Genomic DNA, 451,861 nt, shown 5'->3' with positions numbered 1-451,861 from the left:
GTGCTGTGCTCACTGGTGATCGGCTCGGTGTGGGGCATGTGGGCCGGGTATCACGGCGGTTGGCGCGAGAACGTGTCGCTGCGGGTGGCCGACGTGATCCTCAGCTTCCCCTCCCTGCTGCTGGCCGTGGTGGTGCTGTACGTGTTCTCGCCGAGTGCGGCGAGCATCGTGCTGGTGCTGGCCGTCGCCCGGATCCCCGTGTATCTGCGCACGGCCCGGGCCGAGGCGGCGGAGCTGCGCAGCCGGCTGTTCGTGGACGCGGCCCGTACGTTCGGCACGGGCAGCTGGGCGACCATCCGCCGGCATGTCGCGCCGAGTGTCCTGCCGACGCTGCTCACCGTCGCCGCGCTCGACTTCTGCTTCGTGATGCTGGCCGAGTCGTCGCTGAGCTTCCTGGGCATCGGCATCCAGCCGCCGGACGTCAGCTGGGGGTTGATGGTGGCCCAGGGGCGGCAGGAGTTGCAGAGTTCGTGGTGGATCGCACTTTTCCCGGGGCTCGCGATCGTCCTCACGACCGTCTCGGCGACCGTGCTCGCCTCCTGGGCCCGGATGACGACGGACCCGGGGCAGCGGTGGCGGGAGGGCGTACGGCGGAGTGGGCGGCGTGCCCGGTGGTCGCGCGCGGCTAACGCGGGCCCGGCAACTCGTGGCCCTGCCGTCGCCGCACCGGACACGACCGCCGCTCCCGTCGGCAGCCGTCCCGCCGGCACCGAACGGTCCACGGCGGCCGACGTCCTGGTCGTTGACGGCCTGTCCGTCGACGTCCACACCCCGGCCGGACCCGTCCACGTCGTCCGCCGCGTCGGCTTCTCCGTGCGGTCGGGAGAGACGCTGGCGCTGCTGGGCGAGTCGGGCTGCGGCAAGAGCATGACCGCGCACGCCGTCGCCGGCCTGCTCGACCCGGTCGCGCAGGTGGTGGGCGGGCAGGTGCGCCTCGACGGCGAGGACCTGCTCGGGCTCGGGGCACGGGCCCGACGCCGGCTGGCCGGCCCCGGTGTGGCCATGGTCTTCCAGGACGCGCTGAGCGCGCTCAACCCCGTCCTCACGGTCGGCACCCAGCTCGCCGAACCGTTCCGCATCCACGAGGGCGCGTCCCGGCGCGCGGCCAAGGCCAGGGCGGTGGAACTGATGGAACGCGTGGGCATCCCCGAGGCCCGGTCCCGGGCGGACGCCTATCCGCACCAGTTCTCGGGAGGGATGCGTCAGCGCCTGCTGATCGCGACGGCGGTCGCCCTGCGGCCGAAGGTCCTGATCGCCGACGAGCCCACGACGGCACTGGACGTCACCGTGCAGGCGCAGATCATGGACCTCCTCGGCGAGTTGCGCGGCGAACAGCGGACGGCTCTCGTCCTCATCACGCACGACCTCGGGCTCGCCGCCGAACACGCGGACCGGGTCGCCGTCATGTACGCGGGGACGGTGGTGGAGACCGGGCCGGTCACCGAGGTGTTCGGCAAGCCCCACCACCCTTACACACAGGGCCTGTTGGCGTCAGTACCGGCCGAGCAGCACCGGGGCTCACGCCTGAGTTCCATCCCGGGGAGCCCGCCGGACCCGGGTGCGGTGCCGGCCGGCTGTGCCTTCCGTACGCGCTGTCCCATGGCCCGGGAGCGTTGTGCCACCCACCGTCCGGCGCTGACCGGTACCGGGGCCGGCCGGGCGGCCGCCTGCCACTTCGGGAAGGAACTGGCCGATGCCTGAGCACGGGGCACTGCTGGAGGCCACCGGTCTGGCCAAGAGCTTCGCGGTCCGGCGGACCGTGCGAGGCGGGACCCGGCTGCGGGCACTGGACGGGGTGGACCTGACCCTGGGGCGCGGGGAGACCCTCGGTCTCGTCGGCGAATCCGGGTGCGGCAAGTCCACGCTGGCCAGGGTCCTCCTGCGGCTGGAGCGGCCGGACGCGGGCACCGTGCGGTACGAGGGAGTCGATCCATTCGCCTTGTCGGGTGCGGAACTGCTCGCCTGGCGCCGAAAGGTGCAGATGGTCTTCCAGGACCCGTTCGGTTCGCTCAACCCCCGTCTGTGCGCGGCGGATCTGATCGGCGAGCCCTGGCTGACCCACCGCGGTCTCGTACCCGCGTCGAAGCGGGCGGCCAGGGTGGCCGAGCTGCTGGAGATGGTCGGCCTGCGCCCGTCGGACGCGAGCCGTCATCCCCACGAGTTCTCCGGGGGACAGCGGCAGCGCATCGGCATCGCCCGCGCCCTCGCGCTGGAGCCGGAGGTCATCGTCTGCGACGAACCCGTCTCCGCGCTGGACCTGTCGGTGCAGGCGCAGGTGCTCAACCTCCTGTGCGACCTGCGCGACGAGCTGGGGCTGTCGTACGTGTTCATCTCGCACGACCTGTCCGTGGTGCGGCACCTCGCCGACCGGGTCGCCGTGATGTACCTCGGCAAGATCGTCGAGACGGGCCCGACGGAGGAGGTCTACGAGCGGCCGCGCCACCCGTACACGGAGGCGCTGCTGTCGGCGGCCCCCTCCCCCGCGGCCGGTGGCGGACGCGAACGGCAGCGCATCGTGCTCACCGGGGAGATCCCCTCACCGGCCGACCCTCCGTCCGGATGCCGGTTCCGGACCCGGTGCCGGCGGGCGCGGGACCTGTGCGCCGAGGAGCTCCCCGCGCCTCCGCCCCCGGGGCCCGTCCACGGGGCGGCATGCCACTTCCCTCTGGAGGAGACACCGCCGGTGACTGTCTGACGGGACAGCCGTAATTCGTTTGACCGGGCCTCTGGTCAACGCTGCACTGTGGCGGGACATCACGAGTCGTGGTGCCGGTATCCCGAGGAGGCAGCGGCAGCAATGGAGATCCGTTCCACGACCGACAAGGATGTCGACGTCTTCGTCGACACGGTCCATGCCGCGTTCGGCCGCTTCCCGGAAACTCCGGTCGAGGGCGGCGGGCTCTGGTGGTCGGCGCTCGAAATGGACCGCTGCCTGCTCGCCCTGACGGCGGACGGGCGGCCCGTCGGCACCGCCGCCGCGCACCTTTTCGAACTCACACTGCCCGGTGAGGCCATCGTCCCGGCCTCAGGGGTGACCGCCGTCGGCGTCCTGCCCTCCCACCGGCGCCGAGGGGTGCTCAGCACGATGATGCGGCACCAGCTCACCGAGTTGCGGGCCCGAGGAGAATTCCTCTCCGTGCTGCTGGCCTCCGAGGCACCGATCTACGGCCGGTTCGGCTACGGACCGGCGACCTATACGCAGCGGCTGACGGTGCCGCGCCACCGGGCCGCCCTCGCCGATCCCCGGGTCCGCACCGTGGCGGGCGCCCCAGCGGCCGGCGGCTCGGACGACGAGTCGGTCGAGGTACTGCGGCGTGCCGAGTGCGGCGAGATCCTGGAAGAGGTGTACGACCGGTATCGCCGCGCCCAGCCCGGCGCGCTGTCCCGGCCGCACCGCTGGTGGGCCCTGCGCGCGGGGCAGCCCCCGATCTCGCCGGCGCCGCGCTACGTCGCCGTCCACCGGGACGCCGACGGCGTCCCGGACGGGTACGCCAGCTACTCGATCGACGACACCAACACCTTGACGGTCGACGAGACCATCGCCACCGACGACGCCGTCTTCACGGCCCTGGCCCGGTTCGTACTCGGACACGACCTGGTCACTCAGGTCGTGTTCAAGCACGTCCCGCCCGAGCACCCGCTGCGCTGGCGGCTCGCGGACTTCCGCGCCGGCCAGGTGAGCGACGACATGGACTGGCTCTGGGTGCGGCTCCTTGACATCCCGCAGGCGCTGACCGCACGTGGCTGGTTCACGGACGGCGAACTCGTCCTCGACGTCGACGACCCGTTCCTCGGCGAACACGGCCGCTACCTGCTGACCGTCCGGGAAGGCAAGGCCGACTGCCTCCCGACGGACCGGGAGCCCGACCTGTCCCTGGACGTGCGCGACCTGGGCTCGATCTACCTCGGCGGCACCGCCCCGAGCACGCTCGTACGTGCCGGACACGTCCTGGCCCACCGCCCGGACGCGGCCACCCTCGCCGACGCCCTCTTCCGCGCCGACCGTCCCCCGCACTGCCTGCACTGGTTCTGACCGCAGCGGCCGGGCTGGAACAGGGTGGGGTGGATCGTCGTGTACGGCGTCGTCCTTCAGTGGCAGCACCCGTCGGCCGACTGAGCCTGAGCACCGGGCGGCGCGGTTTCCAGGCGGCAGAAGCACGACGCCTGGATCGGGACGTCGGCCAGCGCGGTCGCCATCTTGAGCTGCTGGGCCACCAGGGCCGCTTCGGCGGTCTTGCCCGTCCGGAGCAGGCACTCGTGGAAGCCGTGCAGGGACCAGACATTGCCGGGGTGCTGGAGGGGGCGGGGCAGGGTGTCGTCGAGGCCGAGGTCCGCGCGGTAGACCGCCTCGGCCTCCGCCACCCGGCCCTGTTCCAGCAGCAGGGCGCCGTAGGCGTGGCGGGTGGGCTGCATCCAGCCCCAGGGCTCGTCGTAGGGGAGGCCGTCGTCCAGTTCGATGGACCGCTCCAGGGCCGCGAAGGCGAGGTCGTGGTTGCCCCTGCGGTATTCGAGCTCTCCGTCCAGCATGGCCGCCGCGACGGCGAGGATGTCGCGGCAGGTGTTGTTGAACAGCGTCCGCGTCTCGGGCACCCGGCCCACCGCCGCGCGGAACAGCTCGCGTTCGGCCTCCGCCCGGGCGGTTTCGCCGGTGGCGGAGAGGGCGACGCCGCGAGCGTAGTGGCGCATGGCGGTGGTCACCGCGTAGAGCTCCGGGTCGGCGGGAGCGGGCAGGCCGAGGATGTCGTCCCAGCGGCCGAAGCGGATCAGTACGTGGACGCGCATGGCGAGGAAGCCCTCCAGCCAGTCGGCCATCGGGGGGCTCTGCACGCGCAGCAGGTCTTCGGGGATGGCGGCTTCCAGCTGGGCGGCGGTGTCGAGGGCGACCTGTGCCTGGCCGAGGAACATGGCCCCGTAGATCTTGAAGTGGTAGTTGTGCGCCCGGTAGAGGGTGTAGAAGTTCATCGCGCCGACCCGCCGGTGGAACTTCTCGTCGGCGGCGATCGCGTCGCTGTTGGCCGCGACGACCCGGCGGTAGTCGCCGCACAGGACGTCGAGGTGCGAGGGCATGTGGTGCAGGTGCCCGGCGTCGGGCACGATGCCGCGCAGCCGGTCGGCGACGGTGAGAGCCTGTTCCGGTGCCGGGGACATCTCCATCAGGTGGATGTAGAGGTGCAGGACGCCAGGGTGCCGCGTACCGGCATCGGTCCCGAGCGCGCCGTCCAGCACGGCTTTTGCCTCCAGGGTCCGTGCGCCCTCGGCGGGCTGCCCGGTCACCAGGTCCCACAACTGCCAGGGGGTGAGGTTCATCAGGGCGTCGGCGTACAGGGTGGCGATGTCCGGGTCGTCGGGCGCCAGTTCGTACACCGCGCGCATGGCGTCCGCGTACGGCTCGTTCCACACGGAGCAGTCCTCGACGGCCTCCGGCTGCGGGTAGCGGGCCCGCAGCGCGCCGATGAGGGCCTGTTCCACCCGTGTGGCGTGCACGGCTTTGACGTGGGCCCTTTCGACCGCGTCATGCGTTCGTTCGACGGTCCGCACCAGCTCGTCGTCGTCGAAGAACTCCCAGGGCTTGTTGTAGTTCGGGCCGAGCGCGTAGGCGATGCCCCAGTACGCCATGGCACACTCCGGGTCCGCCGCGGCGGCCTTTTCGAAGCAGGCGACGGCTTCCTCGTGATGGAAGGCGTACGTCCACACCAGGCCTCGGTCGAACCAGAGTTGGGCTTCGGCGGAGGAGGTGGTGACGGGACGGCTGTGCGGGCCGAGGTCGTAGTAGTCGCCCATGGGTCTCTCCTGGAAAAGCGGCCTGGAGCCGCGAGAATATGCGTGCACGGCCCCGACGATCCGCCCGACGCGCACTCCGCCACCGATCCAGGTGGTTTCCCCGGGCCCGGTCAGACGCTGGTCAGGACCTGCGGTGCGAGGATCTTGATCTGGGTGTTGGTCCAGCGGAGCTGCCGGAGCGTCTGCGGGTGGCAGTCGGTGACCAGGGCCAGCAGCCGCTCGTCCCGGGTGGCCTGCGCCGCCTGGGCGAGCATCTCCCAGTGCAGGGAGTTGCGCGCGGCCGCCAGGTGCAGGTCGCGCAGGTCGTGAAGGAGGAGCAGGCCGGTCGCGGGGCGCCGGCCGAGTGCTTCCGACGCCTTCTCCCGGAGCGCGGCGAGCGCCCCGGGCGACGGGTTGCCGCGCGGTCCCGACAGGTCGAGGCCGTGGTCGCGGCCCGCGTCCGCGAGGCGGGCGGCGTGCTCGCGTGACCAGCGGGCGACGTCGAGGGCGACATGGTGGAACTCGTGGTCGGTGTGGTGCCGTGCGGCGGCGGCCAGCAGGTCCTGCTCCAGGTCGCGTTCGCCGTCGTGGAGGAGGCGGAGGGTGGATTCGATGCCGGTCATGTGCTGCTCCCCGCCGTCTCGGTCCGGGCGCCGGTGTCGATCGCGCGCCGTGCGACGAGAGTGACACGGGCCGCGCCGGTCTTGAACAGTGGCTGTTTGGAGACCGGGTCCCAGTCGGTGACGGTGGTCTCGTTCGCGGCGCGGCCCGGGCCGTCGCCGGGCGGGCGGTGGCCGGCCGGGGTGTCCCAGTAGCCGTAGTGGAAGGGCAGGAACACCATGCCGTCGCGGATCGCGGTGGTGCGCAGCCGGGCCCGTACCGCTCCGCGTGGGGTCGTGACCTGTACCAGGTCGCCGTCTGCGAGCCCCTGGGCCGACGCCTCGGCGGGCGAGATCTCGGCCCAGACGTCCGGCGCGGCGGCGTTCAGCTCGGGTGCGCGGGCGGTCTTGGTCCGGGTGTGGAAGTGGTACACGGTCCGGCCGGTGATCAGCTGGAGGGGGTAGTCGGCGGAGGTGTCCTCGTGGGGCGGCACGTACTCGGCGGCCTTGATGACCGCCTTGCCGTCCGGGTTGAGGGACCGGTACTCCACGGGCTCCACGCTCGCCCCGGTGACCATGTCCCTGCCGTAGCTCTCGCAGGTGTCGGGGTGGGCGTAGGCGATGCCGTCGGTGTAGAGGCGCGCGGTGCCGTCGGGGGCCTGTTCGGTGCAGGGCCACTGGATGCCGCTGCCCCCGCGCAGCCGGTCGTAGCTCAGGCCCGTGTAGTCGCAGGGGCGGCCGGCGCTGCACCGCTGCCAGGCCGCGAACGCCGACTCGGGGTCGTGCCAGGTGATCAGCGGTCCGTCGTCCTTGTCGCGGAAGTCCATGCGGGCGGCGAAGTCGAGGAAGATGTCCAGGTCGGCCCTGGCCTCGCCGGGTGGTTCGACGGCCTTCTCCGACAGGTGCACGGTGCGGTCGGCGTTGGTGAGGGTGCCGGTCTTCTCGCCCCAGGTCGCCGCGGGCAGCACCACGTCGGCGAGCTGCGCGGTCTCGGTGAGGAACAGATCCTGCGCGACCACGAACAGCCGTTCCTGGGCGAGGATCGACCGGATGCGGGACAGCTCGGGCAGGGACACGGCCGGGTTGGTGCCGGTGATCCACAGCATCCGGACCGAGCCCTGCTCGGCGTACCGGAAGATCTGCATCGCGTGCGTGGGCGGCGCGTAGTGCGGGATCGTCTCGGGGTTCACGTTCCACACGGCGGCCAGTTCGGCCACGTGCAGGTCGTTCTGCCAGTTGCGGAAGCCCGGCAGGTCGCCGTCCGCGCCGCATTCGCGGGTGTTCTCGGCGCTGGGCTGCCCGTTCATCTGGAGCAGTCCGCGGCCGGGGCTGCCCAGCATGCCGCGGATCAGGTGCAGGTTGTTGACCTGGACGGCGGCCGCGGTGGCCTGGTGGGACTGGTAGACGCCCTGGAGGACCGTGGACAGCAGCCGCTCGGCGGTGCCGAGGATCTCCGCGGCCCGCTCGATCTGCGCGGCCGGCACGTCACAGATCCCGGCCGCCCACCTGGGGGTGCACTCCTCGACCACGGCCTCGAGCTCCTCGAAGCCGACGGTGTGCGCGTCGACGTAGGCCCGGTCGACGCGGCCGGTACGGATGATCTCGTGCAGCAGCGCGTTGAGGAGGGCGACGTTCGTGCCGGCTCGCGGGGCCACGTGGACGTCGGCGCGCCGGGCGACCTGCGTGTACCGCGGGTCCACGCACACGAGGCGGGGCGGGTCGCTCCCCTCCAGGCGGTCCAGGAGCCGCATCCACAGGACGGTCTGCGTCTCCGCCATGTTGTGCCCGAACAGGGCGACGGTGTCGGCGTGGTCGATGTCCTCGTAGGAGCCGGGCTGCCCGTCGCAGCCGAAGGTCTCCTTGAGCGCCTCGGCGGCGGTCGCCGTGCACAGCCGGGTGTTGCCGTCCAGGTGGTTGGTGCCGATGCCGGCGCGGGCGAGGACGGCCAGGGTGTAGTACTCCTCCAGGAACAGCTGCCCGGTCGTGTAGAAGCCGATCGAGCCCGGTCCCTCGTGGTCCAGGAGGTGCCGGGTCCGGGCGGTGATCCGGTTCATGGCGGTGTCCCAGTCGGACTCCACCAGCCGGCCGTTCTCACGGACCAGGGGCCTGGTGAGCCGGTCCGGAGAGGCGTTTGCCTGCCAGCCGTAGAGGTCCTTGGGGCCCAGGCGCCCACGGTTCACCCGGTCCTCGGCCCGGCCCCGCACTCCCACGATGCGGCCCTCGCGCACCGCGATGTCCATCGCGTCGCCGTTGGAGTGCAGCAGCGAGGCGGACTGCACCCACCGCTCCACGTCCTGCTCTGCGATCCCGGCCCGCAGGTGCGTGTCCGTCCGGGACGGCCAGGGCGCGCCGGGGGCGTAGGGGGTGCGCGCACCCCAGGGATCCGCGATCCGGTCGGCCGAGGTGTCCATGGTCCCACCTCCCACAGGAGAACGTCCCGTGGCGGGTACCCCGCCGGTGGCCTCAGAAGTCCGGTGACGCTGAGTGCACAAGCTGGCCACAGAGGGCACACGCCGTCGCGGGAGGCGATCATCCGGTCGTTCGATCGTGGGCACCTTCGCCACTGGGCTGGCAGCGGCCAACTCCCCCTCCCTAGGATGTACTTCCTGTCCAGCCAGTCCGTTGGCGCGGCACCACGCAGGGGGAACGATGCACTCCGAGAAGCAGTTGTCCACCGAGATCGACGCGAACGTGCCGACGGCAGCGCGCATGTACGACTACTACCTGGGCGGCAAGGACAACTACGCGGCCGACCGTGCCGCGTGCGAGGAGCTCGACAAGGTCGTGCCCAGCACGCGCCGCCTGGCCCTGAACAACCGGCGCTTCCTCCAGCGTGTCGTGCGGACCCTGTCCGAGGAGCACGGCATCCGGCAGTACCTCGACCACGGATCCGGCCTGCCGACGCAGGACAACGTGCACCAGGTCGCCCAGCGCATCGACCCCACGACCCACGTGGTGTACGTGGACAACGACCCGATGGTGCTGGTCCACGGCCGTGCGCTGCTGGAGCAGGACGAGCGCACGAGCGTCATCCACGCGGACATGCGCGAGACCGACCTGATCTTCGACCACCCCGACACCATTCGGCTGATCGACTTCTCCGAGCCGGTGTGCGTGCTGTTCAACTCGGTGTTCCACTGCATCCCGGACAGTGACACCGACGGGCCGCTCGCGGTGGCCCGCCGCGTGCGGGAGCGGCTCGCGCCCGGCAGCTTCATGGTGATGTGCCAGCTGGTCAGCGAGGACCCCGAGGTCCGCGCCTTCGTCACGGACTTCATGGACCAGGCGACCCAGGGGCACTGGGGCCGCGTGCGCGAGGAGAAGGACGTCGCCGCGTACTTCGAGGGCCTGGAGATCCTGGAGCCGGGGCTGGTGGAGGTGTCCACGTGGCGCCCGGACACCGAGGTGGCGCCCCGCCAGCTCACGCACGAGTGGATCGAGTTCGGCGGTGTGGGGCGGATTCCCCTGGAGAAGTGACGCTTGTTCCGGTGGAGAAGCGACACCGGTGAAGTGACGCGGGTGCCTCGCGCGGGACGCGCCTCGTCCCGCGCGGGGCACTCACGCGTCAGGCGTAGCGCTGCTCCATCGTCGTGCGCAGCAGTTCCAGGGAGTCACGGGGCTTGAGCGCCTCGTCCGCGAGGCGGTCCAGCGCGATCCGGTACTCCTCCGTCTCGTCGAGGTCCTCCAGGAAGTTCGCGCTCTTGATGTGCTCCAGGTAGACCACGTCGGGCAGGTCGAGGCCACCGAAGCGCAGGTACGTGACCGGGATGGCGGGTGCCGAGGCGTTCGTGACGTTCAGCGGGACGATCTGCAAGGTCACGTTGGGGCGTTCGGCCATCTCCACGAGGTGTGCGAGCTGCTCCCGCATCACCTCGGTGCTGCCCAGGACGCGCAGCAGCACGGACTCGTCGATGACCGCCCACAGCTGCGGTGCGTCCGGCCGGAGCAGCAACCGTGCCCGGTGCCGGCGGAGTTCGACGCGCCGCTCCACCTCACCGGACGGCGCGTTCGGCAGGCCCCGCTCCACCACGGCCCTGGTGTAGGCGGGTGTCTGCAACAGGCCGGGCACGTACTGGATCTCGAAGGTGCGGATCGTGGCGGCGGCCTCCTGGAGTCCGACCAGCCGGTCGAACCACTCGGGCATCAGCCGCTTGTCGTACCGCTGCCACCAGCCCGGCTCGCCGGCGCGCTGCAACAGCTTGAGCAGCACCGAGGCCTCGTAGTCGTCGGTGCCGTACAGACGGAGCAGCGCGCGGACGTCGTTCTCCGTCGGCGGGCGGCGGCCCTTGCCGGACTCGATGCGGGACAGCTTCGCGGCACTGAAGCCGACAGCGCGGGCCGCCTGGTCCTGGGCGAGCCCGGCGTCCTCACGGAAGCCCGCCAGCTGCACACCGACCAGCATCTTCAGCAGAGTCGGCGCCGGCTCGGGCCTGTCCAGATAGGGTTCCAGACGGGAGATGCGATGCGACGCGGCGGACATCCTGACTCCCAGCAGACCGGCACAAGGGCGATTTACACTATCGCACCCCGCCGGGCGTGCTCGCATCCCCCGGAGCAGCCCCATGGAAGTGGTGAGTTGAGCTCCACTTCACCCCGCGGGCTTCACAGCAGGTGGTCGAACTCGCCGTCCTTCGCCCCGGCCAGGAACGCCGCCACTTCCGAAGCCGTGTAGACGAGTGCGGGCCCGTCGGGGTCACGGGAGTTGCGCATCGCGATGCCGCCGTCGACGAGAGGGGCGACTTCGACGCAGTTGCCCTCGGCGTTGCTGTGCCGGCTCTTGATCCAGCAGGCGTCCAACGAGCTTGCCTGCACTCCGTTCTGCACTGGTGGCACCGCGGTCTCCTTGCTGTTCTCGTTCACGTCCCGGCTTGCGTACCCAACACGGCTTGATTCTCACGCAATTTCGCGTGCAATTGCACGCGAGCGCCGTCAGCGTGGATAATAGCCGCGGCGTCAACCCCTTTGTCGGCGCCGCGTTCTGACCTCGCATCGGGGAGATGCCGTGTCATCAGCTGCGCATCACGTGCTCCGGCCGCCCAGTGGTGGGGCTGCGGCGCACGCAGGCGCACCCGCCACGAGCACCGCATTCCCGCCCGGCTCGCGGACGCTGACGTCGCGCGAGGCGGCGCCGTACGGGACCCCGCCCCCGATGCCGGAGACGATGCCGCAGCCCCCCGGTGCCCTGTCCGCCTCGGCCGCACTGCTCGTCGAGTGCAGCAGGGAGGGCTTCGCGCGCGCCCGGTCCTTCACCCGCGACACGCTGCACGTCTGGTCGCTCGACCACCGCTGCGACGACACGACCCTCGTCATCACCGAGCTCGCCGCCAACGCCGCGACGCACGCGGCGCCGGGGACGGCGGGTACGACCGGTGCGCCGGGCGTTCCGGAGATCCGGCTCGGATTCCTCCTGGACCCCACGCACCTGCTGGTCACCGTCTCCGACCCGGACGACCACCCGCCCGTGTACGCCCCGGCCGGCTCCGCCCTGGAGGAGCACGGCAGGGGGCTGTGCATCGTCGACGCCCTGTCCGAGGAGTGGGGCTGGACCCCCTGCCCTCCGGCGGGCAAGACGGTCTGGGCCAGGTTGTCGACCCGTCCACCCATCTGACACGACTGCCGCGGAAAGGCCCCTCGCCATGCGCAGCGCTTCGACGGAACACCCGAGCAGCGAGCGCCCACAGCGCCCCGAAGCCCCGTCCGGGGTCGCCCGGACCACGCCGCTCACGGCCCTGGACCGCGTGCCCTGGGGCGACATCCAGGACTCCACCGGTTCGGCGGCGGCCATTCCCCTCCTGCTCAACGGCATCGCCTGGGGTGACGCGGACACCGCCCGCTCCGCACTCGACGACCTGCGGAAGCGCATCTGTCAGTTCGGCTTCGTCGTGGAGCAGGCGACGGCCGCCACGGTTCCCTTCCTGTGGGAGCTGGCGAAGCTGCCCCAGGTGACCTGCCGCGCCCAGATCATCCAGCTGCTCAAGAACATCGCCGACGCCCGGCAGTGGGAGAGCACCGCCGCCGTCTATCCGAAGCTGCTGAACCGCCGGGAGAACCCGGTGGTGTGGGAGCGCGCGGCGCGTCAGGCGGTCCGGGCCCGGCGCGGTGAGCTCGGCCGGCTGATGGCGGACGAGGACACGGAGATCGCCCGGGCCACGACCGAGCTCGCCCGTTCCCTGGGCGCCTGACGGTATGCGGGTACCGGGCGCCGGGAGTCGTGACGCCCCGAAGCCGGTTACATCTCACAATCTCTCACAACCGCGCCGTCTCGCCGCCGTGGAAGCCGTCCCACACCGCAGCCGCCGAACGCAGATCCTCGACATCCGGGTGGACGTACTTCCTCTTCGTGAAGCCCGCATTCGTGTGTCCGGCCCACGTCGCCAGGATGTGATCCAGCACCCCTTGTTCGCGAGGTAGGTCAGGCACGAGTGCCGGGCCTCGTACAGACGCACCTTGCGTGGACCCAGGTCGGCCATTAACCGGTAGGCGTGCTGCTCACGCAACTGCCGGGTATTGACCGGCACGCGAGCTCGTCCACGACGACGAGACCGCTGTCCGTATAGGCCTCGCCAGCCGCCAACTCCTCGGCAGCCTGCCGGGCCTTGAACTTCCGCAGCGCTTCCCACACCCCCTGAGGAAGCGGCAGTGCGCGCTCACCAGCTTCCGTTTTGGCGTCCTTCTCCACCACGACCATGTTGGAGACCATCGTGCGAGTGATGGCCGTCTCAAGGGTGCCGAGCGTGAGGTCGACGTCAGTCCACCGCAAGCCGCAGACCTCGGCCGGCCGCAAACCCATCAGGCTCATCAGCAGCGGGGCGTGCAGCCGATCGTCCTGAATGCCCTTGATGAACAGCTGCACCTCAACCACGGTCCACGGCTTCTCACGCCGCCGCTCCCGCTTGTCCGCCTTACGGTCGACGAGGGAGACCCGCACGAACTTCGCGGGGTTCTCCGGGATCACCTTCCGCGTGACCGCCCCACGACACCCCGTCGTGACACCTGGCGGTGACGGCCGCCGCCCGCACCAGGCCCCGAGACAACGCCCCGCTCACCACCCTCGAGCGGGGCGCTCGTGCGTGCACCAGTCGTACGACACCGATCTCAGCTAAAGATCCTCGCCGGGGCAGCGATCAATCCGACTCCCGGCCCGGCGTCCGCTGGAACATTCGCGCCACCATCGGCCCCCAGCCGCAGATCACCATCAGCACTGACAAGAGCCCGTACCAAGGACTCAATTGCCACCCGAAGTAGAGGAAGAACACGGTCGCGGCGATGCACACCAAGAAGATTGCCGCCGTCACGACGATCATCAGCACCATCAACAGAACGACCCACATACGCGCCCCCGGTGGTGGTGTCACCCTGAGGACGCAGTCGCAGCGCGGCCGGTTCCAGCCTGCGATTGGGCTGGGTGAGCGACAGCCGAGGACCGCGTTCAGTCCTCCCACACGTCCGGCCCACCCCCACGCCACTCGATCAGCCCGGACCGGACCACGTCCGTGGGCCATCGGGAGCCACGGCGCCTCATCAGAAGATCAAACCATGCTGTGCGACAAGTGCCATGGTCGCTTCCATGTCCGCCTGTACACCATACGGACCGATCTTCCGTTCCAATTCTTCGGGGCTCACTTCGCCGTTCAGTTGATCAAACCAGCGGAACAGTTCCTCCAGCCCTCCTGGGCTGATCACCTCCAGCAACCGAGCAGGGGTGTCCCCTGCGTTCCAGAACGTGTGCCACTCGTCGCGCGGCTTGAAGACAAGGTCACCAGGCCCGGCGACAACCTCTTCGTCTCCGAATCTCGCACCGACCGATCCGTCGAGGACGAAACTGAACTCGTCCTCTTCGGTGTGCTTATGCACGGGTGCCGCAAGCACGCTCGGGGGCAGACGGTGCTCGACAAGCGTGAAGCGACCGCCCCAGTCGGGACTGTTGACCAGAAAACGGTCACCGCGCGCCCGCTCCGGCTGATAGAGCTCACCGTCCTCAGGACCCAGAATCCGACGCTCGACCATTGCACCCACTCCCTACTGAAAGGGGTCTTTGGGTTGATCTACTTCCACCATACGCACACGCCCGGATCGCGCCTTCCACGCATACGCGCCGGCCCCCGACTTCGGTAGGCGGGTAGATCACAACGGGCTGCGTGCCGGCCATGGCACCAGGCTGCGGTCCATCCCCGCTGCGGGCCCGCTCACCTGAGGCAGTCGGCGACCGCGATGGCCGCGCCGCCGGGGTGTTACACCGACAAAGGCACCGAGTGGATCTCGTCAGGCACGTTGCCGCCGGAGCGTTCGTGGAGTTGCTGGACCACTTCGGTTGACGCGGCCTCGGTGAGGCAGTAGACCGTGCCGGACTCCGGGTCCGCCCAGGCGTGCTCAAAGTGCGCGCCTACCTCTCTTTCAACCGCGAGGGCGGCCTGGCGGCCCTGCTGCAGTTGCTCAGCGGTGATGCCCTGCATTCCGTGGTGGACGTCCATGAATCGAGTCACGGGTCGGCCTCCTTCCCCGTCCGCTGGCCTGCTCCTTCTCTTCCATGGTGCGCCCCTACCGAGCGTGCGGGCCAGCTGTGACGGCCTTAAAACTCCTAACGAAATGATCTTCGAGGTGGTTGGATCGCTCTGAGGCTGCTGATCTGGGGGTGCGGGTGTCTCGGCCGAAGCCGTGGGAAGTCGACGACGAACTGTGGGCGGTGATCGCGCCGCTGCTGCCGAAGGTCGAGCGTCGGATCCGGCATCCGGGTCGCAAGCGGCATCCGGACCGGCTGGTGTTCCAGGGCATCCTGTTCGTCCTGCACACCGGGATCTCCTGGGAACACCTGCCGCAGGAACTTGGCTTCGGCTCAGGCATGACCTGCTGGCGCCGCCTGGCCGAGTGGACCGAGGCCGGCGTATGGCCCCGGTTGCACGAGGTCCTGCTCGCCGAACTCCGAGGCGCGACCTGATCACCGACGCCACGGGTATTCCGCTCGCCGCGACTCTGACCGGCGGCAACCGCAACGACGTCACCCAGCTGATCCCGCTCCTCCAGGCCGTACCGCCTGTGCGGGGCAAGCGCGGCCGGCCCCGGCGCCGCCCTGATGTGGTGCTGGCCGACCGCGGCTACGACCACGACAAGTACCGCCGCCTGGTCTGGGACCTCGGCGTGAAGCCGCAGATCGCCCGCCGCGGGACCGAGCACGGCTCCGGCCTGGGCACCCAACGCTGGGTCGTCGAGCGAGCGTTCGCCCACCTGCACTGGTTCCGCCGCCTGCGCATCCGCTGGGAGATACGCGATGACTTCCACGAAGCCTTCCTCAGCCTCGCTTGCAGCCTCATCTGCTGGCGACGGCTGAACAAGCTCCGGCCGCGTTAACGTTCGTTGTCCTGGGCGGCCCTGAAGCCGCGATCTTGGATCACCGGGAAGACTTGCTGTGTGGTGGTGATCCAGGCGTCGATGTCGGCATGGGACGACCTGATGGCGCTGATCAGCGCCTCGATCACGTCCAGCTTCGGCCTACCGACGTTCAGGCTGAGCTCGTCCATCGACACCTCTTGGTACGACATGACCAGCTGCCACCAGAACCGCATGAGGAAGCGGCATTCCTGCGGGTCACGGTCGTCTGCGAGGCGATCATGAACGACCCTCTGGACGCGCCGCCGCTGCTCATCGTCACGAAAGCCGTCGTTGAGGTCGGTCAGGGTCACGTCCGGACAGTAGCAACCGCGTTCGTTCACGACGCCTGAGTTAGCTCTCAAGTCCTCGCAGAGCATTCCGTTAGGGGTTCTTAGCCTCGTGCTGCTCGGGGCTATCGCGGAGGTACCTCATGCCCCCGAACCGTGTGGTCAGGCGCGATCTCGTTCGGCCTAGTTACTTCTCTGAACCAAGCCCATGCCCCCCGCCCCGGCATGGTAGCCGCAAGCCTCTACCCGGGACGGGTCCGCCCGTCTCGTCGATGTCCCGGAAGACGCCGGCGAGACGGGCTCCACGGGCCCCGCCCATCCGCCCCCCATAGTGGCGGATGGGCGGGGCCTCCCTCATGCTCCGAACGGCCGCCGTCTCACACACATCTCACACGCGAGGCGTGAGACGGCTGCCCGATGCCGCCAAACGGGTGGCGCTATCGGCAGACCCGGCACTCGTTGCCACACTTGCCGACCGCTAGAGTCGGCACATGGTCCGACTCTTGGGTCGATCCGGGACTCGATCGCCCCTGCGGCCCGGCACTGCGCCGGCCTCCCGGCAGCGGCGGGAGGCGGGCCCGTCGCGGTGGCAACCGGTGGCGGGGGTGCGGTCGGTGCTGGGCGGACGCAGTGTCGCCGGACAGGTGTTCCTGCTCGTCGTGGTGATCGTGCTGCTGCTGGTGGTGGCGGCCGTCGTGGCGCTGGTCCTGCAAGTGCGGCACGACACGACCCAGGAGGCCCGCAACCGTTCCCTCGCCGTCGCGGAGACCTTCGCCAACGCGCCGGGCACGGTCGAGGCACTGGACAGTCCCGACCCCACGGCGGTGCTCCAGCCACATGCCGAGGCCGCCCGTGAGGAGTCGAAGGTCGACTTCATCGTCGTCATGAACACCGACGGGATCCGCTACACGCATCCCAAGCCGGACCGCATCGGGAAGAAGTTCGTCGGGACGATCGCGCCGGCGCTGGCCGGAGAGGCGGTGACCGAGGAGGTCGAGGGCACCATCGGCCACCTCGTCCAGGCCGTGGTGCCGGTGAAGGACGCCGACGGGCAGGTCGTGGGGCTGGTGTCCGCGGGGGTGACGACCAAGAACATCGGCGGGACCGCCGACCGTCAGCTGCCGCTCGTGCTCTCCGCCGCCGCGGCGGCGCTCGTCCTGGCGACGGCGGGTGCCGCGCTGGTGAGCCGGCGGCTGCTGCGCCAGACGCACGGGCTCGGGCCGCACGAGATGACCCGGATGTACGAGCACCACGACGCCGTGCTGCACGCCGTCCGCGAAGGTGTGCTCATCGTCGACGACGGGGGCACCCTGCTGCTCGCCAACGACGAGGCGCACCGGCTGCTGGGACTGCCCGCCGACGCCGAGGGCCGGCACGTGCTCAGCCTGGGGCTCGACCCCGGCACCGCCGAGCTGCTGGCCTCCGGGCGCGTCGCCACGGACGAGGTGCATCTCGTCGGGGACCGGCTCCTCGCCGTGAACCAGCGCACCACGGACCGTGCGGGCGTCCCGCCCGGCAGTGTCGCCACGCTCCGCGACTCCACCGAGCTGCGTGCCCTGTCCGGCCGGGCCGAGACCGCACGGGAGCGGCTCAACATGCTGTACGACGCCGGGGTGGGCATCGGGACCAGCCTGGACGTGACCCGTACGGCCGAGGAGCTGACCGAGCTGGCCGTGCCCCGGTTCGCCGACTTCGCCACCGTGGACCTGTTCGACGCGGTGCTGGGCGGCGGGCAGCCGGACGCGGCGGCCACGCTCAGCCGTGCGGCGCTCAGCGGGATCCGCAAGGACGCCCCGCTCTATCCCGTCGGCGAGCGGATCAGGTTCGTCGAGTCCTCTCCGCAGGGCCGCAGCCTCGACACCGGCCGGCCCGTCCTGGAACCCCGGCTGAGCGAGGCCCCCGGCTGGCAGGCACAGGACCTCGAGCGCTCCGCGCAGATCGTGGAGTACGGCATCCACTCCCTGATCACCGTGCCGCTGCGGGCCGGCTCCCTGCTGCTCGGCGTGGTCAGCTTCTGGCGCTGCGAGAAGCCGGAGCCCTTCGACACGGACGAGCTGGCCCTGGCGGAGGAGCTGGTCGCGCGGGCCGCCGTCTCCATCGACAACGCGCGCCGCTACACCCGCGAGCACAGCATGGCGGTGACGCTCCAGCGCAGCCTGCTCCCCCGGAACCTGCCCGAGCAGGACGCCCTGGAGATCGCCTACCGCTATCTGCCCGCGCAGGCCGGGGTGGGCGGCGACTGGTTCGACGTGCTGCCGCTGTCGGGGGCCCGGGTCGCGCTCGTGGTCGGGGACGTCGTCGGGCACGGGCTGCACGCCGCGGCGACCATGGGGCGGCTGCGCACCGCCGTGCACAACTTCTCCGCCCTCGACCTCCCGCCCGACGAACTCATCGCCCTGCTGGACGAGCTGGTCGGCCGCATCGACCAGGACGAGACGGAGGAGGAGGGCAGCGCCCCGGTCACCGGCGCGACCTGTCTGTACGCCGTGTACGACCCGGTCTCCCGGCGCTGCACCGTCGCACGGGCCGGGCATCCCCCGCCGGCGCTCATCCGCCCCGACGGCAGTGTCGAGTTCCCCGACGTGCCCGCCGGTCCCCCGCTCGGTCTCGGCGGCCTGCCGTTCGAGACGGCGGAGCTGGAGCTGGCGGAGGGCAGCCGGCTCGTCCTCTACACCGACGGGCTGGTCGAGGACCGGGAGCGGGACATCGACGTCGGGCTGGACATGCTGCGCGAGGCGCTGGGCCGGGCCGGCCAGTCCCCGGAGGACACCTGCCGGACCGTCCTCGACTCGCAGCTCACCGCCCGCTCCAGCGACGACATCGCCCTGATCGTCGCGCGCACCCGGGCGCTCGCCCCCGACCAGGTGGCCGAGTGGCCGGTGCCGGCCGACCCGGCGGCCGTGGGCGAGGTGCGGGCGGCGGTGACCCGGCAACTGGCGGAGTGGGGACTGGACGAGCTGACGTTCACCACGGAGCTGATCCTGAGCGAGCTGGTCACCAACGCGCTCCGGTACGGCGGTGGCCCCATCCACGTCCGGGTGCTGCGCGACCGCAATCTGATCTGCGAGGTGTCCGACAGCAGCAGCACCTCGCCGCGTCTGCGGTACGCGACGATGACGGACGAGGGCGGGCGCGGGCTGTTCCTGGTCGCGCAGCTCGCCGAGCGCTGGGGGACGCGCTATCTGCCCGCCGGGAAGGTGATCTGGGCGGAGCAGCCGCTGCCGTGAGCGGTCATAAGGCCGCCTACGGCAAGTCATAAAGTTGGCTTATGAGCTCATAGACCGGACCCGCGTACCAACTTAGGCATGCCTCAGTTTAGGCTTCACGGCGAGATCACTTGTCGCCGCTCGAAGGGAACCTGACCATGCCCCGCCCCCTGCGGGTAGCCATCGTCGGATCCGGCCCCGCCGGGATCTACGCCGCCGACGCCCTGCTCAAGTCCCAGGTGGCCGCCGAACCCGGCGTGTCCATCGACATCTTCGAGCGCATGCCGGCGCCGTTCGGACTGATCCGTTACGGCGTTGCCCCCGACCACCCGCGGATCAAGGGCATCATCACCGCCCTGCACCAGGTGCTCGACAAGCCGCAGATCCGGCTCTTCGGCAACGTGGACTACGGCACCGACATCAGCCTGGACGACCTGCGTGCGTTCTACGACGGCGTGATCTTCGCCACCGGCGCGATGGCCGACCGGGCGCTGTCCCTCCCGGGCATCGACCTCGACGGCTCGTACGGCGCCGCGGACTTCGTGTCCTGGTACGACGGCCACCCGGACGTGCCGCGCACCTGGCCGCTGGAGGCGGAGAAGGTCGCCGTGCTCGGCGTCGGCAACGTGGCGCTCGACATCGCCCGTGTCCTGGCCAAGACGGCGGACGAGCTGCTCCCGACGGAGATCCCGCCGAACGTCTACGAGGGTCTGAAGGCCAACCGCGCCAAGGAGATCCACGTGTTCGGCCGCCGCGGCCCGGCGCAGGCGAAGTTCAGCCCGATGGAGCTGCGGGAGCTGGACCACTCCCCCAACATCGAGGTCATCGTCGACCCCGAGGACATCGACTACGACGAGGGCTCGATCGCGACCCGGCGCGGCAACAAGCAGGCCGACATGGTCGCCAAGACCTTGGAGAACTGGGCCATCCGCGACGTCGGCGACCGCCCCCACAAGCTCTTCCTGCACTTCTTCGAGTCGCCGGTGGAGGTCCTGGGCGAGGACGGCAAGGTCGTCGGCCTGCGCACCGAGCGCACGGAACTCGACGGCACCGGCAACGTCAAGGGCGCCGGCACGTTCAAGACCTGGGACGTCGGCGCGGTTTACCGTGCTGTCGGCTACCTGTCCGACAAACTCCCCAAGCTGCCCTGGGACCTCGACTCCGGCACCGTCCCCGACGAGGGCGGCCGGGTCATGCAGGAGAGCGGCGAGCACCTGCAGTCCACGTACGTCACCGGCTGGATCCGGCGCGGGCCGGTGGGCCTCATCGGCCACACCAAGGGCGACGCGAACGAGACGGTGGCCAACCTGCTGGACGACTACGCGAACGGCCGGCTGCACACTCCCGCCGCCCCCGGCCCCGAGGCCGTGGACGCGTTCCTCGCCGAGCGGAACGTCCGCTTCACCACCTGGGACGGCTGGTACCGGCTGGACGCCGCGGAGAAGGCGCTGGGCGAGCCGGAAGGACGCGAGCGCGTGAAGATCGTCGAGCGCGAGGACATGCTGCGGGCCAGCGGCGCCTGACCTCACACACACCCCGCGGGCGGGTCCGGTGGCAATGTCACCGGACCCGCCCTTATGCGTGCTTGAACCGTGTACGATCCGGATGCTTCACCGAACCATCACATTGCCTTCACTAGAGGGCCATGCAGGGGGGACGAACGTCCATGCGTATACGCCTTGTCGCGGCCACGGCCGTCGCTGCCGGAACACTGACCGCTCTGACGGCGGTTCCGGCCCAGGCCGCCGAGTACGACTCCGCGCTGAAGATCCGCGGTATCCAGTACGACGCTCCCGGAAGGGACTCCAACCGCTGCTCGACGGGGAACACCGACGAGGAGTACCTGACCATCAAGAACTACTCGCGGTCGACGACGGTGAACCTCAAGGGGTACGTCGTGAAGGACGCCGCGGGGAACAAGTTCACCTTCACCGCGAGCCACACCCTCCAGCCGGGTGACTACGTGAAGCTGCGCGGCGGCAACGGGACCGACTCCGACGCGAACAACGTCGTGTACCGCGACAACTGCAACTTCATGTGGAACAACGACAAGGACACGATCTACGTGTACAAGCCGTCCGGCAGCCGCGCCGACGTGCACTCGTACACCAAGAGCGGCTCCGACCCGGACGGCAACGGGTACATCACGTACCACGGCTGAGCCGTTTGCCGAATCGGCAACAGGCTTCGTGTGCGGCGCGGCGGGCGCTGCATGATCGATGGACCGAGCGCCCCTTTTCCGGAACGCGGGAGGATCCATGCCGCAGACGTCCGCCGTCGACCACACCCATCGCCTGGTGCCTGTACCGGTCGGCCGCCTTCACCTCGTCGAGCAGGGTGACGGGCCGCTGGTCCTGCTCCTGCACGGATTCCCCGAGTCCTGGTACGCGTGGCGCCACCAGCTGTCGGCTCTGGCCGCCGCGGGCTACCGCGCGGTGGCCGTCGACGTGCGCGGCTACGGGCGCTCGTCCCGGCCCGCTGAGGTGGACGCCTACCGGATGCTCGAGCTGGTGGCCGACAACGTGGCCGTCGTGGAGGCGCTGGGCGAGCGGTCCGCGGTCCTGGTCGGGCACGACTGGGGCGCGACCATCGCCGCGACGTCCGCGCTGGTCCGGCCGGACGTGTTCCGCGCGGTCGCGATGCTGAGCGTGCCCTACACGCCACCCGGCGGGCCCAGGCCCAGCGAGGTCTTCGCGCGGATGGGCGGCGAGGAGGAGTTCTACGTCTCGTACTTCCAGGAACCCGGCCGGGCCGAGGCGGAGATCGAGCCCGACGTGCGCGGCTGGCTCGCGGGCTTCTACGCGGCCCTGTCGGCGGACACGATGCCCGAAGCCGACCCGCATTTCGTGGCGCGCGGGGGCCGGTTGCGGGACCGCTTCCCCGTGGGCCGGCTGCCGCACTGGCTGAGCGAGGGCGATCTCGACGTCTACGCCGGGGAGTTCGAACGCACGGGCATGACCGGCGCCCTGAACCGCTACCGGAACATGGACCGGGACTGGCAGGACCTGGCCGGCTTCGCCGGCGCCCCCGTCACCCAGCCGTCGCTGTTCATCGGCGGTGGCCTTGACGCGTCCACGACCTGGCTGGCCGACGCGATCGCGGCGTACCCGACCACGCTGCCCGCACTGACGGCTTCTCACATCCTCGACGGCTGCGGACATTTCCTCCAGCAGGAGCGTCCCGCCGAGACCAATCGGCTGCTGGTCGAGTGGCTGAAGGGTCTCTCCGGCTAGGTTCTCGGGCCGGGCAGCCAGCGATCGAGGTAGGTGTGCAGGCCTGTCAGGTCGGTGCCTCCAGCCACGTAACCCACGTACCCGTCGGGCCGTACGAGGGCATGGGTGGCGCCGGACCAGGGGCTTTCCGTGCCGAGGCGGTGGACGCCGACCAGGTCGTGCAGCGACGGAATCTCGGGCCAGGAGCCGGCGAGCAGGAGGTCGTAGCCCGGGCCGGCGGTCCGTTGCTGGAGGCCGCGTGGGACGTCGGGGAGCCGGTCTCCCGCCCGCGGGCCACGCCCCGGCGGGGTCGGTCCGGTGGTGGAGAGGGGGCCGCGGCGGTAGTGGATGCCGAGTTCGGAGACCGTGCGGAAGAGGCGTGCGCGGGGGCCGGTCGCGCGCAGGAACAGCGGAGCGAAGCGCGGGGCGAGGCGTCTCCGGGCCAGCCGCAGGGCCGGGTGGCTGCTCGTGCCGACGGTGAACGCCCGGTCGGTGAGGCGCCGTACGCGGTGGCCGACCGGGGCCCGCTCCGCCTGGTAGGTCTCCAGCAGCTCCTCCGGTGCTGCCCCGCGGCAGACGTGCGCGAGTTTCCAGCCCAGGTTGAGGGCGTCCTGGATGCCGGTGTTCATGCCCTGTCCCCCGGCCGGGCTGTGGATGTGGGCGGCGTCTCCGGCGAGGAAGAACGGACCCTTCCGGTAGTGGGTGGCCCCGCGGTTGTGGATGCGGAAGGAAGTCATCCAGACGGCGTCCCGCAGGGTCAGCCGGTCGGCCGTCCAGTCGTCGGCGATCTGCTGGAGGAGGTCCAGCGTCACCTCGTCGGGCGGGGCTCCCGGCGGGTACATGGCGATCATCCGCCAGGTGGCCGGGGTGCCGAGCGGGAAGAAGAACAGCAGGCCGGAGGCGGTCATGAAGGTGTGCGCGGCACCCGTCTCCAGTCCGTCGACCTCCAGGTCGGCCAGCAGGAACGTCTGGGGATAGGCATGTCCCTCGAAGGCGATGCCGGCTTGATCGCGCACGGTGCTGTGGGCGCCGTCGCAACCGACGACGTAGCGGGCCCGCACCGTCTCCTCGCTGCCCTCCCCGGTGCGCAGGCGGCAGGTGACGTACTCGCCCTCCGGCTCGGCGCTCACCAGCTCCGTGCCCCGCTCGACGGTGACGTCCCGTGCGGCGAGACCGGCCGTGAGGACCGCCTCCGTCTCCGACTGCGGGAGGAAGAGCAGGAAGGGATACGGCGTGTCGACGCAGCCGACGTCGAATACCGGCACGTGCAGCACCCGTCCGGGAAAGTGCAGGTGCAGCCGGACCGACGCGTTCCCCCGGTCGACCAGTTCGTCCGTCACGCCGAACCCGGCCAGCATCTCCAGGGTGCGGGGCTGGATGGCCGGGGCGCGTGACTCCCTGACGCGGTCCAGGGAGCGGTCCACGACCCGGAACGGGGTTGCGTAGGCGCGCAGCTGCGTCGCGAGTGCGAGTCCGGTCGGGCCCGCGCCCACCACGAGCACATCCAGGGGTGCCGTCATGGGACCAACCGTAGGTGCCGCCGTCCGGCCTGCCGGGGCCCTCCGCGACGTGTCCGTGGCGGAGGGCTCCCGTCCGGTGGTGCCGGCTCAGACCTCCAGGTCGTTTTCGATCCGGCGGAGCTGGTGGCGGGCCATCGCCAGGTTCGCGCGGCTCGCGTCGAGCACGAGGTACAGGAACAGTCCGCTGCCGCCGCGTCCCTTGAGCAGGCGGATGAGGTGGTACTGGGAGTTCAGGGTGATCAGGATGTCCTCGATCTCCTCCTTCAGGCCCAGGAGTTCCATGGTGCGCAGCTTGGCCCGTACGACGTCGGTGTTGCCTGCGGCGGCGACTTCCAGGTTGAAGTCCTTGCTGCCGCCGAGGGTGCCGAGCGCCATGCCGCTGGTGTAGTCGACGAGCGCCACGGCCGTCGCTCCGTCGATGGAGCTCAGGCATTCCTTCAGCGCGGTCTCCGTGTTGGCCATGCGGGCGGTTCCTTTCGTTCGGTGTTTCTTCGGTGAGTCGGGTGGTTCGGTGGTCCCGGTGGTCCCGGTGGTCCCGGTGGTTCCGGTGGTTCCGGTGGTTCCGGTGGTTCCGGTGGTTCCGGTGGCTCAGATGCCGGTCTGCGGGCGCGGCTGGTGGGTGGGCCGCTGCGGGGTGCGTACCGGGAGGGTGCCGATGGGGCGGGCCGTGGCCGGGGGCGCCGCCGCGAGGTGTTCGGCGGGCGCGGGCCGGTCGGCGTGGCGGCCGGTGCCCGGGCCGACGTGCGTGGCCACCAGGTCCGCGATCCGGGCGCCGCCGCGCCGGCCCTCGAGATGGAGGCGGCCGACGTTGACGCGGTCCTCGGCGAGGAGGGTGAGAACGGCGGTCGCCCCGGCCGCGTAGGTGGCGACATAGCCTGTGGAACCGCGCACCAGCAGTTCACGGAAGTCGCCGCGGGCCGCGGCGTCGGTCATGCGGTGGGCGACGCCGAGGGCGGCGGCGGTGAGCGCCGCGAGCCCCTCCGGTTCGGTGTCCGGGACGTCGTGGGCGAGGACCAGTCCGTCGACGGTGGCCGCGAGCGAACCGGTCAGGCGGGGTATGCGGGTGCGGAGCCGACGCAGTTCGTCGAGGACGTCGGTCTCGACGGCCATGAGCAGTCTCCTTTCGGCACGCTGTCGTCGCGCGCGGATCACAGTGCCTCCAAGGCGTGCAGGAGCCGTCGCAGCAGTGCGGTGTCGGGCTCGTCCGGTGCCGTAGGACGAGGGGCGGGGCCCGGCTCGGCGGACACGGGTTCGGGGGCAGGGGCAGGGGTGGGGGCAGAGGCTGGAGCAGGGGCGGGGACTTTGGGCACGACGAGCCCTGCGGCGGCCAGGCGGCGGAGTTCGACGAGGGTGTGGAAGGTGCGGCAGGCGAGGACGGTGGCGATCTGGGCGGCCGTGCGGACACCGTCGACCTGGGCGAGCGTGCGGCTGCGGCGGGCCGGCAGCTCCGCCGGGCTGGTGCCGGGCACGCGGGCGAGCGGAGCCAGGTCGATGGCGGGTTCGGGCCATATGCGGTGCAGCAGTTCGCGGCGGCGTCTCGACTCGCGCAGGACGGTGTCCACCGGCACGGCACGGACCGCGCCGAGCCAGTGCGCGGCTCCGGGGCGGAAGCGGAGGGCCGGTCCGTCGTGGGCGAGGACGAAGTACGCCGCGTCGAAGAGGGCGCCCAGGTGGCACAGTTCGAGCGCGCCTACGGCGAGGCGGCCGCTGTCCACCAGCTGACGGCCGACACGGCAACGGCGACCGGCCTGGTCGATCGCTTCCCACCAGCCGTCCGGGGCGAGCGCGCCGCTGTGTGTGAGCAGATCGCCGATGTCGGGGGTGAGGGCGGATTCGACATGCACGACGTGTCCCGCGGCCAGGTAGACGATCCCCGCCTCGGTGGACAGGGCGCCGCTCGCGCCCTGTGCGGCCAGGGTGCCGAGCAGGGCCGAGGCCGGTTCGTCCGTGCGTGATATCCGGGTCGGCGTGATCATCCGAGCACCAGTCTGTCCGCCATCTCGGCCAGCCGGATGCGGGCCAGGGCGAGGTTGCCCTCACCACGGTCGAGCCATAAGTGCAGGAACACGGTGCTGTCGAAGGTCGTGGTGACGAACCTGAGCAGGTGGTACGAGTCGCTGTTCGTGATGATCAGGTCCTGCACGGGCGGTTCCTTGCCGGACGCTCCGCCCGCGTCGCCGTCGGCCGGGGCGAGCACGCCACTCTCCGTGGCGAGACGGGCGAGTTCGGCGGTCTCCGCGGCCGCCGCCTCCAGATCGCCGCCCGGCGCGTCACCCACCGCGCCCAGGGCGAGACCGCTGATCCAGTCGACCACCGCCGCCCCTCGCGCACCGGGCAGCCGCATGGCCTCCAGCAGACTCTCGTCGATTCCGGGCACGCCGGATCCCCCTCCCCTGCACGGCCGTTCCCGCGAACGTGAGCACGACACTACGGAAAGTACTCGGCCCAGGTGAAGGCTTTGGCATTTTCCAGATGAATGTGCAGGGAAGTAGGCGGGGGTTGAACGGGATTGACCGGAAGCGGGCAGGATGCATCGCAGGGCGCCGCGGGACAGTTGGCCACACATGATGCTGACCACTTGCTGACTTTACTGACGAGTCATCAGATCGCGTCGGAGCCCTCGACCGCGCCGTCCCGCATCCGCCCCAGCGATGTCGGCCGGCCCTGTCCCGCCAGCAACCCTGAGGCGAGAACCTCTTATTCGGGAACCTCCACCAGCAAGCGCGGCTTGATGGGCTCCGGATAGGTGACCGGACCCCTGCCGGGAATCAGGCCGCGACGAGCTCCTGCTCGCGGTCCGGGGTTTTGACCTTGGGCTTCTTGTTCGGCAGTGAGAGCCGGAAGACCTTGCGCCACGCGGAGAACACCTGCTTGGGCAGCGGCCCGGTGACATACTCCAGCTCGTACTTCTCGAACAGCGCGCGCACCTTCACCGCGACCTCGGCGTACCGGTTGCTCGGCAGGTCCGGGAACAGGTGGTGCTCGATCTGGTGTGACAGGTTGCCGGTCATGAAGTGCATGGCCTTGCTGCCGCTGATGTTCGCCGAGCCCATCATCTGGCGCAGGTACCACTGGCCGCGCGTCTCGCCCTTGATCGACCGGCGCTCGAAGACCTGTACGCCCTCGGGGAAGTGCCCGCACATGATCACCGAGTGGGTCCAGAGATTGCGGACCAGGTTCGCGGTGAACGTGGCGGCGAGCGTGGGGAGGAACGACGGTCCCGACAGGAGCGGGTGGATCACGTAGTCCTTGAGCACCTGCTTGCGGATCTTGCGGCCCACGGCCTTGGCCCGCGCGCGGAACTCGGGGTTCTTGCGGCGGCGTTTGTGCAGGTTCTTGCCGAGCTCCAAGTCGTACGCCGCGATGCCGTACTCGAAGAAGCAGGCGTTGATGAAGTTCCACAGCGGCTGGCCCAGGTGGAACGGGTGCCACTTCTGGTCCTCGTCGACGCGCATGATGCCGTAGCCGAGGTCGTTGTCCTTGCCGATCACGTTGGTGTACGTGTGGTGCAGCTCGTTGTGCGAGTGCTTCCACTGGTCGGCCGGCGAGACGTGATCCCATTCCCAGGTGGTGGAGTGGATCTTCGGGTCCCGCATCCAGTCCCACTGGCCGTGCAGGATGTTGTGGCCGATCTCCATGTTGTCCATGATCTTCGCCACGGACAGACCGGCGGTGCCGATCAGCCACGCGGGCGGGAAGATCGAGAACAGCAGTACGCCCCTGCTGACCAGCTCGAGCTTGCGCTGCGCCGAGATGACCTTGCGGATGTAGGCGGCATCTTTCTCGCCGCGGCCGGCGATCACCTCGTCGCGGATCGCGTCCAGCTCGCGGCCGAGCTCCTCGATCTGCTCCGCGGTCAGGTGGGCGGTGGGGTCGATGGCGGTCAAGCTGTTCCTACCGTTCGATGTCGCAGGGGCCCGCGGCGGCGGACACGCAGGTCTGGATGAGGACGCCCGGTTCGGCCTCGGTGATCTCGCCGGTGCGCAGGTCGCGGACGGCGCCCGCCTTGAGGGGCGTGACGCAGCCGAAGCAGATGCCCATGCGGCACCCGGAGGGCATGAGCACGCCGGCCTCCTCGCCGACGTCCAGCAACGGCGTGCCGCCGTCCGCGTCGACGGTCTTGCCGGTGGTGCTGAACGTGACCTCGCCGCCGTCGCCGGCGGCGACGATGCTGGGGCGGAAGCGTTCGGTGTGCAGGCGCTCTCGGACGCCGTGCTCGCTCCAGTGCTCTTCGGCGGCGTCGAGCAGGCCCGCGGGCCCGCAAGCCCAGGTCTCGCGCTCGGCCCAGTCGGGCACGAGCTCGTCGAGACGGGCGACGTCGAGCATGCCGTCCGTGGCGGTGTGCACCTCGGTGAGCCGCAGCTTCTTGTCCGCGACCAGGTCATGCAGTTCGTTGCGGAAGATCACGTCGTGCGGCTGTGGCGCGGAGTGGATCATGACGACGTCGTCGAATTCGGTGTCGCGCAGCATGCCCATCACGGGCGTGATGCCGCTGCCGGCCGTCAGGTAGAGCACCTTGGCGGGCTTGGCCTGCGGCAGCACGAAGTCACCGGTCGCCTGGTCGAGGTGGATCAGCGTGCCCGGTTTCGCCCTGCGGACCAGGTGGTTGCTGACCTTGCCGTCCGGGATCGCCTTCACGGTGATCGTGACGCGGCCGTCCAAGCGGTTTGTCGGCGAGGTGAGCGAGTAGGCACGCCACAGGCGCACCCCGTCGACGTCGACCCCGATCCGCACGTACTGACCAGCTGTGTGGCCGCGCCAGCCCCGTCCCGGCCTGATCACGATGGTCGCGGCGTCACGCGTCTCGGGGTGCACGGCCTCGATGCGCCCACGCAGGTCGGCGCCCGCACGCAGCGGGCTGACCAGGTCGAGGTAGTCCGACGGCAGCAGCGGCGTCGTGACCATCTCCAGCAGTTTCCACGCCCTGCTGCGGAGGGCTGCACTCGTCATGACTCCAGCTTGATGCGCCTCAGGGCGTAAAGTCCTGTCCCTAAGATGTGAATCTAGTCGGCTGGATTGTTCGCAGGGAACAAACTATGAGCCATGTACAGCAGAGGGCCACCGAACTGGCCCTTGATGAGACGACGGTCACCGTACTGCGGGCCGCGCTGAAGACCACCGCCGACGAGGTCGTCCAGGCGATCATCGACGAGGTCCCTCCCTACGCCAACGCCCTTTCGGGCAGCATGGGCGGCACCATCCGCCGAGCCGTCCGCACTGCCCTGGGCCACTACCTGGACGTGGCGAGCGGGAACGCCACGGGCGGCGACGCCGGTGACGCAGCCTACGAGCTGGGCCGCGGCGAGGTGCGCGACGGCCGTTCGATGGACGCCCTGCTCAGCGCCTACCGCGTCGGCGCCCGCGTGGCCTGGCGTTGCCTGGCCGCGGGTGCCGTACCCGCAGGTCTGCCCGCCGCCGAGGTCGCCAAGTTCGCCGAGCTGACCTTCGCCTACATCGACGAGCTATCCGCCGCGAGCGCCGCGGGCCACGCCGACGAACTGGCCGCCCGGGGCCGGGTTCATGAGCGCCACCTGGAACAACTGGTCCGCGACCTCCTCACCGGCGCGAGCCCGGACGCGCTGCTGGCCTCTGCTCAACGGGCAGGGTGGCAGCCTCCGGTTTCGCTGACCGCGGTCCTGCTGCCCGCCGCCCAGGCCCGGCCTGCCTACCGCGCGCTCGACCCGAACACCCTCGTCCTCGACGATCTGCCGGACGCATTGGGCGTGCTGCTCGTCCCCGATGCCGACCGATCACATCTCTTGAGGCAGCTGGCCGACCGCACCGCCGTGGTCGGCCCGGCCCGGCCATGGACGCGTGCGTCCGCCTCATACGAACGAGCCGTACGGGCGCGGTCCCTCTCCTGCGATATCCGCGACACCGAGGACCACCTGCCCGAGCTGGTACTGAGCGCCGACGCGGACGCGTATGCAGACCTGCGAGCCCGAGCCCTCGCACCGTTGCAGACCTTGCCTGTCGCGACGGCGCGGCGGCTGGAAGAGACGTTGCGGGCGTGGCTGTTGCACCAGGGCAGGCGGGAGGAGGTGGCAGCGGAGTTGTTCATCCATCCCCAGACCGTCCGGTACCGGATGTCCCAGCTGCGGGAGCTGTTTCCGGATCTCGGGTCACCGCATCGGGTCCTTGAACTGACTCTGGCGGTCGGTCTTCGGGTCAGCTGACGCGTTCTTCGATCGTCCACGTCCGCCTCCGCGAGCGGTCCAGGAATCGTGCCTCGTTTGACTCAGGCGTCGTCCGACAAGGTGCTGCCTATATGACCGCCCGCTGCGATGGACCTGTCGCCGGCTGCGGTCACCGTCCCGGACGCCGGAGGCGGGGTGGGGGCCGCGGACGGTGTCGGCGAGGATGCGGGCGCGGCGCCATGCCTGCCGCGGCGGCGCCGACGCTGCCTCCGGCCGCAATGGACCGTTCTCCGTCGGCGCTGGCCTGGCTCACCTGTCGCGCCCGGCCACGGCCGGACCGCTGTCAGACTCGAGTGAGGCCGGCGGCGCCGAACGACACGTCGAAACGGTCGCACCAGATGCTCACGCTGCCGTAGTTCGACGGATCCACGTCGGGGGGCAGGGCGTAGTTCTGACTTCCCTTGTTGCCCTTCAGCTTGCCGAGGCTGACGTACTTCCCGTCGTCGAAGACATGCCACCCGGCCTTCCCCTGCTTCACCGGCGCGTCGGTCAGCCAGACACGCAGGTCCGGCCCGTTACTGGTGTCGAGGTTCTCCAGCCGGACGACGTGGGAGCCGTCGGCCAGCCGTACGAGCTTCACCGTGCCCGACGTCGCGTGCTCGTGGCTGATCAGCTCACCGCTGGCCAGCGTCTGCGGACCGGCGGCCGGGGAGGACGGCGCGGAAGGCTCGTCGGATGGCGCCGCGGCAGGAGGGACGGAGGCCTCCGCGACCCCAGGAAGGGCCTCTCGGACGGTCTCGTCCTGCCACAGCTTCCACGGCTGGAACCAGTACAGCCCGAAGCCGCCTCCGACGACCGCCACCACCAACACCGCGATGACCAACGGCCCGGTCAATGCCTTTCGCACGCGCCTCATCCCCGCTCGCTTCCTGAGAGTTCCCGCTGCTCCCTGCCCATTCAACGGGCGACTGGCGGCCGGGCAGCACCCCGCGGCTGATGACGGAATCCTTACGTCGCGCCGTCGGTCACGAAGACGGTCACGAAGACGGGGACGGGGACGGGGACGGGGAACAGGGGGCCGAGAGCAGTGGGCTCCCGGTCCGGCTCAGCGGTGCTCCGGGTTGTCCGCCCCGGGCCGGCAGCCCGCGTCCCACTCCGTGCGCTGGTTGCCGTGGGCCGGGATCCCTCCGGCGCGTTTGAGCAGGGCCGCCAAGTGCATCAGGTTCCAGGTCATGAAGGCGGTGTTGCGGTTGGTGAAGTCGTTCTCCGGGCCGCCCGAGCCGGGGTCCAGGTACGAGGGTCCGGGGCCCGCGGCGCCGATCCAGCCTGCGTCCGCCTGCGGCGGGACGGTGTAGCCGAGGTGCTGAAGGCTGTAGAGGACGTTCATGGCGCAGTGCTTGACCCCGTCCTCGTTGCCGGTGATCAGGCACCCTCCGACCCGTCCGTAGTAGGCGTACTGTCCCTGGGGGTTGAGCAGGCTGGAGCAGCTGTACAGACGCTCGATGACCTGCTTGGTGACGGAGCTGTTGTCGCCCAGCCAGATGGGCCCGGCCAGGACCAGGATGTCCGCTGCCATCACCTGCTCGTACAGCGCGGGCCAGGCGTCGGTGGCGAAACCGTGTTCGGTCATGTCCGGGTAGACGCCCGGCGCGATGTCCTGGTCGACCGCGCGGACGAGCTCCGTGGTCACCCCTTGCGCGTCCATGATCGCCCGGCTCTTGTCGATGAGCCCCTGGGTGTGGCTGAGCTGGGGCGACGGCTTGAGCGTGCAGTTGATGAAGAGAGCGCGCAGGTCGTCGAAGCGGTATCCGTCCTCCGTGGACGGGACCGGCGGTGCTGCCATGGCGGACTCCGGAGGGACAGCGGACTGGGGCGAGGCGGGTGCCAGAGGCAGCGTCTCGCGGAAATCGCGCGCTGTCCGGTTACGACGCACCTGCGACGCCAAGGCTGACGGAGGAGTCCTCAGCTCACTCGGGCGGGCTTCATCCGAAAGGCCGGGCCGGGAACGCTCTCGATGTCCTTCGCTTCCACCGGGTGGCCTTGTTCGCTTGCGGACACCCCCTCGGGACGTGGTGCGTCAGACGCGCCGCCCGGCGTCCACCAGGGCGAGGGCGTTGTCGATCCCCTGCTCGAGGAGCTCATCGGCGAGTTGCCTGTCGGTCAAGGCGCGGGAAAGCTGCAGTGTCCCTGCCATCAGGCCGAGGAGGCTGAGCGCCTTCACGCGGGCGGAGGACGGGGCCTCGGGCGCCATGCGGGCGGCAATGCCGTCGATCAGGACCAGCACGCCGTCGGTGTACGCCTGCCTGGTCGCGTCGGTACAGCGCCCGATCTCGTCGAGCAGAGCGGCGTTGGGGCAGCCGTCGCCGAGGCTGTCGCGGTGCTGGGGCGACAGGTACCCCCGCACGATCTGCTCGAGTCCGGCACGGCCCGGCGCGGCCCGCGCGACGACGCTCTCGGCCTGCACCTTCACCTGGTCGGCGATTGCCGTGGCGACGAGGTCGTCCTTGGATTCGAAGTGAGCGTAGAAGGCACCATTGGTCAGCCCCGCGTCCTTCATGAGCGTCGAGACACCGGAGCCGTCGATACCGTCCTGCTTGAACCGGCGGCCGGCCGTCTCGATGATCCGCCGCCTCGTCTCCGCCTTGTGCTCTTTTCCGTACCGCACCAAGGCATACGCTCCTTCGCCGCCCGGAAGGGCCCGTCTGCCCTTCGTCAGCTTCGCAATTCTATGGGATTGCGAACGTAATCCAAAGAGTCGGCCGTCTGCGGAGTCACACCTGACGGGCGGGCACCGGGAAGAGCATGCAGCTGCTGGTCGCGTGGGCGAGGAGACGGTCCTTCGTGTCGACCAATCGGGCCTGGGCGAGGGCGGTCTGGCGGCCCTTGTTCACGACCGTGCCGATGGCGCGCACCGGGCCCGTGTCCACGGTGATCGGCCGCAGGAACTTCACCGTCAGGTCGAGCGAGGTGTACGCCATGCCCTGCGGGAGCAGGGACTGGACGGCGCAGCCCGCCGCCGAGTCGAGCAGGGTGGCGAAGACGCCGCCGTGGACGCTGCCGATCGGGTTGTAGTGCTCCTCCCCCGGCGTCAGAGAGAAGACCGCCCTGCCGGGCTCCACCTCGTCCAGGGCGAAGTCGACGGTGCTGCTGATCGGCGCCCTCGGCAGCCGCCCCGCCTGCACCTCGCGCAGGAAGTCGATGCCGGCCATCTGCCCGGCGGCCTCCGCCGAGATCGCGGGATCGTCCCAGTGATACGTACGCGTTCGCCCCACGGTCCAGCGCCCTTCCCTCTGCCTGTCAGCTGACTTTTTCAAGTGAAGCTAGGCTTTTGTTCACCTGACTGTCAATGGTGAAGTCAGCTCGCTTACGATGGTGGGATGGAGTGGCTTGAGGCGAGCACGGAGAACTGCCCCGTCCAGCGCACGCTCGATGTGATCGGGGAGAAGTGGACGCTGCTGATCCTGCGTGATGCCGTCAACGGCGTCCGCCGCTTCGACGACTTCCACCGCCACATCGGCCTGTCGGAGGCCGTCCTCAGCGACCGCCTCCGCAAGCTGACCTCGTCCGGCATCCTGAAGACCGTCCCCTACCGGGAGCCCGGCAGCCGCTCCCGCAACGAATACCGCCTGACTCGCAAGGGCTGGGACCTGTGGCCCGTCCTGATGGCGCTGAGCCAGTGGGGCGAGGCATACGCCCTCGGTTCCGAGGGCCCCGTACTGGACGTCCGCCACACCGAGTGTGACGCCCCGGTCCGCGTCGTCGTCGAGTGCTCTGCGGAGCACTCGACCCTCACTCCCCGGGAAGTCACCGCCCGGCTGGGAACGGGCGCCCGCCTCCGTTCGTGAGCCGACGACCTCACGGTCGCGGGCCGGGCCGGCCGTGGGTACGAAGCACACCTTGTGGCTGTGCCTTCTGAAGTCCCGCGATCAGCCGTGGGAATCCAGGCCGTTGCGCTCGAGTGCTGCCCGGATCCGGCTGAGCCACTCCCCGGCCAGGCGGCGCCCGTCGGGGAGTTGGTCGTCTCGGTCCCAGCGCCACGTAGTGATCATTGCCAGCACGAGGATCCGGCATTCGCGCAGCAGGTCCTCATCGACACCGGGATAGTGCTCGCCTACTTCTTCGGGCGCATGAGCGAGGTCGAATTCGACGGGCCCACGGCAACACGTCTCCAGGTCGATGAACAGCAGTCCGTTCCGCGTGGCGAGCAGGTTGCCCGGGTGCGGTTCGCCGTGGAGCAGTTGCTCGGCGCCGCCGCGCTCGTCGATCACTCGCCTCAGGCTCCGCAGGGTGTCGCCTAGCAACTCCCGGTCCGCGTCGGCGAGCGCCGGGGTGCGGTCGCGGTTCGCCACGAGTCGCTGAGCCTGCTCGACTCGATCCGTGAAGTGCGGCGTCGGGACATCGACCTTGCGCATGCCGGCATGCAGCAGGTTGAGCGCGGTGGCGTAGTCGGCTGGTGAGACCTCCCGAGGTGTCACGGGTTCGTAGTACGTCCACAGCGTGACCGCGAAGCCGTCACGCTCATGGACGCGTGGTTCCACTCGAGGCTCGAGAACAGCCACCGGGCATCCGGATGCGGCGAGCCGCTGGGCGAGCTCGACTTCGAACTGTGCGACCTGCTGCGCTACGGGCGCCACCCGGGCCAGGACGTCGCACGGCAGCAGACGCAGAGTGAGCTTGTTCGAGTCCTGAAGAACGATCGCGTCGTCGGCCGTCAGGCCAAGTGAACAGGCGGTCGAGATGGCCGCGGCCACCGCACGCCGGACCTCGGACGTCTGCATCGTCGCCTGGCCCCTCTCCCCCGAGGACTAGATCCGCGGGCTGGTGTGCAGAACGGCGAAGACCCCGCGGGTACGGGTGCCGTCCGGGAGCTCCCAGGAGCCGGTGACCTGGCCGGTCGCTCCCTGGGAGGGCGGGAGCGGACCGTCCGGGGCAGGTCGCAGGATCCGGTGCAGGTGGAGGGTCGTGCCGTGCGGCGTGGTCAGTCGGGTGCCGTCCTCGCCGTCGGCGGCGACGAAGTCCGTGGGGAGGGAGCCTTCGCCGGTGCGCGAGGCGACGACCTCCCGGTCGGGGACATCGCTGATGTTCTGGTCCTGGGCCTGCACCCGGCCCTCGATCAAGGCGACCAACTGGGCGACCAGAACAGGGTCGTGGCAACCGTCGTAGGCCCAGCGCCGCCCGAGCACGCCGTGCTCCATGGTGCCCACGAGGGCGTGCTCCGCCCCGTCGAGCGCGGCGCCGCGATAGGTGAGCGGCACCAGGTAGGTGACGGCGTGCGGGCCGGAGGTGTCGGTGACGACGATGAACTCGATCCCGACCTCGCCCTGCGGGTCGTCCAGCCGGAACCCGCCGGCCTTGGCCAGCCGCGGTCCGGCCGCGCCACCGCGGTACCACGGACGGGACGGCAGCCAGGAAGTGAGCAGTTCCAGCTTGGTCGGTTCGACCGTGGTGCGGTGGATGACGGCCATGCCGAGGGTTTCCTTCCGTCCGTTGTGCCGACCCGAGGGCCCAGACGGCCCACGCGCGCATTAGATCAGCCGCCGTACGGGCTTGACCACGCGATTACTGGAGGGGGCGCGGCAGCGCCCAGTCCGCGCCGCTTCTCATTCGCGCCGTCAAGGGGTGTCCGTGAGCCCAATGTTACCGGTAACATCGCCATCGCCCGCCCTCGCTGCGAGCCGAACGCGACATGTCCTCCGCCCGCCCCACCCGGCAGGCCCTCCCCCGGAGCCCGCGTGACCGACCAGCCCACCGCGCACCGCGCGGTCACCCTCTCCACCGCTCCGTCGGTCCCGGTGTTCAGCAGGGCCGCCGCGGTCGCCTCCTGTGCGGGCTTCGTGCTCATGGGTGCGTTACAGGCCCTGTACGGGCCCGCGATCCCCGGCCTCCGTGCCGAGTTCGGGCTCTCGCCGTCCGCTGCCGGGCTGGGGCTCAGCGCCCACTTCGTCGGTGGCGTGGCCGGTGTGCTGCTGTTCGACCGGCTCTACGGGCGGGTCGGCAACCGGTACATCCTCGGCAGCTCCTACCTGCTGATGGCGGCCGGCGCGACGGGTTTCGCGCTGGCGCCCGGCTGGCCCACCGCCCTGGCGGCGGCCCTGCTCGCCGGGCTCGGTTTCGGCGGCATCGACTACGGGCTCAACCAGCTGTTCGCCGTGGGCTTCGGCCACCGTTCGACCGCGATGCTGAACATCCTCCACGCCCACTTCGGCATCGGCGCCATCCTCAGCCCCGCCGTGATCGGTCTGGTCGGCTCCGAGCACTACCCGGCCGTCTTTCTCGGTTTGGCCCTCGCCAACCTGCCCTTGCTGCTGTGTCTGAAGGGAGTACGGAACGACGCGCCCGTCCCGGCCGGTGACGGCGCCGGCGGTGGCGCGGTCCTCCGGCGGAGCCTCGCCTCGGTGCTCGCCGTCTTCGTCGCGCTCTACGTCCTTCATGTCGGCATCGAGGCCGGTGTCGGCGGCTGGGAACCCACGCATCTGGAGACCGTCGGCTACGGCGCGGGCGTCGCCGCCACCGCCACCTCCGTGTACTGGCTGATGATGACCGTGGGCCGCTTCCTGGTCGCGCCGCTCGCGCTGCGTTTCTCCGCCCAGACGATCATCGTCGTCTCGTGCGCGGGCATGACGGTGTGTCTGCTGGCCGCGTCCGTGCCGGCGCTGGCGCCGTACGCGTACGCCGGTGTCGGTCTGTTCATCGCGCCGATCTTCCCGACCGGGCTGCCCTGGCTGAACCGGGCCGCCCCGCGGGCCCGGAGAGCCGGTGCCCTGGTCATCGCGGCCTCCATGATCGGCGGTGTCGCCGCCGGGCCGGCGCTGGGCAAGGCCATCGAGTGGTCGGGGGTCCGCGCGGTGCCGCTGCTGCTGTGCGGCGTCTCCGCGCTGTGCCTGGGCGCCACCCTCTGGCTGATCCGCGCCACCCGCTCTCACTGACAGCTCCCATCGACTCCCACCCACTTCCGCCCGTACCCCGAAGGGAAGCTTCCGCATGCCCGCCCTGACGACGACGTCCGACGGATTCCTGCTGCACGGCGAGCCGTTCCGGATCATCTCCGGTGCGCTGCACTACTTCCGTGTCCACCCGGGCCTGTGGTCCGACCGGCTGCGCAAGGCCCGGCTGATGGGCCTCAACACGGTGGAGACGTACATTCCGTGGAACCACCACCAGCCCGATCCCGACGGGCCTCTCGTGCTCGACGGCCTCCTCGACCTGCCCAGGTTCCTCGAACTCGCCCGGGGCGAGGGGCTGCACGTGCTGCTGCGTCCCGGCCCGTTCATCTGCGCCGAGTGGGACGGCGGCGGCCTGCCCGACTGGCTGACCTCGGACCCGGACATCCGGCTGCGGTCCAGCGATCCGCGTTTCACCGGGGCCGTCGACCGCTACCTGGACCTGCTGCTGCCCGCGCTCCGGCCGCACCTGGCGGCGTCGGGTGGTCCCGTCATCGCCGTGCAGGTGGAGAACGAGTACGGGGCCTACGGCGACGACGGCGCGTACCTCAAGCACCTGGCCGACGCGTTCCGTTCCCGGGGCGTCGAGGAACTGCTGTTCACCTGCGACCAGGCCGACCCCGAACACCTGGCCGCCGGGAGCCTGCCGGGCGTGCTGTCCGCCGCCACCTTCGGCAGCCGGGTCGAGCAGTGCCTCGGGCGGCTGCGCGAATACCAGAGTGAAGGCCCGCTCTTCTGCGCGGAGTTCTGGATCGGCTGGTTCGACCACTGGGGCGGGCCGCACCACGTCCGGGACGCTGCCGACGCCGCCGCCGATCTGGACGGGCTGCTGTCCGCCGGGGCGTCCGTCAACATCTACATGTTCCACGGCGGCACCAACTTCGGCTTCACCAACGGCGCCAACCACAAGCACGCCTACGAGCCCACCGTCACGTCGTACGACTACGACGCCGCGCTCACCGAGTGCGGCGACCCGGGCCCGAAGTACCACGCCTTCCGCGAGGTCATCGCCCGCCATGCCGGCGTCCCCGACGAGCCCGTCCCGGCGCCCGGCCCCAAACTGCCGCCGACCGGGGTCGAGTTGGACGGCCGGGCACCTCTGCTTCCCCTCGCCGACGTGCTCACCGCTCCCGTCCGCACCGACGGCCCGGTGACCATGGGCGAACTCGGGCTGCACAACGGCTACGCGCTCTACCGCACCGTCCTGCCCGCCTCCGGTGACGGCCTGCTGCACTTCGCCGGCGGTGTCGGCGACCGTGCCCAGGTCTTCGTCGACGGCGCACCCGTCGGTGTGCTGGAGCGTGAACGCCACGACGAGACGCTGCCGGTGCGTGTCCCGCGCCCGGGCGCGACGCTCGACGTGCTCGTGGAGAACATGGGCGGCGTCAACTACGGGCCCCGCATCGGCGCCCCGAAGGGCCTGCTCGGGCCGGTCTCCTTCAACGGCACCGTCCTGGGCGGCTGGGACTGCCACGCGCTGTCGCTGGACGACCTGGAAGCGGTGCCGTTCACCCCGGGCGACGGGGCGGCGGTCACCGTGCCGGCCTTCCATCGCGGCACCTTCGAGGTGGACGCGCCCGCCGACTCCTTCCTCTCGCTGCCCGGCTGGACGAAGGGGCAGGCCTGGGTCAACGGCTTCCACCTGGGCCGCTACTGGAACCGCGGCCCGCAGCACACGCTCTACGTCCCCGGGCCGGTGCTGCGGCCGGGGTCCAACGAGCTGGTCCTGCTGGAACTGCACGGCACCGCCGCCACCCGCGCGCAGCTCACCGACACGCCCGACCTCGGCCCGGAGAACACCTGGTGACCCCGCACCGGCTGCGCGTTCCCGCGCCCTCCGCTCCCCCGCTGACCGGCCACCTGCCCTTCACGGACGCGCCTGGCGTGCCCGGCCCGATCGAGGTCACCGGCCGCTGGCTCACCCGTGGCGGCCGCCCCTGGTTCCCGGTCTCGGGCGAGTTCCACTACTCCCGCTACCCGGCCCGGGAGTGGGAGGAGGAGCTGCTGAAGCTGAAGGCGGGCGGGGTGAGTGCCGTCGCCTCCTACGTCATCTGGATCCACCACGAGGAGATCGAGGGGCGGATCCGCTTCGACGGCGACCGCGACCTGCGCCGCTTCGCCGAGCTGTGCGCCCGCCACGGCCTGGACTTCATCCCGCGGATCGGCCCGTGGTGTCACGCGGAGGTGCGCAACGGCGGCCTGCCCGACTGGCTGCTCGCCCGCGCCGGCATGCCGCGCACCGACGATCCGGCCTATCTGGAGCCCGTACGCAACTGGTTCACGGAGATCGCCGGGCAGTTGCGCGGCCTGGACCGGGCGCACGGGGGTCCGATCGTCGCGATCCAGATCGAGAACGAGCTCTACGACCAGCCCGGCCATCTGCGGACCCTGAAGCGCCTGGCCCAGGAGGCCGGACTCGGCGCGCCGCTGTGGACGTCGACCGCCTGGGGCGGGGTCCAGCTCCCGGGCGACGAACTGCTGCCGCTGTACGGCGGCTACCCGGAGGCGTTCTGGACGGAGGCGGACGGCGGCTGGCCCGACACCTGCCGCAAGCACTTCTTCTTCACCCACGAGCGCGACGACGAGGGCATCGGCGCCGACCTGCGGCCCACGACGGTACGTGGCACCGACCCGGTCCCGGCGGACCGATTTCCCTGGGCCACCTGCGAGTTGGGCGGCGGCATGGCGGTGGCCTACCACCGGCGGCCCCGGGTGGAGGCCGCCGACGTGGGCGCGCTGGGGCTCACCAAGATCGGCTGCGGTTCGGTCTGGCAGGGCTACTACATGTTCCACGGCGGCACGAACCCGCGCGGCGAGCTGACGACCCTTCAGGAGTCGCACGCCACCGGCTACCCCAACGACCTGCCGGTCCTGACGTACGACTTCCAGGCCCCGCTCGGCGAGTACGGCCAGGTGCGGCCCTCGTACCACGAACTGCGGCTCCAGCACCTGCTGCTGGAGTGCTTCGGGCACCGGATCGCTCCCATGGAGTCCGTGCTGCCCGAGCGGCTGCCGACCGGGCAGCACGACCGGGACACGCTGCGCTGGGCCGTTCGTACCGACGGCACGTCGGGCTTCCTGTTCGTGACCAACCACCAGCCGCACGAGCCGCTGCCCGGCCACCCGGACACGGCCTTCACGGTCGACTTCCCGGACGCACCCGCGCTGACGCTGCCGAGCGTACCCGTCACGGTGCCCTCCGGCGCCTGCTTCTGCTGGCCGCTGCGGCTGGACGTGGCCGGGGTGCGGCTGGAGTGGGCGACCGCGCAGCCGGTGTGCACCGTCGAGGCCGACGGGCGTACGGTCCTGGTGCTGGCGGCGACCGACGGCATCGTGCCCGAACTCGCCCTGGACGCCGACACGGTGACGTCCGTCGCCACACCGTCCGGGGAGGCCACGCCGGTCGCCAGCCGGGTCCTGGTCACCGGAGTGCGGCCCGGCACCGACGCGCTGGTCGAGGTGGACGCGGCCGACGGTTCACGCGTCGGGCTGCTGGTCCTGGACGCGGCGACGGCCCGTACCGTCTACCGGGGTGACGCGTGGGGAGCGGAGCGGCTGGTGCTGTCCGGGGACGCCGTCGTCTTCGACGGTGCCGAGGTACGGCTGCACAGCCCTGCCGCCGAGCCGTCCTTCGCGGTGCTGCCCGCGCCGGATTCCGCCCCGGTGGTGGCGGGGACACGGGTGCGGGAGGCGGCGGACGGCGTGCTCACCCGCTACACGATCGAGGCCCCGCCCCTCGCGGACAGCGCGGTGCCCGTCACCCTGGTCAGGCCCGCCGGTCCGGCGCCCGAGCCGGTGACCGGTGTGCAGGGCCGGGCGAGTGTGCCGGCGGACAAGTACGTGGAGACGGTGGCCGCCGAGTACCGCGTCGACGTACCGGAGGACCTGCTGCGGGCGCCCGCCGGTGTCCTGCTGCGGCTGCACTGGACGGGTGACCTGGCCCGGGCCTTCGTGGGGGACGTCCTGGTCGCCGACCAGTTCTACTCGGGCCGGGTCTGGGACATCGGCCTGGACCGGCTGCCGGTCGAGGCGCTGGGAACGGAGGGCCTGCGGCTGAAGGTGCTGCCGTTGGCAGCGGATGCCCGGGTTCATGTGCCCGGACAGGTGGGCGAAGCGTGGCGTGCGGCGGGTGTGCAGCACGCCGAGTGGGTGGTCTCGCGCTCGTGGCGGGTGCGGGCCGGCTGAGAATCCCCGCGGGCCCCGCCCGGCCTATGCTGTGCTCCTGCCGGGCGGGGTCAGGACCGCCGTAACCGACGTCGAGGAAACACCCGCCATGACACCGAGCGCCACCGACAGCCCCGTGCCCAGGGGCCGCAGCAGGCGCAACTTCGCTGGGGCACGGCCGGTGATGGCCGACGTGGCCCGGCTGGCCGACGTCTCCAAGCAGACCGTCTCCCGGGTGCTCAACGACCATCCGGCCGTCCGCCCGGAGACGCGCGAGGCGGTCCTGGACGCCATGCGCACGCTCGGCTACCGGCCGAGCCGCAGCGCGCGGTCGCTGGCCAGCGGCCGGACCCGGATGCTCGGGGTCATCTCCTTCGACGCCGCCCGGTACGGGCCCGCCTCCATACTGACCGCCATCAACACCGCGGCCCAGGAGGCCGGTTACCTGGTGAGCTCGATCGCGCTCGACACGGCCGACCACGACACCGTCGTCGAGGCCGTGAACCGGCTGTCGGCCGAGGGCGCGGACGGCGTCATCGCGATCGCCCCGCAGCAGTGGGTCGGCCGGACCCTGGCGCAGACCGACCTCGGAACTCCCCTGGTGGTGCTGGAGAGCGCCCTCGACGACAGCACACCGCCGGTCACCGGCGACTCCCGCACCGGTGCCCGCAAGGCCACCGAGCACCTGCTCGCCCTCGGGCACGCCACCGTCTGGCACATCGCGGGCCCGGTCGGCTGGACCTCCGCCGACCACCGGCTGGCGAGCTGGCAGGCGACGCTCCAGGCGGCCGGTGCCGATGTCCCGGCCCCCCTCGTCGGGGACTGGAGCGCCGGCTCCGGTTACGACCTGGGCCGCCGGCTGGCCCGGCGTAGGGAGGTGACGGCGGTGTTCGCCTCGAACGACCAGATGGCCCTGGGCCTGCTGCACGCCCTGCACGAGTCCGGGCGCTCGGTCCCCGGGGACGTCAGCGTCGTCGGCTACGACGACATCCCCGAGGCCGCCCATCTCCTGCCGCCCCTGACCACCGTCCGCACCGACTTCGCCGAGATCGGCACCCGTTCCCTGCGGCTCCTCCTGGACCGCATCGACGGCCCCGGGGAACGGCCTCGCGTCGACACGCTCGTCCCCGTGGATCTCGTGGTGCGGGCCAGCACCGGGCCGCCGCCGGTGGCCTGACGGCGTTCGTCAGTCGCTTCCCTCGGCAGCGGCCCGCTGCCAGGCCGTCTCCCGCAGCAGACGCAGACCGTTCAGGCCGACCAGGACCGTGGACCCCTCGTGGCCCGCGACGCCAAGCGGCAGCGGCAGGTTCCCGGCCAGGTCCCAGACGACCAGGCCGGTGATGAACACCCCGGCGATGACGAGGTTCTGCACGACCAGCCTGCGCGCGCGGCGCGAGAGGGCGACGGTGGTGGGGACCGCCGCGAGTTCGTCGCGCACGATCACGGCGTCGGCGGTCTCCAGCGCGAGGTCGGAGCCCGCCCGGCCCATGGCGATCCCGGTGTGGGCGGCGGCCAGGGCGGGTGCGTCGTTGACGCCGTCCCCGACGACCAGCACCTTGCGGCCCGCGCGCTCCATCTCCTGAACCGCCGTCAGCTTGTCCTGGGGCAGCAGCCCGGCGCGCACGTCGTCGATGCCGGCCTCGGCGGCGAGGTGTGCGGCGGCCCGGGGGTTGTCGCCGGTGAGGAGTGCCGGCGCGGTGCCGGTGAGGGTGGTGAGCGCGGCGACGGTGGCGGCGGCGTCCGGGCGCAGCCGGTCGGCGATGCCGAGCAGTCCGGCGGGGGCGCCGTCGACGAGGACCAGGACGGCGGTACGGCCGGACTCCTCCAGTTCCCCGGCGACGGCGGCGACCGTGCTGCCGGTGCCGTCCAGGAGACGGGCCGGGGCGCCGACGGCGACCGTACGGCCCTGCACGACGGCGGTCACTCCCACGCCGGGCGCGGAGGTGAAGTCCTCCGCGTCGGGAAGGCCGAGACCGCGCTCACGGGCCGCGTCCACGACCGCCCGGGCCAGCGGATGCTCACTGGGCCGCTCGGCGGCTGCCGCCAGCGTCAGCAACTCCCCTTCGTCCAGGCCGGATCCGGGCAGCGGCCGGACATCGGTGACGCGCGGGCTGCCCTCCGTCAGCGTGCCGGTCTTGTCCAGCGCGACCGCGTCGATCTGGCCGAGCCGCTCCATCACCACGGCCGACTTCACCAGCACGCCGTGCCGTCCGGCGTTGGCGATGGCCGACAGCAGGGGCGGCATGGTCGCCAGCACGACCGCGCACGGAGAGGCCACGATCATGAACGTCATGGCGCGCAGCAGTGAGTCGGTGAGCTGGGCGCCGAAGGCGAGGGGCACCAGGAAGACGGCCAGGGTCGCGGCCACCATGCCCAGTGAATAACGCTGTTCGACCTTCTCGATGAACAGTTGCGTGGGCGCCTTGGTCTCGGACGCTTCTTCCACCATCCGGACGATCCGGGCGATCACCGAGTCGGATGCGTCGCGCTCGACGCGGACCCGCAGGGCGCCGGTTCCGTTGAGGGTGCCGGCGAAGACCTCGTCGCCCGGTTCCTTCGCCACGGGGAGCGGCTCGCCGGTGATGGTCGCCTGGTCTACGTCGCTGGCCCCGTCCAGCACGCGGCCGTCGGCGCCGACGCGCTCACCGGGGCGGACGAGGACGGTGTCGCCGACCGCCAGCTCCTCGACGGCCACGGTCTGTTCGCCGCCGTCCGGGGTCAGCCGGGTGGCCGTGGCGGGGGCGAGATCGAGCAGGCCGCGGACGGAGTCGGCGGTGCGGGCGGTGGCCAGTGCCTCCAGCGCGCCGGAGGTGGCGAAGATGACGATGAGCAGGGCGCCGTCCATGACCTGCCCGATCGCCGCCGCGCCCAGTGCGGCGACGACCATGAGCAGGTCGACGTCGAGGGTGCGCTCCTTGAGCGCCTTGAGCCCTTCCCAGCCCGGCTCCCAGCCGCCCGTGACGTACGACAGGGCGTAGAGCGGGCCCCAGGTCCAGGCCGGGGCGCCGGTCAGCTGCAAGGGCAGCGCGAGGAGGAAGAAGACGGTGGCCGCCGCGGCCCAGCGCGCCTCGGGGAGCGCCAGGACACGGGTCCGCCGTCGGGGCACGGTCCCGGTGCGCGCGGGCTCCGCCCGGTCGACCGGCTGCGGAGTGAGGGTGGAGGTCATCAAGGGTCCTTCAGGCGGGGGCGCGTGCCTCTCCACCATACAGGAACACATGAAGACTGATTCATATCTTCATTCCGGCCGGACGCCGCCGGACACCGGCGGACGGCAACCGTGCCGTGGAGGCCCTCTCCTGGGCGTCAGCCGCCGTGGACGCCGACCTCGTAGAGGGAGTAGCCCCGGTCGGTGCCGCGTTCCAGGCCGTGGACGCGTACGTACCTGGCCGGTGTGCCGGCGAATCTCGCGGTGTCCAGGCCGCCGTCACCCGCTGTCGTGGACCAGGCGGTTCGCCAGTTCACACCGTCGGTGGAGAGCTCGACGCGGTACGACTTCGCGTATGCGCGCTCCCAGTCGAGGGTGACCCGCTCGACGAGCCGCGTGGAACCGAGGTCGAGCCGGTACCACTGGTCGTCGCTCCAGTCGCTCGCCCAGCGGGTGCCGCCGTCGCCGTCGACGGCCCGGTCCGGCTTGTAGCTCGTGAACAGGCTCCACTCCGAGGAACTGGCCGACGCGGTGGCGCCCTTCGCGAGATTGCCTGGGGCCTTGTGGTTCTCGGAGGCCCCCCAGGTGCCGAGGTAGGACTCGGCGCCGCGGAAGAGGTCGTCCACCACGTCCTGGCCGCCGACCCGGCGGATGTCCTCGATCCAGTCCGGGACGAGGCCGTAGTGGGCGGCGCCGTCGGTGTTCAGGTCCCAGGTGCGCTCGCCGGTGGTCTGCCGGTCGATGACGGAGCCGCCGTCGACGCTCTTGAAAGGGTAGGTGACCTTGTTCGGGGCGTCCGCGCCACGTGGGGCCGGCCAGCCGCCGACGCCGTTCATGTCGGTGCCGTAGCCGTAGCCCACGCCGTACTTGTCGCGCAGTGACTCCGTGCGCTCGGCCTCCGCGATGAATCCCTCGGAGCCGTGCATGTACTGGGCGATGAAGCCGCCGAGGCCGTAGACCCGTTCGGTCCAGTCCAGGTCCATCCAGCTGTGCGAGGAGAGCACGCCGGGGTAGGACTCGGCCTCGAAGATGTCGAGCACCCGGCCGGTGGCCTTGACGCTCATGTGGTCGATCTCCAGCATCATCCCGCGTTGCATCATGCCGCGGACGGCGTACTCGCCGAGTCCGGTGAGTCCTCGGACGTTGCACTGGGCGTCCGCCTTGTACGAGGGCACCTCCACGCCCGCCGGGAGTTCCTTCTCGGCCGCGGCCGCCGTCGCGTTGCCGATGGGGTTGTCGTGCTGCGGGCCCTTGCACGTCTCCGTCTTCCAGAAGGTGCCCGTCGACAGGAACTGCCCGACGTTGATGGCCGTTCCGAGGGTGCCCGAGTCGAAGCGGACCCCGCACAGGGCGTTGTCGAACTTGTGGCACAGGAACATGCTGCGCACGCCCAGCGCGTACAACTCGTCCAGGCCCTTGTCGATGTCCGCCTTGCCGCACTGCGCGATGTCGAGGACCTGCTTGCAGCCGAAGGGCTCGGAGGTCTCGACGCCGAGGACGACCGCCAGTTTGCCCTGCTCGATCACCTCACGGGCCTGCGCGCTGTCGGTGACGATCCGGAACCAGCCCTTGCCGGGCCCGCCGTACATCTTGTCTACGAAGGACTGCATGTCGTACGTCAGTTTGGCCTGGAGCCGGATGGAGGTCATCTCGTCGCAGCCGCGGTCCTTGAAGAAGTACACGGAGCAGATGACGCCGTTGGTGACGAGGTCGTTGACCAGCACCCGCTGACCGCCGCGCCAGGCCCGCTCCACCCAGGCGTAGTAGTTCTGCTGGTGGGTCAGCGAGTCGTGGGCCGGCCAGTCCTTGAAGGTGGGCCAGCCGACCGGGTCGTGTTTGCCGTCGCCCCCGTTGGTGATGAAGTCGAAGATCGCGAGCGAGCCGTCCGGGTAGTGCTCGGGGCAGTCCTTGAGCGCGTCGGCGACGCCCTGCTCGGAGAACGGCTTGCCGCAGATCAGACGGCCACCGAAGCCCTCGTTGGCGAAGATGTGGTCGTGCGCGTCGACGAAGCCGCGCACTTCACCCTTGGCGTCGGTGCCGGTGAAGGGCTCACCCGTGACGTTGATCCGGGAGTCCGGCGCGGGTCGTGCGGTCGGGTTCCACCAGTCGGTTCCGGCCGCCGAACTCGGCGTCGGGCCCAGCGCGACGGCCAGCACGAGCAGGAGGAGCGACACGACGGTGACGTTCTTGCGTCGGCGGTACGGGCGTCCTGCATTGGTCACGGCCCACGTCCTCGGTCGGCGGGATGGCGGGGTCGACGTCCCGGCCGCCCGAGGCCCCCGAGGGCCGGGGAGCGACGGGCCGGGTTGTCATGACCTCATCCAAGATGCGAACGAGGATGACCAACTGTCACATCACGAGTCAAGAGTCCGTGACTGATGACCTACTGATGGGTCATCAGTTTCTGGTGTCGGAGCCTGGTCAGCGCAGGCGGTCCTTCGCCTTGTAGTACGCGCCTCCGAACGGCAGGAACCAGGGGGTGCCGTTGTAGAAGGGGACGGGGACCTTCGGGAAGCCGAGGCCGCGCAGCGGGTTGGCCTCCGGGCGGCCGTCCATCATCTCGGCGACCGCACGGCCCATGTAGGTGGCCATCTGGACACCGTGGCCGCAGTAACCCATCGAGTAGTACAGGCCGTTCGCCTCGCCGGCGTGCGGGAGGCGGTCCCAGGAGAAACCGACCATGCCGCCCCACACGTAGTCGATCCGTACCCCGGCGAGCTGCGGGAAGATCTCGGTCATCTCCCGCTTCAGGACGTCGCCGCTCTTGACGTCCGAGGCCGGGTTCGAGGGGGCGAAGCGGGCCCGGCCGCCGAAGGCGAGGCGGTGGTCGGGCGTGAGGCGGATGTAGTGGCCGATGTTCTTGGAGTCGACCACCAGGCGGCCGTTCGGGATCAGCGCCTTGGCGCGTGCCTCGCCGAGCGGTTCGGTGACGACGATGAAGCTGCCGACGTTGATGAGCCGCTTGCGGAACCAGGGCATCGACTTGTCGGTGTAGGCGTCGGTCGCCGCCATCACCTGCTTGGCGCGGATCGTGCCGTGCAGGGTCTCGACCACGAAGCCGCCGCCCGGCAGCCGGGTGAGGCCGGTCGCCGCGTTGCGCTCGTGGATCTCCGCACCCGCCCGCTCCGCGGCCTCGGCGAGACCGTGCACGTACTTGCCGACGTGCAGGGCGGCGCTCAGCGGGTCGAGCAGGGCGCCGTGGTAGTAGTCCGAATCCAGCTCGGCCTTGAGTTCACCGCGGGTCAGGAGCCGGGTCTCGTGGCCGAAGTTGTCCGCGAGGTCGCGCTGGGTGGCCCGCATCGACGCGAAGTGCTGCGGCTTGAAGGCGACTCCGAGCCGCCCGGCGCGGTGGAAGTCGCAGTCGATCTCTTCCGTCCGTGTGATCTCCTCGACCACGTCGACCGCTTCGCGGAACGCGTCGTACAACTCGCGTGCCCGCTCCTGCCCGTAGCGCTTGCGGGCCTCGGCGGGGCTGATGGTGAGGCCCTGGGTGCACATGCTGCCGTTGCGCCCGGAGGCGCCCGAGCCGACCTTGTCCTTCTCCACGAGGACCACCCGGGCGCCCTTGCGGGCGGCGTGGTAGGCGGTGGAAAGGCCGGTGAGGCCGCCGCCGATCACCACCACGTCCGCCTCGTCGGGCAGGTCCTTTCCGGAACGATCAGGCAGGGCGGGAGCGGTGTCGAGCCAGTAGGGGATCTGCTTCATGGTGTGCGTCCTCCGTCTTTCGGTGCCGGGTCGCCGTGGGGCCGTCGGTCAGCAGCCGAGGAGCTTCGGCAGGCCCGACAGGTCGGGCAGTTCGTCGTACGGCTGGTAGTCGGCGCTGCCCGGGCGGCCGAAGCGGTTGATCCACACGCGGCGCTTGAGGCCGAGGTCGCGGGTCGGGATGTGGTCGTACTCCCAGCCCTGGGCGGTGTGGATGACCTGGGACGGCTCGACGCCCATCGTCGTGAAGGCGTGCTCGAAGGTCTGCCGGTCCGGCTTGTAGGCGCCGGCCTGCTGGGCGGTGATGACGTGGTCGAACTCCACGCCGATGTTCTCGACGTTCCGCGCGATCAGGTTGTCGTCGGTGTTGGAGATGATGGCGATCTCGTACCTGGTCTTCAGGGCGCGCAGGGCGTCCGGGACCTCCGGGAACGGCCCGAAGGTGGGCACGGCCTCGACGAGGGCGTCGCCGTCGGAGGTGCGGTACTCCAGGCCGTGCAGGCGCATGGCGTTGCGCAGGCTGGAGTGCAGGATCTCGTGGTAGGGGCGGTAGGCCTCCAGGACGGCCTGGAAGCGCATGACGCGGAAGTCGTCGAGGAACTCGTCGACGTCCAGGTTGTCCAGGTCGAGCCGGTCGGACAGGACCTTCAGGGTGGTCGGCCCGAGCTGGAAGTCGACCAGGGTGCCGTAGGCGTCGAAGGTGACGATCTCTCGCATGGTGTTCAGCCTCGCTTCAAGAACTGTGACAGGGGGTCAGACGACCCGTTCACCGGGGGTGACGATCGCGTCCAGGGCGGCCAGGTCGGCCGTGTCGGGGATCCAGTCGGCCGCCGCCGCGTTGGCGGTGACCTGCGCGGGCGTCATGGCGCCGCAGATGACCGAGCCGACCGCGGGCAGTGCGGCCAGCCCGCCGACGGCGACCTGGAGGAGGGTCAGGCCGCGCTCGGCGCCGTACGCGGTGAGCGACTCGACGCGGTCCAGGGCGGCGTCGGTGAGCCAGCCCTGCCGCCACGACAGCCGGCTGCCGGGCGGGGGCTGCTCGCCGCGCCGGTACTTGCCGCTGAGCAGACCGTTGGCCAGCGGGTAGTACGGCAGGAGACCCAGGCCGTGGCGCAGACAGGCCGGGATCAGGTCGTTCTCCACGCCGCGGTCGAGCAGGTGGTAGCGGGCCTGCGTCGACACGAAGGCGTCGGTGAGCTGCTCGGGCGGGAGGCCGGAGCAGCCGAGGTAGCGGATCTTGCCCTCGGTCACGAGTTCCCGCAGGGCGGCGACCGTCTCCGCCAGGGGGGTGACGCCGTCCGGCTCGTGGTACTGGTACAGGTCGATGCGGTCGGTGCCGAGCCGGCGCAGGGAGGCCTCGACGGCGTACCGGATGTACGCGCGGGCGCCCCGCCGGCCGTACCTGTCGGCCTCCGGGCCCATCTCCATGCCGAATTTCGTGGCCAGGACGATGTCGTCGCGGTGCCCCTTCAGTGCGGCGCCCAGCAGTCGTTCGCCGTCGCCGCGCGCCCCGCCCTGCCCGCCGAACCCGCCGTACATGTCGGCGGTGTCGAACAGGGTGATCCCCGCGTCCAGGGCCGTGTGGACGACCGCCTTCGTGCCTTCCTCGTCCAGGCGGGAGCCGAAGTTGTTGCCGCCGACGCCGACGACGGAGACGGTGGGGCCGCGTTCGCCCAGCGTGCGATACCTCATGACCGGCTCCCGAACCCGATGCAGACGTTCTTGGTCTGCGTGTAGCTCGCCAGCGCTTCGAGGCCTTTCTCGCGGCCCCAACCGCTGTGCTTGTAGCCGCCGAAGGGCAGCTCGATGCCCGTGCCGGCGCTGGTGACGTTGACATAGACCTGTCCGGCCCGGATGCCTTCGGCCAGGCGCATCGCCTTGTCGATGTCGCGGGTCCAGACGTAGGAGGACAGGCCGTACGGGCTGTCGTTGGCGAGCCGGAGGGCTTCGTCGGCGTCGTCGAACTCGATGACGGTGACCACGGGCCCGAAGATCTCCTCGCGGGCGCAGCGGGCGTCGTTGGTCAGGCCGGTGAGGACGGTCGGCTCGATGTAGTAGCCGTCGGCCAGTGCGGGGTCGGACGGTGCTCCTCCCCCGACGCGTGCCACGGCGCCTTCCTGCCGGGCGAGTTCCAGGTATCCGAGGACCCGGTCGCGCTGCCGGGCGGCGACCAGCGGGCCGATGTCCGGGTCCGTGAGGCCGGGACCGACGCGCAGGGCGGCGATCTTCTCGGTCAGCCGGTCCAGGAACTCCTCGGCGCCGCGCTGGAGCAGCAGGCGTGTGCCCGCCGAGCACATCTGCCCGGCGTTGCTGAATGACCATCCCAGGATCGCGGTCAGCGCCAGGTCGAAGTCGGCGTCGGCGAAGACGACGAACGGCGACTTGCCGCCCAGCTCCGTGACGGAGGGCACCACGTTGGCGGCGGCGGCCTGGGCGACCTTGATGCCGGTCGGCACCGAGCCGGTGAAGGTGACCTGGTCGATGCCGGGGTGCCCGGCGAGTGCCGCGCCGGTCTCGCCGTCGCCGGGTACGACGTTCAGCACGCCCGGCGGCAGTCCGCACTCCAGCGCGATACGGCCGATCTCCAGCGGGGTGAGCGGCGCCTCCGGGGAGGGCTTGAGCACGATCGTGCACCCTGCGGCGAGTGCCGGGGCGGAACCCCTCGCGGTGTTCTGGAGCGGGTAGTTGAAGGGGATGATCTGGCCGGAGACGCCGATCGGCTCGCGCAGGGTGTAGTCGATCAGGCCGGGGCCGAGCGGGACCGTGGAGCCGCCGAGCTTGTCGGCGATGCCGGCGTAGAATTCGAAGTAGCGGGCGGCGGACTCGACATCGGCCTTGGCCTGGCGGAGCGGCTTTCCGACGTCCTGGCTCTCCAGGCGTGCCAGCGATGCGCCCTCGCGGCGGATCGCGTCCGCGATGCGGTGCAGCAGCCGACCCCGGTCGGCGGGGCGCATCCGGGCCCACTCGGGTGCGGTGAGGGCCGCGCGGGCCGCCGCCACCGCCTGGTCCACGTCCACCGGTCCGGCCAGCGCCACCTCGGTGATGGCTGTCCCGTCAGCCGGGTCGAGGACGGTGAAGGTGCGGCTGTCAGCGGCGGGCACCTGCTTGCCGTCGACGAGGAGCAACCGGGTTTCGCCGCTCACGGCTGGATCTCCCCCTGCACCTCACCGAAGATGACCACCTCGTCGCCCGGCCGCACGGTGCGGATCCGGCGCACCCAGAGCACGATGCCGTCCTGCGGGGCGCGGACCTCCTCCAGCGTGTTGCCGTAGTGGTCGGTGATCTGGGCGATCAGGTCGCCTTCCTTGCAGGTCTCGCCGGGCTCCGCGTGACCGAGGAAGAAGCCGCCGGCAGCGGACCGGGCGAAGGTGCCGGAGACGGTCGTGTAGTTGTCGCGCAGTTCCGCCTCGCCGTCGATCATGCCGAGCTGTCGCATGATGTTGCGGATCGAGTGGACGTGCAGGGCGACGTTCTGCTCGCGGTAGGTGCCGCCGCCCGCCTCGATGGTGACGGCGGGCTTGCCGGCGGCGAGGGTGGGGTGGCGGACCGTGCCGCCCCACTTGCCGCCCTTCCAGACCAGCTCGTGCCCGGCCGCGAGGGCGAGGTCGGTCGCCAGGTCCTCGTAGCCGCCCTGGAGGATGACGAGCGGGGCGATCTCACCGAACGTGCCGCCCGTGTGCAGGTCGACCAGGGCGTCGATGGCGGGGACGACCTGCTCGACGAAGGTGGCGGCCAGGCGCAGCGAGTACGAGCCGTCCGCGTCACCCGGGAAGATCCGGTTGAGGTTCAGGTGGTCCAGGCCGCTGGTGCGGGCCGCCGCCTCGAAGGCGGGGGTGTTCATGCAGGGGATGCCGACGAGGGTGCCGCGCAGGCCGGCCGGGTCGATCGAGGCGAGGACGCGGCGGATGGCCTCCTGGCCGTCGTACTCGTCGCCGTGGACACCGGCGTCCACGCACAGGACCGGGCCGTCCTCGGTGCCGTTGACGACGATCAGCGGGATGCCGAGCTCCACGCCGTACGTGCTGGTGCCGACCGGGATCAGACCCTGGGCGCGCTCACCGGGGGCGACGGTCAGGGGGCCGATGGAGTACATGTCGTTCCTTTCGAAAAGGTGGATCAAAGGCGGGCGGAGGCCTCGTCGAGGGTGTCCGCGATGATGTCGGCGATACGGTCGAGGAGCCCGCGGTCGCTGATCAGCGGGGGCGCGATCTGCACCAGCGGGGCGGCACGGTTGTAGACGCGGGCGAGCAGCCCGGCCTCGCGCAGCCGGCGCGGGATCAGGTCGGCGACGAGCGCGGCGCGCGCGGTGTCGCCGAAGCCGCCGCCGTCGAGGTCGCCGACGAGTTCGAGGGCGTAGAAGAATCCGGCGCCGCGGACGTCACCCACGATCGGCAGCTCGCCCAGGGACGCCATGCGCCGGGCGAGGTGGCCCTGGTGGCCGCGGACGTTCTCCAGGATCCGGTCCCGCTCCATGATGTCCAGGCTGCGCAGGGCGATGGCCGCGCTCAGCGGGTGGCCGCTGAAGGTGTAGCCGTGGTTGAGGACCTCGCCGGGCTGATTGATCGCCTCGGCGACGCGGTCCGAGACCAGGGTCGCGCCCATGGGGGCATAGCCGGCGGTAATGCCCTTTGCGACGGTGACAATGTCCGGGCGAGCCCCGTAGCACTCGCCGCCGAACCACTCCCCCAGCCGGCCGAAGGCGGTGATGACCTCGTCGGCGACCAGCAGGAAGCCGTAGCGGTCGGCCAGTCGGCGCAGGCCCTGCCAGTAGCCCTCCGGCGGGGTGATGCAGCCGCCCCGGTTCTGCACCGGCTCGGCGATGAGCATGGCGACGCTCTCCGGTCCGGCCGCGAGGACCGTGGCCTCCACGTCGGCGAGCAGGTACTCGGTGAAGGCCGCCTCGTCGAGGGGCTGTTGCAGGGCGGCCCGGTTGGTGTTGGCGACGAAGTGGGTCTCCACGGCGGGCGGCCCGTACGGCTCGGTGAGGCCGGGGTCGTCGGTGAAGGACAGCGCCCCGAGGGTGAGGCCGTGGTAGGCGCCGCGCCTGGCGATGGCCTTGGTCCGGCCCGCTTCGCCGCGCAGGGTGTGGTACCTGCGGGCGATCTTCCAGGCGGTCTCGACGGCTTCGGCGCCGCCGCCGCTGAAGAAGACGTGCTCGATGCCGTCGGGGGCCAGGGCGGCGAGGCGCTCCGCGAGAGCCAGGCCGGTGGGGTGCGCGGAATCCGACCACAGGGGGCTGTAGCAGAGTTCGCGCAGTTGCTTCTGGGCCGCTTCGGCGATCTCGTCGGCGTAGGAGTAGCCGATCTGGCAGCAGTAGAGCCCGGACAGGCCGTCGATGTAGCGGTTGCCGGCCGCGTCGTCGACGTAGGGGCCCTCACCGTGGCGCACGACGAAGAGGTCCTTGCCGGGCTTCGCGAGCGATCCGTTGGCGGTCATGTTCAGCAGCAGGTGCCGCTGAGCGGTGGTGGTCATACGGGCTCACCTCCGGGCGTGGCGATCCCTGTCGCGGTCTCGACCGACAGCAGGGAGTCCTGCCGTCCCGAGCCGAGCCAGCGCACCAGGGCCACGAGGGCGAGGGCGAGGAACGCGCCCGCGATGAGGATCGCGCTGATCGCCGTGACGCTGGGGTCGATGTCGAAGGTCAGGGAGTTGTAGATCTGCACCGGCAGGGTGACGGTGTCGACGGAGGACAGGAACTGGGAGATGTAGAACTCGTCGAAGCTGGTGATGAAGGAGAAGATCGCTGCCGCGATCATGCCGGGGGCGGCCAGGGGGAAGGTGATGCGCCGGGCGATGGTCAGCCGGCCGGCGCCCATGCTGGCCGCGGCGTCCTCCAGCCGTTCGTCGATGCCGCGCAGGGTCGCGATCAGGATCAGCACCGCGATCGGTGAGGCCAGCACGGTGTGGCCGAGGGCGATCGCGATCGGGCTGCCCAGCATCGAGGCGGGTTCGAAGAGCAGGAACAGGCCTAGGGCGGTGACGATCTGGGGGATGAGCAGGGGGCCGAGGACCAGGGCGTAGACGGCGGAGCGCAGCGGGAGTTCGCTGCGGGTCAGCGCAGTCGCCGCGGTCACACCGATGACCAGCGAGAACACGGTGCTCAGGCAGGCCACCAGCGCACTCATCGACATCGCGGCCAGCCATTTACTGCCGTCGGCGAACAGCGACTTGTACCAGCCCAGCGTCCACGCTTCCGGCGGGAACGAGCCGAAGGCGTTCTTGCTGAACGAAGTGACGAGGATGACCACGATCGGCAGCGCCAGGAACAGCAGGATCACGGTGGCGACCGCCGTCAGGGCGATCCGCCCGGCGAGGGTCTTGCGCAGCTCCATCATGACGCGCTCCTCTTCTTACGGCTGGCGCCGAGGGAGGTGACGAGCTTGACCAACAGCAGTCCGGCGAAGGTCATCAGCAGCAGGACGACGCCCTCGGCGGCCGCCCCGTTCCACTGGTTCTGCTTCATCACCTGCTGGTTGATCAGGGAGGCGATCATCGTCTGGTCGGGGCCGCCCATCAGGGCCGGGGTGATGTAGTAGCCCAGCGACAGGATGAAGCTGAGCAGTCCGGCACTGGCCAGACCGGGGGCGACCAGGGGCAGGTAGATCCGGCGGAAGATGGTCACGCGTCCCGCGCCCATGCTGGCCGCGGCAGCCAGCAGCCTGCGGTCCACGCCGCGCATCACGCCGTACAGCAGCAGCACGGTGTAGGGCAGCATCACCGAGGTGGTGCCGATGACCACGCCGATCTCGTTGTAGAGCAGCTGGTACGGCGCCCCGGGGACCCACAGGTTGGCCATGGCCTCGTTCACCAGGCCCTTGTCACCGAGCAGGATGATCCAGCCGTAGGTGCGCACCAGGGCGCTGATGAAGTGCGGGACGACCACGATCAGCATGGCCAGTCCGGCCCACAGGGGCCTCAGCCGGGAGATCGCGTTCGCCAGGACGAACCCGAAGACGAGGCTGAACAGCGCCGTCTCCGCGGAGATCCGCACCGTGGTGAACAGCACGGAGAGGTTGATCCCCGTGAGTGCGTCGACGTACCAGTGCAGCGTCAGTGATCCGTCGGGGTTCTTCAGGCTCAGGAAGAGCGTGCTGAGGATCGGGTAGACGAACAGCACGAGCAGGTAGACGACGACGGGCAGCGCGTAGAGGATGCCGATCCGCGTTCTGCGGGAGGCCAGGAGCTTGCGAGGGCGCGCCGGGGCGCCCGCGAGGGTGGCGGCCATGGCTCACCCGCCCTGTTCGGAGAGGAAGAGGTTGACGTCCTCGGGGTCGGCGGTGATGCCGACCCGCTCGCCGGTGACGGGCCCGCGGCCGGCGGGTACCTCCAGACGAAGCAGGGGCGCGTCCCCGCCGTCGACCCGCACCCCGGCGCGGACCAAGGTGCCCACATAGGTGGCGGTCTCGACCGTGCCGGTACAGAAACCGTCGTTCGGTGCGCCGGCGCGCAGCCGGCCCGGCTGGACGGCGGCCTTGACCGGGGTTCCGGGGGCCAGGGCGTGTCGCCTGGCCGTCAGCAGACCGCCGCTGTGGTCGAGGCGGACCACGGTGTGGTCGTCGGTGTTCTGTTCCACGCGGCCGGGCAGGAAGTTCGCCGCGCCGAGGAAGTCCGCGACGAAGGGCGTCTTCGGCCGTTCGAACAGTTCCCTGGGTGTGTCGAACTGCTCGATCAGGCCGTTGCGCATCACGGCGATGCGGTCCGAGAGGACCAGCGCCTCTTCCTGATCGTGTGTCACGTAGATGACGGTCAGGCCGAGTTCCTGCTGGATGGCCTTGATCTCGACCTGGAGCTGGTCACGGAGCTTTTTGTCCAGGGCGCCCAGCGGCTCGTCCATGAGGATGACCGGCGGGCGGTAGACCAGCGCCCGGCACAGGGCGACGCGCTGCTGCTGACCGCCGGACAGTTCGCGCGGCTTGCGGCCGCCGAAGCCGGACAGGCCCGCGATCTCCAGGGTCTCCCCGACCCGCCTGCGGATCTCGTCCTTCGGCACTCCGCGGAGCGTGAGCGGGAAGGCGACGTTCTCACTGACCGTCATGTGCGGGAAGAGCAGGTACTGCTGGAAGACGAAGCCGAGGTTGCGTTTCTGCGGGGCGAGCCGGGTGACGTCGCGGCCTCCGACGGTGATGGTGCCGGAGTCGGGTTCGCAGAACCCGGCGATCATCATGAGGGTCGTGGTCTTGCCCGACCCGGAGGCGCCGAGGAAGGTGACGAACTCCCCGGCGGCGATCTCCATGGACGCCTCGTCGACGGCGACGACGTCCCCATATGTCTTGCGCAGGGCCACCACCGACAGCGCTTTGCCGGTCGCGGTGGGCAGCTTGCCGCCGGCCACCTTCACGGACGGTGTGACCACACCGAATTCAGCCACGAGCCCACTCCAACCAGCGCTTGGTGACGGCGGTTTCGTTCTTGAGCCACCAGTTGATGTCCGCGTCGAAGCCCTTGTCGTAGTACTGCGGCGCACCGGCGAGTGCGTTGCGCTGGTCCTCGGTGAGCTTCTCGTAGGCCACCGGAGAAGACGGGTTCGACGGGAACGCCTTGGCCAGGGCGGCCTGAATCTCGGGCCGTAGCGCGAAGTCCATGAGCTGGTAGGCGCCGTCCACGTGGGCCGCGCCCTTGGCGATGGCGTAGCCCTGGAACTGGCGGCGCATGCCGTTCAGTTGCCGGGCGACCGGGACGCCCTGCTTCTGCAGGTCCGCGATCCGGCCGTCCCAGACGGTGGACATCGTCACTTCCTGGCGGCTGAGGAGCACACCGGGGAGCGGGCCGCTGTCCCAGAACTTCTTGATGTCGGACCGGAGCCGGGTCAGCACCTTGAAGGCGCGGTCCAGGTCGAGCGGGTACAGCTTGTCCATCGGGACGCCGTCGGCCAGCAGCGCGAACTCCAGCTCGGGCAGGTCGGCGTCCGGGTTGCACATCGAGCGGCTGCCCTTGAACGCCCTGGTGTCCCAGAAGTCCGCCCAGGACTCGGGCTTGCGGCCGCCGAAGGCGTCGGTGCGGTACGCCATGCACTGGCCGTAGAAGCTGTTGCCGATGGCATGGTCGGTGATCTGGTTCGCCGGGATCCTGGCACTCTTCAGGCTCTTGAGCCGGTCCCTGTCCAGTGTCTCCAGGGCGTCCTGGGACCCGAACTTGATGTGGTCCATCATCGAGTTGTTGATGAGGTCGAACTGGGGGCGGCCCTGCTTGATCTGGGCCAGCATCTGGGTGCCCTCGAGGTTGACGACCTGGACGTTGATGCCGGTCTCCTGGGTGAACGGCGTGTAGATCGCCTTCTGGAGGGCTTCGCCGTAGGAGCCGCCGCTGTCGCGGACGACCACCGTCTTGCCGCCACTCTTGCCGCCGCCGGACGAGGCGCGGCTGGTGCCGGTGCCGCAGGCCGAGAGGGAGGGCAGGGCGGCGAGGGCGGCCAGGCCGCCGGCTCCGCGCAGGAGCGCTCTGCGACCGATCTGGGGATCACTCATGACAAATCTCCTGAAGTTGGCGCGTGGGGACCAGCTGTTCGGGGTGAGTGGTGGTTCGGGGACCTGTGGTGGTGCCGGTCAGTCGTGCGGCACCGCGATGGCGGCGAGTTCCGCGCCGGGGCCGACGGTGAGCCCGTTCATGCCGTAGAGGATCTGTCCGGTGGCGGTGGCGGTGACCTTGTGTTCGCTGCCGTCGGCCGGGTCGATGACGCGGCCGATGGTCTGACCCATGGTCACCTCGTCGCCGGTGGCCGCGTCCGGGTACCACAGGCCGGTGGCCGGGGAGACGACGGAGCCGGTCCAGACCCAGTCACGCGGCCGCACGGTCACGGGTGCGACGCGCTGCGGTGCCTCGATGACGCCGAGGTGGTGCAGGAGCCGGTACAGGCCGTCGAGCAGGGCCCGTGTCTGGGCGGGGTCGCGTTCGCCGAGCTGGCCGGTCTCGATGAGGATGGCCGGGATGCCCTGCCGGGCCGCCGCGGCGTGGCTGTTGCCGCCTTCGGCGTTGCGGCCGAAGAGGACGCGTTCGTAGCCGACGGAGTGGGCCATGGCCCGGGTCTTCGCGTCCAGTTCCGCGTCGGAGGTCAGGCGGTAGCCGACGAAGTCGAGCAGGGTCTCGTCGATGCCGCCGCTGTGCAGATCCGCGTAGGCGTCGGCGCCGGAGACGACGTTCTCGAAGAGCCAGGCCGCCAGCCGCTCGGTCGGTCCTCCGGCGGGATCGCCGGGGAAGACGCGGTTGATGTTGACGTCGTCCAGCGGGGACTTGCCCAGGCGGCCGTCGTACACGGCCGGCGGGTTGGCCACGGGGCAGATCACCACCTGGCCGGTGACGTCGTCCGGCTCCAGGAAGCCGCTGAGGCGGGTCGCCGCGTCGATGCCGACGAACTCGCCACCGTGGACGCCGCCGGTGATGACGACCCTGGGTCCGGGACGGGAGCCGTTGACGAGGACCAGGGGGATCTCGACGGTCGTGCGTCCGAGGTCCACGGGGACCGCCCCACGGACCTTGCGGCCCGGCTCGGCCCGCAGCGGGCCTACGGTGAGTGTCATGTCGTACCTCATTCAGGCGGTGGTGCGGCCGAGCGTGGAGATGAAGTCGATCGGCTGGGCGGTGCGGCCCTCCAGGGCGAGGTCCGCGGCGATGTCGCCCGGGGCGGGCGAGGGGTTGCGAAGCCCGTGGGCTGGTGGTCAGGGCCGGTTCAGGCCGTGGTGCGGCCGATGGTCGAGACGAAGTCGATGGGCTGGGATGAGGTGCCGTCCAGCGCCAGGTCGGCGGCGATGTCGCCGAAGGCGGGCGAGAGCTTGAAGCCGTGGCCGGAGAAGCCGGCGAGCAGTACGACGTCGTCGGCGCCGGGCAGCGGGCCGATCAGCGGGCGGCTGCTCTCGGTGTAGCCCTCCATGTAGACGGCCAGGCGGGTCGGGTCCGGGTGCAGGTCCGGCAGGTGGCGGCGGATCTGCTCGGTGAAGATGTCCAGTTCCTCCGGCTGGACGGTGCGGTCCAGCGCGTTGGGGTCGCCCACGGGCTTGTGCAGGGTGCGGGACAGGCCGAGCTTGACGGAGACGCCGTCCGGGGAGGGCAGTCCGTAACAGTGCGTGGGGGCGGTGCGGATGAAGGCCGGGCGTTCCTCACCGAACCAGGCGTCCGTGGTGGGCACGTACCAGGCGCTGATGAGGCGGCGGATCTCCACGTCCCACGGCAGGTCGGGCAGGAGGTCGTTCACCCAGGGGCCGACGGTGACGACGACGGTGTCGAAGTGCTCGCTGCCGGCGTCGGTGCGGATCTCGACGCCGTTCGCGACGGGGACGATCTCGCGGACCGGGGTGTAGCGGTGGATACGGGCACCCAGCTGTTCGGCGCGGCGGGCGGCGGTCTGGACGGTCAGCTCGGGGCGGATGAAGCCGGCGCGGCGGTCCAGCACGGCCACGTCACCGTCCTCCAGCCGGTACTGCGGGAAGCGCTTGGCCAGCGTCTCGGCGTCGAGCACCTCATGGTCGAGCCCGTGCTCGGCGATGGACTCGACCACGGTGGCCATCTGCTGGTGCTCGGTGGGCCCCATCAGCAGGCATCCGGTCAGGCGGCGCAGCTCGCGGCCGGTCTCCTGCTGGAGCTGCTCCCACAGGATGTCGGCGTGCTTGAGCAGCGGGACGTACCGGGAGTCCTCGAAGTGCGCGCTGCGGAAGATACGGGTTTCGCCACCGGCGGCGCTGCGGTCGTGGCCGGGGGCGAAGCGGTCGTAGGCGACGACTTCCGCGCCACGGGCCGCGAGGCGCCAGGCGGCCTGGCTGCCCATGGTTCCCACGCCGACGACGGCGACTCGCTTCCTGGCAGCTGACACGGGGCTTTCCTTTCGTATCGCAGCGGCGCAAGCTGAGCCCCTGCGTGAGGCTGTTCGATTCGAGGTGGTTTGGGCGGAGGGGGCGGGTCCTTCGGAGGACCTCGGCTCACGAACGCCCTGTCTCGGACTTCCGGCTGCGCCCTCGGGACCTTCCGTGGAGCCGTGCCACATTGTGGTACGCTGTGCTAGTATCTGGCACAGAGAATGGCAGTGGGTCCCAGGGGAGTCAAGGGGTGTTCGCCAGGGATCCCGAGGATTAACAGGGGGAAACCGGATGGAAATGAAGAGCGTCACCAGGTCGCTGCGCATCCTGGAGGCGGTCGCCCAGCATCAGCCGGTCACCGTCGGGGAATTGACGAAGCTCTTCGGCCTTCCGAAGTCGACCGTGCAGCGCACCCTGGTCACGTTGGCCGAGGCCGGCTGGCTGCGGGCCAACCGCAAGGACACCACCCGCTGGGAGATCGGCGCCCGGGTCCTGGCCGTACGACCCGCCGCCCTCCAGGGGTCCAGCCTGTTCGCCGCAGCGCGCGAGCCCATGGTCCGCCTGAGGGACACGGTGAACGAGACGATCCACCTGTCGGTGCCGGACGCCCTGCAGTGCATGGTCGTGGTGGACCGCGTGGACTGCTCTCACGCCGTACGGACGTTCCACACCGTCGGCGACACCTCGCCCCTGCACGCCACCGCGACCGGGCGTGCCGTCCTGGCCCATCTGCCGAAGCAGGACGTCGAGGAGCTCGTCACACAGGGGCTGGAGCGCTACAGCGACGCGACGCCCACCGACCCGGACGAACTGCGGGCCGAGCTGGACCGGATCCGCGTCGACGGCTACGCGGTCAACCGCAACCAGTACCGGCCGGACGTCTGCGCGATCGCCGCACCCGTCCTCGACGAGGAGGGCACGCCACTGGCCACCGTGGCCATCTCCATGCCCGACTCGCGCTACGACGCGGACCGGCTGCCCGAGTGGGGCCGCCTGGTCGCCGACGCCGCCGCGGAGATCACGGGGCGCCGCCTGGGCGCCTGAACGAGAGTCCGACATCGGCAAAGGGCCGTCCCTCACGCGCCAGCGTGGGGGACGGCCCTTTCTCACGTTCGGATCACCGTGCACAGATCCTCGCGCCGGGCGTGTCGGCCGCATGCCCCGTGCCCGGCCGGGGGGAGGGGGAGGCCGGGCACGGGGTGACCCGCGTGCGGCCGGGGGGATCGCACGCGGGGGCTGTCCGCGCGATGCGCGATGGGGCGGGTCTCAGGGCAGGAACGCGGTCATCGCACAGGCACTGCGACGTACTGGTACTCCAGGAACTCCTCGATCCCGACCCGGCCGCCCTCGCGGCCGAGGCCCGACTGCTTGACCCCGCCGAACGGCGCGGCCGGATTGGAGACGAGGCCGGTGTTCAGGCCCACCATGCCCACCTCCAGACCCTCGCTGACACGCAGCCCGCGGTCCAGACCCTGGGTGAAGACGTAACCGACCAGACCCCAGGGCGTGTCATTGGCGCGGCGCAGGACCTCGTCCTCGTCGTCGAAGGTGAGGATCGCCGCGACGGGGCCGAAGATCTCCGTGTCCATCAGGCGGCTCTCGGGGGATACATCGGTGAGCACGGTCGGCGGGTAGAAGCAGCCCGGCCCTTCGGGCGTCCGGCCGCCGACGAGGACCCGGGCGCCGCGCTCCACCGCGTCGGCGACGAGTTCCTCGACCTTGCCGCGTCCGTTCCTGTCGATCAGCGGGCCGACATCGACTCCGTGGCGCGTACCGGGGCCCACCACGAGCGCACCCATCCGCTCGGCGAGCCGCCGGGCGAACTCGTCGGCCACCGACCGGTGCACGAAGAAGCGGTTCGCGGCGGTGCACGCCTCGCCCATGTTGCGCATCTTGGCGACCATCGCGCCGTCCACGGCCACGTCCAGGTCGGCGTCGTCGAAGACGATGAACGGGGCGTTGCCGCCCAGCTCCATCGACGTCCGTACGACGGTGTCGGCGCACTGGGCGAGCAGGATGCGGCCCACGCCCGTGGAGCCGGTGAAGGACAGCTTGCGGATCCGGCCGCCGCGCAGGAGGGGTTCGCAGACCTCGCCGGCGCGGGAGGTGGTGACGACGTTCAGCACACCGTCCGGCAGCCCGGCCTCCTTGAGGATCCCGGCCAGGGCGAGGCTGGAGAGCGGGGTCTGCGGGGCCGGCTTGAGGATCATCGTGCAGCCCGCCGCGATGGCCGGGCCGATCTTGCGGGTGCCCATGGCCAGCGGGAAGTTCCACGGCGTGATCAGCAGGCAGGGCCCGACCGGGCGCCGGGAGAGCAGCATGCGGTTGCGCCCGTCGGGCAGGGTGCCGCAGCCGCCGTCGATGCGGACGGCTTCCTCGGAGAACCAGCGGAAGAACTCGGCGGCGTACGCCACCTCTCCCCTGGCCTCGGCGAGCGGCTTGCCCATCTCGGACGTCATCAGGTGGGCGAGTTCGTCCGTGCGCTCGAGGATGAGCTCGTAGGCGCGGCGCAGGATTTCGCTGCGGGCGCGGGGCGCGGTGCGTGCCCAGTCCTGCTGGGCCTGAACGGCCGCTTCCTCAGCGAGTTTGGCGTCCTTGAGACCGGCGTCGGCGACGTGGCAGAGGATCTCGCCGGTCGCGGGGTCGTCGACGGGCATGGTGGCGCCGTCCGCCGCGTCCACCCAGGCACCGCCGATGAACAACTGGTGCAGTACGTCGGTCATGATGTCTCTCCTGTTTGATCGGCGGCGGGGTCGAGGAGTTCAGCGAGGTGCAGGGCGCGGACGTCCCGGCCGTCGGCGAGGTGGTCGATCTGGGTGGCGCAGCTGAAGCCGTCGGCGACGACGGTGCGTCCGTCGAGCTGGTCGATGCGGGGTTTGAGGGCGAGGTCGGCGACGGCCATCGAGGTTTCGTAGTGCTCTGCCTCGAAGCCGAAGTTCCCTGCGAGTCCGCAGCAGCCCTCGGCCTCGTCGACGCCGCGTACGCCGAGCCGGCGCAGCAGGTCGGCGGGGCGGCGGCCCTTGAAGGTGGCGTACTCGTGGCAGTGGGTCTGCAGGACGACGTTCTCGGGCAGCGGCGGCGGGCTCCAGTCCCGATCGGCGAGATCGGTGAGGGCCCCGGTGAAGGTCTGGACACGGCTCGCCACGCGCTGGGCGGCCTCGGTGCCGAGCAGTTCGGGGACGTCCCGTTTCAACGCTGCCGCACAGCTCGGCTCGGCCACGATGATCGGCCGGTCGTCACCGTCGTCGAGCGCGGCGACCGTGCGGGCCATGATCTTGCGGGCGACGTTCAGCTGTCCGGTGCTGACCCAGGTCAGTCCACAGCACAGTCCCTCCTGCGGCGCGCAGGGGATACCGGCGTCGGCCAGCACCCGGCTCGCGGCTCCCGCGACTTCGGGACGGAAGGCGCGGGTGAAGCTGTCGACGAAGAGCACGGCCTTCGCCGGCTCTGCGGTTCCGGCCGCGCGCAGGATCTTGCGCAGGGCGCGGCGGGAGGCGAAGGCAGGGATCCTCCGCTTGGTCGTGACGCCGCCGAGACGGGCGAGGAGCTGGCCGACCGGCCCGCGCAGCAGTGCGTTGACCGGCCGGGCGGCGTAACCGGCCAGGGCGGAGGTCCTGGGCAGCCAGCCGAGCGAGTAGTGGGAACGGGGGCGCAGGCGGCCCTTGTAGTGCTGGTGGAGGAACTCCGCCTTGTACGTGGCCATGTCGACGCCGACCGGACAGTCACTGGAGCAGGCCTTGCACGACAGACACAGATCGAGGGCGTCCTTGACCTCGGTCGAGCGCCAGCCGTCCCGCACGGCCTCACCGCGGACCATCTCCTGGAGCATGCGGGCCCGGCCGCGGGTGGAGTCGTTCTCCTCGCCCGTGGCCCGGTAGCTCGGGCACATCACCCCGCCCGCGTCACTGCGGCAACGACCGACACCGACGCAGCGGCGCACGGCGCCCCCGAAACCGTCCTCGTCGTGGGGGAAGCCGAAGGTCGTGTCCAGCAGCGGGAGTTCCCGCAGCGCGAGGTCGGCGTCCAAGGGAGCCGGGTCGACGATCACGCCGGGGTTGAGCAGCCCGTCGGGGTCGAAGGTCTTCTTGAACGCGGCGAACGCGGCGATCATGCGGTGGCTGTACATGACCTCCAGCAGTTCGCTGCGGGCGCGTCCGTCGCCGTGCTCTCCCGACAGCGTGCCGCCGTGCCCGACGACCAGTGCGGCCGCCTCGGTGACGAAGCGCCGCATGACCGTCCGGCCGGCCTCGGTCGCCGGGTCGAAGTCGATGCGCACGTGGACGCATCCCGCGCCGAAGTGCCCGTACAGCACGCCCGTCAGCTGGTGCGCGGTCAGCAGCTTGCGGAAGTCGCGCAGGTAGGCGGCCAGGTTCTCCGGGGCGACGGCCGCGTCCTCCCAGCCGGGCCAGGACTCGCCGCCGTCCACGAGCCGGGCGGCCAGCCCCGCCCCGTCCTCGCGCACCCGCCACAGCGAACGCCGCTCGGCCGGGCTCTCCACGACCCGGCCGCCGGTCATCCGCCCCCGGGCCTTGAGAGCGTCGAGGAGCTCTGCGGCGCGGGCGTTCACCGCGTCCTGGTCGTCGCCTTCGAGTTCGACGTACAGCCAGGCCCGCCCCTCGGGCAGGCCGGTGACGGAGTCCGGGCCGCGGCGGGCACGCATGGTGGCGACGATCGCCTCGTCCATGCCCTCCACCGCACTGGGCGACCAGCGCAGGATCTCCGGCACGTCCTCGGCCGCCTCGACCACGTCCTCGTAGCCGAGCGTCAGCAGTGTGGATGCCTGTGCGGTCGCCACCAGGCGGACCGTCGCGGCGGTGACGACCGCACAGGTGCCTTCGGTGCCCACGAGCGCGCGGGCCATGTCGAAGCCGTTCTCGGGCAGCAGGTGCTGCAGCTGGAAGCCGGAGACCTGACGCGGGATCCGGCCCAGCTCGGTGCGGATCAGCGCCAGGTTGTCCTCGACCAGCCGCCTGAGGTCGGATTCGAGCCGGGCGACGCGCCGTACGGCCTCCGCGTCGCCCGGCTCTGCGGCACGCAGCCCGGAGTGGTCGGCGACGGCCCGCACGCCGTCGGCTGTCACGATCTCCAGGGCCTCGACGTGGCCGCTGGTGCGCCCGTCGCGCACCGACCGGTTGCCGCACGCGTCGTTGCCGATCATGCCGCCGAGGGTGCAGCGGCTGTGCGAGGACGGATCCGGCCCGAAGTCGAGCCCGTGCGGGGCGGTCGCGCCGCGCAGCGCGTCGAGGACGACACCGGCCTCGACCCGCGCGGTGCGCGCCTCCTCGTCGATGTCCAGGATCCGGTTCATGTACCGGGAGAAGTCCAGGACGACTCCCAGCCCGACCGCGTTGCCGGCCATGCTGGTGCCGCCGCCCCGGGCGGTGACCGGGACGCCCGCCTCACGGCAGGCCCGCAGCACCGCGACCACGTCGTCGGCGGTGCGCGGGAAGGCCACGGCTCTCGGCAGCACGCGGTAGTTGGAGGCGTCGTAGGCGTAGGGGCCCGTCGCTCCCGGGCCGGTCTCCACCCGCAGACCGGGCGCGATCTCGGCGATCCGGGCCGTCAGACCCGCCAGGTCGCGGGTGGCGGTGGTCATCGGTCCGCCGCTCCCGCGGTGCCGGCCTCGACGGCGTTCGCCCAGGCCTGGAGACCCTCGTCCACGCCCGCCTCGTCGATGACGAGCGCCGGGATCATGCGGACCACCTGGTTCCAGGCGCCGCACAGCAGCAGGAGCAGGCCCTCGTCGATGGCGGCGCGCTGCACGCGGGCGGCGGTCTCCGGGTCGGGGCTGCCGTCCTCGGTGACGAACTCGGTGGCGAGCATGAGGCCGAGGCCGCGGACGTCGCCGATGCCCGGGGTCCGGTCGGCCACCGCCTCCAGGCCGTGGCGCAGCCGCTCGCCCATCGCCTCGGCGTTCTCGACGAGCTTCTCGTCGCGGACGACGTCGAGGGTCGCGCAGGCCGCGGCGCAGGCGACGGCGTTGGCGCCGTACGTGCCGCCCTGCGAGCCGGGCCACGCCTTGGCCATCAGCTCCTCGGAGGCGGCGATGCCGGAGAGCGGGAAGCCGCTGGCCAGGCCCTTGGCGGTGACGAGGATGTCCGGGGTGACGCCGAAGTGGTCGTGTCCCCAGAAGCGTCCGGTGCGGCCGACGCCGGTCTGCACCTCGTCGAAGATCAGCAGGAAGCCGTGCCGGTCCGCCCGCTCGCGCAGCCCCTCGATGAAGGCGCGGTTCGCGGGCACGTAGCCGCCCTCACCGAGCACCGGCTCGACGATGATCGCGGCCGTGTCGGCGGGCGACGAGATCGTCTGGAGGGTGTAGTCGAGCTCCTTGAGGGCGAAGCGCGTGGCGGTCTCCTCGTCCCAGCCGTACCGGAAGGGCGTTGGGAACGGGGTGACGACCACACCGCTCATCAGCGGGGAGAAGCCGGACCGGAAGCGGATGCCGGAGGTGGTCATGGAGGCGGCGGCGACGGTACGGCCGTGGAAACCGCCGTGGCAGACGATGACGTTGGGCCGGCCGGTGGCCTGGCGGGCCAGCCGCAGTGCCGCCTCGACGGCCTCGCTGCCGGAGTTGGTGAAGAACAGGCTGTCGAGGCCGGCCGGCAGGACTTCGCCCAGCTTGTCGACGAGGCGGCGCAGCGGCTCGTGCATGACGGTGGTGTACTGGCCGTGGATCAGCGTGCCCACCTGCTCCTGCGCCGCCGCCACGACCTTGGGGTGACAGTGCCCGGTGCTGGTGACGCCGATGCCGGCGGTGAAGTCGAGGTAGCGGCGGCCGTCCTCACCATAGAGGTGGACGCCCTCGCCCCGGGCCGCCACCACGGGCGTGGCCTGGCGAAGGTGCGGTGACAGTGCGGTCATGATGTCTCCCGGCCGTACGTCGAGGTGTGGATGCTTGGCTCAGTTCCGGTAACCGAGCATCCAAGCCACCGCGAGGGGCGACAACGCGTGATCTGTCCAGCCGGAACGCGTTGTTCGGACGTTGTGTCAACCTCCGGACCCCTCGGGTCCCGCCCGCCCCTGCCGTGGACAGCTCTTGCGCAGGTCAGTGCCGCTTGTCAGAGTGACCGGGCGAGCAGGGAGTCACCGTGAACGAGAACGACCCGAAGGCCCCGGCCGGTCGCGCGCCGACCGTCGCCGACGTGCTGGCCCTGCCCGTCCTGGCCGCCGGACAGCCCCAGGTCGTCACCGGGCTGGCGTCTCTGGACCGGCCGGTGCGCTGGGTGCACATCACCGAGCTGACGGATCCGGCGTCCTTCCTCAAGGGCGGGGAGCTGGTCCTGACGACGGGCATGCCGCTGCCCGAGGACGCCGCGGGGGTCCGCCGGTACGTCGACGAACTGACCGAGGTGGGAGCGGCCGCCCTGGTCATCGAGCTGGTACGGCGCTACCACCGTCCGCCCGACGCCCTTGTCCAGGCCTGCCGCGCCCGGGGCCTCCCGCTGGTCACTCTCGCCCGGGACGTCAACTTCCTGGAGGTCACCCAGGTCGTCCACGCGCTCATCCTCGGAAACCAGGCCGAGGCGATGCGCCGGACCCAGCGGATCCACGAGGCGTTCACCGGGCTGACGCTGCGCGGCGCGGGGCCGGAGGACGTGGTGCGCGCGGCGGCGGAGATGAGCGGCCGCACGGTCGTCCTGGAGAACCTGGCGCACCAGGCGCTGATCTGCGAGCCGTCGGGGAGCACGGTGCAGGAGGCGCTCACCGGCTGGGAACAGCGCTCCCGGGCCACCGAGCCCGGCGACCACACACAGGTGGGCGGCCCGGAGGGCTGGCTCACCGCGCCGGTCTCCTACCAGGGCGAACGCTGGGGCCGTCTGGCCATGCTCCGGGCTGCCGACGACGGGCCGGCCTTCGGGGCGGAGCACGTCACCGTCCTGGAGAGGACGGCGATGGCGCTGACCGTCGCCCGCCTCATCCACGCCACTCCGTGGGAACACACGGCCCACCGCAACGCCCTGCGCGAACTGGCGGAACAGCGCCACCACTCCCCCGCGGACGCCCGTGCCCGCTGCGCCGCACTGGGCCTGCCCACCGAGGACAGCCGATACGTGGCGCTCCTCGTCGACCTGGGCCCTGGTGCGTCGGGCACCGAACCGGAGTCCCGACTGCACCGGGAGCTCAGGTCGGCGGGGATCCCGGCCCTCGTCGGGGAGCTCTTCCCCGGCCGCCTCGGTGTCCTGCCGGCCCTGCGCGCCGCCCAGCCCTGGCGTCCGGTGGCCGAGCGCCTGAGCCGCGCCGCGCTGGGGCTGTCCCCGCAGGCGCTCGTGAGTGCCGGCTCGGAGGTGGCGGACCTCGCCGACATCCCCCGTTCCTTCCGGGAGGCGGCCCGCGTCATAGAGGCCACCCCGCCCGGCCAGCCCCTTCCCCCGGACCGCTCCTTCCACGAGCTGCCGGACATCGACCTGCGCCGCCTGCTGTACGCCCTGCGCGAGGACACCCGCGTCCAGGACTACACCGAACGGCGGCTCGGCCGGCTCATCGACCACGACACCCGGCACGGCACCGACCTGCTGACGACGCTGGGCCACTACCTCGACGCCGCCGGCAACAAGACCACCGCGGCCCGCCGCGGCGGCCTGTCCAGGGAGACCATGTACCAGCGTCTGCGCACCATCGAACGCCTCCTCGACACCGACCTCGAATCCGGTGAACGGCGCACCGAACTCCACGTGGCGCTCACGGCGTTGCGCGTGCTGCGCGCCGAGTGAGCGTGACCCAGGCTCAGGTGTCGAAGTCCACCGTCAGCGCGTCGGAGACCGGGAACGACTGGCAGGTGAGGACGTAGCCCGCGTCGACCTCCGCCGGTTCGAGGGCGAAGTTGCGGCGCATGTCGGCCTTGCCGTCGGTGACCAGGGCGCGGCAGGTGCCGCAGACCCCGCCCTTGCAGGCGAACGGCAGGTCGGGGCGGGTCTGCTGGGCGCCTTCGAGGATGGTCCGTTCGCGGGGCAGGGCGGAGGTGGTGGAGCGGCCGTCGAGAGTGACGGTGACCTGGCTGACCGGTCCGGAGGGGCCTGCCTCGGCGTGGTGGACCTCGCGTACGGGTTCGTCGTCGGCGTAGAACAGCTCCTGGTGGACGCGGTCGCCGGGGACGCCGAGGCCGGCCAGCACCTCTTGGGCGGCACGGACCATGCCGTGCGGGCCGCACAGCCACCAGTGGTCGGCGGACTCCACGTCGACCAGCGCGTCGACGAGTGCCGACAGCCGCTCGGCGTCGAGACGGCCGGAGAGCACCTCGGCCTCGCGGGGCTCACGGGAGAGGACGTGGGCGAGCTGGAAGCGCGTCGGGTAGAGGTCCTTCAGGTCGGCCAGGTCGTCGGCGAACATCACCGTGCCGGTGCGGCGGTTGCCGTAGAGGAGAGTGACGGTCGAGCGGGAGTCGGCGGCCAGGACGGACTCGGCGATGGAGACCATGGGCGTGATGCCGGAACCGGCCGCGATCAGGACGTGGTGGCCGGGGGTGGTGAGGTCGGGTGTGAAGGCGCCGGTGGGGGCCATCACCTCGACGGTGTCGCCGGGACGTACCTCGTGCACCAGCCACGAGGAGAACAGCCCGCCGGGTACGACCCGGACACCGATGCGCGGTGCCGTGCCGGCGGGTGAGCAGATCGAGTAGGAGCGGCGCTCGTCCCGGCCGTCGACCTCGCGCCGCAGGGTGAGCGACTGACCGGGCGCGAAGGCGAACTCCTCGGCCAGCTCGGCCGGGATGTCGAAACTGACGGCCACCGCGTCCTCGCACAGCGGCTGCACGGCGGCGACCCGCAGGGGGTGGAAGACCGGACGTCGGCGGGCTCGCGCGCGCGGCCCCGGGGCGGGGGCCGGCTGCATCAGGTCCTCCATCAGATCTCCTTGACGTACTCGAACGGCTCGCGGCAGGCGAGGCAGCGCCACAGCGCCTTGCAGGACGTGGCGGCGAAGCGGGAGGTCTCTTCGGTGTCCGCGCTGCCGCAGCGGGGGCAGGGCACCGAGCGGCGGGTCGGCGACAGCACGAGCGGGACCGCTCCGGCGGCGCGCGCGGGCGCGGCCCCGGGCGGGGCGATGCCGTGCTCGGCGAGCTTGCGACGGCCGTCCGGCGTGATCCAGTCGCTGGTCCACGGCGGGTCGAGGACGGTGCGGATCGCCACGCGCGGGTAGCCGGCGTCCTTGAGCCGGGCGGCCACGCCGGCGCGCATCTCGGCCATGGCCGGGCAGCCCGAGTAGGTCGGGGTCAGGCTCGCGACCACCGTCCCGTCCTCGGTCAGGGACACCTCGCGCAGCACCCCGAGGTCGGCCAGCGTGAGCATGGGCAGTTCGGGGTCGGGCACCTGCTCGGCGATGCGCCGGGCCCGTCGCGCGTCCAGGGCCGTCGTCACCATGTCGCCTCCGGGTGGGCGCGGGCCACGCCCTGCAACTCGGCCAGCAGCGGGGCGAGGTGCCCGGTGTGCTCGCCGGCGCGGCCCGAGCCTGGCAGCGGCCGGTAGACGGGCATGGGCAGCCCGGCCGCCTCGGTGACCTGGCGCAGGACCGCGACGACCTCGTCCCGTACGTCGAACGCCGTGAACAGCTCGCCCAGGTAGGGCGCCACCTGCTCCAACGCCCTGCGCGTCCGGCGGTGGGACTCCTCCGTGCCGTCGCCCAGCCGCACCACCCACTCGGCCGCGTACTGCCGGTGGTAGGCCAGTTCCTTCACGCCCTTGGCGGCGATCGCCGCGAGCACCGGGTCACGGTGGGCGGTGAGCCGCTCGAAGTGCGCGAGGCGCCAGCTCGCGAACATCAGCAGCCGCACGACCGAGAACGCGAAGTCGCCGCCCGGGAGTTCGGCCAGGCGTACGTTGCGGAACTCGCCGGCGTCGCGGAAGTAGGCGTACGCGTCCTCGCCGCGCCCGGTCCCGTCGACCTGGCCCGCGCGGGAGTACAGCAGGCGGGCCTGGCCGAGCAGATCTAGCCCGATGTTGGCCAGCGCCACCTCCTCCTCCAGCTCGGGCGCCCGGGTGGTCCACTCGGCCAGCCGCTGGGCCGAGACCAGGGCGTCGTCGGCCAGGGTGACGCAGAGGGCGGCCAGTGCCCCGGCGTCCACGCCCTCGGGGACAGCGGTGTCCACGCCGTGCAGGGGGTCCTCGAAGCCGGTGCCGTAGGCCCAGCGGGTGTCGTCCTCGTGCCCCTCGGCGAGGGTCATGTAGACGTGGTCGTCGCTCATGCCCTCTCCTCAGATGTGCGGGACGTCGTCGGGGATGTCGTAGAAGGTCGGATGCCGGTAGACCTTGTCCGCGCTGGGCTCGAAGAACGGGTCCTTCTCGTCGCGGGTCGAGGCGGCGATGTGCTCGGAGCGCACCACCCAGATGCTCACGCCCTCGTTGCGCCGCGTGTACAGATCGCGGGCGTGCGTGAGCGCCATGCGGTCGTCGGCGGCGTGCAGCGAGCCCACGTGGACGTGGTTCAGTCCGCGCTTGCCCCGCACGAACACCTCGTACAGCGGCCAGTTCTGCTTCCCGTCGGTCATGCCACCGCTCCCTTCTGCGCGCGGGCGGCCTGCTTGGCCGCGTGCGCGGTGGCCGCCTCACGCACCCAGGCGCCCTCCTCGTGGGCCGTCCGGCGCCGCTCCATCCGCTGGGCGTTGCACGGGCCGTCGCCCTTGATGACCCGCATCAGCTCGTCCCAGTCGGGCGTGCCGAAGTCGTGGCGCCCGCGCTCCTCGTTCCAGCGCAGCTCCGGGTCGGGCAGCGTCACGCCGAGCTTCTCGGCCTGCGGGACGGTCATGTCGACGAACCGCTGACGCAGCTCGTCGTTGCTGTGCCGCTTGATCTTCCAGGCCATCGACTGCGCCGAGTTGGGCGAGGCGTCGTCCGGCGGGCCGAACATCATCAGCGACGGCCACCACCAGCGGTCCACCGCGTCCTGCACCATCTCCCGCTGCTCGTCGGTGCCGCGCATCATCGTCATCAGCAGCTCGTATCCCTGCCGCTGGTGGAACGACTCCTCCTTGCAGATCCGCACCATCGCCCGCGCGTACGGCCCGTACGACGACCGGCACAGCGGCACCTGGTTGCAGATCGCCGCCCCGTCCACGAACCAGCCGATCACCCCCACGTCCGCGAAGGACAGCGTGGGGTAGTTGAAGATCGACGAGTACTTCTGGCGGCCCTCGATCAGCCGCTCGGTCAGATCCGCGCGGTCGGCGCCCAGCGTCTCCGCCGCCGAGTACAGATACAGCCCGTGCCCGGCCTCGTCCTGGACCTTCGCGAACAGAATGGCCTTGCGACGCAGCGACGGCGCGCGCGTGATCCACTCACCCTCCGGCTGCATGCCGATGATCTCCGAGTGCGCGTGCTGCGCGATCTGCCGGACGAGTGTCTTGCGGTAGCCCTCCGGCATCCAGTCGCGCGGCTCGATCCGCTGGTCCCGCGCGATCGTCGCGTCGAAGTGCTCCTGGAGAACCGGCTCGGTGCCGCCCGCCCCCGCGGGGCTGGAGTGTGTCGTGTCCATCCGTCCCACTTCCCAACCGACCATTCGTTCGGTCCATCATAGAACGACCCCTCGCGCCTTGGTAAGACCCCGACTCTTGACAGGCCCCGAGGCGGCTGGATTACTTGGCAACGCCGAAGCTAACCGAATGGTCGGTCGGGTGACAAGATGATGGGCCGCAGCCGCAGCATCCGGAGCACGACGTCGAAGGAGTCGGGATGACCAGCGAGACGACCGCCACGACGACCTCGGCGGCGGCTGGGCAGCGGCGGGGCGATCCCCTCCCCCACGGCCTGCTGGACGACGGCGAGCGCCTGACGCGCGAAGAGCTGGGCGCGCTCCAGATCGACCGGCTGCGCCGGAGCCTGCGCCACGCCTACGACAACGTGGAGACCTACCGGAAGAAGTTCGACGAGGCCGGTGTCGGACCCGACGACTGCCGGACCTTGGCGGACCTGTCGCGCTTCCCCTTCACGACCAAGGCGGATCTGCGCGACACCTACCCGTTCGGCATGTTCGCCGTCCCCATGGACCAGGTCCGCCGCGTCCACGCCTCCAGCGGCACCACCGGCCGCCCCACGGTCGTCGGCTACACGGAGAACGACCTGTCCATGTGGGCCGACCTGGTCGCCCGCTCGATCCGCGCCGCCGGCGGGCGCCCCGGGCACAAGGTGCACATCTCCTACGGCTACGGCCTGTTCACCGGCGGCCTCGGAGCGCACTACGGGGCCGAGCGGGCCGGGTGCACCGTCATCCCCGCCTCAGGAGGCATGACCGCACGCCAGGTGCAGATCATCCAGGACTTCCAGCCCGAGATCATCATGGTCACCCCGTCCTACATGCTCACCCTCCTCGACGAGTTCGAGCGTCAGGGCGTCGATCCCCGCTCCACCTCACTGAAAGTAGGGATTTTCGGCGCCGAGCCGTGGACGGAGGAGATGCGCCGCGAGATCGAGGAGCGGATGGACATCCACGCCGTCGACATATACGGCCTGTCCGAGGTCATCGGCCCCGGCGTGGCCCAGGAGTGCGTGGAGACCAAGGACGGCCTGCACGTGTGGGAGGACCACTTCTACCCCGAGGTCGTCGACCCGCTCACGGGCGAGGTGCTGCCCGACGGCGAGGAGGGCGAACTGGTCTTCACCTCCCTCACCAAGGAGGCCCTGCCGGTCGTCCGCTACCGCACCCGCGACCTGACCCGGCTGCTGCCCGGCACGGCCCGGCCCGCCTTCCGCCGCATCGAGAAGATCACCGGCCGTTGCGACGACATGATCATCCTGCGTGGGGTGAACGTCTTCCCCAGCCAGATCGAGGAGATCGTGCTGCGCACGCCCGGCGTCGCTCCGCACTTCCAGATCGAGCTGTCCCGGCGCGGACGGATGGACCACATGACCGTCCGCGTCGAGACCCGCCCCGGCACGCCCGCCGGCCTGCGCGACGCCGCCGCCCGCACGATCGCGAAGGGCGTCAAGGACGGAGTCGGCGTGAGCGTCGACGTGTCGATCGTCGAACCGGAGACCCTGGAGCGCTCCCTCGGCAAGCTCCGCCGGGTCAAGGACCTGCGCGGCGAGCGGTAGTCCTGCCCTCACAGGCAGCTCCGCGCCTCGGAAGCGGTCATCTTCTCCGGCGTGCCGGTTTCGGACGCGGCCGGCTTGCGGATCAGGAGCAGGGCCGCGTCGTCGTGCAGCCGGCCGCCCACATGGTCCAGCAGCTCGTCGTGGAGCGCGCCGAGGGTGCGGGACGGCTCGTGGGAGACGTGCCGCTCCAGTCCTTCGGCGAGCTGATAGAAGGCCCGCCCGTGGTCCCGGGCTTCGGTGACCCCGTCGGTGTAGAGCAGCAGCTGGTCACCGTCGGCGAAGGGGAGCTCATGGAGGCTGGGGCCGTGACCGGCCAGGGCGCGCAGCCCGAGGGGCGGGGACGGATGAGCGGGCTCCACCGGCGTGACGCTCCCGCAGGAGCGCACATGCAGCGGTGGCGCGTGCCCGCAGTTCACCACCTCCAGGTGCCCGTCCCGCGGGTATCCGGCGACCACGGCGGTGACGAAGTCGTCGTGACCGAGGTTGCGCGCCAGGCTCCGCTCGATCCTGTCGACCACCGCGAGGAGGTCGGGCTCGTCGTGGGCGGCCTCGCGGAAGACACCGAGCACCAGCGCGGCCGTCCCCACGGCGGGCAGCCCCTTGCCGCGCACATCGCCGACGATCAGCCGCACCCCGTGCGGCGTGGGTATCAGGGCGTAGAGATCCCCGCCGATACGGGCCTCGGCCGCCGCGGCGCTGTAGCGGACGGCCGCCTGGAACGGTCCGACGGTCGACGGCACGGGCTTGAGCAGGGCGTGCTGGGCGGTCTCCGCGACGGAGCGGACAGCCGCGAGCACTCGCTCGCGGCGCACCCGCAGCACACCGGCCAGGCCGCTCGCGAGAGTGACGGCTGTCAGGCCCGACAGCACGGCGGCCAGTTCCCCGCCCGGCATACCGTCGTGGAGGCCGAGCGTCAGGCCGGACGCGATGGCGAGCAGGCCCACCCAGAGGACTCCGCGCGGGCCGTTGGTCGTGGCGGCGAGGGCGGGACCGGCCGCCAGCAGGGGCAGCCAGATCATCCCGGCTCCGCCGACGAGGTCGACGAGCACGATGACGGTGACGATCAGTACCGGCAGGACGGGCGTACCGGCGGCCAGCTGCGCGACGAGACGTCTGCGCGCCGGGTTCCCGGCACCGGCCACTCGGTTGCTGAACGGCCGCACGGCCCAGTGGTCGTCACCAAGGTCTCGCGGGTGGCTCATGTGGGTATCCGTGGTCCTCACCTGTGAGCGGGGCGCGGACTGGGGCCGCACCTCGGAAATGTCTGTTTCATCCAGAAAACGGGGTGGGCTGAGGCACCGGCAAGGAGCGGATTTTCAGATAGTGAGCGAGAGGCTCCGCGTCACGCGGTTCGCGGTCGGAAGCAGCCGCGAGCTGATCTCCGGCAGCCGGGAGAGCCGGTTCGCCGGCAGTGAGACGCCGAGGGAGCCGAGTGTGTCCCCGCTGTAGACCGGGACGGCGACGCAGACCGTGCCGAGGGCGTACTCCTCCAGGTCCGTGACGGCCGGGGCCAGGGGTGAGGTGGCCAGCCGCCGGAGCAGTTCCGGCGGGCTGGTGATCGTCCGCGGGGTGAGGTCGGCGAGGTGGTGGCGGGAGAGATAGTCCTTGCGGGCCTCCTCGTCCAGTTCCCTGAGCACGGACTTGCCCAGGGCGGTCGCGTGTGCCGCGTCCTCGAAGCCCACCCACAGATCGACGCGGGGCGTCCCGGGGCCGTCGACGATCTCGGCGACCCGGATCTCACCCTCCTCGTAGAAGGTGAGATAGGCGGGGGTCGCGAGCTCGTCCCGCAGCGCGGCGAGCGTGGGCCGGACGCGGCTGAGCAGCGCCTGCGCACGGCCCGTGGTCCGGAGGTTCTGCAGCTTGTCGCCGAGGATGAACCCGCCGTCGTCCAGCTTCCGCACGTAGCCGTCGTGCACCAGGGTCCGCAGCAGGTGATAGGCGGTGGCCAGAGGCAGCCCGGTCTCACGCGCCAGCTGCTTGGCCGGCGCGCCGTTCTGGTGAGCGCTCACCGCCTCCAGCAGCCGCATGGCCCGCTGGACCGAGGTGATGAGCGTAGGGCCGTCTTGCGCACCCATAGGACCAGAGTACGGCGAGGGCAGGGCGGGGACGAGACGGCCGCCGCCCCGACTGACCGCGGCTGCCGCCCGGCGGCTACCGGAGCGGCGCGGGCGCGGTCGAGGCGCGGACCACGAGTTCGACCGGGGGGTCGTTCGCCGGTGGCAGCTGCACGTCCGGCTTCTCGATGGCCTGCACCAGGAGCCGGAGTCCCTCTCGCGCCACGGCGTCGAACGGCTGGCGCACCGTGGTCAGCGGTGGGGTCACGTACGCGGCGACGGGGATGTCGTCGAAGCCGACCACGCTGACGTCGTCCGGTACGCGCCGCCCGGCCTCCGTGAGGGCGCGGATCACGCCGATGGCCATGTCGTCGTTGGCGGCGAACACGGCGGTGACGTCATCGTCGGCGGCGAGCGCGCGGCCCGCCTCGTGGCCCGACGCGGCCGACCAGTCGCCGACGAGCACGGCCGGCTGCTGAGCGCCTCGCGCGGTGAGGGCGCTGCGCCAGCCCTCCAGGCGGTCCCGGGCGGCGAACCACCGTTCGGGGCCCGCGACGTGGTGGACCGTTCTGTGGCCGAGGTCCAGCAGGTGCTCGGTGGCCGTGCGCGCGAGGAGTTCGGCGCCGACGCCCGTGGCGACGGTCCGGGTGCCGCCGAACATCGCCGGCGCTCCGAGGACGAGGACCGGCACGTCGACGCTGAGGGAGACCGTTCCCTCGTCGATGGGCTCGGAGACCACGATGCCGTCCACGCCCTGCTCCAGCAGAGACTCCACGGCGCCGACGACACCCCTCGGGTCGCCTTCCACGGTGTTGACCACCCGCAACGCGTATCCCGCGTCCCGCGCGGCCCGCTCGACGCCGATCAGCAGCGACGCGGGCCCGTAGAGGGCGGTCCCGAGCGTGACCACGCCGATGGCGCGGGTCCGCCCGGAGGCCAGTGCCCTGGCCGCGCTGTTCAGCCGGTAGCCGAGTTCCCCGGCCGCTTCCAGCACCCGCCGGCGCACCTCGTCCGAGACGTACCGCTCCCCGTTGAGGACCCTCGACACCGTCTTCTGCGAGACGCCGGCCAGCCGGGCCACGTCCACGCTGCGCGGCGCGGTGCCGCCGGCCCGTACTTCTCCTCGCGTCATGCGTCTCTCCCTGGGTCCTGATGTCCTGCCGGACTGCGCAGTCATGCGTACGCAGTGAAACGGGCCGCGTCAAGAAGCGGGGCGTGCGCTCGGTCCGTCACCGGAGCCTCGGCTGTCGGCCAGGGCGCGGTCGAGGAGGGGGAGCAGGCGGTCCCAGTGGCGTTGCAGGCCGACGGGATGGCGAGCACGGCGGCCACGTGACCGGGGTGCGCAGCGGCGGTGCGCGTCGCGAGGAGGCCGCTTATGCAGTAGCCGGTCACCGCGACCGGTCCGGCGCCGACCTCGGGCCGGGTGGTGAGGAACCAGATGCTGCGGATTCCCACCACGGACGGGCCGGGCCGACGCCTTCGCCGCCTTCCCCGACCACGGCGGGGTGGCACCCAGGGGTGCTGATGTACGCGGACGGCTTCGGTATCCGCCCCGTGCTGCGGGAGATGGCCCGCGAACCGGCCGGGCACGGGTACTACGTGCTCGTCCCCACCAGAGGTCAGGCTGTCCTGAGCGACGCCGACGCCTGTCTGAGGGACACGACGGAGTCGGAGCCCGCGCAGCGGCACCTGATCCTCGGTCGAACAGCGGGCCCGCACCGGCCCGTACGGCGCTCAGAGGAGCACCGGGTCACCGGAAGCCTGCCCGGGCGTCGAGAACGGACAGCGGGCGATCCGGATGGAGCAAGGGGCCCGGGAAGACCGGCGAAACGCCGCCGTGGTCCTTCTCGGGCCTCCCCTGACCGGCGACCATGCGATGTCATGGACATCTTGCTCGTCGCCAGCGCGTTCAACAGCCTGTCCCAGCGCGTGTACGCGGAACTGTCGGACCACGGGCACCGCGTGGACGTCGTCCTCGCCTCCCACGGGCCCGACGCCGTCCGGGCCGCCGTGCGCGAGGTGCGCCCGGAACTGATCGTCGCCCCGATGCTCAAGTCGGCCCTGCCGGAGGACGTGTGGCAGGAGCACACCTGCCTGGTCGTACACCCGGGGCCGCCCGGCGACCGGGGCCCGTCGTCGCTGGACTGGGCGATCGCCGAGGAGGCGTCCGAGTGGGGCGTGACGGTACTCCAGGCCGAGGCGGCGATGGACGCCGGGGACATCTGGGCGGACGGGTCCTTCCCGGTGCCGCCGGCCGGCAAGGGCGACGTGTACCGGGGCGAGGCTTCCGACGCCGCCGCGGCCGCCGTACTGCAGGCCGTTCGGCGGTACGCCGACGGATCGTTCAAGCCACGGCCGCAGAGCGATCCCGGAACCCGTGTGGTGTGGCGGGACTTCTTCCGTCAGGAGCAGCGGCGGATCGACTGGGACAACGACGACACGGCGACGGTGCTGCGCAAGCTCCGCGGAGCCGACTCGCAGCCTGGTGTCCTGGACGAACTCTGCGGCCGGGAGGTGTTCCTGCACGGCGGGCATCCCGAGGACCGGCTGCGCGGACAGCCGGGCGAGCTGCTCGCGACCCGTTCCGGCGCTCTGTGCCGGGCCACCCGGGACGGCGCGGTGTGGATCCCGGAACTGCGCCCCCGCAAGAACTCCGGCGACCCGGCTCCCTTCCGCCGCCCGGCGGCCTCGGTCCTCGCCTCCTTCCCGGCTCCGCCCGGCAGCGGTCCGGGCATGCCGGGTTCGAACGACCGCCCGTACTGGCTGCCGGAGATCGCCGTCCCGCTCGAACTGCCCCCGAACCGCACCACGTGGTCCGACATCCGCTACCGGCAGCGGGACGACATCGGCTTCCTGCACTTCTCGTTCCCGAGCGGGGCGATGAGCACCAACCACTGCCGCAGGCTGCTCGCCGCCTACCGGTACGCGCTCACCCGCTCCACCTCGGTGCTGGTGCTCGGCGGCGCCCGCGACTTCTTCTCCAACGGCATCCACCTCAACGTCATCGAGGCGTCGAGCGACCCGGCGGGCGAGTCCTGGACCAACCTCGTCGCCATGAACGACCTGGTCGAGGCCGTGCTGCGCACCACCGACCGGCTGGTGGTGGCGGCGCTCGGCGGCAACGCGGCGGCCGGCGGTGTCATGCTGGCGCTGGCCGCCGACGAGGTCTGGTGCCGCACGGGCAGCGTCCTCAACCCGCACTACCGGAACATGGGCCTGTACGGATCGGAGTACTGGACGTACTCGCTGCCGCGCCGCGTGGGCGCCGAGACGGCCGAGCGGCTGACGAGCGAGGCCTTGCCGGTGAGCGCGGCGACGGCCGAGCGGATCGGGCTGGTGGATCGTCTGGTGCCGGTTCCTTCCCAGCAGTTCACCGGGGAGGTCGAGCGCCTGGCTGCCGAGGTGGCCGGCGACCCGGATCTCGCACGCCGGATCACCGCCAAGGCCACGGCACTGCACGCGGACGAGCTCCAGCGTCCCCTCGCCGAATACCGGCGGAGCGAACTCGCCCGCATGCGCGCCGTCTTCTTCGATCCGCAGGCCCCGTACCACGAGCTGCGGTCCGCCTTCGTCCGCAAGAACCCGACCGGCTCCGCCCGGCCGCTGGCGGCCCGCGGGGGCGCGGGATGAGTGCGCGGCTGCTCGTGGCGGGCGTCGGCAACATCTTCCTCGCGGACGACGCCTTCGGCCCCGAGGTGGTCCGCGCCCTGGAGCAGCGTCCGCTGCCGCCCGAGGTGCGGGTACGGGACTTCGGCATCCGCGGCCTGGACCTGGCGTACGCGCTGCTCGACGGCTACGACACGGCCGTCCTGGTCGACGCGGCCGTACGGGGACACGAGCCGGGCACCCTGTCGCTGATCGAGCCGGACCTGCCCGACCGCGCCACGGCCGGCGCTCCGCCCGAGGCGCACGGCATGGACCCGGCGAAGGTCCTCGCCCTCGCCGCCCACCTGGGCGACGAACCGCTCCCGCGCGTCCTCGTCCTGGCCTGCGAGCCGGAGCTGCGTGCACCCGCCGACGAGGACATCGCCCCGGGTGTCAGCGCGACGGTACGCGCAGCGGTGGGGCGGGCCGTCGCGGCCCTGCACGCCATGGTTCCGGTGCTGCTGGCGGACCCCGCGGCCACGCCCCCGTTGAGCCGCCCGGACGAATCCCCCGCCCTGTCCCCGCCGGGCTGCCGGGCACCGTGAGGGACGGCGCCGAGGATCGGGAGCGGACGAGTTTCCCCACCGACCGCGAGGAGCGGCGCCCATGTGCGATTCCGTGGACGAGGTCACTCAGGCCGTGCTGGCGAAGAACGACGGTCTGGCCGCGGGCCTGCGCGACGAGCTGGCCCGGCGCGGAGTGAGCGTGGTCAATCTGCTGTCCAGCCCGGGCAGCGGCAAGACGGAGCTGCTCGGGCGGGTGCTCGCCAGGGCGGTGGAACGAGGCCTTCCGGTGGCCGCGCTCACCGCCGACCTGGCGACCGAGAACGACGCCGACCGGCTGGCCCGTTCGGGAGCCCCGGTGAAGCAGCTGCTGACGGACGGGCTGTGCCATCTGGAGGCGCGGCAGTTGCGCGGGCACGTGGAGAGCTGGCTGCCCGAGGACGTCTCGCTGCTGTTCGTGGAGAACGTCGGCAACCTCGTCTGCCCCGCGGCCTACGACCTCGGTGAGAGCCTGCGGATCGTGCTGATGGCGGTGACGGAGGGCGAGGACAAGCCGCTGAAGTACCCGACGGCGTTCGGGTCCGCCCATCTGGTGGTGCTGACCAAGACCGACCTGGCCGGACCCGCCGGGTTCGACGAGACCGCCTTCGACACCCATGTCCAGCGGGTCAATCCCGGGGTGGAGGTGTTGCGGTCCTGCGCCCGCACCGGCGCCGGCGTCGACGCGCTTCTGGGGCGGGTGCTCGCCGTACGGGACGGGGCCCCGGCGCACCGGCCTCCGCTGGCGCCCCGCCCGCACACCCACACCCATGACGACGCCGAAGCCGGCCTCGCCTCGTGACAGCGCCCGCCACACAGGCGGTGCGCCGCCGCGTCACCGTGCGCGGCACCGTGCAGGGCGTGGGGTTCCGCCCCTTCGTGCACCGACTGGCCACCGGTCTGTCGCTCGCGGGGTTCGTGAGCAACACGGCGAACGGGGTCCTCATCGAGGTGGAGGGCCCGCCGGACCGTGTCGCCGACTTCTGCGACCGGCTGGCGACCGAGCCTCCCCCGTTGGCCGCCGTCACCGGTGTCGGGTGCGAGGACCTGTCCGTCACCGGCGTCGACGACGGCTTCACCATCCGTGCCACCGACGACTCCCCCGGCCGCACCCATCTCCCGCCCGACACGGCGACCTGCGCGGACTGTCTGCGGGACCTGGCCGATCCGGCCGACCGCCGGCACCGGCACCCGTTCGTCACCTGCACCCACTGCGGGCCCCGCTTCACCATCGCCACGGGCATGCCGTACGACCGGGCGGTCACCACCATGACCGGCTTCCCGATGTGCTCCGACTGCGCCCGGGAGTACGGCGATCCCCTCGACCGCCGCTTCCACGCCCAGCCCGTGGCCTGCCCCGGCTGCGGTCCCCGGCTGCGCTTGGTGCCCGCCGCCGGCAGCGATCTCCGCCCGGCGCGGGACGCCGACGCCCTGGTGACGGCCCGGGCGCTGCTGGCCGCCGGGCGGATCGTCGCGGTCAAGGGCCTCGGCGGCTACCACCTGGCGTGCGACGCGACCGACGCGCGGGCCGTCGAGACGCTGCGCAGCCGCAAGGCACGCGGCGGCAAGCCGTTCGCGGTGATGTGCGCGGACCCGGACACCGTACGGCGGATCGCCGTGCTCTCCGCGCGCGAACTGGCCGCCCTCACCAGCCCCCGGCGCCCCATCGTCCTGCTGCGCCGACGGGCGGGTCGTGCGGGCCTCGCGCCCGGCGTGTGCCCCGGCAGCCCCCACCTCGGCGTCATGCTGCCGTACACGCCCCTGCACACCCTGCTGTTCGGCCTGCCCGGCGATCCGCCGGGACCGCGCGTGCTGGTCATGACCAGCGGCAACCGTTCCGGCGAACCGATCGTCACGGACGACGACGAGGCACTGGTCCGGCTCGCCGGGCTGGCCGACGCGTGGCTCGCCCACGACCGGCCCATCGCCTCGCCCTGTGACGACTCCCTGCTGCGGGTGCGCCCCGACGGCACCGAGCAGGTGCTGCGCCGGTCGCGGGGATATGTGCCACGCCCGTTGCGGCTGCCGGTACCGGTGCGGCCCGCGCTCGCCGTGGGCGGCGATCTGAAGAACGCCCTGTGCCTCGGCGAGGGCGACCACGCCTGGTTCGGCCCGCACATCGGCGACATGGGCGACCTGAGCAGTCTGGAGGCGGCCCGGCGGGCGGAGGCGCACATGCGGTGCCTGACCGGCGTCGCCCCCGGAGTCGTCGCCGCGGACCGGCACCCCGGATACCACTCGGCGAGGTGGGCCGCCCGACTGGCCGGGACCGCCCCCGTGCTGGTCCAGCACCACCACGCGCACATCGCCTCCGCGATGGCCGGGCACGGCCTCGACGGCACCGCACCCGTGATCGGCGTCGCCTTCGACGGCACGGGCTACGGCGACGACGGCACCGTCTGGGGCGGCGAGATCCTGCTCGCCGACTACCGCGGCTTCCGGCGCTACGCCCACCTGGCCCCCGCCCCGCTGCCCGGCGGCGACGCGGGCGTGGCCAATCCGTGCCGCCTGGCGCTGGCCCGGCTGTGGGCGGCGGGCCTGCCGTGGGACGCGGGCCTGTCCTGCGTCGAGGCCTGCACACCCGATGAACTGACGCTGCTCCACCGGCAGTTGGAGCGCGGCCTGGCCTGTGTGGCGACCTCCAGCATGGGCCGGCTCTTCGACGCCGTGTCGTCGCTCGTCGGCGTGTGCCATCGCGCGGGGTACGAGGCACAGGCCGCCCTGGAACTGGAGGCGGCGGCCGCTTCGGCCTGGGACGCCGACGCCTCGGCATACGCCTTCGCCGACGATCTCGACCCGGCGCCCGTGCTCAGCGCACTGGTCACCGATCTGCGGCGGGGCACCCCTGCCCCCGTGCTCGCCGCCCGCTTCCACCGCGGTGTGGCGCGGGCCGTCGCGGAGGTCTGCCGGCGGGCGCGCCGGGACACCGGCCTGGCCACCGTCGCCCTCAGCGGCGGGGTCTTCGCCAACGCGCTGCTGGAGGAGGAGTGCACGCGACTCCTGACCGGCGACGGATTCGCCGTGCTCCGCCACGGCGAAGTCCCCCCGAACGACGGCGGATTGGCCCTCGGCCAGCTGGTGGTCGCGGCGCACCTACGACAGGAGGAGTGACCCATGTGTTTGGCAGTGCCCGGCAAGGTCGTGGCCATCGACGACGGCGCGGATCCGCTCACCGGACTGATCGACTTCGGCGGAGTGCAGAAACAGGCGTGTCTGGAGTACGTGCCCGAGGTGCGGGTGGGCGAGTACGTCATCGTGCACGTCGGTTTCGCGCTCCAGCGCCTGGACGAGGAGTCGGCCCTGGCCTCGCTGAAGCTGTTCGAGGAACTGGGGCTGCTGGAGGAGGAGTTCGGCGACGCCTGGGAGCAGGCGGCGAAGGAGGCGGGAACGGCATGAAGTACATCGACGAGTTCAACGACCCGGATCTGGCCCGGCGGCTGCTGGACGAGATCCGGGCGACCGCGACCCGGCCGTGGGCCCTGATGGAGGTGTGCGGCGGGCAGACGCACTCGATCATCCGGCACGGCATCGACCAACTGCTTCCCGAGCAGGTCGAGTTGATCCACGGACCCGGCTGCCCCGTCTGCGTCACACCGCTGGAGGTCATCGACAAGGCGCTGGAGATCGCCTCACGGCCCGGGGTGATCTTCTGTTCCTTCGGCGACATGCTCCGGGTGCCGGGCACCGGCCGCGACCTGTTCCGGGTCAAGGGCGAGGGCGGCGACGTCCGCGTGGTCTACTCGCCGCTCGACGCCCTGGAGCTGGCCCGCCGCCACCCCGACCGGGAGGTGGTGTTCTTCGCGATCGGCTTCGAGACCACGGCCCCGGCCAACGCGATGGCCGTGCACCAGGCGCGCCGTCTGGGCCTGACCAACTTCAGCCTGCTGGTGTCGCATGTGCGGGTGCCCCCGGCCATCGAGGCGATCATGACGGCCCCGGCCTGCCGGGTGCAGGGCTTCCTGGCCGCCGGGCACGTGTGCAGCGTGATGGGCACGGCGGAGTACCCGGAGCTGGCCGAGCGGTTCGGCGTTCCGATGGTGGTGACGGGCTTCGAGCCGCTGGACATCCTGGAGGGCATCCGCCGTGCGGTCCGCCAGCTGGAGCGCGGTGAGCACCGGGTGGAGAACGCCTACCCGCGGGCCGTGCGCGAGGACGGCAACCCTGCCGCCGTGCGCATGATCGAGGAGGTGTTCGAGGTCACCGACCGCAACTGGCGCGGGATCGGGCGCATTCCGGCGAGCGGCTGGCGGCTGACCGACGCCTTCCGCGCGTACGACGCCGAGCACCGCTTCGACGTCACCGGGATCCGGACCGAGGAGCCCGCCGAGTGCCGCAGCGGCGAGGTGCTCCAGGGCCTGATCAAGCCCACCGAGTGCGCCGCCTTCGGCACGACCTGCACCCCGCGCACCCCGCTCGGCGCCACCATGGTCTCCAGCGAGGGCGCCTGCGCGGCCTACTACCTGTACCGCCGGATGAACGCCCCGACGCCGCAGGCGGGCCGGGCCACGCAGGAGGGGGTGGCTCCCGTTGCCTGAGCAACTCGCCGAAGTGGTCGACCCGGCCAACTGGACCTGCCCCGCCCCGCTGCGCGACCAGGGTGTCGTGGTGATGGGCCACGGCGGCGGCGGAGCCCTGTCGGCGGAGCTGATGGAGCAGGTCTTCACCCCCGCCTACGGCAACGCCACCCTCGCCGGTCTCGCCGACTCCGCCGTCCTCGAACTGGGCGGCGCGCGACTGGCCTTCTCCACCGACTCCTACGTGGTCCGGCCGCTGTTCTTCCCCGGCGGCTGCCTGGGCGAGCTCGCGGTCAACGGCACCGTCAACGACCTGGCGATGAGCGGTGCGCGGCCCGCGTACCTCTCCGCCGCGTTCGTCCTGGAAGAGGGCGTGCAGCTGACGGTCGTCGAGCGGATCGCACGCGCCATGGGGGCGGCGGCCGAGACGGCCGGGGTCACCATCGCCACGGGTGACACCAAGGTGGTGGAGTCCGGGCACGGCGACGGTGTGTACGTCACCACCGCCGGTGTCGGACTCGTCCCGGACGGGGTGGACATCCGGCCCCAGCGTGCGCGACCCGGGGACGCCGTGATCGTCAGCGGGCCGATCGGCCTGCACGGGGTGGCGATCATGAGCGTGCGGGAGGGGCTGGAGTTCGGGGTGGAGGTCGCCAGCGACACCGCGCCCCTCACGGATCTCGTGGCGGCGATGCTGGCCGTCACCTCCGACATCCATGTGCTGCGCGACCCCACCAGGGGCGGCCTGGCTGCGTCCCTCAACGAGATCGCCCGTGCCTCGGGGACCGGGGTCCGGCTTCAGGAGCGCGCTGTTCCGGTACCGGACGCGGTGGCGAACGCCTGCGGGTTCCTCGGGCTCGACCCCCTCTACGTCGCCAACGAGGGCCGGCTGGTCGCCTTCGTGCCCCCCTCGGCGGCGGACGAGGTCCTCGCGGCGATGCGCGACCACCCGCAGGGTGCCGGGGCCACGCTGATCGGCGAGTGCGTCGCCGATCATCCCGGCATGGTCGTGGCCGCCACCGGCCTCGGCGGCACGCGGGTGGTGGATCTGCCGCTCGGCGAGCAGTTGCCGCGCATCTGCTGATCCGGTCCGGACGCGAACGGGCCCCGCCGAACTTGTCGGCGGGGCCCGTTCGCGCTATGCCGGGGCCGGTGACGGCTCGATCCCGGCGATCTCCAGCTCCCGGCCGCTGCGCAGGTCGTTGGAGGGCTGGTCGCAGCGCGGGCACCAGAAGAACGGCGGCATGCCCACCGGGAACTCCTCGGCGCACGGACCGCACCAGGCCTGCGCGGGGACCTGCTCGACCACGAGCCGGGCCCCGGCGAGGGCGGTGCCGTCGCGGGCCACCTCGAAGGCGAAGTCCAGGGCGTCGGGGACGACGCCCGCCAGCTCGCCGACCCGGACGGTCACCGCCGAGACGGCTTCCGTCCCGTCCGCCCGGGCCAGCTCTCCGGCCCGCTCGATGATCGCGGTCGCGACCGACAGTTCGTGCACTGCCGGCTCACGGGTAGCGGTGACCGGCGCGGAACCCGCCAGCCATCCGCCAGAGCCGCATCTCCCGCCTCAGGCTGGGAATCTCCCAGCACAACAGTGCCAGGGCCACACCGCCCACCAGGGCGGCCTCGGCCTTCAGCACCCGCTGTCCGCTCATCCCGCCTCGCCTGCGCATGACGGGTCTGCGTGCTCGTCGGACCTTCATTGCGGCAACTCCCTGCTCTCTCATCACGGCTCTCATCCCGGCGAGATGTTCGGCATGGTCTCGGCGAGGGCGTCATGCCGCTTCCAGTGGATCCCCGTGGAGCGGCGCGCGTCCGCGGTGCCGTCCTCGTGGTGTCCCTTCTGCTCGTCGTACCGTCCCTTGTTGCCCTGGTGCATGCCGGCGACGTGTCCGGGCGTATCGGGCTTCGCCTGGGCACGACCCACTCTGATGCTGCCCATGGGTGCTCTCCTTCCTCGCCTCCGACCTGCGGAGTGCGTGTTCATGGCCGCTCGGTCAGCTCCTCGAAGAACCGCTCGACGGCCGGCCAGACCTGGCCTCCGCCGGACAGGCCGCGCCACTCCCGGCGCACGAGGGCGACCATCCGGTAGCAGTCGTCGACCGGCACGATCCAGTGGTGGTCGAGGCCGTGGACGGTGTTCACCAGCAGGGCCTCCACGTCGGGTTCCACGCCGGCGAGCTGCGGACACGTCCCGGCCAGCTCCTGCCAGGCCGCCGCGTCCACCTCCCACCGCATGGCCCCCGCCGGGCTCGGGCCCTGCGCCGTGACCGTGCCGTCCGTCCGGGGCACGAAGAAGACCAGGCCGACGGGTACGCCCAGCACGGCCGTGTCGAGGTGGGGCAGCCGGACCCGGCGCCGGGGCACGAGCCGGTAGTGCCCGTCGCCCGCCCCGGCACCGGCGAACAGCACCGAGCAGGGGCCGCAGACGCAGCGCACCTCCTCCTGCCCGGTGTCGTAGAGGTGGGCGTGCTCGTCGGCGACGGGCGCGGCGCACAGGTCGCACACCTCCGCCTCGGCCGCCGTCGGGCGGTCGGCCGAGGAGCGGATCAGGCGGGCCAGTGCCCCGTCGGTGGTCACCGTGCGCCTCGGTGCGTCAGTGTGGTCAGGGGCACGAACGCGGGAGCCGGTGTGCTCGGCAGGGGCTCCACCGCCGTCAGCTCGGGAGCGACGGCGAGCACCGCCTCCCGGACCGCGTCGGTGACGTCGGAGCCTCCACCGCCGCAGCCGGAGCCGCAGCCGCCGCCCGTCTTCAGACGCACCCGGCCGATCTCGCCTTCCACACCGGCCCACTCCACGTCCCCGCCCCGTTCCCGTACGGCGGGCCGCAGCCGCTCGACCGCGCGGGCCGCCCGGCGCTCGGGGGGCTCGGGGTGGATGTCGTGCAGCACCAGCAGGTGGCCCAGCAGCTCGTCTTCGGCCAGGCGTTCCGCCAGCTGCTCGTCCGCCCGGTCCAGGACGCGGGCCAGGGCCTCGCCGTAGATCTCGGTCAGCAGCCGGACCGCCTCCGTGGCCGCGCCGGGCAGGGGCTCGAGGTTTTCCAGCACCTCGTCGAGCCGGGCGAGCCGGGCCTCGACGTCCGGGTCGGCCAGCCTGGTGCCCACGGCCTCAGCCATGGTTCGCCCCGTACGTCGGCGAGTGCAGAGTGGTCAGGGTCTTGCCCTTGCCGACGTACATGTGCACACCGCACGGCAGGCAGGGGTCGAAGCTGCGGACCGTGCGCATGATGTCGACGCCCTTGAAGTCGTCCGGCCCGTTCTCCTCGAAGATGGGCTGGCCTTGTACGGCGTCCTCGTACGGGCCCGGGGTGCCGTACATGTCGCGGGGGCTGGCGTTCCACGGGGTGGGCGGGTACGGGTGGTAGTTGGCGATCTTCTTGTCCTTGATGACCAGGTGGTGGGAGAGGACACCGCGCACCGCCTCGTGGAAGCCGCAGCCGATCGCCTCGTCGGGCACCTCGTAGTTCTCGAACACCTTGGTCTCGCCCGCGCGCACCATCCCCATGGCCTCTTCGAGGAACTGCAGGGCCATGGCGGCGGCGTAGGCGACGAAGTACGGCCGGGCGCGGTCGCGTTCGATGGTGTTGCTCCACCGCGGGATGCGCCACTCCAGGGTGGTCTCCGGCAGGGACTCGCCCTTGGGCAGGGAGATGCGCACGCTGTGACCGGTGGACTTGACGTACGGGGTGTCGACCAGGCCGCTCAGCGCGGTCGTCCACAGGCGGGCCAGCGGGCCGCCGCCGGTGTCCAGGGCGAGGTGGTCGCCGGTGCGCTGGTCGTACCAGCGGGGGCTCATCACCCAGCTGTACTTGTCGTCGAAGTCGCGCTTCTGCGGCACCGGGACGGTGGTCTGGTTCCAGGGGTGGCGCATGTCGACGGGGTTGCCGAGCGGGTCGTGCGTGACGAAGGGATCCTCGTTCACCCAGTCCTCGTAGTACGAGCTGCCGAGCATGATCCGCAGGCCGAGGTTGATGTCGACGAGGTTGTTGGTGACCAGCTCACCGTCGACGACGATGCCCGGGGTGACGTACATCGCCTTGCCCCAGGTGTTCATCGACTCGTAGCGGTAGTCGACGACCTTGGGGTCCTGGAAGGCGCCCCAGCAGCCCAGCAGGGTGCGGCGGCGGCCGACCTCCTCGTAGCCGGGCAGTGCCTCGTAGAAGAAGTCGAAGACGTCGTCGTTCATGGCGACGGCCTTCTTCACGAAGTCGATGACCCGCATGAGCCGGCTGAGGTAGTCGGTGAAGGCGGTCGGTTGCGGCATCGTGCCGACGCCGCCCGGGTACAGCGTGGACGGGTGGACGTGCCGCCCCTCCATCAGGCAGAACATCTCGCGGGTGACCCGGCTGACCTTCAGGGCCTCCTTGTAGACCTCGCCCTCGAAGGGGTTGAAGGCCTTCATGATGTCGGCGATCGTGCGGTAGCCGTGGATGTCGCCGCGGGGCGCCTCGGTGCGTTCGGCGCGGGCCAGCACCCCGGGGTTGGTGGCCTTGACCATCGCCTCGCAGAAGTCCACGAAGACCAGGTTGTCCTGGAAGATCGTGTGGTCGAACATGTACTCGGCGGCCTCGCCGAGGTTGACGATGTGCTCGGCCAGCGGGGGCGGCTTGACGCCGTAGGCCATCTGCTGGGCGTAGTCGGAGCAGGTGGTGTGGTTGTCGCCGCAGATGCCGCAGATCCGGGACGTGATGAAGCCCGCGTCGCGCGGGTCCTTGCCCTTCATGAACACCGAGTAGCCGCGGAAGAGCGACGAGGTGCTGTGGCATTCCACGACTTCCCGGTTGGCGAAGTCGATCTTCGTGTAGATGCCCAGGTTCCCGATGATCCGGGTGATGGGATCCCAGGACATGTCCACGAGCTGGGGTGGTTTGCGCTCGGTGGGCCGGGCCTCGGTGGTGGTCATCTGCGGTACTGCCCCTCGCTGTCGGTGGTGTGGGGGTGGGTGGTGGAGGGCTTCTCGCCCGGCATCAGGGGCGCCAGCGCGGGTCGTAGCCGCTGGTCAGCTTGCGCTTGTTGTGGCGCCACCTGGGCTCGTGGTTGACCAGCTCGTTGGTCATGCCGCGCAGGCGGCGGATGACGGCTCCGTACGGCTTGATGGCCAGGGACGACAGGGTTCCGCCGGGGGGTTCGTCCATGAACGGCATGAACGCGTCGGGGAAGCCGGGCATCGTGCAGCCGATGCAGATGCCGCCGACGTTCGGGCAGCCGCCGAGGCCGGCCATCCAGCCGCGCTTGGGCACGTTGCAGTTGACGACCGGACCCCAGCAGCCCGTCTTGACCAGGCACTTGGGCGAGTTGTAGTCCTTGGCGAAGCTGGCCTGCTCGTAGTACGAGCCGCGGTCACAGCCCTCGTGGACCGTCTTCCCGAACAGCCACTGCGGGCGCAGCATGTGGTCCAGGGGCGGCGGGGGCGCGGAGCCGGCCGCGTGGTACAGGACCCAGACCAGGGTCTCCATGAAGTTCTCGGGCTGGATCGGGCAGCCGGGCACGTTGACGATCGGCAGGCCGCCCTGGGAGGTGAAGTCCCAGCCCAGGTAGTCGGCCAGGCCCATGCAGCCGGTCGGGTTGCCGGACATGGCGTGGATGCCGCCGAAGGTGGCGCAGGTGCCGGCGGCGACCACCGCCCAGGCCTTGGGGGCCAGTTGGTCGATCCACCAGTTGAGGGGCTGCGGCTCGCCGGTCTCCGGGTCGTTGCCGAAGGACGTCCAGTAGCCGTCGCCCTCGATGATGTTCTGGTTGGGGACCGAGCCCTCGATGACGAGGATGAACGGGGCGAGTTCGCCGCGTACGGCCGCCCGGTAGGGGGCGAGGAAGTCCTCGCCGCCCAGGCTCGGTGAGAGGACCTTGTTGACGAGGTTCACCTTGGGCAGGCCCGGGATCAGTCCGAGCACCAGGTCCTCGATGGAGGGCTGGTCGGCGGCGGTGAGGGAGACGGTGTCGCCGTCGCAGCTCATGCCCTCGGAGATCCAGAGGATGGTGATCTCGTCGAAGCCCTGCCGGTCCTCGGACCGGTCGGGTTCCTTGCTGACTTCGGTGGTGCTGCTGTGCGTTGTCATGTCACTCGGCCTCCGCTGCGGGGGTCTCGGAGTCGGTCGTGTGCCGCGAGGGGGCTGCGGCGGGAGCCGGTGCCGACGGCTCGTCCGGGGATCCGGCGGGCTCGAGCGGTTCGAGCTCGTCGGGCCGGAAGTAGTGGAAGCGGCCGTACCAGGTGTGCAGTTCGGACGCGGGGTCGTCGTCGAGGGTGACGGCCAGGTGGACGCTGCCGTCCACGTCGTGGAAGACGGCGGCGACCTCGGCGGTGCGACCGGCCAGGAACATGTCCTGGGCGTCGGCGCCGCGCCCCCGGGGGCGAAGCCGGACACGGCTGCCCCCGCCGATCGGAACGCCGTCGACGAGCACGGTGTCGGTGACCGGGCAGAGACCGTCGTCAGCACCCTCCTGCCACCAGGCGGGACGGTCGGTGGGGGCGGGGGGCGCGGCACCCGCGGGCGCCGGGGTCGCGGGCGCGGTCGGTGCCAGGGAGCGGACGGCGCCGTGCAGGCGTTCGAAGATCTCCTGCGGCATCGTGTCGACGCGGTCGAGGATCGCCGCCGCTCGCGGGTCGGTGGCCCGTGCCTCGCGCTTCTCCTCGTCGGTCAGCAGCATCGTGCGCAGCGTGAGGATCTCGTCGATCTCCGCGGCGTCGTGCAGGTCGCCCGGGCTCTCGGGGGCCACCTGGGGGTGGTCGGGCAGGATGATCGGTGCGGAGAGCAGGACGTGGCCGTCGGCGCCGCCGAGAACGGGGAAGGTGAACTCGTTCCGGCACGCGCGGGCGACTGTGCGCAGCTCCGTCGGCGGGTCGGTCAGCGAGACGAACTCCACGCCCTCCCCGCCGATGAGGGTGTGGGTGGCGATGAGGGCGCGGCGCAGCGCCTCGTCACGAGCGGTCCGCGGTGCCGGTGCGGGCCCGGTGTTCGTGGTGCGCACACGGAGCCGGCAGAGGTCGTCCGGGAGTCGCTCGGCGGTGACGGTGATGTCGGCCCGTACCTCGTCACGGTGCCGCACCACCCGCCCGGCGTCACCGGGCAGCGGCTCGACGTCCACGCCGGCCGGCGCCACCACGGGAACGGTGCGTCCGCCCTGAAGGAGCTCGTCGAGCGGGACCTCGACCTCGCGCTCACACGGCACGGCCTCGTCGAAGGTCAGCTGCGCCGTGCCGTCGGCGGTGCGCAGCGACTCGACGGCGTGATGACGGCCGTCCCGCGTCTCCTCCACCTGCTTGCGCTGCATCTGGAGGTGACGGATCCGCACCCGTACGGATGCGCTGCCGGGCCGCCGGATCCGCAGCAGGCACTCGGTCTGCTGGTACCAGGAGTCGGCGGAGCCGGAGACACCGGGGACCACGGGGCCGTCCGCCTCCACCCAGTCCCGCGGGAACAGGACCCCGAACTGCCATCGGACGCGGTTCTTGGCCGAGGACCGGCGGTAGGGGTAGAGGAGGTAGCCCTCGTAGAGGACGGCGTCGGCGACGGCGCTCACCTGCTCGAAGGCGTCCGGGGAACGGTCGGGGAGCGGATCCTCGCCGCCTCTCGTGGCAGCGCACGCCGTGCCGCCCTCGGCCAGTCCCTCCGCCATCGCGTCTCCTCGTCCGGGTGTGCACACGCAGTCAGGGGTGCACGCGCATCCCTTCCACCACGGTCACACCGCTCATCCACGGTCGCCTCCTACGGCGCAGTGTTATTGGGCCGTTCGGGGCTGTCCCGTGGTGTACGACGACGGCCCGTCCGCGATGAGCGCGACGGGCCGGTGTCGGGAGCAATGGGAGTCGAGGGCGTCACCTCCGCACGTGGGAGAGCCGACGTGCCACCAGGGGGATGATCACCGCGGCGGCCACCACATGCGACACGGCGAGGACGATCTGGGTGGACGTGGCCGTGTGCGGGGCGACGGCCGGGCCGGCGAGGGACAGTGCGGTGAGGACGACGGTGGTCACGGTGAACGTGCGGGCGGGCCGCTTCGCCCAGCGGGCGAGCACCACCGCCAGGACGATCCCGGCGACCGACCAGAACAGCACGCCGCCGGCGAAGCCGCCGACGGGGATCTCCGCGGCCTCCGCGGCGCCGGGACTGGCCGCCTCCATCGGGACGCCCGCAGCCCGGGCGACGAGCGCGAACGCCTCCGTGACGACGGCACCGGCGAGCGTCGCCAGGACGCCGACCAGCCATACGGGGCGCGTGGAAAGGAAGCCGGTGGTGTGCCGGGAGTCGGTGCGGGCCTGCGTCTGAGGGGTCGTCACGCTCATGTCGCCATCTCCTGCTCGGTGTTGGGCTCGGTTCGCCTTACGGAGATGTAGACCGGGCGACGCGCCGGAACTCATCGGTGGACCGAGGGACCGGCAGACCGTTCGGCCGAGCGGCGCAAGTCGCCTGCACGAACCGGCGAGTCCAGGGAAGGCGTCACCCCATGGACCAGCCGAAGACCCAGCACCCCCGCACGAACACCAGCCCCGGCGTCACGACCCTGGCCGACCCGCTCGTCAACAAGGGCACCGCCTTCAGCCGGCAGGAGCGCGCCGAGCTCGGCCTCGACGGGCTGCTGCCGCCCGCCGTGGAGACCCTGGACGAGCAGGTCGCCCGCGCCTACGAGGCGTTCCACGGCTACGACAAGCCCCTCAACCGGCACATCTACCTGCGCCAGCTCCAGGACACCAACGAGGTGCTCTTCTACCGTCTGGTCACCGAGTACCTGGAGGAGTTGCTGCCGGTCGTCTACACGCCGACGGTGGGTGAGGCCTGCCAGCGCTTCAGCGAGATCTACCGGCGGCCGCGCGGACTGTTCCTGACGTGGGAGGACCGGCACCGTTTCCGGGACATCCTGCGCAACCGCCCGCACCGCGACAAGGACGTGGACGTCATCGTCGTGACCGACGGTCAGCGCATCCTCGGCCTGGGCGACCAGGGCGTGGGCGGGATGGGCATCCCGATCGGCAAGCTCAGCCTCTACACGGCGATCGGCGGCATCCACCCCGCCCGCACCCTGCCGATCCTGCTGGACGTCGGCACCGACAACGAGGACCTGCTCGGCAACCCGCGCTACCTCGGCCGGCGCGCCCGCAGGCTGACCGGCGCCGACTACGACGAGATGATCGAGGCGTTCGTCTCGGCGGTGGAGGCGGAGCTGCCCGGCACGCTGCTCCAGTGGGAGGACTTCGCCACCGCCCACGCCCATCCCATCCTCTCGCGCTACCGGGACCGGCTGCTCACCTTCAACGACGACATCCAGGGCACGGCGGCCGTCACGCTCGGCGCCCTGTCCACCGCTGCGAACGTGTCCGGCACCGCGCTGTCCGAGCAGCGCCTGGTGATCCTGGGGGCGGGGTCGGCCGCCATCGGTGTCGCCGACATGATCCGGACGGCCATGATCGAGGAGGGCCTGTCCGAGGACGAGGCCACGGCACGGTTCTGGATCCTCGACGTCGACGGCCTGCTGGTGCGGTCGCGCACTGAACTGACGCCGCAGCAGCGGATGTTCGCGCGCGACGACGACGAGGTGACCGACTGGTCCGGCACCGGCCTCGCCGAGGTGGTGCGCCGTGTCGAGCCGACGGCGCTCATCGGGCTGTCGACGGCTCACGGCGCGTTCACCGAGGAGATCGTGCGGCAGATGGGCTCGACCTGCGAACGGCCGGTCATCTTCCCGCTCTCCAACCCCACCTCCCACTCCGAGGCCGAGCCGGCGGACCTCACCCGCTGGACCGACGGCCGGGCGCTGATCGCCACCGGCTCGCCCTTCCCTCCGCTCACGGTGGACGGGCACGAGGTGCCGGTGGCGCAGTCGAACAACGTGTACGTCTTCCCGGCCATGGGCCTCGCGGTGACGGCGAGCCGGGCCACGCGCGTCACCGACCGCATGATGGTGGCCGCCGCCCGGGCCGTCGCCGACTGCGCGGTACGGGCGGCGCACGGCAACAACGGTCCCGTACCGCTGCTGCCGCCCCTGAGCGGGATGCGCGAGTCCGCCCGCGAGATCGCCCTGGCCGCGGCTCTCGCCGCGGTCGAGGACGGGGTCGCTCCGCAGGCGACGGAGGAGGAATTGCGCAAGGCGGTCGCGCAGGCGCAGTGGACACCTCGTTACGAGGGCTGAGCGCCGGCACGTGCGCCGGCTCCGAGGGTCGTACTGTCTGAGGCAAGACGGTCGACCGCGGAGGCATCGGCAACATGGACCAGGGACAGCCCCTCACCGACGGCGCGCTGGACGCGGCCGCGGACGCGTTCGAGCGCCTGCGTCCACGGCTGTTCGGTATCGCCTACCGCGTTCTGGGCAGCGTGTCCGAGGCCGAGGACGTGGTGCAGGACGTGTGGCTGCGCTGGCAGGGTGCCGACCGGAGCGCCGTGCTGGATCACGGGGCGTTCCTCGCGAAGATCACCACACGGCTGGCGATCAACGTGGCCCAGTCGGCGCGGGTCCGTCGTGAGGCGTATGTGGGGCCCTGGCTGCCGGAGCCGGTGGACACGAGTGTGGATCCGCAGGTCGGCGCGGAGCGGGGAGAGGCGCTGGAGCTGGCCGTGCTGCTGGTCCTGGAGCGGCTGAACCCCGTGGAGCGGGCGGCCTATGTGTTGAGGGAGGCGTTCGACTACGCGTACGACGAGATCGCGGGCATGCTCCAGCTGAGCCAGGCCAACACACGGCAGATCGTCAGCCGGGCCCGCAAGCGGCTGTCCGCAGAGCGCCGTGAACCGGTCGACTCGGCACAGCACCGGCGCCTGCTCGAAGCCTTCGTCGCCGCCGCGCGGCAGGGTGACGTGGCGGCGCTGGAGAACGTGCTGTCGGCCGACGTCGTCGCCTACGCGGACGGCAACGGCATGCGCGGCGTGGCACGGCTGGAGATCGTGGGGCCCGAGCGGGTGGCCAGGGTCACCGCCTTCGCCCGCAAGTTCTTCCCCGGGGCCGAGTACGGCATCGTCGAGGCCAACGGACGGCCCAGCCTGCTGCTCGCCCGGGACGGGGCCGCCGTCGCCCTGGTGAGCGCCACCGTGGGGCCTGACGGCATCGACGGGCTGTACTGGGTCCTGACGCCGGACAAGCTGAGGGCGTACGAGCGGTCGGCGCGCAGGCTCACCGACCGCCCATAGGGCCTGTCCGACGACGGACGTCGTCAGTTCTGCGTGACCCACTCCTCGTAGCGGGTGGACGCGAGGTGTGCCGTGCCGTCGCCGGTGAGCACGTCGGGCATGCCCGCGAACAGGCCGGCGGTCTCGTCGGTGACGACGGTGCGGCCGTCCGGCCTCGCCGCCAGGGTGAGCTCACCGAGCCGGTCGAGCCGGTGCACTTCGGGTCCCGCGACGTTCCGGATGCCGTTCGACGGTTCGCCCTGGGCCGCCTCGGCGACGGCCGCCGCGACATCGGCCGAGGCGATCGGGCGCAGTCGCGTGGACGGCAGCCGCACCTGCGTGCCCTCGGTGGACATGTTCATCACCGGGGCGACGAACTCGAAGAACTGGGTGGCGCGCACGATGCTGTAGGGCACACCGCTGCCGCGCACGGCGTTCTCCTGGGCGACCTTGGCCTCGTAGTAGCCGTAGCCGGGCACCTGGTCGACGCCGACGATGGAGAGGCCGACGTGGTGGCGGACGCCGGCCTCCCTCTCGGCGGCGAACAGGTTCCGTGCCGAGCGGGTGAAGAAGTCCAGCGCAGGCTCGGTGTCGAAGGACGGCGAGTTCGACACGTCCACGACCACGTCCGCGCCCTTGAGGGCTTCGTCCAGTCCCTCGCCGGTGAGGGTGTCGACACCCGTGGAGGGAGCGGCGGCCACGGCCTCGTGCCCCTGGTCGCGCAGCAGCGCGACCACCTGCGAGCCGATGAGTCCGGTTCCGCCGACGACCACGATCTTCATCACTGTCTCCGTTTCGCTGAGGGGTTGACTCACCAGAGAGACAGGGCAGGGACCGGGTCTGTGACAGCCGGCCCGCCGGTCAGACCGTCGAGAGGTCGATCGCCCGGTCGACGTCCTGCGGCCGGAGGACGCGCAGGATGCCTTCCAGCAGGTAGTAGTCGGCGTAAGGGAGGGAGATCTCGATGCCGTCCTCGGCCGGGCGGTTGCGGGTGCAGCGGGCCACCACGGCTTCCGCGCGGGCCGAGTTCCTCGTCAGGCACGTCTGCGCCAGTGCGGTGAGCAGCCGGAGCGCCACCTCACGGTAGGCCTGCCTGCCGGTGGCGGCGGACAGGTCGAGGAGCCCGCAGGCGGTGATCGCTCCGGCCGACGCGTCCTTGATGTCGTGGGGCTGCTGCGGCGCGCGGTAGTCCCACACCGGGACGTGGTCCGGGGTGAGGGCTCCGACCGCGTAGTCCGCGAGTGCGCGGGCGGTGGTCAGGAAGTCCCGGTTCCCGGTCCTTCGGTACATGGTGGTGAAGCCGTACAGCCCCCACGCCTGCCCGCGCGACCAGCAGGACGTGGGGCTGTATCCCTGCACGGTGTTCGGTCCGACGGGGGCGCCGCTGTCCGGGTCGAAGTCGTAGACGTGCGGCGTCGATCCGTCCGGGCGGGGGAAGACCCGCCGGGTGGTCTTCGCGTGCTCCACGGCGATGTCCAGGTATGTGTCGTCCCCCGTCTGCCGGCTCGCGAACGCCAGCAGGTCGAGGTTCATCATCGTGTCGATGATGACGCGGCCGGCGTTCTTCGGTTCGTTCAGCGCGCCCCACGCCCTGATGAAGCGCCCGCGCGGGTTGTACCGCTGGATGAGCGAGTCGGCCGCCCGCACGGCGCCCGCCCGCCAGGCTTCGTCGCCGGTCAGCCGCCAGGCGGTGACCCAGGACGGGTAGAAGAGGAAGCCGAGGTCGTGCGTGCCGGTGTCGTACTGGCGCGGCGCCAGCTTCCGCGCCGAGTCCAATGCCTGCGTGCGGAAGGCCTCGTCCTTGCTGTGGAGCCAGGCCATCCACAGCGTGCCCGGCCAGAATCCGCCGACCCAGTCGCCGTTCTGCGAGTAGACCCACTTCTCGAACTTCGTGCCGACGGGGAAGGCGGTCACGTCCGGTGCGACGGCGGCGACCTTCTCGACGGCGTAGTCGGCCGCCGCGCGGAGCGTGCGCAGGGTGGCCGCCGGTGTCCGGCCGGCGATCGTGTCCGCGGCCGCGGCAGCTGCCGGGGAAGCGCATAACGCCGTGGCTCCGGCCGCTGCGGCCAGCGCGGTACGCCGGGAAACACTCATGCTGATCCCTCCAACTCGGTATGCACGCACGGTGAACAGGCTCAGCGGTGGCAGGTGGTGACACCCGCACGCCAGGGACAGGCGATCCCGGCGAAGCCGCCGTTCGCGACCACGTCCACGCCGAACGTGTCGCCGCCGCGCAGTACCTGCCGGTTCCTGACGAGCCCGTCTGCACCGTCCTGGACCGTCTCGACCAGCCACCGTCCCGCCCCGATGGTCAGCGGCACCTCGGCCCTGCGGGCGGGCCCGGCGTACACCCCGCCCAGGAACCAGCGGTCGCCGCTGCGGCGGGCGAGCACGGCTTCCCGGCCTGGCCGGCCGGCGAGCAGCCGGGTGTCGTCCCATGCGGCGGGGACCTGGTCGAAGTAGTCCCGGGCGAGCGGCCGGGCGTCGTACGACTCGGGGGTGCCCGCGAACATCTGCAGGCCCGACTCGTAGGCGACGGTTAGCCCGACCTCTGCTGCATCGGAGTTGGGCCGCATACCGACGCGCTGGAAGGCGCCGGGGGTGAAGTCCATGGAGCCGATGACGTTGCGGGTGAACGGCAGGGTGGTGAGGTGGGCGGCGGTGTTGGTCCGCTTCTCCTCTCCGGCGACGCCCTCCAGGGTCATGACGTGGGGCCAGGTGCGCTGCATGCCCTTGGGGACGGTCGAGCCGTGGAAGTTCACCATGAGGTGGTGGGCGGCCGTCTCCCGGAGGATGGCGTCGTACCACCGGAGCGTGGCCTGCGCCTCGGAGTCCATGAAGTCGATCTTGACTCCCTTGACGCCCCACCGTTCCAGGGTGGGCAGCCACTGTGCGCGTTCCTCGGGCGTGTCGAGGTCGCGGTGGTGGATCCAGACGATGATCCCGACGCCCTTGGCTCGGGCGTGGTCGACGAGTTCCGGCATCCAGCTGTTGCTCTGCCAGTCCGGGTCGGTGACGTCCCACTCGTCGGCCTTGAAGTACCAGCCCGCGTCGACGGCCTCGTAGGGCCAGTTCCGTTCGGCGGCGTAGTCGACGTAGGCCTTCTGGGCGGCGAGGCTCTGCCCGGCCGGGCGGCCGCCCGCGAGCCAGGTCCACAGCACGGTCCCGGGCCTGATCCAGGACGGGTCGGCGACCTTGGAGGCGGGAGCGAGGTCGTCGGTGAAGGTCGAGCGGGTGACGGTGGCCAGGTTGCCGGTGACCATGGCGCGCCAGGGGGTGGTCAGCGGACCGTCGGTCTTCACCCGGTCGTCGGCCAGTTGGACGCGGTAGGTGCCGGTGCCCTTGTCGTGGGCGAGCCGGGCTCCGGAGTAGGCGCCGGTGAGGTCGGACTCGGCGAGCAGGGTGTATCCGCCGTCGGTCGCGAACAGCGCCTGGGGCGAGTACGCGCCGGTGGGTGCCGTGGCGGCGGTGTACTCGGTGAACTGGCCCTCGTTGTCGGGCCGGTAGGTGCCCAGCCAGGCGCCTGCGTCCGGGGGCAGGGTGAAGGCGGAGGTCTCGCCGAGTACGTCGCCGTGTCCGGCGGGCAGGACGTACCGGTAGGCGACGCCGTCGGCGGCGGCGCGGACCAGCAGGTCGAGCCGGGCGCCGGCGGGGGTGGCGAAGGACAGGCGGGTCTCGTTCATGCGGACGCGGCGGTCGAGCCGCTTGCCCGACTTGGTGCGGTAGCGCTCCTCGACCGTCCGCTTCTTGCCGTGCAGGAAGCGCAGGTCCTTGGAGAAGTCGGCCCGTTCGGTGACGAGGCCGACGGGCGACGGCTCGATGACCGTACGGCCGCCACGGGTCACCGACAGGCTCAGTGTGCCGGTGCTGTCGTCCAGGGCGATCCGTGCGCGGGGTGCGTCCGCGGCGACGGTGACCGTCCAGGCGTGCTCCCGCTGCTCGGCCCCGGCGGGAGCGGTCGTGAGGAGTGTGGCCGCCAGTCCGGTGCACAGCGCGGCGACCATGGTTCTGATCGGAACAGCCATGTGAAGCCTCCGAGGTGTGTGGCGGTTACGGCAGTCCCCAGGCCGGACCCGGTTCGCCGACGGCGACGGGCGCGATGACGAGGTCGGGGCGCGGTCCGGAGTGGAGGAGCACCTCGCGGCCCTTGGGCAGGTCGATGGCGAGGGTGCCGCCGCCCAGGTCGCGGCTGCGGGCCGGGGTGCCGTCGTCGAGCAGCACGGTGAGGGTGCCGGTGAGGCCGTGCCGGACTTCGAGCGGCTCGCCGGCCAGGCTCTTGATCCGGATGAACCGGGTGGCCCCCTTCTTGCGGACGGCGCTGACCAGGAAGGCGCCCTGGGTGCGGAAGTCGTGCAGGGTGACGTCCGGCCATGCGGTCGGGACGGCCGGGAAGACGCGGATCACGCCGCCCCAGCTCTGGCAGAACATGTCGTGCAGGGACTGCGAGGCGGACAGCGGCGTCTCGATGACCGGACCGGCCTCGGTGTAGTGGGTGTTGGCCTGGCAGGGGTAGCGGGTGGAGGTGTCGAAGAACTTCCGTAAGTAGCCGATCGCCGTGTCACCGTCGCCGGTCATGGCGTAGATCGAGGCGGCGCCGGTGTAGCTGTAGCCGCGGTGGGCGCCGGTCAGCGCGTGCCAGTGCTCCACCGACTTGGTGATCAGGTCGCGGCTTTCGGGCTGGTCCCAGTTGACGAGGTACAGCGGGTAGACCATCAGCAGGTGCGAGTAGTGCCGGTGGGACCGCTCGTACGGGGTCTCGGCGCCGATCATGAAGCCGTTGTCGTCGACCGGGTACGGCGTCAGCTCGGCCAGCACCTCCCGCCAGCGCGGGGCCAGTTCGTCGTCGATGCCGAGGACTTCGGCGGACTCGATGAGCGTCTGACAGGCCCAGCGGATCAGGGCCAGGTCGTAGTTGGTGTCCTGCGGCGGTACGACGGGGTACTCGGGCGAGAGCGTGCTCGGCAGGTGGAGCTTGCCGTCGCTGCCCGGGGTGAGGAAGTGCAGGTAGTAGTTGACGGCCCGGCGCAGTACCGGGAAGACCGTGTCGCGCAGGAGGATCTTGTCCATGGAGTGCCGGTAGGACAGCCACACGTTGTGCAGCGCCCAGGTGAGGTTGCCGACCTCGGTGCCGCTGCCGGGCCTGCCCACTCCCCGGTTGGCGAACATGTCGGAGCTGCGGCCGACGCCCGAGCTGTCGGCGCGGTAGGCGGTGGGCACGTTCGCGATGAGCTGTTCCTGGTTCTGGCGCAGGGTGGTGGCGAGCGCGTCGAGTTCCAGGTGGTTGGAGCCGTGGATGAGCCAGTACTCCAGCTGGACGTTGAGGTTCCACCAGACCGCGGGCCAGGGGGTGGGCTCCAGCCACGGCCCGGAGGTGGCCATGACGGGGCCGCCGGCCCGGCTGGCGGAGGCGACCTTGTAGAGCTGGATCCAGTGGAAGCTCTGGAGACGCTGGTCGGGGAACGAGACGAAGCTCTTCTTGTAGAAGTCGTGCCACCAGCGGGTGTGCCGTCGCCGGAGGGTGCCGTACGACCCGGCGCGCCGCAGGTTGCGCAGCGAGTCGGCCTCGGCCGCGGTGGTGGAGGGGGCGCTGTGCCCGACGCTGAGCAGCAGTTCGTCGCCGTCGCGCCGGTAGGCGGTGGCGGTCTGGGCGCCGGTGAGGGGCTGGAGCACCTGCTCGGTGCCGTCGGCGGCGGTCTTCGTGGTCCAGGGCGGATTGGGGATGTAGTCGGCGGGCGGGGCCTCCTGGATCTTCCGGGGGCTGATGGCCTCCTCGGGGTGGAAGGTCCAGACGGCGCGCTCGCCGCCGGAGGCCCGCACCCGGACGGCGAGTACCTCGTCGTGGATGAGGGCGGACAGGGTGAGCCGGCCGGCGGTGGTGGTGACGGTGCCGGTGAGTTCGGCGTTCCACAGGCTCAGCCGCCAGTCGACGGCGGTGATGGTGCCGGCCGGTTCGAGCGTGAGGTGCCCCACCGGCAGCCGGCAGGTGCCCCAGCCGCTGCCGAACTCGGGGCGGTGGTCCTGCACCCGGCCGTGCTGGACGGTGAAGCGGACCTGGTCGGCGTCCGGCTCCCGGTAGATCATGCTGCCGAGCAGCCCGTCGCCGAGGAAGGGGCCCTCGTACCAGCGGGTGGGCATCCTGGTCCACAGCAGGTCCTGGCCGCGCAGGAACGTCGACCAGGCGCTGTCGGTGGTCATGGTGTCGCGGAGCTTCCAGGGGCGTCTGCCGCCGCCGGCGTCGGACGGCACCGTCCGGTTGGGTTCCTGGGCTTGGGCCGTGCCGGGCAGGGCCGCCGCCGCGGCGCCGGAGAGGGCGGTGCCGAGTACGGCTCTGCGGGCCACCTTCGAACGTTGCTCCGGCTGTGAGGTCATCGTGTCCTCCAGACCTGACGGATCATCGATACATCGGGTGTATCGGCGAACCTAAGCAGGCCTCATGCACCTGTCAATGGGAGTGAACCAGTCCAAGTAGGCGACCCCTCCGATGTATTGAGGGGATACGGCCTCGTTGCCCGGTCCTGAACAGGACGTCAGTCACGCAGCCACGGCGCGAGCATCCCGCCCCTTTTCACCGTGCCGAGGACCATCGACACATCCACCGACACCGCCTCGCGCAGCCACGGCGAACGCGTGACGAAGTCGTGGAGCGCCGCCTCGTCCGGAAACGCGGTCAGGACCAGCAGCTGGCGTTCGCCGGTGACGAAGCTGACGTACCGGACGTGCGGGGACGCGGCGAGCCCCGACGTCACCGCGTCGACCTCCGACGGCACCGTCCGCACCCAGAGCACCGCCTCCACCGGCAGCCCGAGGAGCACCGGTTCGATCACGGCACGGACGCGGACCCGCCCCGCCCTGCGCAGGGCGCCCAGCCGGCGCCGGGCGGTGGCCTCGGACACGCCCGCCACCCGGGCCAGTTCGTCGAAGGTGCACCGCCCGTCCCCGGCCAGGGCGTTCACCAGCAGCCGGTCGGCGCGCGAGAGTTCACCGGCACCGTCGAGCGGGGGCGACACGTCCGCCGAGGCGGGGACGGCACCGGTCGGCGTGCCGTCGGTCAGTGCGTCGATCTCGGCCTCGGTGAGCAGACCCGCATGCCACTCGCGAATCGTCCGCACGTGCCGCAGTACCGGGAGCGTCAGCGTCCGTACGACCCCCGGCAGACCCGGGAGTTCGTCCATGACGAGACCGGCGAGACGGTCGCGCGGGCACTGCACCTCCGCGACGCAGTCCCATGTCCCGGTCAGGACATGGGCGAAGGCACAGTCGGACCGGCGCGCCAGCGCGGTGGCGACCACCCGGGCCTGGCCGGGTGCGCAGCGCACTCCGATCACCGTGCTGCGCCCGCGCACCGCCATGGCGCCGATCCGTACCAGCCCGGAGTCCAGCAGCCGGGTGCCCCGGCGGACGACGGTCCTCTCCGGTTCGCCGAGGGCCGTCGCGATGGCGTGCCACGAGGCACGGCCGTCGATCTGCAGCGCGCTGATGATGCGCCGGTCCAGCGAATCGGCCACGAAGCCGGTGTGCGGTGCGTCCATCGGCCTGAGCGTATGGCCGATTCCGTCGATTTCCCAGGGAATCTTGTTCCCATCCGTCGGCCTGGCCGACTCTGCCGGGAAGCCGGACCACGCTTTCCCTATCTCCGGAGGTGGCCGACGTGACCGCGACACCCGGAAGTCCCCCTCATCCCCCCACGGCTGTCCCGTCCTCCGACTCCTTCCCCGCCCCCACCACCCGGCGCGGACGCCTGGCCGTCCTCGGGCCGGGGCTGGTCCTGGCAGCCGCCAGCGTCGGCGCCGGCGACATGGTGACGTCGCTGGCGGGCGCCGCCGGCTACGGCATGGCCCTGCTGTGGGCGATCCTCATCGGCGTCGTGCTCAAGTACGCGCTGACCGAGGCGGTGGGACGCCTGTATCTGGCGACCGGGCTGACGGTGATCGCGAGCCTGCGTTCGGCCGCCCGCTGGCTCCCGTACGCCTTCTTCGGATTCGTCCTGGTCATCGGGCTGCTGTACGGGGCGGCCCTGAGCTCGGTGGCGTCGCTCGCGCTGTCGACGCTGTTCCCCGCGCTGCCGGTCAGACCACTGGCCCTGGTGATCGCGCTGGCGTCGGCCGCGATCGTGTACGTGGGCCGGTACACGCTGTTCGAGCGGGTGATGAGCGGGTTCATGCTGGCCAAGTTCGTCGGCATGGTCGTGCTGGCCGCGGTCACGCTGGCCACCATGGACGACCCGTCGGGACTGGTGTCCTCGCTGTGGCCGCGACTGCCGGAGGGCGACGTCATCACCGTGCTGGCGCTGGTCGGCGGGGTGGGCGGCACGGCCGGAGTGGCCTCGTACAGCTACTGGGTGCGGGAGAAGCGCTGGCGGCATGCGAGCTGGCTGCCCGTCATGCGGGCCGACACGGCGATGAGCTACACGGTCACGTTCCTGTTCGTGGTGTGCACCTCGATCGTGGGCACCGGCCTGCTGTACGGCAGCGGCCGGACGATCACCGGCAACGACGGACTCGCCGCGCTGGCCGAACCGCTCGGCGCGGATCTGGGGTCGGCGGCCCGGGTGCTGTTCCTGGGCACCTTCTTCCTCGTCACCCTGAGCGCCCTGGTCGGCGGCTTCAACGCCCTGTGCTACCTGCTGGCCGACTCGCTGCGCACCCTGCGCGGGGTGCCGGACGACGAGGCCGAGCGGCACATGGGCCAGCGCAGCCGTCCGTTCCGCCTGTTCGTGCTCTACTGCGCGGCCACGTCCGTGGCGGTGACCTTCGCCGGGAAGCCGGTCCCCCTGCTGCTCACCTACGCCGCCGTGGGCTCCCTCGTCCTGCCGCTGCTGTCCGGGGCGCTGCTGGTCCTTCTCAACCGGCGCGGCCTCGGGCCGCCGTACCGCAACAAGACCGTTTCGAACGTGCTGCTGTCGGGCTCCTTCGTCCTGTTCGGGGTGCTCGCCGTCGTGCAGCTCAAGGAAACCCTGGGAGGACTGTGAACCCCGCCGACCTGTGCTTCGCCACCGCCACCGAGCTCGCCGCGGCCCTGCGGCGCCGTGAGATCTCCGCCCGCGAGGTCGTCACCGCCCATCTCGAACTCATCGACCGGGTGAACCCGTCGGTGAACGCGATCGTCACCCTCGTCGCCGACCGGGCTCTGGAGGCGGCGGCCGAGGCGGACGAACAGGCCGCGTCCCAGGCGGAGTTGGGGCCGCTGCACGGGCTGCCCGTCGCCCACAAGGACCTCCACGACACCGCGGGCATCCGTACGACGTACGGCTCACCCGTCCTCGCCGACCACGTCCCGGCCCGGGACCACCTGGTCGTCGAGCGCCTCAAGCGGGCCGGGGCCATCACAATCGGCAAGACCAACGTGCCCGAACTCGGCATGGGTTCCCACACCGTCAACCCCGTCTTCGGCGCGACCCGCAACCCCTACGACCTCTCGCGCAGCGCGGGCGGCAGCAGCGGCGGAGCCGGGGCCGCCCTCGCCTGTGGCATGCAGCCGATCGCCGACGGCAGCGACACCGGCGGCTCGCTGCGCAACCCGGCGTCCTTCAACAACGTGGTCGGCCTGCGCCCCTCCCCCGGCCGGGTCCCCTCCTGGCCCGACAAGGCCCCGTGGGGGCAGCTGTCGGTCAAGGGCCCCATGGCGCGCACCGTGCAGGACGTCGCCCTGACCCTGTCGGTGCTGGCCGGACCGGACCCGCGCAGCCCGCTCGCCCTGGAGACGCCGGGTTCCCTCTTCGCCGGCCGGCTCGACGACGATGTGCGCGGCCGGCGGGTCGCGTGGTCGCCCGACCTCGGCGGGAGCGTGCCCGTCGACCCGGAGGTCCGGGACGTGGTGCGCGGCGCGGTGGAGGTGTTCGCCGCGCTGGGCTGCGAGGTCGAGGAGGCCTGCCCCGACCTGTCCGGCGCCGACGAGGCGTTCCTCGTCCAGCGCGCCTGGCAGATGGAGCTCGCCTACGGGCCCCTGCTGGACGAGCACCGGCACCGCATGGCCCCGGACGTCGTCTGGAACATCGAGGAGGGCCGCAAGCTCACCGGCCCGGACCTGGGCCGCGCCCAGCTGCTCCAGGCCGCGCTCTTCCACCGGGTGCGCGAGTTCTTCGGGAGGTACGACGTCCTGCTGCTGCCGGTGAGTCAGGTCGCGCCCTTCGACGTCCGTCTCCCCTACCCGGCGTCGGTGGACGGCATCGCCATGGAGACGTACCTGGACTGGATGCGCTCGGCCAGCCTGATCACGATGACCGGCTGCCCGGCCCTGTCGGTCCCGGCCGGCTTCACCGCGGCCGGGCTGCCGGTCGGGCTCCAGGTGGTCGGGCCGCACCGGGGGGACGCGGCCGTGCTGAGGGCGGGACACGCGTTCGAGCAGGCGACGCGGTTCGGCGAACGGCGACCGGACGTCGCGGTGGGAACGGAAACGGCGGAAGGCGGCCGGTCATGAGCCCGCGCAGTGTCGTGGTGGTGGGTGCGGGCATGGCCGGGCTGGCGACGGCCTGGTTCCTGCAGGAGGCCGGTGTCGAGGTCACCGTGGTCGACCGGCGGGGCGTCGCGGCCGGCGCGTCCTGGGGCAACGCGGGCTGGCTGTCCCCCGCCCTGACCGTGCCCCTGCCCGAACCGGCCGCCCTGAAGCTGGGGTTGCGCACGCTCCTGTCCCCCACCTCCCCGCTCTACATCCCGCCCCGCCCGGATCCGCGGCTGGCCCGCTTCCTGCTGGCATTCACCCGGAACTGCACGCACCAGCGCTGGCAGGTGGGGATGGCGGCACTCGCCGCGCTGAACCGCCGGGCACTGCGGGCGTACGACGAGCTGGCCCGGGGCGGGGTCACCGAGCCGACGCGCTCGGGCGAGGCGTGCCTGCTCGCCTTCACCTCCACGGCCGGCCGTGCCCCGCTCGTGGCGGAACTGGACGCGGTGCGCGCGTCGGGACAGGAAGTCGACTACGACCTGCTCACGGGGGCCGAGGCACACGCGTGGGAACCCGCCCTGTCGTCGCGCGTCGACGCTGCCGTACGACTGCACGGCCAGCGTCACCTCGACCCCGGGGCCTTCGTCGCCGCGCTGGCCGACGCGGTCCGCGACCGGGGCGGAAAGATCGTCACCGGCCTGGAGGTCACCCGGGTACGGGACCTGGGCACCGGGGTGGTCGCCCTCGCCCCGGACGGCACGTCCGTGCGGGCCGATGCGGCCGTCCTCGCCCCCGGGGCGTGGCTCGGCCGACTCGCCGCGCCCTTCGGGGTGCGCGTCCCGGTGCAGTCCGGACGCGGCTACAGCTTCTCGCTGCCTCCGGCGGGGCTGCCCACCCGGCCCACGTACTTCGCCGAGCGGAGGGTGGTCTGCACACCGCTCGGGGACCGGGTGCGGGTGGCGGGAATGATGGAGTTCACGGCACCCGACCGCCCCGCGGATCCCCGCCGCATCGAGGCGATCGTCGACTCGGTCCGCGATCTGCTCCCTTCGGCCGACCTCACCCACCGCACCGACGAGTGGGCCGGCCCGAGGCCGTGCACGGCGGACGGCCTGCCCCTGGTCGGCCCGACCCGCTCCCCCCGGGTCCATGTCTGCGGCGGCCACGGCATGTGGGGCATCGCCCTGGGCCCCCTCAGCGGCAAGCTGCTGGCGGAGTCGATCGTCACGGGCCGTGGGGCCGCCGAGTTGACGGCGCTGCATCCGCTGCGGTGACGCACTGTCAGTGACCGCCTCGGTGTGCGTGTGCTTCGGCGAGGAGGAGGTAGCCGGCGGCGGTCCAGGTGTAGGCGCGGTCGCGCAGCCCCGTGCCCGTGAGGGCGTCGAAGTTCTCGGCGAAGCCGTGGGTCTCGCACAGGGCGCGGAAGCGGGCGCTGATGTCGTCGGCGAGCCGGTCGTGTCCGGCGCGGCGCAGGCCGTCCTCGATGAGGACGGTGGCGGGGGCCCAGACGGGGCCGCGCCAGTAGCCGTCGGAGAGGTAGTGCGGTGAGGTGGGCAGTTCGGTGGCGAGGCCGTACGGGGTCAGATGGGCCTTGATGTGGTCGGCCAGCGCGCTGCCGATCTCGCCGGGCAGGTGCTCGCCCAGCACGATGGGCATCAGGTCGAGGAGGCTGGAGCTGCTCCACGTGTGCCCGGTGGCGGCTCCCCTGGCGACGAACCGTTCGCCGGTCCAGAGCTCGTCCAGCAGCGCCGACTGAGTCTGGTGTGCCGTGCGCGTCCACCGGCTCGCTTCGTCCGGCTTGTCCAAGTCCGTCGCCAGTGCGGCGAGTTCATGGAGCTGGAGGACGAGGAAGGCGGCCAGGTCGGCGGTGACGACCACCCGCTCGGGGTCGAAGGTGGTGGCGTTGTCCCAGCCGCTGTCGTTGCCGTGCTGGTAGTGGGGCAGGGCGGCGCCGGGTGCGCGGCGCCGGGTGAGCCAGAAGTCGGTCCAGCGTGCCAGCCGGTCGTACGTCCCGGCCAGTTCCGCCCGGCCGGGAGGCACCGGCAGCCGACGGCGCAGCAGGCCCGACGCCCAGCCGTGGATGGGTGGTTTGACGAAGTTGTGGAGGACCTCGGAGTGGGTGACGGAGTCGGGCAGGGCTCCGCTGCCGTCCTGGTGGTCGAAGGGCAGGGCGAACTGGTCCACGGCCAGTTCGGGCCGGCCCGGAGCCAGGGCCAGGGCGTTGAAACAGTGGTCCCAGCTCCACACCTTGTCCATCCAGTGCTTGGACATGAGAACGGCGGGCCGGGTGACGAGTCCGGTCGGGCGTACGGTCGCCGACCAGAGGACGTAGGCGGCGAGTTCGGCGGCCGGGGTGGCGGACGAGCGCCAGGGGGCCACCGCGTCGGCGAAGTCAGCGAAGGATCTGCGGGCCGCCGCCGCGATCTCTCCGAAGGCCGCCGAGGACGCGTACGGCGGGCGAGCGGTGTCGAGTTCCTCGACGGCGATCTCCCACCCGCCGTCCGCCGCGGCGGCCAGGGCGAGGCCGCGGTCGCCGCCGCCCAGGGCCTGGGCTCCGTCGGTGTGGGCGATACGGCCGGACAGGACGGTGACGCGGTAGCGGCGTCCCGTCTCGTACGACGTGAACACGTGCGCGTCCGCCGCCGGGTCGTGGAAGAAGTACGTCCCGCTGAACGGCGTCAGGACCTGAGCGGCCGCACGGACGCCGAGGTCCAGTCCGCTCCCCCGCAGGCGTACGGTGTCCGGCGACTCGTAGGCCAGGTCGATGCGCCCGGCCGGGCCGACCCAGCTGAGCAGTCCCGGGGTCGCCTCGACACGGGTGCCGGTGCGCTCGCCCGTCGCCGGGTCCAGCGGGACGAGGCGGAGGACGGCGTGCATGCCGTTCTGGTGCGAGACGAGGTGGAGGTCCTCGGCGTACGTCTTCTCCGCCACCACGGGTGAGATGCCGAACCAGGATCCGAACGTGCTGAACGGGATGTCGTGGACCGAGAAGGCCGGTCCGGACGACGGGGCGGCGGTCATGAAGGCGTGACTCGTTTCTCGAGCAGGGATCGTCGTCGGAGGGGAAGGTCCGCCGGAGGTCAGTCCTTGACGGCACCGGCGGTCACGCCGGCGGCGACGTAGCGCTGGGCCAGGACGAGGATCACCGCGGCGGGCAGCGAGGCCACGACGGCGGTGGCCATGATGGCGTTCCACTCCTGGTTGTTGTTGCCGATGTAGTGGTAGATGCCCAGGGTGATCGGCTCATGGGCGCCGCCGTTGACGAGGGTGCCGGCGAATACGAAGTCGGACCACGACCACAGGAACGCGAACAGCGACACCGTGACGACGGCGTTGCGGCTCATCGGCAGGACGACGGACCGGAAGGTGGTCAACGGCCCGGCGCCGTCCATCGTCGCGGCCTGGAGCAGTTCGCCGGGGATGCCGGACATGAACGCCGTGAAGATGAGCACCGCGAACGGGACGGCCAGCGTGGAGTCCGCGACGATCAGGCCGGGCACGGACCGGAGCAGGCCGAGCTGGAGGTAGATCGCGTAGAAGCCCATCGCCATGATGATGCCGGGGATCATCTGGGCGACCAGGAGGAGGAAGCCGAGCAGACCGCCGCCGCGCGGGCGCAGTTTCGCCAGGGCGTAGCCGGCGGGGGCGGCCAGCGCCACGGTCAGGACGACCGTGCCCAGGCCGATGACCAGGCTGGTCGCGAGGTAGGGCAACTGCTCGTCCAGGACGGTGCGGTAGCCGGCCAGGGTGCCGTGCAGCGGCAGCAGGTCCGGCGGGCTCTTGCGCATGTCCTGGTCACGGGTGAGGGAGACGTTGAGCATCCAGTAGACCGGGAAGAGCATGATCCCGGTCAGCAGCAGGCCGATGGCCGTCTTCCACCACGTGCGGCTGGTGCTTCGGTTCATGACAGCGCCTGCTTTCGCTGGACCCGGATGTAGACGAGGCCGAACACCAGTGCGGCGACGACGAGCAGGTTCCCGACGGCCGCTCCGGGGCCGAAGGCGGGCAGGAGGTTGCCGAAGCCGAGCTGGTAGGACCAGGTGGCGAAGGTGGTGGACGAGTCCGCCGGGCCGCCCTTGGTCATGATCCAGATGATGTCGAAGACCTTGAGTGTGTAGACGAGGCCCAGGAGCAGGGTGATCGCGGACACGGGGCGCAGCAGCGGGAACGTGATGCGCCAGAAGCGGTGCCAGGCGTTCGCCCCGTCCAGTGCCGCGGCCTCGTACAGGCTGGCGGGGATGGACTGGAGGCCGCTGTGGAGCACGACCAGGTTGAAGGGGACGCCGATCCAGATGTTGGCGATGATCACCGAGGTGAGCGACCAGGACGGTGAGGTCAGCCAGTTCACCGGGTCGATTCCGACGGTGCTCAGCAGGGTGTTGACGATGCCGGAGTCGCTGTTGAGCATCCACGACCAGGTGGAGGCCGACACGATCAGCGGGAGCAGCCAGGGCACCAGGAACAGAGCCCGCAGGGTAGCCGACAGCCGGAAGTGCTGGTGAAAGAAGACCGCGAGGGCCAGGCCGATCGCGTACTGGAAGACCAGGCACACGGCGGTGAACACCACGGTGTGGAGCAGGGCCGGGGCGAAGGTCGGGTCGTCGAGGACCTTCCCGTAGTTCTCCAGGCCCGTGAAGGGCGCGTTGCCCTGGACGAAGGAGCGGACCGTGTAGTCGCGCAGGCTCAGGTCGAGGTTGCGGTAGAGGGGATAGGCGTAGAAGAGGACGAGGTAGAGGGTGACGGGGGTGAGGAAGGCCCAGGCGGCCCACTGCTGGGAGGCCGGGCGGCGTCGTGGCGCGCGGCCGGCCGGGAGCGGGGCGGCGGTCGCCGCCCCGCCGTCCCGGTCGAGCGCCGGCCGGCGGGCCGGTGGAAAGGTCGTCTGCTTCATCGGGCCCACGTCACTTGACTGCGGACTGCGCCGAAGTGAGAGCGTCCTTCGGGGACTTCGCCCCGCTGAGCGCGGACTGGACCGCCTTCCACAACTGCTCCGAGATCTTGGGGTACTTGGTGCCGAGGTCGCCGCTGGTGCGTCCCTTGGCCGACTTGACCGCGTCGACCCAGGGCTTCAGCGCGGGGTTCGCCGCCACCTGCTTGTCCTGGACCTCACCGGTGGGGGCCACGTAGGACAGGGTGGTGTCGGTGTCGTACAGGTTCTGGGTGCTGGTCAGGCAGGTCGCCAGCTTCTGCGAAGTGGTGTACCGGCCGGTGTCGTCCTGGACCGGGAGGGTGACGAACTCGCCGCCGGTCGGGGCGGCGGCCTGGCCCCCGCCGGAGCCCGGGATCGGCAGGACGCCGTACTCGAAGCCGGCCTTCTCGGCGCCTGCGAGCTGCCAGGTGCCGTTCTCGGCGAAGGCGTAGTCGCCGCCGGCGAACTCCTGCCAGCTGGTCGTCTGGGTGTTGTTGATGACCGAGTTGGGGGCGTAGCCCTTCTTCAGCCAGTCCTGCCACAGCGACAGCGCGGAGACGGCCCGCGCGGAGTCGAGTCCGGTCAGTTCGGCGCCCGCGCCCCAGAACCAGGGCAGGAACTGGAAGCTGCCCTCCTCGGTGCCGATCGCCGAGAACGTGATGCCCTTCTTGCCCGCCTTCTTGACCTTCTCCAGCGCCGCCGTCAGCGACGTCCAGTCCTTGACCGAGGCGATGTCCACCCCGGCCTCCTTCAGCACCTCCTTGTTGTAGTAGAGGGCGAGGGTGTTGGCGCCGATGGGTGTGCCGTACGTCTTGCCGCCCGACTGGCCGGCCGCGAGCAGGTTGGGGTCCACCTTGGAGGTGTCCAGCTTGTTCTCGTCGGTCGTGGTGAGCACGCCCGCCTCGGCCAGGGTCGAGACGACCGGATTGTCGACGATCAGGACGTCCGGGGAGTTGCCCTGCTGGGCCGCGAGCAGCGTCTTGTTGGCCAGGTCGCTGGTGTCGAAGCCGGTCCGCTGGATCTTCACGCCGGCCTGGGTGCCGCACTTGTCCAGCAGCTTCGTCCAGGCCGAGCCCTTGGCGAACTGCGGGTACGGGTCCCAGATCGTGTAGGTGCCGCTGTCGGCGTCCTTGGCGTCGGTGCTGCCCGTACCGGAGGAACAGGCGGTGCCGCCGACGACGACTGCGGTCGACAGGGCCACGGCGGCGAAGAGCCGTCTGGAGGAGCTGTGCATGGCGGGTCCTTCGTTCTTGGCATACGGGTGCCGTGGGCGGGGTGACGAGGGTGTGCGGGCACGCCGAACGGCGGCGGCGTGCCGGGTGTGGTGAGAAGAGTCCGAGGTGGTTCGAGGGTCAGGCGGGGGTAAGGCGGTGGTCAGGCGGAGGGCGTGGGCGTAGCGCCGGCGGGCCCGGTGCTCGCCCGCAGCGAGATGGGCGGTGCGAGGAGGTGGTGCCGAGGCGGCGCACCGGGGTGGTCGAGCCGTTCGATGAGCAGGTCGACGGCGCGGCGGCCCATCTCCTCGGCCGGTACGTCCGCCGCGGTGAGCTGCGGGGTCACCGTCTCCGCCCACCGGCCGGCGACGACTCCGGTGACGGAGAAGTCACGCGGCACATGGCGGCCCGCCTGGGAGAGTCCTCGGTAGAGGCCGCCCAGGGCGGCCTCGTTCAGCGTGACCAGGGCCGTCGTCGCCGGATCGTCGTGCAGGATCTGTTCCAGGCAGGCCTGGCCGGACGCGGCGTCGTCCCCGCAGCAGTACGTCCGCACCGTCAGCCCGCGCTCGGCCGCCGCCTTGGTGAAGCCGTCCAGTCCCCGGTGCGCGGACTCGTACCCCGCCCGCAGGAGCTGCTCCGGCCGGTTGACGAAGGCGACCCGGCGATGACCGAGGTCCGCGAGGTGGTGGACGCATGCCGCCGCCAGCGCGGTGTGGTCCAGGCCGACCCACCAGCCGCTCTCGGGATGCGCGGTGCGGCCGATGGCGACGGCGGGGAAGTCCAGCGCGGCCAGGTGGTCGGCCCGGTCGTCCTCCAGTCTGATCTCCATCAGGATCGCGCCGTCGACCCGCCGCTCCCCCAGCAGCCGCTGGAACGAGCGGTCGCTGTCCACGCCGCTCGGGGAGAGCAGCACGTCGTAGTCATGGGCCGCGGCGGCCTCGACGACACTGCCGATGAAGTCCAGCTGCATGCCGGTGTAGTGGTTCCCGGCGGGCGGGAAGACCAGGCCGATCGTACTGGTCCGGCCGTTGGCCAGGGCGCGTGCGCTGGCGTTGGGCCGGTAGCCCAGCTCGTCGATGACGTCCTGGATCTTCCGGCGGGTCTCGTCCGACACCGGACGCTTGCCGCTCAGCGCGTACGACACGGTGCTCCGCGAGACACCGGCCCGCCGGGCGATCTCACCGATGTTCACGGGCAACTCCTTGCGTGGGCTGTCGAACCGGCGAGTGTCGAACCGGTTCGCGTGAAGTGAAGCTAAGAACTGCCCGGACGGCTGTCAACACCCCGCACAGCACTTGTTGTCCTGCGACACGGGTATTGCTGGGAGATTTCGCCGGTGCTAGCTTCCTGCGAACCGGTTCGACGAGCGCCCGGCCCTGCGCGCCGCAAGGGACGACGGACGGGTCGCAGCTCGTTTGCCAGCGATCAGTCGAACCGGTTCGACTCCTTCAGTGTCCGATTCAGTGTCCGAAGCAGCGTCCGAAGCAGGACGGAACCCACGGAGACCTCAGTGCGACGAAGCAGAACGACTGTGGCCGGAGCCGTCGCGACGGCCGCCCTCGCCACGCTCCTGGCCGGCCCTTCCGCGGGCACCGCCGGGGCCGCGGAGCGGGAACGGCTCGTCATCGACCTCGCCACCGACACCGGCGCCTTCCACGGCGGTGCCGCCGGCTCGCTGTACGGCGTGTACGGCGACGGCGTGCCGAGCCGCAACCTCATCGAGGGCATGCGTCTGCGCACGGTGTCGACCAAGGCGCAGGACGGTCCGCAGCACCCGGGAGCGGACGCGCTGGAGATGCTGCCGCCGTTCGTGGACTCGGGCGGCAAGGACGTCTACATCTACATGACCGACATCTACCGCGGCTTCCCGTACCAGTGGCCGGGCGCGGACGGCCCGGCGCGGCTCGCCGACTTCAAGCAGAAGATCAAGAAGCAGGTCCAGCAGGTCCTGACCATGGGCGAGTACAAGGACAACGTCGTCTACGTGCCCTTCAACGAGCCCGAAGGGAACATGTTCGGGACCGGCGAGTGGAGCTACAACAAGGTCTCCTGGCTGAAGGACCCCCAGCACTACTTCGCGGCCTGGAAGGAGGTCTACCACCTCATCAAGGGCCTCGACCCGGACGCCCGCATCGCCGGCCCCAACACCAGCGTCCTCTACAGCCAGGTCAAGGACTTCCTCCAGTACGCCAAGGCCAACGACGTGGTGCCGGACGTGATGACCTGGCACGAGCTGTCGTCGCCCGCCGCGGTCCGCACGAACGTGGCGAGGTACCGGCAGATGGAGAAGGACGTCGGGGTCGGCCCGCTGCCGGTCAACGTGAACGAGTACGGGCACAACTACCACCTGTCCGTGCCCGGCCAGGTCGTCCAGTGGGTCTCAGCCATCGAGGAGTCGAAGATCGACGCCGACCTGGCGTACTGGAACATCGACGGCAACCTCAACGACTCGGCCGTGGAGGCCAACAAGGGCAACGGCCAGTGGTGGCTGTTCAACGCCTACGGGCAGATGTCCGGCCACACGGTCGAGGTGACCGCCCCGCACCCCAACCAGCAGTACACCCTCCAGGGCGTGGCGACCCTCGACGAGGACAAGAAGCAGTCCCGCGCCCTCTTCGGCGGCAAGAGCGGCGACGCCGACATCGTCTTCGACCACGTCGACCCGAAGCTGTTCGGGAAGACCGTGCGCGCCACCGTCCAGGAGATCCCCTGGACCGGTCAGGTCGGCGACTCGGCACAGCCGTTGCGGCTCGCGGACCAGGAGCTGCCGGTCGGCGCGGACGGCTCGGTGACGCTGCCGATGACCGGCATGAACGAGATGTCCGCCTACCAGGTCATCCTCTCCCCCGGCGGCAACGGCGCGAAGCCGGCCGCGCCTTCGGTCAGCTGGCGCAAGACGTACGAGGCGGAGAACGCCACCTACACCGGCAAGGGCTACTCCAGGAACGGCCCCGAGGGCACGCCCTCCGACGTCGGCAAGTTCGCCACGTCGGGCGCCTACAACGTGGGCGGTCTGCGCACCGGCTCCGACGGGGTCCTCGCCTTCGACGTCGAGGTCCCGCAGGACGGCACCTACGATCTGAGCGTCTTCGCCAACTCCTACAACCTGTACGACCTGGTGAAGGAGCAGGGCCCGACCAACGTCTTCCTGCGGGTCGACGGCAAAGAGCCACAGGAACTGCGGCTGCCGCTGGGCTACAAGTGGGTGGTCTGGGGTCACACCGACACGACGGTGAAGCTCACCGCGGGCAAGCACCGGATCACGCTGGCCGCTCAGGACCCCGACCTCGGGGTCACCAAGGGTGACGCCATCATCGACAAGATCGACCTGTCCCTGCGCGACGAGAAGGTGACCGCGCCGGCGATCTACGAGGCCGAGTACGCCACCCTCACCGGCACCGAGCCGCGCTACACGTACCGCGGTGCCTCGGGGCCGGGCGCGGTTCCGCTGCCGAAGGGCGCCTCCGCGACCTTCTGGGTCCACTCCCCCGCCGACGGTGAATCGACCGTGTCGGTCGACCACTTGGGCGGCGGACATGCGAGCCTGGCACTCAACGGCGAGCAGCTCGACCTGCCCAAGGCCGGCGGGGCCGGGAAGGGCACGGACACGGTCCGGCTGTTCCTGTCCGGCGGCATCAACAAGATCACCGTCACCGGTACGGCACGCCAGCTGGTCCTCGACCGGCTGCGGGTCGCCCCGTCGGAGGGCACCCTCGTGCCCACCGTCTACCAGGCCGAGAACGGCACGCTCACCGGCGCGGCGAAGGTCACCGATGCCTACCCGTTCGCCGCGAACGGCAAGGCCGTCACGGACATCGGCGACGGCAGGGCCAACGCCCTCACCGTCGACGTGGTGGCCGCCAGGGCCGGACGGCACGCGCTGACCATCCGCTACTCCAACGCCGAGCAGGCACCCGCCACCCACTACAACCCCGACCCGATCGCCCGCCACGCCGACCTCTCCGTCAACGGCGGCCCGGCCCGCCGGGTGCTGTTCCCGACCACCTTCCACTTCAACAACTTCTGGGACCTGACCGTCCCGGTCACCCTGAAGAAGGGCACGAACCGGCTCACCTTCACCGCCGAGGAACTCCCCGACTTCAACGGCGACACCTACAACCAGTACGACCAGCGGTCCCCCTACGCACCGGTGATCGACCGGCTCGCCGTCACGCCGCTGGCGGCGAAGTAGCTCCTGCTGCACGCGAGGCGCCGACCCGGAAACCCGGGACTCCCGGCGCCGGTACGTTGGCACGGTGCGGCGGATCGGGGAGTTCACCGTGGAGCGGCGCCTCGGTGGAGTTCGAAGGTGTCGCCTCGATCGAGGCGGTGCGGCGCGATCTGGAGGGTGCCTACTTCGCCCAGCTCAGGACCAACGGGCGACTCACCGGCCCGGCCGAAGGCGCCCCGGTCCGGCTGCTGTTCGGGCAGACCGGAGGCTCCGCCGAGCAGCGCAACCACACGGTCGGACAGGTGCTCGGGGCCCGGCGTGCCCAGCGGATCGTGGCCACAGCGACCTGGAGGACGGCAGGGCCGTCATGATGCACGCCGCCCTGCTCACCGCGGTGCGGGCGGTGCGGGTGACCCCCGCGGTGCCGGATCCGACGGTCACCGACGTGCATCGGACGCCGGCCCGGCTGCGGCAGGAGGGGCCGCTGCCGGGCGCGAGCGGCTGGATCGACCTCGGCAACGACGGCGCCGCCCAGGACAAGGCGATCCCCGTCCCGCGGATCACCCCGGACGGCCGCACCACCGCCACCACGGTCACTTCGGCCGACGGCACCCCACAGGCCGGGCCGGCCGGGAAGGCGTAGCGGGGTCAGTCGAGCGCGACGCCCGTGTGCCTCTCCAGGGCTCGGACGAGCTGTGCCTGGAACTGTTCGTCCTGCGTGGCGGGGTGTGGTGCCCGGGTCTGCCGGTGGTACCAGTAGCCGCCGGTGCTCGGGGTCACGTCGTCGTGGGTGGCGAGCCATGCCTGGGTCTCGTGCCCGGCGGTCAGATCGTCGGGGGCGCCGCGACCCCCCATACGGGTCGGGACCCACCCGGGGTCGACCGCGTGGCTGGAGGTTCCTTCCCAGCGGGAGGCGAAGGCGAGCGCGAGGGTGGTGACCCACAGTTTGGTGTCGGCGTAGGAAGCGGATCCGACGGCCAGTCGTCGCAGGTCGGTGGAGCCGCTGTGGTGCATGGAGCTGCTGAGGTAGACGAGCCGGGCCGGCTTGTCCATCAGCGCCGTCAGCATGTACGGCGCGACCGTGTTGACGGTGACGTCTTCCGGGCGGTTCATGACGCCGGCGTTGTGGATGACGGCGTCGAAGCGGCCGAACCCGGCGGCCTGCCGGGCGACATCGCGGATCTCGTCCAGGTCGGCCAGGTTCCCGGTGACGACGCCTTTCCACCGGGCGGTGTCGTCCGCGTCGGCGAGGCGGGCCCGGTTGCGGACGTGGACGACCACGTCGTGCCCTTCGTCGGCCAGCGCGTCCGCCGTGTCGCGACCGAGCCCGCCGGCCGCCCCGGTCACCAGAACCAATGCCATGTCGGTCCCCTCTCGTGTCGTCGTCGGGAGCTCGTCAGCGGGTGAGGAGCACCTTGGTGGCGCGCCGTTCGTCAGCTCCTCCGGTCCGGCGCCGACGCGGCGGGGCCGCCCTCCGGACCGGCGCGGAGCATCGCCTTGTAGAGGGCGTCGTGCTCGGGCGGGTCGGGCAGGGGGCCGCGGGCCGGGGCCTCCAACGACTGGATCATCAGGGCGACGACGCGTCGCCAGGCGTCGGGGGCGGCGTCGCCGGTGCCGTTGACGACACCCGCGTTGGCCATGTGGAGCAGTACCAGGTCAGAGGGGTCGAAGTCCTCGCGCAGCCGGCCGGCGGCCTTGGCGCGGTCGATGAGCCGGACCATGGCCTCGTACGCCTCGTCGCGGCGCTGCTCCAGGGCCTTCGCGGTGGGGAAGGTCATGGTCAGCACGTCGGCGAAGCCGTAGTCGGCTGCCTGCATCGCGCAGGCCGCCTCGATGTAACCGACGAATCCGTTCCAGGGATCCGGATCCTCCAGGGCGGCCGCGACCGCGTCGGCGTAGGCGTCCATGCGGTCGGAGAAGACGGCGTCGACCAGCTCCTCCTTGGTGGGGAAGCGGCGGAACATGGTGGCGATCCCCACTCCCGCCTCACGGGCCACGGACGCCATCGAGGCGCTCAGACCGTCGCGCGCGAACACCGTGCGCGCGGCGGCGATGATCCGCTCCCGGTTGCGCTCGGCGTCCTTGCGCAGCGGCTGGGCGGCGGGACCGTCGGAATGCTGGGCGCCAGGACTCATACCGGCCACTGTAGCGATCACACCACCCTGTCCGGTTCCCCTCCTTCACGGCATGGTCAGCGCCTCCGGCAGCGGTGTCCGGCCGGTGAGGTTCTCCGGGCGCAGGATCGTGTCGAGTTGCTCCGTCGTGAGCAGACCCGCCTCCGTGGCCAGCTCCTTGATGCCGCGTCCCGTGGAGTCGCGGTTGGCCCGGGTCTCAGCCGCACCCCGGTGCGCGAGGCGCTCGCCCGGCTCGCGGACATCGGCCTGGTCGAGGCGAAGCCCGGCGTCTACACGCGCGTCACCACCCTCAACCGCCGTGACGTCGAGAAGACCCTCGCCGTGCTGCGCTCCCTCGACCAGCTCGCCGTCGCAACGGCCGTGCCGGCCATGACCGAGCAGGACCTGCAGCTCATGCGGCCGGGCCAATCGGGACAGAAGTTCTCCACCCTCCTCGGCGGCCGCGACACCATCGAACACCACGGCCGGCTCGTCGACGTCTGCGCCAGCGGCGACGCCCGCGCCGCGGCCGGACTCTCAGGACAGCACTGGTCCGAACTCGGCGGCCACATCAACCGGCGCCCTTCAAGGCCGGCCCCGCCAGGGGCAGGCAGCCACTCCCCTGGCCGGCACGGGGACGCCGAGCACCGCGCCGGAGGCGGCGGTCGGGTTCTTCACGCCGTACCGGGCCGTGGTGACGAGGAGGCGGTTGTCGTCGGGGTGCAGGCAGACCGACGTGGGGTGCGGGGCGGGCACGGTCAGGGTGTGGAGCAGGCGGCCGTCGGGGTGGTACCGGCGGACCGCGCCGGCGCCCCACACAGCGACCCAGAGGCAGCCCTCCTCGTCGACGGTCATCCCGTCGGGGCTTCCTTCGTCCTCGCGCAGGCGGGCGAAGGTCTCCGGGCCGCCGATGAGGTCGCCCGAGACGGGATCGACCCGGCAGCGGAGGATCGTGCCGACGGCCGTGTCGGCGAGGTACATGGCCGTGCCGTCGGCGGTGAAGGCCGGGCCGTTGGCGATGGTCAGGCCGTCGAGGACGCGTACGACCGTGCCGTCGGGGTCCGTCCGGTAGAGCGAGCCGGCGCCGCGGGTGCCGTCGTAGGCCATGCTGCCGGCCCAGAATCGGCCGGCGGGGTCCGCGACGCCGTCGTTCATCCGGCTGGGGAGCGGGGTGCGGTCCTCGGGACGGTCGAGCCAGTCCGGTGTGCCGTCGGCCGAGAGCAGTGCGATGCCCGTGCCCGCGGCGGCGATCCAGGTGCCCGGCCGGTCCGCCACCGGCGCGACGGCCCCCAACGGCACGTCCAGGCCGGCGAGTCGGGCCGAACCCGTGCTGTCACGCAGTTCGAAGAGCCGCCCGCTGAGGATGTCGACGTAGACATACCGGCCGTCGACCCAGCGGCCGCCCTCGGCGAGTTCGTACCCGCCGTCCACGAGGACCGTCGCCGGTACTGCTGTTGATGTCATGTCCGGCCTCCTGGCTCAGCGGATGGTCGTGCCGTCGGGCTCGTCGAACAGGCCGAGTTCGTCCCGCGTCGGGAGGCCCTCCCAGTCGCCCCGGGTGGCGACGGCGAAGGCGGCGGTGGTGACGGCCCGGTGCAGACGGGCGGGGATGTCCGCGCCGTCGAGGAGTCCGGACAGGTATCCGGCCACGAAGGCGTCGCCCGCGCCGACCAGATCGACCGCGTCGACCCGCCGGGCGGCGCAGTCGGTCGCCCCGCCGGCGGTGAAGCTCGTCGCGCCGCGTGCGCCCCGCTTGACGACCACCTCGCGGACCCCTGCGGACAGGAGGATGCCGGCGGCCTCCCGCTCCGCCACGTCGGGCCGTTCCAGCACCAGCGGCAGTTCGTCCTCGGAGGCGATGAGCAGGTCGACGTGGGCCAGGATCGGCCGCAGGGCCGTGCGGGCCCGGTCGGCGGACCACAGCCGGGAGCGGTGGTTGACGTCGAGGCACACCGTGATGCCGGACTCGTGCGCTGCGGTGGCGGCGGCCAGGGTGGCCTCGGCCGCCGAGGGGCCGAGCGCCGGGGTGATGCCGGTCAGATGCAGGACGCGGGATCCGGGGGCCAGCGCGGGCAGTACGTCGGCCGGTGAGACGGCCGAACCGGCGGATCCCGCACGGTAGTAGCTGACGCGGGTGAGCGTGCCCAGGCGGGGTTCGGTCAGGAGCAGGCCCGTGGTGCGGCCGGTGTCGTCGGTGACCGCGTGGCCGGTGTCGACGCCCTCGGCGCGGAGCGTGCGCAGGACCAGCGCCCCGAGTTCGTCCGCACCGACCCGGCCGGCCCAGCGCACCCGGTGTCCGAGCCGGGCCAGGCCGATGGCGACGTTGGACTCGGCTCCCGCCACGGACAGGCCGAGACTGCCGCCGAGACGCAGGGCGCCCTGGGCCCGGAGCGCCGCCATCGTCTCGCCGAAGGTCACCACGTCGGGCGGGGCCGGGCGGTCCGATGTCGTCACGGCGTCTCCCCCGCGGCCACCATGCGGAACGCTCCCGCGCGGACTCGGAGTTGGTCCAGGTCGCCGCCGTCGGCCGCGTCCCCGACGAGCGGTGAGCCGACGCCGACGGCGAGGGCTCCCCGATCCAGAAAATCGCGGGCGGCCGTCGCGTCCACTCCGCCCACGGGCACGAACGGCACCTCGGGGAACGGGTCGCGCAGGGCCCGCAGATAGCCGGGGCCGCCGAGGGAACCGGGGAAGAGTTTGATCGCGGCGGCACCCCGGGCCAGGGCGAGTTCGATCTCGGTCGGTGTCAGGGCGCCCATCAGCACGGGTATGCCGTAGGGCTCCAGTCCGTCGACCAGCGCGGGGGTGACGAGGTACGAGGCACCGGCGTCCACGGCGCGCTCGGCGTCGGCGGCCGAGCGGACCGTTCCGGCGCCGAGGAGTGCGTCGGGGCCGAGTTCGGCGCGTGCCTGCCGGATCACGGTCAGGGCGTCCGCGGTGGTCAGCGAGACCTCGACGGCCGCGATGCCCTCCTCGGCGAGGGTGCGTACGGTGCGCAGTGCCGCGGCGGGGTCCTTGCCGCGCACGATCGCCAGCAGGCGGTGGGCGCGCAGCGATTCCACCAGGTTCATGGAAGGGGGCTCTCCTTGGGCGTGGGGTGCGAGGGGGCCGGGCGGGTGCTCACCATTCGGTGAAAGCCCCGTCGGCTCCTCGCCATACGGGGTTGCGCCAGCGGTGTCCGGTCTCGGCGGCACGGCGTACGGCCTTCTCGTCGATGTCGACGCCGAGACCCGGGCGGGACCCGCGGACGGCGTAGCCGCCGTCGAAACGGAAGGGTTCGGGGTCCATCACGTACTCCAGCAGGTCGCACTGCTGGTTGTAGTGGATGCCCATGCTCTGTTCCTGGATGAGGAAGTTCGGCACCGAGAAGGCGATCTGCAGGCTGGCGGCCAGGGCGATCGGGCCGAGCGGGCAGTGGGGTGCCATGGCGACGTCGTACGTTTCGGCCATGGCCGCGATGCGGCGGACCTCGGAGATGCCCCCGGCGTGCGAGAGGTCGGGCTGGGCGACGGCGATGCCGCTGGTCATGACCTCGCGGAAGTCCCAGCGGGAGTAGAGGCGTTCGCCGGTGGCGAGCGGGATGGCGGTGGACTCCACGAGGCTGCGCAGGTGGCCCGAGTGTTCGGGCAGGACGGGCTCTTCGACGAACAGCGGGTGCAGTGGTTCCAGCAGGGGCAGCAGGCGGCGCGACATGGCGGTGGAGACGCGGCCGTGGAAGTCGACGGCGATGTCCCGCTCGTCGCCCAGCACCTCGCGGACGGCCGTGACGCGCTCGACGACCTCGGCGGTGCGGGCCGGGGTGTCGATCGGGGCGAGTTCGGCCGAGGCGTTCATCTTCACGGCGGTGAAGCCCGCCTTCACCTGCTCCCGGGCCAGCTCCGCCACGTCGCTCGGACGGTCTCCGCCGATCCAGGCGTACATCCGGACGCGGTCCCGTACCTGGCCGCCGAGGAGGCGGTGCACCGGGACGCCGTAGGTCTTGCCGGCGATGTCCCACAGGGCCTGGTCGATGCCGGCGACGGCGCTGGAGAGGATGGGGCCGCCGCGGTAGAAGCCGCCCTTGGTGAGCACCTGCCAGTGGTCCTCGATGCGCAGCGGGTCCCGGCCGACGAGGTGATCGGCCAGTTCATGGACCGCGGCGCGCACCGTCTCGGCGCGGCCCTCGATCACGGGCTCGCCCCAGCCGGTGATGCCCTCGTCGGTGGCCACGCGCAGGAACAGCCAGCGCGGAGCCACCAGGAACGTCTCGAGTGCGGTTATCTTCAAGGGACTTCCTTCGGCTGCGTGTCGTGTGCCTCGTCCTGGCCGTCCCGCGCCCGTACGGCCGCCAGGTCGTCGGAGGCCTGGGCCAGCAGTGACTCGACGGCGGCCACGGCGGCCTCCGGGTCGCCCGCCTCGACCGCGTCCAGCAGTTCCTGGTGCACGGGTATGGAGTCGGAGTGGTGCTGGGCGCCGTGCACGATCCGGTCGCGGACGCGCAGACCGGCTTCGATGACGACCTCCATGCGGCTGAGCAGTTCGTTGTGGGCGGCGTCCAGCAGCGCGCGGTGGAAGGCCAGGTCCGCCTCGACCATGGCGTCCGCGTCCGTGCCCGCCGCCGCCATGGCGTCGAGTGCCTGCCGCATCGCGTCCAGGTCGGACGGGGTGCGGCGGGCCGCGGCGAGCCGGGCTCCGGCGGGCTCGACGATCGCGCGGACCTCGGCGAGGTCCTCCAGGAAGGCGTCGGTCGGCGCGCTGCTGCCCTGCCAGCGCAGCAGGTCGCTGTCGAGCAGGTTCCAGTCGGCGCGGGGCCGGATGGTCGTCCCGCGCTTCTGCTTCGATTCGAGCAGGCCCTTGGACGCCAGCACGCGCATCGCCTCGCGGACGACGGTCTTGCTGACGCCGAGCTCCGTCTCGAACTTGACCGGGTCCACCACGGAGCCCGGGGGGTAGTCGCCGCGGATGATGCGCCGGCCCAGCTCCTCCACGGCCTGGCCGTGCAGGCCCTTACCGGGATGGGTCACCACGTTCTCCGTTTCCGCTCCGGTCCTCTTCGCTGCCGCCGCGCACGGTGCGCGCCGCTCACGAGGACTCCTTCATGACGCTCCATCCTCCATCGACCACGAGGCTCGCTCCGGTCACGAAGGAGGCGTCCGCCGATGCCAGGAAGGCGACGGCGGCGGCCACCTCCTCCGGCTGCCCGAACCGCTTGGCCGCCGTGGCCGCCACGCTGCGCGCCCGGTCGGCCTCCGGGATCCCCTCCCAGGCGGCGGTGAGGATGGGGCCGGGCAGCACCGTGTTGACCCGGATGTCCGGACCGTACTCGACGGCCAGTTGTCGCCCCAGCGAGCACAGCGCGCCCTTCGCCGCGGCGTAGGCGGCATGGCCGGGCAGGCCGATGACCGCGTGCACCGAGGAGGTGAGCACCACGGAGCCCCGCGCCTCGCGCAGCAGGGCCGCGAAGGTCTTCATCGCCCGCCAGGCAGGCTTGAGCAACACGGCCATCTGGCCGTCCCACTCGGCCTCGGCCAGTTCGTGGGCGGGCTTGCTGAGCTGGGCGAAGGCGTTGCTGTGCAGCACGTCCAGCCGGCCGTGCCGCTCCTCGACGTGGCGGGCCAGGTTCTCCCAGTCGGCGGCCGAGGTCACGTCGCAGCGCACGTACTCCGCGCGCCCTCCCCGGGCCTCGATGTCCTCCGCGACCGTCTTGCCGGCCGCGTCGTCGACGTCCGTGACCACGACCGTCGCGCCCTCGTCGGCGAGCCTGCGGGCGGTGGCCGCGCCGATTCCGTGCGCGGCACCGGTGATCACCGCCACGCGCCCCGCCATCCTGCGGCATTCCGTCATTCCGCGCCTCTCCCCTCGACTGCCTGCTGCACTCGACGTGCTCCACCCAGCCTAGCTCTTTCAATTAATAATGAATATATCTTGACGGGGCGGTGATGACGCTCCGAGACTGACCGCCATGCGACAGGCAGACTCAAGTGCGATCCACGCCCGGCGGCGCCTGCGCCCGGCCGGGATCGCCTTCGGCGGCGACTACAACCCCGAGCAGTGGCCCGAGGAGGTGTGGGCCGAGGACGTCGCGCTGATGAAGGAGGCGGGCGTCTCCCTGGTGACGGCCGGGATCTTCTCCTGGGCGAAGGTGGAGCCGAGGCCGGGCGAGTACGACTTCGGCTGGTTCGACCGGGTCATGGACCAGCTCGCCGGAGCGGGCGTGGCCGTGTGCCTTGCCACCATGACGGCGTCCCCGCCCCCGTGGCTGTCCCGGCTGCACCCCGAGATCCTCCCCGAGACCGCCGACGGCCGGCGCGTGTGGCCCGGCGGACGCCAGCACTACTGCCCCTCCAGCCGGGTCCACCGCGAACACGCCGCGCGCCTGGTCGAGCGGCTGGCCACCCGGTACGCCGACCACCCGGCGCTGGAGATGTGGCACATCGGCAACGAGTACGGCTGCCACACCCCGATGTGCTGGTGCGACGAGTCGGCCGCCGACTTCCGGCGCTGGCTGGCCGAGCGGTACGGCGACGTCGAGGCGCTCAACGACGCCTGGTCGACGGCCTTCTGGGCACAGCGCTACGACAGTTTCGACGAGGTGCTGCCACCCCGGCTCGCGCCGACCTTCCCCAACCCCGCCCAGCAGCTCGACTTCGCCCGGTTCTCCGACGACGCGCTGCTCCAGTGCTACCTGGCGGAGAAGGAGGTGCTGCGGCGGATCACCCCGGACGTGCCGGTCACGACGAACTTCATCGGCGTGCACAAGCCCGTCGACGCCTTCCGCTGGGCCGCCGAGGAGGACGTCGTGTCGGTCGACGTCTACCAGGACCCGCACGACGACGGCACGCACATCGCGGCCGGGTTCATCTTCGACGTCACCCGCTCCGCGCGCGCCGGGCAGCCGTGGATGCTGATGGAGCAGGCCCCGAGCGCGGTCAACTGGCGTGACCGCAACGGGCCCAAGCCGCCCGGGCGGATGCGGCTGTGGAGCTGGCAGGCGGTCGCCCAGGGCGCGGACGCGGTGCTGTACTTCCAGTGGCGGCAGTCCCGGGGCGGCGCCGAGAAGTACCACTCGGCGATGGTCCCGCACGGCGGCACCGACACCCGCACCTTCCGTGAAGTGAGCGAGCTGGGCCGCGAGTTAGCCGCCGTGCCGCAGATCGCCGGCACCCGGTCCACCGCCGGGGTCGCCCTCGTACTGGACTGGAACAGCTGGTGGGCGCTGGAGCTGGACTCGCACCCGTCGACGGCGCTGAACCAGATGGAGATCGCGCTCGCCCACTACCGGCCGCTGTTCGAAGCCGGTGTCGCCTGCGACGTCGTACCCCCGACCGCGACCTGTCCGGCTACCGCCTCGTGGTCGTGCCCAACCTGTACCTGCTGAAGGAGCCGGACGCCGAACGCCTCACCGAGTTCGTGCGCGGTGGCGGCCATCTGCTGGTGTCGTTCTTCTCCGGCATCGTCGACGACTGCGACCGGGTGCACCTGGGCGGGTACCCCGCGCCCCTGCGCGAGGTACTGGGCCTGCGCGTCGAGGAGTTCTGGCCGCTCGCGGAGAACGAGACGGTGGACGTCCGGCACGCGGACGGCACGGTCAGCCGCGCCGACCTGTGGTCGGAGGTCGTCGTGTCCGAGGGCGCCCAGGCGGTGGCGGACTTCGGTTCCGGGCCGCTGGCCGGGCAACCGGCCGTCACCCGGCACTCCTTCGGCGAGGGAAGCGCGTGGTACGTCGCGACACGTCTCGCACCGGAGGCCATGCGAGCGCTGACGGAGGACGTGTGCCGTGCGGCGTCCGCCGGACCCGTGCTGCCCGGGCTGCCCGAGCACGTCCAGGCGACCGTGCGCGAGGGCGACGGCGGACGGTTCCTCTTCCTGCTGAACCACGGCCGGGACGCGGCCGAGGTCCAGCTCCCCGAGCCGATGACCGATGCCTTGATCCAGGGGTCGACTCCCGCGGACCGCCTCACGCTGCCCGCGGCCGGAGTGGCCGTACTGGTCGAGCCCTAGACGAACCGAGCTCCAGAACAAAGGGACGTACATGAACAGCTCACCACCCTCGCGGAGGTCTGTGCTGCGGTGGGGTGCCGGGGCGGCCGGGGCACTGGCCGCGCCTGCGGCGCTCACCGCCTGCGGCCAGACCGTCGGAGCCGCCCGCACCACCAGACAGGCACCCACCCGCCGCGGTCAGAAGGTCAAGCTCGTCTTCTGGACCTGGGTGCCGATGCAGAAGACCGTCGACCTGTGGAACCGGACCCACCCGGACATCCAGGTCGAGATGCAGACCATCCCGCAGAACGTGACGGGTGGCTACCAGAAGATGCACGCCTCGCTGACGGCCGGGAACCCTCCCGACCTGGCCCAGGTCGAGTACCACGAGCTTCCCGGCTTCATGCTGGTCAACGGCCTGACGAACCTGAGCGAGTACGGTGCCGACGAGCTGCGCGACAGCTATGTGCCGTGGCAGTGGAAGCAGGGCGTCTTCGACGGCCGGGTCTACACCATCCCGCAGGCGTCCGGCCCGATGGGACTCTTCTACCGCCGGGACCTCTTCGCGAAGTGGGGCATCGAAACCCCCGCCACCTGGGCCGAGTTCGAGAAGGCGGCCCGCGCGGTCAAGGCCCGCGGCAACGGGGCCAGGCTGTGCGCGTTCGCACCCAACCAGCCCAGCTGGTTCGCCGCCATGTGCTGGCAGCGCGGCGCACGGTGGGTGCGCACCGAGGGTGACACCTGGGTCGTCGACATGAACGACGATCTCTCCCGCGAGGTCGCGGAGTACTGGGAGCGGATGGTCCGCGACGACCTCGTCTTCGTCGAGCCCGACATGTCCAACGCCTGGTACAAGCATGTCCAGACCGGCCAGATCTCCGCCTGGGTCGGTCCGCAGTGGGGCGACGCCCTGCTGCGCGGCAACGCACCGGGCACCGCGGGGAAGTGGCGGGTCGCCCTGCTGCCCCAGTGGCAGGAAGGACAGAAGGCCTCCGCCAACTGGGGCGGATCGTCCACCGCGATCCTCCAGGGCACCCGGCACCCGCGCGAGGCCCTGCGGTTCGCGCACTGGATCAACACCGACCGCCGGGCCGTCGACCTGAACGTCTCCGTCGGCTACGGCTGGCCCGCTGCAGCCGGCGTCTTCCGCGGATCGGCGCTCGACAAGCCCGACCCGTTCTTCGGCGGGCAGCGCTACAACGACGTGTTCACGGAGTCCGACCGGGCGATCGACACCTCCTGGAAGTGGTCGCCCACCACGGACGCCGACTTCGCCCAGCTCCAGGACGCCTTCGGCGCCGCCATCGACGGAGCAGGCAGCCTCGCCGGTGCGCTGGCCGACGCCCAGAACAGCACCGTGGACAACCTGAAGGCGAAGGGCCTGAAGGCAAGGAGCGCGCGATGAGTACCGCCATCGACCGGACGAAGAAGTCCCCGCCGGCCGGCCGGCGCTCGGCTCGCCCCGACCGGGCGGCATGGGGGTTCCTGCTCCCCTTCGTCGCTCTCTTCCTGTTCACCTTCGTCCTCCCCCTCGGCTACGCGGTCTACCAGAGCCTGCTGACACCGGTGCGTTCCGGCGCTCTGGGCCTGGGCCCGGCCACCCTCGGCTTCGCCGGACCGGACAACTACGCCCTCGCCCTGCAGCAGTCGGCCTTCCTGGAGAGCTTCGCGCGGGTGCTGCTCTTCGGCGTGGTGCAGATCCCGGTGATGCTGCTGCTGGCCACCACGCTGGCACTGGCCCTCGACACGCTCTCCCACCGCTGGGCGGGCATCCTGCGTGCCGCCTACTTCCTGCCGTACGGCGTCCCCGGCGTCATCGCCTCGATCCTGTGGGGCTTCCTGTACGTGCCGGGCGTCAGCCCGATCACCGATCTGCTCGGCAGGATCGGGCTCGCGCCCGACTTCCTCGGCTACGACACCGCACTGTGGTCCATCGCCAACATCGTGATCTGGGAGTTCGCCGGTTACAACATGCTGGTGATCGTCGCCCAGCTCAAGGCGATCCCCCAGGAGCTCTACGAGGCCGCCCGCATCGACGGGGCCGGTGCGTGGCAGACGGCGATCCGGATCAAGCTGCCGCTCGCCCGGCCGGCCCTGGTGCTCACCGGCGTGTTCTCCATCATCGGAACGCTGCAGTTGTTCGCCGAACCGCTGGTCATCAAGCCGCTGACCCCGGCGGTCACCAACTCGTACACACCGAACCTGAGCGCGTACAACGAGGCGTTCGCCAACAACAACATCTACCTCGCCGCGGCCGAGTCGGTGATCCTCGCCCTGGTGGCGAGCGTGCTGTCCTTCGGCTTCCTCAGCCTGGTGAACCGCAGGGAAGGAAGGGATGCACGGTGAGCGTGTCCGCACCCCACACCGAGGAACCGACAGCCGCCTCCGCCCACGGTCCACAGGGGGCCGGGCGAGGCCCCGACAGCGGTCCGCGCCGTCGCGTGCAGCCCTCGCGCATCCTGCTGGTGGCCCTGCTGACCGTCGCGGCGCTCTACTTCCTGCTGCCCGTCTACTGGCTGGTGGTGGCCTCCACCAAGAGCAGCGGCGACCTCTTCGGCACCTTCGGACTGTGGTTCTCCGACCCGCGGTGGCTGGACAACCTGTCGGAGGTCTTCTCCTATGGCGACGGCATCTTCTGGAGCTGGACCTTCAACAGCGTCCTGTACGCGGGGGTGGGCGGGGCGCTGGCCACTCTGCTCGCGGGCGCCGCCGGGTACGCCCTCGCCGTGTACCGCTTCCGCGGCCGGGAGGCGGTCTTCAAGGCCGTACTCGCCGGTGTGCTGCTCCCCAGTACCGCGCTCGCTCTGCCGCTGTACCTGCTGTTCAGCAAGGTGGGCCTGGCCAACACGTACTGGGCGGTGCTGATTCCCAGCATCGTCAGCCCGTTCGGGGTGTATCTGTGCCGGATCTACGCGGAGGCCGCGGTACCGGCCGAGATGCTGGAGGCGGCCCGCGTGGACGGCGCGGGCGAGTGGCGGATCTTCGGCACCCTGGTGCTGCGCACCATGACACCCGCGCTCGTCACCGTGTTCCTCTTCCAGTTCGTCGGCATCTGGAACAACTACTTCCTGCCGCTGGTCATGCTTTCGGACGAACGCAAGTACCCGATCACCCTGGGCCTGACGACCTGGCAGGCGGCGGCCAACCGCATTCCCGAGCTCAACCAGCTCACGGTGGGCGGCGCGTTCCTCTCGGTCCTCCCGCTGGCCGCCGCGATGCTCGTACTGCAGCGCTACTGGCGATCCGGTCTGACCCAGGGCAGCGTCAAGGGCTGAGGGGCGGGGCGCTCGCTCCTGGTCCGGCCGCCTTGCGGAACGCCTCGTGGACCAGCTTGGGCCGCTCCTCGGCGAAGGTGAGCAGGCCCATGACCGAGATGCCGTTGTAGGACTGGTTGTACCCGGCCCGCTGCTTGTAGTCCTTGAGGACCCAGTAGGTGAACCCGGCGACGAACTCGCCGCGTTCGACGACCTGCGTCCAGTGGGCGGTGAAGCGGGCCGCCTGCCACTCCTCCGTACCCTCCGTGGTGTCGGGGCCGTGATTGCGGGCCAGGGACCAGGTGCCGTTCTCGGTGATCAGGATCGGCTTGCCGGGATACTTCGCGTGCACCGCGTCCAGGGTGGGGCCGAGGTCGGCGTCCTTGCCGTAGAAGTAGCCGAAGTACTCGTTGAAGCCGATGACGTCCGCGATGTCGAAGGCGGGGTCGTCGCTGGTGTTCGAAGCCCAGGTCACCGGACGGGCGGTGAGGTCGACCGCCTTCACGGCCGCCTTGAGATCGGCGAGCCAGGCCCGGTAGACCGGCGCGCCGCCGGCGTCGATCTCCGACTCGTTCTGGAGCCCCCAGAGGATCACCGACGGGTGGTTGTGCTGGTTCCACGCCATGGTCAGGGCCAGAGCCCGGGCCAGACCGTAGCGTTCGGTCTGGAGCTTCTCCTGGGCGGTGTTGAGCCACATGGTGTCGATGTCGTCCATGACCATGACGCCGTGCTCGTCCGCCCAGTCGTAGACGTACGGGTGGCGGTTGTAGACGCAGTTGCGGATGAAGTTGGCGCCCAGGTCGGTGATGTGGCCGAGTTCCCGGTCGTACTCGGCGCGCGTCATCGCCCTGCCGTGTGCGGCCGTCTCCTCGTGCCAATTGAGGCCCTTGAGGAAGAGGGGCTTGCCGTTCAGCCGCAACTGCGCGTGCTGGATGGCCAGTTCACGTACGCCGTAGACGGTGGACAGCGTGTCCACCCGCGGCCCCGGGGTCCTGCCGGCGGTCAGGGTGGCGCGGGCGGTGAGCGTATGCGGCGTTGCCGGGCTCCACTTGGGCGCGTCGGGCACGCGGACCGGGACGCGGACGACGCCGGCCGATCGGGCGGGGACCCGGGCCGGTACCGAGGTGGGCCGGCCGCCGCTCCCCCGGCCGGGGTCCAGGGTGAGCCGGCCGTCGAAGTCAACGGCCCCGTGGTTCTCGACGACGGCGTGCGCCTCGACGCGTCCGTTCGCGGCGGCCACGAGCAGTTTGGCGATGGTGACCTGTGGGACCGCCTCGATCCAGGCCGACCGGGTCAGGCCCGCGTAGGGCCAGTAGTCGACGGGCTTGTACGGGATCTCGTGGTCGTCGGTGACCGGCTGCGGAGTCGGGGCCGTGTAGTCGGTGTAGCTCGCGCGGCGGAAGACCCGTACGGCGATCGTCTGGCGCTTACCGGGCCGGAGCGCCCCCGCCACCGGCAGCGCGAAGGGCGAGTTGGCGCCCTCGTGCTTGCCGAGACGCACGCCGTCGAGCCAGACCTCGGCGCTGTAGCCGACGGCCAGGAAGGCGATGCGCACGTGCCGGGCACGCCAGGATCCGGGGACGTCGACGACGGTGCGGTACCAGGCGTAGCCGTCGGCGAACGCCGTGCCCTTGCCGAAGGGGCTGTCCTCCGAGCCGAATCCGGGCGTGTCCAGCAGGTCCCAGGCCGACGGTACGTCGATGAGGCCCCACGACCGGTCGTCGAGGTCCGGGGACTGCCAGCCGTCGCCGAGCCCCTGATTGCCGGGGTCGAAGCGGAAACGCCATTTCCGGTCCAGGGACAGGTACTCGCGGGTGGGTTCCCGGGTGCGCCAGCCGTCGAAGGCGGGGAGCACGGCGCCGTACTGGAAGACGACATGGGTGCCGCCGACCTCGCGCACATGAGTGCCGGAGGGTTCGGTGGCCGGGTGGGTGTCGAGCACCGGGCCGTCCGCGGTTCGTGCCGGGCCGTCCGCGGCTCGTGCCGCGTCCGGCCAGGCCGGCAGAGCTGTGAAGCCGGCCGCGCCGAGTGCCGTGACGACGGTACGCCGGGACAGGTGGAGGGGTTCGGTCATGGCAGAAGCCTGGGGAGCCGCCCCCACCCTGTCAAGGATTATTCATAAATAATGAATTGTGAGCTAGCGTGGCCTCATGACCACGCAGCAGCAAGCGACGACGGGTGAGCCCACGGGCCGGCTCGCCATCACCCTGTGGGACTTCAGCTGGTACACCCAGGCGGGTCCCGGCGAGCCTTTCGCCGACCTCGACCGGGCCTTTGCCGAGACGGTGGAGCGGGGCTTCAACACCGTGCGCGTCTGCGCCATGCCCTTCCTGCTGTTCTCCGGGCGGGTCCAGGCCCCGGAATCGACGCAGGTCCAGGGACTGGGCGGCGAGTTCGGGCAGCGCACCCGCTGGTACAACGTGCGCGGCGGCTATCCGCTGGACGGCCGCAGGCGGCTCGTCGAGCTGTTCGAGGCGGCCGCCCGCCACGACTGCAAGGTGATCGTGTCCTCGTGGGAGTACCAGCAGTCCCCCAGCTTCGCCGACACCGACACCTGGCACCGCGCCCTGGCCGCGGTTCCCGGCCCGGACCGGGCGGAGGTGGTGGCCGAGGCCCTCGCCGACCTGCTGGACTTCCTCACCGAGCGCGGTCTCGCCGACCGCGTCGCCTACGTCGAAGTACACAACGAGGTCGACAACTGCTCCCTGGTACCGGACGACGGCGTCACCCACTACGCCCGGCTGCGCGGCCCCCTCGACCGTGCCGTGAAGCTGCTGCGGTCGCGCCACCCCGCCGTCCCCGTCACCTACTCGCTCGGTGAGCCCTGGCCGGACGAGCTCGACGACCTGCCGGAGCAGGCGCAGATCGCGCACTTCCACTTCTACGTCTACGGCGTGCTCGGCGCGCTGTACCGGGCGGTGGGACTCGGCCACGGCACGGAACCGGCGCCCCGGACGGCCGCGTGGCCCACTCCCGAACTGGCCGGCATGCTGCGCCCCGACGCGCCCGCCTTCGCCGACCACCGGCCCGACGAACCCTGGCGGCTGGCGGCCACCGGAATCCCGCGCGAACTCTTCTACGCGCACGACTGGGTCGACCCCGACCGCTGGGACCTGTGGCTCTACGAGAACTACGCGGCACACCGGCAGGCCATGCGGGAGACCCTGGCCGGGTGGGTCGACTCCGTCGCCGGCTTCGCCCGGCGCCGCGGCATCCCCGCCGTGCTCGGGGAAGGGGTGGTGGGCTACACCCCTCTCCTGACGCGCTTCGAGGAGGACGCCGTCGGCAAGGACATCGCCGAGTTCGTGGTCGACCGCTGCCTCGCGGCGGGTTTCCACGGTGTCGTCCTGACGTCCAACGCCGCACCCCACCACCCCATGTGGCACACCGACGGGGACTGGATGCGGCGGATGAACGCCCGGATCACCGGCGGCCGACCCGGCGCCGCCGTCCAGACGGTCACCGGTGAGGATCAGGCGTAGCGGTTCAGGTCGTGGAAGAAACCCGGGACGGGCGTCACCAGGCCACGGCGGGTCGCCTCGCTGTAGACGTGCGCGCCCACGGCCAGGTCGAGCACGCCGAGTCCGAACGGCGAGAAGACCACCGGGCGGTCGGCGCGGATCTCGGCCTTCTCCTCCAGCACGTCGTAGAGGGTGCCGTCGATGAACGACCGGTCTCCCGTGGCCTGTTCGGCGAGGTGGGGTGAGGTCTGCGCCTTCAGGCAGTGTTCGACGTCGTCCACGATGTTGGTGGCGGACAGGATGATCTCCGGTGAGAGGTCCCGCAGGGAGATGTGAAGCACCGTCGGATTGTGCGCGAACCAGTCCACGTCCTTGATGTGGGGTTCTGCCGCCGTGGTGGCGAAGACGACCAGCTCGGAGGCGCGGACGGCGGTCTCGGCGTCGTCCAGGACGTTCACGGTGCCGCGGTGTCCCGTGCCCGAGACGTAGTCGGCGAAACTGCGGGCGTATTCCGGCGCGTGGTCGTAGATGTTGACGGTGTCGAAGTCCCAGCCGGTGCCGGACAGGTACCGGTGGATATAGCGGGCGATCAGTCCGGTGCCGACGAAGGTGACGCGACGCGGGCGCTCCCGGCCGGCGTGCAGCCGGTCCGCGGCGAGCGCGGCGGACGCCGCGGTGCGCGTGGCGCTGATGATGGAACTCTCCAGGCACGCGAACGGGTAGCCGGTGTCGTGGTCATTGAGGATCAGGACAGCCGATGCACGGGGCAGCCCGGAGGCGATGTTGGCCGGGAAGCTGGAGATCCACTTGATGCCGTCCACTGCGAACTCGGCGCCCAGGGACGCGGGCAGCGCGATGATGCGGGAGTCCGGCCGGTCCGGGAAGCGAAGGAAGTAGCTGGGCGGATTGACGGTCTGCTGCCGGCCGTGGGCCGTGTAGGCCCGGGCGACGAGGTCGACGACCTCCTGCTCACGGCCGACGAGGACGTCGTGCACGGTGGCACCGCTGACGACGGAGAAGGGAGGGACACTGGACACAGCGGTTTGGCTCCTCGAAGAGAACGGAAAACGAACGGGGTGGTCGGGGCGGGGCTCAGTCCCCCGCGGTCGGCTCCTGCTCGGCGGTCTTGGGCGTGCCGTCCTCGGCACGCACCCGGCCCTCCCACACCGCCAGGGCGACGGTTGCTGCCAGCGTGGCGAAGAACAGGCCGCTCTGGTACGGCAGTCGGTGCAGGGCCAGGGCCAGCACGCCGCCCATCAGGCCGGCTGCCACCGCGCGCTTGCTGGTGAAGCAGGAGACGACCAGGCCGATGTACGTGGCATAGATCGCGAAGTCGAGTCCCAGGCCGTCGATGGCTGTGACGTCCTTGCCGAACACGTAGCCGACCAGCGTGCTCGAGAGCCAGCCGGCGTACATCAGGACCGACGCGGCCAGGACGTACCAGTGCTCCTGGCCCCGCCGGTCGTCGGTGGCGTCCTCGTACCGCTTGGCGGCCAGCACGTAGATCGCGTCGATCATGCCGTAGGCCAGTACGGCCCGCCACAGCGTCGGCAGATGCCGGACCTTCGCCGACAGGGCGGCCGAGTAGAACACGTGCCGCATGTTCACGACCAGGCAGGTCGCGACGACGAGGAACCAGGCGGTGCCGGACGCCATGAGGCCCGTGGCGATCATCTGGGCGGAGCCGCCGTTGACGAGGGCGCTCATCAGCATGGTGTCGAGCAGGCTGAGGTCGGCCTGCTGTCCGACAGCGCCGAACAGCAGCCCGAAGGGCAGGGCACCGAGCGCGAGGGGGGTCGCGTCGCGGAGTCCGGTGCGGATCTCCCGCCCGCGGCTCACCGGCCGGGCGGGGGTGGAGGATGTGCTCATGGTGGACTCCGTCACAGCAGGAACTTGGCCAGGGCGAACGCGGCGACGGCGGAGGCGAAGACCAGGAAGAAGTTGTCCTTCTTGAAGACGCCGACTCCGAACCCGGCCAGCGCGCCCACCAGATAGGGCGAGAGCCAGCCGGGGCCGTCGTCCGGGGCCGGGGCGAGGACGACGGACGGCACGATGATCGCCATCAGGACGGCGGGCATCACGTAGGGCAGGGCCCGCTCGACGCCGCCCGGTAGCCGCTCCGGCTTGAGCGGTCCGAAGAAGCAGAAGCGCAGGGCGAATGTCACGACGCCCATGAGCACGATGGTCACGGTGGCCACAGGGTCACATCCCCAGGCCCGCGCGGAGGGCGGCGGCGATCCGCTCGGGGCGGGTCGCGTTGAGGTAGTGGCCGCCGTCGGCGCCGACATCGACGCGTACGGCGTCGCTGAACAGCTCCCAGTTGCGTGCCGTCTCCTCGTGGCCCCGCGCCAGCGGGTCGTCCTCGGCCAGCAGGACGGTGAGCGGGCAGTCGAGACGGCTCGCGGGCAGCGTGGACAGGGCCTGGTGGAAGGCGCGCGTGGCCTGGGCCGTGTCGTACTGGAAGGCGCGGGCCAGGTCCGTGCGCTCCTTGGCCCCGAGGCCCGCGATGTCCTGCAGGCCGGTGTTGTCCACCAGCCAGGCCAGGATCTCCTCCTCCGACATGTCGACCACCTCGTTCGAGGCGTGCGCGGAAGGGTCCACGGACTTCAGGAGCTTGGCGACCACGAACAGTCCTCGCACGTCCACCTGGCGCTCGCGCAGCCGGGGCACGGTGGCGAGGCCGAGCGCGGATCCGGCGCAGTGGCCCAGCAGCAGGACGGGGGTGCCCGCCGAGCGCTGTATCTCCTCGGCGAGTTGTTCCGCGAGCTGTTCCACCGGGACGGGAGCGGCACTGTCGTCGCGGGTGCGTCCGGGCAGTTCCACTCCGAGCACCCGGATCGGAGCCCCTGCCTGGGCGAGTTCCCTGGCGAGGGCGACATAGCTGACCGCGCTGCCTCCCGCGAAGGGCACACACACCACGGTCGCCCGCGGCCGGGCGCCCGCGCCGCCCGCGGCCGCGGTGAGGTCGACCAGGAGGTCGCGCCGGGTGCCGGCCCGCCGCACGAGCCCTCGCGCCAGCTGCCGTGCCGTGGGGCGGGCGAGCAGGTCCCGCAGCGAGACACGGCCCTCGGTGGCCGCCGCGACCTTCATCGCGGCCAGTGAGTGGCCGCCGATCTCGAAGAAGTTGTCGGTGACGCCGACGGTCTCCGGGTCGTGGCCCAGCACCTCGGCGAACAGGTCCCGTACCAGCCGCTCGTCCTCGTCCTCCGGGGGCACCACATCGGTGCGGCCGACGGCGTCCAGATCGTGGCGGGCGAGGGCCTTGCGGTCGACCTTGCCGTTCCCGGTGAGCGGGAACTCCGTCATGCGCACCAGGAGCTCGGGGTGCATGTAGGCAGGCAGCGAAGCCGACAGACCGGCGTGGAACGTTGGCAGGTCGGGTTCTGCCGTACCGCAGTAGAACGCCACGAGCCGCTTCTCGCCGTGCAGTTCCCGGGCCAGGGTGACAGCGCCGTCCACTCCGGTCAGCCGTTCCAGGGCGCTGTCGATCTCGGACAGCTCGATGCGGTGGCCGCGCACCTTGACCTGGTGGTCGACGCGGCCCGCGCAGTCCAGGCTGCCGTCGGGCAGCCAGCGCCCCACGTCGCCGGTGCGGTACATGACCTGCGACCGGTCATCGAGGGTGTTGGCGACGAAGACCGCTGCGGTGCGCTCCTCGTCGTTCACGTAGCCGAGTCCCACACCCGCACCGGTCACACAGATCTCGCCGTAAGCGCCGATGGGACGCGGCGTGTCATCGAAGCCCACGACATGGATGCCGGTGTTGACGACCGGCCGTCCGACGGGGGTCCGGGTGTCCTGCACCGGGTGCTCGATGACGTGGTGTGTGACGTCGTCGGACGCCTCTGTGGGGCCGTAGGCGTTGACGAGCGGGACGTCGTACCGCGCGAACCATCGGCGTGTCAGGGCGGGCGGCAGGGGCTCGCCCGTCACCATGTTGAACCGCAGGTCGGGCAGGCCGACCGGGCGCTGCTCGACCTCGGTGAGCAGCGCGTCCAGGTAGGAGGGCACGACTTCGAGGATGGTGATGCCGTCCTCGCGCAGTGCCGCGAGGAACGTGCCCGCCTCGACGATCTCGTCCTGCCCGTAGATCACGGTGCTGCCGCCGCACATCCAGGCGACGAGCAACTGCCACACCGAGATGTCGAAGCACTGGGTGGCGATCTGCGCCACCCGGTCGGACTCGGCGAGCTTGAGGTCGAGTTCCTTGGCCAGCAGGTGGTTCAGCATGCCCGAGTGGCGGATCATCGCGCCCTTGGGCTCACCGGTGGAACCGGAGGTGAAGATGATGTAGGCGAGGTCGTCCGGCGCCGGCCGGCCGGCGGGTGCGGCCGGAGTGACCGAGGCGGCCTGCTCATAGGCGAGGACCTCGACGCCGTCGAGCCGTTCGTCCAGCGCGCTCTGCAGACGGGCGGCATCCTGGTCGGCCGCGACGACATGGCGGCAGCCACTGCGGCGGAGCACGGAGGCGACGCGTTCGGCGGGATGGGCGCGCTCCTGCGGCAGATACACGGCGCCGCTCTTCAGCAGGGCGAGGACGGTCACCGCCCAGGCCGTGCCACGCGGCAGCATGGTCGTCACCACGTCACCGGCGCGCACACCCCGCCCGGCGAGGAAGGCGCAGAACCGGTCGGACTCCTCGTCCAGCTGGGCGTAGGTCAGGCCCTGCTCGCCATGCCGCACGGCGACGGCGTCGGGGGTGCGCCGGACCGAAGCGGCGAACGCGTCGACGAAGGTGCCATCGGGCAGCTCCGTCCGGGGCCCGCCACCGAACTCCCGCAGCAGGGCCTGCTCCTCCGCGCTCATCAGTGAGGTCGCGCGGAGCGGCTGGCCGGGCTCGTTCGCCAGCAGGGTGAGGGCCTTGGTGTAGTAGCTCGCCATGCGTGCCGTCTGGGCCGCGTCGAGGACGTCCGGGTGGTAGTGGATGCTCAGCAGCACCTCGTCGGAGACCGCGTCCTGGGAGAACTCGGCACGGAAGGGGAATTCCGTCTGGGCATTGACGACGGAGCGGACCAGAGCGAACCCGTCGCGCTCCCCCAGGCTCTTCAGCACGTGGAAGTGGGTGAAGTTGAAGACCGTTTCGAAGAGCATGTCCCGACTGCCGACCGCGCGCTTGATCTCCGCCATGGGGAAGCGGCGGTGCGGCAGCATGTCGCTCTCCGCCTCGTACGCCGAACGCGCCAGGTCGGCCCAGGTGCCGTCGTCGGGCAGACGCAGCCGGAACGGCACGGTGTTGAGGAACAGGCCGGGGACGGTCTCGCCGCCCTCCGTCTCCGGGCGTCCGGAGTGCTCGTAGCCGGTCAGGACGTCGTTCGTGCCGGCGACGAAACCGAGCACCGCGGTGTGCGCGGCGAGCAGCAGCGACTTGACCGGAAGGCGCAGCTGGTGGGCACGCTCGATCAACCGCGCGGACAGCCCCTCGGGGAGGCCGACGTCATGGATGACGACCTCGGGAAGGTCCTCGCCCGGCGGGGTCTGGGCCCGGTGGCGCGGCAGCTGGGTACTCTGTGCGTCCGTCATCAGGTCCAGCCAGAAGGCACGCTGCTCACCGGAGTCCAGTGCCTGTCGCTCCAGAGAGATGAAGTCGCGGTAGGACACGTCGTACGTGGGAGCCTCGGGCTCGCGGCCGTCGAGCAGGGCGAAGTAGGCGGTGAAGAGGTCGCGGTGGATGGTGTTGACGCTCCAGCCGTCGAGGGCGGCGTCGTGGTAGCTGAGTGAGTACTGGAACTCCTCGGGTCCCAGCAGGTGCAGGTGAACGCGGACCAGGTCGGGGGTGCCGTCGCCGAAGCCGGCGCGCAGCTCCTGCCGCGAGAAGTCTTCCAGGGCTGCCCGGCGTTCGGCGGCGGAGAGCGCGCGCAGGTCGTGCACAGTGAGCGGGGGCGGGACCTGGGCGTGCACGACCTGAATCGGCTCGCTGAACCCGTGCAGGTGGAACGAGGTGCGGAACACCGCATGAAGGCCCGCGACATGGGCGACGGCCCGCTCGAACAGGCCGACGTCGACGCTCTCGCCGATGGGGTAGCTGAGGATGTCGTGGTAGAGGCCTTCGGCGTCGCTGCGGGCGGCCTCGTAGATCAGGCCGATCTGCAACTGGGACATCGGGTAGGCGTCGACCGAACCCGGTGGCAGGGCCGCACGGTCCGCCGGGGAGAGCAGCGCGAACGGCTCGACCGGGATCGGGGCCTCGCTTCCGGCCCCGGCGGCTTCACCGGTCTCGGCGACGCCGGCGAGTTCACCCACGGTGGGGTGGGCGAACAGGTCCTGGAAGGAGAACCGCAGACCGGCGGCACGAGCCCGGGCCAGGACACCGATGAACTTGATCGAGTCGCCACCGAGGGCGAAGAAGTTGTCGTGGACGCCGACCGTCTCCAGGCCGAGGACCTCGCTCCAGATGGCGGCGAGCGCCTGCTCGGTGGTGGTGCGCGGCGCCACGACGGGAGCAGCGGCGTCCGAGCCGGTGCCCGTGGCCGTGGGCCGCGGCAGCGCCTTGAGGTCGCGCTTGCCGTTGTGGTTGGTCGGGATGGCGTCGATCTCGACGATGTGCTGCGGAACCATGTACGACGGCAGTTCCGCGGCGAGGTGCCGGCGCAGCGCGTCGGTGTCGAAGCCGACTGCGGCGACCACGTAGGCGGCCAGGGATTTCTCCCCGGAGGTGTCCTCCACAGCGGTGACGGCGCAGGAATTGACGCCGGGGCAGAGGCCCGCGACGTGCTCGATCTCGCCCAGCTCGATGCGGTATCCGCGGATCTTGACCTGGGTGTCGATGCGGCCGAGGTACTCGATCGTCCCGTCGGACAGCCGGCGCGCCAGGTCACCCGTGCGGTAGATACGGCCGGTCGGCTCGAACGGGTGGAGTGGGAAACGCTCCTCGGTCAGCTCCGGTGCGTTGAGGTAGCCGCGCGCCAGACCCACTCCGGCGATGCACAGCTCGCCCGGGGTGCCCAGTGGGGCGTGTGCCCCGTAGCGCGTAAGGACGTAGAGACGGATGTTGTCGATGGGGCGCCCGATGGGGATCGACCGGGTGCTGTCCACCGTGTCGCACGGCTGGTGGGTGACATCGACGGCGGCCTCGGTGGGGCCGTACAGGTTCACCAGCCGGGCATGGGCGCCGATGACCTTCTGGAAGAGTTCGGCGTGCGCGACGGCGAGCGCCTCACCGCTGGCGAAGACCCGGCGCACGCTGCCCAAACGGCCTTCGGTGCCGGTCGCCGAGACGTACTGGAGGAACGCGTTGAGCATGGGCGGCACGAAGTGCAGCGTGGTCACACCGGCCGTGGCGATGCGCTCCACGATCCGCTCCGGGTTCTTCTCCTCGCCGCCCGGCAGGGTGACCACGGAGGCGCCCGCGAGGGACCACCAGAAGATCTCCCAGACGGAGACGTCGAAGGTGAAGGGCGTCTTGTGCAGGACGACGTCGTCGCCGCCCAGCGGATAGGCCCGCTGCATCCACCAGAGGCGGTTCACGATGGCGCGGTGTTCGACCATGACGCCCTTCGGCCTGCCCGTGGAGCCGGACGTGTAGATCACGTACGCCAGGTCGTCGGGCCCGCTGAGGGGTTCGAGATCATCCGCGTCGACGGTGTCGTCGTAGGCGGCCGTCACCTCGACCGTCCCGCGGCCGGTGACGACCTCGCGGGTCTCGTCCGTGGTCACCACCAGGGCGGTTCCGCTGTGGTCGAGGATGTAGTCGACGCGGTTGCGCGGCAGGGTCGGGTCGACCGGCAGATAGGCGCCGCCCGCCTTGAGGATCGCGTAGATCGCGACCAGCATGTTCTTGGAGCGCGGCACGCACACGCCCACGACGGTGCCGGCCTGTACGCCGCGAGAGCGCAGCACACGGGCGAGGCGGTTGGCGGCCGCGTTCAGCTCGCCGTAGGTCGTTCCGTCGTCGGCGACGGCGATCGCCGACGGGTCGCCGCAGGACCGCTCCTCCAGGAAGCTGTGCAGCGTCCGGGTGTCGGGGAACGGCGCGGCGGTGTCGTTGAACTCTCCGGTGATCGCGGCGATTTCGGCCTCGTCGGCCGCGAGCTGTGGCCCGAGAGGGGCGGCGGGGTCGGCGAGCAACACGGCGTACAGCTCGGCGTAGGTGTCGGCGAGCCGCTGGGCGGTGCCGGAGCTGAACAGCCGGGGGTCGGCGTGCACGGCGACCGTGTCGGCCCGCACATCGAACAGGACCGGGCAGCCCGCCTGTTCGGCGTGGTCCGGCGTGAGCTGGGAATCCAGCGTCAGCATCATGTCGCTCGGTTGCTGCTGCTCGTGCCGCAGGAGCGCCTGTACGGGGATGTCGAGGTGCGCGGCCGCCTCCAGGTAGCGCGCCCGCAGCTCGGTGAGCAGGCCGCGGCCGGTCTGATCGGCCGCGACCGGAACCGAGAGCGGGACGGCTGTGTCCGCGACCGGAACGAAGACGGTCACGTCCTGCCGGTCGGTGGCGCGGGCGGCCAGCAGCGCGAGCACCGCGCCGGCCAGCACACGCTGCAGCATCGGGTCGCCGCCGGTGAGCTTGCCGGCGGCCGCGACCGCCGCGGGCGGAATCGCGGCCTGCGCCCGTGGGCCGGCCTCCGGGTGCCGGCACAGATGGTCCCGGACCAGAACGGTCGGTTCGGTCCACGCCTGCCGCTGTGCCCGCCAGTACGCGGCCTGCCCGGGGTGGGCGCGCAGCGCCTGCTGAAGTGCGATGACGTTACTCATGTAGCGGTCCCTAGAAAGCGAAGTCGGTGGCAGGTGCGGTGAGCGCGCCCGTCGGCGGCGCGGCGGGCCCGGACGCCGGCGGGAACACGGAAAGGCCGGGGCGGTGCAGTACCTCGTCGAGGGCGGCCACGACCTGCTCCAGCAGTGACTGAGCCGACTGCCGCGTGAACAGAGCGGTTGAGTACTCGAGTTCGAGGCGCAGCCCCTGCGGGCGCTGGTACGCCTGCAGGTTGAGGTCGAAGCGGCTGGTGCCGGGATGCAACAGCGAGACCGTGACGCGACGCCCGTGCTTGCGGAAGACGTGAAAGTCGATGTTCTGGAGTGCGAAGAAGGCGTCGAAGAGCGCGTTGCGGCTCAGGTCCCGCTGGGGCGCCACCTGTTCGACCAGCCGGTCGAACGGATAGACCTGGTGGGTCAGTCCGCTGCGGTGCTCACGGCCGGCCTGGGCCAGCAGGTCGCCCAGAGTCGCGCCGTCGTCGATCTGCAGGCGCAGCGCAACCGTGTTGACGAACATGCCGATCACACGGTCCAGATCGGGATGCACCCGCCCGCTCATCGGACAACCGACGACAATGTCGCGTTGTCCGCTGAGCCGGGCCAGTACGGCGGCGTAGGCGATCAGCAGGACGGAGAAGTCGGTGACCGAGTGAGCGGCTGCGCACCGACGCACCGCGTCCTGACACTCCGTCCCCAGCTCGTGCCGCACCACGGCACCCCGGGTGCTGCGGATGGCCGGGCGCGGGTGGTCCGTCGGCAGGTCCAGGGGCGGCGGGGCGTCCCGGAACCGCTCCAGCCAGTACGCACCGTCCCGCGCGAACCGTCCGGTCTCCAGCTCCCCGTCCAGCCACCGGCCGACCGCGGCGTAGGTGGTGGCCGGTTCCTCGGGCCGGACGCCGACGTAGAGGTCGAGGAGTTCGTCGACCAGGAGAGCGAGCGACACCCCGTCGAAGACGATGTGGTGAACGTCCAGGTAAAGGCGGTCGTCACCATCCTCGTCCGGCACGAGCAGAGCCCGTAGCAGCGGGCCGTTCCCCAGGTCGAAGGGGCGGACGAACCGGGCGACTACCTCCTCGTCCGTGCGCGCCCGGGAACCGGACAGGACCTCGAGCGGCACGTTCACCGCGTCCTGGACGACCTGCCGCACCTGGGGCCTGCCCTGAGCGTCCACCTCGGTGACGAAGTGCGTCCGCAGAGCGTCATGACGTCCCGCCAGCTGCCGCAGGGCGGTCCGCAGCTGCTCCGGGTCCAGGTGCCCGCTCACGTCCAGACGCGCCGGGACGTTGTACGCGAGCGACTCCTCGTCGACCTGCCACAGGGCGTACAGGCCGCGCTGCTGAGGATGCAGGGGCAGGTCATCGCCGGCCGGTATCTCCGCGATGGGGGCGAAGCCCTGGGGCTCGCCCTCCGCCACGCTGCGGGCCATGCCGCGCAGCGTGCGCGTGGCGAACAGCTCCTGGAAGCTCAGCACCACCCCCAGCTCGCGCCCGATCCTGCCGATGAGGGCTCCGGCGGTGATGGATGTCCCGCCCAGCTCGAAGAAGTCACTGTCCGGGCCGATCAGCTCGGGTTCGCGGTGCAGCACCTGCGCCCAGAGGGCGGCCAGCTTCTCCTCGTCGGGGCTCAGCAGCCCGGAAGGGGGGCGTACGGAGGCAGCCGGAGCGGGCAGCCGGGCGGTGTCCACCTTGCCGTTGGCATTGAGCGGCAACCGGGGGATCCGCACGATCCGCTCCGGGCACATGTACGAGGGCAGACGGCGCCTCAGCTCGCTGAGCACGCCGTCCTCGTCGCCCTCCGTGACGACGTAGCCGATCAGCTTCTTTCCCGTAGCGGAGTCCTGGACGGCGGTGTGCGCGTCGCGTACGCCCGGGACGTCAAGGAGGGCACTGTTGACCTCCTTCACCTCCACCCGGTGGCCGCGGATCTTCACCTGGTCGTCGCTGCGGCCGTGGAACGACAGCACGCCCGTGGAGTCCGCGCTGACCAGGTCGCCGGTGCGGTAGCAGCGCTCGCCGTCGAGCGTGAGGAAAGCTTTCGCCGTCGCCTCGGGGTTGTGCAGGTAGCCGCGCGCCAGCCCCAGGCCTCCGGTGAACAGCTCGCCGATCTGTCCGGTCGGCACCGGACGCAGGTCGCCGTCGAGAACGCGGGTGGTGGTCCCGGCGATCGGGCGGCCGATGGGAATGGCCGACTCGTAGGGGCGCTCGACAGGAAAGACGGTCGTGAAGGTGGTGTTCTCGGTGGGGCCGTAGCCATTGAGCAGCCGCAGGCCCGGGCAGGCCTGGAGCACCCGGTTCACGTGGGGGCAGGAAAGGGCGTCGCCCCCCACCAGGAGGGTGCGGAGGCCCTCGAACAGCGTGACGTCCTCGTCGACGAGCTGGTTGAACAGCGGTGCGGTCAGCCAGAGGACCGTCGCCTGCGCCTGCTTCAGTGCCCGCTTCAGACGCTGCGGGACGACCAGTGTCTCCTGGTCGACGATGTGCAGGACGGCCCCGTTCAGGAGCGCGCCCCAGATCTCGAAGGTCGACGCGTCGAACTCCAGGGCCCCGGTCAGCAGGAAACGCTCGTCCGGTGAGAACGCGAAGTAGTCGGTGTCCTTGACCAGGCGCACCACCCCTCGGTGTTCCACCATGACGCCCTTGGGGCGCCCGGTGCTGCCGGAGGTGTACATCACGTACGCGAGGGCGTCCGCGGGGACGGCCTGCGGCAGTTCGCCGTCCGCCGGCCGGGCGTCGTGGGCGAACAGGTCCGGGAGCGTGCACAGAACGGTGCCCTCCGGGAGGGTTCCGCGCATGACCTCGGCGGCCTCGGGGGCGCACACCACCAGGGGTGGACGCGCATCGCCGAGCACACGCTCGAGCCGCTCGGCGGGGAAGTCCGGGTTCACGGGGAGGTAGGCGCCGCCTGCCAGGACGATCCCGAGCATGCAGACCACAGCGTCCGCGGACCGCGGGAACGCCATGCCGACAAGGGTCTCGGGACCGACCCCGAGCCCCCGCAGGCGAGCTGCCACACGACGTGCCTCCTCGCGCAGCTCCCGGTAGGTCAGCCGGTCGTCGCCGAAGACGACCGCTGTGCTGTCCGGCGACAGCTGTGCCTGCTTCTCGAACAGCCCGATGAGGTTGTGCTGTTCGGCCATCAGATGCCTCCCTGGCCGTCTGTCACCGGTAGCGCCACCTGGCGGCGAGTGATCTGTGCGGTGCCGCCACCCAGATCGAACCGGTCCTTGACCCATTCGTCGTCGTAGATGGAATCCAGGTATCGTTCACCGAGATCCGGGGAAATCGCGACGACCGGCATATCGGCCCGTTCCATGGATAATCGATGCATCATTCCCGCGAGTACGGTTCCCGTGGATCCGCCGAAGAGATAACCGCGCCCCGCCATGGTCCGGCACATGCGGATGGTGTCCACTTCCGGAACCATGATGATCTCGTCGATGACGCTTTCATCGACGATCTCCGGGCGTCGGCCCGTTCCGAGCCCCGGAATATGTCTGGGGCCGGGCGGTCCACCGAACGTCACGGAACCGACGCTGTCGACGGCGATTATCTTGGCCGGATGCCCGACCTGCTTCAGATACCGTGCGCACCCGGTGAGCGTGCCGGTCGTGCCGGCTCCGATGAACACCATCTCCGCGTCGGGGCAGGCCCTCGCGATCGACGGGCCGGTGGTCTTGTAGTGGGCGAGCCAATTGCTGTCGTTGGCGTACTGGTTGAGCCACAGCACGTCCGGTTCGCGGGCGCAGAGGTCGGCGACATACCGCAGGCGGGCCCCGAGCAGGCCTTCGACAGGATCTGGCTCCTCGATGACGACGACATCGGCCCCGTACACCCGCATGAGACGGAGGTTGCGTTCGTTGCAGCGGTTGTCGGTGACACAGGTGAAGTCGTAACCACGATCTGCGGAGATCATGGCGAGTGCCACACCGAGGCTGCCCGAGGACGACTCGACGATGCGGCCACCCGGCTGCAGAAGCGCGGACCGCTCCGCGGCATCAACCATCTCGGCCGCGGCCTTGATCTTCACGGAACCGGTGAGATTGAGACCCTCGCACTTCAGATGCACCCGCCGGCCAAGGGACTGCGAGAGGTCGAGGTAGATACCGTCCGGAATGTATTCCGACGGCGAAGCTATTAATCGAAAATCAGCGGGAATTCGGGCAGTGCGATCCCGCGACACCCCATGAATTGTTCCTGTCATCACTTTCCGATCCAACCGCACCACGGACGCCACGCCGCCCCGCCGAGAGGCCATTGCCACACACGGAACGGAGGGCATTTGTGTGGCAGGGACCAGAGGACTGTAGCCGGGTGATCGCACGAGGTCCGCACCCGAACGGCGTGAAACATTCAGAGGAACCTACGACCGGCTTACCCCCGCGGGCCCCGTGTCAGAAATATTCAGACTGCAGAAACAAATCCGATATGCGGTCGATGTTCCATCACTGAGTGCGATCAGGCGATCACGCCAGGCAGGGAACACCCTTGGAAACAGGGGACTCTTTCGAAAGTGGACAACAACCCGACCCGCGCGCCCTGGGATGGATCCTCGCTGTAGCCCTGCGCGTTCCAGATGCTCCGTCAGCTCGCCATTCTGACCGGTTCTCTGAGGGTAGTCACCATGCAACCCCCAGTAACGCCGCCAGGCCTGCGGCCTCCTCGTCGCGGGGCCTAGGTCTTTGGTGCCCGGTCCACTCGGCCCGAGGGCCGATTCGCCGCTCCCCGGCAGCAGCTAGCGTCCCACCCATGCGCTTAGGACTACTTGGCACCGGCAACGTCGCCCGAGCACTGGCCCACGGCTGGAGCGCCGCGGGGCACGACGTGCTCCTCGGTTCACGCCGACCCGAGGAACGGGCGGACCTCGGTCTCCCCGTAGCGGGCCTGAAGGACACAGCCGCCCACGCGGAGGTACTCGTCAATGCCACCCCGGGGACCGTCTCCGTTGAACTCCTGCACTCCATCGGGGCACCGGCGCTGGCCGGCACCCTGCTGATCGACGTCGGGGTCGGTCTCTCCGACGACTTCGCCGAGCTCTCGCACCCCAACAGCAGCCTGGGAGAGCAGATCCAGGAAGCCTTTCCCCGGACACCCGTCGTGAAGACGCTGTGCACCATGGACTCGACGGTGATGGTCGCCCCGGGCGATCTGGCCGGCCCGAGCACCGTCTTCCTCTCCGGTGACGACGCCGAGGCCAAGCGGACCACCGGCCGGCTGCTCACCGACCTCGGCTGGCCCCCGTCGTCCCAGCTCGACATCGGCGGCATCACCACAGCCCGCGGCCAGGAGCACTTCGCCCTGCTCTTCATGGGCATCGCGGGCGGACTGGGGTCTCACGTGTTCAACATCAACGTTGTGACCCGGCCTGCCGCCTGACAGGCCGTCGACGTGTCGCCTCCCGGGTCAGTCGTCGCCGACGGCGCGCTCCTCGTCCCCGGCCGTCCTGCGGTCGTCTTCCGGCGGCGGGCCCAGCAGGACCTCGATACCCGCGCGCAGGAACCGCTCCAGCGTGGCGTCCGGCACCGAGACGAGTGCGGGTGGGCGTATCTCCGTGCGCATCAGGCTGGTGCCGAGCATCCAGGCCGCGAGGAGTTCCGCCCTCAGGTCGGCGTCGGGGCCGTCGAGACGGGCGGCCAGACGCTGCGAGAACACTTCCGTGAAGTCCGCCCGCAGCCGCGCCACCGCCTCGTCCCGGCCGGACGACCGCAGCACGGAGAGCACCGGGTGAGGGAAGTCGCCTTCCCTCGGCGGTCCCGTGAGCAGCGCGCAGAACCAGTCGGGGATCGACTCGACCGGCTCGTCCAGCAGCGGCTCGAACATCTTGCCCGTACCCGATACGTCGTTGAACAGCGCTTCTTTCGAGCCGAAGTAGCGGTAGACGAGGGCCGCGTCCACACCCACGTCGCCCGCGATGTCGCGCACGCTGGTGCCGTCGTAGCCGTACTTGCCGAAGCGGAAGGCCGCGGCGGCCCGCAACGCGGTGCGCGTCGCCGAGGCCGAGCGTTTATGGGTGGGCCGACGGGCGGCCGCCTCGGCCGCCTCGCCGTTCTGTACTCCGGTCACGTACCGCACCTCCGTGGTCCACGGCCCTCTGGCCATCCGCCCATGTTCCAGTCTGCGGCGACTGTCTCAAAGTCACCGACCTATGTCATCAACCGTTGACTTACGTTCTCGCCGCATGCGATACCTGACTCAGGTCAACGATTGGTGACTTGAGTCCCCGCTGCGCCCGGGCCGTACGACGGAGTCGGCCCTTCCAGGTCCGCCCCTACGACGCGATCGAGCGCGCCCTCGCGCCCTTCGGCCGTCGCACGCGGGCACCCCCACCGACCGGAAAAGGTGATCTTCTGTGTCTGCTCGACGCGTCGCCGTGATCGGAACCGGCTACGTCGGACTGACAACCGGCGCCTGCCTGGCCTCCCTCGGGCACTCCGTGGTGTGCGCGGACGCCGACCCGAACAAGGTCGAGCGGCTGCGCGAGGCCCGTGTGGACATCCTGGAGCCCGGTCTGCCCGAGACCGTCCGGGACGCCCTGGACGCGGCCCGGCTCGACTTCACCGGCGACACCGCGGCCGCCGTCGCCGAGGCCGAGGTCGTGTTCCTGTGCCTGCCCACGCCCATGGGGGCGGGCGGGGCCGCCGATCTGGCCGCCGTGGAGGCCGTCGCCGCCCAGATCCGCGACGTGCTGCCGCCCGGCTGTGTCGTCGTCAACAAGTCGACCGTGCCCGTCGGAACGTGCGAGCGCGTCGCCGCGCTGCTCGGCCGGGACGACGTGGCCGTGGTGAGCAACCCGGAGTTCCTGCGCGAGGGCCGCGCCGTCCAGGACTTCCTGCACCCCGACCGGATCGTCATCGGCGCCGCGGACCGGGACGCCGCCCGGCGCGTGGCCGGCCTGTACGCCGGACTGGACGCGCCGCTGGTGCTCACCGACCCCGCCAGCGCCGAACTGACCAAGTACGCGGCGAACTTCTTCCTCGCGATGAAGCTGTCCTTCGCCAACAACCTCGCCACCGTCTGCGATCGCTTCGGCGCCGACATCAACGATGTCACCGAGGGCATCGGCCGGGACCCGCGCATCGGTTCCGCGTTCCTGCGGCCCGGGCCCGGCTGGGGCGGTTCCTGCCTGCCCAAGGACACCCACGCCCTGCTGACCGTGTGCGAACTGGCCGGCGTGGACTTCCCCCTGCTGCGCGCCACCATCGAGACCAACGTCACCCACCAGCAGCAGCTCGTCGAGCGGGTCGCCGCCGCGTGCGGACGCGGCGGCGACGGCTCGCTGCACGGCGTACGACTCGCCCTGTACGGCCTGACCTTCAAGGCCGGCACCTCCGATCTGCGCGACTCCCCCGCACTCTCCGTCGCCCGGCTGCTGCGCGAGCGCGGCGCCGAACTCACGGCGTACGACCCCGCGTTGCGTCAGGAGCGGCCCGACCTGAGCGATCTGGTCGACCTCGTCGACGATCCGGTGCGGGCGGCGGAGGGTGCGGCGGCCTGTCTCGTCCTCACGGAGTGGCCGGAGCTGCGCGACCTCGACTGGGCGGCGATCGCCGCGCGCATGTCCGGCCAGGAGGTCCACGACTTCCGCAACCTGCTGGACGCGGACCGGCTCGCGCGGGCCGGGCTGCGCTGGCAGGGCATCGGGCGCGCCGAGGCGCCGACACGGGTGGCGTGACACCTCCTCCCCGCTTCGTAGACGAACCCAAGAAGACGAGTCCGAGAAGACGAGTCCGAGAAGATTCCAGAGAGAAAGGCTCATGCCATGCGGGTTCTGTGCACCACGCTCGGCAGTCCCTCCCACGGGCGCGCTCAGCTGCCCTTGCTGCGCGCCCTCGCCAAGGCCGGGCATCAGGTGCTGGTGGTCACCACCGAGGCACTCGTCCCCGTCTTCCGTGCCGACGACGTACAAGTGAACGCCGCTTTACCGGAGTTCGACCCGCTCGCCGCGATGGGCCCGTACCTGGCCGAGCTCGGCGACACCCCCGACCTGACGGAGCCGACGGATGCGCTGGCACGGCTGCTGATGCGCAACGTGGCCGGGCCGGGGGTCAAGCCGCACCTGGACGTCCTGCTCCCCCTCGCCCGGGACTTCCGGCCCGACGTGATCCTGCGGGACGGCATGGACATGGGCGCGGTGCTCACCGCCGAACTCCTCGGCGTGCCGCAGTTGCCGACGCCTTCCGGGTTCAGCAACGTCCTGGACCCCGCCGAGGCTCTGCCGCAGCTGAACGAGCGGCGCGAGGAGCTGGGACTGCCCGTACGGGACGACCCGCTGTCCCTCGTGCCGCACGGCCGCGTCGACTACGTACCGCCCGTCTTCTCGTTCGCCCGGCACCTGCCCCACACCTGGGCGTACCGGCAGACGGTGGACGTCGAGCGCGGCATGGTCCTGCCGGAGTGGGCCGCCGAACTGCCCACGGACCGGCCGCTTGTGTACGCCGCGATCGGTACTGCCCTTCCGAAGATGCGTGCGCGCATGGAGGACGCGGAAACGCCCCTGCCCGTGAAGCTGCCGGACGCCACCGAGAGCCTGCGCGCGATCGTGACAGCGGCGGCCGAGCTGGACGACTGCACGGTGGTCGTGTCGACGTCCGGGCTGGCGGTGGACACCGAGGGGCTGCCCGGACACGTCCACGTCGCCGAGCGGGTGCCTCAGCCGCTGCTGCTGGAGTCGGTCGACCTGTTCATCACCCACGGCGGCTTCAACAGCATCCGCGAGGCCATGCGCACGGGCACGCCGCTGGCGGTCCTGCCGCACTTCGGGGACCAGCCCGCCAACGCGGAACGCGTGGAGGAGCTGGGCCTGGGCCGGCACATCGCGGACCGCAGCGCGGCCGGCATCGCGGACGTGTGCCGCAAGCTCCTCGCCGATCCGGTGCCCCGGGCGCGGGCCCGGTCGGCCCAGCTGGCGATGCTGACGCTGCCGGATGTCGAGCAGGCGGTCGACGACCTGGCCGGCCTCGCCGGCTAGCCGTCCCGGCACCATCGGCCAGACGTCCGGCATCGTCGGCCGCCCCGGCCCCGGCGCGGGCCGCTCCGGAACACCGGGGCGGCCCGCGCCCGCACGCCGTACCCGCCCCCACCTCGAGGACGACACGTGACCTTCTCCGACACCCAAGAACAGGGCGCGGCCGGGGACATGCCCCCGCGGCTCAGTCACCGGCAGATCACCACCGTCATGTCCGGGCTGGTGCTCGGCATGTTCCTGGGGGCGCTGGACCAGACGGTGGTCTCGTCCGCGCTGCGGACCATCGCCGACGACCTGCACGGGCTGACCGCCCAGGCATGGGTGACCACCGCGTACCTCATCACCGCCACCATCGCGACGCCGCTCTACGGCAAGCTCTCCGACATCCACGGCCGCAGGCCCGTCTACCTCGCGGCGATCGCCCTGTTCACCGTCGGCTCGCTGCTGTGCGGATGCGCCACCTCGATCTACGAACTCGCGGCGTTCCGCGCCGTGCAGGGTCTCGGCGGCGGTGGACTGATGTCGCTGGCGATGACGATCGTCGCCGACATCACCACCCCGCGCGAAAGGGGCCGCTACCAGGGCTACTTCATGGCCGTGTTCGGCGGCGCCAGTATTGTCGGCCCGCTGGTGGGCGGAGCGTTCGCGGACCGGGCCGAGCTGCTCGGCATAGCCGGCTGGCGCTGGATCTTCCTGATCAACGTGCCGCTCGCCGCCGGGGCCGCGGTGGCGATCATGCGCGTGCTGCGCTTCCCGCACCGGCGGGTGCGGCACCGTCTCGACCATGCCGGGGCGCTCGCCCTGGCCGTGGGCCTGGTGCCGCTGCTCACCGTCGCCGAGCAGGGCCGCATCTGGGGGTGGGGCTCGCCCTCGGCCCTGCTGATGTACGCGATCGGCGTGGCAGGGCTCGCGGTGTTCGTCGTGGTGGAGCAGCGGTCGGGCGACGCCGCGCTGCTGCCGCCGCGCCTGTTCCGCATCCGGACCTTCCGGCTGGGCGTCGGGCTGCACTTCGTCGTCGGCATCGGCATGTTCGGCGCGATGACGACGCTGCCGCTCTATCTCCAGCTCGTGCGCGGCATGAGCCCCATCGAGGCGGGCCTGGCCACCCTGCCCACGGTTGCCGCGAACCTCGCGGTGACTCTGCTGACGGGCCGGATGATCGCCCGGACCGGCCGGTTCAAGGTCCATCTCGTCGCCGGTGCCGGCTCGTTCACCGCCGCGATGCTCGTGTTCGCCACGCTGCGCGTGGACAGCCCGCTGTGGCACCCGGCGCTCGGCATGGCCCTGATGGGCGCGGGACTCGGCGCGTCGATGCAGACGCTGACCACGCTCGCGCAGAGCGAGGTGCCCCGCACGGACATGGGCGCGGCGACGGCGTCCGTCAACTTCTTCCGCTCCAACGGCGGCACGGTCGGCACTGCGGCGTTTCTGTCGATCCTGTTCACCACGGCGGCCGGCAGCATCGCCGAGCGGCTGGCCGAGGCTCGCCGCGACCCGGCCTTCCGCCACCTCCTGGCCCAGCCCGACAACGCGCACGCGCTGACGGGCGTCCTGCGCTCCGACGGCGGCGTCGACCTGGAGGACTCCGCCTTCCTGCGCGGCCTCGACCCGAGCGCGGCACTGCCGTTCCTGGAGGGCTACGTCACCTCGATGCGCCTGGTCTTCCTCACCGGCGCCGCGGTGTCCCTGGCCGCCTTCGCGCTGGCGGCCTGGCGGGTCCCCGACCTCACGCTCTCCGACGAGTAGCGTCCACCGGAGCGGTGTCCCCGCTGCCGCCGGTGGTTGCCGCCGGGGATCGCCGTATGGGAAGCATCGTGAGGATCGGCTCCGTGGCGAGGAAGTCGAGGATGATCCGGTTGACCTCCCGGGGCTTCTCCATGAGCAGCGCATGCGACGTTCCCGGTACGACGGCCAGTTGGGATCCGGGGATCGCGCGATACAGGGCGATCGTGTGTTCCAGGGTCATCAGGTCGTCGTCCCCGACCAGGACGAGCGTGGGCGCCGTGATACGAGCCAGGTCCTCGGTGCGGATGGTCGGTTCGGTGCGGAACATGGCGGCCAGCTTGCCCACGACGACCGGCCAGTGGGCGGCGCCGTCGGGCGACACGGCTTCGTACGCCTCGCGGAACATGGTCAGGTCGGGTGCGTCGGGCGCCATCTGGTCCAGCATCTCCGGAGCCGCGCCGCACTGTGGGCCCGGCAGGAAGTTGGCCCCGATGGCCACGACCTTCCGGACCAGGTCGGGGCGGGCGATGGCGACGAGCAGGGCGATGACCCCGCCGTCGCTCCACCCGACGAGATGGGCGGGACCGCCGACGACCTCTTCGATGAAGGCGACGGTGTCGTCGGCCATGTCCTGGTAGGAGAGCGGCCCGTCGACGTCGGGAGTGTGCCCGTGCCCGCGACGCTCGGGGAGCAGCACACGGAAGTTCGCCGCGAAGTCGGCTCGCTGGGCCTGCCATGTCTCGTTCGTGCAGAGGCCGCCGTGGAGGAGGAGCAACGGGTCACCGGCGCCATCGGTCTCGTACCACGTCCTGACGCCGGGGAGCTCCACGTAGTCACCCATCGCTCCGGACCTTTCCGGGATGCCGACGTTTGCCTTCAGTCTCCGCCGCCGCCTGGATGGCCTGCAATGCGAGGCCGTCAAGGCCGAGCAGGCACCGTCAGAGGGTGGCGCGCAGATGGCTGACGGTGACGAAGTGGTAGCCGCGGGCGGTCAGGGTGCGCAAGATCTGCGGGACCGCGGCGACCGACGTGGGGTGGATGTCGTGCATCAGTACGACGTCGTTGCGCCGCGCCTTGTCGATGACGCTGCGCGCGACCTTGTCGGCGTCGCGGTACTTCCAGTCCTCGGTGTCCACGTCCCAGAGCACCGGGGAGAGGCGGGTGGCGGCCCGGACCCGGTTATTGACGGCACCGTAGGGCGGGCGGAAGAGGGTGGGGGCCTTGCCGGTGGCGGCCTCGATCGCGGCGCTCGTGCGGTTGAGCTGGGAGACGACCTGTCCGCGGTCGAGTTTGGTGAGATCGGGGTGGTTCCAGGAGTGGTTGCCGATCTCGTTCCCGGCGCGGGCTGCGGCGCGGACCAGGGCGGGGTGGGCGGCGACGTTCTGTCCGACGGTGAAGAAGGTGGCGCGCGCCTTGTACTTCGCCAGATGGGTCAGCAGGGTCGCGGTCTCCGGCACTGCCGGTCCGTCGTCGAAGGTCAGCGCGAGGCACCTGACCTTCTTGCAGTCGGTGTCGTCGTCGCCGGCAGCGGTGTGGGTGGGGACGGCCTGCGGGGGGACGTGCGGCGCGCCCAGGTCGAGGGAGCGGCTGGGCGTCAGCGTCTGCCGCTGGACACGCTTCCCGAACACCGACAGCAAGGGGGTGACCGTCGCCCTGGGGAGAGTCACCGTGACGGCACCGGCGGCCGGTACGGCCACGTCGCCGCGGTCGAAGTCCACCCGCAGTCCGCCGTCGGCGGTGAACGCCACGTCGTCCAGGGCGGCGCCGCGGGAGGCCGGGTCGGAGAACGTGCCGTCGAGGGAGTCGGCGTCCACGCCTTCGCGTCCCTTGAGCCGGTCCTTCAAGGCGCTGAGGAAAGCACTCCGGGAGCTTTCGGCGACGAGTCCGAGGGCCGTACGGTAGGCGCCCGCCTTGCCGTCGTACCAGTACGTCGTCGCCGACTGCCCGGACCCGGCGCTGCTGGGGTCATGTGTGCTGAGCCGGACGCCGAGGACGTCGCCGGAGGCGACCAGGAACTGGTGACTGATGTTGAGCTCGCCGCTGTCCTCGCCGCCCGTGCCGTCCTGGCAGATCGCCGAGTCCGAGCGGAAGTCGGCCAGGCGACGCTCCACATATTTCTTCATCGCGGCCGTCATCGCCTCGGCTCCGGGCACGTCGGGGTAGCTCGTCGCGAAGGGGCACGCCTTGTTCTCGCTGCTGTCGCTGACGATCTCCAGGCCCTTGATCCTGGACGGGTCGACGCTGCGGACGGGTGAGGGGCCGGGGGTGGAGCCGGGCTGCGCGGAGGAAGCGTCGGCGGCCCCGGACGGTCCGCCCGGTCCGGACGAGCAGGCCGCCGTGAAGGACAGCGCGCCGAGCAGCAGAAGGGAGGGGGCCAGAGGGCGAATGCGCATGAGTGAGACCAGAACCTGACTGAGGGGATTCGCGGACACCGACGACGGGACGCCGCGGTCGTTCTGGTCATGGAGCGTGCAGGTCAGAGGCATTTTTCAGCGACCCGGAAGGGCCTCTGAAAAAAATCAGTCCCCACAGACCGGCTCGTAGGGCGCGTCAGGGACATAGGTGCGCCACTGCGCCTCGGTCAGTCCGCCGCCGGTGCGGGCGCAGATGGTCCGGACGGCCTGGTCCGGGGCGACGGGAAGACGCTGGAGCGGCACGTACGGGCCGCTCGCGTACACCGTGCCGCCGTCCTCGGCGAAGGCGAGGGACCGGATCTCGTCGCCGGGCGTGGGCAGGTCCGACCCGAGGAGCTGTTGCCCCTCGGTGTCCCACAGCCGCAGGGTCCCGTTCGCGCCGCCCACGGCCAGCGTGCTGCCGTCGGACGTGAAGGCGAGCGCCTCCACCGCCTCCGGCTCGCCCTCAAAGACCGTGTCGGAGGTGCCCGTCAGCGCACCCGCGCGGTGGCGGAGGTCGCCGTCCCACAGCGTGACGTGTCCGGTGGCGTCGCCTACGGCGAGCCGGGAGCCGTCGGGGCTGAAGGCCAGCGCGGTGATCTCACGGCCGTCGGCGAGCGCCCGCCCGGTGACCTTTCCGGACTCCGGATCGGCGTACTCGTCGTCGGAGCCCACGAGCAGACCTCCGTCCGGCCGCACCGCCAGCGCCGCCCCGGAAGGACCGGGCACGGTCCGCGACCGCCGATGGGTCCGGGTGTCCCAGACCTCCGTCGCGTAGCTGCCGACCGCGTCGCGGACGGCCAGCATCGTGCGGCCGCCGGGCCCCAGGGCGAGGGCCGTGGCCGGGCGGTCCGCCGCGCCGGGCGTGTCGAGGACCGTACGCACCCGGTGCCCGCCCACGTCCCACACGGTGAAGCGCAGCCGCAGTGAGCCGTGCGACGACACGGTTTCGGCGACGGCCAGCGCACGGCCGTCCGGGCTGAACGCCAGCAGCGGGGTTTCCTCGTCGGTCTGGTTCGGCAGCGGGCCGAGTTCCGCGTGGGCGCGGACCGTGCCGGTGCGCGTGGAACGCAACTCGAACCGGTAGCCGCCGCCGGACCGGGTGACGGTGGCCAGGGCGGCGCCGTCCGGGCTGAGCAGGCTTCCGTCGGCCGGCGTGCTCTGCCACCGGGGGGTGAGACGGTCGGTCAGGTCGAGGGTGTTGACCGTGGCGCCGTCGAGGTAGCGCAGGAGGCGACGGCTGCCCGCGTCCCAGGTCAGCCCGCTCATGTCCGCCCCGGACAGCGGCCGGTGGAAAACCTGGGTGCCGCCGGTGGCCAGCCGCCATACGGCGAGCTCGTGGCCGTCCGCCGTGGCCAGGAACGCCCCGTCGGGAGAGAGACCGGCCTGCGTGAAGCCGGCGTCACCACCACTGGTGAAGTCGTCGAGTGTGCGTCCACTGGCGACGTCCCAGACCACGGCCGTCGTGCCGTAGACGGCGGCCAGCCGCTTGCCGTCCTGACTGAACCGCAGTAGGCGTGACCCGCCGTCCGCGCCGGTGCCGGTTCCGCACAAGGTCTTGTCGGCCTTCTCCCACTCTCCCGGCAGTCGCTCGCCACCGGCTGCGTCCCACAGCTGGAGCGGCCCGTCGGCGGGGCAGAGGGCGAGCAGGCGTCCGCCGGGGCCGACGGCTGCCGAGGAGAGGGTGCGCGGGATGCCGGTGCTGAAAAGGACCTTGCCGTCGTTCGCCCGGTGCAGCCGGACCGTGCCCGGGCCGTCCGGCGGCCCAGTGAGGTACGCGCTCCCGTCGGCCGCGCTGTCCTGCAACGACACATCGCCCAGATCGGCGGCGGACCTGCCCCGGGGGAGGTTCCACAGTTTCTCGTCCCCGTCGGGCCCGATGACGTCGAGGAAGCGGGAGCCGGGACCGGCGGCGGCCACTTCCGTACCGCTCGGCAGGTGGTGGGTGGCGATGACCTTGTGGTCTGCCACGTTCCGGACGGTCACCGTGCCGGCGTCGACGCTGAGCAGGGTCCGGCCGCCGTCAGCGAGGAAGCGCCGGACGTCTCTCCCGACCCGGGGGTCGGTGAAGGTGTCACGTTCCGGTTGCGCCAGAGCACCGAGCAGCGCCGAGCGGGACTCGGTCAGCGGGGCCGTCTTCCACGCGGCTGCCCCGAGCAGGGCGGCGGTGCGCGGATCGGTGGAGCGGAGACTGTCGGCCACCGAGGCCAGGCGGCGGGCGGTGGCCTTGGCGGCCTCCTCCTCACTCACCCGGTCGCGCTGCCAGGCGACCAGGCCGGCGGCCAGCGCCAGCACGAGGCCCACGGCCAGGCCGACGACCAGGAACCGAGTCCGCCGCGCGGTACGGCCCTCGGCCTCCTCCTCGGCGTCCCGTGCGGCGACGGAAGCGGTGAGGAAGGCCCGCTCCAGGGGTGTGAGGTCGTCGTCGTCCGGCTGGGTCGGGCGGGTGGGGGCGTCGTGCGGTTCGGAGGGGCGGGTGGGGGTGCCGTCGGACTCAGCCGACAGGGTGGGGGCGTCGCTCGGCTGGGTCGGCCGGGTGGGGGTGTCGTCGGACTCAGCTGACAGGGTGGGGGCGTCGTCTGGCCCAGCCAGCCGGACGGGGCCGTCCTCCAACTCAGCCGACCGGCTGGGGTCGCCGTCCGGCCCAGCCAGCCCGACGGGACCGTCCTCCGACTCAGCCGACCGCGTGCGGTCGCCGTCCGGCCGAACCCGCCGAGTGAGGCCGCCGCGCGACCGAACCGACCAGGTAGCACCGTCAACCGGCTGAACCCCCCGGGTGAGACCGCTGTCCGACTCAGCCGACCGAGCGCGGTCGCCATCCGGCCCAGCCAGCCGGGTAAGGCCGTCGTCCGACCCAGCCGACCGGCTCCGGTCGCCGTCCGGCTGAACCCGCCCAGTCGGGTCGCCGTCCGACCGAACCGACCAGGTAGCACCGTCGTCCGGCTGAACCCCCCGCGTGAGGCCGCCGTCCGACTCAGCCCACCGAGCGCGGTCGCCATCCAGCCCAGCCAGCCGGGTAAGGCCGTCGTCCGACCCAGCCGACCGGCTCCGGTCGCCGTCCGGTCGAACCCGCCGGGTGAGGCCGCCGTCCCGCCGAACCGACCAGGTGGGACCACCGCCCCGCCGAACCACCCCGGTGAAGCCACCGCCCCGCCGAACCACCCCGGTGAAGCCACCGTTCCGCCGAAGCAGCCGGGTGAGGCCGCCGTCCATGCGAACCGACCAGGTAGGGCCGCCTTCCGGCCGGACCCGCCCAGTCGGGTCGCCGTCCGGCTGCCGCGCGAACAGTTCCTCGGCCCGGGCCAGCCGTGCCCCCCGGTACAGCGAGCCCGGGTCGCGTGCCAGTTCCTCCCAGCCGCGAGCCGCCTCGCCGAGGCGGCGTTGTGCGCGCAGACGCTCGCGGCCCTCCTCGATCCAGCCGGCCAGGCGCGGCCACCCGGTGATCAGCGCCTCGTGCGCAAGCTCCACCGTGTCGCCGTCCAGGGTGACCAGACGGGCGACGACGAGGCGTTCCAGCACGTCCCGCGCACCGCTGCCGAGTTCGGTCCGGGAGGCCGGGCGGCGCGTGTCGGCCGTGCCGTCACCCGGCGCGATCAACCGCAGCAGAATCCGCCGGGCGACACGCCCCTGCTCCGCCGACAGCCCGCCGTACACCGCCTCGGCGGTGGCGGCGATCGCGCCGCGTACGCCGCCTGTCTCCTCGTACGCCGCCAGAGTCAGCATCCGGCCGCGTCGCCGGCGCCAGGTCTCCAGCAGGGCGTGCGAGAGCATGGGCAGCGCGCCCGGCTGGTCGACGACTTCGTCGATGATCCGGGCGGTGAGAGCACGCTCCACGTTCAGCCCGGCGGAGGCGGCCGGGCCGGTGATCACCTCGCGCAGTTCGTCCCGGCCCAGCGACCCGACCAGCAGGTTGGCGCGGCGGACGGTCTCGGCCAGCTCACGGTGGTCGGCGCAGTGACCGTAGAAGTCGCCGCGGACCGCGACCACCACCCTCAGTCGGCTCTCCGGCCGCTGGGCAGCCAGCAGCAGGCCGAGGAACCGGTCGCGTTCCTCGCGGTCGTGGCACAGGGTGAACACTTCCTCGAACTGGTCGACGATCACCCAGGTCTCCGCGTCGCCGTCACGCGCGACGAGCGCCTGCTGGTGCGTGCGCGCGGGGCGCTCCCCCGGTGTGAGCACGCGGATCACCGCCGGCCGCTCCGCCCCTGTCGCCTGCCGCAACCGCGGGATCAGCCCCGCCCGCAGCAACGAGGACTTCCCGCTGCCGGACGCTCCGAACACCGCCGCGAACCGGTGCTCGCGCACCAGCTCCCTCAGGTCGGTGACGAGCGCCTCCCGGCCGAAGAACAGATCGCTGTCGTCCGGCTCGAAGCGGGCCAGCCCCCGGTACGGCGGCCTCTCGTCCGGCGCGGGCGCACGGACCTCGGCGTCCGCCTCCCGCCAGCGCACTTCCCACTCGTCCGGGTCTCCGTCCAGCGCCTCGGCGTACGCGCGCACCACGGCCAGGGACGGCAACTGCTCACCGGCCGCCGCCTGGGACACCGCGGTGATCGAGTAGCCGGCCCGCTTGGCGATCTCCCGGTACGGGGGCTTCCCGGCCTTCTCCCGGAGCCCACGCAGATCGTGCGCAAGCCGCTGTATGGGACCGGCGTCGGGGTCGACCGGCTTCTCGCGTCGTCCCACCGGGACACCTTTCACACACGCAGCTCCATGAACAGGCGTTCAAGCTACGTTTTCGACCCATCTCGCGCAATCTCCGCCGGCCTGAGATGCGGCCCAGGGAGCCGCTGGACAGTGCAGTGGGTTCTCGACCAGGACGGCCGGGCCTGCATAACGTACGGGAAAGATCACGATCTGCCCGGGAGTCCCCATGATCGGTACCCGCCGAAGAAGGCCGTCGGACGCCCTTGAGGCGATCGAGCCGCCGGGCAACCTCGAACTGGCCGGCGGAGTGGTCTCGGTGACGGCCCTGGTGGAGATCCTCGGCACCCTGTCCGGGTCCGCGGTGTGGCTCCTCGGCCTCCTGGTCTTCCTGCCGGGTACGGCATCGGCGCTGTGCACCGTCCAGCAGACGAGGTTCGTCGCCGCCTGGACCACGGTCATCGTCACCCTCACCGTGCTGCTGCGCGGCAGCGAGGTGGGGCGCTCGCTCGACCGCGCCCTGCTGGTCCTGCTCACCCTCGCCCTAGGGGTGACCTCCGTCTACGCCTGCCACCGCCGCATCAGGCGCGAGCACGAGATGCTCCGCCTGCGCTCCACCGCCGCCGCCATGCAGCGCCACATCCTGCACCCCCTGCCCCTGGTCACCGACGACGTCCTGGTCAACGGCGTCTACGAACCCGTACAGGAGGACCGGCTCGTCGGCGGTGACATCTACGAGGTCATCGCCTCGCCCTTCGGGACACGGGTGCTGATCGGTGACGTGCAGGGCAAGGGGCTGGCCGCCGTGGGGGCCGCGTTCGCCGTCATCGGCGCCTTCCGCGAGGCGGCCCACCGGGAACCCACGCTCACCACGCTCGTGGACACCCTGGATGCCGCGGTGGTCCGGCACAACTCCTACGCCGAACAGCACGGCGACGACGAGCGGTTCGTCACCGCGCTCGTCATCTCCGTCGACGCCCACACCGAGGCACAGATCGTCAACTGCGGGCACATCCCGCCCCGCTTGATGCACGACGGCGTCGTCGCGGCACCGCCGCTGGAGTCGGGTGTGCCGCTCGGTCTCGCCGAGCTGGCCTCCGAGCCGACGACCGTGGGCTGGTTCGACTTCCCGGCCGGTTCCACACTGCTGCTGACCACCGACGGCCTCACCGAGACCCGTGCCCCGGACGGCACGTTCTACCCGGTCGACGAACGGCTGACGGAACACCTCGCCCTCTCCCCCACCGAACTGCCCCGCGCTCTGTACGAGGACGCCCGCGCCTTCGCCGGGGACGTCAACCAGCACGACGACGTCGCCGTCCTGACCGTCCGGCGCTCTCCGTACCGCTGACCGGCGCCCCCAACCAGGCCCTCTATTCATGTGACCGACATCACACCATGCAAATCCGCGTCCTCAGGTCATCATATGACCTGATCTCCTCCCGGGGAGTCGGAGCCGACCCCTTGGACAACACAGCAAGACGAGGATGGGCATGGACGACGAGAACAAGCCCGCACGACCGCGTGTGGGCGTGGTGGGACTGGGAGCCATGGGCCTCGGGATGGCCCGCAGTCTGCGGAACGCGGGCTACGACGTGGGGGTCCACGACCTGCGGCCCGAAGTGGCCGCAGCCTTCGCCCGCGACGGCGGCACGGCGTTCGCCTCCTGCGGTGAGCTGGCAGGCGCGGTGGACGTCCTGGTCGCCGTGGTGGTCAACGCGGAGCAGGTCGAGTCCGTGCTCTTCGGTGCCGACGGCGCGGTCGGCACCCTCCGCCCGGGCTCCGTCTTCGTCATGTGCTCCACGGTCGACCCGGGCTGGTCCGCGCGGCTCGAAGGCCGCCTGGCCGAGTCGGGTGTGCTCTACCTGGACGCTCCCATCTCCGGTGGCGCCGCCCGTGCGGCGGCCGGTGAGCTCACGATGATGACGTCGGGCTCCGCCGCGGCGTACTCCGTCGCCGACCCGGTGCTGGAAGCCATGAGCAGCACCGTCTACCGCCTGGGCGACCGTGCCGGACTCGGCTCCAAGGTCAAGATCGTGAACCAGCTCCTCGCGGGCGTGCACATCGCCGCCGCGGCCGAGGCGATGGCGCTCGGCATCAAGGCCGGCGTTCCCGCCGAGGCGCTCTACGAGGTGATCACGCACAGCGCCGGCAACTCCTGGATGTTCGAGAACCGCATGGCCCACGTGCTCGCCGGCGATTACACGCCCCTCTCCGCCGTCGACATCTTCGTCAAGGACCTCGGGCTCGTGCTGGACGCCGCCCGCCCGGAACGGTTCCCGCTCCCCCTCGCCGCCACCGCCCACCAGATGTTCCTCCAGGCATCGGCGTCCGGCCTGGGGGCCGAGGACGACAGCGCGGTCATCAAGATCTTCCCGGGGATCGACCTGCCCGAGCCGGTGGAGGCCTGACATGGGAATCCGCCTCGGATGCATCGCCGACGACTTCACCGGCGCCACCGACCTGGCCAACAACCTGGTGCGCGCGGGCATGCGCGTCGTCCAGTTGATCGACGTGCCGCCGGCCGGCGCCGAACCGGCGCTGGACGCGGACGCCGTGGTCATCGCCCTCAAGTCGCGGACCGTGCCGGCCGCCGACGCCGTCGAGTCATCGCTGCGGGCACTCGCCTGGCTGCGGTCCATGGGCGCCGAGCAGATCTACTTCAAGTACTGCTCCACCTTCGACTCGACACCGGCCGGCAACATCGGACCGGTCACCGAGGCGCTGATGGACGCGCTGGGCACCGACTTCACGGTCGCGACGCCCGCGTTCCCCGACAACGGGCGCACGGTCTTCAAGGGCCATCTGTTCGTCGGTGACGTGCTGCTCGGCGACAGCGGCATGCGTCACCACCCGCTCACCCCGATGACCGACTCCAACCTGGTCTCCGTCCTCGGCGCGCAGACCACGCGGGCGGTCGGCCTCATCGACCACGCGGTCGTCGCCGGCGGCGCCGAGGCGATCCGCGCCCGCATCGACGCCCTGCGCGAGGACGGCTTCGGGATCGCCGTCGCCGACGCCGTCTCCAACGACGACCTCCTGCGCCTGGGTGCGGCGGTCCGGGGGCTTGCGCTGGTGACCGCCGGTTCGGGTCTGGCGATCGGACTGCCCGCGAACTGGGGTTTCGAGCCGTCCCGTGCCGCCGCGCAGCTGCCGCCTCCCGGCGGCCACCGCGCCATCGTCTCGGGATCGGTCTCCGCCGCCACCAACGGCCAGGTCCTCCGGTACCTGCGCGGCGGCCGGCCCGCGTTCAGCGTGGATCCGCTGCGCGTGGCGGCCGGTGAGGACGTGGTCGGGCAGGCCCTGGCCTTCGCCGAGTCCCGTCTGGACGACGGACCTGTCCTGGTCTACTCCACCGAGCCGGCCGACACGGTCCGCTCCGTCCAGAGCCGGATCGGTGCCGCCGAGGCCGGTGAGCTCGTGGAGCGGACGCTGGCCCGCGTCGCACAGGGGCTAGTGGAACGGGGCGTCCGCCGGCTCGTCGTCGCGGGCGGCGAGACCTCGGGAGCGGTCGTCCAGGCGCTCGGTGTCACCGGGCTGCGGATCGGACCGCAGATCGACCCCGGTGTGCCCTGGTGCGCGGCCACCCTTCCCGGCGGGAACACGCTCCACATCACGCTCAAGTCCGGCAACTTCGGCGGCCCCGACTTCTTCACCTCCGCCTTCGGCCTCCTGGACGAGGAGGCCGCATGACCCAGCAGCCGGGCACCACCGCCGGGACAGGCCACGACGAGGCCGTCGACGAGGCGCGCAACGAAATCGTCCGGGTGGGCACCAGCCTGTTCGCCCGGGGCTACGTTCATGCCTGCGCCGGCAACATCAGCGCCAAGGCCGGCGACCACCACCTGATCACCCCCACCGACGCCGCCCTGGGGTTCCTCGAACCCGACCGCCTCGCCCTGGTCGACATCCGCGGTGAGCAGATCGCCGGCGACCGCGCCAGCAAGACCCTGACCCTGCACCGCCGCATCTGCTCCGCCGACCCCACGGCCCGGTTCGTCATCCACACCCACTCCACGCACCTGGTCGCGCTCACCCTGGCCGGCGTGTGGAGCGACGCCGACGTGCTTCCGCCCCTCACGCCGTACTACGTGATGAAGGTCGGGCACGTCCCGCTCATCCCCTACCACCGGCCCGGCGACCCGCGCGTGGCCGACCTGGTGACCGCCCGCATCGCCGCACACGCGGCGAGCCGTACGCCCATCAGGGCCGTGCTGCTCGACAGGCTGGGCCCCGTCGTCTGGGGACCCGACGCGGCCACCGCCCTCGCCGTCCTCGAAGAACTCGAGGAGACGGCACGTCTCTGGCTCCTGACCGACCGTCGCCCCGAGCCGCTCCCGTCCCCCGCGCTCGACGAACTGAGGTCCACGTTCGACGCCGCGTGGTGACCCGCTCCGCACCCGTCAGAGAATTCCCCTGAGCCGCACAAGGGATCAGCCATGTCCATGCCCATAACGGCGTCCACATCCGCCGAAGCCGCCCGTGAGAACGCCGTCTTCCGCAAAGTCGTGCGACGCATCGTCCCCTTCCTCGTCCTGTGCTACGTCGTCTCCTACCTGGACCGGGTCAACGTCGGCTTCGCCAAGCTCCAGATGGCCGACGACCTCGGCTTCAGCGAGGCGGCGTACGGCCTCGGTGCCGGACTGTTCTTCATCGGCTACTTCCTCTTCGAGGTGCCGTCGAACCTGATGCTCCAGCGCGTCGGCGCCCGTACCTGGATCGCCCGGATCATGATCAGCTGGGGCCTCGTCTCGGCGGCGTTCATGTTCGTCCACAACGAGGCGATGTTCTACGTGCTGAGGTTCCTCCTCGGAGCCGCGGAGGCGGGTTTCTACCCGGGGGTGATCCTGTACTGCACCTACTGGTTCCCCTCCCACCGCCGGGCCCGGGTGATCGCGCTCTTCATGTCCGCCATCCCGGTGGCCGGCATCTTCGGCAACCCGCTCTCCGGCTGGATCATGGACCGGTTCCAGGGCGTGAACGGCTGGGAGGGCTGGCAGTGGATGTTCCTGCTGGAGGCGATCCCGGCCCTCCTCATCGGTGTGGCCACGCTGTTCTACCTCGACAACAGCGTGCGCGCCGCGAAGTGGCTCACCGACGAGGAGAAGGCCGTCGTCGAGCGGGCGATCGCCGAGGACGCCGCGCACCAGACCGTGCACGGCCGGGTCTGGGACGCCTTCCGTGAGCCCAAGGTGTGGCTGATGTGCCTCATCTACTTCTGCTTCGTGATGGGCCAGTACGCGCTGACCTTCTGGATGCCCACGTTCATCGAGACCACCGGGATCGAGGGCAACCTGGCGATCGGCCTGCTCAGCGCGGTGCCGTTCCTGGCCGCACTCGTCACGATGAATCTGTTCGGGCGTTCGGCGGACAAGCGCCGTGAGCGCCGCTGGCATCTGGTGGTGCCCAGTCTCATGGGTGCGGTCGGCTTCTCGCTGGCGGCGGGCTGGGCCGGGTCGACCGCACTGTCCCTGGCCGCGCTGTCCGTCGCCGCGGCGGGCGTGCTGACCTGCGCGCCGCTGTTCTGGTCCCTGCCCACCGCGTTCCTCGGCGGTACCGCCGCCGCCGTCGGCCTCGCCGCGATCAACTCGGTCGGCAACCTCGCCGGCTTCGTCAGTCCCTACATGATCGGTGCGCTGAAGGACGCCACCGGCTCGACGTCACTCCCGATGTACGTCCTGGCGCTCAGCCTCGTCGTCGGCGCCGCCGCCGTGCTCACCACCGACAAACACGTCGTCAACCGCTGACCGGGCCTCCCGGTCCCCACACAGGAGCCAGCATGCCGAGGTTCGCAGCGAACCTGTCCATGATGTACACCGAGCACGATTTCCCCGACCGCTTCGCCGCGGCCTCGGCGGACGGCTTCACCGCCGTCGAATACCTCTTCCCCTACGCCTACGACGCCGCCGAGCTGCGCCACCGGCTCGACGACCACGGCCTCAAGCAGGTGCTGTTCAACGCGCCTCCCGGAGACTGGGAGTCCGGAGAACGCGGGACGGCGGCGCTGCCCGGCCGGGAGGCGGAGCTCCGTTCCGGGATCGCCCGGGCGCTGGAGTACGCCGCCGCACTGGACTGCCCGCGGCTGCACGTGATGGCCGGGCTCGTACCGCCCGACGCCACGCCGAAGGAACGGGCCGAGCACCGCGACACCTACCTGGCCAACCTCGGCTGGGCCACCGAGCGAGCCGCCGCGGTGGGCGTCGACATCCTCATCGAGCCGATCAACGGCCGCGACATGCCGGGCTACTTCCTGTCCCGGCAGGCGGAGGCGCACGCGATCGTGCAGGAGGTGGGCGCCCCGAACCTCAAGGTGCAACTCGACCTCTACCACTGCCAGATCGTCGAGGGCGACCTCACCACCACCCTGCGCCGCGACCTGCCGACCGGCCGGGTCGGTCATCTGCAGATCGCGGGCGTACCCGACCGCAACGAGCCCGACCAGGGCGAACTCGACGTGAGCCACCTGTTCCGAGTCGTCGACGACCTGGGCTTCGACGGGTGGATCGGCTGCGAGTACAACCCCCGCGCGGGGACGCGCGAAGGCCTCGGCTGGCTGAACGACCACCGATGAACGACCACGGATGAACGACGACCGATGAACGACGACCAAGGAGACACCGCATGAGGATCGTCATCACGGGCGGCTTCGGCTTCCTGGGACGACAGGTCACCGGCGCCCTGCTCAGGACGCGGACCTTCCGCGGTACCCCGATCGACCGGCTGGTGCTCGCCGACCGGATCGTGCCGCCCGGTGCTCCGGAGACGGCCGACCCGCTCGTGGAGACGGTGCGGGGTGACCTGGCCGACCGCCTCGACGACGTGTTCGCCGAGCCGGTGGACGTGCTGATCCACCTCGCCGCCGCCGTCTCGGCCGAGTGCGAGGCCGACTTCGACCTGGGCATGAGCGCCAACCTGGACACCACCCGCGCGCTCCTCGAAGCCGCTCGGGCCCAGTCGTCCGCCGGCGGTCCCGCACCGCTCCTGGTGTTCGCCAGCAGCGTGGCGGTCTACGGCTCCGACCCGGCGCTGCCGCTCCCGCCGGTGGTCAGCGAGTCGACGCTGCCCACGCCCCGGTCGAGCTACGGCATCCAGAAACTCGTGTGCGAACAGCTCGTCGCGGACTACACCCGCCGGGGCTTCCTCGACGGGCGCGTGGCCCGCCTGATGACCGTGTCGGTACGCCCCGGCAAGCCGAACGCGGCCGCCTCCGGCTTCCTGTCCGGCATCATCCGGGAGCCGCTCGCGGGCCTGCCCGCGGTCTGCCCCGTCCGTCCCGACCTGCGGGTGGCCCTGGCGTCGCCCCGGCGCACGGTCGAGGGCATCCTCCGCGTCGCGGAGGCCGAGCGCGGTACCGGAAGGGGCCGGTTCGAGGGCGGGTTGCCGGTCAACCTTCCGGGGCTCACGGTCTCGGTCGCCGAGATGCTGGCCACGCTGCGGCAGCTGGCCGGCGACGCCGTCGCCGACCTGGTGACGATCGCGCCCGACCCCGATGTCGAGGCCATCGTGGGTTCGTGGCCTTCCGTCTTCGACACCACGCGGGCCGCGGCACTCGGGCTCCGGCCCGATCCGGACTTCGCAGCGGTGGTACGGGACTACGTCGCCGACCACCGTGAGGCGGTCCTGGTCGACTCGCCGCTCACAGCGGAGCAGCCGAGCGGGGGTCTATAGACTGAAAACCATGTTTTCCAAGGTGCCCGGCCCCGTCCGGCTCGCCGACCAGGTCGCCGCGACGCTCTCCGAGGAGATCGAGTCGGGGCGGCTCGCCGAGGGCGACCGACTGCCGACAGAGGTGGAGCTGGTCAAGCAGCTGGGCGTCAGCCGCACGGTGGTGCGCGAGGCCCTGTCGAGGCTCCGCAACGCGGGCCTGATCGAACCGCGGCAGGGCATCGGCGTGTTCGTCCTGCCGCGGCGCACCCGCCCGCTCGACCTCGACGCCGCCGACACCAAGGCGAAGGTGCTGCAGATCGTGGAAGTACGCCGGGCCATGGAGGGCGAGGCAGCCAGCCTCGCCGCGACCCGGGCCACACCGCAGGACTTGGCGCGGATGCGCCAGGCACTGGACACCATCGACTCGGCGGTCGCGGCCGGCGGCGACGGCGTGGACGAGGACCTCGCCTTCCACCGGTCCATCGCCGAGTCGACCGGAAACGCCGTGATGGTCTCGACGGTGCGATACCTGGGCGACGTGTCGCGCAGCGGCATCCGCGTCACGCGCGCGAACGAGGCCCGCCGGAACGACTTCATCGAAGCGGTCCGGGACGAGCACCACGCCATCCTCGCCGCCATCGAGGCAGGTGACCCCGAAGCGGCACGCGCCGCCGCACGCCGCCACATGAAACACGCCGCCGGCCGGCTCCAGGACGCCGACGACAGCTTCTGGACGGAGACCGAGGACCTGGCCGTGGATCTGGGCACGACTCCCTGACAGCGAGCGGGCCGGCGTCACGAGCCAAGCCGGGCTACCCCGACAGTGCGCCCTGGACCCAGTCGTGGAATTCGCCGATGTGGTGCTCGCTGGGCACCAGGACGCCGCCCTTGGCGTACAGCCGGGAGCTCATCGCGGGCTGGCAGCGCTCACAGGCGTCGAAGTCCTGCCGGTTGACGCGGTCGAACAGCTCGACCGACCGGCTGACGTCCCGGCCGCTCGCCACCACGCCCTTCAGGTACAGCCAGTCGCACTCCACGATCGTGCGGTCGACCGACACCGGGAACATCCGGTGGAAGATCACGTGGTCGGGGACCAGGTTGATGAACACCTGCGGGCGCACCGTGACCGCGTAGTACCGGCGGTCCTGCTCCTCGGAGACCGTCGGGATGCGGTCCAGGCCCTGCGAGCCGTCCACGGTGAAGCCCTGGACGTCCGAGCCGAACTCGGCGCCGTGCCCCACGTAGAACTGCGCCGCGTAGCCGTCGGCGAACTCCGGGAGGACCTCCGTCAGTTCGGGGTGGATCGTCGCGCAGTGGTAGCACTCCATGAAGTTCTCGATGATGAGCTTCCAGTTGGCCTTGACGTCGTAGACGATCCGCCGGCCGACCTCCAGGCTCTCGACGTCGTACCGCTCGATGGACTCCACGTCGCCCAGGCGGGCGACCACGTCCGCGATCACCGACTGCTCGAACGAGGGCGGGTTCTCGGCCAGGCACACCCACACGTAGCCGAGCCACTCGCGTACCGCCACGCTCGCCAGGCCGTACTCCGTGCGGCCGACGTCCGGCATCTTCGTCAGGTTCGGTGCCGCGACCAGCTTGCCGTTGAGGTCGTACGTCCAGGCGTGGTACGGGCACTGGAAGGCCCGCTTCACTTCGCCGGACTCCTGCGTGCACAGCTTCGCGCCCCGGTGCCGGCACACGTTGAAGAAGGCCCGGACGGAGCCGTCCCGCGACCGGGTCAGCAGGATGCTCTCCCGCCCGACGTCCACGGTGCGGAAGGCACCCGGCTTCGCCAGCTCCGACGCGCGTGCCGCGCAGAACCACATGGATTCGAAGATGTGCTCCTGCTCCAGGCGGAAGATCTCCGGGTCCGTGTAGTGGTCACCGGGGAGGGTCGCGATCAGGCTCTCCGGCAGGCCGGTCGTCGTCATGGTTCACCTCGGAGTGAAGCGCCTCGGGGCGGGCGAGTGGTTGCCTCATGTGCAACGTGCTTCTTGCTACGCAACTCACGGTGCAGTCCGGCCGGAGCGGTGTCAAGCCCTTGACCGCAGGCCGTCACAGCCAGGACCATGTTGCGTATCAGTCAGCTCGTTGCGTAATACGCACTTCCCTCCGGGAGGGCTCCGTGTCTCTTCGACCCACCACCGGCCGCGAGTTCGTCCTCACCTTGTCGTGTCCCGACCGCTCGGGTCTCGTCCACGCCGTCACCGGCTTCCTGGTCCGGCACTCCGGGAACATCCAGGAGAGCCAGCAGTTCGACGACCGGCTGCAGGACCGCTTCTTCATGCGGGTGCACTTCGACGTCTCGGACCCGGGCACCTCGCTGGAGGACCTGAAGTCCGGCTTCGCGCAGGTGGCGGAGGCATACCGGATCTCCTGGCAGCTGTACGAGGCATCGACGCCCACGCGCACGCTGATCATGGTGTCGAAGTTCGGGCACTGCCTGAACGACCTGCTCTTCCGCCGGCGGACCGGCGCGCTGAACATCGAGGTGCCGGCGATCGTCTCCAACCACCGGGACTTCGAACCGCTCGCCGAGAGCTACGGGATCCCCTTCCACCACGTGCCCGTCACCCGGGAGACCAAGCCCCAGGCGGAGGCGCGGCTGCTGGAGCTCGTCGACGAGCTGGACATCGACCTGGTGGTCCTCGCCCGTTACATGCAGATCCTGTCCAACGACCTGTGCAAGCAGCTCGAAGGCCGGGCGATCAACATCCACCACTCGTTCCTGCCGAGCTTCAAGGGCGCCCGCCCCTATGTCCAGGCGTACGAGCGCGGCGTCAAGCTCGTCGGAGCGACGGCCCACTACGTCACTCCGGACCTCGACGAGGGCCCCATCATCGAGCAGGACGTCATCCGCGTGAACCACTCGCAGGGCCCCGACAGCATGGTCGCCCAAGGGCGGGACGTCGAGGCTCAGGTCCTGGCACGGGCGGTGGAATGGCACAGCCAGAGCCGCATCATGGTCAACGGCAACCGCACGGTTGTCTTCCGCTGAGGAATAATGGCCTCCGCCCCCTCACGTCTGTTGACCCTTTCGCTTAGGGTTTCGCCATGAGCAACTACGGCGCTGATTCCGCAGGCGCTCCCAGTGGCGGAGTGCAGTCCGTCGACCGTGCTGTCGCCGTGCTGGAGATCCTCGCCCAGCACGGCGAGGCGGGCGTGAGCGAGGTGGCCGCGGCGATCGACGTCCACAAGTCCACCGCGTTCCGTCTACTCGGCGCGCTCGAAGCGCATGGAATGGTCGAGCAGGAGAGCGAACGCGGTAAGTACCGTCTCGGCTTCGGCGTCGTGCGCCTGGCCGGCGCCGTGACGGGCCGTATCGCCGTCACCAGACACGGGCGCGGGATCTGTGAGCGTCTCGTCGACGACGTGGGCGAGACGATGAACATCGCCGTGCTCGAGGCCCACCACGCGATCAACCTCTACCAGGTGCGCGGCTCGTCGGCCATCGCCGCGCAGAACTGGGTGGGACGGCTGACGCCGCTGCACTGCACGTCGAGCGGCAAGATCCTCCTGGCCCATCTCGCCCGCGAGGAACGCGACGCGCTCCTCGCCGAGGCCGGACTCCCCCGTCTGACACCGCACACGGTGACCTCCAGGAAGAAACTGGAGGCGGACCTGTCCGAAGCCCGTGACCAGGGCTATGCCATCACGCTGGAGGAATACGAGGAGGGCCTCAACGCCCTGTCCGTCCCCGTGCGTTCGGACGGCGGCGAGGTCGTCGCCGCCCTCAGCGCGTCGGGGCCGGCCTTCCGGCTCACGGTGGAGCGGATGCACGAACTCGCGCCCCTGCTGGTCGCGGGAGCGGACGAGCTCGGCCGCCGTCTCGCCCGTGCGGACTGAGGTTCACGACAAGCGCGGAACAGGCCCCCTCACGACAAGCGGGGGTCGGTGATCCGGTGTCCGGACCACCGACCGCCGCTTCACGCTGCCCGCGTCAGCCCGTCCACTCCACCGCCGCGTCCAGCAACCAGTCCGTCAGATAGCCGCCGAAGGACGAACGGACCAGCACCCAGAACCCGGCCCTGGGCTCGTCACGGGCGACCAGGACGACCTGGGCGCGGGCCAGGTTCGTCTGGGCGCAGCGCCCCGGGCCGAAGAGCCGCGGGTGAAGATCGAGCGAGCAGCCGTGGGCCAGCAGGTCCCGGGCCCGGGGGCCGGCGACGAGGAGCGTGGTGCGCTGAGCCGAGACATCGATGACGGACACGGGCTCGTCGCCCGCAGCCTCACGGATCCGGCTCTCCAGGACCTGCCCGCCGCCCGGCGGGCCCACCACGAGCCACTCGTCGGGGCCGAGCCACAGCGCGGTCAGCTCCCCCGCGCGGACCACGGTGCCGGGTTCGACGGGAAGTTGCAGGCCCAGCGCCAGCCCCACGGCGTCCGCCGCCGCTCCCTTGGGGTCGAGACGCACATTGACCTGGGTCAGGAAGGGCAGTTCCGCCAGCCGGATCGCGCCGCCGGAGGCGCGGGTCGCGGCGGCCAGCCGGTCGGCGGCATGCTCCAGGGGGCTGCGGAGCGGAGTGGTAACGGCGGTGTCAGCCATCGCGGCGGGCTCCCTCGGGGTCGTAGAGGACGGGGCTGGCGACGGTCACCGGGACCAGCCGGTCGCCCACGGGGGCGTAGAGGCGCTCACCGATGCGGTCCCGGCCGCCTTTGATCAGCGCGAGGGCGAAGGTCCGGCCGAGGGCCGCGCTGCGGTAGCTGGACGTGACGTGACCGAGCATCGGGACGGGCGGCGCGGGCAGCACACCGCCGGCGACCAGGTGCGTGCCCTCGGGGAGGAACGTGCCCGGGTCCTCGGGAAGCAGCCCGACCAGGTGCTTGCGGTCGGGGCGGGCGGTGTCGGCACGGGCGAAGGAACGCTTGCCGATGAAGTCCTTCTTCTTCTTGGACACCGCCCAGCCCATGCCGAGGTCCTGCGGCGTCACGGTGCCGTCGGTGTCCTGGCCGACGATCGGATAGCCCTTCTCCGCGCGCAGGACGTGCATGGTCTCCGTGCCGTACGGGGTGATGCCGTACGGGGCGCCGGCCTCGTACAGCGCCTCCCACAGGGCGAGGGCCTCCCACGGTGACACGTTGATCTCATAGGCGAGTTCACCGGAGAAGCTGATCCGGCACACGCGCGCCTCGATGCCGGCGACGGTCGTCTCGCGCCACGCCATGAACGGGAAGTCCTCGGCTGCGACGGCGAGTCGGGGCGCGAGCGAGCCGAGGACCTCGCGGGAGCGCGGGCCGACCAGGGCGACGGTGGCCCACTGCTCGGTCACCGACGTGCAGTGGACGCGCAGTTCGGGCCACTCGGTCTGGAGCCACTCCTCCATCCAGTCCAGCACGGCCGCGGCGTTGCCCGTCGTGGTGGTGACCAGGTAGCGGTCCTGGGCGAGGCGGATCACCGTGCCGTCGTCGAAGACCATCCCGTCCGGGCGGCACATCACGCCGTAGCGGATCATGCCGACCTTCAGGGTGCTCATCATGTTGGTGTAGAGCAGGTCGAGGAAGACGCCGGCGTCCGGGCCCTGGACGTCGATCTTGCCGAGGGTGGAGGCGTCCATGAAGGCGACGCCCTCGCGGGCGGCGGCGCACTCGCGCAGTACGGCCGTCTCCATGTCCTCGCCGTCCTGCGGGTAGTACCAGGGCCGCTTCCACTGGCCGACGTTCTCGAACAGGGCGCCGTGCGCGACATGCCAGGCGTGCAGGGCGGTGGTGCGGATCGGGTCGAGCAGGGCACCACGGTCTCGGCCGGCGAGGGCGGCGAAGGAGACGGGGGTGTACGGCGGCCTGAAGGTGGTGGTGCCGAGCGCGGAGATGTCCACGCCGAGCAGTTCGGCGACGACGCCGCTGGCCAGGACGCCGGAGGTTTTGCCCTGGTCGTTCGCCGTGCCGGCCGTGGTGTAGCGCTTGGTGTGCTCCACGGAGCGCAGACCGGCTCCGGTCGCCCGGGCCAGGTCGTCGACGGTGACGTCGCGTTGCAGGTCGACGAAGCGCGGGGCGCCTTCCCGGCCCGGGACGGTGAAGACCCGCATGGGCGGCGTCTGCGGCATGGTGGCCACCCGTGGCAGGTGGACCTCTTCCGGGGTGTAGCCCTCGGCCTCGATCGCGCGGGCGCCGGCGGCGGCCCCTTGTGCGAGAACTCGCGCCAGGTCGAAGACGCCGCTCGCGGCGCCCGCGACCTCGACCGCTTGGCGGCAGGTGTCGGGGACGAAGGTGCCGAGTTCCTCGTCGTGGCGGAGCTTGCCTCCCGCCTGGCTGAACAGGTGCGCGACCGGGTTCCAGCCGCCGGAGACCAGGAGCAGGTCGGCGGCGAACTCCCGTCGTCCTGTTGTCTGTCCGTACGGGGCGACGGTCACGGAAGTGAGCCGGGGGGCGCCTTCCGTGGCGGTGACCGCGTGGCCCGTCAGCACCTCGATGCCGGCCTCGCGGGCCCGTGTCGCCCATTCCCCCGGATCGGTGCGGGTGTCGACGACAGCCTCGATGGGCACGCCCGCCGCCGTGAGGTCCAGTGCTGCCGCGTAGGCGCTGTCGTTGGTGGTGAAGACGACCGCGTGGCGGCCGGGTAGGACGCCGTGGCGGTTGACGTAGGCGCGAGCCGAGGCGGCCAGCATCACGCCGGGGCGGTCGTTGTCCGCGAAGGCCAGCGAGCGTTCGTGCGCGCCGGTGGCGAGGACGACCCGGCGGGCGCGGATGCGCCAGACGCGTTCGCGGGAGACGTGCTCCGGGGCCTGGGCGCCGAGGTGGTTGGTGCGGCGCTCCACGGCGAGGAGGTGGTTGTCGTCGTAGTAGCCGAATACGGTGGTGCGGCGCAGTACGCGTACGTCGGGGGCCGCGTCGAGTCGGGCCGTGTTCTCGTCCACCCAGTCGAGGAGTTCGCCGGTGCCGAGGAGGCTGCCGCCCGGTTCGGGCTGGTCGTCGGCGAGGATGACGCGGGCACCTGAATGGGCGGCGGCTGCCGCTGCGGCGATGCCGGCCGGTCCCGCGCCTACGACCAGGAGGTCGCAGTGGGCGTGTACGGCGTCGTAGCGAGCCGGGTCCGGGTCTGTGGCGAGGCGGCCCTGGCCGGGGAGGCCGGTCGCGACGAGGCCGTCGTAGAGCTCGACGGTGGTGGCGGGGAGCATGGGCTCGGGGAACGGGGCCTCGATCTGGACGACCGCGTTGGGTTCCTCGGCGCCGGCCGAGAAGATGCCGCGGGGGCGGCCGAGCTTGATGCTGGTGCCGGTCTGGATGACGCCGTTGGCGAGGAGGGCGGAGGCGAGGGTGTCGCCCTTGTAGCCCTGGTATTCGGTGCCGTCGAAGGTGAAGGTGATCGGGGTGTCGCGGTGGATGCGGCCGTGGGTGGGGTGGCGGAACGGCTGGGTTTCCTCGCCCCCGCCGCCCCTACCCGTCCCGTCCTGAAGGGGCTCCGCCCCTTCGACCCCGCTGGGGGCTGTGCCCCCAGACCCGCGCGGGGGCTTCGCCCCCTGCACCCCCACCGAGGCTGCCGCCCCGGACCCCCCTTCGGCCTGAACGGCCTCGTCCTCAAGCGCCGGACGGGCTGGTGGTGCCGGACTCGGCTGGAAAGTGGCCGGAGGCGACTCAACAGAGCCCGCACGCGATTCCACCGTTTCCGGGCGCTCCTCCCCCGCCCGGTACACCGTCAGGATCTCGTTCGTGGACGTGTCCCGCACCGCGTTGAACCAGCGGCGGCAGCCTGCCGCGTGGCTCCAGCGCTCGGCGAAGGGGCCCCTGGGGTTGTCGCGGAAGAAGAGGTAGCGGGCCCACTCCTCGTCGGTGAGCGACGCCGGGTCCTGCGGGTACGGCACATGGGCCTGGCCGCCGTAGTGGAACTCGGCCTCGTCGCGGGGCCCGCACCACGGGCAGGGGATGAGCAGCATGGTTCGGCTCCCAAAGGGTCCAGTGGTCCTAGTGGGCCACCGCGGCCGCGCCGTGCTCGTCGACGAGCGCGCCGGTGGTGAAACGGTCGAGCGAGAAGGGGGCGTTCAGCGGATGCGGTGTGTCGTGGGCGATGGTGTGGGCGTAGACCCAGCCGACGCCCGGGGTGGCCTTGAAACCGCCGGTTCCCCAGCCGCAGTTGAGGTAGAGGTTGTCCACCGGGCTGAGGCCGATGATCGGTGAGGCGTCGGGGCTGACGTCGACGATGCCGCCCCAGGTGCGCAGGACGTGGGCGCGGGCGAAGACCGGGAAGAGCTCCAGGGCCGCCGACATCTGCTCTTCGATGATGTGGAAGGCACCGCGCTGGGTGTAGGAGTTGTACGCGTCGATGCCCGCGCCCATCACCAGCTCGCCCTTGTGCGCCTGGCTGACGTACACGTGGACCGCGTTGGACATGACGACCGTCGGGTGTACCGGTTCCAGCAGCTCCGACACCAGCGCCTGCAAGGGGTGGCTCTGGACGGGCAGTTCGATGCCCGCCATGGCCGCCAGGACCGAGGTGTGTCCCGCCGAGCAGAGCGCGACCTTGCCCGCGGCGATCGGACCGCGGGTGGTCTGTACTCCCACCACGCGGTTGCCGACCACGTCGAGGCCGGTCACCTCGCAGTTCTGGATGATGTCGATCCCGGCGGCGTCGGCGGAGCGGGCCAGGCCCCACGCCACGTGGTCGTGCTTGGCGATGCCCGCGCGCGGCTGGTAGGTGGCGCCCAGCACGGGATAGCGCACGTCCTGGGAGATGTTGACGATCGGGCAGACCTCCTTGACGCCGTCCGCGTCGAGCCACTCGGCGTCCACGCCGTTGAGGCGGTTGGCCTCGACGCGGCGCACGCTGTCGCGGACGTCCTGGAGGCTGTGGGCGAGGTTCAGCACGCCACGCTGGGAGAAGAGGATCGGGTAGTCGAGCTCCTCGGCCAGTCCCTCCCACAGCTTGAGCGCGTGCTCGTAGATACCGGCGCTCTCGTCCCAGAGGTAATTGGAGCGGATGATCGTGGTGTTCCGGGCCATGTTGCCGCCCGCCAGCCAGCCCTTCTCCAGCACGGCGACGTTGGTGATGCCGTGGTTCCTGGCCAGGTAGTGGGCGGTGGCCAGGCCGTGCCCGCCGCCGCCCACGACGACGACGTCGTACGAGCGCTTCGGCTCGGGGTTGCGCCACAGCCAGTCGGGGTGTTCGGGGAGCTCGGCGCCGGGGGTGCGGGGGCTCATCGGGCGTCTCCGTCCTCGGACAGGTGGGGGTAGAGCGGGTGCTTGGCGGCCAGGGCCTCCGTGCGGGCGCGCAGGGCGGCCACGTCGGGCTGCGGCTGGAGTGCGAGGGCGATCACGTCCGCGACCTCGGCGAAGTCCTCCTCGGTGAAGCCGCGGGTGGCCAGCGCCGGGGTGCCGATGCGCAGGCCCGAGGTGACCATGGGCGGGCGCGGGTCGAAGGGCACGGCGTTGCGGTTGACGGTGATGCCGATCTCGTGGAGCAGGTCCTCGGCCTGCCGGCCGTCCAGCTCCGAGTCGCGCAGGTCGACCAGGACGAGGTGGACGTCCGTGCCTCCGGTCAGGACCCGTACCCCGGCCGCCGCCGCGTCCGCCCGGGTGAGGCGTTCGGCGAGGATGCGGGAGCCGGCGAGCGTGCGCGCCTGGCGTTCGGCGAACTCGGGTGACGCGGCGACCTTGAACGAGACCGCCTTCGCGGCGATGACGTGCTCCAGGGGGCCGCCCTGCATGCCGGGGAAGACCGCGGAGTTGATCTTCTTGGCGAGGCCGGCCTCGTTGGTGAGGATGACGCCGCCGCGCGGGCCGCCGAGTGTCTTGTGGGTCGTGGTGGTCGTGACGTGGGCGTGCGGTACGGGGTTGGGGTGCAGTCCCGCCGCGACCAGTCCCGCGAAGTGCGCCATGTCGACCATCAGCAGGGCGCCCACCTCGTCGGCGATCCTGCGGAAGGCCGCGAAGTCCAGCTGCCTCGGGTACGCCGACCAGCCCGCGATGATCATCTTGGGGCGGTGTTCCTTGGCGAGGTGCTCGACCTCGTCCATGTCGACGAGGTTGTCCCCCTCGGACACGTGGTACGGCACGACGTTCAGCATCTTGCCGCTGTAGTTGATGCGCATGCCGTGCGTGAGGTGCCCGCCGTGCGCGAGGTCGAGGCCGAGGATGGTGTCGCCGGGCTGGAGCAGGGCGAAGAAGACAGCGGTGTTGGCCTGGGCGCCCGAGTGCGGCTGCACGTTGGCGAAGCCCGCGCCGAAGAGGGACTTGACTCGCTCGATGGCCAGCCGTTCGGTGACGTCGACGTGTTCGCAGCCGCCGTAGTAGCGGCGGCCCGGGTAGCCCTCGGCGTACTTGTTGGTCGCGACCGAGCCCTGGGCCTCCATCACGGCCGAGGGCGCGAAGTTCTCGGAGGCGATCATCTCCAGGGTGGACTGCTGGCGGTGCAGTTCGGCGCGGAGCGCGGCGTGGACCTCGGGGTCCAGCTCCGCCAGGGGGGTGTTCAGCGCGTTCATACGGCGTTCGCGTTCCTTTCGGCGGCCTCGACGACGTTGGCGAGCAGCATGGCCCGGGTCATGGGGCCCACGCCCCCGGGCATCGGCGCCAGCCATCCGGCGACCTGGGCGGTGTCCGGGTGGATGTCACCCACCAGGCCCTGGTCGGTGCGGGTGATGCCGACGTCGAGGACGGCCGCGCCGGGGCGCAGCATGTCCTTGGTGATCAGTCCGGGCGAGCCGGCGGCCGCGACGACGACGTCCGCCTCGCGTACGTGCCAGGCCAGGCCCTTGGTGCCGGTGTGGCACAGGGTCACGGTGGCGTTCTCCGACCTGCGGGTGAGCAGCAGTCCGAGGGGCCGTCCGACGGTGACGCCCCGGCCGATCACGCACACCCGCGCTCCCGCGAGCGGCACGTCGTGGCGGCGGAGCAGTTCGACGATGCCACGCGGGGTGCACGGCAGCGGGGCGTCCGTGCCGAGGACGAGCCGGCCGAGGTTGACGGGGTGCAGTCCGTCGGCGTCCTTGGCCGGGTCCATGCGTTCCAGTACGGCGCCCGCGTCGATGTGGCGCGGCAGCGGGAGCTGGACGATGTAGCCGGTGCAGGCCGGGTCGGCGTTGAGTTCGTCGATCGTCTCCTCGACCTGCTGCGCCGAGGCGCCGGCGGGCAGCTCCCGACGGATGGAGGCGATGCCCACCTGGGCGCAGTCGCGGTGCTTGCCGCCGACGTAGGCGCGACTGCCTGGATCGTCGCCGACCAGCACGGTACCGAGCCCCGGCGCGCGTCCGGTGGTCGCGGTCAACTTGGCCACGCGCTCGGCGAGTTCGAGCCGGACGGCGGCGGCGGTCGCCTTGCCGTCCAGGAGTTGTGCGGTCACCTGGAGTTCCTTCCAACGCCGAGGACTCAGCTGCGAAGACGGGACATCGCCGGATCGAACAGCGGCTCTTCGGCGACGATCGCCTCAACGCTCTGGTCGAAGTAGCCGATGTGCACCACCGTCCCCGGAACGGCAAGCTCAGCCGGCAGCCACGCGTAGGCGATCCCCTTGCCGATCGTGTAGCCGTACGCCGCACTCGTGACGTACCCGACGGCACAGTCACCGTCGTACACCGGCTCCTTGCCCATCACGACCGCCCTGGGGTCGTCGATCGTGAGGCAGGTCAGCTTCCGCCGTACGTCGGCCTTCCGCCGCTCCAGCGCCGCCTTGCCGATGAAGTCGTCCTTGTCGAGCTTGACGGCGAACCCGACCCCGGCCTCGTAGGGGTCGTGCTCGTAGGTCATGTCGGTACCGAAGGAGCGGTAGCCCTTCTCGAGACGCAGGCTGTTGAAGGCGCCGCGGCCGGCGACGATGCCGCCGAGCGGTTCGGCCGCCTGCCAGAGGGTGTCCCACAGCTTCTGGCCCAGATCGGCGGTGGTGTACAGCTCCCAGCCGAGCTCACCGACGTACGACAGACGCATGGCCGTCACCGGGACCGAGCCGATGTGGGCGCGCTTGGCGCGGAAGTACTTGAGACCGTCCTTGGAGAAGTCCGCGTCCGTCAGGGGCTGCAGGACCTCGCGGGCGCGCGGCCCCCACAGGCCGATGCAGCACGTGCCGGGCGTGATGTCACGGACCTGGACCGTGCCGTCGGCGGGGAGGTGACGCGTGAACCAGTCGAGGTCCAGGTTGCCGTTTGCGCCGACCTGGAAGCGGTCGGGGGCCAGCCGGGCGACGGTGATGTCGCTGCGGATGCCGCCGTCGTGGTCGAGCAGCAGCGTGTACGTCACCGAGCCGACGGACTTGGCGACCTTGCCGGTGCACAGCCGCTCCAGGAAGGCGGCGGCGCCGGGGCCGCTCACCTCCAGGCGCTTGAGGGCCGTCATGTCGTACATCGCGACGGTCTCGCGCGTGACCTGGGCCTCGGCGCCGACGATGGGCGACCAGTACCGTGCGGCCCAGTCGTTGGGGGTCGGGACGGAACGGCCTTCGACCAGGCCCGCGTTGGCCTCGTACCACTGGGGGCGCTCCCAGCCGTTGGCCTCCAGGAAGAAGGCGCCGAGCTCCTGCTGGCGGGCGTGGAACGGGCTCGTGCGGATCGGGCGCGGGTCTCCCGACGGCTGGAGGGGGTGGAGGATGTCGTAGACCTCCACGAAGTTCTGGCAGTCGCGGGCCAGCACGTACTCCGGCGAGAGCTGGTGCGGCTCGAAGCGGTTGACGTCGCACTCGTGCAGGTCGAACGAGGAGCAGTGGCCGTCGACCAGCCACTCGGCCATGGCCCGTCCGACGCCCGCCGAGTGGGTGACCCAGACGGCCTCGGCGACCCAGAAGCCCTTGACGTCCGGGGATTCGCCGAGCAGCGGCAGGCCGTCGGTGGTGAAGGAGAACAGGCCGTTGATGCCTTCCTCGACCTTGGCGTCCTTCGTCGCGGGGAGCAGCGACTGGGTCTCGCTCCAGGCCTCCTCGAAGTCCTCCTCGGTGAACTTCAGGACGGACGGCATCTCGTCGGCCTCGTCCACGGAGAGGATGTCGTCGGCGGAGACCGGCATCGGGCGGTGGCCGTAGTAGCCGATGCCCAGGCCGTCGAAGCGGTCGCGGTAGTAGAGGTCGGCGTCCTGGTGGCGCAGGATCGGGCGGACCGCCTCCTGCGTCTGGCCCGCCAGGGCCGGTACCGGGCCCGTCCAGGCGAGCTGGTGGGCGAGCGGCGTGAGCGGGAGGTTCATACCGGCCATGCGGGCGATCCTCGGGCCCCAGATGCCGGCGCAGCACACGACGATGTCGGCGGGGATCTCGCCCTGGTCGGTGAGGACGCCGGTCACCTCGCCGTCGGCCTGCTGGACGTCGAGGACTTCGTGGCGGGCGAGGAAGCGCACGCCGCGCTCGGTGGCCCGGCGGATCTGCGCCTCGACGGCGGGGACCGCCTTCGCGAGGCCGTCCGTGGGCACATGGAGGCCGGCGAGGACCTTGTCCGGGTTGACGAGCGGGTGCTGTGCGACGCACTCCTCGGTGGTCAGCAGCCGGGACTCGATGCCCCAGGAGGTGAGCCAGCCGTGGCGCCGCTGGAGCTCCGTGACGCGCTCCGGGCTGGTCGCCACTTCCAGGCCGCCGACCTGGAGGAAGCAGGGCTCACCGTCGACGTCGAGCGAGCAGAACTTCTCGACGGTGTAGCGGGCCATCTCGGTCATGGTCTTGGAGGGGTTGGTCTGGAAGACCAGGCCCGGGGCGTGTGACGACGATCCCCCGGTGGCGGGCAGCAGGCCCTGGTCGACGACGGTCACATTGGTCCAGCCTCGCGCGGAGATCTCATCGGCGAGCGCTGCCCCCACGACGCCCGCTCCGATGATGACCACCCGGGGTCCCGCCATCGCCGCACCTCCGACATTGAAAGCGATGCAGTTGCTGTGTGCGCAACAGAGTTCAGGTTGCGCAACTCAATGTGCCCGCCGTGGACAGGCGTGTCAAGGGGTCCGCGACGCCGGAAAAACCCCGGAAGCGGCGGGGAGGAATCACCAGAAAACGACGAGGCCCGGCAGGCTGACGTCACAGCCTGCCGGGCCTTTCCGGCGGGGTTCACACGGGTAGTCGTGCGCCCTACTTGATCCAGGCGTCGACCTTGTCGCGGTTGGCCTCGACCCACTTCTTCGCCGCGGCCTCGGGCGCCATCTTGTCCACCGCGATGTACTTGGCGACGGTGTTCTGGTCGTCGTTGGTCCAGCTGAACTTCTTCACCAGGTCATAGGCCGGGCTGCCCGACTTGGCGAACTTGGCGCTGACTATCTTGTCGAGTTTGTACACGGGGTAGTCGCAGGCGACCTTCTCGGCGTCGGCGTCACAGCCCGTCTTGTACTCGGGCAGGCTGACCTTCTTCAAGGGCACCTCGGACATGAACCACTGCGGCTCGTAGAAGTAGCCGATCACCCATTCCTTGTTCTTCTCGGCGTTGCGGTACGCCTGGATGAGCGCGGTCTCGCTGCCCGCGTACACCACCTTGTAGTCCAGCTTCAGGTTCTTCACCAGCGCCTCGTCGTTGGTGACGAACGACGGATCGCCGTCGAGGAGCTGGCCCTTGCCACCCGACTCGGAGGTCTTGAACTTCGACGCGTACTTGTTCAGGTTCTTCCAGTCCAGGATGTCCGGGTGCGCCTTCGCCAGCCACGGCGGCACGTACCAGCCGATGAGGCCCTCGTTGCCGGTCGGGCCCGCCTCGACAGCGGTCTTCTGCTGGGTGATGTACTTCTTCTTCAGATCGTCGTGGCCCCAGTTCTCGACGACGGCGTCGACCTCGCCCGTCCCGAAGCCCTGCCAGGCGATCTCCTCCTTCAGGTTCTTCTGCTCGACCTTGCAGCCGAGGTCGTGCTCGGCGACGTAGGCGAGGACCGCCGCGTTCGCCTCATAGCCCACCCACGGGTTGATCGCGAGGTTGAAGGTGCCGCATTTGCCCGAGCTGCCCGAGCCGCCCGAGCCGCCGGCGCTGTCGTCACCGACCTTCGCGCCGCCGCAGGCCGTGAGGGTGAGGCCGAGGACGGCCAGGCCGGTCGCGCCGGCTCTCCAGTGTCGTGCCATGGTGTGCTGCTCCTTATGCGCCGGCGCGGCGAGCCGCTGCCTGAGTGATCCGGTCGAACATGACTCCGAGCAGGACGATGGCGAGCCCTGCCGCGAGTCCCTTGCCGTACAGCTGGCCCTGTGAGAACCCGGCCACGACGTCGTAGCCGAGTGCGCCCGCACCCACCAGGCCGCCCACCACGACCATCGACAGCACGTAGATCAGGCCCTGGTTGGTCGCGAGGGTCAGGGCACCCCGGGACATGGGCAGTTGGACCTTGGTGATGATCTGCCAGGTGTTGCACCCGGTGGACGTGGCCGCCTCGACGGTGGTCTCGGGCACGGCCCGCACCCCGTCCGCGATGATCTTGATGGCGACCGGCGCCGCGTAGACGACGGCGGCGACGATGGCCGTGAACCGTGTCGCGCCGAACAGCGCGAGGAACGGCACGAGGTAGACGAACGGCGGCATGACCTGGGCCGCGTCCAGGGTGGGCCGCAGCAGCCGGTCCACGAGCGCGCTGCGTCCCATCCACACCCCGAGGACGACGCCGAGCAGCATCACCAGCACCGTCGCCACCGCGGTGGACGCCAGCGTCGTCATGCCGTCCGACCAGACACCGGTACCGACCAGCAGGCCCACGCACACGGCCGTGGTGATCCCGGCGCGCCACCCGCCCAGCACCGTGCCGATGGCGACGAGGGCGGCGCCGACGAGCCACCACGGGGAGTCGGTCAGGACGGTCTGGAACGGGTTGAGCAGGCCGTTGGTGAGGGCGTCGCGGAAGGCGTTGGTCAGGCCCGACAGGTTGTCCTGTGCCCAGGTGGTCACATCGGCCGTCGTCCTGGCGATGCTGCTGCCGATGCCGCCCTCGCCGGGGAACTCGGCCGCCCATACGTACGTGTGCGACAGGTAGGCCAGCACCAGCGCCACCACCGCACCGGCCGCGAGCAGTTGCCGCCGCCACTTGAGGAAGGGGCTGTCCGAGCCCCGGGCCGTCTCCGCCCGCGCGCTCGCCGCGGTGGTGACCCGGTCGAGCACGATGGCCATGACGACGATGGCGAGACCGGCGTTGAAGGCCGTGCCGACGTCCAGTGACTGGAGTGCCTGGACGACGGTCTTGCCGAGGCCGGGAGCGTCGATCAGCGCGGCGATGGTCACCATGGCCAGGGCGGCCATGATGGTCTGGTTGACGCCCATCACCACGGTCCGCTTGGACATCGGCAGCAGGACCTTGAGCAGCGCCTGCCGCCGCGTCGCGCCCATCGAGTCCGCCGCCTCCACCGTGGTCTCCGGTACGGAGCGGATGGCGTGCGCGGTGATGCGGATCGCCGGTGGCGCCGCGTAGATGGCGGTGGCGATCGTGGCCGAGGCGGGACCGATCAGGAAGAACAGCGTCAGCGGCGCCAGATAGACGAAGGTCGGCATCGTCTGCATGAAGTCCAGGAACGGCGTGACGATCCGGTGGAAGCGTTCCGACAGCCCGGCCCACACGCCCAGCGGAATGGCGAACAGCAGCGCGACGAAGACCGCGGAGAGGGTCAGCGCCAGCGTGTCCATGCTCTCCTGCCAGAGCCCTTGCAGGCCGAGGAAGGTGAAGCCGGCCACGGCCAGCAGCGCCACCCGCCAGTTGCCCACAGCCCAGGAGACATAGCCGGCGATGCCGACGACGCCGAGCCAGCCGATCTGCGGAACCGGGCGGTCCGCGGACGGCTGCGAGATCAGCTCCTGGACGAAGGTCACCAGAGTGTCGATGACCAGGCGGATCTCGTTGAAGAAGTAGAGGAAGAGGGGGTTGGAGTTGCGGTCGGCGCCGATCGAGTCGTTGACGTCGTTGAACCACCGGTGCAGATCGGTCAGGTCGGCCGCCGCGAGGGACAGGGTCTGCTTGCCGCGCAGCACGGCGAAGAGCACCAGCCAGAGGAGCAGGATCGCGGCCACCACCACGGCGCGGTTGACCCTACGCACGCGCCGGGCGGGAGCAGGTGGCTCCACGGTCCCGGTCTTCTCCGGTTTCTCCATCGCGACGGTCATCACGCGTCGCCTTCCTGCCCGGCGACCACCGCGAGGATCTCCTCGTCGCCGACGATGCCGAGCAGCTTGCCGTCCTCGACGACCTTCACCGGCTTCTCGGCGGCGAGCACCGCCCTGGTGGCCTCCTTCACCACGACGTCGGGGCCGAGCTCGGGACCGTCCAGGGGGTCGTCGGGCTCCGCCGGGCGCATGATCCACCGCAGGGTCAGTACGTCACCGCGGGGCACGTCCCTGACGAAGTCGCGTACGTAGTCGTCGGCGGGGGCGCCGACCAGTTCGTCGCCGGTGCCGCACTGGACCGTCTTGCCGTCGCGCATGATGAGGATGCGGTCGCCCAGCTTGAGCGCCTCGGACAGGTCGTGGGTGATGAACACCATCGTCTTGCCGACCTCGTGGTGCAGACGGATGACCTCGTTCTGCATGTCGCGGCGGATCAGCGGGTCGAGCGCCGAGAACGGCTCGTCGAAGAGGAGCACGTCCGGGTCGCCGGCCAGTGCGCGGGCGAGACCGACGCGCTGCTGCATACCGCCGGAGAGCTGGTCGGGGTAGGAGCTCTCGTACCCCGAGAGGCCGACGAGCTCGACGACCTCCAGGGCCCGCTTGGTGCGCTCGGCCCGGCCCATGCCGCGTATCTCCAGCCCGAACGCCACGTTGTCGACGACCCGCCGGTGCGGCAGCAGCCCGAAGTGCTGGAAGACCATGGAGAACTTGCTCCGGCGCAGTTCTCGCAGGCGGCCCGCGTCCGCGTCGCGGATGTTCTCGCCCTCGAAGAGGATCTCGCCGGCGGTGGGTTCGATGAGCCGGGTCAGACAGCGCGCCAGGGTGGACTTGCCGGAGCCGGACAGGCCCATGACGACGAACACCTCGCCGGGCGCGACGTCGAAGCTCACGTCGCGCACGGCGGCGGTGCATCCGGTACGGTCCATCAGTTCGCGGCGGGCGAGCCCGCGCAGTTCCTCGGAGCCCGGTACCTGGTCCGCCTTCGGCCCGAACACCTTCCACAGCTCGCGTACGGAGATGACCGGCGTGCCTGCCGCGTCCTGGGGTGTGCCGCGCCGCTGCGGCACCTCGGTCGTTGCTGGGGTCATGTTCGACCTCTTTCGGCGTTCAGCCGCGGAACCAGTGCTGCGGCCTGGGTTGGATGTTCTGCCAGATGTGTTTGGGCTCGCGGTACTCGTCCAGGCCGGTCGGGCCCAGCTCCCGGCCCACGCCGGAGTGCCCGAACCCGCCCCATTCCCCCTGCGGCACATAGGGGTGGTAGTCGTTGATCCACACCGTTCCGTGGCGCAGCCGGCGGGCGACCCGCTGGGCCTTCCCGGCGTCCTGCGTCCAGACGGCGCCGGCGAGTCCGTACTCGGTGTCGTTGGCGATGCGTACGGCGTCGTCCTCGTCGGTGAAGCGCTCCACGGTAAGCACGGGCCCGAAGGACTCCTCGTGCACCACCCGCATGTCCTGACCGCACTCGTCGAGCACGGTGGGCGGGTAGTAGTGGCCACCGGCCAGGGCCGGGTCGTCGGGGCGTTCGCCACCGCAGCGCAGGACGGCGCCCTCGGCGAGGCCGGCCGCGACATACGCCTCGACCTTCGCCAGGTGCTGCGCGGAGATCAGCGGTCCGGTCTCGGCCCGCTGATCGAAGGGGCCGCCGAGCCGGATCCGCCGGGCGCGGCGGACCACCTCGTCGACGAACCGGTCGTGCAGCGAGTCCTCGACGATCAGCCGGGCGCCGGCCGAGCAGACCTGGCCCGAATGCAGGAAGACGGCCGTGAGCGCGAAGTCCACGGCCGTCTCGAAGTCGGCGTCGGCGAAAACGACATTGGGGTTCTTGCCGCCGAGTTCCAGCGCGACCTTCTTCACGGTCGCGGCGGCGGTGGCCATGATCCGTCTGCCGGTGTCCAGGCCGCCGGTGAAGGAGACCATGTCGACGGCCGGGTCCTCGGCGAGGGGTGCGCCCACCTCGGGCCCGGGCCCCAGGACGAGGTTGGCGGCACCGGCCGGAAGTCCTGCCTCCGCCAGCGCCCTCATCAGCAGGACGGACGTCGAGGGGGTGAGCTCACTGGGCTTGAGGACGATCGTATTGCCCGCGAGGAGAGCGGGCGCGACCTTCCAACTCGCCTGCAGCAAGGGATAGTTCCAGGGCGTGATCAGGCCGCACACGCCGATCGGCTCGTACTCGACGCGGCTGACGGCGTCGGCGCGGCCGGTGTCGATCACCCGGCCCGCGTCGGTGCCGCCGAGCCCTCCGTAGTAGCGGAAGCAGGAGACGACGTCGGCGATGTCGTACTCGCTCTCCACCAGCCGTTTGCCGGTGTCCAGCGATTCGGCGCGGGCGAAGGCGTCGGCGTCGCGTTCGAGGAGGTCGGCGGTGCGCAGGAGGAGCGCGCCGCGCTCGCGCTCGGGGGTGCGCGGCCAGGGCCCTTCGTCGAAGGCCCGGCGGGCCGCGGCGATGGCCGCCTCGGCGTCGGGGCGGGTGCCTTCCGATACCGTGACGGAGAGCGAGCCGTCGGCGGGGCAGCGGATCTCCCGGTGGCCGCCGGCCACGGGATCCCGCCATTTTCCGTCCACGTACAGGTCTGCCACGTCGAGGGCCCTTCGAGCGAATCGCGTTGCGCATCGTGCATCGAATTGCTTGTGGTGGAACACTCTGGAGAAGGCTGCAACCCACGTCAAGGGGTTGGTGATGACGGTTTCGCCAAGGAGACAGCCACGAGGACGCAGCACCGACAGGCCCGGAGCGCCTCGCCTCCGGGCCGGTCGGCGGTCTGAAAACTGCTGGTTACGGCAGGGGACTGTGCCGGTAATAGGCGGCGGCGGACGGGGGCAGCGGATCCTTCCCGAGGATGAGGTCGGCCGCCTTCTCCGCGATCATCATCACCGGTGCGTAGATGTTGCCGTTGGTAATGTACGGCATCACCGACGCGTCGACGACACGCAGCCCCTCCACCCCGTGCACCCGCATACTGGCCGGATCCACCACGGCCATCTCGTCTGTGCCCATCTTGCAGGTGCATGACGGATGCAGCGCGGTCTCGCCGTCCTTGGCGACCCAGGCGAGGATCTCCTCGTCGGTCTCGACGGACGGCCCTGGCGAGATTTCCCCGGCATTGTAGGGAGCCATGGCCGGCTGGTTGAGCAGCCTGCGGGCGACCCTGACGGCCTCGACCCACTCGCGGCGGTCCTGCTCGGTGGACAGGTAATTGAAGCGCAGCGCCGGGTGCTCGGCCGGGTCCTTGCTCTTGATCTTGACCGAGCCGACGGCGTCGGAGTACATGGGCCCGACGTGCACCTGATATCCGTGTCCGCCGGCGGGCACGGAGCCGTCGTAGCGGACCGCGACGGGCAGGAAGTGGAACATCAGGTTGGGATAGGCCACGTCCTCGTTGCCGCGGACGAAGCCGCCCGCTTCGAAGTGGTTGGTCGCGGCGGGGCCCGTGCGCAAGAGCCACTGGAGGCCGATGAAGGGGGCGCGCCACTTCGCGAGGTACGGCTGCATGGAGACGGGCTGCTTGCAGGCGTACTGGATGTACACCTCCAAGTGGTCCTGGAGGTTCTCCCCGACGCCCGGCAGATCGTGTACGACGTCGATACCGAGAGCGCGCAGTTCCTCGGCGTTGCCGACGCCCGAGAGCTGGAGCAGTTGCGGAGAGTTGATCGCGCCTCCGCACAGGATGACTTCGCGGGCACGCACCCGCTGAGGTCTGCCACGACCACGCCGGTACTCGACGCCGACGGCCTTCTTGCCTTCGAACAGGACGCGGGTGACCAGGGTGCGCGTCCTGACCGTGAGGTTGGGGCGCTTGCGCACCGGCTTGAGATAGGCCTTCGAGGCCGACAGCCGGCGGCCGCGGTGGACGTTGCGATCGAACCGGGCGAAACCTTCCTGCCGATAGCCGTTCACATCGTCGGTGGGAGCGTGGCCCGCCTCCTCGGTGGCCTTCAGGAAGGCCTCGAAGAGCGGGTTGGTCCCCGGGCCGCGCTCCAGGACGAGGGGGCCGTCGTGACCGCGGAACTCGTCGTCCGGGCCGGCGGCGAGACAGTTCTCCATCCGCCGGAAGTACGGCAGGCAGTGCGCGTAGTCCCAGGTCTCCATGCCCGGGTCGGCCGCCCAGCGTTCGTAGTCCATGGGGTTGCCGCGCTGGAAGATCATGCCGTTGATGCTGCTGGAACCCCCCAGCACCTTGCCTCGCGCGTGGTAGACGCGCCGGCCGCCCATGTGGGGCTCCGGTTCGGACTCGTACTTCCAGTCGTAGAACCGGCTGCCGATGGGGTAGGTCAGCGCCGCGGGCATGTGGATGAAGACGTCCCACGGGTAGTCGGGCCGGCCCGCCTCCAGGACCAGCACCTGGTTGCCCGGGTCCGCGGAGAGCCGGTTGGCCAGGGCACTGCCGGCCGATCCACCACCGACGATGACGAAGTCGTACTGCACGTGAGCCATGGGGCCTCGTCTCGCTCGCGCCGTTGAGAATGCGCGGCATGCTAGTACTCGTACCGCTATGCGCACCAGGTTGCGAACCGCGCAACTTCTCCGAGGTCTGCACAAGGCCTTGACCTGCACCGCTGGCCGCTATGTTTAACGCCCGTATAGTTGCGTTGTGAGCAACTACCATGCAGATGCCGAAACGACAACCGCGCCTACCGGTGGGGTCCAGTCCGTCGACCGCGCCATCACCGTGCTGGAGATCCTGGCCCTGCGCGGTGAAGCCGGAGTCAGCGAGGTGGCCGCCGAGATCGATGTCCACAAGTCCACGGCGTTCCGGCTGCTCGGCGCTCTGGAGGTGCGCGGCCTGGTGGAACAGGCGGGCGAGCGCGGCAAGTACCGCCTCGGCTTCGGCCTCGTCCGCCTCGCCGGCGCGGTCACCGGCCGCATCGACATCACCCAGCAGAGCCGCCCGGTCTGCGAGCGTCTCGCCGAGGAGATCGGCGAGACGGTGAACCTCGCCGTGATGCAGGAGCACTACGCGATCAACCTGTACCAGGTGCGCGGTCCGGGCGCTGTCACGGCGTTCAACTGGGTCGGCCAGCTGACGCCGCTGCACGCCACCTCCAGCGGCAAGATCCTGCTGGCCCACATGCCGCCGAAGGAGCGTGCCGCGCTGCTGTCGGAGACCGGCCTGAAGAAGCTGACCCCCCGCACCCTGACCGCGAAGACGAAGCTCGAGAAGAACCTCGCCGAGGCGCTCGAACGCGGCTACTCCTGGACGCTGGAGGAGTTCGAGGTGGGACTGCACGCCATGGCGGCACCGGTCCGCAACAGGGACGGCGAGGTCATCGCGGCGCTCAGCGCCTCGGGACCCGCGTACCGGCTCACCGAGGACCGGATGCACGAGCTCGCCCCTGTGCTCGTCAAGGGCGCGGACGAGATCAGCCACCGCATGGGCTACCTGGGCTGAGCTACCGCGGCCGCCCCACGCCCAGACGCTCCTGGACGAAGGCGTGGAACTCGCCGATGTGATGCTCGCTGGGTACGAGCACTCCACCCTTGGCGTACAGCCGGGAGCTCATCGCGGGCTGGCAGCGCTCGCACGCGTCGAAGTCCTGACGGTTGACCCGGTCGAAGAGCTCCACCGACCGGCTGACGTCCTTGCCGCTCTCGACGACGTGCTTGAGGTAGAGCCAGTCGCACTCGACGATGGTGCGGTCCACGGCGACCGGGTACATCCGGTGGAAGATCACATGGTCGGGCACCAGGTTGATGAACACCTGCGGCCGGACGGTGATCGCGTAGTACCGGCGGTCCTGGTCCTCGGTGATGCCCGGTATACGGTCGAGGCCTTCCGAGCCGTCGACGGTGAAGCCCTTGACCCCGGAGCCGAACTCCGCGCCGTGGCCCACGTAGTACTGGGCGGCGTACCCGTCGGCGAACTCGGGGAGCACCTCGGTCAGTTCGGGGTGGATCGTCGCGCAGTGATAGCACTCCATGAAGTTCTCGACGATGAGTTTCCAGTTCGCCCGCACGTCGTAGACGATTCGCCGGCCGACTTCGAGGTTGTCGATGTCGTAGTGCTCGATCGACTCCGTGTCGCCCAGGCGCGCGACCACATCCCCCACGACCTCGTCGAAGGGGGGCGGGTTCGCCGCGAGGCACACCCACACATAGCCGAGCCATTCGCGCGTGGCCACTGCCGCGAGGCCGTACTCGGTGCGGCTGACGTCGGGCATCTTGGTGAGGTTGGGCGCCGCGACGAGTTTGCCCGTCAGGTCGTACGTCCAGGCGTGGTAGGGACACTGGAAGGCGCGTTTGACCTCGCCGGTCTCCGCCGTGCAGAGCTTGGCCCCGCGGTGCCGGCAGACGTTGAGGAAGGCACGGACGGAGTTGTCCCGTGCCCGGGTGATCAGGACACTCTCGCGGCCCACCTCGACGGTGCGGAAGGCACCGGGCCCGGCGAGGTCGGCGGAGCGCACGGCGCAGAACCACATCGCCTCGAAGATGTGTTCCTGCTCCTGGGCGAAGATTCCGGGATCCGTGTAGGAGGAGCCGGGGAGGGTGGCGATCAGGCTTTCCGGCAGGCCGGTCGGGGTCACGGTGCACTCCTCGAGGAAGCGTGGTGGATCGCCCCGGTCAGGGCGCCTTGGCCGCGAGTTGTTTGCGCCAGCGCGTGAACAGCTTCGGCTGGTTCATCCCGAGCACGGCGACCGGGTGTCCGGCTCGCCGGTAGACGGCGAGGACGTCGCGGTCGTCCGCGGTGCCTTCCTCGATCGTCACGCTGTCGGCGCGGGCCGCGTTGCCGGCGAACTGGATCTTCACGCCGTACTGGTCGGACCAGAAGTACGGCGGCCGGGGTATGCCCGGTTCGCTCTCGCCCCAGGACAGCAGGGCGGCCACGGCCGCGTCGGGGCGTTCCCGGGCGCCGGTCCAGTGCTCGACGCGGCGGTGGGTGCCTGCGCGCGGGTCGTACCAGGAGGCGCAGTCACCGACCGCGACCACCCCGGCGAGGCTGGTGCGGCCGTCCGCACCGCACTTGACGCCATCGTCGAGTTCGATGCCGGATCCGGCCAGCCAGTCGACGCAGGGACGGGCCCCGACACCCACGACGACGATGTCGGCGGGGAGGCTGCGGCCGTCCTCCATCAGGACGGACTCGACGCGGGTCTCGCCGCTCAGCCCCTTGACGCCCACGCCGCACAACAGGCGTACACCGTGGTCCGCGTGGAGGGCGGAGACGATGCGTCCCATGGCCGCGCCCAGCGGTCCGGCCAGGGGGGTGGGCGCCGCCTCGACGATGGTCACGTCGAGACCGAGAGCGGAGGCGGTGGAGGCGACCTCGGCGCCGATGAAGCCGCCGCCGATCACGACCAGGCGTCCGCCCCGGGCCAGTTCGTCCCGCAGGGCGCGGGCGTCGTCCAGGGTGCGCAGGGTGTGCACACCGGCCAGTCCGTCCATGCCGGGCAGGGTCCGGGCGGCGGCGCCGGTGGCGATGACGATGCCGTCGGCCCGCACCTGGCGGCCGTCGGTGAGCCGCACGGCGCGAGGCGTGGTGTCGAGTCCGGCTGCGCGGGCTCCGAGCAGCCATTCCGCTTGCAGGTCCTCGTCGTCCGGCTCCAGCGCGAGCTCCGCTTCGCCGATGCCGCCGGCCAGGAACTCCTTGGACAGGGGCGGCCTGTCGTAGGGGCGGTGGATTTCCTCGCCGATGACGACCAGCCGTCCGTCGTACCCCTGCTTGCGCAAGGAGCGCGCCGCGGACAGACCGGCCAGCGACGCGCCCACGACGGCCACTGTCCTCACGCGACGCCCCCGGCGAGCCGGGCGGCGATGCAGGGGGGCAGGTTCGGGGCTGCCGTGGACAGCCGGACGTAGATCATGCCGTCCTCGACGAAGACCTCGTGCGTGCGCACCGGGAGCTTGGCCGGCGGGGCGTCGACGGCTCCGGTCTTGAGGTTGAACTTCGAGGCGTGCAGCGGGCATTCGACCTCGCAGCCCTCCAGCCAGCCGTCGGCGAGCGAGGCGTCCTGGTGGGTGCATGTGTCGTCGATGGCGAAGAGCTCGCCGTCGTCGGTGTGGAACACCGAGACCGGCGGGTCGATGTCGAGCCTGTGGGCCTCGCCTCGGGGCAGATCCACGAGACGGCACGCGGCAATCATCATGACACCTCGGTGCGTATAGCGAAACGGATTGCGGTGAACGCAACGCCAGTTTGAGGGCGCCTTCAAACGCTTGTCAAGGAGTTCGTGGGACACCTGACGCCCTCAATTTTTGTTGCGTCATATGAAACGCTCGGCGCGATAGGAAACGCAGGTCAGGCAGGACGGGGCCGGGCGCACGCTGCCGGGGCGGGTCGGCTCGCAGAGCGAGGAAACCCGCGGGCACTCGATCGCCCGGCCGGTTCGGCGGCGTCTGTCACCAGCCGCGGGCGGCCCACTCCTGCAGGTGCGGTGCTTCCGCCTCGACGGTCGTCGTCCCACCGTGTCCGGTGTGGACGACCGTCTCGCCCGGGAGGGTCAGCAGCCGGTCACCGATGGAGCCGATGATCGTGCCGAAGTCGCTGTACGAGCGCCCGGTCGCTCCGGGCCCGCCGGCGAACAGCGTGTCACCGCTGAACAACGCGCCCAGGTCGGGTGCGTACAGACACACGGCACCCGGAGCATGTCCGGGCGTATGGAGGACACGCAGGCCGATGCCCGCCACCGTGAGTACGTCACCGTCGGCGAGCGGCCTGTCGGGCCGCCGGCCGGGGTGCGCCATCTTCCACAGCACCTGGTCGTCAGGGTGCAGGAGGATGGGCGCGCCCGTGGCCAGGGCGACGTCCGGCGCGGCGCGCACATGGTCGTCGTGGGCGTGGGTGCACACGATGGCCGACAGCCGGCGGTCACCGACGGCCGCCAGGACGGCATCGGAATCGTGTGCCGCGTCGACGACGACCACCTCGTCGTCGTCACCGATGATCCAGACGTTGTTGTCGACGTCCCAGGTCCCGCCGTCGAGGCTGAAGGTCCCGCTGGTGACGAGGTGTTCGATGCGCGGCGCGCCGGCCATCACAGCACCACCACCGAGCGCAGCACGTCGCCGCGGTGCATCTTCTCGAACGCCTCCTCCACGTCACCGAGGCCGATGGTCTCGGAGACGAACGCGTCCAGGTCGAAACGGCCCCCCAGATACAGGTCGATGAGGGCCGGGAAGTCGCGCGAGGGCAGGCAGTCGCCGTACCAGCTGGACTTCAGCGAGCCGCCTCGCCCGAAGACGTCGAGGAGGGGCAGCTCCACCTTCATCTCCGGGGTGGGCACACCGACCAGCACGACCGTGCCGGCCAGGTCGCGGGCGTAGAAGGCCTGACGGTACGTCTCGGGGCGGCCGACCGCCTCCACGACGACGTCCGCGCCGAAGCCGCCCGTCAGCTCGCGCACCGCTTCCACGACGTCGCCCTTCGTCCCGTCGACCGTGTGGGTGGCCCCCATGGCCATGGCCCGGTCCAGCTTGCGCCGGTCGATGTCGACGGCGATGACCTTGCTCGCTCCGGCCAGCCTCGCCCCCGCGACGGCGGCCATCCCGACGCCGCCGCAGCCGATGACGGCGACGGAGTCGCCCCGGCCGACGGCACCGGTGTTCACGGCCGCGCCGAAGCCCGCCATGACGCCGCACCCGAGCAGACCGGCCGCCGCCGCGGGGGCCGCCGGGTCCACCTTGGTGCACTGCCCGGCGGCGACCAGCGTCTTCTCCGCGAACGCGCCGATGCCGAGCGCCGGCGAGAGCGGGGTGCCGTCGAGCAGCGTCATCGGCTGTGTCGCGTTGTGGGTGGCGAAGCAGTACCAGGGCCTGCCCCTGCTGCAGGCCCGGCACTGGCCGCACACCGCACGCCAGTTGAGGATGACGAAGTCACCGGGCTCGACGCCCGTGACTCCCTCCCCGACCGCCTCGACGCGCCCTGCCGCCTCGTGCCCCAGCAGGAAGGGGAACTCGTCGTTGATCCCGCCCTCGCGGTAGTGGAGATCGGTATGACAGACGCCGCAGGCCTCGACCTTGACCAGCGCCTCACCCGGACCGGGGTCGGGGACGACGATCGTTTCGACGGAGACCGGTGCGCCCTTCTTACGGGCGACGACGGCACGAACCTCGTGAGCCATGGGCTGCTCCTCAAGCGGGAAAGACTCGCCAGTGCGTTGCCTCATTCGCTACACGCACCGCTATACGCAACCGAGCATCCAGGAGGAGCGGACCGAGGGTCAAGGGCCTGATGCCAACCGGGTCGACTCGGCCATGGCCGGGCGTCCGAGCCGCCGCGCCCGACACGTGTGCGGCCGGTCAGAGATGCAGCCGCACACGGTCGGGCGGTCAGTCGGTCAGGCGGCGACGGGCTGCGGCCGGGCCGCCGGCTCGGCCAGACGGCCAGTGCGGTGCAGACCGTACAGAGCGGCCGCGCACGCGAGGCCGAGAGCGCACAAGCAGATCCACGGCAGCGCGGGTACCCCCGCCTCGCGGGCGGCGTCGAGCGCCGCACCGGTGAGGAGGTTGCCGAGCGCGATGCCGATGCCGCAGATGGTGTTGTAGAGCCCGTAGTGGGTGGCGACGAGCCGGTCACCGGAGAGGCGGACGATGGTGTCCATCTCGAAGGGGTAGGCGATCATCGTGCCGACGGCCAGCAGCAGCGCGGCCAGCATGGGCGGTACCGCGGCCGGCAGCCACAGGCCCACGCCCGAGTCCGCAGCGGGCACCGCGGTGGCCAGCGCCAGAGGGACGAAGGCCAGGCCCATGGCGGCCAGTCCCCGGGTCAGCGCCTGGCCCGGCTCGTAGCGGGCCTTGCACCAGGCGGTCACCCGCGTCTGGCCGACGATCGTGCTCAGTCCGGACACGGCGAAGAGCGCGGCCACCGCTGCCGTGCCGAAATCCCCGTCACCGCCGGCCCGTCGTACCTCCAGCGGCAGCGCGAGATAGACCTGGAAGGACAGGACGTACGAGCCGATCATGGCGCCGGAGAAGAGCAGGAACGGCCGGTTGGCGAGGATGCCGCGCCACTGGGCCAGTACGCCGTCGCGGTGCTCCCCCTCCGTGCCGCCCTTGGAGTCGTCGGCCCGTCGCGCCGGCAGAGCACGGATCTGCACGATGCTGAGCAGCGCGAAGATCCCGGCCGCGACCAGGCAGGTGACGCGGAAGTCCACGCCGGTCAGCACCATGCCCACCACGGGGCCGAGCAGGATCCCGGCCTGGTAGAAGACGTTGAACAGGGCGAACGCCTCGACCCTGCGCTCCCCCGCGTCCGCGGCGAGGTACGCCCGGACGGCCGGGTTGAACAGTGCCCCGGCGAGCCCGGTGGCCGCGGAGGCGGCAATCAGCGCGGCCAGTGAGTCGACCAGCCCGAGCGTCGCGAAGCCGGCCGTGCGCAGCACGCATCCGGCCACGATCATCGGCTTGTAGCCGAACCGGTCGGCGAGCGTCCCGCCGACCAGGAACATGCCCTGCTGGCTGAAGTTGCGCACGCCGAGGACCAGTCCGACGATCCAGCCGGCCAGTCCGAGGGTGCCGGACAGGTGAGCGGCCAGGTACGGCATCAGCATGTAGAAGCCCAGATTAATGGTGAACTGATTGGCCATCAGCAGCTGGACGCTGCGTTCGTGACCGCGTACCTGTGCGAGGGTGCCTTTCACCGGTTCTCCTCCACAGCGTCGGCGTGACCGCGCCCGGCGGCGAGCGGGTCGACCACGGTGGTGCACCGGGTCCAGCGTGCGACCTCCTTCTCGTCCACGCGCCCGATCACCTCCGGTTCCGGAGCAGGAGGGGCGTCGAGGAGGCCGTGCGCGCCGCAGTAGTCGTCGTCGAACACCGACCCGAGGTAACGCTGCGGACCATCCGGGAAGACCGCGGCGATCCGGCTGTCGGCGGGCAGGGTGCGGGCCAGCCATCCGGCGACCAGGGCGACGGCGCCGACGCTCCACCCGCCGGTGGCGTAGTGCGAGCCGGCCAACTGGCGGCAGGTCCACACCGCCTCGGCCGGGGCCACCCAGTGAACCTCGGCGAAGTTGTCGTAGGCGACGTTGCGGGGGTGGATGCTCGACCCGAGGCCCCGCATCAGCCGCGGCCGGGCCGGCTGGCCGAAGATCGTGGAGCCGATGGTGTCGACACCGACCACCTTCAGCTCGGGGTAGAGCTGCTTCAGCATGCGGGAGACGCCGGCGGAGTGCCCGCCCGTGCCGACACTGCACACGAGGACGTCGATGTGGCCCAGCTCGGACGCCAGTTCCAGGGCGAGCGGGGTGTAGGCGGTGGTGTTGTCCGGGTTGTTGTACTGATCCGGGCACCAGGCACCCGGACGCCGCGCCATGAGCTGCTCCACGCGCTCACGGCGAGCCTGCTGCCAGCCGCCGGTGGGGTGCGGCTCGGAGACGACGTTGATCTGGGCGCCGTACGCGGTCAGCAGCCGGGTCATCGACATCTCCAGGCCGGGGTCGGTGACCAGGGTGACCGGGTGGCCGTACACCATTCCGGCCAGGGCGAGGCCCAGTCCGAGCGTGCCGCTGGTGGACTCGATGATCCGGGCGCCGGGGCGCAGGTCGCCCCGGGCGCGGGCCCGTTCCACCATGTGCAGACCCGGCCGGTCCTTGATGCCGCCGGGGTTGAAGCCCTCCAGCTTCGCCCAGAAACCGCGGTCCGGGGGCGTCAGGGGCTGGGACACCCGCAGCAGCGGCGTGTTGCCCACCAGTGCCGACAGAGCGGACCGCTCGGGCATGGCGGCGGTGTTCGTCATGGACTGCATGTCTTTTCGCTCTCGCTCGATGAATACGCGGTGCACGTTCATCTCGCGCGACGGCCGCACGGGGGACGGTCGCGCCGTCCGAGGTCGTGGGGCCTTCGCGCGGCAGCCGGGCGGGGCCGGCTGCGAGCGGGAGGTCTAGATACGCCACCGCGAGGTGCGGACCAGCGCGGTTCTGCCTGTACGTCTTATGCGGGTGCGGACCTGCCGACGCCGGGGCTGCGGCCGTACGAGAGCCTCGGGAAGGCCGGCGGAGGCCGTCGTCCCGGCCTCGGCGGGTGGCTGGTGAGCGGCCTGCGCCGTCGTACGGGCAGCCCCGTCCAGACCGCACTGCTCGGCCTCATGGTGCCGATGCGGCCCATGAGGCACCACATCGCCCGCCACCGCCGGCCGTCCGAAGGCCGTGGCGACGTCGGGTGTGAGCCGCTCCTGCTCTTCGAACTGCCCATGCGGGAGGGCGCACAGCCCGAGCATCACGAGAAGAGCTCCGGACAGCAGAGCGAGAAGCGGGCGCCGCCGACGCGAGGGGGCCGGGGCGCAAAAGGCAGGCGTGGGGGGACGGGATCGTGTCGGCACAGGTTCTCCGTGCGCTCGCCCCTTTCGGCCACGGCGGCAGCCACGGCTGAGAGGAACGGTAGGCAGGGGTGAGAGGAACGGCAGGCAGGGTGGGGGAAGTACGGCGTTCGTTACGCGGAGCCCACGCGCGTTCTCAGGCGCAGGCGGAGCAGCCGTAGGAAGGGGAGGACTGCTGCTTCTAGACCTGCTGAACCACGGACAGTCTCAGTGCGGGCGACGACGCGGCGGACAGCGCCTGCTCGTGCAGGCTCGGCCTGCCCGAGCGGCGCCCGGCGCCGGTCGAGTCGGCGACCGACACTGCGAAGCAGGGCGGTGTCAGCACCGGACCCTGTAGCGGCTGGCCGGAGACGCAGTGCTCACCGGTGTGCGAGGAGCCGTGACCACTGCCCGGCTCATCTATCGCGACGGGCCGCGGCGCGGCCTGCTCGTCCTCGGCTGCGAGGATCTCCTCGTGCAACACGGCCACGGGGGCCGCCGCGCTGGTCACCAGGTGTCCTTCGGTGCTCTCGGCGCTCATTCCATGGGCGGACAAGATGCCGAGCAGCAACACGACCATGGCCAACACGCGCAGCAACGGGCCCGCAGACGCGCGAGCCCGCACCGGGCGCGGGAGTGACCAGGCCGTAATCATGCCGTGATACTAACGGCTCGTGGACCTTGCTCCGTCAACTCCCGCCCCCCAGCGCGTCAACGAGCCACACACATGACCGGTTTGCTTCGGCGCAACGTGGCCACCACCTTGAGGTGATGCAGCCGCCGCAGGTCATCCTCTTCGGCCAAGTCCGTCAGGCGTCGAGCGCGTCGATCAGGGCCTTGGTGACGTCCTCCGTCGTGGCCGTGCCGCCGACGTCGCGGGTGAGGACGCCCGCGGCGGTCGTGGCCTCGATCGCCTTGCGCAGCCGCGCCGCCTGGTCGGGCAGGCCGAAGTGCTCCAGCATCAGGGCGGCGCTGCCGACCGCGCCGATCGGGTTGGCGAGCCCCTGGCCCGCGATGTCCGGGGCGGAGCCGTGGACCGGCTCGAACATGCTGGGGAAGCGGCGCTCGGGGTTGAGGTTGGCGCTGGCAGCGAGGCCCAGGCTGCCGGCCAGGGCGCTGCCGAGGTCGGAGAGGATGTCGGCGTTGAGGTTGGAGGCGACGACGACCGAGAGATCCTCGGGGTGCAGGACGAACTTGGCGGATATCGCGTCCACGAGCACGCTCTCGGTCTCGACGTCCGGGTAGTCGGCGGCGACCCGCTTGAAGACGTCGTCCCACAGGACCATTCCGTACTGCTGGGCGTTGCTCTTCGTCACGGAGGAGACCTTCTTGTGGGCCCGGGTCCGGGCCAGGTCGAAGGCGAAGCGCATGATGCGTTCGCAGCCGACCTCGGTGAACAGGGCCGACTGGACGGCGACTTCACCGCCGGGTCCGCGGCCGGAGAGGTTGCGGCCGCCGAGGCCCGCGTACTCGCCCTCGCTGTTCTCGCGGACGACCACCCAGTCCAGCTCCGTGTCGTCGGCCTTGCGCAGCGGGCTCCGGACACCGGGCAGGAAGTGCACGGGACGGACGTTGGCCCACTGGTCGAAGTTCTGGCAGATCTTCAGGCGCAGGCCCCACAGGCTGACGTGGTCGGGGACGGTCGGCCAGCCCACTGCGCCGAAATAGATCGCGTCGAAGTCCTTGAGCTGCTCCAGACCGTCGTCGTCGATCATCTTGCCGGTGCGCTCGTGGAACTCGCAGCCCCAGGGGAACTCCTCCCAGGCGAAGGCGAAGGGGGCCGGGGAGCCCTTCGACGTCTCGGCCAGGGCGTCCAGGACGGCTCGTCCGGCGGCGACGACCTCTTTGCCCACCCCGTCGGCGGGGATGGCGGCGATGCGGAACGTGCGGGGTGTGGCTGTCATGAGTGCCTCCGGCTCACTGTCGTGCGGTCGGTTCGAGTCAACACACCGGCGTCACCGCGCGTCCAAGACCTGCTTCCGATACGACGTATAGGCGCGGCCGATCGGTCCTGCGTCAGGCGGCGTCGGCTCGCCGCTGCGCCAGCGACCTGGTGAGAGCGAGGAACGCCCGCGCCGCCGGCGTGAGGTGCGCGGGCAGGCTGACCATCGCCACGTGGAGGTGGGCCGTCGGCTCGATGGGTGCGACCACGGCACCGCACCGGCGGGCCAGCCGGGTCCAGGAGGACGGCAGGACCGCGACGCCCACGCCGGTGAGGACGAGCGGCAGGATCGAGGTGCGGTGGTCGACGACCGTCACGATCTGGGTGCCGGTGCCGCCCGCGGTGATGTCGTCGACGATGCTGCGCATCAGGCTGCCGGTGCGGGACGCGATGAGCTTCTGCCCGGCCAGGTCCTCGGGCCGGATCGTGACGTCGTCCTCGATCGCCCCGCCCGGCGCGGCGACGACCACGAACGGCTGGTCCTCGACGTGCAGGACATCGAGCCCGGACGGGTGCAGGGGGGCGGCGCTGCCCAGCAGGCCCAGTTCGCAGGCGCCGCTGCGGACCAGGGACATGACCTCGTCCGGGGTGAAGGCGGCCTGGGTGCTCACCGTCACCGACGGATGCAGCTCGGTGAAGCGGTGGATGATAGTGGTGAGCGGTTCGATGCCGGGCGAGGGCATGGTGGCGACTCGACGGTGCCGCCGTGCAGCCCGGCGAGCGCGGCCGCGGTGTCCCGTACGGCGGTCAGGTCCCGCAGCACGCGCCGGCTCGGCTCCAGCAGTTCCCGGCCGGCTTCGCTCAGTACGACGCCCCGCCCCACCCGGTGGAAGAGGGCCACCCCGAGATCGGCCTCCAGGTTCGCCATCGCCTGGGACAGTGACGGCTGGGCCACGTGGAGGGCGGCGGCGGCCTTGCTGAAACCACCGTGCTCGACGATGGCGAGGAAGTACTCCAGCTGCCGGGCGTCCACGGCGCCTCCCCGCTCTGTGCTGGTACGACAGGCGGAGCGAGCCTACCTGCCGGCTTCCGTTCCTCCGCGTCCGATCCAGCGGTCGGCGAGGGTCCGCCCGCACTGGGCGAGCAGCCGCGCGGACAGGGTGCTGTCCTGCGCGCAGTTCTGGTCGGTCAGGTCCGTCAGGACGAAAACCGTCAGGACGCCACCTCGGCGCTGGGAGTCACGGACGGCCGGCTCTTCGCCGCTTCCGTCTCCGTTCCCGTCTCCGTGGCCGTTCCCGCTTCTGCCTCGGCGGTCACCGGCGGTTCCGCCACCTTGCCCGCCAACACCTCACGTGCCCGCGCCAGATCAAGTGTTTTCTCCCACCGGGCGATGAAAAGGGTCGCGACGGCGTTGCCGGAAAAGTTCACCATGGCCCGGCACTCGGACATGAACTTGTCGATGCCGAAGACGAGCATGATGCCGGCGGCGGGAACGGTGCCGACCGTCGAAAGGGTCGCGGTGAGCGCGATGAAACCGCCGCCCGCTACACCCGCGGCGCCCTTGGAGGTCAGCAACATGACGGCGAGCAGCCCGAGTTGCTGGGTGACGGACAGCGGAGTGTCCGTGGCCTGGGCGATGTAGAGCGTGGCGAGGGAGAGGTAGATCGCCGCGCCGTCGAGGTTGAAGCTGTAGCCCGTGGGCACGACCAGACCGACCGTCGACCTCTCGACCCCCATGTGCTGGAGCTTGCGCATCAGCCCGGGCAGCGCGGGTTCGGCCGTGGACGTGCCCAGGACCAGCAGGTACTCCTCCTTGAAGTAGCGGAAGAGCTGGAAGATGTTCAGCTTCACGTACGCGGCCAGCACACCGCCGAGCACCACCACGACGAACAGGGCGGAGGTGACGTAGAAGAGCAGGATCAGCGAACCCAGGCTGGTCAGGGTGGACAGGCCGAACTTGCCGATCGCGTACGCCATCGCGCCGAAGGCGCCCAGCGGCGCGACCCTCATGATGTACGACAGCACCTTGAAGACGACCTCGGTCAGTCGGTGCACACTCGCGATGACCGGCTCACCCGCCTTCCCCACCGCCTTCAGCGCGACGCCGAAGATCACCGCCAGGAAGATCACCTGCAGGATGTCGCCCTCGACGAAGGGACCGAAGAAACTGTTCGGCACGATGTGGGTGAGGAACTCCCACCACTGCTGGTGCTCGCCCTGCTCTATGTACGTGCCCGCTTCGCCGGAGGTGTCGAGGGTCGACGGGTCGGCGTGTACACCGTCGCCGAGCCGGAAGATGTTGATCGCCACGAGGCCCGCCGCCATGGCGACGATCGTGCCGACCTGAAAGTAGGTCAGCGCCTTGATCCCGGTGAGGCCGACCTTCTTGAGGTCGGCGACGCCCGCTATGCCGCCGATGATGGTCAGGAACACGATCGGGCCGATCAGCATCTTCATCGCGGTGATGAACGTCGTGCCGAGCGGCTCCATGTCGGTGGCGAGATCCGGCCACCGCCAGCCCAGCACGATGCCGATCACGATCGCCACGAGGACCTGGACGTACAACTGCCGGTACCACGGTTTCGCCGCGATGCGTACGGCCTGTGCGGCTCGTTCGTTGTCCGGGGTTTGCGTCATTGCAGCCTCCCTGATCGCGCGACACCGGCCCGATCGGCACGCGCCGGCTTGGCCCACAGTGAACCGGGCCCCAGGTCAGGGGTCCACGACCAAAAATCGATGCCCCGTATAGGCCGGGCCTATCAGTACCGGCACAGGAGCCGAGGATCTCGCGGCCGACTGGCCCGAGCAGCGCCGCGCCTTGTTCGAACTGCTCGGTGTCGACGACTTCGTGGCGTGGAAACCCATGGCCTACGGAAACAATCGAGCCCGCACCGTTGACGCACCGGCCGGGCTGCCCTTCATAATCGGCACTCGATGTCATCGCTGACACAAGTCAACGTTGACACCCCTGGTCGGCTGCGTGACGTCGGCGTCGGCCGGGGTGTCACTTTTCGGTCCGTCCGCGCCGGGGCCGCCAACACCGGTGCGCGGACGGCCCGCGGGACAAGGAGACACCATGAGCTCTGCACGCGTATCCCGGCATGGCCGCATGAGATTGATGGCGGCGGTGGCGACGGTCTGCGCCCTGTCCGCCGCGCCGCTCGCCCCCCGGGCCGTCGCGGCCGACACCCCGCCGTACACCGAGACCTACAGACCCCAGTTCCACTTCACTCCGGAGAAGAACTGGATGAACGACCCCAACGGCCTCGTCTACTACGAGGGCGAGTACCACCTCTTCTACCAGTACAACCCGAACGGCAACTCCTGGGGCGACATGTCCTGGGGGCACGCGGTGAGCAAGGACCTCGTGCACTGGGAGGAGTTGCCGCTCGCCCTGTCGCACGACGACGAGGAGATGGTGTTCTCCGGCAGCGCGGTCGTCGACTGGAACAACACCACCGGGTTCGGCACGAAGGAGAACCCGCCCATGGTGGCGATCTACACCAGCGCGTACAGATACGGCGGCAAGCAGGCCCAGTCGCTCGCGTACAGCACCGACCGCGGCCGTACCTGGACCAAGTACCGGGGCAATCCCGTCATCGACATCGGCTCCACCAACTTCCGCGACCCCAAGGTCCAGTGGTACGCGCCGACCAGGAGCTGGCTGATGACGGTGTCGCTGTCCGCCGAGCACAAGGTGCAGTTCTACTCGTCGAAGAACCTCAAGGACTGGGATCTGCTCAGCGAGTTCGGGCCCGCCGGCGCGACGGGCGGCGTGTGGGAGTGCCCCGACCTGTTTCCCCTCGCCGTCGACGGGGACAAGAAGAAGATCAAGTGGGTCCTGGTCGTCAACATCAACCCCGGGGGCATCGCGGGCGGTTCGGCCGCCCAGTACTTCATCGGTGACTTCGACGGCAAGAAGTTCACCGCGGACGACAAGGGCACGTACACCCCGCCCACCGGCACGGTGATGCAGGACTTCGAGGGCACCGGCTTCGATACGTGGGCGACCACGGGTACCGCGTTCGGCCAGGGTCCGGCAGCCGGGGCGGTGGACGGACAGGGGGCCGTCGAGGGCTTCGACGGCAAGGGCCTCGCCAACAGCTTCCACGGCGGTGACGGCGCCACCGGCGTCCTCACCTCACCCTCCTTCACCGTCGACAGCCCCTACCTGAACTTCAAGATCGGCGGCGGACGCCACCCGCACGAGCCCGGAACCGTCATGGAACAGGGAGCCCCACCCGAGGGCACGGTTCTCGCCGACTTCGAAGGCGGAACCTACGGCGATTGGACGGCGACCGGGGACGCCTTCGGCACCGCACCGGCCACCGGCACCCTCCCCGGCCAGCAACAGGTCTCCGGATTCCTGGGCACTGGCCTGGCCAACACCTTCCTGAACGGTGACGCCACCACCGGCACCCTCACGTCGCCGGAATTCACCATCGACAAGAAGCACGTCAACTTCCTCATCGGCGGCGGCAATCACCCGGCCGGCTCCGGCAACCCGACCGCCGTCGAGCTCCTCGTGGACGGCCAGGTCGTCCGCAGCGCCACCGGTAGGGACGCCGAGGCACTCAACTGGGCCTCCTGGGACGTCAGCGACCTCGCCGGCAAGCAGGCGCGGATCAGGATCGTCGACGACAACACCGGCGGTTGGGGCCATCTCAACGTCGACCACATCATGCTGTCCGACACCCAGGCCCAGCGCGTCTCCCAGGAGACGTCCGTCAACCTGCTCGTGGACGGCAAGGTCGTCCGCAGCGCGACGGGCACCGACAGCGAGACCCTGGACTGGGCCTCCTTCGACATGCGCCCGTACGTCGGCAAGAAGGCGCAGATCCAGGTGGTCGACATGAACACCGGCGGCTGGGGCCACGTCATGGCCGACCGGTTCACCGCCGCCGACAAGCCTGCCAAGTCCGTCGTGCAGCGCGCCGACTGGGCCGACTACGGCAAGGACTACTACGCGGCGGTGTCCTGGGAGAACGCGCCGGGTGGCAAGCGCTACATGATCGGCTGGATGAACAACTGGGACTACGGCCAGTCCGTCCCCACCTCCCCTTGGCGCGGCGCGCAGAGCGTTCCGAGGGAGATGGCCCTGCGCACCGTCGACGGCCGCGTCCGGCTGACCAGCAAGCCGGTGGGCAGCCTGGAGTCCCTCCGGGACAAGCGCCCGGCGACGGCGTCCGGCGTCACCCTCACGAGCGCGTCCAAGCCCTTGGTCAGTCCCACGGCCAAGGGCAGGGCACTCGACATCGAGGCGACCTTCTCCCTCAAGGACGCCGACCGCTTCGGCCTGAAGGTGCGCACCGGAGCAGGCGGCGAGGAGACCGTCATCGGCTACGACACCACGACCCAGGAGCTGTACGTCGACCGCACCCGCTCCGGCGCCGGGGACTTCAACGGCACCTTCCCCGGCGTCCAGACCGCACCCCTGAAGCCCAAGAACGGCAAGGTCAAACTGCGGATCCTCGTCGACTGGTCGTCCGTCGAGGTCTTCGGCGGCAACGGCGAGGCGGTGATCACCGACCAGATCTTCCCCGACCCCTCCAGCACCGGCATCGAGGCCTTCGCCCAAGGCGGCACCGCCACCCTCGACCACATGCAGGCGTGGCAGCTGAAGTCCATCTGGCGGTGACGAGTCGCGGCTTCCGGCGACAACACGTCGTCGGCCGCCATCATCTCGCGCACGTGAGCGGTGAGCGCGAGGGCGGGCGAGCGGTTTCGCCGTCGGTCGCCCCGCGCTCCGGCTCCGTGTCGCCGCCGGTGTTCAGCGCTCGCTACGGATGCGTGGCCAACGGATCGAGGAACGTCAGTACCGAGGCGTCCTCCTCGATCAGCGGGGTGAGGGCGGCATTGAACGGCGCGCCGTACGGGGCGTCCAGGTGCGCCTTGAAGGCGTCCTCGTCACGGTAGACCTCGAAGATCCAGTAGGCGCGCGGGTCGGCCGCCTTGGTGTAGACGTCGAAGGCCAGGTTGCCTTCCTCTTCGCGCACCTTCAGGGCGTACTCCCGGATCAGGCGGGCGACTTCGTCCTCCGCTCCCTCTCGGGCGGTGAACTCGGCGAGCAGGGTCTTCGTCATCGTTTTCCTGTCCTTTCGGTGGGTGGAGCCGGGGGATGGAGTCAGCGGGTGGAGTCGAGGTGACGGACGACGCCGTCGTCCGTCGAGAGCGGCGGCAGCTGGTCCTGCCACGGCGGGTTCGGGCCGGCGACCGAGCAGGTCAGGGCCGCGACCTGGGCGGCGAACTGGCAGGCCGCCTCGACATCGCCGAGACTCAGGTCCGTCAGCCTCCCGCCGAGAAGTCCTCGGGTGCCGAGGTGGTGCAGCAGTCCCGCGGTGAAGGAGTCCCCCGCACCGACCGTGTCGACGACCGGCGTCGCCACCGCGGGCACCCGCACCCGTTCCCCGTCGAGTGAGGCCAGCGCACCGTCGGCGCCGCGCGTGATCACCACGAGCCGTGCCCCCGCCGCGTGCCAGGTGTCGCACGCCTGCTCGGGCGGCGTCCCGGGCAGCAGGAGATCCAGGTCGTCCTCGCTCAGCCGCAGGACGTCCGCCAGGCCGCACCAGTGCGCCAGCCGGGCGCGGTAGACCTCGGGGTGCACCAGGAGGGGGCGGACGTTGGGGTCAATGCTGATCGTCGCCCGGGGCGCGGCCGCTGCCAGGAAGTCCTCCACCACACCTGCCCCGGGATCCTTGACCAGGGCCAGTGACCCGGTGTGGACGCAGGTGGTGCCGGCCAGGTCAATTCCGGCCAGTTCGGCGCTCGTCCACTGCCAGTCCGCGGTGGACTGGGCGTGGAAGGAGAACGCGGCCTGCCCCTGGGCGTCGAGCTCGGCCACGGCCAGCGTGCTGGGCTCGGCGGCCTCGACGGCGTGCGACAGGTCCACGCCGGAGGCCTCCAGGTGGCTCCGGAAGAGGCGGCCGAACACGTCGCCGGACAGCCGTGCGAGGAAGCGGGCCGGGGTGCCCAGCCGGGCCAGGGCCACCGCCGTGTTGGCCGGTCCGCCGCCTGGCAGGACACGCAGGGCGAGTTCGTTCCGGGCCCCTGTGGACTGGGTGAACGCGTCAGCGACGCACTCCCCCAGGACGGTGATCTGACGCGGGCACATGGGCGGCTCTTCTCTTGGGACGCGCCGGAGAAACGGACACATTACGGGCAGTCCCCGGACCGGTTCGGGCGGGTGGCGGCCACGGCGTTGCCGATTTGTGACGGGTGAAAGGCATTGACGTTGCCTGAAGGCGGAGTCCATCATCCTCGCCAAGCAGTGTCAACGCTGACATGAGTCAACGATGACACCTCGGGCGGCATGCGCCCGATGCCGGCCGCTCGTCCGCAATCCCGCAGGAGTCGTTCATGTCACGTATCTCTCGTCTGCCTTCCTCCGTGCTCAGAGCCGCCGCGTGCACGGGCATCGCGGCCCTCACCCTGACCGCATGCGGATCCGGATCCGGATCGGGCACGGCGAACGCCGGGTCGGGCAGCGTCAAGGTCGGTCTGATCACCAAGACCGACACCAACCCGTTCTTCGTGAAGATGAAGGAGGGCGCGGAGAAGGCCGCCAAGGAGAACGGCGTCCAACTCGTCACCGCCGCAGGCAAGTTCGACGGCGACAACGCCGGGCAGGTCACCGCCGTCGAGAACATGGTCGCCTCCGGGGTGAAGGGCATCCTGATCACCCCGAGCGACTCCAAGGCGATCGTGCCGGCGATCGAGAAGGCCAAGGCCAAGGGCGTTCTGGTCATCGCCCTGGACACCCCGACCGAGCCGGAGAGCGCGGTCGACGCCCTCTTCGCCACCGACAACCTCAAGGCGGGCGAGCTGATCGGCGAGTACGCCAAGGCCGCGATGAAGGGCAAGACCGCGAAGATAGCCGCCCTCGACCTCGCGCCGGGTGTGTCCGTCGGCGTTCAGCGGCACAACGGTTTCCTCAAGGGCTTCGGCGCCACCGACAAGGACGTCGCCTGTGCACAGGACACCGGCGGCGACCAGTCCAAGGGCCAGACGGCGATGGAGAACTGTCTCCAGAAGGAACCCGGCATCAACGTCGTCTACACGATCAACGAACCGGCCGCGCTGGGCGCGTACACCGCGCTGAAGGCCAAGGGCCGGGAGAAGGACGTGCTGATCGTCTCCGTCGACGGCGGCTGCACGGGCACCCAGGCCGTCAAGGACGGCAAGATCGCCGCGACTTCGCAGCAGTACCCGTTGAAGATGGCCGCCGAGGGCGTCAAGGCCGTCGCCACGTACGCCAAGGACGGCAAGAAGGCGTCCGGTTACACCGACACAGGCGTCACGCTGATCACCGACAAGGCGCAGGACGGGGTCGCGTCCAAGGACACCGCCTACGGCCTGGAGAACTGCTGGGGCTGAGCCGCCGACCCCCAGCCGCCACCGTTCGACACCCCTCAGCGGGGCGGCCGGCCCCTCCTCCCCGACCGGGTACGGCCGCCCCCTCGTCCTCTTGCCGTCCGACAAGGACTGACCTTCCCGTCCGACAAGGACCGGCAAGGGCTTCTGTCTTCCGACAAGGACCTCGCATGACCGCCACGTCCACGCCACCGTCCACGTCCACGCCGTACGCCGAGCTCAAAGCACCGACGGCGGTCCGCAGGCTGCTCACGCAGCCGACCACCGGACCGCTCGTCGCCCTCCTCCTGGCCTGTGCCTTCTTCTCCATCTCGACCGACCAGTTCCTCACCGGCGGGAACTTCTCGCTGATCGTGCAGCAGGTCATGGTCGTCGGCACCCTCGCCATCGGCCAGACGCTGATCATCCTCACCGCGGGCATCGACCTGTCCTGCGGAGCGGTGATGGCCTTCGGCAGCATCGTGATCGCCAAGATGGCGGCCGAGGGCTCCCTGCCGCCGCTCGCCGCTATCGCGTTGGGCCTGGTCGTCTGCGGCGGCTTCGGCCTGCTCAACGGCGCGCTGGTGCAGAGGATCCCGCTGCCGCCCTTCATCGTCACCCTCGGCATGCTCAACGTGGCGTTCGCGCTGACCCACATCTACTCCGAGGAGCAGACCGTCACGAGCCTGCCCGGCCCGCTGACGGCTCTCGGGCAGACCTTCCCGCTCGGCAGGACCGACATCACCTACGGCTCGCTGGTCACCATCGCCCTGTTCCTCCTCTTCGCGTACGCACTGAGCAGCACCAGCTGGGGCCGGCACGTCTACGCCCTGGGCAACAGCCCGGAGGCGGCGCGGCTGAACGGCATCCGCACCTCGCGGCTGACCATCGGCGTCTACACCGTGGCCGGTCTGATGTACGGCATCGCCGCCCTGCTGCTCATCTCCCGCACCGGAGTCGGTGACCCCCAGGCCGGCCAGACCGACAACCTCGACAGCATCACCGCCGTGGTGCTCGGCGGCACCAGCCTCTTCGGCGGACGCGGCTCGGTCCTGGGCACGTTCATCGGCGTCCTCATCGTCGGCGTCTTCCGCAACGGCCTTCAGCTGATGGGCGTCGCCTCCATCTACCAGACCCTGATCACCGGTGTCCTGGTGATCCTCGCAGTGACCGTCGACCAGATCTCCCGGAAGAAGGCCCGATGACCTCCCCCACCCCTGTCCTTCAGGCCCGCGGTCTGGTCAAGCGCTACGGCCATGTCACCGCCATCGACGGAGCCGACTTCGACCTGATGCCGGGCGAGGTCCTCGCCGTCATCGGTGACAACGGAGCCGGCAAGACCAGCCTCATCAAGGCCCTCACCGGCGCGGTGGTCCCCGACGCGGGCGAGATCCGCCTGAACGGCGAGCCCATCACCTTCTCCGGCCCGCAGAGCGCCCGCGCCCACGGCATCGAGACGGTCTATCAGGACCTCGCCGTGGCCGCCTCCATGGACATCGCCTCCAACATGTTCCTCGGCCGCGAACTGCGCCGCCCCGGTGTTCTCGGCAGCGCCTTCCGCATGCTCGACAAGAAGCGCATGCGCCAGGAGGCCGCCGAGCACATGGCCGACCTGAAGATCGGGCTGCGCTCGCTGACCCAGTCGGTCGAGACGCTCTCCGGCGGACAGCGGCAGGCCGTCGCGGTCGCCCGGGCCGTGGCCTGGGCCCGCAGTGTCGTGGTCATGGACGAGCCCACCGCCGCCCTCGGCGTCAAGGAGTCCGGACAGGTCCTCGACCTCATCCGCCGCGTCCGCGACAAGGGCATGCCGGTCGTCCTGATCAGCCACAACATGCCGCACGTCTTCGAGATCGCGGACCGGATCCACGTCCACCGGCTGGGCCGGCGTGCCGCCGTGATCAAGCCCTCCGACTACTCCATGGCGGAGGTCGTCGCCATCATGACCGGCGCGCTCACCGTGGACGCGGCCGGAGATACTGTCGTAGCGGATTCCGCGGCAGCGAAAGCCGCCGGAGTCCAGGCCACCTGACAGCTCAACCCCGCTCTCGCATGTTCCGGCCGAGGCCGCGGCCGGAACCCGGGAGCACTCAGGAGACGGTTTCCTCCATGGCAGCGAGCCGCCGCCCCACCCTTGCCGATGTCGCACGAGAAGTCGGCGTCAGCGCCAAGACAGTTTCGCGCGTCCTCAACGAGGACGGTCCCGTCTCGGCGCAGACGCGGGAGCAGGTGCTCGCCGCGGTGGCCAAGCTGGGATTCCAGCCGAATCTCATGGCACGCAACATGCGCGTCGGCGGGCCGGACACCACCATCGGACTGGTCATCCCCGACCTCGGCAACCCCTTCTTCGGAGCGGTGGCCCGCGCCATCGAGGACACGGTCCGCGAACGCGGACTGACCCTCCTGATGGGCTCGTCCGCGGACGACCCCGGCCGCGAACGCGCTCTGACGGACAAGTTCCTCGCCCGTCGCGTCAGCATCCTCGTCGTCGTGCCGTCCGTCGGCGCCGACCACTCCCACCTCAAGTCCCACCGCACGGCGGGGCTTCCCATCGTCTTTCTCGACCGCCCGGGAGTCGGCCTGCCCACGGACAGCATCGTCAGCTCCAACCGAGCCGGGGCCCAGGAAGGCGTCGCCCACCTCATCGCCCACGGGCACCGGCGCATCGGATTCGTCGGCGACCTGCCCGTCAAGCTGTACACCCGCCGCGAGCGCCTCGCCGGATACCGCGCGGCCCTGCAAGAAGCCGACATCCCCTACGACCGCGCGCTCGTCGCCAACACCCACGACCAGCCGGGTGCCGAGGCCGCGACCGCTCAACTCCTCGAACTGGCCGATCCCCCGACCGCCCTGTTCGCCGGAAACAACATCATGGCGCTCGGCATCGTCGCCGAACTCGCGCGCAGCAAGCGCAAGGACGTGGCCGTCGTCGCCTTCGACGACGTGGCACTGGCCGAGGCGCTCGAACCGGCCCTGACCGTCGTCGCGCAGGACCCCGAAGAACTCGGCCGCAGCGCCGCGGCCATCGCCCTGGCCCGCCTCGACGGCGACCGTTCCCGGGCTCGCACCATCACCGTTCCCACCCGGCTGATCGTCCGGGGCTCCGGGGAGCAGGCCGCGCCCCATCCCTGAGCGGCACCGGCGCGCGACCCGACGCCGGCCGGGCCCCGGCGGACCCCAGGACTCACTCCACCCGGCAGGCAATCGGAACGCCTTATCCGGTTCCATGGTACGGTGGCACAGCGAACCGGATAGGCCTATCCGTACCGTAAATCTGGATAGGCCTATCCGGATACGGCTTCGCGCGCCACCTTCCCCGAAAGGACTCTGCCGTGACCAGCATCGCCATCGTCGGAGCCGGCCCCCAGCTGGGCCTGGCCATCGCCCGCGCCTTCGGCTCCCAGGGCCTCGACGTCGCCCTGATCTCCCGCAACCGCCGCAAGCTCGACGACCTCGTCGGCAAGCTCACCGCCGAGGGCATCACCGCCGGCGCGTTTCCCGCGGATGTCCTCGACCGCGACGCGCTCACCCAGGCCCTCAAGGACGCCGCCACCCGGTTCGGCGGCATCGACGTCCTGGAGTACTCCCCGGTGGGAACGTTCGGCGTCACCACGCTGACCGCTCCGGCCACCACCACACCGTCCGATGTGGAGTTCGAGATGAACTTCCAGCTCTACGGGGCCATCGCCGCCACCCAGGCGGTGCTGCCCGGGATGCGTGAGGCCGGCGCGGGCACCCTGCTCTACACCACCGGCGCCGGCTCGATCTGGCCCGACCCGCGGGTCGCCAACGTCAACGCCGCCGCCGCGGCGCTGCGCAACTGGGTGATGAACCTGCACAAGGAGCTGGCCGACGCCGGTACCGGCATCCAGGCCGCCCACGTCGGCATCGACTCCTCGATCGGCGTCTCCGTCATCCCCGGCGTGGAGGCGGCCCGGCCCGAGCAGATCACCCCCCTGTACTGGGACCTGCACACCACCAAGCGCGACCAGGCCGAACTCGTCTTCAAGCTCGACGACGACGGCTTCCCCCGCGGCTGACAGCACCGGGCCGTACCCGGCAGCAGGAGTGCTGGGCGCCGGAGTTCATTGGGGCGGTCGGCAGGCGCGAGTCTTCCGCTCGGCGAGGTCGGCGGCGACCCGGACCCCCGGGACGCCGCCCGCCCGTCAGTTCCGCTCGGTCGTTCCGACGGAGAGCGGTTCGCCGGAGCGCAGGTGTTCCCTCAGCCACTGCTCGGTGTTGCTCACGTGGAGCAGCGCGGCGGCCTGACTGAGGGCTGTGTCACGGGTGGACAGCGCGTTGAAGATCGCCTCGTGCTCGGCGAGCGTGCGGCCCGCGGCCCTGTCGTCGACCAGGCCGCGCCAGATGCGGGCGCGCAGGGTGCGGCCGGAGATCCCTTCCAGGAGGGTGAGGAGGCTTTCGTTGCCCGTGGCCGAGACGACGGCGCGATGGAAGGCGGCGTCGTGGGCGTTGAGCTGTTCGACGTCGTCGCGGGCCTCGCGCATGGCGTCCAGGTGCCGCTTCACCTCGGCCAGCTGGGCGTCGGAGATCCGGGTGGCGGCCAGCGCCGTGGCCATCGGTTCGAGGAGCCGCCGTACCTCCATGAGGTCCTGCAGGGCGACCGCGTCACCCTGCAGCAGTTCCACCGCGCCGCCGAGACCCTCCAGCAGCAGCCTCGGGTGGAGGCTGGTCACGTACGTGCCGTCGCCCCGCCTGACTTCCAGGACCCGTGCGACGGCAAGCGCCTTGACCGCTTCGCGGGCGAGGTTGCGGGACAGTCCCAACTGGGCGGCCAGGTCCGGCTCCGGTGGGAGCTTCGAGCCCGGCGGCAGGGCACCGGTCCGGATCAGCTCACGGATCTGCTCGATGGCCTTGTCCGTCAGAGACACCGCTCGCCCCTCCCCCCACCGCGCCCGTGAGCACGTCCGACCTGATCAGCGTGACGTTGATGATACTGGGACGCGGGTGCGGGACGGCGACAGCCCAGACATGAAGCACTGCAAGACATGCTATGTCTGGTGATCGAATTGCACGCCATTCCATGGCAAACCAGTCAACTCGCCTGCATCAATGGCCACTTTCATCCCTGCGCAGTGGTTGACATCCCATGGCTGCATGACCGACCTTCATGCGTGGCCCTGCATTCCCCCTGCCCCTTCCGCATCAGGGATGTGTCCATGTCGAGCTCGATCAACAGACGCCAGTTCGTGGCCTCCGCAACCTGCGTGGCCGCGGCGGCCGTGGCCGGTGATGTGTTCGGTGCCGGTGTCGCCGCGGCGGCGCCCAGCACGTACACGCCCGACTGGGACTCGGTCGACCAACACCCCCCGGCGCCGGAGTGGTTCCAGGACGCGAAGTTCGGGATCTACTTCCACTGGGGCGCCTTCAGCGTCCCCGCCTTCGACAACGAGTGGTACCCGCGCAGCATGTATCAGGCGGGCAGCAACGCCAACAAGCACCACATCGCGACCTACGGCCGGCCCTCGGCATGGCCGTACCACAACTTCATCAACGGAGCGAAGGACCTGGCGGGCAACACCGTGAAGTTCGCGCCGAAGCTGAAGTCGGCCGGCGGGAAGTTCGACCCCGACGAGTGGGTTCAGCTGTTCGTCCACGCCGGCGCCAGATTCGCCGGCCCGGTCGCCGAGCACCATGACGGCTTCTCCATGTGGGACAGCCAGGTCAACGAGTGGAACTCGGTGAACAAGGGCCCTGGCCTGGACCTGCTGCGGCTGTTCTCCACGGCCATCCGCGCCAGGGGCCTCAAACTGCTGGTGGCCATGCACCACGCGTACAACTTCACCGGCTTCTACGAGTACGCCCCCGCCCAGACGGACCCCAGCCTCAAGAAGCTCTACGGACAACTGGGGCCGGCCGCACAGAACCAGCTCTGGTTCGACAAGCTCAAGGAGGTCATCGACCGCGCCCGGCCCGACATCCTGTGGCAGGACTTCAATCTGGACGCCGTCGACGAGAAACAGCGCCTGAACTTCCTGGCGTACTACTACAACCAGGCGAACAGCTGGGGGCGTGAAGTCGTCGCCACCTACAAGGACGGCATGAACGGCAAGGGCGAGGTCTTCGACTACGAACGCGGCGGCCCGGCCGACCTCACCACCCCGTACTGGCTGACCGACGACAGCATCTCCAGCAGCAGTTGGTGCTACACGCAGGGCATCGGCTACTACACCACCCAGCAGATGCTGCACTCCTTCATCGACCGGGTCAGCAAGAACGGCAACGTGCTGCTGAACATCGCGCCGATGGCCGACGGCACCATCCCCCAGGCACAGAAGGACATCCTGCTCGCCATCGGCGACCACCTCAAGCGCTTCGGCGAGTCGGTGTACGCGACCCGCGCCTGGACCGCGTACGGAGAAGGCCCGACGAAGATGGGCGGCGGCTCGTTCACCACCCCGCACGCCGGCACGCCGCAGGACATCCGCTTCACCCGCAACAAGGCGAACGACGTCCTGTACGCCACCGTCCTGGGCTGGCCCGGGAGCTCGCTGACGATCAAGACGCTCAGCTCGGACCGGATCAACCTCTCCTCGCTGACCTCGATGAAGCTCCTCGGCACCACCGCCGGCACGTACATCGACCTGCCCACGCCGACCCAAAGTGCCTCCGGCCTCAGGGTCACCCTGCCGTCCTCGGCGCCGTACGGCGCCAACGCCTATGTCCTGAAGCTCAACTTCTCCGGCACGATCCCCGGCCTGCGGCCGCTCGCCGGCGCCGTCGCCTTCACGGACGTCAACTACACCGGCCGCTCCGCGGTCCTCGCCGTCGGCGACTACACCGCGGCCGACCTGTCCGCGGCCGGACCGGGCCCGCGCACCCTCTCCTCCCTCCGACCCGCCCCCGGATATCAGGTGATCGGCTACTCCGGGGACGACTTCACCGGTACTTCCTGGACCTTCACCGCCGACAACCCCGACCTCAGGGTCACCGGCAACAACGACCAGATCACCTCGCTGAGGGTCCGCTTCGACCCGGCGACGTACTTCCGGATCACCAACGCCACCAACGGACTCGCCCTGGACAGCGGCGGCGACGTGGCCTCCGGCTCCGGCCTCAAGCAGTGGACCTGGGACGGCAGTTCGAACCTGCAGTGGCATGCGGAGGCTGTCGGCGGCGGCTACTACAGGCTGGTCAACCGCACGAACGGCATGGTCGCCGACGGCTGGGGCGCCACCGCCGACGGATCCGCCGCCCGGCAGGCCGCCTGGAACGGCGGCAGCAACCAGCAGTGGACCATCACCCACCGGGGCGGCGACCGCTATTCGATCGCCAACCGCACCACCGGCCTGGTCCTCGACGGCGGCGGCAGCGTCGCCTCGGGCTCCCCCGCCAAGCAGTGGACCTACGGCAGCAGCACCAACCTGCTGTGGACCTTCACCGCGCTGTAGCCGGCGGAGCCCGCAGTCGCCTCCGTACGTACCGGTCGGGGCGCCGTGGAGCAGGAGCCGATCTACGCTGGAAGCTGCGGCTGAAACCAGCCCTGACGGGCCCAGCTGTCCCGACGGAGGCGAGGCGCGTGGACATGGCCGGTGAGCAGGACGCCCGCACTGCCGCGCTCGTGGTGGGACCGGACGGTGTGGTGAGCGGCTGGAGCGAGAGCGGGCGGCTGCTGCTGGGCTGGACGGCGGAGGACGTCGTCGGGCGCCCCGTGACCGACCTGCTGGCCGCTCCCCCGCCCCCCGGCTTCCCCGGGAGCTCCGGCAGCGGCCCCGACCCCCCGGTGCTCATCCCCCTGCGCCACCGCGACGGATCCACGGTGGACGCTCTGGTGTCGGCTCACCCGCTGTTCGGCACCGACGGCCGGGCGCTGGGCCAGACGGTGACCGTCCAGCGCTGGGAACGCCGCCCGGTGATCGCCGACCTGGCCTTCGAGCAGAGCCCCTTCGCTCTGGGCGTATACGACCCTGAGCTGCGATTTCTGTGGATCAACGCCTCCTCTGGCCGGGTGATCGCGCACTCCGAGGAGCAAGTGCTCGGTAAGAAGTACCGCGAGGTGCTTCCCGAATTCGACCGCTCGCTGTTCCCCGAAAGGGACGACAAGCCCTACACCGACCAGCTCGCCGAGGTGGCGAGGACGGGCGAGCCCGCGCGCCTCATCACCGTCTTCCGGCCGCTCGGCAGTAACTACGCCAACGCCTGGGCCACCAGCATCTGGCCCGTCCGGGATGCCGAGGGCAGGGTCCGCGCGGTCGCCAACTGGGGATTCGACATGAGCGCGGAGTACTGGGCCAGACAGCGCCTGCTCATGCTCAACGAGGCCAGCCGCGGCATCGGCCGGACACTCGACGTGATCGGCACCGCACAGGAACTGGCCAGGACCTCCGTGCCGGGGTTCGTCGACGCCGTCACCGTGGATCTCTTCGACGAGGTGCTGCGCGGAGAGGAGCCGCCTCATGCCCCCGCCCCCGCCTCCGGCGAAGCCATCACGCTCAGCCGCGCCGCCCAGCACGGCGCGAAGCATGACACCGACCGGGCTCCCGGGCACCCGATGCCGGTCAGTCACGCTCCCGGTTCGGTCGCCACCCGCTGCATGGCCACCGGCAGGTCCACGGTTCAGCTCGCGGCCGAGCCCGGCCCCGGCGGCGAATGGGCCTTCGGGCCCGGGCTCGCCGCCGACCCGGCCCACTGGCCGCCGGGCAACCCGTTGATCGACGAGTCCCTCGCCGCGGACGGGCTGACCGGCCGGATCACCGTGCCGCTCCGGGCCCGCGGCGCGCTGCTCGGCGTCGTCGCGTTCTCCCGCAGCGACCGGCCCGAGGCCTTCACCGCCGACGACCTGATCCTCGCCGAAGAGCTGACCGCCAAGGCAGCCGTCGCCATCGACAACGCCCGCCGGTACTCGCGCGAACGCACGACCGCGCTGACCCTGCAGCGCAGTCTGCTGCTGCAGCAGCTGCCCAGCCAGGAGGCGGTCGAGGTGGCATCCCGCTACCTGCCCGCCGGGACCGGCTCGGAAGTGGGTGGTGACTGGTTCGACGTCATTCCGCTCTCCGGTGCTCGGGTCGCCCTGGTCGTGGGCGACGTGGTCGGTCACGGCCTGCACGCCTCGGCCAGCATGGGCCGGCTGCGTACGGCGGTCCGCACGCTCGCCGACGTGGACCTGCCACCGGACGAGTTGCTGACCCACCTGGACGACCTGGTCATCCACCTCGCCAGCGACCTCCAGCCCGCCGGCCGCTTCCAGCCGACCGGCGAATTCGGGGCCACTTGCCTCTACACCGTCTACGACCCGGTCTCCCGCCGCTTCACTGTGGCGAGCGCGGGTCATCCGCTGCCGCTGATCATCTCCCCGGACGGCACCAGGACCCCGGCGACCGCCCATCCGGGACCACCGCTCGGCATCGGTGGGCTGCCGTTCGAGGCCACCGAACTCGAGCTGCCCGAGGGCAGCCTGCTCGCCCTCTTCACCGACGGACTGGTGGGGAGCCGTGAGCGCGACGTCGACGAGGGGATCACCGAACTGCTGCGGGTCCTCAACCATGCGGTCCCCTCGCTGGAGGGCCTCTGCGACACGGTGGTGGACGCCATCCTTCCCGAACGCCGCACCGACGACGCCGCCCTGCTGCTCGCTCGCACTCACGCGCTGGATCCCCAGCACGTCGCCGACTGGGACGTCGTACCGGACCCCGCAGAGGTGCCGCGCACCAGGAAGTTCGCCCTCGACCAGCTGGATACCTGGGGCCTGGAGGAGGCGTCGTTCGTCACCGAACTGGTGGTCAGCGAGCTGGTAACCAACGCCATCAGATACGGCGAGCCGCCGATCAGGCTGCGGCTGATTCGCGACTCCTCCCTGATCTGCGAGGTCTCCGACGCCAGCAACACCGCACCGCACCTGCGCCGGGCGCGCGCCTTCGACGAGGGAGGCCGGGGCCTGCTGCTCGTCGCCCAGCTCACCCAGGGGTGGGGCACCCGGCACACCCCCGACGGCAAGACGATCTGGTGCGCGCAGACCCTCGCCGACTCCCAGCCGCTCCCAGGCTTGGGACGTTAAGGAGTCGGCGACGGAGAGGGAGCGAGCACGTGAGCGAGGCGCAGGCCGCGGGCAAGCACGCCGGCAGGAAGTGGACCACGCCGGCGGCCGACTGACCATCCAATTCATCGAAGCGCTTCGACGATGCCATTCACCCCGACGAGGTCAATAGACCAAGCAGTAGCTTGGGTATCACGGTACGACCCCTTGTTCCGCATGAAAATTGTCCGTTACCTTGCGTCTGGCAGCGAAGCGCTTCGACAGCCGCCGAAAGGGCCGGCATGTCAATCGACGAGAGGACCTCTCGGGTGCCCCCTCTGAGCCAGCCGGACGGACGCGTCGCCAACCCCGTGGTCCCCGGCTTCCACCCCGACCCCAGCGTCTGCCGCGTCGGCGACGACTACTACCTGGCCTGCTCCAGCTTCGAGTACTTCCCCGGGGTGCCTCTCTTCCACAGCCGTGACTTGGTGCACTGGACGCAGATCGGCAATGTCCTGGACCGGCCGGAACAACTGCGTCTGCCCGCCTCCATGCCGTCCTCCGGCGGGATCTACGCCCCCACCCTGCGCCACCATGACGGCCGCTTCTGGCTGATCGTCACCAACTGCAGCGAGGGCGGCGGCAACCTGGTCGTCACGGCCACCGACCCCGCCGGACCGTGGTCGGACCCCATCTGGGCGCCGGGTGTCCCCGGCATCGATCCCGACCTGGTCTGGGACGAGGACGGCACCTGCTGGTGCACGGTCGCCGGGGTCTCGCAGGTCCGTCTCGACCCGTCCACCGGGCAGACCCACGGAACACCGCACAAGCTCTGGTCCGGCGCACCCGGCGCCAAGGCCCCGGAGGCGCCGCACCTGTACCGGATCGGCGACCACTGGTACCTGCTCATCGCCGAGGGCGGCACCGAGCGCGGCCACGGCGTGTCGATCGCCCGCAGCCGTACGCCCAACGGCCCGTTCGAGCCGTGCCCGGCCAACCCGATCCTCACCCATCGCGGCACCGACCACCCCGTCCAGAACACCGGGCACGCCGACCTGGTCCAAGGCCCCGACGGCTCCTGGTGGATGGTGCTGCTCGGCGTCCGGCCGGGCGGCGGCACGCCAGGCTGGCACGTGCTGGGCCGCGAAACCTTCCTGGCCCCCGTGACCTGGGTGGACGACTGGCCGGTCATCGGCGGGGTCGCCCTGGACCTGCCCGAACTCCCGTGGCCGCTCTCCCCCGGCCCTGTCGAGGAGCGGCGGGACGACTTCGAGCTCGCCGAACTGCGGCCGTACTGGATCTCCGTGCGCGACCGGCCCGCAGAGCACTGCACCACCAAGGAGCGCCCCGGTTGGCTGACGCTGCGCGCGCGGGGCGGCTCCCTGGACGAGCCCGACGTGGTGTTCACCGGCCGGCGCCAGCAGCATCTGTCCTGCCGGGCGCGCACGCTGGTCGATGCCGCGGAGGGAAGCGGCGGCCTCGCCGTCCGGCTCGACGAGCGGCACCACTACGAGATCGAGGTGTCCGGCACGCGCGTGCGGGTGGTCGCGCGCGTCGGCTCGCTGCGCACGGTCGTGGCCGAAGAGTCCGTGTCCGCCGGGCCGGTGGTCCTCGCCGTCACGATCACGCCACCGCCGTCTCCGCACGGTCCGTGCACCGGACCCGACGTCGTCTCCCTCGGCATCGAGCAGCCCGACGGCACGTTCAGCGAACTCGCGACCCTCGACGGCCGCTACCTGTCGACCGAGGTCGCCGGCGGCTTCACCGGCCGGGTCATCGGCATGTACGCCGCCGAGGGCACCGTCCACTTCGACTGGTTCGACTACGACCCCCTCGACGGCTGAACCAACCCCCTCCCCCACCGCTCGGCCGAAAGGCCAGGGCACCGGCACGGTCTCTCACGCGCGGGTCCACTTCTGGTTGGCCTGGCCGTTGCAGGTCCACAGGACCAGCGGGGTTCCGTTGGTGGTGCCGGCCCGGTCGACGTCGAGGCACAGACCGGCGTGGACGTTGCGGATCGACCCGTCGGAACCGACGGTCCACTTCTGGTTGTCCTGGCCGTTGCAGGGCCAGGTGACGACACGGGTGCCGTTGGCGGTGCCCCGGTTGTAAGCGTCCAGGCACTTGTCGCCGAAGACGCGGATCTCGCCGCCGGCCCAGGTGGTCCACAGCTGGTTGGCCGCCGTGTGGCAGTCCCAGATCAGCACCGTGGCCCCGGCCGCGGTGGAGGCGTTGTCCACGTCCAGGCAGCGACCGGACGCGTTGCCGCGCAGCCGTGAGGTGGTGGCGGCCAGCGGGCTGCCCCCGCTCACCCGGAACACGGCCACGCCGTGCGCGGGGACGCTCGCCGAGATCTGCCCGGACGTGCTCGACGTGGAGCCGGTCCACAGGTCGGTGAGGGTGAACGGCCCGCCGGACAGGCCGACTTGGGCGGCCGTGGTGGTGACCGTCGCCGTGCCGCCTCCCCGGTTGAACAGGCCCACCGCGACCGAGCCGTCGGAAAGGGGTTTGGCGAACACCTCGGTGTTGCCGTCGTCGCGCACCCTGCGCCCGCCCGCGCCCAGCGCATCCTGGTTCACCGCCAGCAGACGCGGGTTGCGCAGGATCGCGCTCACGTCGGCGGACATGGTGCGGATGTCGTTGCCGGCCATGAGCGGTGCGCTCATCAGTGCCCACAGGGCGAAGTGCGAGCGGGACTCGGTCAGCGACAGTCCGGGACGACCGACGACCAGCATGTCGGGGTCGTTCCAGTGCCCCGGCCCCGACTGCGCCGCCAGCGGCGCCGTGACGTCCAAGACGTTGCCGACGCCCATCGGATAGCTGTTGGTGTTGCCGTTCTGCCAGATGTCGAGCAGGTCCTCGGTCGTCCGCCACAGGTCGGCGACCTCGCCCCAGTTGTACGTGGCTCCGGTGATGGCGTGGAAGCTGTTGGGGTTGATGCTGTAGACGATCGGCCGTCCGGTGGCGCGCAGGGCGTCGCGCATGAGCTTGAAACGCGCGACCTGCTCGTCACGGGTACCGCTGGAGGAGCACCAGTCGTACTTGAGGTAGTCGACGCCCCACGAGGCGAAGGTGGCGGCGTCCTGGGCCTCATGCCCCTTGCTGCCCGTCGACCCGGGATAGGCGCCGGTGGTCTGCGCGCAGGTGCGTTCGCCCGGCACCTGGTAGATGCCGAACTTCAGGCCCTTGCTGTGGATGTAGTCCCCGAGCGCCTTCATCCCGCTGGGGAACTTGGTCGGGTTGGCCCGCAGGTTGCCCGACGCGTCGCGTTGCGGGTCGAACCAGCAGTCGTCGACCACCACGTACCGGTAGCCGGCGTCCCGCATGCCCGAGGACACCATCGCATCGGCGGCCTGACGAACCTGAGCCTCGGTGATCCCGCATCCGAAGCTGTTCCAGCTGTTCCAGCCCAATGGCGGGGTGAGCGCCGGGCTGCCGGGCGCTGCCGAGGCGGTGGAGTGAGCGGAGGCCGTCACGGACGCGGTGATCGTCAGCGCGGCGGCCGTGAGGAGACGGAACAGTCGTCTGCCTGATCGTCTGGGCACCGTGGGTTCCTTTCGTCGGCAGGCCGACACGAGACAGGGGATGGATGCTGCAGTGTCGCCGTTCCTTGGCAGGTGCATGACATATTCAGTCATTCGAAATTTCGGCCTGCTTTCGGATCGTCGACGCCACGGATCCTAGGGAGTAAGCGGAGCTTGTCAACTCCACCGACCGTTCGGGATTTCCACTGGCGCCGCCTTCTCAGCCTCCTGCTGGCGAAATATTTCGACTCAAAGAACGAATCATGCGAGACGTATTGACGGGAGCTCTGAACCCCCTAGCATCCAGGATGCTCACCAGTCGATTACCGTCCGTCATCCCGAACACCACAGGGGGAGCGCGACACATGGATATGTCATGCCCTCGTCAATCCATGAGCCGCCGCCGGGCGTTGGCCGCCGGCACCGGCTTGGTCACCGGTGCCCTCGTGCCGCCGGCCGGAGCCTCCCGGGCCGCCGCGGCCGCCCCGGCGTACACGAACCCGGTCATCTGGCAGGACTTCGCTGATATCGACGTGATCCGCGTCGGCGCCACCTACTACGCCTCGGCCTCCACGATGCACTACTCACCGGGCGCCCCTGTCCTGCGTTCGTACGACCTGGTGAACTGGGAGATCGCCGGCCATTCGGTGCCGACCCTCGACTTCGGTGCCAAGTACGACCTGAACGGTGGCCGTGGCTATGTCAGAGGGATCTGGGCGTCGTCGCTGGCCCACCGCCCGAGCAACGGGACCTTCTACTGGCTCGGCCAGATCGACTTCGCCAGGACGTACGTCTACACCGCCACCGCGGTCGAGGGACCGTGGAGCAGACTCACCACGATCGGCACGCCGTACTACGACGCGGGACTTCTCGTCGACACCGACGACACCCTGTACGTGGCGTACGGGAACACCACCATCAGCGTGGCCCAGCTGTCGCGCGACGGCCGCACCCAGGTGCGCACGCAGCAGGTGTTCACCACACCGCCGAGTGTCGGCACCCTCGAAGGTGCCCGCTTCTACAAGATCAACGGGCAGTACTACATCTTCCTGACCCGTCCGGCCAACGGCCAGTACATCCTGAAGTCGTCGAGCGGGCCCTTCGGTCCGTACACGATGCGGCAGGTTTTGCTCGACCTGCGCGGGCCGATCCCCGGCGGTGGCGTCCCGCACCAGGGCGGACTGGTCCAGACGCAGAAGGGCGCCTGGTACTACCTGGCCTTCGTGGACGCGTACCCCGGCGGCCGGGTGCCTGCCCTGGCGCCGGTCACCTGGACTCCGGACGGCTGGCCCGTCGTGCAGCTGGTGAACGGCGCATGGGGCACCTCGTATCCCAGCCCGGACGTGCCAACTCCGCCCCGCCAGGTCACCCCCATGACCGGCGTCGACACCTTCGACGGTACGACCCTCAAGCCGAGGTGGGAGTGGAACCACAACCCGGACAACACCAAGTGGTCGGTCAACAACGGGCTGACCCTGCGGACCGCGACCGTCACCAACGACCTGTACTGGGCCCGCAACACCCTCACGCACCGCATCCAGGGGCCCACCTCCACCGCAACGGCCCTGCTCGACTTCTCGGCGATGCGGGACGGCGACCGGGCCGGACTCGCGCTGCTGCGTGACTCCTCCGCCTGGATCGGTGTCAAGCGCGACGGCGGCGTGACGCGGGTGGTGATGGTCAACGGGCTGACCATGGACGGCAACTGGAACACCACCGGCACCGGCACCGAGGTGGCGAGCGCCGCAATCTCCGGCGGACGGATCTGGCTGCGCGCGAGCGCGGACATCCGCCCCGGCGCGGCACGCCCCGGCACCTTCTCCTACAGCACCGACGGCACCACCTTCACCCGCCTCGGCCCCGCCTTCTCCATGGGCAACGACTGGCGGTTCTTCATGGGCTACCGATTCGCCCTCTTCAACCACGCCACGCAGGCGCTCGGCGGCGCGGTCCGCGTCGCGCGGTTCGAGCTGTCGACGCCCTGACCCGATCCCACCGACCGCACCACCCAACCCCCCGCCAACCGCAGAGGAGAACCATGAACCCGCTGACGCGGCTCGGCCGTCGCCGAGCCTCGGTGTTATCCCTGGTGGCCGTGGCCACCCTGGTGACGCCCGTCGCCGCGACCGCCGCACCCGACGCCGTCCGGGCCTCCACGCTCGGGGCCCAAGCGGCCCAGTCCGGACGGTACTTCGGGACCGCCGTGGCCGCCGGACGGCTCGGCGACGGCACGTACACCGGCATCCTGGGCCGCGAGTTCAACTCGGTCACACCCGAGAACGAGATGAAGTGGGACGCGACCGAGCGGTCCCGCGGACAGTTCACCTTCGGCGCCGCCGACCAGATCGTGAACGGCGCGGCGGCCCGCGGTCAACGCGTGCGGGGCCACACGCTGGTCTGGCACTCCCAGCTGCCCGACTGGGTCAAGGGCATCAGGGACGCGAACACGCTGCGCGGCGTGATGAACAACCACATCACCACGGTGATGAACCGTTACAAGGGCCGGATCCACTCCTGGGACGTGGTCAACGAGGCCTTCGCCGACGGCGGCAGCGGCCAGCTGCGCGGCTCGGTCTTCCGAGACGTCCTGGGCACCGGCTTCCTGGAGCAGGCCTTCCGCACCGCACGGTCGGCCGACCCGGCGGCCAAGCTCTGCTACAACGACTACAACATCGAGAACTGGAGCGACGCCAAGACCCAGGGCGTCTACCGCATGGTCCGCGACTTCAAGGCCCGCGGCGTTCCCATCGACTGCGTCGGCCTCCAAGCGCACTTCGGCGCCGGCGGTCCCCCCGGCAGCTTCCAGACGACGCTGTCGAACTTCGCCGCTCTCGGCGTGGACGTCCAGATCACCGAGCTGGACATCGCCCAGGCCCCGCCGAACGCGTACGCGAACACGGTGCGGGCCTGCATGAACGTGCGGCGCTGCACCGGCATCACCGTCTGGGGCATCCGCGACAGCGACTCCTGGCGCAGCGGCGAGAACCCCCTGCTCTTCGACCGCAACGGCAACAAGAAACCGGCCTACCAGGCAACGCTCAACGCACTGGGCGGATCGGCCGCGGCACAGCGGGCCGACGCCCGTTCGCCCCGGTCCGCCGCCGCACTCCCCTCCTCCTTCCGCTGGAATTCGAGCGGATCCCTGATCTCCCCCAAGTCGGACGCGACCCACAGGGTCGCCGGGATCAAGGACCCGTCGGTCGTCTACCACAACGGCAAGTACCACGTGTTCGCGAGCACCGCGAACTCCTCCGGGTACAACCTGGTGTACCTGAACTTCAGTGACTGGTCGCAGGCGGGTTCGGCCACACACCACTACCTCGACCGCACCGCCATCGGCGCCGGGTACCGGGCCGCGCCGCAGGTCTTCTACTACGCGCCGCAGCGCCTGTGGTACCTCGTCTACCAGACCGGCAACGCCTCGTACTCCACCAACCCCGACATCAGCAACCCCAACGGGTGGAGCGCCCCGCGCAACTTCTACTCGTCGATGCCGGACATCATCAGGCAGAACATCGGCAACGGCCACTGGGTCGACATGTGGGTGATCTGCGACAGCGCCAACTGCTACCTGTTCTCGTCCGACGACAACGGGCACCTGTACCGCTCCCAGACGACCGTCGGCCGGTTCCCGAACGGCTTCACCAACACCGTCATCGCGGCGCGGGACTCCAAGTACGCCATGTTCGAAGCGAGCAACGTCTACAAGGTGCAGGGCAGTAACCAGTACCTGCTGCTCGTCGAGGCCATCGCCTCGGACGGCCGGCGCTACTTCCGCTCCTGGACCTCGAACAGCCTGGCCGGCTCCTGGTCCCCGCTGGCCGCGTCCGAGGGCAACCCGTTCGCCAAGTCGAACAACGTGACGTTCCCCGCCGGTACCTGGACCCGGGACATCAGTCACGGCGAGATGATCCGCGCGAGCAACGACCAGACGCTCACGATCCCGGCCTGCAAGCTGCAGTACCTGTACCAGGGCAAGGATCCCAACGCCAGCGGTGACTACAACAGCCTGCCGTGGCGGCTGGGCCTGCTCACCCAGACCAACTCCACCTGCTGATCCGTTGACGACGTGGGCCCCGCCGCTCGTGCGGGGCCCACGCCGGTGATGGCCGGGCTCGCCGGCATGCCCTTCTCCGCCGGACCGCTTCCAGGACCACGGCTGACTTCCGGAAAGTGCCGTGGTCTGCGAGCCCTGGCAGACGTGATGCCGCCCAGCGGCCGGTCGGTGATGTCGAGGTCGCCTTTCTCGTCAAGGGCGGGGCAGGCCGAAGAGGACGGGGAGGTCGGCGATGTCGGTGATCCGCTCGTAGCCGAGCCAGTGCTCGTCGTGCTCGAAGCCGCGGTCGACGTACACCTTGTTCTTGATGCCCATGGCGGCCGCGGACCGATGGTCGTACATCGGGCTCGCGGAGACGTGCACGAGCTCGTCGGGTGTGACACCGAGCTTGTCGAACAGGTACTCGAAGGCCTGGAGTCGTGGCTTGTAGACGCCCATCTCCTCGGCGCTGATGACGACCTCGAACGGGGCCTTGAGGTTCTCCGCGAGGCGCACGGCGTGAGCGGTGTCGCTGTTCGTGATGATGACCAGCGGGACCTCCTCGGCCAGGCGGTTCAGCGCCTCGGTGACGCCGGGGTACGGACCCCAGGTGGGGATGCGGTCGTACACCGCCCGCGCCTCGTCCTCGCGGTACTCGAGACCGACGCCGCGCGAGGCGCGTTCCATGGAACGCGCGACGACCTGGTGGAACGGCTGGTACGCGCCGGTGCACTCGTCGATCCGGTACGCCTTGCAGATCCGCAGGTACTCATCGGCGACCTCGGCCGGCAGCCGGTCGCCCAGGACCTCACGCATCGCGTCGTTGATGCTGAACTTGATCAGCGTCCCGTTCATGTCGAACGTCACGAACTTCGGCTTGTTCTCGAATCTCACGGTTCCTCCAGTTGACGATCAGCCGGCAGCCGCCCGGTTGGCGATTGCGAGGACCATACCCCCACCCCTGTGAACAGACAACTGTTGACAGTTTTCAAGCGGCCTCTTACCGTCACGTCATCGAACCGCCTCACACAGGCGCCCTGGACGCACAGGAGGACCAGTGGAGACCAACACGCCATCCGGTACGGCCATGGAGCGCCTCGATGCCCTCGGCCACGCGCTTCCCCGTGTCAGCGGTGACGCGGCCTACGTGAACCACCGGCAGGTCGGTTCCAGCATCTACGTGTCGGGGCAGCTGCCGTACAAGGACGGTGCGCTGCTGGGGCAGGGCATCGTCGGCCGGGACGTCGAGTTGGAAGCGGCGCGGGTTCTGGCGCGTCAGGCGGTGTTGAACTGCCTGGCCGTCGCCGCGGAGGCGGTGGGCGGCCTGGACCGGGTCCGGATCGTGCAGATGCTGGTCTTCGTCGCGAGCACGCCGGAGTTCGCAGAGCAGTCACGTGTCGCCAACGCGGCGAGTGACCTGCTCATCGAGGTGCTCGGCGAGAACGGCCGGCACGCCCGCACCGCGATCGGTGTCGCCGGACTTCCGCGCAACAGTCCTGTCGAGATCCAGATGGTTTGCACGACGGCGTCGTGACCCGCGCCACCCCTTCATTCTCCGACCGACAGTCCAAGGAGTGAGAGCAGCGTGCACCGGCTTCAACGAGCACTCGATGCGCTGGTCGAGCGGGTGGACACACCCGCGCCCATCGTGCTGCTGGACGTCATGCAGCGGAACATCGACCGGATGCAGAACTTCGCTGCCCAGCACAGCCTGCAGGTCAGGCCTCACGTCAAGACGCACAAGTGCGTGGAGGTCGGGAGACTTCAGATCGAGGCGGGGGCCGTCGGGATCACCGCGGGCAATGTCGGTGAGGCGGAGGTCTTCGCCGGCGCGGGATTCGACGACATCTTCCTCGCCTATCCGGTCTGGCCCGCGGGAACGAAGGGTGAGCGGATCCGCTCGCTCGCCCGGACCGCCCGACTCCGGGTGGGGGCCGACAACGTCGCGGCCATCGAGGCCCTCGCCGACGCGATGGGCGACGAGCCCGAACGGCTCGAGATCGTGGTCGAGGTCGACTGTGGAGCCGGCCGTTCGGGTGCGCCGCCCGAGGCCGCGGGTGATCTCGCCCTCGCCGCCCGGAAGCGTGGGCTGGTACCCGTGGGCGTCTACACCTACCCGGGGCACGGCAGCTCCGGCCCGGACGTTCGCGAGCTCGCCGCGCGGGACCAGGAGATCGCACTGGCCACAGCGGTACGCGGCTTCGCCGGCGTCGGGGTGAGCGCCGAGGTGGTCAGTGCGGGCTCCACTCCCACGGTCGCGTTCTCCACCAGCAGCCTGATCACCGAGATCCGTCCGGGCGAGTACGTCTTCTGCGACATGGACAACACCCGGCTCGGCGCCTGTGACGAGGAGCAGATCGCGCTGTTCGTCGCGGCCACGGTGGTCAGCGACCGGGTCCCGGGCCAGGTCATCCTCGACGTCGGCACCAAGGCCCTCGGCCGGGACGGCAACCCACAGCGCGGGTACGGCCAGATCGCCGGCATGAAGGCCGTGCTGTCGAAGCTCAACGAGTACCACGGCTTTCTCGCCGTGTCCCCCGAGGAGCCGCGGCCCGCTGTCGGAACCGTTCTCCCGATGGTGCCCAACCACGTGTGCCCGATCGTGAACAACTTCGAAGAACTGATCGTGACCGACTCACAGGGCACGATGCCGCGGTGCTGGCCGGTCGCGGCCCGGGGGCTCCTCAGCTGAGCTGCTTCACAACACTGCCTCCCAACGCCTTGCCCGACCCAGAAGAGAGTGGCTGAACATGAGACTCGACAAGCTCACGGCGCTGGTGACCGGAGCCGGCAGCGGAATCGGGGAGGCGGTGAGTTCCCACTTCCGCCGCGAGGGCGCACGGCTGCTCCTCACCGGCCGCAGGGAGGAGCTGGACACCGCCCGGCCCGACGACGTGTACGTCCCCGGCGACCTCAACGACGAGGCGTTCGTCGCGAGCCTGGCCCAGCGGGCCGCAGAGTCCGTGGGGAGCGTCGACGTCGTCGTCCTCAACCACGGCCTGCAGGTCAGCGGCCCGCTCACCGAGATGGCGTACGAGGACGCGAAGAACGTGCTGCACAGCAACCTGCTCAGCGCGTTCCTGGTGATGAAGCACTTCGCGCCGCTGATGCCGGAGGCGGGCGGCTCGTTCGTCTGCGTCGGCTCGCGGCTCGGCATGGTGGGCAAGCCCGAAGAGGTGCTGTACTCGGCTGCCAAGGGAGGCCTCATCATGCTGGCCAAGGGCGCGGCCATCGAATGGGCTGCGCGGGGCATCCGCGTCAACGTCGTCGCTCCGGGCCTGACGAGCACACCCGTCATCGAGGCGTCGTTCCAGCGCCGGCCCGACCCCGAGGCCTACCGCCGTGAGCGCGAGGCCCAGATACCGCTCCAACGCCTCGCGTCCCCGGAGGAGATAGCGGACGCGGTCCTGTTCCTCGCCTCACCGGAGTCGTCCTACATCACCGGAGCGGTTCTCCCCGTGGACGGCGGCTACACCGCCTTCTGACCGCGCCCTCCGCGACACCGCCCAGTCGTGGAGCAGACGCTGAACGACCTGTTCGCCCGCTTCGGCACTGGCTGAAGCGGGCGTGACGCCCTGTTCGGGCGGGTCGTTCCTATCCCACGGGCGGCGTCTGGTTGTCCTCGCTGTCCCGGCTGGTCAAGGTCGCCACCGCGTCGTCGAAGTGCTTCTTCAGCGCTGCCAGGGCGCCCGCGGCGTCGCCGTCCCGGATCAGCTCGCTGATCTTGCGGTGATTGACTTCACCCGGGCTCTGGACCTTGTGATGGTGCCGAGCCTCCTCAGTGGTGAGGGCCCCCATGCACAGGCGGGTTTCGGAGATCACCGTGCTGAACATTCGCTGGAGTCGCTGGCTGCCGGAGGCGGCGACCAGGATGGTGTGGAACTCCAGGTCGTACTTCTTCGCCGTTTCCCAGTCGCCGGCCTCTTCGGCGGCAGCCTCCGCCCTGACGTTCCTGTCCAGTTCCTTGTAGGTCTCCTCCGACTTGGCGGAAGCGATGATGGACTGGACCGCTGCGGACTCCAGCGCCGTACGAGCCAGGTAGATGTCAGCGATGTCTTCCCTGGTGAGCACCGGGACGGAGACCCTCCGGTGGGGCTCGCCGCGGAGCAGCCCCTCCTGGATCAGCCGCTGGATCGCCTCCCGGATCGGCCCACGGCTCACCCCGAAGCTCGTGGCCAGCTCCACCTCGCTGAGCTGTGTGCCGGCTGCGAGGGTGCCGTTGATGATGTCCTCACGGAGGCGGTCGAGCACCATCGAGGCGAACGTCTCGCGAGGCAGGCGTACGGGCCTTGCAGACTCTTGGCTCACAGGGCTTCCCTCTCGTCGGTCACGGTCCGCGGCGCAGCGCGCTGAACGCTCGCAGCTGTCCCCTCGGTCTTCGAAGGCCGGGGGGCCAGGGGGTGGACTGTGTCTGCGCGCTCGCGTCGGCTCTTCTTCACATCCAGGCCCTGTCCGATCATGGTAATACCGAGGGCGGTGAGAAAGACCGCGGCGGGGGTGGATGCCGGCCCGGCCCCCGAGGTTGTCTTGACCGATCACCATTCCCGGCCTGTTTGACGCCTCGCCTACCGACGCCTCGCCTATTTAACAAGGTCCTTGAACTTGTAGTAGGCACCGGCGAAGGGCAGGAACCACGGCGGGCCGAAGTGGCCGGGTATCCGCGGGAAGGACAGGTCGCGCCAGGGGTTGGCGGCCGTGGTCCCGTTCATGTACTCCGCCATCTGCTTGCCCATGTAGGTGGCCATCTGGACGCCGTGGCCGGAGTAGCCGACCGAGTAGAACAGCCCGTCCTGCTCGCCGGCGTGCACCATCCGGTCCATGCTCATGTCGACCAGGCCGCCCCAGCAGTAGTCGACACGCGCGTTGGTGAGCTGTGGGAAGACCTCGGTCATCGCCTTGTGCAGGATGCGGCCGCTCTTCGCGTCCGACTGCGGGCCGGACATGGCGAACCGGGCGCGGCCACCGAACAGCAACCGGTGGTCCGGGGTGATCCGGAAGTAGTTCAGCAGGTTCATGGACGTCGACGCCATCCGCCGGGTCGGCATGATCTGGTCGCAGAGGTCCTTGCCCAGTGGTTCGGTCACGATGATGAAGCTGCCGACGGGCGCGATCCTGACCTGGAGCCAGCGGAACGGCCGGCCGGTGTAGCCGCTGGTCGCGACGAGGACCTGGTCGGCCCGGACGGTCCCGCGCGGGGTGACCACCTCGTGCTTGGTGCCGCCCAGCCGCCGGACCTGCTCGACCGGTGCCTTCTCGTGGATCTCCGCGCCCGCCCGTGCCGCGGCCTCGCCCAGCCCGCGGGTGTACTTGCCGACGTGCAGTCCGGCGCTCTTGGTGTCGACCATCGCGCCGTAATAGAGGTCGGAGCCGATCTCCGCGTGGAGTTCGCTCCTGGGCACCAGGCGTGTCTTGTCGAGCCCGATCCGGTCGGACAGCTCGTGGGTCTTGCGTAGGCCGTCGAAGTGAGCCGGCTTGGAGGCCAGGATCAGCTTGCCGGAACGGGCGAAGTCGCAGTCGATGCTCTCCTCAGCGACCAGTTTCTCGATGGTGTCGACCGCGTCGTGGTAGGTCTCGAGGTACCGCCTCGCGGTCTCGAAGCCGTAGCGGGCGATCGCGTCGCGGGTGCCGATCGCCAGGCCCGTGGTGGCCATGCCGCCGTTGCGGCCCGACGCGCCGAAGGCCACGGTGTCCTTTTCCAGGACCGCGACCTTCGCTCCCTTGCGGGCGAGATGGAGGGCCGCGGACAGTCCGGTCAGACCTGCGCCGACCACCGCCACGTCCACATCCCCACTCACCTCGGTCCGGGAACGGTCAGGGCCTTGCGGGGCGGTGTCGAGCCAGTAGGGGGTGAACTTCATCGGAGTTTCTCCTGTGGGACGGTCGGGGCGGGCCGGCAGCACCGCTGTGTACACCGCGTGGAAGTCCGCCCCGAACCAGAGACGTTGGCCGGACCGAATCTCACGCCGCTCATCGAAGGTCCCTTCTCGGGGGTTGTTCGACCCGACCGTAGATGGCACTCTGTCGGCTGTCAACAGTTAGCAGAAGGGAGGTTAGGGTGCCCTTTCTTCGGGCCACGTCAGCGGGATGCACCCCTTGACTCGCCCAAGGCGCGGTGCCATTCTCTTGCCACTTTTAGCGCGAAGTTTCATGAAATCGTGCTGAACGCGTCCGAAGTCCCCTCCGGACAGTGATCGCCGTCCTTCAGGGTCGAGGTCACACCAAAGCCGCCGGACGCATCCCTCCGGATCTGCACGGGCGCACCGCCACTCCCGGTGCTGCACAGCCCGCCGCCCTGCGCAGCCGCAGGGCAGACCGGCCCCACCCCACGCAACCGCTGGTCTCCCCCCTCAGCCCCCGCACAGCTGGTCCCACGCGTCCCTAGATGAGGAGTATTGCCATGAGTGATCCCCAGATCGGTCGCAGAGCGCTCCTGCGCGGAGCAGGCGGCCTGGCCGCCCTCGCCGCCGTCCCCTCCCTCGCCGCCTGCGGCACCGGCACCAGCCGGGCCTCGTCCGGCAGCGCCAAGGGCGGCGGCAAGACGGTGATCGTCCGCGACAGCGGCGGCGCCTACGGCCAGGCCCTCCAGAAGGCGATCTACACGCCGTTCACTCAGGAAACCGGCATCAACGTCGAGGTGACCAACATCCAGGGCACCCAGATGCTGGCCCAGATCAAGCAGGGCCGCCCCCAGTTCGACCTCATCAACAACTCGATGAAGGAACTCGTCAAGTACGCGAACCAGGACGGCCTGGAGAAGCTGGACCGCGACCGGATCAAGAGCCTGACGGGCGCGCAGATCCCGGGCAGTCAGATCACCGAGTATGCGGTCGCGCACAGTTTCTACGCCCAGTGCATGGCGTACCGCACCGACGCCTTCGGCGGCCGCAAGCCCAAGTCGTGGGCGGACTTCTGGGACACCAAGGCGTTCAAGGGCAGCCGCTCGCTGTGCAACCCGGACGCCGACCTGCCCGAGCTGGAGTTCGCGCTGCTGGCCGACGGCGTGCCCATGGACAAGCTGTACCCGCTGGATGTGGACCGTGCCTTCAAGGTGCTGAGCCGGCTCCGATCCGACATCAAGAAGTTCTGGGACAGCGGACCGCTCCCCGGTGTGCTACTCAGCCGCCAGGAGGTCACCATGACCACCATCTGGCACGGCCGGCTCGCCGACCTGACTCAGCAGAACGTCCCTGTGGCGGCCCAACTCAACGGTGCCCGCCGTCAGTTCTCGGGCTTCAGTATCCCCAAGGGCGCGGCCCACATGGACACCGCCTACCAGCTCCTCGACTACGCGCTGCGTCCCGAGGTCCAGGCCGCCGTGGCCAAGGTCTATCCCTCGAACCCCTCTTCCCCAGTGGCCTACGACAAGCTCAGCGAAAAGGAGCGTTCCTCACTCGCGGGTGCTCCGCAGTACTACGACAAAGGCTTCGACGCGGACATCAACTGGTGGATCAAGAACGAAGCCGCCGTCAGCAAGCGTTGGTTGGAGTGGGCTCGTGGCTGAATTCGGTGTGGTCACACCGTCCGTGAAGGTGGCCGGCGGCAAGCTGCCCACCTCGACCGGCAAAGCGCTGTCGGTGGTGGCCCTGCGCAAGACATACGGGGACGTCGTAGCTGTCGACGAGGCGTCCATGGAGATCGCGGCCGGGGAGTTCGTCACCTTCCTCGGCGCCTCCGGGTCGGGCAAGACCACCACCCTGATGATGATCGCCGGTTTCTGCGAACCCGACTCCGGCACCATCACCGTCGGAGGCCGCGACGTCACCCGGCTCGCCCCGCAGAAACGCAGCCTCGGCTTCGTCTTCCAGCAGTACCTGCTCTTCCCCCACATGACCGTGCATGAGAACGTCGCCTTCCCCCTCACGCTCCGCGGAGTGCCGAAAGACGAGATCCGCCGGCGGGTCGCAGAGACCCTGGAGATCGCGGGCCTGTCCGGCTTCGGCGGCCGCAAGCCGCGCGAACTGTCCGGCGGCCAGCAGCAGCGCGTCGCCCTGTGCCGGGCGCTGGTCTACCGCCCACCGGTCATCCTCATGGACGAGCCGCTGGGCGCCCTGGACAAAAAGCTCCGCGACCAGCTCCAAGTCGAGATCAAGGCCATCCAGCAGGAACTCGGCCTAACTGTCATCTACGTGACACACGATCAGGAAGAAGCGCTGGTGCTGTCGGACCGCATCGCCGTGATGCGCAACGGCCTGATCGAGCAGTTCGACACACCCAGGGAACTGTTCGAACGGCCCAGGACCCCCTTCGTCGCGGACTTCCTCGGCGCGGCCAACTTCCTGCCCGGCCGCGTGGAACAGAACACCGACGACCACACCGTGATCCGCCTCGACCACAGCGGCGGTCTGTTGAAGGCGCGACGCCATGAGCTGGCCTCCGGTACCTCGGTCAAGGTCGCCGTGCAGCCGGGCCGGCTGCGAGCCTGCGCCCCCGACGACGGTTTCTGCACCGGCACGGTGGAGACCGCCACGTACGTCGGCACCCTGGTCCGCGCGGGCGTACGCACCGACGGCGGGGACGCGCCCCTGCTGCGCCTCGAAGTACCGGCCGGCCGAGGACCCGTCACCGGCGAGCGGGTCGGCATCACCGTCGACCCGGAGGACGTCAACCTCTTCCCCGTCGAACTGGGCGGGTGAGTCATGGCTGCCACTCTCGCGGGGGCTCCTGCCCGTCCTGGCAAGCTCCTGAACTCCCGCCGGACAAGGGTGGGGATCCTCTACGCCCTGCCCGTTGTGATCTATCTGCTGGTGCTGTTCGTCTACCCGATCCTCAGCACGCTCTTCCTCAGCCTGAAGAACCCCGACGGATCACTGACGCTGCACTGGTACGTCGACGCGCTCACGGGCATCAACCTCTCGGTGCTGTTCACCACGCTGCGGATCTCCGCGGAGACGGCGCTGCTCAGCCTCGTCTTCGGATTCCTCCTGGCCCAGGCGATCTCCCGGCTGAAGCCCCTGTGGGCCGCCCTGGCCATGCTGATCGTGGTCGTCCCGCACTTCATCAGCGCCCTCGTCCGGACCTACGGCTGGATCATCCTGCTCGGCGACAAGGGGCTGGTGAACGAGTCGGTGCCGGGCGGGCCGTACCAGCTGCTCTACAACGAGCTGGGCGTGGTCATCGGCACCACCTCCATGATGCTCCCCTACACCGTGCTGCTGCTGTACGGCGTGATGCGCGGCGTGGACCGCAGGCTGCTGGCTGCCGCGGCGAGCATGGGCGCGGGACGCGTGACCATCTTCCGCCGGATCTATCTGCCGTTGGTGACCCCTGGGCTGGCCAGTGCCGGACTGCTCAGCTTCATCCTGTCGCTGGGCTACTACATCACCCCGGCCCTGATGGGCGGCCCGAAGCAGACGATGATCGCCACCCTCATCAACCAGCAGGTGACGAAGGAAAACCAGTGGAACGGGGCGGCTGCTCAGGGAGTCATCCTGCTGCTCCTCACCCTCGCCGGACTGCTGCTGGTCAAGGTCGTCAGCTCCCTCGGCGCCAGCCGTAAGAAGAGGAGCGCGTCATGATGGAGCTGCGCAAGACACTCGCCGGACGGATCGCCCTGACCGCCATCGCCACCGTGATCCTGCTGTTCCTGGCGCTGCCGATCGTCGTCATCCTCATCACCTCCTTCAGCAACAACGCCTTCGCCGCCTTCCCCCCGGACTCCTGGACGCTCGGCTGGTACAAGGCACTGTTCGCCGACGGCAGCAAATGGCCGGCCGCGCTGACGCTCAGCGCGTTCGTCGCCTGCCTGAGCACCGTGTTCTCGCTGGTCATCGGTGTGACCGCGGCGACCGCGCTGACCCGCAGCGAACTCCCGCTGCGCTCCGCGGTCTACGCCCTGGTCCTCGGCCCCCTGCTCATCCCCCAGATCGTCACCGCCCTCGGCCTGTTCCTGCTCTTCGAACCCGCCTCGATGCTGGGCAGCCCGATCGCGATCGCCCTCGGCCACACCGTGCTGGCCTCACCGATCGCGGTGCTGATCCTGATCGCGACCCTGCGCGGCATCGACGAACGGCTGGAGGACGCCGCCGCCAGCATGGGCGCCGGCCGGCTGACCATCGCCCGGCGGATCACCTTCCCCCTGGCCGCCCCCGGCATGATCGCCGCGGCGATCTTCTCCTTCATCACCAGCTTCGACGAGTTCTACATCTCCCAGTTCCTGTCCTCCGTCGACACCGTCACCCTGCCGGTGCAGATCTACAACTCCCTGACCTTCGACATCGACCCCAGCGTCACCGCGATCAGCGCGATCCTCATCGCCTTCGCCATCCTCGCCCTCGCCCTCGTGGCCCTCGTGCGCTGGCTCGGCTCGGGACGGCAGAACTCCCTGCTCTCCGTCGAGACCGCGACAGGCATCGCCGCACCCGGAGGTGAGGCCGTATGACCACCCACGCGATCTGACTGTCGATTCGTTCACCGGTCAGGGCCCCTCGCGCCCCGGGCGTGAGGGGCCTGCCGGTGCGGGAACCGGCATCGGCCCTCAGTTGAAGATGTCCAGGAGGTCCGGCCAGGAACCGTCGTCGGACGGGCGTGCCCTCATCGGGCGCGGCTCCGGGTATGTTGCCGCTGCGGCCCTCGCCCGGACGACTTCCGGCCCGCCGCACGCCTCGACCGCGAAGGCGCCGAAGACCTTGGCGAACGCGGCCGGGTCGCGAAACTCCACGCCGAACGCCCGGCCGTCCCGCAGCGGCACCCACACCACCCGGTCGATCCGTGCCCACTCCGGCACCGGCTGGTCGTCGGCGGTCGACCGTCCGTCCAGCCACAGCCGCGCCACGTGCAGCAGGTTCACCTCTTCCATCGGCAGCCGCTTGCGCCGAACACGCAGTTCACGCGTCGTCAGCGCGACGCGCTGGTCCTTCTTCGGATACCAGACGCCGCCGATCCCGAACGGCACCCACAGCAGGATCCCGATCGGCGGCCAGACCAGAGCGTCGCCCCACGACCGGAACAGCCCGCCGTCCAACAGGTAGAGGGCCCCGAAGACCAGAACCCACTTAGCCGTCATCCGCCAGAACCCGGTGCCCTGCCGGTAAAGGACCCGCCGCTTCCTCGCCATCGTCATGTCCGCACGATATCTGCCGCCCCGCGGTTCCCAACAAGGCCAGCTGTCCGTCGAAGCACTCCCCCACCGGGTCGCCGCCTGTCTGCCTATTGCGTGCAGAAGAGCGAGCGGCCATTATCAGGATTCCTGTTATTTTAAAGTTGTAGCGAAGGGTGGCCGAGGCATGCCATTGAGTCCCAGAATCCAGGCCAGAGGGATCCAACTGCTGCTCGGTCGCATGATGTCGCGGGTCCACAAGGACCTGCGCTTCGCGGACATCCCGAAGCGGACCGAAGCCCTCCTGGTGGAGACCGGCGCCGGCCCGGTGCCCTGCACCGTCTACCGCCCGCCGGCCGACACCGGAACTCCTGCCCCCGTGTACGTCAACTTCCACGGCGGCGGTTTCGTGGTCGCCCGGCCGGAGCAGGACGACCACATCTGCCGTTACATCGCCGCCACGGCCGGCTGTGTCGTGATCAACGTGGACTATGCCGTCGCCCCGCAGCGGCAGTTTCCGGTGCCCGTCACCCAGGCGTACGACGTCACGGCGTGGGTCGCCGAGAACGGTCCCGCCGGCGGCTGGGACGGCTCGCGCCTTGCCGTGGGCGGACACAGCGCCGGGGCCAGCCTGACGGCCGCGGTCTGCCGCCTGGCCCGGGACCGCGGAAGCTTCTCGCCCCGGCTTCAGATCATCGACTCCGCTCCGCTCGATCAGGTCGCCGACCCTGCCACCAAGCAGTCCCCCATCGCCAAGCCGCTGCTCAGTCCTCAGCTCATGCGGGTCTTCACGGCCGCCTACGTCCCCGACCCCGCCCACCGCGCCGATCCCCTTGTCTCACCCGGGCTGGCCGATGATCTCGGCGGGCTCCCTCCCGCCCTGGTCATCACCGCGGAGCACGACCGCCTGCGTGAGGAGGGCGACGCCTACGCCAAGGCTCTGGAGGCCGCCGGAGTTCCGGTCATCCACCGAGTCTTCGAGGGAGTCGATCACTACTTCACCCACACCGGTCCGGTACCGGCGGGGAAGGCGGCCATCGACATGATGGCAACCACCTTGCGCACCGCACTCAGCATGTGATGTCGGCCGGTCAAGCCGGCCGGGCCTCATCGGATGTGCTTCGCCGGCTTGGTGGCGGCGTGGAGCAGATACTCCAGTGGGCCGCGGCGGAAGAAGCGGGACCAGACCGCGGCGAACACGATCGCCCCGAGGACGAACATGAGCAGCGGTGCCCAGGACTGCTGGCTGCTCTTCCCGGTCGGCATGGACAGCATCGACTGTGCGACGAAATGGCCGACGTAGGCCGTCAGGGACATGGTCCCCACGGCGATGACAGGTTTGGCCAGGCGGCGCAGTCGCGGCAGGCGGTCCATCGCCACCGTCGCGCCCACGATCACGAGGATCGCGACTCCGACGCTGCCGATGATGTCGAACGTGGTGCCGCTGTGCGGCCCGGCCGACAGGAGCGACGACGCCGGCATATCGGGGAACGACCCGCTGCCGGGGGGCATCGAACCGGAGCCGCCGGACGACGACCCGTCTTCCGCCGTGCTCCTCAGCGCGTTCTTGCCGGCGAGCAGCAAGGACATGCCGTACGCGGCCACGGTGAGGGAGGCACCGAACGCGGCCAGGCGCCGCCGGACCGTGCTGGACGACAGGTCGAGGCGGCCCAGCGCCATACCTGCGATCACGAACGACATCCAGGTGAGCGCCGGGTAGAAGCCGGTGAGCAGCAGATCGAGCACTCCCACCTCGCTGAGGCGGCGGAGCGGGTCGTAGGCGTTGATGCTCTCCTGGACCGACGGAGTCAGCAGCGAGGTCAGGACGAACGCCAGCTGCGGTGTGACGAGGGCGAACGCGGCCGCGAGGATCGCGAGTGTCTTGGCGCTCAGCCGCACCAGGGGCAGGGCCAGCAGGAAGTAGACCCCGTAGAAGCCGAGGATGATCACTCCCCCGTACTCCATCGCCAGCGCGGTGCCCAGCGCCAGCAGGACCACGGCGCGGATCGCGATCCTGGCCCTCGCCTGCCTGCCCGCCAGGCCGGTCTTCGGCTCGCGGCGGCCGGCGAGCAGCATCAGCGAGAACCCGGCGAGGGTGGCGAACAGGACCGACGAGTGACCGTCCGCCAGGTACCGGACCCAGCTGCCGACACCGGTCGTGGCCGACAGCGGCGGGCCGATGTGCACGACGTACATGCCGAACACCGCCAGCGCGCGGGCGAGGTCCACCCCGACGAGGCGTCCCATCGAAGGACCGGGCGAGGTCGGCACTGCGGACTCGGACGGGGTTCGGGGCTGCGGAGGCGAGATCTCCTGCGGAGCTGATGTCTCCTGCGGCAGTTGCGGTTTTGTCATACAGGGAATCTCGCGCGGCCGTCCGGGGGCGGACCATCCGGCAGTCTTCGGTAACGGCCCCGCCGGTCGGCGGGGGTGGACCCGACAGTTGCCGGGTGGGCGGGCGGCGGCCGGGCTTCCAGGCTGGAGACACGACACACCGTGCGCGGCACAAGAAGACGTGCGCGACCAAGAAGGAAAGGAACGTCGTGAACACCGCAGCCGCCCCGGCGACGGATGAAACGCCCCTGTCCGCCCGAGAGACGGTCAAGGCACTGTGCGCTTATGTCCGGCCGCACCGGTGGGCCGTCGCACTCGGCCTGCTGTGCGCCCTGGTCGGGTCCGCCGGAGGACTGCTGCAGCCGCTGGCCACCAAGGCACTGGTGGACCGGCTCGCGACAGGTGGGACCGTCGCCGGGATCCTGATCGCGCTCACCGCGCTGGTGCTGCTGGGCACGGCGGTCGAGGCGTGCGGCGCGTATGTGCTGGAGCGGACGGCGGAGTCGGTGGTCCTGGCCGCGCGGCGCACCCTTGTGGGGCGGTTGCTGCGGCTGCGGATCGCGGAGTGGGAGCGGATCCCGCCGGGTGATCTGATGTCCCGGGTCACCTCGGACACCACGCTGCTGCGGGCGGTCAGCACCCAGGCGGTCGTCTCGGCGGCCACCGGCGCGGTCGCCTTCGTAGCGGCGATCGTGGTGATGGCGTTCCTGGACGTCGTGCTGCTGGGTGTGACGCTCGGCGTGGTCGTGCTGGTCGGCGGGGCCGCCGCGCTGGTGATGCCGAGGATCGCCCGCGCCACCGAACGCGCGCAGGAGGCGGTCGGGGAGATCTCCGTCGCGCTGGAGCGGGTCTTCGGGGCGTTCCGCACGGTGAAGGCGTCCGGTGCCGAGGAGCGGGAGACCGCCCGGGTGGATGCGGCGGCACGGCGGGCGTGGCGGCACGGCGTGAAGAGCGCGAAGTGGGAGGCGGTGGCAGGCTCGGCGGACGAACTCGCCGTACAGCTGGCGTTCCTGGCGGTGCTCGCGGTCGGCGGGGCGCGGGTGGCGTCCGGGGAGATCCCCGTGTCCACCCTCATCGCCTTCCTGCTGTACCTCTTCTACCTGATCGAGCCGGTGTCCAAGCTGGTCGACGCCGTGTCCCACTATCAGGAGGGGGCGGCCGCGATCTCCCGGATCGCGCAGGTGGAACGCCTGTCGACGGAGCCGAGCGCCCGGCGGAAGGGCGTCCTGCCCAGGCAGCGGGCAGCGGTGCCGGGCCCGGCGTCGGTCCGCTTCGAGGACGTGTCCTTCCGCTACCGTCCGGGTCTGCCGTACATCCATCAGCAGGTGAGTTTCGAGGTGCCGGGCACCGGGATGACGGCCTTCGTCGGCCCCTCCGGTGCGGGCAAGTCGACGGTCTTCGCACTCATCGAGCGGTTCTACGAGGCCACCGGCGGCCGGGTCCTGGTCGACGGCAAGGACGTACAGGACTGGTCCCTGCCCGAGCTGCGGTCTGCCATCGGGTACGTGGAGCAGGACGCTCCTGTGCTGGCCGGCACGTTGCGCGAGAACCTGGTCTTCGCTGCGCCCGGGGCAACGGACGACGACATCCGCGACGTCCTGGCCCGGACGAAGCTCGACACCCTCGTCGAGCGCCTGCCCCACGGCCTGGACACCCCGGTCGGACATCGCGGTTCGCAGCTGTCGGGCGGCGAGCGGCAGCGCATCGCCATCGCCCGCGCCCTGTTGCGGCGGCCCCGGCTGCTGCTGTTGGACGAGGCGACCTCGCAGCTCGACGCGGTCAACGAGCTGGCGCTGCGGGACGTCGTCGCTGAGGTGGCCCGGCAGACCACCGTGCTGGTGGTGGCCCACCGTCTGTCGACGGTGACAGGCGCCGACCGGATCGTCGTCATGGAGGCCGGCCGGGTCCGGTCGGTGGGCACCCATGAGGAACTGTTGGCCCAGGACCGGCTGTACGCGCAGCTGGCCGCCGGCCAGCTCCTGGCGGTCGGTCAGTCCGAGCCGAGCGGAATCCGCAGCCGCACCCGGTAGCCGCCCTCCGCGGTCGGGCCCGCCTCCAGGGTGCCGTGCAGGATGTCGGCCCGTTCCCGCAGACCGACCAGGCCCTGCTGTGAACCGGGCAGGGACAGGGAGGGACGCCTGGGCGGGCTGTTGGTGACGGTCACTCCTACGTCGTCGCCGTCCTGCCACAGCTCGACGCAGGCCGTGGCGCCGGGCGCGTGCTTGCGGACGTTGGTCAGCGCCTCCTGCACCGTGCGGTAGAGGGCCCGTTGCGCGGGTGTGCCCACGGCGGGCGGAAGCTCACCCGTCAGCTCCGTGTGAGTTCCGCTCGACTCCACCAGTTTGCGCAGGTCGGCCAGGGTGGGCTGAGGCGTCAGCTCCGTGGCGTGGCCGCCGGAGGCGCGCAGCAGCGTGACCATGGTGCGCAGTTCGTCGAGCGTGGTGACGCTCAGCGAACGGATCGTGCGGGCGGCCTCCTTGGCGTCCGCGTCCTTGGTGGCGACCTGCAGCGCTCCGGCCCGTACGGCGATCAGGCTGACCTGGTGCGAGACCACGTCGTGCATCTCGCGGGCCAGCTGGGCGCGTTCGCGGGCGAGCACGGCCTGCGCGTGCAGGGCCCGCTCGTGCTCCCTGGCCTCCTCGATCTCGGCCAGCCGCCGCGCCAAGTCCCGTTGCGCCTGGAGGAGCTGGCCGAAGAGGACGGGGGCCGCGGCGGTCGCGAGGCCGTACACGAAGAAGACCAGTGTCATGGTCCGGTCGACCTCGGCCAGGGGCCACGGCGTGCTGCTCGCGAGGGCGGACAGGGCGACGCACACGGCGAGGAGACGGCGGTTGCGGGAGCGTTCGGCCAGAGTGAACAGCGCCACGAGCACAGCGACGGCGACATCCTGCATCAGCGCGGTGGGCAGGGTGAGCAGGAAGACGCCGAGCGGGAACCTGCGCCGGAAGGCCAGCGCGGCGCAGCCGACCGCGGCCAGTCCGACGCCGAGCCGCGTGTGGTCCCACATGTTGAGCCATGCGTCCACCGCCGCCACCGCCACCAGGGCCATGTCGACGACCGGCGCGGGAACCCGCTGCCACTGGAGGCGTGCGCGATTCATCGTCCGGCCTGCGACTGCGGGCGCTCGTCGAGCAGTCCGGCCCGCTGTGCCAGCAGCGCGGCCTGCACCCGGCTGGTCACCCGCAGCTTGGTGAGGATCGCGCTGACGTGGTCCTTGACGGTGCCGGCGCCCAGGTGGATGCGCACCCCGATGTCGGCGTTCGACAACCCCTCGGCCACCAGGACGAGAACGTCGCGCTCGCGGGGGGTGAGCAGCCGCACCCGGGCCGCCTCCTCGTCGACGGCCGTCTGGGTGCCGGGGTGGCTGTGCAGCAGGGTCCGTGACGCCTTGGGGGACAGCACCACACCGCCCGCGGCGAGGGTGCGGACCAGGTGCGCGAGCTGCTCCGGCTCGGTGTCCTTGAGCAGGAAACCGGCCGCGCCGCAGTGCAGCGCGGTCAGGATGTACTCGTCGGCGTCGAACGTGGTCAGCATCGCCACCACCGGGGCGTCCGGCGTCTTCCGCAGCTCGCGCAGGACGGTCAGCCCGTCGACGTCCGGCATCCGGATGTCCAGCAGCACCACGTCCGGCCGCTCCCGGCGGACGGTCTCCACGGCGTCGCCCCCGCTCGCGGTCGCGACGACCTCGATGTCCTGCGAGGCGCCCAGAATGAGTTCGAAGCCCGAGCGGACCAGTGCCTCGTCGTCCACCACCACTACCCGGATCACGCGCGCTCCGCCTCACCTTCATCCATGCCGGCCAACCCATGCCGCCTCGACCCTAAAGCCCCACAGCGCCCCCACGGTCCGGCCGGCGGCGGCTCCAGCCACACGGCGGGGTATCACCCTCCGGTCGGCAGGGACATCGCAGCCTTCTGCCGGATAGTCCATGATCGGCCCGGTCTCCAGCCTGAGGGTCCCTCTTGCCTCCGACGGGACGGCACCGTACGCTCACCGCTCGTACCGACCAGCCGGTATGTCAGACGGAAGGGTCGGTACGCGACGACGGCGGGCCCGCAACGGGCGCTGACCGCCGATCCCACGCGACCGTCGAAGGAGCCGCCGGAGATGAGCAGAACCAACCACCAGGTGCGTCTGGCCGCACGTCCCGTGGGCGAGCCGCGGCCCACCGACTGGGAGCACGTCGAGGAGCCGGCCGGGGAGCCGGGCGACGGGGAATTCCTGGTGCAGGTGCTCTGCCTGTCGATCGACCCGGCGATGCGCGGCTGGATGAACGCGGGCCGGTCCTACATCCGCCCGGTGGAGATCGGCGAGGTGATGCGCGCCGGCGCGGTGGGAAGGGTGATCGCCTCCCGGCATTCCGGGTTCGCGGTCGGCGACCATGTGTCGGGCTCGTTCGGCGTGCAGGAGTACTGCGTGTCGGACGGCCGCGACGTGACCAAGGTCGACCCGGAGGCCGCCCCTTTGCCGACCTATCTCGGCACTCTCGGCATGTCGGGCCTGACGGCCTACTTCGGCCTGATCGACATCGGGCGTCCCGAGCCCGGTCAGACCGTCGTCGTCTCCGGAGCGGCGGGGGCGGTCGGCAGTGTCGTCGGGCAGATCGCCAAGATCCTGGGCTGCCGGGTCATCGGCATCGCCGGCGGTGAGTCCAAGTGCCGGCTGGTGGTCGACGAGTTCGGCTTCGACGCCGCGATCGACTACCAGAAGGAGGACATCCGCAAGGCGCTGCGCGAGCACGCCCCGGGCGGCGTCGACGTGTACTTCGACAACGTCGGCGGTGAGGTTCTGGACGCCGTGCTGCTGCGGCTGGCGCGCGGTGCCCGCATCGTCGTGTGCGGCGCGATCTCCCAGTACAACAGCACGACACCGCAAGGCCCCGGCAACTACCTGTCGCTGCTGGTGAACCGCGCCTCCATGACGGGCATGGTGGTGTTCGACTACGCCGACCGGTACGCCGAGGGGATCGCCCAACTGGCCGCATGGCGGGCAGAGGGCCGGCTGAAGTCCCTGGAGGACGTGGTGTCCGGCGGCGTGGCGGCGTTCCCCGACACCCTGATGCGGCTCTTCCGCGGTGAGAACCACGGCAAGCTCGTACTGAAGATCGCGGACTGACCGGGCGGAGGGAGGGAGGAATCCGGTGAAAGCACTGAGCTACCACGGACGTCACGACATCCGCTACGGGGACGCCCCCGAGCCCGCCGTCACCAACCCCACCGATGCGGTCATCCAGGTCACCACGGCCGGTATCTGCGGCAGCGACCTGCACATCTACCACGGCAACCCGTTCAGCCCGGACCTGGGCTACACACCGGGACACGAGTGCGTCGGCGTGGTGGCCGACACCGGCGACCAGGTCACCCGCTTCAAGCCCGGCGACCGGGTTCTGGTGCCGGCCTCGGTCGGCTGTGCCGAGTGCCGGTCGTGCGCGGCCGGATTCACCGCCCGGTGCGAGCGCGCCAAGTCCAGCACGGAACTCTGCTACGGGGTGAGCCCGCAGCTTCAGGGCAGCCAGGCCCGGGCCCTCGCGGTGCCGTACGCCGATGTCAATCTGGTGCACCTGCCCGAGGACATCTCCGACGAAGCCGCAGTCGTCCTGACGGACAACGCGCCCACGGCCTGGTACGGCTGCCGCCGTGCCCGCATCCAGCCCGGCGAGACGGTCCTGGTCGTCGGCCTCGGCCCGGTCGGTCTCATGGCCGCCCAGGGCGCCTTCGCGATGGGCGCCGCGCGGGTGCTGGGCGCGGACCTGGTCGCGGAACGCCGGGCTTTCGCCGCCACCCTGGGTGTCGAGCCGGTCGAGGGCGAGGACGCGCGGACGGCCATTCGGGAGATGACGGGCGGACGCGGGCCGGACGCCGTGGTGGAGGCCGTGGGCTCGGACGCCACCATCGAACTCGCCCTCAAGGCCGTCCGGCAGGCCGGCCGGGTCAGCGTCATCGGGGTCAGCCAGAGCAAGGCGTTCCCTTTCCACATGGGGCTGGCACAGGTCAAGGAACTGGAGTTCGCCATCGGGCTGTGCTCGGTGCACTACGAACTCCCTCCCCTGATCGCCCTCACCCGTGCCGGCCGGATCAAGCCGGAGGTGGTCGTCTCCCACCGCTTCGCCCTCTCCGAGGGCCCGGCGGCGTATGAGCTGTTCGCCGACCGGGCCGACGGCGTGCGCAAGATCCTCCTCGATCCCACCCGGTGATCCTGCGTGAGAGGGAGGCCATGGCTTCCCTCTCACACAGGGCACTTCCTGGCGCGGGTGACTGCCTGTGCGCGGCTGACGTCGTACGGTCTTGTCACCACGCGTCACGAGGAGACAGGAAGGCTGATGATCTTCATCACCGCCAAGTTCCGAGTCCGCCCCGAGCATGCCGACCGGTGGCCGGACATCACAGCCGACTTCACCGCAGCCACGCGCCGAGAGCCCGGCTGCCTCTGGTTCGACTGGTCGCGAAGCCTGACGGACCCCACGGAGTACGTCCTGGTCGAGGCCTTCCGCGATGACGAAGCAGGCGCTGCTCACGTGCAGTCGGCGCACTTCAGGGCCGCGCAGCAGACCTTGCCGCCCCATCTGGCCGAGACACCCCGCATCGTGAACGCGAACGTTCCGCAGGACGACTGGTCACTGCTGGGCGAGATGGCCGTCGACGAGCAGGGGTAACACGGTTCCTCCGAGTGCGGCCGGCTCAACGCCGAAATGTGACCTACGGCAGGCTTACAGGCATTCCAACCAGTCGGTATGGTGCGCCGCCTGAAGCACCCTTTCCCGTTCACCGCACGGATCCGTGCCGTAGTGGAAGGCCAGGCGATGACCTACGCAGACGAGAACCGTTACCCACCCTCAGCACCCACGGGATGGCCGGAGTCGTACGGGCACGACGCCCCGCGCTACGACGCCTACGGGTGGCAAGCCCCTTGGGACGCCCCCTACGCTCACGAGACCCATCGAGACGACGCCGACCTCGCCGACCTCCGCTCGGCCTATCGTCTGCTCCGCCGGGTCTCCACGCTCACCGCGCTCGGTTCCTTCGTGGTGTACGTCGTGCTGTCCTGCTACGCGCCCGGCCTGATGGGCTCCGAGATCACCGGAGAGTGGAGCCTGGGCATGGCCCTGGGCGTCTTCCAACTCGTCGTCACCTTCGCGGCGGTCTTCTGGTACGGACGCAGCGCACGACGCTCTGTGGATCCGCTGGCCCGCGCCGTCAGGGAGCGGGCGGTTCCCGCCGGCGGGAGCGCGGGGACGGCGAGATGAACGACTTCAGCTCCGGGACACAGGCCCTCGTCCTGGTTCTGTTCACCACGCTGGTCACCGTCACGCTGATGATGTGCGTCATGGCGGGACCGGACCGCGACGACCTGGCGAACTTCTACACCGGCTACCTGTCGCTCACCCCGCTCAAGAACGGCCTGGCGATCGCGGGCGACTACATCTCCGCGGCCACCGTGCTGAGCACCACCGGCATCATCGCGCTCGCCGGATACGACGGCTATGTCCTTGCGGTCAGCACCGCCCTGTCCCTGGTGCTGCTGATGTTCCTGCTGGCCGAACCACTGCGCAACGCCGGCAAGTTCACCATGGGGGACGTCCTCGCCCGCAACATGTCGGGACGGTCCGTGCGTATCGCCGCCTGCCTGGTGACCCTCTCGGCGACCCTGCCCTTCCTGGTCGTCCAGCTCTCCGGAGCCGGATCGCTGCTCACCTTCATCCTGGACATTCCGTACGCCGCGGGCGCCAGGACGGCGTGCATCGTCATCGTCGGCACACTGATGATCATCTATGCGGCGATCGGCGGTATGCGGGGCACCGCACTCATTCAGATGATCAAGATCGTGCTGCTGCTCGGCACCAGCACCGTCGTCGCGGCTCTCGTGCTCAACCGCTTCGGCTGGAACCCCGGCGACGTCCTCAGGGCAGCCCAGCACGGCAGCGGCGCGGGCCCCGCCTACCTTCGGCAGGGCCTGCAGCTCGGCACTTCCACCGGTGGCCTGCTGGACTTCGTCAGTCTCCAGATCACCGTCATTCTCGGCGTGGCCTGCCTGCCGCACATCACGATGCGCCTGTACTCCGCGCAGGACGTACCGGCCGTGCGTCGCTCCATGTCATGGGCGGTCGGCACGGTCACCACGTTCTGCCTGCTCGTGATCATCATGGGTACGGGCGCGGCGGCCCTGGTGGGATCGCAGCACATCATCGCGGCCGACCCGCACGGCAGAACATCGGTGCTCATGCTGCCCCAGGTGCTCGGCGGGGCCCCCGGCTCCGCGGGCGCGACGATCCTGTACTCGGCCGTGGCAGGCATGGTGTTCATCACCCTGCTGTCGTCGGTCGCGGGGATGACCCTGGCCGCGGCTTCGTCACTCGCCCACGACCTGTTCGCCCATGCGGTGCGGCGGGGACAGGCCGAGCCGCGTACCGAGATGACGGTGGCGGCCTGGACGAGCGTGGCCGTGGGGATCGTCGCCATCGGGCTCGCCACCATGGTGCAGAACTGGGACGTCGGCGTGCTGACCACTCTGGCCATCTGCATAGGGGCATCGGCGGTGGCACCCGCGCTCACCTACTCGCTGTTCTGGCGAGGGTTCACACGCACCGGCCTGCTCGCCACCCTCTACGGCGGTGCGGGCTGTGCGTTGCTGCTCATGGTCTTCTCCAGGGCCGTTTCGGGCACGCCGTCCGCCGTCTTCCCGCATGCCGACTTCGACCTGTTCCCCATGCAGTCCACCGGGCTCGTCTCCATCCCGTTCGGCTACCTCGCGGGCTGGCTGGGCAGCCGTCTGGACCACGGTCGCCGTGCCGCCGACAGCCGTGAGCAGCGGCGCCTGTACGAGGAGAGCGAGGCACGGCTGCTCGCCGCGGCCGAATGACCACGGCGGCGCGGGCGGGCCGACTCCGGGCGGCCTCCCGCGCCGCCCGCGGCCCGAGACGGTCAGACCGGCGTGCCGGTCAGCGGTTGCTCGGTCCACACGGTCTTGCCCTCGCGGGTGTAACGGGTACCCCAGCGTTCGGTCATCTGGGCCACCAGGAACAGGCCGCGCCCGCCCTCGTCGGTCGTACGGGCGTGGCGCAGATGGGGTGAGGTGTGGCTGGTGTCGCTGACCTCGCACACCAGACACTGCTCACGGATCAGTCGCAGGGTCGCGGGGCCGCCGGCGTAGCGATAGACGTTGGTGACCAGTTCGCTGGCGATCAACTCGGTGGTGAACGCCAGGTGCTCCAGACCCCACTCGGTCAGCTTGGCCGAGATCAAAGCCCTGGCCCGGCCGGCGCTGGCAGGCTCCGGTGGCAGACGCCAGGAGGCGACACTGTCCGGCGGCAGCATGCGGGTACGGGCGATCAGCAGTACGACGTCATCGCTGGGGCGCGAGGGCACGAGCGCCTCGACCACCGCTTGGCAGGTGCGCTCCAGCGCGCCAGCGGGGCGGGCGAGCGCCGCGCACAGCTTGGTCAGGCCGATGTCGGCATCGATGTGGCGCTCGCCGATGATCCCATTGCTGTACAGGCTCAGCAGGCTTCCCTCGGCCAGTTCGATGTCCCGGGCCTCGAACGGCAGACCGCCCAGGCCGAGCGGTGGGCCGGCGGGCAGGTCGAGCAGAGCCACCTGTCCGTCCGGAGCGGTCACCACTGGCGGCGGATGACCGGCGCGGGCCACGGAGCAGCGTCCGGAGACCGGGTCGTACACGGCGTACAGGCACGTGGCGCCGATGACCTGCTCACCCACGGGCCGCTCGCCGACCGCTTCCTGTTCGGCCGACAGCAGGTTGACCAGGTCGTCGAGGCGGGAGAGGACCTCGTCCGGTTCCAGGTCGAGGCTGGCGAGCGTATGGACGGCGGTGCGCAGCCGGCCCATGGTGGCGGCAGCGTGGATGCCGCGTCCCACCACGTCACCGACGACGAGGGCGACCCGGGCCCCGGACAGGGGGATGACGTCGAACCAGTCGCCGCCCAGGCCCGGGCCCGCGCTGGCCGGAAGGTACCGCAGGGCCACCTCGACGGCCGGCTGGTCCGGAACCGCCCGGGGCAGCAGGCTGCTCTGCAGCGTGAACGCGGTCTGCTGCTGCTGCGTGAAGCGCCGGGCGTTGTCGACGGCGACGGCGGCGCGCGAGGCGAGTTCCTGGGCGAGGGTGAGATCGTCCGTCTCGAAGGCATCGGGCCGGCGTGAGCGCCAGAGGGTCATCACACCGAGCACCAGGCCACGCGCGGCAAGAGGTACCACGATCAGGGAGTGGGCGCCCAGGTCCGGAGCCTGGGCCCCCTGACGGCCTGCCGCCGAGACCCAGCCGGGCGGGAGAACCGGCTCCAGGACGGGCCGGCCCTCGGCGAGGCATCCGGCCTGCGGTGTGTCGGGCCCGAACTCCACGGGCTCGCCCTCGGGGTGGGGCGGGCCGGGTTGCTGGGCACCGATGCTGCAGGTCCCCAGTCGGACCACGGGCCCTGCCACGGCGCGCGTCGGTTCCTCACCTCGCGTCACCGCCTGAAGCAGGTCCACCGACGCATGGTCGGCGAGGTGAGGCACCATCACTTCGGCCAGTTCCCGGGCGGTCTCGGCCACGTCGAGCGTGGTTCCGATGCGGCTGCCCACCTGATCCAGGAGCGCGAGCCGACGCTGTGCCCGATGGCGGTCGGTGATGTCCTCGATCATCTCGGCCACGCCCAGGACGCGGCCCGAGGGATCCTCCATCCGGAAGGACGAGACCAACGCGACCCGCTCTCGTGCCGGATCCTGCTCCAGGCGGACGAACTGCTCGGAGTAGACCAGGGGTCTGCCGGTCTGCATCACCTGGCGCACACGGTCCACAGCCTTGCGCGCGTCGTCGGAGAGGAGGAACCGGCCGGTGGACAGCCCCCGGAAGTCCGCTGCCGGGACGCCGCTGAACCGTTCGATGGCCCGGTTGACCCGGAGAATCCTCTGATCGGGACCGTGCACGACCAAGCCGATCGGGCACTGACGGTACAGTCCGTCGAGAACCGCGCGGTCCCTTTGCCATTCGAGGACGTCATCCGCGGGTGCCCCCGCAAGAAGCCACTCACGGCCCCGGTCGCCGCGTGACAGCTCATGGGCCCTGAGCCCCAGCTCCACGAGCTGCCCGTCGCGGTGGCGCAGTGTGAGTACGCCGAACCAGCCCCCGGTCCTCCTGCACTTCGCCGCGGCCTCGGCGACAGCCGGCAGATCACGAGGATCGACCAGGACCTCGAACGCCGGACGACCGATCACGGCTGTGTCCGGATGGCCGAGCAGCTCCTGGGCCCGCCGGTTCCATCCGACCACTACGCCCCGGTCGTCGAGGACTACCAGGGCGGCGAGGTGCAGGGCGAACGGATCGTCGTGGCTTTCACTGAGCTCCGTCATCGGCTTCTCCACCGCTGGACACCACCGCGTACGCCGATGTTCAGCCTATTGAAACCCGGCGGGGGCCGTGGCCTTGTCCGGCGCGCGGCGTGGCGGGCGAGAGGGGTGACGACGGGCGGGGCCGGTCCCCAGGGGTCGGTGCCTCGACCTCCGGGGACCGGCCCCGCAGGCTCACTTCGCCGGCGGGCCGAACTCCTTGCGGGTGTCCACCGGCTTGCCGAACAGCTGCCACCGCTCGCCCTTGAACCGCATCAGCTGCATCGTCTCGATCGGGAAGGCGTCATCGGGCCCGGTGGAGAGGGTGACACCGGGGAGCAGCATGTCCACCTTGACGTCCTTGAGGTTGCGCACCGCGTCCCGCAGCCCCTCCCTGGTCGGGCACTTCATCGTGTCCAGGGCCTTGTGCAGGCTGGAGGCGGCGGCCCAGCCGTAGGCGTTGAACTGGTTGGCCGGGTCGGATCCGGGCGCGTGCTTGCGCAGCGCTTCCCGGTACGTCTTCATCTCCGCGTCGTCCGCCCACTGCGGGTCGGCCGGGTCCTTGAAGTAGGTCGCCGAGACCACGCCCTGGACGTTCTTGAACCCGACGGGCTTCAGCACGGTGGCGGACGAGGACACGTTGTTCACGATGTGCAGCGGGTTCCACTTGGTGTTCTTGGCATCGGCGGCGAGGGCCTGGCTGCCGAACTTCGGCGTGGTGATGTCGAGCAGCACGTCCGCCTTGGACCGGGCGAGGCTCGTCATCTGCGCCGAGACGGAGGGGTCGGTGACCTCGTAGCTCTCCTCGGCGACCACCTTGACGCCGCTGCCGGCGACCGCCTTTTTGAAGCCGCCCAGCAGGTCCTTGCCGAAGTCGTCGTTCTGGAAGAGGACGGCGACCTCGGCCTTCGGCTTCTCCTCCTTGAGGTACTTGGCGTACACCCGTGCCTCGGCGACGTAGTTGGGCTGCCAGCCGGTGGTCCACGGGTGCTTGTCGTCCGTACCCCAGACAGAGGCGCCGGTGGCTACGAAAGGCTGCGGCACCTTCCGCTTGTGGAGGTAGTCCCACACGGCGGCCGTGGACGGGGTGCCCAGGGTCTGGAAGACGGCGAAGACCTTCTCCTGCTCGACCAGTCTGCGGGCCTCCTCGACCGCCTTGGGCGGCTGGTAGCCGTCGTCGCGGACGATGAACTCGACCGTGCGGCCGTCGATGCCGCCCTTGTCGTTGACGTGCTTGAAGTAGGCGTTCACACCCTTGCTGATCGTGCCGTACGCGGAGGCCGGTCCCGACAGCGGGTAGATGCCGCCCAGCTTGATGCTCTTGTCGGTGATGCCGGTGGTCTGCTGGCCCTGGCACGCGCCGTCGGCGGCGGCCTCCTTGTCGTCCTGCCCGCGCTGGCTGGTGCAGGCGGTGGCGAGGAGCAGGGCGGCGGAGGCGGCCGCGGCCGCCCGCACAGTGGTGTTCTTGCGCATGTGATTCATTCCTTTTCCGTGCGGGGCGGTGCGCCCACGGGTTCGGCGTCGGCAGGGGCGGGATCCGCCGGGGTGGGGGGCGCGGAGGGTTCGGGGTCGGGCGCCTGGTCGGCGTCGCGGGCGGTGCGGGAGGGGCGACGGGCTGCGGCGCTCCGGACTCGTGCCGCCAGACCGGCCAGTCCCGTCGGCGCCACGAACATCACCGCGATGATCAGCAGGCCGAACACCACGCCGGGCGCCGCCTCGCTGATGTCCTGGGCCACGCTCGGCACGTACATCACGAAGGCCGCCCCCAGCAGCGGTCCGTACAGCGAGGCGAGCCCTCCGACCACCAGGCCGGCCAGCAGCGTGATGGACAGGACGAAGCTGAACGAGTCGGGTGAGACGAAGCCGATCACCCAGGTGTAGACGCACCCGGAGACACCCGCGAACAGCGCGCTCCACGCGAAGGCGAGCGTCTTGTGCAGCGACAGCCGTACGCCCATGACCTCCGCGGCGCTCTCGTTGTCCCGCACGGCGAGCAGCGCCCGGCCGATGCGGGACCGCAGCAGGTTGCGGGCGAGCAGCAGGGCCACCGCGGTGACGGCGAGGACGACGAAGTACGTCCACTGGTCCTCGGCCAGCCCGCTCCACGCGGGTGGCTGCAGCTTGTCGACAGTCAGGCCCATGGAACCGCCCGTCACCGGTTCGAGCCGCTTGAGCAACGGCGGCAGGAACACCGCGAACGCGAGCGTGACCAGGGCCAGGTACAGCCCGCGCAGCCGCAGGGCGGGCACCCCGAAGCCGAGGCCCAGCAGGAAACATCCGGCGGCCGCGACCGGCAGCGTGGCCAGGTGGCCGGTGTCGTACCGGTCGAGCATGACCGCCGCCGTGTAGGCGCCGGCCGCGAAGAACGCGCCGTGCCCGAGTGAGATCTGCCCGCCGAATCCGACGAGCAGGTTCAGTCCGGCCAGCGCCACGGCGTACAGCAGCACCATGGTCAGCTGGAAGACCTGGAAGGGGGCGAAGTAGAACGGTGCGCCGACGGCGACGGCCGCCAAGAGCAGCGCGGTGAGCGCGGCCCGCAGACGCCGGGCGCGGTCGGTGCCGAGGGTTGCGACGATCGTGCTCATGCGCGCTCCACCGCCGCCCGTCCGAACAGGCCCTGGGGCCGTACCAGCAGCACCGCCAGGATGATCACCAGAGGGACGCCCACCTTCAGATCGGCACCGACCACGTCCACGTACGCCCCGGCCAGCGTCTCGGCGACGCCCACGCACAGGCCGCCGACGACCGCGCCGACCGGACTGTCGAAGCCTCCGAGGGTGGCCGCGGCGAACGCGTAGATCAGCACCCCGCCCATCATGTTGGGCTCCAGGAACAGCAGCGGGGCGACGAGCACGCCCGACACCGCGCCGACTGTCGCGGCCAGCCCCCAGCCGAGCATCAGCACGCGGCCCACCCTGATGCCCGACAGCCGGGCGGACGCGGGGTTGCAGGCGACCGCCCGCATCACCAGACCGGCGGAGGTGTGCTGGAACAGCAGATACAGCAGCCCCATCACGGCGGCGACGACCGCGATGATCCCGAGTGTCGACCAGTCCACGCGTGCCCCGGCCAGGTCGATCCCGCCGTCGGGGAACGGCTGCGGGAAGTCCTTCACGGTGAATGACCAGATCAGACCGGCCATCGCGTTGACGAAGATGAACAGGCCCACCGTGACGATGACCATCGTCAGTTCGGGCGCGTTCCGCACGGGACGGATGACGATCCGCTCGACCAGCATGCCGCCGGCGAAGGACACCGCCAGGGTGACCGGCAGCGCGAGCCAGAAGGACATCCCGGACGCCACGAGCTGCCAGGCCACGTACGTGGAGATCATGGCGAGCTCGCCCTGCGCGAAGTTGACGATCCCGGTGAACGGGTGGATCAGCACCAGGGCCAGCGCCAGGCTGGCGTAGACCGCGCCGGAGCCGACCCCTTCCACCACTTGCTGGAGCAGTTCGGTCACGGCGCTCCCCCGTCCTTTCCGGAGCGGACGGAGACACCGAGGTACACCTCGGCGACCTGCCCGTCCTCGCGGATCTCCCGGGACGGCCCGGACAGCACCAGGCGGCCGGCCTCCAGTACGTGGGCCCGGTGCGCGACATCGAGTGCGAGCTGGGCGTTCTGTTCGACGACGACCACGGTGGTGCGTTCCTCCTCGTTGACGGCACGGACGATCTCGAACAGCTCCCGCGTGACCAGCGGCGCGAGCCCCAGCGACGGCTCGTCCAGGAGCAGCAGGGCGGGTCGCAGCATCAGCGCCCTGCCGATGGCGAGCATCTGCTGTTCGCCGCCGCTGAGGCTGCCGGCGGCCTGGCGGGACCGCTGGCGCAGCTTGGGGAAGTAGTCGTAGATCCGTTCCAGGTCGGCCGTCACGGCCGACCGTTCGGCGCTGCCCCGTCGCCAGCGCCCGGTGCGCACGTGGGCGCCGATGCGCAGGTTCTCCTCGACGGTCAGGTCGTTGAAGGTGCCCCGGCCCTCGGGTACGTGCGCCACGCCGAGACGGGCGGTCTGCTCGGGCGAGCGGCCCAGCAGCTCCGTGCCGTTCAACGTCACCGAGCCGCGTCCGCGGACCATGCCGCACAGGGCCCGCAGTGTCGTTGTCTTGCCCGCGCCGTTGGGCCCGAGGATCGCGCACACCTCGCCGCGTGCGACGGAGAAGTCGAGCCCCTGGAGCACGCGGGCCTGGCCGTATCCGGCGTGCAGGCCGGCGACCTTCAGGAAGTCCGGCTCCGCGTTCGCCTGCCCGGCTTCGGTGCTGTCGCTGGTGGCTTCAGTCATGCCGCCACCCCCAGGTACGCCTCGATGACCGCCGGGTCGCGCTGGATCTCCTCCGGCGAGCCCTCGGCGATCTTGCGCCCGAAGTCGAGGCAGATCACCTTGTCGCACAGGCCCATCACGAAGCCCATGTGGTGTTCGACCACCACGAGCGTGAGGTCGAACTCCTGACGCACCGACCGGACCAGATCCGCGAATTGGCCGACCTCGCCGTGGCTGAGCCCGTTGACGGGTTCGTCGAGGAGCAGCAACCGGGGGCGTACCGCGAGCGCCCGGGCGAGTTCGACGCGTTTGAGCGTGCCGAACGGCAGCCCGGAGGCGGGGTGGTCGGCGACCTCCGCCAGGCCGAGGCGCCGTAGCAAGTCGTCCGCCTCGTCACGTAGTTCCCTCTCCTCCCGCCGGACGCGGGGCAGCCGGAGCGCCGCGGCGAGGTGTCCCGTGCGCCCCCGGCTGTGGGCGCCGACCATGACGTTCTCCCGGACCGTGAGCAGCGGGAACAGACCCAGGTTCTGGAAGGTGCGGGCGATGCCGCGCCCGGCCACGGAGTGCGGCGGGAGGGCGAGCAGGTCCTCGTCCTCGAACCGCACCGTCCCCGCATCGGGGGTGCAGCGCCTGGTGAGGCAGTTGAACAAGGTGGTCTTGCCGGCCCCGTTCGGTCCGATGAGCCCCACGGCGGTGCCCGGCTCGACGGTGAACGCGACACCGTCCAGTGCCGTGATCCCGCCGAAGCGCACGCTGATACCGTCGACCGCGAGCATGAGTGACGCCCCTTCCGAGGTGCTGGGGGGTGGGCGAGCGTCACAGTAGGTGGGGGCCTTCCGAGCGCACATTGGGCGCGAGCACCCAACTTCGCGGCCACCGACTTGTGCGCCGCGCCCAGCTCCCCCGGTACATCGCCCGCCGAGCCTGTTGACGGGACACGAGAAGGGCAGCGACGATCGGCGCCATGTCTCGCGGACCCGCCCCGAGCGCCCCCGCACTCTCCGACCCGCTCAGCCGGGAGCGGCACCGGATCCTGCACTCCGTCCAGGACCGGCTCGAGGACGTGGCGGATTCCGCCGTCGCGGTGATGCGCACGGAGATCCCGTCGTACGCGCTGCAGGACGAGCGGTTCTTCGACGACGTACGGGACCAGGTCCTCACGCACTACCGGATGCAGCTGGCGGCGCTGGCCGGCGGCCGGGACATCGCCCCCGAGGACCTGGTCTTCAGCCGCGCGGCGGCCATGCGCAGAGCACGCGCGGGGTTCGCCCTGGAGGACTGGATCAGTGCCTTCCGGGTCGGCCGGCAGGTGTTGTGGGACGTGCTGCTGGACTGCGCGGGCACGTCCGCCGAGGCACAGCAGGCCGCGCTGTCCCTCGTCACACCGCTGATGCGGTACGTCGACTTCGCCAGCACGCATGCCGCGCAGGCCTATGTCGAGTACCAGCAGCACGTGGTCGCCGACGCGGACCGGGAGCGCCGGGATCTCCTGGACCAGCTCCTGGCCGGCGCGGCACCGACGCGCGGTCCGCTGCTCGCCGCGGCGCAGGCGTACGGCATCGGGCCGCATTCGCCGATGATGGCGGTCGTGGCGGTGTGCGTAGGCGACACGCGCACCGGCGACCTCACCTCGGCCGAGCACGGTTACGCGACCAGCGCGTCCATCGGCGTCGCCGGGCCCTGGGCCGGCCGGACCCTGGTCGTCGTGCGCCACGGCGAGGTGGTGGCCGTGCCCGTGGTCCGCACCGGCATGGACGCGGAGGACATCTGTGCCCACTTCGAGGCGGTGCAGCGGCGGCTCGCGCGCGAGGGAACCATGCTCTCCATGGGCATCAGCACAGTCGCCGAGGGCGCCGGCGAGCTGCCGCGCGCCTACGAGGAGGCGCGGGCCGCCCTCGACCTCGTGCCGGGCGGGGGCGGGGTGGCGGCACTGCCGCGTCTGTCCCCCTTCGACTACCTGGCGCTGCGCGCCGACGACCTCGCCCGCCAGCTGGTCGATCCCCGGGTGCGTGCGCTGCTGGAGGAGGACCGCAGACGTGGCGACACGCTGGCGGCCACCGTACGGGCCTTCGCGGAGGCCGACCTCAACCTGCGGCTGGCCGCCGACCGGCTGCGGATACACCACAACACGGCGCACTACCGGTTGCGCCGGATCGAGGAACGCACCGGTCGCAATCCGCGCCGGATCGCCGACCTCCTGGAACTGCTGGTCGCCCTCGCCATCCGCGACGGGGCCGGGGAAGGCGGGGATCACCAGTGAGCGGCATCGTGGAGTCCGCGGGGACCGAGGAGGCACCCACCGGCCAGAACGGAACCGTCCGGAGTGCGCTTCTGGACGCCGCGCTGGAGGTGTTCACCGAGCGCGGTTACGCCGACGCCGGTCTCACCGAGATCGCGGCGCGCTCCGGCATCCCGGTGGGCAGCCTCTTCCAGCACTACGGCGGGAAGCGAGGGCTTTACCTCGCTCTCTGGGAGGAGTTCCGGGAGGCACAGGAGCGCCGGACCGCGGCCACGCTGGCCGCCGAGCGCGGCCGTGGCGTGGACGACCCCATCGCCCTTTTCGTGGCGGGAGCCAGGGCGTACCTGGAGGGCGCCTGGGACAACCGGCGGTTCGGCAGACTCCTCGTGGAGGATGACGGCCCCACGGGTTTCGACGCGCTGCGCCGCCAGTGGGACCGCGCGTGGGTACGGCGCAACGCCCGGCTCCTGGAGGTGGACGAGAGGCGACGTGCCGGCCGGGTCCGGGTGAGAGTGCTCACCACCGTGATCGGCGGGGCGGCACGCGAGCTGGGCGACTGCGAGGACGAGACGGAGGCCCAGGAGATCGTGGACGAGGTGTGCGGCATTCTGATCCACCTGTCCGTACCGCCCGGCTGAAACGCCCGGCCTCGATCAGGTTGTCTCCTGCGTGTCCTCGGGGTGCAGGCGTCCCAGTAGCTCGTGGAGACTGCGGCGCCCCTCCTCGTCCAGACGCGCGAAGGCTTCCGAGGTGCCCCGCATGTCGGCGCGGATGAGGCGGACCGCCTCCCGTCCCTCTTCGGTGGCGACCACGTTCTTGATCCGCCGGTCGGCCGCGTCGGCGTGCCTGGCGACCAGTCCACGCGCCTCCAGCCGGTCGACGAGTCCGGTGATGTTGGAGGCGTCGCAGGCCAGCCTCCCCGCGAGGGCGCGCATGGGCAGCGGTTGCCGCCGGAGCAGGATGAGCAACTTGGCCTGCGTCATGGTGAGCCCGTGCAGTGCGGCCGCCGCTGTCAGGTCCCGGTAGTAACCGGCGGCAGCCCGTGCCAGGCGCTCCATGAGTGCGTCGTGGTCAGGGTCGCTGTCCTGCGCAGCGGAGCGTGCGGCGGGCAGGGCGGAGGTGTGGGCCATGCCTCAAGTGTAGGACAAGCTCAAAGTTTGACGTCCTCAACCTTCGAGGTCTACCGTCACTGTCATTGCTTGGCTGCATCAAGCATCTAACCGCCAGCCAGTCCGCCGTCGGGTCCCTCGTTGGCCGGCCTCAAGCAGGGGCAGTCGGCGCCCCGTACGGAACACCCGCCCGCGACGGAGCCGGCCACTGCCACCGCCGCTGCCTGACCGACCGCCGCCCGCCCCACCACCGGCACCCCGCCGGACACACCCCCCAACCACGCGACCCGCGCGCAGTTCGAAGGAGACAGTCATGACCGCAGTTCTGTTCGTCGTCACCGGCGCCGACCACTGGACGCTCGCCGACGGCACCCGCCACGCCACCGGCTACTGGGCCGAGGAACTCGCCACACCGCACCGGCTGCTGCGCGAGGCCGGGTTCGACGTCACCATCGCCACCCCCGGCGGCGTCGCTCCCACCGTCGACGCCGTGAGCCTCGCCGCCGAGTCCACCGGCGGCAAGGAGCAGTCCGATGCCATCGCCGCGTACCTGGCCGCGATCCGCGCCGACCTGGAGAACCCGGTCAAGCTCGAAGAGGTCGACCTCGACGCGTACGCGGCTGTCCTCTACCCCGGTGGCCACGGCCCCATGGAGGACCTCGCCGTGGATGCCGGCTCCGGCCGCCTGCTCACCGAGGCGCTGGACTCCGGCAAGCCGCTCGCGGTGCTGTGCCACGCCCCGGCGGCCCTGCTCGCCGCCCGGCGCGAGGACGGCAGCTGGCCGTTCGCCGGTTACCGCATGACCGGCTTCACCAACGCCGAGGAGACCGCAGCCGGCTTCGCCGACAAGGCCAAGTGGCTGCTCGAGGACCGCCTGGTGGAACTGGGGGCCGACTTCCAAGTCGCGGACCCGTTCAGCGAGCACGTCGTGGCGGACCGCAATCTGCACACCGGTCAGAACCCCGCCTCCTCGGCGCGGCTCGCCCGGAACCTCATCGACGCCCTGAACCGCGGCTGATCCCCCGTCGCCCCCCCCTTCCGCCCTACCGCACCTGTGAGGGAACCATGAACCATCACGCGCCCGAGCAGCCCGCCGAGCTCGTCGCCCGGCTGCGCGCCACCTTCCGCGCCGGCAGGACCAAGCCCGTGGCCTGGCGCACCGAGCAGCTGTCCCGGCTGCGTACCCTGCTCACCGAGCAGGGGGAGACCTTCGCCGCGGCGCTCCACGCCGACTTGGGAAAGAGCTCCACCGAGGCGTACCGCACGGAGATCGACTTCGTCATACGCGAGATCGACCACACCCTGGAGCATCTCGACGGGTGGCTGCGCCCCGAACCGGCCCCCGTGCCGGCGTTCATCGGCGAGGCGAGTGCCTGGACGCAGTACGACCCCCTGGGAGTCGTACTGGTCATCGCCCCCTGGAACTACCCGGCGCAGCTGCTGCTGGCCCCGGTGGCCGGTGCCCTGGCCGCGGGCAACGCGGTGGTCGCCAAGCCCAGCGAACTGGCCCCGGCCACCTCCGCCGCCCTCGCCCGTCTCGTGCCGCAGTACCTCGACACCGACGCGGTCGCCGTGGTCGAAGGCGGGGTCCCGGAGACCACTGCCCTGCTCGAGCAGCGCTTCGACCACATCCTCTACACCGGCAACGGCACGGTCGGCCGCATCGTGATGTCCGCGGCCGCCCGGCACCTCACGCCCGTCACCCTCGAACTGGGCGGAAAATCCCCGGTGTTCGTGGACCGGGACACCGACCTGGACACCGTCGCCGCCCGCCTCGCGGCCGGCAAGTTCCTCAACGCCGGGCAGACCTGCGTCGCGCCCGACTACGTCCTCACCGACCCCGAGACCGGGCGTGCCCTGGAAGCCGCCCTGGCCAAGGCCGTCGAGGGGCTGTACGGGTCCGACCCCGCCGCCTCGCCGGAGTACGGCCGTATCGTCAACGAACGCCACTTCGACCGGCTGACCGCTCTCCTGGACTCCGGCCGTCAGGTCACCGGTGGCGCACACGACCGCGCGACGAAGTACATCGCGCCGACCATCCTGGCCGAGGTGTCACCGGACGCGCCCGTGATGCAGGAGGAGATCTTCGGCCCGATCCTCCCCATCGTCGAGGTGGCCGGTCTCGACGAGGCCATCGACTTCATCAACGACCGCGAAAAGCCGCTGGCCCTGTACGCGTTCACCGACTCCGACACCACCCGGGAGCGGCTCGCCGCCGAAACCTCCTCCGGCGGCCTGGGGTTCGGCCTGCCGCTGGCCCATCTCACCGTCTCCGACCTGCCGTTCGGGGGCGTCGGGGAGAGCGGCATGGGCAGCTACCACGGCCGCTACTCCATCGAGACCTTCAGCCACCGCAAGGCCGTCCTCGCCAAGCCCCTGTGACGAACGGGTGGTCAACGCCGGTCAGGGACGGCTGGCACGGGCGGCGACAGGGACGCTTCCCCGTCGCCGTCCCAGCAGCCGCGCGGTGCCCAGCAGGTGACCGGAACCGGTCCGGACCGATCTCGTCCAAGGCCAGGACCTCTGGCAGACCGGCCATGCCTCGGCTCCTCTCAGCTCACCGCCGTCGCCGCCTCGCGGTACTGCCGCAGTTCCTGCCTGGCGATGGCCCGCTTGTGCACCTCGTCGGGTCCGTCCGCCAGCCGCAGTGTCCGCAGATGCGCGTACATCATCGCCAAGGGGAAGTCGTCGGTCACTCCCGCTCCCCCGTGCACCTGGATCGCGCGGTCGACGATCTTCAACGCGATCTCGGGGGCGGCCACCTTGATGGCCGCGATCTCGGTGCGCGCTTCCTTGTTCCCGACCGTGTCCATGAGGTACGCGGCCTTGAGCGTGAGCAGGCGGATCATCTCGATGTCGATACGCGCTTCCGCGATCCAGTCCTGGATGTTGGACCGTTCCGCGACCGGGCTGCCGAAGGTCACCCGTGACTGTGCGCGCCGGCACATCAGTTCCAGTGCCCGCTCGGCCGCGCCGATGGCCCGCATGCAGTGGTGGATACGACCGGGCCCGAGCCGGGCCTGGCTGATCGCGAAACCCTCGCCCTCACCCTTGAGCACGTCCTTGGCCGGCACCCGCACGTTCTCGAAGACGATCTCCGCATGACCCTCGCGATCGGCGTACCCGAACACCGGGAGGTTGCGGACCACGGTGACTCCGTGGGCGTCGATCGGGACGACCATCATCGACTGCTGGCGATGCGGTGCCGCCGTGGGGTCGGTCTTGCCCATCACGATGAGCACCTTGCAGTTCTTGTGCATCGCGTTCGAGGCGAACCACTTGCGGCCGTTGAGCACGTACGCGTCCCCGTCGCGCTCCATCCGCAGCTCGATGTTGGTCGCGTCGGAGCTGGCGACACGCGGCTCGGTCATCGCGAACGCCGAGGCCATGGTTCCGTCGAGGAGGGGCTTGAGGTACTTCTCCTTGTGCTCGTCGGTGCCGAACAGCGTGAGCACCTCCATGTTGCCGGTGTCGGGCGCGTTGCAGTTGCACGCCTCGGAGGCGATGTGGCTGCGGCCCATGATCTCCGCCAGCGGCGCGTACTCGAGGTTCGTCAGACCGGGGCCCCACTCCGGGTGCGGGTGGAAGAGGTTCCACAGTCCACGCCTGCGCGCCTCCGCCTTGAGTTCCTCAAGGATCGGCGGGTGGAAGTGCGGGTCACCCGACGCGCGCATCTGCTCGTGGTACACCGCCTCGGCGGGGTAGATGTGCTCATCCATGAACTCGAGCAGATCCGCCTGGTACTTCTTGGCGCGGTCCGACATCTCAAACAGGGACATCCGAACTCCTGAAGGGTAGGGAGGGAAAGTCGGGAGCGACAGCGGCATCCACAACGAGCTCGCCCGGCGGCACGCCGGTCACGTCTGCGCCAGCAGGGAGCTCTGGTAGCGGCGCATCCCGCGCAGCCACCGGTCGTAGTCGGAGCCCTTCTGCCGGTACATCTCAAGAACGTCTTCGTGCGGCAGGATGAGGAAGCGCTCGTCCTCGACGGCGGCCAGGACGGCGTCGGCGACTTCGGCCGGCTCCAGGACGTCACCGGCGGAGGTGACGGCCCGCGTCGCTGCTCTTCCCAGCGCGTCCCCGGAGTCCTCCCCGGAGAGCAGCAGCCTGGTGTTCACGCCCATCGGGCACAGACAGCTGACACGGACCCCGCGATCGCCATAGGTGACACTCAGCCATTCGGCGAAGGCGACGGCCGCGTGCTTGGTGACGGCGTACGTGGCGGAGCCGATCTGGGTGAGCAGTCCGGCGGCCGAAGCCGTGCTGACGAAGTAGCCCTCACCGCGCTCGAGCCACCCCGGTACCAGCAGCTTCGCGGCACGGATGTGGGCTCGCAGGTTGACGTCGATCGAGCGGTCCCAGTCCTGCTCGCTCGCTTCGAGGCCGGGCGCCCCGGCGATGCCCGCGTTCGCGAAGTAGAGATCGACCGGGCCGAAGGTGCTTTCCGCCAGGTCGACCAACTGCTGGATCTGCTCCGCGTCCGACACGTCCGCGCCGGCGCTGACGGTGCTTCCCGGACGGTCGGCGTTGACTGCCTCCGACACCGCCCGCGCGCTGTCCGCGTCGAGGTCTGCGATGACGACCCGGGCTCCCCCGCGAGCGAGCCGTGCGGCCAGCGCGCCGCCTATGCCTGCGCCACCACCGGTGACGATGGCGACTCTTCGTGCAACGTCCACAGCGGACCCTCTCCGTTACGGGGCGTGCGATGCGTCCGACCTGTATAATTGAATCCGACGTCAAGTTCAATACCTGACCACATGGACCTACATGGACCACATGGAAAAAGCCGCCCACCCCCAGGGGGATGAGCGGCTACGAGGCAGGCGGATCAGCGGTGGCCGGGAAAGCGGAGGGCGTTCGCCCAGAGCCGGGTCACCGTGGACACGAGCTCCTCGAAATCCACCGGCGGACCTTCCTCCTGCCGTTCGCCGAGCACGAAGGCGTTGTAAGCCATGACGCTGACCATGCCCGACAGCGCACGGGAGGCCATCATCGGATCGACCTCACGGTCCGCGACCCCCCGCGCCTGCAGGTCGGCGATGCCACGGGCATTGCGGCGGATGAACGCGTCGGCGCGCCGGCGCCGGAACTCACGGAACTCCGGCTCCACTTGGGCGACCTGTTCGAGCAGGCCCATCAGCTTCGCGTTCCGCTTGTACGCCTCGAGGTACGCGCGATTGCTCGCCTCGAGTACCGCATGGGGATCGTCGGTGCCCTCCACCCGGGCCATGCCGGGGTGCATCATGTCCTCCTGCGCCTCCAGGAGGACGGCGGCAAGCACCTCTTCCTTGTTGGCGAAGTAGGTGTAGAAGGATCCCGCCGCGCATTGAGCTTCTTTGGTGATGTCGGTCAGGCGCGTGTCGAGGTAGCCGTCCCGTTCGAACACCTTCCGAGCGGCCTTCACCAGAGCGGCCCGGGTCCGCGCTCCGCGCTTCGTCGTGGGGGGCTCACGAAGGTGCGTCAGGGGCGCCATGGGCGGCGCCTGCTCGCCGTCGATCTCCTCGGGCGCAGTACTCTCCATCCCGGGAACTGTACTTGAATCCGACACCACAATCACGAACGCGGAGGGCGGAGGCTCAGTCGCGGCGGGCGCCGGGCGGCCTCGGCGAGCGCCGTGTCGCGGGGCGAGAGCCGTACGGTCGATGGACCGCATGAGGATCTTCCCGGTCGGGCCCTTGGGCAGCGCGTCGACGAACCGGACGAGGCGCCGCGCAGTGCGATGTGGTCGGGGATGGCGGCCGTGTGGCGGCACACGGGATCGAGAGCGCTGGTCATGGGCGGCGCCTTCCAGTGATTCCGAAGCGTTCGGCGAGCTGGCGGCGGGTGTCGGCGGCGCTGGTGTGCAGTACTCCCCCGATTCCGATCCGTGCCGCTCCGTCGAGATTCTGGCGCAGATCGTCGATCATGACCGCCTGCTCGGGGTCGATGCCGAGGCGTTCACAGGCGATCGCGTAGATCCGCCGGGAGGGCTTGCGGATCCCGACCTCGGCGGAGATGACGATCACGTCGGCGAGGGACGCGAGTTCGACGCCGTCATAGGTTCCGGTACCGAACGAGTTGGACACGAGCGCGACGGGACGGCCGGCGGCTCGGAGATCAGCGAGCAGCGCGAGCATGTCCTGGTCGATGGACATGCCCGCCTGCATACGGGCCGTGAGCCCCTCGGCCGCCACGTCGGCACCGTGCGCACGGAGCCGTTCGGCGAAACCCTGCTCGAATGCTTCGGCGTCGATGCGGCCGCACTCGTGGTCGGCCAGGAGGGTGCGAGATGCCTCATCCCGGGCGAGGAGGTCCAGTGGCAGGCGCGGATCGACGCCGAGGGAGGCGCCGAAGTCGGTGAAGGCCCGCAGCACACTGGAGGTGATGACACCGCCGAAGTCCACGAGGACGGCGGTTCGCGCCCTGTCCGTCACGCGCGGCACCTCAGGCAACCTCGAACAGGCCGGCTGCGCCCATGCCGCCCCCGACGCACATCGAGATCACCACATACCGAACACCGCGGCGCTTGCCCTCGATGAGGGCGTGCCCCACCAGCCGGGCACCGGTCATTCCGTAGGGATGACCGACCGAGATGGCGCCGCCGTTGACGTTGAACCGCTCCGGGTCGATGTGCAGTTCGTCCCGGCAGTACAGCGCCTGGGAGGCGAAGGCCTCGTTGAGTTCCCACAGGCCGATGTCGTCGACGGTGAGGTCGTGCTGCTTGAGCAGTTTCGGAATGGCGAACACCGGGCCGATGCCCATCTCGTCCGGCCCGCAACCGGCAACGGTCATACCCCGGTAGACGCCCAGTGGCTGAAGTCCGCGGCGTTCGGCCTCCTTCGACTCCATCAGCACGGACGCCGAAGCCCCGTCCGACAACTGCGAGGAGTTGCCCGCCGTGACGCTGGAACGCGCGCTCACCTCACCGTCGGACAGCACCGGCGCCAGTCCGGCCAGCCCCTCGAGCGTCGTCGACGCGCGGTTGCCCTCGTCGCGAGTCAGGTTCACGGCCTCTTCCCGCACCTGCCCGGACTGCTTGTCCAGAACCTTCTTCACGCTGTCGAGCGCGACGATCTCCTGGTTGAAGCGGCCGGCCTCCTGCGCCGCCGCGGTGCGCTGCTGTGACACCAGCGCGAACTCGTCCTGGCGTTCCCGGCTCACCCCGTAGCGTTCGGCGACGATCTCCGCCGTGTGCAGCATCGGCAGGTAGATGCTCGGCTGGTGCTCGACCAGCCAGGGATCCGCCATGCGGTGGGTGTTCATGTGGTCGTTCTGCACCAGGGAGATCGACTCGACACCGCCTCCGACGGCGACCTGCATGCCGTCCGTGACGATCTGCTTGGCGGCCGTCGCGATGGCCATCAGGCCCGACGAGCACTGCCGGTCGATCGTCATCCCCGACACGACGTCCGGAAGTCCGGCGCGCAGAGCAGCCTGACGCGCGACATTGAAACCCGAGGACCCTTGCTGCACGGCGCAGCCGAAGATCACGTCCTCGACCTCGCCCCCCTCGAGCCCGGCCCGCTGCACCGCGTGCGAAAGGGCATGGGCGGCGAGTTCCTGCGCCTGGGTGTCGTTGAACGCGCCGCGATAGGCCTTTCCGATCGGCGTGCGTGCCGTCGAAACGATGACTGCTTCCCTCATGTCGCCTCACTGCTTCCCGTTGGCCCGGTTCGTCCGGGTGGAGCCGGTGACCGGCCTTCCGCCGGTTATAATTGAATCCGGCGTCAGGTTCAACCATGCCCAGCTCTTGACAGTCCGCCCTCTCGCCTGGAGGGTACCGACCAGTCGGTACGAAGAGGTGGGTCGTGACTCAGCTGAGCATCCGCACGGGTGCGGGCGTGTTCGACGCGATCGCGGCGGGTCCGCCCGAGGGCCGCCCAGCGCTGCTGCGGGTCAACGGGCCGTACCGGTTCGAGACTCTCCAGGGCGTCGGCCACTGGATCCCCGAGGAGGCGTCCGAAACACTGAGCCGCCTGCTGCTCGAACACCTGCAAGCCCACGGCACGTAGTGAATTCCCCTGCGAATGTCCCGCTCGTCCACTCTCCGAAGAGGTGACCCGATGCAGACCGCCCGCGCGGCCTGGCGCCGTCTCGAGCCCGTCCACGGCATGATCTACTTCGTTCCCGAGGCAAGGCGACGGTACGCGGACCTCGGCCTGAGCGGTCGCGCCGGGTACTTCGCTTCCAGGAGCGCCGCATTCGGCCGGGCTTCCGCCGAGCTGGTCATCTCGACCTTCTACAACTTCAACCCCGATGTCGTACGGCAGGCCGTCGACGGGGCCTGGGACGCGGCGACGCCGCAGCAGGTGCTGGACGTGCGGTACGCCGCGGCGGGCGAAGCCCTGCGACGGGCGGGAATCCACGAGTTGCCGGGCGTGGACGAGGTGCTGGCGCTGACCCGCCGGGCTGCCGAGGCGGCCTGCGAGCACGCGCAGGGCCGCCCGCTGTTCGCGGCGCACGCCGCACTGCCGTGGCCGGAGGAGCCGGTGCTGCAGTTGTGGCATGCCCAGACACTGCTCCGGGAGTTCCGGGGCGACGGCCATGTCGCATGCCTGCTGAGCGAGGGTGTCGGAGGCCTGGAGGCGCTGATTCTGCACGCTGCGACCGGTGAGGTCCCCGTCGACTTCCTCAAGGCGAGCCGTGCATGGCCCGAGGAGGAGTGGGCCGGCACCCAGGAGCGCCTGCGCGAGCGAGGTCTCCTGGACGGCGACTCCCTCAGCCCGGAAGGCGTACTCCTGCGCCGGCACATCGAGGACCGCACCGACCGTCTGGCCCTTCCCGCCTACGCCGCCCTCGGTGACGCCGGCTGTGAGCGTCTCGCCGAACTCGCGAGCCCCTTCGGCCGTGCCGTCGTCGAAGCCGGCCTCCTCAAGCTGGGCTGACCGGGCCCTCAGCTCACTGTCTCGCAGGATGAGCACGAGAATCAGCCGCGGAGCGCTCCCGTGCCGCCTTCCGTTTGCTGGTGGCCCGGTCCGGCCGCGTATGCCAGCGGAGGTGCGATTGCTTGCGCATCCGCCCCCTCGCCGACCCACAGGGAGATGAACAGCGCGGCGGTCGCTTCCAGGAGTCCCGCGCGTTCGAGACCGCCGCCGGCCACGGGTTCGCAGCCCACGTCCCGCACCAACTCGCGTACCCGCGCGAGGGCCGCCTCATCGTCCCCGCAGACCGGAACAGCCAGTGGCCGCCCATCGAAGACGGGCGGCCGCATGCGCCACACGTCCTCGTGGCAGAGGTTGAAAGCCTTGACCACGTGGGCGCCCGGTGCCGCCGCGGCAAGGTGCTGCGCGGCTGAGGGGCCTCCTTCCGTCAGCAGCCGGAAGCCCGGCCCGACCGGGTTGGAGCAGTCGAGCAGCACCTTGCCCTCCAGGACCGCGTGCAGCTCCCGCGCCACGTCCGCTCCTGCCCCGAAGGGCAGCGCTGCCAGAACCACCTGACCGTACTCGGCCGCCGCGCGCAGACCGGCAGGCTTCGCGCTGCCTCCGATGCGCGTCGCGAGCCGCTCCGCCTTGAGTGCGTCCCGTCCCCCGATCATCACCTCGTGCCCGCTTCGCACCCAGTGGGTGGCGAGCGCGTCGGCCATGTTGCCCGTGCCCAGTACACCGATTCTCATCATGCCGTCCCTCTCCGCACCTGCTTCGACCGTTCACACCGACGCTAGAGAGCCGTTCAGGCACCATTCGGTACGTGACGACCGACGCATTCCTCGCCGACTGCCGCGCCCGCCTCGCCTTCGACCTGCTCTCCAACACCTGGAACGCCGTGGTGATCTGGGCACTGCGCGACGGCCCCAGGCGGCCGGTCGAATTACGGCAGCGGATCGGGGGCATCAGCTCCAAGGTCCTCACCGAGACACTGCGCCGACTGCAGTTCAACGGACTCGTCGAACGGCAGGCGGACCCCGGCGCACCATCACGGGTCGAGTACCGGCTCACGGCTCTGGGCCGGACCTTGCTGGCGCCCATCGACGCCGTCGGAGCGTGGGCCTTCGAGCACGGCGATGACGTGATGGCCGCCCAGGAAGCAGCCTGCAGACCGTCCTCGCTCTCCACCACGTCGAAACCGCTCAGCCATCCGACCGACCCCGGTGATGAGTTTTCACGCCCGCACCCGTCACACCTACGACGGGGCACGACGAGGCGGAAGGATGACGTGATGAGTGCGGACACACGGCTGGAGGAGCTGGGCGTGAGCGGTCTGGGCGAGGTCGACGAGTCGGCGTTCTCGGGGCTGGCGGAGCGGCACCGGCGGGAGCTGCACGTGCACTGCTACCGGATGCTGGGGTCGTTCGATGACGCCGAGGACACCGTGCAGGAAACGTTCCTCCGTGCCTGGCGGCGGCGGGAGACCTTCGAGGGGCGGTCGACGTTCCGGGCCTGGCTGTACCGGATCGCCACCAACGCCTGCCTGGACCTGCTCGCCAAACGCCGCCCGGAGCCCGCGACCGGCGGCGAGGTGCTGTGGCTGCAGCCCTACCCTGACCGGCTGCTCGACGAGCTGCCCGCGGGCGACGCCGACGAGCCGGAGACCGTCGCCGTCGCGCGGGAGACGATCGAGCTGGCGTACCTGGTCGCAGTCCAGCACCTCGCGCCGCGCCCGCGGGCCGCGCTGATCCTGCGGGACGTGGTCGGCTGGCCGGCGAAGGACGTCGCCGAGCTCCTCGGGGACTCCGTCAACTCCGTGAACAGCGCCCTGCAGCGTGCCCGCGCCGGCATGCGGGAGCACCTGCCCACCGAGCGGCAGGACTGGACCGGCAGCGAAGAGGACGCCGGGACGCGCGAGCTGGTGCGCCGCTACACCGACGCCAGCGTGGCCACGGACATCCCGGCGCTCGCCGCGATGCTGCGGGACGACGTCCGGTGCTCGATGCCGCCCACGCCGGGCCTGTACGTCGGCCGCGACGCGGTGGTGAACGACTGGGTCGAGAGCGGCTTCGAGGGCATGAAGGGCCTGCGCGCCGTCCTCACCTCCGTGAACCGGCAGCCCGCCGTCGCCTTCTACCTCTGGCGGGAGCAGGAGGGCGCGTACCTGCCGCTGACGATCGACGTCCTGCGCGTCACCGGCGGGGCGATCAGCGAGATCGTCACGTTCCACGACGACCAGTTCCCACGGCTCGGGGTGCCGGAGCGCCTGCCGGCGGACGGCACGGAGTAGTCCCGGTGTGGACGCTCGCGCTGCGCGGTGGCGCGCCTGTCGCGGTGGTCGCCAGGGTCGTCGCGGGGCGGGGCGGCCATCGCCACGGCGCCTGGCCCCGCGCTCGTGCGGACGCCGATGCCGGCGGCACGATCAGATCGCGTCAGGTCAGAGGCGTCGGCGCGGCTCCGCCCGGATGTCGACTCCACCGGCCGTGCCTACGGTCCGCTCCCCTTCGGGCGGCGGGCGGCGGGCGGCCGTCGGCCTGCTGCCGTGGCAGCGAGCCGGTGCCGCCGTCAGGGCTTGGCCGGCTTCACCTTCCTGTCGACGCCGTTGCTCCGCACGGTGACCTTCCTGCGGTTGCGCGCCCGGTCGGCCACGATCTTGTAGGACGTCACCTTCCCGTCCCGCCACTCACAGCTGACCTCGTAGCCGCCACGGGCGCGGAGCCCGGTGAAGGAGCCCTCGGCCTTCCAGTCGTCCGGCAGGGCGGGCAGCAGGTGGATGACGCCGTCGTGGCTCTGCAGGAGCATCTCCGCCACGGCGCCCGAGATGCCGAAGTTGCCGTCCATCTGGAAGGGCGGGTGGTTGCAGAACATGTTGGGCAGCGTGTTGTAGGTCAGCAGTCCGCGCAGCATGATCCGGGCGCGCTGCCCGTCACCGAGGCGGGCGAAGAGGGCCGCCCGCCAGGGCCAGGTCCACGAGCGGCGGCTGTCGCCCGACACCGTCGCGGCGGTGAACGGGACGCCTTCCTTCTCGCCGCACCGTGCCTTGAGCGAGACGAGGGCGGCGGCTGCGAAATCGGGGGTCCTGGGGGTGATCTGGCGGCCCGGGTAGACCGCGAAGAGGTGTGAGGTGTGGCGGTGGATGTCCGTCGGGCTGTCGATGTCCTCCTGCCACTCCTGCAGTTGGCCCCACCGGCCGATCTTGTTCGGTGCCAGGCGTGCCTGCATGTCCGCGACCTTGGCGCGGTAACCGGGATCCGCTTCGAGCGCGGCCTCGCAGTCGAGGTAGTTCTGGAACAGGTCCCAGATGATCTGCTGGTCGTACATGACGCCGTCCTCGCGCGGCCCGTGTTCGGGGGACCAGCCGTTCGGCGCGACGAGGAGTCCGTCCTCGCGCTCCTTGAGGTGGTCCTCCCAGAACTCGCAGATCTCCTTGATCATCGGGTAGGCGACGGTGCGGAGGTAGACCAGGTCCTGGGTGAACGCCCAGTGCTCGTACAGGTGTTGTGCGTACCAGGCGCTGGCGACGGTGTTCCACTCCCACGCGTTGCCGCCGAAGATGCTCTGGCTGGTGCGGGCGGTCCAGCCCCGCGTGTCCTTGCCGAAGGCGTTCCGGGTCGCCACGCGGCTGGGCACGGCCACCTGCTCGATGAACCTGACGAGTGCCTCATGGCACTCCGGCAGGTTCGTCGTCTCGGCTCCCCAGTAGTTCATCTGGACATTGATGTTGGTGTGGTAGTCGGATGCCCACGCCGGTTGGTTGCTGTCGTTCCACAGGCCCTGGAGGTTGGCGGGCAGGCCGTTCGGGCGCGAGGAACTGATCAGCAGGTAGCGGCCGTAGTGGAACATCGACTGTTCGAGTGCCGGGTCCTGTCGGCCCGCCGCGTAGCGCGCCAGCCGGGCGTTGGCCGGCAGGGCGAGGACGGAGTCGTCGGAGGTGCCCCAGGCGACCGACACACGGTTCATGAGGGCGCGCGTCTCGGCGGTGTGCGTGTCGCGCAGTTCGTCGTAGGACCGGGTGGCCGCCTTGTCGAGTGTCCTGGCGACGACCGGTTCCGGATCGGCGCCTCGCCATCCGGCGGCGGCGTCGAGCTTGTAGTCGGTGCGGGCGTCCAGGAGCAGGGTCAGGGTCGTGCAGTTGCTGAACCGGAGCACCGATCCGTCGGCGCGGAAGTCGCCGTCGGTGTGCACGGCCTGGACGGTGCACGCGTGCTTGAGGCCGTTGTCCATGACACCGCTGAAGGCGATCCGGCGGGCGTCGGCGTGGACCGTCGTCGGGGCCTTGTCCTGCGCGGACGTCAGCGAGATCGTTCCGGAGAGTCCCCGGGCGTTGTCGGACGTGTACCGGAAGACCATGACGTCCGCGGACCGGCTGGCGAAAGCCTCCCTCAGGACCCGGCTTCCCGGCGCGCCGAAGCGGGTGACGTGAACCCCCTTCATGAAGTCGAGTGTGCGCTGGTAGTCGACGACCACGCGCTGCGTGCGTGTGTCGAAGTCTCTGCCTTCCAGGGCGACTTCGGCGATCTGGAAACCGGTGGACGACTCGCCGGGGCTGAACGTGAGCCGGTAGGCGCGGTAGGCGGTGCTGTTGGTGACCCGGAAGGTCCGGGTCTCGCCGCGGCCGGCGAAGGGGGCCCCGGGGTTCTGGGTGTCGAGGGTGACCCAGGCACTTCCGTCCTGCGACGCCTCCAGTACCCATCGCCGGGGGTCCTTCTGCGGGTGGTCAGGGGCGGCCGTCAGCGTGTACGAGGTGACGACCACCGCGCGGGGCAGGTCGGCCTGCCAGACGACCGCCGGTGCGAGGGCGTCGACCCGCCAGACCGAAGCCGGATCGCGGTCCACCGAAGCGGAGATGTCCGTGGCCCGGGATCCGGCCCCGGCACCGGCCCCCTCGGAGTGCCCGCTCGGCGACGACAGGTACATCGAGCCGGCCGCGCCGAGGTCGACCCCGGACAGACCGATCTCGCTCACCTGGAAGTGGCTGACCCCTGCCTTGGGGACGAAGTCGAACCGGTAGAACCGGTAGGCCGCGGTGTCGGTGCAGGTGAACTCCTTGGTCTGGAAACGGCTTTCGAAGGGCGTCGCCAGAGTGCGGCTGTCCAGCGTGGTCCAGGTGACTCCGTCGGCGGAGCCGGAGAACGTCCACTGCTGCGGGTCGCGCTGCGGCACGTCGTTGGCGCTGGTCAGGCGGTAGGACGCGACTGCGACGGGGGCGGGGAGCTCGACCTGCCACTGCACCTTCGAGCCGGGTCCCACGATGCACCACTTGGTACCCGTGTTGCCGTCGTACGTCTTGTCGACTCCCTCGGACGCGGAGGTGCGGTACGGCCCCCCGGGGTCCGTGACCTTCGCACGGGGAGCGAAGGTGACGACGACGTCACCGAAGTTCCGGTACGAGCCGAAACCGGTCATGCCGGTGTCGAAAGCACTGTCCGGTTTACCCGCGAGGGCGTTGTCGTAGTTGTTGACGCCGCCCCAGAGACTCTGCTCGTTGAACTGGATGCGTTCCTCGTAGGGATCGGCGAAGAGCATGGCGCCGAGGCGGCCGTTGCCGATCGGCAGGGCCTGCGACTGCCAGTCCACGGCGGGGACCGAATACTTCAGCGCCTTGCGCGACACAGTCGGCCACCGGACGGCCGCCGACGCGTCGGTCCCTGCGGCAACGGCCTGTCCGAGGGGAGTTGTGCCGGTCAGCTGAGTGACCACAGGTGCGAAGGCGAGCGCACCGCCGAACTTGAGGACGCTTCGACGCTGAGGTTCGGATTCATGGCTCACAGACAGATCTCCCGACCCATTCATCGGTTCTTTGGCAGAGGGAGTACCAGGGACATCGACGTACTTGGGGGCGCGGTCATACTTCCCGCAAGATAGATCGGATGTCTAGAGGCGTGCGTTCAGGGCTTCCATCGGAGCGCCTGATGAGCACCATGCCGATCCTCGCCGGTAACGGTCTCAACCACTCGACGTCCAGGACCGACTACTGGAACGTTATAGCAACCTCTCCCACCCAACACTTGACACAGCCCCGCGACGGCTGGCGTACTGCTCATTGATGTGTAGAACGTTCTAGTCTCCGGACGTCCGGAGAGAGGAGAGCCGCGATGTACGCACTGGCGGTCTGCGCGGAGATGGTCTTCCGCGACCTGCCGATCGAGGAGCGCTCCCGGCGTCTCCATGAGGCCGGCTTCCAGGTCGAGATCTGGGACTGGACGAAGCACGACCTCGACGCCCTCGCCCGGACTCCCGCCGAGTTCGTCTCCATGACGGGGTACGTGAGCGGCACCCTCACCGACGAGGACGGCGCCGCAGAACTGCTGCGCACGGCCGAGGAGTCGCTCAAGGCCGCCGAGCACCTGGGCTGCACCCGGCTGAACCTCCACGGAACCGGACTGGACGGCCAGGGGCTGCCCGTGGCGCCGGTGCACGCGGAACCCACCGACGCGATGTGGACGGCCGCGCAGCGCACCCTCACACGGATCGCCGAGCTCGGCGAGAACGCCGGGGTCACCTTCACCCTGGAGAACCTCAACACCGCGGTCGACCACCCCGGCGTGCCCTTCGCGAAGGCCGCCGACACCCTCGCGCTGGTCGCCGCCGTGAACCGGCCGGGGCTGCGCATGAACCTGGACCTCTACCACGCCCAGATCGGCGAGGGGAATCTGATCGAACTCGTCCGCAAGGCCCACGGCGCAGGACTCATCGGGGAGATCCAGGTCGCGGACGTACCGGGCCGCTGCGAACCCGGCACGGGAGAGATCAACTACCCGGCGATCGCCCGGACGCTGGCCGACATCGGTTACGAGGGCACCGTCGCCATGGAGGCGTGGGCCTCCGGCGACAGCGAGGCCGCGCTAGAGCGCTTCCGGGCCGCCTTCACTCTCTGACAGCAGCGGCCGCGGGACATCCGTCCGCCTCGCACCCACGCACCATCGCAATCGCCACCACCACAGCCGCGAGATCTGCCGCTGCCGGCCTGCGATCGAGACCGGCCTCCGCCCCGACGAGATCCACCCCGTCGGCGCGCTATCCCCATCGTGGCGCAGCCGAACCGATGGCCCCTGCCCCGCGCTGCCCGAGACCGGGGCGGCGGGGGCTGCAGCCGGTGAGCAGATGCGCTGGGCAGCGATCCGCATCCCTCCGGTGGCCTCGCCGGCCCCGGGCACCACTCCTCCGTCCCAGCGTCGGGCTAGAACGTTTTACAATCGGTGCCCAAGATACGACCCCCGACCAGGGAGGACACAGTGCCGACGACCCCGGCGGCCCCCGACGGCAAGCGGCCGACGCTCGCCGACGTGGCGGCACGGGCAGGGGTGTCCACGGCGCTGGTCTCCATTGTGATGCGCGGGGCGAAGGGCGCCAGCGCCGCCACCCGTGAGCGCGTCCAGGAGGCCGCGCGCGAGATCGGTTACCGCCCGGATGCCCGCGCGCGACTGCTGCGCAGCCACCGTTCGCGACTGCTCGGGGTGCAGTTCGGCATCCAGCATCCGTTCCACACCGACCTGGTGGAGGGCATCTACGCGGCGGCCGAACCGGCCGGGTACCAGATCGCGCTGAGCGCCGTGACCGCCGGGCGCGGCGAGCAGCGCGCCGTCGATACGCTGCTCGCCGATCGCTGCGAGGCGCTGATCCTGCTCGGCCCGCAGGTCCCCGCCGCACGGCTGGCGGAACTCGCCGGGCAGTTGCCGGTCGTCTCCGTGGCCCGCCGGCTGCGACCGGCCGTCCCGGGCCTGGAGGTCGTACGGACCGCCGACGACAAGGGAGCCCGCCAGGCGGTGGACCACCTCGTCGGGCTGGGTCACCGCGACATCGCCCACATCGACGGCGGCCGGGCCCCGGGCGCTGCCGACCGGCGCCGCGGCTACCGCACCGCCATGAACCGCCACGGCCTGGGTGACCACATCCGAGTCCTGCCCGGCGGGCTGACCGAGGAGGAAGGCGCCGCGGCCGCCCGAACCCTGTCGGCGGCCCGGCCTCGCCCCACTGCCGTGCTGGCCTTCAACGACCGCTGTGCGACCGGTGTCCTCGACATCTTGCTCCGCAGCGACATCGCGGTCCCCGGTGACATCTCCGTCGTCGGCTTCGACGACAGCCACCTGGCCCGCCTCGCCCACATCAACCTCACCACCGTCGGCCAGGACATCCCTCGCCTCGCCGCACTCGCCGTCGCCCGGGCCGTCGCGCGCCTGGATGGCGACCGGATCCCTGCCGGAGAACAGATCATCGCCCCCCACCTCGTCGTCCGGGGAACGACCGCACCGCCCCGCTGAACCCTGCCCCGGGCGCGCCCGGTTGGAGTGACGCTGTCGCGTCAGTCGGTCCTCCGTCGTACGGAGGGCTCGCCGCGGACGCCGGTGTTCACAGCCGGCCAGCCCCGACCAGCCCTCTGCACGAGCCCCTGGGGCGAGAAACCTGTCAGGCTCGTTCGCCGTCGTGCGGGACGCCGACGAGGACGAAGGCCATCGTGGTCGGTCGGTCGCCGTGATTGCGCCAGGCGTGGCGGGTCCCGTTCTGGATCACGATGTCCCCTGCCGAGAGCCGGGTCTGGTGGCCGTCGTCGAGTTCGAGGACGATCTCGCCCTGCAGCACGATGCCGTAGTCGACGGTCGGCGTGGTGTGCATGCCGCCGGGCTCGATGAGTTCCGCGATGCCGGGCGAGTCGGCCCGCTGCTCCCGGTCGAAGGCGACGGGGTCGAAGGCCGGGTCGGCCATCGCGGTGTCCGGCGGGAAGGTCAGCACGATGAACCGTGTGCCGCCTGGGGCCGGGAGCAGGCTGGTCACCTTCGGCGTGGGGTCCTCCCCCGACCGGCTGACCGGTTCGCCGGGGTCGGTGGCCCACGGCAGGCGGGACACCCAGCCCGGCAGGCTGGTGAACTCGCGGCTGCGCGGAACAGGGCCGTCGCTGACGACGACCGACCTTCCGTCCTCGTCATGGCCGGTGACGACTCTGCGCATGTGTCTCTCCTCGGTCGGGTCCGCCGGATGCGTCGAACCCGTCGGTCAGTCGGGCCGGTCGGTCAGTCGGGCCGGTCGGTGCCGGGCTCGGTCAGGGTCGTCAGCGCGGTGGTCCACGCGTCCAGCGTGTCCTCCACCGTCGGGGCCGGTGCCCGGAGCAGGGCGGATGCCGCCGTGCGGACGAACCGCCGGTGCCGGTCCTGCGTCAGGTACTCCACCGGGGACTTGCCGTCCACGCGCGCGAGCAGCAGTGCGGGCAACAGGGACGCGGCCCGTGCCTCGATGGCGGGCCGGGGCTCCCAGTCGACGCACCGGACGTATGCCTCGGCCAACGTGCGCGCGGACCGCAGGAGGCCGGCTCGGTGCCCGGGCAGCACCAGGCTCTTCAGGAGCAGATGGTTGACGCAGAAGGCGAGGTCGAAGGCCGGGTCTCCGTACCAGGCGCACTCGGCGTCCAGCAGCACGGGACCCGACGGGCCGACGAGGATGTTCTTGGGGCTGACGTCACCGTGAACCAGGGCCAGGTGGGTGGTGGTCGTGCGCTCGGCGAGGCTGTGCAAGATGTCGCTGAGGGCCGGGTGGGCGGCCGCGGTGGCGAGCAGATACGGCTCGATGCGCAGTGCGTGGAAGTTGTCGTCGGTGGCGAACTCGGCGGCCAGGGACGCGTCGCCCGCGCTCGCCGCGTGCAGCATGCCGAGTGCCTCTCCGACGGCCGCCGCGGTCGCCACGTCCACCTCGCCGCGGAGCAGTTGGGCCTTCCACATCGGGTATCGCTCGGGGGGCAGATACGCCATGGCGAAGAGGCCGGCTCCGGGGTCGTGGGCGAGGAGCTCCGGCACAGTCTCCGGTCGGTGTCGGGACGCGAACCGCATCCACGCCCATTCGTAGGCGTTGCGTGACACCGGTGCCTGCCAGTCGGCGGCCACCTTCAGCCGGGCCAGTGCGCGCTTGACGCAGAGGGAGCGTCCCGGCAGGTCCACCCGCCACAGGTCGGACGAGACACCGCCGGCGAGCGGGGTCCAGCGCGCGCTCTCACCGGGGTCGGCGAGTTCGTGGGCGGTCAGAAAGCCGGACAGCGCGGGGTCCGGACATGCCTGCACGGAGGCGGGACTCATCGCTGCTCACCCGGCCCGGTGGTCAGGCCACGGGGGCTGTTGCAGGCGTGGGCCGGCGGCTCGCCTGCCAGGATCCGTACGACTTCTTCGGCTGCGCGGCGGCGCAGCTCCGTCACCGAGGCGTCGGAGGAGAAGGCGACGTGGGGGGTGATCAGCGCGCCCGGCTGGTCCAGCAGCGCGGCGGGCACGTGCGGTTCGGATTCCAGTACGTCGAACGCGGCTGAGTCGAGGTGCCCGCTGTCGAGCGCCTTGACGACGGCGTCGGTGTCCACCAGAGGGCCCCTGCTGACGTTGACCAGCAGGCCGCCCGGCTTCATGAGCGCCAGTTGCTCGGCGCCGATGATGTGGTGCGTGCCGGGGGTGAGCGGCACGTGGAGGATCACCACGTCGCTGCGGCGCAGCAGTTCCTCCAGGCCCGCCCACTCCACCCCCGGGGCGTCCTTCGGCGGGAAGGGGTCGTGGGCCAGGATGCGGCAACCGAACGCGCCGAGCTTGGCCGCGGTGGACCGTCCGATGCGTCCGAAGCCGACGATGCCGCAGGTCAGCGTGGACAGCCGGCGCAGCCGGGCGCTCGCGGGGTCCCATCGCCCGGCTCTGACCTCGCGGTCGAACACCGCCAGGCCCCGCGTCCAGGCGAGCACCATGCCGACGGCGTGGTCGGAGACCTCCTCGACGCAGTAGTCCGGAACGTTGGTGACCCACGCACCCCGCTCGGTGGCGGCTTCCACGGCGATGTTGTCCAGGCCGACGCCGAGCCTGGCCACGATGCGCAGGTCGGGTGCGGATTCGATCGCGGTGGCGGAGACGGGTGCCCAGCAGGTGAGGATTCCGGCGGGCCGGTGCTCGGCGACCAGTTCCTCGATCGCCTCGGCGGAGGCGGGTACGGCGGGGCCCGTCACCAGGGTGTGGCCCGCCTTCTCGATGACCGATCGCTCGACGGAGTCGTCGGGCCAGGCGTAGTCGGTGAGCAGCACGGTGCCCGAACGGCTCGGTGAAGTCATGGCAGGTCGTCCTCGCAGGAATCGTACGGCAGCGGCGGGTGTCGGGCCCGATCGTGCCCGGTGAGCGATGTGATCGCCGCCCCGCAAGGGGCCGGCAGCCTGTCCGACGGGACTGCCGGCCACCACAGGTGGAGCGGAGAGGGGATGGGTTCGCTGAACTCGGTTCGGTGCCGGCGCTCGCCGACTTGTGGTCGGTCCGGGCGTCGCGGTACGTCCCTGGAACGGGTCACGAGCGGCCGGGGCGCGTCGCATCAATCTGTCATAGCCACGTGATGCTAACGATAGCACCAGGATTCTGCGGCACGTCAAGGTTTCGGCCTGTGCTCCTGGGGCGACATCCTCCCGGCTGGCCTCTGCCACAGCCCGGATTGCCGATACTCCTGGTGAAAGCGACTACCGGCGAAGAAATCCTCTCCCCACATCTTGACGCGCCGGGTGCTTGCCTTCATGGTTTCTGCCAGCGCCGACCGTGTGACCGCCAAGTGTCCGCACGATGTCCGGCTGTCGAAGACGCCATAGCCACGGACGTCCCCGACGGGCGAAGTCGGGCTGAATTCCGCAGACGGTGTCCGACCGCGCGGCAGCCTACCGCCCCCCGATCCGCCGGTTTTTTCGGCAGCATTTCGCCGTCGCCGGCACGAGTCCGTGTTCAGCTCACCGCTTCTCGCCACCTCCCGTACGCGCAACGTACCGGTGGTGGATCCACCGCGGCACGCCGCGACCCATTCCCTCTCAGGAGCCGCTATGACTCACGCAGCGCAAGTCGACACCAGTGCAGGGCACATCGGCGAGGCACAGGAAAGCAGCCGCCCCTCCCTTTCCCGCGTCATGATCGGGGTCGGCTTCCTTCTGGTGGTCCTCTCCTACATGGTCAACGCGATGGACCGCCAGGTCTTTCCCCCGCTGCTGCCCGCCATCCGCGCGGAGTACGGGTTCTCCCTGGAGCAGGGCGGGCTGCTGGCGACGAACTTCACTCTCGGCATGGCCCTGGCAGGCCTGCCCGCCGGCTACCTGCTGGACCGCTTCCGCCGCAAGACCGTGCTGCTGGTCAGCATCGTGATCTACTCCCTGGGCACGATGGCCACACCGCTGGCGACCGGCTTCGCCGACATGACCCTGTACCGGATCGTCTCCGGCTTCGGCGAGGGCATGCAGTCCGCCGCCATCTTCGCGGCGGTCGGCGCCTTCTTCGCTCACCGCCGCGGCCTCGCCTTCGGCATCATCGGCGTGGGCTACTCCCTCGGCGTGTTCATCGCCCCGCTCATCGGCGTCCGCCTGATGAACGCGCACGGCACCTGGCACTCGCCCTTCTATCTGTTCGGCGCGGCCGGACTGCTGATCGCTGCCGCCTCCCTGTTCCTCGTGAAGACCGGCCTGACCGAGCACTCCGTGGAGAAGACGGTCTCGACCAGGACCTTCGAGTACATGCCGACCTCCCCCTACAACCGCAACACCATCGCGCTGGTGATCCACTCGATCGTCAGCGGTGTGGCCATCTACGGGTTCCTCGGCCTCTACCCGACGTACCTCATCACCTCGCTGCACTACACCCCCGAGCAGGCCGCACTGGCCATGAGCCTCCTCGGCTTCGGGGGCATGACGGCCCTCTTCGGCGGCTGGCTCGGCGACCGCGTCAACCAGCGCACCCTGCTGATGGTGAGCCTGCTGGCCGTCTCCGCGGTCAGCGTGTGCATCTACACGACGCAAGCCGGAGTCGGCCTGCAGTGCGTGTTCGCCTTCCTCATGGGCGCCTTCGGACTCGGCTTCATCTATCCGAACACCAACAGCGCGATGCAGCGGGCCGTCCGTCCCGCGCAGATCGGACGCGCCTCCGGCCTCTTCGTCACCAGCTACTACGGAACGGCAGCTTTCTCGGGCCTGTTCTTCGCCGCCCTGGTGGACTCGTTCGGCTGGAGCCGGGCCGGGTTGCTGCAGGTCACAGCCCTGCCGTTGGTGGGCGTCGCCGCCCTGGCCTTCGTCCGCACCTCACTGTTCAACAACGCGGTCCGCTGACGGGCCGGCCCTTGGAGATCCGTCACCTGTGTCGCACCAGCCGATCGGCTGGTGCGACACGGGTTTCCGGTGACAGAGCGGGGGCCCTGCGCCGATATACGTCAGGGCCTGTTCCACCGCCGAGCGGTGGAACAGGCCCTGACGAGCGGTCGCCCGGTGGGCTTCCTCGGTTCAGGCGCCCTCGGCCACGACCGGGCTGCGCAGGACGCCGATGCCCTCGATCTCCACCTCGACCTCGTCCCCGGGGCGGATCGGCCCGACACCGGACGGCGTTCCGGTCATGATCGCGTCTCCGGGCAGCAGCGTCAGATAGCGGCTCAGGTAGGCGACGAGGTCGGGCACGGCGAGCAGCAGGTCGGCCGTGCTCGCCGACTGCGCGACGACGCCGTTCACCCGGGTCGTCAGCGCCAGGTCCGAGGGGTCGAGTCCGGTGGCGATGACCGGTCCGAGAGGAGCGAACGTGTCCTGCCCCTTCCCGATCAGCAGCGTTCCGAACGCGCTTTCCCTGCGCTGGACGATACGGTCGCTGACGTCATTGCCGCATGTGTAGCCGAGGATGTACTCATGGGCCTCGGAAGCCTTCACGTGGCGGGCTTCCTTTCCGATGACGGCCACCAACTCGCCTTCGAAATGAATGAGTTCACCGTCCGCCGGATAGACGATGGCGTCGCCGGATCCGACGACGGCGGTGCTCGGCTTCATGAAACACACGGGAACTTCCGGGATGTCCCGGTCGGTCTCGTCGATGTGTGCGGCGTAGTTGTAGGCGAACCCGAAGATCCGCGGGCTTTCGAGTGGCGGGAGAACGACCACGTCACCGACTTCGTCGACCTGCCCCGTGGGGGACATCCCGGTAAAGGGATCGCCTTCGTATCTCGCGATCCTGGCGTCACCGTCTTCGAATTCTCCGTAGTGACACACACCGTCGACGGCATACCTGACGATCCTCACGGAAACCTCCGCAACTAGGCAGCCGCGGGCGGCTGCAAGGGCCCCTCCAGTAGTGCTAACGTTAGCATAAGCCAGTGATCAACTCCGCTGTCCCGTTTTCCGGTCTCGGAGCGCGATGGGATTGCTATCGTTGGCACGCGGAAAGCAATGGCACCGGACCAGTCGCTCGAGGGAGCCGCTTACGTGATCACGACCAGGGACATCGCCGAACGCCTCGGGGTCTCCGTCTCGACGGTCGGCCGGGCGCTCTCCGACGACCCCCGCATCAGCGAGGAGACCAAGTTCCGGGTCCGCCAGGCCGCGTCCGAGATGGGTTACGTGGGAAACCGTGCGGCGCGGATGATGCGGGGAGCGTCGAGCAACGTGGTCGCGTTGGTGATCCCGGACATCCGCAACAGCTTCTACTCGACCATCGCGCATCAGCTGTCGAAGAACATGCAGGCCGAGGGCTTCCAGCTGATGCTCTCGGAGACCGACGACGACCGGATGGTGGAGCTGCGCCATCTGCGGGAACTGTCCGCCAACCGCGTCGCGGGCGTCATCATCGTGCCCACCGCGCGCCCGCACGGCGACTCCGTCAAGCTTCTGCGCACGCTGCCGCACCTTCAACTACTGCGCCGCCACCCCGCCCTCGGCTCCCAGTGGTTCGGCGTGGACGACCACGAGGCCCTGCGTCAGGCAACCGCCCACCTGGTGGAGCTGGGCCACACCCGCATCGCCTACATGGGCGGGCCCGAGGAACTGCCCACGGGCGCCGAGCGGCTGCGCGGATTCCGCAGCGCCCTGCGCGAAGGCGGCCTGCCGGACGACGCCGGGCGCACCGAGCTGTGGCCCCCCTCGTCCGTGGACCACGGCCGCCGGGCGACGCGCCGACTGCTGGACGGCCCGGACGCGCCCACGGCACTCGTCCTGGGATCGACCCAGCTCACCCTGGGTGTGCTGGAGGAGTTGTCCGAACAGGGCGTAAAGGTGCCCCGGGAGTTGTCCGTGGTGGGGTTCGGGGACGAACCGGGCTTCTCCTGGTGGGGGCCGGGGCTCACCACGACCGGCCTGCCGATCCAGGAGATGGCCACCGGCTGCGCGCTGTGGCTGATGCGCCGCCTCAAGACCACGCCGGACAACGACGGACCGTACACGTCGGTCTCCCTCGGATCGCTGGTCCTGCGCGGCAGCACGGCGCCCCCTGGCGCGGCGACGACCACTTCGCGGCGCGGCTGAGGCACTGCCGGGCCGGGGCCCCGGTCCATGCGGTGGCTGCCCCGCCGCCCCTCGACCCGGGGGGGCGGGGCCCCACCCGGCTCGCCCGGTCCGTGAACCCGCCCCCCACCCGGCTGCTCGGTCAAGCCGGCACGCCGGCACTCACGCGAAGGGCGCCCGGAGCGCTTCGCTCCGGGCGCCCTTCGCGTCGCCGGTCACGTCGGTCACCTCGGTCAAGCCGGTTCACGTCAGTACGCCATCAATGCGTTCCGCCACGCAACCCGCGCATGACGGCGGCGGTACGGGCGAGTTCCTCGAGCACCTGCTCGGCGGCGGTCTCGTGTATCTTGCCGGGCCGGAAGACGCCGTCCGCGACGACTTCGTTGACGAACGGAATGCTCACGGTCGGGCCGATCGGCAGCATCCTGAGGTTCGCCACCACCTGCTTGGCCATCTGCACCGCCCGGGTGCCCGCCGACACCCCGCCATAGCTGACGAACGCGGCCGGCTTGTGCTGCCACTCCACGACGAGGTAGTCCCAAGCGTTTTTCAGCGGGGCCGGGAAGCCGCCGTTGTACTCCGGGGTGACGAAGACGAACGCGTCCGACGCGTCCACGATCCGGCTCCACTCCACGGTATGGCTCTTGGTGTACTGCCGCAGCACCGGCGGGTGCGGCTCGTCGTAGAAGGGCAGAGACAGTTCGCGCAGATCGACGAGGTGCGACTCGAACCCTTCGTGTTCCGCGGCCTTGGCGGTGAACCAGTCCGCGACGGATCTGCCCACGCGTCCAGGACGTGTGCTGGCGACAACCGTGGTGAGGGTCATCGGCCTCGCCGAGGGCTCGGATGCCATAAGGGGCTCGCTTTCGTTGTCGGCAACGGTCCGGTCCGGCGGACCCGCCCCCGCCTGTGCTGTCCGTCCGTCCAGAAGGAGTGCGGGTCCGCCGGAGTATCTGTGCCGGGGCGACAGATTGTGCGAACGATAGCACTCGCCCGAAGGCGCGCCAATGCCGCAAGAGCAATCAGCGGCCCCCACCGAACATGACGCCGCCTGCCCCTTGACAGGACCGTCGGCGCTTCGCAGGATTGCGCTATCGTTAGCATTCATCAGCCGCGATAGTCGGGCAACCCCCGTCATCGCCCTGCGCCCCGGATTCCATCGCCGGCCGCGCCGCGACCTTGAAGACAGCGGTACGGCCCTGCTCCCGTGTCCGGCGTCGTGGTACTGGTCCGGGTGTCGCACCGCGGAGCCCGCCCTCTCCCGCCGCCGGTCGGCAAGGGATCCTCCCTTCGCCTCCTGCCGCAGGTATCCGTCCCGCCCTGAAGGCACGGACGCCGGTACCGGCCCCCCTCATCGCCCCGAACTCCGAAAGGTCGCACTGTCATGACAGACACGCGGATCGCCAAGCTCCACGGTCGCAGGGTGTGGGACTCACGCGGTCGGCCGACCGTCGAGGTCGAGGTCCACCTCGCGGACGGCGCGATCGGGCGGGCCATCGCACCCGCGGGGGCCTCGACGGGGCAGGGCGAGGCGCTCGACCTGCGCGACGGCGGTGACCGCTTCGGCGGACTCGACGTCCGGCGCGCGGTGGCGGCGGTCAACCGCGAGATCGCGCCCGCCCTGCCGGACCTCGACGCGGCCGACCAGGAGGCAGTCGACCGCCTTCTGGTGGACCTGGACGGAACTCCCGACCGCGGCCGTCTCGGCGGCAACGCGATCGTGGCCACGTCCATGGCCGTCCTGCACGCCGCCGCCGCTTCGGCAGGGGTACCGCTGTGGAAGCACCTGGCGGGCGAAAGGCCGGTACGAATCCCGCTGCCCGAGATCCAGATCTTCGGCGGCGGCGCCCACGCGGACCGCCGCGTCGACGTCCAGGACTTCATGGTGGTCTGTCCCGCGGCGCGGAGCTTCTCCGAGGCGCTGGACTGGACGGCGGAGATCTACCGGGCGGCCGGGAGCCTGATGCGCGCCGCCGGCAAGGCCCAGGGAGTCGCCGACGAGGGCGGCTTCTGGCCCGCCTTCGACTCCAACGAGGAAGCGCTGGAGACGCTGAGCCTCGCCATCGAGAGCGCGGGGTTCTCCCCCGCCACCCAGGTCGGCATCTCTCTGGACGTCGCGGCCTCGCAGTTCGGCAGTGCCGGCAAGTACACCCTGGCCCTGGACGACCGGACACTGGACACCGAGGCGCTGATCGACATGCTGGGCGGCTGGATCAGGCAGTACCCGATCCTGTCCGTCGAGGACCCGGTGGGCGAGGACGACCACGACGGAATGCTGGAGTTCACCCGGCGCCACGGCCGCCACTGCCAGGTGATCGGCGACGACTACCTCGTCACGAACGCCAAGCGGGTGGAGGCCGCGGCCACCGGCGGAGCGGTGAACGCCGTCCTCATCAAGCCGAACCAGGCCGGCACGGTCACGGAGGCGTTCCAGGCCCTGCGGGCCGGAAAGGAAGCCGGCTTCGGCACGATCGTCTCTGCCCGTTCCGGGGAGACCGAGGACATCACCATCGCCCATCTGAGCGTCGGCTGGGACGCCGGCCAGCTGAAGGTGGGATCCTTCACCCGCTCCGAGCGCATGGCGAAGTGGAACGAGGTTCTGCGCATCGAGGAGTCACTCGGTGATTCCGCCGAATTCAGCGGCTGGTCCGCGTTCCCGTTCGCCGATCCCGCGTCCATTGCGTCCAGGCCCTGAATCGGCTTCGGAGCATTAAAGTCATTCGAATTCCAAAAGCCGATCCGAGCACGGAGACCAGCATGCTGCCACCCGTCAATCTGCGCCCGAGTTTCAACATCACCCGCTCCAGTCACGTCCGTCTCACGGTCGCCGATCTGGCCGAGAGCCGGAACTTCTACGTGAACGCGCTGGGCCTCGTCGTCAGCGACGAGGACGAACGCACCTGCTACCTCCGCGGCCTGGCCGAGGCGTGCCACCACAGCCTCGTGCTGGAGCTGGACGAGGAGGGGGCCGGATCCTGCAGGCGGGTCGGCTACCGGGTCTTCTTCGACGAGGACCTGGACCTCGCGTACGCCTGGTTCCGCGAGCGGGGGCTGCCCGCCGAGTGGGTCGACGCCCCGTACCAGGGCCGCACCCTGCACGTGAGCGACCCCATCGGCACCCCGCTCGAACTCTGCGCGCACATGGAGACCCGGCCCCGGCTGCACATCGACTTCGCGTCCTACAAGGGCGCCCACGCGCAGCGGCTGGACCACTACCAGATCTTCGCGCCCGACACCTACGAGCTGTGCGCCTTCTACAGCGAGCTCGGCTTCCGCAACTCGGAGTACCTGGAGCACGGCGACAAACTGCTGGGCGCCTTCATGTACCGCAAGGGCACCTGCCTGGACCTGGCGATCGTCGAGAACACCGGGCCCGCCCTGCACCACTTCGCCTACACCGTCTCCGAGAGCCGCGACATCTTCACCGCCTGCGACTGGGCGGGCATCCTCGGCTACGGCGACGGGGTGGAGCGCGGCCCCGGCCGGCACGGGCCGGGCGGAATGCTCTTCGTCTACCTCCGCGACCCCGACGGCCACCGGGTGGAGGTCTTCAACAGCCACTACCAGACGATCGACACCGAGATCGAGCCCGTCCGCTGGGACGCCGCGTCGCTGAGCACCAACGCCCGCTGGGGTCTGCCGGCCCTGGAGAAGTGGTACTTCGAGGCGTCGCCCTTCGTCGGCGCGCCGCTGATCCCGCCGGCCGAGCTGCCGAAGCCGATGTCACTCGAACGTTTCCTGCTGGAGCAGTCAGCCCCCTGACCCGGCCCTTTCACCCTTACGTCACCCGAGGAGACACCATGGCACGAGTGCCCTACCTGAACCGCGAGGACGCGGACCCGGCACAGAAACCCCTGTACGACCGGCTGGAAGCCGAACGCAAGGTACCGACGGCGAACATCTTCCTCGCCCTGGCCAACGCGCCGGCCCAGCTGGACGCCTTCCTGACCTACGCCAACTCGCTGCGAGCCGCCGACCTCAGCCCCCGCTTGCGGGAACTGGCGATCCTGACCGTCGGCTACGCGACCCGGTCCGCCTACGAGGTCGCGCACCACCAGTCGCACGGGCTCAAGGCCGGGCTCACAGAGGAACAGCTCGCGGCGGTACCCGACTTCGAGTCTTCGGGCCTGTTCGACGACACGGAGAAGGCGGTGATGCGCCTCGCCAAGGAGTCCACGCTCCAGGTCGACGTCTCCGAGCAGACCTGGCGTGCCGCCGCCGACCTGCTGACGGACCGGCAGATGGTCGAACTGTCGTTGTCCATCGCCTGGTACAACTCCGGCGTGCGCATCATGGGACTGCTGGACATCGACCTCGAGGAAAACTACCCGAATCCCTTCCCGAATTCTTGAGACTCGGCGCCGTAAAGGCCCCTCGATACATGAGAAGTGACAGCCGAGCCGCCGGTCCGCCGCCTCGGTCGCCGAAAAGTTTCCTCCGCCCCTCGCTCCGTCGGGACGGAGTATTTCCAAGGAGTATTTCAATGGCGAAAATGCTCGCTGCACGACTGCACGCGCTCGGTGAGCCGATGTCGATCGACAGTATCGACGTGCCGACCCCGCGGGCGACCGACGTGCTGGTGCGGGTCAAGGCGTGCGGAATCGTGCCGAACATGGCCAACGTGATCAACAACTGGCCCACCTGGTTCCCGCACCAGCCGCTGCCCAAGTTCCCCGCGATCTTCGGTCTGGACGCCGCGGGTGTGGTCGAGGCGGTCGGCGAGGCGGTGCTGCACACCAAGCCAGGAGACCGGGTGTACGTCAACCCGCTGCGTGGGTGCGGCAGTTGTCAGGTGTGCCGGGGCGGTGAACTGAGCCGCTGCCGCTACTTCACGCTGAACGGTTACTTCAGCACCTCCCGCGACGGCCAGCGGATCTTCGACCTGTATCCGTACGGCGGTTTCTCGCAGTACATGACCGCACCCCAGTCCTCGATCGTCAACCTCCCCGACAACATGACGTTCGAGCAGGCCGGCAAGCTCGGCTACATCGGCACGTCCTACGGCGCCCTCAGGAACGCCGCGGCCGGCCCCGGCCAGGTCGCGCTGATCGACGGGGTCACGGGCACCCTCGGTGTCGCGTCGACCCTGCTCGCGCTCGCCTCCGGCGCCTCCCGGGTCCTCGGGACCGGCCGCAACGAGACACTCCTCAAGCGGGTCCGGGAACTGGACCCGGAGCGGATCGAGGTCATGCGGCTCGGCGACGGCTCGACGGGTGAGTGGGCCAAGTCCCGCACCGGCGGCGAGGGCGCGGACTACGTGATCAGCGCACTGGGCGCCAAGGCCCCGGTGGAGACGATGCTCGACTCCATGCAGGGCGTCCGCCGCGGCGGCAGGGTCGTCAACGTCGGGGGGGTCGCCGACCGGCTGCCCGTGGACGTGAAGTGGCTCATGGACGAACAGGTGCAGCTGATCGGCTCCAACTGGTTCTCCACCGCGCAGGGGCAGGAACTCGCCGCCATGGTGGCCACCGGCGCCCTGGACCTGTCGTACCTGCAGACCAAGCCCTTCCCGCTGGCCAGGGTCAACGAGGCGATCTCGGGGCTCGAGGACCGCGACGGCGGATTCAGCAACTACGTCGTCATTCCCTGAACCGCCACCGGCCACGCTGCCGACGGCCCCTGCCCCTAACTCACCCCGCGGCGATCCTGTTCTGCCCTGACGAGCGCCGCGGGGTGTGCTCACCACAGGCCGTACACACAACCCGTTCTCGCCTCGGAACAGGCCCGACGGGATGGAGGAGCCGATGGAACTGCGCTGGCTGGAATCGTTCGTCATCGTCGCGGAGGAACTGCACTTCGCACGGGCGGCCGACCGTCTGCACCTGGCCCCCTCGGCTCTCAGCGCCCAGGTCAGGGCACTGGAGTCACACCTCGGTGTGCGGCTCATCGACCGCGGACGGCGTACCCGCCCCGCGCTCACCAGCGCCGGGCTGCTGTTCCTCGAAGAGGCGCGGCTGACCCTCGCCCAGGCCGCCCGGGCCGAGGCCATAGGCCGGCGCGCCGGTCGCGGGGAACTGGGTCACGCCCAGATCGCGTACGTCGCCTCGGCCGCGTTCTCCGGGGTGCTGACCGATGTCCTCACCCGGTGCGCCGCTCCCGGCACCGAACTGACGGTACAGGTCCGCGAGCTGGAGACACCCGCCCAACTGGAGGCGCTGGTCTGCGGGGACATCGACGTCGGATTCCTGCGCTTCAGGCCGGAGTACCCGCCCGAGGTCACGGCCACCCGCCTGCTCACCGAGGACGTCGTCCTGGCCCTGCCGGCCGGCGCCCCGCTGGCGGCCTACGAGGCGGTACCGGCGGCACGGTTGCGTGACGAGTGCTTCGTCGCCCCGCACTTCGACGAGGAGTACGGCTGCCGCGACCAGATCCTCGAAGTGGCGGAGCGAGGGGGCTTCAGCCCGCGGTGTGCTCCCCCGGTACGGGACTTCATAGCCGCCCTGACCATGGTCGGCGGAGGTCTCGCGGTCGCCCTGGTCCCCGATTCGCTGCGCCGCGTCCAGATCCCGGGGGTGGCCTACCGTCCGCTGGCCGACGTGGCGCTGACGACCAGTCTGGTCGGCGCCTTCCGCAGGGGCGAGACCTCGCCCGCGGTGCGCGGTGTGATCCGCCGTCTGCGGGAGGCGGCTGCCGCCACTGTCACCGCCGGCTGATACCGCCGGTTCCGCGTCCGGAGTCTGTCCAGAAGGACCTCGGCAGCTCCGTCATGTCTGTCTCGGAGGGCGCCGGCCTCGATGTCCGCGCCCTCCTCCTCGTGCTCGCGCCCCGGCCGACTTACCCTCCCCCTCGTGATCGGCCGACTCCTCCGGACGCGCCGGAGCGACACCGTACCGACGCATGTTTGTGCGCGGAAAACGCATCATCAGCGCAGGTCACAGGGGTGGTCCCCGGCCTACCCTCGACACCGCGGCACAGAGCGTCACGGCGTCGGAAAACCGCCGCCGGACGCGGGAACAGGCGGAGGAGCACATGACATCGATCAAGCACGTGGGCGTCGTCGGCGCCGGGCAGATGGGCCGGGGCATCACCGAGGTCTGCGCCCGGGCCGGGCTGCACGTCACCTTGTGCGACGTCACCGACGACAGGGCCCGTGCCGGGCTGACGGGCGTCGCCGACTCACTGCTCAAGGCGGAGAAGCACGGCGCCATCGGCCCGGAAGACCGCGCCCACGCCCTCGCCGGAATCTCGGTCACCGCCGACCTCTCCCTGCTGTCCGGCGCTGACCTGGTGATCGAAGCCGCCGTCGAGGACGAGCGGGCCAAGACAGAGCTGTTCCAGCAGTTGGACAAGGTGGTCACCAACCCGTCCGCCGTGCTGGCCAGCAACACGTCCTCGATCCCCATCGCCCGGCTCGCGGCCGTGACCGGACGTCCCCAAGCTGTGGTCGGCCTGCACTTCTTCAACCCGGTCCCCGCCATGCCGCTGGTCGAGGTGATCCCCTCAATGCTCACCTCCGAGGCCACGGAACAGCGCGTACGCGCCTTCGCCGCCGAGACCCTGGGCAAGAAGACGATCGTCACTCAGGACCGCGCGGGATTCGTGGTCAACTCCTTGCTGATTCCCTACCTGTTGGCAGCGGTGCGCATGGTCGGTTCCGGCACCGCGACGGCCGAGGACATCGACACGGGCATGACCGCCGGCTGCGCCCACCCCATGGGCCCGCTGCGCCTGGCCGACCTCATCGGCCTGGACACGGTGGCGGCGATAGGCGAAGCCCTGTACGAGGAGTACCGCGAACCGCTGTACGCCCCGCCCCCGCTGCTGCGCCGCATGGTCGAGTCGGGCCTGCTGGGCCGCAAGTCGGGACAGGGGTTCTTCAACTACCAGGCAGCCTGAGGGAACTACCGGGTGCCTGAGGGCACCGGCGACCTGGGCCGGCGTTCCCGTACTACGGCCGTTGGCGCCGTCGTCCGGCCGCGCGCGCAGCCCGGGGGCTCATGCCGTAGGCCGCCTTGAAGGCGTGGCTGAAGTGGGCCGGGTCGGAAAAGCCCCAGCGTCCGCCGATGGCGCCGACCGGGAGGTGGTCCATGGCCGGATCGGCGAGGTCGCGCCGACACCGGTCCAGACGCTGTTCCCGGATCCAGCCCGAGACGGTGTGCCCCTCTGCGGCCAGCAACGTGTACAGGTAGCGGCGGGAGATGCGGTGGGCGGCCGCGATGCCCTCGGGGCTCAGTCCGGGGTCGGCGAGCCGCTCCTCCATGTAGGCGAGGAGGCGCTGGGTGAGCACGCCCGGGCCGTCCTCCTCGGTGCTCCGGTCCGCGCCCGCCTGCTCCGCGAGCAGGGTTCCGATCAGGCCGACGACGTGGTCGGCGAGCCGGGGCGTGCCACGGGACTCCAGGTGTGCCATCTGCCGCGCCAGCCCGTACAGAAGGGGCTGTACGACTTGGCCGAGCCCGTCGCGGCACGGCACCGGTGTCGCCGTCACCCGCGTCAGATCCCGTTCCGTGATGGGCAGCATGGTGCGGGGGAACATCAGGACGAGGCCGGTGTGGGACTGCCGCAGGTCGTAGGTGAAGGGCGAGCGGGTGTCGTAGACGACCAGTTCGCCGGGGCGCACCCGGGCCTGACGATCTTTCTGGGTGAGCACTCCCTGCCCGCTGAGCTGCAGCGTGAGCTGGAGGAGGTCGGGCGCGTCGGAGGCGATGTGCCGTCGGGTGCGCGCGACGCTGTGCGGTTCGGCCGTGATGACCGACATCTGTACCTGGCCCACCTGCGCGGCGTGCAGCGACGCGCGGAAGTCGGCGCACTCGCGCGGCAGGACCGTCATGGGCACGAGACTCCGGCTGACGGCGTCCCGCCAGGATTCCAGTCTCTCGCCGGCCGTGGCATCGCTCGGCGTCGTCATCCGGGGCATGCGGCTCTTCTCCATCCTGTCAGGAGGCCGGAGTCGACCAGCGGGACGTTCCTTCGCCGTGGCCGCCCAGGAGCTGTTCTCAGCTAAGCAAAAACCTGTGCGCCCGCATACAAGCAGGGCTTGTGCTCCGCCCCACATCATTCGGGCAGTGAACGGGACGCGTCGGCGGCCCTTCAGTCACCGGCGGTCGTCTCCGACCGCAGGCAATCACAAGGACACATCATGACGACATTGCTCCAGCCCCCCGCACCCTCCGACCGGACGGCCGACGACAGCGTGCTCGGCCGTGTCCGCGCGCATCTGCCCGAGATAGCGGCGCGGTCGGCCGAGGCCGAGGCGGCCCGGTCGGTTCCCGCGGAGATCATCACGGCCCTGCGTCACGCCGGCGTGTTCCGCATGAGCCTGCCCACGGCGTGGGGCGGCTCACAGCTCGACCTGGTGGAGAGCGAGTGGTCCGGGAGATCTCGCGTGCCGACGGCTCGACCGGGTGGACCGTGCAGGCGGCCTCGATGGCCTGGTTCTTCGTGCGGTCGCTGCCTGGGGAGACGCTCGAGAAGGAGGTCTTCGGCGACGGCGCCGACCTGATGCTCCGTGGGGCGATCGCCCCGAAGGGGACGGCGAAGGCAGTAGCGGGCGGCTACCGGATCAGTGGCCGCTGGCCGCTGGCCAGCGGCTCGTTCACCCCGGACTGGATACTCGCGGGCTTCGTGGTCGAAGGCGCACCGCCGCTGCCCGACGGGCGCCCCGACATGCGGGTCGCGCTGATCCGCCCTGAGCACGTGACCTTCCTCGACACCTGGGACGCGGTGGGCCTGCGTGCCACGCAGAGCACCGACTTCACCATGGACGACGTCTTCGTGCCGGAGCGCTTCACGGGCCCCCTGTCGGGCGGCAACAACATACCCGCTCCCTTCTACGACCTGCCGTACACGGCCACGGGCGCCTCGCACGACGCCGTCATCGTCGGCTGTCTGGAGGGTGCGCTGGGCGATCTAGCCGAACTGGCCGCCACCAAGCGGCCGGCGTTCAACCCGAGGGTGGTCATCGGTGAGGATCCGGTGTTCCAGGAGAAGTTCGCCGAGCTGCACCTGCGTACGACGGCACTCGACGCCCTGCTGGAGCGGACCGGCCGTACGGTCATGGACCGGGCCCTGGCGGGAGACGAGCCCACCCCGGCCGAGTGGTTCGGCTACACCGGCAGCCATCAGCACATCCATCACGAGGGCATCCGGATCCTCAACGAGATCATGACGCTGTCGGGCAGCTCCGGGCTCTACAGCTCCAGCCCCCTGCAGCGTCGCTGGCGCGATGTCCGCTGCGTCTCCCAGCATGTGGCCGGCAACAACGGCTCGATGCGTCGTCTGGGCGCGGTCCTGTCGGGTCAGGAGGTCACCGGATGAGCCCGCTCGTCGCGACACCGACGGATCCCGCCGTGCTGCGCCAGGCGTTCGGCTGTTTCCCGTCCGGGGTGACAGCCCTGTGCGCGCTCGACTCCGGTACGCCGGTGGGCATGGCCGCGAGTACGTTCACCCCGGTCTCCCTCGACCCCCCTCTGGTGTCGGTCTGCGTCCAGGACACCTCGTCGACCTGGCCGAGGTTGCGCAGCCAGAGCCGTCTGGGCCTGAGCGTGCTGGCCGAGGGACAGGACCTGGTCTGCCGCTCACTGGCCGGCAGGGGCGGGGACCGGTTCGCGGAGGTCGACTGGGAGGCCGGCGAGGACGGCAGCGTGTACATCCGCCGTGCCAACCTCTGGTTGGACTGCTCGCTCCACGCCGAGTTCCCCGGAGGGGACCACACCATCGTCGTGCTGGAGATCCACGGTCTGAAGGCCGAACCCGACCGTGCGCCACTGGTCTTCCACGGCAGCCGTTTCCGGCGCCTGGCCGCATGACGACCGGTTGACCGGCCCGCGGGAGCTCCCCGGCCTGTTCGGTGCACGCACCCCGGGTCGAGGAGCCCCCGCTGCCTTCCCGCACTGGCGGCGCCGGGGCAGCCAGGGCTCGTCCGGCGGATCATGGGCCGGGCCAGGGCCGGTCCGAGGCGGGGGCCGGCCAGTCCCTAATCGTGTTGACCGTCTCAGGCATGCAGTGCTGGAGTCGGCACGTGGACAGCATCCCCGCCAACCGGCGGCTCTGGAACCAGATCAGCAGCGCCTACCAGCACAAGCACGACCCGCACATCGGCGCCGCACCCCGGCTGTGGGGCATGTACTCGATCCCCGACGCGCACCTGCGCGCCCTGGGCGACGTCACCGGCAAGCGCGTCCTCGAACTCGGCTGCGGTGCCGGCCAGTGGTCCAGGGCACTCGCCGACGAGGGCGCCACCGTGGTCGGGCTCGACCTGTCCGAAGCCCAACTCGCCGCAGCGGCCCGCGCGATGGGAGCGGCCCGCTACCCGCTGGTGCAAGGCGCCGCCGAACAACTGCCCTTCGCCGCCGACAGCTTCGACCTGGTGTTCTGCGACTTCGGTGGGCTCAGCTGGGCGCCCCCGCACCTGGCCGTGCCGCAGGCCGCACGCGTCTTGAACCGGGGTGGGCGCCTGGTGTTCAACGTCGCCAGCCCATGGTTCGAAGCTTGCTACGACGAAGCCGCCGGCCGCGTGACCACGACGCTGCAGCAGGACTACTTCGGGCTGAACACGATCGCCGAAGGCGACGGCGCGACCAGCTATCAGCTCACCTACGGCGACTGGGTCAGGGTCCTGCGCGGCGCGGGTCTCATCATCGACGACCTCATCGAGCCGCGGCCCGAACGCGGAACACTCAACGGCTACAACGAAACCGACCCGCCCGACTGGGCACACCGCTGGCCGGCGGAACTGCTCTGGGTAACCCACAAACCGTAAGTTCCGCCGCGCCTACGACGGCCTGCCCACGTCAGCCGGCTGTGCGGCGGGCTGCCACTTCCCGCGTGAGCTGGGGCGCCACCGCGAACAGGTCTCCCACCACGCCGTAGTCGGCGAGTCCGAGGATCGGGGCCTCCGGGTCTTTGTTGACGGCGACGATCGTCTTGGAGGTCTGCATCCCGGCGAGGTGCTGGATGGCCCCGGAGATACCCAGGGCGACGTACAGCTGCGGGGAGACGGACTTTCCGGTCTGCCCGACCTGGAACTGGTGCGGGTAGTACCCGGCGTCGACCGCGGCGCGTGAGGCGCCCACCGCACCGCCCAGGGCGTCGGCAAGCTCCTCCACCACCTTGAAGCCGTCCGCTCCCCCGACACCACGGCCGCCGGAGACGACGACGCCCGCCTCGGTGAGCCCCGGCCGGTCGCCCGTGGCTGCGGCGCGCCTGGCAGTGACACGGGCGGACGCGGCGGGGTCGGCCGCCGGCAGGGCGAGCGTCCGCTGCGCGGCCTGCCCCGGATGCTCCTCCGGTTCGAAGGCCCCCGGGCGTACGGTGATCACCGGCACGCCCTCGGTGACCTGCGAGCGCACGGTGTACGACCCGCCGAAGACGATCTGGGTGGCCACCCCGGAGGAGTCCAGGTCGACGGCGTCGATCAGCAGCCCGGCGTCCAGCCGCGCGGCGAGACGCCCGGCCACCTCGTTGCCGTCCGTCGTCGCGGAGACCAGAACGGCGGCGGGAGAGGCTTCCCGGGCCGCGAGCTGCAGGGCATCGACGGCGGGCGTGGCCAGGAACTCGGCCGCGTCGGTGGATTCCGCCGCGTGGACGGTTGTGGCGCCGTACCGGGCCAGGGACTGCGCGAGGCGGTCCGCTGTGCCGGGGGTTCCCACGACGACTGCGGCCGGGTCTCCCAACCGCCGTGCGGCGGCGAGGAGTTCGTACGTGGACTTGTGGACACGTTCCCCGTCGTGGTCGACGAGGACGAGGACATCGGGCATGGGGTGCCTGCTTCTTGTTGCGGAGCGATTCGATCAGAGGAGCTTCTGGGCAATCAGGTGTTCGACGAGCTGCCGGCCGGCCGAGCCGTCGTCCGTGACACGGATCCCCGCGACCCGGGCCGGACGCGGCACGGCCTCCACCACGCGGGTGCGGGTCACTCGGAACCCGGCGTCATCCGCGTCGGGGAACAGGTCGTCGAGGTCGACCGTCTCCACCGGCTTCTTCTTGGCGGCCATGATCCCCTTGAACGAGGGGTAGCGCGGCTCGTTGATCTTCTCGGTGACGCTGACCAGCGCGGGCAGCGATGCCTCCAGCGTCGCCTCGCCGGTGTCGGTCTCGCGTTCGGCTCGCACGCGTCCTCCGTCCACGTCCAGTTCGCGCGCATGTGTCAGCTGCGGCAGACCGAGCAGGTCGGCGACGATGGCGGGGACCGCGCTCGCCTGTCCGTCGGTGGTCGCGTCGCCCGCCAGGACCAGGTCGACCTCCTCCACCGTCCCCACGGCGGCCGCCAGCACCTTGGCGGTGGTCACCACGTCGGCGCCGTGGAGCCGGTCGTCGCAGATGTGGATCGCGCGGTCGGCACCCATCGCGAGTACCTTGCGGATGGCGTCGAGGGCGGAGTCGGGCCCCATGGACACGACGGTGACCTCGGCGTCCGACGACTCCTTCAGCCGCAGGGCCTCTTCCGCGGCGCGTTCATTGATTTCGTCGAGCACCAGGTCGGCACCCTCGCGGTCAAGGGTGTGATCGTCGGCGGACAGGGTGCGTTCGGCTCCGGTGTCCGGTACCTGCTTGACGAGTACGACGATGTTCACGGTCGTCTTCCTTCAGCCGGGGCGGTCAGCGGAACGCCGGGTATCCGGTGATCGCCTGACCGACGACCAGCGTGTGCATCTCGTTGGTGCCCTCGTAGGTCATCACCGACTCCAGGTTGTTGGCGTGGCGCAGCGGCGAGTACTCCAGGGAGATGCCGTTGGCCCCCAGCACGGTGCGGCATTCACGCGCGATGGCGATCGCTTCGCGCACGTTGTTGAGCTTGCCGACGCTGATCTGCTCGGGCCGGATGCGGTGCTGGTCCTTGAGCCGGCCCAGATGGACGGCGAGCAGCGCGGCGTTGCCCAGGGACACACTCATGTCGGTGAGCTTCTTCTGGGTGAGCTGGAAGGCGCTGATCGGCTTGTCGAACTGAACGCGGGAGTCGGCGTACTCGATGGCCGCCTGGAGCGAGTCACGGGCGGCGCCGACCGCGCCGAACAGGATGCCGAAGCGGGCCTCGTTCAGGCAGGACAGCGGTCCGCGCAGGCCCTCCGCCAGCGGCAGGCGCGCCGATTCCGGCAGCCGTACGTTGTCGAAGTACAGCTCGGAGGTGATCGAGGCACGCAGCGACATCTTGTGCTTGATGTCCTGCGTGGTGAAGCCGGGAGTGCCACTCGGCACGAGGAAGCCACGGACGCCGTCCTCGGTCTGTGCCCAGACGGTGGCCACGTCGGCGATGCCGCCGTTGGTGATCCACATCTTGGAGCCGTTGAGGATCCAGTCGTCGCCGTCGCGGACGGCCCGCGTGCGCATCCCGGCGGGGTTGCTGCCGAAGTCGGGTTCGGTCAGGCCGAAGCAGCCGATCGCCTCGCCGGCGGCGAGCCGGGGCAGCCACTGAAGCTTCTGCTCCTCCGAACCCCACTTCCAGATGGAGAACATCGACAGCGAGCCCTGCACCGAGACGAAGCTGCGGAAACCGGAGTCCGCCGCCTCCAGTTCCAGGCAGGCCAGGCCATAGGAGACGGCGTTGGTGCCGGCGCAGCCGTAGCCCTCCAGATGCATGCCGAGTACGCCCAGCTTGCCGAGTTCAGGGGCGAGTTCGCGGGCGAAGTGCGCGTTCTCGAACCACTCGCCGAGGTGCGGGCGCACCCGGTCGGCGAGGAACTTGGCGACGGTGGCCTGGATCTCCCGTTCCTCGTCGGTGAGGGTGGAGGAGAAGTCGAGCAGGTCGAGCGGGTCCTTCAGCGGCTTGCGGCTCATCGTGGGCTCCTTGCGGTGGCGGTGGCGGTGGTGGGTGAGGTCGGGGTGCCGGTGTCGAGGCGGGGAACGGTCACGTGACCGATCCCCCTGGTTCGGTGGCGGAGTCGGAAAGACGGCCGAGGACGTCCGCGGTGTGCTGACCGAGGCGTGGCGGCGGCAGGCGGTACTGCGCGGGTGTGCCCCTCAGCGCGATGGGGCTCGCGACCTGACGGGAGGGCCTGCCCTCCGTTCCGTCGGCGGGTACGGCGGGGACGTCGACGATGCCGGGAAGGCCGAGCTTCGCCGCGAAGGCGAATGCCTCGTCGAGGGTGTTGACCGGTCCGGCGGGCACGCCCGCGGCCAGCAGGACGGCCGACCAGTGGTCGGCGCCGGCGACACCCAGCCGCTCGGTCAGCAGGTCCTTGAGTTCGGCGCGGTGGGCGACGCGGTCGGCGTTGGTGCGGAAGCGCTCGTCCAGCGCGAGACCGGGATCCCCGACGACCTCGGCGAGCGCCGCGAACTGCCGGTCGTTGCCCACCGCGATCGCGAGCGGACGATCGGCGGCCGGGAAGGTCTCGTACGGGGCGATGCTCGGATGCGCGTTGCCCAGGCGGCCCGGCACCACGCCGGCGACGGCGAACGCCGACGCCTGGTTGACCATGGCCGACAGCAGCGAGCCGAGCAGGTTCACCTCGACCAGTTGGCCCTCCCCGGTGGCATCCCGGTGCCGGAGGGCTGCCAGCACGCCCAGCGAGGCGTGCAGGCCGGTGATCACGTCGACGAGGGCCACACCGGCTTTCACCGGCTCCCCGGCCGCGTCTCCGGTCACACTCATCAGACCGCCGACGGCCTGCACGAGCAGGTCGTATCCGGGGATCGCCGCGCCCGCACCGCTGCCGAAGCCACTGATCGAGCAGTAGACCAACCCCGGGTGCCGGGCGCGCAGTTCGCGAGGGCCGAGTCCCAGCCGCTCCATCGTGCCGGGACGGAAGTTCTCCACCAGCACGTCGGACTCGGCGACCAGAGCACGGGCCTGTTCCAGACCGGCCTCGGTCGTGAGGTCCAGGACCACGGACTTCTTGTTCCGGTTCACGCTCAGGAAGTACGTAGAGGTGCCGTCGTGGTCCGCCGGCGGGTGCCAGGCCCTGGTCTCGTCCCCGGCGCCGGGCCTCTCCACCTTCACCACCTCAGCGCCGAGATCGGCGAGGAGCATCGTGGCGTAGGGCCCTGCGAGAACCCGGGAGAAGTCGGCGATGCGCAGCCCTTCCAGCGCACCGCGCCCCGCACCGTCGTGGCCGGTGCCGGCCCGTTCGTCCGGCGCGTCGTGATGGGTGCCCACGCACCCTCCTCTCTCGTCGTACCGGCCTTCGAACACCGCTCCGTCCGAGCCGTCAGCTCTCACCACCAGCGCTCCGAAGAAATCGCCGGGTGGGTGAGCTCGACGACGGGCAGGCCCTGACCCACAGAGGTGTCCGTCCGTACGACCCTCACCCTGGCGCCGATCCCGACCACGACCGGGGACGTCCCCGTGACCTGGCAGAGCAGATTGAAGCCCTCGTCCATCGCGACGAACCACGTGTGATGCGGAGCGTGGCCGGTGCGGCGGACGACGGCTCCGGCGCCCGCGCTGCACTCGCGTCGGAAGGCCGTGGATCCGCAGGCCCGGCAGAACGACCGGCGGTAGGCGGGGGTGCCGCACCAGAGGCACCGCTGGAAGAACAGTTCGTGGCCGGCCGCCGGTGCGGCCGGCACGGCGGGCGCGGTCGTGGTGGCGGCAGCCGCTTCGCGCTCACCGCACTCGGTGGTTTCACGGGTGTCCGTGTGGAGCATCACGACCTCCTGCGCTCAGTTCGATGACCGGAAAAAGGTGGACCGGAGAAGTGGTGTCAGGCATCCGGTCCGGCTCCCTCACCCTGACCCCGCTGAGGAGTGGCGGTCAACGACGAGCTGACGCATCTTTGTGCGCGGAAAACGTTCCGTTCATGGAGGTCAGAGACGGTTTCCCGGCGCTACTCTCGCTGTCGCCGCCGGCCGATGCCGCACAGGTGGGTGGGGACGTCGGCGAGAGCTTTACCGCGTCACGCCGGCCGACCGAGTCGGTGCGGATGCGCCGGGCGAGGGCGCGGGTGCTGGCATAGCAGATCTGGCCGTTGTTGGGCAGCGAGACGTCGGTGATCCGGCAGTGGCGATGTAGGCGTGGCGGACAGCGGGGGCGTGGGCGAGTCATCAGGGCCGGTTGCGGCTTCAGCGACCCCAGCGTCTGCCTAGTGGCTCGGAGCTTGCCCGCACGCTGCCGCGCCCACAAGTCGGGCCTGCGCGCCGGCTCAGCTATGGGGTGGGGACGGGGTGCTCGGCATCGAAATAGCGGCCGGTGTCGCGGAAGAAGCCGTGAAAGAGACGCTTGGTGAGTGGAGTCCCGACGCGGCCGATCGCGCTCGGGGTGATGCCGACGCGCCAGGTGAATCGGCAGCGGTGTGGCCCGTCGGGTTCGACCAGGTAGTCCTCGGCAGCGCTGACGAACAAGGGGAACCTGCCGTGAGTGAAGTAGAAGGAATGGCGGCGGCCTTCTTCCCAGGCGAAGAAGTACGCGTCATTGGCCATGGCACCCATGGCCACCGCCCGGCGAGTGGTGCCGGCACCGAAGGGCCGGGGCGATGTCCATCGGATTTTCAAGCCGCTGCACCAGTGGAGGGGTTCGTCGCTGACCAGTTCCGCCCAGACCGATGCGGCCGGCCGGCTGATGGACCAGGTGTGGACGAATCGCAGCGGTGCGTGGTCGAAGTAGGTCTCGTCGACCGGTTTGAGGGAGAACATCGGCAGGGCCATGACTAGCTCCGTTGAGGTCGTTGGGGCATGAGGCAGTTGAGGGATCGGCGGCGGCACACGCGCGCTCGACCGCGGACGGCGGTCCACCCGGCGAGAACGTCACCGATCTCACCGGCTCGCCGTGTGCCCCGCCTTGTCCGGGGCGGACAGCATCCGGGCGGTCAGGCGGATCAGCAGACCTGACGGGGCGATCCGGCCGAGGATCGTCATGGCTCGGTTGCCCAGGCCGGGGACGACGACGGGGCGGCCGCGGTCGAGCGCGCGCAGGCCGGCGTCGACGACCGGCCCGGGCTCGGCGAGCTTGCGGTAGATCGCGGTTTCGGAGACGTCCGCCTTCAGTGCGTCCGTGAAGCCGGTGCGTGTGGGGCCCGGGCACAGCGCGGTCACGGTGATCCCACTGCCCCGCGTCTCCTCCGCGAGGGCCTGGCTGAACGACAGGACGAATGCCTTCGCGCCGCCGTAGACAGCCTGGTAGGGCGCGGGCTGGAAAGCGATGGTCGAGGCGACGTTGAGGATCCGTCCCCGGCCGCGGGCACGCATGGCAGGCAGCAGCGCGTGCGCCAGCCGCACCACGGCCGTGACATCGACCGCGATCAAGGTGGACTCTCGCCACGCCGGCACCTCGGCGAACCGGCCGTATGTGCCGAAGCCGGCGTTGTTCACCAGTACGTCCACGTCCTTGTTCTTCAGCTGGGTCAGCAGCACCTCCAGGCCGTTTTCGGTGGCGAGGTCGGCCACGACCGTCTCGACCACCGCGCCGGGGGTGTGCCGCTTCACCTCCTCACGCGCGACGTCGAGGCGTGCGGCGTCGCGGCCGGTCAGGACCAGGGGGTGGCCACGCTCGGCCAGCCGTCGAGCGAACAGCGCCCCGAACCCGGACGAAGCCCCGGTGACCACCGCCCAGTCAGTCGATGTGATCGACATGTCACTCCTTCATTCGCGATGTTAATGCCTTTAACATAGAGGTCGATGTTAAAGTCGTCAACATGTCAGCACGCTCTGCATCCGCCGACCGCCCCGGGACCGGGAAATCAGCCCCCTATCACCACGGCGACCTCCGACGGGCGCTGACCGACGCCGCATTGGACCTGATCGGCGAGCGGGGACCGAGGGGCTTCACCCTGACCGAGGTCGCTCGGCGCGCGGGCGTGAGCACAGCCGCGCCCTACCGCCACTTCACCGACAAGGCCGACCTGCTGGCGACCGTGGCCGAGCTCGGCTTCCAGCGTCTGCACGACGCCCTCCGGGCCGCTCCAAACGGCCGCGACGGCCGCGACCACGTCATCGAGCTGGGGCGCGCCTACCTGCGCTGGGCACTCGACCACCCCGACTTCTACCTCGTGATGTTCGGCGCCGAGGTCAAGGGCGCCGACCACCCTGGCCTCGGCCGCGCCGCCGAGGACGCTTTCGACGTCCTGCTCAAGGCGGTCGACGCCGCCCGGGACGCCGGGGCGCTGCGGACCAAGGACAGCCGCGCACTCGCCGGCTCACTGTGGGCGCTGGTGCACGGAGCCGCCTCCCTCGACATCGGCGGCGACTTGCACGCCCACACCGATGTCACCTCCGAGGACCTCGTCGTGGAGACGATCACCGCGCTCACCGCCCCCTGACGCCTCACGAGCGACACGGTTCCTACGAGGCCGACCTTGGCGACCTGGTTGGCCGCCGCGTCGACCTGACGGTAGCTCAGCCGCGTTTCTCCGAGGATCAGGGCCTCGTGGTCGGGGCGGGCGCGTGCGGAGTCCTCGAGCAGGACGGACAGGTTCAGCACGGGGATCAGACCTCCAGCGTTACGTTGGTCAGCGGGTAGGAGACGCAGGAGTGCACGTAGCCGAAGCGTTCGTCGCACAGCCGTGGCCTGGCCTCCTCGGCCCGGTGGACCGTGCCCTCGGCAACCCGGACCCGGCACAGACCGCACTCGCCGGAGCGGCAGGCCACCTCCGGGCGGATGCCGTTGTCCTCCAGTGCGTCCAGGAGCCGGCGGTTACGCGGGGTGGAGAACGAGGCCGTCCCGCACGTGACCGTCACCTGCCCGTAGGGGTCGATGTCGCTCGGGGCCGCAGACATACACCCTGCGACCTCCCAGGGGGCCGAGCAGGGAACTGATCGTCTCAGCGGTGAGGAAGCCGGTCGCACCCTCCCACTCCGATGAGGGGTCGGTGATGACGTGATCGACCAGGATGAGGGGGTATTCGGCCGCCATGGTGTCGAGCTCTTCGCGGAAGATCACGTCGTCCGCGGTCCGCGAGCCGTACAGCAGGTGGAAGCGGAGGTCGAGGCCGCGGTCCACGATCTCGCGGATCATGCTCATCGCGGGCGCCACTCCGGAGCCCCCGGCCAGGAAGACGACGTCGTCGCCGTGGAAGAGGGGGTTGTGGTGGAAGGTGCCCATCGGGCCCGTCGTGGTGAGCTCCTGGCCCACCGCGAGTGAGTCGATGAGCAGGTTGCTCACCCAGCCGGCGGGGACGCGCCGGACAGTGATGTCGTAGTACGACCGTGTCGCGGTGGTCGAGAGATCGCGAACGGGCGGCTGGTCCCGTCGACGAACACGTTGACGTACTGCCCGGCCAGGAAGGGCGGCAGGTCGCCGCCTCGCTCGGTGGCGAGTCGGAACGTCGTGGCGGTGGAAGTTTCCTCGATGACCTCGGCGACGGTGAGACGGAGCCGCTCGGGGTGGTAGGTGTCGATGAGCTCGCGGGTGCGCGCCCAGTGGTCCGCGGTGTCCGGCGCGCGGGCGGCGAGTTCGGCTTCGACCTCGGCCGTCTCGTCGTACAGGGCGGTGAGCGGGCGCTTGTTCACGGTGCTTCCTCGGGAGGGAGGGAGAGTCAGGCGGCCTTGGCCCGCAACAGGCGGCGTGCCACTCGGGCGCCGGCTTCCAGGGACGGCTCGAAGCCGGCCATGCCCGTCCAGGTCCCGGCCACGTGCAGTCCCCGAACCCCGGTGGTGCGTTCGCTGTCCCGGTAGAGCCAGGTCTCGGTGCGGTCCTTGTCGTAGCCGTGGATGGCGCCACCGGGGTGGCCGAGGTAGCGGGCCATCGTGTGCGGCGTGGCGACGTCGACCTCCTCGATGGCGTTTCGGATGCCGGGGGCCATCAGTTGGGCCGTTTCGAGCAGCCTGTCGGCGTGGGCGAACTTCACCCGGTGGTAGTCGCTCGGCGGGACGCTGTCCCAGAGGTCCCTTCGCTGCAGTGTGAGCAGGCTGACGTGGGAGGCGCCGGCGAGGGAAAAGCCGATGGGGGCCACGTCGTAGCAGGTGATGGCGACGCCGAGAGGGTGGTCCAGGGAGTTCCAGTCGGCCAGGAGGTTGTCGTCGTCGAGCTCGCGGCTGATGAAGCCCGTGCTGGTGGTGAACCCCAGCTGCCACGGTGTGGCGTTGAGGCCCATGTGCAGGACGAAGGCCGATGTGCCGATGCGCCGGGTCGCGAGGTCGTCGCGGATGGACGCGGGCGCGTCGTCGAGCATCGCGTACGTCGTGGGAAGCGAGGCGTTGGAGACCACGTCGTTGGTGCCGATCTCGGTGCCGTCGTCGAGGCGGACCGCCGTCGCCCCGTGGGCGTCGGTGAGGATGCGGTCGACCGCGGTGTTGAACCGGACCTGGCCGCCGGCCTTGAGGAACGAGTCGAGGATCGCCGTCGACAGCGCCTGCGAGCCGCCCCCCGATGTGGGCCGCCTTGAATTCCATGTAGCCCCAGAACATCAGCGCGAAGTCCTGGAACGGGACTCGCGACGGGGGCAGCCCCAGACAGGTCCAGTAAGTGCCGAGCGGGCTCTTGAGTCCCGGCTCCTCGAAGTGCTGGTCGAGGACGTCCTTCAGGGTGCGCAGGCCATGGCGGAACAGATCTGGACGCGTTCGAGGCGATGCTCGCCGACGACGTGGTGTTCCGCAGCCCGATCATGACCAAGTGCGTTGGAGAGTACGGCGGCGGCCAGGACGCTGTCCGGGAGCATGCATAGTCAATTTTGCGAGTAGGGGATCGCCTATGCTGGGGCCATGGCGCTCCGCAACGCGATCTTGGCTGTGCTCCTCGATACAGAGGCTTCCGGTTACGACCTCGCCAAGTACTTCGACGCGTCCGTGGCCAACTTCTGGACCTCGACGCCCCAGCAGATCTACCGCGAGCTGGAGAAGATGGAGGCCCAGGGCTTGGTGTCGGCGCGCGTCATCCCACAGGAACGGCGGCCCAACAAACGGCTGTTCTCGCTGACCGAAGCCGGGCGGGCCGAGCTGCACGGCTTCACCGCCCGCCGACCTAAGCCGCTCGCCTACCGCGACGAGCTGCTGGTGCAGGTTCAGTCGCTCGAGGCAGGGGACGCCGAGGCGGTGCGCCGCGCGGTGCGGGACAAACAGGAAGCCGCAGAGACCAAGCTCAAGCGGTACGAACGCCTTCGGGACCGCATCCTCGCCGGGCGGACCGAGGCGGACTTCCTCGCAACGGCCGACCGGGTCGGCCCGTATCTCACCCTCGCGCGCGGCATCGCCTTCGAACAGGAGAATATCCGCTGGTGCGAGTTCGCCCTCGAGGTTTTCGACCGGCGGACCGGCCACGACTGAGCCCGCACTCCGGCCTCCGCAACCTGAGTGGGGCGGCCGACTACGGGGCGGGGTGATCCGCCGGGCCGACCGCGCGTATACAGCGCCCGGTGTGGGTTGACGCATCAACCTTAATCATCTTGCCCATATGGTTGATGCGTCAATGGGTATCAGCTGCATCATGGCCTCACCCGCGGCCCTTCCAGCCTGAACGACGACCCGATATTGGTTGACGCATCATCTTGTGCATGGTCTTCTAGGCCCGACTCCCCTCCCGTCCACAGCCGGCATCGCTTGGAGGTCATAGTGCCGCAGAGCGCCCCTCAGGCACTCAGAGCAGGGCATGTCTTCGACGGCGGCCAGGCCCGTGGGCCGGGCATCGTGCTCGTCGAGGACGGCCTGATACGAGACGTCGACCTGACCGGATCCGTGCCGCCGGAGCATGCCACCGTGACCGACTTCGGGCCGGACGCGTGGCTGCTTCCCGGACTGGTCGACGCGCACGTGCACCTGTGCTGGGACGCCGGTCCGGACGCGGTGGACCACGTCGCGAACGGCGACTCCGGCGCCCTCCTGGACACCGCTCGCGCCGCGGCCACGACCGCACTGCACACAGGCGTCACGACGGTCCGGGACCTGGGCGACCGCGACTACCTCGCCCTCGCGGTGCGCGATCAGATGCCACCCACCCAGCGTCCCGAGATCGTCGCCGCGGGCCCGCCGATCACCACCCGAGGCGGCCACTGCCACTTCCTCGGCGGCGAGGCCGAAGGAGCCGACGCACTGCGCGAGGCAGTACGCCGACGAGCCGAACGCGGCTGTGACGTGGTGAAGGTGATGGCCAGTGGCGGCAACATGACGCCCGGCTCCAGCCCCCTTACACGGCAGTACGGACTGGCCGAACTGCAGCTGATCGTCGAGGAGGCGCGCCGGCATGGGCTCTCCACGGCCGCGCACGTCCACGCGCCCGAGGCGATCGGGGACGTGCTCGACGCCGGCTTCGACACCCTCGAGCACTTCTCCTTCCTCACCGCCGACGGCGCAGGGCTGGAGCACGATCTGCTCGATCAGGTGGTGCGGCGAGGGACCTTCGTCAGTCTGACGTTGGGATACCTGCAGGGAGGGGAGCTTCCGTCGGCCCTGGCCGCCCGCATCGACGCCCTGACAGACGTCATGGCCAAAGTGGTCGCATCAGGCGCGCGGATCGTGGTGGGCACCGACGCGGGCATCGAGCCGGGCAAGCCTCACGACATCTTTCCCCATGCGCTCGCTCAGCTCGCCCAGTTGGGCATGCCGACTGCCAAGGTGTTGCGTTCTGCAACGGCGGAGGCCGCCGAAGCGGTCGGCCTCAAGGGACGCAAGGGCGTGCTGCGGCCCGGCGCGGACGCCGACCTGCTGGTGGTGGGCAGTTCACCCATCGCCGACCTCAGCGCGATCACCGACATCCGCGCGGTGTACCGGGCCGGCCACCGCCTGCCCCGGGACGACCGAGCCTGACCGCGCCTCGCCGCGACCTTCGTGCCCCATGCCGAAGGCACTCCTAGGTCTGCGACACCCATCGGGACATCGCACAGCGGCTCACCAAGACCCCGGCCGACGCAGGCGCCCGGCGCCCGTGCATGGCCGCGGCCGACGATGTTCCACCACATGACGATCTCTTCGCCGAACGGAGTGCCGCCGAGAAGGATCTTGCGCGCCGGACCGTCCGACTCGTCACCAGCGTCAGGGCGTCGACTCAGGACGAGTCTTCATCCAGCTTCGCGACCACACGCTCGGAGATCTGCCCCAACGTCCGCAGCTCAGCGGGAGTGACATGGTCGAGGAACAGCGAACGCACCGCCTCGACATGGAGCGGGGCGGCCGCCTCGATCGCCGCTCGCCCCGCGTCCGTGATCACCACGAACGCGCCGCGAGCGTCCTCGAGACATTCTTCCCGCACCACCAGCCCTCGTCCGGCCATCCGCGCGATGTGATGGGACATCCGGCTCTTCTCCCACTCCAGCGCCTTGGCCAGGTCCTGGTAACGCTGCCGCCCTTCCGGCACATCCGTGAGCTGGACCAACACAGCGAAGTCGGCCTCCGACAGCTTCGACTGCGTTTGCAACAAGCGCCCCAACCGGCCTCCGAGCTTCTCATGCAGACGGACAAAGCTCCGCCACGCGTGCTGCTCCTCCGGCGTCAACCACCGCGCTGTCTGTCCCATACAGAAAGTGTAAGCGTCGTTGATGGGTCACCTAGACGGGCGGCCTCGACCCCCTGTGGCGCGTTGGGCCGGGGTGACCGCCCCGGCCCAACCGTATGCCTGACCGGTCACCGACCGACAAAGCCCATGTGCAGCTCGTTGTAGCGGTCGCCGTGTACGCCGATGCGCGCCGCTGTCGCGTCGAGGTCAGCGACCTCGTCGGCGGTCAAGGCTACCTGGGTCGCGCCGGCGTTCTCCTCCACGCGCTCGACGCGGCGTGTGCCGGGAATCGGGGCGATCCACGGGTGCTGTGCGAGAAGCCAGGCCAGGGCGACCTGTCCGGGGCTGGCGCTCTTGGCCCGGGCCAGAGTGGCGACGTGGTCGACCAGTGCCTGGTTGGCGGCACGGTTCTCTTCCTCGAACCGGGGGATCGAGGCACGGATGTCGCCTTCGGCGAACGAGGTTGTGGTGTCGACGGTACCGGTGAGGAAGCCCTTGCCGAGCGGGCTGAACGGTACGAAGCCGATTCCGAGCTCGGCGAGTGTCGGCAGGACCTCGGGCTCGGGATCGCGGGTCCACAGGGAGTACTCGCTCTGGACCGCGGTCACGGGGTGGACCGCGTGGGCCTTGCGGATGGTCGACGCCGCCGCCTCCGACAGGCCGAAGTGGCGCACCTTGCCCGCCTGCACGAGTTCGGCGACCGCACCGGCGACGTCCTCGATGGGGACATCGGGGTCGACCCGGTGCTGGTAGAAGAGGTCGATCGTCTCGCTGCGCAGTCGGCGCAGGGAGGCGTCGGCGACCCGCTTGATCTGCTCCGGCCGACTGTCCAGCCCGGTGAACTTGCCTCCTTCGATGCGCCAGCCGAACTTCGTCGCGAGAACGACCTGGTCCCGCACGGGGGCGAGCGCTTCGCCCACGAGTTCTTCGTTGACGTAAGGGCCATAGACCTCGGCAGTGTCGAAGAACGTGATGCCGCGGTCGACGGCGGCGCGGATCACCCCGATCATGTCCTGCCGGTCTCCGGGATTCGGCCCGTAGCCCTGGGACATGCCCATGCATCCGAGGCCGATGGCCGAGACCTCCAGACCCTGACCGAGCGTGCGCGTGTGCATCCTGTGTCCTCTCGGAAGTAATGGTGTGGTGACCGGCGTCTTCGCACGTGCCACGCGGGGCGCTTTCGCGGCGTTCTGCGGCAATCAGCACAGAGCCCGGGCGTCCCCGCCTGCTGTCACAACCGATGGAACCGCAGCCCACGAGGATGTGGGAGGGTCGCTTGTTCCGTGTACTGGCAGTACACCCCTCATTGGTGTCCCTTACCACCGGCGCCGTAGCCTCGAAAGCGTGGACCAGAGCAGCGAGATCCGTGAGTTCCTCTGCACCCGGCGGGCGAAGATCACTCCCGAGCAGGCGGGGCTGCCGGCCATGGGCAGGCATCGGCGGGTGCCGGGTCTACGCCGCGAGGAGGTCGCCCTCCTCGCCGGGATCAGCGTCGAGTACTACGCCCGTCTGGAACGCGGCAAGCTCCAGGGCGCCTCCGACGCCGTCCTGGACGCCGTCGCCCGCGCGCTCCGGCTCGACGAGGCCGAACAGGCTCACCTGCGCGATCTGGCCCGCACGGCCCACACCGGCGCCGCCCGCCGCGTACCGCGCCGCGGCCGACCCCAGCCCCTGCGGCCCACCCTCCAGTACCTGCTCGACGCCATGACCGAGGCCCCCGCCTTCATCCGCAACGGCCGCCTGGACATCCTCGCCATCAACCGCCTCGGACGCGCTCTGTACGCCCCAGCCCTCACCGGCAGTGCCCACCCGGCCAACCTCGCCCGGTTCCGTTTCCTCGACCCGGCCGCCGCAGACTTCTACGCCGACCCGGACAACACCGCGCACAGTACCGTCGCCCTTCTGCGCACTGAGGTCGGCCGCGACCCCCACAACGATGACCTGACCGACCTGATCGACGAACTGTCCACCCGCAGTGAGGATTTCCGCACCCTGTGGGCAACCCACGACGTACGCCTGCACCGCACCGGCGCCAAGACCTTCCACCATCCGGCCGTCGGCCCTCTCCGCCTCGCCTACGAGGCCATGCCGCTGCCCACCGACCCGGGCCTGACCCTCACCGCCTACACCGCCGAGCCCGGCACCGCCTCCCACGAGAGCCTGAACCTTCTCGCCAGTTGGGGCGCCGCGCTCGACCTTCCCGATCTGCCCGGCCCCGGGGCGGCACCCACGATGCGGACGCGCACCGCATAGCGGCCCGTGTCGGACGGTGCGGTTCGTGGCACCCGCACTCGTCGTCGCCCATGGGGAGAGAGAAACGCGGGCCGCCGCCTCCGTCGTGACGTGGCCGACGTCCACCACACCCGAGTGGGCATCCGCGGGTGCAACAGGGGAACCGGCGGTTGGTGCGGCAGCCACACCATCGGCGCCGACGAGGGGCCTGGCAGCGCAGACCAGGCCCCGGGTGCAAGCGGGGTGACGCCGGGCCATCGCCTGCAGCCCTGACGGCGTGGGCGCCGCGGGAAGGGTGCCTACTGGACGAGCTCCCAGTCCTGGGAGCCGTCCGTGAGCGCGGTCTGCAGGGTCAGCTGCGCCCCGGCGGTCGCTCCGGTCAGGTACAGGCTCGTGTTCTTGACCGACTGCAGCTTGTAGAACCCGTCGCTGGTCTTGACGAGGTTCCAGCTGCCCGTCTTGCTGTTGTCGACCCACTGGCCGATCTTCTGACCGGCCGTGGCGTTGCCGGTCCAGATGGCCGCCGCGCGGCCGCCGGATTTGTTCAGCAGGCTCACGCCGCCGTTCGGCTCGGTCGTCACGTGCCAGTACTGGGTGGCCGCGTTCGCAGCCGAGCCCGGGGCCTCGAGCCGGACGTCGGGAACGTCCCCGTTGCCGATGTTGGCGTCGTTGGTCTTGTTGCCGGTGCCGATCACCTGGTCGGTCTTGCGGTTCACCAGCTGGTAGTAGGCGCCGTCCGAGTGGCCGAGGTCGACCTCGGCGTAGGCGATCGTGGACGTGCCCTGGTTGTTGAGGATCGCTATGCGGCCGGTGCCGTCGACGTACTGCAGGTTGCGGCTGTAGCCGGCCTGCGAGGTGGTCTGGTACTCCTTCCACGTACCGTCGCTGCGTCCGCTCTCGTTGACCCAGACGTTGCCGCTGCCCGCCGCGTTGTAGACCAGGCGCCCCCCGGGAAGCCTGATGATCACCGGGCTGCCGCCCATCGCGAGTGCGCGCGAACCGGAGTCGAGCGGCAGGGAGTTGACCCCGGTGCCGGTGGGCGAGCCGGTGTAGAACTTCAGCGGGTCGTCGGCGATCCGGTAGCGGGTGTTGGCCCCGCCGCCCCAGTACTCGTAGGTGATCATCCACTTGCCGTCGGTCGTGCGGACGACGTTCGTCATGCCCGGCCGTCCGCCACCGATCTCGGTCTTGCCACCGCCCATGTCCTGGGTCAGGCCGGCGATGTCGACGACGGGAGCGCTCCACTGCGCACTCCGGCCGTCCCACGTCTTGTGGACGAGGATCTGGCCCATCGAGTCCTTGGCGGTGTCGTTGCCGGGGTCCAGGGTCGGGACGCCAGTGGTCGCGTTGAAGCCGATGTAGTCGTTCTCGTCGGAGTAGTAGCAGACGAGCTTGCCCTTGTGGACCATCAGGTACGGCTCCCAGAGGGGGTCCACCTGCTGGTTCGTGTTGGCGTTGGCGAAGGTGCCGAGCGCGCCCGCGCTGCCGCCCTGCCAGCCGCCGGTCGCGACGACGTTGAGGACCTTCCAGGTCGCGCCGTCGTCGGTGCTGGAGTACAGGGCGATCGCCAGGTCCTTGCGGTCGCCGTCGTTGGACGGGACCCAATTGGGGTCGGCGGCCTTGTGCTCCTTGTAGTAGTAGTCGTCGCCCGACACGACGCTGGCGAGGAGGAGTGTGCCCTGCTTCAGGTTCCCGACGTCCTGCGGAAGCACGTAGAGATAGGGGTTGGTCCAGTTGCTCGTGTACTTCGCGTACTGGGGGTCGCTGGAGAGGTAGGCCGGAGCCTTGACCTGCGACAGCGGCTGCCACGTCGTTCCGTGGTCGTCGCTCTTGTAGACCGGCAGGGTCTGCTTGTCGGCGCTTCCCGTCTCCGTCACGACCGTGGACTTCTCGAACGACGCCACCAGACGGCCGCTCGGCAGTTCGGCCGACTTCGGGTAGACCGCGCAGTTGAACCGCCCCTTCAGGCACGGCTCGCTGCCGAGCTGGTACATGGTCCCGCCCGTCGGGTCGTACGCCTGCGCCCCGCTCATCGGTATCGCGAGGATCGCGGATGTCGCCGCGAAGGTTCCGAAAGCTCGTCCAAGCCTTCTTCTCTGCATGGCCCCTCCTCAGGGGATGGATCAGGATTGGTCGGTTGCATCGGGGGCCGGCGCCGGGTCGGCGTCGGTGGAGGCGAGGACGCGTACGTCCCAGGCCCCGAGGTCCAGCGGCGAGCCCGCGAGGATGGAGGTGCCCGTCAGGGCGTCGGAGAGGTTGACCGGTGCGGGGACGCTCACGGGCTCCCAGCTCCAGTTGTGAACGATGTGGACGCGGCGGCCGTCGGGCGAGGTGCCGGTGGTCGCCGTGACGGACGCGGGAAGGTCGCGCCACCCGCTGCGCGCGGCCGGGGCCAGCCACGCCGCCAGGGTCCGGGCGAGATCGCGGCCCGGCACCGTGCCGACGCAGGTGACGCGGCCCTCGCCGTGGCGGCGGGTGGTGACCGCCGGCCAGTGGCCGAAGTGCGGGTGCTCGTAACCCGCGAGAACCTCGGCGTCGACGACCGCGAGGCCCTCGATCCACTGTGTCGCCGTCGCGTCCGCAGGAACCTCCAGCGGGCTGCCGGGCACGGCGCGGACCGGGACCTCGCCCGAGAGGTTGCTGAACTCGTCGTACCGCACGCCCGCGGCGGGGACGAGGCGTCCGGGTGCCGGCTCGTGGCGGGCGCGTGCCTCGTGGTCGGCGTAGGCGGTGCGCGGGCCGAGCACCAGGTGGCCACCCGCCCGGGCGTAGGCCTCCAGCCAGTCGAGCGTGGTGTCGTCGACGATGTACAGGGCCGGGGCGACCAGGACCGGGTGGCGCTCCACGGCCTCTTCCGGCGTCATCCCCTCCCGGTTGCCGCGCGGGTCATGCAGCTGGCGGGCGTGGACGATGCGCACCTGGCGGCCCGCGTCGAAGGCGCCACGGTAGAAGGGGTCGAAGAACCGGTGGTACGCAGCGGCGTCCGGTTCGCCGTCCGCGGTCGCGAGCGGCGGGTACTTCTGCATCAGCCACTTGCTCGGCATCGAGTAGACCATCGTGATGTCGGCGTCCGGCTCCAGCCCGGCGACGAGCGGCCCGGCGGCCTCGAACTCCGCGCCGAGACGGGCGATTTCGGCGTAGGTCCGGCCGGGCTGCCCGCTGTGCGGCAGGACGCCGCCCCAGTAGGTCTCCGCGCCGAAGCGCAGCGTCTGCCACTGCCAGTACTCGATCATCCGCGCCCCGCGCGCGACGTGCGCCCAGGCGGCCTGCCGCCACTGGCCGTCGTAGCCGGGCCGGTTGTCCCACGCGAAACCGATGCTCTGGGCGTTGGTCTCGGTGACCAGGAACGGCTCCTGGCGGGAGGAGAACATCCAGTCGGCGGTCTGGTACATCGACCACACCCCGGTGGTCTTCCACTTCTGCTCGTGGGTATCGGGCGTGGGGTCGGGCAGCAGCAGGCCGTCCTGCATGTCGTAGTACGGATTGCCGGAGGCGATGTCGAGGCGGTCGGTCAGCTCGTCGTCCTCCACCCCTTGGCGGGTGTAGGAGATGCACGTGGTGACGAACTGCTCGGGCCGGGCGTACTCCCGGACGATGTCGGCCTGCCAGCCGATGAACTCCGTTACCTGCCGGGCCTGGAACTCCCGCCATGCGACGTCGTACTGGGGCTGCGCGTTGCCGTCCGGCGTCCACAGGTCGGCCCAGGTCGACAGACGGTGCGACCAGTAGACCAGGCCCCACTCCCGGTTCAGGGTCTCGACGTCGCCGTACTTCTCCCGCAGGTGGTCCACGAAGCGCTGGAAGACACCGCGGTTGTGGAAGAGGTGCAGGCCCGGCTCGTTGTCCACCTGCCAGCCGATGACCGCCGGGTGGTCGGCGTACCGGGCCACCATCTTGCGGATCACCCGCTCGGCGTGGAACCGGAACGCGGGGTGGGTGAAGTCGATCTCCTGGCGGGCGCCCCAGCCGAGGCGCTGCCCGGTGGCGGACTCGGCGGTGATCTCCGGGTACTGGCGGGCCAGCCACGGCGGCGCGGCGTACGTCGGTGTGCCGATGATGACGGAGATGCCGCGCTCGTGGGCGCCGTCGAGTACGGGCTGGAGCCAGTCGAGGTCGAAGCGGCCGCTCGTAGGCTCCCAGGTCGACCAGACCGACTCCCCCACCCGGATCACGGTGAAGTTCGCCTCGGCCATCAGGTCGAGGTCGGTCTTCAGCCGTTCGTCGGGCCGCAGCTCGGGATCATAGGCGGGCGTGTACTCGTGGTAGTACGCGGCGCCGAAGAGGACGCGGGCAGGCAGAGCCGCCATGAAGGGAAACCTCCGAGGAACAGGGGTGGATATGAGGAAGGCGCGGGCTACTGCTTGACGCCGCCGGAAGCCAGGCCGCTCTGCCAGTAACGCTGGAGCAGCAGGAAGGCCACGACGAGCGGGATGATCGAGATCAGGGAGCCGGTCACCACCAGGGCGAGCATGTCGCTGCTGGCACCGGCTCCGCCGTTCTGGGCCTGCGCGGCCCACGAGGAGAGTCCGACGGTGATCGGGTACAGATCGGGGTCGTTGAGCATGATCAGCGGCAGGAAGTAGTTGTTCCAGGTCGCCACGAGAGTGAACAGCAGGACCGTCACCAGACCGGGGCCGAGCAGCCTGAGAACGATCCGGAAGAAGATCCGGACCTCGCCGGCCCCATCGATGCGGGCGGCCTCCAGGATGCTGTCGGGTACGGCGTCCTCGGCGTAGACGCGCATGAGGTAGAGGCCGAACGGATTGACCAGTGAGGGCAGGATGACGGCCCACGGCGTGTTGACCAGGCCCGCCTGCGCGAAGAGCAGGTAGGTGGGGATCGCCAGAGCGGTGGTCGGCACCATGACGGCGCCCACGACGAGGTTGAAGGCAGCCCGGTCGCCGCGGAAGCGGAACTTGGCGAACCCGTACCCGCCGGCCGCCGCGAGCAGCGCGGCCCCGACAGCGCTGACCCCCGCGTACACGGCCGTGTTGAGCAGCCAGTGCACGAAGACCCCGTCGTCCTGGGTGAAGGTCTCCGTGACGTTCGTCAGCAACTGCGGGGCGTGCGAGAACCACAGACCGAAGGTGTTGAACAGGTCCTGGGTGCTCTTGGTCGAGGCGACCAGCAGCCACAGCAGCGGCAGGAGGAAGTAGGCGAGGGCGGCCAGCATGGCGATCGTCAGCGGAGTGCTGCGGCGGGCCCTGCGGCGGCGGTGCCTTCTCGGCGGCACGGTGGGAGCCTGCTCCGAGGTCAACGTGATCGACGCCTTCGGGGACGGGGGCGCTCCCTGTGCAAGCGTGGCCGAGGACTTGGGGGAGGTCGTCACGAAGTCCTCCTGCGGTTCGCGGTGAGCAGGACGGCGTAGGAGGCGATCACGATGACGAGGCCGAGAAGGAAGGACACCGTGGCCGCGTAGTTGACCTGCTGGCCGGTGAAGGCGAGTGAGTAGGCGTAGAGGTTCGCCGTGTAGGAACTGCTGATCACGTCCGGGGCGATGCTCATCAGCAGCTTCGGTTCGTTGAACAGCTGGAAGCTGCCGATCACGGAGAACAGCAGGGTGAGCAGGAGCGTCGGCCGCAGTGCCGGCAGCTTGATGGACCGGGCGACGCGCCAGGCTCCGGCTCCGTCCATCGCGGCCGCCTCGTACAGCTCCTGCGGGATGGTGCGCAGGGCGGCGTACATGATGATCATGTTGTAGCCGACGAACTCCCAGGTCACGATGTTCGCGAGGCTGCCCAGCATCCAGCCGTCGCTGAGGAAGTGCGGAACCGGCAGGTCGAGATTCCGGCTCAGCTGGGCGAACGGGCCGAAGTCCGGGCCGTACAGGTAGCCCCACATCAGCGCGGCGACCACGCTCGGGACGGCGTACGGGATGAAGATGCCCAGCCGGATCACACGTGCGAGCCGCAGCAGGCCGCTGTCGAGCGCGAGAGCGAACAGCAGCGCCAGCAACAACATCACGGGCACCTGGATCACGAAGAACAGCGCGACGCGACCGACACCGTGGATGAGTTGGGGATCGCCGAGGGCCTGGACGTAGTTGTCGAGGCCGACGAACACCGTCCCGCCGATCAGACGCTCCTGGTAGAGGCTGAGATAGGCGGCGTAGCCGAGGGGAGCCAGGAAGAGCAGGAGGAACAGCACCATGAAGGGTGCGACGAACAGGGGCCCTGCCGACCGGCGGTGGCGCCTGCCGCCACGCCGGGGGCGTGTCGGCCCGTCTCGGCGCCGGCCTTTGAGGGAGGCCGCGGTTGTGGCAGTCATCTTCGGGCCTTTCTGACGGGATGGGTTCAAGGTGACGGGACGGGTGGGCCCCACGCCGCCGCGCGGGACCCGACGAACAGGTCACGACGTCGTGACGGTGAAGCCCTGCTTCTTGGCGTACGTCGTGAGCCGCGACTGCCAGGTGCCGAGGGCGCGGACGGTGTCGGTCTTGCCGGCGAGTGACTTGCCGACGGTCTCGGTCCAGTCGGTCGCCGCCTGGTCGAGGAACGGCGGCCACTGGAAACGGGAGTTGACCGTGGAGCTGATGTCGGCGAAGACCTGGTTGACCTTCTGGCCCCCGTAGAAGGACGGCGCGTCGGCCACGAACGCAGGGTCCGAGAGCAGCGCCTTGGTCGCCGGGAAGAAGAACTGCTCGGTGGCGAACATCTTCGCGCTGGCCGGGTCGCCGTTGAGGAACTGGGCGAACATCGCAGCCGCGATCGGGTTCTTGGTGTTCTTGATGACGGCGGTAGTAGAACCGCCCCAGTTGCCCGACGTCGGCTTGGCGGCGTCCCACTGCGGCAGCGGAGCCGCCCGCCACTTGCCCGCGGTGGCCTTGGCCGATCCCGAGAGGAACGCCGGTCCCCACGCGGCGGTGATCCAGGTGGCGTACTTGCCCTTGTTGAGCGCGGCGTACCAGGAGTCGGCGAAGTCGGGCTCGGTGCCGATGACCCCTTCCTTCGCCAGGCCTCCCCAGTACGCGCCGAGCTTCCGGGAGACGGGGGCATCGACGTCGATGGTGATGTCGCCCTTGCCCGAGGTCGCATACGGCTTGGCGCCCGCCTGCCAGAGCAGACCGTGCCAGGCGGCGGCCTCGTTGGCCGCCAGGTTCGTCAGATAGACGTCCGGATCGGCCTTGTGGAGTTGGCGAGCCGCGGCCGCGAACTCGTCCCAGGTCTCGGGCACCTTGATGCCGTGCTTGTCGAAGATGTCCTTCCGGTAGAGCATGCCCATCGGGCCGGTGTCCTGGGGTATCGCCCAGATCTCACCGTTGCTGCCGCTGACCTGCGCCCACGTCCAGTCGACGAACGTGTCCTTGAGCGCCGTGGCACCGTAGGGGCGCAGGTCGAGCAGGCTGTCCGTGATCGTGAACGTCGGGATCGCCTGGTACTCGATCTGCACGGCGTCCGGGGCGCCGCTGCCCGCCTTGAGCGCGGTGCGCAGCTTCGTGTAGTGGGCCACTCCCTGGCCGGAGTTGACGGCCTTGACCTTGATGGCCGGGTACTTCGCCTCGAAGAGCGCGATCTCCTTGTCGATGTTCGGGACCCAGGTCCAGAACGTCAGCTCGGTGGGCGTCTTCATCGCCTTGTCGATGTCGGCCTGGCTGACCGGCTTGGCGGAGGCGCCGCCGCTGGTGTCGTCTCCGCCGCCGCAGGCGGACAGTGTGGTCGCGAGCGTCACGGCTCCGGTCGCGGCGAGGAAGCCGCGGCGGCTCAGGGCGGCCGAGGACGGGGTTGTGAAGTATCTGGGCATGGGAACTCCGCGAAAGGGCGTAGAGGATCGGCGCGCCGGGCGACGGCGTGCTGTGTGGTGCGCCGCGTGGGTACGGGCGTGAGGTGCGGGGCGAGACCGTGCGGTGAAGGTGTCCGCGCGGATTCCGGTCGAGCGCGCCACGCTCCTTGACTGAAAGCGGGGCGCGCCGGTGAAGGCCAAGAGCGGGCGTAGGCCTGGGCGACGGTCGACTCAAGTGGAGGCGTCCGGGCCGCGGCGATGGTTCGTGGATGAGCGACGATCAGGTGCGGGCCGGTCGGCTCGGGCGCTCAACCGCGGGCGTCGAAGCGGGTAGCACGGGTGGACGAGCTGTGGGTGGGCGGACCTCCCATCAGGATCGGGGACTGGGGTCTTGCAGAGTGGGGCCGTGGTCCGCCGGAGTTACGGGGTCGTCCGGTTCGGCGGGGGTGCGGTCGACTCACGGACGACGAGGTTGACAGGCGGCTCGTGTACCGGAATCGGGTCCGCATCAGGGTGCTCGATGGCGTGCACGAGCCGCTTGAGGCCGTCCTGCGCCGTCGCGTCGAACGGTTGCCGCACGGTCGTCAGGGGAGGAGAGACATACGCGGCGACCGGGATGTCGTCGAGACCGACGACACTGACGTCCTCCGGTACGCGCCGGCCGGCTTCCAGCAGCCCGCGGATCAGACCTATGGCCATGTCGTCGTTGGCGGCGAAGACGGCCGTCACGCTGTCGTCGAGGGCCAGTCGGCGGCCGGCCGCGTAGCCGGAGGCGGCCGACCAGTCGCCCGCGATGACAGGCGGTTCGCGTCTGCCGTGCGCGGCCAGCGTCGCCCTCCATCCCTCGAGGCGGTCCCTCGCTGCGTACCAACGTTGGGGCCCGGCGAGGTGGTGGACGGTTGGGTGTCCCAGTTCGAGCAGGTGTTCCGTGACAGCCCGTGCCAGCTGGTGAGAGACGAGCCCAGCGGTCACCACCCGAGGGGCCGCGAACGGCGGTGGCGCGCCAAGGACCAGTACCGGCACGTCGACGCGGACGGAGAGGTCGTCGTCGCCCACCTCGTCGATCGGCTCGGAGATGACGATGCCGTCCACGCCCTGGTCGAGGAGCGAGTCGACGGCACCGGCGATGCCCGCGGCGTCACCCTCCATCGTGTTGACCACGCGGAGCGCGTAACCGGTGTCCCGGACGGCGCGCTCGACGCCCATGAGCAGCGAGGCCGGCCCGTACAGGGCCGTTCCGAGCGTCACCACTCCGATGGACCGGGTCCGCCCGGAGGCCAGCGCCCGGGCCGCATGGTTCAGCCGGTACCCGAGTTCGTCGGCAGCTTCCAGAACGCGTCGGCGCACGCCGTCGGAGACGTACTGCTCACCGTTCATGACCCGAGACACCGTCTTCTGCGAGACGCCCGCCAGATTCGCCACATCGATGCTGCGCGGTGCGGCACCGGCGCTGCGGCCTGCCAGTCCTGCCATGGGTGTCTCCCTGATCTCCGGCAGTTGGCAAAGAGGTCAGTTCTCGTATGACTGCGCTGCCATGACTGCGCTGTCATATCTACGCAGTGAGAGGGGACGCGTCAAGGGTTTGCGCAGCATCTCTCTCATCCCGGGGCCCGGCGCCGGGGCGATCGCGCAAGCAGGGCCGACCACCCACGACATGCGACGTACTGCATGGCGAGACGGCGTCACGTCCATTGACGACGAATCGGCCCTCCCCTATGGTGGGGGCACTTCTCGAAAGGACGGGACCAGCATGAGGACAGTCGCCCTGATCGGCGTTCTGCTCGTGTCGTGCGCTGGCCGCCGGACCTATGACGAGCCGCTCAGCTACTTCCCGCCCAGGGAAGGACTGCGCCCCGGTACGGCCGCCGGCGAGCCTCAGACCCCGTTCTGAGTGTTCCGGGTGCCGTTCGTCGCCGAGCGACGAACGCCCGCCGCACCGAAACCTTCGTCGTCCGTCGGGTCTTCGCCCACGGGCTTTTTCACCGCGTTTTTCGAGGAGCGCATCATCATGACCACCTCTGTCGGCCTTCAGCCGATCTCCGGACCGTCCGCCTGGCGCGGCGACGAGCTGTCGACGTCCACCGAATGGATCTACGCGCTCAGCGATGCCGAGCGCGCCGAGCTTGAGGCACTGGGACGGCGCTTCGTCGCCGAGGACCCCGACCTGCGCACCGTCACCGCCGCCGACTACCCGTTCGACGCCTGTCGCGCCCTCAACGACGAGTGCGCCGCCCAGATGGACGCGGGACGCGGCTTCGTCCTGGTGCGCGGCCTGCGCATCGAGGAGTACGGCGACGCCATGGCCGCGGCCATCTTCTTCATCATGGGCCTGCACCTCGGCCAGCCGATCGGGCAGAACCAGCGAGGGGACCTGCTCGACCACGTGATCGCCACGTCGAACAAGACCCTGTCCGACGAGGGGGCGCTGCCCTCTCGCGTACGGGACCGGCTGCCGTTCCACTCCGACAGCTCCGACGTCGTCGCCCTCATGTGCCTGCGCGGCGCCAAGGAGGGCGGAGCCTCCAGCCTGGTGAGCGGCACCACGATCTACAACGAGATGCTGCGCCTCCGGCCGGACCTCGCCCCCCGGCTCTTCGACACCTACCACTGGGACTGGCGGCGCCAGGACCCCGACTCCCCGGAACTGACGTACACCTCGCCGATCATCAGCTACGTCGACGGCGTCTTCAGCACCTACGCCGGCAGCTCGATGATCTTCAGCGCCCAGGAGTATCCCGGTGTCCCGCAACTGACGCCCGACCAGGTCGCGGCCATCACCCTCTTCGAGGAGATCTCGCAGGAACCCGGCCTGCCGATCGACATGGACTTCCAGCCGGGGGACGTGCAGTGGCTGCTCAACTACGCCGCGCTGCACTCGCGCACCAGCTACGTCGACCACCCGGAGCCGGAGCGTCGTCGGCACCTGCTGCGCCTGTGGCTCAAGCGGGACGTCGGCCGCCCGTTGGCTCCCCGGTTCGGCAAGCACGTCGTCGAAATGGGTGAGCCCACGAAACCGCTGGTGTCCGGCGGCCGGTTCCGCATCGCCGACGCCGTCGCCGTGAACGACGACTGGGGAGTGTGACACCGCCAGTTCGCAGGACTCCCCACCGCCGCAGCCATGCCGACGCATGGCTGCGGCGGCTGTCTGTCCGGGCGAAGAAATCCGCCACGCATGCCGGCGCGGACGCTGGTGCGCAAGGCCGCAACGCGACCCCAGAGCCAGAAACGGAGCCGGCCGCCAGGCCGACGGCGCGCTTGTGGACAGCGCGCCGCCGTACCAGCGGCCGGGGTGCCGACAGCGTCGACGCAGTACTTGTCTCGCAGGCTCAGGAGCCGGTCTCGTACGGGACGAGGACTGCGGCCGCTGTCGTGCGGACGACCTCCTCAGGGGTGACGCCGGGGGCGGTCTCGACGAGGAGCAGACCACCGTCGGTGACGTCAAGGACGGCGAGGTCGGTGATGATCCGGTCCACGCAGCACTTGCCGGTGAGCGGCAGGTCGCACTCCTGGACGATCTTCGGACTGCCGTCCTTCGCGGTGTGCGTCATGGTGACGATCACCCGGCGGGCACCGTGGACGAGGTCCATGGCTCCGCCGATGCCGGTCACCATCCTGCCGGGGATCGCCCAGTTGGCGAGGTCGCCCCGCGCGGAGACCTGCATGGCGCCGAGTACGGCGGTGTCGATGTGGCCGCCGCGGATCATGCCGAAGGACAGTGCCGAGTCGAAGAACGCCGCGCCGGGCAGCACCGTGACGGTCTCCTTGCCCGCGTTGATCAGGTCGGGATCGACCTGATCCTCGTAGGGGAAGGGGCCGGTGCCGAGGACGCCGTTCTCTGACTCCAGTACGACGTGGACGCCCTCGGGCAAGTGGCTGGGGATCAGGGTCGGCAGGCCGATGCCCAGGTTGACGTACTCGCCGTCGCGCAGTTCACGGGCCGCGCGGGCGGCCATCTCGTCGCGTGTCCAGGCCATCAGCCCCGCACCTCCTGGTCTTCCCTGGGGATGACTGTCAGCTTCTCGATCTTCTTGTCGGCGGCCTGCCCGGCGGTGAGGGCCACCACCCGCTGCACGAAGATGCCCGGCAGATGGACCTGGTCCGGGTCGATCTCGCCCGGCTCGACCAGTTCCTCGACCTCGGCGATCGTGATGCGCCCGGCCATGGCCGCCAGTGGGTTGAAGTTGCGGGCGGACTTGCTGAACACCAGGTTGCCGTGCCGGTCCCCCTTCGCCGCCCGCACCAGGGCGAAGCCGGTGGTGATCCCGCGCTCCAGGACGTATTCCTCGCCGTCGAACTCCCGGACTTCCTTGGGCGGGGAGGCGACGGCGATGTCGCCGTCGCCGCCGTACCGCCACGGCAGCCCGCCGTCGGCGACCAGGGTGCCGACGCCCGCCGGCGTGTAGAAGGCGGGGATGCCGCAGCCCCCGGCCCGCAGCCGCTCGGCGAGCGTGCCCTGGGGGATCAGCTCCAGCTCGATCTCGCCGCTCAGGTACTGGCGAGCGAACTCCTTGTTGCCGCCGATGTAGCTGCCGGTGACGCGTGCGATCCGGTCCGCGGCGAGCAGCACGGCGAGGCCGGAGTCCATGGCGCCGCAGTTGTTCGAGACCACGTCCAGTCCTGTCACGCCGGCGTCGTACAGGGCCTGGATCAGGACTGCCGGGACTCCGCTCAGACCGAAGCCGCCGACGGCCAGGGAGGCACCGTCAGGTATGTCCGCTATGGCCTCGGCGGCCGAGGCGACGACTTTGTTCATCCGCCCGTCCACTTCCTTTCAGGACGTCACCGCCCTATGGAGTCTGTTCAGGGGCGAACCTGTTTCCGTTCGCCCGTGGTGGTGATGTCTTGCGGTGCGCGACCGTCTCGGCGTGCTTCGTGCTCCTCCGCCGGCTCGATGTCGGCGACCGCCCGGGCTAGGCCGGCAGTTCGGTCAAGAGCTTGCGGTAGATGCGCGCGTAAGCGGTCAGCTGCGCCAGCGACAGGGCATCGCGGCCTGGTTCGTCGGCGGCAGGCGCGGCCTGCGGGCCGAGGCGCACGGTGTCGACGCCGTGGGCGCGCAGCACGACGCCGTCGGTCGATCCCGTCCAGCCGGTGATCGGCGGCGGCTGCGCACCGAACTCGTCGAGCCAGGCCGCCCGGGCGGCCGTCACCACCGGGGCGTCGGCCGGTGTCGCCGCGGCTGCCGCGACCGGCTCGGCCTCCACATCGACCTCGCAGTCACGCAGCGCCGACTCGGCACACCGCGCCCTCAGCCGGTCGGCCAGCTCGGCCGCCAGCCCGGCCGGCTCGACTTGGTCACCGGCGACGACGTACAGATCGATCCGCAGCCGGGCCGGCAGCAGGTCCGGTTTGTCCGGCCACCCGCCGCTGATCGCGCCGATGCCGCACGCCCGGCCGGTCTGCCCCACCCTCGGGTCGGCGGCCAGGTAGGCCGTGCGCCAGCGGGCCAGTTCCTCCAGGACGACGCCGGCGGAGGCGATGACTCCGCCGGGCGGCGTGGCCGACTCCGCCAACATCGCGGCTCCTGACCGGCCGGTCACCCGGACGGTCAGGTAGAGCGCGCCCGGCTCGTGCCACAGCAGCGTGGGCGGGCCGCACTTGGCCACGATCGCCGACCGCGGCAACGGATACGCCTTGACGTAGGCTTCCAGGCCGGTGATCCCGCCGGCGCGGCGGTGCGTCCCGGAACCGGCGAGCAGCAACCGCCCGGTACCGGCCTCGGCGAAGGCGACCAGCGCGGCGGCGGCCGGCCCGCGGGCGACCCCGAGGCCGAAGCCGGCCACCGCGTCGCCGTCCACGGTAAGCGGACCGGCGGGCGCGCCGTCGCCGGTGATCAGCCGGTTGGCCTCACCACCGTCGTCCAGCGACGTGTCGAGGTGGGAGTACAGCAGAGGCCCGGCCCCGCGGGTGGCGATCAGGCTGCCGCCCGCGGGGCCGTGCTCCAGTACCTGCCACTCGATGTGCGGCCACCGGTCGGCGCACCAGCCGCGCAACCGGTGGGCCGCCGTGCGCTCCTCCCCGCGCGGGGCGGGGGTCACGTCGAACAAGCGCAGGACGTCGAGCAGTTGCTGCCTCAAAAACGTCCCCAGTCGTCGGACGCCGGACGCCACACGTCGATGTTGCGCGGGTCGGCCACCATCTTGCGGGGGCGGTGCGTCTCATGCTCTTCCGGCGTGAACACCCGGTGCGCGTCGCACAGTTCGTAGCGCGGGCCGAAGCGGGTGTCGTGCATGTAGAAGGCGATCGACGTCGACGCCGAGTGGTTGACGATGTCGGAGGCGATCGGCGCGCCCTTGTACAGCGCGCGGGCGCGCATCCGCATGACGTGGTCGAGGCTCTTCATCGCGAAGCACAGGTGCGCGACGTAGTGCTCGGTGTTCTTCTGGATCGCGACGCTGTGGTGGTAGCGGTCCTCGCAGCGGAAGAACGTGGTCGAGCCGACGACGTGGTCCGAGGGCATGAAGTTCAGGACGTTCTGATAGAAGTCCACCATCTCCTCGAACTTCGCGGTGGCGATGAACGGGTGCACCAGGTCGAGCGGCCGGATCTCCAGGTGCGGCGGCTCGGCGTACTCGTGGAACTCGGTGAACAGCTCGACGACGAGGCCGTCGGGATCCTTCACCGCGAAGCCGTTGTCGCACAGCGCCTTCTGCCGCTCCTGCAGCTCCAGTACCTCAAGGCCGGCGTCGAGCACGCTCTTGTGCAGCTGCTCGAGGACCTCCTCGCTCTCCACGCTGTAGCCGACCGCGGTCGTCCAGCCGTCGGTGCGCTCGGGGGCATTGATCAGCTCGATGCAGTGGTGCTCGATGTCGGCGCGCAGGTAGGCGTACTCGTCCGTGCGCTGTTCCAGCTGCAGACCGACGTGGTACTCGAGGAAGTCGATCGTGGCCTGCATGTCCGGGACTTCGATCCGGGCGTACTCCATGCCGTACGGGCCGTGCGGGCGCGTGCTCACTGGCGCTTTCCTTCCTGCGGTGAGCGACGGACGCTCGGCGAACTCGAACGAGGTGATGGCCTGCTGGGCGATGACCGGTCGCCAGCGGGTGCGCACGAAGGTCTCGTGGGACTCGCTGCCGAGGTAGGCGAGCAGGTCGTCCTGACCGTCGAAGTCGACGGCCATGGTGTGGGTGAAGGTCTGGTCGCGGGTGCTGATGTTCTCGCCGAGGACGAAGCCGCGCATGGCCGGATACCGGTCCGGGAAGGTACGCAGCTCGGCCAGCACGGATTCCCGCGTGGCCTCGTCGACTCCATCGGAGAAACGGAAGGACAGGGTGTGTCGGATCATCGGGTCACCTTCCGTCGCCGGTCAGAGGATGAAGCTCAGCCGGGCGCCTGCGGCGAGCGACTCGTGGCCGAGGATCGAGCGCCGCAACCGGAAACGGAGTCCGTCCTCGGTCGGCACCAGCAGATGGTGGTACCACCCGACGTAGGCGTCGAAGTGCCCGTCGCGGGCGCGGTGCACCACGAAGGACGCCGACACCCGGAAGGAGTCCCCGGTGTCCTCGGACAGCCGCACGTTGGACACCAGCCGGTGCGTTCGTGAGTGCGGGTTCTCGGCGTGCGCCTTGCGGGACTTCAGGCGCTTGACCCGGGCGCGGAGCAGGTCCCAGTCGTCGTCGACGAACGATCCGGTCGCGTACGGCGACCAGCCCGGGCGGTAGTCGGTGGTCGGAATCTCGTAGCGGGCGCCGGGCTCGAAGAGTGCCAGCCAGCTGTCGTAGTCCCAGTGGTCGAGGATGTCCGCCTCGGCGTACAGGAAGTCCTCGACCTCCTGGCGGGTGACGATGCGGCCTGCGCAGTGCACGGAATGGGTGTTGGCTGTCGCGGTCATCGCACATCCCTCCCCACCAGGAAGGACGCCGGGCGCTCACCGTGGACTTCGAGGCCGTCGTCGAGCCCGGTGGCCTCGACCCAGTGCCGCCAGAAGCCCCGCATCGCGCCTTCGTCGATCGACCGGCCCTGCACGCCCTTGACCTCGTCGGCCATGCCGCGTGACATGTCGCTGTAGTCAAGCTCGGGCTGGACCGTGCCCGCCGTCGCCTGGATGCCGCGCTGGACCGCCTCGTACGCCTCGATGTCGTCCGGCGTGGCGAGTCCTCCCGGGCCGACGAAGCTGACGACCGTCTTCATGCGCAGGGCGCGTGTGTCCGGGTCCTCGTTGCGCGGGACCAGCTGCCAGGCACGCACGTCGGTCTGGTCGGGCGCCACCGGCTCCAGCTGCCGGATCGACAGGCCCTCGATGTCGAAGAGCAGCAGGTTCGGGAAGACGAAAAGGATGTGGCTCTCGTCGGCCACGTGGTGGGCCCGTCTCTCCCCCAGCCGCTGCGTCATCTCGGCTCGGTGGGCCTCGGTGCGGACCCGCTCGTCCTCGCCGAAGCGCGGTTCCCAGTCCATGCTGATGCGTCCGCCGTGCCCGGTCAGGACCAGTAGCCCGTGGCCGTTGCCGAGGTTGTACGCGTACTGGTCGTCGTCGGTGACGGCGTAGCCGCTCTCCCGCAGATAGCCCACGAACGTGTTGTGCGTCGGAGCGAAGTGGTAGCCGTCCATGGCGTTCTCGACGGCGAGCTTCCAGTTGCCGCGCACGCTGTAGAGCTGGGTGCCGGGCAGTGTGGTCATGCCGCCGACGTGCTGCTGCTCGATCATCGTCATGTAGTCGGCGGCGTCGCCGAGGTACTCGAGCAGCGATGGTACGTCAGGGTCGAAGGAGACGAAGACGAACCCCTCGTGGATCTCCAGGCGCGGCACGCTGCGCAGCCCCATCGACGCGCCGAACGCGTCGCCCGACTCGTACGCGCCGACATCGGGGATCGCGGCGAGCTCACCGTTGTTGCGGAACGTCCAGGCGTGGTAGAAGCACTGGAAGAGCCTGGTGGAGCCCTCGTTCTCGCGGCACAGCACCGTGCCGCGGTGCGGACAGGAGTTCAGGAACGCGTGCACCTCGCCGGCGCTGTCCCGGCAGAAGATCAGCGGTCGGCCGCCGAGGGTGCGGACCTTGAAGTCGTTGGGGTTGGGGATCTCGGTCTCGTGACCCAGGTAGAGCCAGGTGTGCATCCACACCCAGCCGCGTTCCCGGGCAAAGACCTCCGCGTTTCGGTAGGCCTCGCGGTTGACCCGGAAGGTGAGCTGGTCCCAGTCCTCGACGATCATCGGCGCTGGGACGGTCCGGGGATTGCTTCCCATGGGGAGTTTGCCTCTCACAAGTCCCGACCCGAGTGGCGTGCTGTGAGACGCCATCTCGTATGTCGCAGTAGAGTCCCCCAGCGCACTCGAAGGTGTCAAGCATTCGTCCTGCTGTTGACACCCCGGTTCGACGTCGCCATCATCGTGTACCACATTGAAATACACCGTCTCGCATTCTGTGCGACCGTGTGAAGGGCAACAAGCTCGTGCCGTACGTCATCACCAAGGCTTGCCTCGACGTCATGGACAAGTCATGCATGGAGGAGTGCCCGGCCGACTGCATCTACGAGGGCGACCGGATGCTCTACATCCAGCCCGACGAATGCGTCGAGTGCGGACGCTGCGAACCCGTCTGCCCGCAGATCTCGATCTTCCACCACGAGGACCTGCCGGAGGAGAGCAAGCAGTTCGAGCGCATCAACGCCGAGTTCTTCACCCTCGGCACCGAACCGCTCGGCTCGCCCGGCGGGGCGCGCAAGGTCGGCCGGGCCGGCCACGACCACCCCGAGGTGGACGCGTGACCGGCCTCGCGCCCACGGACGCCGGACCGGAGGTGGCCGTCGACCTGCTCATCATCGGCGCGGGCCCGACGGGACTGTACGGCGCGTACTACGCCGGCTTCCGCGGCATGAGCGTCGCGGTCGCCGACGCGCTGCCCGCAGTGGGCGGCCAGATTGCCGCGCTGTACCCGGAGAAGCTCATCTACGACGTGGCCGGCTTCCCCGCCGTCCGAGGTCAGGACCTGGTGGACCGGTTGGCCGAGCAGGCCTGGCGGTGGAACCCCACCTACCTGCTCGGGCACGGGGTCATCCAGCTGGACGACACGGGCGAGGGCATCGTCGCCACCACCGACGCCGGCGCGCGGGTCACCGCGGGCGCGGTGCTCGTCTGCGGCGGGATCGGCAACTTCATCCCCCGCGAGCTCCCGGTCGGCTCCGAGTACCTGGGCCGGGGCCTGCGGTATTTCGTACCGCGCCTGAACGAGCTCGCCGGACAGGACGTCGTGGTGGTCGGCGGCGGGGACTCCGCGCTGGACTGGGCGCTGTCGCTGGAGCCGATCGCCTCATCGGTGACGCTGGTGCACCGGCGTACGCGGTTCCGGGCCCACGAGCGCAGTGTCGAGCAGGTGCACGCGTCCTCGGTGCGGGTCCTGACGCCGTACGAGGTCGAGAAGGTCTCCGGCGACGGGGCGGTGTCGGAGGTCGTGGTCGCGAGCTCCGACGGCGACCGGATCACCCTGCCCGCCCAGTCCGTCGTGGCCGCGCTCGGTTTCATCGCCGATCTCGGCCCGATCGAGCGGTGGGGGCTGGAGCTTCGCCGTCGGCGCATCCTCGTCGACCCCACCATGCGCACCAGCCGGGAGCGTGTCTTCGCGGCCGGCGACATCGCCGACTACGACGGCAAGGTCAGCCTCATCTCGATCGGCTTCGGCGAGGCCGCCCTGGCCGTCAACCACATCGCGGCCCTGCTCGATCCGGCACGTTCGGTCACACCGGGGCACTCCTCGGACGCGTGAGGTCGCCGCATCGGGCTGCGCGGTGAACGGGAGCGTGACGACCGGCGGCCGTCACGCTCCCGTTCACCCCACTGCTCTCGTGGATGCTCGCCCCGGCACTCTTTCATCCACCATGACACGAGCCTTACCATTGCTTTATGCAAGACGGCGTTTCATTTGACGTCTCAATTGACCGGGTTCGGACAGGAGCGAGAAATCCATGGCCACGAAGGCGCAGCACGGCACCGGCGAGCAGGACGGTCCGGACAGGACCGCGCCGACCATCCAGACGGTGCAGCGTGCGGCGCTGATCCTCGGCTCGTTCACAGTCGGCAAACCGCACATGAGTCTCAACGAGATCACCGCACGCCTCGGGGCGAGCAAGGCGACGGCGCACCGGTACACGAAGGCTCTGCGGGCGGCGAACCTGCTCCGGTACGACGAGCGCACCTCGCTGTACTCCCTCGGGCCCCAGGTGCTCACCCTCGCCACGGCGGCGCGGGCCGGCCTGCCGATCGTCGCCGCCGCCGAGCCGTACATGGAGGAGCTGGTCCGGCGCATCGACGAGACGATCGTGCTGTCGGTGTGGGACGGTGAGTCGGCGACCGTGGTGCGCTCGGTGGACAACACCGACCACATGGTGCGCATCAGCGTCCGGGTCGGGTCACGACTGGACCTCACGGCCTCGGCACAGGGACGAGTCTTCCTCGCGTTCCTGCCCCCGGAGCAGGTACCGACGCTGCCGCGCTCGGTGCGCAAGTCGGAGCTCAACGAGGAGCTCGAAGCCATCCGGAAGCACGGTCTGTCGGTCAACTCCCCCACCGTCAACGGGGTCCGCACCGTCGCGGCGCCGATCTTCGAGGGTGACAAGATCAGCGGAACGCTCGCCATCGTCGGCACGACGGCGACCGTGTCCGACGACGTCAAGTCGCCGATGGCCCAGGCGCTGCTGGAGACCGCCCGCGCGCTGTCGCAGCGGCTGGGCACCTCGGAGGACTCGCCCAACGGCGGCTGACCTGGCAGCAACGACAGAGGATGGCCCACCGCGAAAGCGGTGGGCCATCTGTCGTGAAGTGCGCCCGTCCGCCGGTCAGGGAAGAAGGTCGGCCCGCGGCGGGACGAAAAAGTCGATGTTCACGCAGGGTGCCTCCGTCGGCTCCACGTAGTGCTCGCTGCCACGCGGAACCAGCAGGAACGACCCCGCGCGCATGTCGTGCGCGACACCGTCCACGTAGTAGTTCGCCCGTCCCTCGGCGATGTGGACCAGTTGGTCGAAGTCCTCGTGCCGGTGCGGGTTGAGGGTCATGCCGACTTCCAGCTCGTGGTGGCAGATCATCACCTCGTCCGTCGCGTAGACGCGGCGGCGGACCCCCGGCCGCACCTGCGTCACCGGCAACTCGTCCCAGTTGACTACGGTGCTGAACAGCGCTGCGTTGCGTGTGCTCACTGGTTTTCCTTTCCGGCGGCCGCCCGCAGGCCGGCCGCCAACATCTGCAGGTCCGAGCCGACGACCAGGTAGTCGGCGTCGCCGAGGCCCAGTTCCGCCGCGGCGTTCCGGCCCGGCGCCCAGCCGCCGAACGCCACCCGCGCGGAGCGGGCGGCATCGCGCACCCGGTCCACGGCGGCGGCCAGCACCGCCGGGTCCGCCGGCAGGCCCAGGTCGACCGCGAGGTCGGTGCTGCCGACGAAGCACACGTCGAGAGCGGCGACCAGATCCGGCAGCGGATCCGTCCGCACCGTCTCGATCTGGCCCACCAGTACCGGCGGGTCGTCCTGCTCGGCGCGCAGGAACCCGGCCGGCGGGACCGCGCCGAACCGGGCGGCCCTGTTGGCCATGCTCACCGACCGGCGGCCGGCCGGAGCGAACCGGGTCGCCGCGACGAGCGCCTCGGCCTGGTCGACACGGGTGAGCATGGACAACTGGATTCCCGCCGCCCCGGCCTCCAGCAGCCGGTTGACGACGGCGGCGTTCACCTCGGGCACCCGGACCATGGCCGGCAGGCCGCACATGTCCGCGTGGCGCACCAGGTCGACGGCGTCCCGCTCGGTGAGGGTGGAGTGTTCGAGGTCGACGACCACGAACGCGAACCCGGCCGCCTCGGCCAGTTCCACCACGTCGGGCGAGGCCAGCTTGACGAACGTACCGACGGCGGGTCGCCCCGCCGTCAGGGCCGCGCGCAGTCGGCGCCGCAGCAGATGGACGTCACCGACGCTCATGGATTCCTCCCCGGGATGTACGGGCCTGTCAGGCCGGCTTCAGACCTCGCCAGGGCACGATGTCGACCTCGGCGCCGCCGTGCAGCACCACGGTCGGCTCCAGGCGCGGCGCGACGATCGTGTTGCCCGCGGCGTCGGGCAGGGTGACCTCGTCGGTCCAGTCGACGACCGTGACGTCGGCCCGCCCGCCGACCTCCAGGCGCCCGTAGCCCTCGGAGTCGAGCCCGAGCAGCCGGGCCGGGTCGATGGTGGCCCGCCGGACGCACTCCTCCAGCGGCGCGCCGAGCGCGACCAGCTTGGTGATGCTGGTGAGCAGATCGAACACCGGGCCGCGCCAGTTACGGGCGCTGGTGTCGGAGCTGAGGATGTCGGGCAGGAATCCGTCGGCGATCGCCCGGCGCGCCACCTCGAAGCTGAGGTTGCTCTTGCCGTGGGCGGAGTCGAACAGGACGCCGCGCTCACGGGCCGCGTTGACCGCGGGCTGCACCTTGTCGCCGTCGAGGATGCCGTACGGCTTGCCGGTGTAGCAGTGCGCCACGATGTCGCCGGGACGCAGGTAGTCCAGGACGATGGGCAGCGGCTCCGAGGTCTCGCCGATGTGCAGCATCAGCGGCAGGCCGGCCTGTTCGGCGAGCGCCACGGACTTCTTCAGCAGCGACTCCCAGTTCTCGCCGACGACGTCCTCGGACAGGCGGATCTTGAAGCCGCGCACGATGTCGGGGTGGGCCTCGGCGGTCGCGAGGGCGTCCTCGGGGACCAGGGTGTCGGGGTTCAGCAGCTCGCCGAACCGGAAGTCGATCAGCCCGAGCACCGAGACGTTGAGGAAGTTGACGATGCGCAGCGGGTTCGCCTCGACCACCAGCTTGCGGAAGGCGGCGAACGTCGACGCGCCGGCCGTGCCGGCATCCGCCGCCGCGACGACGCCGCGGCGCAGATGGGCCTCCTCGGCCGGGGCGCCGACGGCGGAGACGTACTGGAAGATGTGGGTGTGGCCCTCGACGAGGCCCGGCAGCACGGTGGAGCCGGTGACGTCGATCGTGCGGGCCGCGCTCGCCGCCAGGCCCTCCCCGATCGCGGCGATGCGGTCACCGGTGACCGCCACGTCGAGCCGGGCGTTGGTGCCCGACGCCGGGTCGATGACAGTGCCGCCCGCCAGGACGAGGTCATAGGACGGCAGGGGGGAGTTGGACATCGATGTGTGCTCCAGGGTGGGGAACGGTCAGCTGACCGGTTCGGTCAGCCGGTGGTCGCGCTGTGAGGCGTCGGGGGGACGCACGATGCGGGTGATGAGGGGCAGTACGCCGTCCACCTCGACGCGTACCTCGTCACCGTCGGTGAGGAAGCACGCGCGGTCCTGGCCGGTGCCGGCCGGGGTTCCGGTGAGGACGACGTCGCCGGGTTCGAGCGCGGTGAACCACGACAGCCGGCTGAGGAGATCGGAAACCGGGAAGATCATCCCGGCGCTGGTGTCGTCCTGCACGAGCTCGCCGTTGACCCGGGTCCGTACGCGGATCGCGTGGCGGTCCTCAAGCTCGTCGGGAGTGCGGATCGATGGGCCGAGCGGCGTGAAGCCCGGATAGCTCTTGGCGAGGGCGGGTGTGCCCGTGGTGCGCATGACGTCACGCGCCGTCATGTCGTTCGCCGCGGTGATGCCGGCGATCGCGGGCCAGACCTCGGACTCGGTCGCCTGGTGGAGCCGGCGCCCGACGACTACCGCGATCTCCCCCTCGTAGTCGGGCTCGGTCGCGGTCGGCGGGATCACCACCTGCGCGCCGGGTGCCGACACGCCGGAGGAGGCGGCCAGGTAGAGGATCGGCTGGTCGGGCAGCCCCCGGCCGGTGCGGGCCGCTTTCGACACGTAGTTGAGGCCGACGCCCCACACGGCGCGGGGACGGCCCAGCGGTGCAAGGAGCGTGGACTCGTCGAGCGGGACACGCCGGCGTACCGCGCAGGACGCCAGGCACCGCAGCGAGCCCTCCTGTTGGAGAACCGCGCCGACCTCGGGAAAAGCAGTGTCCAACAGGGCGACAGCCCCGTCCTCGAGCCGGCCCAGACCGGCGTCCGTCGTGACTACTCGCATGGCGAGCATCTTTCAATGCGAGATGGCATCGTGTCAAGCGATACGAGGGGGCGGGGTTCGGAGAGGTCGACACCCCGCCCGGACAGGAGCTGACGGCTTGTCAGCTGCTTGATCGTCGAGCCGATTCAGACCGCTGGACCTCTATATTTGTTGAGTACATGACAATCTTGGCCGCGTGCCGCATCCCGTTCGCGAAGCGGGCGGGCACGGCACGGCAGGGCACGGCACGGCACGGGAGATCGATCAGGTCGCCCCCTCGGACACCTGCTCACCGCGCGGCTCCGGGGCGGGCTGCGGTGCGTTGCGGGAGCGCAGCCACCAGTCACGCATGCCCCACAGGACGAGTGCGCCGTAGATGACGTAGACGAAGCCGGAAACGGCGTAGCCGTTGACGAAGGTCAGCGGGACGCCGACCAGGTCGACCAGCAGCCAGGCAAACCAGAACTCGACCATGCCGCGGGCCTGGGCGTACATCGCGACGACCGTGCCGACGAAGATGTACGCGTCCGGCCAGGGATCCCAGGACAGGGTCGGATAAGCCTTGAACAGCAGGGCCACCGCGACCGTGCCGACGGCGACGGCACCGACCATCGCCGCGCGCTCGCGCCAAGTGGCGAACCGCGGGGCGATCTGGCCGTCCTCGGACCGGCCCTTGTCACGATTCCACCGCCACCAGCCGTACAGGGCCACGGTCATGACGACGGCCTGCTTGCCGGCGCTGCCGGTCAGATGCCCGAAGAAAGCCCCGAAGAGGATGAGGCCGGACAGGAACTGCACCGGCCAGGTCCACAGGGAGCGGCGCCAGCCGAGGGCGAGCGCGGCCAGGCCGAGGATGTTACCGATCATGTCCGACCACAGGATGTGCTGGCCGAACAGGACGAACGCCTCGGAGTTCAGCCCGTTCACCGGGCGGCCGGCCCCGTCTCATACGAGTGGAGTGCGATCCTGCCGCCCCATGGGTCGCCGGACATCAGGTTCAGGAAGTGGTACATGCGCCACAGCTTCGGCCCTGTGTACCCGAATTGTCTAGACTCAAACCTGATAATCCGCGTTCGGCGCGCCGACCGGCCCTGCAGCCCAGAACACCGTCCGGTGCGGTCCGGAGAGCACGCCGAGGACCTCAGGGTCGATCGGCTCCACGGCCTCGGGAACACTGGCCCTCAAGCGCAGCGCGCCCTGCTGGGCCGGCAGGAAGTCCGTGTTGATCTCCCGGACCAGAGCCGCCGACATCATGTCCGCACGAACACAGAACGTGTAGTCCTTACGGTCCCGGCTGATCCTGACGCCGAAAGTACGGAGCGGCAACCGGTCAGGGTCAACACGCTGGTACTGGACATGGAACTGCGGCGGGGCGGCCGCCAGCTCGGGTCGCAGCACGTACAGGTTCGAGTGCGCCAGATGCCGGAAGAACTCGTCCAGCTCCCGCAGCAGCGTGGGGTGCACATGCCCGGCGAGGAGGAGGTGATCACTGCGGATGCCGCCCGGCACAGGGGTCCAGCGGGCTTGCACGAGGCGCGAGTCCGGAAGTGCGTCAGCCACCTGCCAAAACGTTCTGAAGCGTGGCATGCGCCCAAGAGTGCGCCGTGAAGCGCAGTATGTCCAGTGGCGCGCCTACTTCTTCAGGCCTGCCGCCGCGCAGTCGGCCGCGAGTCGGGGCGTGCATATATCGGACAGCCTGTACATGCCGTCCCTGATGACCGTGTTCTTGATGTTGCCCTTCGTCAGGGCGACGACAGGCACGAGACGCGCGGGGATGCCCTTGTCCGTGGGGCTGTCCACTCTGTCAGGTGCGAGGGCGTCGAACTGTATGTCTCTGCCCTGGGCCTTCGCCACAGCCATCTCGGCTGCGTGCTCGGCCTCCTGCGGGTACGGCTTGTACACGCTCATGTACTGCTCGCCGGTGACGATCCGCCGCACCGCCGAGAGCTCGGCGTCCTGCCCGGTGATCGGCGGCAGGTCGGTCGCGCCTGCGGCCTTCAGCGCTTTGATGACGCCGCCCGCCAGACCGTCGTTGGCGGCGTAGACGGCCTTGATGTTGTTCCTGCCGATTTCGTCGATCGCCTCGGTCATGTTCTTCTGGGCGTTCTGCGGCTTCCAGTCCTCGGTGTCGAACGACTTGGCGATCGTCACCTTGCCGTCGAGTGCGGAGAGCGCGCCCGCCTTGAACTGCTGAGCGTTCGGGTCGGTGGGCGAGCCGTTCATCATGACGATCTTGTCGGAGATGCCGGCGTCCTCACCGAGAGCCTCCAACAGGGAGCGGCCCTGCACTCCGCCGACGAGCTCGTTGTCGAAGGTGATGTACGCGTCGATCGGGCCCTCGGCCAGCCTGTCGTAGGCGATGACCGGGATACCGGCCTCCTTGGCCTTCCTCACCTCGCCGGCGATGGCGTGCACGTCGACGGGGTCCAACAGGATCACGTCGACCTGTTCGCTGATCATCCGTTGCAGCTGTCGTGCCTGCTCGGCGGCATCCGCCTCGGCGTTTGCGTACTCGACACGGCCATGGCCGCCGGTGAGGGACTCGACCTTCGCCTTGATGACGGGGTAGTGAAACTGCTCGTACTGGGGATTCGACCTTTCCGGCAGCAGCAGCCCCACGGTGATGTCGTCACCTTTGGCCGGTCTCGCGTCGCTGCCGCTCCCTGTCGCGCTGAGCCCGCCGCAGCCGACGAGCGAGACGGAGATCGTTGCGATGGCTGCGGACATGGCGATACGACGCATGGGGAGCTCACTTCTGGCGCGATCCGGACGTGGGCACCGCGTTGCGGCCCACCTGACTGAGAAGCCGACACGGAGGCGACCCTCGGCGTCGAGCGGGACTACTGTACGAGATGCGAGATGGCGCATTGACATGCGAGATGGTGCGTCCTAGCGTCAGGGCATCCCACGACAAAAGGCAAACCAGATGAGATCCACGTTTCACACGTCCAACTCCGCGAGGGATCACGCCGCCACGCGCCGGCCGGTCACCGGCTACGACCCGCAGGCGTACCGGGACGGACTGTCCTCGATGGTCACGTCTGTCTGTGTAGTCACCACCGAAGTGGACGGGAAGCGGTACGGCTTCACCGCCAACTCGGTGACCAGCGTGTCGATGGACCCGCCGCTGATTTCGGTCTGTCTGGCCGACACCGCCGACGTCCACCCCGCCTTCAGTCAGGCCGAGTCGGTGGCCGTCAACGTCCTGGCGGCGGACCAGAGCGCGGTGGCGATGGCGTTCGCGTCGCCCGGCGTCGACAGGTTCGCTGCGGCGCACTTCAGTCCGGGAGAGCTCGGTCCACCCCTGCTCGACAGCGCCACCGTGTCGCTCGAGGGCGTCGTGCACCAGCGCCTCACCGCCGGCGACCACACGATCATCCTGATCGAGGTGGCCGGCGTGGTGGTCGGCGGAGGGGAGCCGCTCACCTATCAGGGACGCAGGTTCCACACGCTGAACCCGCTGGAGCCGTCCACACCGCGGCCCTGATCGGCTCTCCCGGACAGCCCCCGCCGGCTGTCCTGGCTGACGGTACGCAAGAGCGTGGCCCCGCCGACCGGGATCAGCAGGTCGGCGGGGCCACTCTGCGTGCCCACCGCGGCCCAGCGGTCAGGTCGATACGGACCGCGGCCCGCACCCCCGTGCAGGCAGATCCCGGTCCTGGAGGCACGGACACCCCGTCCGCACAAACAAGGGCGGGCGGGGTGTCACAGGGGCAGCTTCTGCGGGCCAGGGCACCGATTCCGGGTCTCGGCCAGGGCGTCAGGCGAGCTGTCGCTGCACCTCGCCGCTGTCCCAGTAATCCGTGCGGCGCGTGATGAGACCGCCGTCCACGGTGAACAGGAAGACCCCGCGGATCCGCACGGGGCGGTCGCCCGCCGAGCGCATCCGGAACGTCATGACGTACGGCACCGCTGCCGACCCGCCGTCGACGAGGATGCGCTCGGGTGCGTAGTGCAGGTCCCCGAAGTTCTCGAGGAACCCGGTCAATGCGGCGCGGTACGCGGTGCGGCCCCTGCGGCTTCGCCCCATCGACGAGGTGTGTTCGTTGACGAAGTCCTCGGCGACGCAGGCGGCCACGGCGTCGGCGTCGTGCGCGTTCAATGCCGCGAGGTACGCCTCGACCGCGGCGCGGGTGTCGTTCAGGACGAACCCCACTTCTCCCGGACCGTGTCGAAGACCCGCTGGTCGTGGGAGATCTCGACGACGTTGCCGTCGGGGTCCTTCAGAGCGCAGATGTAGCCGATGGGATCGGGCATCTGCCGGGGCTCCCAGTGCAGGCAGCCCAGTTCACGGGCCCTGTCGGCGAGCGCGTCGACGTCCCCGCGCTCCGGCACCTCGATGCCGATGTGCGCGAACGGGTGCAGCAGACCCTGCTGGTTGCCCTTGTCCTTGTTGAACGACACCAGGACGAGCACGAACGGCGTCTCGACCTGCCTGTCGTTGGACAGCCAGACGCTTTCGCCGTCGGCGTCCTTGAACCGCTCGACGACGACCAGGGGCGTCAGCGAGGTGTAGAACTCGATCGCCTTGTCGAGATCGCCGGTCGGCAGCGCGACGTGAGTCCAGCGGGCCGAGGTGAGACCGGTGGCCACGGTTCCTCCATTGAGTGGTGCGATTTTCCTTGAGCCTAGGTCGCGCGCACCCGCAGGTCGATGTGCTGCGGACACAACGTGCAGGCCGCGACCCAGGTGGGACGGACGTCGAGGGGAGCCGATTCTGGTGCGGTATCCCGCTGTTGCTCCGGCTCCCGGACTCCGCCGTCAGGTCGACCCGCGCTCGAAGGGCCGGCCGAGTGCCGCGGGTTCTCGGTGCTGGGTGGTGAACAGCAGCATGGCGAGAAGCGCGAGCAGATACGGAGCCGCGACGAGCAGCTGGGCGTTGAGGGTGACACCGAGCGCGGGGAGCGCCAGGCGCATCGCGTCGGAGAGGCCGAACACCAGGCAACCGAGCAGGGTCCGGCCGAGCCGCCAGGCCCCGAAGATCACCGCGGCGATGACGAGGTAGCCGCGTCCGGCGGTCATGTTCTGGTTGAACGATCCGACCTCGCCGACCGCGAGGTACGCGCCACCGAGACCGGCCAGCGCGCCGCACCACAGCAGGGCCTGGCGGCGCCGCACGTTCACCTTGATGCCGGTGACGTCGGCGGCCTGCGGGTTCTCCCCGACGGCGCGCAGTTCCAGGCCCCAGCGGCTGCGTTCCACCAGCCACCAGGTGAGCGGCACGAGCAGGATCAGGAAGTAGGCGGGCCAGCGTTCGGAGAACAGCGGCTTGCCGATGATCGGGATGTCTTCGAGGAGCGGGATCGACAGCATCCCGACCTGGTGCGAGTCGAACTGCTCCGTCGCGATCAGGTAGCTGGTCAGCCCGAGCACCAGCGCGTTCAGCACCAGGCCGACGACGAAGGTGTTGATCTGGGCCCGGTGGGAGAGGTTGCCGTGCACGAAGCCGATGACGAGGCCGGTCACGACGCCGACCGCGAGGCCGACGGTGGCACTGCCGGTCGCGCCGGCGGTGGCGACCGAGGTGAACGCGGCGCCGAGCATCATCGCCTCGACGGAGATGTTCATCGCGCCGGCGCGCTCGGCCAGGTACTCACCGCAGGCCGCGAAGGCCAGCGGAACGGTCAGCCGTACGCCGCTCGCGAGGATGGTCGTGGTGCTGTCCACAACGCTCATACGGCTGCCTCCGTCTTGGTGGGGACGACGGACACGGCGGGCGCCGCCTGTGGCGTGGCACCGCGGCGCCCGTGGAAGAGGTCGACGAGGACGGGCGGCGCGACGAACGCGAGGACGAGCAACGCCTTGACGATGTCGACGAGGTAGGACGGCACGCCGGTGGCCGAGAGGAAGTCGCCGCCCGCGCGCAGCACGGCGAACACGAACGACACCGGGATCGCGGCCAGGGGCCGGTTGCGCGCGACGAGCGCGACGAGCAGGCCGTCCCAGCCGACGTTGTCCGAGAGCCCGGCCTGGAGCCGGTTGGTGCTGACCGGGCTGGCCAGCAGCAGCCCTCCCGCCAGACCCGCGAAGGCACCCGACAGTGCCAGGGTGAAACCGCCGAGCGCGGCCACCCGGACACCGGCGTGTCTGGCCGTCCGCGGGTTCAGTCCGACCATGCGCACCTTGAAGCCCCACCGGCTGCGGCTGAGGACGAGGGCGACGCCGACCGTGGCGGCGAGCGCCAGGAACAGGCCTGTGTTCAGTTGCAGCGACGGGTACTGCCCGAGGCTCCCGAGCTGGGCGTTCGCCGGCAGGGGGTTGGACTGGGCGTCGGCGATGCCCCCGGCGCCCTGCACGCTCTCCTGGAGGACCGAGGGCGTGCTGACCGCGAACGTCACGAGCTGGATGGCGAGGAACGTCATCAGCAGCGTGCTCACCGGGACGTTGACGCCGCGGAAGCGCAGCATGAGGGCGCTGAGCGCGGCCCAGACGCCACCGCCGATCGCGGCGGCGATCAGCACCACGACGACCAGCATCGGGCCGGGCAGGGCCAGCCGCAGCCCGACCCAGGCTCCGGCCAGGCCGCCGATGAGCACCTGTCCCTCCTGCCCGATGTTGAAGGTGCCGGCGGTCGCGCTGACGCACACCCCGACCGCGACCAGCAGCAGCGGCGCCGTGTTGAGCAGTGTCGTCGTCCATCCCGTGGCGTTGGCCAGGCTCCCGGTCGCTATCGCGTCCAGCGAGGCACTCGGCGAGAAACCGGTGAGGACGAGCAGCAGCGCGGACGTGCCCAGGGCGACGGCGACGAGCGCGACGGTCAGGCCCCCTGTCATCCAGCCGCCGCGTCCGGGCCGCAGCCGGGCGAGGAGGCGCCGGCCGAGGTCGTCCGGGTCCGTCAGCGAGTCAGCGCTCATGCGGCCTCACCGCCGACCAGCATGCCGAGCCGTTCGGGGGTCGCCTCCGAGACGGGGAGTGATCCGGTGATCCGCCCGGAGGAGATCACCGCGATCCAGGTTGCAAGGGCCATGACTTCCTCGAATTCGGTGGAGATGAGCAGCACTCCGACGCCCTCGGCGGCCGCTTTGCGCAGCCGGGCGTACATGTCCTCGATGGCGCCGACGTCGAGCCCGCGGGTGGGCTGCGCGGCCACCAGGACACGGGTGTCACCGGACAGCTCCCGGGCGAGTACGACCCGCTGCTGGTTGCCGCCGGAGAGGCTGCGCACCGGCGCGTCCAGCGACGGCGTGCGGATGTCGAACTCGTCCGCCAGGCGCCGGGCCTCGGCGAGCATCGCGCTCCGCCGCAGCAGGAAGCGGCCGCTGACCTTCTCCAGCGACTTCATCGCCAGGTTCTCGGCGACGCTCATGTCGAGGACGACGCCGCTTTGGTGCCGGTCTTCCGGCACGATGCCCAGACCGGCCCGGGTGAGGGCGCCGGGCAGGGTCACATCCACCCTGCTCCCGGCGACCTCGACCGTGCCGGCGGTCGGCCGGACCAGCCCGGCGAGGACATCGCCGAGCGTCGCCTGGCCGTTGCCCTCGACGCCGTAGAGGGCGACGATCTCGCCCGCGCCCACGGTGAGGTGGACGTCGTCGAGGAGCCTGACCCCGTCCTGCTCGACGGTGACTCCGGCGAGGCTCAGGACGGGCGGCTGCCGGTCGGAGCCCCCGCCCTCGCCCGGGGACGTCTGCCCCGTCGGTACCAGGCCGAGGGCGGCGGCCTCCTCGCCCAGCGACACCTCACGGCCCACCATCTGCTGAGCCAGCAGCTGCGGAGTGGTCTCGGCGGTGACCGCCCGGAAGGCGACGCAGCCCTTGCGCAGGACCGTCACCCGGTCCGTGGCCTGGGCGATCTCGGCGAGCTTGTGGCTGATGAGGATGACGGCGCGTCCCTCCTCCTGCACCACCCGGCCGAGCACGGCGAACAACTCCTCCGACTCGGCCTGGGTCAGGACGGAGGTCGGCTCGTCCAGGATCAGGATCCGAGGGTTGCGCCTCAGGCACTTGACCACCTCGACCCGCTGCCGCTCACCGGCCGAGAGCGCGTCGACGCGTGCGTCGGGGTCGATGGGCAGCCCGTACCGCGCGGAGACCTCGGCGATGTCGGCGCAGACGGCCTGCTTGTTCACCTTGCCGTTGTCGCCGAGCGCCACGTTCTCCCACACGGTCAGCCCGTTGATGAGGCTGAAATGCTGGTGCACCATGCCGATGCCCAGATCGGCCGCTTCCTGCGGGCTGTCCAGCGCGACCTCCTCACCGCGCACCAGGACGGTGCCGGCATCTCGCCGGACCAGCCCGAGCAGGACCTTCATGAGGCTGGACTTGCCCGCCCCGTTCTCACCCAGGAGTCCGTGTATCTCGCCGGCGTCGACCCTGAGGTCCACGCCGCCGCACGCCGTGACGGATCCGTAGGACTTCGTGATGCCGCGCAGCTCGAGAATCGGAACCGCTGAGGTCGTCGGTGTCATCGCTGATCTTCCTCGTCGGTGTCGGCGTGTCAGCCGAGGCGCTTGACCTCGGCCGCCGCATCGATCTCCTTGCTGCCGATCTTCTTCATGAACTGCGCGAGCTTCTGGTTCTCGTCGCCCTTGCCGTTGCAGATCTTGACGGTCGGGTAGGGATCGGCGCCCAGCTGCCACTCGCGCACCGTGCCCATCTTCAGGTTGTCCTTGGCGAACTCCTCCAGCGCGGCGCGGAAGTAGTCACCCGGGTCGAAGATCACGGAGATGGCGAACTTCGGGCTGGTCGAGTCGCACCGGTCGGTGCCCGGGGTGAGGGTCAGCGCGCCGCCTGCTTCGGCCAGTTGCGCCGCGGCGTCGGTCGCGCCGCCGAGGTAGGGGTAGATCACCTTGGCGCCCTGGCTGAGCTGTGCCTGGGTGGCCTCCTTGGCCTTCGCCGAGTCGTTGAAGTCGCCGGTGTAGGTGCTTGTCAGGGTCGCCTTCGGGACGACCTCCCGGATCCCGGCCAGGAAGGCCTTGGCGGCGGCGACACTGAAGTCGGCCTTGGTGCCGGTGATGAACCCGGCCTTGGTGTAGCCGGCTGCCTTCATCTTCAGGCCCGCGGCGTAGCCGGCGGCGAACATACCTTGGTTGGGGTCGTCGGTGGACAGCAGAACCCGCGGGATCGGGGCGGAACCCGCCTGCCCGGGCATGTACCAGGCGGTCTTGCCGCACACCGGGTCCTCGGAGGCGGGGACGGCGGTCTTCAGCTCGCTCGCGGCGAGCGCGACCATGTCGACGTGCTGCTGGCACAGCGCGCGTGCCGCGTTGAGCGCGTCGCTCGCGGGCACATTGCCGCGCTTGATGATCGTCCAGCCCTTCTCCTTGGCGAAGGCGTCAGCCGAGTCGACGAAGCTCTGGTAGTAGCCGTGGTCGTTGATGTCGCCCGGGCTGAGGACACCGATGACGACCTTGCCGTCACCGTTGACGTCGGGCTCCTTGAGGCCGGAGTCGCTGCCGCCGCTCGCCGAGCCGGTCGCCTTCGGTGCCGTCGCCGCGTTGCCGGCACAGCCGGAGAGGGCGAGGGCTCCTGCGAGGGCGAGGCCGGCCGCGGCCCGGCGACGCCAGAGCATGCTTTTCGTGGTCATGTGCGTGGGTCCGTTCACTGGGTGGCACCGCCCTTGGGGGCGGTGGTGACGTCGGAGGGTGGCGGTCAGTCGGCAGGTCTGACGGCCCGGTGGAGTTCGGCGCGGGAGGCCCAGTCCGGTGGGAGGGGCTCCTCACCCGCGGCGACGAGCCACGGGAAGCCTGTCCGCCCTACCGCTCGGGCCCGGGTGGGGCCGAAGCGGAGCGGAGTTGATCAAGTGGTCGGTGGTGACACAGCCGGCCCCTGCGAGCACGCTGTGGACGCCCGGGAAGCAGGTGGTGTGGTCGCCGCGGCCGCTCGCCTCATGCCCGCGGTTCATGTGGTGGAGAGGGCTGTCGGTCCGACGACGACACGCTGGACTCGCCGGTGCGCTCGACGCTGGGCCGGGTCTCCCCGGGTTCCGGGATCGTCCTGCCGCCGGGCTGACGGTGACCGCGGTCAGCGGCGGTTCGCCGCTGAGCCGGGTGGCGGAGCCGTACGGCGCGAGGTTGTCCCTTGCGCGGGGTCGAGCCCGGTGATCAACGCCCGCGCCACCAGTCGTAACAGCAGCTCTTGCTTCTTCGCCGGCGGAAACCCGGGCATGTCTATGGCTGTCAACGGCGGACCTCCTCTACTGGCTTGCCGCCGGCTCCGTGGGCCAGGTGGGGCGGGGTGTGATGCCGGCGCGTCTCAGGAGGGCGGCGGATCGTTCGGTGGCAGCCGAGGCGACGGCCGCGAGGTCGACGCCCGTCGGTCGCCGGTCGCGGACGACCACGCGGCCGTCGACCAGCACGTCGCGAACGGTGCGCGACACGTGGCCCCAGACCAGCTGGCGGGCCAGGTCACCACGGGGCACCCAGGCGGGGTCGCGGGCGTCGAGTACGACGATGTCGGCGGCCTTGCCCACCTCGATCGAGCCGATGCGGTCGCCGAGACCGATCGCCCGGGCGCCGTCGATCGTCGCGAGTGCGAAGGCCTGCTCGGCGCGAATCGGGTCGGGCAGAGCACGGTCGCGTTCGAGGGCGGCGAACAGGTAGGCGGCCAGGAGGACATCCGGACCGTCGCCGGCGTTGTGGGCGTCGCAGCCCAACGCCACCCGGCCGCCCCGCCGCACCAGTTCGGCGTGGCGGGAGGCTCGTGTGTACCCCTGGGCGAGACGCAGGTAGGCCCCCGGGCAGGCGGCGACCGCGGTTCCGGTCTCGAGGATCGCGTCGACCTCCGCGTCGTCGAGCCACACGGCGTGCCCCAGCAGCAGGCGCGGACCGAGTACGCCCAGCTCGCGGAAGTGGACCACGGGCCGGCGGGCGCTACGCAGGGCGTAGGCCTCGACGTCGGCGGGCCCCGGCGAGACGTGCCAGGTCAGTCCGACGTCGAGCCGCTCGGCCAGGCTCGCCGCCCCGGCGAAGAGCTCATCGCTCGCGAGGTCGTGCCCCACGAGCGTCACCCATCCGGTGACCGGCCCGGTGGCGGGCAGGGACCGGACGATGTCCTCCTGCCTGGCGAGCACCTCACCGGCGGGAGCACCGAACGGCACGTCCTTGGCGTCCCAGCCCCAGCCGCCGACCCGCGCGCGGATACCGGCGGCGCCGAGCCCCGCGGCGACCCGTTCCGGGAAGGCGACCGTGCCCGGTTCCAGAACCGTGGTGATGCCCCGGGACAGGCAGTCGACGGCGGTGATGGTCGCGGCCAGTTCGTCGTCGTCACCGTCGGCGTGGGCGTGCAGCGGGACGATCCAGTCGAAGATCGACTCCTGGGAGCCGATGTGGTCGGGGATCATGCTGCGTACGAGGGGGTCGACGGTCGTGTGCTGGTGGGCGTCGACCAGGCCCGGGATCACCACACAGCCCGACGCGTCGATCTCCCGCGCACCGGGGAAGCGGGCGCGCAGGTCCTCGGCCGTGCCGAGCGCGGCGATGCTCGCCCCCGACACGGCGACCGTCGCACGGGTGAGGACGCGCCGGGCGGAGTCCATCGTGACGACGTCGCCACCCACGATCAGCAGGTCGCTCATGGCTCGATCACGACCTTGCCGATCGTCTCGCGGGCGGCGAGCACGTCCCAGGCGCCGGCCAGTTCAGCGAGCGGGAATCGGGCGGCGGTGGGCAGGTGCAGGCCGTCGGAGAAGCAGGCTGACGTGGCGGCGACGAAGTCGGCCGAGCTGTAGCCGCCGGCGCCCAGCAGCTTCAGGCCACGATGGAAGACCTCCTGGAGTGAGAACGACACCTGGTCGCCGCTGGTGTTGCCCAGCAGCACCAGACGCCCGCGGATGCCGAGGCAGTCCAGTGAGGTGCGCCAGGTGGCGGTGCCGACGTGGTCCAGGACCAGGTCCGCTCCCCCGCCGTCGGTGAAGGTCGTCACCGTCTTCACCGCGTCCGGGTCCTCGTTGCCCAGCACCAGGTCCGCGCCGGCCGCGCGGGCCGCGGCCCGCTTCGCCTCGCTGCCCGCGAACGCGACGACCCCGGCACCGGCCCGCTTGGCCAGGGCGATGGCCGCCAGGCTGACCGAGCTCGCGCCCGCGTGCACCACGAAGGTCTCGCCGGCGGCCAGTGCCCCGACGGTGTGCACCGCGTGCCACGCCGTCGCGAAGGCGGTGGGCAGGGTGACGGCCGCGGAGAGCGGCAGCGACTCGGGGACCCGGACGATCGATTCGGCGGACGCCAGAACGTATTCGGCCAGCGCGCCGGAGGCGTTGCCGCCGAGGATGCGGGGGCTGACGCAGTACGCACGGTCGCCCACCGCGCAGCGCGGGCAACTGCCGCAGCCCTGGGCGGGATCGGCGATGACCCGGTCACCGGGGGCGAGCGAGCCGACCGCGGACCCCGCCGCCACCACCGTTCCGGCGAAGTCCATGCCCGGTACGTGCGGAAGGCGGAAGCCGGGGATCAGGCCCGGCCCCTCGCGCTGCAGCAGGTCCAGGCGGTTCAGCCCGCAGTACGCGACCTCCACGACGACGTCGCGCGGTCCGCACACCGGCTCCGGGACATCCTGCAAGGACACGGCCTCGGGTCCGCCGAATTCGGTCTGCACCATGGCTCGCACCGCGCTGCCCTCCTCACCTAAGCGTCTCGCATTGCGAGGCGGTGGAACGTATTGCGAGAACTCTGCCCCCGCCGACCGGTGCTGTCAACGCTCCGGGGGAACATCTTGGTTTCGTCGGTGTTTCGCCTGCTCAGCGGCTGACGGACCGCAACAGCGGCAGGTCGGGTGCGGGCACAAGGCAGGTCAAAAGGTAAAGGCGCAGGAGGTGTCACCGGGCCTCCCGGCAGTGCAGCGCATACCGGCTCAGCGCCGAGGAGACTCCGGCTCGTCGTCGCCGTGCAGCCGCCGGTCGTCGCCGTTCAGCCGCCGGTCGTCGGCGGCGAGCAGGTCCAGGGCCGCGAGGGCCAGATGGAGTTCCGCCGAGGCGGCGGGAAGCAGGGGGTCCGTGCCCAGGAGGTCCTTGATCTGGCGCACCCGGTAACCCACCGAGTTGCGGTGCAGATGGAGCTGTCGGGAGACGCTCTGTCGGCTGCCCCGCTCGGCCAGCCAGGCGCGCAGGGTCACCATCAGTTCCGGACGGTGCCGGATGGGTCCGAGGTGCGCCTCGGCGTACGCCTCCAGCCGCGCGCGCGGGAGGGGCAACAGCGCCTGGACGACCCCGCAGCCTTCGAACGTGAGCAGCGGGACGCGCTGGGCCCGGGCCAGGCCGAGCAGCCTTTCCGCTTCCGTGAAGGAGCCGGCCATACCCACGGGTGAGTCGGGATGGGAGCCACTGGCCGCGACGACCAGGTCAGCGCAGTCGTCGCCGGTCATGAGACGCAGCCGGTTCCGCAGGCGCGCGAGCACCCTCTCGTCCGGCACCACCGTCCACGCCGTGCGCCCCTCCTGCTGCACCGGGTGCTCCAGCCAGGTGAGGGCGGTGGACCAGGCACGCAGGCGGGAGCCGCCGTAGTGCAGTACGGCGCCGGCCGGCTGTCGCTGGAGATCGATCCCCGGTCCCACGGCCGCCGCACGCACCGAGGGGCTCACCGTCCCTGCCCGCAGCGCGGCGATGACCTCGGCCGGCGCGTGCTGCGACGAGGCCTCCGCAGTGCCGTCCCCCGCGCGCACGGTGTCGATGAGCAAAGCGGTGACGGCGGCATCGGCCAGCGCCCGCACGCGTGGATCACCGGGACCGACTGTGAGCAGCACACCGGCCACCCTCGTCCCCGCGCGCACGGGCAGCGCCGTGGCCCGCAGCCCGTCCAGCGTGTCGACGACCACTGCGGTCCCGTCGGCGAGTACGCCGTCCGCCACCGCGGCCGGCACTCCCTCACCGCCGTCGGTGGTCGCCAGCGGCGCACCCTCGACGGACAGCAGCCGCACCTGCCGGCCGGTCGCCCGCCGCAGCGCGTGCAGCACGTCCGAACGCGCGGCGCCGGCGAGTACGGCCTCGGTCAGTTCCCGCTCCAGCACGGCAGTTTCGGCCTCCGGGCCCGGTCCTTCCCGGGCCGAGTCGGACCGCGCCCCGGCGATGGTTCCCATGGTGTCGGTCTCAGCGGGCCAGCAGCCGGATGGCCACGCCCTTCTCCTGGGTGTACTCGCGCAGCGCCGCGTACCCGCCGCCCCGGCTGAAGCCGCTGTCCTTCTGCATGTTGAACGGGAAGCCGATCACGCCCGCGTCGTGGAACTGGTTGACCGCCACCTGCCCGGAGCGGACGTCCTTCGCCAGCCGCAGCGCCCGGGAGACGCCGTTGGTCCATATGCAGGCCAGCAGGCCGAAGTCCGTCGCGTTCATCAGCTCGGTGGCCTCGGCGGCGTCGCGGAACGACTGCACGGCGAGCACCGGGCCGAAGACCTCCTCGCGGGCGACGCGCATGCCCGCGTCCACACGGTCGTACACGGTCGGCCGGACGAACCACCCCTCGCCGGTCGGAGCGCCACCGGTGACCAAGCGCGCCCCCTCGCGAGGCGCCTGTTCGAGGAAGCCGCTGACGCGGGCGAACTGCGCGGCGCTGACCAGCGGCCCCATGTCCAGGTCGGCTTCCCAGGGCCCGGTCTTGACGTCGGCCATGGCAGCGGCGATCCGCTCCACGACCTCGTCGTGCACGGAGGTCTCCACGAGGAGCCGGGAACCGGCGTAGCAGTTCTGCCCCGCGTTCTCGGTGATCGAGGTGACGATCGCCGGGATCGCCGTGTCGAGGTCGGCGTCGGCGAAGAGCACGTTCGGCGACTTGCCGCCGAGTTCGAGCTTCACCGGGACGAGGTTCTGTGCGGCGGCCGCCATGATCGCCCGCCCGGTGGCGGTGGAGCCGACGAAGCTGATGTGGTCGATGTCCGGGTGCGAGGTGAGCGCTACGCCCGCCTCGGGGCCGAGGCCCGCGACGACGTTGATCACGCCAGGCGGAAAGCCTGCGCGGCGGGCGAGTTCGACGAGCGCGAAGGGTGCCAGCGGCGCGATCTCGGACGGCTTGAGGACGACCGTGTTGCCCGCGGCGAGTGCCGGCGCGACGTTCGCCGCGGTGAGCACGGCGGGAACGTTCCACGGGATGACCACGGCGCACACGCCGTACGGCTCGGGAACCGTGTAGCCCAGGTAGTCGGGGCTGCGGGTGGGCAGCGTGACTCCGGTGAGCTTGTCGGCCGCGCCGGCGAAGTAGTCGATGATGCCGTGGGCGATGTAGATGTTCGTGCGGCCCCCGGACAGTGGCTTTCCCACGTCCTGGGCCTCGACGGCCGCGAGGGCCTCGACCTCGGCGATGACGAGGTCGGCCCAGCGCCGGATCAGCGCTCCGCGCTCGCTCGGGTTGGTCGCCGCCCAGTCGGGGAAGGCGCGGCGCGCCGCGGCGACCGCGTCGTCGACATCGGCTCCACCGGCCCGGGCCACCTTGGTGATCACCTGCTGGGTGGCCGGATCGAGGACGTCCAGGGTGCCGCCGTCGCGGGCCGCGACCCACTCGCCGTCGATGAAGTGCTGGGAAGAAGGAAAGTCAACAGCCGCCATGGGGTGAACCTTGACCGACCCTGTCCCGCATGTCAATATGCGGTCTCGCTTTGTGAGGCATAGAGGAGACCGTGTGCGTGCCACCGCCGCTCTGCTGGAGCAACCCGGACAACCATTCGTTCTGACGGAAGTGGACCTGGACGAGCCCCGCCCGGACGAGGTACTCGTTCGCGTCGCCGCTGTCGGCATCTGCGGTACCGACCTCGAGTTCGCCGGCTTCTTCCCCACACCCGCGCTGCTCGGGCACGAAGGGTCGGGCGTCGTCGAGAAAGTCGGCGCGCACGTCACGTCCGTGCGCCCGGGCGACCATGTCGCCATGTCCTTCGCATCGTGCGGCACGTGCGCGCTGTGCCGCACCGGCTCGCCCGCCTACTGCCGCAGCTTCGACGCGGTGAACTTCTCCGGCCGCCGCCCCGACGGCACCACCGCGGTGACCCACGAGGGGCGGGAGGTCAACGCCCACTTCCTCGGCCAGTCGTCGTTCGCCGACCACGTCGTCGCACCGGAGCGGGCGGTCGTGAAGATCGACCCGTCGCTGGACCTGCTGCGGGCCGGGCCCTTCGGGTGCGGCTTCCAGACCGGAGCGGGCGGCGTGCTCAACGTGCTGCAGCCGCGCCCCGGCTCGTCGATCGCGGTCTTCGGGGCGGGGGCGGTCGGTGTGGCCGCCATCATCGCCGCCTCCCTGAGCGGCTGCGAGGTCGTCGCCGCCGTCGACGTGAACCCGGCCAAGCTCGAGGCGGCCCGCGGCTACGGAGCCACGCACACCGTCGACTCCTCGGCCGGGGACACCGCCGGGCAACTTGCCGCCCTCGTACCCGGAGGGCTCGACTTCGTGATCGACACGACCGGACGCGAGGACGTCCTGCGCACCGCGGTGGAGGCTCTCGGCCCGCTCGGTCGTGCCGGTGTCATCGGCATCGGCCCCAGCGAGTCGATGAGCTTCGAGTGGCGCAGCATCCTCAACGGGCGCACCGTCACCGGCATCATCGCCGGCTCCAGCCTGCCGCAGTTGTTCCTGCCGCGGCTGCTCGAACTCAACGCCAAGGGCCGGTTCCCGGTCGAGAAGATGATCACCTACTTCCCGTTCGACCAGATCAACGAGGCCGTCGCGGCGGTCCGGACCGGCTCCGTGGGCAAAGCCGTACTGACCTTCTGAGCGCGGCCACGAGACGTTGTCACGCCTGGCGCAACGCCTTAGGGTGTCGCCGATCAGGCACCCAGACATCCGGTGGCGCGGCCGGACAACACCGCGCACAGGCCACGAGCACGTGGAGCGTGCCCACCATGTCCGCCGACACCGACTTCACACCCGTCGAAACCGACTTCGACCACCACTCCGACGAGGCCAACGCCGATCCGGTCGCCTACTACGCGCGCTTCCGTGAGAGCTGCCCGGTAGGCCGCTCCGCAGCCCACGGCGGCTTCCACTACACGACGCGATACGCCGACGTGGCCCGCATCGCCCGCGACGACGAGACGTTCTCCTCGGCGCGCAGCGACCACGGCGGCCAGGGCGTCGGCATCGTCATCCCCAAGGGGCCGGGGCTGGAGCAGTATCCGATCGAGCTCGACCCGCCGCGTTCGACCGAGTACCGGCAACTGATCAACCCGCTGCTGACCCCGGAGGCGGTCGAGCACCTGGTCCCCATGATCGAGCGCCACGCCGCCCGCGTCGTCGACGACTTCATCGAGCTCGGTTCCTGCGACTTCGTCCGCGACCTGACCAACCCGCTGCCGGCCGCGGTGACCTTGGACTGGCTCGGTTTCCCCGAGGAGGACTGGGCGAAGCTCGCCGGGCCGATCCACGACATCTTCGCCGCGCCGGCCGGCAGCGAGCGCGCCGTCCGCGGGGCCGCCGGACTGGCCTACATGGACCAGCGCATCCGCGAGCTGATCGCCGAGCGCCGGACCGCACCACGGGCCGACGCGGTCAGCACGCTGGTGGCCGGCCGGCGCGCCGACGGCAGCGAGTTCGGCGACGACGAGTTGGTGTCGGTGATCGGCCTGCTCATCGCCGGCGGCGTCGACACCACCACCTCCCTGACCGGATCGACCCTCGTCCACCTCGCCCGCCACCCCGAGCAGCGCCGACGGCTGATCGACTCCCCCGATCTGCTGGACACCGCGACCGAGGAGTTCCTCCGCGCGTTCGCCCCGTCGCAGTCGATGGCGCGCACGGTCACCCGGGACGCCGAGGTCGGCGGCTGCCCGATGCACGCGGGCGACCGGGTGCTGATCCCGTGGGTCGCCGCCAACCACGACCCCGCGGTGTTCCCCGACCCCGAACAGGTACGGCTGGACCGCGACGCGAGCCGGCACCTCAGCTTTGGGATCGGATCGCACCGATGCGCCGGCGCGCACCTCGCCCGGGCCATGTTCCGCGCGATGATGACGCAGGTCCTGACCCGGCTGCCCGACTACCGGGTGATCGAGGAGGGGCTCGTCCCCTACCCGACGCGCGGCAACCAGTCCGGCTGGGACGCGGTCCCGGCGGTCTTCACACCCGGCCCCCGGGCGACCTCGGCGACAGGCTCGATCCGCGCGCTGACCACGCCCACCCCGCTGCGGGTGACCGGGGTCCGCGCCGCGGCCGACGGCGTCCTCGCCGTCGACCTCGCCCTGCCGGACGGAGGCGAACTGCCCGCGTGGCAGCCCGGCGCGCACGTCGAGCTGCGGCTGCCCTCGGGCAGGCTGCGCCAGTACTCGCTGTGCGGCGACCCCGCCGACGCCGCGACGTGGCGCATCGGCGTCCTGCACGAGCCGAAGGGCCGGGGCGGATCGGTCGAACTCCACGAACTCGCCCGCCCCGGAGCCACGTTCGCGGTACGCGGCCCGCGCAACCACTTCCCGCTGGTGCCGGCGCCGTCGTACCTGTTCCTCGCGGGCGGCATCGGCGTCACACCGATCCTCGCCATGGTCCGCGAGGCCGCCGGACGGGGCACGCCCTTCAGCGTCGTCTACGGCGGCCGCACCCGCTCGACGATGGCCTTCGCCGACGAGCTCGCCGCCGTCGCCGGCGACGCACTCACTCTCCTCCCGCAGGACGAGGCCGGACTGCCTGACCTCCCCGGGCTGCTGGGTGAGCTGGACCCGGACGCCGCCGTCTACGCGTGCGGGCCGGCGCCGATGCTGGCGGCCGTCGAGCGCGAGTGCGCACGCCTGGGCATCACCGACCGCCTGCACCTGGAGCGCTTCACCGCCGGCGACGACCTCGAGACGGCGTTCGACGCCACCGAGAACCGGACCTTCGAGGTCCGGCTCGCGCGCACGGGAGCCACGCTCACCGTGCCGGCCGACCGCCGCCTCATCGAAGTCCTGCGGGATGCCGTCAGCGGTCTGTCCTACGACTGCGAGAAGGGATACTGCGGCGCCTGCGAGACCCGTGTCCTCGCCGGAACACCCGAGCACCGGGACTCCGTACTCAGCGACGAGGAACGCCTTGCCGGGCGCACGATGATGATCTGCGTCGGCCGCTGTCAGGGCGACCGGCTCGTCCTCGACCTCTGAGCGGCGGCCAGGCGCCACCACCGCCGCGCGGCACCTCCAGGCACGACGAAGGGCCCCGTCCGAACACCGGACGGGGCCCTTCGTCGATGCGTCCACCCCATCCCCTTCTCCGAGATGGCGTGTTGCATTACGAGACGTTTTACAGCGGGGCCGTCCAGGCGAAACACCACGGCAACAGGGCGTTCCTAACGTCGCGTCATCGCTTACAGAAAAGGTGGGCCATGACCGCGACCGACTCGCCCCTGCTCGACGTTGCCGCGACCGGCTTCCCGATTCTCCAGCCCCATCACGGAGTGATCGCGTCGACGGCCTACATCCAGGCCACACCCGGGAACACCCTGTGGGGTCGCCTTCCGTGCGAGGCGGACTCACCGTGCGCGGTCGTGCGTCCGGGCTCCGTCATCACGGTCGACACGATCAGCCACGAGGGAGTTCTGGAGGACCAGGGCCGCAACCCGCGTGAGTTCTTCGGCCGTTACGGCATCAGCGGTGGCCAAGTGCTCGACGACGCCCAGCAGGTGGCGGACTCAGGGATGCCGCACGACTTCGACGATGACGGGCCGCACCTCGTCACCGGGCCGATCGCCGTGGCCGGCGCCCGGCCGGGCGATCTGCTCGCCGTGACCGTCCTCGACCTCACCCCGCGGGTTCCGTACGGCATGGTCTCCGCACGCCACGGCTTCGGCGCGCTCCCTGGCGAGATGCCGTCGCTGCCCGGCCCCGTGGTCACCTTCGCGACGGCACACGCGGACCGCCACGGTGCGTGGGGCCGGATGGCCGTCGACCCGACGGACCCCTCCCGCGGCTCACTGCGCTTCCCGCTGCGGCCGTTCCTCGGCGTCATGGGCGTCGCGGTGCCCGGCGACGAGCGACCGCACTCGGTCCCGCCCGGGCGCCACGGGGGCAACATCGACGTCTCCATGCTCGGCGAGGGCGCCACCCTGTTCCTGCCGGTACAGGTCGACGACGCGCTGGTCTACTTCGGCGATCCCCACTTCGCGCAGGGCGATGGCGAGGTCGCCCTGACAGCGTTCGAGGCGTCGCTGCGCGCCACCGTGAAGGTCGAGGTGGTACCGGGCGGTGCGGCGTTGCGCCCCGGCCACGGCCGCGTCGCCCCGTTCGCCGAGACGGACGACTACCTCGTGCCGATCGGCCTGGACGAGGACCTGAACGAGGCGATGCGCGACTGCGTACGCTGCGCACTGGACCTGCTCGCCACCGACTACGGCATCGACCGCCATCTGGCGATGGCGTACCTCAGCGCGGCAGGCGACTTCGCGGTCTCCCAGGTCGTCGACGGCGTGAAGGGCGTTCACGGGAAGATCCGCAAGTCCGACTTCCGCGAGGTCGGCCGACCGCATTGACCGGTAGGTTGTGGCGGGTTCAGCCCCACGAGCAGAGCGCTACGGGCCACACGCACGCGGCGAGGATCACCAGCGCCGAGGCCGACCCCGACACGGCGGTCATCGCCGTGGCGAGCAAGGGACCCAGTTTCTGTGCCAGTGGTGACTTCCACAACCGAATCGCGGCCAGCCCCAAGCCATGGTCGCTGTCTTGCACGGTCACGCCGTCACCGGGGGCCTCGAACTCGCGCTGGCCTTCGATGTCGTCGTCGCCGCCGACACCACGCTCATCGGCGACGGCGTACACGCATCCGGCCTCGATCCGCACCGGATACACAGGCACGGGACGTGTCGCAGGCGGCCCGACCGCAGCCCGAACCGAACTCAGCACATGGACCTAGGTCTGCTGTGGGCCAGGTCCGTGGAGCCGGGCTACGGCCGGCTCTGCGACCCACCGGATGTGGACCGAACCCCGGGTCGTGCAACTGTCCGCGCCGGGCGATCTTCGGGACGATGCCGCACTCGCGCAGCCGCGGCAGTACACCTGGTCGCCCCCGGGGATGACGTCCAGGCCGACCGCCGCAGGCATCGGGGGCGTCGCCCACCATGCTCGAACTCGGACCAGTGGCCAGTACGTTGGTTCACAGCCACGCGGGCAGTTTCGGTACGGATCCGCTGCCGGCGGCGTACAGAGGGCCTGGTACGGGCCGCCCGGTCGCATAGGCGGCCAGGCTGGGGAGGTCACCGGTCACCGAGGTCGTCTCCGCTGTGCCGGGCATGCCCAAGAGCCAGGTGCGACCGCCGCCCTCGGCCCGTAGCTCGACGGGAGCGAAGTCCGTGCGAGCCCGGAAGCCGGCTGCCACGTCATCGACCAGTGCCGCGCAGACCTCAGGGGGGACGTCGTCGAAGCTTGTGCCGGTGTCCAGGTCGACGGCGTGAACCCACACCTCTCGGACCCGCATCCAGGGAACCTCCCAGACCGGCACCTCGCGTCCCCTGGCGGTCCGGACAGTCGCCTCCCAGCACGCGTCGGGCAGTGCGGCTAGTTCCCCGGCGAGTCGGCCGTTGGCCTGGAGCAGGTCCACGCGCAGCTCGCCGGCCGGGCGCCGGGCCCCTTCCTCGATCTCACCGGCACGCTGGTCGGGACTGGCGTACATGGGAGTCTCGACACCCGTGCGAGCCCAGTTCAGCAGGTTGAGCAGCGCGTCCGCGTTGCGGGCCACGTGCGCGACGACGTGTGCCCGGCTCCAGCCCGGCAGGCCCGAAGGCCGGATGAGGCTCGAATCAGTGGCCCAGTGCACCTCGGCCTCGAAGGCGGCCGTACCCTTGGCGACCCACTCCAGCATCGCGTCCAGCCGGCCGCTCACCGCAGCTCCCTGCGACAGGTGTTGCGGCACTCGCCGATCCCCTCGATCCGGGTGACGAGCACGGAACCGTCCCGCAGATAGCGAGCCGGCTTGCGGGCGTGCCCGACACCGCCCGGGGTTCCCGTCGCGATCACGTCGCCGGGAGCGAGGGTGACGATCTCGGACACGTACGCGACAAGGGTGGCCGGGTCGAAGACGAGGTCGCCCGTGTCGGCCTTCTGGACCGTGTCGCCGTCGACCTCGCAGGCCAGGCCCAGTCCCCGGGCGGCCACAGCGGGATCGTCGGCCGTCACCAGCCACGGCCCGACGGGTGTCGTGGCTTCGAAGGTCTTGCCCTGGTGCCACTGCGGTGTGCGGAACTGCCAGTCCCGGGCACTGACGTCGTTGAGCACCGTGTATCCGGCGATCGCGGCGCGCGCCTGCTCCGGGTCCGCGTGCCGGACCTCGGTTCCGATCACCACGGCGAGTTCGGCCTCCCAGTCCATCTGGGTGGCCGTGGCGGGCAGGATCACGTCGTCGTACGCGCCGACCAGCGCCCGTGCGTACTTGGAGAACAGCGTGGGGTACGGGGGCAGTTCCCGGCCCATCTCCAGGATGTGGTTGCGGTAGTTGAGGCCGACACAGACGACCTTCTCCGGTGTCACGACCACCGGGGCGTAGTCCAGGGGGCCTTCGTAGCGGTCGCCGTCGGCGTTCGCGGCCCGCGCGGACCAGTCGGGGCGGCGCAGCAAGTGGACCAGGTCGCTGTCGCCCAGGTCCACCGCGGTGTCCTCGTCGATGCGGACGGCGCGGGTAGTGCCGTCGATCCGGATGGTGGCCAGCTTCACTTCTGTTCTCCTCGGGAAGTACGAGCGAGGCCCAGGGCCTCGTAGACGGGTTCGTCGCTGAAGCGGAACAGATCCACCTGGGTGCGCGCGGTGAGAGCGACCTCGCACCAGGACGGGACGGCGAACAGGTCGCCCTTGGCGATGTCGAAGACCCGGTCGCCGACGTTGGCGGTCGCCTCGCCGTCGAAGACCTGCCAGATCGCCGAGCCGACCCTGCGCACCGGAGTGGTCCGCGTCCCCGCCCGCAGTCGGCGCATCTCGGTGCGTATCGTGACCAGGGCGTCCTTGCCGGTGGTGGGGTTGGAGAAACGGACGCCGGCGTGCCCCGGCTCGATCACGCCGGCGGCTCCTTCGGACTCGAGCTCCAGCTGTGCGGTGAGCGCGGCGTCGGTGTGTTCCCAGCGGTAGGCGGCCAACGGGGAGTTGTGCCGGTCGGGCTGACTGACCGGACGCAGGCCCGGGTGGGCCCACAGCCGTTCACCGCGTGAACGCTCCGGCGTGGCGCGGGTGGACAGCTCGTCGGGGCCGAACTCGAAGAAACGGGCGTCCAGTTGGGAGACCAGCGGGATGTCCAGGCCGTCGATCCAGGTCATCGGCTCGTCAGTGACGTTCTGGTGCTCGTGGAAGGCCCAGCTCGGCGTCAGCAGCAGGTCGCCGCGACGCATCGCCACCGCGTCCCCGTCGACGTTCGTCCACACACCCTCGCCGTCCACGACGAACCGGAAGGCCCCCTGACTGTGCCGGTGGGAGGGAGCGACCTCACGCGGCCCCAGGTACTGGATCGCGGCCCAGAGTGTGGAGGTGGCGTACGGCAGCCCGGGCAGTCCCGGGTTGGACAGCGCCATCGCCCGGCGCTCACCACCCCGTCCCACCGGCACCAACTGCCCGGATCGCTCCGCGATCGGCAGCAGCCGCGCCCAGGGCCACAGGTGCGGGACCGCGGCCGGCTGTGGCGACGCCGGCATGAGATCGTCGCGCTGGTTCCACAGGGGTATCAGGCCCGCATCCTCAAAATCTGCATACAGCTCATCGAGCAGCTTGCGCTGGCTCAGTTCGTCGGCTGTGTCGGTCACCGCGACCTCCAGGGCACGCACCACGGCAGCCCGATCAAAGTGTGTACAGTTTGTCGTTCACTGACACTACCGCCGCGTTCCCTTAGCTGGAATCCCATGCGGATATAATTCCTCTATGCAGAATTCACTTCCCTCGTATCCGGTGAGCGCGGCAGGCAACGCCTTGCGTGCTGTCCGACTCCTGCATGAGCACGGTGAGCTGCGCGTCATGGACGTCGCCGACCGGCTCGGCGTCGCACGGTCGACGGCCCACCGGATCCTGGCGATGCTCGTGTTCGAGGGATTCGCGGAACAGGACCGTCACAAGGCCTACCGGCCTGGGCCGGCCTTGCGGGCGATCAGAGGCAGCCAGGCCGCCCCGCCTCCCGACCTGATCACCCTTGCCCGTCCCCACTTGCAGCGCCTGGCGGACACAGTCCGCGAGACCACCCACCTGATGGTGCTGGAGGGCAACGGAACCCGGTTCCTGGACGGAGTGGAAGGTCCGCAGGCGCTGCGCGTGAGCTACCGCACGGGCGCGCTCCTGCCCGCCCACGTGACCTCGGGCGGCAAGGCGTTGCTCGCCGAGCTGCCGCCGGAGCGACTCCGGGCGCTTTACCCCAACGGACTGCCCGGAGGAGCCAAGGCGCCGGACGACATCGAGCGCCTGATGGCTGAGCTGACGTCGATCCGCCGTACCGGCTGGGCCCTCAACCTCCAGGACAGCGAGCGGGGTGTGAACGCGGTCGGTGTGTGTGTCCGCGACCGCACGGGTACGGCCGTGGCCGCCGTCGCCGTGGCGGCGCCGTCCGCCCGCTGTCCAAGAGGCAGGCTGACCGAACTGGCCCAACCGCTGCGGTTGGTGGCGCGGGACATCAGCAAGGAACTGTGACCGGCGGAGAGCGACGGGGCGTCAGGACTGACCGTTGCCCGCGATCCCCAGGGCCGTTCGCGTGGCCGCGGGTTCGTACTCGGGGGCGATGTCCGCCAGTACGCTCAGCGCGGTGCGTGCCAGATGACGGGCGACCACGCGTGCGGCTTCGGCCGGGTCGCTCAGGCGCATCGCCTCCAGGAGCGCTTCGTGCTCCGCGTATGCCTTGCCCCATGAGGCGGGCGCGCCCAGCTGGGCCAGGCGGATGTAGCGCTCGCTGTGCTCTCCGAGCGAGGCGATCATGCGCTGCAGGTGTGGCCCCACCGCCTGGGTGGCGATGCTGTGGAACTGGTGGTGCGCCGCGTGCCACTCGTCCGGCTGGTCGTCGACCGACAGCCCCCGCATCCGCTTCAGGGCATCGCTCATGCGCTCGACGTCATCGGCCGTGAACGACTTGGCCGTCATGCTGACGGCGAGCGTTTCGAGCATGATGCGGGCCCCGTAGACAGCGTCGAGGTCCTCGGGGTCCACCGACCGCACCCGCGCTCGCTGGTCGGGCCGCGCGTCGATGAGCCCCTCTTCCTGGAGCAGCCGGAACGCCTCGCGCATGGGCGTACGACTGACGCCCAGCTTCCGGGCCATCTCGGCCTGGAGCAGGACCGAGCCCGGTGGCAGCTCCCCGTTCAGGATCATGGTGCGCAGGCGCCCGTGGACGTCGAGGGCCAGTCGGCGCCCGCCCGCGGCTGCCGTGGGGCTCTCGCCCGACGGCACGGAGTCGGCCCGCACCTCGCCCCCGTTGCCGGCCGGCCGCTGTTCCTCGCGGGACTCGCTTCTGCTCCTGCTCACGCCGGGGAGTCTACCCAGGGTGTATGCAGCCCATACAGCGTCCCCTTGCAACTGCCCGGCGAGAGTCGTGGCGCCTCTTCCCGAACAGGTTCGGAAGGGGGGTGACTGTATCCACCTGTTGGGCAATCAGCAGCCGGACGGTGGCCCCGGCGACTCATCGTTCGAGAACGAGGGCGAGGCCCTGTCCCACACCGATGCACAGGGTCGCCAGACCGACGCCCGAGCCCGCGGCCGCGAGCTGGTGGGCGACCGCCCCGGCCAGCCGTGCGCCGGACGCGCCCAGAGGGTGGCCCATGGCACAGCGCCCGGTTGACCGCTGCGACGGGCCCGAGTCCGAAGTAGTGGGGCTCGATCGCGGTAACGGCGGAGGCGCTGACCCGGGCCGGCGGCTCACGGCCGAGCGCCCGAAGCCCCCCTCGTCCGCGAGCAGGAGAGCGGCGGCGCCGTCGTCGAGGGGCGAGGCGTTGCCCGCGGTGACCGTGCCCCCCACGGGACGGAAGGGCGGCTTGAGCCCGGCCATCGCCTCCAGGGACGCGTTCTCGCGTACGCATTCATCGCGGGCGCGGAGCACCGGGTCGCCCTTGCGCTGCGGAACCGGCATCGGTGCCACCTCGGCGTCGTACAGGCCGTCCTTCCACGCCCTGGCTGCCTTCTCGTGACTGGCGAGCGCGTAGGCGTCCTGCTTCTCACGGCTGATGCCGTGCTTCTCCGCGATCAGTTCCGCGCTCTCCCCCAGTGGGACGGTCCACTGGGGCGGCATCGCGGGGTTGACCATGCGCCAGCCGAGCGTGGTGGAGTACAGCTCGGTGTGGCCGGCCGGGAAAGGGCGGTCATTCTTGGGCAGGACGTAGGGCGCGCGGGACATCGACTCGACGCCACCCGCCACGGCGACGGACGCGTCGCCGAGCGCGATGGCTCGCGCGGCCTGGACGACGGCTTCCGGCCCGGAGGCGCAGAGCCGTTGACGGTGACACCGGGCACGGTCACCGGCAGACCGGCCAGCAGCGCCGCCATGCGTGCGACGTTGCGGTTCTCCTCGCCTGCGCCGTTGGCGTTGCCGAGGAAGACGTCGTCGATCCGCGCCGGATCGAGGCCGGGAGAACGGTCCAGCAGGGAGCGCACGACGTGGGCGGCCAGATCGTCGGGGCGTACGGCCGCCAGAGCACCGCCGTACTTGCCGGCCGGCGTGCGGACCGCGTCGACGACATACACATCACGCCGGCTCATCGGGCGGCTCCTTGCGCGACATGGATCTTCGGCCCGGTGTGTTCGCGCACCTGGTCGGCAGCGACCCCGGGCGCCGTTTCGACCAGTACGAGGCCGTCGTCGGTCACATCCAGGACGGCCAGGTCGGTGATGATCCGGTTCACGCACCGCCTGCCGGTCAGCGGCAAGGAGCACTCCTCGACGATCTTCGGGCTGCCGTCCTTGGCGGTGTGGGTCATCACGACGATGACGGTGCGGGCCCCGTGGACCAGGTCCATGGCGCCGCCGATGCCGGTGACCAGCTTGCCGGGGACCGCCCAGTTCGCCAGGTCGCCTGCCGCGGAGACCTGCATGGCGCCGAGTACGGCGACGTCGATGTGACCGCCGCGGATCATGCCGAACGACAGCGCCGAATCGAAGAACGAGGCTCCGGGAAGGACCGTCACGGTCTCCTTGCCGGCGTTGATCAGGTCCGGGTCCACTCCGTCGTCGGTGGGATAGGGGCCGGTGCCCAGAATGCCGTTCTCGGACTCCAGGATCACCTCCACGCCGTCGGGCAGGTGGTTGGGGATCAGAGTCGGCAGGCCGATGCCCAGGTTCACGTACTGGCCGTTCCGCAGTTCGCGTGCGGCCCGGGCGGCCATCTCCGCTCGGTTCCAGGCCATCAGCGCTTCACCGCCTGCTGTCCGCCGGGCACCGAAACCGTGCGCTGCTCGATCATCTTGTCCGCGGCCTCCTGGGGAGTGAGGGCAATGACCCGCTGCACGAAGATCCCGGGCAGATGCACCGCGTCCGGGTCGATCTCCCCGGGCTCCACCAGCTCCTCCACCTCGGCGATCGTCACCCGTCCCGCCATCGCCGTGACGGGGTTGAAGTTCCGCGACGACTTGGCGAAGACGAGGTTGCCGTGCCGGTCGCCCTTGGCCGCACGCACGAGCGCGAAATCGGTACGGATCGCGTGCTCCAGTACGTACTCGGTGCCGTCGAACTCCCGAGCCTCCTTCGGCGGTGAGGCCAGCGCGACGCCGCCGGAGCCGTCGTACCGCCATGGCAGTCCGCCCTCGGCCACCTGCGTGCCGACACCGGCGGGTGTGTAGAAGGCGGGAATGCCGCATCCACCGGCGCGCAGCCGCTCGGCGAGTGTGCCCTGGGGGATCAGTTCGACCTCCAGCTCCCCGGCCAGAGACTGATGGGCGAACTCCTTGTTGGCTCCGATGTAGGAACCGGTCACCCGGGCTATGCGCCCCGCGGCGAGCAGCACGGACAGTCCCGCATCCATGGCGCCGCAGTTGTTCGACACGACTCGCAGGCCGAGGGCCCCGTGGTCATGGACCGCCTTGATCAGTACGTTGGGCACCCCGCTCAGACCGAACCCGCCGACGGCGATCGACGCACCGTCGAAGATGTCGGCCACGGCCTCGGCGGCCGGGGCAACCACCTTGTCCATGTCAGACCTGCTTCATTGTCGGCTGACCGGGACCGATCAGGGACGTGAGCGGGCAGGCGGGCTCCGGGTCCGGCGTGAAGCGGCGGCGCAGGTCGGCCACCGCCTCCATACCGCGCAGGGTCACCTCGGGTGGGGTCGACAGGCCGGCGGGCCCGAGGAGGCCGGGGACCGCTGCCCGGGCGGCGGCCTCGGGAAAACCGTGCCGCAGCAGAGCCGCCTCGATGCCGGGTGCGCCGGAGGCCAGCAGTTCCTCGGTGCTCATACGGCAGACCTCGGCATAGGCGCGGGTGTGCCACGCGGTTGCGGTCTCACGCGGAGTGACCACCACGTTGGTGATGAGGTCGGGTGCGACCTGAAGGTGGCCGCCTACGCGCGGGAACCCCTTCTCGCCTGCGAGGACGTCGAACGGCGGGTGCAACGTGGTCCCGTCGACAGCGCCCGTCGGCAGGGCCTGGAACCTCTGCAACGTACCGCCCACCGGGACGAGTTGGCCGTCGGTCACCGGCGAGCCGGCGACGTCGGTGAGCACGGCGCGCAGCACGAACGCGAAGGCGCTGTGCGCGTTGTCGACCGCCCACCGGTCGGTCGGCAGCAGCGCTCCGGGGCGCCGGTGAACAGCGAGTTCGCCCATGCCCTCCGCCCGGACGGCCACCGGGTCGCGCTTCAGCAGCCCACGCAGCAGGTGGTCGGGAGAGGTGTGCATGAGGTCGAAGTCGCCGTCGTTCCAGCCGGTCATCTGCTGGTCGGAGGAGACGACCGGCACGAGGTTCACCTCCAGCCCGGCCTGCTGGAAGTACCCGGAGTCGATGGCGTGGTAGAGATGCACGCCGCCGGCGCCGGGGAAGACACCCACAGTCAGCTGTCGGGTGGGCTCGCCGGGTGGGCGGAGCGCACTCAGCTCGGTAGGCATGCTCCGTTGCATGGGATGAACGCTTCCTTTGAGTCAGAGGACCGGGGCGGGGCCGTCGGCTCCGGCCGTTCCGGCAGTCACTCGATGACGACGGTCAGGCGGGCCTGGCTTCCTGGTTGGTGATGAAGTCGGCCGGCGGCGCCCCGGGGCCCCAGACGGCTTCCGGGCAGTCCCAGTCGTTGGGCTGCCAGTCCTCGGTGATGCAGTCCATGTCGCTGGAGTACTCGATCCAGCTGCCCCAGGGGTCCTGGATGTAGTGGAAGAGGTTCGAGCCGAGGGTGTGGCGGCCCAGGCCCCAGCCCTTCGTGTAGCCCTCCTCGGCCATGTTCCGCGCGCCCTTGGCGATCTGGTCGATGTCGGACACCATCCAGCTGGAGTGGTGCAGGCCGGGGTGCTCCCCCGGGACGAAGCCGAAGACATGGTGGTCGCCGGGACCGGAGTTCATGAAGACGGGGCCGCCGTTGATGATGCGGTCCGACAGACGCAGCCCGAGCGTGCGAGTGTAGAAGGCCTCGGAGGCGCTCACATCGGAGCTGAAGATCAGCATGTGCCCGAGTCGCTGGGGGCGGGTCTCCTCGGTCGCGGTCAGCCAGCGGGCCTGGTCGACGCGGCGGACCCGGTCACCGACGTTGGCGTCCTGGGCGTCCGTGGTGCCGAACTCGCGCCACGGGGCGATCCCCTCGTCCCGGAGGTTGACCAGGTTCCCTTCATGATCGCGGAACCACAGTCCGCCGGGCACCTCGGCCGGCGCGTCCAGCAGCTTCAGGCCCAGGCCCTCCAGGTGCCGCTGCCACTCGGGCAGCGAGTCCGGCTCCACCGCGAACGCCACGTGGTGAAACCGCTTGACCGGTCCCTCCATCAGCACCGTCTGGTCCTGCTCACGGCCGTCGCAGCGGATCACCACCGCGTTGCCGCGCTCCGCGGTCTCCAGCCCGAAGGCGCCGTAGAAGCTCGCCCCGGTGTCCAGTGACGGCACCTGGAGTCCGTAGTGCAGGAGACCTTTGACACGCAACATGTGCACTCCTCATGGTTCTGGTGAACCCGCATCCCGCACGGGCACCGAGCTAAGTGTGTACACCTTTCGGGTCGGACGTCCAGATGCCCGCCAAGGCTTTTCCATTGCGGAACACAGATCATGTCCGCCGCCCACATCCACTGAACCTCGCGGCGACTCACTCTTCCTCTCGCAAAGTGTATGCACTATGGTGCTCGTACTTTGAGAGAGCCGCCTGTCGGAGGAAACATGACACCGCCTGAATGGTCGCTTGTGCAGTACCGGGTCGATGACTCGGAGAAAGTCGCCGTCGGTGCGTACACCGACGGGACCGTGGTGCAGGGGCCGCCCGGGACCGAGGGCCTCACGCTGATGGAGGTGCTGGGCCGCTGGGAGTCGCTCACACCACTGCTGCGCGGCTGGACGCCGGCCGTGTCCGACGCCGTTGCGGGCGCCCGCCTGGCTCCGCCGCTGACGTATCCCCACAAGGTGATCTGCGCGGGCGCCAACTACTGGGACCACATCGCCGAGATGGGCTGCGAGCGCCCCGACGAGCTGGGTGATCCGTACTTCTTCCTCAAGCCGCCGACGACGACCGTGACAGGGCCCGGGGACCCGGTGCCGCTGCCCTCCTACCCCGGCGCGCGCGTCGACTGGGAGGCCGAACTGGCCGTCGTCATCGGCCGCGGCGGCCGCAACCTCCCGCCCGAGCAGGCCATGGCCCATGTGGCCGGTTACATGGCGGCGAACGACGTCTCGGCCCGGGACCGGCTCAAGCTGGCCGCGCCGGTCGCCGAGCCGTTCACCTTCGACTGGGTCGGCCACAAGGGACAGGACGGATTCTGCCCGCTCGGCCCCGGCCTCGTGCCCGCCTGGCAGATCAGCGACCCGCACGACCTCAAGATCCAGCTCAGCATCAACGGGGTGCTGAAGCAGGACTCCTCCACCGCCCAGATGATGGTGAAGATCCCCGAGGTGATCGCGGCGGCCAGCCGTATCGCCCGGCTGGAACACGGGGACGTCATCCTCACCGGCACACCGGCCGGCTGCGGAGTACCGCGCGGGGAGTTCCTGGCTGCCGGGGATGAAATAGTCATCGAGATCGAGCGGATCGGTCGCCTGGAGAACACGGTGGTGGCGTCATGAGCATTACCTCGGTCGCTTCGGAACTCGGCTGGTCGGAAGCGCTGCCGGTTCCCGCAACCATGCGAGCCATGCTGTTCCGCCGGTTCGGACCGCCCGACGTCCTGGAGCAGGCCACGGTCGACACCCCGCGCCCCGGCCCCGGCGAGGTCCTCGTCCAGGTCGCTGCGGTCGGTATCGGCCGGCTGCTCGACCTGACGGCACGCGCGGGCAACCACCCCTACGCCAGGATCGAGCCGCCGCACATCCTGGGCGCGGACCACGCCGGCACGATCGCCGCCCTCGGCGAGGGCGTTAACTCCGTCCAGGTCGGCGACCGCGTGGCCGTCCTGCCCGGCGTCGCCTGCGGCACCTGTGCCTACTGCGCCGACGGCCGCGAGGAAGTCTGCGACGCCCTGACCGTGATAGGCACCCACCGCCCCGGCGCCTACGCGCAGTACTGCGCGGTGCCGGCGGGCAACGTCCACAAGGTCCCGGACGGCATCCCGGCCGCGATGGCCGCCTCGCTCGCACTCCTCGGCCCGGTCGCCGCCAACCAGATGACCCAGGCAGGACTCCGCCCCGGACACTGGGTACTTGTCCAGGGCGCCTCCTCCGCTCTCGGCTCCACGACGGCCGCCTACGCCCAGCACCTGGGCGCGAGGATCATCTCGACCTCCCGCTCGGCTCAGAAGCGCGCGGCCATGGCCGCGGCGGGAGCCGACCTCGTGCTCGACACCAACGCGCCGGACTTCGTGGAGCGGGTCCGGGAGGCGACCGGCGGTCGTGGCGTCGACATCGCCGTCGACAACCTCGGTGACCCGGCCGTCTGGGACGCCACCATCGACTCGCTGGCCCGCGGTGGCGCTGTGGTCACCTCCGGGGCCTTCCTCGGCGGCCAGGTCAAGATCAACCTGCGGCGCGTGTACTCCGACTGCCACCGCATCATCGGGGTACGCACCGGCAACCCGGCCGCGGTGGCGGAACTGTGGACGCAGGTGGAGAACGGCTTCCGTGCCGTCGTCGACCGCACCTTCACCATCGCCCGCGCCGCCGACGCCCACCGCTACATGGAGGACGACAACAGCCTCGGGCGCGTGGCACTCACCCTGCGCGCCGAGGACTGGGACGCATAACAGCACCGGATTCCGGCCTGTCCCCGGCGGAACAACCTCGGGGACGGTACGGAACAGTCGTCCCCTCGGACCGGCCCACCGGGGTTCCACCACGACGAAGGGCGCCTGAACCGGACTTACGCCCGGCAGGCGCCCTGCTGACACATCAGTGAGGCCGATCAGTGGCCGGTCAGTGAGGATCACCCGGAGTACTCGAGCCAGCCAGCCACTTCGCGCCCTCTTGGTAGAGGCGCTGCACGACCTCACCCGTGAGGCCCGGCAGCCCGGTCTTCACCGTGAAGCCGGCCTTCGTCTGGAGGTAGCCGAGATGGCGGTACCCCACGGGGAAGCGGCCCAGCAGGTGCGGGTCCAGGCTCAGCGTCGCGGAGGGATCGACCACGTCGAGACGGTCCTTCTCGTAGATCGGCTGCCGACGGACGATCTTCCACGCGCCCTCGTGGCGGGCGCAGAAGTCGTAGAAGCGCCCCGTGCAGACGACGTCGACCTCCACTCCGTCGACCTCGGCCCGCTGATTGATGGTCATCTTGGTCTGGGCCATGGCGCGGTCGCCCACGACGTCAGAGGTGTGACCGCCGAGGAAGTGGAGAATGCTGACGCCGTTGTCGAAGCCCTCCCGGCTGATCGCGATGAAGTCCGTTGCCGGGCCCTGGAACCACGTGGCCGTCATCCAGCCGTCTACGGGATGCCACACGGTGGCGAACCGCTCCCAGTCGCCGGCGTCGCGCCACAGTGCCCAGTCCTCGACGAGCTGACGCAGCTCGCTCCTGTCCGTCTCGATTGTCGGCATGCAAAACCTCGGTCGGGTGTCGTGTAAGAAATGGAACCAGGTCGGCGAAGACGGCTTGGAACGCGTCGCAGAAGCCTGCCGACGGCCGAGTACGGGACGGCATCGACCTGGCTCTGTCGATACCCGGACGGTAATACCGTACCGGCGATCCGTCGAATAGAAATGCCGCATGCGATACATGGGCGAGGTGAATACCAAGCGTGAGTTTCCCCATTCGATCGACGAGTACCGCGACCGGCCTGCACCGAGTCGACCTCAATCTGCTCCCGCTGCTCGCCGCCCTCCTCGAGCACCGCAGTGTCACCCGCGCCGCCCAGGCGGTCGGACTGACCCAGCCGGCCATGAGCAACGCCCTCCAGCGGCTGCGGCGCACACTCGGCGACGAACTGCTCGTCCGGGTCGGCCGCCACTACGTCCTCACCGAGCGCGCCGGCGCGCTGGTCGGACCGGTCAACCTGATCCTGGAGACCGCCACCCATCACGTACTCACGCCTCCGACGTTCGATCCCGCGACCTCGGACCGCATCTTCCGCATCGCCGCGACCAGCGCCTCGGCCCTGACCGTCCTTCCGGCCCTCAGTGCCGCGCTCGCCGTGTCCGCACCGGGTGTCCGCCTGCACCTGGAACCGCCCGATTCCGCCATGGACCTCACCCGCGGCGACGCGACCGCGGACGTGACGCTACTGCCGGACACCGTGCCGACGACGCTGCCGAGGGAACGGCTCTACCACGAGGACTGGGTCGTCGTCGCCGACGCGGACAACGACCGCATCGGCGCGGCGCTCACCGTCGACGACCTCGCCCGGCTGCCTCACGTGGTGTTCGAGTGGGAAGGAGGGCGGGTCGGCGCGCAGCAAGCCCTGGCCCGGTTGATCCCCGATCTCCACGTGCGGTGCGTCGTCTTCGAGTTCCTCATGATCCCCTCAATGGTGAGCGGCACACCCATGATCGCGTTGCTGCAGCGCCGGCTGGCCCGGCAACTGGCGGCCCAGCACGGGCTCCGGGTCATGGAGGCGCCGATTCCATTGCCGTCGCTCGGTATCGATCTGGTGTGGAATCCGCGCACGGCCGGCGACCCCGGACGGGTGTGGCTGCGAAAGCAGCTGATGCGCGCGGTTCATTGACGGTGTGATTGCACAGCATTTCCAGCATTCATTGGATTCATTCCTCCGCTGTGCTTAGCGTTCCGGTGAGAGTACGCCTTTCGCGCCGCGGTCCGCGCTTTCGGCCGGCCATCGCCGACGGACGGGCAGCGCGCCGACAACCAGACGAGGAGAACTCATGTTCCCGCTGAATGCCTGGTACGCCGCGGCATGGGACACCGAAGTCGGTCGCACCCTGTTGCCACGCACCATCTGCGAGCGCCCGCTCGTGCTGTACCGCACCACTTCCGGGGAGGCGGTGGCGCTCGCCGATGCCTGCTGGCACCGTCTCGTGCCGTTGTCGATGGGCGAGTTGCACGGTGACGACGTGGTCTGCGGCTACCACGGCCTCGCCTACGGCCCCAACGGCCGCTGCACCCGGATGCCCGCGCAGGAGACCCTCAACCCCTCCGCCGCCGTCGCCTCCCACCCGGTCGTGGAACGGCACAGGTTCGTCTGGGTCTGGCTGGGCGACCCCGCGGCAGCCGATCCCGATCTCGTCCCGGACCTGCACTGGAACGAGGATCCGCAGTGGGCCGGGGACGGCGAGAGCATCCTCCTCGACTGCGACTACAGGCTGGTCCTCGACAACCTCATGGACCTGACCCACGAGCAGTTCCTGCACGCCGACAGCCTCGCGAGCGACGAACTCTCCGAAGCCGAACCGGACGTCGCCCACGACGACCATTCGGTCACGCTCACCCGGTGGATGCGGGGGATCGAGGCGCCGCCCTTCCTGGCCATGCAACTGCGCCGCAAGAATCCCGCCCATGACGGCCCCGTCGACCGGTGGCAGGTCATCCGCTTCACCGCTCCCTCGACGATCACCATCGACGTCGGTGTCGCGCCGACCGGAACCGGGGCCCCGGAAGGCGACCGGAGCGCGGGCGTGAACGGCTACGTACTCAACACGGTCACGCCCGCCGCGGCCGGCACCTGCCACTACTTCTGGGCCTTCACCCGCAACTACCACCTCCACGACCAGAGCCTGACCACCCTGCTCCGTAACAGCGTCTCGCGGGTCTTCGGCCAGGACGCCGACATGCTCAACGCGCAGCAGCGGGCGATCGAGGCCAACCCCGGGCACGAGTTCTACAACCTCAACATCGACATCGGCGGGATGTGGGTGCGCCGGATCATCGACGCACAGGTCGCGCGGGAGCAGGGGCGGGACCGCACAGCCCCGGGCCGTCTGGCGGCCGTCGCGGCGACCACGAGGGAGACGGCATGACCAGCACCGCCGACACCGCGGTCCTGGTGACACGCACCGAACTCGTACCCGGCATCGTGGAACTGGTGCTGCGCACGTCCAGAGCCGTCCGAACGGTCCCGCCGGGCAGCCACATCGACATCACCGTTCCCCTGCCGGCCGGGCCGGAGACCCGCTCCTACTCGCTGGTCGACCAGGGCCAGGACGACGGACTGCTCCGCATCGCCGTACGCCTCCAGCAGGACGGACGCGGAGGATCGAGGTGGATGCACGACCTGCGTCCCGGCTCGGAGATCACTTTCGCGGGCCCGATCGACGCGTTCCCGCTCAGCCCGGGGCGCCTGCCGAGCGTGCTCCTCGCAGGCGGCATCGGGATCACACCCATCGTCGGGCTCGCCCGCGCCCTCCGCACGCGAGGGGCCGACTACCGGCTCGTCTACGCCGGCCGGTCCCGCGACCGGATGGCCTTCGCCGACGACCTCGAGCGGGAACACCCCGGCAGGGTCACGGTCGTCGAGGACAGGCCCGGAACCTTCGTCGACCCCGACGAGGTCGTCGCGTCGGTCCCGGAGGGTGGCGTGCTGTACGTCTGCGGTCCGATCGGGCTGCTCACCGCTGTTCGAGCGGCGTGGGAACGGGCTGCCAGGCCACCCGGTGAACTCCGCTTCGAGACGTTCGGCACGAGCGGCGCCGTGGCCGCGGAAGCGTTCCGCGTGGAGGTTCCCACGCGCGGGCTGAGCTTCGAGGTACCCGTCGGCACGAGCCTCCTGGACGCCCTGGAAGCCGCAGGAGTGGAGATGATGTACGACTGCCGCCGCGGCGAGTGCGGCCTGTGCAGAGTGACGATCCTCGACGTGGCGGGCAAGGTCGATCACCGGGACGTGTTCCTGTCGGAACGTCAGCGCCGGCAGGGCCAGGTGATGTGTGCGTGCGTTTCCCGTGCCGCGGGCGCCTCCCTCACCATCGACTGCTGAGCGCACCGAACCGTGCCGCCGCAGGGTGCGCGACCCCTGCGGCGGCACGGGAACTCCTGCCCCCCCACGGCTCAGCCGGCCGCCAGTGCTTCCCGCATGGACAGCTCGGCGTCGTGCCCGTAGATCCACCCGTTGTGGGCGAAGGGGTCCGCGCTCGAGAACGAGGCGTCCCTGGCCTGCTGAGCGGGACCGTCGGGCAGGTGGTTGCTCTCCGCCCTGCCCCGGCTCATCTGCTGCACGCGGGTGGCGCGCGGGCGGCGTATGGCCTCGTACCGGCGCAGCGCGGCACAGGGGTCTTCCGGCCGGTCGGCGAGGCAGCCCGCCAGGACGGCGGCGTCCTCCATCGCCTGTGCCGCTCCCTGGGCGAAGAAGGGGAACATCGGGTGGGCCGCGTCGCCGAGCAACGCGACCGGCCCGTTCGTCCAGCGGGGCAGCGGGTCACGGTCGAGCAGCGCCCACCGTCCAGTGCGCTCGGCGGCCGCGAGGAGTGCTCGCAGGTCGTAGGACCAGTTGGCGAACTCGGCGCGCAGGTCCTCGATCCGCCCCTCGGCCGACCAGGATTCCGTCGTCCAGTCGTACGCCGGCCCGAACGCGACGATGTTGATCTGCTCGCCCGCGGAGATCGGATAGTGGACCAGGTGACGGTCAGGGCCGAGCCACAGTGTCTGGACCGGGCGGCGCGCGAACTCCGGTGCTCTCTCGGCCGGTACGAGGCACCGCCAGGCGCAGATGCCCGAGAAGCGGGGTGAGCCCGCCTCGGTCACGTACTGCCCCACGGTGGTGTGGACGCCGTCGGCACCGACGACCACGTCGGCGAACTCCTGTGCGCCGTCGGTGAACGTCAGCTCCACACCCTCGTCCAGTCGGCACAGGCGGGCGAGCCTGGACCCGAGCCGCAGCGACGCCTCGGGGACCGCTGCCCGCACCGCGGCGAGGAGATCGGCGCGGTGGGCGACGTAACTCTGCTCGCCGAAGCGCCGTTCGCACTCCTCGCCGAGGTTCTGGGAGAACAGCACGCGCCCGTCCTCCCAGCGCCGGAACTCCCATCCGACCTGCAGCGGCACCGCGCGCTCACGGAAGCGGTCCAGTTGGCCGAGGCTGCGCAGCAGCCGCACGGCGTTCGGGGAGACGACGAGGCCCGCGCCGACCTCGGTGAGGGCGGGCGCCTGCTCGTACACGGTCGCCTCCAGCCCGGCCCGGTGCAGGAACGCCGCGGTGGCGAGACCGCCGATTCCGCCACCGACCACGGCGACGCGCGGGGCGGGCGTTCGTCTCTTGTCCTCGCTGATCATTCACCGGCTCCTGTCGCCCGAAGGAAGCCCGCTCCCGCTGCGTCCGCGGGAGCGAGGACGATGTCGAAGCGGACACTCGACCAGGACCGGCCCCCGAGATCGCGGCCGTCGGGAGTGGGTGTGCCCGCGGGGTGCTCCACGAAGTCGTGGACGAGCGAGTCCTTGACACCGAACACGGCGTCACTGTCGAGGAGTTCGTCGCCGCGGACGAATATGTGCGTGATCAGGGTTCGCTTGCCTTCGGCGCGGACGTCGAAGTGCAGGTGCGAGGCGCGCATGGGGGAACGGCCCACCGCGGCGAGCAGCGCGCCGACCGGACCGTCGTGCGGAATCGGGTACGGGGTCGGGGTGATCGCCCAGAACCGGTAGTTGCCCGTCTCGTCGCTGAACAGATGGCCGCGCGCCGCGGTGCGGTCGTCGTCGTACTGCACGTCGTAGAAGCCGTCCTCGTCGGCCTCCCACACCTCCATGCGGGCCCCCGGCACCGGCTTCCCGTCGGTGCCGGTGACCGTGCCCTCGACCCAGCACGGCTGCCCGGCGGCGCCGAAGGACATGTCCCCGCCCAACGGGATCTCGGGTGAGCCCTCGACGAAGAAGGGGCCGAGCACCGTCGCCTCGGTCGCGTTCGCGTACGCCTCGTTGTTGATCGCGATCGTCTGCATGGACGCCCCGAGCACGTCCGACAGCAGGATGAACTCCTGCCGCTTGTCGTCGGTGATGTGCCCGGCTGCGGTGAGGAACCGGATCGCGGCGTCCCACTCCGCCTCGGTCAGGCGCACCTCGCGCAGGAAGGCGTGCAGGTGCCGGGTCAGGGCCTGCATCAGCTGCTTCAGCCGCAGGTCCTCGGCGGTCCTGAACGAGGCCACGACCTTGTCCACCAGGGCCTGCTCACGTGCCTGCTGCTCGGCGGCAACCTGCGCGGCAACCCTGTTCGTCTCACTCCGCATGAGTTCTCCTCGTCATCGAGCCGTGGTCGTCGAGTCGTCGGTCACCCCGGCGGTCATCGTTCGCGGGTCCGCCCCCCGCCACGCCGCACGGAGCAGGCGCTGAACGTCCTCGGCCGTCACCGGACGCGGGTTCCCGTCCGGCACCACGTCCAGGACCGCCTGTACCGCATCGTCGGCCTCGGTCTCCTTCAACCCGTAGTCGCGCAGTGCCTTCGGCGCGTCCACGTCACGCCGGAGCCCTTCCAGCCCATCGATCGCCGAACCGGCACCGAAGGCGGCCGCGATCCGTTGTTCGGCCTGCGGGGCGGCGGGTGCGTTGAACGCCAGCACGTAGGGCAGCACGACCGCGTGGGTCTGGGCGTGCGGCAGGTCGTACATGCCGCCCAGGACATGACAGATCTTGTGATGCAGTCCCGAACCCGCCGACGAGAACGCCACCGCGGACAGATACGTGCCGTACAGCGTCTGCTCGCGGCCCGGAAGGCCGGCCGGGTCGGCGACCACCGCGGGCAGACCCGCGGCCAGCGCACGGATCCCCTCTCCCGCCAGCGCCTGGTCGACCGGATCCACGCGGGGGCCCCACATCGCGTCGACGCAGTGCGCCAGCGCGTTCAGCCCCGACGCGACACTCATCGGCACCGGCAAGGACACCGTCAACGTCGCGTCGTACACGACGCAGCGCGGCAGGACCCGTGCGTCGACTCCGGTGGTCTTGTGTGCCTGCTCGGTCAGGCCCCATACGCTCGTGGCCTCCGAACCCGCGTACGTGGTGGGAACGGCGACGATCGGCAGCCCACAGGTCAGCGCTACCGCCTTCGCCAAACCGGTGGTGGAACCGCCACCGACGCTGAGCAACAGATCCGCCCGGTGTTCCGCCGCCGCGGCGCGAGCCCGCTCGGCCACCTCGACGGGCACGTGCATCACCACCTCGTCCCACAGCAGCACGACCGGCAGATCGGCGGTGACCGTCTGCGCGAGCTCGGCCTCGGCGGGAGCCGCGATCACCATCACCCGCGACGCGCCGAGCCGCTCCACCTCCGCCCGTACCCGCGCCGCCGCCGCACCCGAGGCGAAGCAGACCCGCTGGGCCAGGCTCTCGTGCTCGAAACGCAGCAACGACCCGTTCTGTGACGCGGCTTGCGACTCGGCGCCATGGCCACCGCCGCCTCGCGACGTCCCGGTCATGCGCATACTCGGACTCCCTTCGACTGTCGGACTGGGAGTGAGAGTCAGGGGCAGACCCCACGATGGTCAGTACGATGTCCGTTGAACGGACACCTTCCTGCCCGCCGTCTGCTGCCAACCGGAGAATGACCGAGGCGGAAGGCCCGCCACTACGGCGAAAGGACCCGACACGGCCAACAGCAGTGACCGTGGCCGCACGGTCACCTCCCGGGCCCTGGCGATCCTGGACGCGTTCACACAGGAACGCCCGGAGCTGACCCTCGCCCAGGTCTGCCGCCTCACCGGCCTCCGCCACGCCACCGCGCACCGGCTGGTCGGCGAACTGACGGCATGGGGCGCACTGGAACGCCTGCCGAGCGGCTCCTACGTCATCGGCCTGCGCCTGTGGGAGCTGGGGACGCTCAACCCTCGCGGGCTGCCGCTACGGGTCCGGGCGATGCCCGTCATGGAGGACTTGCACGCCGCCACGCGACAGCACGTGCAACTGGCCGTCCTCGACGGTAGCGAGGCCCTGGTCGTCGAGAAGATCTCCGCGGCGGGAGCGGTCCCGGTGGTGTCCCAAGTCGGGGGTCGGCTGCCCCTGCACGCGTCCGCCGTCGGCCAAGTGCTGCTGGCCCACGCCGGCGAGGACCTGTTCACCGAGGTCGTACGGGACGGCCTGGCCCGCTTCACCCCCAGGACCGTCACTGATCCGGCCACACTGCGTCTGACGCTGGCGGAGTGCCGACGGACCGGCGTCGCGGTCGTACGCGAAGAGATGAGCCGGGACGCCTATTCGGTGGCGGCACCGGTCACCGACGCGAAAGGCCGCGTGGTCGCGGCCCTGTCCGTGGTGGGCGCCGACGCCCGAACCCACCTGCTGGTACCGGCTGTTGTGCTGGCTGGCCGCGGCATTTCCCGGGGGCTTGGCTCCTGAGGAGACGCACCCTGGATGTGCATACACACTAACTCTTCGAGTGATGCACGGCCTGAAGTCGCCCCGGGGCCCCCGAACCGCAATCCCACCGGGACATTCGCCGCATCGCCGCCAGGGCTCCCGTGCTAACCAGCTCAGACATGACTGCCACCGAGCGACACCCCCAGCCCGCCGCCCACGCCGCACACCGGAGGCAGGTTTCCCGTACGCAGCCCTTTACAGCCCCGTAATAGTGTGCACACTTAGCGGTGCAAGACGAGCTGCGGGCGATGCACTCAGGCCATCGCCTCAACGACACTCGCTGATCCAGGCTGCGTGTGCCTGCAGCCTTCGCGTCCATGCCCCGACATGACTCCGGTCGGCCTGCGACTGCCACCGACGAACCTGCGCACGCCGCATTCAACGCGAGAGAGACCCCACCGACAAAGCTCAGTGAGAGGAACTGTCATGCACGAAGAGAGCCGCGGAGGAAGTGGCGGCAAAGCCACCTGGCCTCCGGTGACCTTGCTGGTCCTCGCGATCTGTGGGTTCGCCATCGTCGCCGACGGATACGACGTGGTCATTTACGGCGCTGTCATCCCGTCCCTGCTCCACGAACACGGGTGGGGTCTGACTCCTGCCGGTGCCGGTCTCATCGGTTCCTTCGCTCTGATCGGGATGCTCATAGGAGCCACGACCGTCGGCACGCTCACCGACATACTGGGCCGGCGCAGGATGCTGATCGGCTGTCTGGCCTGGTTCTCGGTGATGACCGGCCTGTGCGCGATCGCCACCTCCCCGGAGGTGTTCGGCATCTTCCGGTTCCTCGCCGACCTCGGCCTCGGTGGTGTACTGCCGACCGCCTCCGCGCTCAGCGGTGAATACTCACACCCCAAGGCACGCAACCTGGTCTTCGCGATCATCTTCAGCGGCTTTCCCGTGGGGGGCATCATCGCCGCCTTCACCGGGATGTTCGTGATACCCCGCTTCGGTTGGCAGGCAATGTTCCTGCTCGGTCTCCTCCCGCTCGTCCTGGTCGTGCCGGTGGCCCTGAAGTTCCTGCCCGAGTCGATCGCCTTCCTCCGGGCGAAGGGCAGGCACGCCGAGGCGGAGAAGACAGCCCGGCGCTGGAACATCCCTCTGGAAGACACTCAGAATGCAGCACCGGCGCCGACCGGAACCGGCTCGGACAGCATGCCGCCGGTGAAGGCCCTGCTCTCGCGCGACTACGTCGTGGCGACTCTGTGCTTCCTGGCCATGTCCTGCCTGTGCCTGTTCATGATCTACGGATACAACACCTGGCTCCCGGAGATCATGCGCCGGGCCGGCTACTCCTCCGGTTCCGCACTCGGCTTCCTGCTCATGTTCAACCTCGGCGCTGTCGTCGGCCAACTCCTCATCTCCCTGGCCGCCGACCGGCTCGGCTCGAAGCCGATCATCGTCACGACCTACCTCCTGGCCGGCGTGGCCGTGATCCTGCTCAGCCTGCGGCTGCCCACGGCGGTGCTGTACGCGGCCGTCGCGCTGGGGGGTGTCGGGGCGATGGGGACGCAGACGTTCCTCCTCGCCTACGTCTCCAAGTACTACCCGGTACGGATGGGCGCCACAGCGCTGGGCTGGACGCTGGGCTTCGGCCGCATCGGCTCCATGCTCGCCCCGCCCCTGCTCGGGCTCATCATCGGAGCCGGTCTGGCACTCCAGTGGAACTTCTACGCCCTCGCCGTCCCCGGCATCCTCGGTGCCGCACTGATCGGACTGGTTCCCCGCACTCCCGGCGACGGAACCCCGGTGGAACAACCGCGCGCAGACGAGACGACGGTCCGCTCCCTGCCTGAGCCGACCTGATCCACGCCCCCAAACCCGCCATCGACTTCTACGGGCACCCGAAATGGGTGCCCCGTAGGGGCACCGCCGGCCGACGCCCTCGGACGCCTTCCGGCAAGCAGGTGGAAGACAGCGAGAACGGCCCGACCGTCTTCCGCCCCGCGGCCACCAACGCTCGCGCGTTTCCGCAGGTCAGCGCACCCTCCCCCGCGGCTTCAAGGGCACCGGCGGCAGCTCCGGTGCCGGCAGCGGGTCCCCGTCGTACCCCTTCACCTCCCCGAACCGCGACCCTTCCATCCAGTCCCGACGCGCCTGCTCGATCTCCTCCTGCGACCGTCCGATCCAGTTCCAGAACATGATCAGCTCCTCCTCGAACGGCTCCCCGCCCAGCAGCATCAGGCCCGCGTCCGACTCCGCCCGCAGCGGCAGTTCGCTGCGGCCGCAGCCGAGGTAGAGCATCGAGCCGGGCAGAACCGGGACGCCGTCCACGTGGGCCTCGCCGGACATGGACAGGACGGCGTACTCGAAGTCCGATTCCAGGGGGAGGCGTACGTCCGTGCCCCGGGTGAGGGCCAGGTCGGCGCCGGTGATCGGGGTGTACGCCGTGCCGGGCGAGGTCGCGCCGTCGAGGTCACCGAGGATGAGCGTCGCCTTGATACCGGGTGCCGTGACGACCGGCAGGTCGGCGTGGTGTTCGAAGCGCGGGTCGGTGTGGCGGTGGCCGTCGGGGAGGGCGACCCACAGTTGCGCGCCGTGCAGGAAACGGGCGTGCGAGCGGGGGCTCTCCTCGGAGTGGCTGATCGCCCGGCCGGAGGTCATCAGGCCCAGTTCGCGCGGCCGGATCGTCTGGAGGCTGCCGGTGGAGTCGCGGTGCAGCACCTCCCCCTCGTGCAGCCAGCTCACCGTCTGGAGGCCCATGTGGGGATGCGGCGGCACTTGCATGCCGGGTTCGTCGGCGATGTCGTCGGGGCCGTAGTGGTCGACGAAGCACCAGGCGCCGACCATACGGCGGCCGAGGTTGGGCAGCAGCCTGCGGACCTCGCTGGATTCGCCCAGCTTGACGTGGCGCGGACTGAGGAGTTCGCGAACCGGCTCGGCTACGACGAAACCGCGGCCACCACACGGGGAGGGAACCGCCTCGCGCTCAAGATTGCTCATGGCGCACAACCTAGTCCGGTGGACGGGCCCGCGTCGCGCGTCATTCGGGCCGCGCCCGGGCTCCCGTGTCGGCCGGCCGCCCTTACCGAGCAGCGGTCGCCTTTAGTGGAATATTAAACCAACCTGTCCGGTTGTCGGCCTCGAAGGAGGCACGAGTGAACACGACCTACGACGCGACGTACTACGCCCATGGGACACCGGCAGAGCGCTGGGAGCGCGCGCAGATGTTCTTCGACGCCAAGGACTACGCCGCCGCCGCGCGGGTCCTGGGCGGGCTGGTCGAGGAGGTGCCCGAGCAGACCGGGCCCCGGCTGCTGCTGGCGCGCTCCTACTACCACTCGGCCCAACTGCGCCGCGCGGAGGCCGAGTTGCGGACGATCGTCGAGCGGGACCCGGTCGAGCACTACGCCCGGCTGATGCTCGGCCGCACGCTCCAGCGGCAGAACCGGCACGAGGAGGCGGAGCCGCACCTGCGGATCGCCTCCGCGCTCGCGGGTGACTTCGAGCAGCGCTGACCGGTACGTACCTGACTGTGCCCGGCTCCCCGCGGGGAGCCGGGCACCTGCCCCGTCGGCCGGTCCGCTACCGCGCCGGCGTTCCTGCTCCGTACGTCCGCCGTCCCCGCCGGTAGGCGATCTCGCCCAGCACGATGTCGACGGCCAGGAAGGCCGCGAGCGGGATGCCGAACAGCGGCAGGAAGTAGCCGAGTACGGCGACCCCCGCCAGCAGCGGGACCAGGATCTGTGGCGGCACCTGCTGCCAGGCGCCGCGTGGGATCGGGCGGCCGAAGGCGGTGCCGCGGCCGCGCTGCCACCACATGCGGTAGCCCCAGACGATCAGCAGGATCAGGCAGAGCGCGAGCAGCATCAGGGCGATCTGGTTGGCCAGGCCGAACAGGATGCCGGTGTGCAGGTCGATGCCCCACCGGGTGAGCTTGGCGAGCACCGGGTAGTCGGCGAACCGCACCACGTCCATGACCTGGCCACTGGCCGGGTCGATCGCGACGGCATCCTGCTTCTCGGGCCAGCTGCGCTGCACCTGCTTGACGACGTACGCCGACTTCGCGTCCGCCGGCGGCACGATCTCCACCGGGTCGCCCAGGCCCTCGGACCGGGCCGCGGCCAGGACCTTGTCCAGGCCCACCCCGTGCGCGGCGTCTCCCGCCTGCCCGGCGGCGGAGCCGTGGCCGGCGTGTTCACCGCCCGCCGACGCCGACACCGACGGCGTGGCCTGCCCCAGCGAGGTCCGCAGCTCGTCGATGGTGGCCCCGGCGTAGGCCGACCAGGTCAGACCGGTCGCCGAGAGGAAGAAGAACCCGGCCGCCGCCCACACGCCGACGCTGCCGTGCAGTCCGAGGGTGCGGCGCCGGCCGTTCGTGCCCCGCACCTTGCGCAGGGCACGGCGGCGGGAGAACCACAGCACCAGTCCCCCGGCCGAGATCACCCACAGCCAGCTGGCCGCCAGTTCGCTGTACAGCCGGCCCGACTCGCCCAGGTGCAGGTCCCGGTGGAACTCGTCGATCCAGGTGCGCAGCGGCAGCGCGCCGGTCGAGCCGTACTGGTCGAGGGAGCCGCGCACCTTCGCGGTGTACGGGTCGACGAACACGGCGAGCGTGTGTCCCTCGTCGACGCCCGGGACACCGGACAGCATCACCCTGGTCGTCGCGTCCGCCTCGGGTGAGGGCCGTACGGCCGAGACCGTGCCCTCGGGGTGGGCCTTGCGGGCGGCGGCCACCTGCTCGCTGATCGGCAGCTTCCGCTCGCCTGCGGGGACGGTCAGTTCATGGTCGTACACGATCTTCTCGGCCTGGAAGGAGGCGGCGTACAGCAGGCCGGTGGTGGCAGCGATCAGGAGGAACGGCGCCACCAGGACCCCGGCGTAGAAGTGCAGGCGGAGGATCAGCGGGCGCAGGGGGGCCCAGGTGTTCTTCGACGGTGCCGGGGTGGCGGGTGGCGGGACCTCGTCCGTGGTGGTCGAGGGAGCGGTGGTCATCGGCAGGTTCTCCCGGGGACGTCTTCGTGGCCGTTGCGGTGCAGTAGTCGGGCTGAAGGGGCGTCCAGTTCCCGGGGAGGGTGTGTGACGTGCGACACATGAGGGCGGGGGGTGGCGTGTCATCCTGACGCGATGGGAACTCCGAGCGATCACGCACCCCTGGCCGAGCGGGTCGAGGAACTCCTCGCCGGTGGCGGCCCGTTGGCCATCGTGGCGGCCGGTGATCCGGTGCTGCGGCGCGGCACCGAGCCGTACGACGGCCAGCTGGGGCCCGCGCTGCTGGCCCGGTTCGTCGAGGCCCTGCGGATCACCATGCGCGCGGCGCCGGGGGTGGGCCTTGCGGCGCCGCAGGTCGGTGTGGAGCTGAGGATCGCCGTGATCGAGGACCCGGCGCCGGTGCCTGAGGAGGTGCGGCTGGCGCGCGGGCGGGTGCCGCAGCCGTTCCGGGTGCTGGTGAACCCCGCCTACGAGCCCGTCGGCGGCGCGCGGGCCGCGTTCTTCGAGGGCTGTCTGAGCGTGCCGGGCTGGCAGGCGGTGGTGGCGCGGCCCGCCGAAGTGCGGCTGACCGGGCAGGACGAACGCGGGCACGCGCTGGACGAGGTGTTCACGGGCTGGCCCGCGCGGATCGTGCAGCACGAGACGGACCATCTCGACGGGGTTCTGTATCTGGACCGCGCCGAGTCCCGTTCGCTGTCGTCCAACCAGGCGGTGACGGAGCGCTGGGCTCAGCCGACGCCGGAGGAGGCCGCGCGGGCACTCGGCTTCGAGCTGCCATGACGCCGACCGCCGCGGAAAATCGGAGGCGCCCGGCAGGCGCCTCCGTTAGCGTGACGTCCATGTCTACGCCCCGAATTTCCTAGCCGAGGACCCGCTTCCACGCCACCCGTGTGTCCTCTTGCTTGTTCGGAGCGTTTTCTCATGATCACCGTTCGTGACGTCGACGTGCGCGTGGGCGCGCGTCTGCTGCTGTCCGGCGTCTCCTTCCACGTCTCCCCCGGCGACCGCATCGGTCTGGTCGGCCGCAACGGCGCGGGAAAGACCACCCTGTTGCACACCCTGGCGGGCACCCTGCGACCCGCCGCCGGGACCGTCACCCGTACCGGGGACGTCGGCCATCTCCCGCAGGACTCGCGCGCGGCCGACCAGTCGGTCACCGTCACCGACCGGATCCTGTCCGCGCGCGGCCTGGACCACGCCGTACGGGCGCTGCGCCGCGCCGAGGCCGCGATGGCCGACGGGACGGAGCGGTCGATGAACGCCTATGTGCGGGCCGAGGCCGAGTTCCAGGCGCGCGGCGGATACGCGGCCGAGGCGGAGGCCGCCCGGGTCGCCGCCGGGGTCGGACTGCCGGCGGGTCTGATGGAACGGCCGCTGCGCGCCCTGTCGGGCGGTCAGCGCCGGCGCGTGGAGCTGGCCCGCATCCTGTTCGCCGGGCACGGCACTCTGCTGCTGGACGAGCCGACGAACCATCTGGACGCGGACTCGGTCGCCTGGCTGCGCGGGTTCCTCAACGGCCACCAGGGCGGGCTCGTGATGATCAGCCACGACACGTCCCTGCTGGCCGGCACCGTGAACCGGGTCTTCCACCTGGACCCGGGGCGTGCCGCACTCGACGTCCACAACACCGGCTGGGACGAGTATCTGGCCCAGCGGGACGCCGACGAGCGGCGCCGGGCCCGCGAGCGGGCGAACGCCGAGCGCAAGGCGGCGGCGTTGCACGCCCAGGCCGACAAGATGCGGGCCCGGGTGGCGACCGCGGTGGCCGCGCGGAACATGGCCCGCCGGGCCGACCGGATGCTCACGGACCTCGAACCGGCCCGGCGCGCCGAGAAGACGGCCAGGATCCGGCTGCCCGAGCCGGCGCCCTGTGGCCGGATCCCGCTCCGCGCCGTCAGCCTGACCAGGTCGTACGGCGGGCAGCACGTGCTGCGGGGCGTCGACCTCGCCGTCGACCGGGGCAGCCGCCTGGTGGTGCTCGGGCCCAACGGCGCCGGAAAGACGACCCTGTTGCGGATCCTCGCCGGGCAGGACACGCCGGACGGCGGCCGGGTGGTCCACGGGCACGGGCTGCGCCTCGGCTACTTCGCCCAGGAACACGACACGCTGGACCCGGAACTGACGGTCCGTGAGCACCTGGCGGGTGCCGCCCCGCACCTCGCCGACGGCGAAGTCCGCCAGGTCCTGGGCGCGTTCCTGTTCTCCGGCGACGACGCCGGCAAGCGCGTCGGTGTCCTCTCCGGCGGCGAGAAGACCCGGCTCGCCCTGGCCGGCCTGGTGCACTCGGGCGCGAACGTGCTGCTCCTCGACGAGCCCACCAACAACCTCGACCCGGCCTCCCGTGCCGAGGTCCTGGCCGCGGTGGGCACGTACCCGGGCGCGATCGTGATGGTCACGCACGACGAGGGCGCCGTCGACGCGCTGCGGCCGGACCGGGTGCTGCTGCTGCCGGAGGCGGAGGAGGACCTGTGGAGCGACGACTACCGGGAGTTGGTGGTGCCCGCGCACGCGTGACCTTGCCGGATCCCGTCCGGCCGCCGGAAAACCGGGGCCGGACGGGCAGGACGGCCGGACGACCCGGAGGTCAGGCGTCGCGGTAGGCCTCCAGCAGCCGCAGCCACACCTCGCTGATCGTCGGGTACGAGGGGACGGCGTGCCACAGGCGGCCGACCGGGACCTGGCCGGCGACGGCGATCGTGGCGGAGTGGATGAGCTCGCCGACGCCGGGGCCGACGAGGGTCACTCCGCGCAGGATCTCGTCCTCCAGGTCCACGACCATGCGGGCGCGGCCCTTGTAGCCGTCGGCGTACAGGCCCGCGCCCGCGACGGTGGACAGATCCACGTCGACGGCCTTCACCCGGTGCCCCGCCTGCTCGGCCTCGGCGAGTGACAGGCCGACGGCCGCCGCCTCCGGGTCGGTGAAGACGACCTGGGGTACGGCGGCGTGGTCGGCGGTCGCGGCGTGCGCGCCCCACGGCTGGGCGAGGAGCGTCTCCCCGGTGGCCCGCGCGGCGATGGCGGCGCCCGCGATGCGGGCCTGGTACTTGCCCTGGTGGGTGAGGAGGGCGCGCTGGTTGACGTCGCCGACCGCGTACAGCCAGTCGTGGCCGGTGACGCGGAGGCTGTCGTCGACGTCGAGCCAGGAGCCCGGTTCCAGGCCGATCGTCTCCAGGCCGAGGTCGTCGGTGCGCGGCGCGCGGCCGGTCGCGAAGAGGATCTCGTCGGCCTCGACACGGTCGCCGGTGTCCGTGACGGCCACGACGGTGCCGTTCTCGCGGGTCACCGATTTCACCGACGTGCCGGTGCGGACGTCGGCGCCGGCCTCGGTGAGCGCCTCGGCGACGAGTTCCCCGGCGAAGGGCTCCATCCGGGGGAGCAGGCCCTTGCCGCGCACCAGCATGGTGACCTTCGAGCCGAGGGCCTGCCAGACGGTGGCCATCTCGGTGGCGACGACGCCGCCGCCGACCACGATCAGGCGACCCGGCACGTCCTTGGAGCTGGTGGCCTCCCGGCTGGTCCACGGCCGGACCTCGTCGAGTCCGGGCAGGCCGGGCAGCGCGGCGCGGCTGCCGGTGCAGACGGCGACGGCGTGCCGGGCGGTCAGGACGCGGTCGCCGCCGTCCGGGCCGGTGACCGTCACCGTGCGCGGGCCGGTGAGGCGGCCGTGGCCGCGGTACAGGTCGGCGCCGATGCTGTCGAGCCATCCGACCTGCCCGTCGTCCTTCCAGTCGGAGGTGTAGTAGTCCCGGTGGGCGAGGACCGCGGACGCGTCGAGGGGGCCCTGCACCGACTGGCTCAGGCCCGGCACGCGGCGGGCGTCCGCGCGCGCGATGACCGGCCGCAGCAGGGCCTTGCTGGGCATGCACGCCCAGTACGAGCATTCGCCGCCGACCAGTTCGCTCTCCACGACCGCGGTGGTCAGACCGGCCGCGCGGGTGCGGTCGGCGACGTTCTCCCCCACGGGCCCGGCCCCGAGCACCACGACGTCGTACGTGTTGGTTTCCGTTTCCGTCATGAGGTCAGTCTGGTGGGTGGTGTGCGCCCTGGCCACACGGGTAGGGGCGCGGAATACGTACCAGGTCGGCCGTGTTGTGCCGACGGCTTGACCCACACCAGGAAGAGGGATTTACGCCATGAGCAGCACCGTGGAGCTCACCAAGGAGAACTTCGACCAGACGGTCACGGACAACGAGTTCGTCCTGATCGACTTCTGGGCGTCCTGGTGCGGGCCGTGCAAGCAGTTCGCGCCGGTCTACGAGAAGGCGGCGGAGGAGAATCCGGACCTCGTGTTCGGCAAGGTGGACACCGAGGCCCAGCCGGAGCTGGCCGCGGCCTTCGGTATCCAGTCGATTCCCACGCTGATGATCGTCCGTGACCAGGTCGCCGTCTTCGCGCAGCCGGGTGCCCTGCCCGAGGCCGCCCTGACGGACGTCATCGGGCAGGCCCGCAACCTCGACATGGACGAGGTCCGCAAGGCGATCGCCGAGCAGCAGGCCCAGGAGGGCCAGCAGGCGCCGCAGGGCTAGGGCCTGTCGTTCGGATCAGGTCGCAGGGAATCGGCGGCACCTCTGCGGCGCCGGTGAGCGGGGTCTGGTGCGTGCAGCTGCAAGGCGGAGGAGGGCGTCGATGCGGAGCATCGGCAACCGACGACAACGCCGCAGATGCGCGTGCCAGACCCCGCGTCTGCGATCTGATCCAAACGGCTGGCCCTAGAACGGATAGGGAGCCACGTCTCCGCGTACCGTCGTCCAGCGCAGTTCGGTGAAGGCCTCCAAGTTGGCCTCGCCGCCGAAGCGGGCGCCGGTGCCGGAGGCGGCGACTCCGCCGAAGGGTGCCACGGCCTCGTCGTTGACGGTCTGGTCGTTGATGTGGACGATGCCGGTCGGTATGCGCTCGGCGAGGTCCAGGCCGCGGGCCGTATCGCGGGTGACGATGCCCAGGGAGAGTCCGTAGTGGCTCTGCGCGGCCAGGGCCGCCGCCTCGTCCGGGGTGGTGAAGGAGCGTACGGGCGCAACGGGCCCGAAGACCTCTTCCGCGTATGCCGGTGTGTGGTCGCCGACGTGGGCGAGGACCGTGGGCCGGTAGAAGAGCCGGTCGTGGGTGCCGCCCGCGGCGAGTTTGGCACCCGAGGCCTTGCTGGACTCGACCAGGCCGCTGATCTTGGCGAGCTGGCCGGAGTCGATGATCGGGCCCAGGTGGACCTGTTCGCGGTACGGGTCGCCGACGGCGAGCGAGTCCGCCTTGGCGGCGAGCCGCTCGACGTACTCGTCGTACAGGGACGCGTGCACCAGGTGGCGGCCGGTCGTCATGCAGATCTGGCCCTGGTGGAAGAACGAGCCCCAGGCGGCGGTGGAGATCACCGCGTCGAGGTCGGCGTCCGCCAGCACGATCATGGCCGAGTTGCCGCCCAGTTCCAGGTGGGCCCGCTTGAGGTGGCGGCCGGCGGCCTCGCCCACGGCCCGCCCGGCGGGGGTGGAGCCGGTGAAGGAGATGACCGGCACACGCGGGTCGGCGACCAGGGCCTGTCCGGCGTCCGGGCCGCCGGGGAGCACGTGCAGCAGGTCCTGCGGCAGGCCCGCGGCGGCGAAGACCGCGGCGAGGGACAGTCCTCCGCAGACGGCGGTGCGCGGGTCCGGCTTGAGGACGACCGCGTTGCCGAGGGCCAGGGCCGGTGCGACGGAGCGGATCGACAGGATCAGCGGGGCGTTGAACGGGGAGATCACCCCCACCACACCGGCGGGGACGCGGCGCGTGTACGACAGGCGCGGCGCCTCGCTGGGCAGGACCTGGCCGGCCGGGCGGGAGGCGAGTGCGGCGGCCTCGTAGCACTCCTGGGCGGCGACGTGCAGTTCGAAGTCGGCCTTGCCGGGGACGGAACCGGATTCGCGGACGAGCCATTCGCGCAGCTCGGCGGCGTGTGCGGTGAACAGGTCGCCGGCCCTGCGGAGCACGGCGGCCCGGGCGAAGTGCGGGGCGCGGGCCCACTCGAGCTGGGCGGCGGCGGCCCTCTCGGCGGCGGCCCCGACGTCCTCGGGGCCGGCGAGGGCGAGGGTGCCGAGGGCTTGGCCGGTGGCGGGCTCGGTGACGGTGTACCCGGGGCCCGTCAGGGTCTGGGGCTGCCAGGTCCTGGTGTCGAGCAACGGCATGACGGCTCTCCGATCGATCGGTCACCGGCTGACGGGGTGAGCGGAACTCCCGTGAGTGCGCGGCCGGTTCGGCGGTCACATGGCGGGACGCGCCGAGCGGACCGCAGCCGTGCGTGCCGCGGCGGCGTCCGTACGCGTCCCCGTTTTGTTGAGCATGCAACATCCTAGTCATGCCACGGGCCGAACGAGGCCGACCGCCCTCCGCGGCGGCCTCGCGATCCGGGTGGCGGCCGCGCGGTCCAGGTGGCGGCCGTTCGATCCGGGTGGCGGCCGTTCGATCCGGGTGGCGGCCGTTCGATCCGGGTGGCCGCGCGGTCCGGGTGGCCGCGCGGTCCGGGTGGCCGCCGTGCGGACCGGGTGGCCGCCGTGCGGACCGGGTGGCCGCGCGGTCCGGGTGGCCGCCGTGCGGACCGGGTGGCCGCCGTGCGGACCGGGTGGCCGCCGTGCGGACCGGGTGGCCGCCGTGCGGACCGGACGGCCACCGTGCGGACCGGACGGCCACCGTGCGGACCGGACGGCCACCGTGCGGACCGGACGGCCACCGTGCGGACCGGACGGCCACCGTGCGGTCTGGAAAGGCGGCCGTGCGGTCCGGAAAGGCGGCCGCGTGAACCGACCGGCTGCGACGCGAAGCCGAGCGGCCCGCACGCGATCCCGTGCGGTGGCCACGCCAACCTACGGGCCGCCACGCGAACCGACCGGCCACCACCGAAACCCGTCCCACTGCCTCACAAAGGCCAGCAACGGCCGTACGGTCCGGACCGATGACCCCGAAGCCCGAGCCGGTACCCGGGCGAACCCACCGGCTCCGACGCGATCCGACCCGGCCACGCGAACCGACCGGCCCACCACCGAAACCCGACCCACTGCGACGCGAAGCCAAGCAGCCGGCACGCGCCCCCGAGCGGTGGCCGCGAACCGACCGGCCGCCACGCCAACCCGACGGCCGCCACGGCAACCCGACCGGCCGCCGTCGAGCCGTACCCGGTCGGGCCGGCTAGCTCGACTCGCGGTGCAGCACCGTGGCGCCCAGCACCTTGTGCGTCTCGGGCTCGGTCGAGGGCTTGCGCACGGCGCGGTCGACCAGTTCGGCGAGTTCACGGCCGGAGGGCAGTTCCAGGCGGACCGTGCTGAGCCGCGGCCGCAGCAGCCGGCCGAGCATCAGATCGTCGGCGCCGACCACGGCCGTCTCCTCGGGGATGCGGATGCCCTCGTCCTTCAGGGCCCGCATGAGCAGCATCGCGTACTCGTCGTTGTAGGTGAACACGGCGTCCAGGCCGAGGCTCCGCCAGCGGGCGGCGAGGTCTGCGGCGGCCTCCTCGTCGTACGCGAGGGGCAGTTCCGTCACGGTGGCGTCGGTGCCCCGCAAAGACTGTCGCACACCGTCGAGCCGGGGCGCGGAGAACGTCTCCAGGCCGGGTTCCTGCGGGACGACGACGCCGATGCGGCGCCTGCCCCGGTCGTAGAGGTGAGCGCCCGCGCTGTGGCCGACCACGTCGTGGTCCATGAGCAGGGCGTGCGCGCCCTCGATGGTCTCGGGGCCGAGGGTGACGACGGCCCGCGCCCCGGAGCGCTTGAGCACCGCCACCCCGCGCGGGCCGAGCCCGGAACCGGGCACGAGCACGGCCACGGGTCGCAACTCGGCCCAGGCGCGGGCGGCTTCGTCGCCGTGCGGGCCGCCGGTACCGTACTGAACCACCGTGTAGTCCAGGTTGCCGAGCGCGCTCTGGAGGTCGGTGAGGAACCGGCTGTAGAGCGGGCCGACGGGGAAGGTCGGCGCGGGGATCAGGACCATGCGGCTGTGCCCGGCGCGCAGGCTGCGGGCCGCCGCGTGCGGGACGTACCCGAGTTCCTGCGCGGCCTCGTGGACCCGGCGGCGGGTGGGCTCGCTGATCCGTACGGCGCTGGTGTTGTTGAGGACGTAGGAGACGGTCGCGCGCGAGACGCCGGCCAGGCGGGCCACATCGGCGCTCGTGGGCACGGAGCGCAACGGTGCGGGCGACGGGGGCGCGGGCGTTTTGGGTATCTGCACCATGACGTACGGCATCTTGGCAGAAGCCTCAATGCGCCCTTGAGGCGGGGGAGTTGTGAGGGAGCCGTGAGCGGTCACGGGCCGCCGTCCGCGCGCTCAGCCGCCCGTGGCCGCACCCGTCACCCGGTCGACCAGGTCGATCCAGGCACCCTCCAGTCGGGCCAGGGGCAGTCCGCACTGCTTGGTGAGGTGGTGTATCAGGGCCGGGTCGAGCTGGCCCATCAGCGTGTGGGAGAGAAGTTCGCAGTCGGCGTCCGGGACCGCCTGCCGCAGCAGCATGGCGACGTGATGGCGCAGCACGCTGCGGGCCGGGTTGGTGAACCGGCGGGGAGCGCACGGCTCGGCGGCCAACTGCAGCTCCAGGTCATCGTGCGAGCGGCGCAGCATCGCGCGGCCGAACGCGCGCAGCCGCTCCACGGGCGGCGCTCCGGGTCCGAGCGGCGGCGGCCCGGTGAGGAACGCGGCCTGGAACTTCTTCTCCGAGTGGTCCAGCAGCGCCGTCAGCAGGCCGGTGCGGTCGCCGAACCGGCGGAAGACCGTGCCCTTGCCCACACAGGCCTCGGCGGCCACCGCCTCCATCGTGACGGCGTCCGCGCCGCGCTCCGCCACCAGCCGCGCGGCGGCCTCCAGCAGCCGGGCCCGGTTGCGCGCGGCGTCGGCCCGCAGGCACGGCTCGTCGGGCTCCAGGGCGGTGCCCAGCTGGAGCAGCTCGGGGTGGCCGACGGACTCCTCGGGCGTCGGGAAGGGGGGCGGGACGGTGGACATGAAGCCAGCGTAAAGCATCGGGAACAAAACTGGACCGCGGTCCGGTTAGGGTGCTACAACATTAAACGGACCTCGGTCCGGATCGTGACGGCAGTGTTTCGGAGCCGTCTTTCACTACCTGGGAGTCAGCATGTCTGTTCGTATCCTCGCCCTCGTCGGCAGCCTTCGCGCCGGTTCGCACAACCGCCAGCTCGCCGAGGCCGCCGTCAAGCTCGCCCCCGAGGGTGCGGAGGTGTCGCTGTTCGAGGGACTGGCGGAGATCCCCTTCTACAACGAGGACATCGACGTCGAGGGCAGCGTTCCGGCCGCCGCCGCGAAGCTGCGCGAGGCCGCCAACGCCGCCGACGGCCTGCTCCTGTTCACGCCCGAGTACAACGGCACCATCCCGGCCGTCCTGAAGAACGCCATCGACTGGCTGTCCCGCCCGTACGGTGCCGGTGCCCTCAGCGGCAAGCCGGTGGCCGTGGTCGGCACCGCGTTCGGCCAGTACGGCGGTGTCTGGGCGCACGACGAGACCCGCAAGTCCGTGGGCGTGGCCGGCGGCAAGGTGCTGGAGGACGTCAAGCTGTCCATCCCCGGCTCGATGACCCGCTTCGCCGAGACGCACCCGGCCGACGACGCCGAGGTCGCCGCGCAGCTGACGGAGGTCATCGCCCGCCTGCACGGCCACGCCACGGAGCCGGCCGCTGCCTGACCCGCTCGCGCGCGGTGCCACGGAGGGGCCGAGGCCGTCGCCGGCCACGGCCCCTCCGGCATGTCGTCGGGTCCGCCGTGTCGCCGGCTCCGGCCTGTCGGCGGTGTGGTCGCCGCTCAGACCGGCTGCGGCAGCGGTCCGGCCGCCCGCTCGTCCCGGTGGATCGGGGTGTCCGCGCCGGTGAGCGGCCGGCCCGTGCCGCCGTGCCGCGTGGCGACGATCTCCGCCGCGATGGACAGGGCGGTCTCCTCCGGCGTACGGGCGCCCAGGTCGAGGCCGATGGGTGACCTGAGCCGGGCCAGCTCGCTCTCGCTCACGCCCGCTTCCCGAAGGCGCCGGTTGCGGTCCTCATGGGTGCGGCGGGAGCCCATGGCGCCGACGTAGGCGACGGGCATCCGCAGGGCTTCGGTCAGCAGGGGGATGTCGAACTTGGCGTCGTGGGTGAGCACGCACAGCACCGTCCGCGCGTCCGTGTCCGTGCTCGCCAGGTAGCGGTGGGGCCAGTCGACGACGATCTCGTCGGCGTCGGGGAAGCGGGTCCTGGTCGCGAAGACCGGGCGGGCGTCGCAGACCGTCACGTGGTAGCCGAGGAACTTGCCCGCGCGTACGAGGGCGGCGGCGAAGTCGATCGCACCGAAGACGATCATGCGGGGCGGTGGGACGGCCGACTCGACGAGCAGGGTGAGCCCGCCCGGGCAGTGCGAGCCGTCCTGGGAGACCTCGACCGTGGCAGTGCGGCCGGCCTCCAGCAGGGCGCGGGCCTGGGCGATCGCCGTGCGGTCCAGGTCGTCGTGGCCGCCGAGGCCTCCTTCGTGGGTGCCGTCGGGGCGTACGAGCACCGCCCGGCCGAGGAGGCCGGCCGGGCCGTGGACCACCCGGGCGAGAGCGACCGGCTCGCCGTGGGCGGCGGCCGGCAGTGCGGCGGTCAGGGCCGCATCGCCGGCGTCGTACGGGGTGACCATGATGTCGATGACCCCGCCGCAGGTCAGTCCGACCGCGAAGGCGTCCTCGTCGCTGTAGCCGAACCGCTCGACCCGGGTCTGCCTGTCCTGGAGGGCCTGGAGGCACAGGTCGTACACCGCGCCCTCCACACAGCCCCCGGAGACCGAGCCGATGGCCGTGCCGTCGGCACAGACGGCCATGGCGGCGCCGGGAGGGCGCGGGGCGCTGCCACCGACCGCCACGACGGTGGCGACGGCGAAGTCCCGGCCCTCCTCGGCCCATTCGTGCAGGTGCCCGGCGAGGTCAAGCATCGCCGTCCGCCATGAGGACGCGGTCGGGGCGTATGGGCAGGTGCCGGTGGCGGACGCCGGTCGCGTGCCACACGGCGTTGGCGACCGCCGCGGCGGCGCCCACGATGCCGATCTCGCCGATGCCCTTGATGCCGACCGGGTCGTCCGGGTCGGGGTCGTCGACCCAGTCGGCCTCGATGTGCGGGACGTCGGCGTGCGCGGCGACGTGGTAGCCCGCGAGGTCGGCGCCGTAGAGGCCGCCGGTGGCCCGGTCCCGGACGGCTTCCTCGTGCAGGGCCATCGAGATGCCCCAGATCATGCCGCCGACCAGCTGGTTGCGGGCGGTGAGGGGGTTGACGATCCGGCCGGCCGCGAAGATGCCCAGCATGCGGCGCACCCGGACCTCACCGGTGGCCGGGTCGACGGCGACCTCGGCGAACTGCGCCCCGAAGGAGTGCCGTTCCTTCTGGGCGAGGGCGCCGATGGCCTCGGCCGTGTTCGACCGCACGGTGATGCCCTCGGGCGGAATGTCGGCGCCCGGCGCGAGGCTCTGCCGCAGTTCCTCGGCGGCGGCCGTGACGGCCCAGGCCCAGGAGCGGGTGCCCGTCGAGCCGCCGGCGATCATCGCCGGACCGAGGTCGCTGTCCCCGATGCGTACCCGGACGCGGTCCGTCGGCACGCCCAGCGCGTCGGCGGCGACCAGGGTGAGCGCGGTCCGGGCCCCGGTGCCGATGTCCGCCGCGTTGATCCCCACCGTGAAGGTGCCGTCCGCCTCCGCGGTGACGGCCGCCGTGGAGGGCATGGCTCCGGCGGGGAAGGAGGCCGCCGCCGTACCGGTGCCGAGCAGCCAGCGGCCGTCGCGGCGCACGCCGGGCCGCGGGTCCCGGTCGGCCCAGCCGAACCTGCGGGCGCCTTCCCGGAAGCAGGCGATCAGGTTGCGGCTGCTGAACGGCAGGCCGGACACCGGGCCGACCGCGGGCTCGTTGCGCAGGCGCAGCTCGATCGGGTCGATGCCGCACCGCTCGGCGAGCTCGTCGAACGCCGACTCCAGCGCGAACGAGCCGGGCGCCTCCCCGGGGGCCCGCATCCAGGTCGGGGTCGGTACGTCGAGCCGCACGATCCGGCTGGCCGTGTGATGCGCGTCGGCGTCGTACATCGCCCGGCTCGCGGCGGCGCTCGGCTCCACGAACTCGTGCACGGACGAGGTCATGTTCAGCGACTGGTGCTCCAGGGCGCGCAGCCGCCCGTCAGCGTCGGCGCCGAGCCTGACCCGCTGGGCCGTAGGGCTGCGGTAGCCGGCGAGCGAGAACATCTGCCGGCGGGTCATGACGACCCTGACCGGGCGTTGCAGCACGGTCGCGGCCATCACGGCGGCCACCTGGTGCGCACGGACACCCTTGCTGCCGAAGCCGCCGCCGACGTGCTCGGAGCGCACCCGCACGGAGGCCGGGTCGAGGGAGAACAGGTTCGCGAGCTCGCCGGCGACCCAGCTGGTGCCCTGGTTGGAGTCGACGACCTCGAGCCGGCCGCCTTCCCACAGGGCCGTCGCGGCGTGCGGCTCCATCGGGTTGTGGTGTTCCTCCGGAGTGGTGTACTCCGCGTCCACCACGACGGCGGAGGAGGCGAGTTGGGCCTCCAGGTCGCCCTTCTCCATCACGCCCGGCGCATGGCCGTCGACCGGATAGCCCTCGGTCTGCCGCCCGGCGGAGAACGCGACGTCGTGCGGCTCCTGGTCGTACGTCACGACGAGGGCCTCGGCGGCCTCCCTGGCCTGCTCGGACGTCTCGGCAACGACCAGCGCCACCGGCCAGCCCATGTGGATCACCCGGTCGTGCTGGAAGAGGGCGACGCTGGGGTCCGGCGGGACGCCCAGCAGGCCGACGTAGTCGTTGTCGACGCGCGGGGCGTTGTGGTGGTGGAGCACGGTGAGCACGCCGGGCATGCGGAGCACGGCCTCGGTGTCCAGGGCGCGGATGCGGCCGCGGGCGACGGTGGACAGGACCAGCCAGCCGTGGGCGAGTTCGGCGAAGGGGATCTCGGCGGCGTAGCGGGCGGCTCCGGTGACCTTGTCGCGGCCTTCGACGCGGGTGTGTGCGGTGCCGACGGAGCCCTTGGCGGCGGTGGTCATCGGGCGGCCTCCTCGGCGAGCTCGCTCAGCACGGCCACGACGAGGTTGCGCATCAGGGTCACCTTGTATCCGTTGTGGGGCAGCGGTTTCGCGTGGGCCAGTTCGGCGTCCGCGGCGGCGGCGAAGTTCTCGGCGTCGGCCGCGGCCCCGATCAGGGCGCGTTCGGCCGCGCCGGCCCGCCAGGGGCGGGAGGCGACCGCCCCGAAGGCCAGGCGTACGTCCCGTACGAGGCCGTCCCTCACGTCGAGGGCGGCGGCGATGGAGCCGATGGCGAAGGCGTACGAGGCGCGCTCGCGCACCTTGCGGTAGCGGGAGTGGGCCGCGACCGGGGCGGGCGGCAGGGTGACGGCGGTGATCAGCGCACCCGGCGGCAGCGCCGTCTCCAGATGCGGAGTCCGTCCCACCGGCAGGTAGAAGTCGGCGAGCGGCAACTCCCCCGGCCCGTCGGCCGTTTCGTAGGACACGACGGCGTCGAAGGCGGCGAGCGCCACTCCCATGTCGGAGGGGTGCGTGGCCACGCAGTGGTCGGAGGCACCCAGGACGGCGTGATTGTGGTGCTCACCGGTGACGGCGGGACAGCCGCTGCCGGGGTTGCGCTTGTTGCAGGCGGAGGTGACGTCGGCGAAGTAGCCGCAGCGGGTGCGCTGGAGCAGGTTCCCGCCGACGGTGGCCATGTTGCGCAGCTGCCCGGAGGCGCCGGCCAGTACCGCCTGCGCCAACGCCGGGTAGCGGAGCCGGACTTCGGGGTGCGCGGCGAGGTCGCTGTTGGTGACGGTCGCACCGATGCGCAGGCCGCCGTCGCCGGTCGGCTCGATGCGGTTCAGGGGCAGTTCCCGGACGTCGACGAGCAGGGCGGGCCGCTCCACGCCGGTCTTCATCAGGTCGACGAGGTTGGTGCCGCCGCCCAGGAAACGGGCTTCCCCGTCGCCGTCGAGCAGCGCCACGGCGCCGGAGACGTCGTAGGCGCGCTGGTAGCCGAACTCCCTCATGCCGCCGCCCCCTTGGCCTCGGCGGCCCGGGCCACGGCCTGGACGATCGACACGTACGCACCGCAGCGGCACAGGTTGCCGCTCATCCGCTCCCGGATCTCCTCAGGGGTCAGCGGTGGCGGTCCCGCGTCGGGGCGTATGTCGTCGGTGGCGGCACTGGGCCAGCCCGCCGCGTGCTCCTCGATCAGGGCGATGGCCGAGCAGATCTGCCCCGGCGTGCAGTAACCGCACTGGAAACCGTCGAGGTCGAGGAACGCCTGCTGCACCGGGTGCAGTTGACCGCCGTCGGCCACGCCCTCGATGGTGGTGATCTCCCGCCCCTCGGCCGCCACCGCCAGTTGAAGGCAGGACACGGCCCGGCGGCCGTCGACCAGGACCGTGCAGGCACCGCACTGGCCCTGGTCACATCCTTTCTTCGTGCCGGTCAGATCCAGGCGCTCGCGCAGGGCGTCCAGGAGGGTGGTGCGGTGGTCGACGGTCAGCGTGTACTTCTCGCCGTTGACGGACAGGGTGAGGTCGCTGGACGTCGATGGGGGCATGGAAGCCTTCTTTCTCACGTCGCAAGGTCAGGCGGCAGGGGTCGTGGGTGGCGGGTCCGGTTCGCAACGGTGCAGGATGCGAGGCGGGCCTGCCGCGTCGCGGCCGTCTCGGGCTGTCCGCGCGGGCGTCCCGCCGATACGATGGAGCAAGCGGACACTTGTCCGTCACCCGGAAACCTAACGGACAACTGTCCGCTTAACAAGGGCCGGGTTTCGGCCAAGGACCGCGAGGAGGGCGAGTGCGGCAGAAGAAGGACGCGCCGTTGCGCTCGGACGCGCAACGCAATCGCGAGCGCATCCTGGAGGTTGCGCTGGTCGAGCTGACGCGCGCGGCGGACGCCCCGCTGAGCGCGATCGCCAAGAAGGCGGGCGTCGGGCAGGGGACCTTCTACCGTCACTTCCCGAGCCGTGAGGCGCTCGTCATGGAGATCTACCGGCACGAGATGCAGCAGGTCGCCGACACCGCGGCACCCCTGCTGGAGTGCCGGGAACCGGACCGGGCGCTGCGCGAGTGGCTGGACCGTTGCGCGCAGTTCGCCATGACGAAGGCCGGTCTGGCCGACGCGATCCGCCAGGCGACCGGTGCGCCGGGAAAGCCGGCGAAGCCGTCCCCCACGCCGCTGACCGAGGCGGCCGAACTCCTCCTGCGCGCCAACGAGAAGGCCGGCACGATCCGCCCGGGCATCACCGCGGACGATCTCTTCCTGGCCGTCGGCGGCCTGTGGACGATCGACCCGCACACCGACTGGCAACCGCGCGCCAACCGCCTGCTGGACCTCGTCATGGACGCGCTGCGGGTGGGGGCGCCCGGGCGGTGACGGGGGTTCGCACATCCCCCGCGCCCCTGGCTTTCGGGACGTCAGGCGACTGCCGTGGGTGCCAGTTCCCGTAGTTCCCGCAGGGCCGCCGCCACTGCCGGGCGGGCGTGGCCGCCGCCGCGTGTGCAGGTCAGGAGCTTGCGGTGGGGGTTGCCTTCGCAGCGCACCCGGGTGATCGGGAGATGCGGGGTCAGATGGGCGAGGCGCGGGACGAGGGCGACGCCGAGCCCGTGGGCGACGAGATGGGCGGCGACGTTCCAGTCCAGGGCGTGGTGGACGACGTCGGGGGTGAAACCGGCCGCGCCGCAGGCGGACAGGACGTGCGGGCGGCAGGGGCTCTCCTCCACCGGCGCGATCCACGCCTCGTGTGCCGCCTCCGCCAGATCGACCCGGGCCCGTCCGGCCAGCCGGTGAGCGTCGGGCACGACCAGGTCGAACGGGTCGTCGAGCAACGGCTGCTGGTCGAACCGCGTGTCGCTCAGCGGCGGGTTGTACGGGGTCGACTCCACGATCGCCAGGTCGATGTCACCCTCGAAGAGGAGGTCGAAGCTCTCCGGGACGCCCGCTTCGGTGATCCGTACGGACAGCCGCGGGTGCCGCTCCCCCAGCCGGGCCGCCATCGGCGCCAGCAGGACCGAGACGGCCACGGGGAAGCCCGTCACACGCAGCACGCCCGACGGCGCCCCGTGGTCCGCCCGCAGATCGAGTTCCGCCTGGTCCCAGCGGGCCTGGATGGCGTCGGCGTGCGCGAGCAGGCTCTCGGCGGCCGGGGTGAGGCGCACCCCGCGCCCTTGCGGCTCCAGCAGGTCGACGCCCAGGTCGCGGGCGAGCTGGCGGATCTGCTGGGAGGCGGCGGACGGGGTGAAGTGCAGGGCTCGGGCGGCCGCGGTGACCGTGCCGTAGTGGGCGACCGCCCTCAGGACATGCAGCCGGCGCAGGTCAATCATGAAGCCCACGCTTCACAATGTCGTCCACAAAGTCAACCTGGACGTGTACGGATTCCTCGACGCACCCTGGCTGTGTCACGACGGTCAACCAGCCACGACGTACGAGGAGTCATCGACATGACCAGCACCACCGGCACCGTCTGCCCGCACTGCGGCTGGCCGGACGGAGGCGAGCCGTTCCGGGTGCTGTCCCGGCACACCACGGCGGCGGGCCGTACGGAGTGGACGCGCTGCGGATGCGGCTCGCTCCAGGTCCGGGTCGTCGACGGCTGCGGCATGCGGGTCGTCTCGCGCAGCAGGCCGCCCGGGTCCGCTCCGGCTCGGTCGGGCACGGCGAGGCACTGAGCGGTCAGACCGAGCTGTGCCGGGCCAGCCGCTCCCCCAGCGGGCTGCGCCGGTAGAGGACATGGCGGCCGTCGCGGGCGCGGGTGACCAGGCCCGTCGCGTGCAGGACGCGCAGGTGCTGGGACACGGCGCTCGGGGTCACGCCGAGGCGCCGGGCCAGCTCCACCGTCGGCAGGGGCTCGGCCAGCAGCCGCAGCAGCGTGCTGCGGGGCGCGCCGAGCAGGGCCGTCAGGGCGGGGGCGTCCGGCTCGGGCTCCGGCTCCCACAGGGTGGCGGCGCCCCGGCCGGGGTAGGCGAGCATCGGCGGTTCGGCGGCGCTGACCGGTGGCGCCGGCTGGTGCGCGAACAGTGACGGCACCAGGCGCAGGCCGCGTCCGGAGCCGTCCACGTGGTGGTGTCCGCGCATCCGGTCGACGTGCAGTACGCCGTCGTCCCAGCGCAGATTGCGGTGCAGGTCGGCGAAGAGCAGCCGGGCGCCGCCGGTGGCCAGCTGCCGTGCCCGGTGGGTGATGTCGGCCTCCAGCACGAGCCGCATCCGGGGCCAGTACGGCAGCAGCGCCGACTCCCAGTACCGCCGCAGGAGTGCGCACAGTTCCTCCAGCAGCTCCGCGACGGGTGCGTCACCGGGCGCGGTGACCGCCGTCAGGGCGGGCGGCAGGGGTCTGGGCGCGTGGGCGGCGAGCAGGTCACGGCGTACGGTCCGTGCGGGTGTGGCCCGTACGACGGTCAGCTGCTCGTCGAGAGTGGGCGCGAAGGACGCCGGCCTCGGGGTCAGGAAGTCGGGCAGGGCCAGGGTGTCGCCCACCAGGGCCGCGAGCAGCCGGGCGTCGGCCGGGTCGAGTTGCTGCAGCACGGCGGCGCGCCACCGCACGTGCAGGGGGTAGAGGGCGGGGGCGCGCAGGGCGCGCAGGCTGCCCATCACCTCGCGCAGGGGCGAGATGGCGAAGCGGGTGTCGGCGAGGTCCGCGGCGCCGAGCCGGAAGCTGATCATTAAGGCCCCCGCTACATCCTTTGGCAACCGCCCTGCCATGGCGTGGACTTCGGTCCATGGCGGATCACGATCACCGGCAGCCTACAGCGCACCCGGGCGCGAGTCCCCGGGTGATCCTCACCCTGGCGGTCGTCTGCGGCGCGGCCGTGGGCAACGTCTACTTCCCGCAGGCCCTCAGCCCGCTGATCGCGTCCGGGCTGCACGTCTCGCCCGACGCGGCCGCCGGCGTCGTCACCGCGACGCAGTTCGGCTACGCCGCCGGCATCTGTCTGCTCGTCCCGCTCGGCGACCGCCTGCCGTACCGCCCGCTGCTGGTCACCCTCCTCACGCTGACCGGCCTCGGGCTGTTCGCGGCGAGCGCCGCGCCGGGGCTGGTACCGCTGGTCGTCGCCAGTGCCTTGGTGGGGGTGACGACGGTGGCGGCCCCGCTCGCCGGGCCGCTGGCGGCCGGTCTGGTGCCGGCGGAGCGGCGTGGCGTCACCGGCGGCACCCTGCTGAGCGGCTCCCTCGCGGGCATGCTGCTGTCGCGCACCGCCGGGGGCGCGCTGGGCGACTGGCTGGGCTGGCGGGCCCCGTACGTCCTGGCCGCCGTGCTGTCCCTGGCGGTGGCCGCGCTGTCGGCGCGCGTGCTTCCGCGGACGTCCCCGTCCTCCTCCCAGGGCTACCCGACGCTCCTGGCCGAGCCGCTGCGGCTGCTGCGCACCGAACCCGGTCTGCGCCGCTCCTGCCTGTACCAGGCCCTGGTGTTCGCCGGTTTCTCCGCGGTGTGGACCGGCGTGGCCCTGCTGCTCACCGGTCCGGTGTACGGCGGCCTGGGCGCGGGGGCCGTGGGGCTGCTCGCCCTGGTCAACGCGGTGACCATGGTGTGCACGCCGGTCGCGGGCCGCCAGGTCGACCGACGGGGGCCGGACGCGGTCAACGGCGTGTGCTTCCTGGTGGTGGGCGCCTCGGCCGCGGTGCTGGCGCTGGGAGGTCTCGGCGGCGCGGCGGGGGTGACGGCCCTGGTCGTGGGCACGCTGCTGCTCGATGTCGGTATGCAGTCCGGGATGGTCGCCAACACCGTGCGGATCCAGGCGCTGCGCGCCGAGGTACGCAGCCGGCTCACCACCGCCTACATGACCTGCGCGTATCTTGGTGGCGCCGTCGGCTCGTGGCTGGGCACGTGTGCCTACGGCCGTTTCGGGTGGCTCGGGGTGTGCGCGCTGGTCGCGGCTCTCACGGCCGTGGCTCTCGCCCGCCACCGGTGCGCCACCCGCCGTCCGGCGGGGAGGTTCCGCCGGACGGCGGCGCCCGGGTCCGGCGCGGCGGGACCGATCATGGCAGCACGAGCCGCCGCGACCTCGCGTGAGGAGACGTCATGACGCATGTTCCGCCCCCGTTCGACCCGGAACTCGCCGGAGCCCTGGAACTGATCAAGGACATGATCAGCCCGGGTCTCACCCTGGACGAGATCGCCGAGGTGCGCCAGAGCCCGGGTATACAGCTGCTGGCCGAACTGGACGTGACGATGGGCGGGACGTTCGAGGTGGAGGACCGGCAGGTGCCCGGGCCGCAGGGCGAGCCCGACATCTCGCTGCTCATCTGCCGGCCGGCCGCTCCGGCGAGCGCCGGGGCGCGGCCCGTCATCTACCACGTGCACGGCGGCGGCATGGTCATCGGGAACAACCGGGTCGGCGTCGACGTCCCGCTGGCGTGGGCGCAGGCTCTGGACGCGGTGGTGGTGTCGGTGGAGTACCGGCTGGCGCCGGAGCATCCGCATCCCGCGCCGATCGAGGACGTGTACGCCGGGCTGCTGTGGACGGCGGACCACGCCGCCGAGCTCGGTGCCGACCCCGAGCGGATCGTCATCGCGGGCGCCAGCGCGGGTGGGGGGCTGTGCGCGGCCCTGGCCCTGCTCACGCGGGACCGCAAGGGGCCGCAGCCGATCGGGCAGGTCCTGATGTGCCCGATGCTCGACGACCGCAACGACACGCCGTCGACGTACCAGATGGCGGGCCTCGGAGTGTGGGACCGCACCGCCAACGAGACCGGCTGGACCGCTCTGCTGGGCTCGCGGCGCGGCGGCCCCGACGTACCGGCGTACGCGGCGCCGGCCCGTGCCGAGGACCTGACCGGGCTGCCCCCGGCGTTTCTCGACGTCGGCTCCGCGGAGACCTTCCGGGACGAGGTCGTCGCCTACGCGTCGCGCATCTGGCAGGCCGGTGGCGTGGCCGAGCTGCACGTCTGGCCCGGCGGCTTCCACGGCTTCGACGGTTTCGCGCCCCAGGCGGCGCTCTCCCAGTCGGCGCGGGCGGCGCATGTGAACTGGCTTCGGAGATTGCTGGGCGCGTGACGGGCGGGGCCCCCGGTGCGTCGGCCGCGGCGGAGTGCTCGGGCAGCCACCGGCGAGCGGGGCCCGTTCGGCCGCCGCATGCCGCACCATGGGGCCTATGAAAGAGCTGGCCGGGCGTCTGACCGCGCTCGATCCGGATGCCGGTGCGGCGGTCCGGGTCATCGCCTACTTCGACCGTCTGGCCGAGACCAGGGCCGGTGTGGAGGCACTCGTTCGCGGTGCCGCCGTACTGTCCGGCTGCCCGGCCCGGCTGGTGGACCCCGAACGCCGCGTGCGCGTACGTGTGGAGCCCGACGGCACCCGCCGGGACACGGATGTGCCACCCGACCCCACCTGGCCGTCCGCCCGGCTGTCCCCGGACGGCATGGCGGCCCTTTGGCTGGAGCGGGGCGGGGCGGCGTCCGGGGTGGTGGACACGGGCCGTGCCGGGCCGGCGTCGCGCGTCGCGGACGCGGACCGCGCCGGGGCGGCGTCCCAGGTGGGCGACGCCGGCCGTGGCGGGCCGGCGTCGGGCGTCGCGAACGCGGACCGCGCCAGGGCGGCCTCCCAGGTGAGCGACACCGGCCGTGGCGGGCCGGCGTCGGGCGTCGCGGACGCGGACCGCGCCAGGGCGGCCTCCCAGGTGGGCGGCACCGGCCGTGGCGGGGCGGCGTCCTACGCCATGGACAGCGACCGAGCCGGGGTGCCGTCCCCGGTGGGCGCACCCGACCGCACCGCGCCGGCATCCGGCGGCGTGGAGACGGACCGTTCCGGGGCGGCGTCCGGCGTGACCGAAACCAGCCGTGCCGGGGCGGCGTCCGGCGTCGTGAACGGGGACCGCACCAGGGCGGCGTCCCAAGCGGTCGGCACCGGCCGTGCCGGGGCGGCGTCCCGGGGCGGCCACGTCGGGCAGGCCCGGGGCGCGTCCAGTGTGGTCGACGCGGTGATTCTCGAGCGGGCCGCCGGTGTGCTGCGGCTCGTTCTCGACCGTACCCGCGGGCGGGTCCCGGCCGACGATCCCGCGCTGGTCGAGACCCTGCTCGACGGCACGGCCCCGGAAGCGGCCCGGCTGCATGCCGCCCGCCGCCTCGGTCTGGACCCCGCCCTTGCGGCCAGGGCTCTCGCCCCGCTGAACGAGCGGCCACGCGTCGTACCCGCCGGGACGGGGACCGACACGGTCGGACGGCTCGGCGTCGGGCCCGCCGTGCCCGTGCTGGAACTCCCCCGGTCCTGGGCCGAGGCCCGTACCGCCCTGCGGTTCACCGCCGAGGGCACCCCGCAGGACCCCGGGCCGCGGGTCGTGCACGCCGAGGAGCTGGGCGGCATCGCCCTCCTCGCCGATCTGGTCGTACCGGGCGCCGAGCCGCCGCCCGACGTCCGTGCCCTGGAGACGGCCGCGGCGACCACGCCCTGGCTGCCGGCGACCCTGCACGCGGTCGCGTACACGGCGAGCTTGCGGGCGGCCGCCTCCGAGATCAACGTCCACCACTCCACGCTCCAGGACCGGCTGGCCCACGCCGAGCACCTGCTCGGCTGGCCGGTGCGCACCCCGCAGGGCCGGCTCCGGCTGCAACTGGCGCTGGCGATGCGGCGTCTGGCCCGGCAGTAGCCGTCGCGCGCCCGCCCGGACCGGCGTGATCCGGATCGCGTCCAGGGGCCCGTGCCGCCGCCGCCCGGCTGGGAGAGACTGTCGGGGCGCCGTCCGGTACGAGGTTCAGGAGCATGAGGCATGAGCGTGCAGCGGTATCCCCTGGCCGGGGTCACGGTGGTCAGCCTGGAGCAGGCCGTGGCCGCGCCCTACGCCACCCGGCAGCTCGCCGACCTCGGCGCCCGTGTCATCAAGGTGGAACGGCCGGGCGGCGGCGACTTCGCCCGCCGGTACGACACGACCGTGCACGGCCACTCCAGCTATTTCGTGTGGCTGAACCGCTCCAAGCAGTCCCTCACCCTGGACCTCAAGGATCCACGGGGCCGCGAGATCCTGCACGAACTCCTCGACGGCGCCGACGTGTTCGTACAGAACCTCGCCCCGGGCGCCGCCGGCCGGCTCGGTCTGGACGCCGCCACCGTCACCGGCCGCCGCCCCGGTCTGATCCCGTGCACGATATCCGGCTGGGGCACGACCGGCCCCTGGGCCGACCGCAAGTCGTACGACCTGCTCGTGCAGTGCCAGACCGGACTGGTGTCCCTGACGGGAACGCCTGAGGGGACCGCCCGGACCGGGATCTCCGTCGCCGACATCGCCGCCGGGATGTACGCCTACAGCGGCGTTCTCACGGCCCTGTACACCCGCGCCGTCACCGGCGAGGCCCACCCGGTGGACGTGTCCCTGTTCGAGGCGCTGGCGGAGTGGATGGGCCAGCCCGCCTACTACACCCGGTACGGAGGCACCCAGCCCCCGCGGCTGGGCACCCAGCACGCCACCATCGCGCCGTACGGGACGTACGAGGCCTCCGACGGCAACGAGGTGCTGTTCTCCATCCAGAACGAGCGGGAGTGGGCGGCCCTGTGCGCGGAGTTCCTCGGCCGGCCGGAGCTGGTCGGCGATCCGCGCTTCGCCACCGCCTCCGACCGGGTCGCCCATCGCGAGGAGCTCAACGCGATCGTCGCCGGCCGCTTCGCCCGCTCCGGTTCCGAGGAGATCCTCAAGGACCTGGAGGCCATCGGCATCGCCTGCGCCGGGGTCAACGACGTCGCCGGGTTCCTGGACCACCCGGTGCTGGCCGCCCGCGGCCGCTGGACCGAGGTCGCCGTGCCGGGCGGCACGGTGGAGGCCCTGCTCCCGCCGGCCGACCTCGCGGGCCTGCCCGCCCGGATGGACCCCGTACCGGCGGTCGGCGAGCACACCGCGGCGATCCTCGCCGAGCTGGGCCGCACCGACGAGGAGGTGTCGGCCCTGCGCGCGGACGGCGTCGTCTGACGCCCCCGACGGGGAGCACCTACCGGGACCCGGTGACCCGCTCCGTCTCCCCGGGCCCGGACTCCTGCTTCTTCGAGGCCCGCAGGCTGGTGAACGTCGTCACGGCCAGGACCAGCACGATGAAAGTCAGCGAGAAGGGGATGCTGATCTCGGGCACGTGGACGCCCGACTCGTGCAAGGCGTGCAGCACCAGCTTCACGCCGATGAAGCCCAGGATGATCGACAGGCCGTAGGAGAGGTGGACCAGCTTCTTCAGCAGGCCGCCGATGAGGAAGTACAGCTGGCGCAGGCCCATCAGGGCGAAGGCGTTCGCGGTGAACACGATGTACGGGTCCTGCGTCAGGCCGTAGATCGCGGGGATGGAGTCGAGGGCGAACAGCACGTCGGTGGAGCCGATGGCGAGCATCACGACCAGCATCGGGGTCATGATCCGCTTGCCGTTCTCGGTGATGAACAGCTTCGTGCCGTGGTAGCGGTCGGCGACGCCGAAGCGCTGCTCGGCCATCTTCAGCAGCTTGTTCTCCTGGTACTCCTCCTCGTGGTCCTGCTTGCGGGCGTCCTGGATCAGCTTCCAGGCGGTCCAGACGAGGAAGGCTCCGAAGATGTAGAACACCCAGGAGAAGGCGGAGATGATCGCCGCGCCGGCCGCGATGAAGACGGCCCGCAGCACCAGGGCCATCAGCACGCCGACCATCAGCACCCGCTGCTGGTACTGCGAGGGCACCGCGAACTTCCCCATGATCAGGACGAACACGAAGAGGTTGTCGACACTCAGCGACTTCTCGGTGATGTAACCGGCGAAGAACTCACCCGTGGGCCCGCTCCCACCGAAGTACCACAGCCCCAGTCCGAACAGCACGGCCAGGACGATCCACACCACCGTCCACGTCCCGGCTTCCTTCACGGAGACGTCGTGGGGCTTGCGGCCCACGAGGAAGTCGACGGCGACGAGCAGACACAGAGCTGCCACGGTCAGCAGCCACACGGACAGCGAGACGTTCACTGGTACTCCTGGTGCAGGTGTGGGGATGGGACATCGTTGTCCGTCGTGGCTGATTTCCGCCACACCTGACAGGTGAACAATTGGTCACAGCTGCGCGTGCAGCGCCTCCAGGACGTCCTGGTCCGTCAGCTGGTCGAAGTTCTCGTACCAGAGGCCCACGGCCATGAACGCGGCCGGCTGGTGCAGGCAGATCACCTCGTCGGCCTCGGCGCGCATCAGCTCGGCCGCCTCCGGGGAGCACACCGGGGCGGCCAGCACCACCCGTTCGGGCGCCTGGCGGCGGACGAATCGCAGCGCGGCCCGGGCCGTGGAACCGGTCGCCAGGCCGTCGTCGACCACGATCACGGTGCGTCCGCGCAGGTCGGGTGCGGGGCGCCCCTGCCGGTACAGCGCCTCGCGGCGGCGCAGTTCCGCGCGCTCCCGCTCGATGACGGGCGCCAGGGCGGCCTCCCGCAGGCCCAGGTGGCGCATGGCCTCCTCGTCTAGGAGCGGCACCTCGTCCCCGGCCATCGCTCCGACGCCGAGCTCCTCCTGGAAGGGCGCCCCGATCTTCCGTACGACGAGCACGTCGAGCGGGGCGTCCAGCGCCCCGGCGACCTCGCGCGCCACGGCGACCCCGCCGCGGGGCAGGGCGAGGACGAGGGGATCGGGCAACGCACCCTCGCTCTGCCGGGTGCGCAGTTTCTCGGCCAGTTCCCCGCCGGCCTGCCGGCGATCATGGAACCGCATGACGGTCACCTCTGCTTCCCGCACGGAGAGGGCCCCCGGCCGGTCCGGCTCCCGCGTACCCCGGACCCACCGGACAATGCGCACCTTCCGGACCTCCGTCACACTCGGAACGCGGGGTGTTTCCGGCCGTGCGGCCCAGGCAACCCGGGACCGTGCGCACGGCACGAACCGTACGCACGGGCACGGACTCTCCGCACCACCGGCGCACCAGGCCACTGAGCAGACTCCGACGCGACGGGAGCACCCGGATGACCACTGCCCCATCTCATCCGCAGCCTGCCCGACCGGGCCCGCGCATCGGCGTGCTCGGTTCCTACGGCGGCTTCAACATCGGCGACGAGTCGATCCTGACCTGTGTCCTGCGCTGTCTGCGCGCCCAGCGGCCCGAGGCCCGACTGGTCGTCTTCAGCCGGAACGCCGAGCACACCCGGGCCCATCACCCGGGCGCCGACGAGGTGGTGGACTGGGAGGGCGTCAGCCGCAACCAGGTCCTGGACGCGCTGGCCTCACTGGATCTGCTGGTCCTGGGTGGCGGCGGGCTCCTCTTCGACGGCGAGGCGCGCCGCTATCTGCGCCTGGTCCGGGCCGCGCAGGAGCGCGGCATCCGCACCTTCGCCTACGCCATCGGCGCCGGCCCGCTGCGCGAGCCCGACGACCGGGAGGCCGTGCGCACGGTGCTGGCGGACATGGACGACGTCGTGGTGCGGGACGAGGAGTCCAAGCTGGTGCTGGAGGAGGTCGGCGTCGAACGCGACGTCGTCGTCACCGCCGACCCGGCGCTGCTGCTGGAGCCGGAGCCGTTCACCGACGAGATGATGCGCCACGAGGGCGTGCCCACCGACGCGCGGCTGGTGGGGATGTCGGTGCGGGAGCCGGGGCGGGCGGCCGAGAAGCTGGACGAGGGCGACTACCACGCGCTGCTCGCCGACGTCGCCGACTTCCTCGTCCGCCGGCTGGACGCGCACGTGGTGTTCCTGCCGATGGAGCGGCACGACGTGCGGCACGCGCACGCCGTGCTGTCCCACATGACCGCTCCCGACAAGGGGCGGATCCTGCACGGTTCGTACAGCCCGGGACAGGTGCTCGGCTTCATGCGCCATCTGGATCTGGCGGTCGGCATGCGCCTGCACTTCGTGATCTTCGCGGCGCTCTCCGGACTGCCGGTGCTGCCGCTCCCCTACTCCGGCAAGGTCTTCGACTTCGCACGCCGGATGGGGGCGCCGGCTCTGGTCGGCGTGGCGCGGGAGCAGGCCGGGCTGCTGCTGGCGGAGGTGGACCGGCTGTGGGACGAGTACCCGGAGCGCCGCGAGGAGCTGCACTCCCGCGTCCGGGAGCTGTCCACACAGGCCCGGGAGACCTGCGCACGCTGCGGACTGCTGCTGGACGAGGTCGACGGCGGGACGCAGGAGGCCGTCGGTACCGCTGCCCTCCTGGACACGCAGGAGGAACCACCGCCCGCGCCCACCGCCGAAACCCGCCCGCTGGGCGTGTGACGCCGCCGCCGAGGCCCCGCCCGCGGGAGGACACCGATGCCGATCCTGCAAGAACCGCGCGAGCCCCGCACCGTCACCCTGCCCGAACGGCCCGCCCGGCACGGCGGCCGGACGGAGGTCCTGGTGGTCGGCGGCGGCCCGGCAGGGTTCGCCGCGGCGGTCGCCGCGGCCGACGCCGGGGCCGAGGTCGTCCTGGTGGAGCGCTACGGCTTCCTCGGCGGCAACGCGACGGCGGCGTTGGTCATGCCGCTGATGTCGTTCCACAACGAGCACAAGCAGGCCACCTTCAGCGAGTCCGGCGAGGACGCCCGCCTGCTGCCCACCGACCACGGCGAGGGCGAACCGGTCGTCCAGGGGGTGCTGTGGCGGCTGCTGGACCGGCTCATGGGGCGCGGCGGCTGCCTGAAGCCCTCCCCGAGGACCGGATACACGGTCCCCTTCGACCCGGAGCTCTTCAAGCTGGTCCTGCTCGACATGGTGGACGAGGCGGGCGTGCGGATGCTGTTCCACGCCTTCGCCTCCACGGCGCTGCGCCTCGACGACGGCTGGCGCGTGGTGTTCGAGACCAAGTCGGGGCCGGTCGTGATCGACGCCGACGTGGTCGTGGACGGCACGGGCGACGGCGACGTCGCGGCGGCCTGCGGGGCGCCGTACGAGATCGGCCGGCCGGAGGACGGGCTGGTGCAGCCGATGACGCTGATGTTCCGCGTCGCGGACTTCGCCCGGCCGGACTTCGCGGAGTACGTGCGGGAGCATCCCGACCAGTGGCGCGGCGTGCACGGCCTGTGGGACCTGGTCGAGGAGGCCCGGGCGGACGGTGATCTGCGGCTGCCGCGCGAGGACATCCTGTTCTTCGCGACCCCGCACCCGCGTGAGGTCAGCGTCAACAGCACCCGCGTGACCAGGGTGCTCGGCACCAGCGTGTGGGACCTGACCCGGGCCGAGTACACCGCCCGGCGCCAGCTCGCGGAGATCGACCGGTTCCTGCGCACCCGCGTGCCCGGTTTCGAGGAGTCGTACGTGGTGCAGAGCGGCACGCACATCGGCGTACGGGAGACCCGGCGCGTCGTCGGCGACTACCACCTCACCGGCCACGACATCCTGGCCGCCCGCCGCTTCCCGGACGTCGTCGCGCACGGCGCCTACCCGGTCGACATCCACAACCCGCGCGGCTCCGGAACGGTCCTGAAGCGGGTGCCCGAGGGCAGCTTCTACGACATCCCGCTGCGCTGTCTCGTGCCGCAGGGCACGGAGCGGCTGCTGGTGGCGGGCCGCTGCATCTCGGGGACGCACGTGGCGCACTCGTCGTACCGGGTCATGCCGATCGCGATGGCGACGGGACAGGCGGCGGGTGTGGCCGCCGCGCTGACCGTACGTCACAAGCACGGGCCGCGGGGTGTGCCGTACCGGCTCGTGCAGCGGGAACTGCTGCGGCAGGGCGCCCGGTTGCGCATCGACCTGCCGGTGGGCGGCTGACGCGGGCCGCCGTCAGCCCGCCGTCGTCCGCAGCTGGTCGTGGCACCACTGCCGGGCCACCTCGGTGACCTGGCCGAGCGCGCCCGGCTCCTCGAACAGGTGCGTCGCGCCGGGCACCACGTGGAGGGTGTGCGGGACGTGCAGCCGCCGGGCCGCTTCCTCGTTGAGCCGCAGCACGTGCTGGTCCCGGCCGCCCACGATCAGCAGTACCGGAGCCCGGACGGCGTCCAGGGCGTCGCCGGCCAGGTCGGGCCGCCCGCCGCGCGAGACGACCGCCGGCACCCGGTCGGGGCGTTCGGCGGCGGCGACCAGGGCCGCGCCCGCGCCGGTGCTGGCGCCGAACAGGACGACGGGCAGGCCCTGGGTGCCGGGAGAGTGTGCCAGCCAGTCGATGGCGGCCACCAGCCGGCGGCCCAGCAGGGGGATGTCGAAGCGGAGTTCGGCGGTGCGGAGGTCCAGCCGTTCCTCCTCCTCGGTGAGCAGGTCGATCAGCAGGGTGCCGAGTCCGGCGGTGCGCAGGCCGGCGGCGACCTCGCGGTTGCGGGGGCTGTGCCGGGAGCTGCCGCTGCCGTGCGCGAACAGCACGACGGCGCGGGCGGCCGGCGGCACGGTCAGATCGCCGGTGAGCGTCGCGCCACCGGCAGGCACGGTGACCGTCTGGGAGTTCATCGGAGGCCTCCTCTCCCCCACGTCCCTCGTCCTGCCGCCCGCCTACCCACACTGGGGCGGCCGTCCCGCCTCGCCTCCGGTATGGCGCGATCCGTGGGATGCGTGTCGTTGACGCCATGCCCCGGGCCGGAGGAGCGTGGAGGGCGTGACTTCCCGCCGTGTCGTCTTCGTCGTCTTCGACGGCTTCCAGCCGCTCGACCTCACCGGTCCGCACGAGGTGTTCCACAGCGCGGGCGACGACTACGTCTGCGAGGTCGTGGCGCCCCGGGCGGGACCGGTCAGGTCGGTCAGCGGGCTGCTCGTGCATGCCGGGCACGGCGTGGCGGACCTCGGCCCGGCCGGGATCGACACACTCGTGGTGGTCGGCGGCCGGGGTGTCGACCAGGCCCGGCAGGACGAGGCGCTGGTCTCCTGGATCGCCGCCGCGGCGGCCGGTGCCCGGCGCGTGGCCTCGGTGTGCAGCGGGGCGTTCCTGCTGGCGGCGGCGGGGCTGCTGGACGGGCGCCGGGTCACCACGCACTGGGCCCGCGAGCAGCAGTTGGCCCGGGAGCATCCCGAGGTGCGGGTGGACTGCGAGCCGATCTTCGTCCGGGACGGGCCGGTGTGGACGTCGGCCGGTGTGACGGCCGGCATGGATCTGGCGCTCGCCCTGGTGGAGGACGATCTGGGCCGGGACGTCGCGCACGCCGTGGCCCGGCAACTGGTGCTGTTCCTGCGGCGGCCGGGCGGCCAGTCGCAGTTCAGCGTGGCGCTGTGGTCGCGGCAGCCGGCGACGGACCCGGTGCGGGCCGCCGTCACCGCGATCCACGCCGATCCGGGCGCCCGGCACGACATCTCCGGTCTCGCCGCGCACGCCGGGCTGAGCCCACGGCACCTCCAGCGCCGTTTCACCGCCGAACTGGGCGTGCCGCCGGCCGCGTACGTCGAGCGGGTGCGTATCGAGGCGGCCCAGCGCGCCCTCACCGAGGGTGACGAACCGGTCGAGGCCATCGCCCGCCGCTACGGCTTCACCACCGCGGAGACCATGCGCCGTACGTTCCACCGCCGGCTCGGCATCGCGCCGTCCGAATACCGCGCCCGCTTCCGCTCCACCGCGGAAGCCGCCGACGCTCTCCACGTCTCGTAGAAACACTCACCACGTCTCACAGAAAAGGGGAACCGGTATGACGACATACGGCCTGCTGGTCTTCGAGGAAGCAGAGGAGCTCGACTTCGTGGGGCCCTGGGAGGTCTTCACCGTCTCCGCCCGGCTCCGCGACGGCGCCGATTCGGCCGTGCTCGTCGCCGAGCACCCCGGGCCGGTGCGCTGCAACAAGGGCCTGCGCGTCCTGCCCGACCACACCCTCGACGACCATCCGCCCCTGGACGTGCTGCACGTGCCCGGGGGCCGGGGCGCGCGCGAGGTGCAGCTGCACAACCCGGTGGTCACGGACTGGATCGGGAAGACTGCGGAGCGGGCCGCGTGGGTGCACGGCGTGTGCACGGGCACGTTCCTGCTGCACGCCGCGGGTCCCGCGCGCGGGCGGCGGGTGGCCACGCACTGGAGCCAGGAGGACACCCTGGAGGCCCGCGGTGACGTGACGGTCGTCCGGGACGTCCGCTACGTCGTGGACGGCAAGCTGGTCACCAGCCAGGGCGTCTCGGCCGGTATCGACAGCGCGCTGTGGCTGGTCGGGCGGCTGCACGGCCGGGACCACGCGCGGGCCGTACGGCGCTACATCCAGTACGACCCGGCGCCGCCGTACCTCGCGGACGAGCCCGTCTGATCCACCGCCGGGCCGGTCGCTGCATGGGTGGGGCAGCCTCGGGCAGTCGATGTTCATGGGCGGTGACAGGGGCGACGACGGACTGGGACGGCAGGCGGGCGAGTGCGGGCACCGGGCGGTGCCGCATCCGGAGCGCATCCGGATCGAGGCGTGGGCGGCGTGCCGGGAACACTGTCTGGCGGAGGCCGTCCTGGCGATGGTGGAGTGCTTCGCGGACGTCTCCGGAGTGCGTCCGACCGCCGTGGACCGGGTGCGGCTGGCCGAGGCCAGCGACGACGACCTGCTCGCCGCGCTGCTGGACGAGATCATCTTCCGGCTGGAGGTGTACGGCCAGGTGCCCGTGGACGTGGAGGCGGACGAGGCCGACGGCGGCCTGGACGTACGGCTGGCGGTCACCGGCCTCGCGGACGTGGAGATCACCGGGGCGGTCCCGACGGCGGTCGCGTGGGACGAGCTGCGGATCGGGCCGGGTCCCTACGGGTGGTCGTGTGCGGTGACGGTCGACGCGTGACCCTGCCGGCCGTGGTGCGCCTACCGTGGAGGTGTGGGCGGCGGCGTCGTGACGCTGTTCCTGTGCGGTGACGTGATGCTCGGGCGCGGCGTCGACCAGATCCTGGCGCACCCCGGTGACCCAGCACTGCGGGAGGCGTACGTCGAGGACGCGCGGTCCTACGTCCGGCTGGCGGAGTCGGCGCACGGCCCGGTGCCGGCGCCCGTCGGTCCGTCCTGGCCGTGGGGCGAGGCGCTGCGGGTGCTGGACGAGGCCGCCCCGGACGCCCGGATCGTGAACCTGGAGACGTCGGTGACGTGCGCGGACACGTTCGCCCCGGACAAGGAGATCCACTACCGGATGCACCCGGCCAACCTGCCGGCCCTGGCCGTGGCCCGGCCCGACGTGACCGTCCTCGCCAACAACCACGTCCTGGACTTCGGCCGCCCGGGCCTGCTGGAGACGCTGGACGCGCTGGCCCGGGCGGGGCTGCGGACGGCGGGTGCGGGACGTGACGCCGAGGAGGCGTACGCACCCGCCGCGGTTCCCCTCCCCGGTGGCCGCCGCCTGCTGGTCTTCGCCCTCGGCGCGCGCTCCAGCGGCATCCCGTCCGGCTGGGCGGCGACCGCTGACCTGCCCGGTGTGGCGTACGTCCCCGAGCTCTCGCCCGCCGCGGCCGACTCCGTGCTGCGGCACGTCCGGCGGGCCCGCCGGGCCGGTGACCTTACCGTCGTGTCGGTGCACTGGGGCACGAACTGGGGGTTCCGCGTGCCCCGGGAGCAGGTCCGCTTCGCGCACGCCCTCGTGGACGGCGGGGTCGACATCGTCCACGGCCACTCCTCACACCACCCCCGCCCGCTGGAGGTGTACCGGAACCGGCTGATCCTCTACGGCTGCGGTGACTTCATCGACGACTACGAGGGCATCACCGGCTACGAGGAGTACCGCGACGACCTGCGGCTCGCGTTCCTCGCCTCGGCCGAGCCGGACAGCGGCCGACTGGCAGCACTGCGCATGGTGCCGCTGCGGGCACGCCGCATGCGACTGGAGCCCGCGTCCCGCGCGGACCGCACATGGCTGCGGACGACGCTCGACCGGATCAGCCGCGGGGTGGGGGTGACACCGACACCGGACGGCTCGCTGGCGTTGACGGGCGGGTGAACGTGAACGGGGGGCTCGGCGGAAGCCGGTCAGGCGGGGCCGCGCGGGATGGGCCGGTGATAGCTCGGGCGGGCCGACCGGACAGCGCCCGTGGGCGGATGCACCGGGGGCGACTCGACCGACCGCCGGGCCGACAGCGCCCACAGCATCAGCGGGGGCGGCTCGGCTGACCGGTCCGGCAGTGCCGCCGGCGGATGGGCCGGTGGCGACTCAACCGGCCACCGGGCCGACAACGCCGTCAGGCAATGGTCGGTGACAGCTCGGTTGGCCGCGTCCGGCGGTGCCGCCGGCCGATGGGCCGGTGGCGACTCAAACGGCCACCGGGCCGACAACGCCGTCAGGCAACGGATCGGTGACGGCTCGGGTGGCCGCGTCCGGGATCACCGCCGGCGGATGAACGGGGCGGCTCGGCTGACCGGTCCGGCAGTGCGGCGGACGGACCTGTGGTCGCTCGCCGCCGGGCAGGCAACGCCGTCCTGGCCGGCCGGACCAGCAATGCCGGCCGCGGATGAACCGGTGGCGTCCCGCAGCGCCGTCGGCGGATGAGTGAGGGGTGGCTCGGCCGGCCGCCCGGTCCTGCGGTGCCGCATGAGGTGGGAGGTCAGCCCGCCCAGGCCATCAGCCGTTCCCGGTTGCCCGGCTCCCGCAGGCGGGCGAGGGACTCCTTCTCCAGCTGGCGTACCCGCTCGCGGGTCAGGCCGACGCGGCGGGCGACCTCGTCCCGGCTGCGGGTGTGGCCGTCGTGCAGGCCGTAGCGGAGGCTGAGGATCATGGCCTCGCGGGGCGCGAGCGTGCCGACGGCCTCGTGCAGTTCCTCGGCGAATGCCTGGTACTCGGCCACCTCCGGGGCCTGGAGCACCTCGGTGTCGGGGATGAGGTCGCCGACGACGGTCTCGCCGGTCTCGTCCACGGGCGTGTCCAGGCTGACGGCCTGGCGGCCGACGCGGCGCAGCCAGCCGATCCGGTCGGCGGCGAGGCCGCTCTCCCTGGCCACTTCCTCGACGCTCGGTTCGCGTCCCAGGTCGAGTTGCAGACGCCGTTCGATCTTGGCGACCTTCTGGAGCTGCTCGACGACGTGCATCGGCAGCCGTACCGTGCGCGCGTGCGCGGCCAGGCCCCGCTCGATCGCCTGGCGGATCCACCAGGTCGCGTAGGTGGAGAACTTGAAGCCCTTCGTGTGGTCGAACTTCTCCACGGCCCGGATCAGCCCCAGGTTGCCCTCCTGGATGACGTCCAGCAGGGGCAGGCCCCGGTGGGCGTGCCGTTTGGCCATCGATACGACGAGCCGGAGGTTGGCGCGGACCATGTGGTCCTTGGCGGCCTGCCCGTCCCGGGCGGCCTCCTCCAGCTCTCCCCGCCGCTCGGGCGCGAGGTCGAGTTCACCCGCGTCGGCCCGTTCCAGTTCCTCCAGCGCCCGCACGCCGGCCTCCAGCCGCCGGGCCAGCCGGACCTCGTCCTCCGCCGTGAGCAGCGGTGTCGCCGCGATCTGCGTGAGGTACTGGCCGAGGAGGTCGGGTTCCTCGTCGGGCTCGGGGATGCGGTTGCGCAGCCGTGCGGTGCGGGCGGGGGCGCGGCGGTCCTCCCCGGGGTGTGCCGCTGCCGTGGAGTCTTCTGCCAGGGGAGACATCTTCGTGATCCTCCGTCCCTGCCTCTTTCCGGCTCGCTGCCTCTTTCGGGCTGGTTCCGGACGGCTCACGGGTACCCGAGGCGGTTCGTCCCGAACCGCATGTCCGGGTCCCGCGGGGGTACCCCGGGGCACATGACCGGCATCGAACTGCGCAGCAACGCGTTCAACGACCACTCCTTCATCGCGCGCCGGTACGCGTACGAGGGACCGAACGTCTCTCCGCCCCTGACCTGGAGCGGCGTACCGGACGACGCGGCCGAACTGGTCCTGCTCTGCGAGGATCCCGACGCCCCGTCGGGCACCTTCGCGCACTGGGTCGTGGTCGGCATCGACCCGCACAGCGACGGCGTCGAGGCCGGGCACTGCCCACCGGGCGGCACGGAACTCGTCAACGGCTACGGGCAGCAGGGCTGGGGCGGCCCGCATCCGCCGCCCGGTGACGACGCACACCACTACTTCTTCCGGCTCTACGCCCTGTCCGAACCGTGCGTCCTGCCCGACGCGCCCCGCGCGGACCAGGTGCACGAGGAGGTCGAGAAGCGCCGCATCGCGGACGGCACGCTGGTGGGTCTGTACCAGCGCTGAGACGGCTCACGGGTGGGACCCCCGTGCACCCGTGACACAACGGTTGGTTGTGCCACGGGTGACGGACGGTTGTTTGCCCGGGCGCCCCGTTGCCCGCTTGGATGGCTGCCGGTCAACACCGGGTTGTCCGCGGGAGCTGGGGGTGTGCGCCGGGTATGGCGGGCAGACGGTCGCTGGGGCGGCGGTTCGGGTGGCTGTGGGGCGCGTACGCGGTCAGCACGGCCGGCACATGGCTCGCGTTCGACGCGTTCGCGCTGCTCGCGGTCCTGGTGCTGGACGCGGGACCGACGCAGGTGTCACTGCTGGCGGCGGTGGGACCGGCGGTCGGCGCGGCCGTGTCGGTGCCGCTCGGACCGTGGGTGGAGGTCCGCCGCAAACGGCCGGTGATGATCGCGGCGGACCTGGTGCGGTGTGCGGTGCTGCTGAGCATCCCCATGGCGTTCGCCCTGGGCCGGCTGGGTTTCGTACAACTGCTGCTGGTGTCGGTGGCGGTCGCGGCGGCCGACATCACCTTCAACGCGGCGGCCGGGGCGTTCCTGAAGGACCTGGTGCCGCGGCGGGACCTGCTCGTCGCGAACGGCCGGTTCGAGGCGACGAGCTGGACGGCCAGCATGGTCGGACCGCCGCTGGGCGGGGCCGCGATCGGACTGTTCGGTCCGGTGACGACCGTGGTGGCCGACGCGGTGTCCTATCTGCTCTCGGCGTCCGGCCTGCGGGCGATGGGCGGCGAGGAGAAACACCCCGTGCGGCCCGCGGCCCCCGAGACCCGGCCCCGGGCGGGTGACCTGCTCGACGGCTGGCGCCACATCCTGGCCGACCCGGCGCTGCGCCCGCTCTTCTTCAACACGGTCCTCGCCAACTCCCTGATCATGGCGGCTTCGCCACCGCTCATGGTCCTCCTGGTCGGTGAGCTGCGGTTCGCCCCGTGGCAGTACGCGCTGGCCTTCGCGGTGCCCTGCACGGGCGGCCTGCTCGGCTCGCGTCTGGCACCACGGCTCGTCGCACGGTGGGGCCGGCATCACGTCATGTTCACGGCGGGGGTGCTGCGGGCGTGCTGGTCGGTCGGGCTGGCCTTCGTCGGCCCCGGTACGGCGGGGCTGGCGCTGGTCATGGTGGTCGAATTCGGGCTGATCACCTGCTGTGCCGTGTTCAACCCGGTGTTCGCCACGTACCGCCTCGACCGGACCCCCGCGGACCGGGTCACCCGTACCCTGGCCGCCTGGTCGGCCACCGGCAAGGCCACCACGGCGGCCGTGACCGCCCTGTGGGGCCTGGTGGCCCATCTGACCGGCCCCCGGACGGCCATAGCCCTGGCCGGCGTCTTCCTCCTCTTCACCCCAGTGCTGCTCCCCCGCCGCGACCAGGCGCCGGACACCGGCCCGGAGCCGGCTCCTCTGGCGCTGAAGGACGGCGCCTGAACGGCCGGACCGGGGCCGGGATCTGCTCGTTCTACGAGGTCCCGACCCCGGCCCGGGCCGGCTCAGATCGCCCCGGGCACGTCCTCCGTGACGCCGTTCAGCGGCGAGGACGGGTCCGCGCCGTACGGGCGGGTGATGATCTCCAGGCCGTGGCCCGCCGGGTCGAGGAAGTACACGCCCCGGCCGCCGTCATTGCGGTTGATCTTGCGCGGGTGGTTGCCGTGCGGGTCGGCCTGGATGGGGATCCGGGCCGCGACGAGCCGGGCGAGGGCCTCGTCGAACTCGTCCTCGGAGACGAGGAACGCGTAGTGCTGCATGGGGATGTCGGCGTCGATGGTGAGGAAGTCCAGCGTGACGCCGTTGGCGGTCGTCACCGGCAGGAACACCCCGGCCGGTGCCCCGACCTCCAGACCCAGGATCTCCGCGAGGAAGCGCGCGGACTTCTCTCTGTCGCGGGACAGGACGATGGTGTGATTGAACTCGACTGACACGGTTGAATGCCTCCACGGGCATCTCCGCGGCACCTCCATGTCTCACCCGGCCGGTGACCGACACGCGATGCCGCGCGGTGGATCGTAGACAGCGGCGGGTGTGGTCGTCGAGCGGTTTTCGGCCGTATCGCACCGCCCCTGTCCGACGGACCAAGTCCCCGGGCCCGCACCACAGTTGCCCCGCACGACCCTGACAATTGTCAGGGACCGCGTCGCCCCTGGTCTCCCTACAGTTCTGAGCGTCGGCCACACCTCAGGGGGAACTCGACATGTCCACTCGCATCTTCGCCAGGGCCGCGCTCGTCGGCGCCGGGGCGCTCGCGCTGCTCGGCTCGCTCACCGCGGGGACCGCCGCCGCGTCCGCCGCCGGCGAGCAGAGCGGCTCTCGCATCATGGCCGCGCCGTACGCGGTCGTGCCCTACGAGACCGTCAACGTCCGCTACGGACCGGGCACTTCCTACGGCATCCTCGCCACCGTTCCGGCGGGGCAGCCGCTCGGCGCCTACTGCTGGACCCGCGGCGAGCGCATCACCGACAACGGCTACTCCAACGACGTCTGGGTGAAGCTCCTCGAGGGCTACGTCAGCGCCGTGTACCTCAAGGGCAACGAGTACGGCGACCTGCCCGCCTCGGCGCGCTGCTGACCCGGACCATGACCACACCCGACCACACCATCGTCCTACGGGGGACAGACACATGAAGCGAATGACCATCCGTACCGCCATGGGCCTCGCCGTGGCCGCGCTCGCCGTCGGCGGCCTCGCCACCACCGCCCAGGCGGCCCCGGCCGCCGCCGCAAACAACGGCGACCCGACCCTGACCGACGTCTACGTCTGGGCCACCGACGTCAACCTGCGCCAGCAGCCGACCTCCGCCTCCCCTCGTCTCGCCGTCCGTTCGCAGTGGTGGGCGGACGCAGTGTGCCAGACGCAGGGCCAGACCGTTCACGACCCGGCCGTCGGCACCAACAACTGGTGGACGGCGGTCCAGGAGTTCGCCGGCAGTGACATCGCCTGGGTGAACAACCTGTACATCCGGGGCGGCCAGAAGATCGCCGGAGTTCCGGACTGCTGACGCGCCATGCGCCACAGGGGGCGGACCGGAGCACCGGCCGCCCCCTGTCGCGGGTGCGGCTCAGTACCAGCCGGTCGCGGTCAGGTCGTGGCCGTCGCACGAGAGCAGGGCGCGCGAGACGCGGCCGTTGAGGTTGTTCCCCATCTGCGTGTAGGCGTAGGTGATGCCGGGGTCGACGGTCTCGGAGACCCAGCCGTCGACACGTCCCACGCCGCTGTCGGAACGCTGGAGTACGGCGGCGCAGCCCGGCCGGGAGTTCTCGATCCGGGCGAAGGAACCGCACTTGTCGGAGTAGAAGTACTTCAGGGCCATGCCTTCGGCGTACTTGGTGGCCCCGATCTGCCGGAACGTGCCCGAGCAGTAGTTCGTGGTGGGGTATTGGCCCTCGTTCCCGTAGGCGCCGTAGTTGCCGCCCGAGTGCGGCGCGGCGTGGGCGGCGGTCGGGAGGAGCGCCATCACCGCTGCGGCGCCCCCGGCGGCCAGCAGTGTCCTGAGCGATCGGCGGCTCATGAGCCCCCTCTTTCATGTGTGTCGGCGGATGTCCTGGTCGTGCGCGGGCGGGCCGGCGATCCGGCCGGCCATCGCTCACTGGGGTGACCGTACGGGCGGTCACCAGGCCGCCGACACCTGACATTTATCAGGGTCGAACCCCCAGGTCGTCCCTTCTCGGAAAGGCAACCATGCGCATGATCCTGCGCGGCGCCGCCGCGCTCGCGACGATCGTCACGGTCGCGTCGCTCACCGGCGGTGCGGCTGCGGTCCCCAGGCCGGGGACGTCCGCCCCGGTGGCACAGGCCGCCCGGATTCCGGACGGCGTCACCGCCGGGGTCGCGGTCTTCGACCGCCGGACGGGCACGTTCACCGAACAGGTCGACGAGAGCGCGCGGTTCCGTTCCGCCTCGGTCGTCAAACTGCTGCTGGCCCTGGACTTCCTGTGGGACCGTGGCCCCGAGTACACGATCCCCGAGGCCGACCGGGCGCTGCTCGAGCCGATGCTGCGCAGCAGCGACGACGATGCCGCGGACCACTACTGGTCGGAGTACGGCGGCTCGGCGATCATCGACCGGATGACCACCCGGCTCGGTCTGCGGGACACCGCGCCGCCACCCGCCGGGTACGAGGGCTACTGGGGCTACACCGCCCTCTCTGCCCGGGACACCGTGGCGATCTACCGCTACATCCTGGACGAGGCGCCCGCCCCCGTACGCGACTTCGTCATGGACAACCTGCGCCGCTCCACACGCTGCGCCTCGGACCGCTTCGACCAGCACTTCGGCATCGCGGGCTCGTTCGACCGCCCCTGGGCGGTGAAGCAGGGCTGGTCCGGGGGGTACGCGAAGGGGACGTGCGGCGCCTCGGTGACGGCGGCCGAGGCGGAACCGGCCGCCGCTCGCGCCACCAGAGCCGCCGCTCCCGGGACCGAGGCCGCGGCCGGCGTGGACCTCACCCGCCCGGCACTGCACACCACCGGCACGGTGGGCGCCGACGACCGCACGATCGTTGCCGTGCTGACGCTGCATCCGGTCGGCACGTCGTACGGGAAGGCGTACACCGACCTCGGCCGGCTGACCCGCTCGCTGAACGTGCCGGGCGGGGTGCGGCCCGCGGGGGCGTGGTTCGGCACCTGGGGCGAGTTCGTGAACGTCCGCAGGGGCCCGGCCACGGGCGAGGCCCGGGTCACGCAACTCCCGGCCGGGGTCGAGGTGCTGGTGGGCTGCCAAGTCCGGGGCCAGGTGGTCAGCGTGCCGCCCTACACCAACGAGTGGTGGGCCTATCTGCCCCAGTACGGGGGCTACATCTCCAACATCTACGTCAGCTCGCCGGACAACCGGCTCCCGGACATCCCGCAGTGCGGCTCATCAGGAGTTCAGCGCTCGTACTCGGCGAGGTAGCCCAGCACCTTGTCCACGTGCGGGCGTACCCGTGCGGGGACGCCGCCCTCCTCGATGACCGTGCGGTCGCTGGTGCGGTAGCCGGCCGCGACCAGCGCGGGCAGGTCCTTCTTCGGCAGTCCCTCCTGTTTGAAGCGCTGGTCGAGCCAGCACACGTACAGGCTCATGGTGGCGATCGCGTCCGGCGGCGACATGTGGTCCTTGTCGCCGTCCCCGTCGCCGTCCACCGCCCAGGCCCGGAACACCGACGGCGTCCACATGGCGATGCCGTACTCCTCGCTCTCCGGGCGGGCGGCGTTCACGTCGAAGCCGCTCTCGGCCTTGAGCAGCGCGGCGAGCAGGGCGGGGGTGATCTCCTCGTCGGTGCAGCGGTGGGCGGCGCGGGCGATGACGGGGCGCAGCGCCTCGGGTACGTCGGAGTCCTCCGGGATCTCGCCGGGCACCGGGCGGTGCGCGCCGGTCACGGTGGCGGGGGCGCCGCGGCCGCGGTCGTCGTCCTGGGTGTCGCCGGCTCCGCCGAGGAGTGCCACCCCGGCGACTGCGGCGGCGGTCAGGACGACGAGCCCGGCCGCCACGGCCGGCATCAGGCGTCGCGGGCGGCGGGGCGGACCGTCGGTGAGGTCCTCGACGCGGGCGGCGACGTCACGGGCCGTGTGCGGGAGCCGGGTGGTGTGGTCGGGCGCCAGGCAGTCGGCGATCAGCCGCCGCAGTCCGTCGCCGAGGCCCGCGTCGAGCCGCAGGGGTGCGGTGCCGCGCGCGTAGGCCTGGGCGGCGAGGGAGCGGGCCCGGGCCGTCGCGCCCGGGAAGGGGTGGAGCCCGCCGGTGAGCACCTGGTGGGCGAGGACGCCGAAGGCCCAGATGTCGGCCGTGGGCCGGACGACGGCGCCCTGGGTGCCGGTGCGCTGGGACCACCACTCGGGCGGCAGGTGGTCGAGGGTGCCGAGCGGCGGCAGATGGGCGTGGGTGCCGTCGAGTTCGGCGGCCAGCCCGAAGTCCGCCAGCCACACCTGTCCGGCCGGGCCCAGCAGGACGTTGGCGGGCTTGAGGTCGCCGTGCACCCAGCCGGCGTCGTGCATGTGGGCGAGTCCGGCGGCGACTCCGCGCAGGACACGGTCGGCGCCGTCGATGGGCCCGCCGGTGGCGGCGGCGTCCAGGACGTCCTTCAAGCTGGCCTCGGCCCGGTCCATGACCAGCGCGAACGCGCCGTCCAGGGTGGGCAGTTCCGGTGCCTCGACGGTGCACACGGCGTGGGTGCGCACGAGGTGGGGGTGATCGGCATCGGCGCTGAACCGGACCTCGCGCTCCACCAGTTCACCGAGCGCTGCCCGCTGCCCGGGCCCCAGGGCACCGGTCGGGAGCACCTTCACGGCCACGGGCGTGCCGTCGGCGACGGTACGGGCCTCGTACACGGTCCCCCAGCCGCCGGAGCCGATGACCGCGCCCACCTCCCAGCCGTCGATCCGGAACCCCTCCGGGAGGCGGGGCGGCCCTGGTATCTCCAGATCGTCCGCCATGTCGTCCGGGACGTCGGGTCTCGTCATGCGCCTGCCTCCTGCGGCGTGAGGCGCCCGGCACCGCGGGACGGCAGCAGGCTGAGGTGTTCTTCGCGCACCAGGCCGAAGCGCAGGGCGACGGAGGCGAGCCGGGAGCGCTTGGCTCCGGTGCGGCCGCCGTCGCCGCCGGTCGCGGTCTCCTCGCCGACGTCCAGGCGCAGTTTGGCGAAGGCCAGGTAGTCGATGTGGTAGTTGACCGCGGAGCGGGTCAGGTCCCGGCAGGACTCCAGCGGCCGCAGCCGCTCGACGATCTGCCCGACCCCGGGCAGCGCCGAATCGGAGGGGTCGCGCAGCCGGGGTTCGCACAGGGCCACCAGCACGAGGAAGTACTTCGACGTCGGGTCCAGGGCGAAGGGGTGGACGGTCTGTTCCCCGCCGCCCGGCGCGGACTGCTCACCGAGGTAGGCGTGCTGGGGCGCGAACACCTTGAAGGTCGCGGTGCCGGACAGGGCGGGGAGCACCACGCGCGAGAACTCGAACGGCACGGGCGCGCCGAGCCGCCCCGGGGCGACGGTCAGGTACTCGCCGGCTCCCTCCAGGTTCTCCACCACGTACGACATGCTGCGGCTGTAGTTGGACAGCCGCCAGTAGTCCCCGGCCGCCTCCAACTGCCCGGCCCGGCGCGAGATCCCGGGATCGGTCAGCACGATGCGCAGCTCCGCGCCGCCGGGCGTGCCGCGGCCGAAGTCGGCGATGTCCCCGGGCCCCAGATGGATCAGGTCGGGCCTGCCTGTCTCGTCCGCGCCCCACTGCGCGGGGCCGGGCAACTGCACGATGATGGTTTCCACGCGGACTCCCCCGCTGCTGACGCCCCCGATTTGGTCGCCAGGATTGTACGGGCGGATTCCGCTTGCGCGGAGGCGGCAGGGCCCGCGTCAGTGGGCTGTTCCCGGCCGCCGTGCGACGAACACGAACTCCCGGCCCGGCCGGTCGGGCGCGTCGCGCACGTCCTCCACCGCGAAGCCCTGCGCGACGAGTTCCGCCTCGGCCTCTTCCCGGTCGCGGAAACGGAGTGTGGAGTCCGACGTCAGCACCTGCCCGTCCGCGGCGAACACATAGGTCCACCGGAACGTCACCAACGGCCCGCTCACGTCGAGCAGATCGACCCAGGACTCGACGGCGCCGACGCCGGGTACGTCCGTCACGGTGTGCGTGGCCTCGCGGTTCCACTCCTCCCAGGCGCGGCGGGCCGGGACCCGGGTCTCGAACACGAAACGGCCGCCGGGCCGCAGGGCGGCACGGGCCCCTCGCAGGGTCCTTTTCCAGTCCTCGGGATCGACGACCGCCTGTGCGGCGTTGCCCGTCATCGTCGCGAGGTCGGCGGCCAGGGGCGGGAGGGTCGTCGCGTCGCCGTGGATCCACCGCACCCGCTCGCCGCCCGGCTTGCCGCGGGCCACGTCCAGGGACGCTCCGGCGGGATCGACGCCGACGACGTCGACGCCGCGTCGCGCCAGCAGCAGCGCGAACACGCCCGTGCCGCAGCCGAGGTCGAGCACCCGGCGCGCCCCGAACTCCTCCGCCATGCGCAAGTACGGTTCGAGATCGGCGCGGTCGGGGTCGAGCGGGTCGTAGACCGCGGCGAGCCGCGGATGCCGGAAGCACTCGTCTGCCATGGCTCCGATGCTACGGACGACTCAGCCCAGGCAGATGACGAGCACGCACAGCTCCTTGGAATCGGAGTCGGAGCCGGAGTTCGCTGGAGGCGTCGCGGCCGGAGTGGGGCTCGCCGTGGACGGGGTCGTCTCGGGGGACGCGGCCTGCTGCGAGTCGTTGCCGGTACCGGCTGCGGGCGGGGTCGTCTGCTGCTCGGTCACCGTCGACGTGGACTTGCCGGTGCTGCCGGTGACGGTGTCGACCGTGTCCGGGACCGTGGTCCTCGGCTGCGTCGTCTTCGGCAGCTTCCGGGGCGCTGCGGCCGCGTCCGTCCGCGGATCCGCCGGTGTGCTGCGGGGAGCGGCGGCCCGGGGCTGCTCGCGCTGCGAGGTACGGCCGGCGTGCGGCGGAGTGGCGGTCGTGGCCGAGGACCGTGCGGGGTCGCTCAGGGTCGACGTCGGTTCGGTGTACGCCGGCGCCTGACCGTCGGCGCCGCCCATGGTCGTGTCCTCCGGCGCCGTGGCCGACTGCACGCCGTGCGTGGAGTCGCCCTTCATGGCGGCGACGGTGAGACCGCCTCCGACGAGCGCGACGGCGGTCGCCACCACGGCCCGGCGCTGGTTCTTCTTCCAGCGGGCCAGCTGGCGACGCCGTGCCGCGCGCCCCTGCTGCGGGGCCTGGTAGCCGTCGGCTCCGGTGGTGGTCTCCGGGGCGTCATGTCCGTGGGACGGATCCGTGTCAGGGGTCTCATGGCCGTCGGACGCGTGGGTGCCGAGGCTCTCGTGGCGGCCGCCGGACGATCCGGTGTACGCGAGGGGGAGCTCACGCGTACCGGCGCGGTTGGTGTCCCACACGCTGCCGTCGTCCCACACGTTCCCGTCGGGCGATGCGCCGGACGCGGCCGGATACTCCCATGCGGCGGGTCCGGTACGGCCGTCGGCGGCGGGGGCGATGTCCGGGGCGTAGGCGCCGCACCCCGGGCAGACCAAGGCGCCGTTGAGGTGCCTACGGCACGAGGAGCAGTAGTCCATGTGTGGTCTTCCCGATCTGGCTGTGTCGGCGGCTCGCCGGCCGCGGCCTGGTCACGATCGCACGTGGGATCGAGCCGTAACGCTAACGAGACTTTGGAAGGGGGATGTGCAGCACGTGTGACACCCCTGAGCAGATCCTCTGGATCTCGCGTGTGCCATGACTGACTCATGAGTAAACGCGGCGGGTCCCGGGCATGCTCGGGCGCCCGCCGAGGCAGGGCCCTCGCCCCCCAACTCACCGAATTTTCCCGCGAACTGACACACAACCCTTTGAGTGTCCGGCGGGTCACACCATGCAGGAGCAACCACTCGAAGAGTTGCAAGGGGGAAATATGCGATTCACCCGTTCCGTCCTGACCGCGTCGGCCTTGGCGGCGCTGACCGTGGGGACCACGACCGCCCTGGCGTCACCCGCCTCCGCCGCGCCCAACACCACTCCGCAGAAGGTCTGCGGCAGCGCCTACAAGACGGTGAACTCGGCGGCCGTCGGTTCCCTGGGCACCGTTTACCTGACGTACAACGCCGCCAACGGGCAGAACTGCGTCACGACCATCCGCAACAACCCGGGTACCGCCGTGGACATGGGCGCGTGGATCTACGTCCCCGACACCGAGGAAAGCCACGAGGACGTCGGGCGCTTCTCGTCCTTCGCCGGACCGACCTACGTCTACGGCAAGGGTCACTGCGTCGACTGGGGCGGCAGCATCAAGAACGTGTACGTGCAGGTGTACGGCTCCAACTGCGGCGCCCTGAAGGAACACCGGGTCACGTTCACGCGCTGACCTACCTCGAACCACCGTGTAACACCCCCTGCCGGGCCATCACGCTCCCGTCGCCGTCGCGCGGGAGCCGTGGTGGCCCGGTGCCCATTCGGCGCGCGCCACCTCGCGGGTGTCCTGCTCACGCCTCGCCGCGTACTTTGAGCACCGCCTTGTTGAGCACCCACAGCCCGATGCCGATGGCCACCAGCACGCCCGCCCGGATGTAGACCTCCGCGGGCCGGTCGGACAACGGGCTGGCCAGGATCAGGGCGGTGATCGCACCGAGCACCGGCAGGGCGGTCGGCGTACGGAAGTGCTGGTGCTCGACGCGGTCGCGGCGCAGGACGAGGACGGCGATGTTGACGACGGCGAAGACGCACAGCAGCAGGAAGGCCGTGGTGTCGCCGAGGCCCTCGATCTCCCCGGTGGAGACCAGGCCGATGGCGAGGAGCGAGACGAAGACGATACCGACGACCGGGGTGCGGCGCCGGGGCAGTACCCGGCCCAGGGCACGCGGCAGGATGCGCTCGTTCGCCATGCCGTAGCAGAGGCGGGACGCCATCATGATGTTGATCAGTGCCGAGTTGGTGACCGCGAACAGCGCGATCAGGGCGAAGAGTTTGGGCGGGAAGTCGAGGCCGCCGGCCTTGACGACCTCCAGAAGCGGGCCGCTGGAGGCCTCCAGCACGCGGTAGTCGACGAGCAGCGAGGAGACCAGGGCGACCAGGACGTAGATGGTGCCGGTGACGGCGACGCCGGTGAAGATGGCGCGCGGGAACGTCCGCACGGGATCCTTGGTCTCCTCGGCCATGTTGACGGAGTCCTCGAAGCCCACGAAGGCGAAGAAGCCGAGGGCCGTCGCCCCCAGCACGCTGGTGAGCAGCGCGTAACCGGTGCCCTCGGCCTGGAACTCACCGAGCCGGGAGGGTTCGCCGTCACCGGTCAGGACGGCCCAGGCGCCGATCGTGAGGACGACGAGCAGGCCGGTCAGTTCGACCACGGTGAGGACCACGTTGGTCTTCACGGATTCCGACACGCCCCGCAGGTTCAGCGCCGCCAGGGCGAGGATGAACAGGATCGCGATGAGCGTGGGCGGGAAGAAGTCCGTGAACTCGGACAGGTAGTCGCCGCTGAAGGCACGGGCGGCCGCGCTCGCCGAGGACAGGCCCGAGCACATGACCATGAAGGCGACGATGAACGTCAGGAACGGGACCTGGAACGCCCTTTGGGTGTAGAGCGCGGCTCCGGCCGCCTTCGGGTACTTGCCGACGAGCTCGACGTACGAGGCGGCCGTCAGGATCGCGACGACGAACCCGATGACGAACGGCAGCCACAGCGCCCCGCCGACCTTGCCGGCGACCTGACCGGTGGTGGCGTAGATGCCGGTGCCGAGGATGTCACCGATCACGAACAGGATCAGCAGTCTGGGGCCGATGGCACGCCGCAGCGGGGTGTCGTCCCCGCTCTCCGACGCGGCGGCTGCATCCCTGTCGGTTGCGGACACGAAAGCTCCCTGAGGCGTTCGACACGGACCGGAACAACGTCTCTCCTGCCCGGAAACGCCTCGACTCAGCCTCGCCGCCGCACGATGAGTTTCGGCGGGGTCGGGAGTCTGTTCCGGTGAGCGTCCGACGACGGCGTACGACGCTGTCCGGCACAAGACACCACGGAGGACACCATGACGACCACTCCGGACGATGCGGCCACCGAGCTGCCCGGCCGCCCGCCCGTCGCCGACCTGGCCACCTGGCAGGCCGCCCGGGACGAGCTCCTGGTCCGCGAGAAGGCCCACACCCGCGAGGGTGACGCGATCGCCGCGGCCCGCCGCCGGCTGCCGATGGTGGAGTTCGACGGGAGGGTCGAGGTCGTGGGACCCGACGGCCCGGTCCCGTTCCTGGGGCTGTTCCAGGGGCGCGACGAGCTCGTGGTCTACAAGCACATGTGGTACGACGGCGCCCCGCACCAGGGGCAGTGCGAAGGCTGCACCACCACGGCCTGGCACCTGAAGGACGCCGTCTGCCTCAACGCCCGCGGCGTCTCGTTCGCCGTCGTGACCACGGGCCCCTGGGACGAGGTGGCCCCTTACGTCGACTTCATGGGCTACACCCAGCCCTGGTACTCGGTGCGCGACGTGGCCGCGCCGGTCGGCGGCGAGATGGGTTACCTCACCTGCTTCCTGCGCGACGGAGACCGCGCGTTCCTCACCTACTCCACGACGGGCCGCGGCAACGAGCGGGTCAACGGGTCCCTCGGCCTGCTCGACATGACGCCCTACGGCCGCGGCGAGGCGTGGGAGGACAACCCCGAGGGCCGGCCCGAGGGGCGCAGCCCCTGCTGGTCCTGGCGCTCGGACGCGGACGGGAACGCCACCTGGGGCCCGACCAGCCGCCCCGTGCCGCAGTGGACCCGCCCCGGCGTGACACCTGTGGAGACCCTCGGCCGGCACGGCCACCACCACTGACGCGCCTTGGCCGACGGCCCCGGCACGGGACGTCAGGTGCCGGGGCGCCTCAGCCGTTCGCCAGCTCTCCGAGCAGCTTCCAGGTGCGGCGCCGGTCGGCCTCACCGCCCAGGTCCGTCATGGTGAACACCACCTCCGTCGCCCCGGCCTCCCGGTACCGTGCCACCTCGGCGGCGACGGCCTCCTCGTCGCCGATCGCGGCCAGGTCGACGGCCCGGGTGCCACCGGACAGTCCGATGACCCGCTGGTAGGAAGGAAACCGCTCGTAGAAGGCGAGCGCCTCGGTCGCCTTCTCCCGCACGGCCTCGGCGTCAGCGGTGACCACGCCGGGGACGAACGCCACGACGCGGGGCGCCGGACGGCCCGCCGTCCCGGCTGTGGCGGTGACGGCCGGGACGATGTGCTCGGCGAGGGCGCGCGGGCCGGCCAGGTACGGCAGGATGCCGTCCGCGAGTTCGCCGGAGACGCGCAGCGCCTGCGGCGCCATGGCGGCGACCAGCAGCGGCACGGGTGGTTCGGCACCCGGCACCGCAGCCGGCAGCGGGGTGGCGGCGGTCAGCAGCTCTCCGCGGAATTCGGCGCTGCCCGTTTCGAGGAGTGGGCGCAGGGCGGTGAGGAACTCCCGGAGCAGTCGGATCGGGCGCTCGTGCGGGATGCCGAAACCGGTCTCCGTCAGGTGCTTGGTGCCGAGCGCGAGCCCGAGGTGGTAGCGGCCGCGGGTCGCCGCCTGGGCGGTCTGGGCCTGGCTGGAGATGAGCAGGGGATGACGGCCGAATATCGGGATCGCGGCCGTCCCGACGTGCAGCCCGGGTACCTCGCGGCCGACGATCGCGGCCAGCGAGGGTGAGTCGTAGGCGAAGGTCTGACCGAACCACGCGGAACGTAATCCGGCCTCGTGGGCTTCCCGCGCCAACTGCACCGTGCCGTCGATGTCATGGTGAAGCGGGAGCGCTACTCCGATAGTCATGACCAGGGCAACTGCACGCCCGCGTACCGGCATTCCCGCGTGCCGGACATCACCGACGGCGACTCATCGCGGGCCGCCCCGGGCCCGGTTGCGGAAAGCTGCCGGGGTCTCCCCGGCGCGCTGCCGGAAGAAACGGGTGAAGGCCGTGGGGCCGGGGAAGCCGATACGTTCGCCGACGGCGGTGGCGGGCAGGTCCGTGTGTACCAGCAGGCGCTTGGCCTCCAGGAGCACCCGGTCGTCGATCAGGCGCTTGGCACCGGACCCGGTCGCGGCCCGGGTCGCGCGGGTGAGGGTGCGCACGCTGTAGCCCAGCTGCCGGGCGTACTCCTCCACCCGGTGGCTGCGGGTGAAGTCACGCTCCACGGCCTGCCGGAAGCGCCGGTACGCCTCGCTGCCCGCCTCGTCGCCGTCCTGGGCGCCGCGCAGGTGGGCCAGGCGCAGCACGAGGACGGCGAGCAGATGCCGGACCACCTCGATGTGGACGTCCAGGGGCAGTTCGGCGAGTCGGCGGTGCTCGCTCTCCAGCAGTTCCAGGACGCGCCGGAGCGCCTGCCGCTGGTCCTCGTCCCGGAGTACGAGCGGCTGCCGCGGGGCCGGCTGGTCGACACGGGCGGCCTCGACCGTGGGGCTGCCGAGGAAGCCGGACGGGAAGAGCACGACGGTGCCCCGTGCTTCGGCGAGGTCGGTGCCGAACTGAAGGATCTGGCCGGGCCGCGCCCAGAGCCAGTCGCCGCCGGACAGCGTGTGGCCGGTGAAGTCCAGCGAGCACCGCAACGTACCGGAGCGCACCGTGATCAGGTGGTGGAAGGCGGGGCGCAGGGGGGCGAAGGCGTCGACTCCGTGGCCGTGCGCCCGGGCCAGCAGCCCGGCGAAGTCCAGCACCTCGACTCCCGGCGGGGCTCCGACGGAGGGCCGGAACGGGAGGTCGGTGACGTCGTCGTGTCCGTTTCTGTTCATAGCCTGTCGCCAGGGTATGCGCTTGAGCCTCGCAGATGCACCTAGCGTGAAGGGGTCCGGAGGTGAGCGGTGACCGAAAATGACAGCTGCGCTGTGGCCACCGTCGTCGAATCGGTGCGAGGGAGCTGACCGCTGTGCGACTGATCGTGGGAATGACGGGCGCGACGGGTGCCGCCTTCGGCGTCCGGCTGCTGGAGAACCTGCGCGAGCTGCCCGGGGTGGAGACCCACCTGGTGCTCTCCCGCTGGGCACGCACCACCATCGAGCTGGAGACCGGGCTCTCCGTCGCCGAGGTGAGCGCACTGGCCGACGTCACGCACCCGCCCGAGGACCAGGGCGCGACCATCTCCTCGGGGTCCTTCACGACCGACGGGATGGTGATCGTCCCCTGCTCGATGAAGACACTGGCCGGGATCCGGGCCGGTTACGCCGAGGGGCTGGTGGGCCGCGCCGCCGACGTGGTCCTCAAGGAGCGCCGGAAGCTGGTCCTCGTCCCGCGGGAGACCCCGCTGAGCGAGATCCATCTGGAGAACATGCTCGCCCTGGCACGGCTCGGCGTGCAGATGGTGCCGCCGATGCCCGCCTTCTACAACCACCCGGCCTCCGTCGACGACATCGTGGACCACATCACCGCCCGCATCCTCGACCAGTTCGAGCTGCCCGCGCCCGCCGCCAGGCGCTGGGAGGGCATGCGCGCCGCCCGCGCCCTCAGGACCGCGGTCTGAACACCACCCCCTCCTCCTCCCGCACCTCCGCAACCCCCACACCGCCGTAGACAAGGACATCTTCGCCATGGCCCATGACGACCTGCGTTCCTTCCTGGCGACCCTCGACAAGGAGGGCCAGCTGCTGCACATCGCCGAGGAAGTGAACCCCGAGCCGGACATCGCCGCCGCCGCCAACGCCGCCCCTCGCCTGGGCGACGCGGCCCCGGCCCTGTACTTCGACAACGTGAGGGGCTTCACCGACGCCCGGATCGCGATGAACGTGCACGGCTCATGGGCCAACCACGCGCTCGCCCTCGACCTGCCCAAGGAGACCGGCACCAAGGAGCAGGTCGAGGAGTTCATCCGCCGCTGGGCGGAGTTCCCCGTCGCCCCCGAACGGCGGGACGACCCGCCATGGGCCCAGAACACCCAGGAGGGCGACGACGTCGACATCTTCCGCGTGCTCCCGCTGATCCGGCTCAACGACGGCGACGGCGGCTTCTACATCGACAAGGCCGCGGTCGTCTCCAAGGACCCCGAGGACCCCGAGCACTCCGGCAAGCAGAACGTCGGCATCTACCGCATCCAGGTCAAGGGCAAGCGCAAGCTCGCTCTGCAGCCGGTCCCCATGCACGACATCGCCCAGCATCTGCGCACGGCCGAGGAGACCGGCGAGGACCTGCCCGTCGCCATCACCATCGGCAACGACCCGGTGATCTCCATCGTGGCGTCGACCCCGATGAAGTACGACGAGAACGAGTACGAGCTGGCCGGTGCCCTGCGCGGCGCCCCGGCGCCGATCGCCGAGGCCCCGCTGACCGGACTGCCCGTGCCGTGGGGGTCGGAGGTCGTCATCGAGGGCGTGATCGAGGGCCGCAAGCGGGAGATCGAAGGCCCCTTCGGCGAATTCACCGGCCACTACTCCGGCGGCCGCAGCATGACCGTCATCCGCATCGACCGGATCTCCTACCGCACTGACCCGATCTTCGAGCACCTCTACCTCGGCATGCCGTGGACCGAGGTCGACCACCTGATCGCCGCGAGCACCTGCGTGCCGCTGTACGAGCAGCTCAAGAAGGACTTTCCCGAGGTCCAGGCCGTCAACGCGATGTACACCCACGGGCTGGTCGCCATCGTCTCGACGAAGAAGCGCTACGGCGGCTTCGCCAAGGCCGTCGGGACACGCGTGCTCACCACCCCGCACGGCCTCGGCTACGCCGCCACCGTCATCGTGGTCGACGAAGACGTCGATCCCTTCAACCTTCCGCAGGTCATGTGGGCGCTGTCCACGAAGATGAACCCGTCCGGCGACCTGATCACCATCCCCAACCTGCCCGTGCTGGAGCTGGCCCCGCAGGCGCAGTCCCCCGGCATCGTCGACAAGCTCGTCATCGACGCGACCACCCCGGTCGAGCCCGACCTTCGCGGCAACTACAGCACCCAGGTCCATGACCTGCCCGAGGCCGCCGAGTGGCTCACCCGGTTGCAGCGGCTCTCCGCCCGCCGCTGACCAACGCCCAGCCCACCCCCGGAAAGGACACCGGCCATGGCCGACCCGACCGCCACCATCTGCCCCCGCTGCGCCCACCAGACCGTCGACCTGGTCTTCAGCTCGCCCGTCCCGGGCGTCTGGGACGTGCTGCAGTGTCCGCAGTGCCTGTACATGTGGCGCACGAGCGAGCCCGCCCGCCGCACCCGGCGCGACGCATACCCCGAGCTGTTCCGGATGACCGCCGAGGACATCCGCAACGCTCCCGAGGTACCCGCCGTCCCGCCGCTGAGGACGCCTTGAGCTAGTTGGTGCGGTCGGACCAGCCCTGCGGGAGGTCTCCGGGGGCCGTGGAGATGACCGTGTCGTCGTCGGGGCCGACGTACTCGAAGAGCGTGATCTTGGCGAATTCCGGGACGACGTGGATCGGATAGGTCGGGCCCTCGTCGCGGTACTTGCGCATCTCGTCGAGGTGGTCGTTCTGGTAGACGACGGTGCGTTCGCCGTGTTCCTCCACCCAGCGCGGGAAGAAGATCACGCCGTGCAGACGGCGCTTGCCGGGCATGACGTTGACGCAGACCGACGTACCGGTGGGCTCGTTCCAGGAGATCTTGTAGTGGTCGTCGTCCAGTTGGACGAGGTCGACCCGCTGGTCCTTGACCCAGCGGCCGCCCACCATGCCGGAGTGGATCCGGTAGTCGATGGTGGTCGGGTTCTTCACGTACATCTCGTACTGCCAGCCGTTGGCGTAGGTGTAGATGAAGCGGTGACCGACGATCCCGGAGAACTCCTGTGCCGGGACAGGGTTCTCGACGGTGGTCACGTGTGCTCCGTTGCCGGCCATGGGGGTACCTCCTTGCTGCCGCGCGTGCCGATGCGGCGCACCGTACGAGTAACCCCCTTCGCATAGGCTCAACATCGTTGCGGCGTGAGGATTCGGGGAAGGCGGAGACATGAGGCGTGACGAGCTGATCCGGCCGGTGCCGGAGCTGTTACGGCGGCACGCCGAGGCGGCTGGGCAACGGGTCGCCTACTCCGACTCCTCGCGCAGCGTCACCTACGCCGAGCTGGAGCGGCGCACCCGCTCGCTGGCCGCGCACCTCACCCGGACGGGGCTGCGGCGCGGCGACCGGGTCGCGATCTGTCTCGGCAACTGCGTGGAGATGGTCGAGAGTTGTCTCGCCGTCCTGCGGGCCGGAATGACCGGCGTCCCGCTCAATCCGCGTTCCTCCGACGCCGAGTTGGCCCACTTCCTCCAGGACAGCGGCGCCGCGTTCGTCATCACCGACACCGCGCACCTCGCACAACTGCGACGCCTGGGACCGCCGTACGACCGCTTGGACGTCCTGGTCACCGGGAGCGGACCGGTCCCGGACGGCGCCCATTCGTTCCGGAGCGCGGCCGGGAGCGGCGGGGACGTGGAGACCGGCGGGGACGTGGCGATCGACACGCTCGGCCTCGACGATCCGGCCTGGATGCTCTACACCTCCGGCACCACGCACCGGCCCAAAGGCGTGCTGTCCACGCAGCGGGCCGCGCTGTGGTCCGTGGCCGCCTGCTACGCCCCGATCTTCGGTCTCTCGCCCGACGACCGGCTGCTCTGGCCGCTTCCGCTGTTCCACAGCTTCAGCCACTCCCTGGCGGTCCTGGGCGTGACGGCCGTGGGCGCGAGCGCCCGGATCGCCGGTGACCTGCTGCCGCCTGGCGGTCTGCGGCAGGAGCTGCTCACCGCCCACGCCGGGCTCGGCGGGCCCTTCACCCTGCTGGCCGGCGTCCCCGCGACCTACCACCGGCTGCTCGACTCGGGCGGCGAGGCCCCGCCGGCGCTGCGGATGTGCCTCGTGGCCGGCGCCCCGAGTGGTCCCGCCCTGCGCGCGGCCGTCGAGGAGACCCTCGGGGCGCCACTGCTGGACGCGTACGGCAGTACCGAGACCTGCGGCATGATCGCGGTGAACCGTCCCGAGGGGCCGAGGGTCGACGGTTCCTGCGGGCCGCCCGTCCCGGGCATGGACGTACGCCTCGTCGATCCGCTCAGCGGCGAGGACGTCCCGGACGGGTCCGAGGGCGAGGTCTGGGTGCGGGGGCCGGGCCTGATGAGCGGGTACCACGAGCAGCCCGAGGCGACGGCCGCCGCGCTGCGGGACGGCTGGTACCGCACGGGCGACCTGGGCCGCCGCGTCGAGCACGGCCATCTCCGGCTCACCGGCCGGGTCAGCGAGCTGATCATCCGCGGCGGCGAGAACATCCACCCGACGGAGATCGAGCAGGCCCTGTCGCAGTGTCCCGGCGTGTCCGAGGCCGTGGTCGTGGGGGTGCCGCACGAGGTGCTCGGCGAGGTGCCGGTCGCCTTCGTCGTACCGGGTCCGGACGGGTTCGACGCCCGGCAGGTGCTCGCCGAGTGCCGGACCCGGCTGGCCGACTACAAGGTGCCGGCCGAGATCCGCGAGATCACCGCCGTCCCGCGCACCGCGTCCGGCAAGATCGCCCGGCACGAGCTGGTCGCCCCCGTTCCGGCCGCCCCGGCCGCTGCCGACACCGCCCCCGCCGCCCTGCGTGAGCGGCTGCTGTCCCTCTCGCGTGACGACCAGGAACGCGCGTTACGCGAAACGGTGCTGACCGAGACGGCCGAGGTCTGCCGGTGCACGCCGGGCGATCCGCCCGACGCGGACAGCCCGTTCACCGATGTCGGCATGACATCCGTCGGCGCCGTCGAGCTGGTGGACCGGCTCGGCGCGCTGACCGGTCTGAGCCTGCCGTCGACGCTGGTCTTCGACCACCCGACGCCGGCCGCGGTGGCCCGGCACCTGCGCGTGGCGCTCTTCGAGGGCGAGCCCGTGGGGCACCCGCAGGCGCACGGCGGACCGGGCCGGCCCCCCGAGGACGATCCCGTCGTGATCGTCGCCATGGGCTGCCGGTATCCAGGTGACGTCGACTCCCCCGAGGACCTTTGGGAGTTGGTGTCGCAGGGGCGGGACGCCGTCTCGGAGTTCCCGGCCGACCGCGGCTGGGACCTGGACGCCCTGTACGACCCCGACCCCGACCGGATCGGCACGTCGTACACGCGACACGGCGGGTTCCTGCACCGGGCCGCGGAGTTCGACGCCGGACTGTTCGGGATCTCGCCGCGCGAAGCGCTCGCGATGGACCCGCAGCAGCGGCTGCTCCTGGAGACGTCCTGGGAGGTGTGGGAGCGGGCCGGGATCGACCCGGCGTCGGTGCGCGAGAGCGACACCGGTGTGTTCGTGGGTGTGATGTACGGCGACTACTCCGCCCGTTTCACCCGCTCCCACGAGCTGGAGGCGCACCTGGGACTGGGCTCGGCGGGCAGTGTGGCCTCCGGGCGGATCTCGTACGTGTACGGTCTGCGCGGTCCCGCGATCACGGTCGACACCGCGTGCTCGTCCTCGCTGGTGGCGCTGGACTGGGCGGCGCGGGCGCTGCGCTCGGGCGAGTGCTCGCTGGCGCTGGCCGGCGGGGTCACGGTGATGGCGACGCCCAAGCCGTTCCTCGCCTTCAGCCGGCAGCGCGGGCTGTCGCCGGACGGGCGCTGCAAGTCGTTCTCGGCGGCGGCCGACGGTACCGCCTGGGGCGAGGGCGTGGGACTCGTCCTGCTGGAGCGGCTGTCGGACGCGCGGCGGCGCGGCCACCCGGTCCTGGCCGTGCTCCGCGGTTCCGCCGTGAACTCCGACGGCGCGTCCAACGGGCTCGCCGCGCCCCACGGCCCGGCACAGCGGCGGCTGATCAGGCGGGCGCTGGCGGACGCGGGGCTGCACGCCGGTGACGTGGACGCGGTGGAGGCCCACGGTACGGGCACCCGGCTGGGCGACCCCATCGAGGCGCAGGCCCTGCTGGCCACATACGGACAGGGCCGCGAGCAGCCTCTGTGGCTCGGGTCGGTCAAGTCCAACCTCGGGCACACGCAGGCGGCCGCCGGAGTCGCCGGCGTCATCAAGATGGTGCAGGCCATGCGGCACGGCGAACTGCCCCGGACCCTGCACGCCGACTCGCCCACACCGCACGTCGACTGGTCCGCCGGCCGCGTGGAGCTGCTGACCGCACCCCGGCCCTGGCCGGCCTCCGAACGGCCGCGGCGTGCGGGCGTGTCGGCCTTCGGGATCGGCGGGACCAACGCGCACGTGATTCTGGAAGAGGCGCCGCAGGAGCAGGCTGCGGCCCCGCGGGAGGCGGCAGCCCCTCCGGAGACGGCGGTCTCCGCTGAGACAGCCGCGGCGCCGCCCGTTCCGTGGCTGCTCTCCGGCGCCGACGAAACCGCTCTGCGTGCCCAGGCCCAGCGGCTCGCGACCGCCGCAGTGGCGAACCGGCCGGCCCTGCCGCCCTTCGACGTCGCCTATTCCCTGGCGGTGTCGCGCGCCGGCCTCCCCCACCGCGCGTTCGTCCCGGCCGGTGACCAGGCCCGGACGCTGGACGCGTTGAACGCGTTCGCGCAGGGCCGGGACGCCCCGGGAGTCGTCCGTGGACTGGCCGACCCGGAGATCCGTACGGCGTTCCTGTTCACGGGGCAAGGCGCCCAGCGCCCTCGGATGGGCGCCGAACTGCGCGCCGCCTTCCCCGTCTTCGCCGACGCCTTCGACGAGGTCTGCCGGTACCTGGACGACGGTCTCCCCCAGCCACTGAGCGCGGTGCTGTCCGCCGAGCCGGGCTCGCCGGAAGCGGCTCTGGTGGACCGTACCGACTTCGCTCAGGCCGGACTGTTCGCCTTCGAGGTGGCGCTGTTCCGGCTGCTGGAGTCGTGGGGCGTGCGCGCCGACCGCCTCGTGGGCCACTCAGTCGGTGAGCTGACGGCCACGCATGTCGCCGGCGTGCTCGATCTGCCCGACGCGGCAGAGCTCGTCGCCGCTCGCGGTCGGCTGATGCAGGCACTGCCCCATGGCGGCGGTGCGATGGTGGCGCTGGACGGGACCGAGGAGGAAGTCGTCACAGCGCTCGCGGAGTCGGGGGCGCAGGTGGCCGTCGCGTCCGTCAACGGGCCCCGCTCGGTGGTGATCTCGGGGGAACGGGACGCGGTGCTCGCGATTGCGGCCGGCTTCGAGGCACGCGGCCGCAGGGCGGTACGGCTGCGGGTGAGTCACGCCTTCCACTCGCCCCTGGTGGAGCCGATGCTCGACGAATTCCTGAGCGTGGCCCGGGCGCTGACCTTCCGGCCGCCGCGCATTCCGATCGTCTCCACCGTGACGGGCCGGCTCGCCGAGCCCGCGGAACTGTGCTCGCCCGAGTACTGGGCGCGGCACGCCCGGCTGCCCGTGCGCTTCGCCGACGCCGTGCGCCGACTCGCCGACGACGGCGTCCGCGCCTACCTGGAACTCGGTCCCGGGCCCGTACTCACCGCGGCGGCCACCGACTGTCTGACCGACGCGCCCACGAACGGCTCCGTTCTCGCCGTGGCCACCCGAGGCGGCGCGTACGAACCGGAGACGCTCCTGTCGGCCGTGGCGCGGCTGCACGTGGCCGGGGCCGCTGTCGACTGGGCGGCGGTGTACGCCGGTTCCGGAGCGCGCCGGGTGGATCTGCCGACGTACGCCTTCCAGCGGCAGCGGTACTGGCTGGACGCGCCGCGCCCGGCGGCGGCCGACGCCGGTGCCCTGCTGGGCCCGGCGTTCCCGGTGCCGGAGACCGAGCGGACGGTGCTGACCGGACTGTTGTCCCTCGCGACTCACCCGTGGCTCGCGGACCATGTCGTCGCCGGGAGGGTCGTCGTGCCGGCGACGGTGTTCGTGGAGCTGGCCCTGCGGGCGGGCGAGGAGGTGGGCTGCGGGGCGGTCGACGAGCTCGTGATGCTGTCACCGCTCGCCCTGTCGGGTTCCGCGGGGGTGCGGGTTCAGGTCGTGGTGGGTGCGCGGGACGACGACTCGGGCCGGCGGCCGGTCGACGTCTACTCCCGGCCGGAGGAGCCGGAGCAGCCGGAGGGGTCCGCCGAGGGCGCCCCGTGGATCCGGAACGTCTCCGGTCGGCTCGGCCCGGGGCGCGCCGCGCAGGACGTGCCGGAACAGTGGCCGCCCGAGGGCGCCGAGGCGCTGGACCTCACCGGCGGGTACGCCGCCCTCGCCGACGCAGGGCTCGCCTACGGGCCTGCCTTCCAGGGGGTCGGCGCGGTCTGGCGGCGCGGCGACGACGTCTTCGCGGAGGTCCGGCTGCCCGCGTCGCACGCCTCGGAAGCGGGGCGCTTCGGACTCCACCCGGCGCTGTTCGACGCCGCGTTGCACGCGCCGCTGCTGGCCGCGTCCGCGGACATGAGCACGGTCCGGGTGCCCTTCGCGTGGGGCGGGGTGGGCCTGCACGCCTCGGGAGCCACGGAGTTGCGGGTCAGGGCGACGTCGATGGGCCCGGACACGGTTTCGCTGACCCTGGCCGACCCGTCCGGCCGGCTCGTGGCGCGGGTGGACTCACTGACCACCAGGGAACTCCCGGCCGGCCATGCCGGCCGGACCGACAGGATGGACGGCCTCGCAGGCAGGGCTCTGCTGCGCCCTGAGTGGGCCGTCCTCGACCTCTCCCCCGGCGGCTCCGGCCAGGCCGATCAGCGCGCGTGGGCCGTTCGCGGGCCCGACGAGCTGCACCTCGCCGATTTCCTGCCCGGCGCAGTGGCTCCCGAAGTCGTCGCCGTCACGGCCATCGCCCGTGCGACCGGCTCCGATCCGCTGTCGGCCACGCACGAGTTGACGGGACAGGTACTCAAGGCGCTCCAGGACTGGCAGGACGACCCGGGCACGGCGGGCGCACGGCTGGTCGTGGTCACGCGGGACGCCACCGGGCCGGTGCCGGACCTGGCGGGTGCGGCGGTCTGGGGACTGGTACGCACGGCACAGGCGGAGCTGCCCGGTCGTGTCGTCCTGGTGGATGTCGACGGTCGGCCCGAGTCCCTGCGGATGCTGCCGTCGGCCGTCGCCACCGGTGAGTCACAACTCCGGGTGCGGGGCGGCCGGGTGACGGTTCCACGACTGGTCCCGGCCGATGACGCCCCAGGCACGGAAGCTGCTGCCTTCGATACGGACGGCACGGTACTGGTCACCGGAGGCACCGGCGCGCTGGGCGCGGAGCTGGCACGTCACCTGGTCGCCGAACACGGCGTACGGCATCTGCTGCTGACCGGACGCCGGGGGCCGCAGGCACCCGGAGCAGAAGAACTGCGCGAGAGCCTGGCGGAACGGGGAGCCCGGGTCGACATCGTCGCCTGTGACGCGGCCGACCGGGCCGCGCTGGCCGAGGTGATCAAGCGCTGCGATCCGCCGCTGACCGCTGTGGTGCACGCCGCCGGGGTTCTCGACGACGGCGTCCTGGACTCGCTGACCCCCGAGCGGATGGCGGCCGTGCTGCGGCCGAAGGCCGACGCGGCCTGGAATCTGCACGAACTGACGCGGGACATGGGCCTTTCGGCGTTCGTCCTGTTCTCTTCCGTCTCCGGTCTGCTGGGCCGGGCGGGCCAGGGCAACTACGCGGCCGCGAACGCGTTCCTCGATGCCCTCGCCCACCGCCGCGCCGCCGAGGGACTTCCGGCGGTGTCGCTGGCGTGGGGCCCGTGGGAGCACACCGGCGGCATGGCGGCGGGGCAGCGCCCACAAGCACGTGAGGTGCTGATGGCGCTGTCCACCCAGCAGGGCCTGGCCCTGTTCGACGCCGCGCTGCGCTCGACGGAGCCGGTGCTGGCGCCGATCCTGCTGGACCGGGCGGCGCTCCGGTCCAGCGGAATCGATGCGGGGCACCTGCCGCCGCCGTTGCGCGGGCTCGTCCGGCAGAACCGGCCGCCCGCCGCGGCGACGGGCTCGGGCTCCCCCGGGTCGCCCGGACAGATGCTGGAGCCGGGAGCCTGGCGGAAGCGGCTGGCCCCGATACCCCCCGGCGAACGGGAGCCGGCGCTCGTGGAGTTGCTGCGGGCCGACGTGGCCGCGGTGCTCGGCTACCCGCACGCCGACGCCCTCCCGGCCGGCAAGTCCCTCGCCGACCTGGGGTTCGACTCCCTCACCGCCGTGCAGATCCGCAACCGGCTGAGCATGGCGCTGAAGCTCCGGTTGTCGGCCGCGGTGGTGTTCGAACACCGCACGGCTCAGGAACTGGCACGCCACCTGCTCGGCCTGCTGGACGGCGAACCGGCCGCCGCAGCCGCCCCCGAAACCACGGGAGCCGCCGACGCCGCCGGGTCCACGGGGCCCGAGCGGCCCGCGTACACCCTCTCCTCCCTGTTCCGGACGGTCAGTGCCGCCGGACAACCCGTGGCGGCGATGCACCTGCTCGTCACCGCGTCCTGGGCGCTGCCCACCTTCACGGCCGCCCAGGGCCGCGAGCACGCGCTGCCCCCGATCCGCCGCTCGCCCGGCCGCTCCGGTTCCGTAAGGCCGACGGTCGTCTACTTCCCGGCCTACCATCCGTCGCTCGCGTCGGACGGCGGGGACTTCCCCCACTTCCACCGCGCCTTCCAGGACGATCTGGAGGTCCTGGAGTTCCCGCACCCCGGAATCGGCGCCGGCGCCGCGGTGCCCCAGGACCGCGGCGCGCTGGCGCGTACGCAGGCCGCGAGCGTGCTGCGGCACGTCGGGGACGGGCCCTTCGTGGTCGTAGGACGCTCGGCGGGCGGCAATGTGGCGCACCTGGTGACCCACGAGCTGGAGAGCATGGGCCGGGCACCGGCCCGCCTGGTGCTGCTGGACACCTACCACATCACGCCGGACAACAGTGGCAAGGACTGGCTGCTGTCCCTGGCCGCCCCACCGCCGCGGGACAGCCCGCGGCAGGACACCGGACAGCCCTTCTTCACCGGTGACGACGACAGCGCCCTGGCCGCGATCGGTGCCTACAACCGGATCTTCCTCGGCTGGGACCCCGAGCCGGTGGCCACGCCCACGCTCCTCGTACGCGCGCTGCGGCCCACGCCCGCCATGGCGGCCTCCGCCGAGGGGGACGACTGGCGGACGACCTGGCCTGCGGCGCACGACGTCGTGGAGGTCCCCGGCAACCATCTGACGATGATGCAGGAACACGCGGAGACAACCGTGTCGGCGATCCGCGCCTGGCTCGACGCACGAACGACCAAGGAGGGACAGTGAGTTCGCCCAAGTCCACGCAGGACTTCGACGTCATCGTGGTCGGCGGCGGCCCGGCCGGGGCCACCGTCTCGACGGCCGTCGCCCTGCGCGGCCATCGCGTCCTCCTCGTCGAGAAGGAGACCTTCCCCCGGTACCAGATCGGGGAGTCCCTGCTGCCCTCCACCGTGCACGGCGTGTGCCGGATCCTCGGCGTCGAGGACGAGATGGCGCGTGCGGGCTTCAAGCCGAAGCGCGGCGGCACGTTCCGCTGGGGCCGCAACCGGGATCCCTGGCAGTTCTCCTTCGCCCTGTCGCCCCGGCTGGCCGACCCGACCTCGTTCGCCTACCAGGTCGAGCGGTCCCGGTTCGACGCGATCCTCCTGGACAACGCCCGCCGGGTCGGCGTCGACGTACGGGAGGGCTGCCGCGTGACCGGCGTGCTCGCCGGCGAAGGCGCGCAGGAGCGGGTCCGCGGGGTGCGCTGGGCCGGGCCCGACGGCGAGGTCCGCGAGGCGGGCGCCCGGTACGTCGTGGACGCCTCCGGCAACGGCAGCAGGATCCACTCGCACGTCGGCGGGAAGCGGATCCACTCCGACTTCTTCCGCAACATCGCGGTGTTCGGCTACTTCGCCGGGGCGCGCGCCTCCCGGCACCGAACGACGGCAACATCTTCTGCGCCGCCTTCGACGAGGGCTGGCTCTGGTACATCCCGCTCCGGGACGACCTGACCAGCGTCGGAGCCGTGGTCGCCCGCGAGAACGCCGAAGCGATCCAGCGGGACCCGGCGACCGCCTGGCGCCGCATGATCGACGCGTGCCCGGAGGTACGCGGCTTCCTCGACGGCGTCCCCCAGGCCACACAGAGGCCCTACGACCAGGTCCGCGTCCGCAAGGACTGGTCGTACTGGAAGTCGCGGTTCTGGCAGCCCGGCATGGCACTGGTCGGGGACGCGGCGTGCTTCGTCGACCCGGTGCTGTCCAGCGGGGTCCACCTCGCGACCTACGGGGGTCTGCTCGCCGCCCGGTCCATCAACGGCTGTCTCGACGGGAACCCGGCCGAGACCCGTCTGTTCGCCGAGTTCGAGGCCCGCTACCGGCACGAGTACGGCCTGTTCCACGAGTTCCTGGTCTCCTTCTACGACCTGCACCAGGACGAGCGGTCCTACTTCTGGAAGGCCCGCAAGGTCACCAACGTCGGCACGACGGAACTCGAGGCGTTCGTCGAGCTGGTGGGCGGCCTGGCATCCGGCGACGCGTCGCTCACCGGGGCCGGACCGGCGGGCGAACGGCTCACCGCGGCCGCCGACGACTTCGAGCGAGCCGTGCGCCGCCTCCCCGACGCCGACGACCTGCGCAATCCCCTCTACGAGTCCGAGACCTTCCGGCAGGTGTTCCAGGAGGGGACCGTCCTCCAGGAACACGGCCTGTTCGGTGGCCCGTTGGAGCCCGAGGCACCACTGCGCCCTGGCGGACTGGTGGCATCGGAGGACGGCCTGAGCTGGGTCGAAGCCGACGCGTAGGCCACGCCGTGCAGTGCTGTCAGTCGCGACTGGGAGGCGTCCCTGAACACCACGGTGTCCTGCTGCGCACGGAGGCCGGACGGGCTCCCGGCGACAGCTACCTGACCAGACTGATCGGTGAACTCGTCACCCGCAGCGAGGAGTTCCGCACTGCCTGGGCCATGCACAACGTGCGCCTGCACCACACCGGCCGCAAGGCCTTCCGCCATCCGGCCATCGGCGAGATCACCCTCGCCTTCGACGCGATGGAGCTGCCCTCGCAGCCGGGCCTGACGCTGACCGCCTATTCCGCCGAGCCCGCCGCCCCGGCCCACGACGCGCTGCAACTGCTGGCCGCGTGGGCGCCCACCGAGGACGCGCCCGCCGGCGACCGTCGCAAGTGAAGTCCCGGCGGCGGCCGACCGTCTGGTCTTGGGGTGATGTAGGTTTCCCGGCGTCGGACGGCCAACGGAATCGTCACTCGGGAGGCGCCCACCCATGAACACGCCGCCATGGCCTCCTGAAGAGGAGCGGACTGACGGATCAGCCGTCCGGATCGGCGCTCTCGTTCCGCTGAGCCGGCCCGGCTGGGTCGAAGCGGGCCGGCACCTGCTCGCTGGGCTCGAGCTGGCCGTGGGTGAGGTCAATGACGAGGGCGGGATCACCGGAAGGCCTCTCGAACTGGTGGTCCGGGACACCGCGGCCGATCCGCAGAGGGCCGCGGCGGCCGTGGACGAGTTGGCCGGCCTGGGCGTGGCCGCGCTGGCTGGGGAGTATCACAGCGTCGTCGCCCGCGCCGCTGCCGCCAGGGCGGACGCGCTCGGGCTGCCGTTCCTCTGCTCGTCGGCGGTTCTCGACGCGCTCACCGAACAGCCGACGCAATGGGTCGCGCGTCTCTCCCCGCCGCAGTCACGCGGCTGGCGGGTCTACGCGGACTTCCTCCTGGCCGCGGGCCACAGCCGCATCGCCGTAGCCACCCAGCCGAGTGTCTACTGGGCGTCCGGAACCCGCATGCTGCGGGACTACCTCACTCCGCGCGGCAGCACCGTCATCGAGCTCGACATGAGCACGCTCACCCCCACGGCCGTCTGCGACGAACTCGTCGGTCATCGCGCGACAGCCCTCCTCCTTCTGGTCGGCCACCCTGAGCCGGCCGTGCCGATCGTCCGCTCCGTCCGTCGCGACCAGCGCCTCGCCGAGGTGACGATCGGTGCCCCGGCCGGGCAACCGGAGTTCGGGGAATGGGCGGCATTGCTGGGCGACGACGGCGCCGCGGTCCCGTTCCTGCGCTACCGGCCCGAGCGTCTCAGCCCCCTCGGTACCCGAGTCGAGACGATCCTCCGCGAACGCCTGGCCGAAGCGCCCTCCTTCGTGGCCTTCGAGGGCTACGACACGATCGCCGTCCTCGCCGACCTGCTGCGTACGCACGGCACGGACCGGGCGCGCACGGCCGCGTCCTGGCCGCGCGTGGACGTGGCAGGCACCCGCGGTCAGATCCGGTTCTCGCGCGTACCGGGCATCAGCGTGTGGCAATGGGCCGTGCCACCGATCCAAGTCGTGGACCGAGACCCGGCGAACACCGATCGCTTCCGGATCCGCCACGCCGGTTGAGCCTCCGCGGGCGGTAGTGTCGACGCCGTGCAGCCCTCACCCACCACGCTCAACCTCTGGCGTCACCAGCTCGGTGAAGTGCCCGCGTCGGTCTGGCGACGAACCGAGCTGGAGGTGCTGATTCTGGCGGACAACGGGCTCACGGATCTGCCCTCCGAGATCGGGCTCCTGCGCCGGCTCACGACCCTGGACCTCGGCCACAACAAGCTCACCTCGGTTCCTGACACTCTCGGCGACCTGACCGGACTCAGTGGCTGCCTCTACCTGCACGACAACCGCCTGTCCCAACTCCCTGACGCTCTGGGGAACCTGACCCGGCTGCGCTATCTCAATGTCGGGGAGAACCCTCTCACCGTCCTGCCCGAAACCATCGGCCGGATGGCGGAGCTGGTCGAACTCCGGGCCCAGCACAGCCTGTTGACCACATTGCCCGCCGGTATCGGGTCGCTCCGCAAGCTGCGCGAACTCTGGCTGAGGGGGAACAGGCTGACCAGTCTGCCTGCCTCGGTCACCGAACTGGGCGAGCTACGGCAACTGGACCTTCGGGAGAACGCGCTCGACGAGGTACCGGAGGCCCTGACACGTCTGCCCCGGCTCCGCCAGCTCGACCTGCGCGGCAACCGCATCGTCCGACTGCCGGATTGGGTCGCCCGGATGCCCGCGCTGGAGAAGCTGGATCTGCGCTGGAACCCCTGCACGCCCTCCCCGGCTGTGCTCGCCGAGCTGGAGCGACGCGACTGCGTGGTCCTGCTGTGAATCGCCTCAGGCCTCGTCCGCCTTGGTCAGGGCTTCAGTGATCATGCGGGTGGCGAAGTCGCCGTCGTCGGTGAGGCGGTTGATGTGCTCCGCGAGCAGGAAGGCGGTGGCTTCCAGGGGATTCATCTCGTCCATGGTCCAGTCTCCGTACTGCTTGCGCCACAGGCTGGGGCTCAGGCCGGTCCCCGCCGCGACGAGCAGGCCGGCCATGGTGGGGATGGCTTCGGGACGGACGCTCCTGGGCATCATGCGCATCGTGGCCACGAGGTTGGGCACCACGCACTCGATGACGTCCTTGCCGTGGTCCTCGTAGGCCATCCGCAGCCACTGCATGAACATGTAGATGAGCGTGCACGCGCCGTCCAGGATGTCGTCGACCCCGCGGGGGCCCAAGGAGGCGGCGAACTGGTCGGTCAGCGCTTGTTGCTCGGCGTCGGTCTGGGACCTGCCGTCGTGGATGGCCTTGAGCCGAGAGTCGATCATCATGAGTGCCGCGCCCACATCTCCGGCGGGAGCGTGTTCGGGGCCGCAGGGCGATGACACAGTTTTCCTCCTGGGTTGACCGAGAGCAGCGCGGCGTGTTCGTACAGTAGCCCGCCGACGGTGGAGGGGTCCGTGTTCGCGAGGAACCAGGAGCCCTCTGCACACCGCGCTTCAGGAGCGCAGCCCGGTCAGGGAGAGGAACTCGGCGCGTGAGCGGGCGTCGTGGCGGAGCGTGCCGAGGAGAGTGGAGGTGAGCGTGCTGGAGCCCGTGGCCTGAACGCCGCGCAGGGTCATGCAGCTGTGCTCGACTTCGATCACGACGCCTACACCCTTGGGTTCGAGATGGGCCTGGAGCCAGTCGGCGACCTGCTTGGTCAGGCGCTCCTGGACCTGGGGGCGGCAAGCGAAGTGCTCGACCACGCGGGCCAGTTTGGACAGGCCGAGGATGCGATGGCCCGGAAGATAGCCGACGTGGGCGGTGCCGGTGAAGGGCAGCAGATGGTGCTCGCACACCGAGCGCACGGGGATGCTGCGGGCCAGCACGAGTTCGTCGTAGCCCTCGTCGTTGGGGAAGGTCGTCAGGTCGAAGGGGCGGGGGCTGAACAGTTCGGCGTAGGCACGGGCCATGCGGCCGGGGGTGCCGCGCAGGCTCTCGGTGCCGGTGTCGATGCCGAGCGCGGCGAGGAAGCGTGCGGCGGCGTGTTCGGCTTCGGCCAGGTCTATGCCGTCGGTGTCGTGCACGACGCGCAAGGGGCTGGGAGTGGGTCCCGGCGTCTGCGGGCGGGGGATGCTCGCGGAGGGGGCGGGCAGGTCGGCGGTGTGCGACGGGTGGGCGTTGATCGATCCGGCGAGATCCATGACGTACCTCTCGGGTGCGGGGAAAAGGGGGATGGCGGGCGGCGAGTGGTGGGTCAGGGACTCGCGGTCGCGGGCGGGGAGGAGGCCGGCTCCAGACGGACACAGCAGTGGCCGGGGCTGGGCGCCAGGCATGCGTGGCGGCTGCTGTCCTCGAGCCCTTCGAGGACGCCCCGGAGCAGGTGGAGGTTCATGCCGCACACCGTCTGGGTGTGTTCGCGGGCGAGCGCGTGGAAGGGGCAGTTGCCGAGCACGATCGCGTCGCCGTCGTAGCGGGGCTCGAAGCCGTACCGCTCCAGCAGCTCGAACACGCCTGGGCCGCCCTGCCCGGCGAGCTGCGCGCCGAGACGGTGGGCCTTTCGGTGCAGGACGGTGCGGACCGGTTCGCCCGTGGCCTCGGATTCCTCCAGGGCCTGGGCTAGGAGCCGTCCGGCCAGCTCGTAGTTCCGCTCGGGCAGGCTGACGGTGACCTGCTTGGCGGAGCGCTTGTAGAGCTTGGCCGGCCTGCCCGCTCCCGGTCCCGTGCGGCCGCTGCGCCGTTCGTAGACGACGTCGAGGAGTGCTTCGTCGGCCAGGCGGTCCAGGTGGAAGGCGGCGGTCTGGCGCGCCAGGCCGAGGGCGGCGGCGGCTTCGTCGCGGCTGACGGGTCCCGGCTGGCGCACGACGTGGTCGTACAGCCGCCTGCGGGTCGGCTCGTCCAGGGCGGCGACGGCGGAGACGTCGGGGTTGGGTGCTTCTTTCGGGTGGTCCACGAACACCAGTGTAAAACCCATGGGCGTTGACTAAAGAAGCAGGCTGCGCTTCTATTGTTAGTGAGAGTTGTCGATAGAAGGAACGGTGCGTCATGACGTCCACAACCCACCCCTCCCCGACCGTCGCGTCCCGGCGGACCGCGCTCGGCGACCCCGGCTACCAGGCGTTCGTCATCCTGCGCGTCGGGTTCACGGTGGCGCCGATCCTCTTCGGGCTGGACAAGTTCGCCAACCTGCTCGTGGACTGGCCCGCCTACCTCGCGCCGTGGATCAACGACATCGTGCCCGGCAGCGCCCAGGCAGCCATGTACGCCGTGGGTGTCATCGAGATCGTCGCCGGTCTCGCCGTCGCTCTCGCCCCGCGCTTCGGGGGCTGGCTGGTGGCCGGCTGGCTGGCCGGCATCATCGTCAACCTGCTGACCATCCCGGACTACTACGACATCGCGCTGCGCGACTTCGGCCTCCTGCTCGGCGCGGTCGCCCTCGCCCGGCTCGCCCAGCGCTACCACGGTGAGCGGCAGCCGCACTGACACGCGGTGCGGATCGACGGGGGAAGGCGGGTGAGCGGCAAGCGGCTCACCCGCCTCACCCGCGTCCGGTCCACCGGCCGGGGTCAGCTGCGGCCGGACGGCTGTCGGGGCCGGCGGCGACGGTGCAGCCGGACCGCGACGGGAGCGGCGGTGAATACGGAGGAGTACGTACCGACCACTAGGCCGATGAGCAGGGCCAGGGCGAAGTCGGTGAGGGAGGACCCGCCGAGCACGGCGAGGGCGGTGAGGATGAACGCGGCGCCCATGCCCGTGTTCACGGTCCGGGGCAGGGTCTGCACGATGGCCTGGTCGGTGATGCCGGGCAGCGAGGCCCCGGGAGTCCTGCGGGCGAGTTCCCTGACGCGGTCGAAGAGGACCACGGAGTCGTTGACCGAGTACCCGATGACGGTGAGCAGGGCCGCCAGGAACACCCCGTCGACGGGCCTGCCGAGCCAGGCGAAGACGCCGACGAGGATCACCACGTCGTGGGCGAGGGCGACGACCGCCGCCGTACCGAACACCCACCTGAAGCGTGCCGCGAGGTAGACGAACTGGGCACCCAGAGCCACGGCGAGCGCGATCAGGGCACCCCGGCGCAGCTCCTCGCCCAGGCTGGGGCCGACCAGTTCGTCGCGGACCTTGTCCGCACGGCCCGCGAGGTCGCGCACTGCACCGGTGACCTCGCTCTCCTCTGCGTCGGTCAGCGGATCGGTGCGCACGGTCAGGCCCGTTCCGCCGGACGACTGGACGACGGCCCGGGGGAATCCGGCGTCGGCGAGGGCGGTGCGGACCCGGTCGGGGTCGACGGGGCCGGTGGTGGCGTACTCGATCAGGCGGCCACCGGTGAACTCCACACCGAGGTCGATGCCGCGCACCGCGATGCCCGAGCCGGCCAGGACCAGCGCGGCGGCCGACACGGCAAGCCAGCGGTGGGGCCGGCGCATCAGCCGGGGGTTGCGGCGGGTGAGGCGGTCGCGGACCGCACCGGTGGTGGCGATGCCGGTGAGCCGGGGGCGGCGGCGCACCCGGGGACGGCTCACGGCGATCTCGGCGAGCACGCGGGTGATCACCAGGGCGCTGAACATGGAGGCGAGCACACCGATGCCCAGGGTGACGCCGAAGCCCCGCACCGGCCCGGAGGCGAGGAAGAACAGCAGGGCGGCCGCGATCAGCGTGGTGATGTTGGAGTCGGCGATCGCGCTGAAGGCGTCGCGGAACCCGGCCGACAGTGCCGATCGCGTACTGGGCCGGCGGCGAGCCGCGTACTCCTCGCGGGCCCGTTCGAAGACCAGCACGTTGGCGTCCACCGCCATGCCGATCGCCAGGACGAAACCGGCCAGACCCGGCAGGGTGAGCGTGGCGCCGAGCGCGGCCAGGGCCGCGTAGGAGACGAGGCCGTAGCAGAGCAGGCCGACAGCTGCCAGCACGCCCATCAGCCGGTAGACGCCGATGATGAACAGTGAGGTCAGCGCGGTGCCGATGGCCGCCGCCCAGGCGCTCGCGGTGATGGCCTGCGCCCCGAGGGTCGGGCCGACGGTGCGCTGCTCCACGGTCTCGACGGGCACGGGCAGGGCACCGCCGTTGACGAGCAGGGAGAGTTCGCGGGCCTCCTCCGGGCCGAAGGAGCCCGTGATCTGTGTGGCGCCCTCGCGGATGCCCGTGCGGCAGGCGACGGACGGGTCGACCTGCGGCGAGGAGATGACCTTGTCGTCGAGGACGATGGCCAACCGCCGCGCCGGGTCGCCCGCCGGGTGACAGGCGGCCTCGCCGGTCAGCCGGGCCCAGCCTGCGCGGCCCTCACCCTTGAAGTCGACGGTGACGTGCCACCCGGCTCCGCCCTGCTGGTCGAACCGGGCGGCGGCCTCCTTGACGTCGTCGCCGGTCAGCGCCGCGGCTCCGAGGCGCAGCGGCGTACCGGCCTCGTCGGGCAGGACCTGTTCCCGGGGCCGCTTCGGCAGCGGCCGGGAGGCCTCGTCGGTGCGGTCGGCAGTGCCGAGCACCGGGTGGAAGGTGAGCTGCGCGGTACGGCCGAGGACGTCGGCCGCCTGCTTCGGGTTCTGCACACCGGGCAGTTCGACGATGATCCGGTTCTCGCCGGAGCGGACGAGGGTGGGTTCGGCGACCCCGAGCCCGTCGATACGGCCGCGCAGCACCTCCAGGGTTCGGTCGGTGGCCTCAGGACCGGCGTCGGTGGCGGGGGTGGAGCGGGTCTCCAGCACGAGCTGCGTACCGCCGCGCAGGTCCAGTCCGAGGCGGACCGGCACGGTGACGGCGATGTACAGGGAGAGGGCGGTCACGGCGAGGGCGAGCAGCGCCCTCACGCGCACGGAACGGTTCAAGGGGGCCTCCGGCAGGCGCGCCACACGCGGGCGTGGCGGGCCCGGGGTAGCTGTCGAGGAGAGGGAAAGTGGGTGTCAGCTGCCGGAGGTACCAGGGGGCGCCCGCCCGCGGTCACGGGGTGCGTGAGGGTCCGAGGAGGGGGTGTGCAGGGCCGGTGCCGGGAGCCGTACGGCACTGTCGGCGGGGGTGACGTCAGGGCCGGGGGCGCGGGTGGCGAGGTGCCCGCGCGGGGCGGGAACCTCGCCGTACGGCTCCTGGCGGGGTGCCGCCCGGACGGCGCAGACGGTGTCGCATGCGTCGTCGGCACGCGGATCGTTGGCGCACTCCGTGCCGCATCCGTCATCGGCACGCGAACTGTTGACGCAGACAGTGCCGCATCCGTCATCGGCACGCGAACCGTTGACCCACTCCGTGCCACATCCGTCATCGGCACACGAACCGTTGACGCACTCCGTGCCGCATCCGTCATCGGCACGCGGACCGTTGGCGCAGACAGTGCCGCACACGTCATCGGCATGCGGACCGCCCGCCCACACCGTGCCGCACTCGTCGCCGACGCACGGCTCATGCGCCCCGTCCCGGACGGCCTCTGCCACCGTGCCGACCACGGGCTCGCCCGTGGTACCGGGCGGCGGGCCGGCGATGCCGAGCGCGGCCAGCAGCACCAGGACGACGGCAGCCAGGATCGGGGCGCTGCCGTTACCGGGGGCGGTGCGCGTCGTGCAGCGGTGCATGCACCGTCCCCCCTTCATACGTGGTGCGCGGGTCGGGCCGCGGCTCAGGCTTCGATCAGGCCAGCGCGGATGGCGTACCGCGTCAGTTCCAGGCGGTCGCGCAGGCCGAGTTTCTGGAGCAGGTTGGCGCGGTGCCGCTGGACGGTCTTGATGCTGATGAACAGCAGGTCGGCGATCTCCTTGGACGAGTGCCCCTCGGCCACCAGCTTGAGGACCTCTTCCTCGCGGGGGGTGAGGATCTGGTCGGGCGTCTCCTCGCCGTGGCGGGCCCGGTCGAGGTAGTTGCGGATCAGGGCGGTGACCGCGCCCGGATACAGGAACGGCTCGTCGCGCATCGCGGCCCGGCAGGCGGCGACCAGGTCCCGGTCGGCGACGGACTTCAGCACGTACCCGTTCGCGCCGGCCTTCAGCGCCTGGAAGAAGTACTGCTCGTTGTCGTGCATCGTCAGCATCATGATCCGCAGGCCCGGCTTGATGGCGGCCAGTTCACGGGCGGCCTGGAGGCCGGTCAGACGCGGCATGGCGATGTCCAGCACGGCCAGGTCGACCTCGCGGGTGCGGGCCATCTCGATGGCCTCGGCGCCGTCCCCGGCCTCGGCGACCACTTCCAGGTCCGGTTCCCGGTCGAGGATGAGCCGCACCCCGCGGCGCACCAGCGCATGGTCGTCGGCGAGCAGGATGCGGATCGTGCTCGTTCCCGTCGCGGTGGTCGTGGTCGCTTCGGACATGGTCAGGGCTGCTTCCTGGATACGGGCGCGGTGAGCTGGACCCGGGTGCCGGTGTCGGGTGCCGGGGTGATCTCGAGGCTGCCGCCGATGAGCAGGGCCCGCTCGCGCATGCCGCGGATGCCGGCGCCTTCCCGGGGGGCCTCGATGCCGCAGCCGTCGTCGGTGACGGCCAGCACCACGTGATCGTCGGTGTGGCGCAGGGCGACGGTGACGTGTGTGGCATCCGCGTGCCGGGCGACGTTGGTCATCGACTCCTGGGCGACGCGGTAGAGGACCAGTTCCGTCTCCGGCTCGAGGACCGGCAGATCGGCATCGAAACGGCGGCTGACCTGCAACCCGGTGTGGGTGGCGAAGTCCTCGGTGAGCGAGATCAGCGCGCTGACCAGCCCCAGGTCGTCCAGCACTCCGGGCCGCAGCCTGCGGGCCAGGCGGCGCACCTCGTCCAGGCTTTCCCGGGTGATCTCCTGCACCTCGTGCAGCTGCCCGCGCAGCGGCTGCGGTGCCTCGTCCGAGGCCCGCTTGAGCTCCAGCAGGATCGCGGTCATGCTCTGGCCGACCTCGTCGTGGAGTTCCTGCGCGATGCGGCGCCGTTCGGCCTCCTGGGCCAGCAGGGCCCGGGCACTGCTGGTGGCCCTTTCGTGCTCCAGCCGCTCCAGCATGGCGTTGAACGTGCGGATCACCTCGGTGATCTCGCCGCCGCCGGAGGCGGGCAGGCGCTGGCCGGGACGCAGCAGGTCCACGGTGGTCATCAGCTTGGTGAGACGGCCCAGTGGGGCCAGGCCGAGCCGGAGCAGCGCGGCGTTGGCGACCAGCATGACGACCAGACCCCCGACGAGGATGATCGCCTCGGTGAGCAGAACGGGCACGGAGACGGTGACCGGGGCCCACAGCAGCAGGGCCGTGGCCGTGCCCAGCACCACGGCGTTGAGGGCGAAGATCCGCCAGAACAGGGACACCGGCCCTCCGTCTCTCTCCACCTGAACGAGCCTCCGGCCAGCCTGCCCGGTCCCGAGTACCCCGTCGATGGGGTCCGGCCCCCATTTCCCCCGGCCGGCACCACCCATGGCACCGCCGTATGGATCCCCCGCCCCGGCGTAAATGGGCCCCGCGCCCGATAGGTATCCGCCGGCGGTCCGGCCAGGGTGGAAGACACCCGAACCACCCAGGCATGTCGCCCATGCCGCCGAGAAAGGGACCGACCATGTCGCTCGATGTCACCCGGGCAGAGCCCCACCTTCACGACGCCCGTCAGCGCCTGGAACACGCCCGCACCTCGCGGCTGGCGCAGTTGCAGGCCCTCGACGAGAGCGGGCCCAGCGCGGACGACGACCACCTGCTGGCCGTCCAGAAGACCGCGATGGAGCGGGTCCTCAAAGAGATCGAGGACGCTTTCGCCCGCATCGAGGACGGCACCTACGGAACCTGCCTGGGCTGCGCCAAACCCGTCCCCGCGGAACGCCTGGAGATCCTCCCCTACACCCGCTACTGCGTCGCCTGCCGGCGCCGCGCCGCCTGACCTCCTGACCGACGCCCGTTTCCGACCTCCTACGCCCTGCCTCAAAAGGGGTGACGTGGTGACCCACCAGACCATCGGCGAGAGCACGACCCACCTGTCGGCCGACGACCTCGCCGCGCTGCGCGAGAACCTGCACGAACAGCGCTCGTTCCGCCAAGAGCAACTGCGTCAGCTCGCCGGACCCGCCACGTCACGCGCCGAGGAACGGCTCCAGCGGCAGGCCGCCGCGCAGGTGGAGGTCCGCATCAAGCTCGCGGCGTCCGCCCGTATGGTCCTCGCCGACGTCGAAGCGGCCCTCACCCGCATGCGGGAGGGCTCTTACGGCACCTGCCACCTGTGCCGGCGCCCCATCGACCGGCAGCGGCTGATGATCGTGCCGCAGGCCCGCTACTGCGCCCGCTGCCAGCAGGTCAAGGAGGCCATCCCATGACGGGCGCACACCATCTGCCCGACGCCGCTGCCCGGCACCGGCCCTGGCCGTTGTGCCGGCGCTGCTGCGGCATCGCCCTGGACATGGGCAGCGCCCGCACCCGGGCCTGGATCGCCGGCAGAGGCGTGGTCCTCGACGTGCCCACCGTGACCTTCCCCGGCACCGGCGCGGCGTACCCCGTCCAACGCGGCGCCATCATCGACACCCCGGGCTGTGCCCGGATGCTGCAGCGCCTGCTCGGCCACCGGCTGCCCCGCCTGCCGCGCCCCATGGTCATCGTCACCGCTCCAGTCCTGGACGGCGTCTCGTACCGCGCCCGTGCGCGCACAGCGGTCGACGTACTGCGGCCGCGCAGCGTCCTGACCGTGCCCAGCGCCCGGGGCATCGCCCTGGCCGCCGGCGCGGACATGTCCCGGCCCCTGATGGTGGTGGACATCGGCGCCCACATCACCGAGGTGGTACTGCTGTGCGACGGAGCCGTCACCGACGCGCGCCGCACCGCCCTGGGCACCGGCGACCTGGGCGAGTCGACCACGCCGGAGCAGATCTGCGAGGCGGTGGCGCGGATGCTGACCGCGATGCTCCGCCAGGACCGCACGTCGCTGACCGTCGACGCCGTGCAGCGCGGCATCCTCCTGGCGGGCGGGGGCGCCCTGCGTCCGGAGATCACGTATCACCTCACCGGCCGGCTGCACGCACCGCTGCGCGTGGTCCCGGCCCCGCACACCGCGGCCGTCCGCGGCGCGGCCAGACTCCTGCAAGCCGCCCACACCCACCCCTCCACCTCCGGCCCGCCCGCCGCGCAGTCCTACTAGGGGTCCGCAAAGTCCCGTCACCCGCCCCGAGGGCGGGCAGTGCGGCCAGGCGTGTATCGGCCTCGGCCTGCCCGTTTCACGAGTCACCCGTGCGGAAGATCCGGTTCAGATGGTGTTCCAGAACCGCGGTGGCGGACTCCGGACTGCGCTGGCCGACGAGGATGCCGGTGCCGAGGCCCGCGGACATGGCAAGCAGGCCGGCCGCCTCCAGCCGCGCGTCCACACCGGGCTCGAGGAGCGCCGACTCCTGCGCCTGCCGGAGGAGTTCGGCCAGGGCGTCTTCGGCGGCATCAGGGTTCTTGATGAAGGGCTGGGCCGCGAGCGCCCGGTCGTTCACGGACAGAACGGCGTATGACGTGTAGAGGTGGTGGAAGGTGCGGCTTTCGTCGTCCGTCGGCAGCGCCGCCATCAGCAGCGCCTCGACCACCGCGCGCGGACCAGGACTGTCCCCGGCGGCCCGCACCCGGGCGGAGACCCGCTCCCCGAACCTCTCCGCCAGATGCTCGAGCCCGAAGAGCAGCAACTTCTCCTTGGTCTGGAAGTAGTACTGCACCAGCCGCAGTGACACGCCGGCCTCCGCTGCCACATCGCGCATCCCGACGGCATGCAGCCCACGTCGTCCGGCGACCCGGACGAGCGCCTCGGCGATCTCGGTGCGCCGTTCTGCGTGGTCCACGCGCTTGGGCATCGGCCGGTTCTCCGCTCGTCGTTCGTGCAGTGGTCCCCGGGCCGCTGCGGCCGGGCTTTTTGATGATACGACCGTACCAAGTTCATGGTACGGTCGTATCACAAAACACCGAGAAGCCGGAGGTGGCCATGCCCGAGACCGCTGCCCGCACCCAGGCCGATGTCGGCCGCTACGTGAGCGACGCCTGGCGGGAGCGCTACTTCGCGGCCTGTGACGCGGTCTACGCACTGGGAGCGGCCACGCTGGCGGAGGAGGACGTGGAGACGTCCTTCGCCACGACGCACGTCTACCGCTACGGCCCCGCGAGCGAGGCGGCCCGGTCCCGCACCCCCGTCGTCCTGGTGCACGGGGCGGGCTCCTGCTCCGCCATGTGGTATCCGAACACCCCGGCCCTCAGCGCGGACCGCCCGGTCTACGCGATCGACACCCCGGGTGATCCCGGCCGCAGCGTGCAGCGCGAGCCGATCCACCACCCCGAACACGCCGCCCAGTGGCTGGACGAGACACTCGCGGGACTCGGCCTCGACCGCGTACACCTCGTGGGCACCTCCTACGGCGGATGGCTCGCCCTGAACATGGCGCACCGCAGGCCCGGCCGCCTCGCCTCGGTCACGCTGCTCGACCCCGGCGGCCTGGAGAAAGTGGGACTGCGCTTCTTCGCCTGGATCTTCGCCGGCTTCTTCGCGACCTTCGCGCCCAAGGCGTTCCGCCCGCGACTGGCGGCCTGGATGGAACAGCCGGTCCTCGTCATGCCGGAGCTGCGCACGATGATCAGGACGGCCGTACGTGCCTACCGCATACGCCGCCCCGCGCCGCTCCCCCTCTCCGAGGAGGAGCTGTCCGCCATCCGGACCCCGCTCTACCTGGTGCTCGGCAAGCGAAGCCTCCTCGTGCACCCGCAGCGGCAGGTGGAGCGCGTACCGCGCCTCATCCCCGGCGCCCGAGCCGAGATCATCTCCAACACGGGCCACGGGCCGCAGATCGACCACGCGGAGGAGATCAACCGCAGGATGCTGAACTTCATGGCTTCCGTCGACTGACCACGCCATCCAGATCTCCCCGGCGCACGACCGGCCGGGGCGTTTTCGCCGGTCACGCCGGGGGACCCGGCGTGTGTGGTCGCGTATGGAGCGGAGCAGCGGGTGGGCGTTCCCGCGCTTCGGGCCCGCTGGCTGAGGCAGACATTCGTCCACTGGGCCTTCCCGCCGGACACGGTCCAGGCGCTGCTGCCCGAGGAACTGGTGGCGGACGAGTACGAGGGGGCGGCCTGGGTCGGGCTCACGCCTTTCGTGATGGCGGATGTGCGTCCTCCCGCGGTGCCCGCCCCGGTGCCCGGGCTCGCGACGTTCGCGGAGACCAACCTGCGGACCTTCGTTCGGCACCGGGACGGGACGGACGGGCTGTGGTTCCTGTCCATCGAGGTGGCCTGCCCGCTGATGTCGGCGGCCCGGGCCGTCGGCGCGCCGTACAACCCGGGCACGCTGAGCGTTTCCCTGGACGGGGACGCCGTTTCGTACGCCGGGTCCAGGTGGGTCGGCGAGGCCTCCTACCGTCTGGTGGTCCGGCCCGGCGAGCCGATCACGCCGACCGAGCGGGACGTGTGGCTGACCTCGCGCTGGCGGGCGTACACCCGTCGGTTCGGCATGCTCTGGGAGACGCCGGTCGAGCACGAGCCCTGGCCGCTGGCGGACGCCGCCGTCGACGTGCTCGAGGAGACACTGACCGCCGCGGCGGGCCTGCCCGCGCCCACCGCCGAGCCCCTGGTGCACTTCTCGGAAGAGGTACGGCACGTGCGGCTCGGGGTGTCGAGGCCCCGTGTCCCGAAACCAAACCGGTCCGGGGAGTAGCACCGTGAGCCGCCCGCGCGGCACCCGCGGAAGGCGCTCGCGGTCGCGCTTCGACGGCTGGATCGCGGGCGTGGGCACCTCCTCCGGGACGCGCGTCGTGGTGGGGCACTGGCAGCGGTCGCCGTTCGGGCCGTTCAGCGACGTGATGATCGAGCGGGCGGACGGGGAACGGCTGCTGCTCGCCCCTTCGCGCCGGACGGCGGACTTCGTCGGTGGCCTCTACGGCTTCGACGAGGTGCGTGTCGTGCCGGTCGACGTGAGCGTCGCGGACGACACCTGGACGGTCACCGCGGGCCCGCTCGAACTGCGCTTCACTGTCGGCCGGCGACGGCCGGCGGGCATCCTCCTGCGGTCCGTACCCGGCGTACTCGCCGCCCGCCCGGCATGGGCCGCCCTGACGAACGGGCCCGCCCACCTGCTGCCGACCCACGTGCGAACCCGCGGCCGTGCCGGCGCGCGACACCGCGAGTGGTACGGCGTACGGGACCTGCGGCCGGTCGGCGCGGTGTCCGCGGTCTTCGAGGGCCTCGGCCTCGGTGCCACGGCACCGGTCGAACCACCCGTGCGCTTCGGGTTCGGTTCGGTGCCCCGGAAACCCTCCCTGATGCGGGTCACGACGACGGTGGAGCTGGACCGCAGTGCGCCTAGTGCCAGTCGCTGATCCGGACGTCGTCGGGTGCCGGCCTGCCGTGCCCGGTCTCCACGAAGTCCTTGAGGCTCATCAGGAAGGTCGCCCACTTCGTGCTGCAGTGGTGCATGAATTCGACCGGCTCACGCCAGCCCTCGTGCTTGAACAGGACGATCGTGTACTCGTCGCGCCGGCTGAGGCTCCAGTCGATCTCGGTCCCGATCCACTCGGCCGGGCCGTCCGTGACGCGCCACCGCACCCGGC

Annotated in this window: 388 protein-coding genes and 10 pseudogenes (2 of these 398 only partly in view); 163 read left to right on the top strand and 235 right to left on the bottom strand. The window is 71.0% G+C overall.

Annotation, left to right across the window (positions count from 1 at the left end):
- From ACH4G3_RS17575 to ACH4G3_RS17565, 3 genes are all read left to right on the top strand, one after another.
- Window positions 1-1,701, top strand: the 3' portion of a protein-coding gene (locus tag ACH4G3_RS17575) for a dipeptide/oligopeptide/nickel ABC transporter permease/ATP-binding protein (RefSeq protein WP_397625308.1). Its footprint begins 309 nt before the window's first position; the window shows 1,701 of its 2,010 coding nt (coding positions 310-2,010); its start codon lies beyond the left edge, outside the window; it ends in the stop codon at window positions 1,699-1,701.
- Window positions 1,694-2,695: an ABC transporter ATP-binding protein gene (locus ACH4G3_RS17570; RefSeq protein ID WP_397625307.1), complete on the top strand. Its 1,002-nt coding sequence runs from the start codon at window positions 1,694-1,696 to the stop codon at window positions 2,693-2,695. Before ACH4G3_RS17575 ends, ACH4G3_RS17570 begins: the two co-directional genes overlap by 8 nt.
- A gap of 102 nt (window positions 2,696-2,797) precedes the next feature.
- A complete protein-coding gene (locus ACH4G3_RS17565; protein ID WP_397625306.1) occupies window positions 2,798-4,033 on the top strand; it encodes a GNAT family N-acetyltransferase in 1,236 nt (411 codons plus the stop codon).
- A 56-nt stretch (window positions 4,034-4,089) separates the two neighbouring features.
- On the opposite strand, the gene ACH4G3_RS17560 is transcribed toward ACH4G3_RS17565, so the two are convergent.
- The 3 genes from ACH4G3_RS17560 to ACH4G3_RS17550 all read right to left on the bottom strand — a co-directional run bounded on the left by ACH4G3_RS17560 (window position 4,090) and on the right by ACH4G3_RS17550 (window position 8,770).
- Entirely contained in the window at window positions 4,090-5,781 is a 1,692-nt protein-coding gene (locus ACH4G3_RS17560; RefSeq protein WP_397625305.1) for a hypothetical protein, read from the bottom strand.
- A gap of 110 nt (window positions 5,782-5,891) precedes the next feature.
- Window positions 5,892-6,383: a hypothetical protein gene (locus tag ACH4G3_RS17555; protein WP_397625304.1), complete on the bottom strand. Its 492-nt coding sequence runs from the start codon at window positions 6,381-6,383 to the stop codon at window positions 5,892-5,894.
- Window positions 6,380-8,770 (bottom strand): molybdopterin oxidoreductase family protein, encoded by a 2,391-nt coding sequence (locus ACH4G3_RS17550; RefSeq protein WP_397625303.1) that lies wholly within the window; start codon window positions 8,768-8,770, stop codon window positions 6,380-6,382. The genes ACH4G3_RS17555 and ACH4G3_RS17550 overlap by 4 nt, the downstream gene beginning before the upstream one ends.
- A gap of 238 nt (window positions 8,771-9,008) precedes the next feature.
- Between ACH4G3_RS17550 and ACH4G3_RS17545 the strand changes: the two genes are divergently transcribed.
- Window positions 9,009-9,836, top strand: coding sequence for an SAM-dependent methyltransferase (locus tag ACH4G3_RS17545; protein ID WP_397625302.1), 828 nt, complete (start codon window positions 9,009-9,011; stop codon window positions 9,834-9,836).
- Window positions 9,837-9,924: 88 nt separating this feature from the next.
- On the opposite strand, the gene ACH4G3_RS17540 is transcribed toward ACH4G3_RS17545, so the two are convergent.
- Window positions 9,925-10,839 (bottom strand): helix-turn-helix domain-containing protein, encoded by a 915-nt coding sequence (locus tag ACH4G3_RS17540; RefSeq protein WP_397625301.1) that lies wholly within the window; start codon window positions 10,837-10,839, stop codon window positions 9,925-9,927.
- Window positions 10,840-10,961: 122 nt separating this feature from the next.
- Window positions 10,962-11,192 carry a DUF397 domain-containing protein gene (locus tag ACH4G3_RS17535; protein ID WP_397625300.1) on the bottom strand — a complete coding sequence of 77 codons (231 nt, stop codon included), beginning with the start codon at window positions 11,190-11,192 and terminating at the stop codon, window positions 10,962-10,964.
- 316 nt (window positions 11,193-11,508) lie between these two features.
- On the opposite strand from ACH4G3_RS17535, the gene ACH4G3_RS17530 reads away from it, so the two are divergent.
- A complete protein-coding gene (locus ACH4G3_RS17530; protein ID WP_397625299.1) occupies window positions 11,509-11,967 on the top strand; it encodes an ATP-binding protein in 459 nt (152 codons plus the stop codon).
- Between the two features lie 28 nt (window positions 11,968-11,995).
- Window positions 11,996-12,541 carry a hypothetical protein gene (locus ACH4G3_RS17525; RefSeq protein ID WP_397625298.1) on the top strand — a complete coding sequence of 182 codons (546 nt, stop codon included), beginning with the start codon at window positions 11,996-11,998 and terminating at the stop codon, window positions 12,539-12,541.
- A gap of 64 nt (window positions 12,542-12,605) precedes the next feature.
- On the opposite strand, the gene ACH4G3_RS17520 is transcribed toward ACH4G3_RS17525, so the two are convergent.
- From ACH4G3_RS17520 to ACH4G3_RS17500, 5 genes are all read right to left on the bottom strand, one after another.
- Window positions 12,606-12,779, bottom strand: a complete 174-nt coding sequence (locus ACH4G3_RS17520) for a hypothetical protein (protein ID WP_397625297.1) — start codon at window positions 12,777-12,779, stop codon at window positions 12,606-12,608.
- A gap of 49 nt (window positions 12,780-12,828) precedes the next feature.
- Window positions 12,829-13,314, bottom strand: coding sequence for a site-specific integrase (locus ACH4G3_RS17515; RefSeq protein ID WP_397625296.1), 486 nt, complete (start codon window positions 13,312-13,314; stop codon window positions 12,829-12,831).
- A gap of 169 nt (window positions 13,315-13,483) precedes the next feature.
- Window positions 13,484-13,690 carry a hypothetical protein gene (locus ACH4G3_RS17510; RefSeq protein ID WP_397625295.1) on the bottom strand — a complete coding sequence of 69 codons (207 nt, stop codon included), beginning with the start codon at window positions 13,688-13,690 and terminating at the stop codon, window positions 13,484-13,486.
- 190 nt (window positions 13,691-13,880) lie between these two features.
- Window positions 13,881-14,366, bottom strand: coding sequence for a cupin domain-containing protein (locus tag ACH4G3_RS17505; protein ID WP_397625294.1), 486 nt, complete (start codon window positions 14,364-14,366; stop codon window positions 13,881-13,883).
- A gap of 224 nt (window positions 14,367-14,590) precedes the next feature.
- Window positions 14,591-14,842, bottom strand: coding sequence for a nickel-binding protein (locus ACH4G3_RS17500; RefSeq protein ID WP_397625293.1), 252 nt, complete (start codon window positions 14,840-14,842; stop codon window positions 14,591-14,593).
- A 191-nt stretch (window positions 14,843-15,033) separates the two neighbouring features.
- Between ACH4G3_RS17500 and ACH4G3_RS17495 the strand changes: the two are divergent.
- A pseudogene (locus ACH4G3_RS17495) lies at window positions 15,034-15,704 on the top strand (IS5 family transposase).
- On the opposite strand, the gene ACH4G3_RS17490 reads toward ACH4G3_RS17495, so the two are convergent.
- A complete protein-coding gene (locus ACH4G3_RS17490; protein ID WP_397625292.1) occupies window positions 15,701-16,036 on the bottom strand; it encodes a hypothetical protein in 336 nt (111 codons plus the stop codon). The pseudogene ACH4G3_RS17495 and the gene ACH4G3_RS17490 sit on opposite strands and share 4 nt — an antisense overlap.
- Window positions 16,037-16,608: 572 nt before the next feature.
- Between ACH4G3_RS17490 and ACH4G3_RS17485 the strand changes: the two genes are divergently transcribed.
- The 4 genes from ACH4G3_RS17485 (at window position 16,609) to ACH4G3_RS17470 (ending at window position 22,451) form a co-directional block, all read left to right on the top strand.
- Window positions 16,609-19,239 (top strand): SpoIIE family protein phosphatase, encoded by a 2,631-nt coding sequence (locus ACH4G3_RS17485; RefSeq protein ID WP_397625291.1) that lies wholly within the window; start codon window positions 16,609-16,611, stop codon window positions 19,237-19,239.
- Between the two features lie 137 nt (window positions 19,240-19,376).
- Window positions 19,377-20,741: an FAD-dependent oxidoreductase gene (locus tag ACH4G3_RS17480; protein WP_397625290.1), complete on the top strand. Its 1,365-nt coding sequence runs from the start codon at window positions 19,377-19,379 to the stop codon at window positions 20,739-20,741.
- Between the two features lie 143 nt (window positions 20,742-20,884).
- Entirely contained in the window at window positions 20,885-21,379 is a 495-nt protein-coding gene (locus ACH4G3_RS17475; RefSeq protein ID WP_397625289.1) for a lamin tail domain-containing protein, read from the top strand.
- 97 nt (window positions 21,380-21,476) lie between these two features.
- Window positions 21,477-22,451, top strand: coding sequence for an alpha/beta fold hydrolase (locus ACH4G3_RS17470; protein ID WP_397625288.1), 975 nt, complete (start codon window positions 21,477-21,479; stop codon window positions 22,449-22,451).
- Here ACH4G3_RS17470 and ACH4G3_RS17465 read toward each other — a convergent pair.
- From ACH4G3_RS17465 to ACH4G3_RS17435, 7 genes are all read right to left on the bottom strand, one after another.
- Entirely contained in the window at window positions 22,448-23,950 is a 1,503-nt protein-coding gene (locus ACH4G3_RS17465) for an FAD-dependent monooxygenase (protein WP_397625287.1), read from the bottom strand. The two genes, ACH4G3_RS17470 and ACH4G3_RS17465, sit on opposite strands and share 4 nt — an antisense overlap.
- Before the next feature lie 87 nt (window positions 23,951-24,037).
- Window positions 24,038-24,412 carry a hypothetical protein gene (locus ACH4G3_RS17460; RefSeq protein WP_397625286.1) on the bottom strand — a complete coding sequence of 125 codons (375 nt, stop codon included), beginning with the start codon at window positions 24,410-24,412 and terminating at the stop codon, window positions 24,038-24,040.
- 126 nt (window positions 24,413-24,538) lie between these two features.
- A complete protein-coding gene (locus tag ACH4G3_RS17455; RefSeq protein ID WP_243381931.1) occupies window positions 24,539-25,060 on the bottom strand; it encodes a roadblock/LC7 domain-containing protein in 522 nt (173 codons plus the stop codon).
- 38 nt (window positions 25,061-25,098) lie between these two features.
- Window positions 25,099-25,926: a hypothetical protein gene (locus tag ACH4G3_RS17450; protein WP_397625285.1), complete on the bottom strand. Its 828-nt coding sequence runs from the start codon at window positions 25,924-25,926 to the stop codon at window positions 25,099-25,101.
- Window positions 25,923-26,327 carry a hypothetical protein gene (locus ACH4G3_RS17445; protein ID WP_354742536.1) on the bottom strand — a complete coding sequence of 135 codons (405 nt, stop codon included), beginning with the start codon at window positions 26,325-26,327 and terminating at the stop codon, window positions 25,923-25,925. The genes ACH4G3_RS17450 and ACH4G3_RS17445 overlap by 4 nt, the downstream gene beginning before the upstream one ends.
- Before the next feature lie 391 nt (window positions 26,328-26,718).
- Window positions 26,719-27,837 (bottom strand): fatty acid desaturase family protein, encoded by a 1,119-nt coding sequence (locus ACH4G3_RS17440; protein ID WP_383838417.1) that lies wholly within the window; start codon window positions 27,835-27,837, stop codon window positions 26,719-26,721.
- 7 nt (window positions 27,838-27,844) lie between these two features.
- Window positions 27,845-28,900: a ferredoxin reductase gene (locus tag ACH4G3_RS17435; RefSeq protein ID WP_397625284.1), complete on the bottom strand. Its 1,056-nt coding sequence runs from the start codon at window positions 28,898-28,900 to the stop codon at window positions 27,845-27,847.
- An 86-nt stretch (window positions 28,901-28,986) separates the two neighbouring features.
- On the opposite strand from ACH4G3_RS17435, the gene ACH4G3_RS17430 reads away from it, so the two are divergent.
- Complete coding sequence (locus tag ACH4G3_RS17430; protein WP_397625283.1) at window positions 28,987-30,126, top strand: PucR family transcriptional regulator; 1,140 nt, start codon at window positions 28,987-28,989, stop codon at window positions 30,124-30,126.
- Between the two features lie 304 nt (window positions 30,127-30,430).
- On the opposite strand, the gene ACH4G3_RS17425 is transcribed toward ACH4G3_RS17430, so the two are convergent.
- From ACH4G3_RS17425 to ACH4G3_RS17410, 4 genes are all read right to left on the bottom strand, one after another.
- Entirely contained in the window at window positions 30,431-31,003 is a 573-nt protein-coding gene (locus ACH4G3_RS17425; protein ID WP_397625282.1) for a DM13 domain-containing protein, read from the bottom strand.
- A 189-nt stretch (window positions 31,004-31,192) separates the two neighbouring features.
- Window positions 31,193-31,930, bottom strand: a complete 738-nt coding sequence (locus tag ACH4G3_RS17420) for a flavodoxin family protein (protein WP_397625281.1) — start codon at window positions 31,928-31,930, stop codon at window positions 31,193-31,195.
- Window positions 31,931-32,164: 234 nt separating this feature from the next.
- Window positions 32,165-32,755, bottom strand: coding sequence for a TetR/AcrR family transcriptional regulator (locus ACH4G3_RS17415; protein WP_397625280.1), 591 nt, complete (start codon window positions 32,753-32,755; stop codon window positions 32,165-32,167).
- Window positions 32,756-32,858: 103 nt separating this feature from the next.
- Entirely contained in the window at window positions 32,859-33,359 is a 501-nt protein-coding gene (locus ACH4G3_RS17410) for a PaaI family thioesterase (protein ID WP_397625279.1), read from the bottom strand.
- A 105-nt stretch (window positions 33,360-33,464) separates the two neighbouring features.
- Between ACH4G3_RS17410 and ACH4G3_RS17405 the strand changes: the two genes are divergently transcribed.
- Window positions 33,465-33,932: a winged helix-turn-helix transcriptional regulator gene (locus tag ACH4G3_RS17405; protein WP_354742589.1), complete on the top strand. Its 468-nt coding sequence runs from the start codon at window positions 33,465-33,467 to the stop codon at window positions 33,930-33,932.
- A gap of 81 nt (window positions 33,933-34,013) precedes the next feature.
- On the opposite strand, the gene ACH4G3_RS17400 is transcribed toward ACH4G3_RS17405, so the two are convergent.
- Window positions 34,014-34,865 carry a phosphotransferase enzyme family protein gene (locus ACH4G3_RS17400; protein WP_397625278.1) on the bottom strand — a complete coding sequence of 284 codons (852 nt, stop codon included), beginning with the start codon at window positions 34,863-34,865 and terminating at the stop codon, window positions 34,014-34,016.
- A gap of 27 nt (window positions 34,866-34,892) precedes the next feature.
- The gene (locus ACH4G3_RS17395; protein ID WP_397625277.1) at window positions 34,893-35,552 is read right to left on the bottom strand and encodes a maltokinase N-terminal cap-like domain-containing protein; all 660 of its coding nucleotides are present in this window, start codon (window positions 35,550-35,552) and stop codon (window positions 34,893-34,895) included.
- 267 nt (window positions 35,553-35,819) lie between these two features.
- Here ACH4G3_RS17395 and ACH4G3_RS17390 point away from each other — a divergent pair, with 267 nt between their 5' ends.
- The 4 genes from ACH4G3_RS17390 to ACH4G3_RS17375 all read left to right on the top strand — a co-directional run bounded on the left by ACH4G3_RS17390 (window position 35,820) and on the right by ACH4G3_RS17375 (window position 42,369).
- The gene (locus ACH4G3_RS17390; protein ID WP_397625276.1) at window positions 35,820-37,013 is read left to right on the top strand and encodes an MFS transporter; all 1,194 of its coding nucleotides are present in this window, start codon (window positions 35,820-35,822) and stop codon (window positions 37,011-37,013) included.
- A gap of 55 nt (window positions 37,014-37,068) precedes the next feature.
- A complete protein-coding gene (locus ACH4G3_RS17385) occupies window positions 37,069-38,835 on the top strand; it encodes a glycoside hydrolase family 35 protein (protein WP_397625275.1) in 1,767 nt (588 codons plus the stop codon).
- Entirely contained in the window at window positions 38,829-41,213 is a 2,385-nt protein-coding gene (locus ACH4G3_RS17380; protein WP_397625511.1) for a beta-galactosidase, read from the top strand. The genes ACH4G3_RS17385 and ACH4G3_RS17380 overlap by 7 nt, the downstream gene beginning before the upstream one ends.
- An 88-nt stretch (window positions 41,214-41,301) precedes the next feature.
- A complete protein-coding gene (locus tag ACH4G3_RS17375) occupies window positions 41,302-42,369 on the top strand; it encodes a LacI family DNA-binding transcriptional regulator (protein WP_397625274.1) in 1,068 nt (355 codons plus the stop codon).
- 9 nt (window positions 42,370-42,378) lie between these two features.
- Here ACH4G3_RS17375 and ACH4G3_RS17370 read toward each other — a convergent pair whose 3' ends face one another.
- The 14 genes from ACH4G3_RS17370 to solA form a co-directional block, all read right to left on the bottom strand.
- Entirely contained in the window at window positions 42,379-44,358 is a 1,980-nt protein-coding gene (locus tag ACH4G3_RS17370; RefSeq protein ID WP_397625273.1) for a heavy metal translocating P-type ATPase, read from the bottom strand.
- A 137-nt stretch (window positions 44,359-44,495) separates the two neighbouring features.
- The gene (locus tag ACH4G3_RS17365) at window positions 44,496-46,559 is read right to left on the bottom strand and encodes a discoidin domain-containing protein (RefSeq protein ID WP_397625272.1); all 2,064 of its coding nucleotides are present in this window, start codon (window positions 46,557-46,559) and stop codon (window positions 44,496-44,498) included.
- A gap of 199 nt (window positions 46,560-46,758) precedes the next feature.
- The gene (locus tag ACH4G3_RS17360) at window positions 46,759-48,042 is read right to left on the bottom strand and encodes an NAD(P)/FAD-dependent oxidoreductase (protein ID WP_397625271.1); all 1,284 of its coding nucleotides are present in this window, start codon (window positions 48,040-48,042) and stop codon (window positions 46,759-46,761) included.
- A 48-nt stretch (window positions 48,043-48,090) separates the two neighbouring features.
- Window positions 48,091-48,756, bottom strand: coding sequence for a haloacid dehalogenase type II (locus tag ACH4G3_RS17355; RefSeq protein ID WP_397625270.1), 666 nt, complete (start codon window positions 48,754-48,756; stop codon window positions 48,091-48,093).
- Window positions 48,757-48,792: 36 nt separating this feature from the next.
- On the bottom strand, window positions 48,793-49,731 hold the full coding sequence (locus tag ACH4G3_RS17350; RefSeq protein WP_397625269.1) for an aldo/keto reductase: 939 nt from the start codon (window positions 49,729-49,731) through the stop codon (window positions 48,793-48,795).
- Window positions 49,728-51,182, bottom strand: a complete 1,455-nt coding sequence (locus ACH4G3_RS17345; protein WP_397625268.1) for an aldehyde dehydrogenase family protein — start codon at window positions 51,180-51,182, stop codon at window positions 49,728-49,730. The genes ACH4G3_RS17350 and ACH4G3_RS17345 overlap by 4 nt, the downstream gene beginning before the upstream one ends.
- Window positions 51,179-52,132 (bottom strand): succinylglutamate desuccinylase/aspartoacylase family protein, encoded by a 954-nt coding sequence (locus tag ACH4G3_RS17340; protein WP_397625267.1) that lies wholly within the window; start codon window positions 52,130-52,132, stop codon window positions 51,179-51,181. The genes ACH4G3_RS17345 and ACH4G3_RS17340 overlap by 4 nt, the downstream gene beginning before the upstream one ends.
- A gap of 23 nt (window positions 52,133-52,155) precedes the next feature.
- A complete protein-coding gene (locus ACH4G3_RS17335; protein ID WP_397625266.1) occupies window positions 52,156-53,511 on the bottom strand; it encodes an aminotransferase class III-fold pyridoxal phosphate-dependent enzyme in 1,356 nt (451 codons plus the stop codon).
- Window positions 53,508-54,374 carry an ABC transporter permease gene (locus tag ACH4G3_RS17330; RefSeq protein WP_397625265.1) on the bottom strand — a complete coding sequence of 289 codons (867 nt, stop codon included), beginning with the start codon at window positions 54,372-54,374 and terminating at the stop codon, window positions 53,508-53,510. Before ACH4G3_RS17330 ends, ACH4G3_RS17335 begins: the two co-directional genes overlap by 4 nt.
- Window positions 54,371-55,264 carry an ABC transporter permease gene (locus tag ACH4G3_RS17325; RefSeq protein WP_397625264.1) on the bottom strand — a complete coding sequence of 298 codons (894 nt, stop codon included), beginning with the start codon at window positions 55,262-55,264 and terminating at the stop codon, window positions 54,371-54,373. The genes ACH4G3_RS17330 and ACH4G3_RS17325 overlap by 4 nt, the downstream gene beginning before the upstream one ends.
- Window positions 55,265-55,267: 3 nt before the next feature.
- Window positions 55,268-56,407: an ABC transporter ATP-binding protein gene (locus tag ACH4G3_RS17320; protein ID WP_397625263.1), complete on the bottom strand. Its 1,140-nt coding sequence runs from the start codon at window positions 56,405-56,407 to the stop codon at window positions 55,268-55,270.
- Window positions 56,400-57,503: an ABC transporter substrate-binding protein gene (locus ACH4G3_RS17315; protein WP_397625262.1), complete on the bottom strand. Its 1,104-nt coding sequence runs from the start codon at window positions 57,501-57,503 to the stop codon at window positions 56,400-56,402. Before ACH4G3_RS17315 ends, ACH4G3_RS17320 begins: the two co-directional genes overlap by 8 nt.
- Before the next feature lie 78 nt (window positions 57,504-57,581).
- The gene (locus ACH4G3_RS17310; protein WP_397625261.1) at window positions 57,582-58,553 is read right to left on the bottom strand and encodes a succinylglutamate desuccinylase/aspartoacylase family protein; all 972 of its coding nucleotides are present in this window, start codon (window positions 58,551-58,553) and stop codon (window positions 57,582-57,584) included.
- Between the two features lie 149 nt (window positions 58,554-58,702).
- Window positions 58,703-59,839, bottom strand: coding sequence for an N-methyl-L-tryptophan oxidase (gene solA / locus ACH4G3_RS17305; protein WP_397625260.1), 1,137 nt, complete (start codon window positions 59,837-59,839; stop codon window positions 58,703-58,705).
- Between the two features lie 280 nt (window positions 59,840-60,119).
- On the opposite strand from solA, the gene ACH4G3_RS17300 reads away from it, so the two are divergent.
- Window positions 60,120-60,866: an IclR family transcriptional regulator gene (locus tag ACH4G3_RS17300; protein WP_397625510.1), complete on the top strand. Its 747-nt coding sequence runs from the start codon at window positions 60,120-60,122 to the stop codon at window positions 60,864-60,866.
- A gap of 239 nt (window positions 60,867-61,105) precedes the next feature.
- Here ACH4G3_RS17300 and ACH4G3_RS17295 read toward each other — a convergent pair whose 3' ends face one another.
- From ACH4G3_RS17295 to ACH4G3_RS17285, 3 genes are read right to left on the bottom strand one after another with little or no spacing between them, the layout of a single operon-like run.
- Entirely contained in the window at window positions 61,106-62,545 is a 1,440-nt protein-coding gene (locus ACH4G3_RS17295) for an NAD-dependent succinate-semialdehyde dehydrogenase (protein WP_397625259.1), read from the bottom strand.
- Entirely contained in the window at window positions 62,542-65,418 is a 2,877-nt protein-coding gene (locus tag ACH4G3_RS17290; protein ID WP_397625258.1) for an FAD-binding and (Fe-S)-binding domain-containing protein, read from the bottom strand. Before ACH4G3_RS17290 ends, ACH4G3_RS17295 begins: the two co-directional genes overlap by 4 nt.
- Window positions 65,415-66,683 (bottom strand): aspartate aminotransferase family protein, encoded by a 1,269-nt coding sequence (locus ACH4G3_RS17285; protein WP_397625257.1) that lies wholly within the window; start codon window positions 66,681-66,683, stop codon window positions 65,415-65,417. The genes ACH4G3_RS17290 and ACH4G3_RS17285 overlap by 4 nt, the downstream gene beginning before the upstream one ends.
- Window positions 66,684-66,910: 227 nt before the next feature.
- On the opposite strand from ACH4G3_RS17285, the gene ACH4G3_RS17280 reads away from it, so the two are divergent.
- Window positions 66,911-68,533 (top strand): PucR family transcriptional regulator, encoded by a 1,623-nt coding sequence (locus ACH4G3_RS17280; RefSeq protein ID WP_397625256.1) that lies wholly within the window; start codon window positions 66,911-66,913, stop codon window positions 68,531-68,533.
- Between the two features lie 13 nt (window positions 68,534-68,546).
- Here ACH4G3_RS17280 and paaE read toward each other — a convergent pair whose 3' ends face one another.
- Genes paaE through paaA form a run of 5 tightly spaced genes read right to left on the bottom strand, consistent with a single transcriptional unit; the run spans window position 68,547 to window position 72,284 of the window.
- Window positions 68,547-69,650 (bottom strand): 1,2-phenylacetyl-CoA epoxidase subunit PaaE, encoded by a 1,104-nt coding sequence (paaE, locus tag ACH4G3_RS17275; RefSeq protein WP_397625509.1) that lies wholly within the window; start codon window positions 69,648-69,650, stop codon window positions 68,547-68,549.
- A gap of 11 nt (window positions 69,651-69,661) precedes the next feature.
- Entirely contained in the window at window positions 69,662-70,177 is a 516-nt protein-coding gene (paaD, locus tag ACH4G3_RS17270) for a 1,2-phenylacetyl-CoA epoxidase subunit PaaD (protein ID WP_397625255.1), read from the bottom strand.
- Window positions 70,171-70,998: a 1,2-phenylacetyl-CoA epoxidase subunit PaaC gene (gene paaC, locus ACH4G3_RS17265; protein WP_397625254.1), complete on the bottom strand. Its 828-nt coding sequence runs from the start codon at window positions 70,996-70,998 to the stop codon at window positions 70,171-70,173. The genes paaD and paaC overlap by 7 nt, the downstream gene beginning before the upstream one ends.
- A gap of 9 nt (window positions 70,999-71,007) precedes the next feature.
- A complete protein-coding gene (gene paaB / locus ACH4G3_RS17260) occupies window positions 71,008-71,301 on the bottom strand; it encodes a 1,2-phenylacetyl-CoA epoxidase subunit PaaB (protein WP_020274713.1) in 294 nt (97 codons plus the stop codon).
- On the bottom strand, window positions 71,298-72,284 hold the full coding sequence (gene paaA, locus ACH4G3_RS17255; protein WP_397625253.1) for a 1,2-phenylacetyl-CoA epoxidase subunit PaaA: 987 nt from the start codon (window positions 72,282-72,284) through the stop codon (window positions 71,298-71,300). Before paaA ends, paaB begins: the two co-directional genes overlap by 4 nt.
- A gap of 197 nt (window positions 72,285-72,481) precedes the next feature.
- Here paaA and paaK point away from each other — a divergent pair, with 197 nt between their 5' ends.
- Window positions 72,482-73,840, top strand: a complete 1,359-nt coding sequence (gene paaK, locus ACH4G3_RS17250; protein ID WP_397625252.1) for a phenylacetate--CoA ligase PaaK — start codon at window positions 72,482-72,484, stop codon at window positions 73,838-73,840.
- A gap of 8 nt (window positions 73,841-73,848) precedes the next feature.
- Here the strand turns inward: paaK and ACH4G3_RS17245 are convergent, their stop codons facing one another.
- From ACH4G3_RS17245 to ACH4G3_RS17230, 4 genes and pseudogenes are all read right to left on the bottom strand, one after another.
- Complete coding sequence (locus ACH4G3_RS17245; protein WP_397625251.1) at window positions 73,849-75,042, bottom strand: PP2C family protein-serine/threonine phosphatase; 1,194 nt, start codon at window positions 75,040-75,042, stop codon at window positions 73,849-73,851.
- 114 nt (window positions 75,043-75,156) lie between these two features.
- Window positions 75,157-75,915: an IclR family transcriptional regulator gene (locus ACH4G3_RS17240; RefSeq protein WP_397625250.1), complete on the bottom strand. Its 759-nt coding sequence runs from the start codon at window positions 75,913-75,915 to the stop codon at window positions 75,157-75,159.
- Window positions 75,916-75,991: 76 nt separating this feature from the next.
- Window positions 75,992-77,026 carry a LacI family DNA-binding transcriptional regulator gene (locus tag ACH4G3_RS17235; protein WP_397625249.1) on the bottom strand — a complete coding sequence of 345 codons (1,035 nt, stop codon included), beginning with the start codon at window positions 77,024-77,026 and terminating at the stop codon, window positions 75,992-75,994.
- A 152-nt stretch (window positions 77,027-77,178) separates the two neighbouring features.
- A pseudogene (locus ACH4G3_RS17230) lies at window positions 77,179-77,328 on the bottom strand (dienelactone hydrolase family protein); the annotation flags it as partial.
- Between the two features lie 4 nt (window positions 77,329-77,332).
- Here ACH4G3_RS17230 and ACH4G3_RS17225 point away from each other — a divergent pair.
- From ACH4G3_RS17225 to hypE, 8 genes and pseudogenes are all read left to right on the top strand, one after another.
- Window positions 77,333-77,505 (top strand): annotated as a pseudogene (locus ACH4G3_RS17225) (dienelactone hydrolase family protein); the annotation flags it as partial.
- A 270-nt stretch (window positions 77,506-77,775) separates the two neighbouring features.
- Window positions 77,776-79,524, top strand: coding sequence for an enoyl-CoA hydratase-related protein (locus tag ACH4G3_RS17220; RefSeq protein WP_397625508.1), 1,749 nt, complete (start codon window positions 77,776-77,778; stop codon window positions 79,522-79,524).
- Window positions 79,521-80,104 (top strand): annotated as a pseudogene (locus ACH4G3_RS17215) (hydrogenase maturation protease); the annotation flags it as partial. The gene ACH4G3_RS17220 and the pseudogene ACH4G3_RS17215, both read left to right, overlap by 4 nt.
- A 41-nt stretch (window positions 80,105-80,145) precedes the next feature.
- Entirely contained in the window at window positions 80,146-80,883 is a 738-nt protein-coding gene (gene hypB / locus ACH4G3_RS17210) for a hydrogenase nickel incorporation protein HypB (RefSeq protein ID WP_397625248.1), read from the top strand.
- A complete protein-coding gene (hypF, locus tag ACH4G3_RS17205) occupies window positions 80,880-83,192 on the top strand; it encodes a carbamoyltransferase HypF (protein WP_397625247.1) in 2,313 nt (770 codons plus the stop codon). The genes hypB and hypF overlap by 4 nt, the downstream gene beginning before the upstream one ends.
- Before the next feature lie 3 nt (window positions 83,193-83,195).
- The gene (locus ACH4G3_RS17200; protein WP_356928148.1) at window positions 83,196-83,477 is read left to right on the top strand and encodes a HypC/HybG/HupF family hydrogenase formation chaperone; all 282 of its coding nucleotides are present in this window, start codon (window positions 83,196-83,198) and stop codon (window positions 83,475-83,477) included.
- Complete coding sequence (gene hypD, locus ACH4G3_RS17195) at window positions 83,474-84,616, top strand: hydrogenase formation protein HypD (RefSeq protein WP_397625246.1); 1,143 nt, start codon at window positions 83,474-83,476, stop codon at window positions 84,614-84,616. The genes ACH4G3_RS17200 and hypD overlap by 4 nt, the downstream gene beginning before the upstream one ends.
- Window positions 84,609-85,679, top strand: coding sequence for a hydrogenase expression/formation protein HypE (gene hypE / locus ACH4G3_RS17190; protein WP_397625245.1), 1,071 nt, complete (start codon window positions 84,609-84,611; stop codon window positions 85,677-85,679). Before hypD ends, hypE begins: the two co-directional genes overlap by 8 nt.
- 54 nt (window positions 85,680-85,733) lie before the next feature.
- Here the strand turns inward: hypE and hypA are convergent, their stop codons facing one another.
- The 9 genes from hypA to ACH4G3_RS17145 form a co-directional block, all read right to left on the bottom strand.
- Window positions 85,734-86,090: a hydrogenase maturation nickel metallochaperone HypA gene (hypA, locus tag ACH4G3_RS17185; RefSeq protein ID WP_397625244.1), complete on the bottom strand. Its 357-nt coding sequence runs from the start codon at window positions 86,088-86,090 to the stop codon at window positions 85,734-85,736.
- 7 nt (window positions 86,091-86,097) lie between these two features.
- Window positions 86,098-86,247 carry a hypothetical protein gene (locus ACH4G3_RS17180; RefSeq protein ID WP_397625243.1) on the bottom strand — a complete coding sequence of 50 codons (150 nt, stop codon included), beginning with the start codon at window positions 86,245-86,247 and terminating at the stop codon, window positions 86,098-86,100.
- A gap of 80 nt (window positions 86,248-86,327) precedes the next feature.
- Window positions 86,328-86,534 (bottom strand): hypothetical protein, encoded by a 207-nt coding sequence (locus tag ACH4G3_RS17175; protein ID WP_279545055.1) that lies wholly within the window; start codon window positions 86,532-86,534, stop codon window positions 86,328-86,330.
- Window positions 86,535-86,575: 41 nt separating this feature from the next.
- A complete protein-coding gene (locus tag ACH4G3_RS17170) occupies window positions 86,576-87,172 on the bottom strand; it encodes a DUF5947 family protein (protein ID WP_397625242.1) in 597 nt (198 codons plus the stop codon).
- The gene (locus ACH4G3_RS17165; RefSeq protein ID WP_397625241.1) at window positions 87,169-87,708 is read right to left on the bottom strand and encodes a NifU family protein; all 540 of its coding nucleotides are present in this window, start codon (window positions 87,706-87,708) and stop codon (window positions 87,169-87,171) included. Before ACH4G3_RS17165 ends, ACH4G3_RS17170 begins: the two co-directional genes overlap by 4 nt.
- Window positions 87,701-89,494 carry a nickel-dependent hydrogenase large subunit gene (locus ACH4G3_RS17160; protein ID WP_397625240.1) on the bottom strand — a complete coding sequence of 598 codons (1,794 nt, stop codon included), beginning with the start codon at window positions 89,492-89,494 and terminating at the stop codon, window positions 87,701-87,703. Before ACH4G3_RS17160 ends, ACH4G3_RS17165 begins: the two co-directional genes overlap by 8 nt.
- 64 nt (window positions 89,495-89,558) lie before the next feature.
- Entirely contained in the window at window positions 89,559-90,647 is a 1,089-nt protein-coding gene (locus ACH4G3_RS17155; RefSeq protein WP_397625239.1) for an NADH-quinone oxidoreductase subunit B family protein, read from the bottom strand.
- A 1-nt stretch (window position 90,648) separates the two neighbouring features.
- The gene (locus ACH4G3_RS17150; protein ID WP_397625238.1) at window positions 90,649-92,205 is read right to left on the bottom strand and encodes a hypothetical protein; all 1,557 of its coding nucleotides are present in this window, start codon (window positions 92,203-92,205) and stop codon (window positions 90,649-90,651) included.
- 199 nt (window positions 92,206-92,404) lie between these two features.
- Window positions 92,405-92,872: a DUF6069 family protein gene (locus ACH4G3_RS17145; RefSeq protein WP_397625237.1), complete on the bottom strand. Its 468-nt coding sequence runs from the start codon at window positions 92,870-92,872 to the stop codon at window positions 92,405-92,407.
- 161 nt (window positions 92,873-93,033) lie between these two features.
- Between ACH4G3_RS17145 and ACH4G3_RS17140 the strand changes: the two genes are divergently transcribed.
- Together ACH4G3_RS17140 and sigJ are read left to right on the top strand one after the other, a co-directional pair.
- A complete protein-coding gene (locus ACH4G3_RS17140) occupies window positions 93,034-94,713 on the top strand; it encodes an NAD-dependent malic enzyme (RefSeq protein ID WP_397625236.1) in 1,680 nt (559 codons plus the stop codon).
- Window positions 94,714-94,787: 74 nt separating this feature from the next.
- Window positions 94,788-95,702, top strand: coding sequence for an RNA polymerase sigma factor SigJ (gene sigJ / locus ACH4G3_RS17135; protein ID WP_397625235.1), 915 nt, complete (start codon window positions 94,788-94,790; stop codon window positions 95,700-95,702).
- Between the two features lie 23 nt (window positions 95,703-95,725).
- On the opposite strand, the gene ACH4G3_RS17130 is transcribed toward sigJ, so the two are convergent.
- The 5 genes from ACH4G3_RS17130 to ACH4G3_RS17110 form a co-directional block, all read right to left on the bottom strand.
- On the bottom strand, window positions 95,726-96,463 hold the full coding sequence (locus ACH4G3_RS17130) for an SDR family oxidoreductase (protein WP_397625234.1): 738 nt from the start codon (window positions 96,461-96,463) through the stop codon (window positions 95,726-95,728).
- Window positions 96,464-96,542: 79 nt separating this feature from the next.
- Window positions 96,543-97,775, bottom strand: a complete 1,233-nt coding sequence (locus ACH4G3_RS17125) for a glycoside hydrolase family 88 protein (RefSeq protein WP_397625233.1) — start codon at window positions 97,773-97,775, stop codon at window positions 96,543-96,545.
- A 41-nt stretch (window positions 97,776-97,816) separates the two neighbouring features.
- Window positions 97,817-99,706 carry a glycoside hydrolase family 97 protein gene (locus ACH4G3_RS17120; RefSeq protein WP_397625232.1) on the bottom strand — a complete coding sequence of 630 codons (1,890 nt, stop codon included), beginning with the start codon at window positions 99,704-99,706 and terminating at the stop codon, window positions 97,817-97,819.
- Between the two features lie 25 nt (window positions 99,707-99,731).
- A complete protein-coding gene (locus ACH4G3_RS17115) occupies window positions 99,732-102,050 on the bottom strand; it encodes a glycosyl hydrolase family 95 catalytic domain-containing protein (RefSeq protein ID WP_397625231.1) in 2,319 nt (772 codons plus the stop codon).
- Window positions 102,051-102,208: 158 nt separating this feature from the next.
- Window positions 102,209-103,210: an Lrp/AsnC family transcriptional regulator gene (locus ACH4G3_RS17110; protein WP_397625230.1), complete on the bottom strand. Its 1,002-nt coding sequence runs from the start codon at window positions 103,208-103,210 to the stop codon at window positions 102,209-102,211.
- A gap of 119 nt (window positions 103,211-103,329) precedes the next feature.
- Here ACH4G3_RS17110 and ACH4G3_RS17105 point away from each other — a divergent pair, with 119 nt between their 5' ends.
- From ACH4G3_RS17105 to ACH4G3_RS17095, 3 genes are read left to right on the top strand one after another with little or no spacing between them, the layout of a single operon-like run.
- On the top strand, window positions 103,330-104,649 hold the full coding sequence (locus tag ACH4G3_RS17105; RefSeq protein ID WP_397625229.1) for an Nramp family divalent metal transporter: 1,320 nt from the start codon (window positions 103,330-103,332) through the stop codon (window positions 104,647-104,649).
- A complete protein-coding gene (locus tag ACH4G3_RS17100) occupies window positions 104,646-106,097 on the top strand; it encodes an amidase (RefSeq protein ID WP_397625228.1) in 1,452 nt (483 codons plus the stop codon). The genes ACH4G3_RS17105 and ACH4G3_RS17100 overlap by 4 nt, the downstream gene beginning before the upstream one ends.
- Window positions 106,094-107,335, top strand: a complete 1,242-nt coding sequence (locus ACH4G3_RS17095; RefSeq protein WP_397625227.1) for an NAD(P)/FAD-dependent oxidoreductase — start codon at window positions 106,094-106,096, stop codon at window positions 107,333-107,335. Before ACH4G3_RS17100 ends, ACH4G3_RS17095 begins: the two co-directional genes overlap by 4 nt.
- A 7-nt stretch (window positions 107,336-107,342) precedes the next feature.
- Here ACH4G3_RS17095 and ACH4G3_RS17090 read toward each other — a convergent pair whose 3' ends face one another.
- From ACH4G3_RS17090 to ACH4G3_RS17070, 5 genes are all read right to left on the bottom strand, one after another.
- On the bottom strand, window positions 107,343-109,082 hold the full coding sequence (locus ACH4G3_RS17090) for an amylo-alpha-1,6-glucosidase (protein WP_397625226.1): 1,740 nt from the start codon (window positions 109,080-109,082) through the stop codon (window positions 107,343-107,345).
- A gap of 59 nt (window positions 109,083-109,141) precedes the next feature.
- Window positions 109,142-109,966: a carbohydrate ABC transporter permease gene (locus ACH4G3_RS17085; RefSeq protein WP_397625225.1), complete on the bottom strand. Its 825-nt coding sequence runs from the start codon at window positions 109,964-109,966 to the stop codon at window positions 109,142-109,144.
- A complete protein-coding gene (locus ACH4G3_RS17080) occupies window positions 109,963-110,949 on the bottom strand; it encodes a carbohydrate ABC transporter permease (RefSeq protein WP_397625224.1) in 987 nt (328 codons plus the stop codon). Before ACH4G3_RS17080 ends, ACH4G3_RS17085 begins: the two co-directional genes overlap by 4 nt.
- A 10-nt stretch (window positions 110,950-110,959) precedes the next feature.
- Complete coding sequence (locus ACH4G3_RS17075) at window positions 110,960-112,201, bottom strand: sugar ABC transporter substrate-binding protein (protein WP_397625223.1); 1,242 nt, start codon at window positions 112,199-112,201, stop codon at window positions 110,960-110,962.
- A 140-nt stretch (window positions 112,202-112,341) separates the two neighbouring features.
- Window positions 112,342-113,370, bottom strand: coding sequence for a LacI family DNA-binding transcriptional regulator (locus ACH4G3_RS17070; RefSeq protein ID WP_397625222.1), 1,029 nt, complete (start codon window positions 113,368-113,370; stop codon window positions 112,342-112,344).
- A 318-nt stretch (window positions 113,371-113,688) separates the two neighbouring features.
- Here ACH4G3_RS17070 and ACH4G3_RS17065 point away from each other — a divergent pair, with 318 nt between their 5' ends.
- From ACH4G3_RS17065 to ACH4G3_RS17055, 3 genes are all read left to right on the top strand, one after another.
- A complete protein-coding gene (locus tag ACH4G3_RS17065; protein ID WP_397625221.1) occupies window positions 113,689-116,370 on the top strand; it encodes a cellulosome protein in 2,682 nt (893 codons plus the stop codon).
- Window positions 116,371-116,474: 104 nt separating this feature from the next.
- Window positions 116,475-116,720, top strand: a complete 246-nt coding sequence (locus ACH4G3_RS17060; protein ID WP_397625220.1) for a hypothetical protein — start codon at window positions 116,475-116,477, stop codon at window positions 116,718-116,720.
- Window positions 116,717-116,992 carry a hypothetical protein gene (locus ACH4G3_RS17055; RefSeq protein ID WP_397625219.1) on the top strand — a complete coding sequence of 92 codons (276 nt, stop codon included), beginning with the start codon at window positions 116,717-116,719 and terminating at the stop codon, window positions 116,990-116,992. The genes ACH4G3_RS17060 and ACH4G3_RS17055 overlap by 4 nt, the downstream gene beginning before the upstream one ends.
- A gap of 5 nt (window positions 116,993-116,997) precedes the next feature.
- On the opposite strand, the gene ACH4G3_RS17050 is transcribed toward ACH4G3_RS17055, so the two are convergent.
- The 9 genes from ACH4G3_RS17050 to ACH4G3_RS17010 form a co-directional block, all read right to left on the bottom strand.
- On the bottom strand, window positions 116,998-117,711 hold the full coding sequence (locus ACH4G3_RS17050) for an SDR family NAD(P)-dependent oxidoreductase (protein WP_397625218.1): 714 nt from the start codon (window positions 117,709-117,711) through the stop codon (window positions 116,998-117,000).
- A gap of 71 nt (window positions 117,712-117,782) precedes the next feature.
- Window positions 117,783-118,484 carry a TetR/AcrR family transcriptional regulator gene (locus ACH4G3_RS17045; protein WP_397625217.1) on the bottom strand — a complete coding sequence of 234 codons (702 nt, stop codon included), beginning with the start codon at window positions 118,482-118,484 and terminating at the stop codon, window positions 117,783-117,785.
- 45 nt (window positions 118,485-118,529) lie between these two features.
- Entirely contained in the window at window positions 118,530-118,946 is a 417-nt protein-coding gene (locus tag ACH4G3_RS17040) for a hypothetical protein (protein ID WP_397625216.1), read from the bottom strand.
- Window positions 118,947-119,048: 102 nt separating this feature from the next.
- Window positions 119,049-119,927: an SMP-30/gluconolactonase/LRE family protein gene (locus ACH4G3_RS17035; protein ID WP_397625215.1), complete on the bottom strand. Its 879-nt coding sequence runs from the start codon at window positions 119,925-119,927 to the stop codon at window positions 119,049-119,051.
- 15 nt (window positions 119,928-119,942) lie between these two features.
- Window positions 119,943-120,863 (bottom strand): sugar kinase, encoded by a 921-nt coding sequence (locus tag ACH4G3_RS17030; protein WP_397625507.1) that lies wholly within the window; start codon window positions 120,861-120,863, stop codon window positions 119,943-119,945.
- Window positions 120,864-120,913: 50 nt separating this feature from the next.
- Complete coding sequence (locus ACH4G3_RS17025) at window positions 120,914-121,534, bottom strand: bifunctional 4-hydroxy-2-oxoglutarate aldolase/2-dehydro-3-deoxy-phosphogluconate aldolase (RefSeq protein ID WP_397625214.1); 621 nt, start codon at window positions 121,532-121,534, stop codon at window positions 120,914-120,916.
- A 49-nt stretch (window positions 121,535-121,583) separates the two neighbouring features.
- The gene (gene dgoD / locus ACH4G3_RS17020) at window positions 121,584-122,729 is read right to left on the bottom strand and encodes a galactonate dehydratase (RefSeq protein ID WP_397625213.1); all 1,146 of its coding nucleotides are present in this window, start codon (window positions 122,727-122,729) and stop codon (window positions 121,584-121,586) included.
- Window positions 122,726-123,469: a FadR/GntR family transcriptional regulator gene (locus ACH4G3_RS17015; protein ID WP_397625212.1), complete on the bottom strand. Its 744-nt coding sequence runs from the start codon at window positions 123,467-123,469 to the stop codon at window positions 122,726-122,728. Before ACH4G3_RS17015 ends, dgoD begins: the two co-directional genes overlap by 4 nt.
- 55 nt (window positions 123,470-123,524) lie before the next feature.
- A complete protein-coding gene (locus ACH4G3_RS17010; protein WP_397625211.1) occupies window positions 123,525-124,268 on the bottom strand; it encodes an SDR family NAD(P)-dependent oxidoreductase in 744 nt (247 codons plus the stop codon).
- A 136-nt stretch (window positions 124,269-124,404) separates the two neighbouring features.
- On the opposite strand from ACH4G3_RS17010, the pseudogene ACH4G3_RS17005 reads away from it, so the two are divergent.
- From ACH4G3_RS17005 to ACH4G3_RS16990, 4 genes and pseudogenes are all read left to right on the top strand, one after another.
- Window positions 124,405-126,443, top strand: a pseudogene (locus ACH4G3_RS17005) (beta-galactosidase).
- Window positions 126,444-126,474: 31 nt separating this feature from the next.
- The gene (locus ACH4G3_RS17000; RefSeq protein WP_397625210.1) at window positions 126,475-127,827 is read left to right on the top strand and encodes an ABC transporter substrate-binding protein; all 1,353 of its coding nucleotides are present in this window, start codon (window positions 126,475-126,477) and stop codon (window positions 127,825-127,827) included.
- On the top strand, window positions 127,824-128,768 hold the full coding sequence (locus tag ACH4G3_RS16995; RefSeq protein WP_397625209.1) for a carbohydrate ABC transporter permease: 945 nt from the start codon (window positions 127,824-127,826) through the stop codon (window positions 128,766-128,768). Before ACH4G3_RS17000 ends, ACH4G3_RS16995 begins: the two co-directional genes overlap by 4 nt.
- Window positions 128,765-129,697, top strand: coding sequence for a carbohydrate ABC transporter permease (locus tag ACH4G3_RS16990; protein WP_397625208.1), 933 nt, complete (start codon window positions 128,765-128,767; stop codon window positions 129,695-129,697). Before ACH4G3_RS16995 ends, ACH4G3_RS16990 begins: the two co-directional genes overlap by 4 nt.
- On the opposite strand, the gene ACH4G3_RS16985 is transcribed toward ACH4G3_RS16990, so the two are convergent.
- Window positions 129,687-131,750: a glycoside hydrolase family 2 protein gene (locus tag ACH4G3_RS16985; protein WP_397625207.1), complete on the bottom strand. Its 2,064-nt coding sequence runs from the start codon at window positions 131,748-131,750 to the stop codon at window positions 129,687-129,689. The two genes, ACH4G3_RS16990 and ACH4G3_RS16985, sit on opposite strands and share 11 nt — an antisense overlap.
- Window positions 131,751-131,826: 76 nt before the next feature.
- On the opposite strand from ACH4G3_RS16985, the gene ACH4G3_RS16980 reads away from it, so the two are divergent.
- A complete protein-coding gene (locus ACH4G3_RS16980; protein WP_397625206.1) occupies window positions 131,827-133,158 on the top strand; it encodes a cellulase-like family protein in 1,332 nt (443 codons plus the stop codon).
- Here the strand turns inward: ACH4G3_RS16980 and sbnB are convergent.
- From sbnB to sbnA, 6 genes are read right to left on the bottom strand one after another with little or no spacing between them, the layout of a single operon-like run.
- A complete protein-coding gene (gene sbnB / locus ACH4G3_RS16975) occupies window positions 133,149-134,174 on the bottom strand; it encodes a 2,3-diaminopropionate biosynthesis protein SbnB (protein ID WP_397625205.1) in 1,026 nt (341 codons plus the stop codon). The genes ACH4G3_RS16980 and sbnB overlap by 10 nt on opposite strands.
- A 55-nt stretch (window positions 134,175-134,229) precedes the next feature.
- Complete coding sequence (locus ACH4G3_RS16970) at window positions 134,230-135,006, bottom strand: AzlC family ABC transporter permease (protein WP_397625204.1); 777 nt, start codon at window positions 135,004-135,006, stop codon at window positions 134,230-134,232.
- Between the two features lie 11 nt (window positions 135,007-135,017).
- Window positions 135,018-135,425: an AzlD domain-containing protein gene (locus ACH4G3_RS16965; protein WP_397625203.1), complete on the bottom strand. Its 408-nt coding sequence runs from the start codon at window positions 135,423-135,425 to the stop codon at window positions 135,018-135,020.
- Window positions 135,340-141,825 carry an amino acid adenylation domain-containing protein gene (locus ACH4G3_RS16960; protein WP_397625202.1) on the bottom strand — a complete coding sequence of 2,162 codons (6,486 nt, stop codon included), beginning with the start codon at window positions 141,823-141,825 and terminating at the stop codon, window positions 135,340-135,342. Before ACH4G3_RS16960 ends, ACH4G3_RS16965 begins: the two co-directional genes overlap by 86 nt.
- Before the next feature lie 10 nt (window positions 141,826-141,835).
- The gene (locus tag ACH4G3_RS16955) at window positions 141,836-144,958 is read right to left on the bottom strand and encodes an amino acid adenylation domain-containing protein (protein WP_397625201.1); all 3,123 of its coding nucleotides are present in this window, start codon (window positions 144,956-144,958) and stop codon (window positions 141,836-141,838) included.
- Complete coding sequence (gene sbnA / locus ACH4G3_RS16950; protein ID WP_397625506.1) at window positions 144,958-146,022, bottom strand: 2,3-diaminopropionate biosynthesis protein SbnA; 1,065 nt, start codon at window positions 146,020-146,022, stop codon at window positions 144,958-144,960. Before sbnA ends, ACH4G3_RS16955 begins: the two co-directional genes overlap by 1 nt.
- A gap of 545 nt (window positions 146,023-146,567) precedes the next feature.
- Here sbnA and ACH4G3_RS16945 point away from each other — a divergent pair.
- The gene (locus ACH4G3_RS16945; protein ID WP_397625200.1) at window positions 146,568-147,194 is read left to right on the top strand and encodes an NADPH-dependent F420 reductase; all 627 of its coding nucleotides are present in this window, start codon (window positions 146,568-146,570) and stop codon (window positions 147,192-147,194) included.
- A gap of 27 nt (window positions 147,195-147,221) precedes the next feature.
- On the opposite strand, the gene ACH4G3_RS16940 is transcribed toward ACH4G3_RS16945, so the two are convergent.
- Complete coding sequence (locus ACH4G3_RS16940) at window positions 147,222-147,881, bottom strand: TetR/AcrR family transcriptional regulator (protein WP_397625199.1); 660 nt, start codon at window positions 147,879-147,881, stop codon at window positions 147,222-147,224.
- A 286-nt stretch (window positions 147,882-148,167) separates the two neighbouring features.
- Here ACH4G3_RS16940 and ACH4G3_RS16935 point away from each other — a divergent pair, with 286 nt between their 5' ends.
- The 3 genes from ACH4G3_RS16935 to ACH4G3_RS16925 all read left to right on the top strand — a co-directional run bounded on the left by ACH4G3_RS16935 (window position 148,168) and on the right by ACH4G3_RS16925 (window position 152,529).
- Window positions 148,168-149,490, top strand: a complete 1,323-nt coding sequence (locus tag ACH4G3_RS16935; protein WP_397625198.1) for a UDP-glucose dehydrogenase family protein — start codon at window positions 148,168-148,170, stop codon at window positions 149,488-149,490.
- Window positions 149,491-149,577: 87 nt separating this feature from the next.
- On the top strand, window positions 149,578-150,786 hold the full coding sequence (locus tag ACH4G3_RS16930; RefSeq protein WP_397625197.1) for a glycosyltransferase: 1,209 nt from the start codon (window positions 149,578-149,580) through the stop codon (window positions 150,784-150,786).
- 126 nt (window positions 150,787-150,912) lie between these two features.
- Window positions 150,913-152,529, top strand: a complete 1,617-nt coding sequence (locus ACH4G3_RS16925) for an MDR family MFS transporter (RefSeq protein WP_397625196.1) — start codon at window positions 150,913-150,915, stop codon at window positions 152,527-152,529.
- Here the strand turns inward: ACH4G3_RS16925 and ACH4G3_RS16920 are convergent.
- The 3 genes from ACH4G3_RS16920 to ACH4G3_RS16910 form a co-directional block, all read right to left on the bottom strand.
- On the bottom strand, window positions 152,510-153,349 hold the full coding sequence (locus tag ACH4G3_RS16920; RefSeq protein ID WP_397625195.1) for an alpha/beta fold hydrolase: 840 nt from the start codon (window positions 153,347-153,349) through the stop codon (window positions 152,510-152,512). The two genes, ACH4G3_RS16925 and ACH4G3_RS16920, sit on opposite strands and share 20 nt — an antisense overlap.
- Window positions 153,350-153,446: 97 nt before the next feature.
- Window positions 153,447-154,901 (bottom strand): polysaccharide deacetylase family protein, encoded by a 1,455-nt coding sequence (locus tag ACH4G3_RS16915; protein WP_397625194.1) that lies wholly within the window; start codon window positions 154,899-154,901, stop codon window positions 153,447-153,449.
- Window positions 154,902-155,027: 126 nt separating this feature from the next.
- Entirely contained in the window at window positions 155,028-159,584 is a 4,557-nt protein-coding gene (locus ACH4G3_RS16910; protein WP_397625193.1) for an nSTAND1 domain-containing NTPase, read from the bottom strand.
- Between the two features lie 187 nt (window positions 159,585-159,771).
- Here ACH4G3_RS16910 and ACH4G3_RS16905 point away from each other — a divergent pair, with 187 nt between their 5' ends.
- The 8 genes from ACH4G3_RS16905 (at window position 159,772) to ACH4G3_RS16870 (ending at window position 167,967) form a co-directional block, all read left to right on the top strand.
- Window positions 159,772-160,893, top strand: a complete 1,122-nt coding sequence (locus ACH4G3_RS16905; protein ID WP_397625192.1) for a PP2C family protein-serine/threonine phosphatase — start codon at window positions 159,772-159,774, stop codon at window positions 160,891-160,893.
- A 142-nt stretch (window positions 160,894-161,035) separates the two neighbouring features.
- On the top strand, window positions 161,036-161,953 hold the full coding sequence (gene ltnD, locus ACH4G3_RS16900; protein WP_397625191.1) for an L-threonate dehydrogenase: 918 nt from the start codon (window positions 161,036-161,038) through the stop codon (window positions 161,951-161,953).
- Between the two features lies 1 nt (window position 161,954).
- The gene (gene otnK / locus ACH4G3_RS16895) at window positions 161,955-163,235 is read left to right on the top strand and encodes a 3-oxo-tetronate kinase (protein WP_397625190.1); all 1,281 of its coding nucleotides are present in this window, start codon (window positions 161,955-161,957) and stop codon (window positions 163,233-163,235) included.
- The gene (locus ACH4G3_RS16890) at window positions 163,232-163,930 is read left to right on the top strand and encodes a class II aldolase/adducin family protein (protein WP_397625189.1); all 699 of its coding nucleotides are present in this window, start codon (window positions 163,232-163,234) and stop codon (window positions 163,928-163,930) included. Before otnK ends, ACH4G3_RS16890 begins: the two co-directional genes overlap by 4 nt.
- A 51-nt stretch (window positions 163,931-163,981) precedes the next feature.
- On the top strand, window positions 163,982-165,289 hold the full coding sequence (locus ACH4G3_RS16885; protein ID WP_397625188.1) for an MFS transporter: 1,308 nt from the start codon (window positions 163,982-163,984) through the stop codon (window positions 165,287-165,289).
- A 32-nt stretch (window positions 165,290-165,321) separates the two neighbouring features.
- Window positions 165,322-166,113 carry a 2-oxo-tetronate isomerase gene (otnI, locus tag ACH4G3_RS16880; RefSeq protein WP_397625187.1) on the top strand — a complete coding sequence of 264 codons (792 nt, stop codon included), beginning with the start codon at window positions 165,322-165,324 and terminating at the stop codon, window positions 166,111-166,113.
- 50 nt (window positions 166,114-166,163) lie between these two features.
- Window positions 166,164-167,210 carry a D-erythronate dehydrogenase gene (denD, locus tag ACH4G3_RS16875; RefSeq protein ID WP_397625186.1) on the top strand — a complete coding sequence of 349 codons (1,047 nt, stop codon included), beginning with the start codon at window positions 166,164-166,166 and terminating at the stop codon, window positions 167,208-167,210.
- A gap of 10 nt (window positions 167,211-167,220) precedes the next feature.
- The gene (locus ACH4G3_RS16870; RefSeq protein ID WP_397625185.1) at window positions 167,221-167,967 is read left to right on the top strand and encodes a FadR/GntR family transcriptional regulator; all 747 of its coding nucleotides are present in this window, start codon (window positions 167,221-167,223) and stop codon (window positions 167,965-167,967) included.
- 34 nt (window positions 167,968-168,001) lie between these two features.
- Here the strand turns inward: ACH4G3_RS16870 and ACH4G3_RS16865 are convergent, their stop codons facing one another.
- The gene (locus ACH4G3_RS16865) at window positions 168,002-169,123 is read right to left on the bottom strand and encodes an aromatic ring-hydroxylating oxygenase subunit alpha (protein ID WP_397625184.1); all 1,122 of its coding nucleotides are present in this window, start codon (window positions 169,121-169,123) and stop codon (window positions 168,002-168,004) included.
- 194 nt (window positions 169,124-169,317) lie between these two features.
- Here ACH4G3_RS16865 and purU point away from each other — a divergent pair, with 194 nt between their 5' ends.
- On the top strand, window positions 169,318-170,190 hold the full coding sequence (gene purU / locus ACH4G3_RS16860; RefSeq protein WP_397625183.1) for a formyltetrahydrofolate deformylase: 873 nt from the start codon (window positions 169,318-169,320) through the stop codon (window positions 170,188-170,190).
- A 56-nt stretch (window positions 170,191-170,246) separates the two neighbouring features.
- Window positions 170,247-171,038: an IclR family transcriptional regulator gene (locus ACH4G3_RS16855; RefSeq protein ID WP_397625182.1), complete on the top strand. Its 792-nt coding sequence runs from the start codon at window positions 170,247-170,249 to the stop codon at window positions 171,036-171,038.
- Between the two features lie 94 nt (window positions 171,039-171,132).
- Here ACH4G3_RS16855 and ACH4G3_RS16850 read toward each other — a convergent pair whose 3' ends face one another.
- From ACH4G3_RS16850 to betA, 11 genes are all read right to left on the bottom strand, one after another.
- Window positions 171,133-171,738 (bottom strand): sarcosine oxidase subunit gamma, encoded by a 606-nt coding sequence (locus tag ACH4G3_RS16850; protein WP_397625181.1) that lies wholly within the window; start codon window positions 171,736-171,738, stop codon window positions 171,133-171,135.
- Complete coding sequence (locus ACH4G3_RS16845; RefSeq protein ID WP_397625180.1) at window positions 171,731-175,063, bottom strand: sarcosine oxidase subunit alpha family protein; 3,333 nt, start codon at window positions 175,061-175,063, stop codon at window positions 171,731-171,733. The genes ACH4G3_RS16850 and ACH4G3_RS16845 overlap by 8 nt, the downstream gene beginning before the upstream one ends.
- Window positions 175,064-175,091: 28 nt before the next feature.
- On the bottom strand, window positions 175,092-176,324 hold the full coding sequence (locus ACH4G3_RS16840; protein ID WP_397625179.1) for a sarcosine oxidase subunit beta family protein: 1,233 nt from the start codon (window positions 176,322-176,324) through the stop codon (window positions 175,092-175,094).
- Entirely contained in the window at window positions 176,321-177,604 is a 1,284-nt protein-coding gene (gene glyA / locus ACH4G3_RS16835) for a serine hydroxymethyltransferase (RefSeq protein WP_397625178.1), read from the bottom strand. The genes ACH4G3_RS16840 and glyA overlap by 4 nt, the downstream gene beginning before the upstream one ends.
- The gene (locus ACH4G3_RS16830) at window positions 177,601-178,461 is read right to left on the bottom strand and encodes a bifunctional methylenetetrahydrofolate dehydrogenase/methenyltetrahydrofolate cyclohydrolase (RefSeq protein ID WP_397625177.1); all 861 of its coding nucleotides are present in this window, start codon (window positions 178,459-178,461) and stop codon (window positions 177,601-177,603) included. The genes glyA and ACH4G3_RS16830 overlap by 4 nt, the downstream gene beginning before the upstream one ends.
- A 26-nt stretch (window positions 178,462-178,487) precedes the next feature.
- Window positions 178,488-180,926 carry a GcvT family protein gene (locus tag ACH4G3_RS16825; RefSeq protein ID WP_397625176.1) on the bottom strand — a complete coding sequence of 813 codons (2,439 nt, stop codon included), beginning with the start codon at window positions 180,924-180,926 and terminating at the stop codon, window positions 178,488-178,490.
- A 226-nt stretch (window positions 180,927-181,152) separates the two neighbouring features.
- Window positions 181,153-182,124, bottom strand: a complete 972-nt coding sequence (locus tag ACH4G3_RS16820; protein ID WP_397625175.1) for an ABC transporter substrate-binding protein — start codon at window positions 182,122-182,124, stop codon at window positions 181,153-181,155.
- A 13-nt stretch (window positions 182,125-182,137) separates the two neighbouring features.
- Entirely contained in the window at window positions 182,138-184,138 is a 2,001-nt protein-coding gene (locus tag ACH4G3_RS16815) for an ABC transporter permease (protein WP_397625174.1), read from the bottom strand.
- Window positions 184,138-185,226: a quaternary amine ABC transporter ATP-binding protein gene (locus ACH4G3_RS16810; RefSeq protein ID WP_397625173.1), complete on the bottom strand. Its 1,089-nt coding sequence runs from the start codon at window positions 185,224-185,226 to the stop codon at window positions 184,138-184,140. The genes ACH4G3_RS16815 and ACH4G3_RS16810 overlap by 1 nt, the downstream gene beginning before the upstream one ends.
- Window positions 185,227-185,245: 19 nt before the next feature.
- Window positions 185,246-186,715: an aldehyde dehydrogenase family protein gene (locus tag ACH4G3_RS16805; RefSeq protein WP_397625172.1), complete on the bottom strand. Its 1,470-nt coding sequence runs from the start codon at window positions 186,713-186,715 to the stop codon at window positions 185,246-185,248.
- 196 nt (window positions 186,716-186,911) lie between these two features.
- On the bottom strand, window positions 186,912-188,570 hold the full coding sequence (betA, locus tag ACH4G3_RS16800) for a choline dehydrogenase (protein ID WP_397625171.1): 1,659 nt from the start codon (window positions 188,568-188,570) through the stop codon (window positions 186,912-186,914).
- A 157-nt stretch (window positions 188,571-188,727) separates the two neighbouring features.
- Between betA and ACH4G3_RS16795 the strand changes: the two genes are divergently transcribed.
- Complete coding sequence (locus ACH4G3_RS16795; protein ID WP_397625170.1) at window positions 188,728-189,525, top strand: IclR family transcriptional regulator; 798 nt, start codon at window positions 188,728-188,730, stop codon at window positions 189,523-189,525.
- A gap of 1 nt (window position 189,526) precedes the next feature.
- Here ACH4G3_RS16795 and ACH4G3_RS16790 read toward each other — a convergent pair whose 3' ends face one another.
- The 13 genes from ACH4G3_RS16790 to dctA all read right to left on the bottom strand — a co-directional run bounded on the left by ACH4G3_RS16790 (window position 189,527) and on the right by dctA (window position 201,883).
- A complete protein-coding gene (locus ACH4G3_RS16790; protein ID WP_397625169.1) occupies window positions 189,527-190,657 on the bottom strand; it encodes an aromatic ring-hydroxylating oxygenase subunit alpha in 1,131 nt (376 codons plus the stop codon).
- 37 nt (window positions 190,658-190,694) lie between these two features.
- On the bottom strand, window positions 190,695-191,858 hold the full coding sequence (locus tag ACH4G3_RS16785) for an NAD(P)/FAD-dependent oxidoreductase (protein ID WP_397625168.1): 1,164 nt from the start codon (window positions 191,856-191,858) through the stop codon (window positions 190,695-190,697).
- Window positions 191,855-192,217: a bifunctional 3-phenylpropionate/cinnamic acid dioxygenase ferredoxin subunit gene (locus tag ACH4G3_RS16780; RefSeq protein ID WP_037673830.1), complete on the bottom strand. Its 363-nt coding sequence runs from the start codon at window positions 192,215-192,217 to the stop codon at window positions 191,855-191,857. The genes ACH4G3_RS16785 and ACH4G3_RS16780 overlap by 4 nt, the downstream gene beginning before the upstream one ends.
- A gap of 253 nt (window positions 192,218-192,470) precedes the next feature.
- Complete coding sequence (locus ACH4G3_RS16775) at window positions 192,471-193,106, bottom strand: MBL fold metallo-hydrolase (protein ID WP_397625167.1); 636 nt, start codon at window positions 193,104-193,106, stop codon at window positions 192,471-192,473.
- Window positions 193,106-194,191 carry an S-(hydroxymethyl)mycothiol dehydrogenase gene (locus ACH4G3_RS16770; protein ID WP_397625166.1) on the bottom strand — a complete coding sequence of 362 codons (1,086 nt, stop codon included), beginning with the start codon at window positions 194,189-194,191 and terminating at the stop codon, window positions 193,106-193,108. Before ACH4G3_RS16770 ends, ACH4G3_RS16775 begins: the two co-directional genes overlap by 1 nt.
- Window positions 194,192-194,407: 216 nt before the next feature.
- Window positions 194,408-195,709 (bottom strand): MFS transporter, encoded by a 1,302-nt coding sequence (locus ACH4G3_RS16765; protein WP_397625165.1) that lies wholly within the window; start codon window positions 195,707-195,709, stop codon window positions 194,408-194,410.
- Window positions 195,706-196,815, bottom strand: a complete 1,110-nt coding sequence (locus ACH4G3_RS16760) for a PLP-dependent cysteine synthase family protein (protein WP_397625164.1) — start codon at window positions 196,813-196,815, stop codon at window positions 195,706-195,708. The genes ACH4G3_RS16765 and ACH4G3_RS16760 overlap by 4 nt, the downstream gene beginning before the upstream one ends.
- Before the next feature lie 135 nt (window positions 196,816-196,950).
- Window positions 196,951-197,289 carry a hypothetical protein gene (locus tag ACH4G3_RS16755; protein ID WP_397625163.1) on the bottom strand — a complete coding sequence of 113 codons (339 nt, stop codon included), beginning with the start codon at window positions 197,287-197,289 and terminating at the stop codon, window positions 196,951-196,953.
- A 277-nt stretch (window positions 197,290-197,566) separates the two neighbouring features.
- Entirely contained in the window at window positions 197,567-197,905 is a 339-nt protein-coding gene (locus ACH4G3_RS16750) for a hypothetical protein (protein WP_397625162.1), read from the bottom strand.
- A gap of 268 nt (window positions 197,906-198,173) precedes the next feature.
- Window positions 198,174-199,268: a tartrate dehydrogenase gene (locus ACH4G3_RS16745; RefSeq protein ID WP_397625161.1), complete on the bottom strand. Its 1,095-nt coding sequence runs from the start codon at window positions 199,266-199,268 to the stop codon at window positions 198,174-198,176.
- Between the two features lie 112 nt (window positions 199,269-199,380).
- On the bottom strand, window positions 199,381-199,989 hold the full coding sequence (locus ACH4G3_RS16740) for a LysR family transcriptional regulator substrate-binding protein (protein ID WP_397625160.1): 609 nt from the start codon (window positions 199,987-199,989) through the stop codon (window positions 199,381-199,383).
- Window positions 199,920-200,279 carry a LysR family transcriptional regulator gene (locus ACH4G3_RS16735; RefSeq protein ID WP_397625159.1) on the bottom strand — a complete coding sequence of 120 codons (360 nt, stop codon included), beginning with the start codon at window positions 200,277-200,279 and terminating at the stop codon, window positions 199,920-199,922. Before ACH4G3_RS16735 ends, ACH4G3_RS16740 begins: the two co-directional genes overlap by 70 nt.
- Before the next feature lie 179 nt (window positions 200,280-200,458).
- Entirely contained in the window at window positions 200,459-201,883 is a 1,425-nt protein-coding gene (gene dctA, locus ACH4G3_RS16730; RefSeq protein WP_397625158.1) for a C4-dicarboxylate transporter DctA, read from the bottom strand.
- A 439-nt stretch (window positions 201,884-202,322) separates the two neighbouring features.
- Here dctA and ACH4G3_RS16725 point away from each other — a divergent pair, with 439 nt between their 5' ends.
- Entirely contained in the window at window positions 202,323-204,884 is a 2,562-nt protein-coding gene (locus tag ACH4G3_RS16725) for a GH32 C-terminal domain-containing protein (protein ID WP_397625157.1), read from the top strand.
- A gap of 142 nt (window positions 204,885-205,026) precedes the next feature.
- Here the strand turns inward: ACH4G3_RS16725 and ACH4G3_RS16720 are convergent, their stop codons facing one another.
- Together ACH4G3_RS16720 and ACH4G3_RS16715 are read right to left on the bottom strand one after the other, a co-directional pair.
- Window positions 205,027-205,329 (bottom strand): putative quinol monooxygenase, encoded by a 303-nt coding sequence (locus ACH4G3_RS16720; protein WP_397625156.1) that lies wholly within the window; start codon window positions 205,327-205,329, stop codon window positions 205,027-205,029.
- Between the two features lie 41 nt (window positions 205,330-205,370).
- A complete protein-coding gene (locus tag ACH4G3_RS16715) occupies window positions 205,371-206,357 on the bottom strand; it encodes a carbohydrate kinase family protein (protein ID WP_397625155.1) in 987 nt (328 codons plus the stop codon).
- 245 nt (window positions 206,358-206,602) lie between these two features.
- On the opposite strand from ACH4G3_RS16715, the gene ACH4G3_RS16710 reads away from it, so the two are divergent.
- The 5 genes from ACH4G3_RS16710 to ACH4G3_RS16690 all read left to right on the top strand — a co-directional run bounded on the left by ACH4G3_RS16710 (window position 206,603) and on the right by ACH4G3_RS16690 (window position 211,632).
- On the top strand, window positions 206,603-207,619 hold the full coding sequence (locus ACH4G3_RS16710; protein WP_397625154.1) for a sugar ABC transporter substrate-binding protein: 1,017 nt from the start codon (window positions 206,603-206,605) through the stop codon (window positions 207,617-207,619).
- A 167-nt stretch (window positions 207,620-207,786) separates the two neighbouring features.
- A complete protein-coding gene (locus tag ACH4G3_RS16705) occupies window positions 207,787-208,800 on the top strand; it encodes an ABC transporter permease (protein ID WP_397625153.1) in 1,014 nt (337 codons plus the stop codon).
- Window positions 208,797-209,624 carry an ATP-binding cassette domain-containing protein gene (locus ACH4G3_RS16700; protein ID WP_020271745.1) on the top strand — a complete coding sequence of 276 codons (828 nt, stop codon included), beginning with the start codon at window positions 208,797-208,799 and terminating at the stop codon, window positions 209,622-209,624. The genes ACH4G3_RS16705 and ACH4G3_RS16700 overlap by 4 nt, the downstream gene beginning before the upstream one ends.
- Window positions 209,625-209,701: 77 nt before the next feature.
- Window positions 209,702-210,724 (top strand): LacI family DNA-binding transcriptional regulator, encoded by a 1,023-nt coding sequence (locus ACH4G3_RS16695; protein ID WP_397625152.1) that lies wholly within the window; start codon window positions 209,702-209,704, stop codon window positions 210,722-210,724.
- 200 nt (window positions 210,725-210,924) lie between these two features.
- Window positions 210,925-211,632, top strand: a complete 708-nt coding sequence (locus tag ACH4G3_RS16690) for an SDR family NAD(P)-dependent oxidoreductase (protein ID WP_397625151.1) — start codon at window positions 210,925-210,927, stop codon at window positions 211,630-211,632.
- Between the two features lie 126 nt (window positions 211,633-211,758).
- Here the strand turns inward: ACH4G3_RS16690 and ACH4G3_RS16685 are convergent, their stop codons facing one another.
- Complete coding sequence (locus ACH4G3_RS16685; RefSeq protein WP_397625150.1) at window positions 211,759-212,481, bottom strand: FadR/GntR family transcriptional regulator; 723 nt, start codon at window positions 212,479-212,481, stop codon at window positions 211,759-211,761.
- Between the two features lie 288 nt (window positions 212,482-212,769).
- Here ACH4G3_RS16685 and ACH4G3_RS16680 point away from each other — a divergent pair, with 288 nt between their 5' ends.
- From ACH4G3_RS16680 to ACH4G3_RS16670, 3 genes are all read left to right on the top strand, one after another.
- On the top strand, window positions 212,770-215,001 hold the full coding sequence (locus ACH4G3_RS16680) for an alpha-L-fucosidase (protein WP_397625149.1): 2,232 nt from the start codon (window positions 212,770-212,772) through the stop codon (window positions 214,999-215,001).
- A 134-nt stretch (window positions 215,002-215,135) separates the two neighbouring features.
- Window positions 215,136-217,604: a SpoIIE family protein phosphatase gene (locus ACH4G3_RS16675; protein WP_397625505.1), complete on the top strand. Its 2,469-nt coding sequence runs from the start codon at window positions 215,136-215,138 to the stop codon at window positions 217,602-217,604.
- A 287-nt stretch (window positions 217,605-217,891) separates the two neighbouring features.
- Window positions 217,892-219,406, top strand: a complete 1,515-nt coding sequence (locus ACH4G3_RS16670) for a glycoside hydrolase family 43 protein (protein WP_397625147.1) — start codon at window positions 217,892-217,894, stop codon at window positions 219,404-219,406.
- 54 nt (window positions 219,407-219,460) lie between these two features.
- Here ACH4G3_RS16670 and ACH4G3_RS16665 read toward each other — a convergent pair whose 3' ends face one another.
- Entirely contained in the window at window positions 219,461-221,107 is a 1,647-nt protein-coding gene (locus ACH4G3_RS16665) for a glycoside hydrolase family 27 protein (RefSeq protein WP_397625146.1), read from the bottom strand.
- A gap of 371 nt (window positions 221,108-221,478) precedes the next feature.
- On the opposite strand from ACH4G3_RS16665, the gene ACH4G3_RS16660 reads away from it, so the two are divergent.
- Window positions 221,479-223,071: a glycoside hydrolase family 43 protein gene (locus ACH4G3_RS16660; protein WP_397625145.1), complete on the top strand. Its 1,593-nt coding sequence runs from the start codon at window positions 221,479-221,481 to the stop codon at window positions 223,069-223,071.
- A gap of 53 nt (window positions 223,072-223,124) precedes the next feature.
- Window positions 223,125-225,143 (top strand): glycoside hydrolase, encoded by a 2,019-nt coding sequence (locus ACH4G3_RS16655; RefSeq protein ID WP_397625144.1) that lies wholly within the window; start codon window positions 223,125-223,127, stop codon window positions 225,141-225,143.
- Window positions 225,144-225,335: 192 nt separating this feature from the next.
- Here ACH4G3_RS16655 and ACH4G3_RS16650 read toward each other — a convergent pair whose 3' ends face one another.
- Entirely contained in the window at window positions 225,336-226,016 is a 681-nt protein-coding gene (locus ACH4G3_RS16650) for a haloacid dehalogenase type II (protein WP_397625143.1), read from the bottom strand.
- Window positions 226,017-226,179: 163 nt separating this feature from the next.
- On the opposite strand from ACH4G3_RS16650, the gene ACH4G3_RS16645 reads away from it, so the two are divergent.
- From ACH4G3_RS16645 to ACH4G3_RS16635, 3 genes are read left to right on the top strand one after another with little or no spacing between them, the layout of a single operon-like run.
- Window positions 226,180-226,656 carry a RidA family protein gene (locus tag ACH4G3_RS16645; protein WP_397625142.1) on the top strand — a complete coding sequence of 159 codons (477 nt, stop codon included), beginning with the start codon at window positions 226,180-226,182 and terminating at the stop codon, window positions 226,654-226,656.
- Window positions 226,657-226,707: 51 nt separating this feature from the next.
- On the top strand, window positions 226,708-227,814 hold the full coding sequence (locus ACH4G3_RS16640; RefSeq protein ID WP_397625141.1) for an alanine racemase: 1,107 nt from the start codon (window positions 226,708-226,710) through the stop codon (window positions 227,812-227,814).
- A 58-nt stretch (window positions 227,815-227,872) separates the two neighbouring features.
- A complete protein-coding gene (locus tag ACH4G3_RS16635; RefSeq protein ID WP_397625140.1) occupies window positions 227,873-228,607 on the top strand; it encodes an SDR family NAD(P)-dependent oxidoreductase in 735 nt (244 codons plus the stop codon).
- Between the two features lie 109 nt (window positions 228,608-228,716).
- Here ACH4G3_RS16635 and ACH4G3_RS16630 read toward each other — a convergent pair whose 3' ends face one another.
- Window positions 228,717-229,376 carry a GntR family transcriptional regulator gene (locus ACH4G3_RS16630; RefSeq protein ID WP_397625139.1) on the bottom strand — a complete coding sequence of 220 codons (660 nt, stop codon included), beginning with the start codon at window positions 229,374-229,376 and terminating at the stop codon, window positions 228,717-228,719.
- Between the two features lie 326 nt (window positions 229,377-229,702).
- The gene (locus tag ACH4G3_RS16625; RefSeq protein WP_397625138.1) at window positions 229,703-230,980 is read right to left on the bottom strand and encodes an NAD(P)/FAD-dependent oxidoreductase; all 1,278 of its coding nucleotides are present in this window, start codon (window positions 230,978-230,980) and stop codon (window positions 229,703-229,705) included.
- 539 nt (window positions 230,981-231,519) lie between these two features.
- On the opposite strand from ACH4G3_RS16625, the gene ACH4G3_RS16620 reads away from it, so the two are divergent.
- Genes ACH4G3_RS16620 through ACH4G3_RS16605 form a run of 4 tightly spaced genes read left to right on the top strand, consistent with a single transcriptional unit; the run spans window position 231,520 to window position 235,500 of the window.
- Window positions 231,520-232,623 carry an ABC transporter substrate-binding protein gene (locus ACH4G3_RS16620; protein ID WP_397625137.1) on the top strand — a complete coding sequence of 368 codons (1,104 nt, stop codon included), beginning with the start codon at window positions 231,520-231,522 and terminating at the stop codon, window positions 232,621-232,623.
- Window positions 232,616-233,755, top strand: a complete 1,140-nt coding sequence (locus tag ACH4G3_RS16615; RefSeq protein WP_397625136.1) for an ABC transporter ATP-binding protein — start codon at window positions 232,616-232,618, stop codon at window positions 233,753-233,755. Before ACH4G3_RS16620 ends, ACH4G3_RS16615 begins: the two co-directional genes overlap by 8 nt.
- A gap of 3 nt (window positions 233,756-233,758) precedes the next feature.
- Window positions 233,759-234,637, top strand: coding sequence for an ABC transporter permease (locus ACH4G3_RS16610; protein WP_397625135.1), 879 nt, complete (start codon window positions 233,759-233,761; stop codon window positions 234,635-234,637).
- The gene (locus tag ACH4G3_RS16605; protein WP_397625134.1) at window positions 234,634-235,500 is read left to right on the top strand and encodes an ABC transporter permease; all 867 of its coding nucleotides are present in this window, start codon (window positions 234,634-234,636) and stop codon (window positions 235,498-235,500) included. Before ACH4G3_RS16610 ends, ACH4G3_RS16605 begins: the two co-directional genes overlap by 4 nt.
- Window positions 235,501-235,596: 96 nt before the next feature.
- Here ACH4G3_RS16605 and ACH4G3_RS16600 read toward each other — a convergent pair whose 3' ends face one another.
- Entirely contained in the window at window positions 235,597-236,181 is a 585-nt protein-coding gene (locus ACH4G3_RS16600) for a hypothetical protein (RefSeq protein ID WP_397625133.1), read from the bottom strand.
- Window positions 236,182-236,344: 163 nt separating this feature from the next.
- Between ACH4G3_RS16600 and ACH4G3_RS16595 the strand changes: the two genes are divergently transcribed.
- Complete coding sequence (locus tag ACH4G3_RS16595) at window positions 236,345-237,238, top strand: alpha/beta hydrolase (RefSeq protein WP_397625132.1); 894 nt, start codon at window positions 236,345-236,347, stop codon at window positions 237,236-237,238.
- A gap of 26 nt (window positions 237,239-237,264) precedes the next feature.
- Here the strand turns inward: ACH4G3_RS16595 and ACH4G3_RS16590 are convergent, their stop codons facing one another.
- A complete protein-coding gene (locus tag ACH4G3_RS16590; RefSeq protein WP_397625131.1) occupies window positions 237,265-238,404 on the bottom strand; it encodes a DUF418 domain-containing protein in 1,140 nt (379 codons plus the stop codon).
- Window positions 238,405-238,700: 296 nt separating this feature from the next.
- On the opposite strand from ACH4G3_RS16590, the gene ACH4G3_RS16585 reads away from it, so the two are divergent.
- Entirely contained in the window at window positions 238,701-240,521 is a 1,821-nt protein-coding gene (locus ACH4G3_RS16585) for an ABC transporter ATP-binding protein (RefSeq protein WP_397625130.1), read from the top strand.
- On the opposite strand, the gene ACH4G3_RS16580 is transcribed toward ACH4G3_RS16585, so the two are convergent.
- Together ACH4G3_RS16580 and ACH4G3_RS16575 are read right to left on the bottom strand one after the other, a co-directional pair.
- Window positions 240,482-241,591, bottom strand: coding sequence for a sensor histidine kinase (locus ACH4G3_RS16580; protein ID WP_397625129.1), 1,110 nt, complete (start codon window positions 241,589-241,591; stop codon window positions 240,482-240,484). The genes ACH4G3_RS16585 and ACH4G3_RS16580 overlap by 40 nt on opposite strands.
- Window positions 241,588-242,259, bottom strand: a complete 672-nt coding sequence (locus tag ACH4G3_RS16575; RefSeq protein WP_397625128.1) for a response regulator — start codon at window positions 242,257-242,259, stop codon at window positions 241,588-241,590. The genes ACH4G3_RS16580 and ACH4G3_RS16575 overlap by 4 nt, the downstream gene beginning before the upstream one ends.
- A gap of 339 nt (window positions 242,260-242,598) precedes the next feature.
- Between ACH4G3_RS16575 and ACH4G3_RS16570 the strand changes: the two genes are divergently transcribed.
- The 5 genes from ACH4G3_RS16570 (at window position 242,599) to ACH4G3_RS16550 (ending at window position 247,347) form a co-directional block, all read left to right on the top strand.
- On the top strand, window positions 242,599-243,606 hold the full coding sequence (locus ACH4G3_RS16570) for an NADP-dependent oxidoreductase (RefSeq protein ID WP_397625127.1): 1,008 nt from the start codon (window positions 242,599-242,601) through the stop codon (window positions 243,604-243,606).
- A 25-nt stretch (window positions 243,607-243,631) separates the two neighbouring features.
- Complete coding sequence (locus ACH4G3_RS16565; protein ID WP_397625126.1) at window positions 243,632-244,684, top strand: alcohol dehydrogenase catalytic domain-containing protein; 1,053 nt, start codon at window positions 243,632-243,634, stop codon at window positions 244,682-244,684.
- Between the two features lie 126 nt (window positions 244,685-244,810).
- Window positions 244,811-245,143 carry a putative quinol monooxygenase gene (locus ACH4G3_RS16560; RefSeq protein WP_397625125.1) on the top strand — a complete coding sequence of 111 codons (333 nt, stop codon included), beginning with the start codon at window positions 244,811-244,813 and terminating at the stop codon, window positions 245,141-245,143.
- A 147-nt stretch (window positions 245,144-245,290) separates the two neighbouring features.
- Window positions 245,291-245,734, top strand: a complete 444-nt coding sequence (locus tag ACH4G3_RS16555; RefSeq protein WP_397625124.1) for a DUF485 domain-containing protein — start codon at window positions 245,291-245,293, stop codon at window positions 245,732-245,734.
- Window positions 245,731-247,347: a sodium/solute symporter gene (locus tag ACH4G3_RS16550; protein ID WP_397625123.1), complete on the top strand. Its 1,617-nt coding sequence runs from the start codon at window positions 245,731-245,733 to the stop codon at window positions 247,345-247,347. Before ACH4G3_RS16555 ends, ACH4G3_RS16550 begins: the two co-directional genes overlap by 4 nt.
- 62 nt (window positions 247,348-247,409) lie before the next feature.
- Here ACH4G3_RS16550 and ACH4G3_RS16545 read toward each other — a convergent pair whose 3' ends face one another.
- The 6 genes from ACH4G3_RS16545 to ACH4G3_RS16520 form a co-directional block, all read right to left on the bottom strand.
- On the bottom strand, window positions 247,410-249,830 hold the full coding sequence (locus ACH4G3_RS16545) for a SpoIIE family protein phosphatase (protein WP_397625122.1): 2,421 nt from the start codon (window positions 249,828-249,830) through the stop codon (window positions 247,410-247,412).
- 171 nt (window positions 249,831-250,001) lie between these two features.
- On the bottom strand, window positions 250,002-251,279 hold the full coding sequence (locus ACH4G3_RS16540) for an ABC transporter substrate-binding protein (RefSeq protein WP_397625121.1): 1,278 nt from the start codon (window positions 251,277-251,279) through the stop codon (window positions 250,002-250,004).
- Window positions 251,280-251,284: 5 nt separating this feature from the next.
- Window positions 251,285-252,391 (bottom strand): branched-chain amino acid ABC transporter permease, encoded by a 1,107-nt coding sequence (locus tag ACH4G3_RS16535; protein ID WP_397625120.1) that lies wholly within the window; start codon window positions 252,389-252,391, stop codon window positions 251,285-251,287.
- A complete protein-coding gene (locus tag ACH4G3_RS16530) occupies window positions 252,388-253,269 on the bottom strand; it encodes a branched-chain amino acid ABC transporter permease (protein WP_397625119.1) in 882 nt (293 codons plus the stop codon). The genes ACH4G3_RS16535 and ACH4G3_RS16530 overlap by 4 nt, the downstream gene beginning before the upstream one ends.
- Entirely contained in the window at window positions 253,266-254,084 is an 819-nt protein-coding gene (locus ACH4G3_RS16525) for an ABC transporter ATP-binding protein (RefSeq protein WP_397625118.1), read from the bottom strand. Before ACH4G3_RS16525 ends, ACH4G3_RS16530 begins: the two co-directional genes overlap by 4 nt.
- A complete protein-coding gene (locus tag ACH4G3_RS16520) occupies window positions 254,081-254,839 on the bottom strand; it encodes an ABC transporter ATP-binding protein (RefSeq protein WP_397625117.1) in 759 nt (252 codons plus the stop codon). The genes ACH4G3_RS16525 and ACH4G3_RS16520 overlap by 4 nt, the downstream gene beginning before the upstream one ends.
- Before the next feature lie 188 nt (window positions 254,840-255,027).
- Between ACH4G3_RS16520 and ACH4G3_RS16515 the strand changes: the two genes are divergently transcribed.
- Window positions 255,028-256,323: a PucR family transcriptional regulator gene (locus ACH4G3_RS16515; RefSeq protein WP_397625116.1), complete on the top strand. Its 1,296-nt coding sequence runs from the start codon at window positions 255,028-255,030 to the stop codon at window positions 256,321-256,323.
- Window positions 256,320-256,940: a TetR/AcrR family transcriptional regulator gene (locus tag ACH4G3_RS16510; protein ID WP_397625115.1), complete on the top strand. Its 621-nt coding sequence runs from the start codon at window positions 256,320-256,322 to the stop codon at window positions 256,938-256,940. The genes ACH4G3_RS16515 and ACH4G3_RS16510 overlap by 4 nt, the downstream gene beginning before the upstream one ends.
- Window positions 256,941-256,955: 15 nt before the next feature.
- Here the strand turns inward: ACH4G3_RS16510 and ACH4G3_RS16505 are convergent, their stop codons facing one another.
- Window positions 256,956-257,432: a MarR family winged helix-turn-helix transcriptional regulator gene (locus tag ACH4G3_RS16505; RefSeq protein WP_397625114.1), complete on the bottom strand. Its 477-nt coding sequence runs from the start codon at window positions 257,430-257,432 to the stop codon at window positions 256,956-256,958.
- A 292-nt stretch (window positions 257,433-257,724) separates the two neighbouring features.
- Here ACH4G3_RS16505 and ACH4G3_RS16500 point away from each other — a divergent pair, with 292 nt between their 5' ends.
- Together ACH4G3_RS16500 and ACH4G3_RS16495 are read left to right on the top strand one after the other, a co-directional pair.
- Window positions 257,725-258,429, top strand: coding sequence for a type 1 glutamine amidotransferase domain-containing protein (locus ACH4G3_RS16500; protein WP_397625113.1), 705 nt, complete (start codon window positions 257,725-257,727; stop codon window positions 258,427-258,429).
- Between the two features lie 47 nt (window positions 258,430-258,476).
- On the top strand, window positions 258,477-259,793 hold the full coding sequence (locus tag ACH4G3_RS16495) for an aldehyde dehydrogenase family protein (protein ID WP_397625112.1): 1,317 nt from the start codon (window positions 258,477-258,479) through the stop codon (window positions 259,791-259,793).
- A gap of 170 nt (window positions 259,794-259,963) precedes the next feature.
- Here ACH4G3_RS16495 and ACH4G3_RS16490 read toward each other — a convergent pair whose 3' ends face one another.
- The 5 genes from ACH4G3_RS16490 to ACH4G3_RS16470 form a co-directional block, all read right to left on the bottom strand.
- Window positions 259,964-261,190: an acyl-CoA dehydrogenase family protein gene (locus ACH4G3_RS16490; RefSeq protein WP_397625111.1), complete on the bottom strand. Its 1,227-nt coding sequence runs from the start codon at window positions 261,188-261,190 to the stop codon at window positions 259,964-259,966.
- 78 nt (window positions 261,191-261,268) lie between these two features.
- Complete coding sequence (locus tag ACH4G3_RS16485; RefSeq protein ID WP_397625110.1) at window positions 261,269-262,087, bottom strand: SDR family oxidoreductase; 819 nt, start codon at window positions 262,085-262,087, stop codon at window positions 261,269-261,271.
- A gap of 152 nt (window positions 262,088-262,239) precedes the next feature.
- Entirely contained in the window at window positions 262,240-262,884 is a 645-nt protein-coding gene (locus tag ACH4G3_RS16480) for a TetR/AcrR family transcriptional regulator (protein ID WP_397625109.1), read from the bottom strand.
- Between the two features lie 298 nt (window positions 262,885-263,182).
- Window positions 263,183-263,824, bottom strand: coding sequence for an HAD-IA family hydrolase (locus tag ACH4G3_RS16475; protein WP_397625108.1), 642 nt, complete (start codon window positions 263,822-263,824; stop codon window positions 263,183-263,185).
- A gap of 10 nt (window positions 263,825-263,834) precedes the next feature.
- Complete coding sequence (locus ACH4G3_RS16470; RefSeq protein WP_397625107.1) at window positions 263,835-265,034, bottom strand: acetyl-CoA C-acyltransferase; 1,200 nt, start codon at window positions 265,032-265,034, stop codon at window positions 263,835-263,837.
- Window positions 265,035-265,198: 164 nt separating this feature from the next.
- Between ACH4G3_RS16470 and ACH4G3_RS16465 the strand changes: the two genes are divergently transcribed.
- Together ACH4G3_RS16465 and ACH4G3_RS16460 are read left to right on the top strand one after the other, a co-directional pair.
- On the top strand, window positions 265,199-265,402 hold the full coding sequence (locus ACH4G3_RS16465) for a hypothetical protein (RefSeq protein ID WP_397625106.1): 204 nt from the start codon (window positions 265,199-265,201) through the stop codon (window positions 265,400-265,402).
- A gap of 51 nt (window positions 265,403-265,453) precedes the next feature.
- Window positions 265,454-266,275, top strand: coding sequence for an SCO6745 family protein (locus ACH4G3_RS16460; RefSeq protein ID WP_397625105.1), 822 nt, complete (start codon window positions 265,454-265,456; stop codon window positions 266,273-266,275).
- A gap of 41 nt (window positions 266,276-266,316) precedes the next feature.
- On the opposite strand, the gene ACH4G3_RS16455 is transcribed toward ACH4G3_RS16460, so the two are convergent.
- Entirely contained in the window at window positions 266,317-267,003 is a 687-nt protein-coding gene (locus ACH4G3_RS16455) for an NADPH-dependent F420 reductase (RefSeq protein WP_397625504.1), read from the bottom strand.
- Window positions 267,004-267,077: 74 nt separating this feature from the next.
- On the opposite strand from ACH4G3_RS16455, the gene ACH4G3_RS16450 reads away from it, so the two are divergent.
- Window positions 267,078-268,544 carry an RNA polymerase subunit sigma-70 gene (locus ACH4G3_RS16450; protein WP_397625104.1) on the top strand — a complete coding sequence of 489 codons (1,467 nt, stop codon included), beginning with the start codon at window positions 267,078-267,080 and terminating at the stop codon, window positions 268,542-268,544.
- 275 nt (window positions 268,545-268,819) lie between these two features.
- Here ACH4G3_RS16450 and ACH4G3_RS16445 read toward each other — a convergent pair whose 3' ends face one another.
- Entirely contained in the window at window positions 268,820-272,047 is a 3,228-nt protein-coding gene (locus ACH4G3_RS16445; RefSeq protein ID WP_397625103.1) for a glycosyl hydrolase family 95 catalytic domain-containing protein, read from the bottom strand.
- Between the two features lie 302 nt (window positions 272,048-272,349).
- Here ACH4G3_RS16445 and ACH4G3_RS16440 point away from each other — a divergent pair, with 302 nt between their 5' ends.
- Both ACH4G3_RS16440 and ACH4G3_RS16435 read left to right on the top strand, forming a co-directional pair.
- Entirely contained in the window at window positions 272,350-273,132 is a 783-nt protein-coding gene (locus ACH4G3_RS16440; RefSeq protein WP_397625102.1) for a TIM barrel protein, read from the top strand.
- Window positions 273,133-273,489: 357 nt separating this feature from the next.
- Window positions 273,490-274,515, top strand: coding sequence for a LacI family DNA-binding transcriptional regulator (locus ACH4G3_RS16435; RefSeq protein ID WP_397625101.1), 1,026 nt, complete (start codon window positions 273,490-273,492; stop codon window positions 274,513-274,515).
- Between the two features lie 145 nt (window positions 274,516-274,660).
- On the opposite strand, the gene ACH4G3_RS16430 is transcribed toward ACH4G3_RS16435, so the two are convergent.
- The 3 genes from ACH4G3_RS16430 to ACH4G3_RS16420 all read right to left on the bottom strand — a co-directional run bounded on the left by ACH4G3_RS16430 (window position 274,661) and on the right by ACH4G3_RS16420 (window position 277,316).
- A complete protein-coding gene (locus ACH4G3_RS16430) occupies window positions 274,661-275,200 on the bottom strand; it encodes a cupin domain-containing protein (RefSeq protein ID WP_397625100.1) in 540 nt (179 codons plus the stop codon).
- A gap of 62 nt (window positions 275,201-275,262) precedes the next feature.
- Window positions 275,263-276,315 carry a phosphotransferase family protein gene (locus ACH4G3_RS16425; RefSeq protein ID WP_397625099.1) on the bottom strand — a complete coding sequence of 351 codons (1,053 nt, stop codon included), beginning with the start codon at window positions 276,313-276,315 and terminating at the stop codon, window positions 275,263-275,265.
- Entirely contained in the window at window positions 276,312-277,316 is a 1,005-nt protein-coding gene (locus ACH4G3_RS16420) for a C-terminal binding protein (protein ID WP_397625098.1), read from the bottom strand. Before ACH4G3_RS16420 ends, ACH4G3_RS16425 begins: the two co-directional genes overlap by 4 nt.
- A 744-nt stretch (window positions 277,317-278,060) precedes the next feature.
- Between ACH4G3_RS16420 and ACH4G3_RS16415 the strand changes: the two genes are divergently transcribed.
- The gene (locus ACH4G3_RS16415; protein ID WP_397625097.1) at window positions 278,061-279,329 is read left to right on the top strand and encodes an MFS transporter; all 1,269 of its coding nucleotides are present in this window, start codon (window positions 278,061-278,063) and stop codon (window positions 279,327-279,329) included.
- Between the two features lie 171 nt (window positions 279,330-279,500).
- Here ACH4G3_RS16415 and ACH4G3_RS16410 read toward each other — a convergent pair whose 3' ends face one another.
- Complete coding sequence (locus tag ACH4G3_RS16410) at window positions 279,501-280,280, bottom strand: fumarylacetoacetate hydrolase family protein (protein ID WP_397625096.1); 780 nt, start codon at window positions 280,278-280,280, stop codon at window positions 279,501-279,503.
- A gap of 183 nt (window positions 280,281-280,463) precedes the next feature.
- Here ACH4G3_RS16410 and ACH4G3_RS16405 point away from each other — a divergent pair, with 183 nt between their 5' ends.
- Window positions 280,464-281,498 (top strand): LacI family DNA-binding transcriptional regulator, encoded by a 1,035-nt coding sequence (locus tag ACH4G3_RS16405; RefSeq protein ID WP_397625095.1) that lies wholly within the window; start codon window positions 280,464-280,466, stop codon window positions 281,496-281,498.
- A gap of 238 nt (window positions 281,499-281,736) precedes the next feature.
- Here ACH4G3_RS16405 and ACH4G3_RS16400 read toward each other — a convergent pair whose 3' ends face one another.
- Complete coding sequence (locus tag ACH4G3_RS16400; RefSeq protein WP_397625094.1) at window positions 281,737-282,330, bottom strand: NADPH-dependent FMN reductase; 594 nt, start codon at window positions 282,328-282,330, stop codon at window positions 281,737-281,739.
- A gap of 531 nt (window positions 282,331-282,861) precedes the next feature.
- Here ACH4G3_RS16400 and eno point away from each other — a divergent pair.
- The 6 genes from eno to ACH4G3_RS16370 all read left to right on the top strand — a co-directional run bounded on the left by eno (window position 282,862) and on the right by ACH4G3_RS16370 (window position 289,313).
- Entirely contained in the window at window positions 282,862-284,172 is a 1,311-nt protein-coding gene (eno, locus tag ACH4G3_RS16395) for a phosphopyruvate hydratase (protein WP_397625093.1), read from the top strand.
- A 62-nt stretch (window positions 284,173-284,234) separates the two neighbouring features.
- On the top strand, window positions 284,235-285,239 hold the full coding sequence (locus ACH4G3_RS16390; RefSeq protein ID WP_397625092.1) for a VOC family protein: 1,005 nt from the start codon (window positions 284,235-284,237) through the stop codon (window positions 285,237-285,239).
- Between the two features lie 38 nt (window positions 285,240-285,277).
- Window positions 285,278-285,829, top strand: coding sequence for a carboxymuconolactone decarboxylase family protein (locus ACH4G3_RS16385; RefSeq protein ID WP_397625091.1), 552 nt, complete (start codon window positions 285,278-285,280; stop codon window positions 285,827-285,829).
- A gap of 140 nt (window positions 285,830-285,969) precedes the next feature.
- Window positions 285,970-287,067 carry an alcohol dehydrogenase catalytic domain-containing protein gene (locus ACH4G3_RS16380; protein ID WP_397625090.1) on the top strand — a complete coding sequence of 366 codons (1,098 nt, stop codon included), beginning with the start codon at window positions 285,970-285,972 and terminating at the stop codon, window positions 287,065-287,067.
- 154 nt (window positions 287,068-287,221) lie between these two features.
- Window positions 287,222-288,130 carry a LysR substrate-binding domain-containing protein gene (locus tag ACH4G3_RS16375; protein ID WP_397625089.1) on the top strand — a complete coding sequence of 303 codons (909 nt, stop codon included), beginning with the start codon at window positions 287,222-287,224 and terminating at the stop codon, window positions 288,128-288,130.
- Between the two features lie 316 nt (window positions 288,131-288,446).
- Window positions 288,447-289,313, top strand: a complete 867-nt coding sequence (locus tag ACH4G3_RS16370; protein ID WP_397625088.1) for a 3-hydroxybutyryl-CoA dehydrogenase — start codon at window positions 288,447-288,449, stop codon at window positions 289,311-289,313.
- A 52-nt stretch (window positions 289,314-289,365) separates the two neighbouring features.
- Here ACH4G3_RS16370 and ACH4G3_RS16365 read toward each other — a convergent pair whose 3' ends face one another.
- Window positions 289,366-290,331: an AraC-like ligand-binding domain-containing protein gene (locus tag ACH4G3_RS16365; RefSeq protein WP_397625087.1), complete on the bottom strand. Its 966-nt coding sequence runs from the start codon at window positions 290,329-290,331 to the stop codon at window positions 289,366-289,368.
- A 222-nt stretch (window positions 290,332-290,553) separates the two neighbouring features.
- Between ACH4G3_RS16365 and ACH4G3_RS16360 the strand changes: the two are divergent.
- From ACH4G3_RS16360 to ACH4G3_RS16345, 4 genes and pseudogenes are all read left to right on the top strand, one after another.
- Window positions 290,554-290,763 (top strand): annotated as a pseudogene (locus tag ACH4G3_RS16360) (acyl-CoA dehydrogenase family protein); the annotation flags it as partial.
- Between the two features lie 17 nt (window positions 290,764-290,780).
- Complete coding sequence (locus tag ACH4G3_RS16355) at window positions 290,781-291,731, top strand: acyl-CoA dehydrogenase family protein (RefSeq protein WP_397625086.1); 951 nt, start codon at window positions 290,781-290,783, stop codon at window positions 291,729-291,731.
- Window positions 291,728-292,222, top strand: a complete 495-nt coding sequence (locus ACH4G3_RS16350; RefSeq protein WP_397625085.1) for a flavin reductase family protein — start codon at window positions 291,728-291,730, stop codon at window positions 292,220-292,222. The genes ACH4G3_RS16355 and ACH4G3_RS16350 overlap by 4 nt, the downstream gene beginning before the upstream one ends.
- Before the next feature lie 212 nt (window positions 292,223-292,434).
- Window positions 292,435-293,175, top strand: a complete 741-nt coding sequence (locus tag ACH4G3_RS16345) for a class I SAM-dependent methyltransferase (RefSeq protein WP_397625084.1) — start codon at window positions 292,435-292,437, stop codon at window positions 293,173-293,175.
- A 31-nt stretch (window positions 293,176-293,206) separates the two neighbouring features.
- Here ACH4G3_RS16345 and ACH4G3_RS16340 read toward each other — a convergent pair whose 3' ends face one another.
- The 7 genes from ACH4G3_RS16340 to ACH4G3_RS16310 form a co-directional block, all read right to left on the bottom strand.
- Window positions 293,207-294,172, bottom strand: a complete 966-nt coding sequence (locus ACH4G3_RS16340; protein ID WP_397625083.1) for an electron transfer flavoprotein subunit alpha/FixB family protein — start codon at window positions 294,170-294,172, stop codon at window positions 293,207-293,209.
- A gap of 33 nt (window positions 294,173-294,205) precedes the next feature.
- The gene (locus tag ACH4G3_RS16335; RefSeq protein ID WP_397625082.1) at window positions 294,206-294,988 is read right to left on the bottom strand and encodes an electron transfer flavoprotein subunit beta/FixA family protein; all 783 of its coding nucleotides are present in this window, start codon (window positions 294,986-294,988) and stop codon (window positions 294,206-294,208) included.
- A 25-nt stretch (window positions 294,989-295,013) separates the two neighbouring features.
- The gene (locus ACH4G3_RS16330) at window positions 295,014-296,189 is read right to left on the bottom strand and encodes an acyl-CoA dehydrogenase family protein (protein WP_397625081.1); all 1,176 of its coding nucleotides are present in this window, start codon (window positions 296,187-296,189) and stop codon (window positions 295,014-295,016) included.
- Between the two features lie 70 nt (window positions 296,190-296,259).
- On the bottom strand, window positions 296,260-297,507 hold the full coding sequence (locus ACH4G3_RS16325) for a CaiB/BaiF CoA transferase family protein (RefSeq protein WP_397625080.1): 1,248 nt from the start codon (window positions 297,505-297,507) through the stop codon (window positions 296,260-296,262).
- A gap of 59 nt (window positions 297,508-297,566) precedes the next feature.
- Entirely contained in the window at window positions 297,567-297,998 is a 432-nt protein-coding gene (locus tag ACH4G3_RS16320) for a Zn-ribbon domain-containing OB-fold protein (protein ID WP_397625079.1), read from the bottom strand.
- 498 nt (window positions 297,999-298,496) lie between these two features.
- Complete coding sequence (locus ACH4G3_RS16315) at window positions 298,497-298,994, bottom strand: SRPBCC family protein (protein WP_397625078.1); 498 nt, start codon at window positions 298,992-298,994, stop codon at window positions 298,497-298,499.
- A 108-nt stretch (window positions 298,995-299,102) separates the two neighbouring features.
- Window positions 299,103-299,918 (bottom strand): SDR family NAD(P)-dependent oxidoreductase, encoded by an 816-nt coding sequence (locus ACH4G3_RS16310; RefSeq protein ID WP_397625077.1) that lies wholly within the window; start codon window positions 299,916-299,918, stop codon window positions 299,103-299,105.
- 62 nt (window positions 299,919-299,980) lie between these two features.
- Here ACH4G3_RS16310 and ACH4G3_RS16305 point away from each other — a divergent pair, with 62 nt between their 5' ends.
- Complete coding sequence (locus ACH4G3_RS16305) at window positions 299,981-300,604, top strand: TetR/AcrR family transcriptional regulator (RefSeq protein ID WP_397625076.1); 624 nt, start codon at window positions 299,981-299,983, stop codon at window positions 300,602-300,604.
- A 166-nt stretch (window positions 300,605-300,770) separates the two neighbouring features.
- Here ACH4G3_RS16305 and ACH4G3_RS16300 read toward each other — a convergent pair whose 3' ends face one another.
- From ACH4G3_RS16300 to ACH4G3_RS16290, 3 genes are all read right to left on the bottom strand, one after another.
- On the bottom strand, window positions 300,771-301,022 hold the full coding sequence (locus tag ACH4G3_RS16300) for a 2Fe-2S iron-sulfur cluster-binding protein (RefSeq protein WP_397625503.1): 252 nt from the start codon (window positions 301,020-301,022) through the stop codon (window positions 300,771-300,773).
- A complete protein-coding gene (locus tag ACH4G3_RS16295) occupies window positions 300,979-301,704 on the bottom strand; it encodes an FAD-binding oxidoreductase (protein WP_397625502.1) in 726 nt (241 codons plus the stop codon). Before ACH4G3_RS16295 ends, ACH4G3_RS16300 begins: the two co-directional genes overlap by 44 nt.
- A gap of 115 nt (window positions 301,705-301,819) precedes the next feature.
- Window positions 301,820-302,620: a phytoene desaturase family protein gene (locus tag ACH4G3_RS16290; RefSeq protein ID WP_397625501.1), complete on the bottom strand. Its 801-nt coding sequence runs from the start codon at window positions 302,618-302,620 to the stop codon at window positions 301,820-301,822.
- A 364-nt stretch (window positions 302,621-302,984) separates the two neighbouring features.
- On the opposite strand from ACH4G3_RS16290, the gene ACH4G3_RS16285 reads away from it, so the two are divergent.
- Window positions 302,985-303,545, top strand: a complete 561-nt coding sequence (locus ACH4G3_RS16285) for a PadR family transcriptional regulator (RefSeq protein WP_397625075.1) — start codon at window positions 302,985-302,987, stop codon at window positions 303,543-303,545.
- 285 nt (window positions 303,546-303,830) lie between these two features.
- Window positions 303,831-305,021, top strand: a complete 1,191-nt coding sequence (locus ACH4G3_RS16280) for an amidohydrolase family protein (RefSeq protein ID WP_397625074.1) — start codon at window positions 303,831-303,833, stop codon at window positions 305,019-305,021.
- 238 nt (window positions 305,022-305,259) lie between these two features.
- Here ACH4G3_RS16280 and ACH4G3_RS16275 read toward each other — a convergent pair whose 3' ends face one another.
- Window positions 305,260-305,727, bottom strand: a complete 468-nt coding sequence (locus ACH4G3_RS16275; RefSeq protein ID WP_397625073.1) for a MarR family winged helix-turn-helix transcriptional regulator — start codon at window positions 305,725-305,727, stop codon at window positions 305,260-305,262.
- A gap of 107 nt (window positions 305,728-305,834) precedes the next feature.
- On the bottom strand, window positions 305,835-306,821 hold the full coding sequence (locus tag ACH4G3_RS16270; protein ID WP_397625072.1) for an aldo/keto reductase: 987 nt from the start codon (window positions 306,819-306,821) through the stop codon (window positions 305,835-305,837).
- Between the two features lie 229 nt (window positions 306,822-307,050).
- Between ACH4G3_RS16270 and ACH4G3_RS16265 the strand changes: the two genes are divergently transcribed.
- Window positions 307,051-307,959 (top strand): helix-turn-helix domain-containing protein, encoded by a 909-nt coding sequence (locus ACH4G3_RS16265; RefSeq protein WP_397625071.1) that lies wholly within the window; start codon window positions 307,051-307,053, stop codon window positions 307,957-307,959.
- Window positions 307,960-308,237: 278 nt separating this feature from the next.
- Here ACH4G3_RS16265 and ACH4G3_RS16260 read toward each other — a convergent pair whose 3' ends face one another.
- The 6 genes from ACH4G3_RS16260 to ACH4G3_RS16235 all read right to left on the bottom strand — a co-directional run bounded on the left by ACH4G3_RS16260 (window position 308,238) and on the right by ACH4G3_RS16235 (window position 317,130).
- Window positions 308,238-310,040, bottom strand: coding sequence for an RICIN domain-containing protein (locus tag ACH4G3_RS16260; protein ID WP_397625070.1), 1,803 nt, complete (start codon window positions 310,038-310,040; stop codon window positions 308,238-308,240).
- 21 nt (window positions 310,041-310,061) lie between these two features.
- Window positions 310,062-312,245 (bottom strand): beta-galactosidase, encoded by a 2,184-nt coding sequence (locus tag ACH4G3_RS16255; RefSeq protein WP_397625069.1) that lies wholly within the window; start codon window positions 312,243-312,245, stop codon window positions 310,062-310,064.
- 47 nt (window positions 312,246-312,292) lie between these two features.
- Window positions 312,293-313,201: a carbohydrate ABC transporter permease gene (locus ACH4G3_RS16250; RefSeq protein ID WP_397625500.1), complete on the bottom strand. Its 909-nt coding sequence runs from the start codon at window positions 313,199-313,201 to the stop codon at window positions 312,293-312,295.
- A gap of 62 nt (window positions 313,202-313,263) precedes the next feature.
- Window positions 313,264-314,088, bottom strand: a complete 825-nt coding sequence (locus tag ACH4G3_RS16245) for a carbohydrate ABC transporter permease (RefSeq protein ID WP_397625068.1) — start codon at window positions 314,086-314,088, stop codon at window positions 313,264-313,266.
- Window positions 314,089-314,286: 198 nt separating this feature from the next.
- A complete protein-coding gene (locus tag ACH4G3_RS16240; RefSeq protein ID WP_397625067.1) occupies window positions 314,287-315,678 on the bottom strand; it encodes an ABC transporter substrate-binding protein in 1,392 nt (463 codons plus the stop codon).
- A 399-nt stretch (window positions 315,679-316,077) separates the two neighbouring features.
- A complete protein-coding gene (locus ACH4G3_RS16235) occupies window positions 316,078-317,130 on the bottom strand; it encodes a LacI family DNA-binding transcriptional regulator (RefSeq protein WP_397625066.1) in 1,053 nt (350 codons plus the stop codon).
- Between the two features lie 277 nt (window positions 317,131-317,407).
- On the opposite strand from ACH4G3_RS16235, the gene ACH4G3_RS16230 reads away from it, so the two are divergent.
- Window positions 317,408-317,548, top strand: a complete 141-nt coding sequence (locus tag ACH4G3_RS16230) for a hypothetical protein (protein ID WP_392037521.1) — start codon at window positions 317,408-317,410, stop codon at window positions 317,546-317,548.
- Between the two features lie 117 nt (window positions 317,549-317,665).
- The gene (locus ACH4G3_RS16225; protein WP_397625065.1) at window positions 317,666-318,739 is read left to right on the top strand and encodes a TauD/TfdA family dioxygenase; all 1,074 of its coding nucleotides are present in this window, start codon (window positions 317,666-317,668) and stop codon (window positions 318,737-318,739) included.
- Window positions 318,740-318,983: 244 nt separating this feature from the next.
- On the opposite strand, the gene ACH4G3_RS16220 is transcribed toward ACH4G3_RS16225, so the two are convergent.
- The 6 genes from ACH4G3_RS16220 to ACH4G3_RS16195 form a co-directional block, all read right to left on the bottom strand.
- Complete coding sequence (locus ACH4G3_RS16220; RefSeq protein WP_397625064.1) at window positions 318,984-319,631, bottom strand: CoA transferase subunit B; 648 nt, start codon at window positions 319,629-319,631, stop codon at window positions 318,984-318,986.
- Window positions 319,631-320,410 carry a CoA transferase subunit A gene (locus ACH4G3_RS16215; protein WP_397625063.1) on the bottom strand — a complete coding sequence of 260 codons (780 nt, stop codon included), beginning with the start codon at window positions 320,408-320,410 and terminating at the stop codon, window positions 319,631-319,633. The genes ACH4G3_RS16220 and ACH4G3_RS16215 overlap by 1 nt, the downstream gene beginning before the upstream one ends.
- A gap of 157 nt (window positions 320,411-320,567) precedes the next feature.
- On the bottom strand, window positions 320,568-321,731 hold the full coding sequence (locus tag ACH4G3_RS16210) for a hypothetical protein (RefSeq protein WP_397625062.1): 1,164 nt from the start codon (window positions 321,729-321,731) through the stop codon (window positions 320,568-320,570).
- On the bottom strand, window positions 321,728-322,939 hold the full coding sequence (locus tag ACH4G3_RS16205; protein ID WP_397625061.1) for a VOC family protein: 1,212 nt from the start codon (window positions 322,937-322,939) through the stop codon (window positions 321,728-321,730). Before ACH4G3_RS16205 ends, ACH4G3_RS16210 begins: the two co-directional genes overlap by 4 nt.
- A gap of 21 nt (window positions 322,940-322,960) precedes the next feature.
- Window positions 322,961-323,485: an aromatic-ring-hydroxylating dioxygenase subunit beta gene (locus ACH4G3_RS16200; RefSeq protein WP_397625060.1), complete on the bottom strand. Its 525-nt coding sequence runs from the start codon at window positions 323,483-323,485 to the stop codon at window positions 322,961-322,963.
- Window positions 323,482-324,834, bottom strand: a complete 1,353-nt coding sequence (locus ACH4G3_RS16195; RefSeq protein WP_397625059.1) for an aromatic ring-hydroxylating oxygenase subunit alpha — start codon at window positions 324,832-324,834, stop codon at window positions 323,482-323,484. The genes ACH4G3_RS16200 and ACH4G3_RS16195 overlap by 4 nt, the downstream gene beginning before the upstream one ends.
- Window positions 324,835-325,022: 188 nt before the next feature.
- Between ACH4G3_RS16195 and fdxA the strand changes: the two genes are divergently transcribed.
- The 3 genes from fdxA to ACH4G3_RS16180 all read left to right on the top strand — a co-directional run bounded on the left by fdxA (window position 325,023) and on the right by ACH4G3_RS16180 (window position 327,344).
- Window positions 325,023-325,355, top strand: a complete 333-nt coding sequence (gene fdxA, locus ACH4G3_RS16190) for a ferredoxin (protein ID WP_392037498.1) — start codon at window positions 325,023-325,025, stop codon at window positions 325,353-325,355.
- Window positions 325,352-326,350 (top strand): NAD(P)/FAD-dependent oxidoreductase, encoded by a 999-nt coding sequence (locus ACH4G3_RS16185; RefSeq protein ID WP_397625058.1) that lies wholly within the window; start codon window positions 325,352-325,354, stop codon window positions 326,348-326,350. The genes fdxA and ACH4G3_RS16185 overlap by 4 nt, the downstream gene beginning before the upstream one ends.
- A gap of 199 nt (window positions 326,351-326,549) precedes the next feature.
- Complete coding sequence (locus tag ACH4G3_RS16180; RefSeq protein ID WP_397625057.1) at window positions 326,550-327,344, top strand: IclR family transcriptional regulator; 795 nt, start codon at window positions 326,550-326,552, stop codon at window positions 327,342-327,344.
- A 75-nt stretch (window positions 327,345-327,419) separates the two neighbouring features.
- Here ACH4G3_RS16180 and ACH4G3_RS16175 read toward each other — a convergent pair whose 3' ends face one another.
- The 7 genes from ACH4G3_RS16175 to ACH4G3_RS16145 all read right to left on the bottom strand — a co-directional run bounded on the left by ACH4G3_RS16175 (window position 327,420) and on the right by ACH4G3_RS16145 (window position 333,332).
- Window positions 327,420-327,776 (bottom strand): cupin domain-containing protein, encoded by a 357-nt coding sequence (locus tag ACH4G3_RS16175; RefSeq protein ID WP_397625056.1) that lies wholly within the window; start codon window positions 327,774-327,776, stop codon window positions 327,420-327,422.
- Entirely contained in the window at window positions 327,773-328,546 is a 774-nt protein-coding gene (locus tag ACH4G3_RS16170; RefSeq protein WP_397625055.1) for an HpcH/HpaI aldolase family protein, read from the bottom strand. Before ACH4G3_RS16170 ends, ACH4G3_RS16175 begins: the two co-directional genes overlap by 4 nt.
- A gap of 28 nt (window positions 328,547-328,574) precedes the next feature.
- Window positions 328,575-329,738, bottom strand: a complete 1,164-nt coding sequence (locus ACH4G3_RS16165; RefSeq protein ID WP_397625054.1) for an amidohydrolase family protein — start codon at window positions 329,736-329,738, stop codon at window positions 328,575-328,577.
- Between the two features lie 27 nt (window positions 329,739-329,765).
- Entirely contained in the window at window positions 329,766-330,626 is an 861-nt protein-coding gene (locus ACH4G3_RS16160) for a fumarylacetoacetate hydrolase family protein (protein WP_397625053.1), read from the bottom strand.
- A gap of 243 nt (window positions 330,627-330,869) precedes the next feature.
- The gene (locus ACH4G3_RS16155; protein WP_397625052.1) at window positions 330,870-331,532 is read right to left on the bottom strand and encodes a nicotinamide mononucleotide transporter family protein; all 663 of its coding nucleotides are present in this window, start codon (window positions 331,530-331,532) and stop codon (window positions 330,870-330,872) included.
- Window positions 331,533-331,658: 126 nt separating this feature from the next.
- Window positions 331,659-332,192: a hypothetical protein gene (locus ACH4G3_RS16150; RefSeq protein WP_397625051.1), complete on the bottom strand. Its 534-nt coding sequence runs from the start codon at window positions 332,190-332,192 to the stop codon at window positions 331,659-331,661.
- Between the two features lie 45 nt (window positions 332,193-332,237).
- Window positions 332,238-333,332 carry a sugar ABC transporter substrate-binding protein gene (locus tag ACH4G3_RS16145; RefSeq protein ID WP_397625050.1) on the bottom strand — a complete coding sequence of 365 codons (1,095 nt, stop codon included), beginning with the start codon at window positions 333,330-333,332 and terminating at the stop codon, window positions 332,238-332,240.
- Window positions 333,333-333,531: 199 nt separating this feature from the next.
- On the opposite strand from ACH4G3_RS16145, the gene ACH4G3_RS16140 reads away from it, so the two are divergent.
- Window positions 333,532-334,092 (top strand): flavin reductase family protein, encoded by a 561-nt coding sequence (locus ACH4G3_RS16140; RefSeq protein ID WP_397625049.1) that lies wholly within the window; start codon window positions 333,532-333,534, stop codon window positions 334,090-334,092.
- A 273-nt stretch (window positions 334,093-334,365) separates the two neighbouring features.
- Here the strand turns inward: ACH4G3_RS16140 and ACH4G3_RS16135 are convergent, their stop codons facing one another.
- The 10 genes from ACH4G3_RS16135 to ACH4G3_RS16090 all read right to left on the bottom strand — a co-directional run bounded on the left by ACH4G3_RS16135 (window position 334,366) and on the right by ACH4G3_RS16090 (window position 346,070).
- Window positions 334,366-334,761, bottom strand: a complete 396-nt coding sequence (locus ACH4G3_RS16135; RefSeq protein WP_397625048.1) for a nuclear transport factor 2 family protein — start codon at window positions 334,759-334,761, stop codon at window positions 334,366-334,368.
- On the bottom strand, window positions 334,746-335,198 hold the full coding sequence (locus tag ACH4G3_RS16130; protein WP_397625047.1) for a VOC family protein: 453 nt from the start codon (window positions 335,196-335,198) through the stop codon (window positions 334,746-334,748). The genes ACH4G3_RS16135 and ACH4G3_RS16130 overlap by 16 nt, the downstream gene beginning before the upstream one ends.
- A 168-nt stretch (window positions 335,199-335,366) precedes the next feature.
- Window positions 335,367-336,281, bottom strand: a complete 915-nt coding sequence (locus ACH4G3_RS16125; RefSeq protein ID WP_397625046.1) for an ABC transporter permease — start codon at window positions 336,279-336,281, stop codon at window positions 335,367-335,369.
- Window positions 336,278-337,459 (bottom strand): ABC transporter permease, encoded by a 1,182-nt coding sequence (locus ACH4G3_RS16120; protein WP_397625045.1) that lies wholly within the window; start codon window positions 337,457-337,459, stop codon window positions 336,278-336,280. Before ACH4G3_RS16120 ends, ACH4G3_RS16125 begins: the two co-directional genes overlap by 4 nt.
- Window positions 337,456-339,012 (bottom strand): ABC transporter ATP-binding protein, encoded by a 1,557-nt coding sequence (locus tag ACH4G3_RS16115; protein WP_397625043.1) that lies wholly within the window; start codon window positions 339,010-339,012, stop codon window positions 337,456-337,458. Before ACH4G3_RS16115 ends, ACH4G3_RS16120 begins: the two co-directional genes overlap by 4 nt.
- 29 nt (window positions 339,013-339,041) lie before the next feature.
- On the bottom strand, window positions 339,042-340,130 hold the full coding sequence (locus ACH4G3_RS16110) for a BMP family ABC transporter substrate-binding protein (protein ID WP_397625042.1): 1,089 nt from the start codon (window positions 340,128-340,130) through the stop codon (window positions 339,042-339,044).
- Window positions 340,131-340,739: 609 nt separating this feature from the next.
- Window positions 340,740-342,119, bottom strand: a complete 1,380-nt coding sequence (locus ACH4G3_RS16105) for an amidohydrolase family protein (protein WP_397625041.1) — start codon at window positions 342,117-342,119, stop codon at window positions 340,740-340,742.
- On the bottom strand, window positions 342,116-343,138 hold the full coding sequence (locus ACH4G3_RS16100; RefSeq protein WP_397625040.1) for an alcohol dehydrogenase catalytic domain-containing protein: 1,023 nt from the start codon (window positions 343,136-343,138) through the stop codon (window positions 342,116-342,118). Before ACH4G3_RS16100 ends, ACH4G3_RS16105 begins: the two co-directional genes overlap by 4 nt.
- A 252-nt stretch (window positions 343,139-343,390) precedes the next feature.
- A complete protein-coding gene (locus ACH4G3_RS16095; RefSeq protein WP_397625039.1) occupies window positions 343,391-344,611 on the bottom strand; it encodes a PucR family transcriptional regulator in 1,221 nt (406 codons plus the stop codon).
- A 10-nt stretch (window positions 344,612-344,621) separates the two neighbouring features.
- Complete coding sequence (locus ACH4G3_RS16090) at window positions 344,622-346,070, bottom strand: aldehyde dehydrogenase family protein (protein ID WP_397625038.1); 1,449 nt, start codon at window positions 346,068-346,070, stop codon at window positions 344,622-344,624.
- Between the two features lie 73 nt (window positions 346,071-346,143).
- On the opposite strand from ACH4G3_RS16090, the gene ACH4G3_RS16085 reads away from it, so the two are divergent.
- From ACH4G3_RS16085 to ACH4G3_RS16075, 3 genes are all read left to right on the top strand, one after another.
- Entirely contained in the window at window positions 346,144-347,226 is a 1,083-nt protein-coding gene (locus ACH4G3_RS16085; protein WP_397625037.1) for an NAD(P)-dependent alcohol dehydrogenase, read from the top strand.
- A 128-nt stretch (window positions 347,227-347,354) separates the two neighbouring features.
- Window positions 347,355-349,577 carry a cytochrome P450/oxidoreductase gene (locus ACH4G3_RS16080; protein WP_397625036.1) on the top strand — a complete coding sequence of 741 codons (2,223 nt, stop codon included), beginning with the start codon at window positions 347,355-347,357 and terminating at the stop codon, window positions 349,575-349,577.
- 221 nt (window positions 349,578-349,798) lie between these two features.
- On the top strand, window positions 349,799-350,941 hold the full coding sequence (locus ACH4G3_RS16075; protein ID WP_397625035.1) for an acetamidase/formamidase family protein: 1,143 nt from the start codon (window positions 349,799-349,801) through the stop codon (window positions 350,939-350,941).
- A 19-nt stretch (window positions 350,942-350,960) separates the two neighbouring features.
- Here the strand turns inward: ACH4G3_RS16075 and ACH4G3_RS16070 are convergent, their stop codons facing one another.
- The 4 genes from ACH4G3_RS16070 to ACH4G3_RS16055 form a co-directional block, all read right to left on the bottom strand.
- Window positions 350,961-351,248: a hypothetical protein gene (locus tag ACH4G3_RS16070; RefSeq protein WP_397625034.1), complete on the bottom strand. Its 288-nt coding sequence runs from the start codon at window positions 351,246-351,248 to the stop codon at window positions 350,961-350,963.
- A 313-nt stretch (window positions 351,249-351,561) separates the two neighbouring features.
- Window positions 351,562-352,287, bottom strand: a complete 726-nt coding sequence (locus ACH4G3_RS16065; protein WP_397625033.1) for a maleylpyruvate isomerase family mycothiol-dependent enzyme — start codon at window positions 352,285-352,287, stop codon at window positions 351,562-351,564.
- A complete protein-coding gene (locus ACH4G3_RS16060; protein ID WP_397625032.1) occupies window positions 352,284-353,114 on the bottom strand; it encodes a fumarylacetoacetate hydrolase family protein in 831 nt (276 codons plus the stop codon). Before ACH4G3_RS16060 ends, ACH4G3_RS16065 begins: the two co-directional genes overlap by 4 nt.
- Window positions 353,111-354,187: a cupin domain-containing protein gene (locus ACH4G3_RS16055; protein WP_397625031.1), complete on the bottom strand. Its 1,077-nt coding sequence runs from the start codon at window positions 354,185-354,187 to the stop codon at window positions 353,111-353,113. The genes ACH4G3_RS16060 and ACH4G3_RS16055 overlap by 4 nt, the downstream gene beginning before the upstream one ends.
- 115 nt (window positions 354,188-354,302) lie before the next feature.
- On the opposite strand from ACH4G3_RS16055, the gene ACH4G3_RS16050 reads away from it, so the two are divergent.
- Window positions 354,303-355,058, top strand: coding sequence for an IclR family transcriptional regulator (locus ACH4G3_RS16050; protein ID WP_397625030.1), 756 nt, complete (start codon window positions 354,303-354,305; stop codon window positions 355,056-355,058).
- 21 nt (window positions 355,059-355,079) lie between these two features.
- Here ACH4G3_RS16050 and ACH4G3_RS16045 read toward each other — a convergent pair whose 3' ends face one another.
- From ACH4G3_RS16045 to ACH4G3_RS16020, 6 genes and pseudogenes are all read right to left on the bottom strand, one after another.
- A complete protein-coding gene (locus ACH4G3_RS16045) occupies window positions 355,080-355,883 on the bottom strand; it encodes a GntR family transcriptional regulator (protein ID WP_397625028.1) in 804 nt (267 codons plus the stop codon).
- Window positions 355,884-356,037: 154 nt separating this feature from the next.
- A pseudogene (locus ACH4G3_RS16040) lies at window positions 356,038-357,110 on the bottom strand (acetyl-CoA C-acyltransferase).
- On the bottom strand, window positions 357,107-357,754 hold the full coding sequence (locus tag ACH4G3_RS16035) for a 3-oxoacid CoA-transferase subunit B (protein ID WP_397625027.1): 648 nt from the start codon (window positions 357,752-357,754) through the stop codon (window positions 357,107-357,109). The pseudogene ACH4G3_RS16040 and the gene ACH4G3_RS16035 overlap by 4 nt, the downstream one beginning before the upstream one ends.
- Window positions 357,754-358,536 (bottom strand): CoA transferase subunit A, encoded by a 783-nt coding sequence (locus tag ACH4G3_RS16030; RefSeq protein ID WP_397625026.1) that lies wholly within the window; start codon window positions 358,534-358,536, stop codon window positions 357,754-357,756. The genes ACH4G3_RS16035 and ACH4G3_RS16030 overlap by 1 nt, the downstream gene beginning before the upstream one ends.
- Window position 358,537: 1 nt before the next feature.
- Window positions 358,538-359,446 (bottom strand): ABC transporter substrate-binding protein, encoded by a 909-nt coding sequence (locus ACH4G3_RS16025; protein ID WP_397625025.1) that lies wholly within the window; start codon window positions 359,444-359,446, stop codon window positions 358,538-358,540.
- Between the two features lie 94 nt (window positions 359,447-359,540).
- On the bottom strand, window positions 359,541-360,461 hold the full coding sequence (locus ACH4G3_RS16020) for a VOC family protein (RefSeq protein WP_397625024.1): 921 nt from the start codon (window positions 360,459-360,461) through the stop codon (window positions 359,541-359,543).
- 228 nt (window positions 360,462-360,689) lie between these two features.
- Here ACH4G3_RS16020 and ACH4G3_RS16015 point away from each other — a divergent pair, with 228 nt between their 5' ends.
- Together ACH4G3_RS16015 and ACH4G3_RS16010 are read left to right on the top strand one after the other, a co-directional pair.
- Window positions 360,690-361,586 carry a fumarylacetoacetate hydrolase family protein gene (locus ACH4G3_RS16015; RefSeq protein WP_397625023.1) on the top strand — a complete coding sequence of 299 codons (897 nt, stop codon included), beginning with the start codon at window positions 360,690-360,692 and terminating at the stop codon, window positions 361,584-361,586.
- Window positions 361,583-362,698, top strand: coding sequence for an alcohol dehydrogenase catalytic domain-containing protein (locus ACH4G3_RS16010; protein ID WP_397625022.1), 1,116 nt, complete (start codon window positions 361,583-361,585; stop codon window positions 362,696-362,698). The genes ACH4G3_RS16015 and ACH4G3_RS16010 overlap by 4 nt, the downstream gene beginning before the upstream one ends.
- A 169-nt stretch (window positions 362,699-362,867) precedes the next feature.
- On the opposite strand, the gene ACH4G3_RS16005 is transcribed toward ACH4G3_RS16010, so the two are convergent.
- Entirely contained in the window at window positions 362,868-363,485 is a 618-nt protein-coding gene (locus ACH4G3_RS16005) for a nuclear transport factor 2 family protein (protein WP_397625021.1), read from the bottom strand.
- A gap of 200 nt (window positions 363,486-363,685) precedes the next feature.
- Between ACH4G3_RS16005 and ACH4G3_RS16000 the strand changes: the two genes are divergently transcribed.
- The 3 genes from ACH4G3_RS16000 to ACH4G3_RS15990 all read left to right on the top strand — a co-directional run bounded on the left by ACH4G3_RS16000 (window position 363,686) and on the right by ACH4G3_RS15990 (window position 366,811).
- Window positions 363,686-364,609 carry a LysR family transcriptional regulator gene (locus tag ACH4G3_RS16000; RefSeq protein WP_397625020.1) on the top strand — a complete coding sequence of 308 codons (924 nt, stop codon included), beginning with the start codon at window positions 363,686-363,688 and terminating at the stop codon, window positions 364,607-364,609.
- A 157-nt stretch (window positions 364,610-364,766) separates the two neighbouring features.
- A complete protein-coding gene (locus ACH4G3_RS15995; RefSeq protein ID WP_397625019.1) occupies window positions 364,767-365,858 on the top strand; it encodes an aromatic ring-hydroxylating dioxygenase subunit alpha in 1,092 nt (363 codons plus the stop codon).
- A complete protein-coding gene (locus ACH4G3_RS15990; RefSeq protein ID WP_397625018.1) occupies window positions 365,855-366,811 on the top strand; it encodes a PDR/VanB family oxidoreductase in 957 nt (318 codons plus the stop codon). The genes ACH4G3_RS15995 and ACH4G3_RS15990 overlap by 4 nt, the downstream gene beginning before the upstream one ends.
- 71 nt (window positions 366,812-366,882) lie before the next feature.
- Here the strand turns inward: ACH4G3_RS15990 and ACH4G3_RS15985 are convergent, their stop codons facing one another.
- From ACH4G3_RS15985 to ACH4G3_RS15975, 3 genes are read right to left on the bottom strand one after another with little or no spacing between them, the layout of a single operon-like run.
- Complete coding sequence (locus tag ACH4G3_RS15985) at window positions 366,883-368,103, bottom strand: FAD-dependent monooxygenase (protein WP_397625017.1); 1,221 nt, start codon at window positions 368,101-368,103, stop codon at window positions 366,883-366,885.
- On the bottom strand, window positions 368,100-369,050 hold the full coding sequence (locus ACH4G3_RS15980; protein WP_397625016.1) for a dioxygenase family protein: 951 nt from the start codon (window positions 369,048-369,050) through the stop codon (window positions 368,100-368,102). The genes ACH4G3_RS15985 and ACH4G3_RS15980 overlap by 4 nt, the downstream gene beginning before the upstream one ends.
- Before the next feature lie 12 nt (window positions 369,051-369,062).
- Entirely contained in the window at window positions 369,063-370,163 is a 1,101-nt protein-coding gene (locus ACH4G3_RS15975; RefSeq protein WP_397625499.1) for a maleylacetate reductase, read from the bottom strand.
- Window positions 370,164-370,332: 169 nt separating this feature from the next.
- Between ACH4G3_RS15975 and ACH4G3_RS42390 the strand changes: the two genes are divergently transcribed.
- Together ACH4G3_RS42390 and ACH4G3_RS15960 are read left to right on the top strand one after the other, a co-directional pair.
- Entirely contained in the window at window positions 370,333-371,151 is an 819-nt protein-coding gene (locus ACH4G3_RS42390) for an IclR family transcriptional regulator (RefSeq protein ID WP_449657601.1), read from the top strand.
- 447 nt (window positions 371,152-371,598) lie between these two features.
- Window positions 371,599-372,975 (top strand): MFS transporter, encoded by a 1,377-nt coding sequence (locus ACH4G3_RS15960; RefSeq protein ID WP_397625014.1) that lies wholly within the window; start codon window positions 371,599-371,601, stop codon window positions 372,973-372,975.
- A gap of 171 nt (window positions 372,976-373,146) precedes the next feature.
- Here ACH4G3_RS15960 and ACH4G3_RS15955 read toward each other — a convergent pair whose 3' ends face one another.
- Complete coding sequence (locus ACH4G3_RS15955) at window positions 373,147-374,112, bottom strand: pirin family protein (RefSeq protein WP_397625013.1); 966 nt, start codon at window positions 374,110-374,112, stop codon at window positions 373,147-373,149.
- 224 nt (window positions 374,113-374,336) lie between these two features.
- Here ACH4G3_RS15955 and ACH4G3_RS15950 point away from each other — a divergent pair, with 224 nt between their 5' ends.
- Window positions 374,337-374,627: a tetratricopeptide repeat protein gene (locus tag ACH4G3_RS15950; protein ID WP_051185616.1), complete on the top strand. Its 291-nt coding sequence runs from the start codon at window positions 374,337-374,339 to the stop codon at window positions 374,625-374,627.
- 67 nt (window positions 374,628-374,694) lie between these two features.
- Here the strand turns inward: ACH4G3_RS15950 and ACH4G3_RS15945 are convergent, their stop codons facing one another.
- A complete protein-coding gene (locus ACH4G3_RS15945) occupies window positions 374,695-376,104 on the bottom strand; it encodes a PepSY-associated TM helix domain-containing protein (RefSeq protein WP_397625012.1) in 1,410 nt (469 codons plus the stop codon).
- A 132-nt stretch (window positions 376,105-376,236) separates the two neighbouring features.
- On the opposite strand from ACH4G3_RS15945, the gene ACH4G3_RS15940 reads away from it, so the two are divergent.
- Both ACH4G3_RS15940 and ACH4G3_RS15935 read left to right on the top strand, forming a co-directional pair.
- Window positions 376,237-376,881, top strand: a complete 645-nt coding sequence (locus ACH4G3_RS15940) for a peptide deformylase (RefSeq protein ID WP_397625011.1) — start codon at window positions 376,237-376,239, stop codon at window positions 376,879-376,881.
- 141 nt (window positions 376,882-377,022) lie between these two features.
- Window positions 377,023-378,615, top strand: a complete 1,593-nt coding sequence (locus ACH4G3_RS15935; protein WP_397625010.1) for an ABC-F family ATP-binding cassette domain-containing protein — start codon at window positions 377,023-377,025, stop codon at window positions 378,613-378,615.
- Between the two features lie 70 nt (window positions 378,616-378,685).
- Here ACH4G3_RS15935 and ACH4G3_RS15930 read toward each other — a convergent pair whose 3' ends face one another.
- Complete coding sequence (locus ACH4G3_RS15930) at window positions 378,686-380,116, bottom strand: dihydrolipoyl dehydrogenase family protein (RefSeq protein WP_397625009.1); 1,431 nt, start codon at window positions 380,114-380,116, stop codon at window positions 378,686-378,688.
- Window positions 380,117-380,234: 118 nt separating this feature from the next.
- Here ACH4G3_RS15930 and trxA point away from each other — a divergent pair, with 118 nt between their 5' ends.
- A complete protein-coding gene (gene trxA, locus ACH4G3_RS15925; protein ID WP_020273887.1) occupies window positions 380,235-380,627 on the top strand; it encodes a thioredoxin in 393 nt (130 codons plus the stop codon).
- Between the two features lie 183 nt (window positions 380,628-380,810).
- On the opposite strand, the gene ACH4G3_RS15920 is transcribed toward trxA, so the two are convergent.
- The 3 genes from ACH4G3_RS15920 to ACH4G3_RS15910 all read right to left on the bottom strand — a co-directional run bounded on the left by ACH4G3_RS15920 (window position 380,811) and on the right by ACH4G3_RS15910 (window position 385,044).
- A complete protein-coding gene (locus ACH4G3_RS15920) occupies window positions 380,811-382,247 on the bottom strand; it encodes a benzaldehyde dehydrogenase (RefSeq protein WP_397625008.1) in 1,437 nt (478 codons plus the stop codon).
- Window positions 382,248-383,244: 997 nt separating this feature from the next.
- Window positions 383,245-384,294 (bottom strand): LacI family DNA-binding transcriptional regulator, encoded by a 1,050-nt coding sequence (locus ACH4G3_RS15915; protein WP_397625007.1) that lies wholly within the window; start codon window positions 384,292-384,294, stop codon window positions 383,245-383,247.
- An 81-nt stretch (window positions 384,295-384,375) separates the two neighbouring features.
- A complete protein-coding gene (locus tag ACH4G3_RS15910; protein WP_397625006.1) occupies window positions 384,376-385,044 on the bottom strand; it encodes a TetR/AcrR family transcriptional regulator in 669 nt (222 codons plus the stop codon).
- 130 nt (window positions 385,045-385,174) lie between these two features.
- On the opposite strand from ACH4G3_RS15910, the gene ACH4G3_RS15905 reads away from it, so the two are divergent.
- A complete protein-coding gene (locus tag ACH4G3_RS15905) occupies window positions 385,175-385,738 on the top strand; it encodes an NAD(P)H-dependent oxidoreductase (RefSeq protein WP_397625005.1) in 564 nt (187 codons plus the stop codon).
- Between the two features lie 116 nt (window positions 385,739-385,854).
- Here the strand turns inward: ACH4G3_RS15905 and ACH4G3_RS15900 are convergent, their stop codons facing one another.
- Genes ACH4G3_RS15900 through ACH4G3_RS15885 form a run of 4 tightly spaced genes read right to left on the bottom strand, consistent with a single transcriptional unit; the run spans window position 385,855 to window position 390,626 of the window.
- Window positions 385,855-386,991 carry an XdhC family protein gene (locus ACH4G3_RS15900; RefSeq protein WP_397625004.1) on the bottom strand — a complete coding sequence of 379 codons (1,137 nt, stop codon included), beginning with the start codon at window positions 386,989-386,991 and terminating at the stop codon, window positions 385,855-385,857.
- Window positions 386,984-389,098, bottom strand: a complete 2,115-nt coding sequence (locus ACH4G3_RS15895) for a xanthine dehydrogenase family protein molybdopterin-binding subunit (protein ID WP_397625003.1) — start codon at window positions 389,096-389,098, stop codon at window positions 386,984-386,986. Before ACH4G3_RS15895 ends, ACH4G3_RS15900 begins: the two co-directional genes overlap by 8 nt.
- A complete protein-coding gene (locus tag ACH4G3_RS15890; protein WP_397625002.1) occupies window positions 389,095-390,087 on the bottom strand; it encodes an FAD binding domain-containing protein in 993 nt (330 codons plus the stop codon). The genes ACH4G3_RS15895 and ACH4G3_RS15890 overlap by 4 nt, the downstream gene beginning before the upstream one ends.
- On the bottom strand, window positions 390,084-390,626 hold the full coding sequence (locus ACH4G3_RS15885; protein ID WP_397625001.1) for a (2Fe-2S)-binding protein: 543 nt from the start codon (window positions 390,624-390,626) through the stop codon (window positions 390,084-390,086). Before ACH4G3_RS15885 ends, ACH4G3_RS15890 begins: the two co-directional genes overlap by 4 nt.
- A gap of 239 nt (window positions 390,627-390,865) precedes the next feature.
- Here ACH4G3_RS15885 and ACH4G3_RS15880 point away from each other — a divergent pair, with 239 nt between their 5' ends.
- Window positions 390,866-391,444 carry a TetR/AcrR family transcriptional regulator gene (locus tag ACH4G3_RS15880; RefSeq protein WP_397625000.1) on the top strand — a complete coding sequence of 193 codons (579 nt, stop codon included), beginning with the start codon at window positions 390,866-390,868 and terminating at the stop codon, window positions 391,442-391,444.
- A gap of 41 nt (window positions 391,445-391,485) precedes the next feature.
- On the opposite strand, the gene ACH4G3_RS15875 is transcribed toward ACH4G3_RS15880, so the two are convergent.
- Window positions 391,486-392,391, bottom strand: coding sequence for a LysR family transcriptional regulator (locus ACH4G3_RS15875; RefSeq protein WP_397625498.1), 906 nt, complete (start codon window positions 392,389-392,391; stop codon window positions 391,486-391,488).
- 117 nt (window positions 392,392-392,508) lie between these two features.
- Here ACH4G3_RS15875 and ACH4G3_RS15870 point away from each other — a divergent pair, with 117 nt between their 5' ends.
- On the top strand, window positions 392,509-392,736 hold the full coding sequence (locus ACH4G3_RS15870) for a hypothetical protein (RefSeq protein WP_397624999.1): 228 nt from the start codon (window positions 392,509-392,511) through the stop codon (window positions 392,734-392,736).
- Window positions 392,737-392,740: 4 nt separating this feature from the next.
- Here the strand turns inward: ACH4G3_RS15870 and ACH4G3_RS15865 are convergent, their stop codons facing one another.
- Complete coding sequence (locus ACH4G3_RS15865; RefSeq protein WP_397624998.1) at window positions 392,741-393,727, bottom strand: ArsR/SmtB family transcription factor; 987 nt, start codon at window positions 393,725-393,727, stop codon at window positions 392,741-392,743.
- A 110-nt stretch (window positions 393,728-393,837) separates the two neighbouring features.
- Here ACH4G3_RS15865 and ACH4G3_RS15860 point away from each other — a divergent pair, with 110 nt between their 5' ends.
- The 5 genes and pseudogenes from ACH4G3_RS15860 to ACH4G3_RS15845 all read left to right on the top strand — a co-directional run bounded on the left by ACH4G3_RS15860 (window position 393,838) and on the right by ACH4G3_RS15845 (window position 398,958).
- The gene (locus tag ACH4G3_RS15860) at window positions 393,838-395,088 is read left to right on the top strand and encodes an MFS transporter (RefSeq protein WP_397624997.1); all 1,251 of its coding nucleotides are present in this window, start codon (window positions 393,838-393,840) and stop codon (window positions 395,086-395,088) included.
- A complete protein-coding gene (locus ACH4G3_RS15855) occupies window positions 395,085-396,059 on the top strand; it encodes an alpha/beta hydrolase (RefSeq protein WP_397624996.1) in 975 nt (324 codons plus the stop codon). The genes ACH4G3_RS15860 and ACH4G3_RS15855 overlap by 4 nt, the downstream gene beginning before the upstream one ends.
- 97 nt (window positions 396,060-396,156) lie before the next feature.
- Window positions 396,157-396,528, top strand: a pseudogene (locus tag ACH4G3_RS42385) (helix-turn-helix domain-containing protein); the annotation flags it as partial.
- A 192-nt stretch (window positions 396,529-396,720) separates the two neighbouring features.
- Complete coding sequence (locus tag ACH4G3_RS15850; protein ID WP_397625497.1) at window positions 396,721-397,647, top strand: helix-turn-helix domain-containing protein; 927 nt, start codon at window positions 396,721-396,723, stop codon at window positions 397,645-397,647.
- Between the two features lie 120 nt (window positions 397,648-397,767).
- A complete protein-coding gene (locus tag ACH4G3_RS15845; protein ID WP_397624995.1) occupies window positions 397,768-398,958 on the top strand; it encodes a CaiB/BaiF CoA transferase family protein in 1,191 nt (396 codons plus the stop codon).
- A 19-nt stretch (window positions 398,959-398,977) separates the two neighbouring features.
- Here ACH4G3_RS15845 and ACH4G3_RS15840 read toward each other — a convergent pair whose 3' ends face one another.
- Window positions 398,978-399,961: a TerC family protein gene (locus ACH4G3_RS15840; RefSeq protein WP_397624994.1), complete on the bottom strand. Its 984-nt coding sequence runs from the start codon at window positions 399,959-399,961 to the stop codon at window positions 398,978-398,980.
- Window positions 399,962-400,045: 84 nt separating this feature from the next.
- Window positions 400,046-400,690 carry a phosphoribosyltransferase gene (locus ACH4G3_RS15835; RefSeq protein ID WP_397624993.1) on the bottom strand — a complete coding sequence of 215 codons (645 nt, stop codon included), beginning with the start codon at window positions 400,688-400,690 and terminating at the stop codon, window positions 400,046-400,048.
- A 248-nt stretch (window positions 400,691-400,938) separates the two neighbouring features.
- Between ACH4G3_RS15835 and ACH4G3_RS15830 the strand changes: the two genes are divergently transcribed.
- Together ACH4G3_RS15830 and ACH4G3_RS15825 are read left to right on the top strand one after the other, a co-directional pair.
- Entirely contained in the window at window positions 400,939-402,183 is a 1,245-nt protein-coding gene (locus ACH4G3_RS15830) for a polysaccharide pyruvyl transferase family protein (RefSeq protein ID WP_397624992.1), read from the top strand.
- A gap of 36 nt (window positions 402,184-402,219) precedes the next feature.
- Window positions 402,220-403,659 carry an FAD-dependent oxidoreductase gene (locus ACH4G3_RS15825; RefSeq protein WP_397624991.1) on the top strand — a complete coding sequence of 480 codons (1,440 nt, stop codon included), beginning with the start codon at window positions 402,220-402,222 and terminating at the stop codon, window positions 403,657-403,659.
- Window positions 403,660-403,671: 12 nt separating this feature from the next.
- Here ACH4G3_RS15825 and ACH4G3_RS15820 read toward each other — a convergent pair whose 3' ends face one another.
- Window positions 403,672-404,328, bottom strand: a complete 657-nt coding sequence (locus ACH4G3_RS15820) for a dienelactone hydrolase family protein (RefSeq protein ID WP_397624990.1) — start codon at window positions 404,326-404,328, stop codon at window positions 403,672-403,674.
- Window positions 404,329-404,473: 145 nt separating this feature from the next.
- Here ACH4G3_RS15820 and ACH4G3_RS15815 point away from each other — a divergent pair, with 145 nt between their 5' ends.
- The 4 genes from ACH4G3_RS15815 to ACH4G3_RS15800 are packed head-to-tail and all read left to right on the top strand — an operon-like array spanning window position 404,474 to window position 407,745.
- Window positions 404,474-405,454, top strand: coding sequence for a GlxA family transcriptional regulator (locus ACH4G3_RS15815; protein WP_397624989.1), 981 nt, complete (start codon window positions 404,474-404,476; stop codon window positions 405,452-405,454).
- Window positions 405,455-405,491: 37 nt separating this feature from the next.
- Window positions 405,492-406,094, top strand: a complete 603-nt coding sequence (locus ACH4G3_RS15810) for a DJ-1/PfpI family protein (RefSeq protein ID WP_397624988.1) — start codon at window positions 405,492-405,494, stop codon at window positions 406,092-406,094.
- 55 nt (window positions 406,095-406,149) lie between these two features.
- Window positions 406,150-406,605 carry an archease gene (locus ACH4G3_RS15805; RefSeq protein ID WP_397624987.1) on the top strand — a complete coding sequence of 152 codons (456 nt, stop codon included), beginning with the start codon at window positions 406,150-406,152 and terminating at the stop codon, window positions 406,603-406,605.
- 33 nt (window positions 406,606-406,638) lie between these two features.
- Window positions 406,639-407,745 (top strand): CapA family protein, encoded by a 1,107-nt coding sequence (locus tag ACH4G3_RS15800; protein WP_397624986.1) that lies wholly within the window; start codon window positions 406,639-406,641, stop codon window positions 407,743-407,745.
- A gap of 601 nt (window positions 407,746-408,346) precedes the next feature.
- Here ACH4G3_RS15800 and ACH4G3_RS15795 read toward each other — a convergent pair.
- Window positions 408,347-409,372: a sigma-70 family RNA polymerase sigma factor gene (locus ACH4G3_RS15795; RefSeq protein ID WP_397624985.1), complete on the bottom strand. Its 1,026-nt coding sequence runs from the start codon at window positions 409,370-409,372 to the stop codon at window positions 408,347-408,349.
- A gap of 132 nt (window positions 409,373-409,504) precedes the next feature.
- Here ACH4G3_RS15795 and ACH4G3_RS15790 point away from each other — a divergent pair, with 132 nt between their 5' ends.
- Complete coding sequence (locus ACH4G3_RS15790) at window positions 409,505-409,957, top strand: YbhB/YbcL family Raf kinase inhibitor-like protein (RefSeq protein WP_354742298.1); 453 nt, start codon at window positions 409,505-409,507, stop codon at window positions 409,955-409,957.
- Between the two features lie 155 nt (window positions 409,958-410,112).
- A complete protein-coding gene (locus ACH4G3_RS15785; RefSeq protein ID WP_397624984.1) occupies window positions 410,113-411,375 on the top strand; it encodes an MFS transporter in 1,263 nt (420 codons plus the stop codon).
- Window positions 411,376-411,437: 62 nt separating this feature from the next.
- Here the strand turns inward: ACH4G3_RS15785 and ACH4G3_RS15780 are convergent, their stop codons facing one another.
- Window positions 411,438-411,866 carry a VOC family protein gene (locus ACH4G3_RS15780; protein ID WP_020275995.1) on the bottom strand — a complete coding sequence of 143 codons (429 nt, stop codon included), beginning with the start codon at window positions 411,864-411,866 and terminating at the stop codon, window positions 411,438-411,440.
- A 269-nt stretch (window positions 411,867-412,135) separates the two neighbouring features.
- On the opposite strand from ACH4G3_RS15780, the gene ACH4G3_RS15775 reads away from it, so the two are divergent.
- On the top strand, window positions 412,136-412,510 hold the full coding sequence (locus ACH4G3_RS15775) for an SH3 domain-containing protein (RefSeq protein ID WP_397624983.1): 375 nt from the start codon (window positions 412,136-412,138) through the stop codon (window positions 412,508-412,510).
- Window positions 412,511-412,562: 52 nt separating this feature from the next.
- On the top strand, window positions 412,563-412,940 hold the full coding sequence (locus ACH4G3_RS15770) for a peptidase M23 (RefSeq protein ID WP_397624982.1): 378 nt from the start codon (window positions 412,563-412,565) through the stop codon (window positions 412,938-412,940).
- Window positions 412,941-413,000: 60 nt separating this feature from the next.
- Here the strand turns inward: ACH4G3_RS15770 and ACH4G3_RS15765 are convergent, their stop codons facing one another.
- Window positions 413,001-413,450: a hypothetical protein gene (locus tag ACH4G3_RS15765; protein ID WP_354742288.1), complete on the bottom strand. Its 450-nt coding sequence runs from the start codon at window positions 413,448-413,450 to the stop codon at window positions 413,001-413,003.
- A 170-nt stretch (window positions 413,451-413,620) separates the two neighbouring features.
- Here ACH4G3_RS15765 and ACH4G3_RS15760 point away from each other — a divergent pair, with 170 nt between their 5' ends.
- Window positions 413,621-414,832, top strand: coding sequence for a hypothetical protein (locus ACH4G3_RS15760; protein ID WP_397624981.1), 1,212 nt, complete (start codon window positions 413,621-413,623; stop codon window positions 414,830-414,832).
- Here ACH4G3_RS15760 and ACH4G3_RS15755 read toward each other — a convergent pair.
- The 4 genes from ACH4G3_RS15755 to ACH4G3_RS15740 form a co-directional block, all read right to left on the bottom strand.
- Window positions 414,808-416,373, bottom strand: coding sequence for a serine/threonine-protein kinase (locus ACH4G3_RS15755; protein WP_397624980.1), 1,566 nt, complete (start codon window positions 416,371-416,373; stop codon window positions 414,808-414,810). The two genes, ACH4G3_RS15760 and ACH4G3_RS15755, sit on opposite strands and share 25 nt — an antisense overlap.
- Window positions 416,370-417,173, bottom strand: a complete 804-nt coding sequence (locus ACH4G3_RS15750; RefSeq protein WP_397624979.1) for a serine/threonine protein kinase — start codon at window positions 417,171-417,173, stop codon at window positions 416,370-416,372. The genes ACH4G3_RS15755 and ACH4G3_RS15750 overlap by 4 nt, the downstream gene beginning before the upstream one ends.
- Window positions 417,174-417,260: 87 nt before the next feature.
- A complete protein-coding gene (locus ACH4G3_RS15745; RefSeq protein WP_397624978.1) occupies window positions 417,261-417,998 on the bottom strand; it encodes a class I SAM-dependent methyltransferase in 738 nt (245 codons plus the stop codon).
- Between the two features lie 21 nt (window positions 417,999-418,019).
- Window positions 418,020-419,009, bottom strand: a complete 990-nt coding sequence (locus ACH4G3_RS15740) for an SCO2400 family protein (RefSeq protein ID WP_397624977.1) — start codon at window positions 419,007-419,009, stop codon at window positions 418,020-418,022.
- A gap of 332 nt (window positions 419,010-419,341) precedes the next feature.
- Here ACH4G3_RS15740 and ACH4G3_RS15735 point away from each other — a divergent pair, with 332 nt between their 5' ends.
- Window positions 419,342-419,791: a spore-associated protein gene (locus tag ACH4G3_RS15735; RefSeq protein ID WP_397624976.1), complete on the top strand. Its 450-nt coding sequence runs from the start codon at window positions 419,342-419,344 to the stop codon at window positions 419,789-419,791.
- Window positions 419,792-419,909: 118 nt separating this feature from the next.
- On the opposite strand, the gene ACH4G3_RS15730 is transcribed toward ACH4G3_RS15735, so the two are convergent.
- Window positions 419,910-421,274 (bottom strand): APC family permease, encoded by a 1,365-nt coding sequence (locus tag ACH4G3_RS15730; protein WP_397624975.1) that lies wholly within the window; start codon window positions 421,272-421,274, stop codon window positions 419,910-419,912.
- Between the two features lie 174 nt (window positions 421,275-421,448).
- Here ACH4G3_RS15730 and ACH4G3_RS15725 point away from each other — a divergent pair, with 174 nt between their 5' ends.
- Window positions 421,449-422,231, top strand: a complete 783-nt coding sequence (locus ACH4G3_RS15725) for a DUF899 family protein (protein ID WP_397624974.1) — start codon at window positions 421,449-421,451, stop codon at window positions 422,229-422,231.
- A gap of 49 nt (window positions 422,232-422,280) precedes the next feature.
- On the opposite strand, the gene ACH4G3_RS15720 is transcribed toward ACH4G3_RS15725, so the two are convergent.
- Together ACH4G3_RS15720 and ACH4G3_RS15715 are read right to left on the bottom strand one after the other, a co-directional pair.
- Window positions 422,281-423,198, bottom strand: coding sequence for an LLM class F420-dependent oxidoreductase (locus ACH4G3_RS15720; protein WP_397624973.1), 918 nt, complete (start codon window positions 423,196-423,198; stop codon window positions 422,281-422,283).
- Window positions 423,199-423,261: 63 nt separating this feature from the next.
- Window positions 423,262-424,155: an AraC family transcriptional regulator gene (locus ACH4G3_RS15715; protein ID WP_397624972.1), complete on the bottom strand. Its 894-nt coding sequence runs from the start codon at window positions 424,153-424,155 to the stop codon at window positions 423,262-423,264.
- 134 nt (window positions 424,156-424,289) lie between these two features.
- Here ACH4G3_RS15715 and ACH4G3_RS15710 point away from each other — a divergent pair, with 134 nt between their 5' ends.
- From ACH4G3_RS15710 to ACH4G3_RS15700, 3 genes are all read left to right on the top strand, one after another.
- The gene (locus ACH4G3_RS15710; protein ID WP_397624971.1) at window positions 424,290-424,880 is read left to right on the top strand and encodes a non-oxidative hydroxyarylic acid decarboxylases subunit B; all 591 of its coding nucleotides are present in this window, start codon (window positions 424,290-424,292) and stop codon (window positions 424,878-424,880) included.
- A gap of 67 nt (window positions 424,881-424,947) precedes the next feature.
- On the top strand, window positions 424,948-426,372 hold the full coding sequence (locus ACH4G3_RS15705) for a non-oxidative hydroxyarylic acid decarboxylases subunit C (RefSeq protein WP_397624970.1): 1,425 nt from the start codon (window positions 424,948-424,950) through the stop codon (window positions 426,370-426,372).
- A 36-nt stretch (window positions 426,373-426,408) separates the two neighbouring features.
- Window positions 426,409-426,654, top strand: a complete 246-nt coding sequence (locus ACH4G3_RS15700) for a non-oxidative hydroxyarylic acid decarboxylases subunit D (RefSeq protein WP_397624969.1) — start codon at window positions 426,409-426,411, stop codon at window positions 426,652-426,654.
- Between the two features lies 1 nt (window position 426,655).
- Here ACH4G3_RS15700 and ACH4G3_RS15695 read toward each other — a convergent pair whose 3' ends face one another.
- The gene (locus ACH4G3_RS15695; protein ID WP_397624968.1) at window positions 426,656-427,195 is read right to left on the bottom strand and encodes a phenolic acid decarboxylase; all 540 of its coding nucleotides are present in this window, start codon (window positions 427,193-427,195) and stop codon (window positions 426,656-426,658) included.
- Window positions 427,196-427,304: 109 nt separating this feature from the next.
- On the opposite strand from ACH4G3_RS15695, the gene ACH4G3_RS15690 reads away from it, so the two are divergent.
- The 5 genes and pseudogenes from ACH4G3_RS15690 to ACH4G3_RS15670 all read left to right on the top strand — a co-directional run bounded on the left by ACH4G3_RS15690 (window position 427,305) and on the right by ACH4G3_RS15670 (window position 439,251).
- The gene (locus tag ACH4G3_RS15690) at window positions 427,305-435,407 is read left to right on the top strand and encodes an SDR family NAD(P)-dependent oxidoreductase (RefSeq protein ID WP_397624967.1); all 8,103 of its coding nucleotides are present in this window, start codon (window positions 427,305-427,307) and stop codon (window positions 435,405-435,407) included.
- A pseudogene (locus ACH4G3_RS15685) lies at window positions 435,404-436,905 on the top strand (tryptophan 7-halogenase). Before ACH4G3_RS15690 ends, ACH4G3_RS15685 begins: the two are co-directional and overlap by 4 nt.
- A gap of 27 nt (window positions 436,906-436,932) precedes the next feature.
- Window positions 436,933-437,288: pseudogene (locus ACH4G3_RS15680) on the top strand (MmyB family transcriptional regulator); the annotation flags it as partial.
- Between the two features lie 94 nt (window positions 437,289-437,382).
- The gene (locus ACH4G3_RS15675; RefSeq protein WP_397624966.1) at window positions 437,383-438,495 is read left to right on the top strand and encodes an ABC transporter substrate-binding protein; all 1,113 of its coding nucleotides are present in this window, start codon (window positions 437,383-437,385) and stop codon (window positions 438,493-438,495) included.
- 27 nt (window positions 438,496-438,522) lie between these two features.
- A complete protein-coding gene (locus tag ACH4G3_RS15670) occupies window positions 438,523-439,251 on the top strand; it encodes a leucine-rich repeat domain-containing protein (RefSeq protein WP_397624965.1) in 729 nt (242 codons plus the stop codon).
- Window positions 439,252-439,257: 6 nt separating this feature from the next.
- On the opposite strand, the gene ACH4G3_RS15665 is transcribed toward ACH4G3_RS15670, so the two are convergent.
- The 3 genes from ACH4G3_RS15665 to ACH4G3_RS15655 all read right to left on the bottom strand — a co-directional run bounded on the left by ACH4G3_RS15665 (window position 439,258) and on the right by ACH4G3_RS15655 (window position 441,347).
- Entirely contained in the window at window positions 439,258-439,737 is a 480-nt protein-coding gene (locus ACH4G3_RS15665) for a hypothetical protein (protein ID WP_397624964.1), read from the bottom strand.
- A gap of 168 nt (window positions 439,738-439,905) precedes the next feature.
- The gene (gene folE / locus ACH4G3_RS15660) at window positions 439,906-440,592 is read right to left on the bottom strand and encodes a GTP cyclohydrolase I FolE (RefSeq protein ID WP_397624963.1); all 687 of its coding nucleotides are present in this window, start codon (window positions 440,590-440,592) and stop codon (window positions 439,906-439,908) included.
- A 53-nt stretch (window positions 440,593-440,645) separates the two neighbouring features.
- On the bottom strand, window positions 440,646-441,347 hold the full coding sequence (locus tag ACH4G3_RS15655; protein ID WP_397625496.1) for a helix-turn-helix transcriptional regulator: 702 nt from the start codon (window positions 441,345-441,347) through the stop codon (window positions 440,646-440,648).
- A gap of 86 nt (window positions 441,348-441,433) precedes the next feature.
- On the opposite strand from ACH4G3_RS15655, the gene ACH4G3_RS15650 reads away from it, so the two are divergent.
- Window positions 441,434-441,871, top strand: a complete 438-nt coding sequence (locus tag ACH4G3_RS15650; protein ID WP_397624962.1) for a hypothetical protein — start codon at window positions 441,434-441,436, stop codon at window positions 441,869-441,871.
- A gap of 83 nt (window positions 441,872-441,954) precedes the next feature.
- Here ACH4G3_RS15650 and secD read toward each other — a convergent pair whose 3' ends face one another.
- The 4 genes from secD to ACH4G3_RS15630 form a co-directional block, all read right to left on the bottom strand.
- Window positions 441,955-444,210, bottom strand: a complete 2,256-nt coding sequence (secD, locus tag ACH4G3_RS15645; RefSeq protein WP_397624961.1) for a protein translocase subunit SecD — start codon at window positions 444,208-444,210, stop codon at window positions 441,955-441,957.
- A gap of 75 nt (window positions 444,211-444,285) precedes the next feature.
- Window positions 444,286-444,945: a hypothetical protein gene (locus ACH4G3_RS15640; RefSeq protein WP_397624960.1), complete on the bottom strand. Its 660-nt coding sequence runs from the start codon at window positions 444,943-444,945 to the stop codon at window positions 444,286-444,288.
- Window positions 444,946-444,989: 44 nt separating this feature from the next.
- Entirely contained in the window at window positions 444,990-445,673 is a 684-nt protein-coding gene (locus ACH4G3_RS15635) for a response regulator (RefSeq protein WP_397624959.1), read from the bottom strand.
- 2 nt (window positions 445,674-445,675) lie between these two features.
- Window positions 445,676-446,629 carry a HAMP domain-containing sensor histidine kinase gene (locus tag ACH4G3_RS15630; protein ID WP_397625495.1) on the bottom strand — a complete coding sequence of 318 codons (954 nt, stop codon included), beginning with the start codon at window positions 446,627-446,629 and terminating at the stop codon, window positions 445,676-445,678.
- Window positions 446,630-446,874: 245 nt separating this feature from the next.
- Between ACH4G3_RS15630 and ACH4G3_RS15625 the strand changes: the two genes are divergently transcribed.
- Genes ACH4G3_RS15625 through ACH4G3_RS15615 form a run of 3 tightly spaced genes read left to right on the top strand, consistent with a single transcriptional unit; the run spans window position 446,875 to window position 448,434 of the window.
- Window positions 446,875-447,189, top strand: a complete 315-nt coding sequence (locus ACH4G3_RS15625; protein WP_397624958.1) for a TraR/DksA C4-type zinc finger protein — start codon at window positions 446,875-446,877, stop codon at window positions 447,187-447,189.
- A 55-nt stretch (window positions 447,190-447,244) separates the two neighbouring features.
- Window positions 447,245-447,619: a TraR/DksA family transcriptional regulator gene (locus ACH4G3_RS15620; RefSeq protein ID WP_397624957.1), complete on the top strand. Its 375-nt coding sequence runs from the start codon at window positions 447,245-447,247 to the stop codon at window positions 447,617-447,619.
- On the top strand, window positions 447,616-448,434 hold the full coding sequence (locus ACH4G3_RS15615) for a rod shape-determining protein (RefSeq protein WP_397624956.1): 819 nt from the start codon (window positions 447,616-447,618) through the stop codon (window positions 448,432-448,434). The genes ACH4G3_RS15620 and ACH4G3_RS15615 overlap by 4 nt, the downstream gene beginning before the upstream one ends.
- A gap of 76 nt (window positions 448,435-448,510) precedes the next feature.
- Here ACH4G3_RS15615 and ACH4G3_RS15610 read toward each other — a convergent pair whose 3' ends face one another.
- Window positions 448,511-449,122 (bottom strand): TetR/AcrR family transcriptional regulator, encoded by a 612-nt coding sequence (locus tag ACH4G3_RS15610; protein ID WP_397624955.1) that lies wholly within the window; start codon window positions 449,120-449,122, stop codon window positions 448,511-448,513.
- Between the two features lie 128 nt (window positions 449,123-449,250).
- On the opposite strand from ACH4G3_RS15610, the gene ACH4G3_RS15605 reads away from it, so the two are divergent.
- The 3 genes from ACH4G3_RS15605 (at window position 449,251) to ACH4G3_RS15595 (ending at window position 451,630) form a co-directional block, all read left to right on the top strand.
- Window positions 449,251-450,162 carry an alpha/beta fold hydrolase gene (locus tag ACH4G3_RS15605; protein WP_397624954.1) on the top strand — a complete coding sequence of 304 codons (912 nt, stop codon included), beginning with the start codon at window positions 449,251-449,253 and terminating at the stop codon, window positions 450,160-450,162.
- Window positions 450,163-450,264: 102 nt separating this feature from the next.
- A complete protein-coding gene (locus tag ACH4G3_RS15600; protein WP_397624953.1) occupies window positions 450,265-450,969 on the top strand; it encodes a YqjF family protein in 705 nt (234 codons plus the stop codon).
- Between the two features lie 4 nt (window positions 450,970-450,973).
- Window positions 450,974-451,630: a hypothetical protein gene (locus ACH4G3_RS15595; RefSeq protein ID WP_397624952.1), complete on the top strand. Its 657-nt coding sequence runs from the start codon at window positions 450,974-450,976 to the stop codon at window positions 451,628-451,630.
- Here ACH4G3_RS15595 and ACH4G3_RS15590 read toward each other — a convergent pair.
- A protein-coding gene (locus ACH4G3_RS15590) for an SRPBCC family protein (RefSeq protein WP_354742208.1) crosses the window boundary here: on the bottom strand, window positions 451,614-451,861 show its 3' portion. 196 nt of this gene lie beyond the right edge of the window; 248 of the gene's 444 nt are visible here — the last part of the coding sequence; its start codon lies beyond the right edge, outside the window; the stop codon is at window positions 451,614-451,616. The genes ACH4G3_RS15595 and ACH4G3_RS15590 overlap by 17 nt on opposite strands.

Origin of the sequence: Streptomyces afghaniensis (assembly GCF_044327915.1) — a bacterium.
GTDB lineage: Bacteria > Actinomycetota > Actinomycetes > Streptomycetales > Streptomycetaceae > Streptomyces > Streptomyces afghaniensis.
This window is presented reverse-complemented; position numbering and strand designations above follow the sequence as displayed.

What these genes read in the sequence shown, in the direction of transcription:
- ACH4G3_RS17570 (WP_397625307.1), top strand. Translation starts at nt 1,694, where the DNA reads ATGCCTGAGCACGGGGCACTGCTGGAGGCCACCGGTCTGGCCAAGAGC.
- ACH4G3_RS17565 (WP_397625306.1), top strand. Translation starts at nt 2,798, where the DNA reads ATGGAGATCCGTTCCACGACCGACAAGGATGTCGACGTCTTCGTCGAC.
- ACH4G3_RS17560 (WP_397625305.1), bottom strand. Translation starts at nt 5,781, where the DNA reads ATGGGCGACTACTACGACCTCGGCCCGCACAGCCGTCCCGTCACCACC.
- ACH4G3_RS17555 (WP_397625304.1), bottom strand. Translation starts at nt 6,383, where the DNA reads ATGACCGGCATCGAATCCACCCTCCGCCTCCTCCACGACGGCGAACGC.
- ACH4G3_RS17550 (WP_397625303.1), bottom strand. Translation starts at nt 8,770, where the DNA reads ATGGACACCTCGGCCGACCGGATCGCGGATCCCTGGGGTGCGCGCACC.
- ACH4G3_RS17545 (WP_397625302.1), top strand. Translation starts at nt 9,009, where the DNA reads ATGCACTCCGAGAAGCAGTTGTCCACCGAGATCGACGCGAACGTGCCG.
- ACH4G3_RS17540 (WP_397625301.1), bottom strand. Translation starts at nt 10,839, where the DNA reads ATGTCCGCCGCGTCGCATCGCATCTCCCGTCTGGAACCCTATCTGGAC.
- ACH4G3_RS17530 (WP_397625299.1), top strand. Translation starts at nt 11,509, where the DNA reads ATGCCGGAGACGATGCCGCAGCCCCCCGGTGCCCTGTCCGCCTCGGCC.
- ACH4G3_RS17525 (WP_397625298.1), top strand. Translation starts at nt 11,996, where the DNA reads ATGCGCAGCGCTTCGACGGAACACCCGAGCAGCGAGCGCCCACAGCGC.
- ACH4G3_RS17510 (WP_397625295.1), bottom strand. Translation starts at nt 13,690, where the DNA reads ATGTGGGTCGTTCTGTTGATGGTGCTGATGATCGTCGTGACGGCGGCA.
- ACH4G3_RS17505 (WP_397625294.1), bottom strand. Translation starts at nt 14,366, where the DNA reads ATGGTCGAGCGTCGGATTCTGGGTCCTGAGGACGGTGAGCTCTATCAG.
- ACH4G3_RS17480 (WP_397625290.1), top strand. Translation starts at nt 19,377, where the DNA reads ATGCCCCGCCCCCTGCGGGTAGCCATCGTCGGATCCGGCCCCGCCGGG.
- ACH4G3_RS17475 (WP_397625289.1), top strand. Translation starts at nt 20,885, where the DNA reads ATGCGTATACGCCTTGTCGCGGCCACGGCCGTCGCTGCCGGAACACTG.
- ACH4G3_RS17470 (WP_397625288.1), top strand. Translation starts at nt 21,477, where the DNA reads ATGCCGCAGACGTCCGCCGTCGACCACACCCATCGCCTGGTGCCTGTA.
- ACH4G3_RS17465 (WP_397625287.1), bottom strand. Translation starts at nt 23,950, where the DNA reads ATGACGGCACCCCTGGATGTGCTCGTGGTGGGCGCGGGCCCGACCGGA.
- ACH4G3_RS17460 (WP_397625286.1), bottom strand. Translation starts at nt 24,412, where the DNA reads ATGGCCAACACGGAGACCGCGCTGAAGGAATGCCTGAGCTCCATCGAC.
- ACH4G3_RS17455 (WP_243381931.1), bottom strand. Translation starts at nt 25,060, where the DNA reads ATGGCCGTCGAGACCGACGTCCTCGACGAACTGCGTCGGCTCCGCACC.
- ACH4G3_RS17450 (WP_397625285.1), bottom strand. Translation starts at nt 25,926, where the DNA reads ATGATCACGCCGACCCGGATATCACGCACGGACGAACCGGCCTCGGCC.
- ACH4G3_RS17435 (WP_397625284.1), bottom strand. Translation starts at nt 28,900, where the DNA reads ATGACGAGTGCAGCCCTCCGCAGCAGGGCGTGGAAACTGCTGGAGATG.
- ACH4G3_RS17430 (WP_397625283.1), top strand. Translation starts at nt 28,987, where the DNA reads ATGAGCCATGTACAGCAGAGGGCCACCGAACTGGCCCTTGATGAGACG.
- ACH4G3_RS17425 (WP_397625282.1), bottom strand. Translation starts at nt 31,003, where the DNA reads ATGAGGCGCGTGCGAAAGGCATTGACCGGGCCGTTGGTCATCGCGGTG.
- ACH4G3_RS17420 (WP_397625281.1), bottom strand. Translation starts at nt 31,930, where the DNA reads ATGGCAGCACCGCCGGTCCCGTCCACGGAGGACGGATACCGCTTCGAC.
- ACH4G3_RS17405 (WP_354742589.1), top strand. Translation starts at nt 33,465, where the DNA reads ATGGAGTGGCTTGAGGCGAGCACGGAGAACTGCCCCGTCCAGCGCACG.
- ACH4G3_RS17400 (WP_397625278.1), bottom strand. Translation starts at nt 34,865, where the DNA reads ATGCAGACGTCCGAGGTCCGGCGTGCGGTGGCCGCGGCCATCTCGACC.
- ACH4G3_RS17395 (WP_397625277.1), bottom strand. Translation starts at nt 35,552, where the DNA reads ATGGCCGTCATCCACCGCACCACGGTCGAACCGACCAAGCTGGAACTG.
- ACH4G3_RS17385 (WP_397625275.1), top strand. Translation starts at nt 37,069, where the DNA reads ATGCCCGCCCTGACGACGACGTCCGACGGATTCCTGCTGCACGGCGAG.
- ACH4G3_RS17375 (WP_397625274.1), top strand. Translation starts at nt 41,302, where the DNA reads ATGACACCGAGCGCCACCGACAGCCCCGTGCCCAGGGGCCGCAGCAGG.
- ACH4G3_RS17370 (WP_397625273.1), bottom strand. Translation starts at nt 44,358, where the DNA reads ATGACCTCCACCCTCACTCCGCAGCCGGTCGACCGGGCGGAGCCCGCG.
- ACH4G3_RS17360 (WP_397625271.1), bottom strand. Translation starts at nt 48,042, where the DNA reads ATGAAGCAGATCCCCTACTGGCTCGACACCGCTCCCGCCCTGCCTGAT.
- ACH4G3_RS17355 (WP_397625270.1), bottom strand. Translation starts at nt 48,756, where the DNA reads ATGCGAGAGATCGTCACCTTCGACGCCTACGGCACCCTGGTCGACTTC.
- ACH4G3_RS17350 (WP_397625269.1), bottom strand. Translation starts at nt 49,731, where the DNA reads ATGAGGTATCGCACGCTGGGCGAACGCGGCCCCACCGTCTCCGTCGTC.
- ACH4G3_RS17340 (WP_397625267.1), bottom strand. Translation starts at nt 52,132, where the DNA reads ATGTACTCCATCGGCCCCCTGACCGTCGCCCCCGGTGAGCGCGCCCAG.
- ACH4G3_RS17335 (WP_397625266.1), bottom strand. Translation starts at nt 53,511, where the DNA reads ATGACCACCACCGCTCAGCGGCACCTGCTGCTGAACATGACCGCCAAC.
- ACH4G3_RS17330 (WP_397625265.1), bottom strand. Translation starts at nt 54,374, where the DNA reads ATGATGGAGCTGCGCAAGACCCTCGCCGGGCGGATCGCCCTGACGGCG.
- ACH4G3_RS17325 (WP_397625264.1), bottom strand. Translation starts at nt 55,264, where the DNA reads ATGGCCGCCACCCTCGCGGGCGCCCCGGCGCGCCCTCGCAAGCTCCTG.
- ACH4G3_RS17315 (WP_397625262.1), bottom strand. Translation starts at nt 57,503, where the DNA reads ATGAGTGATCCCCAGATCGGTCGCAGAGCGCTCCTGCGCGGAGCCGGC.
- ACH4G3_RS17310 (WP_397625261.1), bottom strand. Translation starts at nt 58,553, where the DNA reads ATGACACTCACCGTAGGCCCGCTGCGGGCCGAGCCGGGCCGCAAGGTC.
- ACH4G3_RS17300 (WP_397625510.1), top strand. Translation starts at nt 60,120, where the DNA reads ATGAAGAGCGTCACCAGGTCGCTGCGCATCCTGGAGGCGGTCGCCCAG.
- ACH4G3_RS17295 (WP_397625259.1), bottom strand. Translation starts at nt 62,545, where the DNA reads ATGACCGACGTACTGCACCAGTTGTTCATCGGCGGTGCCTGGGTGGAC.
- ACH4G3_RS17290 (WP_397625258.1), bottom strand. Translation starts at nt 65,418, where the DNA reads ATGACCACCGCCACCCGCGACCTGGCGGGTCTGACGGCCCGGATCGCC.
- ACH4G3_RS17285 (WP_397625257.1), bottom strand. Translation starts at nt 66,683, where the DNA reads ATGACCGCACTGTCACCGCACCTTCGCCAGGCCACGCCCGTGGTGGCG.
- paaE (WP_397625509.1), bottom strand. Translation starts at nt 69,650, where the DNA reads ATGCAGCCGGCCCCCGCCCCGGGGCCGCGCGCGCGAGCCCGCCGACGT.
- paaD (WP_397625255.1), bottom strand. Translation starts at nt 70,177, where the DNA reads ATGGTGACGACGGCCCTGGACGCGCGACGGGCCCGGCGCATCGCCGAG.
- paaC (WP_397625254.1), bottom strand. Translation starts at nt 70,998, where the DNA reads ATGAGCGACGACCACGTCTACATGACCCTCGCCGAGGGGCACGAGGAC.
- paaB (WP_020274713.1), bottom strand. Translation starts at nt 71,301, where the DNA reads ATGACCGACGGGAAGCAGAACTGGCCGCTGTACGAGGTGTTCGTGCGG.
- paaA (WP_397625253.1), bottom strand. Translation starts at nt 72,284, where the DNA reads ATGGACACGACACACTCCAGCCCCGCGGGGGCGGGCGGCACCGAGCCG.
- paaK (WP_397625252.1), top strand. Translation starts at nt 72,482, where the DNA reads ATGACCAGCGAGACGACCGCCACGACGACCTCGGCGGCGGCTGGGCAG.
- ACH4G3_RS17245 (WP_397625251.1), bottom strand. Translation starts at nt 75,042, where the DNA reads ATGAGCCACCCGCGAGACCTTGGTGACGACCACTGGGCCGTGCGGCCG.
- ACH4G3_RS17240 (WP_397625250.1), bottom strand. Translation starts at nt 75,915, where the DNA reads ATGGGTGCGCAAGACGGCCCTACGCTCATCACCTCGGTCCAGCGGGCC.
- ACH4G3_RS17235 (WP_397625249.1), bottom strand. Translation starts at nt 77,026, where the DNA reads ATGACGCGAGGAGAAGTACGGGCCGGCGGCACCGCGCCGCGCAGCGTG.
- ACH4G3_RS17220 (WP_397625508.1), top strand. Translation starts at nt 77,776, where the DNA reads ATGGACATCTTGCTCGTCGCCAGCGCGTTCAACAGCCTGTCCCAGCGC.
- hypB (WP_397625248.1), top strand. Translation starts at nt 80,146, where the DNA reads ATGTGCGATTCCGTGGACGAGGTCACTCAGGCCGTGCTGGCGAAGAAC.
- ACH4G3_RS17200 (WP_356928148.1), top strand. Translation starts at nt 83,196, where the DNA reads ATGTGTTTGGCAGTGCCCGGCAAGGTCGTGGCCATCGACGACGGCGCG.
- hypD (WP_397625246.1), top strand. Translation starts at nt 83,474, where the DNA reads ATGAAGTACATCGACGAGTTCAACGACCCGGATCTGGCCCGGCGGCTG.
- ACH4G3_RS17180 (WP_397625243.1), bottom strand. Translation starts at nt 86,247, where the DNA reads ATGAGCGGACAGCGGGTGCTGAAGGCCGAGGCCGCCCTGGTGGGCGGT.
- ACH4G3_RS17175 (WP_279545055.1), bottom strand. Translation starts at nt 86,534, where the DNA reads ATGGGCAGCATCAGAGTGGGTCGTGCCCAGGCGAAGCCCGATACGCCC.
- ACH4G3_RS17165 (WP_397625241.1), bottom strand. Translation starts at nt 87,708, where the DNA reads ATGGCTGAGGCCGTGGGCACCAGGCTGGCCGACCCGGACGTCGAGGCC.
- ACH4G3_RS17160 (WP_397625240.1), bottom strand. Translation starts at nt 89,494, where the DNA reads ATGACCACCACCGAGGCCCGGCCCACCGAGCGCAAACCACCCCAGCTC.
- ACH4G3_RS17155 (WP_397625239.1), bottom strand. Translation starts at nt 90,647, where the DNA reads ATGACAACGCACAGCAGCACCACCGAAGTCAGCAAGGAACCCGACCGG.
- ACH4G3_RS17150 (WP_397625238.1), bottom strand. Translation starts at nt 92,205, where the DNA reads ATGGCGGAGGGACTGGCCGAGGGCGGCACGGCGTGCGCTGCCACGAGA.
- ACH4G3_RS17145 (WP_397625237.1), bottom strand. Translation starts at nt 92,872, where the DNA reads ATGAGCGTGACGACCCCTCAGACGCAGGCCCGCACCGACTCCCGGCAC.
- ACH4G3_RS17140 (WP_397625236.1), top strand. Translation starts at nt 93,034, where the DNA reads ATGGACCAGCCGAAGACCCAGCACCCCCGCACGAACACCAGCCCCGGC.
- sigJ (WP_397625235.1), top strand. Translation starts at nt 94,788, where the DNA reads ATGGACCAGGGACAGCCCCTCACCGACGGCGCGCTGGACGCGGCCGCG.
- ACH4G3_RS17130 (WP_397625234.1), bottom strand. Translation starts at nt 96,463, where the DNA reads ATGAAGATCGTGGTCGTCGGCGGAACCGGACTCATCGGCTCGCAGGTG.
- ACH4G3_RS17125 (WP_397625233.1), bottom strand. Translation starts at nt 97,775, where the DNA reads ATGAGTGTTTCCCGGCGTACCGCGCTGGCCGCAGCGGCCGGAGCCACG.
- ACH4G3_RS17120 (WP_397625232.1), bottom strand. Translation starts at nt 99,706, where the DNA reads ATGGCTGTTCCGATCAGAACCATGGTCGCCGCGCTGTGCACCGGACTG.
- ACH4G3_RS17115 (WP_397625231.1), bottom strand. Translation starts at nt 102,050, where the DNA reads ATGACCTCACAGCCGGAGCAACGTTCGAAGGTGGCCCGCAGAGCCGTA.
- ACH4G3_RS17110 (WP_397625230.1), bottom strand. Translation starts at nt 103,210, where the DNA reads ATGGACGCACCGCACACCGGCTTCGTGGCCGATTCGCTGGACCGGCGC.
- ACH4G3_RS17095 (WP_397625227.1), top strand. Translation starts at nt 106,094, where the DNA reads ATGAGCCCGCGCAGTGTCGTGGTGGTGGGTGCGGGCATGGCCGGGCTG.
- ACH4G3_RS17090 (WP_397625226.1), bottom strand. Translation starts at nt 109,082, where the DNA reads ATGACCGCCGCCCCGTCGTCCGGACCGGCCTTCTCGGTCCACGACATC.
- ACH4G3_RS17085 (WP_397625225.1), bottom strand. Translation starts at nt 109,966, where the DNA reads ATGAACCGAAGCACCAGCCGCACGTGGTGGAAGACGGCCATCGGCCTG.
- ACH4G3_RS17080 (WP_397625224.1), bottom strand. Translation starts at nt 110,949, where the DNA reads ATGAAGCAGACGACCTTTCCACCGGCCCGCCGGCCGGCGCTCGACCGG.
- ACH4G3_RS17075 (WP_397625223.1), bottom strand. Translation starts at nt 112,201, where the DNA reads ATGCACAGCTCCTCCAGACGGCTCTTCGCCGCCGTGGCCCTGTCGACC.
- ACH4G3_RS17055 (WP_397625219.1), top strand. Translation starts at nt 116,717, where the DNA reads ATGATGCACGCCGCCCTGCTCACCGCGGTGCGGGCGGTGCGGGTGACC.
- ACH4G3_RS17050 (WP_397625218.1), bottom strand. Translation starts at nt 117,711, where the DNA reads ATGGCATTGGTTCTGGTGACCGGGGCGGCCGGCGGGCTCGGTCGCGAC.
- ACH4G3_RS17045 (WP_397625217.1), bottom strand. Translation starts at nt 118,484, where the DNA reads ATGAGTCCTGGCGCCCAGCATTCCGACGGTCCCGCCGCCCAGCCGCTG.
- ACH4G3_RS17035 (WP_397625215.1), bottom strand. Translation starts at nt 119,927, where the DNA reads ATGACATCAACAGCAGTACCGGCGACGGTCCTCGTGGACGGCGGGTAC.
- ACH4G3_RS17030 (WP_397625507.1), bottom strand. Translation starts at nt 120,863, where the DNA reads ATGGCGGCGCTCCGGGCCCAGGGCGCCCTGCGTCTCGGCGGCAGTCTC.
- ACH4G3_RS17025 (WP_397625214.1), bottom strand. Translation starts at nt 121,534, where the DNA reads ATGAACCTGGTGGAATCGCTGCGCGCCCACCGCCTGCTGGCGATCGTG.
- ACH4G3_RS17010 (WP_397625211.1), bottom strand. Translation starts at nt 124,268, where the DNA reads ATGGCGGGGCGCGTGGCGGTGATCACCGGTGCCGCGCACGGAATCGGC.
- ACH4G3_RS17000 (WP_397625210.1), top strand. Translation starts at nt 126,475, where the DNA reads ATGAACAGCTCACCACCCTCGCGGAGGTCTGTGCTGCGGTGGGGTGCC.
- ACH4G3_RS16995 (WP_397625209.1), top strand. Translation starts at nt 127,824, where the DNA reads ATGAGTACCGCCATCGACCGGACGAAGAAGTCCCCGCCGGCCGGCCGG.
- ACH4G3_RS16985 (WP_397625207.1), bottom strand. Translation starts at nt 131,750, where the DNA reads ATGACCGAACCCCTCCACCTGTCCCGGCGTACCGTCGTCACGGCACTC.
- ACH4G3_RS16980 (WP_397625206.1), top strand. Translation starts at nt 131,827, where the DNA reads ATGACCACGCAGCAGCAAGCGACGACGGGTGAGCCCACGGGCCGGCTC.
- ACH4G3_RS16970 (WP_397625204.1), bottom strand. Translation starts at nt 135,006, where the DNA reads ATGAGCACATCCTCCACCCCCGCCCGGCCGGTGAGCCGCGGGCGGGAG.
- ACH4G3_RS16965 (WP_397625203.1), bottom strand. Translation starts at nt 135,425, where the DNA reads ATGTCGGCGCCGACGGCGGCCACTACCTCAACGCGACCCGCCCCGAGC.
- ACH4G3_RS16960 (WP_397625202.1), bottom strand. Translation starts at nt 141,825, where the DNA reads ATGAGTAACGTCATCGCACTTCAGCAGGCGCTGCGCGCCCACCCCGGG.
- ACH4G3_RS16955 (WP_397625201.1), bottom strand. Translation starts at nt 144,958, where the DNA reads ATGGCCGAACAGCACAACCTCATCGGGCTGTTCGAGAAGCAGGCACAG.
- sbnA (WP_397625506.1), bottom strand. Translation starts at nt 146,022, where the DNA reads ATGACAGGAACAATTCATGGGGTGTCGCGGGATCGCACTGCCCGAATT.
- ACH4G3_RS16945 (WP_397625200.1), top strand. Translation starts at nt 146,568, where the DNA reads ATGCGCTTAGGACTACTTGGCACCGGCAACGTCGCCCGAGCACTGGCC.
- ACH4G3_RS16930 (WP_397625197.1), top strand. Translation starts at nt 149,578, where the DNA reads ATGCGGGTTCTGTGCACCACGCTCGGCAGTCCCTCCCACGGGCGCGCT.
- ACH4G3_RS16920 (WP_397625195.1), bottom strand. Translation starts at nt 153,349, where the DNA reads ATGGGTGACTACGTGGAGCTCCCCGGCGTCAGGACGTGGTACGAGACC.
- ACH4G3_RS16915 (WP_397625194.1), bottom strand. Translation starts at nt 154,901, where the DNA reads ATGCGCATTCGCCCTCTGGCCCCCTCCCTTCTGCTGCTCGGCGCGCTG.
- ACH4G3_RS16905 (WP_397625192.1), top strand. Translation starts at nt 159,772, where the DNA reads ATGATCGGTACCCGCCGAAGAAGGCCGTCGGACGCCCTTGAGGCGATC.
- ltnD (WP_397625191.1), top strand. Translation starts at nt 161,036, where the DNA reads ATGGACGACGAGAACAAGCCCGCACGACCGCGTGTGGGCGTGGTGGGA.
- otnK (WP_397625190.1), top strand. Translation starts at nt 161,955, where the DNA reads ATGGGAATCCGCCTCGGATGCATCGCCGACGACTTCACCGGCGCCACC.
- ACH4G3_RS16890 (WP_397625189.1), top strand. Translation starts at nt 163,232, where the DNA reads ATGACCCAGCAGCCGGGCACCACCGCCGGGACAGGCCACGACGAGGCC.
- ACH4G3_RS16885 (WP_397625188.1), top strand. Translation starts at nt 163,982, where the DNA reads ATGTCCATGCCCATAACGGCGTCCACATCCGCCGAAGCCGCCCGTGAG.
- otnI (WP_397625187.1), top strand. Translation starts at nt 165,322, where the DNA reads ATGCCGAGGTTCGCAGCGAACCTGTCCATGATGTACACCGAGCACGAT.
- denD (WP_397625186.1), top strand. Translation starts at nt 166,164, where the DNA reads ATGAGGATCGTCATCACGGGCGGCTTCGGCTTCCTGGGACGACAGGTC.
- ACH4G3_RS16870 (WP_397625185.1), top strand. Translation starts at nt 167,221, where the DNA reads ATGTTTTCCAAGGTGCCCGGCCCCGTCCGGCTCGCCGACCAGGTCGCC.
- ACH4G3_RS16865 (WP_397625184.1), bottom strand. Translation starts at nt 169,123, where the DNA reads ATGACGACGACCGGCCTGCCGGAGAGCCTGATCGCGACCCTCCCCGGT.
- ACH4G3_RS16855 (WP_397625182.1), top strand. Translation starts at nt 170,247, where the DNA reads ATGAGCAACTACGGCGCTGATTCCGCAGGCGCTCCCAGTGGCGGAGTG.
- ACH4G3_RS16850 (WP_397625181.1), bottom strand. Translation starts at nt 171,738, where the DNA reads ATGGCTGACACCGCCGTTACCACTCCGCTCCGCAGCCCCCTGGAGCAT.
- ACH4G3_RS16845 (WP_397625180.1), bottom strand. Translation starts at nt 175,063, where the DNA reads ATGCTGCTCATCCCCTGCCCGTGGTGCGGGCCCCGCGACGAGGCCGAG.
- ACH4G3_RS16840 (WP_397625179.1), bottom strand. Translation starts at nt 176,324, where the DNA reads ATGAGCCCCCGCACCCCCGGCGCCGAGCTCCCCGAACACCCCGACTGG.
- glyA (WP_397625178.1), bottom strand. Translation starts at nt 177,604, where the DNA reads ATGAACGCGCTGAACACCCCCCTGGCGGAGCTGGACCCCGAGGTCCAC.
- ACH4G3_RS16825 (WP_397625176.1), bottom strand. Translation starts at nt 180,926, where the DNA reads ATGGCGGGACCCCGGGTGGTCATCATCGGAGCGGGCGTCGTGGGGGCA.
- ACH4G3_RS16820 (WP_397625175.1), bottom strand. Translation starts at nt 182,124, where the DNA reads ATGGCACGACACTGGAGAGCCGGCGCGACCGGCCTGGCCGTCCTCGGC.
- ACH4G3_RS16815 (WP_397625174.1), bottom strand. Translation starts at nt 184,138, where the DNA reads ATGACCGTCGCGATGGAGAAACCGGAGAAGACCGGGACCGTGGAGCCA.
- ACH4G3_RS16810 (WP_397625173.1), bottom strand. Translation starts at nt 185,226, where the DNA reads ATGACCCCAGCAACGACCGAGGTGCCGCAGCGGCGCGGCACACCCCAG.
- betA (WP_397625171.1), bottom strand. Translation starts at nt 188,570, where the DNA reads ATGGCTCACGTGCAGTACGACTTCGTCATCGTCGGTGGTGGATCGGCC.
- ACH4G3_RS16780 (WP_037673830.1), bottom strand. Translation starts at nt 192,217, where the DNA reads ATGATGATTGCCGCGTGCCGTCTCGTGGATCTGCCCCGAGGCGAGGCC.
- ACH4G3_RS16775 (WP_397625167.1), bottom strand. Translation starts at nt 193,106, where the DNA reads ATGGCCGGCGCGCCGCGCATCGAACACCTCGTCACCAGCGGGACCTTC.
- ACH4G3_RS16770 (WP_397625166.1), bottom strand. Translation starts at nt 194,191, where the DNA reads ATGGCTCACGAGGTTCGTGCCGTCGTCGCCCGTAAGAAGGGCGCACCG.
- ACH4G3_RS16760 (WP_397625164.1), bottom strand. Translation starts at nt 196,815, where the DNA reads ATGCAGTCCATGACGAACACCGCCGCCATGCCCGAGCGGTCCGCTCTG.
- ACH4G3_RS16750 (WP_397625162.1), bottom strand. Translation starts at nt 197,905, where the DNA reads ATGAGCGCCGAGAGCACCGAAGGACACCTGGTGACCAGCGCGGCGGCC.
- ACH4G3_RS16745 (WP_397625161.1), bottom strand. Translation starts at nt 199,268, where the DNA reads ATGACAGCCACACCCCGCACGTTCCGCATCGCCGCCATCCCCGCCGAC.
- ACH4G3_RS16740 (WP_397625160.1), bottom strand. Translation starts at nt 199,989, where the DNA reads ATGCCCTCGCCCGGCATCGAACCGCTCACCACTATCATCCACCGCTTC.
- dctA (WP_397625158.1), bottom strand. Translation starts at nt 201,883, where the DNA reads ATGACGCAAACCCCGGACAACGAACGAGCCGCACAGGCCGTACGCATC.
- ACH4G3_RS16725 (WP_397625157.1), top strand. Translation starts at nt 202,323, where the DNA reads ATGAGCTCTGCACGCGTATCCCGGCATGGCCGCATGAGATTGATGGCG.
- ACH4G3_RS16720 (WP_397625156.1), bottom strand. Translation starts at nt 205,329, where the DNA reads ATGACGAAGACCCTGCTCGCCGAGTTCACCGCCCGAGAGGGAGCGGAG.
- ACH4G3_RS16715 (WP_397625155.1), bottom strand. Translation starts at nt 206,357, where the DNA reads ATGTGCCCGCGTCAGATCACCGTCCTGGGGGAGTGCGTCGCTGACGCG.
- ACH4G3_RS16710 (WP_397625154.1), top strand. Translation starts at nt 206,603, where the DNA reads ATGTCACGTATCTCTCGTCTGCCTTCCTCCGTGCTCAGAGCCGCCGCG.
- ACH4G3_RS16705 (WP_397625153.1), top strand. Translation starts at nt 207,787, where the DNA reads ATGACCGCCACGTCCACGCCACCGTCCACGTCCACGCCGTACGCCGAG.
- ACH4G3_RS16700 (WP_020271745.1), top strand. Translation starts at nt 208,797, where the DNA reads ATGACCTCCCCCACCCCTGTCCTTCAGGCCCGCGGTCTGGTCAAGCGC.
- ACH4G3_RS16695 (WP_397625152.1), top strand. Translation starts at nt 209,702, where the DNA reads ATGGCAGCGAGCCGCCGCCCCACCCTTGCCGATGTCGCACGAGAAGTC.
- ACH4G3_RS16680 (WP_397625149.1), top strand. Translation starts at nt 212,770, where the DNA reads ATGTCGAGCTCGATCAACAGACGCCAGTTCGTGGCCTCCGCAACCTGC.
- ACH4G3_RS16675 (WP_397625505.1), top strand. Translation starts at nt 215,136, where the DNA reads ATGGCCGGTGAGCAGGACGCCCGCACTGCCGCGCTCGTGGTGGGACCG.
- ACH4G3_RS16660 (WP_397625145.1), top strand. Translation starts at nt 221,479, where the DNA reads ATGAGCCGCCGCCGGGCGTTGGCCGCCGGCACCGGCTTGGTCACCGGT.
- ACH4G3_RS16655 (WP_397625144.1), top strand. Translation starts at nt 223,125, where the DNA reads ATGAACCCGCTGACGCGGCTCGGCCGTCGCCGAGCCTCGGTGTTATCC.
- ACH4G3_RS16635 (WP_397625140.1), top strand. Translation starts at nt 227,873, where the DNA reads ATGAGACTCGACAAGCTCACGGCGCTGGTGACCGGAGCCGGCAGCGGA.
- ACH4G3_RS16630 (WP_397625139.1), bottom strand. Translation starts at nt 229,376, where the DNA reads ATGGTGCTCGACCGCCTCCGTGAGGACATCATCAACGGCACCCTCGCA.
- ACH4G3_RS16625 (WP_397625138.1), bottom strand. Translation starts at nt 230,980, where the DNA reads ATGAAGTTCACCCCCTACTGGCTCGACACCGCCCCGCAAGGCCCTGAC.
- ACH4G3_RS16620 (WP_397625137.1), top strand. Translation starts at nt 231,520, where the DNA reads ATGAGTGATCCCCAGATCGGTCGCAGAGCGCTCCTGCGCGGAGCAGGC.
- ACH4G3_RS16610 (WP_397625135.1), top strand. Translation starts at nt 233,759, where the DNA reads ATGGCTGCCACTCTCGCGGGGGCTCCTGCCCGTCCTGGCAAGCTCCTG.
- ACH4G3_RS16605 (WP_397625134.1), top strand. Translation starts at nt 234,634, where the DNA reads ATGATGGAGCTGCGCAAGACACTCGCCGGACGGATCGCCCTGACCGCC.
- ACH4G3_RS16600 (WP_397625133.1), bottom strand. Translation starts at nt 236,181, where the DNA reads ATGACGATGGCGAGGAAGCGGCGGGTCCTTTACCGGCAGGGCACCGGG.
- ACH4G3_RS16595 (WP_397625132.1), top strand. Translation starts at nt 236,345, where the DNA reads ATGCCATTGAGTCCCAGAATCCAGGCCAGAGGGATCCAACTGCTGCTC.
- ACH4G3_RS16590 (WP_397625131.1), bottom strand. Translation starts at nt 238,404, where the DNA reads ATGGGACGCCTCGTCGGGGTGGACCTCGCCCGCGCGCTGGCGGTGTTC.
- ACH4G3_RS16580 (WP_397625129.1), bottom strand. Translation starts at nt 241,591, where the DNA reads ATGAATCGCGCACGCCTCCAGTGGCAGCGGGTTCCCGCGCCGGTCGTC.
- ACH4G3_RS16570 (WP_397625127.1), top strand. Translation starts at nt 242,599, where the DNA reads ATGAGCAGAACCAACCACCAGGTGCGTCTGGCCGCACGTCCCGTGGGC.
- ACH4G3_RS16560 (WP_397625125.1), top strand. Translation starts at nt 244,811, where the DNA reads ATGATCTTCATCACCGCCAAGTTCCGAGTCCGCCCCGAGCATGCCGAC.
- ACH4G3_RS16555 (WP_397625124.1), top strand. Translation starts at nt 245,291, where the DNA reads ATGACCTACGCAGACGAGAACCGTTACCCACCCTCAGCACCCACGGGA.
- ACH4G3_RS16550 (WP_397625123.1), top strand. Translation starts at nt 245,731, where the DNA reads ATGAACGACTTCAGCTCCGGGACACAGGCCCTCGTCCTGGTTCTGTTC.
- ACH4G3_RS16545 (WP_397625122.1), bottom strand. Translation starts at nt 249,830, where the DNA reads ATGACGGAGCTCAGTGAAAGCCACGACGATCCGTTCGCCCTGCACCTC.
- ACH4G3_RS16540 (WP_397625121.1), bottom strand. Translation starts at nt 251,279, where the DNA reads ATGCGCAAGAACACCACTGTGCGGGCGGCCGCGGCCGCCTCCGCCGCC.
- ACH4G3_RS16535 (WP_397625120.1), bottom strand. Translation starts at nt 252,391, where the DNA reads ATGAGCACGATCGTCGCAACCCTCGGCACCGACCGCGCCCGGCGTCTG.
- ACH4G3_RS16525 (WP_397625118.1), bottom strand. Translation starts at nt 254,084, where the DNA reads ATGACTGAAGCCACCAGCGACAGCACCGAAGCCGGGCAGGCGAACGCG.
- ACH4G3_RS16520 (WP_397625117.1), bottom strand. Translation starts at nt 254,839, where the DNA reads ATGCTCGCGGTCGACGGTATCAGCGTGCGCTTCGGCGGGATCACGGCA.
- ACH4G3_RS16515 (WP_397625116.1), top strand. Translation starts at nt 255,028, where the DNA reads ATGTCTCGCGGACCCGCCCCGAGCGCCCCCGCACTCTCCGACCCGCTC.
- ACH4G3_RS16505 (WP_397625114.1), bottom strand. Translation starts at nt 257,432, where the DNA reads ATGGCCCACACCTCCGCCCTGCCCGCCGCACGCTCCGCTGCGCAGGAC.
- ACH4G3_RS16500 (WP_397625113.1), top strand. Translation starts at nt 257,725, where the DNA reads ATGACCGCAGTTCTGTTCGTCGTCACCGGCGCCGACCACTGGACGCTC.
- ACH4G3_RS16495 (WP_397625112.1), top strand. Translation starts at nt 258,477, where the DNA reads ATGAACCATCACGCGCCCGAGCAGCCCGCCGAGCTCGTCGCCCGGCTG.
- ACH4G3_RS16490 (WP_397625111.1), bottom strand. Translation starts at nt 261,190, where the DNA reads ATGTCCCTGTTTGAGATGTCGGACCGCGCCAAGAAGTACCAGGCGGAT.
- ACH4G3_RS16480 (WP_397625109.1), bottom strand. Translation starts at nt 262,884, where the DNA reads ATGGCGCCCCTGACGCACCTTCGTGAGCCCCCCACGACGAAGCGCGGA.
- ACH4G3_RS16470 (WP_397625107.1), bottom strand. Translation starts at nt 265,034, where the DNA reads ATGAGGGAAGCAGTCATCGTTTCGACGGCACGCACGCCGATCGGAAAG.
- ACH4G3_RS16460 (WP_397625105.1), top strand. Translation starts at nt 265,454, where the DNA reads ATGCAGACCGCCCGCGCGGCCTGGCGCCGTCTCGAGCCCGTCCACGGC.
- ACH4G3_RS16455 (WP_397625504.1), bottom strand. Translation starts at nt 267,003, where the DNA reads ATGAGAATCGGTGTACTGGGCACGGGCAACATGGCCGACGCGCTCGCC.
- ACH4G3_RS16445 (WP_397625103.1), bottom strand. Translation starts at nt 272,047, where the DNA reads ATGAATGGGTCGGGAGATCTGTCTGTGAGCCATGAATCCGAACCTCAG.
- ACH4G3_RS16440 (WP_397625102.1), top strand. Translation starts at nt 272,350, where the DNA reads ATGTACGCACTGGCGGTCTGCGCGGAGATGGTCTTCCGCGACCTGCCG.
- ACH4G3_RS16430 (WP_397625100.1), bottom strand. Translation starts at nt 275,200, where the DNA reads ATGCGCAGAGTCGTCACCGGCCATGACGAGGACGGAAGGTCGGTCGTC.
- ACH4G3_RS16425 (WP_397625099.1), bottom strand. Translation starts at nt 276,315, where the DNA reads ATGAGTCCCGCCTCCGTGCAGGCATGTCCGGACCCCGCGCTGTCCGGC.
- ACH4G3_RS16420 (WP_397625098.1), bottom strand. Translation starts at nt 277,316, where the DNA reads ATGACTTCACCGAGCCGTTCGGGCACCGTGCTGCTCACCGACTACGCC.
- ACH4G3_RS16415 (WP_397625097.1), top strand. Translation starts at nt 278,061, where the DNA reads ATGACTCACGCAGCGCAAGTCGACACCAGTGCAGGGCACATCGGCGAG.
- ACH4G3_RS16400 (WP_397625094.1), bottom strand. Translation starts at nt 282,330, where the DNA reads ATGGCATCCGAGCCCTCGGCGAGGCCGATGACCCTCACCACGGTTGTC.
- eno (WP_397625093.1), top strand. Translation starts at nt 282,862, where the DNA reads ATGACAGACACGCGGATCGCCAAGCTCCACGGTCGCAGGGTGTGGGAC.
- ACH4G3_RS16390 (WP_397625092.1), top strand. Translation starts at nt 284,235, where the DNA reads ATGCTGCCACCCGTCAATCTGCGCCCGAGTTTCAACATCACCCGCTCC.
- ACH4G3_RS16385 (WP_397625091.1), top strand. Translation starts at nt 285,278, where the DNA reads ATGGCACGAGTGCCCTACCTGAACCGCGAGGACGCGGACCCGGCACAG.
- ACH4G3_RS16380 (WP_397625090.1), top strand. Translation starts at nt 285,970, where the DNA reads ATGCTCGCTGCACGACTGCACGCGCTCGGTGAGCCGATGTCGATCGAC.
- ACH4G3_RS16375 (WP_397625089.1), top strand. Translation starts at nt 287,222, where the DNA reads ATGGAACTGCGCTGGCTGGAATCGTTCGTCATCGTCGCGGAGGAACTG.
- ACH4G3_RS16370 (WP_397625088.1), top strand. Translation starts at nt 288,447, where the DNA reads ATGACATCGATCAAGCACGTGGGCGTCGTCGGCGCCGGGCAGATGGGC.
- ACH4G3_RS16365 (WP_397625087.1), bottom strand. Translation starts at nt 290,331, where the DNA reads ATGCCCCGGATGACGACGCCGAGCGATGCCACGGCCGGCGAGAGACTG.
- ACH4G3_RS16350 (WP_397625085.1), top strand. Translation starts at nt 291,728, where the DNA reads ATGAGCCCGCTCGTCGCGACACCGACGGATCCCGCCGTGCTGCGCCAG.
- ACH4G3_RS16340 (WP_397625083.1), bottom strand. Translation starts at nt 294,172, where the DNA reads ATGCCCGATGTCCTCGTCCTCGTCGACCACGACGGGGAACGTGTCCAC.
- ACH4G3_RS16330 (WP_397625081.1), bottom strand. Translation starts at nt 296,189, where the DNA reads ATGAGCCGCAAGCCGCTGAAGGACCCGCTCGACCTGCTCGACTTCTCC.
- ACH4G3_RS16320 (WP_397625079.1), bottom strand. Translation starts at nt 297,998, where the DNA reads ATGCTCCACACGGACACCCGTGAAACCACCGAGTGCGGTGAGCGCGAA.
- ACH4G3_RS16315 (WP_397625078.1), bottom strand. Translation starts at nt 298,994, where the DNA reads ATGGCCCTGCCGATGTTCTCCCTCAAACCGGTCGACGAGACCTACTTC.
- ACH4G3_RS16310 (WP_397625077.1), bottom strand. Translation starts at nt 299,918, where the DNA reads ATGTCGATCACATCGACTGACTGGGCGGTGGTCACCGGGGCTTCGTCC.
- ACH4G3_RS16305 (WP_397625076.1), top strand. Translation starts at nt 299,981, where the DNA reads ATGTCAGCACGCTCTGCATCCGCCGACCGCCCCGGGACCGGGAAATCA.
- ACH4G3_RS16285 (WP_397625075.1), top strand. Translation starts at nt 302,985, where the DNA reads ATGGCGCTCCGCAACGCGATCTTGGCTGTGCTCCTCGATACAGAGGCT.
- ACH4G3_RS16275 (WP_397625073.1), bottom strand. Translation starts at nt 305,727, where the DNA reads ATGGGACAGACAGCGCGGTGGTTGACGCCGGAGGAGCAGCACGCGTGG.
- ACH4G3_RS16270 (WP_397625072.1), bottom strand. Translation starts at nt 306,821, where the DNA reads ATGCACACGCGCACGCTCGGTCAGGGTCTGGAGGTCTCGGCCATCGGC.
- ACH4G3_RS16260 (WP_397625070.1), bottom strand. Translation starts at nt 310,040, where the DNA reads ATGCAGAGAAGAAGGCTTGGACGAGCTTTCGGAACCTTCGCGGCGACA.
- ACH4G3_RS16255 (WP_397625069.1), bottom strand. Translation starts at nt 312,245, where the DNA reads ATGGCGGCTCTGCCTGCCCGCGTCCTCTTCGGCGCCGCGTACTACCAC.
- ACH4G3_RS16245 (WP_397625068.1), bottom strand. Translation starts at nt 314,088, where the DNA reads ATGGTGCTGTTCCTCCTGCTCTTCCTGGCTCCCCTCGGCTACGCCGCC.
- ACH4G3_RS16240 (WP_397625067.1), bottom strand. Translation starts at nt 315,678, where the DNA reads ATGCCCAGATACTTCACAACCCCGTCCTCGGCCGCCCTGAGCCGCCGC.
- ACH4G3_RS16235 (WP_397625066.1), bottom strand. Translation starts at nt 317,130, where the DNA reads ATGGCAGGACTGGCAGGCCGCAGCGCCGGTGCCGCACCGCGCAGCATC.
- ACH4G3_RS16230 (WP_392037521.1), top strand. Translation starts at nt 317,408, where the DNA reads ATGAGGACAGTCGCCCTGATCGGCGTTCTGCTCGTGTCGTGCGCTGGC.
- ACH4G3_RS16225 (WP_397625065.1), top strand. Translation starts at nt 317,666, where the DNA reads ATGACCACCTCTGTCGGCCTTCAGCCGATCTCCGGACCGTCCGCCTGG.
- ACH4G3_RS16220 (WP_397625064.1), bottom strand. Translation starts at nt 319,631, where the DNA reads ATGGCCTGGACACGCGACGAGATGGCCGCCCGCGCGGCCCGTGAACTG.
- ACH4G3_RS16215 (WP_397625063.1), bottom strand. Translation starts at nt 320,410, where the DNA reads ATGAACAAAGTCGTCGCCTCGGCCGCCGAGGCCATAGCGGACATACCT.
- ACH4G3_RS16205 (WP_397625061.1), bottom strand. Translation starts at nt 322,939, where the DNA reads ATGATCCGACACACCCTGTCCTTCCGTTTCTCCGATGGAGTCGACGAG.
- ACH4G3_RS16200 (WP_397625060.1), bottom strand. Translation starts at nt 323,485, where the DNA reads ATGACCGCGACAGCCAACACCCATTCCGTGCACTGCGCAGGCCGCATC.
- ACH4G3_RS16195 (WP_397625059.1), bottom strand. Translation starts at nt 324,834, where the DNA reads ATGGGAAGCAATCCCCGGACCGTCCCAGCGCCGATGATCGTCGAGGAC.
- ACH4G3_RS16180 (WP_397625057.1), top strand. Translation starts at nt 326,550, where the DNA reads ATGGCCACGAAGGCGCAGCACGGCACCGGCGAGCAGGACGGTCCGGAC.
- ACH4G3_RS16170 (WP_397625055.1), bottom strand. Translation starts at nt 328,546, where the DNA reads ATGAGCGTCGGTGACGTCCATCTGCTGCGGCGCCGACTGCGCGCGGCC.
- ACH4G3_RS16165 (WP_397625054.1), bottom strand. Translation starts at nt 329,738, where the DNA reads ATGTCCAACTCCCCCCTGCCGTCCTATGACCTCGTCCTGGCGGGCGGC.
- ACH4G3_RS16160 (WP_397625053.1), bottom strand. Translation starts at nt 330,626, where the DNA reads ATGCGAGTAGTCACGACGGACGCCGGTCTGGGCCGGCTCGAGGACGGG.
- ACH4G3_RS16150 (WP_397625051.1), bottom strand. Translation starts at nt 332,192, where the DNA reads ATGCCACGCTTCAGAACGTTTTGGCAGGTGGCTGACGCACTTCCGGAC.
- ACH4G3_RS16145 (WP_397625050.1), bottom strand. Translation starts at nt 333,332, where the DNA reads ATGTCCGCAGCCATCGCAACGATCTCCGTCTCGCTCGTCGGCTGCGGC.
- ACH4G3_RS16140 (WP_397625049.1), top strand. Translation starts at nt 333,532, where the DNA reads ATGAGATCCACGTTTCACACGTCCAACTCCGCGAGGGATCACGCCGCC.
- ACH4G3_RS16125 (WP_397625046.1), bottom strand. Translation starts at nt 336,281, where the DNA reads ATGAGCGTTGTGGACAGCACCACGACCATCCTCGCGAGCGGCGTACGG.
- ACH4G3_RS16120 (WP_397625045.1), bottom strand. Translation starts at nt 337,459, where the DNA reads ATGAGCGCTGACTCGCTGACGGACCCGGACGACCTCGGCCGGCGCCTC.
- ACH4G3_RS16115 (WP_397625043.1), bottom strand. Translation starts at nt 339,012, where the DNA reads ATGACACCGACGACCTCAGCGGTTCCGATTCTCGAGCTGCGCGGCATC.
- ACH4G3_RS16110 (WP_397625042.1), bottom strand. Translation starts at nt 340,130, where the DNA reads ATGACCACGAAAAGCATGCTCTGGCGTCGCCGGGCCGCGGCCGGCCTC.
- ACH4G3_RS16105 (WP_397625041.1), bottom strand. Translation starts at nt 342,119, where the DNA reads ATGAGCGACCTGCTGATCGTGGGTGGCGACGTCGTCACGATGGACTCC.
- ACH4G3_RS16100 (WP_397625040.1), bottom strand. Translation starts at nt 343,138, where the DNA reads ATGGTGCAGACCGAATTCGGCGGACCCGAGGCCGTGTCCTTGCAGGAT.
- ACH4G3_RS16095 (WP_397625039.1), bottom strand. Translation starts at nt 344,611, where the DNA reads ATGGGAACCATCGCCGGGGCGCGGTCCGACTCGGCCCGGGAAGGACCG.
- ACH4G3_RS16090 (WP_397625038.1), bottom strand. Translation starts at nt 346,070, where the DNA reads ATGGCGGCTGTTGACTTTCCTTCTTCCCAGCACTTCATCGACGGCGAG.
- ACH4G3_RS16080 (WP_397625036.1), top strand. Translation starts at nt 347,355, where the DNA reads ATGTCCGCCGACACCGACTTCACACCCGTCGAAACCGACTTCGACCAC.
- ACH4G3_RS16075 (WP_397625035.1), top strand. Translation starts at nt 349,799, where the DNA reads ATGACCGCGACCGACTCGCCCCTGCTCGACGTTGCCGCGACCGGCTTC.
- ACH4G3_RS16050 (WP_397625030.1), top strand. Translation starts at nt 354,303, where the DNA reads ATGCAGAATTCACTTCCCTCGTATCCGGTGAGCGCGGCAGGCAACGCC.
- ACH4G3_RS16035 (WP_397625027.1), bottom strand. Translation starts at nt 357,754, where the DNA reads ATGGCCTGGAACCGAGCGGAGATGGCCGCCCGGGCCGCACGCGAACTG.
- ACH4G3_RS16030 (WP_397625026.1), bottom strand. Translation starts at nt 358,536, where the DNA reads ATGGACAAGGTGGTTGCCCCGGCCGCCGAGGCCGTGGCCGACATCTTC.
- ACH4G3_RS16025 (WP_397625025.1), bottom strand. Translation starts at nt 359,446, where the DNA reads ATGCCTACCGAGCTGAGTGCGCTCCGCCCACCCGGCGAGCCCACCCGA.
- ACH4G3_RS16020 (WP_397625024.1), bottom strand. Translation starts at nt 360,461, where the DNA reads ATGTTGCGTGTCAAAGGTCTCCTGCACTACGGACTCCAGGTGCCGTCA.
- ACH4G3_RS16015 (WP_397625023.1), top strand. Translation starts at nt 360,690, where the DNA reads ATGACACCGCCTGAATGGTCGCTTGTGCAGTACCGGGTCGATGACTCG.
- ACH4G3_RS16010 (WP_397625022.1), top strand. Translation starts at nt 361,583, where the DNA reads ATGAGCATTACCTCGGTCGCTTCGGAACTCGGCTGGTCGGAAGCGCTG.
- ACH4G3_RS16005 (WP_397625021.1), bottom strand. Translation starts at nt 363,485, where the DNA reads ATGCCGACAATCGAGACGGACAGGAGCGAGCTGCGTCAGCTCGTCGAG.
- ACH4G3_RS15995 (WP_397625019.1), top strand. Translation starts at nt 364,767, where the DNA reads ATGTTCCCGCTGAATGCCTGGTACGCCGCGGCATGGGACACCGAAGTC.
- ACH4G3_RS15990 (WP_397625018.1), top strand. Translation starts at nt 365,855, where the DNA reads ATGACCAGCACCGCCGACACCGCGGTCCTGGTGACACGCACCGAACTC.
- ACH4G3_RS15985 (WP_397625017.1), bottom strand. Translation starts at nt 368,103, where the DNA reads ATGATCAGCGAGGACAAGAGACGAACGCCCGCCCCGCGCGTCGCCGTG.
- ACH4G3_RS15980 (WP_397625016.1), bottom strand. Translation starts at nt 369,050, where the DNA reads ATGCGGAGTGAGACGAACAGGGTTGCCGCGCAGGTTGCCGCCGAGCAG.
- ACH4G3_RS15960 (WP_397625014.1), top strand. Translation starts at nt 371,599, where the DNA reads ATGCACGAAGAGAGCCGCGGAGGAAGTGGCGGCAAAGCCACCTGGCCT.
- ACH4G3_RS15955 (WP_397625013.1), bottom strand. Translation starts at nt 374,112, where the DNA reads ATGAGCAATCTTGAGCGCGAGGCGGTTCCCTCCCCGTGTGGTGGCCGC.
- ACH4G3_RS15950 (WP_051185616.1), top strand. Translation starts at nt 374,337, where the DNA reads ATGTTCTTCGACGCCAAGGACTACGCCGCCGCCGCGCGGGTCCTGGGC.
- ACH4G3_RS15945 (WP_397625012.1), bottom strand. Translation starts at nt 376,104, where the DNA reads ATGACCACCGCTCCCTCGACCACCACGGACGAGGTCCCGCCACCCGCC.
- ACH4G3_RS15940 (WP_397625011.1), top strand. Translation starts at nt 376,237, where the DNA reads ATGGGAACTCCGAGCGATCACGCACCCCTGGCCGAGCGGGTCGAGGAA.
- ACH4G3_RS15935 (WP_397625010.1), top strand. Translation starts at nt 377,023, where the DNA reads ATGATCACCGTTCGTGACGTCGACGTGCGCGTGGGCGCGCGTCTGCTG.
- ACH4G3_RS15930 (WP_397625009.1), bottom strand. Translation starts at nt 380,116, where the DNA reads ATGACGGAAACGGAAACCAACACGTACGACGTCGTGGTGCTCGGGGCC.
- trxA (WP_020273887.1), top strand. Translation starts at nt 380,235, where the DNA reads ATGAGCAGCACCGTGGAGCTCACCAAGGAGAACTTCGACCAGACGGTC.
- ACH4G3_RS15920 (WP_397625008.1), bottom strand. Translation starts at nt 382,247, where the DNA reads ATGCCGTTGCTCGACACCAGGACCTGGCAGCCCCAGACCCTGACGGGC.
- ACH4G3_RS15915 (WP_397625007.1), bottom strand. Translation starts at nt 384,294, where the DNA reads ATGCCGTACGTCATGGTGCAGATACCCAAAACGCCCGCGCCCCCGTCG.
- ACH4G3_RS15910 (WP_397625006.1), bottom strand. Translation starts at nt 385,044, where the DNA reads ATGTCCACCGTCCCGCCCCCCTTCCCGACGCCCGAGGAGTCCGTCGGC.
- ACH4G3_RS15905 (WP_397625005.1), top strand. Translation starts at nt 385,175, where the DNA reads ATGTCTGTTCGTATCCTCGCCCTCGTCGGCAGCCTTCGCGCCGGTTCG.
- ACH4G3_RS15900 (WP_397625004.1), bottom strand. Translation starts at nt 386,991, where the DNA reads ATGCTTGACCTCGCCGGGCACCTGCACGAATGGGCCGAGGAGGGCCGG.
- ACH4G3_RS15895 (WP_397625003.1), bottom strand. Translation starts at nt 389,098, where the DNA reads ATGACCACCGCCGCCAAGGGCTCCGTCGGCACCGCACACACCCGCGTC.
- ACH4G3_RS15890 (WP_397625002.1), bottom strand. Translation starts at nt 390,087, where the DNA reads ATGAGGGAGTTCGGCTACCAGCGCGCCTACGACGTCTCCGGCGCCGTG.
- ACH4G3_RS15885 (WP_397625001.1), bottom strand. Translation starts at nt 390,626, where the DNA reads ATGCCCCCATCGACGTCCAGCGACCTCACCCTGTCCGTCAACGGCGAG.
- ACH4G3_RS15875 (WP_397625498.1), bottom strand. Translation starts at nt 392,391, where the DNA reads ATGATTGACCTGCGCCGGCTGCATGTCCTGAGGGCGGTCGCCCACTAC.
- ACH4G3_RS15870 (WP_397624999.1), top strand. Translation starts at nt 392,509, where the DNA reads ATGACCAGCACCACCGGCACCGTCTGCCCGCACTGCGGCTGGCCGGAC.
- ACH4G3_RS15865 (WP_397624998.1), bottom strand. Translation starts at nt 393,727, where the DNA reads ATGATCAGCTTCCGGCTCGGCGCCGCGGACCTCGCCGACACCCGCTTC.
- ACH4G3_RS15855 (WP_397624996.1), top strand. Translation starts at nt 395,085, where the DNA reads ATGACGCATGTTCCGCCCCCGTTCGACCCGGAACTCGCCGGAGCCCTG.
- ACH4G3_RS15850 (WP_397625497.1), top strand. Translation starts at nt 396,721, where the DNA reads ATGGACAGCGACCGAGCCGGGGTGCCGTCCCCGGTGGGCGCACCCGAC.
- ACH4G3_RS15845 (WP_397624995.1), top strand. Translation starts at nt 397,768, where the DNA reads ATGAGCGTGCAGCGGTATCCCCTGGCCGGGGTCACGGTGGTCAGCCTG.
- ACH4G3_RS15835 (WP_397624993.1), bottom strand. Translation starts at nt 400,690, where the DNA reads ATGCGGTTCCATGATCGCCGGCAGGCCGGCGGGGAACTGGCCGAGAAA.
- ACH4G3_RS15830 (WP_397624992.1), top strand. Translation starts at nt 400,939, where the DNA reads ATGACCACTGCCCCATCTCATCCGCAGCCTGCCCGACCGGGCCCGCGC.
- ACH4G3_RS15825 (WP_397624991.1), top strand. Translation starts at nt 402,220, where the DNA reads ATGCCGATCCTGCAAGAACCGCGCGAGCCCCGCACCGTCACCCTGCCC.
- ACH4G3_RS15820 (WP_397624990.1), bottom strand. Translation starts at nt 404,328, where the DNA reads ATGAACTCCCAGACGGTCACCGTGCCTGCCGGTGGCGCGACGCTCACC.
- ACH4G3_RS15810 (WP_397624988.1), top strand. Translation starts at nt 405,492, where the DNA reads ATGACGACATACGGCCTGCTGGTCTTCGAGGAAGCAGAGGAGCTCGAC.
- ACH4G3_RS15805 (WP_397624987.1), top strand. Translation starts at nt 406,150, where the DNA reads ATGGGCGGTGACAGGGGCGACGACGGACTGGGACGGCAGGCGGGCGAG.
- ACH4G3_RS15795 (WP_397624985.1), bottom strand. Translation starts at nt 409,372, where the DNA reads ATGTCTCCCCTGGCAGAAGACTCCACGGCAGCGGCACACCCCGGGGAG.
- ACH4G3_RS15790 (WP_354742298.1), top strand. Translation starts at nt 409,505, where the DNA reads ATGACCGGCATCGAACTGCGCAGCAACGCGTTCAACGACCACTCCTTC.
- ACH4G3_RS15785 (WP_397624984.1), top strand. Translation starts at nt 410,113, where the DNA reads ATGGCGGGCAGACGGTCGCTGGGGCGGCGGTTCGGGTGGCTGTGGGGC.
- ACH4G3_RS15775 (WP_397624983.1), top strand. Translation starts at nt 412,136, where the DNA reads ATGTCCACTCGCATCTTCGCCAGGGCCGCGCTCGTCGGCGCCGGGGCG.
- ACH4G3_RS15770 (WP_397624982.1), top strand. Translation starts at nt 412,563, where the DNA reads ATGAAGCGAATGACCATCCGTACCGCCATGGGCCTCGCCGTGGCCGCG.
- ACH4G3_RS15765 (WP_354742288.1), bottom strand. Translation starts at nt 413,450, where the DNA reads ATGAGCCGCCGATCGCTCAGGACACTGCTGGCCGCCGGGGGCGCCGCA.
- ACH4G3_RS15760 (WP_397624981.1), top strand. Translation starts at nt 413,621, where the DNA reads ATGCGCATGATCCTGCGCGGCGCCGCCGCGCTCGCGACGATCGTCACG.
- ACH4G3_RS15755 (WP_397624980.1), bottom strand. Translation starts at nt 416,373, where the DNA reads ATGACGAGACCCGACGTCCCGGACGACATGGCGGACGATCTGGAGATA.
- ACH4G3_RS15745 (WP_397624978.1), bottom strand. Translation starts at nt 417,998, where the DNA reads ATGGCAGACGAGTGCTTCCGGCATCCGCGGCTCGCCGCGGTCTACGAC.
- ACH4G3_RS15740 (WP_397624977.1), bottom strand. Translation starts at nt 419,009, where the DNA reads ATGGACTACTGCTCCTCGTGCCGTAGGCACCTCAACGGCGCCTTGGTC.
- ACH4G3_RS15735 (WP_397624976.1), top strand. Translation starts at nt 419,342, where the DNA reads ATGCGATTCACCCGTTCCGTCCTGACCGCGTCGGCCTTGGCGGCGCTG.
- ACH4G3_RS15725 (WP_397624974.1), top strand. Translation starts at nt 421,449, where the DNA reads ATGACGACCACTCCGGACGATGCGGCCACCGAGCTGCCCGGCCGCCCG.
- ACH4G3_RS15720 (WP_397624973.1), bottom strand. Translation starts at nt 423,198, where the DNA reads ATGACTATCGGAGTAGCGCTCCCGCTTCACCATGACATCGACGGCACG.
- ACH4G3_RS15715 (WP_397624972.1), bottom strand. Translation starts at nt 424,155, where the DNA reads ATGAACAGAAACGGACACGACGACGTCACCGACCTCCCGTTCCGGCCC.
- ACH4G3_RS15705 (WP_397624970.1), top strand. Translation starts at nt 424,948, where the DNA reads ATGGCCCATGACGACCTGCGTTCCTTCCTGGCGACCCTCGACAAGGAG.
- ACH4G3_RS15700 (WP_397624969.1), top strand. Translation starts at nt 426,409, where the DNA reads ATGGCCGACCCGACCGCCACCATCTGCCCCCGCTGCGCCCACCAGACC.
- ACH4G3_RS15695 (WP_397624968.1), bottom strand. Translation starts at nt 427,195, where the DNA reads ATGGCCGGCAACGGAGCACACGTGACCACCGTCGAGAACCCTGTCCCG.
- ACH4G3_RS15690 (WP_397624967.1), top strand. Translation starts at nt 427,305, where the DNA reads ATGAGGCGTGACGAGCTGATCCGGCCGGTGCCGGAGCTGTTACGGCGG.
- ACH4G3_RS15675 (WP_397624966.1), top strand. Translation starts at nt 437,383, where the DNA reads ATGAACACGCCGCCATGGCCTCCTGAAGAGGAGCGGACTGACGGATCA.
- ACH4G3_RS15665 (WP_397624964.1), bottom strand. Translation starts at nt 439,737, where the DNA reads ATGATGATCGACTCTCGGCTCAAGGCCATCCACGACGGCAGGTCCCAG.
- folE (WP_397624963.1), bottom strand. Translation starts at nt 440,592, where the DNA reads ATGGATCTCGCCGGATCGATCAACGCCCACCCGTCGCACACCGCCGAC.
- ACH4G3_RS15650 (WP_397624962.1), top strand. Translation starts at nt 441,434, where the DNA reads ATGACGTCCACAACCCACCCCTCCCCGACCGTCGCGTCCCGGCGGACC.
- ACH4G3_RS15640 (WP_397624960.1), bottom strand. Translation starts at nt 444,945, where the DNA reads ATGCACCGCTGCACGACGCGCACCGCCCCCGGTAACGGCAGCGCCCCG.
- ACH4G3_RS15635 (WP_397624959.1), bottom strand. Translation starts at nt 445,673, where the DNA reads ATGTCCGAAGCGACCACGACCACCGCGACGGGAACGAGCACGATCCGC.
- ACH4G3_RS15625 (WP_397624958.1), top strand. Translation starts at nt 446,875, where the DNA reads ATGTCGCTCGATGTCACCCGGGCAGAGCCCCACCTTCACGACGCCCGT.
- ACH4G3_RS15615 (WP_397624956.1), top strand. Translation starts at nt 447,616, where the DNA reads ATGACGGGCGCACACCATCTGCCCGACGCCGCTGCCCGGCACCGGCCC.
- ACH4G3_RS15610 (WP_397624955.1), bottom strand. Translation starts at nt 449,122, where the DNA reads ATGCCCAAGCGCGTGGACCACGCAGAACGGCGCACCGAGATCGCCGAG.
- ACH4G3_RS15605 (WP_397624954.1), top strand. Translation starts at nt 449,251, where the DNA reads ATGCCCGAGACCGCTGCCCGCACCCAGGCCGATGTCGGCCGCTACGTG.